395 protein-coding genes, 13 tRNA genes, 6 rRNA genes, 2 other RNA genes, 2 pseudogenes and 4 riboswitches (2 of these 422 running past the window's edge) are annotated in these 461,373 nt (G+C 44.6%); of the genes and pseudogenes, 120 read left to right on the top strand and 298 right to left on the bottom strand.

From position 1 onward, the window contains the following. The 9 genes from ACN6MV_RS02350 to ACN6MV_RS02310 form a co-directional block, all read right to left on the bottom strand. Window positions 1-268, bottom strand: the 5' end (the start) of a protein-coding gene (locus ACN6MV_RS02350) for a response regulator (RefSeq protein WP_419885612.1). Its footprint begins 1,295 nt before the window's first position; 268 of the gene's 1,563 nt are visible here — the first part of the coding sequence; the start codon lies at window positions 266-268; the stop codon falls past the left edge of the window. After that, the gene (locus ACN6MV_RS02345; protein WP_419885611.1) at window positions 265-2,178 is read right to left on the bottom strand and encodes a cache domain-containing sensor histidine kinase; all 1,914 of its coding nucleotides are present in this window, start codon (window positions 2,176-2,178) and stop codon (window positions 265-267) included. The genes ACN6MV_RS02350 and ACN6MV_RS02345 overlap by 4 nt, the downstream gene beginning before the upstream one ends. Before the next feature lie 125 nt (window positions 2,179-2,303). Continuing rightward, entirely contained in the window at window positions 2,304-3,980 is a 1,677-nt protein-coding gene (locus ACN6MV_RS02340; RefSeq protein ID WP_076116625.1) for an extracellular solute-binding protein, read from the bottom strand. Window positions 3,981-4,071: 91 nt separating this feature from the next. Then, the gene (locus tag ACN6MV_RS02335; RefSeq protein WP_042123720.1) at window positions 4,072-4,962 is read right to left on the bottom strand and encodes a carbohydrate ABC transporter permease; all 891 of its coding nucleotides are present in this window, start codon (window positions 4,960-4,962) and stop codon (window positions 4,072-4,074) included. 18 nt (window positions 4,963-4,980) lie between these two features. After that, the gene (locus tag ACN6MV_RS02330) at window positions 4,981-5,970 is read right to left on the bottom strand and encodes an ABC transporter permease (protein WP_081389681.1); all 990 of its coding nucleotides are present in this window, start codon (window positions 5,968-5,970) and stop codon (window positions 4,981-4,983) included. A 218-nt stretch (window positions 5,971-6,188) separates the two neighbouring features. Beyond that, window positions 6,189-9,416, bottom strand: a complete 3,228-nt coding sequence (locus ACN6MV_RS02325) for a cellobiose phosphorylase (protein ID WP_419885610.1) — start codon at window positions 9,414-9,416, stop codon at window positions 6,189-6,191. Window positions 9,417-9,444: 28 nt separating this feature from the next. Continuing rightward, complete coding sequence (locus tag ACN6MV_RS02320) at window positions 9,445-10,782, bottom strand: glycoside hydrolase family 30 protein (protein ID WP_419885609.1); 1,338 nt, start codon at window positions 10,780-10,782, stop codon at window positions 9,445-9,447. A 323-nt stretch (window positions 10,783-11,105) separates the two neighbouring features. Continuing rightward, window positions 11,106-12,119, bottom strand: a complete 1,014-nt coding sequence (locus ACN6MV_RS02315; protein WP_042123716.1) for a LacI family DNA-binding transcriptional regulator — start codon at window positions 12,117-12,119, stop codon at window positions 11,106-11,108. 52 nt (window positions 12,120-12,171) lie between these two features. Further along, on the bottom strand, window positions 12,172-12,654 hold the full coding sequence (locus ACN6MV_RS02310; protein ID WP_076116620.1) for a hypothetical protein: 483 nt from the start codon (window positions 12,652-12,654) through the stop codon (window positions 12,172-12,174). Window positions 12,655-13,021: 367 nt separating this feature from the next. On the opposite strand from ACN6MV_RS02310, the gene ACN6MV_RS02305 reads away from it, so the two are divergent. Continuing rightward, complete coding sequence (locus ACN6MV_RS02305; protein ID WP_042123712.1) at window positions 13,022-13,747, top strand: HNH endonuclease; 726 nt, start codon at window positions 13,022-13,024, stop codon at window positions 13,745-13,747. Window positions 13,748-13,849: 102 nt separating this feature from the next. On the opposite strand, the gene ACN6MV_RS02300 is transcribed toward ACN6MV_RS02305, so the two are convergent. Beyond that, on the bottom strand, window positions 13,850-14,047 hold the full coding sequence (locus ACN6MV_RS02300; protein ID WP_042123710.1) for a YwbE family protein: 198 nt from the start codon (window positions 14,045-14,047) through the stop codon (window positions 13,850-13,852). Between the two features lie 61 nt (window positions 14,048-14,108). Between ACN6MV_RS02300 and ACN6MV_RS02295 the strand changes: the two genes are divergently transcribed. Next, on the top strand, window positions 14,109-14,411 hold the full coding sequence (locus ACN6MV_RS02295) for a hypothetical protein (protein ID WP_042123708.1): 303 nt from the start codon (window positions 14,109-14,111) through the stop codon (window positions 14,409-14,411). A 32-nt stretch (window positions 14,412-14,443) separates the two neighbouring features. On the opposite strand, the gene sdaAA is transcribed toward ACN6MV_RS02295, so the two are convergent. From sdaAA to ACN6MV_RS02275, 4 genes are all read right to left on the bottom strand, one after another. Then, the gene (gene sdaAA, locus ACN6MV_RS02290) at window positions 14,444-15,322 is read right to left on the bottom strand and encodes an L-serine ammonia-lyase, iron-sulfur-dependent, subunit alpha (protein WP_042123707.1); all 879 of its coding nucleotides are present in this window, start codon (window positions 15,320-15,322) and stop codon (window positions 14,444-14,446) included. Beyond that, the gene (gene sdaAB / locus ACN6MV_RS02285; protein ID WP_042123705.1) at window positions 15,319-16,029 is read right to left on the bottom strand and encodes an L-serine ammonia-lyase, iron-sulfur-dependent subunit beta; all 711 of its coding nucleotides are present in this window, start codon (window positions 16,027-16,029) and stop codon (window positions 15,319-15,321) included. Before sdaAB ends, sdaAA begins: the two co-directional genes overlap by 4 nt. 152 nt (window positions 16,030-16,181) lie before the next feature. Then, complete coding sequence (locus tag ACN6MV_RS02280) at window positions 16,182-16,601, bottom strand: GNAT family N-acetyltransferase (RefSeq protein WP_042123703.1); 420 nt, start codon at window positions 16,599-16,601, stop codon at window positions 16,182-16,184. Then, complete coding sequence (locus ACN6MV_RS02275; RefSeq protein WP_375104599.1) at window positions 16,598-17,179, bottom strand: DUF4269 domain-containing protein; 582 nt, start codon at window positions 17,177-17,179, stop codon at window positions 16,598-16,600. Before ACN6MV_RS02275 ends, ACN6MV_RS02280 begins: the two co-directional genes overlap by 4 nt. Before the next feature lie 319 nt (window positions 17,180-17,498). Here ACN6MV_RS02275 and ACN6MV_RS02270 point away from each other — a divergent pair, with 319 nt between their 5' ends. Further along, window positions 17,499-17,954 carry a hypothetical protein gene (locus ACN6MV_RS02270; RefSeq protein ID WP_052414434.1) on the top strand — a complete coding sequence of 152 codons (456 nt, stop codon included), beginning with the start codon at window positions 17,499-17,501 and terminating at the stop codon, window positions 17,952-17,954. A gap of 7 nt (window positions 17,955-17,961) precedes the next feature. Here ACN6MV_RS02270 and ACN6MV_RS02265 read toward each other — a convergent pair whose 3' ends face one another. The 10 genes from ACN6MV_RS02265 to ACN6MV_RS02220 form a co-directional block, all read right to left on the bottom strand. Beyond that, window positions 17,962-19,605 carry an NAD(P)H-hydrate dehydratase gene (locus tag ACN6MV_RS02265; RefSeq protein ID WP_419885608.1) on the bottom strand — a complete coding sequence of 548 codons (1,644 nt, stop codon included), beginning with the start codon at window positions 19,603-19,605 and terminating at the stop codon, window positions 17,962-17,964. Window positions 19,606-19,651: 46 nt separating this feature from the next. Next, window positions 19,652-20,284 carry an NAD(P)-dependent oxidoreductase gene (locus ACN6MV_RS02260; RefSeq protein WP_419886708.1) on the bottom strand — a complete coding sequence of 211 codons (633 nt, stop codon included), beginning with the start codon at window positions 20,282-20,284 and terminating at the stop codon, window positions 19,652-19,654. Between the two features lie 217 nt (window positions 20,285-20,501). Continuing rightward, window positions 20,502-20,915 (bottom strand): GNAT family N-acetyltransferase, encoded by a 414-nt coding sequence (locus tag ACN6MV_RS02255; RefSeq protein ID WP_042123695.1) that lies wholly within the window; start codon window positions 20,913-20,915, stop codon window positions 20,502-20,504. A 20-nt stretch (window positions 20,916-20,935) separates the two neighbouring features. Next, entirely contained in the window at window positions 20,936-21,151 is a 216-nt protein-coding gene (locus tag ACN6MV_RS02250) for a hypothetical protein (protein ID WP_042123693.1), read from the bottom strand. A 55-nt stretch (window positions 21,152-21,206) separates the two neighbouring features. Next, on the bottom strand, window positions 21,207-22,280 hold the full coding sequence (locus ACN6MV_RS02245) for a glycoside hydrolase family 88 protein (RefSeq protein ID WP_081954226.1): 1,074 nt from the start codon (window positions 22,278-22,280) through the stop codon (window positions 21,207-21,209). A 108-nt stretch (window positions 22,281-22,388) separates the two neighbouring features. Then, window positions 22,389-24,344, bottom strand: coding sequence for an alginate lyase family protein (locus ACN6MV_RS02240; RefSeq protein ID WP_419885607.1), 1,956 nt, complete (start codon window positions 24,342-24,344; stop codon window positions 22,389-22,391). A gap of 79 nt (window positions 24,345-24,423) precedes the next feature. Further along, window positions 24,424-26,046, bottom strand: coding sequence for an extracellular solute-binding protein (locus ACN6MV_RS02235; protein ID WP_339288948.1), 1,623 nt, complete (start codon window positions 26,044-26,046; stop codon window positions 24,424-24,426). 59 nt (window positions 26,047-26,105) lie between these two features. Beyond that, complete coding sequence (locus ACN6MV_RS02230) at window positions 26,106-26,966, bottom strand: carbohydrate ABC transporter permease (RefSeq protein WP_419885606.1); 861 nt, start codon at window positions 26,964-26,966, stop codon at window positions 26,106-26,108. Window positions 26,967-26,976: 10 nt separating this feature from the next. Continuing rightward, window positions 26,977-27,897, bottom strand: coding sequence for an ABC transporter permease (locus ACN6MV_RS02225; protein ID WP_419885605.1), 921 nt, complete (start codon window positions 27,895-27,897; stop codon window positions 26,977-26,979). Between the two features lie 286 nt (window positions 27,898-28,183). Further along, complete coding sequence (locus tag ACN6MV_RS02220; protein ID WP_339288944.1) at window positions 28,184-30,445, bottom strand: helix-turn-helix domain-containing protein; 2,262 nt, start codon at window positions 30,443-30,445, stop codon at window positions 28,184-28,186. Between the two features lie 259 nt (window positions 30,446-30,704). Here ACN6MV_RS02220 and ACN6MV_RS02215 point away from each other — a divergent pair, with 259 nt between their 5' ends. Next, window positions 30,705-31,013 carry a hypothetical protein gene (locus tag ACN6MV_RS02215; RefSeq protein WP_042123682.1) on the top strand — a complete coding sequence of 103 codons (309 nt, stop codon included), beginning with the start codon at window positions 30,705-30,707 and terminating at the stop codon, window positions 31,011-31,013. Window positions 31,014-31,329: 316 nt separating this feature from the next. Here the strand turns inward: ACN6MV_RS02215 and ACN6MV_RS02210 are convergent, their stop codons facing one another. From ACN6MV_RS02210 to ACN6MV_RS02195, 4 genes are all read right to left on the bottom strand, one after another. After that, complete coding sequence (locus ACN6MV_RS02210) at window positions 31,330-31,554, bottom strand: YezD family protein (protein WP_042123679.1); 225 nt, start codon at window positions 31,552-31,554, stop codon at window positions 31,330-31,332. Between the two features lie 111 nt (window positions 31,555-31,665). Next, complete coding sequence (gene cysW, locus ACN6MV_RS02205) at window positions 31,666-32,529, bottom strand: sulfate ABC transporter permease subunit CysW (protein WP_076116607.1); 864 nt, start codon at window positions 32,527-32,529, stop codon at window positions 31,666-31,668. A gap of 513 nt (window positions 32,530-33,042) precedes the next feature. Next, the gene (gene cysT / locus ACN6MV_RS02200; protein WP_042123674.1) at window positions 33,043-33,897 is read right to left on the bottom strand and encodes a sulfate ABC transporter permease subunit CysT; all 855 of its coding nucleotides are present in this window, start codon (window positions 33,895-33,897) and stop codon (window positions 33,043-33,045) included. A gap of 100 nt (window positions 33,898-33,997) precedes the next feature. Next, a complete protein-coding gene (locus ACN6MV_RS02195) occupies window positions 33,998-35,125 on the bottom strand; it encodes a sulfate ABC transporter substrate-binding protein (protein WP_419886707.1) in 1,128 nt (375 codons plus the stop codon). 486 nt (window positions 35,126-35,611) lie between these two features. Here ACN6MV_RS02195 and ACN6MV_RS02190 point away from each other — a divergent pair, with 486 nt between their 5' ends. Further along, complete coding sequence (locus tag ACN6MV_RS02190) at window positions 35,612-37,879, top strand: alpha/beta hydrolase family protein (protein ID WP_419885604.1); 2,268 nt, start codon at window positions 35,612-35,614, stop codon at window positions 37,877-37,879. Window positions 37,880-38,007: 128 nt separating this feature from the next. Here the strand turns inward: ACN6MV_RS02190 and ACN6MV_RS02185 are convergent, their stop codons facing one another. After that, complete coding sequence (locus ACN6MV_RS02185) at window positions 38,008-39,057, bottom strand: lactonase family protein (RefSeq protein ID WP_339288940.1); 1,050 nt, start codon at window positions 39,055-39,057, stop codon at window positions 38,008-38,010. A 249-nt stretch (window positions 39,058-39,306) separates the two neighbouring features. Here ACN6MV_RS02185 and ACN6MV_RS02180 point away from each other — a divergent pair, with 249 nt between their 5' ends. The 3 genes from ACN6MV_RS02180 (at window position 39,307) to ACN6MV_RS02170 (ending at window position 41,453) form a co-directional block, all read left to right on the top strand. Next, on the top strand, window positions 39,307-39,567 hold the full coding sequence (locus ACN6MV_RS02180; protein ID WP_042123669.1) for a GlsB/YeaQ/YmgE family stress response membrane protein: 261 nt from the start codon (window positions 39,307-39,309) through the stop codon (window positions 39,565-39,567). Between the two features lie 246 nt (window positions 39,568-39,813). After that, window positions 39,814-40,314, top strand: coding sequence for a CcdC family protein (locus ACN6MV_RS02175; protein WP_076116602.1), 501 nt, complete (start codon window positions 39,814-39,816; stop codon window positions 40,312-40,314). Between the two features lie 173 nt (window positions 40,315-40,487). Then, the gene (locus ACN6MV_RS02170) at window positions 40,488-41,453 is read left to right on the top strand and encodes an L-lactate dehydrogenase (RefSeq protein WP_076116601.1); all 966 of its coding nucleotides are present in this window, start codon (window positions 40,488-40,490) and stop codon (window positions 41,451-41,453) included. A gap of 60 nt (window positions 41,454-41,513) precedes the next feature. Here ACN6MV_RS02170 and ACN6MV_RS02165 read toward each other — a convergent pair whose 3' ends face one another. Continuing rightward, window positions 41,514-43,754, bottom strand: a complete 2,241-nt coding sequence (locus ACN6MV_RS02165) for a heavy metal translocating P-type ATPase (protein WP_419885603.1) — start codon at window positions 43,752-43,754, stop codon at window positions 41,514-41,516. Window positions 43,755-43,983: 229 nt separating this feature from the next. Between ACN6MV_RS02165 and ACN6MV_RS02160 the strand changes: the two genes are divergently transcribed. Then, window positions 43,984-44,745, top strand: coding sequence for a CPBP family intramembrane glutamic endopeptidase (locus ACN6MV_RS02160; protein ID WP_076116597.1), 762 nt, complete (start codon window positions 43,984-43,986; stop codon window positions 44,743-44,745). 120 nt (window positions 44,746-44,865) lie between these two features. Here the strand turns inward: ACN6MV_RS02160 and ACN6MV_RS02155 are convergent, their stop codons facing one another. The 7 genes from ACN6MV_RS02155 to ACN6MV_RS02125 form a co-directional block, all read right to left on the bottom strand. Then, the gene (locus ACN6MV_RS02155; RefSeq protein ID WP_042123658.1) at window positions 44,866-45,231 is read right to left on the bottom strand and encodes an ArsR/SmtB family transcription factor; all 366 of its coding nucleotides are present in this window, start codon (window positions 45,229-45,231) and stop codon (window positions 44,866-44,868) included. Between the two features lie 112 nt (window positions 45,232-45,343). Then, the gene (locus ACN6MV_RS02150; RefSeq protein WP_042123656.1) at window positions 45,344-46,078 is read right to left on the bottom strand and encodes an ABC transporter permease; all 735 of its coding nucleotides are present in this window, start codon (window positions 46,076-46,078) and stop codon (window positions 45,344-45,346) included. A gap of 2 nt (window positions 46,079-46,080) precedes the next feature. After that, window positions 46,081-46,797: an ABC transporter permease gene (locus ACN6MV_RS02145; RefSeq protein WP_042123654.1), complete on the bottom strand. Its 717-nt coding sequence runs from the start codon at window positions 46,795-46,797 to the stop codon at window positions 46,081-46,083. Then, the gene (locus ACN6MV_RS02140) at window positions 46,794-47,705 is read right to left on the bottom strand and encodes an ABC transporter ATP-binding protein (RefSeq protein ID WP_042123652.1); all 912 of its coding nucleotides are present in this window, start codon (window positions 47,703-47,705) and stop codon (window positions 46,794-46,796) included. The genes ACN6MV_RS02145 and ACN6MV_RS02140 overlap by 4 nt, the downstream gene beginning before the upstream one ends. Window positions 47,706-47,775: 70 nt before the next feature. Next, the gene (locus ACN6MV_RS02135) at window positions 47,776-49,200 is read right to left on the bottom strand and encodes a histidine kinase dimerization/phospho-acceptor domain-containing protein (RefSeq protein ID WP_419885602.1); all 1,425 of its coding nucleotides are present in this window, start codon (window positions 49,198-49,200) and stop codon (window positions 47,776-47,778) included. Then, window positions 49,197-49,871, bottom strand: a complete 675-nt coding sequence (locus ACN6MV_RS02130) for a response regulator transcription factor (RefSeq protein WP_042123648.1) — start codon at window positions 49,869-49,871, stop codon at window positions 49,197-49,199. Before ACN6MV_RS02130 ends, ACN6MV_RS02135 begins: the two co-directional genes overlap by 4 nt. A gap of 148 nt (window positions 49,872-50,019) precedes the next feature. Continuing rightward, a complete protein-coding gene (locus ACN6MV_RS02125) occupies window positions 50,020-50,439 on the bottom strand; it encodes a pyridoxamine 5'-phosphate oxidase family protein (protein WP_042123646.1) in 420 nt (139 codons plus the stop codon). A gap of 161 nt (window positions 50,440-50,600) precedes the next feature. Between ACN6MV_RS02125 and ACN6MV_RS02120 the strand changes: the two genes are divergently transcribed. The 6 genes from ACN6MV_RS02120 to ACN6MV_RS02095 all read left to right on the top strand — a co-directional run bounded on the left by ACN6MV_RS02120 (window position 50,601) and on the right by ACN6MV_RS02095 (window position 57,038). Next, window positions 50,601-51,815: an MFS transporter gene (locus ACN6MV_RS02120; protein WP_419885601.1), complete on the top strand. Its 1,215-nt coding sequence runs from the start codon at window positions 50,601-50,603 to the stop codon at window positions 51,813-51,815. Window positions 51,816-51,895: 80 nt separating this feature from the next. Further along, window positions 51,896-53,347 (top strand): hypothetical protein, encoded by a 1,452-nt coding sequence (locus ACN6MV_RS02115; RefSeq protein WP_419885600.1) that lies wholly within the window; start codon window positions 51,896-51,898, stop codon window positions 53,345-53,347. A gap of 149 nt (window positions 53,348-53,496) precedes the next feature. After that, window positions 53,497-53,607, top strand: a riboswitch (TPP riboswitch). A gap of 160 nt (window positions 53,608-53,767) precedes the next feature. Continuing rightward, the gene (locus ACN6MV_RS02110; protein ID WP_419885599.1) at window positions 53,768-54,817 is read left to right on the top strand and encodes an ABC transporter substrate-binding protein; all 1,050 of its coding nucleotides are present in this window, start codon (window positions 53,768-53,770) and stop codon (window positions 54,815-54,817) included. A gap of 298 nt (window positions 54,818-55,115) precedes the next feature. Next, window positions 55,116-55,409, top strand: a complete 294-nt coding sequence (locus ACN6MV_RS02105) for a thiamine-binding protein (protein ID WP_036682688.1) — start codon at window positions 55,116-55,118, stop codon at window positions 55,407-55,409. Then, window positions 55,406-56,167 (top strand): ABC transporter permease, encoded by a 762-nt coding sequence (locus ACN6MV_RS02100; RefSeq protein WP_042123637.1) that lies wholly within the window; start codon window positions 55,406-55,408, stop codon window positions 56,165-56,167. Before ACN6MV_RS02105 ends, ACN6MV_RS02100 begins: the two co-directional genes overlap by 4 nt. A gap of 16 nt (window positions 56,168-56,183) precedes the next feature. Continuing rightward, entirely contained in the window at window positions 56,184-57,038 is an 855-nt protein-coding gene (locus ACN6MV_RS02095) for an ABC transporter ATP-binding protein (RefSeq protein ID WP_081953973.1), read from the top strand. A 101-nt stretch (window positions 57,039-57,139) separates the two neighbouring features. Here the strand turns inward: ACN6MV_RS02095 and ACN6MV_RS02090 are convergent, their stop codons facing one another. The 6 genes from ACN6MV_RS02090 to ACN6MV_RS02065 all read right to left on the bottom strand — a co-directional run bounded on the left by ACN6MV_RS02090 (window position 57,140) and on the right by ACN6MV_RS02065 (window position 63,869). Next, complete coding sequence (locus ACN6MV_RS02090) at window positions 57,140-58,690, bottom strand: flavocytochrome c (RefSeq protein ID WP_375104591.1); 1,551 nt, start codon at window positions 58,688-58,690, stop codon at window positions 57,140-57,142. Window positions 58,691-59,018: 328 nt separating this feature from the next. After that, window positions 59,019-59,408 carry a RidA family protein gene (locus tag ACN6MV_RS02085; RefSeq protein ID WP_375104590.1) on the bottom strand — a complete coding sequence of 130 codons (390 nt, stop codon included), beginning with the start codon at window positions 59,406-59,408 and terminating at the stop codon, window positions 59,019-59,021. 14 nt (window positions 59,409-59,422) lie between these two features. Further along, entirely contained in the window at window positions 59,423-60,910 is a 1,488-nt protein-coding gene (gene nhaC, locus ACN6MV_RS02080) for a Na+/H+ antiporter NhaC (RefSeq protein WP_419885598.1), read from the bottom strand. 78 nt (window positions 60,911-60,988) lie between these two features. Next, the gene (locus ACN6MV_RS02075) at window positions 60,989-62,164 is read right to left on the bottom strand and encodes a MalY/PatB family protein (RefSeq protein WP_042123631.1); all 1,176 of its coding nucleotides are present in this window, start codon (window positions 62,162-62,164) and stop codon (window positions 60,989-60,991) included. A gap of 36 nt (window positions 62,165-62,200) precedes the next feature. Further along, window positions 62,201-62,881 (bottom strand): helix-turn-helix transcriptional regulator, encoded by a 681-nt coding sequence (locus ACN6MV_RS02070; RefSeq protein ID WP_076116579.1) that lies wholly within the window; start codon window positions 62,879-62,881, stop codon window positions 62,201-62,203. 238 nt (window positions 62,882-63,119) lie between these two features. After that, window positions 63,120-63,869, bottom strand: a complete 750-nt coding sequence (locus tag ACN6MV_RS02065; protein ID WP_375104588.1) for a WecB/TagA/CpsF family glycosyltransferase — start codon at window positions 63,867-63,869, stop codon at window positions 63,120-63,122. Window positions 63,870-64,020: 151 nt separating this feature from the next. Between ACN6MV_RS02065 and ACN6MV_RS02060 the strand changes: the two genes are divergently transcribed. Further along, entirely contained in the window at window positions 64,021-65,064 is a 1,044-nt protein-coding gene (locus ACN6MV_RS02060; protein ID WP_419885597.1) for a YncE family protein, read from the top strand. A gap of 68 nt (window positions 65,065-65,132) precedes the next feature. On the opposite strand, the gene ACN6MV_RS02055 is transcribed toward ACN6MV_RS02060, so the two are convergent. Further along, on the bottom strand, window positions 65,133-66,656 hold the full coding sequence (locus ACN6MV_RS02055) for a DHA2 family efflux MFS transporter permease subunit (RefSeq protein WP_419885596.1): 1,524 nt from the start codon (window positions 66,654-66,656) through the stop codon (window positions 65,133-65,135). Window positions 66,657-66,848: 192 nt separating this feature from the next. On the opposite strand from ACN6MV_RS02055, the gene ACN6MV_RS02050 reads away from it, so the two are divergent. The 5 genes from ACN6MV_RS02050 to ACN6MV_RS02030 all read left to right on the top strand — a co-directional run bounded on the left by ACN6MV_RS02050 (window position 66,849) and on the right by ACN6MV_RS02030 (window position 72,259). After that, window positions 66,849-67,739, top strand: a complete 891-nt coding sequence (locus tag ACN6MV_RS02050; RefSeq protein WP_419885595.1) for a TetR/AcrR family transcriptional regulator — start codon at window positions 66,849-66,851, stop codon at window positions 67,737-67,739. A gap of 31 nt (window positions 67,740-67,770) precedes the next feature. Next, a complete protein-coding gene (locus tag ACN6MV_RS02045) occupies window positions 67,771-68,460 on the top strand; it encodes a response regulator transcription factor (RefSeq protein WP_042123624.1) in 690 nt (229 codons plus the stop codon). Further along, window positions 68,457-69,461: a sensor histidine kinase gene (locus tag ACN6MV_RS02040; protein ID WP_042123621.1), complete on the top strand. Its 1,005-nt coding sequence runs from the start codon at window positions 68,457-68,459 to the stop codon at window positions 69,459-69,461. Before ACN6MV_RS02045 ends, ACN6MV_RS02040 begins: the two co-directional genes overlap by 4 nt. Before the next feature lie 100 nt (window positions 69,462-69,561). Beyond that, complete coding sequence (locus ACN6MV_RS02035; protein WP_042123619.1) at window positions 69,562-70,323, top strand: ABC transporter ATP-binding protein; 762 nt, start codon at window positions 69,562-69,564, stop codon at window positions 70,321-70,323. Continuing rightward, window positions 70,313-72,259: an FtsX-like permease family protein gene (locus ACN6MV_RS02030; protein ID WP_419885594.1), complete on the top strand. Its 1,947-nt coding sequence runs from the start codon at window positions 70,313-70,315 to the stop codon at window positions 72,257-72,259. The genes ACN6MV_RS02035 and ACN6MV_RS02030 overlap by 11 nt, the downstream gene beginning before the upstream one ends. A gap of 57 nt (window positions 72,260-72,316) precedes the next feature. Here ACN6MV_RS02030 and ACN6MV_RS02025 read toward each other — a convergent pair whose 3' ends face one another. Next, complete coding sequence (locus tag ACN6MV_RS02025; RefSeq protein ID WP_042123615.1) at window positions 72,317-72,868, bottom strand: GNAT family N-acetyltransferase; 552 nt, start codon at window positions 72,866-72,868, stop codon at window positions 72,317-72,319. A 69-nt stretch (window positions 72,869-72,937) separates the two neighbouring features. Then, window positions 72,938-73,609: an O-methyltransferase gene (locus ACN6MV_RS02020; RefSeq protein WP_375104584.1), complete on the bottom strand. Its 672-nt coding sequence runs from the start codon at window positions 73,607-73,609 to the stop codon at window positions 72,938-72,940. Window positions 73,610-73,942: 333 nt separating this feature from the next. Between ACN6MV_RS02020 and ACN6MV_RS02015 the strand changes: the two genes are divergently transcribed. Next, window positions 73,943-74,839: a LysR family transcriptional regulator gene (locus ACN6MV_RS02015; RefSeq protein ID WP_042123611.1), complete on the top strand. Its 897-nt coding sequence runs from the start codon at window positions 73,943-73,945 to the stop codon at window positions 74,837-74,839. A gap of 71 nt (window positions 74,840-74,910) precedes the next feature. Here the strand turns inward: ACN6MV_RS02015 and ACN6MV_RS02010 are convergent, their stop codons facing one another. Further along, window positions 74,911-76,161 carry an MFS transporter gene (locus ACN6MV_RS02010; RefSeq protein WP_231574022.1) on the bottom strand — a complete coding sequence of 417 codons (1,251 nt, stop codon included), beginning with the start codon at window positions 76,159-76,161 and terminating at the stop codon, window positions 74,911-74,913. Between the two features lie 186 nt (window positions 76,162-76,347). Here ACN6MV_RS02010 and ACN6MV_RS02005 point away from each other — a divergent pair, with 186 nt between their 5' ends. Beyond that, window positions 76,348-76,923, top strand: a complete 576-nt coding sequence (locus tag ACN6MV_RS02005) for a TetR/AcrR family transcriptional regulator (RefSeq protein ID WP_341050664.1) — start codon at window positions 76,348-76,350, stop codon at window positions 76,921-76,923. A gap of 81 nt (window positions 76,924-77,004) precedes the next feature. Here the strand turns inward: ACN6MV_RS02005 and ACN6MV_RS02000 are convergent, their stop codons facing one another. The 3 genes from ACN6MV_RS02000 to ACN6MV_RS01990 all read right to left on the bottom strand — a co-directional run bounded on the left by ACN6MV_RS02000 (window position 77,005) and on the right by ACN6MV_RS01990 (window position 81,798). Further along, window positions 77,005-77,487: an NUDIX hydrolase gene (locus tag ACN6MV_RS02000; RefSeq protein WP_042123607.1), complete on the bottom strand. Its 483-nt coding sequence runs from the start codon at window positions 77,485-77,487 to the stop codon at window positions 77,005-77,007. Window positions 77,488-77,520: 33 nt separating this feature from the next. After that, the gene (locus ACN6MV_RS01995; protein ID WP_419885593.1) at window positions 77,521-79,236 is read right to left on the bottom strand and encodes an ABC transporter ATP-binding protein; all 1,716 of its coding nucleotides are present in this window, start codon (window positions 79,234-79,236) and stop codon (window positions 77,521-77,523) included. Between the two features lie 309 nt (window positions 79,237-79,545). Continuing rightward, the gene (locus ACN6MV_RS01990; RefSeq protein ID WP_419885592.1) at window positions 79,546-81,798 is read right to left on the bottom strand and encodes a beta-L-arabinofuranosidase domain-containing protein; all 2,253 of its coding nucleotides are present in this window, start codon (window positions 81,796-81,798) and stop codon (window positions 79,546-79,548) included. A gap of 145 nt (window positions 81,799-81,943) precedes the next feature. Between ACN6MV_RS01990 and ACN6MV_RS01985 the strand changes: the two genes are divergently transcribed. Next, the gene (locus ACN6MV_RS01985; RefSeq protein ID WP_419885591.1) at window positions 81,944-82,837 is read left to right on the top strand and encodes a helix-turn-helix transcriptional regulator; all 894 of its coding nucleotides are present in this window, start codon (window positions 81,944-81,946) and stop codon (window positions 82,835-82,837) included. A gap of 377 nt (window positions 82,838-83,214) precedes the next feature. Here ACN6MV_RS01985 and ACN6MV_RS01980 read toward each other — a convergent pair whose 3' ends face one another. The 3 genes from ACN6MV_RS01980 to ACN6MV_RS01970 form a co-directional block, all read right to left on the bottom strand. Then, a complete protein-coding gene (locus ACN6MV_RS01980; protein WP_419885590.1) occupies window positions 83,215-84,771 on the bottom strand; it encodes a sigma-70 family RNA polymerase sigma factor in 1,557 nt (518 codons plus the stop codon). An 86-nt stretch (window positions 84,772-84,857) separates the two neighbouring features. Then, window positions 84,858-85,187 (bottom strand): carboxymuconolactone decarboxylase family protein, encoded by a 330-nt coding sequence (locus ACN6MV_RS01975; protein ID WP_419885589.1) that lies wholly within the window; start codon window positions 85,185-85,187, stop codon window positions 84,858-84,860. A 1-nt stretch (window position 85,188) separates the two neighbouring features. Further along, complete coding sequence (locus ACN6MV_RS01970) at window positions 85,189-85,593, bottom strand: tautomerase family protein (protein ID WP_076116552.1); 405 nt, start codon at window positions 85,591-85,593, stop codon at window positions 85,189-85,191. Window positions 85,594-85,703: 110 nt separating this feature from the next. Between ACN6MV_RS01970 and ACN6MV_RS01965 the strand changes: the two genes are divergently transcribed. Further along, entirely contained in the window at window positions 85,704-86,609 is a 906-nt protein-coding gene (locus ACN6MV_RS01965) for a LysR substrate-binding domain-containing protein (protein ID WP_419885588.1), read from the top strand. 61 nt (window positions 86,610-86,670) lie between these two features. Continuing rightward, window positions 86,671-87,189 carry a translation initiation factor IF-3 gene (gene infC, locus ACN6MV_RS01960; protein WP_341050673.1) on the top strand — a complete coding sequence of 173 codons (519 nt, stop codon included), beginning with the start codon at window positions 86,671-86,673 and terminating at the stop codon, window positions 87,187-87,189. A 97-nt stretch (window positions 87,190-87,286) separates the two neighbouring features. On the opposite strand, the gene ACN6MV_RS01955 is transcribed toward infC, so the two are convergent. The 9 genes from ACN6MV_RS01955 to ACN6MV_RS01915 form a co-directional block, all read right to left on the bottom strand. After that, window positions 87,287-87,988, bottom strand: a complete 702-nt coding sequence (locus tag ACN6MV_RS01955) for a histidine phosphatase family protein (protein ID WP_375104574.1) — start codon at window positions 87,986-87,988, stop codon at window positions 87,287-87,289. An 18-nt stretch (window positions 87,989-88,006) separates the two neighbouring features. Further along, on the bottom strand, window positions 88,007-88,609 hold the full coding sequence (locus ACN6MV_RS01950) for a response regulator transcription factor (RefSeq protein WP_419885587.1): 603 nt from the start codon (window positions 88,607-88,609) through the stop codon (window positions 88,007-88,009). Continuing rightward, entirely contained in the window at window positions 88,606-89,760 is a 1,155-nt protein-coding gene (locus ACN6MV_RS01945; protein ID WP_419885586.1) for a sensor histidine kinase, read from the bottom strand. The genes ACN6MV_RS01950 and ACN6MV_RS01945 overlap by 4 nt, the downstream gene beginning before the upstream one ends. A gap of 4 nt (window positions 89,761-89,764) precedes the next feature. After that, window positions 89,765-90,499, bottom strand: coding sequence for an ABC transporter permease (locus ACN6MV_RS01940; RefSeq protein WP_076116547.1), 735 nt, complete (start codon window positions 90,497-90,499; stop codon window positions 89,765-89,767). Window positions 90,500-90,501: 2 nt separating this feature from the next. After that, entirely contained in the window at window positions 90,502-91,410 is a 909-nt protein-coding gene (locus ACN6MV_RS01935; protein WP_042123580.1) for an ABC transporter ATP-binding protein, read from the bottom strand. Between the two features lie 182 nt (window positions 91,411-91,592). Continuing rightward, window positions 91,593-92,345 carry an oxygen-insensitive NADPH nitroreductase gene (gene nfsA, locus ACN6MV_RS01930; protein WP_081953972.1) on the bottom strand — a complete coding sequence of 251 codons (753 nt, stop codon included), beginning with the start codon at window positions 92,343-92,345 and terminating at the stop codon, window positions 91,593-91,595. A 31-nt stretch (window positions 92,346-92,376) separates the two neighbouring features. After that, entirely contained in the window at window positions 92,377-94,839 is a 2,463-nt protein-coding gene (locus ACN6MV_RS01925; protein ID WP_419885585.1) for a heavy metal translocating P-type ATPase, read from the bottom strand. 113 nt (window positions 94,840-94,952) lie between these two features. Further along, on the bottom strand, window positions 94,953-95,153 hold the full coding sequence (gene copZ / locus ACN6MV_RS01920) for a copper chaperone CopZ (RefSeq protein ID WP_042123576.1): 201 nt from the start codon (window positions 95,151-95,153) through the stop codon (window positions 94,953-94,955). A gap of 53 nt (window positions 95,154-95,206) precedes the next feature. Then, window positions 95,207-95,548, bottom strand: coding sequence for a metal-sensitive transcriptional regulator (locus tag ACN6MV_RS01915; protein ID WP_419885584.1), 342 nt, complete (start codon window positions 95,546-95,548; stop codon window positions 95,207-95,209). 202 nt (window positions 95,549-95,750) lie between these two features. Here ACN6MV_RS01915 and ACN6MV_RS01910 point away from each other — a divergent pair, with 202 nt between their 5' ends. From ACN6MV_RS01910 to ACN6MV_RS01880, 7 genes are all read left to right on the top strand, one after another. Further along, window positions 95,751-97,271: an MDR family MFS transporter gene (locus ACN6MV_RS01910; protein WP_042123572.1), complete on the top strand. Its 1,521-nt coding sequence runs from the start codon at window positions 95,751-95,753 to the stop codon at window positions 97,269-97,271. A gap of 5 nt (window positions 97,272-97,276) precedes the next feature. Continuing rightward, entirely contained in the window at window positions 97,277-97,840 is a 564-nt protein-coding gene (locus ACN6MV_RS01905; protein WP_419885583.1) for a PadR family transcriptional regulator, read from the top strand. A 115-nt stretch (window positions 97,841-97,955) separates the two neighbouring features. Next, window positions 97,956-98,933, top strand: a complete 978-nt coding sequence (locus ACN6MV_RS01900) for an aldo/keto reductase (RefSeq protein ID WP_419885582.1) — start codon at window positions 97,956-97,958, stop codon at window positions 98,931-98,933. 196 nt (window positions 98,934-99,129) lie between these two features. Next, entirely contained in the window at window positions 99,130-100,497 is a 1,368-nt protein-coding gene (locus tag ACN6MV_RS01895; protein WP_419885581.1) for a hypothetical protein, read from the top strand. Between the two features lies 1 nt (window position 100,498). Next, window positions 100,499-101,086, top strand: a complete 588-nt coding sequence (gene sipW / locus ACN6MV_RS01890; protein ID WP_042123565.1) for a signal peptidase I SipW — start codon at window positions 100,499-100,501, stop codon at window positions 101,084-101,086. A 91-nt stretch (window positions 101,087-101,177) separates the two neighbouring features. Continuing rightward, on the top strand, window positions 101,178-101,798 hold the full coding sequence (locus ACN6MV_RS01885; protein ID WP_042123563.1) for a TasA family protein: 621 nt from the start codon (window positions 101,178-101,180) through the stop codon (window positions 101,796-101,798). Between the two features lie 159 nt (window positions 101,799-101,957). After that, on the top strand, window positions 101,958-102,287 hold the full coding sequence (locus ACN6MV_RS01880; protein ID WP_042131791.1) for a helix-turn-helix domain-containing protein: 330 nt from the start codon (window positions 101,958-101,960) through the stop codon (window positions 102,285-102,287). Window positions 102,288-102,494: 207 nt separating this feature from the next. Here ACN6MV_RS01880 and ACN6MV_RS01875 read toward each other — a convergent pair whose 3' ends face one another. Next, window positions 102,495-102,650 carry an anti-repressor SinI family protein gene (locus ACN6MV_RS01875; protein WP_231573373.1) on the bottom strand — a complete coding sequence of 52 codons (156 nt, stop codon included), beginning with the start codon at window positions 102,648-102,650 and terminating at the stop codon, window positions 102,495-102,497. A 27-nt stretch (window positions 102,651-102,677) separates the two neighbouring features. Beyond that, a riboswitch (cyclic di-GMP riboswitch) is annotated at window positions 102,678-102,762 on the bottom strand. Between the two features lie 472 nt (window positions 102,763-103,234). On the opposite strand from ACN6MV_RS01875, the gene ACN6MV_RS01870 reads away from it, so the two are divergent. Together ACN6MV_RS01870 and odhB are read left to right on the top strand one after the other, a co-directional pair. Next, window positions 103,235-106,102 (top strand): 2-oxoglutarate dehydrogenase E1 component, encoded by a 2,868-nt coding sequence (locus ACN6MV_RS01870; protein ID WP_042123561.1) that lies wholly within the window; start codon window positions 103,235-103,237, stop codon window positions 106,100-106,102. 52 nt (window positions 106,103-106,154) lie between these two features. Beyond that, entirely contained in the window at window positions 106,155-107,423 is a 1,269-nt protein-coding gene (odhB, locus tag ACN6MV_RS01865; RefSeq protein WP_076116527.1) for a 2-oxoglutarate dehydrogenase complex dihydrolipoyllysine-residue succinyltransferase, read from the top strand. Window positions 107,424-107,656: 233 nt separating this feature from the next. Here the strand turns inward: odhB and ACN6MV_RS01860 are convergent, their stop codons facing one another. The 5 genes from ACN6MV_RS01860 to ACN6MV_RS01840 all read right to left on the bottom strand — a co-directional run bounded on the left by ACN6MV_RS01860 (window position 107,657) and on the right by ACN6MV_RS01840 (window position 113,245). Beyond that, on the bottom strand, window positions 107,657-108,625 hold the full coding sequence (locus ACN6MV_RS01860) for a hypothetical protein (protein WP_076116525.1): 969 nt from the start codon (window positions 108,623-108,625) through the stop codon (window positions 107,657-107,659). Beyond that, window positions 108,586-109,194, bottom strand: coding sequence for an RNA polymerase sigma factor (locus tag ACN6MV_RS01855; protein ID WP_076116522.1), 609 nt, complete (start codon window positions 109,192-109,194; stop codon window positions 108,586-108,588). The genes ACN6MV_RS01860 and ACN6MV_RS01855 overlap by 40 nt, the downstream gene beginning before the upstream one ends. Window positions 109,195-109,532: 338 nt before the next feature. Further along, entirely contained in the window at window positions 109,533-110,789 is a 1,257-nt protein-coding gene (locus ACN6MV_RS01850) for an OFA family MFS transporter (RefSeq protein ID WP_375104562.1), read from the bottom strand. 126 nt (window positions 110,790-110,915) lie between these two features. Continuing rightward, window positions 110,916-111,644 carry a LytR/AlgR family response regulator transcription factor gene (locus ACN6MV_RS01845; RefSeq protein ID WP_042123554.1) on the bottom strand — a complete coding sequence of 243 codons (729 nt, stop codon included), beginning with the start codon at window positions 111,642-111,644 and terminating at the stop codon, window positions 110,916-110,918. Beyond that, window positions 111,641-113,245 carry a sensor histidine kinase gene (locus ACN6MV_RS01840; protein WP_269321988.1) on the bottom strand — a complete coding sequence of 535 codons (1,605 nt, stop codon included), beginning with the start codon at window positions 113,243-113,245 and terminating at the stop codon, window positions 111,641-111,643. The genes ACN6MV_RS01845 and ACN6MV_RS01840 overlap by 4 nt, the downstream gene beginning before the upstream one ends. Before the next feature lie 262 nt (window positions 113,246-113,507). Between ACN6MV_RS01840 and ACN6MV_RS01835 the strand changes: the two genes are divergently transcribed. Further along, entirely contained in the window at window positions 113,508-114,023 is a 516-nt protein-coding gene (locus ACN6MV_RS01835; RefSeq protein ID WP_042131787.1) for a nucleotidyltransferase family protein, read from the top strand. Window positions 114,024-114,096: 73 nt separating this feature from the next. Here ACN6MV_RS01835 and ACN6MV_RS01830 read toward each other — a convergent pair whose 3' ends face one another. Beyond that, window positions 114,097-115,614, bottom strand: a complete 1,518-nt coding sequence (locus ACN6MV_RS01830) for a methyl-accepting chemotaxis protein (RefSeq protein WP_419885580.1) — start codon at window positions 115,612-115,614, stop codon at window positions 114,097-114,099. Between the two features lie 190 nt (window positions 115,615-115,804). On the opposite strand from ACN6MV_RS01830, the gene ACN6MV_RS01825 reads away from it, so the two are divergent. Continuing rightward, entirely contained in the window at window positions 115,805-116,902 is a 1,098-nt protein-coding gene (locus ACN6MV_RS01825) for a GGDEF domain-containing protein (protein ID WP_419885579.1), read from the top strand. Between the two features lie 142 nt (window positions 116,903-117,044). Here the strand turns inward: ACN6MV_RS01825 and ACN6MV_RS01820 are convergent, their stop codons facing one another. Beyond that, window positions 117,045-120,173, bottom strand: coding sequence for an EAL domain-containing protein (locus ACN6MV_RS01820; protein WP_419885578.1), 3,129 nt, complete (start codon window positions 120,171-120,173; stop codon window positions 117,045-117,047). A 290-nt stretch (window positions 120,174-120,463) separates the two neighbouring features. Here ACN6MV_RS01820 and ACN6MV_RS01815 point away from each other — a divergent pair, with 290 nt between their 5' ends. Both ACN6MV_RS01815 and ACN6MV_RS01810 read left to right on the top strand, forming a co-directional pair. After that, window positions 120,464-120,607, top strand: a complete 144-nt coding sequence (locus tag ACN6MV_RS01815; protein ID WP_167348483.1) for a hypothetical protein — start codon at window positions 120,464-120,466, stop codon at window positions 120,605-120,607. A 171-nt stretch (window positions 120,608-120,778) separates the two neighbouring features. After that, a complete protein-coding gene (locus tag ACN6MV_RS01810; RefSeq protein WP_419885577.1) occupies window positions 120,779-123,109 on the top strand; it encodes a septation ring formation regulator EzrA in 2,331 nt (776 codons plus the stop codon). A 101-nt stretch (window positions 123,110-123,210) separates the two neighbouring features. On the opposite strand, the gene ACN6MV_RS01805 is transcribed toward ACN6MV_RS01810, so the two are convergent. The 21 genes from ACN6MV_RS01805 to ACN6MV_RS01705 all read right to left on the bottom strand — a co-directional run bounded on the left by ACN6MV_RS01805 (window position 123,211) and on the right by ACN6MV_RS01705 (window position 145,936). Beyond that, window positions 123,211-124,812: an ATP-binding protein gene (locus tag ACN6MV_RS01805; RefSeq protein ID WP_419885576.1), complete on the bottom strand. Its 1,602-nt coding sequence runs from the start codon at window positions 124,810-124,812 to the stop codon at window positions 123,211-123,213. 179 nt (window positions 124,813-124,991) lie between these two features. Further along, the gene (locus ACN6MV_RS01800; RefSeq protein WP_341110158.1) at window positions 124,992-125,780 is read right to left on the bottom strand and encodes a formate/nitrite transporter family protein; all 789 of its coding nucleotides are present in this window, start codon (window positions 125,778-125,780) and stop codon (window positions 124,992-124,994) included. Window positions 125,781-126,113: 333 nt separating this feature from the next. Then, on the bottom strand, window positions 126,114-128,627 hold the full coding sequence (locus ACN6MV_RS01795; RefSeq protein WP_419885575.1) for an S-layer homology domain-containing protein: 2,514 nt from the start codon (window positions 128,625-128,627) through the stop codon (window positions 126,114-126,116). Between the two features lie 251 nt (window positions 128,628-128,878). Further along, window positions 128,879-129,979 (bottom strand): toxic anion resistance protein, encoded by a 1,101-nt coding sequence (locus ACN6MV_RS01790; RefSeq protein ID WP_042123546.1) that lies wholly within the window; start codon window positions 129,977-129,979, stop codon window positions 128,879-128,881. An 11-nt stretch (window positions 129,980-129,990) separates the two neighbouring features. Beyond that, window positions 129,991-130,704 carry a hypothetical protein gene (locus ACN6MV_RS01785; RefSeq protein ID WP_375104556.1) on the bottom strand — a complete coding sequence of 238 codons (714 nt, stop codon included), beginning with the start codon at window positions 130,702-130,704 and terminating at the stop codon, window positions 129,991-129,993. A 25-nt stretch (window positions 130,705-130,729) separates the two neighbouring features. Further along, window positions 130,730-131,785, bottom strand: a complete 1,056-nt coding sequence (locus ACN6MV_RS01780; protein WP_419885574.1) for an ATP-grasp domain-containing protein — start codon at window positions 131,783-131,785, stop codon at window positions 130,730-130,732. Beyond that, entirely contained in the window at window positions 131,782-132,615 is an 834-nt protein-coding gene (locus ACN6MV_RS01775; protein ID WP_042184268.1) for an HAD family hydrolase, read from the bottom strand. Before ACN6MV_RS01775 ends, ACN6MV_RS01780 begins: the two co-directional genes overlap by 4 nt. Beyond that, entirely contained in the window at window positions 132,612-133,763 is a 1,152-nt protein-coding gene (locus tag ACN6MV_RS01770; RefSeq protein WP_341050704.1) for a cysteine protease StiP family protein, read from the bottom strand. The genes ACN6MV_RS01775 and ACN6MV_RS01770 overlap by 4 nt, the downstream gene beginning before the upstream one ends. After that, on the bottom strand, window positions 133,747-135,057 hold the full coding sequence (locus ACN6MV_RS01765) for a phosphoribosyltransferase family protein (protein ID WP_419886706.1): 1,311 nt from the start codon (window positions 135,055-135,057) through the stop codon (window positions 133,747-133,749). Before ACN6MV_RS01765 ends, ACN6MV_RS01770 begins: the two co-directional genes overlap by 17 nt. Window positions 135,058-135,133: 76 nt before the next feature. Next, a complete protein-coding gene (locus tag ACN6MV_RS01760; RefSeq protein ID WP_249923444.1) occupies window positions 135,134-136,345 on the bottom strand; it encodes an HpcH/HpaI aldolase/citrate lyase family protein in 1,212 nt (403 codons plus the stop codon). A 171-nt stretch (window positions 136,346-136,516) separates the two neighbouring features. Next, window positions 136,517-137,257 carry a TerC family protein gene (locus ACN6MV_RS01755; protein WP_042123539.1) on the bottom strand — a complete coding sequence of 247 codons (741 nt, stop codon included), beginning with the start codon at window positions 137,255-137,257 and terminating at the stop codon, window positions 136,517-136,519. Between the two features lie 26 nt (window positions 137,258-137,283). Continuing rightward, window positions 137,284-138,594, bottom strand: a complete 1,311-nt coding sequence (locus tag ACN6MV_RS01750; protein WP_042123538.1) for a TerD family protein — start codon at window positions 138,592-138,594, stop codon at window positions 137,284-137,286. 252 nt (window positions 138,595-138,846) lie between these two features. Next, window positions 138,847-139,428: a TerD family protein gene (locus ACN6MV_RS01745; RefSeq protein ID WP_042123537.1), complete on the bottom strand. Its 582-nt coding sequence runs from the start codon at window positions 139,426-139,428 to the stop codon at window positions 138,847-138,849. Between the two features lie 80 nt (window positions 139,429-139,508). Continuing rightward, the gene (locus ACN6MV_RS01740; RefSeq protein ID WP_042123535.1) at window positions 139,509-140,084 is read right to left on the bottom strand and encodes a TerD family protein; all 576 of its coding nucleotides are present in this window, start codon (window positions 140,082-140,084) and stop codon (window positions 139,509-139,511) included. A gap of 29 nt (window positions 140,085-140,113) precedes the next feature. Next, the gene (locus ACN6MV_RS01735) at window positions 140,114-140,710 is read right to left on the bottom strand and encodes a TerD family protein (protein WP_042123533.1); all 597 of its coding nucleotides are present in this window, start codon (window positions 140,708-140,710) and stop codon (window positions 140,114-140,116) included. A 126-nt stretch (window positions 140,711-140,836) separates the two neighbouring features. Continuing rightward, window positions 140,837-141,283 carry a tellurite resistance TerB family protein gene (locus ACN6MV_RS01730; RefSeq protein ID WP_042123532.1) on the bottom strand — a complete coding sequence of 149 codons (447 nt, stop codon included), beginning with the start codon at window positions 141,281-141,283 and terminating at the stop codon, window positions 140,837-140,839. A gap of 157 nt (window positions 141,284-141,440) precedes the next feature. Next, window positions 141,441-142,163, bottom strand: a complete 723-nt coding sequence (locus ACN6MV_RS01725) for an amino acid ABC transporter ATP-binding protein (protein ID WP_042131778.1) — start codon at window positions 142,161-142,163, stop codon at window positions 141,441-141,443. Between the two features lie 13 nt (window positions 142,164-142,176). After that, a complete protein-coding gene (locus ACN6MV_RS01720; protein WP_042131777.1) occupies window positions 142,177-142,824 on the bottom strand; it encodes an amino acid ABC transporter permease in 648 nt (215 codons plus the stop codon). A gap of 97 nt (window positions 142,825-142,921) precedes the next feature. Continuing rightward, a complete protein-coding gene (locus tag ACN6MV_RS01715; RefSeq protein WP_042123530.1) occupies window positions 142,922-143,731 on the bottom strand; it encodes a basic amino acid ABC transporter substrate-binding protein in 810 nt (269 codons plus the stop codon). A 247-nt stretch (window positions 143,732-143,978) separates the two neighbouring features. Then, on the bottom strand, window positions 143,979-144,854 hold the full coding sequence (gene aguB, locus ACN6MV_RS01710; RefSeq protein WP_076116496.1) for an N-carbamoylputrescine amidase: 876 nt from the start codon (window positions 144,852-144,854) through the stop codon (window positions 143,979-143,981). A 53-nt stretch (window positions 144,855-144,907) separates the two neighbouring features. Further along, a complete protein-coding gene (locus tag ACN6MV_RS01705; RefSeq protein ID WP_042123526.1) occupies window positions 144,908-145,936 on the bottom strand; it encodes an agmatine deiminase family protein in 1,029 nt (342 codons plus the stop codon). A gap of 298 nt (window positions 145,937-146,234) precedes the next feature. Here ACN6MV_RS01705 and ACN6MV_RS01700 point away from each other — a divergent pair, with 298 nt between their 5' ends. Further along, window positions 146,235-146,666, top strand: a complete 432-nt coding sequence (locus ACN6MV_RS01700) for an Lrp/AsnC family transcriptional regulator (RefSeq protein WP_042123525.1) — start codon at window positions 146,235-146,237, stop codon at window positions 146,664-146,666. 19 nt (window positions 146,667-146,685) lie between these two features. Beyond that, window positions 146,686-147,324: a LysE family translocator gene (locus ACN6MV_RS01695; protein WP_042123523.1), complete on the top strand. Its 639-nt coding sequence runs from the start codon at window positions 146,686-146,688 to the stop codon at window positions 147,322-147,324. Window positions 147,325-147,337: 13 nt separating this feature from the next. On the opposite strand, the gene yfcE is transcribed toward ACN6MV_RS01695, so the two are convergent. The 5 genes from yfcE to ACN6MV_RS01670 form a co-directional block, all read right to left on the bottom strand. Next, complete coding sequence (gene yfcE / locus ACN6MV_RS01690) at window positions 147,338-147,886, bottom strand: phosphodiesterase (RefSeq protein ID WP_042123522.1); 549 nt, start codon at window positions 147,884-147,886, stop codon at window positions 147,338-147,340. Window positions 147,887-148,017: 131 nt separating this feature from the next. Continuing rightward, window positions 148,018-149,502, bottom strand: a complete 1,485-nt coding sequence (locus ACN6MV_RS01685; RefSeq protein WP_042123519.1) for a glutamate synthase subunit beta — start codon at window positions 149,500-149,502, stop codon at window positions 148,018-148,020. Window positions 149,503-149,845: 343 nt separating this feature from the next. Further along, window positions 149,846-151,801 (bottom strand): type I pullulanase, encoded by a 1,956-nt coding sequence (pulA, locus tag ACN6MV_RS01680; protein ID WP_339288878.1) that lies wholly within the window; start codon window positions 151,799-151,801, stop codon window positions 149,846-149,848. Window positions 151,802-151,922: 121 nt separating this feature from the next. Then, window positions 151,923-152,546 (bottom strand): C39 family peptidase, encoded by a 624-nt coding sequence (locus ACN6MV_RS01675; RefSeq protein WP_052414426.1) that lies wholly within the window; start codon window positions 152,544-152,546, stop codon window positions 151,923-151,925. Next, window positions 152,546-154,747, bottom strand: coding sequence for a PAS domain S-box protein (locus tag ACN6MV_RS01670; RefSeq protein WP_052414425.1), 2,202 nt, complete (start codon window positions 154,745-154,747; stop codon window positions 152,546-152,548). Before ACN6MV_RS01670 ends, ACN6MV_RS01675 begins: the two co-directional genes overlap by 1 nt. Window positions 154,748-155,027: 280 nt before the next feature. On the opposite strand from ACN6MV_RS01670, the gene ACN6MV_RS01665 reads away from it, so the two are divergent. Beyond that, complete coding sequence (locus tag ACN6MV_RS01665; protein ID WP_042123515.1) at window positions 155,028-155,843, top strand: hypothetical protein; 816 nt, start codon at window positions 155,028-155,030, stop codon at window positions 155,841-155,843. Here ACN6MV_RS01665 and ACN6MV_RS01660 read toward each other — a convergent pair. Continuing rightward, complete coding sequence (locus ACN6MV_RS01660) at window positions 155,836-156,612, bottom strand: YheC/YheD family protein (RefSeq protein WP_231574005.1); 777 nt, start codon at window positions 156,610-156,612, stop codon at window positions 155,836-155,838. The two genes, ACN6MV_RS01665 and ACN6MV_RS01660, sit on opposite strands and share 8 nt — an antisense overlap. Before the next feature lie 182 nt (window positions 156,613-156,794). Between ACN6MV_RS01660 and ACN6MV_RS01655 the strand changes: the two genes are divergently transcribed. Continuing rightward, window positions 156,795-157,928: a glycosyltransferase family 4 protein gene (locus tag ACN6MV_RS01655; protein ID WP_042123512.1), complete on the top strand. Its 1,134-nt coding sequence runs from the start codon at window positions 156,795-156,797 to the stop codon at window positions 157,926-157,928. 88 nt (window positions 157,929-158,016) lie between these two features. Here the strand turns inward: ACN6MV_RS01655 and ACN6MV_RS01650 are convergent, their stop codons facing one another. Continuing rightward, entirely contained in the window at window positions 158,017-159,258 is a 1,242-nt protein-coding gene (locus ACN6MV_RS01650; protein WP_042123511.1) for a DUF445 domain-containing protein, read from the bottom strand. A gap of 272 nt (window positions 159,259-159,530) precedes the next feature. Between ACN6MV_RS01650 and ACN6MV_RS01645 the strand changes: the two genes are divergently transcribed. Further along, complete coding sequence (locus tag ACN6MV_RS01645; RefSeq protein WP_042123509.1) at window positions 159,531-160,409, top strand: Cof-type HAD-IIB family hydrolase; 879 nt, start codon at window positions 159,531-159,533, stop codon at window positions 160,407-160,409. Window positions 160,410-160,494: 85 nt separating this feature from the next. On the opposite strand, the gene ACN6MV_RS01640 is transcribed toward ACN6MV_RS01645, so the two are convergent. Together ACN6MV_RS01640 and ACN6MV_RS01635 are read right to left on the bottom strand one after the other, a co-directional pair. Then, window positions 160,495-161,859, bottom strand: coding sequence for a sugar phosphate nucleotidyltransferase (locus ACN6MV_RS01640; protein ID WP_231574210.1), 1,365 nt, complete (start codon window positions 161,857-161,859; stop codon window positions 160,495-160,497). Window positions 161,860-161,870: 11 nt separating this feature from the next. After that, a complete protein-coding gene (locus ACN6MV_RS01635; protein ID WP_042123503.1) occupies window positions 161,871-162,707 on the bottom strand; it encodes a DUF6492 family protein in 837 nt (278 codons plus the stop codon). A gap of 424 nt (window positions 162,708-163,131) precedes the next feature. Here ACN6MV_RS01635 and ACN6MV_RS01630 point away from each other — a divergent pair, with 424 nt between their 5' ends. Continuing rightward, on the top strand, window positions 163,132-165,444 hold the full coding sequence (locus ACN6MV_RS01630; RefSeq protein WP_042123501.1) for a UvrD-helicase domain-containing protein: 2,313 nt from the start codon (window positions 163,132-163,134) through the stop codon (window positions 165,442-165,444). A gap of 72 nt (window positions 165,445-165,516) precedes the next feature. Here the strand turns inward: ACN6MV_RS01630 and ACN6MV_RS01625 are convergent, their stop codons facing one another. The 12 genes from ACN6MV_RS01625 to ACN6MV_RS01570 all read right to left on the bottom strand — a co-directional run bounded on the left by ACN6MV_RS01625 (window position 165,517) and on the right by ACN6MV_RS01570 (window position 175,994). Then, complete coding sequence (locus tag ACN6MV_RS01625; protein WP_042123499.1) at window positions 165,517-165,753, bottom strand: DUF6953 family protein; 237 nt, start codon at window positions 165,751-165,753, stop codon at window positions 165,517-165,519. A gap of 112 nt (window positions 165,754-165,865) precedes the next feature. Continuing rightward, on the bottom strand, window positions 165,866-166,183 hold the full coding sequence (locus tag ACN6MV_RS01620) for a hypothetical protein (RefSeq protein ID WP_042123497.1): 318 nt from the start codon (window positions 166,181-166,183) through the stop codon (window positions 165,866-165,868). Window positions 166,184-166,277: 94 nt separating this feature from the next. After that, window positions 166,278-167,153 carry an alkaline phosphatase family protein gene (locus tag ACN6MV_RS01615; protein ID WP_042123495.1) on the bottom strand — a complete coding sequence of 292 codons (876 nt, stop codon included), beginning with the start codon at window positions 167,151-167,153 and terminating at the stop codon, window positions 166,278-166,280. Between the two features lie 5 nt (window positions 167,154-167,158). Beyond that, window positions 167,159-168,202: an ABC transporter ATP-binding protein gene (locus ACN6MV_RS01610; protein WP_042123492.1), complete on the bottom strand. Its 1,044-nt coding sequence runs from the start codon at window positions 168,200-168,202 to the stop codon at window positions 167,159-167,161. After that, entirely contained in the window at window positions 168,199-169,002 is an 804-nt protein-coding gene (locus ACN6MV_RS01605; RefSeq protein ID WP_042123491.1) for an ABC transporter permease, read from the bottom strand. The genes ACN6MV_RS01610 and ACN6MV_RS01605 overlap by 4 nt, the downstream gene beginning before the upstream one ends. Next, window positions 168,999-169,922 carry an ABC transporter permease gene (locus ACN6MV_RS01600; protein WP_042123490.1) on the bottom strand — a complete coding sequence of 308 codons (924 nt, stop codon included), beginning with the start codon at window positions 169,920-169,922 and terminating at the stop codon, window positions 168,999-169,001. Before ACN6MV_RS01600 ends, ACN6MV_RS01605 begins: the two co-directional genes overlap by 4 nt. Before the next feature lie 91 nt (window positions 169,923-170,013). Beyond that, on the bottom strand, window positions 170,014-171,126 hold the full coding sequence (locus ACN6MV_RS01595; RefSeq protein WP_042123489.1) for an ABC transporter substrate-binding protein: 1,113 nt from the start codon (window positions 171,124-171,126) through the stop codon (window positions 170,014-170,016). 205 nt (window positions 171,127-171,331) lie between these two features. Then, window positions 171,332-172,108, bottom strand: coding sequence for an ABC transporter permease (locus tag ACN6MV_RS01590; protein ID WP_042123488.1), 777 nt, complete (start codon window positions 172,106-172,108; stop codon window positions 171,332-171,334). Between the two features lie 18 nt (window positions 172,109-172,126). After that, complete coding sequence (locus ACN6MV_RS01585) at window positions 172,127-172,903, bottom strand: ABC transporter ATP-binding protein (protein WP_042123487.1); 777 nt, start codon at window positions 172,901-172,903, stop codon at window positions 172,127-172,129. 11 nt (window positions 172,904-172,914) lie between these two features. After that, window positions 172,915-173,946 carry an ABC transporter substrate-binding protein gene (locus ACN6MV_RS01580; RefSeq protein WP_042123486.1) on the bottom strand — a complete coding sequence of 344 codons (1,032 nt, stop codon included), beginning with the start codon at window positions 173,944-173,946 and terminating at the stop codon, window positions 172,915-172,917. Between the two features lie 12 nt (window positions 173,947-173,958). Then, a complete protein-coding gene (locus ACN6MV_RS01575) occupies window positions 173,959-175,422 on the bottom strand; it encodes an aryl-sulfate sulfotransferase (RefSeq protein WP_042123485.1) in 1,464 nt (487 codons plus the stop codon). 26 nt (window positions 175,423-175,448) lie between these two features. Then, window positions 175,449-175,994, bottom strand: coding sequence for a MarR family winged helix-turn-helix transcriptional regulator (locus ACN6MV_RS01570; RefSeq protein ID WP_042131772.1), 546 nt, complete (start codon window positions 175,992-175,994; stop codon window positions 175,449-175,451). A 403-nt stretch (window positions 175,995-176,397) separates the two neighbouring features. On the opposite strand from ACN6MV_RS01570, the gene ACN6MV_RS01565 reads away from it, so the two are divergent. From ACN6MV_RS01565 to ACN6MV_RS01555, 3 genes are read left to right on the top strand one after another with little or no spacing between them, the layout of a single operon-like run. Continuing rightward, the gene (locus tag ACN6MV_RS01565) at window positions 176,398-177,141 is read left to right on the top strand and encodes a metal ABC transporter ATP-binding protein (protein ID WP_331281369.1); all 744 of its coding nucleotides are present in this window, start codon (window positions 176,398-176,400) and stop codon (window positions 177,139-177,141) included. After that, window positions 177,134-177,976: an iron chelate uptake ABC transporter family permease subunit gene (locus ACN6MV_RS01560; protein WP_419885573.1), complete on the top strand. Its 843-nt coding sequence runs from the start codon at window positions 177,134-177,136 to the stop codon at window positions 177,974-177,976. Before ACN6MV_RS01565 ends, ACN6MV_RS01560 begins: the two co-directional genes overlap by 8 nt. Beyond that, window positions 177,973-178,893 carry a metal ABC transporter substrate-binding protein gene (locus ACN6MV_RS01555; RefSeq protein ID WP_042123482.1) on the top strand — a complete coding sequence of 307 codons (921 nt, stop codon included), beginning with the start codon at window positions 177,973-177,975 and terminating at the stop codon, window positions 178,891-178,893. Before ACN6MV_RS01560 ends, ACN6MV_RS01555 begins: the two co-directional genes overlap by 4 nt. Before the next feature lie 60 nt (window positions 178,894-178,953). Here ACN6MV_RS01555 and ACN6MV_RS01550 read toward each other — a convergent pair whose 3' ends face one another. The 4 genes from ACN6MV_RS01550 to ACN6MV_RS01535 all read right to left on the bottom strand — a co-directional run bounded on the left by ACN6MV_RS01550 (window position 178,954) and on the right by ACN6MV_RS01535 (window position 190,297). Next, a complete protein-coding gene (locus tag ACN6MV_RS01550) occupies window positions 178,954-180,423 on the bottom strand; it encodes a stalk domain-containing protein (RefSeq protein WP_419885572.1) in 1,470 nt (489 codons plus the stop codon). Window positions 180,424-180,458: 35 nt separating this feature from the next. Then, window positions 180,459-182,210 carry a FecR family protein gene (locus tag ACN6MV_RS01545; RefSeq protein ID WP_419885571.1) on the bottom strand — a complete coding sequence of 584 codons (1,752 nt, stop codon included), beginning with the start codon at window positions 182,208-182,210 and terminating at the stop codon, window positions 180,459-180,461. Beyond that, window positions 182,207-183,967: a CHASE2 domain-containing protein gene (locus ACN6MV_RS01540; RefSeq protein ID WP_076116455.1), complete on the bottom strand. Its 1,761-nt coding sequence runs from the start codon at window positions 183,965-183,967 to the stop codon at window positions 182,207-182,209. The genes ACN6MV_RS01545 and ACN6MV_RS01540 overlap by 4 nt, the downstream gene beginning before the upstream one ends. Window positions 183,968-184,420: 453 nt before the next feature. Next, window positions 184,421-190,297 carry an S-layer homology domain-containing protein gene (locus ACN6MV_RS01535; RefSeq protein WP_419885570.1) on the bottom strand — a complete coding sequence of 1,959 codons (5,877 nt, stop codon included), beginning with the start codon at window positions 190,295-190,297 and terminating at the stop codon, window positions 184,421-184,423. 254 nt (window positions 190,298-190,551) lie between these two features. Here ACN6MV_RS01535 and ACN6MV_RS01530 point away from each other — a divergent pair, with 254 nt between their 5' ends. After that, the gene (locus ACN6MV_RS01530) at window positions 190,552-190,941 is read left to right on the top strand and encodes a hypothetical protein (RefSeq protein WP_042123480.1); all 390 of its coding nucleotides are present in this window, start codon (window positions 190,552-190,554) and stop codon (window positions 190,939-190,941) included. A 121-nt stretch (window positions 190,942-191,062) separates the two neighbouring features. Here ACN6MV_RS01530 and ACN6MV_RS01525 read toward each other — a convergent pair whose 3' ends face one another. Both ACN6MV_RS01525 and ACN6MV_RS01520 read right to left on the bottom strand, forming a co-directional pair. Next, a complete protein-coding gene (locus ACN6MV_RS01525; protein ID WP_042123478.1) occupies window positions 191,063-192,079 on the bottom strand; it encodes an AI-2E family transporter in 1,017 nt (338 codons plus the stop codon). A 168-nt stretch (window positions 192,080-192,247) separates the two neighbouring features. Further along, window positions 192,248-193,432: a polysaccharide deacetylase family protein gene (locus ACN6MV_RS01520; protein WP_052414421.1), complete on the bottom strand. Its 1,185-nt coding sequence runs from the start codon at window positions 193,430-193,432 to the stop codon at window positions 192,248-192,250. A 268-nt stretch (window positions 193,433-193,700) separates the two neighbouring features. Here ACN6MV_RS01520 and ACN6MV_RS01515 point away from each other — a divergent pair, with 268 nt between their 5' ends. Further along, window positions 193,701-193,886: a hypothetical protein gene (locus ACN6MV_RS01515; protein WP_339288843.1), complete on the top strand. Its 186-nt coding sequence runs from the start codon at window positions 193,701-193,703 to the stop codon at window positions 193,884-193,886. Between the two features lie 77 nt (window positions 193,887-193,963). On the opposite strand, the gene ACN6MV_RS01510 is transcribed toward ACN6MV_RS01515, so the two are convergent. From ACN6MV_RS01510 to ACN6MV_RS01480, 7 genes are all read right to left on the bottom strand, one after another. Continuing rightward, complete coding sequence (locus ACN6MV_RS01510; RefSeq protein ID WP_419885569.1) at window positions 193,964-194,413, bottom strand: hypothetical protein; 450 nt, start codon at window positions 194,411-194,413, stop codon at window positions 193,964-193,966. A 34-nt stretch (window positions 194,414-194,447) separates the two neighbouring features. Next, the gene (locus ACN6MV_RS01505) at window positions 194,448-195,365 is read right to left on the bottom strand and encodes an ABC transporter ATP-binding protein (protein ID WP_375104533.1); all 918 of its coding nucleotides are present in this window, start codon (window positions 195,363-195,365) and stop codon (window positions 194,448-194,450) included. Next, window positions 195,358-196,377, bottom strand: a complete 1,020-nt coding sequence (locus ACN6MV_RS01500; RefSeq protein WP_042123470.1) for an ABC transporter ATP-binding protein — start codon at window positions 196,375-196,377, stop codon at window positions 195,358-195,360. Before ACN6MV_RS01500 ends, ACN6MV_RS01505 begins: the two co-directional genes overlap by 8 nt. A 15-nt stretch (window positions 196,378-196,392) precedes the next feature. Continuing rightward, on the bottom strand, window positions 196,393-197,238 hold the full coding sequence (locus tag ACN6MV_RS01495) for an ABC transporter permease (protein WP_419885568.1): 846 nt from the start codon (window positions 197,236-197,238) through the stop codon (window positions 196,393-196,395). 4 nt (window positions 197,239-197,242) lie between these two features. Continuing rightward, the gene (locus ACN6MV_RS01490) at window positions 197,243-198,193 is read right to left on the bottom strand and encodes an ABC transporter permease (RefSeq protein ID WP_042123467.1); all 951 of its coding nucleotides are present in this window, start codon (window positions 198,191-198,193) and stop codon (window positions 197,243-197,245) included. A 70-nt stretch (window positions 198,194-198,263) separates the two neighbouring features. Further along, window positions 198,264-199,880, bottom strand: a complete 1,617-nt coding sequence (locus ACN6MV_RS01485; protein ID WP_419885567.1) for an ABC transporter substrate-binding protein — start codon at window positions 199,878-199,880, stop codon at window positions 198,264-198,266. Between the two features lie 87 nt (window positions 199,881-199,967). Continuing rightward, a complete protein-coding gene (locus tag ACN6MV_RS01480; protein WP_283936234.1) occupies window positions 199,968-200,099 on the bottom strand; it encodes a hypothetical protein in 132 nt (43 codons plus the stop codon). 204 nt (window positions 200,100-200,303) lie between these two features. On the opposite strand from ACN6MV_RS01480, the gene ACN6MV_RS01475 reads away from it, so the two are divergent. After that, a complete protein-coding gene (locus ACN6MV_RS01475) occupies window positions 200,304-201,971 on the top strand; it encodes a glycosyltransferase family 2 protein (protein WP_419885566.1) in 1,668 nt (555 codons plus the stop codon). Window positions 201,972-202,048: 77 nt separating this feature from the next. Here the strand turns inward: ACN6MV_RS01475 and clpB are convergent, their stop codons facing one another. The 3 genes from clpB to ACN6MV_RS01460 all read right to left on the bottom strand — a co-directional run bounded on the left by clpB (window position 202,049) and on the right by ACN6MV_RS01460 (window position 206,621). After that, window positions 202,049-204,691, bottom strand: coding sequence for an ATP-dependent chaperone ClpB (gene clpB, locus ACN6MV_RS01470; RefSeq protein ID WP_419885565.1), 2,643 nt, complete (start codon window positions 204,689-204,691; stop codon window positions 202,049-202,051). Between the two features lie 274 nt (window positions 204,692-204,965). After that, on the bottom strand, window positions 204,966-205,973 hold the full coding sequence (locus ACN6MV_RS01465) for a DnaJ C-terminal domain-containing protein (protein ID WP_419885564.1): 1,008 nt from the start codon (window positions 205,971-205,973) through the stop codon (window positions 204,966-204,968). Between the two features lie 180 nt (window positions 205,974-206,153). Beyond that, entirely contained in the window at window positions 206,154-206,621 is a 468-nt protein-coding gene (locus ACN6MV_RS01460) for an Hsp20/alpha crystallin family protein (RefSeq protein WP_042123453.1), read from the bottom strand. A 453-nt stretch (window positions 206,622-207,074) separates the two neighbouring features. On the opposite strand from ACN6MV_RS01460, the gene ACN6MV_RS01455 reads away from it, so the two are divergent. Together ACN6MV_RS01455 and ACN6MV_RS01450 are read left to right on the top strand one after the other, a co-directional pair. Continuing rightward, window positions 207,075-208,718, top strand: coding sequence for an SWIM zinc finger family protein (locus tag ACN6MV_RS01455; protein WP_042123451.1), 1,644 nt, complete (start codon window positions 207,075-207,077; stop codon window positions 208,716-208,718). Further along, window positions 208,715-211,735: a DEAD/DEAH box helicase gene (locus tag ACN6MV_RS01450; protein ID WP_419885563.1), complete on the top strand. Its 3,021-nt coding sequence runs from the start codon at window positions 208,715-208,717 to the stop codon at window positions 211,733-211,735. Before ACN6MV_RS01455 ends, ACN6MV_RS01450 begins: the two co-directional genes overlap by 4 nt. Window positions 211,736-211,836: 101 nt before the next feature. Here ACN6MV_RS01450 and ACN6MV_RS01445 read toward each other — a convergent pair whose 3' ends face one another. Then, entirely contained in the window at window positions 211,837-212,631 is a 795-nt protein-coding gene (locus ACN6MV_RS01445) for a hypothetical protein (protein WP_419885562.1), read from the bottom strand. 545 nt (window positions 212,632-213,176) lie between these two features. On the opposite strand from ACN6MV_RS01445, the gene hflX reads away from it, so the two are divergent. Beyond that, window positions 213,177-214,442: a GTPase HflX gene (gene hflX, locus ACN6MV_RS01440; protein WP_076116436.1), complete on the top strand. Its 1,266-nt coding sequence runs from the start codon at window positions 213,177-213,179 to the stop codon at window positions 214,440-214,442. A gap of 87 nt (window positions 214,443-214,529) precedes the next feature. Here hflX and ACN6MV_RS01435 read toward each other — a convergent pair whose 3' ends face one another. Both ACN6MV_RS01435 and ACN6MV_RS01430 read right to left on the bottom strand, forming a co-directional pair. After that, window positions 214,530-215,258 carry a protein-glutamine gamma-glutamyltransferase gene (locus ACN6MV_RS01435; RefSeq protein ID WP_339288836.1) on the bottom strand — a complete coding sequence of 243 codons (729 nt, stop codon included), beginning with the start codon at window positions 215,256-215,258 and terminating at the stop codon, window positions 214,530-214,532. 78 nt (window positions 215,259-215,336) lie between these two features. After that, the gene (locus tag ACN6MV_RS01430; protein WP_419885561.1) at window positions 215,337-216,596 is read right to left on the bottom strand and encodes a PucR family transcriptional regulator; all 1,260 of its coding nucleotides are present in this window, start codon (window positions 216,594-216,596) and stop codon (window positions 215,337-215,339) included. A gap of 159 nt (window positions 216,597-216,755) precedes the next feature. On the opposite strand from ACN6MV_RS01430, the gene ACN6MV_RS01425 reads away from it, so the two are divergent. After that, the gene (locus ACN6MV_RS01425) at window positions 216,756-216,896 is read left to right on the top strand and encodes a hypothetical protein (protein ID WP_339288833.1); all 141 of its coding nucleotides are present in this window, start codon (window positions 216,756-216,758) and stop codon (window positions 216,894-216,896) included. 637 nt (window positions 216,897-217,533) lie between these two features. Here ACN6MV_RS01425 and ald read toward each other — a convergent pair. Further along, complete coding sequence (gene ald / locus ACN6MV_RS01420; protein WP_076116432.1) at window positions 217,534-218,667, bottom strand: alanine dehydrogenase; 1,134 nt, start codon at window positions 218,665-218,667, stop codon at window positions 217,534-217,536. 282 nt (window positions 218,668-218,949) lie between these two features. Continuing rightward, complete coding sequence (locus ACN6MV_RS01415; protein WP_339288831.1) at window positions 218,950-220,176, bottom strand: Zn-dependent hydrolase; 1,227 nt, start codon at window positions 220,174-220,176, stop codon at window positions 218,950-218,952. Window positions 220,177-220,403: 227 nt separating this feature from the next. Here ACN6MV_RS01415 and ACN6MV_RS01410 point away from each other — a divergent pair, with 227 nt between their 5' ends. Genes ACN6MV_RS01410 through ACN6MV_RS01395 form a run of 4 tightly spaced genes read left to right on the top strand, consistent with a single transcriptional unit; the run spans window position 220,404 to window position 225,417 of the window. Then, a complete protein-coding gene (locus tag ACN6MV_RS01410; RefSeq protein WP_339288830.1) occupies window positions 220,404-221,435 on the top strand; it encodes a glycosyltransferase family 2 protein in 1,032 nt (343 codons plus the stop codon). Further along, window positions 221,432-222,559: a polysaccharide pyruvyl transferase family protein gene (locus tag ACN6MV_RS01405; protein ID WP_339288829.1), complete on the top strand. Its 1,128-nt coding sequence runs from the start codon at window positions 221,432-221,434 to the stop codon at window positions 222,557-222,559. The genes ACN6MV_RS01410 and ACN6MV_RS01405 overlap by 4 nt, the downstream gene beginning before the upstream one ends. Then, a complete protein-coding gene (locus ACN6MV_RS01400) occupies window positions 222,534-224,081 on the top strand; it encodes a sugar isomerase (RefSeq protein ID WP_339288828.1) in 1,548 nt (515 codons plus the stop codon). Before ACN6MV_RS01405 ends, ACN6MV_RS01400 begins: the two co-directional genes overlap by 26 nt. Window positions 224,082-224,100: 19 nt before the next feature. Then, window positions 224,101-225,417 carry a glycosyltransferase family A protein gene (locus tag ACN6MV_RS01395; protein ID WP_339288827.1) on the top strand — a complete coding sequence of 439 codons (1,317 nt, stop codon included), beginning with the start codon at window positions 224,101-224,103 and terminating at the stop codon, window positions 225,415-225,417. Here the strand turns inward: ACN6MV_RS01395 and ACN6MV_RS01390 are convergent. Beyond that, complete coding sequence (locus tag ACN6MV_RS01390) at window positions 225,391-226,503, bottom strand: threonine aldolase family protein (RefSeq protein WP_339288826.1); 1,113 nt, start codon at window positions 226,501-226,503, stop codon at window positions 225,391-225,393. The genes ACN6MV_RS01395 and ACN6MV_RS01390 overlap by 27 nt on opposite strands. A 157-nt stretch (window positions 226,504-226,660) precedes the next feature. On the opposite strand from ACN6MV_RS01390, the gene udk reads away from it, so the two are divergent. The 7 genes from udk (at window position 226,661) to ACN6MV_RS01355 (ending at window position 234,011) form a co-directional block, all read left to right on the top strand. Further along, on the top strand, window positions 226,661-227,296 hold the full coding sequence (gene udk / locus ACN6MV_RS01385) for a uridine kinase (RefSeq protein ID WP_076116417.1): 636 nt from the start codon (window positions 226,661-226,663) through the stop codon (window positions 227,294-227,296). 149 nt (window positions 227,297-227,445) lie between these two features. Further along, the gene (locus tag ACN6MV_RS01380) at window positions 227,446-229,038 is read left to right on the top strand and encodes a spore germination protein (protein WP_339288824.1); all 1,593 of its coding nucleotides are present in this window, start codon (window positions 227,446-227,448) and stop codon (window positions 229,036-229,038) included. A gap of 3 nt (window positions 229,039-229,041) precedes the next feature. Then, entirely contained in the window at window positions 229,042-230,250 is a 1,209-nt protein-coding gene (locus tag ACN6MV_RS01375) for a Ger(x)C family spore germination protein (protein ID WP_339288823.1), read from the top strand. Between the two features lie 14 nt (window positions 230,251-230,264). Next, window positions 230,265-231,377 (top strand): endospore germination permease, encoded by a 1,113-nt coding sequence (locus tag ACN6MV_RS01370; RefSeq protein ID WP_339288822.1) that lies wholly within the window; start codon window positions 230,265-230,267, stop codon window positions 231,375-231,377. Between the two features lie 24 nt (window positions 231,378-231,401). After that, window positions 231,402-231,632, top strand: a complete 231-nt coding sequence (locus tag ACN6MV_RS01365) for a hypothetical protein (protein ID WP_339288821.1) — start codon at window positions 231,402-231,404, stop codon at window positions 231,630-231,632. A 45-nt stretch (window positions 231,633-231,677) separates the two neighbouring features. Next, a complete protein-coding gene (locus ACN6MV_RS01360; protein WP_419885560.1) occupies window positions 231,678-232,877 on the top strand; it encodes a Ger(x)C family spore germination protein in 1,200 nt (399 codons plus the stop codon). A 21-nt stretch (window positions 232,878-232,898) separates the two neighbouring features. Next, the gene (locus tag ACN6MV_RS01355) at window positions 232,899-234,011 is read left to right on the top strand and encodes a GerAB/ArcD/ProY family transporter (RefSeq protein ID WP_419885559.1); all 1,113 of its coding nucleotides are present in this window, start codon (window positions 232,899-232,901) and stop codon (window positions 234,009-234,011) included. Window positions 234,012-234,040: 29 nt separating this feature from the next. Here the strand turns inward: ACN6MV_RS01355 and ACN6MV_RS01350 are convergent, their stop codons facing one another. The 5 genes from ACN6MV_RS01350 to ACN6MV_RS01330 all read right to left on the bottom strand — a co-directional run bounded on the left by ACN6MV_RS01350 (window position 234,041) and on the right by ACN6MV_RS01330 (window position 238,756). Further along, window positions 234,041-234,316 (bottom strand): ArsR/SmtB family transcription factor, encoded by a 276-nt coding sequence (locus ACN6MV_RS01350; protein ID WP_375105330.1) that lies wholly within the window; start codon window positions 234,314-234,316, stop codon window positions 234,041-234,043. Between the two features lie 88 nt (window positions 234,317-234,404). Then, window positions 234,405-235,436, bottom strand: a complete 1,032-nt coding sequence (locus tag ACN6MV_RS01345) for a LacI family DNA-binding transcriptional regulator (RefSeq protein WP_419885558.1) — start codon at window positions 235,434-235,436, stop codon at window positions 234,405-234,407. A 100-nt stretch (window positions 235,437-235,536) separates the two neighbouring features. Beyond that, window positions 235,537-236,370, bottom strand: coding sequence for a carbohydrate ABC transporter permease (locus ACN6MV_RS01340; RefSeq protein ID WP_042123418.1), 834 nt, complete (start codon window positions 236,368-236,370; stop codon window positions 235,537-235,539). Continuing rightward, window positions 236,370-237,212, bottom strand: a complete 843-nt coding sequence (locus ACN6MV_RS01335; protein ID WP_042123416.1) for a carbohydrate ABC transporter permease — start codon at window positions 237,210-237,212, stop codon at window positions 236,370-236,372. The genes ACN6MV_RS01340 and ACN6MV_RS01335 overlap by 1 nt, the downstream gene beginning before the upstream one ends. 161 nt (window positions 237,213-237,373) lie before the next feature. Further along, window positions 237,374-238,756, bottom strand: a complete 1,383-nt coding sequence (locus tag ACN6MV_RS01330; protein WP_042123413.1) for an ABC transporter substrate-binding protein — start codon at window positions 238,754-238,756, stop codon at window positions 237,374-237,376. A 428-nt stretch (window positions 238,757-239,184) separates the two neighbouring features. Here ACN6MV_RS01330 and ACN6MV_RS01325 point away from each other — a divergent pair, with 428 nt between their 5' ends. The 3 genes from ACN6MV_RS01325 (at window position 239,185) to ACN6MV_RS01315 (ending at window position 242,139) form a co-directional block, all read left to right on the top strand. Next, entirely contained in the window at window positions 239,185-239,661 is a 477-nt protein-coding gene (locus ACN6MV_RS01325) for a hypothetical protein (RefSeq protein WP_052414414.1), read from the top strand. Between the two features lie 196 nt (window positions 239,662-239,857). Beyond that, entirely contained in the window at window positions 239,858-240,775 is a 918-nt protein-coding gene (locus ACN6MV_RS01320) for a hypothetical protein (protein WP_419885557.1), read from the top strand. A 14-nt stretch (window positions 240,776-240,789) separates the two neighbouring features. After that, window positions 240,790-242,139 carry a bifunctional folylpolyglutamate synthase/dihydrofolate synthase gene (locus tag ACN6MV_RS01315; RefSeq protein ID WP_419885556.1) on the top strand — a complete coding sequence of 450 codons (1,350 nt, stop codon included), beginning with the start codon at window positions 240,790-240,792 and terminating at the stop codon, window positions 242,137-242,139. Here the strand turns inward: ACN6MV_RS01315 and ACN6MV_RS01310 are convergent. Then, the gene (locus ACN6MV_RS01310; RefSeq protein ID WP_139328426.1) at window positions 242,134-242,931 is read right to left on the bottom strand and encodes an ATP-grasp domain-containing protein; all 798 of its coding nucleotides are present in this window, start codon (window positions 242,929-242,931) and stop codon (window positions 242,134-242,136) included. The two genes, ACN6MV_RS01315 and ACN6MV_RS01310, sit on opposite strands and share 6 nt — an antisense overlap. Window positions 242,932-243,240: 309 nt before the next feature. Between ACN6MV_RS01310 and ACN6MV_RS01305 the strand changes: the two genes are divergently transcribed. Genes ACN6MV_RS01305 through ACN6MV_RS01290 form a run of 4 tightly spaced genes read left to right on the top strand, consistent with a single transcriptional unit; the run spans window position 243,241 to window position 247,688 of the window. Then, entirely contained in the window at window positions 243,241-244,230 is a 990-nt protein-coding gene (locus ACN6MV_RS01305; protein WP_042123408.1) for a LacI family DNA-binding transcriptional regulator, read from the top strand. 31 nt (window positions 244,231-244,261) lie between these two features. Next, window positions 244,262-245,275 carry an N-acetylglucosamine kinase gene (locus tag ACN6MV_RS01300; RefSeq protein ID WP_042123406.1) on the top strand — a complete coding sequence of 338 codons (1,014 nt, stop codon included), beginning with the start codon at window positions 244,262-244,264 and terminating at the stop codon, window positions 245,273-245,275. Beyond that, window positions 245,265-246,569 carry a 6-phospho-beta-glucosidase gene (locus ACN6MV_RS01295; RefSeq protein WP_419885555.1) on the top strand — a complete coding sequence of 435 codons (1,305 nt, stop codon included), beginning with the start codon at window positions 245,265-245,267 and terminating at the stop codon, window positions 246,567-246,569. Before ACN6MV_RS01300 ends, ACN6MV_RS01295 begins: the two co-directional genes overlap by 11 nt. A 21-nt stretch (window positions 246,570-246,590) precedes the next feature. Beyond that, window positions 246,591-247,688, top strand: a complete 1,098-nt coding sequence (locus tag ACN6MV_RS01290) for a polysaccharide deacetylase family protein (RefSeq protein ID WP_042123402.1) — start codon at window positions 246,591-246,593, stop codon at window positions 247,686-247,688. Window positions 247,689-247,817: 129 nt separating this feature from the next. Here ACN6MV_RS01290 and ACN6MV_RS01285 read toward each other — a convergent pair whose 3' ends face one another. After that, window positions 247,818-249,161 (bottom strand): PLP-dependent aminotransferase family protein, encoded by a 1,344-nt coding sequence (locus ACN6MV_RS01285; protein ID WP_076116894.1) that lies wholly within the window; start codon window positions 249,159-249,161, stop codon window positions 247,818-247,820. Between the two features lie 140 nt (window positions 249,162-249,301). On the opposite strand from ACN6MV_RS01285, the gene ACN6MV_RS01280 reads away from it, so the two are divergent. Beyond that, window positions 249,302-250,240 (top strand): DMT family transporter, encoded by a 939-nt coding sequence (locus ACN6MV_RS01280; protein ID WP_042123399.1) that lies wholly within the window; start codon window positions 249,302-249,304, stop codon window positions 250,238-250,240. 126 nt (window positions 250,241-250,366) lie between these two features. Here ACN6MV_RS01280 and ACN6MV_RS01275 read toward each other — a convergent pair whose 3' ends face one another. After that, complete coding sequence (locus ACN6MV_RS01275; protein WP_042123397.1) at window positions 250,367-251,026, bottom strand: hypothetical protein; 660 nt, start codon at window positions 251,024-251,026, stop codon at window positions 250,367-250,369. Between the two features lie 159 nt (window positions 251,027-251,185). On the opposite strand from ACN6MV_RS01275, the gene ACN6MV_RS01270 reads away from it, so the two are divergent. From ACN6MV_RS01270 to ACN6MV_RS01255, 4 genes and pseudogenes are all read left to right on the top strand, one after another. Further along, the gene (locus ACN6MV_RS01270; protein WP_419885554.1) at window positions 251,186-251,926 is read left to right on the top strand and encodes a response regulator transcription factor; all 741 of its coding nucleotides are present in this window, start codon (window positions 251,186-251,188) and stop codon (window positions 251,924-251,926) included. Beyond that, the gene (locus ACN6MV_RS01265; RefSeq protein ID WP_419885553.1) at window positions 251,904-253,271 is read left to right on the top strand and encodes a sensor histidine kinase; all 1,368 of its coding nucleotides are present in this window, start codon (window positions 251,904-251,906) and stop codon (window positions 253,269-253,271) included. The genes ACN6MV_RS01270 and ACN6MV_RS01265 overlap by 23 nt, the downstream gene beginning before the upstream one ends. A 7-nt stretch (window positions 253,272-253,278) precedes the next feature. Next, window positions 253,279-253,535: pseudogene (locus ACN6MV_RS01260) on the top strand (SDR family oxidoreductase); the annotation flags it as partial. Between the two features lie 163 nt (window positions 253,536-253,698). Then, entirely contained in the window at window positions 253,699-255,039 is a 1,341-nt protein-coding gene (locus tag ACN6MV_RS01255) for an FAD-dependent oxidoreductase (protein WP_419885552.1), read from the top strand. A 53-nt stretch (window positions 255,040-255,092) separates the two neighbouring features. Here ACN6MV_RS01255 and ACN6MV_RS01250 read toward each other — a convergent pair whose 3' ends face one another. The 4 genes from ACN6MV_RS01250 to ACN6MV_RS01235 form a co-directional block, all read right to left on the bottom strand. After that, entirely contained in the window at window positions 255,093-256,487 is a 1,395-nt protein-coding gene (locus tag ACN6MV_RS01250; protein WP_042123388.1) for an MATE family efflux transporter, read from the bottom strand. Between the two features lie 120 nt (window positions 256,488-256,607). Continuing rightward, window positions 256,608-256,691: transfer RNA gene (locus ACN6MV_RS01245), tRNA-Leu, on the bottom strand. Window positions 256,692-256,830: 139 nt separating this feature from the next. Further along, window positions 256,831-261,252: a bifunctional 2',3'-cyclic-nucleotide 2'-phosphodiesterase/3'-nucleotidase gene (locus ACN6MV_RS01240; protein WP_419885551.1), complete on the bottom strand. Its 4,422-nt coding sequence runs from the start codon at window positions 261,250-261,252 to the stop codon at window positions 256,831-256,833. Window positions 261,253-261,515: 263 nt separating this feature from the next. Continuing rightward, window positions 261,516-261,893 (bottom strand): hypothetical protein, encoded by a 378-nt coding sequence (locus ACN6MV_RS01235; RefSeq protein WP_419885550.1) that lies wholly within the window; start codon window positions 261,891-261,893, stop codon window positions 261,516-261,518. 285 nt (window positions 261,894-262,178) lie between these two features. Between ACN6MV_RS01235 and ACN6MV_RS01230 the strand changes: the two genes are divergently transcribed. Continuing rightward, entirely contained in the window at window positions 262,179-262,595 is a 417-nt protein-coding gene (locus tag ACN6MV_RS01230; protein WP_042123381.1) for a hypothetical protein, read from the top strand. 37 nt (window positions 262,596-262,632) lie between these two features. Here the strand turns inward: ACN6MV_RS01230 and ACN6MV_RS01225 are convergent, their stop codons facing one another. From ACN6MV_RS01225 to ACN6MV_RS01195, 7 genes are all read right to left on the bottom strand, one after another. Next, complete coding sequence (locus ACN6MV_RS01225) at window positions 262,633-263,547, bottom strand: polysaccharide deacetylase family protein (RefSeq protein ID WP_339288801.1); 915 nt, start codon at window positions 263,545-263,547, stop codon at window positions 262,633-262,635. Next, window positions 263,519-264,841, bottom strand: a complete 1,323-nt coding sequence (locus ACN6MV_RS01220; RefSeq protein ID WP_339288800.1) for an MFS transporter — start codon at window positions 264,839-264,841, stop codon at window positions 263,519-263,521. Before ACN6MV_RS01220 ends, ACN6MV_RS01225 begins: the two co-directional genes overlap by 29 nt. A 184-nt stretch (window positions 264,842-265,025) precedes the next feature. Continuing rightward, window positions 265,026-265,565, bottom strand: a complete 540-nt coding sequence (locus tag ACN6MV_RS01215; RefSeq protein WP_419885549.1) for a DUF1854 domain-containing protein — start codon at window positions 265,563-265,565, stop codon at window positions 265,026-265,028. Then, window positions 265,558-267,753 (bottom strand): ABC transporter ATP-binding protein, encoded by a 2,196-nt coding sequence (locus tag ACN6MV_RS01210; RefSeq protein ID WP_419885548.1) that lies wholly within the window; start codon window positions 267,751-267,753, stop codon window positions 265,558-265,560. Before ACN6MV_RS01210 ends, ACN6MV_RS01215 begins: the two co-directional genes overlap by 8 nt. 160 nt (window positions 267,754-267,913) lie before the next feature. Beyond that, window positions 267,914-270,295, bottom strand: coding sequence for a phosphoketolase (locus tag ACN6MV_RS01205; RefSeq protein WP_197069731.1), 2,382 nt, complete (start codon window positions 270,293-270,295; stop codon window positions 267,914-267,916). A 293-nt stretch (window positions 270,296-270,588) separates the two neighbouring features. Further along, on the bottom strand, window positions 270,589-271,311 hold the full coding sequence (locus ACN6MV_RS01200) for a GntR family transcriptional regulator (RefSeq protein WP_042123374.1): 723 nt from the start codon (window positions 271,309-271,311) through the stop codon (window positions 270,589-270,591). A 130-nt stretch (window positions 271,312-271,441) separates the two neighbouring features. Then, window positions 271,442-271,630, bottom strand: coding sequence for a hypothetical protein (locus tag ACN6MV_RS01195; protein WP_042123373.1), 189 nt, complete (start codon window positions 271,628-271,630; stop codon window positions 271,442-271,444). A 246-nt stretch (window positions 271,631-271,876) separates the two neighbouring features. Between ACN6MV_RS01195 and guaD the strand changes: the two genes are divergently transcribed. The 4 genes from guaD to ACN6MV_RS01175 all read left to right on the top strand — a co-directional run bounded on the left by guaD (window position 271,877) and on the right by ACN6MV_RS01175 (window position 275,907). Next, complete coding sequence (gene guaD, locus ACN6MV_RS01190; RefSeq protein WP_042123372.1) at window positions 271,877-273,241, top strand: guanine deaminase; 1,365 nt, start codon at window positions 271,877-271,879, stop codon at window positions 273,239-273,241. Window positions 273,242-273,279: 38 nt separating this feature from the next. Further along, window positions 273,280-274,632, top strand: coding sequence for a uracil-xanthine permease family protein (locus tag ACN6MV_RS01185; RefSeq protein ID WP_419885547.1), 1,353 nt, complete (start codon window positions 273,280-273,282; stop codon window positions 274,630-274,632). A 187-nt stretch (window positions 274,633-274,819) separates the two neighbouring features. Continuing rightward, the gene (locus tag ACN6MV_RS01180) at window positions 274,820-275,302 is read left to right on the top strand and encodes an RNA polymerase sigma factor (RefSeq protein ID WP_042123368.1); all 483 of its coding nucleotides are present in this window, start codon (window positions 274,820-274,822) and stop codon (window positions 275,300-275,302) included. Further along, on the top strand, window positions 275,299-275,907 hold the full coding sequence (locus ACN6MV_RS01175) for a zf-HC2 domain-containing protein (RefSeq protein WP_419885546.1): 609 nt from the start codon (window positions 275,299-275,301) through the stop codon (window positions 275,905-275,907). Before ACN6MV_RS01180 ends, ACN6MV_RS01175 begins: the two co-directional genes overlap by 4 nt. Window positions 275,908-275,960: 53 nt before the next feature. Here the strand turns inward: ACN6MV_RS01175 and ACN6MV_RS01170 are convergent, their stop codons facing one another. From ACN6MV_RS01170 to ACN6MV_RS01155, 4 genes are all read right to left on the bottom strand, one after another. Then, window positions 275,961-277,277: an NAD(P)/FAD-dependent oxidoreductase gene (locus ACN6MV_RS01170; RefSeq protein WP_419885545.1), complete on the bottom strand. Its 1,317-nt coding sequence runs from the start codon at window positions 277,275-277,277 to the stop codon at window positions 275,961-275,963. Window positions 277,278-277,498: 221 nt separating this feature from the next. Next, complete coding sequence (locus tag ACN6MV_RS01165) at window positions 277,499-278,146, bottom strand: 2OG-Fe(II) oxygenase (RefSeq protein ID WP_076116370.1); 648 nt, start codon at window positions 278,144-278,146, stop codon at window positions 277,499-277,501. A 174-nt stretch (window positions 278,147-278,320) separates the two neighbouring features. Further along, window positions 278,321-278,521 (bottom strand): cold-shock protein, encoded by a 201-nt coding sequence (locus ACN6MV_RS01160; RefSeq protein WP_042123360.1) that lies wholly within the window; start codon window positions 278,519-278,521, stop codon window positions 278,321-278,323. A 253-nt stretch (window positions 278,522-278,774) separates the two neighbouring features. Beyond that, complete coding sequence (locus ACN6MV_RS01155) at window positions 278,775-279,662, bottom strand: DMT family transporter (RefSeq protein ID WP_419885544.1); 888 nt, start codon at window positions 279,660-279,662, stop codon at window positions 278,775-278,777. Between the two features lie 366 nt (window positions 279,663-280,028). Here ACN6MV_RS01155 and ACN6MV_RS01150 point away from each other — a divergent pair, with 366 nt between their 5' ends. Then, window positions 280,029-280,367, top strand: coding sequence for a hypothetical protein (locus ACN6MV_RS01150; protein WP_042123357.1), 339 nt, complete (start codon window positions 280,029-280,031; stop codon window positions 280,365-280,367). Between the two features lie 66 nt (window positions 280,368-280,433). Here ACN6MV_RS01150 and ACN6MV_RS01145 read toward each other — a convergent pair whose 3' ends face one another. The 4 genes from ACN6MV_RS01145 to ACN6MV_RS01130 form a co-directional block, all read right to left on the bottom strand. Next, window positions 280,434-282,254: a cyclic nucleotide-binding domain-containing protein gene (locus ACN6MV_RS01145; protein WP_419885543.1), complete on the bottom strand. Its 1,821-nt coding sequence runs from the start codon at window positions 282,252-282,254 to the stop codon at window positions 280,434-280,436. Between the two features lie 12 nt (window positions 282,255-282,266). Further along, window positions 282,267-282,893, bottom strand: coding sequence for a hypothetical protein (locus ACN6MV_RS01140; RefSeq protein WP_042123355.1), 627 nt, complete (start codon window positions 282,891-282,893; stop codon window positions 282,267-282,269). A gap of 114 nt (window positions 282,894-283,007) precedes the next feature. Next, window positions 283,008-283,691, bottom strand: a complete 684-nt coding sequence (locus ACN6MV_RS01135) for a Crp/Fnr family transcriptional regulator (protein ID WP_042123352.1) — start codon at window positions 283,689-283,691, stop codon at window positions 283,008-283,010. A gap of 234 nt (window positions 283,692-283,925) precedes the next feature. Beyond that, window positions 283,926-284,852, bottom strand: a complete 927-nt coding sequence (locus tag ACN6MV_RS01130) for an alpha/beta hydrolase (RefSeq protein ID WP_042123350.1) — start codon at window positions 284,850-284,852, stop codon at window positions 283,926-283,928. Between the two features lie 117 nt (window positions 284,853-284,969). On the opposite strand from ACN6MV_RS01130, the pseudogene ACN6MV_RS01125 reads away from it, so the two are divergent. Continuing rightward, window positions 284,970-285,305 (top strand): annotated as a pseudogene (locus tag ACN6MV_RS01125) (jacalin-like lectin); the annotation flags it as partial. A gap of 112 nt (window positions 285,306-285,417) precedes the next feature. Next, window positions 285,418-285,594, top strand: coding sequence for a hypothetical protein (locus tag ACN6MV_RS01120; protein ID WP_170880194.1), 177 nt, complete (start codon window positions 285,418-285,420; stop codon window positions 285,592-285,594). Window positions 285,595-285,672: 78 nt separating this feature from the next. On the opposite strand, the gene ACN6MV_RS01115 is transcribed toward ACN6MV_RS01120, so the two are convergent. The 7 genes from ACN6MV_RS01115 to ACN6MV_RS01085 form a co-directional block, all read right to left on the bottom strand. Beyond that, complete coding sequence (locus ACN6MV_RS01115) at window positions 285,673-287,907, bottom strand: carbohydrate-binding domain-containing protein (protein WP_419885542.1); 2,235 nt, start codon at window positions 287,905-287,907, stop codon at window positions 285,673-285,675. A 215-nt stretch (window positions 287,908-288,122) separates the two neighbouring features. Further along, window positions 288,123-289,376 (bottom strand): mechanosensitive ion channel family protein, encoded by a 1,254-nt coding sequence (locus ACN6MV_RS01110; RefSeq protein ID WP_042123344.1) that lies wholly within the window; start codon window positions 289,374-289,376, stop codon window positions 288,123-288,125. A 341-nt stretch (window positions 289,377-289,717) separates the two neighbouring features. After that, complete coding sequence (locus tag ACN6MV_RS01105) at window positions 289,718-292,174, bottom strand: pectate lyase (RefSeq protein ID WP_419885541.1); 2,457 nt, start codon at window positions 292,172-292,174, stop codon at window positions 289,718-289,720. Between the two features lie 370 nt (window positions 292,175-292,544). Continuing rightward, window positions 292,545-293,861: an NAD(P)/FAD-dependent oxidoreductase gene (locus tag ACN6MV_RS01100; protein ID WP_419885540.1), complete on the bottom strand. Its 1,317-nt coding sequence runs from the start codon at window positions 293,859-293,861 to the stop codon at window positions 292,545-292,547. Between the two features lie 31 nt (window positions 293,862-293,892). Next, window positions 293,893-295,200 (bottom strand): aminoacetone oxidase family FAD-binding enzyme, encoded by a 1,308-nt coding sequence (locus tag ACN6MV_RS01095; protein ID WP_419885539.1) that lies wholly within the window; start codon window positions 295,198-295,200, stop codon window positions 293,893-293,895. A 527-nt stretch (window positions 295,201-295,727) separates the two neighbouring features. Next, window positions 295,728-296,093, bottom strand: a complete 366-nt coding sequence (locus tag ACN6MV_RS01090) for a hypothetical protein (RefSeq protein ID WP_042123340.1) — start codon at window positions 296,091-296,093, stop codon at window positions 295,728-295,730. A gap of 324 nt (window positions 296,094-296,417) precedes the next feature. Further along, window positions 296,418-297,416 carry a ParB N-terminal domain-containing protein gene (locus ACN6MV_RS01085; RefSeq protein WP_419885538.1) on the bottom strand — a complete coding sequence of 333 codons (999 nt, stop codon included), beginning with the start codon at window positions 297,414-297,416 and terminating at the stop codon, window positions 296,418-296,420. Window positions 297,417-297,621: 205 nt separating this feature from the next. Between ACN6MV_RS01085 and ACN6MV_RS01080 the strand changes: the two genes are divergently transcribed. Beyond that, window positions 297,622-297,849, top strand: a complete 228-nt coding sequence (locus ACN6MV_RS01080; RefSeq protein WP_419885537.1) for an HTH-like domain-containing protein — start codon at window positions 297,622-297,624, stop codon at window positions 297,847-297,849. A 240-nt stretch (window positions 297,850-298,089) separates the two neighbouring features. Next, window positions 298,090-300,189, top strand: coding sequence for an ATP-dependent nuclease (locus tag ACN6MV_RS01075; protein WP_419885536.1), 2,100 nt, complete (start codon window positions 298,090-298,092; stop codon window positions 300,187-300,189). A gap of 172 nt (window positions 300,190-300,361) precedes the next feature. Here ACN6MV_RS01075 and ACN6MV_RS01070 read toward each other — a convergent pair whose 3' ends face one another. From ACN6MV_RS01070 to ACN6MV_RS01050, 5 genes are all read right to left on the bottom strand, one after another. Then, a complete protein-coding gene (locus tag ACN6MV_RS01070; protein ID WP_419885535.1) occupies window positions 300,362-300,976 on the bottom strand; it encodes a hypothetical protein in 615 nt (204 codons plus the stop codon). 267 nt (window positions 300,977-301,243) lie between these two features. After that, a complete protein-coding gene (locus ACN6MV_RS01065) occupies window positions 301,244-301,603 on the bottom strand; it encodes a hypothetical protein (protein ID WP_419885534.1) in 360 nt (119 codons plus the stop codon). Window positions 301,604-301,860: 257 nt separating this feature from the next. Continuing rightward, window positions 301,861-302,325: a hypothetical protein gene (locus ACN6MV_RS01060; protein WP_419885533.1), complete on the bottom strand. Its 465-nt coding sequence runs from the start codon at window positions 302,323-302,325 to the stop codon at window positions 301,861-301,863. 75 nt (window positions 302,326-302,400) lie between these two features. Continuing rightward, window positions 302,401-303,567, bottom strand: coding sequence for a hypothetical protein (locus ACN6MV_RS01055; protein ID WP_419885532.1), 1,167 nt, complete (start codon window positions 303,565-303,567; stop codon window positions 302,401-302,403). A 405-nt stretch (window positions 303,568-303,972) separates the two neighbouring features. After that, the gene (locus ACN6MV_RS01050) at window positions 303,973-306,072 is read right to left on the bottom strand and encodes an RCC1 domain-containing protein (protein WP_419885531.1); all 2,100 of its coding nucleotides are present in this window, start codon (window positions 306,070-306,072) and stop codon (window positions 303,973-303,975) included. Window positions 306,073-306,658: 586 nt separating this feature from the next. Between ACN6MV_RS01050 and ACN6MV_RS01045 the strand changes: the two genes are divergently transcribed. The 3 genes from ACN6MV_RS01045 (at window position 306,659) to ACN6MV_RS01035 (ending at window position 308,511) form a co-directional block, all read left to right on the top strand. Then, window positions 306,659-307,084 (top strand): hypothetical protein, encoded by a 426-nt coding sequence (locus ACN6MV_RS01045; RefSeq protein ID WP_419885530.1) that lies wholly within the window; start codon window positions 306,659-306,661, stop codon window positions 307,082-307,084. A gap of 36 nt (window positions 307,085-307,120) precedes the next feature. Then, the gene (locus ACN6MV_RS01040) at window positions 307,121-308,146 is read left to right on the top strand and encodes a hypothetical protein (RefSeq protein ID WP_341429676.1); all 1,026 of its coding nucleotides are present in this window, start codon (window positions 307,121-307,123) and stop codon (window positions 308,144-308,146) included. Window positions 308,147-308,256: 110 nt separating this feature from the next. Further along, window positions 308,257-308,511 carry a hypothetical protein gene (locus tag ACN6MV_RS01035; protein WP_341429675.1) on the top strand — a complete coding sequence of 85 codons (255 nt, stop codon included), beginning with the start codon at window positions 308,257-308,259 and terminating at the stop codon, window positions 308,509-308,511. Window positions 308,512-308,553: 42 nt separating this feature from the next. Here the strand turns inward: ACN6MV_RS01035 and ACN6MV_RS01030 are convergent, their stop codons facing one another. After that, entirely contained in the window at window positions 308,554-308,919 is a 366-nt protein-coding gene (locus ACN6MV_RS01030) for a helix-turn-helix transcriptional regulator (protein WP_341429674.1), read from the bottom strand. A 179-nt stretch (window positions 308,920-309,098) separates the two neighbouring features. On the opposite strand from ACN6MV_RS01030, the gene ACN6MV_RS01025 reads away from it, so the two are divergent. The 13 genes from ACN6MV_RS01025 (at window position 309,099) to ACN6MV_RS00965 (ending at window position 320,909) form a co-directional block, all read left to right on the top strand. Next, window positions 309,099-309,611 (top strand): hypothetical protein, encoded by a 513-nt coding sequence (locus ACN6MV_RS01025; protein WP_341429673.1) that lies wholly within the window; start codon window positions 309,099-309,101, stop codon window positions 309,609-309,611. Between the two features lie 256 nt (window positions 309,612-309,867). Continuing rightward, window positions 309,868-310,653: a hypothetical protein gene (locus tag ACN6MV_RS01020; protein ID WP_341429672.1), complete on the top strand. Its 786-nt coding sequence runs from the start codon at window positions 309,868-309,870 to the stop codon at window positions 310,651-310,653. A gap of 20 nt (window positions 310,654-310,673) precedes the next feature. Next, window positions 310,674-312,173 carry an Ig-like domain-containing protein gene (locus tag ACN6MV_RS01015; protein ID WP_341429671.1) on the top strand — a complete coding sequence of 500 codons (1,500 nt, stop codon included), beginning with the start codon at window positions 310,674-310,676 and terminating at the stop codon, window positions 312,171-312,173. 124 nt (window positions 312,174-312,297) lie between these two features. After that, window positions 312,298-312,963, top strand: a complete 666-nt coding sequence (locus ACN6MV_RS01010; RefSeq protein ID WP_341429670.1) for a hypothetical protein — start codon at window positions 312,298-312,300, stop codon at window positions 312,961-312,963. A 234-nt stretch (window positions 312,964-313,197) separates the two neighbouring features. Next, window positions 313,198-314,118 (top strand): hypothetical protein, encoded by a 921-nt coding sequence (locus tag ACN6MV_RS01005; protein ID WP_341429669.1) that lies wholly within the window; start codon window positions 313,198-313,200, stop codon window positions 314,116-314,118. A gap of 282 nt (window positions 314,119-314,400) precedes the next feature. After that, window positions 314,401-314,931 carry a hypothetical protein gene (locus ACN6MV_RS01000; protein ID WP_341429668.1) on the top strand — a complete coding sequence of 177 codons (531 nt, stop codon included), beginning with the start codon at window positions 314,401-314,403 and terminating at the stop codon, window positions 314,929-314,931. A gap of 35 nt (window positions 314,932-314,966) precedes the next feature. Continuing rightward, a complete protein-coding gene (locus ACN6MV_RS00995; protein ID WP_419885529.1) occupies window positions 314,967-315,512 on the top strand; it encodes a bifunctional DNA primase/polymerase in 546 nt (181 codons plus the stop codon). Continuing rightward, a complete protein-coding gene (locus ACN6MV_RS00990) occupies window positions 315,476-317,338 on the top strand; it encodes a phage/plasmid primase, P4 family (protein WP_341429666.1) in 1,863 nt (620 codons plus the stop codon). Before ACN6MV_RS00995 ends, ACN6MV_RS00990 begins: the two co-directional genes overlap by 37 nt. Window positions 317,339-317,531: 193 nt before the next feature. Next, a complete protein-coding gene (locus tag ACN6MV_RS00985; protein WP_419885528.1) occupies window positions 317,532-317,738 on the top strand; it encodes a hypothetical protein in 207 nt (68 codons plus the stop codon). Between the two features lie 453 nt (window positions 317,739-318,191). Then, entirely contained in the window at window positions 318,192-318,593 is a 402-nt protein-coding gene (locus tag ACN6MV_RS00980) for a hypothetical protein (protein ID WP_341429665.1), read from the top strand. Next, window positions 318,590-319,057, top strand: coding sequence for a JAB domain-containing protein (locus ACN6MV_RS00975; protein WP_341429664.1), 468 nt, complete (start codon window positions 318,590-318,592; stop codon window positions 319,055-319,057). The genes ACN6MV_RS00980 and ACN6MV_RS00975 overlap by 4 nt, the downstream gene beginning before the upstream one ends. 43 nt (window positions 319,058-319,100) lie before the next feature. Then, on the top strand, window positions 319,101-319,262 hold the full coding sequence (locus tag ACN6MV_RS00970; RefSeq protein WP_341429663.1) for a hypothetical protein: 162 nt from the start codon (window positions 319,101-319,103) through the stop codon (window positions 319,260-319,262). A gap of 90 nt (window positions 319,263-319,352) precedes the next feature. Beyond that, window positions 319,353-320,909 carry a recombinase family protein gene (locus ACN6MV_RS00965; protein WP_341429662.1) on the top strand — a complete coding sequence of 519 codons (1,557 nt, stop codon included), beginning with the start codon at window positions 319,353-319,355 and terminating at the stop codon, window positions 320,907-320,909. Here the strand turns inward: ACN6MV_RS00965 and ssrA are convergent. The 10 genes from ssrA to ACN6MV_RS00915 all read right to left on the bottom strand — a co-directional run bounded on the left by ssrA (window position 320,870) and on the right by ACN6MV_RS00915 (window position 333,484). Beyond that, window positions 320,870-321,234, bottom strand: a transfer-messenger RNA (tmRNA) gene (ssrA, locus tag ACN6MV_RS00960). The two genes, ACN6MV_RS00965 and ssrA, sit on opposite strands and share 40 nt — an antisense overlap. A gap of 198 nt (window positions 321,235-321,432) precedes the next feature. Next, complete coding sequence (smpB, locus tag ACN6MV_RS00955; protein WP_042123338.1) at window positions 321,433-321,912, bottom strand: SsrA-binding protein SmpB; 480 nt, start codon at window positions 321,910-321,912, stop codon at window positions 321,433-321,435. Between the two features lie 738 nt (window positions 321,913-322,650). Continuing rightward, window positions 322,651-325,533, bottom strand: coding sequence for a ribonuclease R (gene rnr, locus ACN6MV_RS00950; RefSeq protein ID WP_419886705.1), 2,883 nt, complete (start codon window positions 325,531-325,533; stop codon window positions 322,651-322,653). 344 nt (window positions 325,534-325,877) lie between these two features. Further along, entirely contained in the window at window positions 325,878-326,111 is a 234-nt protein-coding gene (gene secG, locus ACN6MV_RS00945; RefSeq protein ID WP_042123332.1) for a preprotein translocase subunit SecG, read from the bottom strand. 228 nt (window positions 326,112-326,339) lie between these two features. Next, window positions 326,340-327,626, bottom strand: a complete 1,287-nt coding sequence (eno, locus tag ACN6MV_RS00940) for a phosphopyruvate hydratase (RefSeq protein WP_042123330.1) — start codon at window positions 327,624-327,626, stop codon at window positions 326,340-326,342. A gap of 68 nt (window positions 327,627-327,694) precedes the next feature. Further along, entirely contained in the window at window positions 327,695-329,239 is a 1,545-nt protein-coding gene (gene gpmI / locus ACN6MV_RS00935) for a 2,3-bisphosphoglycerate-independent phosphoglycerate mutase (RefSeq protein WP_042123328.1), read from the bottom strand. A gap of 1 nt (window position 329,240) precedes the next feature. Beyond that, the gene (gene tpiA, locus ACN6MV_RS00930) at window positions 329,241-329,993 is read right to left on the bottom strand and encodes a triose-phosphate isomerase (protein ID WP_042123325.1); all 753 of its coding nucleotides are present in this window, start codon (window positions 329,991-329,993) and stop codon (window positions 329,241-329,243) included. A gap of 27 nt (window positions 329,994-330,020) precedes the next feature. Continuing rightward, window positions 330,021-331,202, bottom strand: a complete 1,182-nt coding sequence (locus ACN6MV_RS00925) for a phosphoglycerate kinase (RefSeq protein WP_042123322.1) — start codon at window positions 331,200-331,202, stop codon at window positions 330,021-330,023. A 116-nt stretch (window positions 331,203-331,318) separates the two neighbouring features. Continuing rightward, a complete protein-coding gene (gap, locus tag ACN6MV_RS00920) occupies window positions 331,319-332,329 on the bottom strand; it encodes a type I glyceraldehyde-3-phosphate dehydrogenase (RefSeq protein ID WP_036687120.1) in 1,011 nt (336 codons plus the stop codon). 102 nt (window positions 332,330-332,431) lie between these two features. Continuing rightward, window positions 332,432-333,484 carry a sugar-binding transcriptional regulator gene (locus ACN6MV_RS00915; protein ID WP_042123320.1) on the bottom strand — a complete coding sequence of 351 codons (1,053 nt, stop codon included), beginning with the start codon at window positions 333,482-333,484 and terminating at the stop codon, window positions 332,432-332,434. A gap of 334 nt (window positions 333,485-333,818) precedes the next feature. On the opposite strand from ACN6MV_RS00915, the gene ACN6MV_RS00910 reads away from it, so the two are divergent. Next, a tRNA-Arg gene (locus tag ACN6MV_RS00910) sits at window positions 333,819-333,893 on the top strand. A 193-nt stretch (window positions 333,894-334,086) separates the two neighbouring features. Then, window positions 334,087-334,683, top strand: a complete 597-nt coding sequence (clpP, locus tag ACN6MV_RS00905) for an ATP-dependent Clp endopeptidase proteolytic subunit ClpP (RefSeq protein ID WP_042123316.1) — start codon at window positions 334,087-334,089, stop codon at window positions 334,681-334,683. A gap of 95 nt (window positions 334,684-334,778) precedes the next feature. Here clpP and ACN6MV_RS00900 read toward each other — a convergent pair whose 3' ends face one another. The 26 genes from ACN6MV_RS00900 to ACN6MV_RS00775 form a co-directional block, all read right to left on the bottom strand. Then, window positions 334,779-335,417, bottom strand: a complete 639-nt coding sequence (locus tag ACN6MV_RS00900; protein WP_042123313.1) for a GDSL-type esterase/lipase family protein — start codon at window positions 335,415-335,417, stop codon at window positions 334,779-334,781. Window positions 335,418-335,526: 109 nt separating this feature from the next. Beyond that, window positions 335,527-336,630: a PdaC/SigV domain-containing protein gene (locus tag ACN6MV_RS00895; RefSeq protein ID WP_419885527.1), complete on the bottom strand. Its 1,104-nt coding sequence runs from the start codon at window positions 336,628-336,630 to the stop codon at window positions 335,527-335,529. Window positions 336,631-336,754: 124 nt separating this feature from the next. Next, window positions 336,755-337,510, bottom strand: coding sequence for an SIMPL domain-containing protein (locus ACN6MV_RS00890; RefSeq protein WP_042123312.1), 756 nt, complete (start codon window positions 337,508-337,510; stop codon window positions 336,755-336,757). A gap of 149 nt (window positions 337,511-337,659) precedes the next feature. Then, window positions 337,660-337,929 carry an HPr family phosphocarrier protein gene (locus ACN6MV_RS00885; protein ID WP_036687106.1) on the bottom strand — a complete coding sequence of 90 codons (270 nt, stop codon included), beginning with the start codon at window positions 337,927-337,929 and terminating at the stop codon, window positions 337,660-337,662. A gap of 97 nt (window positions 337,930-338,026) precedes the next feature. Continuing rightward, window positions 338,027-338,956, bottom strand: a complete 930-nt coding sequence (gene whiA / locus ACN6MV_RS00880) for a DNA-binding protein WhiA (protein WP_042123310.1) — start codon at window positions 338,954-338,956, stop codon at window positions 338,027-338,029. A 144-nt stretch (window positions 338,957-339,100) separates the two neighbouring features. Continuing rightward, window positions 339,101-340,048, bottom strand: coding sequence for a gluconeogenesis factor YvcK family protein (locus ACN6MV_RS00875; protein ID WP_170880206.1), 948 nt, complete (start codon window positions 340,046-340,048; stop codon window positions 339,101-339,103). Between the two features lie 57 nt (window positions 340,049-340,105). Beyond that, window positions 340,106-341,005 carry an RNase adapter RapZ gene (gene rapZ, locus ACN6MV_RS00870; protein WP_042123306.1) on the bottom strand — a complete coding sequence of 300 codons (900 nt, stop codon included), beginning with the start codon at window positions 341,003-341,005 and terminating at the stop codon, window positions 340,106-340,108. A 45-nt stretch (window positions 341,006-341,050) separates the two neighbouring features. Beyond that, on the bottom strand, window positions 341,051-342,001 hold the full coding sequence (locus tag ACN6MV_RS00865) for an ROK family glucokinase (protein ID WP_042123305.1): 951 nt from the start codon (window positions 341,999-342,001) through the stop codon (window positions 341,051-341,053). 208 nt (window positions 342,002-342,209) lie between these two features. Continuing rightward, a complete protein-coding gene (locus ACN6MV_RS00860; protein WP_419885526.1) occupies window positions 342,210-343,469 on the bottom strand; it encodes a DUF438 domain-containing protein in 1,260 nt (419 codons plus the stop codon). A 40-nt stretch (window positions 343,470-343,509) separates the two neighbouring features. After that, the gene (locus ACN6MV_RS00855) at window positions 343,510-343,737 is read right to left on the bottom strand and encodes a DUF1858 domain-containing protein (RefSeq protein ID WP_419885525.1); all 228 of its coding nucleotides are present in this window, start codon (window positions 343,735-343,737) and stop codon (window positions 343,510-343,512) included. 204 nt (window positions 343,738-343,941) lie between these two features. Further along, on the bottom strand, window positions 343,942-345,432 hold the full coding sequence (locus tag ACN6MV_RS00850; RefSeq protein WP_076116873.1) for a UxaA family hydrolase: 1,491 nt from the start codon (window positions 345,430-345,432) through the stop codon (window positions 343,942-343,944). 34 nt (window positions 345,433-345,466) lie between these two features. Then, window positions 345,467-346,936, bottom strand: coding sequence for a tagaturonate reductase (locus ACN6MV_RS00845; RefSeq protein ID WP_419885524.1), 1,470 nt, complete (start codon window positions 346,934-346,936; stop codon window positions 345,467-345,469). Between the two features lie 160 nt (window positions 346,937-347,096). Then, window positions 347,097-348,101: a LacI family DNA-binding transcriptional regulator gene (locus ACN6MV_RS00840; protein ID WP_042123297.1), complete on the bottom strand. Its 1,005-nt coding sequence runs from the start codon at window positions 348,099-348,101 to the stop codon at window positions 347,097-347,099. A 57-nt stretch (window positions 348,102-348,158) separates the two neighbouring features. Next, window positions 348,159-349,586 carry a glucuronate isomerase gene (gene uxaC, locus ACN6MV_RS00835; protein WP_419885523.1) on the bottom strand — a complete coding sequence of 476 codons (1,428 nt, stop codon included), beginning with the start codon at window positions 349,584-349,586 and terminating at the stop codon, window positions 348,159-348,161. 295 nt (window positions 349,587-349,881) lie between these two features. Then, complete coding sequence (gene trxB / locus ACN6MV_RS00830) at window positions 349,882-350,835, bottom strand: thioredoxin-disulfide reductase (protein WP_419885522.1); 954 nt, start codon at window positions 350,833-350,835, stop codon at window positions 349,882-349,884. Window positions 350,836-351,029: 194 nt separating this feature from the next. Continuing rightward, window positions 351,030-352,769, bottom strand: coding sequence for a tetratricopeptide repeat protein (locus ACN6MV_RS00825; RefSeq protein ID WP_042123291.1), 1,740 nt, complete (start codon window positions 352,767-352,769; stop codon window positions 351,030-351,032). 233 nt (window positions 352,770-353,002) lie between these two features. Beyond that, a complete protein-coding gene (locus ACN6MV_RS00820) occupies window positions 353,003-353,953 on the bottom strand; it encodes a ribose-phosphate diphosphokinase (RefSeq protein WP_042123288.1) in 951 nt (316 codons plus the stop codon). A gap of 23 nt (window positions 353,954-353,976) precedes the next feature. Next, window positions 353,977-354,804: a histidinol-phosphatase HisJ gene (gene hisJ, locus ACN6MV_RS00815; RefSeq protein ID WP_419885521.1), complete on the bottom strand. Its 828-nt coding sequence runs from the start codon at window positions 354,802-354,804 to the stop codon at window positions 353,977-353,979. A 15-nt stretch (window positions 354,805-354,819) separates the two neighbouring features. Beyond that, on the bottom strand, window positions 354,820-355,530 hold the full coding sequence (gene hisIE / locus ACN6MV_RS00810; RefSeq protein ID WP_419885520.1) for a bifunctional phosphoribosyl-AMP cyclohydrolase/phosphoribosyl-ATP diphosphatase HisIE: 711 nt from the start codon (window positions 355,528-355,530) through the stop codon (window positions 354,820-354,822). Further along, window positions 355,527-356,285: an imidazole glycerol phosphate synthase subunit HisF gene (gene hisF, locus ACN6MV_RS00805; protein WP_042123282.1), complete on the bottom strand. Its 759-nt coding sequence runs from the start codon at window positions 356,283-356,285 to the stop codon at window positions 355,527-355,529. Before hisF ends, hisIE begins: the two co-directional genes overlap by 4 nt. 615 nt (window positions 356,286-356,900) lie before the next feature. After that, on the bottom strand, window positions 356,901-357,638 hold the full coding sequence (gene hisA / locus ACN6MV_RS00800) for a 1-(5-phosphoribosyl)-5-[(5-phosphoribosylamino)methylideneamino]imidazole-4-carboxamide isomerase (RefSeq protein WP_339288765.1): 738 nt from the start codon (window positions 357,636-357,638) through the stop codon (window positions 356,901-356,903). 147 nt (window positions 357,639-357,785) lie between these two features. Next, window positions 357,786-358,403 (bottom strand): imidazole glycerol phosphate synthase subunit HisH, encoded by a 618-nt coding sequence (gene hisH / locus ACN6MV_RS00795; RefSeq protein WP_419885519.1) that lies wholly within the window; start codon window positions 358,401-358,403, stop codon window positions 357,786-357,788. A gap of 1 nt (window position 358,404) precedes the next feature. Continuing rightward, a complete protein-coding gene (gene hisB, locus ACN6MV_RS00790; RefSeq protein ID WP_042123275.1) occupies window positions 358,405-359,013 on the bottom strand; it encodes an imidazoleglycerol-phosphate dehydratase HisB in 609 nt (202 codons plus the stop codon). Continuing rightward, on the bottom strand, window positions 359,000-360,310 hold the full coding sequence (gene hisD, locus ACN6MV_RS00785; RefSeq protein WP_042123273.1) for a histidinol dehydrogenase: 1,311 nt from the start codon (window positions 360,308-360,310) through the stop codon (window positions 359,000-359,002). The genes hisB and hisD overlap by 14 nt, the downstream gene beginning before the upstream one ends. Window positions 360,311-360,349: 39 nt before the next feature. Beyond that, window positions 360,350-360,988, bottom strand: coding sequence for an ATP phosphoribosyltransferase (hisG, locus tag ACN6MV_RS00780; RefSeq protein ID WP_419885518.1), 639 nt, complete (start codon window positions 360,986-360,988; stop codon window positions 360,350-360,352). Window positions 360,989-361,057: 69 nt separating this feature from the next. Beyond that, window positions 361,058-362,275: an ATP phosphoribosyltransferase regulatory subunit gene (locus tag ACN6MV_RS00775; RefSeq protein WP_042131750.1), complete on the bottom strand. Its 1,218-nt coding sequence runs from the start codon at window positions 362,273-362,275 to the stop codon at window positions 361,058-361,060. 348 nt (window positions 362,276-362,623) lie between these two features. Between ACN6MV_RS00775 and gntK the strand changes: the two genes are divergently transcribed. Continuing rightward, a complete protein-coding gene (gene gntK / locus ACN6MV_RS00770) occupies window positions 362,624-364,144 on the top strand; it encodes a gluconokinase (protein WP_042131749.1) in 1,521 nt (506 codons plus the stop codon). 78 nt (window positions 364,145-364,222) lie between these two features. On the opposite strand, the gene ACN6MV_RS00765 is transcribed toward gntK, so the two are convergent. The 35 genes from ACN6MV_RS00765 to rpoE form a co-directional block, all read right to left on the bottom strand. After that, on the bottom strand, window positions 364,223-365,377 hold the full coding sequence (locus ACN6MV_RS00765; RefSeq protein WP_042123268.1) for an acyltransferase: 1,155 nt from the start codon (window positions 365,375-365,377) through the stop codon (window positions 364,223-364,225). A 43-nt stretch (window positions 365,378-365,420) separates the two neighbouring features. Then, the gene (locus ACN6MV_RS00760) at window positions 365,421-366,617 is read right to left on the bottom strand and encodes an acyltransferase (RefSeq protein ID WP_419885517.1); all 1,197 of its coding nucleotides are present in this window, start codon (window positions 366,615-366,617) and stop codon (window positions 365,421-365,423) included. Window positions 366,618-366,909: 292 nt separating this feature from the next. After that, a complete protein-coding gene (locus ACN6MV_RS00755; RefSeq protein ID WP_170880188.1) occupies window positions 366,910-367,419 on the bottom strand; it encodes an acyltransferase in 510 nt (169 codons plus the stop codon). Further along, window positions 367,416-368,072, bottom strand: a complete 657-nt coding sequence (gene ppaX / locus ACN6MV_RS00750) for a pyrophosphatase PpaX (protein ID WP_419885516.1) — start codon at window positions 368,070-368,072, stop codon at window positions 367,416-367,418. Before ppaX ends, ACN6MV_RS00755 begins: the two co-directional genes overlap by 4 nt. A gap of 5 nt (window positions 368,073-368,077) precedes the next feature. Next, window positions 368,078-369,109, bottom strand: coding sequence for a prolipoprotein diacylglyceryl transferase (lgt, locus tag ACN6MV_RS00745; RefSeq protein WP_076116239.1), 1,032 nt, complete (start codon window positions 369,107-369,109; stop codon window positions 368,078-368,080). 12 nt (window positions 369,110-369,121) lie between these two features. After that, window positions 369,122-370,060, bottom strand: coding sequence for an HPr(Ser) kinase/phosphatase (gene hprK, locus ACN6MV_RS00740; RefSeq protein ID WP_042123257.1), 939 nt, complete (start codon window positions 370,058-370,060; stop codon window positions 369,122-369,124). A gap of 210 nt (window positions 370,061-370,270) precedes the next feature. Next, on the bottom strand, window positions 370,271-371,392 hold the full coding sequence (locus tag ACN6MV_RS00735; RefSeq protein ID WP_042123255.1) for an ABC transporter ATP-binding protein: 1,122 nt from the start codon (window positions 371,390-371,392) through the stop codon (window positions 370,271-370,273). Between the two features lie 114 nt (window positions 371,393-371,506). Beyond that, entirely contained in the window at window positions 371,507-372,601 is a 1,095-nt protein-coding gene (locus tag ACN6MV_RS00730) for a PucR family transcriptional regulator (protein WP_042123254.1), read from the bottom strand. Window positions 372,602-372,750: 149 nt separating this feature from the next. After that, window positions 372,751-372,823: transfer RNA gene (locus ACN6MV_RS00725), tRNA-Lys, on the bottom strand. A gap of 5 nt (window positions 372,824-372,828) precedes the next feature. Then, window positions 372,829-372,914 (bottom strand) — tRNA-Tyr (locus ACN6MV_RS00720). Between the two features lie 9 nt (window positions 372,915-372,923). Next, window positions 372,924-372,996 (bottom strand) — tRNA-Phe (locus ACN6MV_RS00715). A gap of 65 nt (window positions 372,997-373,061) precedes the next feature. Further along, window positions 373,062-373,139: transfer RNA gene (locus tag ACN6MV_RS00710), tRNA-Asp, on the bottom strand. Window positions 373,140-373,152: 13 nt separating this feature from the next. Then, window positions 373,153-373,228: transfer RNA gene (locus ACN6MV_RS00705), tRNA-Thr, on the bottom strand. A gap of 34 nt (window positions 373,229-373,262) precedes the next feature. Further along, window positions 373,263-373,338 (bottom strand) — tRNA-Val (locus tag ACN6MV_RS00700). A gap of 8 nt (window positions 373,339-373,346) precedes the next feature. Next, a tRNA-Met gene (locus ACN6MV_RS00695) sits at window positions 373,347-373,423 on the bottom strand. A gap of 30 nt (window positions 373,424-373,453) precedes the next feature. Beyond that, window positions 373,454-373,545 (bottom strand) — tRNA-Ser (locus tag ACN6MV_RS00690). 82 nt (window positions 373,546-373,627) lie between these two features. After that, window positions 373,628-376,556 (bottom strand): 23S ribosomal RNA (locus ACN6MV_RS00685). A 140-nt stretch (window positions 376,557-376,696) separates the two neighbouring features. Continuing rightward, window positions 376,697-376,772 (bottom strand) — tRNA-Ala (locus ACN6MV_RS00680). 20 nt (window positions 376,773-376,792) lie between these two features. Next, window positions 376,793-376,869, bottom strand: a tRNA-Ile gene (locus tag ACN6MV_RS00675). Window positions 376,870-376,912: 43 nt separating this feature from the next. After that, window positions 376,913-377,029 (bottom strand): 5S ribosomal RNA (gene rrf / locus ACN6MV_RS00670). A gap of 124 nt (window positions 377,030-377,153) precedes the next feature. Then, window positions 377,154-378,711, bottom strand: a 16S ribosomal RNA gene (locus ACN6MV_RS00665). Together the 16S, 23S and 5S rRNA genes with 10 tRNA genes alongside form the textbook arrangement of a ribosomal RNA operon. 302 nt (window positions 378,712-379,013) lie before the next feature. Continuing rightward, entirely contained in the window at window positions 379,014-379,271 is a 258-nt protein-coding gene (locus tag ACN6MV_RS00660) for a pro-sigmaK processing inhibitor BofA family protein (RefSeq protein WP_375105323.1), read from the bottom strand. Window positions 379,272-379,312: 41 nt separating this feature from the next. Further along, window positions 379,313-379,564, bottom strand: a complete 252-nt coding sequence (locus tag ACN6MV_RS00655; RefSeq protein ID WP_042123251.1) for a DUF2508 family protein — start codon at window positions 379,562-379,564, stop codon at window positions 379,313-379,315. A gap of 137 nt (window positions 379,565-379,701) precedes the next feature. Then, entirely contained in the window at window positions 379,702-380,301 is a 600-nt protein-coding gene (recR, locus tag ACN6MV_RS00650) for a recombination mediator RecR (RefSeq protein WP_042123249.1), read from the bottom strand. A gap of 38 nt (window positions 380,302-380,339) precedes the next feature. Beyond that, window positions 380,340-380,651: a YbaB/EbfC family nucleoid-associated protein gene (locus ACN6MV_RS00645; RefSeq protein WP_036679924.1), complete on the bottom strand. Its 312-nt coding sequence runs from the start codon at window positions 380,649-380,651 to the stop codon at window positions 380,340-380,342. A gap of 47 nt (window positions 380,652-380,698) precedes the next feature. Continuing rightward, on the bottom strand, window positions 380,699-382,474 hold the full coding sequence (dnaX, locus tag ACN6MV_RS00640) for a DNA polymerase III subunit gamma/tau (protein WP_419885515.1): 1,776 nt from the start codon (window positions 382,472-382,474) through the stop codon (window positions 380,699-380,701). A 137-nt stretch (window positions 382,475-382,611) separates the two neighbouring features. Beyond that, window positions 382,612-382,880: signal recognition particle sRNA large type (gene ffs, locus ACN6MV_RS00635), an RNA gene on the bottom strand. Between the two features lie 117 nt (window positions 382,881-382,997). Continuing rightward, the gene (rpmE, locus tag ACN6MV_RS00630) at window positions 382,998-383,195 is read right to left on the bottom strand and encodes a 50S ribosomal protein L31 (protein ID WP_042123239.1); all 198 of its coding nucleotides are present in this window, start codon (window positions 383,193-383,195) and stop codon (window positions 382,998-383,000) included. Between the two features lie 131 nt (window positions 383,196-383,326). Then, window positions 383,327-384,604, bottom strand: coding sequence for a radical SAM protein (locus ACN6MV_RS00625; protein ID WP_419885514.1), 1,278 nt, complete (start codon window positions 384,602-384,604; stop codon window positions 383,327-383,329). Between the two features lie 25 nt (window positions 384,605-384,629). Beyond that, a complete protein-coding gene (gene rho / locus ACN6MV_RS00620; protein ID WP_042123234.1) occupies window positions 384,630-385,982 on the bottom strand; it encodes a transcription termination factor Rho in 1,353 nt (450 codons plus the stop codon). Between the two features lie 163 nt (window positions 385,983-386,145). Beyond that, window positions 386,146-387,399, bottom strand: a complete 1,254-nt coding sequence (locus ACN6MV_RS00615) for a UDP-N-acetylglucosamine 1-carboxyvinyltransferase (RefSeq protein ID WP_042123233.1) — start codon at window positions 387,397-387,399, stop codon at window positions 386,146-386,148. A 187-nt stretch (window positions 387,400-387,586) separates the two neighbouring features. Beyond that, the gene (gene fba, locus ACN6MV_RS00610) at window positions 387,587-388,441 is read right to left on the bottom strand and encodes a class II fructose-1,6-bisphosphate aldolase (protein WP_036679934.1); all 855 of its coding nucleotides are present in this window, start codon (window positions 388,439-388,441) and stop codon (window positions 387,587-387,589) included. Window positions 388,442-388,649: 208 nt separating this feature from the next. After that, window positions 388,650-389,036, bottom strand: coding sequence for a response regulator (locus ACN6MV_RS00605; protein WP_042123230.1), 387 nt, complete (start codon window positions 389,034-389,036; stop codon window positions 388,650-388,652). 372 nt (window positions 389,037-389,408) lie between these two features. Next, the gene (locus ACN6MV_RS00600; protein ID WP_042123227.1) at window positions 389,409-391,016 is read right to left on the bottom strand and encodes a CTP synthase; all 1,608 of its coding nucleotides are present in this window, start codon (window positions 391,014-391,016) and stop codon (window positions 389,409-389,411) included. Window positions 391,017-391,342: 326 nt separating this feature from the next. Beyond that, window positions 391,343-391,891: a DNA-directed RNA polymerase subunit delta gene (rpoE, locus tag ACN6MV_RS00595; RefSeq protein WP_042123225.1), complete on the bottom strand. Its 549-nt coding sequence runs from the start codon at window positions 391,889-391,891 to the stop codon at window positions 391,343-391,345. Window positions 391,892-392,350: 459 nt separating this feature from the next. On the opposite strand from rpoE, the gene ACN6MV_RS00590 reads away from it, so the two are divergent. Continuing rightward, window positions 392,351-393,520 carry a S8 family peptidase gene (locus ACN6MV_RS00590; protein ID WP_076121337.1) on the top strand — a complete coding sequence of 390 codons (1,170 nt, stop codon included), beginning with the start codon at window positions 392,351-392,353 and terminating at the stop codon, window positions 393,518-393,520. A gap of 127 nt (window positions 393,521-393,647) precedes the next feature. Here ACN6MV_RS00590 and argS read toward each other — a convergent pair whose 3' ends face one another. The 3 genes from argS to ACN6MV_RS00575 form a co-directional block, all read right to left on the bottom strand. Further along, window positions 393,648-395,333 carry an arginine--tRNA ligase gene (gene argS / locus ACN6MV_RS00585; RefSeq protein WP_419885513.1) on the bottom strand — a complete coding sequence of 562 codons (1,686 nt, stop codon included), beginning with the start codon at window positions 395,331-395,333 and terminating at the stop codon, window positions 393,648-393,650. Then, a complete protein-coding gene (locus ACN6MV_RS00580) occupies window positions 395,330-395,773 on the bottom strand; it encodes a DUF1934 domain-containing protein (RefSeq protein WP_076121341.1) in 444 nt (147 codons plus the stop codon). The genes argS and ACN6MV_RS00580 overlap by 4 nt, the downstream gene beginning before the upstream one ends. Window positions 395,774-396,107: 334 nt before the next feature. Then, window positions 396,108-397,292, bottom strand: a complete 1,185-nt coding sequence (locus ACN6MV_RS00575) for a hypothetical protein (protein WP_419885512.1) — start codon at window positions 397,290-397,292, stop codon at window positions 396,108-396,110. A 224-nt stretch (window positions 397,293-397,516) separates the two neighbouring features. Between ACN6MV_RS00575 and ACN6MV_RS00570 the strand changes: the two genes are divergently transcribed. After that, window positions 397,517-399,577, top strand: a complete 2,061-nt coding sequence (locus tag ACN6MV_RS00570) for a transglycosylase domain-containing protein (protein WP_419885511.1) — start codon at window positions 397,517-397,519, stop codon at window positions 399,575-399,577. A gap of 203 nt (window positions 399,578-399,780) precedes the next feature. Next, on the top strand, window positions 399,781-400,254 hold the full coding sequence (locus ACN6MV_RS00565) for an AbrB/MazE/SpoVT family DNA-binding domain-containing protein (RefSeq protein WP_419885510.1): 474 nt from the start codon (window positions 399,781-399,783) through the stop codon (window positions 400,252-400,254). 97 nt (window positions 400,255-400,351) lie between these two features. On the opposite strand, the gene ACN6MV_RS00560 is transcribed toward ACN6MV_RS00565, so the two are convergent. Further along, window positions 400,352-400,858, bottom strand: coding sequence for a YwhD family protein (locus ACN6MV_RS00560; protein WP_042123218.1), 507 nt, complete (start codon window positions 400,856-400,858; stop codon window positions 400,352-400,354). A gap of 103 nt (window positions 400,859-400,961) precedes the next feature. On the opposite strand from ACN6MV_RS00560, the gene ACN6MV_RS00555 reads away from it, so the two are divergent. The 6 genes from ACN6MV_RS00555 to ACN6MV_RS00530 all read left to right on the top strand — a co-directional run bounded on the left by ACN6MV_RS00555 (window position 400,962) and on the right by ACN6MV_RS00530 (window position 406,843). Beyond that, window positions 400,962-402,968 (top strand): M1 family metallopeptidase, encoded by a 2,007-nt coding sequence (locus tag ACN6MV_RS00555; protein ID WP_419885509.1) that lies wholly within the window; start codon window positions 400,962-400,964, stop codon window positions 402,966-402,968. Between the two features lie 11 nt (window positions 402,969-402,979). Next, on the top strand, window positions 402,980-403,810 hold the full coding sequence (locus ACN6MV_RS00550; RefSeq protein ID WP_375104447.1) for a hypothetical protein: 831 nt from the start codon (window positions 402,980-402,982) through the stop codon (window positions 403,808-403,810). Between the two features lie 214 nt (window positions 403,811-404,024). Next, a riboswitch (cyclic di-AMP (ydaO/yuaA leader) is annotated at window positions 404,025-404,163 on the top strand. 53 nt (window positions 404,164-404,216) lie between these two features. Continuing rightward, complete coding sequence (locus tag ACN6MV_RS00545) at window positions 404,217-404,645, top strand: C40 family peptidase (protein ID WP_042131746.1); 429 nt, start codon at window positions 404,217-404,219, stop codon at window positions 404,643-404,645. 360 nt (window positions 404,646-405,005) lie between these two features. Continuing rightward, window positions 405,006-405,147, top strand: a riboswitch (cyclic di-AMP (ydaO/yuaA leader). 5 nt (window positions 405,148-405,152) lie between these two features. After that, window positions 405,153-405,644, top strand: a complete 492-nt coding sequence (locus ACN6MV_RS00540; protein ID WP_042123215.1) for a C40 family peptidase — start codon at window positions 405,153-405,155, stop codon at window positions 405,642-405,644. 229 nt (window positions 405,645-405,873) lie between these two features. Continuing rightward, window positions 405,874-406,359 carry a GNAT family N-acetyltransferase gene (locus ACN6MV_RS00535; RefSeq protein WP_341109987.1) on the top strand — a complete coding sequence of 162 codons (486 nt, stop codon included), beginning with the start codon at window positions 405,874-405,876 and terminating at the stop codon, window positions 406,357-406,359. A 127-nt stretch (window positions 406,360-406,486) separates the two neighbouring features. Beyond that, window positions 406,487-406,843, top strand: coding sequence for a c-type cytochrome (locus ACN6MV_RS00530; RefSeq protein WP_042123211.1), 357 nt, complete (start codon window positions 406,487-406,489; stop codon window positions 406,841-406,843). 91 nt (window positions 406,844-406,934) lie between these two features. Here ACN6MV_RS00530 and ACN6MV_RS00525 read toward each other — a convergent pair whose 3' ends face one another. Then, a complete protein-coding gene (locus ACN6MV_RS00525; protein WP_042123209.1) occupies window positions 406,935-407,222 on the bottom strand; it encodes a 4a-hydroxytetrahydrobiopterin dehydratase in 288 nt (95 codons plus the stop codon). Between the two features lie 227 nt (window positions 407,223-407,449). Further along, the gene (locus ACN6MV_RS00520) at window positions 407,450-407,743 is read right to left on the bottom strand and encodes a hypothetical protein (protein ID WP_042131745.1); all 294 of its coding nucleotides are present in this window, start codon (window positions 407,741-407,743) and stop codon (window positions 407,450-407,452) included. A 206-nt stretch (window positions 407,744-407,949) separates the two neighbouring features. On the opposite strand from ACN6MV_RS00520, the gene motA reads away from it, so the two are divergent. Then, window positions 407,950-408,753 carry a flagellar motor stator protein MotA gene (motA, locus tag ACN6MV_RS00515; protein ID WP_042123206.1) on the top strand — a complete coding sequence of 268 codons (804 nt, stop codon included), beginning with the start codon at window positions 407,950-407,952 and terminating at the stop codon, window positions 408,751-408,753. Then, on the top strand, window positions 408,737-409,552 hold the full coding sequence (gene motB, locus ACN6MV_RS00510) for a flagellar motor protein MotB (protein ID WP_339288734.1): 816 nt from the start codon (window positions 408,737-408,739) through the stop codon (window positions 409,550-409,552). The genes motA and motB overlap by 17 nt, the downstream gene beginning before the upstream one ends. A 108-nt stretch (window positions 409,553-409,660) precedes the next feature. Here motB and rluF read toward each other — a convergent pair whose 3' ends face one another. Both rluF and ACN6MV_RS00500 read right to left on the bottom strand, forming a co-directional pair. After that, entirely contained in the window at window positions 409,661-410,362 is a 702-nt protein-coding gene (gene rluF, locus ACN6MV_RS00505; RefSeq protein WP_076121365.1) for a 23S rRNA pseudouridine(2604) synthase RluF, read from the bottom strand. Continuing rightward, window positions 410,352-412,679: an ATP-binding protein gene (locus tag ACN6MV_RS00500; RefSeq protein ID WP_419885508.1), complete on the bottom strand. Its 2,328-nt coding sequence runs from the start codon at window positions 412,677-412,679 to the stop codon at window positions 410,352-410,354. Before ACN6MV_RS00500 ends, rluF begins: the two co-directional genes overlap by 11 nt. A gap of 441 nt (window positions 412,680-413,120) precedes the next feature. Between ACN6MV_RS00500 and tadA the strand changes: the two genes are divergently transcribed. After that, the gene (gene tadA, locus ACN6MV_RS00495; RefSeq protein ID WP_375105321.1) at window positions 413,121-413,594 is read left to right on the top strand and encodes a tRNA adenosine(34) deaminase TadA; all 474 of its coding nucleotides are present in this window, start codon (window positions 413,121-413,123) and stop codon (window positions 413,592-413,594) included. A gap of 42 nt (window positions 413,595-413,636) precedes the next feature. Then, window positions 413,637-414,206 carry a GNAT family N-acetyltransferase gene (locus tag ACN6MV_RS00490; protein WP_076121355.1) on the top strand — a complete coding sequence of 190 codons (570 nt, stop codon included), beginning with the start codon at window positions 413,637-413,639 and terminating at the stop codon, window positions 414,204-414,206. Between the two features lie 94 nt (window positions 414,207-414,300). On the opposite strand, the gene ACN6MV_RS00485 is transcribed toward ACN6MV_RS00490, so the two are convergent. From ACN6MV_RS00485 to ACN6MV_RS00265, 45 genes are all read right to left on the bottom strand, one after another. After that, a complete protein-coding gene (locus ACN6MV_RS00485; protein ID WP_076121357.1) occupies window positions 414,301-415,392 on the bottom strand; it encodes a hypothetical protein in 1,092 nt (363 codons plus the stop codon). A gap of 103 nt (window positions 415,393-415,495) precedes the next feature. Beyond that, window positions 415,496-415,648 carry a small acid-soluble spore protein P gene (locus ACN6MV_RS00480; RefSeq protein WP_076121359.1) on the bottom strand — a complete coding sequence of 51 codons (153 nt, stop codon included), beginning with the start codon at window positions 415,646-415,648 and terminating at the stop codon, window positions 415,496-415,498. A gap of 12 nt (window positions 415,649-415,660) precedes the next feature. Further along, window positions 415,661-416,002 carry a hypothetical protein gene (locus tag ACN6MV_RS00475; RefSeq protein ID WP_042123192.1) on the bottom strand — a complete coding sequence of 114 codons (342 nt, stop codon included), beginning with the start codon at window positions 416,000-416,002 and terminating at the stop codon, window positions 415,661-415,663. Window positions 416,003-416,175: 173 nt separating this feature from the next. Beyond that, a tRNA-Ser gene (locus tag ACN6MV_RS00470) sits at window positions 416,176-416,264 on the bottom strand. A gap of 68 nt (window positions 416,265-416,332) precedes the next feature. After that, on the bottom strand, window positions 416,333-417,619 hold the full coding sequence (serS, locus tag ACN6MV_RS00465) for a serine--tRNA ligase (protein WP_076121361.1): 1,287 nt from the start codon (window positions 417,617-417,619) through the stop codon (window positions 416,333-416,335). Between the two features lie 73 nt (window positions 417,620-417,692). Beyond that, window positions 417,693-418,289: a pyridoxal 5'-phosphate synthase glutaminase subunit PdxT gene (pdxT, locus tag ACN6MV_RS00460; RefSeq protein ID WP_341109973.1), complete on the bottom strand. Its 597-nt coding sequence runs from the start codon at window positions 418,287-418,289 to the stop codon at window positions 417,693-417,695. Window positions 418,290-418,308: 19 nt separating this feature from the next. Continuing rightward, window positions 418,309-419,190: a pyridoxal 5'-phosphate synthase lyase subunit PdxS gene (gene pdxS / locus ACN6MV_RS00455; RefSeq protein ID WP_042123186.1), complete on the bottom strand. Its 882-nt coding sequence runs from the start codon at window positions 419,188-419,190 to the stop codon at window positions 418,309-418,311. A 111-nt stretch (window positions 419,191-419,301) separates the two neighbouring features. Next, window positions 419,302-420,648, bottom strand: coding sequence for a D-alanyl-D-alanine carboxypeptidase family protein (locus ACN6MV_RS00450; RefSeq protein ID WP_419886704.1), 1,347 nt, complete (start codon window positions 420,646-420,648; stop codon window positions 419,302-419,304). 161 nt (window positions 420,649-420,809) lie between these two features. Continuing rightward, on the bottom strand, window positions 420,810-422,267 hold the full coding sequence (gene guaB / locus ACN6MV_RS00445; RefSeq protein ID WP_042123184.1) for an IMP dehydrogenase: 1,458 nt from the start codon (window positions 422,265-422,267) through the stop codon (window positions 420,810-420,812). A 430-nt stretch (window positions 422,268-422,697) separates the two neighbouring features. Next, window positions 422,698-422,814: ribosomal RNA gene (gene rrf, locus ACN6MV_RS00440) — 5S ribosomal RNA — on the bottom strand. 129 nt (window positions 422,815-422,943) lie between these two features. Then, window positions 422,944-425,872 (bottom strand): 23S ribosomal RNA (locus tag ACN6MV_RS00435). A gap of 233 nt (window positions 425,873-426,105) precedes the next feature. Then, window positions 426,106-427,663: ribosomal RNA gene (locus tag ACN6MV_RS00430) — 16S ribosomal RNA — on the bottom strand. 407 nt (window positions 427,664-428,070) lie between these two features. After that, complete coding sequence (gene lysS, locus ACN6MV_RS00425) at window positions 428,071-429,591, bottom strand: lysine--tRNA ligase (RefSeq protein ID WP_341109972.1); 1,521 nt, start codon at window positions 429,589-429,591, stop codon at window positions 428,071-428,073. Between the two features lie 156 nt (window positions 429,592-429,747). Then, entirely contained in the window at window positions 429,748-430,227 is a 480-nt protein-coding gene (gene greA / locus ACN6MV_RS00420; protein ID WP_042123182.1) for a transcription elongation factor GreA, read from the bottom strand. A 201-nt stretch (window positions 430,228-430,428) separates the two neighbouring features. Then, window positions 430,429-431,445: a tRNA dihydrouridine synthase DusB gene (gene dusB / locus ACN6MV_RS00415; protein ID WP_042123180.1), complete on the bottom strand. Its 1,017-nt coding sequence runs from the start codon at window positions 431,443-431,445 to the stop codon at window positions 430,429-430,431. Between the two features lie 39 nt (window positions 431,446-431,484). Beyond that, complete coding sequence (locus ACN6MV_RS00410; protein WP_042123178.1) at window positions 431,485-431,694, bottom strand: helix-turn-helix domain-containing protein; 210 nt, start codon at window positions 431,692-431,694, stop codon at window positions 431,485-431,487. Further along, the gene (folK, locus tag ACN6MV_RS00405) at window positions 431,646-432,197 is read right to left on the bottom strand and encodes a 2-amino-4-hydroxy-6-hydroxymethyldihydropteridine diphosphokinase (RefSeq protein WP_339288725.1); all 552 of its coding nucleotides are present in this window, start codon (window positions 432,195-432,197) and stop codon (window positions 431,646-431,648) included. The genes ACN6MV_RS00410 and folK overlap by 49 nt, the downstream gene beginning before the upstream one ends. Window positions 432,198-432,208: 11 nt before the next feature. After that, the gene (gene folB / locus ACN6MV_RS00400) at window positions 432,209-432,571 is read right to left on the bottom strand and encodes a dihydroneopterin aldolase (RefSeq protein ID WP_042183904.1); all 363 of its coding nucleotides are present in this window, start codon (window positions 432,569-432,571) and stop codon (window positions 432,209-432,211) included. A 30-nt stretch (window positions 432,572-432,601) separates the two neighbouring features. After that, window positions 432,602-433,459 (bottom strand): dihydropteroate synthase, encoded by an 858-nt coding sequence (gene folP / locus ACN6MV_RS00395; RefSeq protein WP_419885507.1) that lies wholly within the window; start codon window positions 433,457-433,459, stop codon window positions 432,602-432,604. Continuing rightward, window positions 433,456-434,337: an aminodeoxychorismate lyase gene (gene pabC, locus ACN6MV_RS00390; RefSeq protein ID WP_042123172.1), complete on the bottom strand. Its 882-nt coding sequence runs from the start codon at window positions 434,335-434,337 to the stop codon at window positions 433,456-433,458. Before pabC ends, folP begins: the two co-directional genes overlap by 4 nt. Next, window positions 434,334-434,915 (bottom strand): aminodeoxychorismate/anthranilate synthase component II, encoded by a 582-nt coding sequence (gene pabA, locus ACN6MV_RS00385; RefSeq protein WP_042123170.1) that lies wholly within the window; start codon window positions 434,913-434,915, stop codon window positions 434,334-434,336. The genes pabC and pabA overlap by 4 nt, the downstream gene beginning before the upstream one ends. After that, the gene (locus tag ACN6MV_RS00380) at window positions 434,912-436,519 is read right to left on the bottom strand and encodes an anthranilate synthase component I family protein (protein ID WP_419885506.1); all 1,608 of its coding nucleotides are present in this window, start codon (window positions 436,517-436,519) and stop codon (window positions 434,912-434,914) included. The genes pabA and ACN6MV_RS00380 overlap by 4 nt, the downstream gene beginning before the upstream one ends. 355 nt (window positions 436,520-436,874) lie before the next feature. After that, window positions 436,875-437,813 carry a cysteine synthase A gene (cysK, locus tag ACN6MV_RS00375; protein ID WP_042123166.1) on the bottom strand — a complete coding sequence of 313 codons (939 nt, stop codon included), beginning with the start codon at window positions 437,811-437,813 and terminating at the stop codon, window positions 436,875-436,877. A 174-nt stretch (window positions 437,814-437,987) separates the two neighbouring features. Then, entirely contained in the window at window positions 437,988-438,932 is a 945-nt protein-coding gene (locus ACN6MV_RS00370) for a peptidylprolyl isomerase (RefSeq protein ID WP_375104438.1), read from the bottom strand. 8 nt (window positions 438,933-438,940) lie between these two features. Then, window positions 438,941-439,825: an Hsp33 family molecular chaperone HslO gene (gene hslO / locus ACN6MV_RS00365; RefSeq protein WP_042123163.1), complete on the bottom strand. Its 885-nt coding sequence runs from the start codon at window positions 439,823-439,825 to the stop codon at window positions 438,941-438,943. A gap of 47 nt (window positions 439,826-439,872) precedes the next feature. After that, window positions 439,873-440,640: a type III pantothenate kinase gene (locus ACN6MV_RS00360; protein ID WP_042123162.1), complete on the bottom strand. Its 768-nt coding sequence runs from the start codon at window positions 440,638-440,640 to the stop codon at window positions 439,873-439,875. After that, entirely contained in the window at window positions 440,637-441,512 is an 876-nt protein-coding gene (nadC, locus tag ACN6MV_RS00355; protein ID WP_042123160.1) for a carboxylating nicotinate-nucleotide diphosphorylase, read from the bottom strand. Before nadC ends, ACN6MV_RS00360 begins: the two co-directional genes overlap by 4 nt. After that, complete coding sequence (nadB, locus tag ACN6MV_RS00350; RefSeq protein ID WP_042123158.1) at window positions 441,502-443,118, bottom strand: L-aspartate oxidase; 1,617 nt, start codon at window positions 443,116-443,118, stop codon at window positions 441,502-441,504. The genes nadC and nadB overlap by 11 nt, the downstream gene beginning before the upstream one ends. A gap of 39 nt (window positions 443,119-443,157) precedes the next feature. Then, the gene (gene nadA, locus ACN6MV_RS00345; protein ID WP_042183878.1) at window positions 443,158-444,096 is read right to left on the bottom strand and encodes a quinolinate synthase NadA; all 939 of its coding nucleotides are present in this window, start codon (window positions 444,094-444,096) and stop codon (window positions 443,158-443,160) included. Between the two features lie 258 nt (window positions 444,097-444,354). After that, window positions 444,355-446,409, bottom strand: a complete 2,055-nt coding sequence (ftsH, locus tag ACN6MV_RS00340; RefSeq protein WP_042123154.1) for an ATP-dependent zinc metalloprotease FtsH — start codon at window positions 446,407-446,409, stop codon at window positions 444,355-444,357. Window positions 446,410-446,518: 109 nt separating this feature from the next. Beyond that, on the bottom strand, window positions 446,519-447,058 hold the full coding sequence (hpt, locus tag ACN6MV_RS00335; protein ID WP_042123153.1) for a hypoxanthine phosphoribosyltransferase: 540 nt from the start codon (window positions 447,056-447,058) through the stop codon (window positions 446,519-446,521). A gap of 46 nt (window positions 447,059-447,104) precedes the next feature. Then, window positions 447,105-448,547, bottom strand: a complete 1,443-nt coding sequence (gene tilS / locus ACN6MV_RS00330; RefSeq protein WP_042123151.1) for a tRNA lysidine(34) synthetase TilS — start codon at window positions 448,545-448,547, stop codon at window positions 447,105-447,107. 35 nt (window positions 448,548-448,582) lie between these two features. Then, on the bottom strand, window positions 448,583-449,521 hold the full coding sequence (locus ACN6MV_RS00325; protein ID WP_042131739.1) for a serine/threonine protein kinase: 939 nt from the start codon (window positions 449,519-449,521) through the stop codon (window positions 448,583-448,585). Next, window positions 449,511-450,254, bottom strand: coding sequence for a vWA domain-containing protein (locus ACN6MV_RS00320; RefSeq protein ID WP_042123149.1), 744 nt, complete (start codon window positions 450,252-450,254; stop codon window positions 449,511-449,513). The genes ACN6MV_RS00325 and ACN6MV_RS00320 overlap by 11 nt, the downstream gene beginning before the upstream one ends. A 483-nt stretch (window positions 450,255-450,737) precedes the next feature. After that, window positions 450,738-453,245, bottom strand: coding sequence for a stage II sporulation protein E (spoIIE, locus tag ACN6MV_RS00315; protein ID WP_042123147.1), 2,508 nt, complete (start codon window positions 453,243-453,245; stop codon window positions 450,738-450,740). 344 nt (window positions 453,246-453,589) lie between these two features. After that, on the bottom strand, window positions 453,590-454,090 hold the full coding sequence (locus ACN6MV_RS00310; RefSeq protein ID WP_036678766.1) for a S1 domain-containing RNA-binding protein: 501 nt from the start codon (window positions 454,088-454,090) through the stop codon (window positions 453,590-453,592). 124 nt (window positions 454,091-454,214) lie between these two features. After that, on the bottom strand, window positions 454,215-454,550 hold the full coding sequence (locus tag ACN6MV_RS00305; RefSeq protein ID WP_042123145.1) for an FtsB family cell division protein: 336 nt from the start codon (window positions 454,548-454,550) through the stop codon (window positions 454,215-454,217). Between the two features lie 23 nt (window positions 454,551-454,573). Next, window positions 454,574-455,137 (bottom strand): spore cortex biosynthesis protein YabQ, encoded by a 564-nt coding sequence (yabQ, locus tag ACN6MV_RS00300; protein WP_076121186.1) that lies wholly within the window; start codon window positions 455,135-455,137, stop codon window positions 454,574-454,576. Beyond that, window positions 455,134-455,418, bottom strand: coding sequence for a sporulation protein YabP (gene yabP, locus ACN6MV_RS00295; protein ID WP_042123140.1), 285 nt, complete (start codon window positions 455,416-455,418; stop codon window positions 455,134-455,136). The genes yabQ and yabP overlap by 4 nt, the downstream gene beginning before the upstream one ends. A 155-nt stretch (window positions 455,419-455,573) precedes the next feature. Then, window positions 455,574-455,852 (bottom strand): RNA-binding S4 domain-containing protein, encoded by a 279-nt coding sequence (locus tag ACN6MV_RS00290; protein WP_042183857.1) that lies wholly within the window; start codon window positions 455,850-455,852, stop codon window positions 455,574-455,576. Next, window positions 455,852-456,124 (bottom strand): HU family DNA-binding protein, encoded by a 273-nt coding sequence (locus ACN6MV_RS00285; RefSeq protein WP_036678778.1) that lies wholly within the window; start codon window positions 456,122-456,124, stop codon window positions 455,852-455,854. The genes ACN6MV_RS00290 and ACN6MV_RS00285 overlap by 1 nt, the downstream gene beginning before the upstream one ends. A gap of 287 nt (window positions 456,125-456,411) precedes the next feature. Further along, window positions 456,412-457,911 (bottom strand): nucleoside triphosphate pyrophosphohydrolase, encoded by a 1,500-nt coding sequence (mazG, locus tag ACN6MV_RS00280; protein WP_419885505.1) that lies wholly within the window; start codon window positions 457,909-457,911, stop codon window positions 456,412-456,414. Between the two features lie 66 nt (window positions 457,912-457,977). Beyond that, entirely contained in the window at window positions 457,978-459,660 is a 1,683-nt protein-coding gene (locus ACN6MV_RS00275; RefSeq protein ID WP_419885504.1) for a putative polysaccharide biosynthesis protein, read from the bottom strand. A gap of 148 nt (window positions 459,661-459,808) precedes the next feature. Continuing rightward, window positions 459,809-460,351 (bottom strand): stage V sporulation protein T, encoded by a 543-nt coding sequence (spoVT, locus tag ACN6MV_RS00270; RefSeq protein ID WP_042123132.1) that lies wholly within the window; start codon window positions 460,349-460,351, stop codon window positions 459,809-459,811. Between the two features lie 255 nt (window positions 460,352-460,606). After that, window positions 460,607-461,373: the 3' portion of a foldase protein PrsA gene (locus ACN6MV_RS00265; protein WP_419885503.1), read on the bottom strand. Its footprint extends 262 nt past the window's final position; the window shows 767 of its 1,029 coding nt (coding positions 263-1,029); its start codon lies off the right edge, out of view; it ends in the stop codon at window positions 460,607-460,609.

The following is a 461,373-nucleotide window of genomic DNA, read 5'->3' as shown; positions in this document are numbered from 1 at the left end:
CATCATACCCACTTAGGATTACCACTGCTGGTCTTTTCTCGCTCCCAACTTCTACAGATAACTGCTCCAAAAGCATAATTCCGTCCATCACCGGCATACGAATATCCGTAATAATAATATCTGCACCGTCTGTCTTAAATACCTCGAGCGCCTCTGCGCCGTTGCTCGCCATTATGATCGTATATGCGGACGGAAATTCCCTTTCAATCATGATCTTCAGACCTACACGGATATTTTTCTCATCATCAACGATCAGTAATTTCTTCATGGTTGTTTTTCTCCCGTCAAAAGAACTTTCGGCAAGGTCAGACGTACCATCGTCCAACTTCCTGCCTCGCTCTGTACTACAAGCCCGTATTCTTCGCCATAAAAGATTTGCAGACGCTGGTGTACATTCCGTAGCCCTATGCCACCTGCTCTTCGGTTTACATCCTTCTTCTGTTCACAAGAGCTGTCACAACATTCATCCTTAGCATATATCGCCTCGTTTAAAGCAACTAGACGTTCTGGGGTAAGACCGATACCATTATCACGAAGCTCTATGGAAATATCACCTTCCGTTTCCGAAATATGAATATGAATGTTCGGGTCCTCTAAATTCTCTTTCTCACCGTTCCAAGCATGCTTAACACTGTTCTCTACAATAGGCTGCAGTGACATTTTCAGCACCTCCAGCTCCAAATATCGAGGTTCAATATGAAGTACAAGCTTAACCGGGTACTCAAAACGAATATTCATTACTTCAATGTAATTCTCAATATGGCGGACTTCATCGCGAAGCTTCACATACTCCCCAGACCATTTGAAATTATAACGCATCATTCCACCGAGCGAAGTTAGTGCGTCTGATATCGTTCGTTGATTTTCAATTTCAGCAAGCATTTTAATATTTTCAAGTGTGTTATACAAAAAATGTGCATCTATTTGATTATGCAGCGTACGCAGCTCAGCCTCTTTGGACAATGCCTGCTTACTCACAGCCTGAGCGACCAACGTATTAATTGTATTCATTAGCTTAGAGAAATGATGGGCAAGCTCACCGACTTCTCCCCCACCCCGAATCGTAATTCCACTATAGGCTTCACCTCTGCGCACGCTTTTCATCGTTTCGGTCAATCTGCGCAGATTTTTTAGAATAAAGGCATTCATCACATAAGCGATCAACGTGAGTAAAATAATAAATCCGATGTTAGCTCCAATAATAAAGTTGCGTGTACGGGAGATATCCTTCAAAACACCCTCCGTTGAGACCACATTTAACAGATAAGCATCAATGCGTTCCAGCGGTGTGTTAATAAGTAAATAAGATTTACCGTTGGCTGAATAACTGCTATCCCATTCACCAGTAGCCCTGAAGTTCTTGTATCGTTCAGTAATAACACTGGCCATCTCCTCGTTATCCTGAAGAAAAGACTGATCCGGACGAGTAAATAGCTGGAGCTCACCATCTACAAGGAACATTTGTGTCTGGTTATCCCGTACATCGGTATATGTCTTTGGCGTAAAGCGGTTCAACATCATATCTACTTGAACCATCCCAATATGGTTGCCAGCAGGACGACTCATCTCACGTAGTAAAGAAACCTTCGGCAAACTCTCAGTCGGTGCACCCAAGTATCTCTGCATCAGATCCGGATCACTCCTTTGAAAAGACCAGTACTCCTGTCCCTCCAACTGCTGTGCTTTCTGGTACCAGGGCTCGGAAGAGACTCGCTCTTCACGAAATAAAATCGGCCAAATTTCATGCATCGTTTTACTTTTCGAATACAGCCGTAAATGCTCAATATTCGGATTATTAAATTGAATACGTGTCATATTCACATAAGCATTTGTATTAAAATCAACCAAATCTTCAAGCATCGGCTCAGTCTCATTCGCAAGAAAGTCTTTAACATCCGAGTCAGAATACGCCATCTGTGCTGCCCGCTCCATCGCTTCAATTTGATTGTGGATATGCAATTTTTCCATTTGCAGCAAATATTCATTTTTCTCAACAGCATCTCGGAAATAGGTATTGTTGATAGACTCATAAAAATAGACGGACACCAACAAGCACGGACCTATAATAATAAAAACATAGGCAGCAATCAAACGACTCTGCAGCGACCTTCGCCCCCACCAATACAAGAAGGAATTCCATATTTCTCTGCTGCGCTCACGCAAATTCTCCCTCTTCACTTCTTCAACGTTCACCTCGCTAATATCGTGAATACTTAACATACTTAACTTACTTAACAACTATACCTTATTCTTGTTTGAAAATAACCCAAAAACCCGCAATCAGCGGGCTTCTGGGTTATATTTTATTGGGCGAGCTTCACTTTGTTCTCTTCATACTTTTTCTGTTGATAGGCTTGGAATTTATCTACACCTATATCCTTTTGTTTCGCTAAATACTCAGTCCATATTTTATCGAACTCAGCATCTGAAGAAGCCATAAGCAGCTTAGGAATCGTCTTCCCACGCAGTTCTTTCAGCTTTGTAGCAATGATGCCTTCAGGGGAGTTACCTGTAGGATCAATCTGTTGGAATGTTGAAGTACTAGTCGCTTTTCCTCTCGTCCAATCTTCCAATTGTTTAAAAGGTTCTACTGATTTAGGTGCCCATTGATCCGTGATATTCGTGTTCTGCATCATCCAGTAGGTGAACGAAGATCCGTATTGCTTATCAAATGCCGAACGATCCTTATTCATTAGATCAAACACTTCAGGCTTAAATTGGTCTTTGCCATCAATCGTTTCGTAGCTGACACCCTTTTCACCGAGGAACAAGTCTTTATTACCTTCTTCACTGTTCAAGTAGCTTAAGAAGCGGATAGCGCGAGCTTTATCCTTCACATCTTTGGAGATCAGCGTCACTGTCCAGCCTGCGATCGCAGGTCCGTCAAGGGTCGGTTGATCCAAGTTCGTATTCGAAGGACCATCAATAGCAATATAAGTTTTGCTAGGATCTTGTTGGTAAATCGTACCTAGTTGCGCTGCAAAGTCTGTACGTTGATAGAGCATCGCGAAATAACGGCCTTGAGCGATCTTCTCTTCCATTTGTGGACGTTTATCGATAAAGATATCTTTAGCAAGCAGTCCATCCTGATTCGCTTGACGAAGCGTCTTCATCCAGCGGATATATTCAGGATCTGTCTCACGGGCATATACCTGACCATCTTTTTCTCTAGGAATCGCCAGGAAGTTCTGAAGATAACCTTCCAGAGAATCATTACCGTTTACACCAAACTCATGCAGACCAAGCGGGATTAGCGGTTGTCCATTTACGTCAGGAAATTTCTCTTTCGCTAACTTAAGCGCATTCAAGAATCCTTCTGGTGTGCGCATATCAGGACTGCCAATCGCTTCATACATATCCTTACGTACCGCGAATACTTGGTTGGATACGTAGTTCTCTCCATATTTCTCATAGTCGGCAGGAGAGGAAGAAGAGTTCGGGTAGCCGTACACATTACCATCTTCTTGAGTGTACCAATTCAGCTTATCTTTATCGGATACTTTGTAGAAATAAGGATCATATTGATCAGCAAGCTCGTTCAGTGGTAGTGCAAGATCACCTTCGATAATTTTCTTTATCGCATCTTCATAGAAGCCCAATGTAATGAAATCTGGCAATTTACCAGAGGCAATCAGTGTGTTCAGCTTCTCATTCTCGTTACCAGCCGGAACGATGAAATTAATATCAACGCCGGTTTTCTTAGTTACATATTGGGAAGTTGGGTCCACGCCCCATTTGTTGGGGAACCAAGAGAAGTTCAGATACCAATCAAACGTAATCGGTGAAGTGTCAATCTTCCAGCCTGGTTCATCAGCAGACAATGTAGCAGCAGGTGTATCCGTCGCCCCCGTGTTCGTTTCTTTAGTGCCATCCGAATTTCCTTTAGCGTTATTTCCACTGGAACAGCCTGCAGCTGACAAGGCCATAACCGCTGCCAGAAGTAGAGCCATCGCTGTTCTCGGTTTGCGTTTCATACCCATATTCTTTACCCCTTTTCTATGATTGTTAATTATAAGCTCAACCCCAGAGCTCATAGAGATGAGCTGCTGGAGGAGTTACCTTTACTAAGGATCAGCCCTTAATGGAGCCGATCATCATGCCTTTAACAAAGTAGCGTTGTAAGAAAGGATATACGAACACGATAGGAAGTGTGGTGACCACCATCGTCGCCAGCTTAATAGACTGTGACGTTACGCTTCTTGTCATACCGCTACCTTGTGCAGCAACCATCATTTGAGTCGAACTAGATTGTGCTACAACGCGGAACAGATACGTCTGAATCGGCTGTAACTCTGTATTATTGATATAGATCATACCTGTAAAATAATCATTCCATTGGAACACGCCGTGGAACAGCGCAATGGTCGCAATAACAGGCATAGACACTGGAAGCACAATTCGTAGGAAGATGGACCAATCATTAGCCCCATCAATCCGGGCCGCTTCCTCCAATCCTTCAGGGATCTCTCGGAAGAAGGTCATGAAGATAATAAGATCGAAGAAGCTAAACATCGCAGGAATGATATACACTAAGAAATTATCTAGTAACTGAAGGTCTTTGATAAGCAAGAAGCTCGGGATCAACCCTCCCGCGAAGAAGAGCGTAACAGTACCCATTAACATGTAAAACTTTCCGCCAATCAAGCCTTTACGAGAAAATGCATAGGCTACCATCGCTGTGAAAAATACATGCAGGACTGTGCCGATCACTGTTTTGGCAACGGTAATCCACATCGCCTGCATAATGCCAGGGCTGTCGAACACTGCCTTGAAGTTTCCTAGACTGAACACCCGCGGCCACCAGTATATACCACCTCGCATAGCGTCCGTGCCTTCATTAAAGGCATTGACGAGTACGTACCAGATCGGATAAAGCGTTATGAAGCAAATACACAGCATAATGATATTGTTGACGATATCGAATAGGGCCTCGCCCTTCGTTTTGCGATTGAGAGCAAACATGTGTAGGTCCTCCTTATCCTAGAACAATGATGTATCGTTGATTTTTTTAGACACTTGGTTAGCTATCAGCAGCAAGATTAGAGCGATAATCGATTTTAATAGTCCAACCGCAGCCGAATAGGAGAAGCGGCCTGAGAGAATCCCTGTGTAGTACACATAATAATCGATTACATTACTTGCACTATCATTCAACGAGTTACGTAGCACCAAGATCTGATCGAAGTTGGAGCTTAGTACACCACTGACTGCAAGAATGAAGAGAATACTGATCGTCGATTTAATCGCCGGCAGCGTAACAAACCACATCTTCTGGAATCTTCCAGCACCATCAATCGTAGCCGCCTCATACATTTCAGGAGATACACCAGAGATTGCTGCCAGATATATAATCGCTGACCATCCAAGTTCCTTCCAGATATCAGAGGAAATAACAATCGTCCAGAAGTAGCTAGGTTCGGCCAAATAGGTAATCGGCTGATCAATGATATTTAGCGCTAACAAGATGTTATTGATAATCCCTATATCCGCTAGCCATGTCGCTAGAATACCGCCGAGTACAACCCATGAGAGAAAGTGAGGTAAATACGAAATCGTCTGAATCCACTTTTTGAATCTCACCGAACGAACCTCGTTCAAGAATAGTGCGAATATAATCGGCAGTGGAAACCCGATGAAGAGCTTGATTAAGCTAATGCCTAACGTATTCCTAATAACGTCAACCAAGCTTTCATCTTGTAGGAATTCTTTGAAATGAGCTAGTCCTACCCATGGAGCTTCGGAAATTGATTTTACGATATTGAACTCTTTGAAGGCAATAATAACTCCATACATTGGAATGTAGTTGAAGATGATCATCCAGGCTACGCCTAGTAGGGCCATGGTCTGTAAATGACGCTGGGCTACAAATCTCCTCCACAGCGAGTTACGATTTACTTTACCGGTTTCGAAATTGCCAGGAATTAACGGATTCATCGCTGGACTTACTTCCACGCTTTTTTTGTTCTCCATCCTTTGGACCTCCAGGCTACATATCTTTTTCTTTTTCTGAAGCGCTTACAATATCTATGTATTTATTGTATTTGCTTTTGCCTGTCTCCGTAAGGCTTTGAATTTCGGGTTATAGGTTCCATTTTTCGGGTTCAAGCTAAAACACCTTCGGCGTCCTTCAAAGACTTTCTTATATTTGGAGAAAAAAATGAGGGAGGGCCTAGGCCCTCCCTCATTTTCTATGCCATTATTGCTCGAATTTGCTTGATCTCACCACGCCGCAGAGCCTCTGCCTCTTCACCACGAACGAGTGCTCCAGAAATTTCAGCCACCGTACCATCGTGATAGACGAGCGTCATGCTCTGAATAACAGCCTTCTTCTCACCAAACGTATTCTCACGTTGCGGGTTCGAATACGTTACTTCCGTACCACCAAGGAATGTGAAAGAAAGATTGCCTTGTTCATCAAATAGCCAGCCCGGTAGAACCGGACCCAAAGATAACGTAAGCTGTCCATCTTCTACTCTGAAAATATGGCTTCCGGCCATCATCGTTCTCCACATACTGAGGAATTCAGCGGTCGATCCACTTAGTCTTGCTACGAACCCTCTACCGTGGTTATTGGGATCAGGATTCCCTCCAGTTGCGATAAAAGATGAGTTCTCCAGTGTACTGCGTCCATAAACCGCAGGATCAAGGAACGGCACCAGCGACGTCTTCAGCTCGCCGTAGAATTCCTCATATAGACCGCCCTTCAGCAGCTCAAGCAAATACTTGTAGGACATATGCAGGAAGTTAGACTCCCGCTCTAGCCAGCCTGGTGTGAAGGCTCTCATTCGCCCGATCTCATGAGACTCTCCCTCTAGGCTAACCGAGGTTTGGTACATAGACGTAGTCGGATCATACAGCTCCGTTTGCTTAATCAAATTGTAGATTTCTTTGACTTGCACCGGATCTTTCAACGTCTTCAACCAGCGAGTAGGTCCCTCAAGGAAGTATGGCAAAGCATATACCTCAAACTCCTCCACTACAGCTTTTGGCAGACCGTATCCGCTAAGTACCGGTTGACCTTCAGCATCTGTTACCTGCTGGAATTTCTTCGCCTCAAAGCGGAAATAGGTTGGGGTAAGTCCGTTACCGAGTTCTACCGCCTTGTTGATCCCCTCGTCGATTTTTACTAAGAATTTGGAGAGGGCTTCACGAATGTATTCTAAGGCTACTGCAGACTCAGCCCCAGTAATACCGAAACGAATACGTGCTCTATAAGCCTCACGCGCTGAAGCTACAATGTCCCAATAATTGAATTGTTCCAAATCTCCTGCTAGGACAGCCGTTACCGCACGATGTACCTCTTCAAGCAGCTGTGCAATTTCTTCTGGCAAGTCTACAGCGCCTTGGACGTTCTCTTTGCCTTTCAGAGCCTCTAGCAAAAAGACTACGGTACGTTTCAGCTCAAAAGTCTCACTCATTCCGGAGCCGAACAATCCCGGCAGTCCATTCATAGCATCGTTCCAGCCCGGCTTATTGCCTTCCATCTCTACCCCCATACCGTAAGGGTCAAGTGTAGCGAATTTATTCAAGGCAAGAGACAGCATCTTCACGAACAGATTGGTGTGGTAAATGGCACCGTGTCCACCTTCGGTACGCAGCCAATGGGTATCTCCAGCTTTCCATTTCAGCTTGTGCAGCTTCTCCTCATCCTCAAGAAGTGCACCATATTGCCGAGCCTTTCCATCACTGATTACATATTTCTCACTTCGTGGCAGCACATACGCCGGGCTGTCATAGAACGCATAGGTGTTATCCCCAAACAGAAGCTCCTGCTTTTTGTCAGGGAAGATATCCAAATAACCAACTACCAGATCCATATTATATGTCCAGTGATCCGACCAGAAGCCTTCACCAAAAGCAGCCTCAATGTTTTGTTGCGACAAGGCTAGTAGCCCCGACAGAAATTGTTGTTCGCTTACCTTCAGGGTAACGTTATGATCTGCAATATAGTTCACTAAACTACCTGGTGTGAACCGAGTGCTGCACAGCTTTACAAGCTCAGCTTGATGATCTGCCGCAGCCTCCTCGATCCACTTCACAGCTTGCGTCTTACTGTCCGGTTTCACTTCAAAGGTTGTTCCTTGTACGCTCAGCGGGTTGTAACCGTCCGCTTGTATCAAGCTATAGAACATTTTGATGTTGAAGCTACCCACCTTCGGATTAAAAAACACATCGTTCCGCCGATTCTGATTCATATCACGGAAGTTTCCGTTCCCCTGTGAATAATATTCTGGGGCGAGAGAGAAGAAGTTGTAGTCACGCTCCAAGTCACCATGCTTACGCGAGTATAAGTGAACGACAAAGCCATCCCCACCATTGTCGAAGACAAAAGGATAGCCTCCGCGCAGGAAGTTATCGAGATAGGATTGACGGCAATACGCATCAAACACAGCCGATGAAGTGTGAGTGGCAATGTCTTCCGTTAATTCTTCCGTTAGTCCTGCGGCCTCTTGAGATTTAGACATGATATATTCATCGCGGCATAACTGCTCTGCCTTCTTATTGATTTTGTCGATGTCATTTACATGTCCAACCAGTGTATTCAGGATCAGATTGCTACCTGGTGCTAAACGTCTTGCCACTCCGCTAAAACCGCACGGAACCTTGTTAACCGGGTATTGCGGAAGCTCGCCCAGTTCGGCAAGGGTTAATCCCGCAAAGCGGTCTGGGTACGTTAGCGAGGTGTTGCCACCAAAGACTAGCTCAAAATCGACAATTGGCGAGACTTTTTCTCCTTCTCCCGTAAAGGACAGATAGAAATGTCCATTGGTGATTTCACTAACCTGCGCACTATCATTAGTGCTGGAACGCAGCTTATAGAACGGAATGCCATTCTCTAAGTTGTATACATCCATCCAGCTGCGCAGCAGATTACCTATTTCCTTGTATCCACTATTCTCCACACCGTAAGGCAGGATTTCTGGCAGACCATCCATCAGTTCTAACTCGATCTCTTTGCCACCGATGTTCTCAATCTCTACCCGACGTACCAATGCCGCATAATCGTCATTCGGCAGATTGAAATAGTGTACAGTCGTCTTCAGACCATGCCCGGCATGGCTTTCTTCAATGGTAAGCCCATTAGGCAAAATCGTCATGATCCGCTTGGCAGCAGGATCTGGACGTGCCGATTGAAACGGCTCATAAATCTCTTGCTCCCCTTTAATCTTGATAAAGGTTCTGAACCCGGTCGTCCCCACGTTCTTATAAGAGATATTTGCGGGTGAGAATTCCATGATCGGCGAGTTCTTATCGCGTACCCCGAAGCTGCAAATGGCCTGACCGCGGTTCACATAAAAAGTCCACATCGGAATTCCCTTCAGTCCGGCAAGACCCGGCAGGAAACTGGAAAAAGGCTTTCCCTCGTCAAATTGCTCCATTACAAATGTACCTGATTCGAAATAATAGTTGCTCACACTTATGACCTCCTAGGTTGTAGATTATTTATGAAATCAAATGCGTTACGATGGAATGCGGCGCTAGCTCGCAGCTCGCAATCTCTTCGCCTAGACCTAACGTTACATTGTGTACTTCTTCGCTTTCATTCATCAGTACAACAGCAATGCTTCCGTCAGGATTACGGAATGCTGTGGTTAAGATGCCTTCTGCTTCAGACGTAAATCCGATCCGTACTGCACCTGGCGCAATGAATTTACTGAAATGCCCAATGTAATAATAAGAGCTGTTATAGTGCACTTCATCTGTTGTCGTATCTGCAATGATCGGTGCATCGCAGAGATTGCCTACATGGTTGGGACCTCCCGTCTCATCCAGTACCAGGTTCCAATCCAGGTATCCTTCTGTCCACGCATTTAGATCTCCAATCATGTTTCTGCCGTAACGTTCACCAGTAAACCATTCCCCCAGCTTAACGCCGCCCTCTTGGCAGCCTTCTGTGAACAACAGATGCTTGTCAGGAAATAAATCATGTACCTTTTCGACCTTGTCGAACTCCTCGCCTCCGTACCAGTGAATACCGGTCCCCCACACATACTTTGCTGCGTCAGGATCAGATAGTACTGCCGAAGCACGTTCGACCATAATATCGCGGTTATGATCCCAAATTACGATGTTCACATCTGAATGGCCTGTCTGATGCATCACCGGTCCAAGATAATTTTTAACAAAATCCCGTTCCTCTTCCGCACTATAAATACATGAATCCCAGACTTGAACGGCAGCCGGCTCATTCTGCACGGAAACCGCCCAAATTGGCACTCCCTCTTTTCCGTAAGCTTCAATGAACTTCGTATAGCAGCGTGCCCAAACCTCTGCGTATTCCGGCTTCAATGATCCACCGTTATTCATTTCACCATTTGTTTTCATCCATGCCGGAGGGCTCCAAGGAGAAGCCAGCATCGTGAATGCGCCGCCTCTTACTTCCATGGCGTCTTTTATCAGCGGAAGTACCCACTTATGATCACGAGAGATATCAAAAGTAGCTAGCTCTGTATCATGATCAGCAACATACGTATAATTTCCGAGGGCAAAATCACAGCTATGAATATGAACACGCCCCATGTTATAGCCTAATCCCTCTACAGGGTGGAAGTACCGATGAATAACCTCTGCCCGTTTCTCCGGGCTCAGGCGTGATAACGTATAGGCTGCAGCTTCAGTGAAAGCGCCGCCAAATCCAATCATCTTTTGAAACTCCTGCTCTGGCTTAAGCTCCACATCGGCAGACCCAGATCCTACTCTTGCGCTAAAAACAATTGCATCTTTTGGAGTTAAGCGTTCCCCTGTATCTTTTGCAGTTACCACAGTTTGAACTTTTGCCATTTCATCCATCTCCTCTGAATTGTTTTCTTACCAAGCATAAACGTCTTCGACGCCCTTTACTGGATCATTTTCCGATGTTATAGATTCGGAGCAATGAGCCACCGAAACAATCGAAACCGGTTTCGATTGTTTCGAAAAAAAATGATCTTTCGAAAGCAATTGAAAGAGCATTTTTATTTCAATGATTCGATTATAGCTCCATCCCTCGAAATTAGATGTATCAAATACCACTAACTAGGAAAATAAAAGCTATGATGTCCTTTACTTTAGCAGGACTCTTTTCAGTTCGTCAAGATTTATCCTGATTTTAATACTAGCTAAATTCAGCTAATCGGAGGTGAACAAGACTCCCGTTCAACCACTTCTACCGGAACTAAAATTGCTTCCTTATCTAACACTTTGCCTTCAATTGAAGCTAAAAGAATGTCAGCCGCACGGCTCCCAAGAAGTTCTGTATCCTGACGCACCGTTGTCAGTGCAGGAGTGACATACTCGGCAAGATCGATGTCATCATAACCCATAACTGAAATATCCATCGGTACGGAAAGTCCACTATCTTTAGCAGCCATAATAGCTCCTAAGGCTAATAAGTCGCCTGAAGCAAAGACCGCGGTTGGACGTTCAGGAAGCTTAAGAAGCTCCAACATCGCGTTATAGCCGCTTTCTCGAGAATAAAAGGCTCCGTTTACAACATAGGTCTTGGGTACTTTAAACCCTCGCTGCTTCATAGCGGACATATATCCCAGCTCCCGCATTTTTCCTGGAAATGTGTTCATGCCTCCAGAGATATGAGCAATCTTGCGATGCCCCAATGAAGCTAGATACTCCACCGCCAGCTGTGCCCCGACTGTATTGTCTGAGCATACCGTATGTGTCTCAGAGGTATCAAAATCCACGATAACCGTAGGAATATCACTCTCAAGCAGTTCACGGAAATACGGATCCTCATAATCGGACAAGAAGACAACAACGCCGTCTACGCCACGAATCCTGCAATTCTCTAAATACCCACTTTGCTTACCGCCGACATCTTTGGAGATAAACATGAGGGCATAACCCTTTTCCACGGCAACCTTCTTAAAACTCTCGATCACAGCGCTGAAAAAGGGATGGCGAATACCAAATCCCGTATTCTCTACGAATAGCACGCCGATGGTCCACGATTTCTTAGTGGTCAATGTACGGGCATGTGAATTTGGCAAATATCCCATTTCTTGGGCAACCCGGAATATTTCCTGACGAGTTTTCTCCCGTACATCGGAATAATTATTAAACGCCTTAGAAACCGTTGTTGGAGAGTAACCGGTTCTTTTAGCAATATCGTATATCGTTGTCAAATCGGCTCGCTCCTTGCCCTGACAAATGAAATGCCTTATGTTCACTGCAATTTTAACGTCTTTCCGTACCGCCGTCCAGCGAAAAGTAACTTTGTACAGAGGGGAGTAGTGTAACCGCCTGAATCAACAGCCCTAGACTCATATAGATCAAATGTATAATTGCAACACTATTCAGCATGTACGTCTGCACCGTTATCCAAATAATTTGCCCAAACCCGATATACAGAGACATAGCCCAGAAGCTATATAATTTCTTAAAAGGATTTAATAATTCCACCAAGTGCCACTGAGGTCTCTTGATCAGACCATAAACAACGAGGAGGGGCAGTAAACCAAATACGATAAATAGCAGAATACCCGGGAATAAAAAATCTGAGAATGGCGATCTTTCCAGCATAGAAGTCGGCATTTTGATTAGATCCCCGCTTGGATCTATTACAAGAGCACCGCCCCCTCCTAACGCTCCAACCCCCAAAAAAATAAGAAGAATATAAAGCCATGTTACTGTACCCGGCCTTCCATTCGTTAATTCCATTTCACTTCCCCATTTCCAAATAAGAATTAGAGCAACCCTATCTAGAAAACGAATCTGCCCTTTTTATATTTTACAAGTTTTCCCTGTATTTCGCCGAGATGCATATCACAAACTTCGCTGAGTTTTTGATTTTTTTACGTACGATGTGAACAACAGCGCTTTAAGTTATACTAAGTTTAGAAGCTAATATATTGCACCTGACCGATCTCATAAATAGAAGCCATCGAATCCTAAGCATGAACGCCTCCGACGTCCTTATAAGGACGCTAAGTGTTTAAGCGAGAAATTCAAGACATAAAGTATGGTGTGAAACTTATAAAACAAGGAGACAGGACATGCGTACACACGCGCTGCACCTAACATACCTATGAATGATACCGACCTTCTATCTACCAAACAGTGTGCTTATTGCCACAAACAAAAGCCGCTCTCTGAGTTTCGCAGACGTACAGGCAAACGTTCCAAGGGGCAGTCACGCCGTGGTGCCTGCCGTGAATGTCGTAAACAACGGGAAGCACTAAATATAAAGCTCACAGCAAACCCCTTACTGGTAAAACCTGATATGGTCCAAACCCATCAGCAGGCTCTATTGGAACGTTCCAAAGAGGGGAAATCATCTTCCGCCGCTGCTTCTTCAGGACAATGCAATCCGAACCGCCGCGTACGTGGTTTGGAGCAGCGAAGAAAACATACACCTTCTCAAGGTGCGAAGATAAATCCTGAAGATCCGACCCAATTGATTCCCACTGCTAAAGGGATGATCTTAATGCGTGGCCATAGTGATAAGGGACGGCGCTGGCATCAGGAAATCGATCTAGCCCTTGCGGTTACGCTAGTCAGGGAACATGCCGCTATCGTTGTGAATCGTCGAACCATAAGGCGGTTGTATAGCAATAAGGATTTTCGCGCTTATATCCTAGCTAGAGATAGCTATACCTGTTACTTCTGCGGCGCTTATGGGGATACTATTGATCATTTACTACCTCGCGCTAAAGGCGGCCATACAACCCCGGATAATTGCGTCTGCGCTTGCACGTTGTGTAATCAGACCAAAGCCGATAAATCTGTTGAGGATTTTATGGGCCGAATATAACCTCTTAAATCAAAAAGCCCTAATCTCTGAAGGCTGTTCTGTTCCCGTGAACAGATGCCTTGAGATTAGGGCCGCTTATTAATATGGAGAAGTATAGGCTATTTAGTTCCCTGTAATATTCTTAACTCGTCCTACCTGTCCGCTTGTTAATCTGACCTTAATGCCATGCGGATGCCGAGGCGAGTTCGTGAGAATATCTTTTACCGTACCGCGTGTCAGCTTGCCTGTAGGCTGATCCTGCTTAAGCACAATATCCACTTCAAGCCCAGGTCGAATATCCGCTCGTACTTGTCCGTTCATGATGTAATCCCCTTTCATGGGTTATAATGTTGTCAACTACAATAGATAAGGAGGAGCTGTTATGGCCTTCGGCATCAACAGAGAAGAATTATCCCGGTGGAAAAAAGCGGTCTCCGCAGGAGAGATCGCCTTCTTGACTCATTATTGGCTGGATCCGCGCTTTCCTGACATCACTACTGTGACCAAGGTGGGCTGCAGTAATCTTACCACACTGAAACATTGGTGCGAGAAGAATGGATTGCCTGCCCAATATATTCATAATCGTTCATCGTTTCCCCACTTTGACCTCATTGGACCTAGACAGGCAGAAATCCTTCGGCAAGAAGGGCAATGGGATCAGCTGGAACGTTTCAAAATGCTCTAATCTACGAAGAATTGTGATTCAAGGTTTATAGATTACTTCTTTTTGCGTAAATCCTGCATGATTTTACGACCGGTAGGTGTCTGTGCTAAACCGCCTCCCGCAGTTTCACGATGTTTCTCTGGCATTGCTGAGCCCACCTCAAGCATGACCTTGATGACTTCATCAGATGGGATCACACTACGAACACCCGCTAATGCCATATCTGCGGCGGCAAGTGCGGTAACTGCACCGAATCCGTTTCTAACAATACAAGGAATCTCTACAAGTCCACCAACCGGATCACAAATCAGACCTAAGGTATTCTTAAGTGCTAGCCCGACAGCATGCACTGCTTGTGCAGGCGTTCCGCCGCGTAGCTCGGTTAAAGCGCCTGCCGCCATCCCAATAGCAGAACCAACCTCAGCTTGACAGCCACCTTCCGCGCCCGATACAAACGAATTATTGGCAATGACATAACCGATAGCCCCGGCCGCGAACAATCCGGATACCATATAATCATCATCCCAGCCAAACCGCTCCTGACAGCTGAGAAATACACCCGGAATAATCCCGCATGAACCAGCAGTAGGGGTTGCAATGATCCGCCCCATAGAGGCATTCACTTCAGATACAGCCAGCGCGTAAGCCATAGCTTGACCTGCGGGTCCGCCTAGGCACGGCTCATCAGCTGCATTATATGCGCCTACACGCTGGGCATCCATGCCTGTAAGACCGCTGCGTGAAGTTGTATCTTCATGCATCCCGCGATGAACAGCCTCTTTCATCACACCATAATATTCACGCATCGTGGAGAATTCATGTTCACTGGAACGTCCAGATTCCGCGCTTTGCTCTTCGAGCATTAGCGCTCCAATGGTGAGACCCCGTTCCTCACACAATACAGCCAGCTCACTAAGTGTTTGAAAATTCATGTTAAACTTTCCTTCCCCTTCTCTTCTTGCTTACCTTCGTTTAGATTAACCAACTTCACCGATTTCACAGCAGTGAGCGCTTTAAGCGCTTCAATAAGCTCCGGTGTAGCTGCTTCATCCAGCTCCAGGACCGTTAAGGCTGCCCCACTGCGATTTTTTCGGTCCAGAGACATATGCCCTATATTAAACTGTCCGTTACGCATCACTTCCGTAACACTCGCCAGAACACCTAAATAATCCATATGATTAATCAGAACCGTTGGATAGATCCCTGTAAGCTTCACCCCAAAACCGTCGATATCGACAATCTCGATGTTCCCGCCACCAATAGATGTCCCTATTAGTGTCAGTTTGCTTCCTGTTTCTTGTCCGATAAGGTTCAGCTTAACTGTGTTGGGATGTGGAAACAGGCCTGTTCCCTGTTTAAAAGAAACTTCCATCCCTGCTTCAACCGCCAGTTCTAGGGAATCTGGAAGCCTATGATCGTCGGTAGTGAAATCAAGTAACCCTCCAACAATCGCTCGATCTGTACCATGTCCCTGATAAGTTGCTGCAAAAGAACCGAAAAATGTTACCTCGGCTACACGCGGTACTTCTCCTAACACCTGCCTTGCAGCCCTCCCGATCCGTGCCGCTCCAGCGGTATGTGAGCTTGAGGGACCGACCATTGCCGGACCAATAATTGAAAATACATCCTTAAAACGCATAAAAGACCTCCTGCCTGCAAGAATAGGCAATTATCGTACTCCTATATAGTATACTGCACTAGCTGTCGGAGTTCACCGTGACATTTGCTGTGATATGCAATGCCTAACATTGCTTATTCAAAGGCTAGTATTTCTATTTCATGCCCTGAGTATCACAAGATATCCTGGGAGTACAGCATAATTCCACTTCTATACTGCCAGCCCATCCCTTCCCAGAACCCTCTTCCTTGTTCGTTGGTTCCAATAACCATCAGGTGACACTTGGCAATACCGGCTGTACGGAGATTCTCGAGACAGCGAGTCACAAGCTTACGACCAACACCCATCCCCCGGCAGTCATTATGAACTGCAACATGATACATGTAGCCTCTTCGCCCATCATGCCCGCATAATGCCGTACCTACCATCTGGCCATCTTCATTCTCACAAATCTGGCTAAAGCCTCGGTTATGCGCCAGATAACGCAGAATTTCCGGCTTTGAATCCGCTTCGCTAAGTCCCATCCCCTCTGTATGCTCCCACAGCTGATAAGCAGCTTCATAATCATCCGCAACCATTTCTCTATAAATCATACTTGTCCCCTCGCTTGTACAGAACGGCATAAAGCATGAAGAGCACTTCGAGGAAGCTTTTCCAGCTCCAGCAGCGCTTCGTAAGGATCTCCCACTAATCCCAGAGCTTTCGCAAAGGCAGGCTCTGTCTTCCATCCACTTGTCTTTAAAAAAATGATTTGTTTGCGAAAAGCATCATCCATTTGAGCTAGAATTTCAGCTTCAACGATCATATGCAAATAACCATTCTGGAGCTCCGTTCGCCTCGGCTGTCCAAACAGTTCTATAGGCCAGCCCTTTGCCATAAAGTTAATTTTCGTTCGAGGTATGCCTTGAACCACCCGCGATTCGCTAACAAACCCCTCCATGGCTCCAAAATATCGAACAACTAGCGCCTTAAACTTCGCAGAATCATGAACCTCGCAAATGATATCCAAATCGCTGCCCTCCACTTGAATTCCAAGCGGTATTGTCCCAACCAACAAGGGATTATAGTCCGTTAGTAAATTCATAATATCCAGCTCTGTAAGAAGGTTATAGACCTCTTTCTGAACCGCGGTTCCACGATTCAAATCATCGATTTTTCGCCAATCATTCACTTTGGACAAGCGCCTCCTCCGACTCGGGTTTATAAACGCATATGTATTAAAGACAGCGCACGCTTTTCTGGGCGCAAGCATAGAAATATACGGAGGATAGAAGGCAAGGAGGAGTGTATTAGAAAAATGAATCCCACCTACCCCTATTATGGGGAACGAACAGGATGTAAGGACCAGCCCGACATTTTCCCCACACAGCACCAAAGCCGCCAGCCAAGTCTAGAAAATCAAATGAATCCCCGCCGACGTGTATTCATGTCAACGGTGAAGACATGGGTACAAGCTGATACACAACACACCATGAGAGGAATGTATACCTATGAATAAGATGCCCGATTATGATATTCCTTCTGTCCGTTTAACAAGTGGCATGTATGCCTTAACAAAATTAGCCTGCGCAGGGCTAACGTACGTCCTTATCTCCTTACTTATGCTTGGGTTTCCACAACATAACGGCGTACCTGAGGGTTGGCCTCTTTCAATCCCATATGCGATTTACGCTTATGGACTGCCAGCAGCACTAGTAGCCGATGTTCTACTGCGCCTCCTACGCTCCACATCCCACATCGTTTCCCTTGTTGTATACGTTGCCGCAGGTTTCGGTGCAGGTCTATGGCTAGCAGCAGAACAAGGTGCAGATCTACTGCTATGGGGTTTTGCAGGAATTTTGGGACTGTTGCTGCTACGGGTGACGCAACTGGGTGTGGAGCGCTCCCCTCTGCTACTGCCTGTATTTGCACTATTTCTACCGCTGCTCTGCTTACTGCTGTTATAAGCTGCACTCAGAGTGCTTCTATGATATCACCGGCAATGATAGCCGCTGGATTATTGCGCTGACGGGCAGCTCTCTCCCCTGCTAATCCGTGTAAATATACACCAAAAGCTGCTGCCTGTGTCTCATTCAGTCCCTGAGCCAGCAGGCTGGAAATGATGCCCGTTAGCACATCACCGGCTCCACCAGTGCCCATGCCGGGATGGCCTGTGGTGTTTACATAAGCTTGCCCTTCTGGCGTTGCTATAACCGTATGTGCTCCTTTTAATACGAGTGTAATCCCATGCTCTTTCGCATAACCTGTAGCCAGTCTGATGCGGTCCCGTTGCACCTCAGCTGTTGTTATACTAGCAAGGCGAGCCATCTCACCTGGATGAGGCGTCAGAATCACGGGATGGCGTCTACTTGCCCAGCTCTTGTAATCAGCTTCAGCTAATATGTTCAAGGCATCGGCATCGATCACCAGAGGACAATCCGTTCCTTCCCAGAGATTGCGAAGCCATTCTGTATCGGCCTCAAATCGACCAAGACCGGGACCAACGGCAAGAACATCTCGCTCTTTACTTAGCTTCAGCAGCTCTGAAACGCTCCTTGCTTGCCAGGTTCCATCTTCATTGCCTCCAACATCGGCCAGCATGAGTTCAGGGGCAGAACCGATGATAGCAGGCATCAACTTCTGAGGAAGCGCCCATGTCACCAACCCACAGCCTGCCCGGAGCGCAGCACGGGCAGAGAGCAGTCCGGCACCGCTCATTCTTAAGGTGCCGGCGGCAAGAAGGACATGCCCATAAGTGCCTTTATGGCCCTCAGGCGAACGCCGGCGGGCTATATCTACGCCTAGATGGGCATGCAGCACTTCCGGTGTCAGCAGGTGAACCTGCACACCGCTTTCTGAGGCCAGAGAAGTCGGAATACCGATGGCCCGGACCTTCACATGCCCCGCAGCGCCTGCGCCGGGGTATTGCAGGAGGCCTCGCTTGAGAAACGCGAGGCATACCGTCACCGACGCATGAATGCAAGGCTCATGCGTCTCACCCGTGTCCGCGTTCAGACCACTCGGGATGTCCGCGGACACAATCACTTTGCCGCTGCTGTTCGCTGCGGCAATCAGCTCCGCATAGGCGCCGCGCGGGGCTCCCGCGGCGCCGGTGCCGAGCAGCGCATCCAAGATGCCGCTGCACTCGGCAAGGTCCAACCGGTCCCTGCCGTATACCACGGCAGGCAGGCCCATGGCTGCAGCCGCATCGCGCTGCAGGGCGGCCTCGCCGGAGAGCGACTCCGGCGGCACCGCATAGACGAGCGTGACGGCAATGCCCGTCTCGCGAAGGTACCGTGCGGCGGCGAGGCCATCGCCGCCGTTGTTGCCTTTGCCGACTAGGATGAACCATCGCTCGTCGGCGGCATGGTCCAGGGTCAGCGCATGATCTGCGCTGACCTGAAATGCCGCGACGGGAAGCGCGGCATCCGTCCGCCCGGCGTCTTCTCCATCGGCTGCATTTCTGCAGCTCGCTCCACCTCTCCGCCGGCACAGCGCAACAATCTCCTCTGCGATCACTCTTCCCGCATTCTCCATCAGCGCAATCGCTGGAATCCCCAGCCGCTGGATCGTTTCTCCGTCCAGCTGCCGCATTTGCTCAGCAGTTACCAGATACATGATTCGGCCCCTTTCCGCTACACTTCAATCCACAACTAGCTTGATATCAATAAGCTACAGTAAATCTCGTCCGGCTAAAATTCCCCTCTTCCAGCTCGTCTATCATAGCTACAGCAAAATCCTGCACACTAATCATGCTTTCGCCATTCTCATCAAAAACGAGACGGTCGAGTCCAATGCGAAATTGACCTGTACGTCGACCTGACTGAACTTCCGCGGCAGGACTGGCATACGTATAGTCCAGCTCTGTGTTTTTATAGATTTCATAAGCTTCCGCATGTGCCTCAGCCAACGGTCTAATCTCAGCAGGGAATTTTTCCGTATCCATCAACAGCTCTCCGGTTTCTGTCTTCAAACTGCCCGCACCACCAACAACCAGCAATCGATTAAGCCCAGCTTCTTGCATTCCCCCTACAATCGCCTTCGCTGCTGTTATCAAATCCTTCTCTTGGCCGACTGCTGGACCGTAAGCACTAATGACCTCTTCATGTCCACGGACTGCAGCTGCAACTGAAGCAGCATCTAGAACATCTACTGTCGTGATGTGCAGACGTTCATGTTCAAGAGTGAACGTTTCTGGGTTACGTACCGCAGCGGTTACCTCATGTTTTCTTTTTAAAGCCTCCTGTACAATCGCCTTTCCAATCGTTCCTGAAGCACCCAATACTACAACATCCATCTGTTTTTCCTCACTTTGTTTAGATAAGGTCATTGTACGACCTTCCTACTTATTTGTATTTTCAATACTCGTCTCAATAGCTTTTCCCTTACAACCTTTAAACATTATTTATCCCACGAGGGTTATTTAAAATCAGATTCCCAATAAGTTAACTTCCAAACGAAAAACCCCTTAACCAACACAAGGGGCACTCTCTACTGAACAGCATGTACTCGCATTAAGGGCGCAAAAACATTCCCTGAGAACGTGGCATGACCGATTCAAAGCCATATTGTGCATACAATTTCGAGGCTTCCCCATCTGCAATCAGACTTACATAAGCCTTGTCCGGTACAGTATGAAGAAATTGCCTAATTTCCCCCATGATCAATTTGCCTAAACCCCGTCCTTGATGTGAAGGCTTAACCGCGATATCCGTGACCTGAAAAAAGCATCCCCCATCGCCAATCACCCTGCCCATCCCGATCAAGGTATTCTCCTCATACAAGGTAACCGCGAAAATAGATCGAGGCAATCCTATCCCAGCCCCTTCCGCGCTCATTTCACTCAGACCAGCTTCTTTTCTCAGCGCTAAATACTGTTCCACTGAAGGACATTCATGACGTATATCCAGCTTTCCTGTCGTCCCCATACCGTTCTCCTCCTAGCTCTTTAACATACACTAAGCTTAGCACCGTTCAGCATTGCTGTTCCAACTATATACGACTCTGTGGTACACAGGCAAGGATCAGCATAGTTCAGGTAACGCTTACCCCTCTTCCCATATTGAACATACAACAGTTTCTCGGAATAACGGAATGTCTGTCCAAAAATAATAAAGCCGCCTAGCACATACGCAAGGCGGCTTTTGGAATCAACGATTCTCATTAAACTATGCAATTACTCCCATTAATCCGATTAGCACATCTGGTATATCATTTCACTACCACAAAAACAAGTCGTTCCCCTTTAACTTGAACACAGCTTCCATGAAATAATAATCGCCATAAATGATTGAAACATGAATGTCTTTATGATGATACGCTGCTGAACCGTTCATTAAAAGATGATCGGAATCGGTCGTCCAGTCGCAGCGAGTAGCGTCCACTGTTCTCAGGAGCTTCAGCGCAGCGTTCAGGTAGACCTCCTTTTCGTGCTCGCCAACAACTTGGGTGATCTCGATCAGTCCGCAAGCTGCGATCACCGCTGCCGTGGAGTCTTCGTAAGCGGGCTCCTTCGGTTGCCGGAAATCGATTGGAATAACCCCGTTATCCGGAATATTAGCCATAAAATAATGCGCCACCCGTTTGGCCGCCTGCAAATACTCCGGCTTTCCCGTATGTGTATAACTGATCATAAAGCCGTATAAAGCCCAGGTCTGCCCACGTGTCCAGGACGAGCCATCCTCGTAGCCTTGGCCGCCGTAAGTTCGGACTACTCCTCCATGGAACGGATCAAACTCCACGATATGGTTCACGGAACCGTCCGGCCTGATAAAAGCTTCTAAAGCGGTGTCCGCATGCCTCATTGCGATTTGCGCATATCGCGGATCGTTAGTCTCTTCGCTCGCCCAATAGAGAAGCGGGAGATTCATCATGCAGTCCACGATCGCCCACCCTCTTGTATCTTCGCTGGCCGTATCATCGTTCCAAGCGCGGATAAATCCGCCTGCCAGATTAAATCGTCCAGCAAGTAAGTTGGCGGCATGCATTGCCCTCTTACGGGATTCCGGATTTCCGGTAACTTTATAATTGGCCAAGCTCGTAGGCAACCACATAAATCCGACATCATGATGCAGACCGTAGAATTGATGGAAGCAGGCATCCAATGCATCTTCCGTGAAATTGGCGATTTCCTTGTACTTCTGAGCGCCGGTTTCATGGTGCATGAGCCACATCATACCGCCCCAAAATCCATTCGTCCACCAGTTGATATCTTTTTCAATCTGATTGTCGTGCGTGCCATTTCTTGTCGTATATGGAATTTTGCTTCTTGATCGTTCACATACGGCGTCCATTTTGTCCGTTAGTTTAGAAATGACATTATCTACCCAAATTTGATCATCAGCCTGAAGGTTCAACAATCTGCTCACTCCTATTTTTAACTTTCTAAGGGTCCCCCCTTTTCAAGCCCGTTTGCTTATGTGCATATCTCTTTCGTTTATCGAAACCAAGTACTGATCTCCAAGCTCGAAGCTAAATACACTTTCCTCTTCTTCAATAATCTGAACGGCAGGCTGTTGCACCCCATGAAAAGGAATAAGCACGGTCAAGAAATTCATAGTACCGCTGTACCTATCCTGAAAGCGGACCCTTGTCGAAGGCCTTGAGAGATCGGTCTCATCGGATAATCTTCCCTTCAAGAGATTCAATTCTCCCGTATGGCTTGTCGCTATCGCGAGATTCGCAATATTACTTGTCGCGATCACACCGTTCTTGTTCTCTTCCACCTCGACAAAATCTAGATGGAAATAGCGCTGAACGCTATGGTCATTCAGCCCTTCTACCCGATCGGCAATAAGCACGAATCGATTATCCACTAGCGAAATATGCCGGTGATGAACAACCGGATCGTAGTTGGTATGACAAGCACTGGCGAGCCGGTAGAAGCCTCTATCTTCTACATTGTAGATTCCACCGGGCTTTTGCGGCCCGAATTTAAACGGAGAAATATACTCGAAATGATCTCGCTCATCGATCAGCAGTGTGGAGTGATAATTTGAGCTCTTAAACTGTTTGCGGTCTTCATCATCCCGATAACAAAAAAATCCGGGATCGCAAATCATGTCTTTTCCAAGCGCCGTAAAATCAAAGCTCATCAGATCGATATGGGCGTGGGCATTCTGTATTGGGCTTTTACATATAAACAAAAAGCTAAGAGCCTTTGAATCCCAGCCGCTGCGGATAATCGCTTGATCTAGCGTACCATTCCAGAATGTCGTCTGCTTATCTAATACAAATTGTCTGCCCTGCAGAGAATGCAGCTCTTCCACGAATTGGCGGACATCGAGTGCTCTCCATACATGCTTGCTTGCTTCCCGTACCACCTCAGTCACATCGATCAAGTTCGTTGCTAGCCCCAGCCAAGAAACATCATCCAACGCAAAATACCCATAGACACCGGACATTACAGCAAGCGGGTTCGCATAGGAATCACCTACAGGTACACATTTCCCGGTTGGTCTTAACGAGTAAATGGAGTAATCCAGATTTTTTCTAAACCGTTCCATGTACGCTGGGGAGAACTGAAACTGGAAACGCTTAGCCAGAACCACAGCCAGCCCAAACCAGAACATACAGCCATTATGATACGATGGGCAGCCCTCGATTTGACCGCCGTCCTCTGTCAGTTGCGCCATGCTGCACTTTTCGATGCCCTCGATCGCAAAAGCCTTCCATTCCTCAGCTTCTTTCAGCTCGGGAAAGTAAAGGGCAGTCGTCAGAAGTCCCAAACACTCCATTAAATAATGGTTATGATCCGCTTTAGGCCACAGCTGAGGCGACACGTTACGCAAAGCTTTTACTTGCTTGTAAATGACCGTTAAATACTGCTCTAATACTGCCTCCGTAAACAGCTCCGAGCGGCCTAGATGCTCCAAGACAAGCGGCCAAATTTTGTAGCCCCGGATACCAATCTCCAAAACCCTCAGCGGATGGCATTCCGTAAAATAGCCGATCGGCTTATCGAGCAAGTCCTCAGGAATAGTAACCGTTTCGATCCAGTCCAGCATTTCGTCGATGACCTTGAGTCCATACTTCGCGTCCTTGGTAAGCGAGTAAGCTTCCAGTAAGTCCTGCCAATGATTCATGCGATTCAGCTGCCATAAATATTCATTGTCATTATGTCTGCGCTCCAGCCAGCTGGGCGGATTCCCGACAAATTCCCTGACTCCCCCCGTACCGGGAAGCATGATCATTCCTTGATAGGCGAATTCGGCATTCGTGATCGTCTCGCGCACATGATCAGGCATATGTGCTGCGATATAGGCGGCTTTCTCGTCCATCGGCTCAAGCCGTGATCGCAAGTTAGCTAACAGCTCCGTCGTAGACATCGGCTCTTTCAGCCATGATTGCAGATTCATTTATTCATCTCCATTATGTTATTTCGAATTCGAAATGCCCCCTCCGAAATCATTAAGACTCCGGAAGGAGCGACTCCAGCTATTTCATGTAACGGTCGTATGCACCTTGCTCTAAAGCAAGCAAATCCTTTATTCCTAATCCTTCCAATTCCTTGATATACTTACTGAATGTCTCATCGTTGATCGGTTCCACGCCAAGCACCCATCTCTGAAGCTTCTCCTCCACATAAGTCAGTACGCCAGCATTTAACTCCTCAAATTTGGTCCGTTCCTCATCCGTATACGCAATCGGCGGGTAAGCCTCCATAATATAGCCATTGTCAATGTATTCCTTGATGCCTTTCAATGCAGTCGCGTTGGTCCATTGCTCTTCGTAAGCATAGTCTTGATGAAAGGCCAGCTCGATCTGTGCTCCCTCTTCCTGAAGCTGTTGGATCACTGTCTTTTCTTTATTTTTCAATACAGAATCTTTAAACTTCGGCTTGCCGTCCACGAGGTCGTAATCCTTTCCTTCGATGCCAAAGTTCATTAGTCTCCGGCCCTCTTCGGAGAACCAAAAATCCATATATTTGATCGCTTCGACGGGATGTTTGGTTGCCGCTGAGATTCCCCATCCGCTCGCATGCGTCTCTTTACGGGAGCTCTCTTCGACGACTTTGCCCTCGGTATTCGCTGGAGGCGTCATCGGAACAAAGGAGAAGCCCGGAATCTTAGCTGCAAGAATGTCATTAAAATTAGCCGTGCTGGCGAACCAGTCATGCGTCATGCCACCGACATTGTCTGCGAGCAAAATGTCACGCGCTTTCGCTCCGCGGGTGAAGATTTCTTTATCGATTAAACCTTCCTTATACCACTTCGCAATATTTTCAATGGCCGTCTTATATCCTGGCTCATACATGCCGTACTTCACGACACCGTTGTCCGCGTAAAATCCGCGTTTGGCCGCATCGGCCCCGCCCCGCACGCCCCACTGGATCAGCAGATCATAAATCCCATCCAGCTTTGTCCGGCTGAAGTATGGAATTTCATCGTTCACTCCGTTACCGTTCGGATCTTTTTCTTTGAATGCTTTCAATAGCGCGTACAGCTCATCTACCGTTTTCGGTTGCTCAAGTCCCAATTTATCCAACCAATCCTGGCGTACAAACCAGCCTTTAGCAGCCGGCCCATCCGGAGTAAAGTTAAGGAAATACGTTTTTCCGTTGTAGGCTTTCATATATTTGGCTGCATCTGGATGTTCGGAAAAGAACTTTTTAATGTTCGGGGCATGCTTTTCGATCAATCCATCCAGCTCAAGAAAGGCCCCTTCAATCCCCAGACTGTCATACTGCTCCTTAATTTGATGATGAACCAGATCCGGAATTTTCCCGGATGCCATCATTGTATTGAACAGTTCTTTGCTATTCGTCGAGGTTTTAGATGCGGTTCCCTTCAACTTAATATTGGTCATGGCTTCTGCTTCTTTGAAGACGGGCCAGTTATCGTCGAATATAAACTTATCGGAGTAGTGCATGTGGATCGTCAGTTCAAGCGGGTCTTTAACGATCAGATGCCCGGATAGAGGGTTTGCCTCTGCCTCTTTTGAATCATTCGCCGCGCTTCCACTATTTTGCGGAGCGTTATTGTTACTACAGCCGGCTAGCAGCATACCGACTGTCAACATGATTATTGCAGATGATTTCATCCATTTTTTGTTACCCACATTCACGACCTCCAATTATTGGTTTCTTGATTTCATATTAAAAAAATTTAAGCAGCCAACTATCCTTTGACCGAGCCGATCATGGTGCCTTTGACGAAATATTTCTGAATGAAGGGATAGGCTGCAACAATCGGAATAATAGAGACGATGATCGTCGCATAAATGATCGTTTCCTTAGAATATACCGCCATATTCCCCATCTCGTCGCTCACGTTCATTTCTACGATGAGTTTCTTTAGCAAGACTTGTAGCGGTACCTTACTCTCGTCGCTCAGTAGGATCATCGTCCAGAAATAGCCGTTCCAGCGGTGCACCGCATAGAATAATCCGATCGTCACAAGAGAAGCTTTGGACAGCGGCAGATAAACCTTCCATAAGATCGTCAGATCATTTGCTCCGTCAACCTTTGCCGCTTCCTCGAGTTCCTCCGGAATACTCTGAAAGAACGTTCTCATGAGGAAGACATAGAAGGTCGTAATCGCGAAACCAATAATTATCGTAAACCTGTTGTCAAGCATGTTCAGATCTCGGAAATTGAGATACATCGGAATCATGCCCGGTTGGAACCACATCGTCAGCGCAATAAAGAAGCTGATGGCCGTGCGCCCCATAACCCGTTTCTTGGACAGGGCATAGGCACCGCAAATGGTGAGAATTAAATTGACGATTACGCCGAATATGGTGTAATAGAACGTGTTTAAATAGGCAATCCAAATCCCTTTTTCCGATAATACCTTTGCATAGGAGTCAAAGTTAATATCGCGCGGTAGTAAGATCACCTTGCCTGTAACGACCGCTTGGGAGGAGCTGATGGATGCGGATAAGACATAGACAAACGGGTACAACGCGAGCAAAGCGATCAATCCAAGAAATACACAGTTAAAGATATAAAACAGCTTTTCGCCTCTGGTTTTTTTCATCTTCCATCACCTACCATAATCCAGTCTCCGTTAACTTCTTGCTCATCTTGTTGGCAAATACGACGAGAATAAATCCAACGACGGCATTGAACAGTCCCACCGCTGTCGCCAGGTCGTAACGTGCATCCTGCAAACCGGACCGGTACACATAGGTGTTAATAACGTCGGCCGTCTCATAGGTGGCTGGCTGATACAGAAGAATGATCGCCTCATAGCCTACTTCCAGCATAGAACCCACCTTCATGACAAGCATGATTGCGATCGTCGGAATGATGGCGGGAAGCGTGATATGCCACATTTGCTTCCATTTATTAGCTCCATCGATAACCGCTGCTTCATACAAAGCCGGATTGACACCGGACAATGCAGCTATATAGATGATGGTACCAAATCCAGCTTCCTTCCAAATATCCATGGACCCGATAAAAATCGTACGGAAATAATCGGGATTGGTCAGAAAGTATTGTTTTTCTCCTCCCATCATTTCGATCAGGATATTGACAATGCCGTTGCTAGGAGCCAAAAAGTTAGTAACAATCCCAGCTACGACAACGACCGAAATAAAATGGGGCAAATACGTGAAGGTCTGCACCGTTGCTTTGAATACCCCATTCTTCAATTCGTTAAATAACAAAGCGAGGATAATCGGCACAGGAAACGCGAACAGCAATTGATACAAACTGAGCAATACTGTGTTTTTTAATAGCCGCCAGAAATATGGACTTTTAAAAAAGGTCTCGAAGTGTTCAAATCCAACCCAGGGACTCGCTTCAATTCCTTTATATACACTGAAATCCTTAAAGGCGATTTGCAGACCGTACATCGGCTTATACGCAAAGATGATATACCAAGCCAGAAACGGTATCAGGAGTAGATAAAGATAACGGTCTCTGATCAGGTTGGTTTTTATTTCCTTAAAGTTAAGCAGCACTCTCTTCTCCTCTCGCAACGATGTTTAGCTGATCCCCTCAGGAGCGCTCCCAATTGAAAGGTCAGCGTTGCAATTTAAACTATAGGAATGAATGTAAGCGCTGTCTATCGCCATTATTTCATCTACCACCAACTCTTTATGTCATGGCCTATAATGTGCATTTTTTTATGTATCAACAATTTCTCGTTATAGAGAAACGTCCGTCGAACATACAATAGCCGCCTGGCACTTAGGCTAGGCGGCTATTGTTGAATCAACAATATTCATTATATAAAGCCTTGAAATCTTATTGCTTCTCGTTAAGCTTCTTTGCGTACTGACCGGGAGCTAACCCTTCATACTTCCGGAACATGCGAATAAACGTGTTCGCATTGTTGCAGCCGACCATCAGCGCCAAATCACCAATCTTAATGTCTTTCTGTTGACGCATAATTTCTTTGGCTTGCTGCACACGATAAAAATTCAAGTAATCTTTAAAATTTTCGCCGGAATGATTTTTGAATGCGATGCTGACATACCCGGGAGAGAAGTTAAACTCCTCCGCTATCATGCTAAGTGATAAATCCCTGTTGTAGTTGTCGTGAATATATTCGATCATCCGCTTTACCGTACTGTTATCCATCATTTCATTCTGCTGATCAATCGTATCGAGCATAGCGCTAAATAAGGTCGTGATGGCCGAAACCATCAGCTCCTTCGATTCGCCGTGCTGCACAATGTCCAGAGATTCCTTGTGGGCTTGAACAAATTCTTCGAAAGACATATTCAACTGCTGGATAATTCGACTCAGTGTAGCCAACACAAGCAAGCTGAACTGGTCGAGCTGCTGCCGCGTTAACTGCCTTTGCTCCAGATTTTCCGATAGAAGACGGTTTAGCGTATTTAATGCATTTTCCCGTTTGCCGCGAATCACATAGCTAATCAGCTCGCGTTCCGTATCGATAGGATAATAATAGCTAACCATCTGAACTTGGCTGAGTTGTTTATAAGTGATGACGGAGGTCTTATCCACTGCCGATCTCCGCTTCAGGATATCAAGCGCCTGGATAAAGGAGCGGTCAATCTCACCAGCAGAGGCTACGGGCTGGCCGACAGCTGCAGTCAATCCATACGCATGTGCATCCTCGACTTGAGCCATCGCTTTCATGAGCTTCTTCTGAATCGATTCCGTATCGGAGTCCCTGATTATGAAGACAAATTTAGTGAAATCGTGATCAAGCAGCTCACAAGGGAAATGAACCTTCAACTGCTCATAAATGATCAACGAAGTCTTTGATTTTATCGTAAGAATCGCTTCTTTCGAATATTGCTCCTCCAATTCCTTACTGTTCGAGAAGGAAATCACGCAAACGCTCAAGTTGGCAGAAAGGCTTTGTAGTTGATGCGTATTTAGCAGGTCATCCACCTTGTCAGGAGAAATTAATCCATGCAGCAAATCCCGCAGAAACTTGTCTCTCATTGAGAGTCTATGCTCATTTAGTGCAGATTTCATCTGTTCATTAGCTTTACTTATACTCGTCGCTGTCTCATTGAGGAAAGCGAATTCGTCTGTACCCGCAGGCTCACCGTAGCTTTTGAACAAGCCGACGAGATGACCTACTGGCCGGTACATGCGCCTGGAAACTGTATATGCGAACGCAAGTCCAACAATGATGAGAATAACTAGTAGAAGTACAGCCCCTTTCAAGTTCGGTGTAAAGGAGTCTGCCAATGAGTAATTCTGTGTAACATACATATACGACCATTGTGGCATCGTTTTCGAGCGGATCAAATGGAAATCGAATTCCTCATTGGACAGCTTCGTGTAATCAGCGGTTGCCTGCCCATCTAGTTGTGCCAGTGGATAAGTAAGCAATTCCTTGCCCCGTTTATCGTCAAAGCTTGATTTGAGCGTAACGTATCGACCATTCTCGATAATGGCAAAAGCTTCTTGCGTATCAGATGATAGGGGCGGCAGCAGTAATTGCTCAAAGAATGAGACAACGAAAAACAATGAATTCCCTATTCCTACCCTTTCTGGATTAACAATTATTATGGATGCGCTTTCATCTCCCACCGAAGTATTTCGTCTACTCGATAGCGTTATATTTGGGCTCGTGCTGTCTGTGCCTAATTGTGCAAAATCCTCATTAGTCATCCCCATATCTTCCATATAACGTCTTCTATCCGACGAGATTTGCGGCGTAATGACCAGATCGTCGTTAGTCTTCATTAAATCGATGCTGTAGCCGAATTCAGAGAATGCATCTATATGATTTTGCAGTGCATATGAGGTTTGTGTGATCTCATAGTAATTCCGTTCTTTTTCAGCGAATTTAACGACATGCTCATCTAATCTCAACTGCGCAATTAAATTGAAAGAAACACCGAGCTTCGTATCAATTTTGTCACGCGATTGCATCAGAAAATTCTGCTGATTCTGACTAAGTTCTGAACGCACTCTTTGACTGTCCTTAAAAAAAGACAGGCAGACCGCAATCATCGTGTAAGCGAATACAATAATAAGGTAGGCAATAAGTAGTTTTGTGAAAAAAGACTTTCTAAGCAATTTCATCTCCCCTTGGTGATTCCTTTAAAAATTGAAAATCACCTAATAGGAAAGTTTGTATCCTCATCGGGTGATTACATCTCCTTACCATCCTTTTGGAAATATCTAACTCACACTATATATGAATATGAAAATGCCGTCCATTACCAAAATTCACTGCGCTATTCACAGGACTTGGGAAGATCAAATTCTTGAATCCTATTACTAACTGTGTGGAATAGTATCTATAACAATATTCTAAAAAGGTTGGTGAAGCATAATGTCTCCTGTAGCAAAGCTGTTTAAATGGGGTACGTGCCTGTATGAAGCCTTTCTGGCTCTGCCGTTGATCGGTGGACTCTTTATCATCGCTAATGGTTGGGTTCCACTGGCCATTGCTTTTTTGCTTCACGCAGTAGCCATCGTTATACTGCAAAGAGAGCGGAAACCCATTGTCGGAAACGTGCTAGGCATTATCACCTCGATTTTAGCGTTCATTCCTATCTTAGGCTGGATTATGCACGGCGTTACTGCGCTCGTACTGCTGATGGAGGGTGTGTCCGCCTCACGCCAAGCCCCTCGCTATTAAATGGGCTGATATCGTCGGTCGCTTGCGTGGGAAAAAGATAACAGAGCAGTCGTTTCTCCATGTTCGGATGAATCGCTGCTCTGTCTTTTGGTAAAAGAGATACCTATTTGATGTTTTTTATGCGATAGCGACTTATAGGGTCCGTTAGCATGCCAAATGTGCAAAAAAACTGCGTTTAGGGGTACTCTGAGTCCGATCGATGCTTCGTATCAAAAAACAGAGGAGTTGCCTCAGCAGGCTTTCAAGGCTGCTGAGGCAACTCCATAATTTTAATCCAGTAAGATAATATATACCTGTATGATTGCCCGGGATTGTATCAACGTCCTGCCGATTGGGAATCAGCTCGCCGGGTTCCGCCCTCACCAATGTAACGCCCATTTGCGTTGCCATTGCCATTCTCAAAACGTTTGCGTTCCGTACGCTCCATCTGAACAATCTGACCTTCATGCACTACGATGTGCAAGGAGCCAAACTCCATATCATCCAGAAGCCCTGCAATCCGCGTAAGCCATAAATCATCCACTTTCAGCGGTTTAGCCATTCTCTAGCCTCCCTTTCCCCATCCAAAGGATTATATCCGCCTAATTTTCACAATTCCGTTATTACCAACCAGTATACTATGAATTAACTTAGCACGGAACCAAAAGTACTGTCAATGGGCATTTTTTCGTGATAACCAGCTTTTAATAATCATCGTCACCAAAGCCAATAAGAGGAGCAGTGATGCTACTGCAAAAGATGCTGAAAATTGATATTCATTATACAAAATCTCAACGTGCAGCGGCAGTGTATTCGTCTCCCCGCGTATATGCCCGGATACTACAGAGACTGCACCGAACTCGCCCATGGCCCGCGCATTACACAAAATAATGCCGTATAATAAACCCCATTTAATATTAGGAAGCGTGACTCTGAAAAAGATTTGCCAACCATGTGCTCCGAGGGTAATCGCTGCCTCTTCCTCCTGTGTCCCTTGATCCTCCATCAGTGGAATTAACTCACGCGCCACAAAAGGAAATGTAACAAACAGTGTGGCCAACACGATCCCTGGAAGCGCAAATACGATCTTGATATCATGGGCGCTCAGCCAAGGGCCAAACCAACCGTTGGCGCCGAAGACGAGCACAAAGATCAGACCGCCGATGACCGGCGATACTGCAAAGGGGAGATCAATCAAGGTAATGAGAAACCCTTTGCCGCGAAAACGAAACTTGGTTACTGCCCACGCAGCTGCTACACCAAAGAAGGTGTTCAATGGTACAGTGATCGCTGCAACAAGAAGCGTCAGCCTCAGTGCGGAACGGGCATCTGGATCAGTTAGAGCAGCTATATATACGTCCCAGCCTTTTTTCAGCGCCTCTGTCAGCACTACAACCAAAGGCAGAGCAATCAGCCAAAAAAGGACTAGTCCAGCAACTCCGATCAACACCCATTTTACAACCTTGGTTTCCGTTGTCGCTGGCGAGGACGTATTCTTCTGCAGCCGAGGGGCTTGGAGTGGGACGGTGCCTGCCACAAGTTATTCCTCCTTTAAAGGGTTTTACGAAAGCATGATTAGCTTTTGAAAAATACCGAACAACGGGAAATATGAAGCGTCTTTGAGTGAATTTTGGAGTTATCGGGCGGCTGGAATCGTTCAAACAAGATTACTGGTAAATGGGTCACTTCCAAGGAATATTGGACTTCCGATCGCTGTTATCCTCAGATTTCCTGATTTGAACCGCTGTCCGCGGTAGAAATCCGAGGATAAAGGCGAACGCTAACGCTTCTACAGTTCCAATATTCCTCTCCGTTCCTTTCTTACCAGTTATCTGGTTCAAAACTTCGAGATCGCTATCGCTCCTCTAAAAGAAAATTCACTCTGCGAATCCTCAATTTCCCTTGGGATTCCGCATTTTACGGAAGCAAGTATGCTTCGTAAAATAAAGTCGTCATTTACCTGTTCGGTTATAGCTTCGCTAAGAATCGCTCAGCAAAACAAAACTTCCAAATTAAATACTTGCAATATAGAGAGTCAAAACCTAAAGACCTACCGAGAAGTCTTACGCACCCAACGCTGGAGCGTATTAATAACTAACAGCATTAAGAAGGAAATGAGCAGCAGCAGCAACGCTACGGCAGTAGCACCAGCGTAATCATACTGCTCCAGTTTAGACATAATAAGCAAGGGAGCAATCTCCGTTCTCATCGGCATATTACCGGAGATGAACACGACAGAACCGAATTCACCAATACCACGGGCAAATGCCAAAGCAAAGCCTGTTAACAGCGGAGGGAACAACTCTGGCAATACCACTGAACGAAAGGTTCTCCAGCGGCCTGCACCAAGGGTTGCTGAGGCTTCCTCCATATCCCGATCCAAATCCTCCAGCACCGGCTGTACCGTTCGCACGACGAACGGTATCCCAATGAACATTAAGGCAAGGGTAATGCCAAGCGGGGTAAATGCCACCTTTAATCCCAGCGGCTCAAGCCACGCTCCGATCCAGCCGTTTGTCGCATAAAGAGCCGTCAAGGAGACACCAGCTACAGCTGTCGGTAAAGCAAACGGAAGATCGATCAGCGCATCAAATATTCTTTTGCCCGGAAATTCATATCGTACCAGTACCCATGCCAGCAAAAGACCTAGAATAGCATCGACAAAAGCAGCAGCCGCTGCCGTAGATAGGCTGACACGATACGAAGCCAATACGCGCGGATCGGTAGCTACATCCCAGAATTTCGCCCAGCTCAGTCCAGTAGAATTGAACAATAGCGCTGAGAGCGGCAAGAGTACTACAAGACTCAGGTAAAGTACGCTGTACCCCATCGTTATTCCAAAACCGGGCAGTATCTTTCTCCGAGTTGTCGCCGGTGCAGCTGTAGTAGTTGCGGTGACATTCATCCCCTATTCATCCTTTCTCGCCTTCGGCAGGTTAGCCGATCAGCCCCTTACTAGGGACAAATCTCTAAAAGCAAAGTAATAATCCCATTTTATTAATCTGTTATTTAGCACCCGGCACATAGATCTTGTCAAAGATCCCGCCATCGTTAAAATGCTTCTCTTGTGTTTCTTTCCAGGTTCCAAATTTATCAGACAGTGTGAATAGCTTAATTTCCGGGAACTTATCTTTATATTGTTCTTTCACGCTTTCTAGCGTTGGACGGTAGTAGTTCTCAGCCGCGATTTTTTGTCCTTCCTCCGTATAGAGATACTTCAAGTAAGCCTCGGACACCTCACGCGTATTTCTTTTATCCACAACCTTATCTACTATTGCTACCGGCGGTTCAGCCAGGATACTTTCAGATGGATTTACGATATCGAATTTATCCGGACCGAGCTCTTCTACAGAAAGATAAGCTTCATTCTCCCAAGCAATCAGCACATCGCCAATTCCACGCTCTACAAAAGTGGTCGTCGAACCGCGCGCCCCCGTATCCAGCACTGGAACATGTTTGAACAGTTCTTTTACAAATTCCTCAGCCTTAGCTTCATCGTTATTGTTGTGGTCTAACGCATAACCCCACGCCGCCAAGTAGTTCCAACGTGCACCACCTGATGTTTTCGGATTTGGTGTAATCACTTCTACGCCTTCCTTGAGCAGATCCGGCCAATCTTTGATTCCTTTCGGATTCCCTTTGCGTACTAGGAACACGATTGTTGAGGTATAAGGTGAACTGTTATGATCAAATTTACTTTGCCAGCCTTCATTGATAAGACCCTTTTCCTGCAATGCGTCAATATCATATCCAAGGGCCAGTGTGACCACATCCGCTTCCAGACCATCAAGCACTGCACGGCTTTGTTTACCTGATCCACCGTGAGATTGCTTAATTGTGACCTTCTGTCCCGTTTCTTTTTCCCAGTAAGCTGCAAAAGCCTTATTATAGTTCTCGTATAGCTCACGAGTAGGATCATAGGAGACGTTGAGCAGTTCTACCGGATCTTTGAATGGCGCCTTTGTAGCTTCTGCAGCATTCGTAGCCTCCGCTGTATTAGTTGTTGCTGGTGAGTTCGTTGCCGAACTAGCACTATTTCCGCTATTGTTATTGCCGCCGCAAGCCGCAGTAAGTCCTGCCGTCAGCAACAAGGTAAATCCTACAAGAAGCCCTTTGTTCATTTTTCTCTTCATCATTTCCACTCCCCCATGTTTTTCTTGCCATCATTTCATTCTTAAAATATAAGAAAGTATAAGTTTCACGTTATACATTTTCCTTATATTTCTCGCTTAAACGCTTATAGTCCTTATTAGGAGGCCGAGGCGTTTATGCTTGCAGGTAACAAAAAGAACGGAGGAAAGCCCACGTATGGCAGGTCAAACCGGTCCTATGACACGTGTCTGCGAGCCTAATGCGAGCGTCCCTCCGTCTGTACGGTAAGAACTTTCTTCGATTATTCCTATCTACTTAGTTGGTTATATGGATATAATACTGAAACCCTTTAACTGTGTCAAACCTTTTTTTCCAACCAATGACAAAGGAATCTTGTGAGTCCCACGCTATACAGGCAATGGTGTGGGTTCCTGTAAGATCCACTTGTTATTGATGCTATAAAGTAATATTATTGCTACAGCTTATGGTCTAGAGAAAATTACCGCTTAATGTCGGGAGTGAGAATCATGGGTATGGATTTAGAGTACGTCCCTGCGCCGATAAGACCACGGCTTCACAGGCGAATGACTCAAGAATTTAAACGAAGAGTTAGGGGAACTTACCGTTATGATACAACGGTCTGGAGGACAGCAATCGCTGGTCTTTGGATCGTTTGCTTTTTGGCTTTCACGACTGCTGTATTAGGTATACCTACTGGGTTAGGGGTGCCCACAGATATTGCACTTGCTGCAGGTACGAGCACCATTCTGCTGGCCATTGCCAGCAATATCATAGCCGTACTGATCGCGTTGACCGGACTTCGCATCCCACGATTATTCGCAGGCTGTGTATTGAGCGATTTTGGAGCTATTCTACTAATCTTATATTACGCTGATTTTGAGATTGAAGCAGCGGCACTCATTGCTGTCCTTCTGTCACTACTAGGTGCGTTAGGCGGTTTGGCTATCGGTCTGCTGCGCAGCAAAAGAGTAACACTGGGACTTCTGCTTACCATTACGGTAACTTTTTCCCAACTGGCTCTGGCAAACGGAGTGCAGGAACTTCCTACTTTGGAGCCTATTGATGTCAGTGATTCGGATGTAATTCCACTGACTGCCTCCGATCCGGCACAACCTGGCAATCAAGCTTATCAGTCCTTCACCTATGCCAACGGTAAGGATTTGCACCGAACGGAATACGGCAAGGATGCAAATGTGATCTCTTCTACAGTAGATGCTTCTGCTTATATTAAGAATTGGTCAAAACTGCGCACTTTATTCTGGGGATTCGATTATAATGCACTTCCACTTAATGGTCGTGTATGGATGCCTGAGGGCGAAGGTCCCTATCCGGTAGTGTTGATGGTGCACGGAAATCACATGATGGAAGATTACTCTGACGGAGGGTATGCTTATCTCGGTGAACTCTTGGCCAGTCGAGGGTTTATCGCAATTTCCCTGGATGAGAATTTCCTCAACTATTCGGCTTGGTCTGGTATTCCGGACAATGATTTTAAAGTACGAACCTGGATCATTCTGAAACATCTGGAACAGCTTGCAGATTTCTCAGAACAACCGGGCAATCCTTTTTATCAGAAAATAGATTTCACAAAAACCGCCCTGCTCGGTCATAGCCGCGGTGGACAAGCTGTTGCTATGGCTGCAGATGCCGATCGCTGGTTCAAAAATGATCCCGTTATGAAGGCAGTAGATCGTTTTAATATAACCTCTGTAGTCGCCCTTGCCCCAACGGACAAAGCGATAGACGATCAGCAAGCCCGTCTCAAGGATGTTAACTATTTGACTCTGCAAGGGGCTCGCGATGGGGATGTACATGATTTCTATGGTGATCGACAGTATATACGTACTTCCTATTCCCAAGGGTCCTCCGCTTTCAAAAGCTCGCTGTATATTGCGGACGCCAATCACAGTCAGTTCAACAGCGATTGGGGTGCCTATGATCAGACATTACCTGCTGGACTCTTTTTAAATCGAGCGCAAATTATGGAAGCAGATAAACAGCGGCAAATCGCAAAAGTCTATGTATCAGCTTTTCTGGAGACTACCTTACATGGAAAAGACGAATACCAGAGCTTGTTCCGGGATTACCGCAGCGGACTGAAATGGCTACCGGATACTACTTACTACAGTCGATTCCAGGATGGCGGATATCGGCCAGTAGCCACATTTGACGAGGATCGCAACAAGAATACCGTTGATCTTGGAACAGCAGAAGCTTCCGGATTATCCTGGTCGGAAGAGCTCGCGAAGGATCGTGAATCTAAGAGTAAAGGCACCTATGGTGTCGTTCTTGAACGGACAGCCAAAAAAGACGAGGACGCCTATTACAACATTAAGCTTAAAGACAGTGTTGTTACTGAAATGGCCCTTTCAGACGCAGACGGTCTTACGTTCTCCTTAGCAAACCTCAATGGTGATATTAAGGATGAATTAAATATTCCGCTACCTCCGAATGTAGAGGTGGAATTAACCGACAAAAATGATACCTCAGCACGCTTGCCGCTAAGTGAGGTAATGGATATTCTTCCACTGCCGCAAACTCAATTCACGTTATTCCCATGGCTTGAAGAACGGATTAATGATGGGAAATACGGTGATCTATCCGAAGCTGTTTTTCAAACCTATGAGATGCCTTTCGAACAGTTTCAAGAGGAAGAACCCGAGCTAGAGCCTGAGAACCTGACGGAAATCACCTTCTACCTTGAAGCTGAGGGAGATAAAATCATGCTAGATGACATTGGCTTCTACGATTTAGGAATTCGAAACACGTTTTAAGGTATCTTGCCATTATACCAATAAGGCCTTCCCCTCAGCACATGTAGAGCTGAGGGGAAGGCCTTTTATTTTGATGGGTTACGGGGAATAGCCCCTAATATTGAAACATACAATAACCTATTCCCAGCCTACAAGGCTTGAATACAGACTGGTGTCTTTATCTTCAGCTCATTCCCTGTAGGAATTAATCTGCCACTGTCACTATCGATGGAGAACGAAGTAATAATGTCGCTATTTTGATTCGCAGCGAGCAGCTTGCCGCCAATGATGGCGAAATTACGCGGAGTACGTCCGCCTGTAACCTGCCAATCTACCGCTTCAAGATGACCTGTTGAACCCTCAATATGGAACAAGGCGATACTGTCTTGTCCCCGGTTCGAGACATACAAGAATTTACCGCATGGCGATACATGAATATCGGAAGCTGTATCATCACTACCCGCAATGTATTGCTCTGGAAGCGTGCTAACATGCTCTAAAATGCTGAGGTTCCCATTCTGCTCATCATTAGCAAATACCGTTACTGTACAGTTTAGTTCATTCGCCAGGTAAATCCATTGTCCTGAAGGGTGTACCGCCAGATGGCGGGGGCCTGAACCAGGTGGGAGATTAATCTCCCGATGCTTAGACAGCTTACCTTCTTCAAGGCGATAAATCAGGATTTGATCCAGTCCCAAATCGCAAACCAGTATATGCTTTCCGCTTCCATCCGGAATGACGGAGTGTGGATGCGGAGCCTCCTGACGGTCTTCACGAATTCCTGAACCTACATGCTTCACTTGGTCAGACATAACCTGAAGCGAGCCATCCTCATTTACAGGAAATACGTTAGCGTTGCCACCGGAATAATTAGAGACAAATATGTAATCTTGCTTAGGACTGATGGAGACATAACAAGGAGCGCCGCCTTCCGTAGGACGACTTCCAAGTGGACTCAGCGCTTTAGTAACAGGATCAATAGCAAAAGCATAGACCTCGCCCTCATCCTTCTCACTAACCGCATAGAGCACGCTTCCTGTGCTGTTTACTGCTAAAAACGATGGATTCTCAATGCCCTTTGTACCCTCAAGAATCTTCATTTCCCCTGATGAAGGACTAAGCGAGCATAATAGAATAGCTTCCTCACCTTCAGGGTTATACGTTCCCACATAAAACAATACCTCATTAGGCCGTTCCATAGTAGCGACTCCTTTGTTTGTATAAAGTGTATTTACTTCTTAATTACCCTTTACTGATAGCATCTTACTCAGTATTTCATAATATTTTTTCACTATAGCATGTTTATAGTTGTAATACATTATCGAGTTGAATTTTGAGCCCACTTCCTAACAATTCCGGTAGAAGTAAGTTTTTACAAGTGGTTTAAACATGATTGGCAAGGTTAATAGTAGACATCGAAAACAACAAAACGAAGGAGTTGAAGTAACATGAGTTTTTTATGGATGTTAATTGTTGGTGGGATTATTGGTTGGTTAGCGGGTCTGATTATGGGCAGAGATATTCCAGGCGGGGTTATTGGTAACATTATCGCAGGTATTATCGGTTCATGGCTCGGCGGCGTGCTTCTGGGAAGCTGGGGACCTAAAGTAAGTGATTTCTACTTCTTCCCTTCATTGATCGGGGCCGTTGTTCTGATCTTTATCGTCAGCCTTATTCTTCGCTCAACAAGCGGACGCAGCCGTTCATAAGCTAGACCGAACTAATATTATCGGGCTACTTCCCTAAATGAATATTTATGCTAAAAAATAGCAGGTCTAGGCGGTTTAGCCTTGATCTGCTATTTGGTGTTTTCGGCTCCTTTCTACTTAAAGTAGTTTGCAGTGCTTTTCATGGAGTTACTACCTCCGTACAGCGGCTACACTTCAATGTTCTGCCATCGTTTTTCTGTTATAATGAAGATACAAGTGACTCAAATCATAGAGAGGTCGTGAATCATGGGTAGCATTAACCCCTCACTCCTACATATCGGCTCCACTATAGGGACCTTGCTCATGGCGCTAATGGTTATTTTTATTCGTCTTAAAGCTAGCGCACGTCCGGTTACCATTCGAAAAATATGGATTCCGCCTCTAGGTATGTCGACCGGCTTTGCCATGTTCGTTGTACCTGAAGTTAGGTTTCCTTTATGGTGGGCAGCGCTCGCCTTTCTGATCGGCTGGTTCATCTTCGCGTATCCTCTAATACGCAGTACAAACTTCGAACAACGGGATGGACAAATCTATGCTCAGCGTTCTAAGAGCTTTGCTTTCATCCTGCTCGGACTTCTTCTAGTCCGCACCTTACTTCATGAATTTATTAATAGTTATGTTTCTATCCCACAGTCCGGCGGATTGTTCTTTATCTTGGCCTTCGGGATGATTGTTCATTGGAGATTCTTTATGTACAAACGTTATAAGGTAATGACTTCCTCGGAGACACAATCCCTACAGTCATAAGTATATATTGTTATTCCAAGAAGCCATTTCAATCCAATTGATTGAGATGGCTTTTTACTATTGAACGCCTTGGAGTAAAAAAATCATTTTTTCTGTGTCCGATGTTAGGTAACTTGCGGAGGGATACGTTAAAATATATGCATATCTAACGATAGAGAGTGAGGTCAAGGCAATTGAAAAGTAAATCGAGAAAAGTCGCCATCGTCGGTTCCGGAATGGTCGGTTCCAGCTGCGCCTACTCCATGGTCAATCAGGCGATTTGTGATGAGATCATGATGATCGACCGCACCTATGACCGTGCTATGGCACAAGCACTTGATCTCTCGCACTGCATGGATTTCACCAACACACGCACAAAGGTGTATGCCGGAACCCATAGCGACTGTGCAGGAATGGATGTAGTTATCCTGACTGCTGGCGCCAATCCAACGGCGGGACAGACAAGATTGGATGTTCTGGAAGCCTCTGCGGTAATTACTAGAGAAATTATCACCAACATCATGGCTGGGGGATTCGATGGAATATTCGTAGTCGCCGCTAATCCAGTCGATATTGTCACTTATATGGTATGGAAAATATCAGGGCTGCCCCGCCACAGAATTATTGGTACGGGAACCTCCATTGACTCCTCACGCCTAAAAACACTACTGTCCGATGTTTTCTCTATTGATCCGCGCAGCGTTAACGGCTACGCGCTCGGAGAACATGGTGAATCCCAGTTTGTAGCTTGGTCACATGTGACGATTGGCGGCAAGCCTATCCTGCAAATTATGGAGCAGCATCGCGAGCGGTTCCAGCATCTGGATCTGGAGGATATCTCCCGCAAGACCAAAGACGCGGGCTGGGAGATATTCACCAAAAAAGGCTCTACACATTTCGGTATTGGCAGCGCACTGGCCTACATTACTCGCTCCATCCTGAATGATGAGCACAAGATCATTGCCGTATCTGCAATTCTGGACGGAGAGTACGGGCAAAGTGGTGTATGTACCGGTGTGCCTGCCATTATTGGCAGTACTGGCATTCAAGAACTGCTCGAGCTTAACCTAAACACTGAAGAAGCAGCGAAATTCGACGCCTCCTGCAGCATTGTACGCGCAGGTATTGAGAGTCTGCACTTGGAAGACAACCCCCTTTAAACAAAAGAAATCGCTCTTTGGGATCAGTAAGTAACACCAATACCCTAAAGAGCGATTTTTTTATCCTTGATCTTTAACCTTTAATGCTCGAATACTGTTCAGTACAGCTAACACGGTTACCCCAACGTCTGAGAATACGGCTTCCCACATCGTGGCGATCCCAAATGCACCGAGGACAAGAAATATAGCTTTAACGCCTAAAGCAAAGATAATATTCTGCCATACAATCATCCGTGTGCGCTTAGAAATTCCGATAGCTACAGCAATCTTAGATGGTTCATCAGTCATAATAACGATATCTGCCGCTTCAATCGCTGCATCCGAGCCCAGTCCACCCATTGCGATCCCCACATCTGCTCTAGCCAGTACCGGGGTATCATTAATTCCATCACCGACAAAAATAATTTTCTCACGATGTGACTTTTCACGATCCAGCTTCTCGATGGCCTCTACCTTATGCTGCGGTAAAAGCTCCGCGTGTACCTCATCTACACCTAACTGCTTCCCAACAGCTTCAGCTACGGAAGAAGCATCGCCAGTAAGCATCACCGTCTTGCGGATGCCAAGTTTTTTGAGCGTCTGAATGGCCTGCAGTGAGTCCTCCTTCACTTCATCAGCAATCACCAGATATCCTCCATACTGATGATCCACTGCGATGTGAACTACTGTACCACTCTGCTCTGGCACCTCATAAGCTATACCCTCTCGCTCCATCAGACGCGCGTTACCTGCAAGGACCGTCTTACCTTCAATCGAAACCTCAATTCCGTGACCAGAGATTTCATTGTAATTGGAGATCGCTTCCTTAGAAATCTGTTCTCCATAAGCCGTCCGAATCGATTCGGCAATCGGGTGATTCGAATGGCTCTCCGCATAAGCGGCTATTCGCAGCAATTCATCCTTAGAGTTACCACCCGACGGATAAATTCCAGTGACCTTAAACTGCCCCTTGGTCAACGTTCCTGTCTTATCAAAGACAACTACTTTCACATCATTTAATGCTTCAAGGTAGTTACTTCCTTTGATTAGAATTCCACTGCGTGAAGCTGCACCAATTCCTCCGAAGAAACCGAGTGGAATTGAGACCACAAGCGCACACGGACAGGAGATTACGAGAAATACAAGCGCCCGGTAAATCCAATCTGAAAAGGTTGCCCCGCTAATCACTAGCGGAGGAACGACAGCCAGCAGTACAGCTGTGATCACTACTATAGGTGTGTAAGCCCGTGCAAATTTAGTAATGAAGTTCTCCGTTTTCGCCTTGTTGCTCGAAGCATTCTGCACCAGTTCCAGAATTTTAGATACAGCTGATTCTCCAAAGGTCTGCGTGACTTGCATAGTAATAACACCGTTCCGATTAATAAACCCACTTAATACCGTACTTCCCGGTCCAGCCGAACGCGGTACAGATTCCCCGGTAAGTGCTGATGTATCCATCATGGCGCTCCCCTCAAGGATCGTTCCGTCCAGAGGTACCTTTTCACCCGGTTTCACAACAATCAAATCACCGATCGCCACTTCCTCAGGGGAGACTCGTTTAAGATCATTTCCAAGCTTAAGGTAAGCAAATTCAGGACGGATATCCATAAGTGCCGTGATAGATCGGCGTGAACGGTTTACTGCCAGACCTTGGAACAGTTCTCCGATTTGGTAAAAAAGCATAACCGCTACACCCTCTGGATACTCACCAATCGCAAAGGCACCGATGGTTGCGAGAGCCATCAAGAAATTCTCATCGAACACCTGACCCCGGATAATGTTCTTCACTGCTTGCCAGACGACCTCACTACCCACGATGAGATAGGCTGCTAAGAAAATCAGTAGTTCTACTACACCCTCGACCGGTAAGAATATTCCGGCAAGAGCGAGTATGCCACCGCCACCTAACCGCAGTAGAATCTTACGGGTATCGCCTTCCCCATGCTCGTGACTGTGACCATGGCTATGGCCATCCGCATCATCATGCTTATGTCCGTCTGCAGCCTGATGATCGTGGTCATGTCCATGTTTTTGATCATGTTGATGACTACTGTTATTATGCGGCTTGCGACTACCCGAAACCTTCTCTTTCACATTTACATGGGGCTCAAGTGCTTTCACCGTTTTCTTTGCTTCAACAATCGCTGACTCCTCATAACCTGCGGCGGTTTCCATCGTCATTGTCTTCGTAACAAAATTAACAGAGCAAGACGATACGCCTTCAATCTTCTTCACTTTATCTTCAATTTTCATTGCGCAATTGGCGCAATCTAAGCCTTCTAATTCCCACTGACGTTTTACTTTTCCTTGCATCGTATCCATACGGCACATCTCCTCAAATAAAAACCATATATGAGCACTTGTTCATATGTTATCTTATTGCTATTATATTCCCTTTATTTTTGAAGGTCAATACGTGATATGCACCATTTTTCTCCGTTTCCATAAAAATTAAATAAATTGACCTTTTCACGAAAATATGTAAAATTATGCATGATCACTTTCTAGATGGATTGGCAACTGAAAGATAAAGAAAGGATGAATGCAGACCATGTCAAAGCTAGCCAAAACGTCTTCTTTTTCACAGAAATACCCTGTTTGGACCGTTGTTATTATTGAGGTGTTGTTACTTTTAGCGGTATCAGCCGCCGGGACTTACGCCACACTTAAAGAGCTATCGTATACCGCTCCAGTACTGATCTCCTTTATTCCAATTGCTCTTGTACTACTCATCTACTTCACGGTTAAGAACAAATGGAGTGATCTTGGCTTCCGTCCTCTGAACACCATATCTTCTGGGAATTGGATCTATTATGCACCTCTATTGGTCATCCTGATCACCATATCCTTTAAAGGTTTTCGTGAAATCAGTACGTCTGAGGTATTGTTCTTTATCTTTTTCACCCTGCTTGTAGCTTTTGTGGAAGAGAGTATCTACCGCGGATTGATTTTCAAGACTTTGCTCAGTAAGGGTGCTACAACGGCAGTAATTACTTCAAGTATTCTATTCTCTATTACCCACTTACTTAATGCCTTATCTGGTACAGACATCACTCAAGTCCTTCTACAGCTCGTATATGCTCTTCTGATCGGCTTTGTGCTTTCTTTATTGATGTTGAAAAATAATAATATTGTTCCGCTGATATTGTTTCATTTTGTACATAATCTGATTCAGTTTGTTGGTAACGATAATACAAGCGATTATATAGGAATTGATCTGCTCATTCTCCTGGTGCTCGCTGCTCAATGTGTCTGGCTAGTATTATCCTTTAGAAAACCAAACATGACGAAGAACCTAAATCAAGCTGGTTAATCGACACCATTCCTTTAAGAAGAGCATATTCATCGCAAACCCACTGCGACATAATAAGAAAAGGGAATCCCAAGCGCCTGAAACGGCTGTTGGAATTCCCTCTTTTTTTTGCTTCCCTAGCTATTCGTGACGGACATGTTCATGTGTCTGCAGAAAGATCTGCTCTACATGCGCATCATTGAGCGAATAGAATACCGTCTTCCCTTCTTTACGACGCTTCACAATTCGTAAATTCCGTAAATAACGGAGCTGATGGGATATCGCAGATTGGCCCATATCAAGGATCACAGACAAATCGTGTACACATAATTCTTTCTGGGACAAAGCGTAAATGAGCCGCACTCGTGTTGGATCACCCAACGCCTTGAACATCTCTGCCATTTTATCCGTTATTCCTCGGTCAGGCAGGATCAATGCAATGGATTCCGGTTCAAGCTCCGAACCCTTGCATGTATTATCGCAATCCTCTAATGCCGTTGGCTCCATGCTATCGCCCTCCTCCACCAGCTAGTTAGCTTTGCTGATTGTTTTCTTCAATTATATGAAAACCAGCTCTGGATGTCCATTGAGAAGGCGTGTATACACTCCGAGTTGCATATCAGACCGCTTTACGATAAAAGGAGATCAGTCCTGCCATAAAAAAGACAATGAAGCTTCCGCCCACTACCATCATCAGCGTTTCGAACGGTAAATTAAAAGCCCCAAACGTGTCATCACCATACGGCATCATTGCCAACATCGGTTGTACCCAAGGATAATAAGGACCATAGGTTGAAGAATTGGCGATCAGCATATTGGGAATGGTCAGACTCACATTAAGCGCCAGCGGTGCGCCGAAACTGCTCCAGCCTTGAGAGATAGCCAGCTGCAGTGCAGCGAGTGGCAGACAGGCAACAAAGCCGCCAAATACCGAGCTAAGTAGCAGCGACCAAGGGATTGAACCCGGAATATCTCGGAATAAACCCATTCCCAGCACCATCACCAGGAACGTTAGTTGGACCGCAGCCAGCAATCCGATAATCATCACATATTTTGAAAGGTATACTGATAACCGAGTCACAGGCAGAGACAGCAACATCTTCCAGCCCCCGTCATGATGTTCATAACGACAGATCAGCGCGGCGAAAATACCCGAGAGTACAGGTAGAAACAGCAAGGCATGCATCATGGACATCACATTTAACAGCAGTTCCCAACTCATCTTCTCCCCTTCGTTATCTGCCAATGCCCCGGGAAGTAATGCTAAAATCGGACTGCCTATAACTAAAAGCCAGACATATGATTTAGACATTTTTAATCGTTCTGAGGATAATACTCTCCAAAATGAATTCATCGTTAATCCACATCCTTTCGTGCGAAGTGCAGTGCACCCGGCAAAAGAATCAGCAGCCCCAGCAGCAACCCTGCGCCGCTAAATAAGAGACGATGAGAAGAGTCCCAAGCCATATAGGGCCATGTTAAGGGAACCCATTCTGAAAGTAACATAGAAAAGATAGATACCAGAGATAAGGTAATCCCCAGAGCGACCGGCAATGTCTGATTTCGGTTAGCCAGAGAAAGCCACAGCTGCAAGGCAATTACCGGCAACGCCGCGATATAGGACATAAAACCAATTCGTAACACATCCAAATAAGGAATCAGTTCTACCTTGAAGCCCAAAACAAGCCCTAAACCAACTGTACCCACCGAAAGCAGCAAACAAGAAACCGCCACTAGCACCAAACATAACACCAGCTTAGCCATAAATACTGAAGTACGTGAGATAGGTAGCGCCAAGAGCTGCTTCCACGAGCTCATCTGATGTTCTACATTTGCAATCAACGAGCATACTAAGGTCCCTCCGAGAAAAAGAGCAATGGGCACAAATGCAGCCACATTGTTCAGAAGTCCACCCCATAAATCCGCGCTATACTGCTCGCGAAGATAATCATAACGAAGGCCGAAGTTCAAGCCTTGCATGGCTACAAGTCCAAGCGGTCCAAGAAACACTAGAAACCAGAGTCCCTTGCCACGGATTTTGAGCCAATCCGCCGACAGTGCCCTCCACATCATGATTCCTCTCCTCCTACAACCTGCAGGAAGAAGTCCTCAAGTGATTGTCTCCGCTCCTCTACACGATAAATAGCATGCCCATTCTCTACCAAGGCTTTGACTAGCAAGGCAACTCTTGCATCGATCATCCGGGAGAAGACTAGCTTTTGGTCTTGAAGTAGCCCTGCGTACCCCCGTTCTTCAGCAAGACGAAGCGCGGCCTCCGGGTCCGAGACTGCTAAACGCATTTCTCCCCCGGCTTGCCGCTGCAGATTCGTTATACTATCTTGGTACACCATTTGCCCTTGACGAATGATCCCTACGGTATCCGCCATTTGCTCAATTTCACTAAGCAAGTGACTGGATACTACGACAGTAATCCCTTGCTCCTGCGGCAATCGTTTAATCAGTCCGCGAATTTCCTGAATCCCAGACGGGTCAAGTCCATTCGTCGGCTCATCCAGAATAAGCAGCTCCGGTTCCCCGAGCAAGGCAGCAGCGATACCTAGTCTCTGCTTCATCCCGAGGGAGAAGCCTTTAACCGGGCGCTTCTCTTCCCCTGTTAAGGAAACAATATCAAGCACCTCAGCAATCCGTGACTTCGGAGCACCAAGAATACGCCGGATGGCTTCAAGATTATCCACAGCGCTTAAGTGCCCGTAATAGGATGGAGACTCTACAAGCGACCCTACCTTCCGCAAAATTTGCAGTTTATGCTTGCGAAGATCCTGGCCGAATACTTCAATCCCTCCTGATGTTGGAGTGATCAGTCCAAGCAGCATACGAATTGTTGTTGTTTTCCCTGCCCCGTTTGGGCCAAGAAAGCCATAGATTTCTCCCTTGCGGATGTTCAAATTTAAATTTTCCACCGCAGCCCGGCCACGGTATTTTTTTAATAAATCCTTCGTTTCAATCACTGTTTCTTTCATGTTCCTCACCTCGGTAATTAGCATAACGTCCCAAGGTTAAGAACAAGGCGGCACGAAGTTTAAGTTTTGTTTAAATTTCATCCCGTGGATTGAAGATTACAATAGAGGTGCCATCTCCTGTACTCTCCATATCCCACTCTAACTCCATATGCTTCATTAACAGATCCACGATGGACAGCCCTAATCCTGCCCCTTTGTAATCGGATGGACTCTGGATACCTCTACCGTGATCCGTTATCAAAATAACGCGTTGCCCATTACGGGACTCCGTAGAAATCCCTACATAAAGACCGCTGTTGGCATGACGTACAATATTCTGAAACAGATTATCAAGAATACGGCGGAACCACACCTCATCCACCATCCAGATTAGTGGTTCAGCTTCGAGATCAATATCGATCTCGAAGCCCTCTTTTTCCCATACGGGGTACCAAGCAGCGGCACTTTCCCGCAACAAACGCAGGACATCTTTACGTTCCGGCTTTAAGGTAATCCTTCCGCTGCTCAGTAAATTGTAGGATAAAAGATTCTCGATCAAGACGCTAAGATCCGCAATACGCTCATCCATAAGCTGTAGGGACTGTTGACCTTTTGGAGTTAAGCTCTCCTTAGTCATTACATGAATGTGGCTGCGGATGACTGTAAGCGGCGTACGCAAATCATGAGATAGGTTGGATACTAAACGCTTTCGCAGCTCCTCTTCTTCTAATTCCCTGCGTCGACTTTCGTCAAGCTTTACGACCATCGTATTAAAGGCTTCCTCCAATCGGCCAATCTCGTCCAGTTTGCCTGTCGCTATAGGTCTAGGCATTCTATCTGGACCCGTAATGGTCATCGCCGTTTGTAGCTGTAGTAGCCGTTTGCGTATTTTTTTAAAGAACAGCAAAGAAACCAGTGCGAACCCTCCAAAAAGTACAAAGAGCACAAAATAATACAAAGCCCAAGCCCCGACTCCCCCATAAGCCCCTTTGTTAAGCAGCTTGTTTGGAATTTGCATTACCATAAACCCTTTACCCGCATCCGCTCGATCTCCCATGAAGGCGACAATGGCTAAAGGATCACGCTTTGTACTTTCTTTCATAAAAAAAATAGCCTCAGCCGCAGTCCACTGCTCCGGAACTCCGCTGCCATGGTCCGGATTGCCTTCATCAGGTGTAAGAATCAACTGGGTCATTCCCTGCCCATCTACCCAAAACATAGTAGCCTCAGTGTATTTCTGGCTCAGTTCATGTAGCCGCTCATTTATGCCTTCCGAAGAAGCATCTTCCAATTGAAGCGCCTCTTTATGCCACATGGTCTCCAGCGCTGCAACACTCGAATACAGAGAGGTGTCTACAGGTGGAGCCCCTTTAGTCACTTCATTAACCATATTGTAGAGAACAAAAGATAACGGCAGGACCACAGGGATAAAAAGCAGTGCAGAAACAATAATAAGCAAATATCCCGATAACAAAGAGGAGTTACGCTGCTTACGAATGCGCCCTAACTCCCTCATGCTCTTACTCGATATCCGATCCCGCGGACCGTTTCTATAATTTCCGGATTGCCCGGATCAAGTTCTAGCTTTTCGCGCAAATACCGAATATGTACCATTAGCGTTTTATCCCCTTCGATATAGCTCTCCCCCCAGACCGTTTCATAGATCTGCTCCTTCGTCATAATCTGACCAAGATGACGCAGCAAATAAGAAAAAATCTGAAACTGCTTACCCGTAAGCATGATTTCTTCCTGTGTCTGAGCATTTATCACTCGGTTATCCCCTTCATAGACGACTAAGTGCTTAAGCGCGAGTGAATCCTGCACTGCTGCTCCATTCCGTCTAAGCAGCACCTCAATACGGGCTGCCAATTCATCCGGATGAAAAGGCTTGGTCAAATAATCGTCCGCGAACTCAAGGCCCTGCAGCTTGTCATCAATCGAGGTTCGGGCTGAGAGCATCAGAATCGGCAGCTTTGGGTACACCCGCTTCAAGCGTTGGCCGACAGTAAATCCATCCAAACCCGGAAGCATAACGTCCAGAATAGCCAAATGACAAGGCGCTGCTTCCTCCGTCGCTCCCTCCCCGCTCCGCAGCCAACGTACACTATAACCACGATCACTTAAATCCGCAGACACGACGCTGCCGATTTCATGATCATCTTCAATATATAACAGAGTAACGGTCATGTATTTTAAGTCCTCCCCTGAGAAATTACGTAAAAAGTTGAAGTCATTATAACATGTTTTAACAGGTCACTCAGGGACTTATCTTTTAAAAAAGCCCTCCTAAACCCGTGGGGGATAGGAAGGCTTTCGGAATCGATTTTAAATTGGTTTAGGGAGTCCACACGCCGTGCTCTTTATTACTGCCAACATACTCAATACGCGTTGGAGTAAGTTCAAGAATCACATAATTAGGGTCATCAGGCCCAGTAAACCATGGCTCCAGCTCTTTGTTCCACACCTTTGTGCGCAGCCCTTCATCCTTAGAAACGGCAACGGTGGCTTCAATCTCCAGCACATCTTTGCTTCCGCCTGACTCATATCCAAGCAGCAAAAAAGCATTCGGATTATTCGATAATTCCTCCACCTTATGAGTTTTGCGATTCGTAGCTAAATAAATCTTCAAACCCTCATGGAAAATGGCCATGTAACGTACTTTCGGCTTATTTCCTTCTTCGATCGTACCAAAGGAACCGAACTTGTTGTCATCCAATGCTCTAATAATGAGTTGTTCCAGTTGTTTGTTATCCATTACGTAAATCTCTCCCTTCAAGCATGTAAACAAAAGTTTATATATCCAAGCTCACCGTTTGGATTTATCATAACAATGGTGCTTATTATAATGTACCCTTCCGGTTCACATTGAATCCGACCTTACTCCATAAACTACTTTCAATATAAGGGGCTTACTTCGTGAAAAAACTGATCTGGATTGGCTGTCTTTCCTACTTTGTCATTGGCCTTGCTCATGTAGTGCTGGGATCTATTCTTCCCGTTCTGCTACAGCATTATGACCAAAATTATAGTGCCGGCGGGCAATTAATTTTTAGTCAATTCGCTGGTTTTTTGGCTGGTGTGCTTGTCTCTCCCCTACTCAATCGCCGTTTTGGGAAACGAGGAGGCATCATTATCGCCACCGCTCTTCTCCTGACTGCTGAGATTGCGTATGCTTTTCTACCCCCTTGGGAGTGGATGTATGTCATCGCTGTTGCAGCAGGCTTTGGTTTCGGCATGATCGAAGCCGTGATCGGCACCATCATCATCGGAGCTGTGATTGAAGGAACCGCGATCGCGATGAGCCGATTAGAAGTCCTATTTGGGATAGGCGCACTCGTGATGCCTCTTATCGCCAGTCCGCTCATTGCTACAAGAGCATGGAGATTGGCATTTCTAATTGTCGCTGGCTTCTCATTCATTTCCCTCATTCTCTGGGGAAGAGGCCATTTTGGGAATCTGCAGCGCATACTGGACGAGCGAGCACCTCGCAAAGTCTCAGTGTCCGCACATTCCTCGCAGTCCAGCACACAGCTTCCGTATAAAGGGAAACAATGGATTCTGCTGGGCATCTTCATCCTTTTCTTCTTTCTCTATGTAGGTACGGAGATGAGTCTGGTCAACTTTATGCCCGCCATCTTTATCGCCAAGCTAGGGATGACAGAATCTGCTGCGGCGCTGACAGTCACTTTCTTTTGGCTAGCTATGTCTACGGGAAGATTGTTTGCTGGAGTGATTGCAGAGAGAATTTCTTACCGTGTATACATTTTAAGTAGCTGTTTACTGACCTTGTTACTGCTGGCTCTTTTTCCGTTCACAGATAATCGATTAGCTGCATTCATCGTGATTATGCTACTTGGGCTATTTATGTCCGGTATTTTCTCCATAGCTCTAGTCTTCTCCAGCAAGATGCTACCAGGAGCCGAAGAATCAACACCCAGCATAATGATCGCTGCTGGAGGTGTCGGTGGAGCTCTGCTGCCCCTATTTATGGGCTGGTCTATGGACCATCTAAAAGTGGCACAAACTGCTGGGTTACTTGCCGGTTTTGCCGCCTTCTTGTTCTTGCTGAGCATTGCCACATGGAGATTCCAATCCAGACAAGCAGTGCAAAGAAAGAGTTCCAGTATTTAGAATGTTAATATGGTATCAACCTAATCCTTTTAGGGTAATGTCATCTATAAGCATATTCTGAGCACAAGGATGGACGATGAATGGATAAGCTTTCAACTGAGCCTTTATTACATACTGCGCTTATGCAGTTTATTTTTCCCTTTTCAATAAAAAAGGGCGATTCTAAGAAGCTTATCCAACAATTGCAGGATGATGGCTTCACACGTTTTTTTCTGGATAATAAAGAGTTAGAAAATGCCTATTACGGAGAAGATCACTGTGTTTCCCATGAACGGATGGAGCGCACCTATTTACCGTTTGCTGCACATATTCTTTTTCCACGCAAGAAGGACGTAGACTCTTTCCGCCGCTTTTCCAGAGTCAATAATCTGGACTGTATTCTAGAGATTCCTCAGCAGTCTATATTTTTTAAAATTCTCTCGACGGATATATTCATATGTCCTTTTCAGCTTGGATTTGTGACGATACGTGTCCAGCTTGAGGGGAATTCGATTCCCTTTAGTATTGCACTGGAATTCGCGGACCGCTTCCGGACGCTTGAGAATACCTTCGTACAGGATGACTACACCTATATCCATTGCGGAGAACAGACCTATGAGATGGTAGAGGATTTTGTCTTCCGAAATCTGGTGGATGGACTGGAGCCTTTTCTGGATCACTCGGATATCAATGGGGCTTATTTCGAGACCCTTCCCTTTTTCGTAGATGAAAGAATGCAGGTGCAAGCCTTTTATGGCTTTCAGAATGAAGGAGATTCTGATGAGATTAGTATAAATATGCGCTATCGCGCCTCTCAGCTTGATGGAATTGATCTGAAAGGGAAGCCCTATGCCAGTGCCAGCGATCCAGCGTATATTGCGAACTACTGTCATGAGCATTCCTATAATCGATGGGGCCCAGACTCGTATTATATGATGAATGAGCAGACCTTTTGCTGTCTGACCCGAGCTGAACCAAAGATCGCCGTTAGCCTGGCCAACCAGATGTACGGGCAATATTATTACGGATTTCTACTCAATATTTTCCACAAAATTGTTCTGCTAAAGCTGGCAAATATGCATTCCCGACTACGCATAAACCACGATTATGATGAGATCGACAATTTAATCTACTCGATTAATAAATTCTCGGCAAAGTTTTATTTCTTGGAGCTGATTTCACAGTCGCAAGGACGGGAGATTTTTCTTCAGCTGCGTAAAGTATACGGGAATGACGCTCTGTTCGAGGAAGTAAAAGAAACCTTGACTGACCTGTTTCAGTATCAAGATAAGTTCCAATCGAAGCGCCGGGATAATCTGCTGATGATCCTCACTGTATTTACGGTGGTAAGTGGGATTTATGGCATGAATCAAGTCATTGACGATCTGGATGGAAAGATTCAATGGAGTAAGATGGTTAGCTATTCCCCCTTTGAGTTTCTTGCTCTTTTCGTGATTATGAGCGGGATAATGATCAGTGTTGTCCTTACGCTAGGTGCTCTGGTTACTGAGCTTAAGCGGCGTCATCGCAAGAAACATAAAGATCTGGATTAATGAAAACGGACGGAGAGATTCGAAAAATTTAGGCGCGTGCTACTAGACATTCCGAGAACAGCCGTCTATAATACACCGTATGCAAGCATAAACGCCTTCAGCGTCCTTATAAAGACGATTAGCGTTTAAGCGAGAAATACCCGTTAACTTCATAGAACCAGGGGTGCTGGAATTGGCCGGCTGAGATTGTATCCCACAAGATACTGACCCTTATACCTGATCTGGATAATGCCAGCGTAGGAATCGCCAATTGGTTTTGGTCCCTGTGACCTTTACTAACCTTGCGCCAAGCCAGCGTCCCGATCACTCGGGGCGCTTTTTTTGTGTAGATCACAAAAGATGTAGAAGAAATGTACATACTACACTTTATGGTTCATGTTGGATGACGGGATCTGGCAACCTTAAAGGAGAGAAGAAGACATGCAACTCAAAAAAGCACTTATGCTTAGCCTCACCTGTATGCTCATTCTTGCGATTGCCGGATGCGGCAGCAACAATGGGAATACAGCCGGAAACAAAGGAAATGCTGCGGATTCGAATACAGCGACCGGATCAAATGCTCCGAAAGAGCTTACCAAAGTTAAGGTTGCACTGGATTGGACACCGAATACGAACCACACCGGTCTATACGTAGCCAAGGATCTTGGTTATTACGCGGAAGAAGGTCTGGATGTAGAAATCGTTCAACCTGGCGCAGCGGGTTCTGATACTATGGTTACCTCTGGCGAAGCCGCTTTTGGGATCAGCGCTCAGGAAGGATTGACTCTAGCCCGTCTACAAGGCGTTCCCCTTGTCTCGATTGCAGCCATTATTCAGCATAATACTTCGGGTTTCGCCGCTCCAGTAGACCGCAATATTAAATCACCAAAAGATTTTGAGGGTAAAACCTACGGCGGTTGGGGCTCTCCTGCTGAAGAAGCAGCCATGAAGGCGATCATGGACCCTGTAGGTGGCGATGTGAAAAAGGTGAAGCTAATCAGTATTGGTGAAGCTGACTATTTTACCGCAGTCAAACGTGACATTGATTTCGCTTGGATCTTCTACGCTTGGACTGGTATTGAAGCCGAACTGCGTGGTGAGCCTCTGGATATGCTTTACTTGAAGGATTATGCGCCTCAGCTCGATTATTACACCCCTGTGCTGACCACGAGTGAGAAGCAGATTTCTGAGAATCCAGATTTGGTGAAGGCTTTCCTGAAAGCCACATCCAAGGGCTATCAATATGCGATTGATCATCCAGAAGAGGCTGCCGCTACATTATCCAAGGCTGTGCCTGACCTTGATGCCGAGCTTGTCCTAGCTAGCCAGAAATGGCTTAGCCCGAAATATAAGGACGACGCCCCACGCTGGGGAGAGCAAAAAACCGAGGTCTGGCAGAATTACGGCGACTGGATGTATGATTTGAAGCTGCTGGACAAACCGCTGGATGCAGCTAGTGCATTCACGAATGATTTTTTACCGGCGGAGTAGACCGGACTTCCCAAGTTCGTTCAAGATTCGACGCCGAATCTGCGTCCTGAATTACATCGTTATCAAAGTTGGCTTTTTGAACTTACCTATTTCAATGAGAGTTCAAAAAGTCGACTTTCAGAACCAAGAAGGTTGAACGTTACTTGAGGAAGGAGGAACGGAGCGTAGTGATGTGCTACGTGAGTACCGGACTTCCCAAGTTCGTTCAAGATTCGACGCCGAATCTGCTTCCTGAATTACATCGTTATCAAAGTTGGCTTTTTGAACTTACCTATACAATTTGAGAGGATTGATTATTGTGGCTAATACATTATTAAGCATTCAAGTAATTCCTAAGACTCCAAACAATGAGGACTCCATCCCCTACGTAGATAAAGCGATTGAAGTTATTCAGAAATCCGGTGTTAAACATCAGGTGAATCCACTAGAAACCACTATGGAAGGTGAGCTTAGTGAGCTGCTGGAGGTTGTGCGTCAAATGCAGGAAGCGCTGATTGAAGCAGGCAGTCCTAGCGTAATCTCGCAGATCAAAATCGCTCATAATCCTAACGGAATCAGCATGGATAAATTGACGGAGAAATATCGGCCGTGAGATCGACCTGGAAGCTAATATGGCCGCCCCTTGTGGCGGTCGTCTTCTTTTTGACCGTATGGCAATTATCTGTTTCTCTATTCCATATTGAATCCTGGATTCTGCCGAGTCCTGCTGACATTGCTCGCGAATCCACCAGTAATGCCTCAGGTCTCTGGGCTCATACGATGGCTACGCTTCGGCTCACTTTAATAGGTTTCCCCATTGGTACAGGTGTGGGCTTGATCGTTGCTCTACTTTTGCATCTTTTGCCTTGGGCCAAACGGGCTTTTTATCCACTCATTATTCTGAGTCAAAATGTCCCCTCTATCGCACTCGGACCGCTGCTAATCATCTGGTTTGGATTCGGTCTTTTGCCCAAAATCGTGCTGATTACACTGGTATGCTTCTTCCCGGTAGCTGTCGCTGCAATGGGCGGCTTGTCTCAAAGTGATCAGGTCATGATGAATTATATGAAAATGGCTGGCGCAAGCAAGTGGCAAATCTTCACCAAGCTGGAGCTTCCGTCTTCTATCCCGGCACTATTTTCCGGTGTGAAAATATCTGCTACCTATGCGGTTATGGGAGCCGTGGTCGCTGAATGGATTGGCGCGGATAAAGGGATCGGCTATTATATGCTTCTGCAAAAATCGGCTTACCGTACGGATCGGATGTTTGTCGCTATTGTGATTATTGTGCTCCTTAGTCTTGTGCTTTTTGCGATTATCGCATTATTGGAAAAATGGTTAGTCCGCTGGAAACCGCGCCGTAACTCATAGAAAGGAAGATGCCTGTATGTCTCAAGCGACGCAAATAGAGCAAAGAACAACAGAAATCATAAGCTCTCCTGAAGCTCATACTGCACCACCTGCTCTTGAAGTAAGCGGCATCTCCAAGTCCTTCACCCATCGTCGCCGCGAGACGAACGTGCTCAACAACGTCTCTCTTAAGGTAGAGCAGCAAGAGTTCGTCTCGATCGTCGGTCCTTCCGGCTGCGGAAAAAGCACCTTATTCCATATGATCGGCGGACTAGTGAAGCCTGATACAGGAACGATCCGCATGAACGGCAAGGTCGTTACAGGTCAACGCGGTGAGATTAGTTATATGCCGCAGCAGCCTGCTCTTTTTCCTTGGCGAACGATTGAAGATAATGTACTGCTAGCCGGAGAAATCAAAGGTGCTCTGCAGGATGGAGCTCGTGAAGAAGCTCGCCAGTGGCTCGCTAAGGTTGGCTTGAATGGATTCGAACAGGCTTATCCGCATATGCTGTCTGGTGGGATGCAGCAGCGTGCTGCTTTTCTCAGAGCACTGCTGGCTCCGCAGGAGTTGATGCTGCTCGATGAACCTTTCAGCGCATTGGATGCACTAACTCGCAGTGAAATGCAGCGCTGGCTGCTGGAGCTGTGGGAGGAGAATCGCCGCTCCGTGCTATTCATCACCCATAACATCGAAGAAGCGTTGCTGCTCTCGAATCGTATTTATGTATTCTCCGGTCGCCCCGGCTCCATCCTACATACTGTTGACGTGCCATTTCCACGGCCACGCCGTGATGAGATTACGGATTCCCCGGAATTCCTTAAACTCAAACGACAACTGTCACAATGGATGCGAGAAGAACAGGCTAAAAGCGGGAAGCAGCTTTTTGAATAGCGACGCTCCACTCACTTTGAATGAGTGATTAAACAAAGAACCGCCCGGGCTTCAATTAGCCCAAGCGGTTCTTTTGTTTTAACCAGAATAGTAGTTAAATCTTATTGTGCTTGCACGAACTCAGCAGATTTAATTCCGGCTTGACGGCCGAAGATAATGATCTCAGCTACAGAGTTACCGCCGATCCGGTTTTGACCGTGCAATCCGCCTGTTACTTCACCTGCTGCAAACAGGCCAGGAATAGCTGCGCCTTCTTTATTTAATACTTCTGTATTCGTGTTGATCTTCACGCCGCCCATAGTGTAGTGAATCCCAGGTGCGATCTTAATAGCGTAGTATGGAGCGGTGGACAAGTCGTTGTCCATTCCTGTCGTTCTGCCAAATTCAGCATCGTTCTTGTTCTTTACTGCGCTGTTCCAAGTATCAAGTGTCTCTTTTAGCTTATCGGCTGGAACACCGATTTCTTTCGCCAATGCTTCGATGGTATCCGCTTGGATCACGAAGCCCATTTTGTCATATTGTTCAATTGCTTTCACGCGTGATTTGACGCCGGAATCAAAGACAAGCGTTGCCGCTTTTTCAGGAAGTGCATTGATCGCTTCGGTAACTTTATCACGTGTAGTCAATTCATTTACGAACCGTGTGCCTTCGCTATTTACGAGGATAGAACCTTCGCCGCGTACAGCTTCCCCGATCAGATAAGATTTTTCTTGTTGAACTGTTGGGTGAACCTGGATTTGATCCATATCAACGGTGGTTCCGCCAAGTGCCTCGATCATTTTGATGCCGTCACCGGTACTGCCGATTTGGTTAGTAGTAACGTAACCTTCCAAATCAGGTCTAACTGTAGAGATCATGTCCATATTAGAACCGAAACCACCGGTAGTGACAACAACAGCCTTCGCTGTAATGGTTTTTTCATCGGCTTGGTTAAAGAGTACCTTTACTCCGTCAACCTTACCATCTTTTTGGGTGATTTCCTTCACATCTGCGTTCACAAACAATGGAATTTCTTTTTCTTGTATATTCTTAACCAATCCTTTGACAAGGTATTGGCCTACCGCAGAGCCGTCTTCTGGGCGGTGAGTACGTTTTTCGTTCATGCCGCCTGTGATCGTGATATTGTTCAGTCTGATTCCGATCGAATCCAACCAATCAATAGCACTTGCGGAATTATCTACGAAGAAACGAAGCATCTCTTTATCGTTGGTGTCGTGACCACCTTTTAATGTCTCTTCATAAAATAAATCATTGCTATCTTTAATACCTTGATCTTTTTGGAATTTTGTTTCAGAAGCATTCATCCCCGATGAGGATTTACTTGTATTCCCGCCAGCAACTGGCATTTTTTCTAAAATAACCGGGTTCAAACCTTTAGCCTTTGCTTCTAGTGCAGCGGACATTCCAGCACCGCCGGCTCCGACAATAACGATATCATAGCTATCTTTTAATTGATCCAGTGGTGTGTAGCTAGCCTCTGATGCACCAGATACGGCTTCGGTTTTATCATTTTTAGCCGTCTCATTGACCTTACTCTTGTTCTCGTTGCCAGCACTATTACCTGCGCTGTTGCTATTACTGTTACCGCAGCCTGCGATCACGAGCATAACCGAAAGAATGAGAATAAGAGCAGCACTTGTTGTCTTTTTCACCTTTATAACGCCCCTTTGTGAATGTTTTCACATTTATAATAAAGCAAAGATACTATTTTGTGAAGGTTTTCTGTAATTAGTTATGATTACTGTCACATTTTCATGTATATTTTCAATTATTTTTTCATAAAATTCCTCCATTTCAAATACATCTCAGCTCCCTACTCAGTTATTAAAGCTGTGCCCTATATACTCTTATATTTCAAAAAAGCCACCCTTTCCAGGGTGGCCATCTGCCTTATTTCCTTATCCTTTTTCCATACAGGGTGTGCAGGCTTAACTAACTGAAATTCTAAAGGAATCCGTAGTTTGAGCGTTACTGGATCATTTAAGGTACATAAGCTATAACTTCAATTTCTACGAGCCCATCCTTAGGCAGACGTGCTACTTCAACAGCGCTGCGAGCAGGGTATGGCTGAGCAAAAAACCTTCCATAAATCTCATTCACCTTAAGAAAATCATTCATATCCTTTAGGAAAACGGTCGTCTTTATTACCTGATCCATGCTTGTACCCGCCGCTTCCAGTATGGCTTTGACATTCAGCAACGACCGTTCCGTCTGTTCCTCAACCGTAGCAGGAAAAGTCCCATTAACCGGGTCTAGTCCGAGTTGTCCTGAAGTATATAGGACGTTCCCAAGCTTTACAGCTTGAGAGTAAGGTCCAATTGCGCCTGGTGCATCCGTTGTTATTACAGTTTCTTTATGCATATTTGTCATTTTAAAAGACTCCTTTATCCAGCTTGTTCATTAGTGTTGCCGTCATATTCCTTTAGCATTTCTGCCTGTTGCTCTGGCGTTAACTTCGCGATACCGAATCCCGTGAAGCCCCATATCGTCGCAAAGATTATTCCTGTCCAACAGAGAACAGCCCAAGGTAAATAATGTAGCGTTGCAACACCCAGCGTACCCGCCATATAAGCACCTGCAGCTGTCCAAGGCAGAATAGGCTCGGTAATCGCCGCTGAATCCTCGATGGTACGTCCCAAGTTCTTCGGATGTAAGCCCCGACGGATATATGCTTCACGTAGCATTTCACCTGGCATTAAGATGGACACCTGACCATTACTTGTAACTCCGATCATCGTAAGACCTGTAACAATTGTTGCTACGATCATTGAACCTGTGGAATGGACGAACTTCAAAAGCTTATTAACAATCAATTCCAAGGACTTGGTCAGAGATATGGTTCCAGCGAACGTGATTGCACAGAAGCAAATGAGAAGTGTCCCCATCATGGAGTTCATTCCGCCACGATTTAGAAGACGGGGTACATCTTCAATAACGTTGGCAGAATCAAACCCAGCAACTTGAACCATAGAAATATTAAATCCATTAACAACAGAAGATACGACATCATTCAAAGTAAACCCCTGGAATACAAGTGCGTTAGCCATAGCGAACATAGAAGAGATCAGCATGACCGGTATTGTCGGTTTCTTCGTAATTGAACCATACAAGATGATTAATACGGGTACTATAAGCAGCAGATTAAAGTCATAAATTGTATTCAACGATCCCATGATTGTTCCAACCTTCTCCGGAACAATAGCGCCTGCGGCATCTGTGTTTAGGCCTGTAATAATAAAAACAACGCTTGCGACAATAAAGGAAGGAATTGTGGTATACAATAAATGTCCAATATGCTCATATAGATTGACACCTGTTGCTAACGCCGCAATATTAGTCGTGTCTGAAAGCGGTGACAATTTATCACCAAAATAAGCACCTGCAACTACTGCACCAGCCACTGCTGCTAGGTTTGCATCCATACCCGCGCCAACGCCCATAAAAGCAACCCCGATCGTTCCCGCTGACCCCCAAGATGTGCCCGTACAAAGCGAAACGGCAGCTGTCGCAATAAATGCGGTAATAAGCAGAAATTGTGGACTAATAATTTTCAATCCATAGTAAATCATCATTGGAATCGTTCCACCAACCATCCATGCCCCAATCATAAAACCAACCATGATCAGAATAAGAATGGCGGGCATCGTTTTCGCGATCTTACCAGCGATAGATTCTAGTATGTCGTTATAGCTATAACCAAGAATAATCGCGATAATACCAGCAACAACCGCTGAGGTAATAATAAGTGGTTCTGGTGGTAATTCAAACAACACATACCCTAAACTAAGTAGCACAATCATCGTAATAATCGGCAATAGCGCTAAGAACATCGTCGGCTGTTTCTTGACTCTTGGTGTTTCTGATTTGGACATGATTATTATCCCCCTTGATACGGATCTGAAAAAGGCTACTAACGAGGTCTTTCAAGGTCATTGATAAAGATTTTTTTATTATGAATTTTTTAATGGATAGGCCCGGTACAGCCGATGAAAAGCTTCTTGTAACATGGGCAGTGGCGTTGCAATATTTAAGCGAATAAAGCCTTCTCCTGATGCCCCAAAACCTGTTCCAAAGCTCACACTAACCTTCGCATCGGACTCAATCCACTGCTTTAGCTCTGCTTCGTTGGTGCTAATTGCCCTACAATCCACCCATAATAGATAGGTTCCTTCTGATTCGATCACGCGAAGCTCAGGCATATATTCAGCTATATAAACTTTCACCCAATCGATATTGGCCGTGATATAACCTCGTAATTCTTCCAGCCATTCATCGCATTCCGTATAAGCCACTTCTAATGCAGGTACTGCAAAAAAGGTTGGGTTATGACAGCCTGCTTGCTGTAAGCAATGTCTAAATCTCTCACGCAGCTGATCATTCGGAATCACGATGTTAGCAATTTCAAGGCTTGCAAGATTGAAGGTCTTCCCTGGGGAAGTACAGATAAAGGATCGCTGCTCTGCCTCAGTCGATATCTTCCCGATTATCGTATGCTCATGGCCAGCATGGATAAAGTCGGCATGAATATCATCCGATACAATATAAGCATCATATTTTGTACACAAGCTAACGATTCGTTCTAGTTCGGCTCGTGTCCATACTCGTCCAACCGGATTATGCGGTGAGATGAGCAGTACAATTTTAACCCCTTCTTGCATTCGCAACTCCATATCAGCAAAATCTATCTCATAACGCCCGTTCACTTCACGAAGTGGACTTTCCACTAATACGCGGTTATTTAGTTCTACCGATTTAGCAACCGGCTGATAGGCTGGCGTATGGATTAACACTTGATCACCTGGTTGAGTGAAGTTCTGAATGATCAGAGAAACCGCTTGCACAATACGAGGGCAAAACACGATCCATTCTTGCGGAACCTCCCAATCGTAAGCTTTTTTAATCCATCCCTGAACTGCCTCATAATAAGGTGGAAAAGGATCGGTATATCCATATATGCCATGCTTCGCCATCTCCGTTACTCGCTCTATCACCTGTGGAGGGGCTTGAAGATCCATATCCGCGACGGAAAGCGCTATCATTTCTCTGCCCAAAACTTGCGCCATACCATCCCACTTAGCGCAATTGGTCCCATATCGGCTAACAACCTTATCAAAGTCTATTGTCATCTAGCCCACTTCCTCTCTCGAGAGTTCTGTTTATTCTCACTTAATTTTTTGCAAATAACGATAAACTGTTGGCTCAGATATCATCAAGGTCTTAGCGACTTGAGAAACTCCACCTTTAAGTAGAAACACGCCCTGCTCGTTAAGTACTTTCACAAGTTCAATCTTCTCTTTCGAGGACAATCGCTCTGCCGGGACATTAATTTTACCAAGCACCGAATCAATCATGTGCTGGAGTAGGTCATCTACGTTTCCTTGTAAATACTCTTCCGTCTGCTTCTCTACAACCTCTTGTTGTTGTGGTATTAACGGTACTGGTGGAAGTGTTGATCCTCCTTGCAAAATGTTTTGTATCCACTCAGCTGCAACCTCCATATGCGTGACATCAATGTTAATACACATCATACCGACCAATTCGCTGCTGCTGTTTTTAATATAATAAGTAGCGGAGCGAAATACCTGACCTTGCGAACCACGCGCTTTATAGTTAGCAATAAACGGTTGCTCACGGTAGGACTCATCTTTCAACAGCTTAAGCACGAGATCTGTTGAACTATCGCCTACTTTACGCCCACTAATGTATCCGTTCTCAATAAAAATAATTGAACGCTCTGGATTGCTTATATCATGAATAACAACCTCACATTTTGAACCTATAATTGAAGCAATAAAAGAAGCAATTGGAAAATAGGACTCCAGGCAGCTGCGATCTTCTAACATGTGAGCATCTCACTCCTTTCGTTTTACGTCTTTTCTATTTTGATAATAATTTATTATCTTGATAAGATTTTATTACAACATTCTTAAAAAAGCAATCAGTAATATATTGGAATTGTTCCAGCCAATATTCTCTCTTAAATACTTAGGGCATGTTTCCTGTAAAGCGATAACAAAAAAAAGTCTTTCACTATTTCTACAAATTGCAGAAATAGTGAAAGACTATATTTACTGCTGTACCTTATTTCCTAATCATAGCTCGATACACGAATTTAGGAAGAACTGCTTGCCTGCGCCAGCGCGACTTTTGTCCTTTGGCCACAGGTGCGAATAAGAGTCGATGCAGCCACTCCAAATTGAGTTTCTTCCATATCGCAGGGGCTGGAGTCACTTTTCCCGCTATAACATCCAAGCTTCCCCCCACGCCAAACACAACCTTAACCTGAGAAAGCGCCTGTTTATGCTTATAAACCCACTTGTCAGAGTATGGAGCCCCCATCGCGACAATCAGCAAATCTGGCTGTGCGTGCTGAATCTCTGCCACAATGGCCGGTTCCTCTTCTTTAGCAAGAAAACCATTATGTCTTCCGGCAATTTTAACATTCGGATAAAGCTCTGTAATCTTTTCAACCGCTTTACAGCTGGTATGCTCATCCGTGCCTAAGAAATAAAAGCTCCAACCCAGCTTATTCCCTTGTGCGAGCAGCTCAAGAAGTAGTTCATACCCCGTAACTCGTTCAGCTATAGGGTCACCTTTTCTTCTCGATGCCAGCACAATGCCAATCCCATCAGGAGTAATCAAATCTGCCTCATGGAGGATGGTTCGAAGCAGCTCGTCCGACTGACTTGTTATCGTAATTTCCGGGTTCGCCGTAATCAAATGAAATAGCTTCGGTTCTCCGGATTGAATATGTTCTGTTAGATGAAGCGTTGTCTCATCAAGTGTTAGCTTTGAAAATGGAACGCCTAATATGGAGACTGTCCCAGCCATTTAATCACCTCTTACTGAAAAGTTCATTCCAGTATACCTTACCTTAATCTATTAGGATAGTCAGTGTCATCTTACAACGATATATGTAGTACCCTTTTGCCCTTGCCCAAATATAATGAAGCATCTAGTCATTTGAAGAGGGGGTTATATCATGGCGTTACCCACCATCATAACCACAGTTCCCACATCCGTACCCGTAGGAGATATTGAGGTAAATCCCATAACTAATCGGGTATACTTCGTAAATCCTAATACTACAGCCGGAACTGTCGGTGTTTTGAGCACCCTAACCAATCGGATCATTGCAAACATCCCGGTAGGTAGATTTCCACTTAAGCTTGCAATAAACCCAAGAACAAACCGTGTGTATGTCACCAACTTCCGCGATGGGACAATATCTGTAATTAACGGACGGACAAACCGTGTAATTAAGACCCTCCAAGTGGGCAGCAACCCTGATAGTGTTAGCGTTAATGTTCGAACGAACCTGATTTATGTGTCGAGTGCCTCTGGCATCGTAACCGTCATCGATGGCAGATCGAACAGCATTCGGACTACTATTCAGATCGGCGGCCGCCCTTCCGCGATCGTCATTAATAAACGTACCAATCGCATTTATGTAACAAATACGATAAACAACTCCGTATCTGTCATTAACGGCTGTACACAAACTGTGATCGCAACTATAAAAGTTGGCAACAATCCAGTGATCACACCAGCGCTAAATCCGGTAACAAACCGTATTTATGTAGCGAACAACTTAAGCCGCTTTCTTTCCGTGATCAATGGCCGCACCAACAAGCTCCTCAAGAATGTACAGCTTGGACGGCTACAAAGCGAGGTCATCCTTAATCCGCTTACGAACCGTGTTTACGTGTCCAGCGCTCAACAGGTTAAACAAGGGAAGCTTTTTGTGCTTAATGGAAATACCAATAAGGTGATCGCAACTAGAGTGTTATCTTCCTCCTCCAGCACATTCATCAACCCGATTACAAATCATTTATTTGTCAGTAATTTCAATAAGAACAGAATGTCCGTGTATAACGCCAGTACGTTTAAAAGAATTGCGGTTTTCCCCTCTGTAACAGGCGTAAATATTGCACTTAATCCACTATCGAACAGGTTATATGTCGCAAACGACAAATCTATCACAGTCATTCAGGATGGTCCGAGATTAACACATCGTTTTAAGTAATCTTCATAAATTAACATTAGCAAAAAAAGGCGCATCACCTATAAGGTGAGCGCCTTTTTGAATATAGACTAATGCGTTGTAACCTGCTTAGCAGCTACTTTCTTTGCATTCACTTTCTCTTCTGCCGTTTCCTTTGGCTGTACGCCTCTTTTAATAAAGAAGGCTAGAATAAATGCAATAATCGCTACGCCTACAGATACTAAGAATGCATCGTTAATTCCTTCAATAGTGGCTTTCGCAATGACTTGATTTTGTATACCAAGCAATTGGTCTGCCGAAGGTTTAGCCGTTAATTTACTTACAGCATCAGCGACCATATCCTTCACATGTGAAGTGGTACTGTTAGACATAATGGTTACGAGCAATGCTCCGCCAATCGCCCCTGATACTTGCTGAATCGTACTGTTCATGGCAGTACCATGCGGTGTATATTTGGCTGGGATCGAGTTCAGACCATTGGTCATAACTGGCATCATCACCATAGAGATCCCGAACATTCTCACAGAATACAGAATCATGAGTGTCGAATATTTAGTCGTTTCAGTCAAATCACTAAAGAAATACGTACTAATCACTACAATCGCTAGACCGATTAGTGCTAACACCTTACCGCCGAATTTATCGAACAATTTACCTGTGATTGGCGACATAACGCCCATAATTAACGCACCAGGCAACATTAGAAGCCCAGAATCCAGCGGTGAAATTCCTCTAATATTTTGCAGGTAGATCGGCATTAGCATCATCGCAGAGAACATTGCCATATTCAGTGTAATCGAAATCGCTGAAGATAAAGCGAACATCGGATATTTGTACACTCTGAAGTTAAGCATAGGCTCCTTCATCTTCAATTGGCGCATAATGAAAATCACTAACCCAATCGCTCCGATAATAAGTGCAGAGTAGACCATTGGATCATCCCATCCTTTGTTCCCCGCGGAACTGAAGCCGTATAGAAGACCCCCGAACCCAATCGCTGATAGAACTACGGATAAGAAATCGATCTTAATCGCCACATCTTTTTTAGGATCATGCAATTTAAAGAAGGCCAGAATAAACACCAATACGGCGATTGGAGCAATCATAAAGAATAGAACAGGCCATTCATAGTGCTGAATAATCCAGCCGGATAATGTAGGTCCGATCGCTGGTGCAAAAATCATAACCAACCCGAACATCCCCATAGCTGAACCACGTTTCTCAGGAGGAAAGGTTGTGAACAATACGTTCATTAATAATGGCATCATGATCGCTGCCCCTGAAGCCTGAACCATTCTGGCGATCAACAACACAGCGAAACTTGGAGCAAAGCCTCCGATAAAGGTTCCTATCGCAAATAATCCAATGGCGATTAAGAATAACCGTCTCGCAGTATACTTTTGAATCAAAAAGGCTGTTGAAGGAATCATGATCCCGTTCACTAGCATATAACCTGTTGATAGCCACTGTACCGTTGAGGCACTGACATCAAAATCCTTCATAATCGATGGTAAAGCTATATTGAGTAGAGTATTACTCAGTAAAGCAACAAAAGCACCAATCATGAGGATTGCCAATATCCCGTAAGACGCTTTGCTTTCTTTTGCTTTCATTTTGGAATCCTCCATTCTATAATCATACTAACGGTCCAAATTTGAACTCTAGTTACAAACCAGTGTACAATATAATACTCTCTTATTTCCTGCTTGGCAAGACAAAATTCATTTAAAATTGAAATTGTATTAAGTGGAAATATAAGCTAGTCTATATTGGAACAAAGAGTCCAGCTTAAAGGGGCAACTCAGATGATAAATAAACGCAAAGAGCAAGTGATTCATAAAGCACATGAATTATTTATTGAAAAAGGCTACCACGCCACATCCATTCAGGATATTTTGAATCATAGTCGGATCTCCAAAGGATCTTTTTATAACTATTTCCCTTCCAAAGCGGATCTCTTTAAGGCTGTATTTACGTCCATTCACGATCAGCTTGAAGAAGGGCGAAACTCGCTGCTCATTGGTCAAGATCCCTCTGACATTAAGATATTTGCCGAGCAAATTCAGTTGGTCATGAAAATTAATAAAAAAAATAAGTTGTTACAGCTTGTTGAGGATGCTCTGGTCTCCAATGATCCAGACTTAATAACGTTTATCAAAAAAACGAAGTTCAGCCTGCTAACCTGGGTATATGAACGTTTCCTTCATATCTTCCCTGCAGATAAGAAACCTTATTTACTGGATGGAGCCATCATTTTTAACGGGATTCTGCAAAATATGCTGCAAATCAACAGTGCTATGAATGAAGTCATCACTTCTGAGCAAATAATTAATTATTGCACCACTCTTATCCAAACTATTGTTGAAGAAGTAAGTCAAAGAGGCATTCAGCTCATCTCCCCGGATCACGTGGACAAGTTATTGCCCGCTTCGGAATACACTGACTTTTTCAATAATGATTTATCTTTTGCGACCATAAGCTTGAAGAAAATTTTAGAGAGATCCTTTGCGCCCGGTGACGCGAACCTCACTAATTATCTAAAGCTGTTATACTTTATCCAGGAAGAAATCATGAACAATAAGGAACCAAGACAGTTCTTAATCGAAAGCGCTCTGCTATCCTTAAGGACATGCCCTAATCTAAATGAAACCAAAGAGTTTAAGCATTATCAGGATGTATTATCTAAAATGCTGTAAACACTAACTAACAAAAAGTGTGGTGAAGCATTTGTTCAAGCTATTATTAATCGAAGACGACACGACGCTGTTTAATGAGATTAAAGAGCGACTTACGCAGTGGTCTTATGATGTGTACGGCATTCAAGATTTCAGCAATGTCACGCAGGAATTTATAGAGATCAAACCTGATTTAGTTATCATCGACATCCAATTACCTAAATTCGATGGATTTCATTGGTGCCGAATGATTCGCTCCCACTCCAACCTTCCGATTATCTTCTTATCTTCCCGTGATCATCCTACGGATATGGTGATGTCGATGCAGCTTGGAGCCGATGACTATATACAAAAGCCCTTCCATTTCGATGTACTCATTGCCAAAGTACAAGCGATTCTTCGGCGTGTCTACAATTACAACACAGATAACATCGAACTCAAGACATGGTGTGGAGCAACCGTGGATTATGAGAGAAATCTATTGACCCATAACCTGGGATCGATTGAGCTTACGAAAAATGAGATTTTTATATTAAAATTGCTTATTGAGAAAAAGAATAAAATCGTCACCCGCGAGGAATTAATCAATAGCCTTTGGGATGATAAACGTTTTATTAGTGACAACACCCTTACCGTCAACGTAAATCGGCTTCGAAAGAAGCTGGATGAGCTTGGATTAGGTGTTTTCATTGAGACGAAGGTGGGACAAGGGTATATGGCCATCGAAGAGGAAGCACTATGATTAAAAAGTATCTCTTGGAAAGAATCAGCTGGATTATACTAGTTCTCTTTACCAATCTATTTATACTCTTTGTTACCTATATGGATCCATCCATCCCACTCTCTTCGGTTCTCTATGTGATCTCTTTATCGATGTTTTTTTTCCTGATGTTCTTAATCCTTCGCTATCCCAGAGAAACCAGGTTTTATAAAAGCTTAGCTGAGCGGGATGATGATCTGGATGTAACAAGTATCGCTACCCCCGAAAGCCCGTTTGAGAAAATTATTGAAGAGAGCATCACCAATCAAGCTAAATGTTTAAAACAAGCAGCTTCGAATAATCAGATAACGTTAGAGCAGGAAAAGGATGAACTGTTGTCTTGGATTCACGAGGTGAAAACCCCTCTGACAGCGATGCATCTAATGATTGAGCGTATGGAAGATGAAGGAATGAAGAAAAATCTGACCTATGAATGGCTGCGTATTCACCTTCTGCTGGACCAACAGCTTCATCAAAGGCGAATTCCTTTTATCGAGAATGATTTATATATAGAACATATCGATTTAGAAACGCTAATTTTCGGGGAGATCAAGACGCTGCAATCCTGGTGTATTCAGAAGGGCATTGGCTTTGAACTGAACTTGGAGGTAGCTGAAGTGCTTAGTGATGCCAAATGGCTAGCTTTTATCCTCCGACAACTCCTAACCAACGCTGTAAAATATAGCGAAGCATCAGATATTACAGTGAACAGCTATCAGCAAGATGAGCATATCGTTCTTGAGGTGAAGGATGGTGGGCGCGGAATAGATCCCAAAGATCTGCCTCGCATATTTGATAGAGGATTTACTTCCACAACGGTACATCGTGACAATGCCGCCACAGGCATGGGATTATATTTAGCTAAAAAAGCAGCCCAATCCTTGTTGATCGTTATCGGAGTTGAGTCGAGGCTCGGATTAGGAACGACATTCACTTTAACCTTCCCGCTCAAAAATGAATTCGTGAAGCTCTCAAGCGTGTGACAACAATGTCACATGCTTTTTTATTTTGTTCGGGCAATCGAAGGATAAGAACGGTAAAGCCTTTTATAATAAAGCTTATAGAAAAGGGGAGTGAATCATTATGGCAATTCTAGAAGCCACTAAAATTCATAAAAGCTACGGTAACAAATTAAACAAACAATCCGTGCTGAGCGGCTTAGATATTTCAATAGAGGAAGGCGAGTTTGTCGGTATTATGGGCTCTTCCGGTTCAGGAAAGACCACACTGCTTAACGTTCTTTCGTCAATTGACCAGATCAGCAACGGATCGATTACCATCGAGGGTAATGAAATTTCTAATATGAAAGAAAAGCAATTAGCTGAATTTCGGAAGAATCATTTAGGCTTTATTTTTCAAGAGTACAATCTCTTGGACACGCTGACGGTGAAGGAAAACATCCTCTTACCGCTATCCATTACCAAAACACCCAAGAAAATCGCCAATGAGAAATTTGAAAACGTCGCGCGGGAACTGGGGATTTTAGAGTTAAAGAATAAGTACCCGAATGAAATTTCCGGTGGGCAAAAACAACGTACCTCTGCGGCTCGGGCCTTCATTCATGATCCAAGCATTATTTTTGCTGACGAGCCTACGGGAGCTTTGGATTCTAAATCTGCTTCTGATTTGTTAAACAAGCTGAGTGAACTCAATCAAAGACGGAAAGCAACAATCGTTATGGTTACACATGATCCGGTGGCAGCGAGTTATTGCAGCAGAGTTATTTTTATAAAGGACGGTACGATCTATACGCAGTTGAATAAAGGGGAACAATCAAGACAAGTGTTCTTCAACGATATCATAAAAACACAAGGTGTATTAGGCGGTGTGCAGAATGAGCATTAATGTACTGATGCTTCGAAATCTGCGAAAAAACATCAGAAATTACTACCTGTATGTGTTTGCTCTCGTTTTTAGCGTGGCCTTATATTTCGCCTTTGTTACGTTGCAATACGATCCTTCAATGGATGCGGTAGAAGGCTCGGTCAAGGGTGGCGCAGCAATTAAGGCTGCCTCGGTCTTACTGGTCGCAATTGTATCCATTTTCCTGTTATATGCTAACACCATCTTCATCAAACGCCGGGGGAAAGAAATTGGCCTGTTCCAATTAATCGGGATGACCAAGGGTAAAATATTTCGAATTCTTTCGGCAGAGAACTTCATTCTATATTTCGGATCTTTAGTTCTAGGGATCGCCGTAGGCTTTTCTGTTTCAAAGTTAATTCTCATGATTCTTTTTAAAACGATAGGGGTCGATGCGATAGCCTCCCTTCGTTTTTCTGCTCCAGCCCTGATTCAAACGCTGATTGTATTCTTTGTAATCTATCTCTTAATCATGCTGATGAATTATAGCTTTATTAAAAGACAGAGCATTTTATCCTTATTCCGGGTGACCTCAACCACAGAAGGCAATGTGAAAAAGCTGTCTATCTTTGAAATGATTATAGGGATCGCTGGGATTGGATTGATTCTGCTTGGCTATTCGATTTCATCTCGATTGTTTAGCGGAGACTTAACATCAATGACTGAGCTATCTATAGCCATGATCACTATTCTGGCTTCAGTTATCATTGGGACTTATCTTTTTTATAAAGGCTCTGTAAGCTTTATCTTTCATCTCATTCGCAAAAAGAAAAACGGGTATCTGAATATTAAAGAGGTGTTGTCACTCTCCTCCATTATGTTCCGAATGAAATCAAATGCCGTATTACTGACCGTCATTACAACGGTATCAGCGCTGGCGCTAGGTTTATTATCCTTGAGCTACATTTCGTTCTACTCTGCTGAGAAAAGTGCGAAGCTCTATGTTCCGTCAGATTTTATTCTTACGGATATCCAGGAGGCTGAACAATTTAAAGAGGCATTAACGGCTGAAAATTTGATGTTTACAGAAAAAATAACCGAAGTCATTCAAGTGGATGTCAATATAGAGAAGCTTCTGGGCGAAAATTCCAAAGCACTCGGTATGATGTCAAATAATATGGCTCTTCCCGTCATCAGTGAAAATTCATTAGAGGGCATTGATCTATCCCCGGATGAGACCTATTTTACGAAGACAAGTAGTGCAATGGAGAAAATAATTACTATGAATGATCAGGGTGACATTGAATTAAAGGGACAACATGAAGTCATTCCGCAGTTTTATAAAAGAATTGATATCGAAGCCCCCGTTTTATTCTATTTCACGGGTGGCGGCTTACCCCTTGCTATTGTAGACGACACGACCTTTGAACGCTTAAAGAAGGATCTAGATCCAGCCCTTCAAAAAAAGTCCTCTCTTAATATCAGCATTGATATGAAGGACCGGTCAAGCGTTGAACACGCTAATGAGCTTTTTCAGAACATGAAATTTAAAAAAGACAGCAAATACGACTCTCAACTGGAGACGAAAAACAATCAAAAGCAAAATATGGGACTTATCATGTTTATCGTTGCCTTTCTGGGGCTAACCTTCCTGATTACCTCCGGATGTATACTTTACTTTAAACAAATGGATGAAAGTGAGAATGAAAAGTCCAATTACACGATCCTGAGAAAGCTTGGTTTTACGCAGGGTGATCTGCTTAAAGGCATTCAGGCGAAACAATTATTTAATTTTGGGATTCCGTTAGTCATTGGATTGCTTCACAGCTACTTCGCCGTAAAATCAGGATGGTTCTTCTTCGGTACAGAGCTTATGACGCCGATGATTCTGGTGATGCTGCTATACACCGCCTTATATTCGATTTTTGCAGTGCTATCCGTGTTCTATTATAAAAAAGTGATTAAAGAGTCGCTTTAAAATAAAGAGGGTATTCCAAAAGCCATTATGGCTTAGGAGCACCCTTTTTGTTTTATTTTAAGATGATTTCCTATCTTCATATTCCATTCTAGTTAACCCGTAGAAGACTAGATCCTCGAATTTATCCCATTTTAAAATATGCCGTTTAAATTCCCCTTCAAATCTCATTCCAGATTTTTTCATAACATTGGAGGACGCAGGATTTCTAGTCATTGCCGCTGCCCATATTTTATTTAATAGCAGGTCTTCAAATCCGAAATCAATCAGTTTCTTAGCTGCTTCAGTCGCATAACCATTTCCCCAAAAAGGTTCTCCTACCCAATAAGCAAGCTCACCTCTTTTATGCGATTTGTCTATATTTAGACTCATACAACCTATTAGGGTGTTGCTCTCTTTACCAATTAAAGCAAAAGGAAATCCATCCCCCTCGTCTGCTCTCTTCTTACAGGCACTAATCCAAGATTCAGCCGCTCCATCTGGATATGGATGGGGAATGGACAATGTTGTTCTAGCTACTTCCATATTCCCAGCAAGCTCTTGAACGTCACTTGCATCTGTGGATTGAAACGGTCTTAGCATTAACCTTTGTGTTTCAAATGTAGGTTGCATAGAAAGTACCTCTCACTATTGGATTTTCAATAGATTATATTACAATTACTGGATTTTGCAATGCATAACTCAGCTATTTACAATCCCTAATACGAATCCATCATACCCTTTACTTCCCACCGTCTGAATGGCAGTAGCCGATATCCTAGGTTCTTCTGCTAACAGATCATAAAATTGCCGTACACCTACTACACGAGGATCTTTGCTATTCTTGTTAATGACCTCGCCTTCACGTATTACATTATCCCCTATAATCACCGTTCCAGGGTGGGAGAAGTGAAGCGCCCATTGTAAATAGTTAGGATTATTCGGCTTATCTGCATCAATGAATATAAAGTCAAAGGGTTCCACACCCTCTTGTTTCATCTGAGACAATTGCCCCAAAGCATCACCTATACGAAGTTCTATCAGTTCATCTACTTGAGCAAGCTCGAAATTGGTCCCAGCCACCTGAGCATGCGATGGATCTAGCTCCAAAGTAACGATATGTCCGTCAGACGGGAGGGCTCTTGCCATCCAAATCGTGCTATACCCACCTAAGGTGCCAATCTCTAGAATCCGGCGCGCACCTTTCATTTGAACCAATAGGTTAAGAAATTTGCCCTGACTAGGTGAAACATCAAAAGGTGGTAGGCCTGCCTGCTGATTGGCGAACAATACTTCCTCCAGCACGGAGTCCTGTGGAATTAGACGCTCTGTAATATATTGATCAACTTTATCCCATGTAGTCGTTTGATTCATATTTATCACTTCTCCTTTGAATTAAAATTTTCATTTCCACAATTAGGGTTCGATCGTAACTACGAGGAGTGTTTGGACTTCCGGTCGCTGTTGTCTCCAGATTTCCTTTATATAACCAATACTAGAGGTTGAAATCCGGAGACAAAGGCGAACGCTACGCTCCTACAGTTCCAAACCCCCTCTTCGTTACTCCTTTCCCTAACTAATAATTCACATTCAACTTCAACTTCAACTTTATACCTGTATTGTAAATCAGTTATAATCATAAATATAATATATCTTTAAACCTAAATCATATTTTATATATATGAATTGAATGATGGAGGCTTAACCATGAATCTACACGCTTTGCGCTTATTCCATGTGATCGCATCAATGGGCAGTGTGACACGCGCCTCAGAAACTTTAAATATCAGTCAGCCTGCGATTACGGCTCAGATCAAAAAATTCGAAAAGGAACTATCCTTCGCCCTATTTAAGCCTCAAGGCAGAGGAATTGCTTTAACAGATGCGGGTGAAGAGCTTGCCCTACTCGCGAAAAGACTGTTCGCCGTTGAACAGCAGATCGAACAATTTGCTCAAGATTACGTAAACGGCACGAATGGAAGTATTCGTCTAGCCGCGACGTATTTGCCCGCTCACTTCCTTATCCCTACCTGGATTGCAAAGTTCAAACAACAATATGAGCAAGTGGAAATGGTGATTACTACCACCAATTCAAGCGATGCTCTGAAGCAGTTGTTAAATGTAGACGTGGATATGGCGATTTACGGGGGAATTGCTGAGGCCTATCCAGATACGATCCAGACTGAGGAGTTATTTCAGGATGAGCTATGGTTTGTAGTTGCGCCAGATCACCCTTATGCGAATCAGCAAATTTCTTTATCCGAAATGATGAAGGAGTCTTTTGTCATGCGTGAGGAGGGGAGTTCGACACGAGAGCGACTCTTATCCTTATGCCGTACATACAATACGCCCGCGCCCACGATCTCTTTACAATTTAATGGACTTCATGAAGCGATTAAAGCGGTTATTGCCGGATATGGCGCCAACTTCGTCTCTTCGCTCGTTGTACGCGAATATGTAGAACGTGGAGAATTATGCCGAGTTTATGTCGAAGGAATACATCTGAAGAATAGTATTGCGATCTGTACGCGGAAAAATGAACCCTTATCCGCTTCTGCGGACAATCTTATTCAGATGATCCGCCAAAATCCTTATACGATGTAGCATTTTTTTTAAAAAAACTGCTCTCTAGGCTGACTATATTCAGCCCGGAAAGCAGTTTCTTTAATTCAGCCTTATGCTTGTTTCTTCTCTGTCAAATAGTACAGGAAGGCCAAGATCGGCAGCGCCAGACCGATCAAGCTGGTCAGACTCCAACCTCCGTACGCATATGCCCAGCCGCCCAGCGAGGAGCCGATGGCTCCGCCTACGAAAAATATCGCCATAAACAATCCGTTCAAACGCCCTCTTGCCTCATTGCCAAGAGAATAAATCGCCCTTTGTCCAAGTACTAGATTACCCGATACCCCCATATCCAGCATAATAGCTGCGGCAACCAGTAACCCGAGCGTCACTCTTGAATCATTCTGAAACAGATAAGCCAGTAAAAAAGCCGCAGCCGCCAACACAAATGCAAGACCGGTCAACGGCCGGGTCCAGCCACGGTCAGCTAACCTCCCGGCGATAGGAGAGGCAATTGCTCCAGCCACTCCGGCCAGTGCAAACAAGGCGATGCCTTGCTGACTTAAATGATACGTATCGGCCAGATGCAAAGAGACCGTCGTCCAGAATAGGCTGAAGGCTCCGAACAGGCTAGCCTGATAAATCGCCCGACGACGCAGCACCGGTGTATTCTTCAGCAAAGTTCCCAGAGAACGTACCAGTCCACCATAATTCATTGTAGGCTCAGGTTGGCGCTGCGGCAGTACACGGGACAACAGAAGTGTCAACAAGGCGATCACTACCGCCGATATGGCATAAATCGCATGCCAGCCCCACAATCCAGAGACAAAGCTGGCCAGCGGCCGGGCGAACATAATACCGAGCAGCAAACCACTCATAACATTACCGACTACCCGGCCGCGCTGCTCTTCAGCAGCCAAAAAAGACGCATACGGCACAAGAATCTGCGCGGCTACAGAACCGAGTCCAATGAACAGGGACGCTCCCAGAAAGATCGCTGCATTAGGAGCTATCGTAGCCGCTATCAGCGACACCACCACCACAGCCAGAGACGCCACTGTCAGGCGGCGGTTTTCAATAATATCGCTAAGCGGTACTACGAACAAGAGACCAATTACATAACCTACCTGGGTCAAAGTCACAATCAGACCTGCTGCACCGGATGAAAGATGCGTAGCTTGGGCAATCTGTCCGATCAGGGTTTGGGCGTAATACAGATTGGCTACAATAAGTCCGCAGGAGGCCGCCAATAAAAATGTAATCCATCCAGGGATTGTCTTTCTTTCCGAATGTTCCTTTGCCGGTTTTACCGAATTTACTGAACCTACCGAACTTACCCGATTCATACTACTGCCTTGATGCATAAGATCTCCACCCTTCGATTTTAAATACTGAACGTACCGTTCATTAATTGATTTAAATATATACTGAACGTTCAGTTTTGTAAATAGGCGATTGGCTACTTCGTTTAACCTTTTGTATAATGAACGTATAGTTTCTTTTCAGATCGCAACTTAAATAAAGGATAGATTAATCGGGAGGGATCTCTGATGGATAAAAAAAGAGGACGGCCGCGCAATAGCGAAGCCGAGGCTTCTATTCTGGCAGCATCGTATGATCTACTACTAGAGACTGGATTTGGTGCGGTGACCGTAGAGAAAATCGCGGAACGGGCCAAGGTAAGTAAAGCGACCATTTATAAATGGTGGCCTAACAAAGCAGCGGTGGTCATGGACGGCTACCTCTCTGCAGCATCCGCAAGATTGCCAGTGCCAGACACCGGTTCGGTCATGGACGATATTATGATACATGCCACAAACCTGGCTAATTTTCTTCGCAGCCGAGAAGGAAAGATCATTACCGAATTGATCGGCGAAGGTCAATTTGATGCCGGCCTTGCTGAGGCCTATCGTGCGAGGTTTTTCGCTCCCCGTCGCCAAGAGGCACGACAGTTGTTGGAGCGTGGGGTGACCCGGGGTCAATTAAAAGCGGATCTGGATATTGGGATCACGATTGATCTGCTCTATGGACCGATATTTTATCGACTTTTGATCACAGGGGATGAGCTGGACGAAGCTTTTGTGAAATATTTGATCACCTCTGCCTTTGAGGGCATCAAAGCATAACAAACATAAACGCCTTTGGCGAAACTTATACTTTCTTATAATTTAAAAAGCCATCCTTTGAAGGATGGCCTATCACTTATATTACACCGTTCGATCTAAATTAACTTCAAACATGTCTCCAGTTACATAATCCATATACCTCGTATTCCCATCGTAATCCAAATAAGCTTGATAGCGGGTACGAATAGCCGGTTGTGTAATCCAATCCAGCACTTTCTCTTTTGCCACCCACATTACTTCAGAGGTTTCCTCCGAGGTACATAATTCCCCACCCACGGGCTTGCAGATAAAATCAAACATGACCTTAGTAGGAACATCCGTCACACCGTCATACCATTTATGGATACCTGTATTCGAATACACACCAACCAATTGAGAAACCGTGACATCTATTCCACTTTCCTCTTTAATTTCTCGAACTAATGCATCGATTAGGTTCTCTCTGACCTCTACTTGTCCACCAGGAAATACCCAGCCACCATCATGAGTCTTTACTAAAAGGATATCTCCTTGCTCATTTTCTGCGAATCCACCTACCGCTACAATATGTGTTGGCCATGCCATAGATCGCACCTCTTTTTAGAAGATGTTAACAATTTAATCAGCATCTGTAAACGATATTTTTCTACTCCATAACGCTTTAAAAGCTTCACAATGCTCTATCAAATCATCAAACTTCCCTTCACCCACAACCGAACCCTGATCCACTACCAGTATCTTATCAACGTCTTTTATGAAATTTAATCGGTGGGCAACAATGATGATGGTTTTGTCCTTAAATTCCTCCAAAATCGTCTCCATGAGACTTTGCTCCGTGATATTATCAAGTGCCGACACCGGCTCATCCAGAATTAATATATTTCTTTTTTGGGCGATGATTCTGGCAAAAGCTAATCGCTGTCTTTCCCCTCCTGATAATTTGACCCCTTTTTCACCTACCAAAGTATCTAAACGATCCGGCAATTGGCTTATTTTTTCCTGCAGATGAACTTTTCCCAAAATCTCATAGAGTTCTTCATCGGATAAGGTATGCTCATCAAATACAATATTGTCCCTGATTGTGGCATCAAAAATCGGTGTGTCCTGTGATAAGTAAGAGATATGATCATAGTAACTATCCAGATGGATCTCATCGATATCCTTACCGTCCAATAAGAGTTCACCTTTGTCCTTTTTTAATAATCCTACAATCAATTTTATTAGGGTAGATTTCCCGCCCCCGCTTAATCCGACAATCGCAACAGACATTCCTCGCTCAATCGAAAAGGTTAGATTATTCAAGATTTTCACTTGCCCATAATCAAAAGATACGTCCCTAAATTCAATATTACCGTGGATCTCTGTGACGACTTCTCCGGACTCCAAGTTTCTATCTTCTGGGGCCTCAATAAATTCCTCAAATCTTTTGTAGGTCACTCTGTTCAGTCTGAAATCTACAAATAGAACATTAAAGATGGCAATCGGCGAGTAAATCTTATCAATAAACATAAACAATGCGACCACAACACCAAGTGAGGTATCACCTGCAACAACGCTTTTTACACCGTAAATCAAGACGACGACCTTAATTACCGTAACAAACAGCTCGAATATCGCGAAAAAAGCTTCGTGGATCATTTGTAGCTGAGCATTCTTATGAATGATAGTGCGTGCGGTCTGGCTTAATTTATCAATCTCTTTCTCATATCGTTTATTCGTTCGGAAGACAACCAATTCCATGAATCCACGGATAGAGAATCTGGACATCTTTTCTTGTTCCTGGAGAATGGTAGCTTTCATCGCATACAGAAATTTCAACAGCAGATTCGTTATTAGAAAGACGACCACGTAGCCGGCTGCAATGACTAACATGATCCTTAAATCATAGAAGCTAATAAAGATTAAACTGAACAGAAGCGTGGGCAATAACTCATGTAATGTTTTAAGGAAAAAAGAATAGATCATGCTGTTTCCAGCCGCTGCCCCGTTCTCGATCACTTTAATCATCTGCCCTGTGCCGATATCCTGATAGGCTTGATAGTCGATTTTGGATATTTTGGATAGTGCGAGTATCTTTAATCTCTCCGTTATACTGTTCGATAAATAAACACTAGGATATTCGTCCACATAATTTAGGATCACAACGCCAGCCAGTAAAACTCCATACACCATGATTAAATTAGATATCTCACTGAAGCTGCTCATCACCGCGGCCTTGTCTAATATTTTTTGAAACACTACAATCCCTAAACTACTCAGCAGCTGAATAGTAAAACCCAATAAAATATAACCGCATATCCACCACTTTAGGTTAGATAGACTCTTTTTCAACATATCGTTAATCCCCTATCTTTTAATTGAATGCAAAAAAGCCAGGCAAACCCCACCCTCCAACTGTTAAAAACCACCCATAAATAAACGGTTCTCTAAGTCAAATAGGTTAAGTGCCTGACTTTACAAAATGGCTGCCTGGGCACCGTTCAAAGCTCTAGTTCATGTAATCAAAAGGATAGACTACCCCCATGATAGCTGGTACGCGTTTGACCCAGCCCGATAACTAGTTACTTCGAACGATACGGAAAGACATCCATTTCACCTCAATTAAAAGAATTGCCCCTATTATAATTCTATAATCCATATTTTTCAAGAATTACGTTTGACGATACGTAGGCCTGCTACTTGGCCAACCTTCTGTCCTTCATGCGAAGCGAACTTGATCGTAATGGCTGATTTGCCACTTGTGATCGACTGCGGAAGCTCGTAACGAATCGTTTCCAGCTTATTCATCTCTTCAGACTCCAAGACACCTAATCCAAGCTGTTTAGCGTCTGCCGTAATATCGAAGGCCACCGAAGTATCATTCGATTTCAAATAGGTTACTACCAGATCGACTTGTTCTTCTGGCAAGACCTCCATCGTGAAGGAGAACCAGCCATTGATCCAACTGTCGCGATACTTGCGATTGTAAATTTTGCCTAAGCCTACAAATTCGCCTGTGAAGTTATGATCGCGTTCAGGCTGCATTTCAGCAGGTTGTACCGAATCAACGGTTAGCTGCTCAAGCAGCAGGTTATTCTCCACGGCTTCACGGTATTCAGCTTCTGCCAGCTTCCATTCCTCCGGCGTGAACAAATCCCAATACACAGAATAACGATGATCATGCATGGGGTAGAATGGACGAAGCTCATGATCCGCCGTATATCCTAAACCCTTCATCCGGAACACATTTTCACTCACATTAGACTGAATGAGGTTGTCCGTTAGCGTCTCGCGATCACCGATTAATACGGAAGCAAGGGCGCGATCGTCGCCTAGCTCTGCATTTATAGCTCCAAAATCACCTGCGAGCACAAGCGGCCCGTAGAGGAAAGCAATTCGGTTCGGATTATCCGGCATAGATTCGATTCTTACCGACATTGGAATGTCGTATTCGACAACATCCCCATCCTGCCATACTCTATCCAACGTAAGGTAGCTAGATTTGCCTGCCTTCACTTGAATGTCTTCACCGTTTACCCTAACGTTCATGCCTTGCTCAGCCCAGTAAGGGTATCTTAGCTTCAATGTGAATTTAGTCGGTTTCTCTGTGCTGATACGCAGGGTGCCTTGTCCCTCTTCAGGGAACTTGGTCTCTTGCTTCAAACGAATGCCTTGCTCTTTCCAAGTCACTGTTGAAGGTACGTACTGATTCACATACAGCTCATCTGCGCTATGGAAGTAAATCGCCGACCCATACATAGAATGGCTTTCCATTCCTGAGCCTACACAGCATGTAAAGCTCTCAAACTGGGAGTTGAACGACTTATGTCCACCCATTTCGAGGGATACAAAATAACACACACGTCCATCTACCGGCTCCTGAGAAGCCAGGATATGGTTATACATTGCACGTTCGTAGTAATCCGCATATGCGGCATAAGCATCCCACTGGAACATATGCTTCGTCAGCTTCAGCATGTTGTAAGTGTTGCACGTCTCACAGGAGCCTTCGCCCAATCGATCATTTAGCTTATCCGGTTCACCGAAATGCTCATTGTAGCTGTTGCCGCCAATCACATAGGAATGATGATTCACAACCCGATCCCAGAAGAAGCGTGAGATACCAGCATAATGCTCCTGTCCTGTTACTTCATATTGTCTTGCCGCTCCAATAATCTTCGGAATCTGAGTATTGGCGTGTCTTCCGGCTAGGGTATCTTTTTCTACGGCCAGATCATTAAGAACTTCACCATGGTAAAAGCTTTCCGCCAAGGCAAGAAAACGATCATCACCGGAATCCTCTGCCAAATCCGTGAGTGCTTCATTCATGCCGCCGAATTCACAGCGCAGTACCTCTTGGATCTGATCTTTACTCAGCTCTGCAAAAATATCTTCAAGCCACAGTCCCAGCTTCGTTTCAAGCACTAGTGCCTTCTGATTGTCAGCCAAACGATAAGCATCGCGGAGACCCGCAAATAGCTTATGCATTGTGTACAGCGGTACCCAGCCACCGTTGAGGTCAAAGCCTTGCGAGCTAATGTCACCTGCCTTCACTTCCTCAAACAGTTCTTTGCTGCGGGGAATCCCGGAGATAAAACCATTACCATGTGCATTCTGACACTGCTCTAATTCATCTACTACATAATTCACACGTTGAAGCAGCTCTTCATTCCCCGTAGAAGCATACATCAACGCACATCCAGATAGATAATGTCCTAATGTATGACCGCTAATTCCCTGAGCTTCCCATCCCTCATAATGGGCAGCATTGGGCGCTAAGCCAGCATACTCGCGAAAACGTGACAATAACCGGTCAGCCTCCAGCTTTAGTAAATAATCCGTATTTAACTCCATCGCATGGAGAAGTGGACCTGACTCTATACGTACGTCCTTCAGATCAAAAGCTTGCGTCTTCAAAGAAATCTCTCCCTCGCAATCTTGTCAGCGTTATCCGACAAGTGTATATTTGTATCCATAAGATAACATCGGAACGTTGATTTGTCGGTAGATCAGCCATACATATGGTGGACAAATCCGACTTATTGATTGCTGGGAGGATCGCATGACCTATTTGAAGATAAATGCAGATGTACCTCTTCATTTTACAGCAGCAGGTGAATTCATCTCAGAAACGCCATGGAAACATGTAGAACGTGCAATGGGCAATTATGAGCTAATCATAGGCGTGAATGAAACGGTTTATTTAAGTGAGGAGACCAAAAGCTTCGAAGTTGGCCCTGATGAGGCTCTTTTGCTTATGCCTAATCGCACGCATGTCGGCTATAGAGAATCACGACCCGGAGTTAAATTTTATTGGTTTCATTTCGCGCTGAAAAGCGAGGGGGTATTGCTGAGTGAGGCGGAAATGAAACCGGAGGCAGAAGAAATCTTTTCGCGCACACAGCGCTTATGGTCCGTACATGATCTATATCTACCACAGTTCATAAAGATCGAGCACAGAGACCGGATTCATATCCTGGCGAATCAAATCCTCCATGTGGCCAACTCAGGGTATTTGACCTATTCCAGTGTTAATTATTTGTTGACCTCACTCTTAATTGAGCTGTCTGAGCATGCGCTTCAGCCGTTCGCCAGTAAGCTAATCCGTGCGCAGCAAGATGTCACCTTTGTCAAAATAGCCGAGTGGACAAGAATACACGCAAGAGAACCTCTTACGGTGGCAATCATTGCGGAGAAATTCAATTACAACAAGGATTATTTAGCTCGGCTATTTAAACAACATACCTCGATGGGGCCTTTGGAGTATATTCATTCAATACGTGTGACTAAAGCGAAGGAGCTGCTAACCAGAACCGCCCTCAGCGTGAGGGAAATCGCGACAGAGACGGGGTTCACCGACGATAAATATTTCATGCGCCTCTTCCGAAAATACGAAAACATGACACCGACCCAATATCGTAACGCCTATCATAAGACATTTATGAATAATGATTGAAGTAAAAAACTGCGGCAGGTTTCACGTTTTGAAAAGAGTTTGTAACAACACTACGTCCGTGGAGCCCCCTCGCCATGGGTTGAAGAAGGGGAAAGCCGATCCTCCGATAGATAATCAGGGAATTTCTCCCTAAAAAATCTGATATTCTATTCATTTGTCTAGTGATTAGGGAATTCCTCCCTAAAATTCGACCGATTTGTTGAAAAGTATAGATATTACCCCTATTTTAGGGATAAATTCCCTAATTTCATTCTTTTGAAGCAAAAATCAGTATTTTTCAGGGATTTTTTCCCTAATTACTCTCAAGAAAAGAAGCTGAATCTAAGCAGCATTAACTACTTTTGAGACAGCCCCTTCTCTAACTTACATTCTCTATATTATTGAATCGTTTGCGAAGACGAATTCCATCTCCAGCGCGGAGTTACGCCTTGCAGATGCACCCCGCCATACCACTCATCAATCCCTTTCTTCTCGGCCCAGTCCTCTTTACCAGACATTACGTTCTCTCCGAACGCTGTTAATACAACTTCACAATTTTGAAATGGCATCCCTGGCTCGTTATAACCGGGAAATTCCGTCAAACCACGCATTTGCAGTAACGGGTATGGGTCTTGTGCAATCTGTCTTAGAATATGCCAATATTGCAAATCGCCCATGCCTAATATATGAAGCTTATCTCCCACATTTTTGAACAACTCGTAAGGGGAGTTAATTCCAGCAAGAATCATCTCCAAAGTCATCTGTTCCACAATCCCAAGTCCATTATAGGTCGATGGGAAACGTGATAAATGCGCCACGAAGGCGTCATGCGCAAATGGCAGTGCGGACGTATCTTTAGCTAGCAGTTGTTGCAATGATTCTGGATCCGGTAATACAAAAGCTTCCCAGAACGCTCGGCCTACCTCTAGCTCCTTCTCTCCAATTAACTTCCATGTTCCTGATAAAGTCTCCATTTGCTCTACAGATAGTTGTCCAAGTCCTCGAAACAGCTCAATGCCAGGATACTCTCCAATGCACAATAAGCTCAGCTTCGTGGATCCCTGTTTCTGCTTCGAGAACCAATGGAGCAAATAGCACAGCATCGTCTGGTCGAATAGATCATGCTCGAACCATAGCACCACTTCCTCATATTTATGAAAATCAGCTAATATTTTTTCCTGACTCTCACTGCCCTGTATAAATTCCGTCTGCGGAATCCCCATCGTTTGTTCCAAATATTCAGCCCGTATGAAGCGGTTATCCTGTTCTGCAGGCTCTAAAAATACCGGTCCATGAGAATAGACCTCTCTCCAAACTAATACATCACCCTTCACAATTCCCTGACGCAGCTTATCTCCCACTACATCTCCGTTTACAATATGAAGCAAACCTTTTCCTCCTTCGTACAAATGGTTGAATACGGAGAGGACATCCGCAACAGGCAGCGCACCCTTAAGCTTGCGGCGAGCATCAAAGAGTCGTTTCTTCAATACCGGGACAGAAGTCCCCAGAAAGTCAGCAATTTCTTGAAGAGAGTATCCCTGAAAATAATATAATTGAACGGCGATCCGCATATTGGATGTCAATGCAGCTATAGACTCGTGAAGCAGTCGCCGTGCTTCTTTTTTCTCAATTATGTCTGCCACACTAAATGAAGCTTCTGTCGATTCCACAGCTTCATCGTAGGGGAGTGCAGGATGCTGCTTTCTTCGTAGGATACGATAACATTGCCTTGCCACAATCGCTTTAAACCAGCCTGGAAATGCCTCTACCGCTCTTAATTTATTCAAATTCAGGAAGGCTTCTGTGAAGGCTTCTTGTACAGCATCCTCCGCTAATTGATAATCGTGGAGCTTTTCATATGCAACCGCATTCGCCATTGGTGTAAAATGCCTAACGATCTGTTCAAAAGCTTGACGATCTCCTCGTCTCGCTTCTTCTATATACTGAAGCATACCTTCCCTCGCTCCCTTCTTCCGTATTATATACAAGTGCCAATGAAGTTCCCAAAGGTTACGGATGAGATTAAAAAAGTCAGACGTTATTTATTTTTTCCTATTACATCCTTTGCAACCTCTAAAGCTGAAGAGGCTCGCGGCCAGCCTACATAATAAGTAAGGTGGGTAATGGCCTCCACGATTTCTTCAAGTTGTAATCCGTTCTCTAAAGCCAAGCGCAAATGATAGGGCAGTTGTTCCGTCATGCTCCCCATTACCAAAGCAGAAATCGTAATCATGCTACGATCCCGAAGTGATAATTGCTCCCGTCTCCATAAGTCCCCAAATAACACATTTTCCGAGTAGTCGACGAATGCTGGAGCGAACTCCCCTAACGATTCCCGTACATTTGTGACGATTTTCCGATGCGCCATATTACACCTCCCTAACCGGAGGTTGTAGCATTTGAGCAACACCGTTACCAAACGACCAATCTTCGAATTCCGTGTCGACGAGCACAATGAATATATCTTCTTTTCTGATGTTTAGCGTCATCGATAATTCCTCGGCTAGCCTCGCGTAAAAGCTTTTCTTCTGTTCTGTTGATCTTCCGGATTTTAGCGTAACTTGGATATATATCAGTCCGTCGCTTCGTTCAATATTTAAATAATCTTTACTGTAAAAAAATCCCCCCGCTTTATGCGCATGAAAAACCTGAAACAGATCATCCTCCGGTACATGGAAATGCTGAATTAACGCGCTCATAATCGCTCTACATATTCCTTCTAGCTGATGAATGTCGTATTGTTGCTCCAGATAACTGACTCTAATGAATGGCATTTTAATTCACTCCTTCTTTGGAATTCTTTTATTGTACTCTCAGTATTTTGATTTATATAATTGAATAAGATAATAATCTTAATCAATTATATCGATAGAGGTGACAATCGATGGATCTAAAAGAACTGATGGCTTTTAAGACCATCCTTCAAGAAGGCACTTTCTCACGCGCTGCCGAGAAGTTGAATTATGCGCAGTCTACCATTACCAACCAAATTCAACGACTTGAAAAAGAACTGGGCATACAACTCTTTCACAGAGGCTGGGAAGTAGAACTGACAAGTGCTGGGCAAGTTTTTGCAGCGGAAATCGATAACCTTATTCAACATTGGAACTATGTATCAGAACTCACCAAGGCTTTACAGCATGACGAAATTGGCACACTTCATATCGGAGGCATTGAATCCATGATGGAATCCGTCCTACCGAACGCCTTGCGAAAATTTCATGAGCAAAAACCAAAGATGGCATGTAACTTCATTCAGGGTAACACTGATTCCCTCTCGCAACTCGTCCTACAAAGTGAACTGGATTTCGCCATCTGCGGTGAGCCATCCGACCTGTCTTTCTTTTATTTCGAACCGCTCTATCACGAGAAAATCGCTTTCATAGTAGATCACAATCATCCTTTAAGCGGACGACACGATATCTCATTTCGAGAAATTGTTGAATATCCAATTATAGCTGGAGGACGGACTTGCTTATATTACCTTCGGTTAGCTAAGCAATTTTCGAGATTCGAATCAAAGCCCACTTTATCCACCATAAGCCAAATTTCTGCTATTCCTCATTTTGTAAGAAAGAACCCTGGGGTAGGGGTAGTGCTTGATTCGACAGCTTTAATGACAGATATCGTAAAAATAGATGTTGAACTAAGTGAACCGTTCATTCAAGTGGGTATATTGCAGCGGCGCAACCGAGAATATCTAGCAACATCATCTAAAAAACTAATCCTACAAATCATAAAAGAAGAAATTGAGAGGATCAGTAACGCTAATCCTACGCTCCACATTTGAACCTCAAGCTAGTTCCATATATGATAGCTTTATCATCGTTATCAGGGGAGGATTCATAGAAGTGGCAGTATTAATCAACGAACAAATCAGAGCATCCGAAGTAGTCCTTACAGGACTTAGAGGCGAAAAGCTGGGTATCGTCTCCCGGGAAGAGGCCCTGGCCCTGGCCAGATCAGCAGGTGCTGATCTGGTATGTACCTCGCTAATGAGCAGCCCACCACCCTGCAGCCTAACTGCAAAGGGCAAAGCAAAAGCGGCCGCGCAGAAGGAGGCAGCCTCAGCACGCAAGGCTAGTGGTGGCTCAGCTGCAAAAGGTGGCAGCAAGGAGAAGGTCAAAGAACTCCGCTTCACGGCTCATATTGAAGAGCATGATTACGATACGAAGCTTCGCCAGGCAGAGAAGCATCTCCGTTCTGGCAAGCCAGTGCAATTAGTCGTGAAGGCATCCGGCGCCAAAGAAGCCGCCGCTTCCAAGGCCGTATTGGAGCGACTAGTGACTGACCTAAAGGAAGTCGGAACAAAGGATACTGGCATCCAGACGGGTGGTAAAGGGTCACAGGTGAAATTAAATCCACGTTGAAGAGTGGCCTATTCTTTCCGATCATATAGAGCTAGTAAAAAGGCCATCCTCTGTGGGATGGCCCTCCTCTCCATAGACAAGCTCTTAAGCATTCACTTTAAACATGATTGCCCATTAATCCCCTCGGGCGATAATTCATGCCGCCAGCATAAAGGTGTGAGACATCTCCTAGTCCAATACACCTAGGAACTGCAAAGTGCTCGCTGCGCTCTTCAAACAAGATCGTCGTTACCGAGCTTGGTGCTAACCAAAATACGGACCAAGCCAAGGCTAAAGGAATCTGTAATAAATGAGCTAGCCATGCGAGACCAAAGCCACCATGGCATACTACTCCAATCTTTTTGGTTGAAGGCTCAAGGATCCGATACAGGCCATCTTCTCTTTTATAGTGATGTCGCAGCAAGAATTGATCTGAAGCCGCTTGTAATTCGCTGAACCGCAATCTGTATTCCTCTTGCTTCAACCAATGATCTGTTTCATCAGACCATACTCTCTTTCCACTAGATAATTCGCTGATATGTTCTCCGGGACTATCCCATATAGACGCCATTTGTCCATCCAACATAATCTCTGTCCAATCCAGCTCACTAGTCCAAGGTTCTGTCTGAATGACAAGTCCCGTCTCTTTGGCCACATAACTGGCTGTTGTCTGTGCTCTACCCAGTGGTGAAGCATATAATTCATCCAGACCTATAGATGCCATGCGCTTTCCTAGTGCTGCTGCTTCCTGATGCCCGAATTCTGTCAGGCCATCTATGGAATAGTCCGGATCACCATGACGAATAAGAAATATTTGCATAATAATGCCCTGCTCCCCTCAAATCCAGCCTTTTTCCTCTGCCAGTCGTACCGCCTCAATTCGACTTTTCACTTCCAGCTTATTGAGTATTTCAGAAATATAATTGCGAACTGTACCATAAGAAAGATGTAGCGAAAAAGCGATCTCTGCCGCCGTTTGCCCTTCACCAGCCAGCTTTAAGATCTCTCGCTCACGTGCTGTAAGTGGATTCTCCTCCCGCAGGCTACCGAAGACTAACTCTGGAGAGACCTCCCGATGTCCAGCCATGACACGACGAATTGATTCGGCTAATTTATCTACTGGCTCGTCCTTTAACAAATACCCTTGTATCCCAGCCTTCACTCCACGCTCGAAATAGCCCGGTCGGGCAAAGGTTGTCAAGATGATAATCTTAGTCGGACAACCCTTCCCCCGCAATAATTCTGCAACCTCCAGCCCGCTCTTGAACGGCATTTCAATGTCCATGAGACATACATCCGGCTGAAGCCTGTCGATTAAAGCTAACGCCTCTGCTCCATCACAAGCCTCTCCGACGACTTCGATATCATCCTCAAGATCCAGCAGGGAAGCCATCGCTCCCCGAAGCAGACGTTGATCCTCCGCTATAATGATGGTTATCATGCACTCTCACCTCCTGTTGCTTCCTTAACGATTAGAGGGATCATAACGATCAGCGTAGTTCCCTGACCTTCTTCTGAGCTTAGCGACAGAGAGCCATCAATCAGAGATAGACGCTCTGCCATCCCCTTCATACCATTTCCATCGCTAAGCTCACCACTACATCTCTCACCGTTCTGGAGGCCAATCCCATTGTCCTTAACAGTAATTCGAACTTCTCCGGTGGTCTTCGCCACCCCGATGAAGCATTTATCCGCTCTACTATGCTTCACAATGTTAGTCACCGCTTCTTTTATACAGAGACTGAGAATATTTTGCGTCAGGTCGGATACTCCCTCTAGCGAGATATCCCCTTCCACTTCCAAGGCAATCTCCGCCGTGCGCAGCATTTCCCCGGCTTCTGCCAGTTCTTCTGCTACTGAGATCGCCCGCATTTCCGACACTAGCTCACGCACCTGACGGAGCGCAGCCCGCGAAGTACGCTGAATTTCCCGCGCCTCTTCTTGGGCTCGCTCCGTATTTTTGGTCACCAGCTTCTCTACGAGTTGGCTTTTTAATGTAATCAAGGACAACGTATGCCCGAGCGTATCATGTAAATCACGAGCAATTCGCATCCGTTCCTCACGCTTCACCAGCTCTTTAATCACCTCATTGGCTTGATCCAGCTCTTTCTCCAGCTTCTGATTCCGATTCATGGATCTCACGCCGAACGGACTAATCAACATAATAATGATAAATGGAGCTAAAAATATCATGCTTCCCCACTCCATCTCACGACCCACTAAAACCAGCACAGAAAGTACCATGACCACAAAAGAAGTAAATGCAATTTTGAACCCTTTATTCTCCGTATAGTAAGCTATAAAATTCGCGGTGAAAAAGCCCATGTACAGATTAAAGGGCGTATAAAACAAACTAAGCACCACGATGATCACCATTTGAATCGTTAACCAAACATTAAATACTCCACCCCGAACCCAATACAGCTGGCGATAGCTGATGGCGAACACCGCTATCATCAACCCGCCTAGAATGAGCTTCAATCCAGTCTCCCCACGCAAATTCAGGATGGGCAAAACCAGATAAACAGCCCATACATAAGGGAAAAACCCTTGTTTTTGTGGAAATAACCGAAACTGCGCACGCTCAGCCATTCATTCACACCGCTTCCTGTTTTTTTCGAATATAAACCGATAGTAACATAAAAACTACCAAATATCCGAGCAAAATCAAGACATTACTCCACTGCGGGGCTGAGCCACGTACAATCTCCCATGCCCCATTTCCATAGTTGTAGGAAGGTAACCAATGACCAATCTTCTGCATTAATCGTGGCAAAATCTCAATCGGCATCCACATGCCCCCCGCTACAGCAAGCGCCATATAAATCACGTTACTGACTCCACTAGCCGTATCCACCCGTTTCATAGCACCCACAAGCGTACCAATCGCCAAAAACGGAAGGGAACCAATCAGAATCCATAGCCCGCTAAGCACCCATTGACCCGCTGATAAGGAGACACCATTGATTAAATAGCCTGCGGCAAAAATACAAATGACCGAGAACAGGTGCATCATCGTTTGTCCGAACATTTTTCCGAAGAAATAAATTGAACCCGGTAGCGGGGTAATCCGAATAAAGGTGGTCCAGCCTTGTGTTCGCTCTTGCACCAAACGAATGCCAAGCGTCATAATCGCTGAGCCCATTACACTAAAGGTTGCCATCGACATCAAGTAGTGAGCGCGCCACGTCGGGTCATCGTTACCTGTATTGACCACTCGGGTGAAGATGAAGTAGAACATGATGGGCATGAGCAAAGACCAGAATACATAATAGGGATTACGGATGATCCGCAGCATCTCGGCTTTACATTGTACAGTAATTAGTCTCATCTTTAGATAGCCTCCTCTTGGTTCATGGTCAATTGTTCAAAAGCGTCATCCAGACGTCCCTGATCGATTCGGACATCCTTCACGGGAAGTCCAGTCACAAAAATCGCTCGCAATGCTTCATCCGTATCGTCTGTCGTCACATGAATTCGACCTTCTTTTTCATAACAATCTTCTATAGCGCTTAGGTCTAGCAAGTTTCTGCGCAATTGGGAGCGATCACCTACTGGCAGGAAAGACAACGAGCGCTTCACAATCCGCGATTTAATCTCATCTGGACTTCCGTCCGCAACTAAATGACCTTTGCTGAACAACAGAATACGATCGGCGATATCTTCGGCTTCCTGCAAATAATGCGTCGTGAACACAATTGTCTTGCCCTGCTCCGCAAGTCCGCGAACCGTATCCCAGAAACGCCGCCGGGAAGTAATATCAAGTCCAACCGTAGGTTCATCGAAAAAGATCAGCTCCGGATCACCCGCCAAGGCCAGCGCGAAGCCTAGACTACGCTTTTGACCGCCTGAAAGCTTCTCGGCATATCTATTCAGATCCGCTGGCGCAAGCCCTGTGGCTTTAATTAGAAATTCCATATCCATCGGCTGTGGATAATAGCTACGGATCAGAGCAATGATCTCCCGAACCTTCAGTCGATCCATTACACTTACCTCCTGCAGCATCGCGCCGGTCTTTTCACGTACCGCTTTATCTTTCGGATGTTGTCCGAAAATTTTCACTGTGCCTTCAGTGGGCTCTAATAGCCCTAATAACATTCCTAATGCCGTTGTTTTGCCTGCTCCGTTCGGTCCAAGAATAGCTGTAATCGAACCCTTGGCAATGTTGAAGCTAATGTGATCTACTGCTTTCTTATCCTTATATAATTTGCTGACGCCATTCATCTCTATAACACTGTCCATTACGTAACCCCTCCGATTCCGAATGCGTTTGATCTATTTCAATCATATGGAAAAAGGGGACCTGACATTAGTATGGACTGTCATTTCTTTAAGATGACAACTGTCACCTTCACAAAAAAAGAAGCTGCCCTATCCATAGTTTTAACTACGAATAGGGCAACCTCTTAAGGAAAAATGCTAATTTACCGCTTAAAGAATCCTTTTTCGATCAGGAATTCCTTCATATGCATTCGTGCTGGCTGTGCCAAGCGTTCTGCCATAATTACTGACCAAGGTGTATCCTTGGCACCATGGGTCCGCTCACGCATATAGTCTGAAGAGACTTGATCGTAAGTCTTGACCTGCTCCACCGTGGTTTCGGCATTGTAGCGATTGCGATGCAGAACAGCCTCTAACGGAAGACGCGGACGCAGGCTTGAGGCTCCATCAGGATATCCCACACACATTCCAAATATCGGGTAAACCAGTTCGGGCAGTCCCAGCAGCTCAGAAACCTCCGCGATCCGGTTACGAATTCCACCGATATAAACAATCCCAAGTCCGAGTGATTCCGCAGCTACCGCAGCGTTCTGAGCAGCAAGTGCAACATCAACGGTAGCTACAATAAGATTCTCCGCAGAATCTTCATAAGAAGTCTCTCCCTGTAAATGAGGTTTTGTCACCTCACGCAGCCGATACAGATCCGCACACCAGACCAAGAAGACTGGGCACTGTTCTATATAAGCCTGATTACCCGCTAATCCGGCAAGCTCTGCTTTTAGATCCGGGTCAGTCACTGCAATAACACTATAGGCTTGTACACTGCTGGAAGTTGAAGCCATTTGGCCTGCCTCAATAATCGCTGCAAGCTGCTCTTCACTTACTGGCTTATCCTGATACTTGCGGACAGATGCATGGTTCATTAATAGAGATATTGTCTCGTTGTTTTCTTGCACAGCGGCCACTCCTTACATAGTTAGGTTTCTCTTACAGCTTTACCCGCTGCAAACGAAGTGCATTTAAGACGACGGACACAGAACTGAATGCCATCGCAGCTCCAGCTAGCCATGGAGCTAGAAATCCGAGTGCAGCAATCGGTATACCTATTGTATTGTATGCGAGTGCCCAGAACAAATTCTGCTTAATATTGCTCATTGTTTTACGGCTCATCATTATAGCATCGGGTATACTCTTCAGATCTCCCCGCATCAGCGTAATATCTGCTGCCTCCATAGCTACATCCGTACCTGTACCGATCGCCATGCCCGTGTCTGCAGTAGCCAGTGCAGGGGCATCATTAATCCCATCTCCAACCATGGCTACCTTTGTCCCATTTCGCTGCAGCTTACGAACTTCCTCCGCTTTACCCTCCGGTAGAACCTCTGCTAACACTTTTCGAATGCCCGCTTGTTTCGCAATAGCTTCGGCTGTGATTTTGTTGTCCCCTGTAATCATTACGACCTCTATACCCATCTCATGAAGCGCTGCTACAGCTGCTTTTGAGGTTGGCTTAATCGTATCCGCCACAGCGACAATCCCGGCAATCTCATCGTCCACCGCCACAAGCATAGCTGTCTTTCCTGCCTCTTCCAGTCTCTTCATGACTGGGGTCCACTCTGTGATGTCCATGTGATGATCTTCCATCATCCGCCGTGTGCCTACCATAACCTTCTGGTCTGAGACCACAGCCATAATTCCGCGTCCAGGGACATTATCAAACTGCGCAGCAGTTGGCAAGGTCAAGCCTCTTTCGGTAGCTCCTGCTACGATCGCTTCCGTAAGCGGATGCTCTGATAATTTCTCAGCTGCAGCAGTTAAAGCTAGTAGACGATTCTCGGCATTTTCTTTACCATAAGCAGCAATTCCAGTTGTAGTCACGATATCGGTCAGCACGGGTTTACCGGTTGTAACCGTACCTGTTTTATCCAAAACAACGATCTTAATCCCTTGTGCACCTTCTAAATGCTCACCGCCTTTGAACAGGATGCCAAGCTCCGCAGCGCGACCCGATCCCGCCATAATGGAGGTCGGGGTTGCTAGACCTAGTGCACATGGACAAGCGATTACGAGCACTGCAATGGCTTTTTCTAGAGCATCGGCGAACTGACCAGGTGCTGTCCAGAAATACCAGACCAAGAAAGTGATTACCGCAATCCCTACAACAATCGGTACAAAGATCCCTGAGATGACGTCCGCGATCCGCTGAATTGGCGCTTTGGAGCCTTGTGCCTCCTCCACCACTCTAATAATTTGAGCGATTGCAGTGTCTCTTCCTACTTTGTTGGCTTTGATTCTTAAGATCCCATTCTTATTTAAAGTAGCACCGATAACAGTATCTCCAGGTTTTTTCTCTACAGGAATACTTTCTCCGGTCAGCATAGACTCGTCCACAGAAGAAGAGCCCTCTACTACCTCGCCATCCACCGGCACCTTTGTTCCGGGCTTTACCAATACAATATCGCCGGGAATCACTTCATCTGTCGGGATATTCATTTCTTTGCCATCGCGGATCACGAGAGCCGTCTTGGCCTGAAGCCCCATTAAGCTCTTAATGGCGTCAGAGGAACGTCCTTTCGCTAGCGCTTCGAACCATTTACCGACGAGGATGAGCGTGATGAGTACAGCACTCGTCTCATAATACATTTCTACGGTATGATTCATTCCCTTCATACTTAATGAATCAATCGTCAGATAAAGACTGTAGAAATACGCTGCGGATGTTCCCAGTACGACCAGCACATCCATATTAGCACTCCCGTTACGAAGTGCTTTATACGCGCCTACGTAGAACTGCCAACCAATGATAAACTGTACGGGAGTCGCCAGAACAAGCTGAAACCAAGGATTCATAAATATCTCTGGTGTTGGAATCCAGCTTGTGAATGAGAAATGACCTGCCATCGCCCATAACAATGGGAAAGAAAGAATAGCAGAAATGACCCACTTCCACTTCTTATGCTGAATTTCCTGTACACGACGATCCACATGATCCTTGCGGTCTTCTTTAAGGGTAGCTTTATATCCGATATTGCTTACCTTCTCCATGATCTCTCTTGGACTAATATTACCGGGAGTATATTCTACATGTGCCGTTTCCAGCGCTAAATTTACGTTCACTGCTGCGATACCCGGCGTACGGCTCAACACTTTTTCGATCCGTGCCGAGCATGCGGCACAGGTCATGCCTGATATATCAAAATCCGCGGTCTCTTTGACGGTATCATAACCAAGAGCGCGGATTTTATCTTCGATTTCTGGTAACCCTGATACAGAAGGGTCGAATCCGACAGTGGCTTGTTCCAAGGCTAAATTTACATTTGCGCGAGTAACACCCTCCATCCGTGACAAACCTTTCTCAATTCGAGCTGCACAAGCAGAACAGGTCATACCTGTAATCTGTACGGTCGCTTGCTGTTCATTGGGTGAAGCTGTTGTTTTTAACTTATCCATGATTCCAAAGCCTCCTCATACCCCTATAGAGTATGATAATTTCTATAAAAAGAAAAGGCATTGGAGCTTATGGCATCCCCATTCAGCTCCAAGCCTTATTACTCTGCTTCAAATTAAACTACATCATACCCTTGATCTTCAATAGCTTCTTTAATAGCTCCAAGACTTACCTTGTTCTCGTCATACTCAACGGAAACTTTTTTAGCAGCAAGATCAACTTTTGCAGTAGCTCCAAGATTACCTACAGCCTTCTCTACAGAGCTGACACAGTGACCACACGACATTCCTTCAACGTTTAATGTAGCGTTCGACATTAATATTACCTCCAGTAAATGTTATGAAGCCATGCTCAAGAAGCATTAGCTTATTATTTCATTAATTTGTTAACCGTAATTAGCAGCTCATCGATAACCTCATGTTCACCGGCTTCGATTCGTTCAATAATACAACTCTTCATGTGCCCTTTCAGCAGCATCTTACCAACACCGTTTAGTGCCGCTTGAACCGCTGCGAGCTGATTGAGCACATCATCACAATAAGTATCCCGCTCTATCATACCCTTTATCCCGCGGATCTGGCCTTCAATCCGGTTGAGGCGAGTATTCAAACCATTCTTGAAATCTGCTGAATGATGACTCATTCGTTCTCCAGATGAATGACAGCCAGCCTCACAGGATTTCTCAGTTTGTTCTTGCTTACTAGTAGACATAAGAATCAGCCTCCTTGCCATTAATATAATATACCCCCGTAGGGTATGTCAAGAGACATTCTTCATTGCCTGGCACTCCAATTCCCTTTTCTAAAAAAACTATTGCTACCCTATTCAAATTTGAATATAATAAGTTTTGCTTCTAAAGTATGAACATTATTTGAACGGAATATCACTATTTAGAAAAAGGAGCCTGCGAAGCATGCATACTAAAGAAAGTAATCTTAAACTCGTAGTTGTCGGCCTGCTGCTCGGTATTCTGATGTCCGCGATGGACAATACCATTGTAGCTTCAGCTATGGGAACCATAGTCTCTGACCTTGGCGGTCTGGATAAAATCGTATGGGTCACCTCGGCCTATATGGTCATGGTAATGGCTGGAACCCCTATCTTCGGCAAGCTCTCAGATATGTACGGACGTAAACGTTTCTTCATGTTCGGTCTGATTGTATTCCTGGTTGGCTCAGCACTGTGTGGTACTGCAACCAGTATTACGCAGCTCAGTATTTATCGAGCTGTTCAAGGGATCGGCGGCGGTGCACTAATGCCTATCGCCTTCACCATCGTCTTCGACATTTACCCTCCTGAAAAAAGAGGAAAGCTGACCGGCCTATTCGGTGCCGTCTTCGGAATCTCCAGTGTACTAGGACCGTTACTGGGTGCATATATCACCGACTATGTAGGCTGGCAGTGGGTATTCTACATTAACCTGCCGCTCGGAATTATTGCACTGTTTCTGATCGCAACTTCTTACAAAGAGTCGATCTCTCATGCAAAACAGCGCATCGACTGGGGCGGAGCCTTCACTCTCGTCGGCGCCATTATCTGCTTAATGTTCGCACTAGAGCTGGGAGGCAATCAATACGCTTGGGATTCTAGTGTTATCCTCGGCTTGTTCGCCGGTTTTGCTGTACTGTTGCTGGCATTCATCCTCATTGAGAGAGTGGCGGCTGAACCTGTTATCTCGTTCGCGATGTTCAGTAAACGGTTGTTTGCAACAAGTAGTGTGACAGCCTTGTTCTATGGCTCTGCCTTTATCGTAGCTACAATTTATATTCCTATCTTCGTACAGGGTGTATTTGGCGGCTCCGCAACGAACTCAGGATTGATCCTCATGCCGATGATGATCGGAACGGTCGTGGGCAGTCAGTCCGGGGGGCTGCTTACAACCAAAACCAGCTTCCGCAACATTATGATCTTGTCCGCAGTCTGCTTTGTCGCAGGTGTCTATAGTCTAAGCACTCTGTCACCAGATACCTCCCGTCTCATGCTGAATATATTTATGGCCTTGACCGGGTTCGGCGTAGGCTTCTCCTTCTCCGTACTAAGCATGGCGGCGATCCATAATTTCGACATGCGTCAACGCGGTTCGGCAACTTCAACAAGTACCTTTATGCGCTCTCTTGGAATGACGTTGGGAATTACAATCTTCGGGATTATTCAGCGTAATAGCTTCACGAGCAGCATTAGCGATGCTTTTGGCGGAAGTGAGCAATCAGCAGCCTTCGGCGATCCGCGGGCGGCCCTGACACCTGAAGCAAGAGCCAAGATTCCACCTGAAATTTTAGAGAAAATATCCAGTGCGCTGTCCTCTTCTATCGCACATACCTTTATGTGGGCCTTGATTCCTGCGGTCCTTGGTTTAGTCTTTGTGCTGCTTATGCCAAAAGACCGCCTCACCATTCCGAGTAAAGCTGCTCAGGCATCCGAGGGTAAAAGGTAACGATTATGTCGATGAAATTGGCCATTCTCGGTCTACTGCTGGAACGGAATATGCATCCCTATGAAATTACAATAGTTATGAAAGAACGCTCCATGGACCGAATTACAAAATTGCAGCTCGGGTCTCTTTATTACGCTGTCGATAAACTTGCACAAGATGGCTATATCGAAGCTTTAGAGGTGATTAGCAGCAGTGATCGCCCAGATAAAACCATTTACGGTATTACTGAGCAAGGCAAAAATTTATTCGAACAGTTAATTCTACAGCAAATTAAAAAGAACGAGCCTTTCTATCATCCGATGTATATGGCGCTAGCCATGTCGCGTCATGTCGATCAAAGCAAAGTGGAGAAACTGCTCGAAGAACGCATTCGGGAAACTGAACATCTGGTAAATCTGGCTTATCAGGTATATGAAGAACATATTCCCATTGTTCCTCGTTCCGCTCTTCATCTCATGTACGGCACCTATGAACATAACCTGACGGAGCTAAAATGGCTGAAACGCCTCTATAATGACGTTGTAGCACGTAAGTTAAATGATGTCGGAACACCACTCAATCTAGAGTAGAGGCCTAAAGGCCTCTTCTTTTTTTTGCTGCGGTGTTGCAATAAATACCATACAGGATTCTAAAAGTGTACAATATGTACGTGTACGCAATCATATTTTCCTAGGAGGAATCACATTGTTGAGAACGCTGCCTTTAAACAAGCGCGGTATACCAGCCAGCCGTATTGCTCTAGGTTGTATGGGATTTGGTGGGGGCTGGGATCATGAACCTATTACCGCCGAGAATGTTAAGCAAGGACATGAAGCCGTCGACGCTGCACTGTCTATTGGTATCAATATGTTTGATCATGCAGATATTTATACCCGTGGTAAAGCCGAGAAGGTGTTCGGTCAGATCTTCAAAGAACGCCCAGGACTCCGCGAACAAATCATTATTCAATCGAAATGCGGTATTAAGCTAATGGAGCCTGGAGACAGCTCTAATGTGTTCGATTTCTCAAGCCAGCATATTCTAAGCAGTGTAGATGGAATATTGCAGAGACTAGGAACAGAATATATAGATATTCTGCTGCTTCATCGGCCTGATCCCCTAATGGATCCGGAGGAAGTAGCCTCTGCATTGCATCAATTAAAAGCAGCAGGCAAGGTTCGCCATTTTGGTGTATCCAATATGAGCGCAGCGCAAATCAAAATGCTCCAAGCCTATTGCGATGAGCCTTTTATCGTAAACCAGCTACATATGAGCCTAGCCAAGCTGAGCTGGGTCGATGCTGGAATCAGTGTAAACCGTGAACCTTGGAAGGATATTACCTTTCCTGAGGGAACCCTTGAGCATTGTCGAATGGAGAATATTCAGCTTCAAGCTTGGGGCCCACTCGCACAAGGCTTATTTAGCGGACGTTCATTAGAGGATCAATCAGAGAATATCGTCCAGACAGCTGCCATGGTTAAACAACTTGCAGATAAAAAAGGAACAACACCCGAATCCATAGTGCTATCCTGGCTAATGACACATCCGGCAGCTATTCAGCCTGTGATTGGAACTGTGAATCCGCAGCGCATTGCTGCCTGCGCCGATGCGGACAAACTGGAGCTTACTCGTAAAGAGTGGTATGACTTATACGTTAGTTCGCGTGGTACTCGTCTTCCCTAACCCGCTCCACAAATTCAACTCCAAAGGATTCTGAATAGCCTAATTGTGCCTCTCGCATGATTAGGCTATTTTTAATGCCTCCCCATTTCTTACATATTGTTCTCTATTGCGAATAAAAATAGATATCGAGCGAAAAACCGAGGTAAATAGAGATAAATTAACATTTTCGTTCTTTATAGAGCACAAGCGAGGCTTATTGGCAGTTTTCTTTTCAATTTATTCCATGTATTATTCATTACAGAAGTTGTTCTTTATTGAGAACGACAATAACGAACCAAAGAAATTCAAGACATTGAGGGGAGGTATTCCTCTGAGACCCAGATCAGCAAAAAGAAGACCTAAAAGAAAGAGGCAAATCGGACTACGTGTTCTGCAATCAGGAATGGCTGTCTCCGTCTTGTTTCTGTATACCTCGCAGCAAGTGGGTAATACCTACGGTGGTTTTGGAGCTACTACGCAAGCGACCAGCACAATTAGCTTTTGCGAAGTCTTTCCAAACTCGATCAAAGGGCTTCTAACAGAACTCAAAGATCATATCGAAAAAGCTACTGCTTTAAAAGGATCGCTACAAAGCTATGCCCCTTCAGGCAGTCTCTCAGATGTTTCGGGAATAGAAGGCATGTCGCTGGATGAGCTTGATGTCGCAGCGCAAGAGATTTCCTCGCAAATCTCCGCGCTTCAATCTCAAATTGATGGCGTTAATGAGCAATTGGCCACCAACAGCCAAATTTGGAACGAAATCAATAGTGAGCTGAACGCAGCAGCAGCCGTATTATTCCAGATTGGAGGATATATGACCTCTCTAGATTCAAACTGTTTAGAAATCAAGGATGAACAATTCTTCAGTGAGCTGCAAAATAGCCTGAATCAAAGTGGTGTAATCTCTGAATCCCTGAATGCTTCCTTAAATGGAGTCATCCAATACCTAAATTCTATTCACGACATCGGTCTTCCGTTTGCTTCGGTAGTGACCAGTGATGTATATGGACAACCAGAGTTACGCAATGAGGCGTTTCAGCAGCCGTTCCCCTACCTGATTGCTTTTAGTCAACCGGCTGGCAATATCTCTAGCGAGCTTACCTCCACTTATGAAAATCTCAATACTGAAATGAATGATCTTAAAGAATCAGCTACTTCAGGCATCAGCACTCTTCAGAGTCAGCTCCAATTGATCAGTCAAACCCGCGAACAACAATTGGAAGCCCTTGAGAAAGCCCGATTAGAGGCGCTGGAACAAGCGAAGAAAGAAGAACGTTTGGCCCTGGAGAAAAAAGAAAAGCAAGAAGCAGAGGACAAAGCGAAAGCTGAAGCTGAAGAGAAAGCAAAAACGGAAGCGACTCCACCGACAGGTGAAGCTGCTCCAGAGAACATAAATAAAGAGCAACCTGAAGCCCCAGCTACTAACCCGGTCGATCCGGAAGTTGGTGAAGAGCCAACGATTCCACAAGATATACCACAGCAAAAGGTTCCTCAGGAGACGCCAAAGGCGGAAGCTACAACCTCTTCCCCGCCGGCAGCAACACCAGCTCCTTCGGCCCCTCAACAAGACAAAGGTGGAGAATAATATGCGGATTAAAAAAATGATCAACAATACATTATCGAGCATCATGCTTGTGATCTTTATTCTGCTGGTGATAGCCGTAGTGTTATCCAAGGCCTCCGGCGGTGAACCTGCCTTCTTCGGATACCAGATCAAATCGGTACTCTCAGGTTCGATGGAGCCAGGGATTCAAACCGGATCGATTGTCGCTTTAAAACCCGGAGGAGATATGAATCGCTTCAAAAAAGGCGATGTTATCACCTTTAGAAATGAAGAAAACCTGCTCATTACTCACCGTGTTGTAGAAGCAACAATGAACAATGCTACTGGTGAAGCCATGTATCGCACGAAAGGCGATAACAATGATGCGCCTGATATGAACCCTACCAGTTCCACGAATGTTGTAGCTGAGTATGCAGGGGTCACCGTACCTTATGTAGGTTACGCTATGAATTTCGCAGTTTCCAAAGCTGGAAGTGTTGTGCTCATGATCGTACCAGGCTTGATGCTCCTGCTCTATGCCCTGTATTCATCATGGAAGGCTGTAGCTGCACTCGAAAAGAAAAATGCGGCTATACTGCCCACCTCTCCACCTCCAACTGAAATACAGTAATTCGTTGATTGTCCGCTTCCGCTTACGAACCGGAAGTTACAATATATAACTTTTATAAAAAAACCACAAAAACCGAGGAGGAATTTTAATTATGGGTATCAAAAAAACATTGGGTCTTGGCGTAGCATCTGCAGCACTGGGTTTATCATTGATTGGTGGAGGAACTTTCGCTTACTTTAGCGACACTGCACAAAGCACCGCTACATTCGCAGCAGGTACACTGGATTTGAACTCTGATCCTTCTGTTATCGTTGATTTGAAGGATCTGAAGCCAGGCGATACGATCAAAAGAGACTTCAAACTAAAAAATGACGGTACACTTGATATCGGTTCGATCCTCCTCAAAACAGCTACCTCTATTAATGATGTAGGTGGTAACAACGGCGCTAACGATTTGGCAAAATTCATCAAAGTTAAATTCCTGGTGAATAAAGATAAAAGCGGCATCTTACCTGGTAGTGAAGAGAAAGTAGTTTGGGAAACTACCCTGGCCGATTTGAAGACTCAGACACCGGATCTCGTAAAAAACACTGGACTTGATGCAATCTGGGGTACTAGCGAAGCATCTGGAATTAAGGCCGGCACAAATGATAGCTTCACCGTTCAATTCGAATTTGTTGATAACGGCCAAGAGCAAAACTACTTCCAAAAAGATTCATTAACTCTGACTTGGGATTTCGTAGGTAAGCAAACTGCTGGATCCGCTAAATAATCTAATAAGTCTTCCATTCGAAGAGCAGCAGATTCTTATTCCGGAAAGCGGATAAGTAGATGCTGCTTTTTTCTTTACAATAATCTTTGTCGAATTTATTGATATTTGCTATACTAATAACAAAAATTACGGAGGGGCGTCAGCATAGTGCCACAAAATATGGGCCAACGTATCCAGCATCTCCGCCTAGAAAAGGGATTGTCCCTATCTGAGCTTGCGGACAGAGCGGATGTTGCTAAGTCGTATCTTAGCAATGTGGAGAGAAACATCCAATCCAATCCTTCAATCCAATTTATCGAAAAGATCGCCGACGCGCTTCAGGTATCCATCCACGCTTTGCTCTATGGAGAACCTAATGATGCTGAGGAATCACCTTTAGATTCGGAATGGTTCCGATTGGTGCAGGAAGCTATGGCCTCAGGCATAAGCAAACGCGAATTCAAGGAGTTTCTGGACTACCAGAAATGGCGCCTGGATCAGAAGGATTAATCCTTCCATCTGATCTGATAAGATCCTCTTCTACTCATACTATCAAGCATAAGCGCCTTCGTTCTCCTATATGGACTGCGAAGGCGTTTTATATTCTACTAGAATATAAGGACAGTGTGTCATCTGAAACTTATAGCTTCTTATATAAAGAAAAAAAGCACAGCGAGTTATCGCTGTGCTCATTTGATATGTAATGCTCTGAATGTATTACTGCACGGCTTGCACAGTCTTCTCATGAAAGAAGCGACGAATTTCATCTGCCTTTATGCCAGCCTTCTTAGCTGCTAATAATAAATGGACCCACTCTACGTCTAGATCAATGACCTGCTGTTCTCTGTTGCTTCCCTGGTTGGACTTGTCCAAAAAATCTCCTCCTAAGATTTTACGTCCCCAGGCAATCCGGCTGTCATAGTATTTCTACCTTAGACCCGCGACTTTGTGCCCCTGCCTTTCGGCAAGTTTACCTTTTACTGGACCCTTTACGTGAAAGGATCTACTTTGAAATATATGAAAAACGCTAACTGCAATAACATTATACTATACTAAAGTGAAAAAGTGTGTCGATTTCTGATTAGTTTTTCCATTAAAAAACAAAAAATAGAAGTTCTTTTATAGAATTTCCTGTCCTATTATCGCGATACTCGTCTTATTCATAAAATTATATAAGCCAATATAATAATGTCCCATTCCCTATTTAGTTAAAATTAAGGATAATAGAATCATTTTAGTAGGCCTTTAGAATGGGTAATAAAAAAGAACAACTCTTTATTTAGTAGAATAAGCTAACCCATACCATTTTGCGAACGTATTAGACGAAAGAATGAATTGATTACATGTGTGGAAAGTAGCACAATAAGATGAGGAATGAAACCGCAATCATCACAGCTCCTACAAGCATTGACACAAAATGTCACGTATGGAGTTCATCCGTTGAGGAGGATGTATTCATGGCAGCCAAAGAGCCCTATAACGAATCCATTTGGAGTAAGTATTATGGACCCAATTTAGGCTACATTCAAGAAAGATACGAGCAATTTGTGAAAGACCCAACCACCGTAGAGAATAATTATCGCGAACTTTTTACAAATTCGGGTCCCCCACCATTAACACCGGATAGCGAACCGGCTCCACAGCCTCGCATTTCGGGAGACACCGAATGGCTTAGAAAAGCAGTAAGAGCTTCCAAGTTAATCGCTAATATTCGTATATATGGCCATATGGCCGCTGAAATTGATCCGCTTGAGCGGGACCACAATCCCATGGCTAAATATCTCGAACTTGAAACCTATGGGCTGACCCGTGAGGATCTGATCGCATTACCTGCCACACTCATTTGGGAGAATGCACCAAATGACGTGCATACCGGATGGGATGCTGTTCAGCGTATGCGTCAGGCATATACCAAAACTATCGCCTATGAATTCGGGCATGTGCATGAGGAAAAAGAATTGCAATGGCTGAATAGACAGGCAGAATCCACTAGCTCACCAGCACCTTTAAATAATTCAGAACGCAAAGAACTACTGAACCGCCTAATTCAAGTAGAGCAATTCGAAACCTTCCTCCACAAGACCTTTGTGGGTCAGAAACGTTTCAGCTTGGAAGGCAACGACGCTCTTGTGCCGATGCTCGATGAAATCGTACGCGCTGCTGCGCATGACGGTGCAGAGCATATTCTGATGGGTATGGCGCACCGCGGCCGTCTCAACGTTCTCGCACATATTTTAGGCAAACCTTATGATATTATATTTTCAGAGTTTCATCATTCTCCAAACAAGGAGCTCTTCCCTTCCGAAGGCTCTACAGGAATTAACTATGGCTGGACGGGTGATGTGAAATACCATCTCGGTGCAGACCGCGCTGTCCGTGAAGGAGAAACCGTACGCACAAGAATAACACTAGCGAACAATCCAAGTCACTTGGAATTCGTCAATCCTGTCGTGGAAGGTTTCACTCGTGCCGCTCAAGAGGATCGGAGCACTGCCGGGCTGCCTAAGATTGATACCAGTAAAGCTATAGCAGTGCTAATGCATGGCGATGCTGCTTTTCCGGGTGAAGGGATTGTTGCAGAAACACTTAATATCGGCAAACTTCAAGGTTATCAGAATGGTGGAACGATCCATATCATTGTTAATAACCGGATCGGCTTTACGACCGAAAGTGAAGACTCCCGTTCTACGCATTATGCCAGTGATATCGCCAAAGGGTATGAAATCCCGATTGTCCATGTCAACGCTGATGATCCGGAAGCCTGTGTAGCAGCTGTCCGTTTAGCTAGCGCATATCGCCACCAATTTAAAAAGGATTTCGTGATTGATCTCATCGGCTACCGCCGTCATGGTCATAACGAAATGGATGATCCTGATACTACACAGCCTATTGTTTACAGTAAGGTGCGTAAACATCCAACCGTCTACAAGGTTTATGCTGAGCGACTACAGCGTGAAAAGATTCTTACAGCTGACGATGTTAAAGAGATGAATGCTGCTGCAGAAAGCGTTTTGCAACGTGCGTATGATAGTATGAAGGAAGGCAATCACAAGAAAAAAGAACCAAAAGCCTTCATTCCTTTAGAAGCGGAACACGCTGCGCCAGGCTCAACAGCATTATCTATCTCCAGTCTGCAGGAGATCAATCGTGAACTGCTGACTGTGCCAGAAGGATTCCAAGTCTATCCGAAGCTGGAACGAATTCTGCAACGCCGTAAGGATGCACTGAATGAAGGTGAGAAGGTCGACTGGGCACTTGCTGAGTCTCTCGCCTTCGCTACCATTCTAAAAGATGGTACGCCAATTCGCCTGAGCGGCCAGGATGCTCAGCGCGGAACCTTCGCTCATCGACATCTAGTGCTGCACGACAGTAAGACTGGGGAATTGTTCTCTCCGCTTCATCAGCTGAGTAATTCCCGCGCTTCCTTTGGGGTATACAACAGTCCGCTGTCAGAAGCATCGGTATTAGGCTTTGAATATGGTTATAACGTGTTCGCACCGGAAACCTTCGTGATCTGGGAAGCACAATATGGCGATTTCGCTAATGCAGGTCAAGTTATATTTGACCAATTCATTGCCGCTGGACGCGCCAAATGGACGCAGCGCAGCAATCTTGTCATCATGCTGCCTCATGGTTACGAAGGACAGGGACCTGAGCATTCCAGCGGTAGATTGGAACGCTTCCTGCAATTATCCGCAGAAGAAAACTGGACCGTTGCCAACTTGACGAGCGCCTCCCAGTATTTCCATCTCTTGCGGCGCCAAGCGGCGTTATGCGGACAGGAAGATGCAAGACCGCTAGTCATCATGACACCGAAGAGTCTCATTCGTAATACACGGAGCGCTTCTGCCGGAACTGAGCTCGCCTCAGGACAATTCCAGCCTGTGTTATCAGAGCCTCTGCTAGGCAAAAAACCAGGTGAGGTTAAGCGTCTTGTAGTCTGCAGCGGTAAAGTAGCTATCGACATCCAAACAGAACTCGAAGCTGCCTCAGACAAAGATTGGTCTTGGCTACATGTACTTCGCCTAGAGCAACTCTATCCGTTCCCAGAACGTGAACTGAATGCTCACCTAAGCTCGTTCCCAGCTCTTCAGGAAATTGTCTGGGTGCAAGAAGAGCCGAAAAATATGGGTGGCTGGAGCTACACCGAACCTCGGTTACGCTCCATTGCACCGCAAAACACCAGCGTGAGATATATCGGACGTCCTGAACGTTCCAGTCCAGCCAGTGGTTATGCAGATGTTCATAGCTTTGAACAGCGTAGAATTGTTTCAGAGGCCCTAAAATCAAATTCACAAGTACAAACGGCTGTACCGTCCTCCTAAGAGGACGGTATCACAATAGCGTAAACCATTATGTTTGGGGAGGTAACGGCCTGTGTCAGAAATCTTAGTACCCGATCTGGGAGAATCTATATCCGAAGGAACCATCTACAAATGGCTGGTTAAAGAAGGCGACACGGTAGGTCAAGGCGATGTGCTTGCTGAGTTAGAGACAGATAAAGTCAATCTGGAAATTAGTGCGGAGGTGGAGGGTGTCATCTCCTCCATCCTACGTCAAGCGGGCGAGAACGTAGCCGTTGGCGAAGCCATCGGCATCATTGGAGCCGCTAGCGGCAGTAAGCCGCAGGCCGCTGAGAGCAAAGCGCCTGAAGCGGCACCGGCAAGCGGCAGCGCAGCAGCCGCACCTGTAGCAGCGCCCGAAGCCCCTGCAGGTGGCGACAGCCACACTGCATTGGCATCGCCGGGCGCACGCAAGCTGGCACGGGAGCGCGGCATCGACCTCGGCGAGGTTAGCGCCCGTGATCCGATCGGCCGGATTGGTCAGGCCGATGTGTCGGGTCATGGTGCAGCGCCGCAGGCCGCTGCACCAGTAGCTCCGGCGCCGCAAGGCAAGCCGGAGCCAGCGAAGCCGGCAGCGAGCAAAGCCGCGCCGGAGGATGGCAAGAACGTGGAGCGCAAGCGCATGTCGCGCAGACGGCTCACGATTGCCAGCCGCTTGGTAGAAGCGCAGCAAACCGCAGCTATGCTGACCACCTTCAACGAGGTGGATATGACAGCGATCCTCGACATCCGTAAGCGCCGCAAGGATGCTTTTAAAGAGAAGCATGAAGTTGGACTAGGCTTCATGTCCTTCTTCACCAAAGCCGTAATCGGAGCGCTGAAGACATACCCACTGCTGAATGCTGAGATCGATGGTGAGGATCTGGTCGTTAAGAAATTCTACGACATCGGTATTGCCGTTGCTGCTAAGGAAGGTCTGGTGGTTCCAGTTGTCCGCGACGCGGATCGCCTCAGCTTCCCGGAAATCGAACGCCAGATTGGCGAACTCGCTTCCAAGGCACGTGCGAATACGCTAAGCCTCTCCGAGCTTCAAGGCGGAACGTTCACCATCACAAACGGCGGTGTATTCGGTTCACTGTTATCCACTCCGATTCTGAATACCCCTCAAGTAGGTATTCTTGGGATGCATAAGATTCAATTGCGTCCAATCGCGCTGGACGAAGAAAGAACCGTTAACCGTCCAATGATGTATATCGCCCTCTCCTACGATCACCGGATCGTTGACGGCTCCGAAGCGGTAAGCTTCCTCGTCAAAGTGAAGGAATTGCTGGAAGATCCAGAAGCGCTGCTGCTCGAAGGCTGATCCTGATCGATCTTTCAACTTAAGAATATAAAGAAGGTATCCCTAGAGCTTCACATTAGGGATACCTTCTTTTATATCTTACTCAACCTGCTACCTTATTTGCATACGATTCAACTGTATTTTATACACTATTTATTTCTGATCTGCTCATACCCTCTTCCCTAATTGCATTCTCTACAACTAACTTAGCGCATGCAAATACAAAACTACAAAACTACAAAAACGATAAGAATCTACTTCAACAGCTCCCCAGCCAACTGTAATAATTGCTCCTTGGTCAGAATCTTATCTCCGTAGCTGGTGAGTGTATAATAAGCATCCTGCTTCTCGTTATACCAATTCAAATAATCGTAGCTGACCTCTTTCTTTACTACTTTGTTATAAATAACCTCTGTACCTGCCACTACAATCTTATCTGCTTGATTCTCAGGTTCTTGCTCCACAAACACTTTCCCGCCATGCATGATCGTGGCAGAGATACCTATAAAGGCATTGTCCTTCGAATAAATGGCACTGATCCAGCCTGGTTCCGACCATGGTATAGCTTTCATGAATAAATTACTGCTACCCTTCTCTTGGTTTGCCTGAGCAGTAAGATCGCGCAACGTCTCTTTATAAAGAGAGCTTTTCTTATCTGCATCCGTTGTAGGATGATTAGGATTAATAACCCCATATTTAAAAGCATACCCTGATACCAATGCAGGGAGCATCGGCGCATCTGTCCGTTTGATTTCCTTCAGAAAATCAGAATATGCACCTATCCGCTGCTCTTTATACTTAAATTGCAAATCGGGTCCCAAGCCTTCTGTACCCGCCTTATTGTTCACCAAATAAGCGATCAGCTCACCCGGTTTAGCTAATGTGTCAATCTGCGCAGCATATTTATCATAGGAGGCTACTCCTGCAGAATCATTCGGCGCAACATGCTGAACCTTTACTACGCCTTCACTATTACGAATCTGGATATATTCCGATGCAGCATAAGCTGTCACTGAGATCATCAGGAACAGGGCTAACATACTTGCAATTGCCGTTGTTTTATTCATCGTCTTCAGCGAGAGCGAGAACGATCGCTTTCGATCTGATATGCCACGGATATGTCCCATAACCTTCTCTTCTACATCGATTTCACCCAGAAGTTCATTCCCAGCTGAAGCATAAATTATATCTTGGTATTCATTGCTGATTGGGGTTCGTTCCATGTGATTTCCTCCTCTAAATTCATACCTTCCTGTACCTTCTGCTTGATCCGGTTCATTCTCTTCGTCAGTGCATTCGGACTGACCCCAAGAATTTCGCTGATCTCCGCATAAGTTTTTTCCTCAAACACTCGCAGAATAAGCATATTCCGCTCTTCCAGCGACAACTGCGCTAATGCGGCTGACAATGAGGGATTAAACAACCGATCATCCAGCTCTTGTTCAGGACTTGCAGACATAAATTCAGGCTTGAAGATACTCATGACCCGCTTTTGCAGACGCCGTCTGCGCAGCAGGTTTAAGCAATGATGATACGCGATACGATAGAACCATGCCGAGAAATGCATCTGCGACTTGTATTGAAGGATAGATTGATAGCCTTTTACCAAAATATCCTGAACCGCGTCCTCCGCATCCTGCTTGTTTTCTAACAAACGATAGCAATAGCGGTAGATCGGTGTTTGAAAAGCTCTGACGATAAGAGCATACCGATCGGTATTTCCTTTTTGGATACTATCAATTAACTCTTCCAGCTCCTTGGGGTCTAGCGAATCCTGTGGCGAGAGAAGCACCTCCTTAACCTTTATAACTTCTATAACACTTGAGCGCGGCAAAAAGTGCCTATGCAAATCAAAATAGGAACAAAATTTGACTGTGGTTCGCGCTACATAGAATATGTATTGGACCGAGGAGAACCTATTTTCGAAATATAGATAGTTTTCACGTCCAATTATACACATTTAGGGGCTACTAAGAGCTATGCAGTCCGTTAACTCGTCCAAAGGTACTTTTGGTTTAACACTTTCATTTTCTTAGCCGAACGCTAACGCTAACCGCCAACAAAAAAATGACGTACAACTGTTGTCAGTTGCACGCCATTATTCGAATTATCTAGTTGTCTTTGTTCCCTTTAAGCCGTCCGCTCTGTAGCTTTGAGGCGCAAGGCTTTCTTCTCATTCTCTTTCACTTTCTCCACCGGCGGTTTCAGTGAAATTGCGATGATGCAGGCCAGCAGACACAAGAGACCAAAGATCACGAAAGTAGGTTTAAACCCGCCTAGGAAGACGGCGATGAACGAACCGGAAAGGGCACCGATACCGAAACCTTGATACACGATTCCATAGTTCTTACTGTGGTTCTTAAGTCCAAAGAAGTCACTGACAATCGCCGGAAATACTGTAATGTTACCACCGAAGCAGAACGCAATGGCTGCTACACAAGTGAAGAACAGTCCGAAATTCAGCGTTGCATAGCTAAGGGTCAACATAGCGGCTGCCGTTACAGCAAGTGAAGCACCTACCAGCTTCAACCGGCTCATTTTGTCAGACAAGGCACCCAGGATCAAACGTCCTGCTGTATTAAAGATTGCAATCATCGCTACCGCATTAGCTGCCGTCTGCACATCAAGTCCAGCCAGCTGCACGCCGATGTCTTTTACAATACCGATCAAATACAGGCCACACATACAAGCGGTAAAGAAAATAATGAACAACAGATAAGCTTCTTTTGTACGTAGCATTTCTTTTACCGTGTAGTCTTTTGGTTTAGCGATAGTCGAAGTTGATGCTGCACCCAATGATGCTGCTTGTACTGGAGCTTCTCTGACGAGCAAGGAACCGATTACAATCATGACCATAACAATCATGCCCCAATACATAAATGTATTAGATACACCCACTGAGTCGATCAAGCTGCCATTAATATATTTAAAAATCAAGCTCCCCGTTCCGTAAGCACCCACGGACACACCGGAAATTAAGCCTTTATTATTCGGAAACCATTTAATTAAGTTAGATAATGAAGTGATATAAGCTGTTCCGTCCGCAAAACCAACGATCACGCCAGCCAATACATAGAACATTAGAAGCGAATTCGCCTGAGAGCTAAGAATCAATCCTAGACCAAGCACAATCCCTGCGGTGGCAGTCAACCGGCGAAGCCCGAAACGATCCTGCAATTTCCCTGCGAACAAAGTCGCAAAAGCGAGTGCAAAGCTCGTGATCGAAAACGTAATAGAAACAGAGTTAAGCTCCCATCCGAATTTCGTTACCAGATGTGCATTGAACAAACTCCATGTATAAATGGTACCTAGACCCATCTGCATAATTACTGTTCCTAATACGATAAGCCACCGTTTGGCGTTTTTGTTGTCCATCGTCGAAGTCATGGTCTATTCCTTCTTTCTCTCTCGTTGTCTGCTACAAGAGCTTCTATTGCCTCTTTATTGTAGCTAAATCAGCTGATGCTGAGAGAAATCTGGCATGAGATGACGAAAATGAAGAATGAACTGCATTTATAGGCGCATGATCTGCCTGAATTCTTTGACCTTGCTACGACTTACCGGCACCTCAAAGTCCAAATCATGCAGGCGCAGCAAGTATGTATTGTTGAACCAAGGGATGATTTCCTTGATCTTGGACAGGTTAACGATATAGGAACGATGGCAGCGAAAAAACCGATCCTCGGGCAGTCGATTATAGAAATCGCTGATACTAAGCGCCATACTATACTCCTCACCTTTAGTCATTACGCTCGTACTCTTCTCCTGTGCGGAAGCATAATAAATATCGTCGGCATTCACTACGATAATCTTTTCATTTTTCCACAGATTCACCTTATCACTGACAGGATTTCGTTCCTCTTCCCCATGTCTTCCGCGAGCAGCAAATGCTCCCTCTAGCTTGTGCAGCATAGCCTTAATTCGAACCTCACTGTAGGGTTTAAGAATATAGTCAAATGCCTCAATCTCAAAGGCCTCAGCGGCATGCTCCTTATAAGCCGTAATAAACACTATATATGGTTTCACCGAGAACCTGCTAATATTCTGAGCCAGCAGCACCCCATCAATTGAGGGAATATTTATATCCAGAAAAATCACATCTACCGTATCACTCTGCAAATATTTTAATGCGTCCAGTCCATCTTCAAACTGTGCCGCAATATCGATCCCGCTGTGAGTTTCTATTAAATAAGCTAGCTCCTGTCTTGCCAGCTCTTCATCCTCCACGATGATTGCTCTCATAGGCCCTCCTTTTTGACATCAAAATAAATGTTCGTCCCTTTTTCGAGCCTCTGAATTGTAAGTCCAGTTCCATAGATTAGCTTGACTCGTTGATGTACATTAAACAATCCGATTTTATTCTCCGGCATATCACCGGTATAAACCTTCTCTATCGTTTCTTCGCTGATGCCAGCTCCAGTATCCCGAATGCCTACTCGTACATTATCACCTTGATCTTTTACAGAAATCGTTACGGTTCCCGTTCCTCTTACCTTCAGTATGCCATGTATGATCGCATTCTCTACAAGCGGTTGGATGATCAGACTCGGAATCCGAACTTGAACCTCATCAATATCATACACAACATTAAGCCGGCTTCCGAAACGCGCTTTTTCAATCTCCACATACTGCTGAACCTGCTGCAACTCGCGCTTGATATCAATGAATTCATCGGTCAGCTCCAGATTGTATCTCATGTAACCGGACAGGTTCACAATTAACTCCCGCGCCTTATCCGGGTTAATCCGAATCGAGGACGCAATCGCGTTCAGCGCATTGAACAGAAAGTGTGGGTTAATGCTTGTCTGCAGCGCCTTTAGCTCTGCTTTGTTCGCCATTTCTTTAATGCCCTCAACCCGCGATACTTCCATTAGCGTAGAGATCATTTGCGACAAACCTACAGCCATAGCTTGTAGAGAATAAGTGATCTTGTGGGCTCTGGTGTAATAGATTTTGAGCGCTCCCGTAACTTCGCCTTTTTCCTTCAACGGAATAATAATCAGCGATTTAATCTCCGGATTCACATAATCACTATCGTCGTTACGGATCGTAATTTCACCACTGGACAACGTCACTTTAGTTTCTTCACTTATAATTTCATTGGTCGTAGTATAGTCCTCTTCCCCAACACCAACGTAAGCGAGAATGAGTCTTGTATCCGAAATAGCTACAGCGTCTGCACCGATATCTTCTTTGATAATTTGGCAGATGGTACGAAGCGACTCGGGATTAATATTGCGAAAATAGGGCAAGGTCTTATTGGCAATATCCAGTGCCAGCTTGGACTGCTTCGCCGCAATCCGTTCCTTTTCACCTTCCACACTCTGCACTAGCATGACAATCAGACCGACACTAATCTGGCTCATAATCATCGGAAAAGCAATTTTGGACACGATATCCACACCCAGCGACGACGGTTCGGCCATCACTAGAATGAGCAGCATCGTCAGGGCTTCACAGGCCATCCCGGCCAAAATGCCGGCCATCCAGCGACGTTCACCAGAAGTGCGGCGGTATATTACCCCTGACACAATCCCTGCGGTAATACTCGTAATCAGACAAGGAAGAGAGGTTACCCCTCCGATATCAATTAGAAAACGGTGAACCCCTGAGATGATGCCTGTTATGAGTCCTACCCATGGCCCGAACAAAATCCCACCAGACACGATGGCGATAATTCGCACATTCACAAGCGAGCCTTCCACATTAATCCCACTGTAGGTACCAAAGATAGCGAATAAACTGAAGATCGTCGTCGCTATGGCAAGCTCCTGCGGGGCGTAGGTTCCTTTTTGAAAAATCTCTTTAAACCGCGGCAGACGAGTCAGCACGAACAGACACATCAGCAGTAGTGCAGCTCTTTCAAATAATTGCAGTAATATCGTAAACGTATATTGCACGGTCTCCGCCTCCAAAGGACTAGATGTCGACTTATTATAAAGATAGTTCATGCCTCTGTCCATTCAGCCTATCCTTTAATACCTCTATCGAAACTCTTGTTGTATGATATGAACAGAATAAAAGCATACATATACGGAGGTGGGCGGTTTGCAAAAATTAGAACACGAGGCAGATATCATACAGCTTGTACAAAATGATCCCTGGATGATGGATATATTAGAAAATGCTAGATCGTTGCAGTTACCTGACTGGTGGGTTTGCGCTGGCTTTGTGCGTGCAAAAATTTGGGACACCCTTCATGGCTTCGAAGAACGAACACCTTTGCCAGATGTTGATGTTATATATTATGACGACAGCAATCATCAAGAGGATGTGGAAAAGCAATGGGAGGCGAGACTACGAAGCCTGAATCCTGCTGTTCCCTGGTCTGTTAAAAATGAAGCAAGGATGCATACCGTCAATCAACTCCCGCCTTATACATCAGCTGTAGATGCCATCTCCAAGTTTCCGGAAACTGCTACAGCACTCGGGTTATCCTTAGATGAGAACGGTAAGGTTATCCTAGTCGCTCCACACGGAATTTCGGACGTAATTAATGTAGTATTACGACCTACCCCGCATTTTACAGAGAACCCTAGCTTGCTTCCTATTTATGAACAACGGGTTATTAAAAAGAATTGGCAAGCAACTTGGAATCAGCTGCATATTGGCTCTAATTAAAAGCTAGTCTACATTACATTCGGAATAACAAAAGCAAGCCCCCTGTATAAAAGGGCTTGCTTTTGTCGTTTTATTACACCGCTAAATCGATACCTACTACACCAACGACATCTCCCTGACGATTCTTAATCGCTCTGGATAATGTAACACAAGAACGCTTCGTAATCGCTGATACATAAGGCTTCGAAACATATTCACCTTCATTTATGGCCCCATTCCACCAATCCCGCCGCTTGGCATTCAGGAGGCCTGCCGCCGGCTCGGAGTAGATAAAGGTCCCATCCGTCCGATTGGACCAAATGGCTTGCACATCCGGAATTTTCTTAATATAAGAGGTTAGAACACCTTGATGAACTTCAGTATCCGGCGAGAACAGCTCTTCCTTCACTGAAATATTCTCCAAGAGACTCTGCATTTCCTGAAGCCGGGCTGCATATTGGCTCATCTCGATTTCTTTTCGGCCTGCTATGCTAGTAACCGATTGCTGCAACGATTGCGACTCCGCCAACAGATTGGCGCTGACTTCGTTCAGCTGACCGATCTGGTTCCGCTGCCGTGTCACCTGTTCCAGCGTAAGATCCACATTAGCAATCGTCTCATTCACGATAGCCACCGCCCCACTCAGCTCCGTTGTCACTTCTACAATCAGCTTGCCCTGCTTCGCGGCAGCATCGATGGTTTCCGTTACGGCGCTGCCAACTTCATCTACTCTCGACGCGATATCATCGAGTCGTAGCTTCACAGTGCCGACCTCGTTCACCCCGCGTTCCACTGAAGCTTGCTCTTTCGTAACGGATTCCAGCACTTGCTGTACTCCGTTATTAATGTCGAGCAAGATGCCAGAGGAACGGTCTACCGAGCTCTTGCTTTGATCTGCTAGCTGCCGGATCCGGCTAGCCACCACTGCAAATCCGCGGCCTTGTTCACCTGCGCGTGCCGCTTCAATGGAAGCATTCAGCGCGAGTAAAGAGGTTTCATCCACAATACTGTTAATAAGTGTATTGATCTCTTCCACCATCGCGATATGGTTACTCAAGGTAGTAAACTTAGCCAACATGTCCCCGCTCTGTATCTGCAGATCCTTCATCACAGCATCTGCAATGCTCAAGGAATCAACCATGGTTGTCATGCCCTGACGGGCGTATTTCATATTTGATCCCAGTCTCTCCGTTAACTCTTCGATATGTGAAGTAACTGATGCTACTCCGTCCATTGTGTGATAAGCGCCTTCAATATTAGCTTTAGCCTCGTTACTGCGAATCCGCAAATCCATCTCATATTCGTGTGAATAATCAGCTGTCCGCTGCAACTCTTCTGTATGACGGCTAATTTCTTCGAGTGCACCATGCAGTCGGTCCGAAGTAACTACAATCTCATTACCAAGGAGCTCCACTTTACTCTTAGATTCCTTCAGCAGCAATTCTTTACGATAACCATAGCGGGACAAATTCAGTACGACCCAGCCTAGAGAAGCCATAAGCAGATTGATTACCAGCTTATGAATCCAGAACATGTCTATCAACAAACTGTAAACACTGACAAGGAGCAACAGGACGACTACAAAAATCTGGCTTCGACGAATCTGCATCATTATTCCCACTCCACTCGATTGATGTTATGTATTCTAACATTATATCAGCAGAGTTAATTAAAGGAAATACTTTCTATAGTATTCCTTTTCGAACAATTATCCCAAGAGCACTTCATTCATTCGCCGAGAGGGAATCCGTTACTATTGTCGAATATATAAGCATATTGCCACTGGAAAAGAGGAACATATTATGCATGCTACATCTCAAACTCCTCGTCAGACCCATTGGAATCGCGTGCTTCTCAATGCATTCTGGATCATCCTGATTGTGGATCTATGTATTCATTTTTTGGTTTCTCTATGCTTATGGGGCAAACACCCGGACACCACCCTAACCATGGGCAATTTTATAATACAGTCGGTGATTCCTAACTCCATCATAGTGACTTTGATCATTATTCTGGAATGTGTCTATAGATGGAGCCCCCTATGGTCTGAGCTAACGATTACAGTGGCGAGCCATATATTTGCACTTCTGATTATCATCAATCTCAGCAATGAACTATATATGATTTCATTAATTATGCTAATGCCACTGCATATATCCATGATCTATATGAAGAAAAGCTATATGATAGCCACTTCTGCCATATGTCTACTGTACACGATCGTTTTATTTATCAAGACCTCGAGTCAAGGGTACATACCGATCACACAAACTATCATTATTGCACTTATTTTTGCAGGTACTGCTCTAGCAGGCTTCGCAGTCATCGGTCGCGGGCGTGATTTGATGCGATCCCTGGAGAACTCGGTAAAGTCAGAACAGGATTTACGCATTCAGAATATAATCATGGACCGACTATCTAAGATTGATCCTCTAACTGATCTTTATAATCATAAAACGTTTCACGAATACTTGGGATGGCTGATCGATCATCAGCAGAGTAATCCATTTCCCATGCAGCTAGCTGTTATGGATATCGACAATTTCAAAAAAGTAAATGACACCTATGGACACTCCGTTGGAGATATCGTATTGCAAAAGGTCGCCGCGATCCTACTCGAGCATGTCGGTCCCGATGATTTCGCCGCCCGCTACGGCGGAGAAGAATTTGTCGTCATTCTGACTGCTAAAACCATTGATCATTCTCATGAGATTATGCAGCATATTCTAACAACCATCTCTGATAACCCTTTTGCGGAAATGGACGGAAAAAGCGTAACCGTCAGTATCGGTATGCATGATTTCACAGGTACTGATTCCAAGAATTCTACGTTTCAGAAGGCAGATGATGCACTTTACGAGGCTAAGAACACAGGGAAGAATAAAATCGTAATCAGCTAAAGACTGAACACAAGCAAAAACGCCTTCGACGTCCCTAATGGACGGTAAGCGTTTATGCGAGAAATGTATATATTTGAACAAATAAGCCCACTGATATTTTCATGGGCTTGTTTGTGTTCATCTATAAGTGTGAATCTAACAGCTATATTCCATAGTGCCTCTGTGTTTCCAAAAGCTCTATCACTGCCTGCTTTGGTACAGGTCTGCTAATCAGGTAGCCTTGAACTTTGTCGCAGCCTATCAACTTGAGGAAATCCATCTGGCTAACCTCTTCTACCCCCTCCGCTACGACCTGTAGTCCCATATTATGCCCCAGCTGTATAATCAACTGCACAAAAGACTTGCTGTTAGCTTCTTCTTCTGAGAGCGAATCAATAAAGGTTTTATCCATCTTGAGTGTTGAAATCGGCAATTGCTGCAAATAACTAAGGGACGAATACCCCGTTCCAAAATCATCCAAGGCGATACTGATGCCCTTAGATTTTAGGAACCGCAGATTACCCAAGATACTCTCATTAAATGATTTCATGAAAATAGACTCCGTAATTTCCAACTCAAGACAGCTTGGCTTCAAACCACTTACAGCCAGACTATCCTGTACCATCTCGATAAAATCGTTCTGGAATAGCTGAATTATCGAAATGTTAACCGATATTTTATAAGGAACACCTGTACGATCTTGAATGCCTTTCATAAAGACGCAGGATTCCCGAAGCACCCATTCACCAATATCGATGATCAGTCTGGAATCCTCAGCAATTTTTATAAATGAAAGCGGAGATACAGAGCCAAGCGTTGGACTATTCCAACGAATTAGGGCTTCAAAGCCTGAAATGAATCCGGACTGAATATCCAGCTGTGGCTGATAGTACACTTCAAACTCATTATTGTACATAGCACTGCGCAAATGCTTCTCTATATTCATTCGTTCATTAAACGCTGTATGCATCGATTTGTCATAGACTACATAAGTTCCCTTACCATCCTCTTTGGCACGATACATCGCCACATCTGCATTGCTCAGAATTTGTTCGGCCGTCTCCCCATCCTCTGGATAAAAAGAAATTCCGACGCTTAGCGAAACGTATAGATTACTCTCCCCTATCACAAAGGACTGTCTGAACGATCTCATAATACGCTCTGCTAGGTTCAATACATCCTCACGGTCTTCTGTATCCTTAATAAAAATAACAAATTCATCTCCACCTAGCCGTGAGAGCATATCTCCTTCCTGCATCAATGACTGCAATCTCTTACTAGCCTTCTGAATGAGTACATCCCCGGATTTATGACCCAATGTATCGTTGATGTATTTAAAATTATCTGAATCTAGAAATAATAGTGCAAATTTTCCGCCCGGACGCTGCAGGTATTTCTCCATCGACTCCAGAAGGCATAAACGGTTAGGCAAATTGCTAAGCTCATCCACATAAGCCAGACGATGTATATATTTCTGATTGTCTAGAAGCATATTATATTGCACTTGAAGCTCCTGTTGAGTGGTCGCAAGCTGCTCATAGGTCGCCTCAAGTTCTTGGTAGCTGTTGCTTAGTTTAAGCTCAGCCTGCTTCCGCTCGCTGATATCAATCAAGGAGCCCATGAATAACAGAACTTTATCCCTTGGATTAAGGGTAGCCTTGCCTCTGACTTCAAACCACACAATTTGATTATCTTTGGTAAGCATCCGAAATTCCGTTTCGAAAATAGATGTAATACCTTTCAAGTGATCTCGTTTAATCTTAAGGGTTGAAGCAAGGTCATCGGGATGAACAATACTTAACGCTCCATCTTCAAATGAGTTGATTTCATCCTTCGTGTAGCCCATGAGTTCATACCATCGATCTGATAAATTAAAACGTCTCGCCTCCAAATCAAACTCCCACATATATGCACCAGAACCTTCTGAGGTAAGCCGGAAACGTCGTTCACTGATTTGGAGCTTATTAAACTGTTCCTGCAGATCGACCTCTGTCGCTGACAACTCTTCATAAGTAGCTTCTAGTTCCTCATAACTTAGCTGCAGATTTAGCTCATTCTGTTTACGTTCATCGATATCCACACCAACAAGTACAAAGATATCGCCCGCCTGCTTATCTAGCCCTTTTAATAAAGTTGTCCGGAATGAGAAATAGCGCGCTTCAGGTGATTGATCTGGAAGTTTAATTTCTACGTTGCTAACATATTCGAGCCGTATTGCCCGTTCCAGCAGCTTCCGGAAAATAGCAGCACTCCCCTTCAGACCATCAATATCATCAAGATTTACGCCCAGTACCTCTTTCTCTCTTAAACCTGTCATCCGCTCAGCGAACTTGTTAAACCGGACTACTGTTTTATCTGCCTGTATCGCCCAGACCACCATGCCGCTATGCTCTATAACATCCTCAAAAAATTGATGCTCCGAATAAACAGCACGCCGTAAACGATTTATATACAATTTAAGCAGGATTAAACTAAGAATAAGCAGACAGAATAGAACGATTATTCCGTTAGCTATTCTCTTGTGGATCATACCTTTATAATAATCAGAATGAACGTAGAAATAGTTCTGGTACAATTCTTCATAAGCACCCGAATGCTGCAATTCGTTCAATCTCTCGTTAATATAAGAAACCAACTCCGGTGTGGATTTACTGACTGCAAATGCTACATCCCTGGGGTAGAGATCGCTCAATTCCTTTATAATATCCTTCGTCTCCCCCTGTTCATCGAGCAGATAATCGACAACCCCTTGATTCTCAAATAGAAGGTCGATCTCTCCTTTTTCAAGAGCCTTTAAAGCCTCAGGGACCGTTGCATATTCTACGTAATCATTAATCCCTAATTTCCCGTTTAGTACCGTCTCCGAATACTGCCCGTTTCCTAGACCTATCTTATATCGTTCTAGTGTTTTTAAATTAATCTCACCCTCAAGCCCTCGCCTTGCGTAGATGGAAATATAGCTTTTGAATACAGTGTCTGAAAATAGCACCTCTTGCTTTCGTTTTTCTGTAATTGCCATTAGACCCGCAGTCTCGATATCTCCCTGAACCAGCCGACTATACACATTCTCCAACTTCCCTGTACTATAGTGGACGTCGTAATCCTGCTTCTCAAAGATCAAACTACTCAATTCAATATCAAAACCGGTCATGTACCCATCTTTCTCATATTTATAAGGTGGATATCCCAACTCTACTTGATATTCTATCTCCTTTCTTTCGGCGTGAATGGCAGTAGGAGGTAAGAGCATAAATAGAATGCTAATCAGAAGCAACAGTTTACCCTGCTTCATCGCTCATCCCCCTTTTTACTGATTTTACAGTAATAACCTAAATAATATTCGACAAAATATGGCAATATCCCTGCTATTCACGTCCATGTCACACAATATACGCAAATCCTATCGATGACCCTTCCCTTTGTAAATTATATAAAATTACGGATGCTACATTTTTATATTGCTTTTTAGATGGAAAATGTGGATAATAGCAATAATGAAACAAGTTGATAATGATTATCATTATTAAAGAAGTTATTGATTTCACTTTACTATATTTAAGTTAAAAAGGAGACTGATCACCCATGAACGTTACCTCTACCCGAACAACACTACAGGTTGACGATTATCTGGATCTGCTCAATCTTGCCGTTAAAGTTGGAGATTTAAAATGGCAAAAAGAAATTAAATCCAGATTGCAATACATCCTCTGTCTGCCGACAAGATAGCCCTTCTGAATATTCGCCGCATTCCTTTTAGGGAATGCGGCTTTTTTTGCTGGTATAACTCGCGGACATGTAAGAATAGGAAGATCCCCAGGTCCCTGATGGTTAATGATATAGTATAATTATTAGCATAATATATTGAATACAAAGTCCTTCAGATTGGAGCGTGTCAGCTTGAAAAAGTATATAGCTTTATTCTTATTAATCAGCGTGTTATGGGTACCCGGTGCATATGCCGCCGTAATTCCTACTCAGCAGGGATTAGTTACTGATAGCGCTGGAATGTTTAGCTCCGCAGAAGCGAAATCCATTTCTGCTGCCGCCACTGGGGATCTCGTTACTATGCATGTACTCACCGTAGATTCCTTAAACGGCACTCCAGCCGATAAGTACGCTGATGAAACTTATGCCTCATGGGGACTGTCCACACGCGATATTCTCTTGCTAATCTCCGCTGGCGATCAGTCCATTGAACTGAATTTTAACAACCCAGGCTTTCAAAACTCGTTAAATGCCTGGTCCCAGAATCAGGGGGGGAGCTCAGGAAGTGCTGCCATTACAGCGTTACTTGATACTTATTTCATACCTTATGCCAGAGAAGGAGACTTCGCCGGAGGGACAAAGGCCTTAATTAAAGCGGTCCATTCCATCGGAGATAGCACCGGAAATGCTGGAGGAAACGCAGGAAGCGGCAGTGCAATTGGCAGTACGAACGGCGGTTTAGAGAACGGCACCTCCAGCAATCCAGGAACCTCAGTCAGTTCCGAAAGCCGCTCCAGTAGCTCCATGTTCAAGATTGCTGCCATTGTAATCGGAACCGTACTAATCCTACTTGTGCTCTTTATAGTGATCACAGGTCTACGTCGACGTAAACAGCTAAGCGAGCAACAGGAACAGCTATCCAATTTGCTTGTACAAGCGAATCGAGCATTGGAATCTTTAAAGCCATTTCAGGGGATCGTTCAGGGCAAAACCGAGGTGCTGGTAGAAGGCATTTCAAAACGACTGTCTGCAAAGCTCGTTGAAATCTCTTCGCTGCAAAGTGATGGGCAAGGTACACAGCCACCCTTCTATCGTCTGAATGCCCTTAAAGCTGCCGTGGAACAATTGCAGCAGACAGAGGCATCCTTCCGCACAGCGCTTGAGGAGGAAGAGAAGAACATTGCAGTTATCAGTGAAGCAGATCGCAACGTTAAACAACGCATCACAGAGCTTAAAGAGGATACGCCAGAGCTTGAAGAGCAGCTGCAAGATGCGGTTAAAGAAACTGGTTATGCACTTCAAGAAATTGTTGAAGAGCTTAAGGAGCTTGCCGAGGAGACCTCAAAGGCAGATCAATTAGAGCTTTTTGACCCTATCGCCGCACAAGAAATTACCGAGGATGCGCAAGAGCGCCAAGAAAAAATTGAACAAGACCTGAAGGATGTTGATCTCTATGATGATAAGCTAAACCATTTCCCTACGGTATTAGCTGCATCCCGTGCGAAAATCACAAGCATCATCGAACAGAATTCACTCCATAACATGAAGATAAAACCTTATGACCGTCTGGAGCAGGCCCGAGTAGAGTCGCTGACTCTTGAAGCACCGCTACGCGCAGGAGATATGGATGAGGTGCGCAGGATTGGCGCCAATCTTGATCTTCTCCTGGATGAGGCTGTTGCTATGACAGAACAACAAGCACTTCTTCGGCAGAATAACCGCAGAGATTTAGAGACATTCCGCACCGAATGGAGCCAATTAAAGCAGCGGCGAGACGGACTGCAAAGCCGGATTACAGAAGCACGAATATATTTTGAAGAACAACATGTAGCAACTGTGGAGAACATTCTGACTGAGTGGAGCACTCGCCTTCGGGAAGGTGCAAGTGAAGTGGCACAGATCGAGAATTGGACCAGCGATGAACGCGGGGAATATGACAAGGCCCACAATGCGCTTGAGCAGTTGCTATCCTTACTGGATGAGGCTGCAAGACAGTTCGATGGCGTCTCGGAGAGTCTAAATGCACTCCATGAAAGACTGGATAAGGTCACTCGCCTGTTCTCTGAAGGGCAAAGCCGGGTAGAAACCACCCAGCGAATGCTGCATAGCAGAGGGTTATCCTCTAGAATTCGCTTCGAGCTATCCTTATTGCCAGAATTCAGTGCACTGGAGCATCGCCTGACGTCCCGGCCTTACAATCTTGAGGAACTGGAGTCCCTAAGCCGTTCTTATGATTCGCAGATCACTTCCTTTGTAAATGAAGCGAATCGACTCGTTCGCCAGAAGGAAGAGGAAGAACGGCTAGCCCAATTAGCTATGATGAGAGAACAGCAACGTCGTGCACAGGCCCGCAAACGGATGTCCTCTGGTCCTCCTTCCTCGGGCGGATTTGGTGGAGGACGTTCCTCCGGTGGTTCTTCCTGGGGCGGAGGCGGCGGTGGTGGCAAATCCTCCGGCGGCTCTTCTTGGGGTGGCGGCGGAGGAAAGTCCGGCCGAAATTCATCAGGCGGATCCAAGTGGTAGTCCATCTCCATAATAAAAGACTCTTCCAGCCTGCTTGGGCGGAAGAGTCTTTTATTATGAATTAAGGCTTGTACGACGGAGTTATAGCCAAGATAAGCACTTTATTTTATTGGCAGATAAATCGTAACAGTTGTACCTACACCCTCTTCACTAGCTATAACCACGCGGCCTCTATGTGCAGAAACTATTTTTTTAACAATCATAATTCCAAGTCCATTACCGTCACCTCTGGTCGTGTGGAAAGGCTGACCTAATTTATCCAACACTTCCTGGTTCATACCCTCTCCGTTGTCTGTGAAGGTAATCGTCTGGTATCCATTCTCCACATCTAGGGCTACTGTAATGCTTCCACCAAAAGGCAAGGCTTCCATTGAGTTTCTTAAGATGTTTAGGAAGATTTGCTTGATCTGATTGCGATCACACACGATTGTGGCATCATTATGGAATTGCGTGTTTAACGATATATTATTCATCTCCACTTGAATTGCAAAGATGCTAAGCACCTCCTCCAGAATCGCACTACATTGTTCTATCCTATAATGCGCAGCCTGCGGTCTACCCAGTATAAGGAACTCACTCACAATGAGGTTCATTCTTTCCACTTCTGACATAATAAGATCATAATGGAGCAGTTGCGAATCTTTATTGGCCAGTTGAAGCATTCCTTTAACTGTGGTCAGCGGATTTCGAATCTCATGTGCAATACTCATGGCCAGTTGTCCAGCGACCACTAGCTTCTCTGTATTGCGCAGCACTTCTTCCGTTTTTTTCATCTCTGTGATATTACGAAGACTCCCAATTACACGAGCCAAGCATGTATTCGAGTCGTAAACTGGAAGCACATCCAGCATATAATGCTCAAACAAACCGTTACTTTCCTGAATCACTTCCAGCCCAGCACATGCCTCTTGCTGAAGAATGACATGCTGAAAATAAGAGCCCACATTCCGAATTTCAAAAACACTGGCACCGATAACAGATTCTTGATGTTCACCATCCAAATGAAGCATATTTAAGCAGTTCTCATTTATATTGACGATCGTTCCGAGTTCATCCGTTATAATAACGCCTAAGTAATTAGTATCCAATAGGATTCGGTTTAAAAGCTGAAGCTCAGCATTTCCTCTACGCAGCAAAATTTCGCGTTCGATGGAGTCAGCCATAGTACAGAGCAAAGGCAATAGGTGGGGATGAGCCACATCTATATCCGCCATAAATGATATCGTCCCCAAAATTTCACGCCCATCCTCTTTATAAAAAGGAGCCGTACAGCATACTAAACGATGAAGAATTTGATGATAATGGTCATGCCCCTTCAACTGAAAAGGCCGCTGATATTCGAGACACAAAGCAATCGAATTCGTACCCACTTCTTTGTTTAGCTGCACACCTTCTTTGATACCAACCTGCCCTACGAGATCAATAATCGTCGGATCCCCTTTGAACGCCAATAGATAACCTGCATCATCCGATATCGTAACAAGGATCGGATTGCCTTTTACTGAAGAAAGAAACTTATTCACAAAAAAATCGATAACTTCAATCACTTCACTATATACATGGAGTTGTGACCCCAATTCATCTGCAGCATAACATTTTGGAAAAATAGGAGGCTGCTCAGGGTCTATTCCTTGATCAATGCAATGCTGATTGGAAGCCTTAATAATAGTCTCATCCGTCAGTATCCCTGTTGTCTTTTCCAAAGCCTTACCCCATTCTGTATGAATCTTCAATTTTGTAATACTAATATGTATTCTACTTCTTTCCCTCTAATCCTTTTGAACCCTAAAAAATCAAAAAATCCCAATGGCGAATAAATTTCTTGCAGCACAAAAAAAACTCCGCCCTTTTAGAGAGCGAAGTTACGCGTTAACCGATCTTCTTAGTGCTTTGTATCGTCCAGAAAAGGTTTGTTCACATAATAATACATAACCCCCATCAGAACTCCACCACCAATTAGATTGCCGATTGTAACAGGCACAAGATTATGTACCACACCGCCCCACGAAACCGTTCCGGGATGGTCAAGGACCAATGCAATCGCAAAGGTACACATATTAGCAATACTATGCTCATAACCTGAGATGAAAAAACAGAATACGAATAAGACCATTGCGAACATCCTAGCCCCATCGCCTTTAATATTCATCGGTATGAAAAAAGCCATACACACGAGCCAGTTACAGAGGATAGCACGGAAAAAAAGCTGACCTGCCGGAGCCCCCATTTTATGCTCAACCACATATAGCAAAAATCCATTTACATCAGAACTGTAAAACAGTCCTGTTAAAAAAATCAATAATGCAAATACAGCAGCACCAAGGATATTACCGATATAACTCATAACCCACATGCGTACAACCTCGGACCATTTCATTTTACGTCTCAAAGCTGTATACGTGTAATAAAAGGTATCTCCGGTAAATAAGTCCCCTCCACCGTATGAGATAAGGATAATCGCTGCTCCAAAAGTAATTGCAGCCATCGGATACGCAAATGGGGAATGCTCCATATAGAAATAGTTGCCTGTCTTGAAGGCTACAATTACACCAAACCCGATAAACATACTGGCCAGCATGGCTCTGGCAATATAACGCATTATACTTTGCCGAAAGATTTTCTGTTTCTTGAGTGCCAATTGTTCAACCTGAAGCAGCGCCTCGTTCTCCATGTGACCTCCTTAGGGATTTTGGTATTTCCAGCTAGTTAAGGGCTAATCGTACAGCCTTGAGTTATTATACCCAATAACCCGCTGGAAATTACTTGAACCAAGTTGTGGTTGAAAACCCCCGAATTTCTTAGAGGAATTGATGTTAATTCCCGCTAACTGTCGTCATTCAATTTGGCTATCGCTTCTGCTTTTTCGCTGCTGGCTACGATGATAAGCACGAGTATCAAACACCCTAAGATCATATGCCTATCCCCACTTTCTACACATGTAGTCTTGTGACAACTTATGTATGAGGATAGGGCTTTATGATTGCTGTGAGTTCTTGTTCCCTTATTAGTCTTTCAGGACCCCTGTGTAATAGCTTATTGCCTTATAATCTTTATCATAAAAAATAACGATATATTCTTCTGTCTGTCCATTTAAAGCCGGATCAGAAGAATTGAAAACGGCCATTCCTTGATAGACCTGATTCAAATTCTTGACCACATTTTTGGCCGTAAAAGCTTGTTCTTTTTCCAGCATCGATCTTGATGTGACTGTGAAATATACAGCCTCCCGGTGTGCGCGTACGTAGTTTTGGACATCAATAAAGTCTACACGTCCGCCGTTGCCATAATGACGTTCCATAGTCACTCCATCCAACACTTGAACCGCAGAATTGTCCCATGCTGGAGAAAGGGCTGAAAAGTTCATCTGCTTTGTCGTATAGCGCAGTGGCTTATCTGCCTTATCGTAATAAACTATCGTTACGTTATAATCACCTATCTTATCCCGAATAGGCAGTAGTATTTTATTAATCTCCGAAAAAGCATATTTACCGTAAATACTAGGAGCCTCTAAATCGTTCCCAGTGATCGGATTTTTAGTAATATAGTAAGAAAAGCTTCCAATCTCTCTTCTTAAAGTATCCGGGAAGTCTATAGTATACGCATTAACTAACGTACCGTTGAGGTGAAATTCTCTAATACCAATATAGGAAGAGACAAGCGCGAGGTTCTGTAACGGCCCTGATTTCTTAAGTTTTTCAAGAGTTTCTTGAGCATTCATAAGTTTCACTTTACGCCGTTCACTAATCCCCCCACGGAGTGATTCATTAAGTGCCTCATAGGCTCTAGTGGCCCTATTTATAGTATCCTCTTCCTTCAACCCTAGACTGATCGGAATATCGTCAATCCTCTTCTCGGCGGCTTCAACTGCCAATTCGTCACTTAATTGAACTTTTCCTTCGTAATAAGCGATAGCCTTCAAATTGGTGTCATAGAACACAATCATATATTCTGCTTCATTGTAGGTTTTATAGTTATAATAGGACTCGTAAACAATAGGAATATACCCTGGTGATGTTGCCCCGCCGGAAGAATAAGTAGTTTCGACCACTCTAATTCGATTGCTTTTGTATAAAGTACGCGAGGCAGAAATACTATCATTAAGTTGAGGGTTCTGATCCAAATCCTTGTAATACTTAGGATAAATCGTATAAGAAACCGCATTACCATTTAACTGTGCAAAAGCATTTGTAACATCAATAATATCAGAATAGTATTCCCCTGGATTTATCCAACCGTCATAGATAAATTTTTCTTGTGTAATGGTTACTCCACTTTCTAACTTCACCATGTCACTGGCTTGCTCCGTTTGCGAGAACTTCAAGTTCATCTTTTGGGTGTAGTATCCTGTAATTTCTTCTTTATGGTTTCTAACAACAACCGATACATACTTTTCTCCATCTCCACCTCCATCTATATAACTAGAAGACACCGTGATTTCGGGCATAAGTCGAGCTGTATAACCGGACATAGTTATATATGAGTTAAGATTAGTAAGGCCCCAGCGGAGATCCCTGTCATTAATCGGCTCGGATGTAATATAGTAAGTGATCTGATCATTTTGATTCACTATTGTGTCAAAAACTTTACTAAAGTCAACTTTCAGATAAACGGAATTTGTGACTGACTCATTTGGAGTAGATGTAATATGAATATCTAAGGCGGGCAATTCTTTTATAGGCATTGTAGGTTCAGGGGTTGACGTTGGTGAAGCAGTGGGTGTGGGTGTAGCGGTTGGAGTAGAAGTTGCCTCAGATTGACCACCACCAGCACCACCAGCACCACCAGCACCACCAGCACCACCACCTCCTCCGCCACCACTGCCTCCGCCAGCGGATGCTGCAGTTGCCGTTGCCGTTGGCGCAACACTAGGCAAAGAAGTTGTAACTGGAGAAGCTGTCGGCAACACTATATGTGTAAGAGCCTCAGCGGAATCAATCAGTGTCAAGGACTCTGCACGGGTTAATGCCTGTCCAGGCGCAAAAGTCCCATTAGGGTATCCTTTCAGAACACCGGCTTTAACTGCTGAAGCAACGCTTTCTTTGCTCCATGCAGCAATTTGTCCAGCATCGCTAAACACCTTCAGCTCATCAACACTCCCCCCTTCCAGTTTCAACAGTCTGCTAATAATGACTGCTGCTTCCTGGCGGTTAATTGGAGCATTCGGACGCATCTCGTTGTTAAATCCTTGGATATATCCGGCTTCAACTGCTCTCGCTATCTCATTATATGCCCAGTTAGTAGAAGGCACATCATCGTAACTAATCTTAGCTAGCTTCGTATAATTAAACGCACGGTTGACCAATGTCATAAACTCAGCTCTTGTTATGGTTTGATTTGGCTTTACAGAGCCATCTTCAAAACCCTTCAACTTGCCGCTGTCTAACCAGCTATCAATAGCTTTTTGAGCCCAATGGCCTTCGTAATCCTTGCTATTTTGTGCTGTTACTACCCCTAAAGAACTAAAAAGCATACTTACGCCCAGTGCACCAGCTAATATTCCCCTAAACTTTCTGCCCATCCATTTACCCCTCCCAATAGGTATGCCCGTTTCTCTTGAAACAGCGCATGATAAAGCCGATCCTTTCATCTTAGGTGCACCTGAGCATCAATAAATCCATCAGATCTTTACCATAATATCTCATGAGAAAATTTTAGTAAATTGGAATATATTATAACTAATGTTGAAAAAAGAACAAAGAAAAAAGCCTGCTGAAAAATTCAACAGGCTTTACATCCTATACTGTGTATTCATGCGAATTTCAGAAACAATTAGTTCAAGAAGCTGCTAAGTTGACTCTCAGCCTCTCCTTGCTTCAGCGCCTGCGGCTTGTCCGCCTCATTCAATCCTAAACGATTGCCTAGTTGAGTATTGATTGCCGTCATTTTAGACGTATAATCCTGGCAGCTTTCAATAATACGACGGTTAGACTGTTCTGAAGTGTCTAAAGCGCTAAGCAAATCGCCGATCGCTTGGTTCACAGCTTCCATGGACATAGAAGGCTTAGATAGCAACTCGGTTGTTTTCTCCGTAGTGGTACGCAGTAGACGTGCATTTTCTTTAAATTGATCTTCAATCGTCTTATTCGTCGCTTCAACAGCGTTGATGACGTTCTCCTGATCCGCTAACGACATCGCAATCATTGCCGATACTGTAATTAAATTAGAGGTCTTATCAATGGCGTTATTCACAGAATCAATCAACTTATCATTATTGTCGTTGATGATATCTGTAGCAGCAATCGCTTGATTGTACAGCAGAATCATCTCTGTCATCGACTGAATACGAACCATCACTTTACGCAGACCACGCTCAAGATACGCTTTACGGAACTCATTCTCTGGCTTCGCGATCTCCACCTCGAACAGCTCTTTCAGCTTATTGCCGAAGGCAATTTTGGTCTGTAGGTTATATATTTCTTCCATGGAGGTACGTTTTAGCTGACGCATATTCACAATGCTCTCTTCGAGGGTATCTCTACCGTCGCGAAGCCCTGTAACAATGGCATCAATGTTCGTGCGGACCGACTGATATTTGTACACATAGTTCTTCATCGGACTCTTACGCAGCATCTTGCCGAAGAAGCTCACATTCTTACTCTGCTGCAGATTCTCACATTCGTTCCGCAGTTTCATAATCATGTTAGGCACTTCAACACGTTTGCCTGACATCAGGTCATTCACTGGACGATCCAGCAGCTTCAAGGTTTGTCCTGCTTTTTCCTGCGTCTTAACTCCAAGCTTACCGATATCATCCATCAAGGAATCTAGTGTAACAGTATCCGTTTGGGATACCTTTTCAATTAATTGTGCCGCTTCCTCGACTACCTTTTGTTCATCTTCTTTTTTTAATTGGATCAACTGCGTGGACATGGGATTCCCTCCTATAGTTCGGAACTGCTGTACCGCTGATGAATCAGTTCCGCCTTCGTCTGAAGTTCCATCAGGTCTTTATGTTCGATCGTGGACGCAATATCCGATATTTTGGAATCGACATCTCTTAGACCGTTCAGCAGCATTCTCCGATTCTTCGTCTTTGCTTCACCGCCTAGGCGTAAGAACGGATTGATTACACCATTTAAATCCTTCAGAATCAATCTGCGGACCGTATGATTAATCTCGCCGTTATTCAGCTCCTGCAGCAGTGGAATTACACGTTGAAGCCTCGCGAAGAGCGCCAATGATTTCTCGACAATTTCATTGTCCAGCGTATCCTTCTGCCCTTCTGAGATAATCATATCTTCCAGAATGCTAAGATACTCCACAACCGGAGCGAACTCCGGTCCAATCTTCACAGCGTCCTCCGTTTTACCGTCATAGCCGTGAATACCTGATGTAGTATCATTTGCTGCGTTGCTTAATTGTGGAGCGCTCGCAGCGGGCGGCGGAGCAATTGGTGCCGTCACGGGACCTGCTGGCAACACCTCCGCCGGTAGATTAGTTCTTGGACTTCTCGTGACTAGAGCACCTATCCCTGCACCCGCTAAAGGCAACAGCAAAGAGATGAACTCAGGCAGAAGAGAGCTCGTTAATACAGCGACAACATAACCGATACCGGCGTAAAGTAATACTTTTGATTTAAACTGAATTGTTCTCACCTCTTGTGAGCGACTTTATGAACGCTCAATTCACGGCGTCCGAAATGACGGATTGGCCGTTTATTTTCATAATCATCGGTTGCTCCAGATGGCTGGCCAGTACATCTCCTTCAAAATTCATAGGCTGAACCTCGCCACCGAGGGCACTTTTGACGGCTAAATAAGGAAAGTTAATCCCTGACAAACATGACATATGCAGTCCACCGGACATTCGCGGGTTAATTTCCAACAGCTTTGGAGTATCTCCATTGTATTTCATTTGAATATTGAAATTGAAGGGGATCTTGTAAACTTCTGCAACTCTAGCTGCAATCTCCTCTAGTTCAGGAATATGTTCCATCAATCGCAGACGACCGCCCACTTTTCGACGTGGCACAGCTACTAACAGCTTACCATTCTCATCTGCCAGACAATCTATACTATACTCGTATCCCTCCAGTAATTCCATCACCATCAGATCAGGGAAGGTCTCTTTGCTTGCAAGAATACGATAGGCATCATCAAACGTAATCAATGGAGTTACATACCCAAAAAGCTCTTGAAGAGGATCGCGGGTATTGTCGATAATACGGAAGCCTAACCCACCTTCTGTTTCAGTTGGCTTAAAACAAACACGATGTCCCTTGGCAACAAGGTCCTCGTAAGCATTTTTAAACTGCTCCGCTGTACTAACTACATGATAATCCGGGATACTCATGATGCCCTGCTCACTAACATTCTCGTAAAATTTACCTTTGTCCATAATGGACTCCAGCAGGTCAAGATCTCTACATACCAGAACCTTTGTACCAATCGCATCAAACATTGCCGCATGGAGAGCAATATCAAGCATATGCAAGCGTGGAATAAAAACATCGATCTCATTACGCCGACAGAAATCAACGCAAAACTGAACATATTCTATTCCCTTCAGCGCCGGCTCGGTTTCAGCAAAGTCAGCACCTTGTAGCGACATATGGCGGATATCCGGGTGTGTCGCAAAGATTTGAACCGTTATACCATCCTCGTTATTGCGGAGGAGATTCATATAATGGTAAGCCACGGAAAACCAACGATTGAAATAAATATTTACCTTTTTCATAGTGGCCCCACTCCCAATGCAGTTAGATTATTATAGATCATATTTACATACTGCAAAATCTCATCTCCAGCAAATACACCTGATTCTTTCGTGAATGGATATCTTGATTTTACAAGACCACTCTGTTGCTCTGCAAATATTTCACCATGGCAAGGGGCAATAGCATAGTCGGCACTCTCAAGCAGACTCTTATCTAGCAGTGAGTCCCCGGAGGCCACCATAGGTTCAGAGCGAACGGTGCGCCGCAAATGGAGTATAGCATCGCTTTTGTTCACGGCAGCCGGCACAGCGTACAGCTTGCGGCCTTGTAAAGAAACTCTCCAGCCGAGATTATAGAGCCGATCTGATAGATTAGTGATTTCATCTAAAGGCAACTGATCCCGATAAACCATGAAGGAATAGAATAGATCATCACAATAATTCTCACTAATGATCCAATCCTCACGTACAACCGCCTTGATATATGATCTAACCTCTTCAGCCCCAGCAGAGTGACGAGCTACCAATCTACCGATTGATTCTCTCCATTCCTTATCGACAACTCCACCGATTAGGATATTCCCCCCATTGCTTGTAACCGCATAGTCAGGTATGACCGTTTCTTGAAACAGATTAATACGCTTATATTGTTGTATCGTACGCGTAGTAACCGGGATGAAAATAATCCGTGTGTTCAGATCCATCAGCTGATTTAATGCTTGCTGCGAAATGTAGGATCTCGTCTTTCCCTCTATAATTTCCGCCGGAATTAGACCTGGGGTATTCTCCGGCACACCTATTGCACCTAAAGAATAGATCAAAGTACGATCTAGATCACTAGCATATATCATTCTGTCTCCCCCTTCAGCGGTTTAATTATTCCGCAGCAGGAGTACGTCATCCCAGGAAAGATCTCAACAGGAACGCCCCGGTCCTTCGCTAAGAGAAGAATATGCTTTAGATTCGGATTATCCATAGTATCGACAAGAATTTTCCAAGGTACTCTACGTAGTAATACGCGGGTTGTTTCGCCGACTCCCGGCTTTATCAGATTAATGTTATCTATACCGAAAGTCTCCTGAATACTCTGAATATCACGAAGACCCTGCCAAGTGATTTCTGGCGGATGCTCCAGCATCTGTCCAGCAATATTCTTCGCTTCTGCTACTACGGATGAAAAATACGGGCAAATCGTATCAATAAATACATTGGACTCGTCCGCATCCAGCCACTCCTTATAAAACTTTGAACCATGAAATTCCTCAGGACCAATGAGATCAGCGTGTAACACCGTTCGGCTCATCAGCCCTGAAACGGTAGAGTTTAAGCAGGCGCTAGGAATGAGATAGTCTTCTCTAGTCCCAAACATGCCTGCGCAGTTTCCCGGGTCAGCCAATACGGCAAGATCATCATTTAAGCGAATACCATACTTCTCATAGAGGGTGTTGCAAGAATCAATCAGCACCCCACGGATAGCCCCTTTTCCTGTCCACCCATCCACAAACTGCAAATCAGCATCAAGTCCATGCTTCTGCAGAATGTAGAGTATCGCATTCTCATCTATACCTTTTCCTCGAATAATAGAAATACTATAATGCGGCAAGTCTACCTTGTATCTCTCAGCTATATAACGCTTAATCAGTATACCAATGGGTGTTCCTGCTCTAGCTAAAGAGACAAGCACCGTACTTAGTCCTCTTCTTGAGACAATCATCTCAGAAACAATGGCAACAGCTAAAGCAACCTTCTTAGCTGATTGCTGCAGCGTCTCATGAAACAAGTCGATATACTGCTCGGTAGGCTGATATTCAACGGGCAACATCTCAGAATAATGGACACCCGATTGGATAGCTTCCTCCCTTTCCTCTGTCGCAAGCTCCAGCGAAACGTCACTAAGATCCTTGAGCAGAAACGTAACATCTGACGGTGGATAGCTACCTAGCAGAACCGGTTCTGCTATTTTTTTGTCCATGACTTTATGATTACTTGTTCCCTTCATACTGGAGGCCTCCACTTCTTCCTTCAGGAGTCAGTACAATAAGATGCACTTTATGGCGGGCAAGTGTCTTCAGTATATCAAGCATAGGTTTCATTCGTTCATGCGGTACATCACGCTCAATCAGCACGAATATATCATCATACTGATCAGAATCCACATTATAAATAAAGTTTGTAATTTCCGGATCGCTAGCTGAAGGATATGCGGCAGCACTATGCACTCCGTAATCTGGCCGACGTTCAGGGTGGATTGGACTGCGAGTAGAGGACTGATATGAAATGCCTTCCCCCATCTCAGCCGCTATCCGCATAGGAAGGTACATAAATTCCCCTACACCCATCACTAGAGTCTTAGAATCTCCCCCTCGTAGTTCTCTTAGCTGAGCGGCTATCCGGGTTACTCCTACATCAAGATCATCATTATTCAGCGACTCCAGTCCGAAACGTCCGCTGTACTTCAAATAAGGAGACGAGTTGGTGTCACCATATGAATCTACGGATGTTGCCTGCAGACGTTCTAAACCGTCCACCACATAAGTGGTCACCACTTCGGATTCCACTGAAGACGGTAACAAATCTTTGTCATTCCTAGCATTTAGTAAAGGCGTGCCCTTTACTTCAATACTTCCTTGAAGCAAACACAAGGACTTAATCCGAATCCCCAGTTCCTGTTCTAATTCGCTATAGGTATGAAGATTATTACCGCTCCTCCAATCCAAAATAGAAACGACTACGTATTCCTCCCGAGGGAATTTGGACTGAATATCACGGATCGTATTAATTGCTGTATTCCCTGTTGTAATCTCATCATCCACCAAAATAATCGGCTCAGTCCCTGACAATAGCTCAGCGTTCAAGGCGTAGCATAGATGATCAACCGCATGTGAATGCTCTTCTTCAAAGCTAACAATGGACTCCAAATCGATGATATGTTCACGGGTAGTATGAATATATGATGCTGCATCGGCAAACATGTTGTACACACTGTGACCCAGCGCAGTTGCAGTCTCAGCAAAACCAATAAAGACAACAGGCCTAGGAAGAACTAATCGTGCCGCTAATAAATGCTCATAGGCTTCCTTGGCAGACTCAGGGTGCATCAGTCCGTGTACAGCTTTATCTAATAAATCTTCCATCCTATCATTATCCGCAGAATTACCGTTCATCTCCTGATATAACAGCAGCGCTAATGCAGCACCACTTAGCAGAGAGGTGTACGGATTAACAGGGATATGTTTGCCAAGTACCTTGCTGACGAACAAAAAGGAGCGTTTCTTATTAATCCGGGCTGCCATGGAGAATAAAGTATCCACAGGCAAATGAAAGGGATTAGATGTTTCGGTAACCGTAACCTGCAGGTTCTCGACTATGTTATACGTGTGTAAATTCGTTTTCGGGTAATAATCCGACAAAATGCTGTTGTTCATGTAACACCCCGTATATTTGTGATCGTAATAAAATCCGTTTTGCCCAGTTCAAATGCGGCTTAATCTCGTTCATCTTATTAGAATATTGACTCTTGAAGACTCCTAGGCTACCATCGTTACTCTCTACGATACTGCAGGCGTCAACATATTCCTCGTGCATTACCGTGTACATAGCCTGAACAGGTCTGAGGTGTGAGGGATGTATAATCGTCTTGCCCAAGATCCCATTTTCTTTATCTAAAATCACTTCACGAATAAGCCCATCCATGCTGCTAGAAATGTAACTATTTCGCATGTCGCGGCCGTTTTTACCATAGGTGTCCTCAAACGGAGTCTGCCGTAGCTGTGGTCTGAGCACCCGATGCCCTTTATTCGCAAAATATTCCCAGACTGGTCCGGAAATTACATACCCTTCTTCCACTCTGCCAAAAATATTAATAATATCCGATATGCAGTCTCGAATAGGAGTAAGATCATAAATACTAATATCAGGACTACGGCGCAGTCCGAATAAACTTGAGAAGTCTGTTGCTCCAATTCTAACGTTCAACACATATTCGCGGTAGTTGCCTAGCAAATTACGAATAGATAAAAGACTATCTACCCGGCTCTCCCGGTAAATAATAGGCGCACTTTCCAGGATTGGCATGCCATAAAGCACTGGGTCTGAGTAACTGCGCGTTCTATTGTAATCGGCTATCGCCTCGAAATATTGGATTCCGTTGTCGACCGAAAACTTAGGGAAAACAAACCCTGTTAACATCGTAACCAAAGATCCTAACCGAAAAATCAGCTGCCGTAGCTGCTCCGGGTTACGAACTCGGATGAAGAGAAGCGGAAGACTATCACTCCCGCTTGGCTCGTTCTCCTCATATGCGGCGAGAAAAATAAGATGCTGAATGAGAGACTCCTCTGCATGGTCAACCTCGTTATCTCCGATCGCATCCTCCAGATCAATAATAACGGTTACAAGTCCTGCACTTTTAAGCTTCAAAATATCTTCTGGAACACTAGCACGAGTTGCTGGCATATAAAGAGCAGCACCAACAGCATATGCCAACAAATCCTTGCTCGTAGTATTATGGTTAAATGAAATCGGCCGATTATAAAATAAGGCTGTTTCTTGTTCAATCGTCAGGTAATCGAAGTATCTCAAGATGGTTCCCCCTTATAGTTTTGCGAAGCCAAGCAAAACAAGCGTAGGCCTCTCCTATAGAGAGTGGCAGAACCAGCTATACCTTATCCGGTTCTCTCATATATAAGTGAAGGCCTACGCTATAAACATATACGATTACCTGAAAGCAGCAGTGTTCAACTACCTTTGAAATCAAGCATTTCTATGGGCTTCTTTTTTCTTACGCAGTACGCTGTAAAGAATCGTACCACCGAATACAAGAATAATGATTGAAAAGAATAATACATGTGGCATTTCGTATCCAAAAGCGCCCGCGAGCATTTTACCGGCAATAATGGCAATAAGCGCAAAAGCAGCACGCTCAAGTTCCGGGATTTTATCAATAAGCTTCAAGAATAATTGCGCTACTCCCCGCATCATCAGAACACCTATGATTCCGCCCATAAAGAGCACCCAAACCTGGTTACTAACACCAAATGCAGCAATGACACTATCAATACTAAAAGCAATATCCATTAATTCAACAAGGAGAACCGTCTTCCAAAAAGAGAACCCCTTATTCTCGATCTTCTCGTCGCCGCCGCCCTTAAACAATCCGCCATAAGCGATATAAAAGAGATAGGCTGCACCGAGAACCTTAACCAACATGAATTTGATAAGAAAGGTCCCGAGACCGATAGCCAAAAATCTGAATACATAAGCACCTATGATTCCGTAGAAGAGCGCCTTTTTCTGTTGTTCTTTAGGTAAATGCTTCACCATAACAGCAAGCACGAGCGCATTATCTGCAGAGAGCAGCCCTTCCAATAGCACTAAGCTCCCTATAATCCCCCAGCTAACCGGGTCAGAGAGCGTACCTACGACATCGCTCCATGAGAAAAAATGCCCGTAGTTCTCACTAATATTCCTGAAAAAATCAGCGAACCAATCCATTACACTTGCGCCTCCGAAAAAATCGTCTATTTACTGCCAGCAACCCAGCGCAGTCCCCAACCATAAGCCTCATCAATCTCCCGATGACCACTGTAATATTGGACCAGCCGTTCAACACTGAATGTCTCGTTATTCACATTCCGAAATAACGCGATTGCACACATACCTTTACGGTTGTTGTGCTCGTCCAAATTGACAACAATATCGGGTCCACCGCTCTGAGTAATCGTGACAACACCGTCAGCTTCTGACCAATTGGTAACACCTTTATAAATAAAAGAAAAAATTAGAATTCGTTCAATCTCGGAAATTTTGCTACCATTAATCCGCAGATTCTCACCAGTTGTCACAGAGCCTGTCCGATCATCTCCGTCAAGCATGACATATGGAGGCTGGTTTAACGAACCAAACGCATTGCCCAGCGCCTGAACAACTCCCTTACTGCCATTCTTCAGCTCATATAGACAAGCAAGATCTAAATCCACACCGTTTTTACGATTAAAAAGCCCTCCGCCCTGCTTCTGATTCCAGTTGAGGTTAATCAGCAATTCACCTAAACCACCAGCTGATTTCTTCAGGTTGATCGAATCACCTTTTTTCTTCAGTTCGATCTTCTTCAGGTTGAGATTGATCGGTGGAGGTCCTACAGGTGAAGGTGCAGCTGCAGGAGGTGGCGGAATTTGAATCTTAGGCTCCGCGATCGGCGCTGATTGACGTTTAAGCTCTGGTTGCGGAGCTGCAGGCTTAGGTACTGGTGTCGGTGTCGGTGTCGGTGTTGGTGTAGGTTCATCGTTCGCCTCTATCCCAAAGTTCAGACACAGCTCCTTTAAACCGCCAGCAAATCCTGCAGCAATGGCGCTGAATTTCCATTCACCGTTATATCTATATAATTCTCCTACCACAACAGCCGTTTCCACGGAGAAATGATTTTCAAGATCACATCGGAGAAGCTCCGCACCTGTTACTTGATTCAGAATCCGAAAATAGGCCTGATTTACCTGCCTAAAACTTTGACCTCGCTTCTCGCCATCATAAATGGTGAGTGTAAACGCGAGTTTCATCACATCAGAAGGAACTTTATTTAGTTCCACGTCAAATTGCTTGAGACTGTTGGATGTAGGCATTTCCTTATATCTGATATAAGGCGTAGACGGATTATTATAAAATATCAAATCCTCATCTTTGCTTACTTTACCTTGTGCACCAAGCAGAAAAGCAGAAGTATCGATCTCTAATGCAGATGGCGATTGCCATCCAATCTCTACAATAAGAGAATCAAGTCCAGGATTTCCTTTCGTTAGGTCAACCTTTTGTCCTTTGACAACTGTAATACCCATTCTTACACCACCTTTATAAATGGAGCAAGCATAAACGCCTTCGGCGTCCTCATAAAGAGGGCAAGCGTTTAAGCGAGAAATATAAGACTCAAAGTATCGTGTGAACCTTATACTTTCTTACATTTTTAAATAACCCCACAAAATGGAGTTTATACTCCGCGACCTAATCCAGGTCCTTTGTGAGGGTGAAACTTATACTTTCTTAAATTCCAAAAAAAGGGCAGGATCGGTGATGACCCCGCCCGGAAGATGCTATTGCGCGTCCAGCCCATAATTTTTACACAATGCGCTAAGGCCGCCGCCAAAACCACTACCTACTGCCTGGAACTTCCAATCCGCACCATTGCGGTAGAATTCACAGAATACAACTGCCGTCTCTGTTGAGAAATCCTCACCCAGGTCGTAACGGAGCACTTCACGATCCGTCGAAGCATCCACCACACGTACGAAAGCATTGGAGACTTGTCCAAAGTTCTGTGCACGAGCTTCGTAATCATAAATCGTTACAGTTATACCAATCCGCTGAATATGTGCAGGCACTTTGCTGAAATCAACGATAATTTGCTCGTCATCTCCGTCGCCTTCACCTGTACGGTTATCCCCCGTATAGACTACGGAACCTGCACCACCATTAGGGTTGTTATAGAATACAAAATCATCTGTACCTTTAGCTTTGCCGTCTTCATGAAGCAGAAACGCTGAAGCATCGAGGTCAAAATCTTGACCTCCACTATACTTATTAGTGTCCCAGCCCAATCCAACAACTACCTTTGTTAGACCTGGATTAGTCTTGGTAAGATCAATCCGCTGTCCTTTGGAAAGACTGATCGTCACTGACATAACCTTCTTTCATGAGTAGATTCAGTTCATTGTGTAACCACAAGATCAATACTACAAGATTTATACCACAAGATTTATTGCAAGCCGTAATCGCGAGTCAAACCGCTCAAGCCGTCTTTGTAGCCGCTACCGATTGCATTGAACTTCCACTCTGCACCGTGACGGTATAGCTCACCGACAACAACGCCAGTTTCAATAGAAAAGTCTTCACCCAAATCGAAACGAATTAGTTCTTCATTGTTCAAATCATTTACGATACGTACATAAGAACGAGAAACTTGTCCGAAGTTTTGGCTTCTAGCTTCAGCTTCATAAATAGTAATAGTGAATGCTATCTTTTCTACATCCGCTGGGATACTCAGAAGGTCTACTTGAACCTGCTCATCATCGCCATCGCCGTCTCCAGTACGGTTATCGCCTGTATGAATAACAGAACCATTTTCGTTTTGCTTATTATTGAAGTAAATAAAGTTCGTTTCTTTTTCAACTTTGCTGTTCGCATTAGTCAAGAATACGGAAACGTCCAAATCGAAATCTTTACCGCCGTCATATTTATTAGTGTCCCAACCAAGACCTACTGTGATTTTGGACAGACCTGGATTTGTTTTTGTTAAATCGATCTTTTGACCCTTGGATAGATTAATTGCCATGATAACATTCCTCTTTTCTTTTATTTGGATTATACGTAACGTTCCGCCAGTTGATTAATATGCGCCGCGTGACTGCCCTCACCAATTGCGGCGAACTTCCATTCGCCACCTTGCCGGTAAAGCTCCCCACAAATAAGCGCTGTATAACCATTGTAATTATCAGATAGGTTGAAGCGGATCAGCTCATTGTTGCCTACAGCATTTATCACACGGATATAAGCTGATTTGATCAGTCCGAAATCCTGTTTACGGTTCGTAGCATCATAAATATTCACGACTACAAGAACCTTGTGTACATCGGAAGGAATGGCATTCAAGTTGACCATGATTTGCTCATCGTCTCCGTCTCCATCACCCGTGAGATTGTCTCCGGAATGAATGACAGAGTTACAAGGGCTTTGCTTATTGTGGAAGCAAATCAGGTTCCCCTTCTTAACTAGCTTACCGTTCTCATTAAGCATCAGTGCTGAAGCATCACAGTCCACGTTGGCCTGTTTCTTCATCCCGAAGAATCCGCGAGACGGCTCAGCTGGATCCCAGCCCAAACCTACAATTACGTTAGATAAGCCTGCATTACCTTTTGTGAGGTCAATCTTCTGACCTTTTACCAGATTAATTCCAGCCAACTTTACGTACCTCCATTCCCTAAAAAGAATCACCATTTGTTAGTCTAGCTTTTGTATGTTCTATCAGTGATACGCTAAAGAACTAAATACGTTTCATCCGAACTCATGTATATGGTATTACATCGTTTATAAACTAAATTCACTAGGGTTTAATCCCAAGACACCGCAGATATGCCGTACAACCGCTTTTTCATGGTCATCAAAATCACCATCAGCAGAGCCGATAGCTGAGCATACACCCACAATTACGCGCCCCACATCCGGTTTGCCGGTAAACTTACCGATGGCTTTGAGTGCTTCCTGCTTACCGATTTCCGGGGAAAATTCAAAGTTACTTACATAAAAGTTGAACTGGGTAATGACGTCTCTCATGTCAAATACCTTTAGCTCATTGCTCATATTCATATAGCCGGCCATTTTATTCTTTTCAGCTTCTTCTATTTTACCGTCGGCAGCAGCAACTAAGGCGCAGCCCGCAACTACCGCATTCATGAAATCTTTATTTTTAAATTTCTTCACTTGATCTGTTAGTCCGTTTTTGGTGGTATTCAACCAGCTTTTAAATGTGCTCATCGTATTCTCCTTCTATCACCGCAAGATTATGATAACAAAAGATATCCCAGAGCCTCCTCTCCACGTATCCGACAGAATTTTCATAGTAGATCTCTGAATCACGGTTTACTCTTCTAATATACCTGATAAAATAGCAATATTCTACTTTTCCAAACTCTTACAGTACTTTTGATAGAAAAGATTGTGTCCGTTCTTGCATAGGATTTCCGAACAATTGCTCCGGACTGCCTTCTTCTACGATTTCGCCCTGTTCCATGAACAGCACACGATCCCCAACCTCACGTGCAAAGCCCATTTCATGGGTTACCACAATCATCGTCATCCCCTCACGGGCCAAATCCTTCATCACTGCCAGCACTTCACCGACCATTTCCGGATCCAGCGCAGAGGTGGGTTCGTCAAAAAGCATTATTTTGGGCTCCATCGCCAGCGCCCTAGCAATCGCAACCCGCTGAGCCTGACCTCCGGACAATGAAGCTGGATACATCTCTGCTTTTTCACTTAATCCTACCTTTTGCAGCAGTTCCAACGCTTTTTGCCGAGCTTTATCTGGAGACCATTTCCGCACCCGAATCGGCGCAAGCATAATGTTCTCAATCACCTTCATATGTGGAAATAGATTAAACTGCTGAAATACCATTCCTAGCTCTGTGCGGATAGCATTAATATTAGTACTCGCGTCCATCAATGAGGTACCCTCGATCACAATTTCACCACTCTGCGGCTGCTCCAGTAAATTCAGGCATCGCAAAAAGGTAGATTTACCTGATCCAGACGGGCCGATCACCACCACAACCTCCTGACTGAAAATATCAATGCATATGTCGGTCAATACTGCATTTGTTCCGAATGATTTATGTAAATTTCGCACTGAAATCATAAGCTCACTCATATTACAGCCTCCGTTCGACGTAGTTTAGCAGCTTGCTAAGAGTATAGGTGAGAATGAAATAAATAAGTGCCGCCGTCAAATAAGGCTCCCAGATCCGCAAATATTGCCCTTTCATTGTATTGCTCCAATACATAATTTCCGGTGCGGCTACGAGCGCAAGAAGTGAAGAGTCCTTTACTAATACAATAAATTCGTTGCCAAAAGCCGGAACCATCCGTTTGATCGCCTGCGGTAAAATAATAAATCGCATCGCCTGCCAATTTGTCATCCCAAGTGAAATAGCTGCCTCCCGCTGTCCGCGGTCGATAGATTGAATACCTGCCCGAAAAATCTCAGCGGAATAAGCTGCCGAATTAAGCGACAATGCAACAAACGCAGTGATCAGCGCATTGGTTTTACCGTAAATTGGGGGAATCACTCCAAAGTGAACAATCAGGATCTGCACATACAGCGGTGTCCCTCGAAAGAAATTGATATAAGAATGAAAAGGCCAGCGCAAATACCATTTTGGTGCCATTTTTCCGAATCCAATCCCCAGACCCAGAATAGAGCCAAATAAAATAGAGACCACAGAAATACCGATCGTCAGCAGGGTCCCTTTTAATAAGACAGGCAAATACTGAATGATGATGTCCAATCTAAAATCCATAGGACTCTTCCCTTCTCTTCTCTTCTTTAGGTCACAAATGATTAAAAAAGAAGCATGCGCAATAGCAATCATTACGCACGCCTATTAGCTTCTCCTCTTATTTTGCCTTCAACAGATTATCTAAGTTAGGCTCTTCGCCGAACCATGTTTTGTAGATCTCCGCATACTTTCCATTCTCCAATACCTTTTGGATGGCAGGATCCAGTTTCGCTCTTAAATCACTGCCTTTCGGGTATAGAATACCGTAATATTCAGCTCCGAAATTCTCTGTGTCCACGATTCCCACCAAATTCTGCTTCGGATTGTTCTTCATGTACTCACGCACTATGGCAATGTCTGCCACAACCGCGTCGGCTCCACCACCATTCAGTTCCATCAACGCTACCGCATTGCTGTCAAAACGCTTCAGATTTGCGTTATCAATCCCCATAATTCCACTCATTAGCTCATCGGCGGTAGTAGCAGCCTGCACAGCAACCTTTTTATCTTTAAGATCGAGGGCATTTTTGATATCACTGCCTTCTTTGACCATAATCATGTTGGTAGATTCAAAATAAGGAATGGAATAGTCATACGTTTCTTTACGTTCGTCCGTGATGGATACTGAAGATAGTCCCGCTTGATACTCCGTCCCTTGCTTTACACTCGTAAGCATCGTGTCCCAGCCTGTATTGGTGACCTCATAGCTAAGTCCGGCTTCTTCCATAACTGCCTTAATGAAATCAATATCAAATCCTTTGATCGTATCCGTGTCCATATATTCCATTGGCGCATAACTAGCATCACTGGCAAATTTGATCTTCTCTACTCCCGCACTTTTATTGCTATTTGCATTATTCGACCCACATCCCACTAATCCCACGATCATCAATGCAACAAAAGCTGACATAATCCAACCTTTTCCCATAGCACCATCTCCATTTAACCTATTTTTTGTAAATAACTTAAAGAGATTTTAACAGAATTAAGAATTGGTGACAATTAACTTTTCTATTAAATGTAATGTTATATAACATAAATATGTTTTATTGTGACTTTTATGCGTAGTGCTACTTGAAGAACCTTCGTATTTCTCTCTGAAATATCAAAAAAGGCACTGCCAGAGATTCTATCCTCTCTAGCAATGCCTTTAGCACATTTAACTGTGCATTCTATTAAAGTATGATATCCCCATCATAAGAACCAATCATTTTGTAAAGATCTGGCCGGCGATCACGGAAAACTCCCCACTCGATCCGTCCGACTTCCAAAGCATCCAGATCAAATTCGCTCACCAGCACGGTTTGCTCATCTCGGCCTGCTTCAACAATTTTATTACCTTGCGGTCCGGCAATGAAGGAAGAGCCGTAGAAATTAATGCTAGAATCTTCATCAATTTCTTCACCGATACGGTTAGAGGCAACGACTGGAATAAGGTTAGCTGCTGCATGCCCAAGCATACAGGTCTGCCAATGATCTTTAGAATCGATCGATCCATCCTGCGGTTCCGATCCGATAGCGGTTGGATAGAACAGAATCTCTGCTCCCATCAAACTCATTACTCTAGCCGCTTCTGGGTACCATTGATCCCAGCAAATCCCTACGCCAATTTTGGCATAGCGAGTGTTCCATACTTTAAAGCCGGTATCTCCCGGATTGAAATAGAATTTCTCTTCATACCCTGGACCATCTGGAATATGGCTCTTGCGGTATTTACCTAATATCGTTCCATCGGCATCTATTACAGCCAGTGAGTTGTAACGTGCGTAATTCTTTTTCTCATAAAAACTGATCGGCAGCACCACTTGCAGCTCCTTGGCTACTGCTGTGAAATGATTAATCGCTTTGTTATGCTCTAGCTCTGTTGCATATGCGTAATAATCAGCTTTCTCTTTCTGGCAGAAATATGGAGTCTCAAACAGCTCCTGCAGCAAAATAATTTGCGCTCCCTGTGCCGCTGCTTCTCTAACCAGGGTTTCGGCTTTGCGGATATTCTCATCAATATTACTGGAACAGCTCATTTGTGTCGCAGCTACTTTTACATTTCTCAAGAATCTGTCCTCCTTGTATATAAATGTCCCTTTGGACGTTTAGTTTCCTTCAATTATTGCTGAGCAGGCATTTGCTGCGTAGTGCAGTGAACATTCCCGCCTTCAGTGATGACTGCCATACCGTTAACTGTACGAATCTTACGTTCGGGGAATAAACCAGCCAGCACTTCCTCGGCAAGTTTATCTGTCTCCACCGCTGTACCGCCAAACACAGGCAATATAATTCCACCGTTTACGAAATAGAAGTTTAAATAACTGAGCGTCAGACGGCTGCCGTCATGATCCACCCGTGGTGGCTGCTGAATCTTGATAATCTCCAGCTTACGCCCTTTCGCGTCTGTCGCATTCTCCAGAATACGAAGATTCTCCTGTGTAATCTCAAAATTCTCATCCTGCGGATCCTCACAGACCTGAATAATGACTTTTCCCGGAGCAGCAAAGCAGGCGATATTATCCACATGGCCATCGGTTTCATCACCACTTAAACCACGTTTAAGCCAGATAATAGTATCTGTACCCGTATAATTCCGCACGTACTCTTCAATATCCTCGCGCTTCAGTTCTGGGTTACGGTTCGTATTGAGCAGACATTCTTCTGTAGTAATCAAAGTGCCTTCTCCATCCGTATGGATCGAGCCACCTTCCATCACCAGCGGTGCATCAAAGCGTGTAACTTGTGAGTGTTCGAGAATCTGTGGCGCCACTTCGTCATCCAGATCCCAAGGTGAATATTTACCGCCCCAGGCATTGAACTTCCAGTTCACACCTGCTAGAACACCGTCTTTATTAACAACAAAGGTAGGTCCGTTATCACGCAGCCAAGCATCGCTATGCGCTATAGGCAGCAGCGTTACATTCGGTCCACTAACCAGACGTTCTACTCTTTCCACGTCCTCCGGGTTAACGATGACCGTGATCGGTTCAAACTCAGCAATGGCTGTGATGATCTCCGTATAACCTTGACATACAGACTCATGGTTATCCGGGAAACACATGGATTCCTGCACCGGCCAGGAGATAAAAGTACGTTCATGTTTGCCCCATTCCGGTGGCATTGTATAGTTCAATTCTTTAGGATTCATGTGTTAACTACCTCTACTATTATATTTGGAGCTAGCCCTACCCTTAAAACTCCTTCCCCATCATACAATAATATGTTCTAGCGCTCAATTCCCTGAGACACTAATAATGTTGGAAGAAATCTTTTTGTTCGCCACAACCTTTTACAGTTAAACTTTTTAGGTTTAATCCGTTTCAACAAGTCTTTATTTAATTATTTTAGTTCAAAAGAGAATATCATTTAATATTTTTACTTATTATAGTGATTCTATTTTCATTTTTATTGCCTTTTGTATAATTAACTTAAAGGAGTGAAATGTAATGGACGACATCGATCTGCAAATCTTGGAGCTGTTGAAGAGCAATGGACGCATGACTAGTTCCGAAATCAGTAAAATCGTTCATTTGTCCGTGCCTTCCATCACTGAAAGAATCCGCAAGCTGGAGAATAGCGGAGTGATTGATCAATTCACGATCAAGGTGAACCGCAAAGCAATAGGGCAAAATCTAGTAGTTTATATATTTGTACAGCTGCACGGCTCGGTTGAAACAGAGCACTTCCGCAAAACTATTATTCAATCCCCACTAGTACTTGAATGTCATCATATCTCGGGGGAATACGACTATCTCTTAAAGGTGGGGCTGATGGATTTATCCCAATTGGAGGAATTTATAACGCATACGCTCAAAGCCAATCATGACATTGTAAGATCCAATACTGTATTTACTTTGTCCACGCTAAAAGAAGAATAAATAAAAGGAGTGATTCCTTATGGCATGGGAGTGGATCGCCAAAGGAATTCTGTTGGGGCTTTCTATTGCGGCTCCGTTAGGTCCTATCAGCATATTATGCATCAAGAAAACGTTAAACTCAGGATTCAAAACCGGTCTATGCTGCGGCTTGGGAGCAGCCACAGCTGACGCAGTTTATGGCAGTATCGCCGGATTCGGCTTATCCTCCCTAACCGCTCATCTGGTTGATCACAAAACGGTGCTACAAGCCTTAGGCGGACTATTTATTTGTTATCTGGGTATAAATTCGCTATTAGTTCCTCCGAGGAAGAGAAACATTGAATCCGATACAAAAACAAACTCAGTGAAATCATACGCAGTAACGCTGCTGCTGACGTTATCCAATCCCATGACGATTATTTTTTTCCTTGGTGTCTTCAGTGCCTCAGGTGTTCTTCTGTCTCATAGCAGCTCCAATATGCCGTTTTTAGTTGGCGGTGTATTTCTAGGTTCCACGTTATGGTGGATTTTTTTGACAGGGAGTACCGCCTTGTTCAGGAACAACATGACATTCGGAAGCTCGAAACAGCACTTCTTCAACAAACTGTCTGGACTAGTAATGTTATCTTTCGGCGTTATCGCCCTTATTCAATCTCTCGATCTCCGGAGATTCTTTTAGACAGAATATCAAACTAAACGGTAATTCTTTTTACCACATTGCCTTCAAAATCCTTAACGATGAATTCTCCAGCCTCAAGGACACCATAAGAATTCGGATTATTCTCTTTAGGCAGTGAAATGGAGCCGGGATTCAGCACGAATACGCCCTCTTTTACGTCCGCAACCGGAATATGGGTATGCCCCTGAATAAAGATATCCTTCTCGGATAGTGCCGGTAAATTCTCAATACTAAAGCCATGACCATGTGTAACATAGATTCGTCTGCCTTCATGCAGGAGCATGACATAATCGCCCATCATCGGGAATTGCAACAGCATCTGGTCCACCTCAGCATCACAGTTACCGCGTACTGCCGTTATGGGCTTCTTTTGGTTATATTCATTCAATTTATTAGCAACTCCCTGTGGGTCGTAACCCTTCGGCAGTGGATTTCTGGGACCGTGATATAAAAAGTCTCCTACGATAACAAGACTGTCCGGCTGTTCTTCCTCTACCTTTTCCAATGCCCGTTCTAACCAGAATAAAGATCCGTGAATATCGGAAATAAACATTAGCTTCATCAATGTATTCTCCTTTTCGACTTAACTTAAATAAATCTTGTGCTCAGATCATAATTTTAACCTTGAATATACCCACAACGCAAAAGCGGACGTTCCCTAAAAGGAACGCCCTGCTCTATATGCTTCTACCCTTACGGTAAATTCGATGATCCCATCAAGAATCGATCCACTTCGCGGGCCGTCTGACGACCCTCATCAATGGCCCAGACAACAAGGCTTTGTCCGCGGCGCATATCGCCTGCTGTGAATACACCTTCTACATTGGTCGCTTGTGCACCGAACTCCGCCTTGGCATTTCCGCGCTCATCGCGTTCTACCCCAAGCTCGCCTAGTACAGTCTCTTCGGGGCCTGTGAATCCCAAAGCGAGCAGTACTAGCTGCGCCTCTAGCACTTCCTCACTGCCGGGTACTTCAACCGGAACCATCCGTCCCTGTTCATTACGAGTCCACTCAATTCGTACCGTATGCAGCTCCTGCACATGTCCACCGTCATCGCCGATAAAACGTTTTGTCGAAACAAGATATCGACGTGGATCTTCTTTATATAACTGCTCCGCTTCTTTTTGTCCATAATCAACTTTAAGAACCTTTGGCCATTCCGGCCACGGGTTGCTAGGCTGACGCGTCAGTGGGGCCTGTGGCATAATCTCAAGCTGGATCACACTACGACAGCCGTGGCGGATCGACGTAGCTACACAATCCGTGCCAGTATCTCCACCACCGATTACAACTACATCCTTATCTGCCGCAGACAGATATTCACCATCAGCAAGTTCTGAATCCAACAAGCTCTTAGTATTCAACGTTAGAAACTCCATAGCCTGATGAACGCCGCGCAGCTCTCGACCCTCTATCGGAAGATCACGTGCCTGCGTGGACCCGCCACACAAGACTACTGCGTCATGCTCCACCTTAAGCTTTGCAGCCGAGATATCTCGCCCAATCTCTGTATGAGTCACGAATGTAATCCCTTCAGCCGCAAGCAAATCCACCCGGCGCTGCACCGTCTTTTTATCCAGCTTCATGTTCGGAATACCATAGGTCAACAAACCGCCAATCCGGTCTGCCCGTTCATACACAGTCACCGTATGCCCTGCCTTGTTAAGCTGGGCAGCACAAGCAAGGCCTGCTGGACCTGAACCTACTACAGCTACTTTTTTACCTGTGCGGGAAAGCGGCGGCTCTGGCACAATCCAACCTTCTTCAAAACCTCTATCTACAATCGCTTTTTCAATCGATTTAATCGTAACGGGCTTGCCATTCATCCCCACCGTACAAGAACCTTCACAAGGCGCCGGACACACACGTCCAGTAAATTCAGGAAAGTTATTGGTCTTGTGCAGACGTTTCAGCGCAATCTCCCAGTTTCCACGATAGACCATATCATTCCATTCCGGAATCAAGTTATGCAGAGGACAGCCGGAAGCCATACCAGACAACAGACGTCCTACATGACAAAATGGTGTGCCACAGTCCATACAACGCGCACCTTGCTCACGCAGCTTCTCTTCCTCCATAGGAATCGAGAATTCATCCCAATTCTTAATCCGCTCAAGCGCCTCACACTCCGCAGGCGTCTGCCGTTCAAATTCTAAAAATCCGGTTGCTTTCCCCATCTCTGTCATCCTCTCTAAAATATCCCCACAAAGTGAAGCTTTCTTCGATGCGTACACAGGTACTTTGCAGGGACCCCAATATATACTTTCTAAACCGTTGAAAAAGAAAAATACGCTCTATGTTTGTCTGAGGTCAAGCTTATGCCACTCTAAAGCGTCAAAGTAAATGCCTTCATATTAACATCCAATATCGTCATCGAAAATGAGTAATGTCACCTTTTTATGTAAAATGAAACAATCAAATTAAGAAAATAGAAAAACAAAAAAAAGCACACAGTGTACTGTACCTGATTAAAGTACGTTACTCCGCATGCTTTTCAATATTGATCTTATAAAAGACTATCTATTTCACTGTCAGTACTACTGTCCCAATCCCATTTACAGTTAACTTATTCCCTGTCAGATCCAGCGCAAGTTCATCGCCAAAGATGGTCTTCCACTCTCCAAGCTGCGGCAGAACCACAGCGGTCTGTTCAGCATTCGCATTAAAAAGAACGTAGATATGCTTCGCTGCATCTCCTCCAGCATGGCCACGCAGTGTATAAGCTACTGCACTTGCCGGTGCTTTTTCAAAAACCAAATGCTTCCGAATGTCATCTGCGGTTCGCATACGGAAGGCCGGGTGAGCTTTACGCAGTGCAATTAGCTGCTTCATATACGCCACTTCTTCCTGATGCGCAGCGCACAATTCCCAGTCCATACGATTGATCTCAACCGAGGATTTGTAGCTGTTCTCCACTCCGTTCTTGGTGCGCATAAATTCCTGACCCGCATGGATAAAAGGAATCCCCTGACTCATGAACACTATCGCAGAAGCCAGCCTATGCATGGATCGGCGCTGAGCGACCGTCTCGCCCTCGGTGGACAATACGATTTTATCCCATAAGGTATGATTATCATGACACTCTACATAATTAACGTTCTGCTGAGGCTCTTCGGCAAATTGCTTAATTCCTGGGCTGAAGTCAATTCCTCCCGCAATCCCCGCCTTGATCGCAGGCTCCAGACCCATCATTCCACTGATGAAGCCCGGCTGATCATACAAAAAGATATTTCCTTTAATCGCATCCCTGAAGTCATCATTAAAATGTCCGATTCCCGGCATAAGGGAGGCATTCTTCTGATGAGCGAGCCGTTCCATCGGCAGCTCTGTTCCCATCATCCAGCCTTCACCAATCGTCATGATGGATGGATCTATTCCATCCAGACGCCGCCGAGTTTCCCGCATCGTATCAACATCCATCAAGCCCATCAAATCAAACCGGAAGCCGTCGATATGGTATTCTTTAGCCCAATAGACCACGGACTCCACAATGAAGCGGGACATCATCAAGCGTTCTGTAGCCACGTCATTCCCACAGCCTGAGCCATTCGACAAGCTTCCATCTTGTTTATATCGCAAATAATAGCCTGGAACCAGTTTAGTAAAATTCACGCGATATCCATCGTACACATGGTTGTAAACAACATCCATAATGACACGGAGGCCACGATCATGAAGCGCTTGAATCATTGTTTTTAGCTCTTGAATACGTAGTCCGGGCATATAGGGATCCGTAGCATAGGAGCCTTCAGGAGCATTATAATTCTTCGGATCATAACCCCAGTTAAAATGAGGTTCATCCAGCTTCGTCTCATCTACACTCTCTGTAGAATAATCATAAATAGGCAATAGCTGCACATGGGTTACACCGAGATTTGCGATATGATCAAGTCCGGTTAGAATACCCTCAGGTCCGCGGGTTCCTTCTTCCGCCAAAGCGAGATATTGTCCCTTATGAGTCATCCCGCTCGCCGGGTGAATGGATAAGTCACGCAAATGAAGTTCATAAATAATGGCGTCCACAGGATCCTCAAACGGCGGCTTATCTTCCGTCCAACGTTCAGGGTCTGTCTTGCGCAAATCTAGAATAGCGCCTCTGTCACCGTTCACGCCAACAGCCCGTGCATAAGGATCAGCTGCTTCATTCCACTGTTCACCTAAACGCACTCGGTAAGTATAGAATTTGCCATCCAGATCACCGTCAACTGTAGCTCTCCACGTTCCCCGGATATCGCGAATCATAGCATATTTGCTCTCCGCCGCTCCCTGCCATGAATCATAGATTACTAGCTCTGCCTCCTGAGCCGTAGGAGCCCACAAGCAAAATGATGAGCAGGCCGGTGAATAGGTCAGTCCCAGATCATCGCCGTCGTAGCTGAACAACTGATCAAACTCCTGAGCAAAAACAGAAATACCCCTAGTAGTCGCAGGATCACCATAATAAATGGGTTCCTTCATTTCCTTTTGTACGGACAAAGCACCTATCCCCTTTTCCAGTTATTAACTGGATTATAGTATGATCCTCGCATTTGTGCAAACGTTTGGACTCAAAATAATTAGATCATTTTTCCAGAGGAATTCCCTTAGCAGATCGCGATTAACTAGGTGTTTCTAAGATATTCAAACCTACCATCGTAATGATGTCTTTATTCGAATAATATGGAATGCGCCGTTCTTTACAAAGAGCAATTCTTCCGTCCTTATACCTCACACCATTATCCTGAATGATGAGAATTGGACGATCCCCGTTATCAGGCACCTCATATCCTATACCTAATACCCAGTGGTAGTCGTAAGCAAAGCTCCCTCTCCACCGAAAATTAAACCATTTATCAAATTTAACAGCGACTGGTCGACCTGCATCAATCTCCGCTTTATACACATCGAAATCGTTAAAAGTAGAGATAGATAGCTTATACTCCCCCTCTGGCGAGATTGAAGCGTTGATATAAGCTGTGATTCCCTTTACAAAACGACGTGTACTCATGCCTAAAGGGGTTCCTCCGTGATGACTGTATATGTAATTAATATGATCTGCTTTGGAGTGAAAATGACCTGTGCCACGAATAAAGTCCATTCCTAGCTGGGTATTCCAATACTCGGTTAAAGCTGCCATTGTCGCAGGTCCACAAGCAGAAGACGGAGATGAAACCCCAGCCTCCCACTGTGTGTATGGATCCGCCGGTAGTTTGTTGCTGAGACTGGAGTTTCTATGCTTCATCAGGACATTTCTCCTTTTGAAGAAATCGGCTTAGAAGCTGAAAGGGCATTGCCCTCCGGGAGTAGAATCACATTTTCACCAGCATCCATAGGTACCTCTAAATCAAATCCTGATTCCATTTCCTGAGCGGGTTTCTGCTCTGTCTGAGCAACTATTTCTTCATCACTCTCATCTCCGCTTTCAGGATTAATCTGTAGCGTGAAATAGAAATTAGAGCCCTCTCCTTCGCTACTCTCCACCGCAATGGCTCCGCCCATCAGCTCGACGAGCTTTTTGCAAATGGCTAGTCCTAAACCCGTCCCAGCATACTTACGATTAAACGAGGAGTGCAGCTGGTAGAATGATTGAAATAACTGATGCTGCTTTTCTAAAGGAATACCTATCCCCGTGTCTCTGACATTAAACTTCAAAGTCGATTTCTTTGAAACCACGGACAAATTCCGCTCCACGTAAATACAGACATTGCCTCGGTCAGTAAATTTAATCGCATTGCTAACCAGATTAACCAATACCTGACGTAATCGTCCTGCATCTCCCATAATGAACGTAGGAACTCCTGGTGCCATGCTGTAAGACAGCTCAAGATTTTTTTCCAAAGCCTTAGCCATAAATAGATCCGTTACACTGTCCAGTACCTCTCGAAGATGCACGGGCTCATGTACGATCATCATTTTTCCGGCCTCAATTTTACTGTAATCGAGAATTTCATTCAGAATATATAGAAGAGAGCTACTGCTCTCCTTAATAATATTTGTGTACTCACGTTGTTCTTCATCTAGTTCTGTCTCGGCAAGCAGATCAGTCATCCCCACAATGCCGTTCATAGGCGTGCGTATTTCATGGCTCATAATGGCCAGAAACTCTGATTTAGCCTGGTCCGCTTTTTCCGCAGATTCCTTGGCACGAATGATCTCCTTCTCATCTGTAATATCCCTGAACACGACTACAACACCCTTAGATTCACCTTTATCAAAAAGAGGCGTTACCTGGTACTCTGCAAGAAAGCTCGTGCCATCTTTACGCCATAAGACTGCATCCTTGCTCTGGTAAGATCGCCCTGACCTAATGGCTTTGATTAATGGCGACTCCTCTGGCCGGTAATGGATCCCATCAAGCGCTGTCTGCTGAATATGATCTAGATAGGTATGACCCATAATCTCATCATGTTCATAGCCGAGCATATGCAAACCTGCTGGGTTGATGAAGGTCACCTTCTCCTCCATATCGAGTCCAAAAATACCCTCCGAAACCGCATTTAAAATAAGGGTGTATTCATTGCTTAGCTTTTCGATTTGTTCCGTATATCTTATACGTTCCGTAATGTCACGGGAAATACCGTATACGCCTACCACTTGATCGTCTACAATGATCGGAATATTAGTGGTATTAATCTCTATAAAATGGCCTTCTTTATGAATAAGTGTCAGATCATAGCTTTGAGGATAGCCCTTAGCGGCTAAGTTAAAATGATACAGCGTCTTCTCCATGTCCTTCTCATGCACAACGGGACCAAAGTACATTCCGATCAGTTCTTCCAGCGAATACCCTGTCAGTTTCTCCAGATTCGCATTGGCTGTTAAATAATCCCCTTGCAAATTCATGGAGTACACAGCAGAAGGATTATATTCAAATAAGGATTTATAGCGCTGTTCATTCTCTTGAAGCTTGAATTCGAACTGTTTGCGCTCTTCAACTGCATGACGCGAGATTAAATCCAGCGAATTCTCGGACATCAATCTATAATTACGTTCACTTTGATAAATCTGTTCCTCTAGATCTCGTTGATCTTCCATTTGTTGGTCTGCAATCTTTCGGTCTGTAATATCTTCGGCGTACACAATAATACACGAAGGGGCTTGTCCTGTTGTTCCAAATCCTGAGAATGTCAGGGAAAGCCATACCGGGTGATCCCCTTTGTAAAAGCATTCTTCCTTCTTCCAGCTCCCTGCTGGAGAATTCTGAAGCTCGTCCATCACCAATCTATAGGAAAGCTCTTTCGAAGACGTCTGTCTATTTTCCATTTCTGCAAAAATAGCCCCAGCAAGAAACTCAGCTTCAGTAAAGCCAAGTAAATTGCAAAAAGCCGGATTGACCTTTAGCCAGTTGCCCTTACCATCGTTCAAAGACAGTACGGCTATTCCCTCTGGCGACCTCATAAATGCATGTTCCAACATTGTGCTGTATTCTACCGCGTTATCCATCTACGCCAGACCTCCTTTGTTGCGAACGTTGCATCCTTTATTCCATCCTAAGTTCAGTATACGATAAGAGAAGTGAGTATAGAAATGCCCTGCGTATCATTTTGAATAGGGAATAGTTTAATTTTAAATATTGACTGGATGGCCTGGGGCAAACTATTATTAAACATAATAATATCGTTCGTGACCTATTACGCTGGAAGCACCCGTAATAAAGGCTTTTGCCTTTGCTACGGGTGCTTTTTTTTGTTGCCATTAGGTTACGACAATAGGAGGAGAACAAATGAAAACATTAAAGTCGGTGCCCTTATTACTGCTGGCGATCCTGCTACTGCTAAGCACATCATCTGGAGCTATTGCTGCATCCACAACAGAATTAACCCCCTCTGTTAAAGCGGCTTTTGATCTGACGGCCGCAACGGCAGATGGTCCTGCCAGGGTTAAGCTGACTTCTCTTTACAATGATTTATCCACCTTAAAGCTGCAGTATGATCAGCGCGAGGAGCAAATTCGAATCCTCCACTACAACAATGAGCAGTCGCTAGTTGTTGTACGTCAACAAATGAAAGAGATCGATCTTGAAGTAGTGAACCGCTTGGAAGCCTCCGTTAAGAGCTGTAAGCAACGCTATCAGCCCTTATTTGATCAGTATAGTGCGCTTAACAAGCGAATTAGTATCGCCAAGACTCTTAAGGATAAGACCTTGAATACCGTACTGCGTGCCCAAGGTGACGCTATGAAGATCTTGGTTCAGTTGGCACGCCAAGAGATCAGCGATAAGCAGAATCAGCTAAACGCTGCGAAAAAAACACGTACCCAAAAGATAGCTGAAGCTCGCAAAACCTTAGCTGGCATTGAAAGTCCTCAAATCACGATCAAATCTAACAAGAGCGTGATCACCTCGTTAAACAAACGTGTCTCAGCAGATTGGACGGACTTTAAAGCAGCGATTCGTAAACAAAATCTTACGCTAACCACCCAATCCCTATCTTCACTGGTCTCTGGTTATCGTCAGATCGCAACCCACAAACAAAAAATAATTGAGCTGGAACAAAAGGTTTCCCTTGTTATAGCGAATACAAAGAAACAAATCAGCTAACGGTCTTCTTCTTCTCATTTGCTCTGCGATAAGCCATCACTTTGCGGTACATGCTTTTATTAGAAAGATGTTTGAAAATATACGGATCCGGGCTAGTATTCACTTCAATAATCCAAGGCGTCATGTGATTATCTAATCCTACATCTACACCAATCTGTTTAAACCCAGGATATTTCTTATGGTAGAAACGTCCGGTATCCTCACCTAGCTTTCTCAATATCTTAAGCATCTGAGCTTGCTGAGCATCGTTCAAATAAGGCGACAGCAGCTTCTCCATAGACATTAGCGTACCACCGTTATGATAATTGGTAACAATCTTGCCTTTCTCAGCTACTCGGCCAATCAATCCGGTAGTTTCCCATTTGCCACGCGGACTGAGCTGGACCATCACACGGATGTCAAAGCGATGCTTACCATGCTTCAGCAAAACAATTCCTCTCTGAATCAAGTAACTACGTCCGCGTGTCGCTTTCTTAAGGGATGAATAAAAGGTGTCATAGACTCCAAACGTTTTTATCTTTGTTCCACTTTGGTATTTGTATTCTGTTCCATGAGAGTCCTTACTCTGTTCAACCTTCATCACACCATTACCGTAAGTACCGTGTTCCGGCTTAACGTAAATCATCCCATATTTTAGCAGCATCGTCTTTAAGTTGGCTTTACTAAACCTTACAGTCTCTGGAATCAGCGGTGAAATCTCGGAACTTTGCATGAGCACCTTGGTTTTAATCCATTTGCTGGTCAACGCCGACTTTGACTTCGTTCCCAATTGCCCTCTCCCCTATCACTCAAATAATGATCACAGCCTTGCTTAGCCTTAGTATTTTATGCATCGGCAATATGAATGGCATGGGTTGAACGCCCTCTCCGCTTTCAGATGTATCTCCAGATACTAAAGCTGCATATGGTGGGAAGAGGATAACCATTAGCGGATCAGAGGAGGCATGAACCATGCATATTTGTATTATTGCGCCGGAACGGCTCCCGGTTCCGGGAGACGGTTCAGTAGAAATTTGCATTTGGGCCATTGCCAGACGGCTGGCTGAGAAACATAAGGTTACCATTGTGAGCCGAATAGCGCCGGGACTGCCCGATGCCTCAATATTAGAGCAGGTCAGAATCATTCGGTTGCCTGCAAGTACTCCCGTCCATTATCGTACTTCGGTATTAGACTATATTCAGAATGAGTCATTTGATATCGTTCAGATTGATAATCGCCCCCATCTTATGTCTGCTGTAAAGAAAGAGCTCCCACATCTTCCGGTATTTCTATTTCTGCATTCTCTTACATTCACACCGGACACAGATAAGACTGCTAGAGCCCTGGCAAAAGCAGATCTGATTATTGCGAATAGCCACTCTCTACAACGAAGACTAACTCACCGATTCCCTCAATTAGACAATGAAATCCGTATTGTCCTGCTAGGAGCAGATCTTGATCGATTCACTCCTGTAGGCACACAGGAAAAATATCATCTTCGCAGACTTTACAGACTCCCGAAGGCCTTTACCGTCTTATTCGTCGGTCGAGTCATTCCCCGCAAAGGGGTACCCATATTGATACGCGCTATGTACCATTTAAATAAACATCTTCCCGTTCATCTTGTAATTGCAGGCAAAGGCAACCCTTCGTATATGCGTCAGCTGAAGCTGCTTGCAAGGCGGCTGGGAGTACCCGTCTCTTTCCTTGGAAATGTAGCTCATGAAGATATTCATACCCTTTATCAAGCCGCCGATTGCTTTGTATGTCCTTCTCAGAGTCATGAATCCTTTGGACTTGTTAATGTAGAGGCTATGGCCTCGGGACTGCCCGTCATCGCTTCTAGCAATGGAGGTATCCGTGAGATTATCGATTCCGGCCATAACGGCTATCTGGTGGAACGATATCGCGAGGCCTTGCCCTTCGCTAGATATTTGCTGCGACTAGGCCGGAATCCGGAGTTAGCAGCAACCATCGGGAAACAAGGAAGAGCAGATGCGCTTGAGGTCTTCAATTGGCACCGTACAGCAACTGATTTGGAACGCATTTATCAAAGATACATTAGTACAACAATAGAATCCTACAAGTATAAACGGGAAATATAAGACATAAAGTATGGTGCGAAACTTATACTTTCTTATATTTCAAAAAAAAGTAGTCCGCCTCCAATCACTGGAGACGGACTACTTTGAGTTAAATAAATTGAACAACTGTAAGAACAAGCCCTACAACAAAACCGCATAAGGCACCGTTCACACGAATCCACTGAAGATCTTTACCTACTTTATCCTCCAGCATATTCACTAGACTAGCATCGTCCATGCTATCCAGATTCTCTTTCACCAAAAGACCGATTCGGTAGTGGTTAGCCTCTACAAATGCAATTAATGAAGCGCGAATCCGCTCCTCCCAGCTGCCGATCCACTCTTGTTCCTTGCTAATACGGCGCACAAGCAGAGCATATAGTGCAAATAACTTGCGTCCACCAGCTGCCCGGTCCTCTTCCAACAAGGAGAGTGCCTTGCTACGTACGTTCTCCAATTGAGTATGCAGAAAAGCGGTTGCCGCTTCTCCCTCAAGCTCATTTAGTGCCCATTCTTTTACAGAAGCCATTCTAGCCTCGTCATTAACAATCTGGAACAGTGCCACCCGAATTTCTCGAATGATCTCTTCACGATATGGACTATCCTCTTCACGAAAATCGCGAATACCCGACTGTAGCATGCCTTGCAGCATTTCACCAAGCATATCCGCATCCATAAACCCAACGAAAGCCTGAAAAGCCATCCCCTTAAGTCCACCAAGCTTCACTTCAGCCAGTTTCTCACTGGCGATCTTACCCAGCATAGCTTTCGTTTCAGGACGACCGCTCCAGTTAGACACCCCTTCCAGCGCATAATCCAGAGCCGCTACATCTTTTCCATCGTTCATTAATTTAGTGACAATTTTATCGGCCGCAACCCCAAGCTCCGCTTCACGAATATAATCGGAAGCTGCCTTTTGAAGAAAAGGTACAGCTTTCTCTACCGGAAGTCGTGACACAAATTCGCTAAGCTGCTCTAGGATCTGGGCTCTCGCCTTCTTCTTACTAAAGAACTTCGTCAGCAGTTTGGAACCCATAGACATAATACCAAACTTGCGCAGCTTGTTCTCAATACTCTCTTTGTTCAGCAGCTCAGTCTCCATAGCAGTAATTAACGACTGGATAATCTTATCGCGATTCTTGAGCAGCAATGAGGTATGTGGAATACGTAACCCCATCGGATGACGGAATAACGCGGTTACTGCGAACCAGTCGGCAATCCCCCCGACCAGCCCGGCCTCAAATCCACCTCTTAGTAGAATCACAGCGAGATTTTCAGGTAGAAATAGTGTAATCAGAAACCCACATGCCATAAAAGCTAGTGACATGGTGGCCAAGTTTTTGGATCTCACGATTAGTCCCCCTTACATATACAGCTACCGATGTCCTTACGCAGGAAAAATATCGGCGGATCACGTCCCACGAACATGAACTGACGATAGACTCGGTTAGTCGATTAGTTTGACAACTATTGTACCACGACTGAACTATTTTCTAAAAATATACGATTATAAATGAATGAAAAGGTGTTTTTGGTTTTCAGAATATTAATGATAAGATACAAGTAACGTTTTCACTGGCCCGCGAAGGGGACAACTAAGACTGGATAAGGAGATCATACACTATGCTGATTGCTTTAGATATGGATGGAACATTGCTGAACGAAGAAGGACAAATTAGCCCAAAGAACCGCGAGGCGATTATAAAGGCTCAAAATTTAGGTCATATCGTAATTATTGCTACGGGACGCTCTTTTATGGATGCGGAACGACAGCTACGGCTAGCGGATCTGGAATGCCCTGTGGTCAGTCTGAATGGCGCAGTAGTCACACTGTCTGACCGCACGCTCGCAGCAAGTACACCGCTGAATAAGGAAGACATTATTCCTGCGTTACGCTGGATGAATGAAATTCCGGATTTGTATTACGAAGTATACACAGAGGACAACGTATATGTAGAACTAAATAAACGGGTTAGATTAGAGAAATTATCTGCATTAAGTGAAGAAGAAGTCCCAGAGGAAGTCAGCTGGCTGCTAAAAGCAATGATCGATCAGCAGTTTCAACAAGCAGCGGTAACTTACGTAGAGAGTATGGAAGAGATCTGGAGCAAAGAGGAAAACGTCATTTATAAAACGTTAGCTTTTTCTCTAAACCGTGAACTGCTCAAAGAAGCCTCCACCCGCTTTGCCGCGATCCCTGGCCTCATTATCACAGCCTCCCATGTCAACAATATCGAGATTAACCACGAAGATGCCAACAAAGGCTCCGGTGTAGCTATGCTCGCCGCCCATTATGGAATCCCACTAAAGGATGTAGCCGTAATGGGTGACAGCTATAATGATCAACCGATGTTCGAGGTGGCTGGCTACCGAATTGCCATGGCTAATGCAGCTCCGATACTCAAGGAAATGGCTGAATTCGTTACCGTCAGCAATGAGGAAGATGGAGTGGCGGTAGGACTTGAGCATCTTTTGAATTTGAGCAGAGAATCTCAAAAGTGATTCCTTTGTTACGTTGCGTGTACACAAATAGCACCGTGGGCAGTTATGCTCACGGTGCTGTTTGTACCTCTCTTCCACACCTATTTCACCTCAAATGATCAAGGGAGTTGTCCTCCCCCTCCCATTCAGCACAAACACGTACATAATCCCCCACGTCAGGAAATGCCACCAGTTCAATAATGATCAATTCTAGCGGGGTAAGCGCCCGCAAACCATGTCTCGATCCAGCAGGTACCATGACCGTGTCTCCGGCAGCAACCCCATGAAGAACGCCGTTCATACGGTACTCTCCATTTCCAGAAAGAAAAGACCATATTTCTTTGGTATGCCTGTGAAAATGATAGCTAGTGTGCTTCCCTGCCAACATGGTAATTTTGGAGGTCGTGACCTCAACTCCTGCTGCTGTTCGTGAGAAATCCAGGATGCGAGAGCTTCCCCACCGCTTTTCTTCAATCATCGGCTTTGCAGCATGCCCCTCCAGCTTCTGCTTAATCCGTTTCGCCTGCTCGATCCCAGCAACCAAAATGCCATCTGGACCTGCCGCCACGATTAATCCCGGAGCTCCGATGATATGCACGGGACAAGAGAGCTCGTTCACCAAATGGGTTCCTTTTGAATCCTCAGAAATGCTCCCCCTGCCAATTACCTTTTCCTGCAAATGAGGGGTAAGCGCATCCCAACTGCCAATATCGGCCCAGACTCCGGTATAAGGGATAACTACCGCTCGCCGTGTATGTTCCAGCACCTCATAGTCAAAACTTCGTTCTGGCAATTCGTCATAACGCTTCAATAGCTCCATGTAATCAACCGGGAGGCTCCGTTCTATCATACTTGAGAGCAGGTAGCCTAGTGAGCAGGAAAACACCCCGCAGTTCCATAGTCCTCCATGGGAAATGAACCCTGCCGCCGTCTCTTCGTCTGGCTTCTCCGCAAACTGCTTAACATTTAAAAAGGACATATCGCTCGAACCTTCACCGGGTAAAATATACCCGAACTGTGTGGATGGGAATTCAGGCGTAACACCGATCAGGGCAATATCCGCTTGTGATTCGGACAGCACGCTGGGAAATTGTTGAAGCTGTTTAAAAAAAGAAGCCTCCACATATGAATCCACCGGAATGACCACTACGATCTCTTCCAAATCTATTTTCTTCACGGAGTGCAAATAGCTCGCCGCCAGAGCAACCGCAGTAAAGGTTCCCCGCTTTTGCGGCTCCGCCAATAAGGAAACCTGATCCCCCACAGATTTGCGAGTAATCTCCACCTGACTGCTATGGGTTACAATACAGCTTGAATCCAGCAATCCTGCCTCATCCAGCCCTCTGCATACTCGCTCAATCATCGACTCCATACCGCCATTTTCTGTTGGAAGAAGTTTCAAGAATGCCTTTGACCTGATTTCATTCGACAACGGCCACAGCCTCTTTCCCGATCCCCCTGAAAGGAGCACGATCTGCAAGCCTATCGCCCCCCTGTGCCGGACTTACTGCTCGTTGTTCTCACATACCCCTTTCGTTTATGAAAAGACAACGATCTATACTTTTCCGCCAGCTCGTTCAGCTTCTGTTTGGATAGCTGGCCTGCATTCATATGGAGACCTTTATTACGTGCTTTTTGGATCCTCATGCCCCCACGATTCTTCGAATACAAGTAGTTCGCATAGGTTTCGAATTCAGAGAAAGCAAATTGCTTAGTGCGGTCCATACTGTGTAAAATCGCCGAATACCAAGGCTTCTGATGCTTCACTTCAATCTCTCTTTTCATTTGAGCCAATTGGCTGCGCTCAAACAGCATATAATGCGTCACAAAAGATGAAGCAGATGCCGCCCTCCTACCCATTAGCTTCCTATAGGTTGTAAAGTACTGAGGCTGACTCCAATTACGGCTGTAAAAAATCGTCTTTCCCTTCTCACGGAAACGATGAGGAGCGATTAAGACCGTATCTGCATCGATGACTAAAAAATAGTCAGCCGTACACAGCTTGTCACCATTCAGCTTCAACAATTGCTGGAACAACCAACCGGATCTTTCCCATTTCCGTGAACGGTAATGGATATCTTTTTTAGTAATCGGAAGGACTGTATTCTCATCGACAAAGGTACAGCCCTTTTTTCGGCAGAAATCCAATATCCGTGTCTTTTTTGGTGCGACAATCAGTATTCGACCTATCGGATGCTTAACATGAGTTCGGACAGCGTCAATAACATAAGGGAGGGTAGCCAAATCCTTCTCGATAGCCGGAATAAGCACATCTATGGTAACGGCATGTCTTATGCGGACCTTATTGGGTGAGGGCATACGTACGGTCATCTCCATATCATGATTTTGCTTTAGGATATGAGGATGATAAGGAAAGGGAATGGGCTACACTGTAAACTTAAGAGAGGACAAGGGGGGATTTATACCCTTCTTTTCGCTCATGAAGCCCATTCCAGCTTTTCTACGGATTTATACCGCACATAGAGCCCCCAATTCCAGTATTTCTACACGATTTATACCGTACATTTTGCCCATTGGAGCCCCACTCCCACAGCCAAACTCCTCCTTTCACCCACACGATATCCAGCATTTTTTTCTGTGCAGCAAAAACGCTGGGATGGTATATTGTAGATTGGCTAAATTTATAGCATATTTTAAACGGCACATTTTAAGATGGACTCAACCATCCTCTAACTAGTTTTGTTGAGCTCACTCTATACAGAAATATATGAAGGTGAATCTATTGAATAAGCTCTTATTTCATAATATCCCGCTGGGTGCTACCGGCGAACGCATCCCGCAGGCAGCTGTAGCTTCAGCACAGACCAGCAAGGAGCTGGTGAAGCGGGAAGAGGGAGACTCCGCTTATTTCCGTAGGCTGGAGGAAGGCGGCATCCTGCTCAACCGCCCGCAGATTGCCGCAGTGCGGCATCATAAAGGGCCGCTGCTGACACTGGCCGGCGCAGGCTCCGGCAAAACCTCGGTTCTGATCTGCAGAACCGGTTATTTGTTGTCCGTGCGCGGCGTCTCGCCGAGTCAGCTGCTATTGCTGACTTTCTCGAGTAAAGCCGCGGCAGAAATGCGCGAACGAATCGCCCTGCTCCCCGGAGTCAGCACAGCTGACGTCGCGCGGCTACAGGCTCGTACGTTTCATTCTTTTTTCTTGTTTTTCTTGCGCAGACAGGGATTGCAGCAGGAGATTTTCAGTGAGACACGGCGCCAGCACATCCTATTGAAGCAGATCATGCGTGAGCTCGGACTGCCGAAGGATGCTTATCCACCGGAAACCCTACTCTCACTGCTCTCTTCCTGCAAAATGAACATGGGCACCGTGGAAGATCTGCCAGAAAGCACCACCGCCGAAAAAGAAATGAAATCCATTCTGGAAATATACGAACAATGGAAACTAGACAATTTCAAAATCGACTTCGATGATGTCCTCTTAATCGCTTATCGGATGCTGAAGGAGCGTCCGGTGCTTTTGCAAGAGTTGCAGATGAGATATCTGTACGTGATGGTCGATGAGTTCCAAGATACGAACGCCTTGCAGTACGAGCTTGTCAAAATGGTCGCTCACCCACAGCATAATCTAATGGTGGTTGGTGACGATGACCAGACGATTTATTCCTTCAACGGAGCGCGCAGTGAGTTCATTTTAGAGTTCGAAAAACTCTATCCGGGAGCAAAGGTTATTACTCTCGATATCAACTACCGCTCAGGCCCAGCTATTGTGGGACTTGGCAACGGCATTATCCGGCACAATACACGCCGACGCTCCAAAACCCTGCAAGCCGCAAAAGGTAGTGGAAGTCAGCCACGATATATGCGTCCGCAAACTGCAGATGAAGAAGCGGAGCAGATGATCGAGCATATTTTAAACGAGGTCTCTAGCGGCAAAAGAGAATATAGCGACTTCGCCATGTTGTACCGGGCGTCGAGCAGCAATCGGGCCGTTCTCGAACTACTCCTTTTACGCGACATTCCCTATATTGATTATGGTGAAGGGCAATTACTGTACGAGCACTGGCTGATCTCTCCGGTGCTGGATCATTTGCGACTCTCCGTGAATCGGCGGAATTTTGCAGCAATGGAGAACATCCTGCCGACGCTATATATGAATCGTGAAAAAGGCATGAATCACATCCGCCAGATGGAGGCTAGACAGCCCAAACAAGGACCGTTAATCCACCTATTGTCTATGCCTGGCATGGAAGACTTCAAGGGAACTAAGCTAAGAGATCGGCTTGATCTAATCCGGAATATACGCGAACTGACCCCAATACAAGCAATTCGGCAGATTCGTACCCAATTCTACGATTATTTCATCGAAGCGAATGAACGGCATCAAGCAACCTTACATCGCGAGACGCTAAAAGAAATGCTAGATGAGCTAGAATCTTCCGCGGCACGTTTCGACAGCATCCCTGCCTTTCTTGATTTCATAGATAATGTCACGGAGCGTAACGAGCATAATCGCCAACCAGGTACTAAAGAGCAAGGCAACCGGATTGCACTAATGACCATTCATAAATCAAAAGGGCTAGAGTTCCCTGTTGTGTTTTTAATTGGAGCGTCTGAGGGGATTCTTCCGCATAGCTCTGCACTGGAGGGTGACCGGTTAAAAGATCGCAAGCTTGCTGCCGGAAGCAGCGGAGCTTCAAGCCTAGCCGCGCTGGAGGAGGAACGGAGACTGGCGTATGTGGCCGTTACGAGAGCCCGAGAGGAGCTGTTTATCAGCTCACCTGCACAGCATCGCGGTAAAAAAGCGGAGGTTTCCCGCTTCATGTTATCCGCCTTTCGTTCAGCTGTTTCTTCCACAGCAGCAACTACGGTGGGTAGAGCAGTAACAACAAGAACAGTGACGACAAGAGCCTTGCCGACCAGCCGAACAACCACAACAAAAACCCATGTCGTTCCGGTATGGAATTGCACGGGCAGCAGCTGTCCTGGTTGGACACGCATGAAAGCTGGCGGAGCCGAGGACCATCTAACCTCGAAGCCCTGCCCTCTATGTAGCTCGCCTATGGCAAAGGATCAGAGAGAAGTTCCAGTATGATTCTCACAAAAAAAAAGCAAGTTTCCTCTTCCCTGGAAACTTGCTTTTTGATATATAACGCCATGTTTCGGCTTAAGTCCACGCCCACAAAAATCCATCGCGATCCCACGCGATTTTGCCGCCGTGCAGCTTTCGGAAAGCTTTCTTTACTTCCTTGGACAGTGAGGCATTGCCATTCTCATTCACAAATACAAATTGTTCCCCAAAATTCTCTTTCACATATTCAATCGCCGCGGTCTGATACAAGGTACCCGTAAACCGAATTTCCTTAACCATCCATTCCGCTACATCTTGTGCTGTTACTTCCATATGGATGTGCCTCCTTTCGTAAGTGCTTCATGCTAAAATGTGCCCTCATTATAACATGAATACAGCCCGATCGGACAAACGTCCGAATCGGGCTGTATTAGGCTGATTTTAATTATTGTGGATAGTTATGATTCGAAGGATAACGGGTCTTCTGTCCGCCACTTACCATCAACAGAATCCCTGTAATCAAATGTAATACCCATCCCACGAATGGAATCCAAGCGAGTAAAGAAGTTACAATCCCGAGCACTGAACCATAGATAGATTCATTGTTCTTTGAAGATAAAATCAGAGTAACTAGATGAAGAATAAACATCAATCCCAGTGCAGAGTACGCAGTGCCAATTACAATAGCAGCACCCAGAATTGGAATTGCCAAAATAATTTCAAATGAGCCTGTAATCCATTTCAAAGCTCTAGAAGCACTCAAAAGACAACCTCCTAATAGGTAAAATATACTATTTAGTATACAAAAATCCAGCGTTCCCGTATATGATTTTTATTGTGCTTGCCTATTATAATTTTTATCCCAGTGGCAAGGGCTCAGCACCTTCATGATGTAATTGCTTCTGTACAAAAGGAGACAAGCCTTCCTTGCTCATTGCAGCCGAAGGAGCAAGCCCCAAGCAATGGCACATTAGCGGCGCTAACCGCAACTGGGGAATTACTTGATCCTCTTTTTCGGAAGACAACACATCTACTCCAAACGTATATAACGGCACATCCCGCTCGGAAGAGGTGACCCCACCATGGTACCCGTTTGCGTTCATTCCATGATCGGCCGTAATCAGAATCTTATACCCCTGCTCCATCCAAATGGGCAAAACAGTGGCCAGCAGACCGTCGGCATTACGCACGGAAAGCTCATATTCCTTACTCTCCCCGCCATAACGATGCCCGGCATCATCTATATTCATGGAGTGAATGTATATAAAATGCGGATCATAAGCACTCCGTAAATACACAGCGTCGGCAAACACATGGCTGTCAGGATAGTGATCTTCGAAATAAAAGCTCCCATGCTGTATCGGTTTCATCACATTATGCTGATGACGATCAGCCAGCGGATCAAAAGGGGCTGAATTATAAAGCTCACTGACCCAATGATAGGCAACAGCAGCTGTACGCAAATTAGCGCCCACTGCCAGATGAAATACACTTTCTTCATGGCTTGGTCTCACAATATGGTTGGCCGTAATTCCATTTTTGGACACGGGTGTACCCGTTAAGAGCACTTCATAAAGCGGGCGTGATAGACTGGGTAATTCTGACTGCACTCGATAACAAGATAAGGATCCTTGCTCCACAAGATGCTCCAGATACCCCATGTACTTGCGAGCAGCATCATATCTAAGTCCATCCAAGACAACCACAATGAGTTTATTGGTCATTTCCGACATTCTACTCACGCTCCTTCTCGCTCTAAATGTAAAAGCTCGGAAGGGTTCAGCGCCAATGTGACTTTGTCCCCTTCTCCAACCCGCAGCCAGCGTCCATCATTTAAAAGATCAACCGTTAAGCGGATTCCTTCAGCCTCAACCGTACATCGAATGATATTTCCAAGCACAGACACCGATTTAATCATTCCATTCACCAGTTGCGCTCCGGCAGCAGCCTCCTGTTGACCCGCTCCCTCATGCAGCAGCGTTACGGCTTCGGGACGAATGGCAAAGCTGTCCATCCCACTATCTATTCCATGGAACAGCGCCATCACTTCAGGCCGAGTCAATACGTTATAACTACCCATGAACCGGGCAACGAACTCTGTCCGCGGCGCCGTATACAGTCCTTCCGGTGTTCCATCCTGAACAATTCGCCCACCGTTCATAATACAGATACGGTCGGATAGGATCAGCGCCTCTTCCTGATCATGCGTAACGAATAGGGTCGTCATGTTAAAACGCTTCTGAATATCGCGAATTTCAGCACGTAGATTCTTGCGAATCTTGGCATCGAGTGCACTCAGGGGTTCATCCAGCAGTAATACTTTGGGCTGCACGGCTAGAGAACGGGCCAATGCTACACGCTGCTGCTGTCCACCGGAGAGTGACTGCGGATAGTCATCCCGCTTCTCCTCCAGATCAACTAAAGCAAGCAGTTCCTCGCAGCGGCTACGTCTGGCGGATTTGGATACTCCACGCATTTTCATTCCATACTCAATATTTTGGCTCACTGTCAAATTAGGGAATAGAGCATAAGACTGAAACACCATCCCCACCTCGCGTTTACGGGGCGGCAGATTTACCAGATCTTTATTTTCCAGAACAATTCTGCCGCCATCCAGTTCCGAAAGGCCAGCTATGCAGCGAAGTAACGTACTTTTGCCACAACCGGAGGGCCCCAGCAGCGTCACAAGCTCCCCTTCGCGAATCTCTAAATCTATATTGTCTAGCACACAGGTATCACCGAACATTTTACGTATACCCTGCAGCTTCAGATAATCGTTCATCCCTTAACGCCTCCCCCCATCTTTTTGCCAAGCTTCATCAGTACCATCGAAAGGACTAGAATAAACAGAAAATACGAGATCGCAATCGCGCTGGCTAAATGCCCGCTTTCGCCCATTCTTTGATATAGATATACCTGAATCGTCTGAATATGTCCGCCAACTAGCATGTTGGTAAGAACAAATTCGCCAAACAGAACAGAGAATGATAACAGGGTCGAAACGATAACCCCAGGCCAGATATTTGGCAAAATCACATTTACAAAAGCCGTTCTGCGGCGGGCTCCAAGCAATTCTGCAGCATGCAGCAGCTCTACGGCGTTAACGGTCAACAGACTATTGCGAATGCCCTGATACATATAGGGAAGAATGACTACAAAATATGCTCCCACCAATAAATAAGCTGTTCCAGCGATATCCAAGGGACCAGAGGAATAGGTACGAATAAGACCCACCGCAGCCACTACACCGGGCACCGCATAAGGCAGAACAACGATCACCTTCATAAAGTTCTCCCAACGCGGAAAATAAATGGTGATGACAAAAACAGCTGGCAGCATCACGGCCAGACTCAGTACTACACTGATCAGACATAAATACAGGGAGGTCCAAAGCGCCTCCAAAAAACGAATATCCTTAAACATTTCTCCGAACCAATTTAATGTCCATGCTTGAGGCAACAAGGTATTCTGCCAGTCCTGCGCGAAGGCATAAATACCGGTTGCCAGCAGTGGAAGTAATAAATACGCCATGAGCATTAGCATGAAGGTACGCGGAGCAAAGCCCGCTTTACGTATATTCATTGCCGCGCCTCCTCACTGGCTGCTGTCCATAAGCGCCGAGAAGATTTGGCTTTTACATTCGATTTACTGAGCGTTTTAGCTCCAAATCTTTCCGTGCGCCGAACCATCAGATGATTCAAATAAACTGCCAAAATCGTAATCAGACCGAGCAAAACAGCAAGCGTACTCCCCATTTCAGGCTGAGTAACCACATCCCCAGCAACCAGAGAACCGATACGTACCGCCAGCAGATTATAATTGCCGCCAACCAATGCGTAAGCCGTGGCATACGCGCCCATTGCATTGGCAAAAAGAATCCCGAGCGTGCCAAATATCGCCGGGGTTAGAATCGGTAGCCCAATCGTCTTCCAGAACTGCCACGGTCCTGCCCCCAGCAAGGACGCCGCCTCTCTCCACTGCTCACGAATGCCATAAAAAGACGGATATAAGAGCAGTAAGGCTAACGGAACCTGAAAATAGACATACACCAGAATCAGACCAGACCAGCTATATAAATCAAAGTCGGCAAAAACACTCCAGCCCCACTGTTTGAATAAAAGCGTAAACACCCCGTTATTTCCGAGCAAAATAATATATGCAAAAGCTAACGGGACCCCCGCAAAGTTAGAGGTCATATTCGACAGCATTAAGAGTCTGTCCCTTACCTTTGGAGTGAACCGAGTAATACAATATGCACAAAAAAGTCCGACAATGATCCCTATCAGACTTGAAGTTAAAGAGATTAGCAAGCTGTTCTTGATCGCCTGCATGTAATAGGGACTTTGCAGTGCATGCAGATAATTGCCTAGCGTAAACCCAGTTCCGTCTGCCTTTTGGAAACTTCCCGTCAGCATGGACAATACAGGTACCAGCTGAAATGCCAACACCATCAGTGCAAACGGAATGAGTGCCAGAATCACACCGCGGCTTTTCTGTTTCAACTTCCTCACTCCTTGTCGCGGGAATAGAACAAGGGCACCTTACGGCATCGTGACGAAGGCGCCCTGCTTCTTTTTTTAGGGAAGAACAATTCTAGTTCAAATGCACAAGCACACGTTCCTGCCATAATTGCGGAATGGTCTTAGCTGTCTCTTCCCACACCTTGTAATCACCAACAGGCTTAGCATTGACATATTCCTCTTTTGGCAGCAGCTTAGCCGCAACATCATCCGGCAGCGTTACGCTGTCACGGATCGGACGAGCGTACCCTTTGGCAAGATTAATCTGTCCTTCATCACTAAGGATGTACTGACGAGTCAGCTTCGCAGCATTAGGATGCAGTGCATATTTGTTAATGATCGTTGCATAACCGCTCACCACACTGCCTTCCTTCGGAATGGCTACCGCGAAGCCATCTTTGTTGATTTGATCTCTATAGTTCAAAGCGTTGAAATCCCACAGCAGGGTAACTTCTACTTCCCCTTTTTCGATATTGGCAAGGGAAGCTTCTGCATTGGAGAGGCGTCCTTTTTTAGCCAAGTCCTCGAAGAAAGCGATCCCCGGCTCAATGTTCGACTCATCACCGCCAAAGGCAATTGCTGCCGCCAATACAGCCATCTGAGCTTGAGCAGCTTTGGTTACATCGCCAACGATGATTTTGTAGCTGCCGTTCTTCAGATCTTCCCAGCTCTTCGGTGGATTAGCCACAAGCTTGGTGTTCGTCAGAAAAGAAATTGTGCCTTGATAGCCGACAATCCAATTTCCGTCTTTATCCTTAGCCCAATCGGGGATTTCATCCCAGTAGGACGTTTTATAAGGCTGTGTTACTCCTTTATCTACGGCAACCGATCCAAAAGCGATCCCTACATCTCCAATGTCAGCCGTTGGCTTATCTTTTTCTGCATCAAACTTGGCAATTTCCTCCGCGCTCGACATATCCGTATCTGAATGTGTAAGACCATACTTACTACTCATATCACTCCATGTATCTTTCCAATTCGCCCAGGAATCCGGCATTCCCACACTGATAACACTGCCTTCTTCTTTAGCTTTATTCTCGATCTCGGTCAGACTTAACTCTTTGGTGCCAGCATTTCCATTCGTTGTTTCCTCAGCCTTGGCCGAATTTCCACAAGCAGCAAGCAACAGGACGAGCAAGGATAATATTAGACCCATCGATAATTGATTTTTGATCCCTTTTTTCATGATTTCCCCTTCACTCCTATTTCTTATTTGCGGGCTTCTCTATGCTCCAACTGTTAGGCACCCAATTGCAGTATAGGCGTGTACTATTTTCGTGACATTAAGGAGAATAGGAATATTTGTAAATAAAAAATAAGACATACCAAAAAACCACCTGATTTCCTCAGGCAGCTTTGGTGTTTACATTATTTTATTAAATAAAGTTACACTACCTTCTACGCGCCGCGACACTAACCACGCCGTATCTATAGAGCACTTTCTTACCGAACCACCCAAATAACCGATCCGTGAAAAAGCCCATAAAGCCAAGGCAGAATAACCCTACAAAAATCCAATCTGTACGAAAGAATAACCGTGAATTCCAAATCAGATAACCTACACCTTCGTTCGAAGCAATCATTTCCGCACCGATTATTGCCATATACGACGTTCCCATCGCTAACCGGATGCCTGTAAAAATATACGGTATCGTCGCCGGGACAATCACATGAATCAGGATTTGCCACTCACTGGCGCCCATACTGCGGGCTGAGCGGATTTTATCCTCCTCCACAGACATTACACCGGTTAAGGTATTCAGCACCACGATAAAAAAGGTAGCGTACATAATCAACGCAATCTTCGACTGCTCTCCAATGCCAAACCACACGAGAAACAATGTAATGAACGCAATCGGCGGGATAAAACGGATAAAGTTCAGAAAAGGCTCTGCAAAGATACGAATCACATTCACCTTTCCAATTACCAATCCTACAGGAATCGCCATTAAACTGCCGAGTACCCAGCCAATAAGCACCCGGTAAAAGCTAATGCCGATATATTGCATCAAGGTGCCGTCTTCCAGCAGTTCCCGGCCACCCTGAAGCGTACTCCACGGTCCAGGGATCACATCAGGACCGTAGATCACCGCCCCAAGCTGCCAGATGCAGAGTGCGGCAATCCATAGTATAGATACAGAAACCCATTTCTTTTCTACCCATTTCATCATCTGCCCCACCCTATCCTATTCTTCGAAATGGCTCTGAATTTGATTGTATAACGAGTAAAATTCCGGTGATGCGATGTCCCGCGGATAAGGCAACATGTTGTCATAAATGTCCGTGATATTAGAGGAAGGCCCTACAGACATAATGCCGATCCGTTCCCCCAGCAGCAAGGCTTCCTGAATATCATGGGTTACAAAAATCACTGTCTTATGCGTCTGTTGCCAGATATTGACCAGCTCCTTCTGCATTGTCCTCCGGGTCATCGCGTCAAGTGCACCAAAGGGCTCATCCATCAGCAGGATTGCCGGATCATTGGCGAGCACCCGTGCCAGCTGAACACGCTGCTTCATCCCTCCTGATAGCTCCTTCGGGAACTTCTCCTCATGCCCGTTCAGACCTACAAGCCCGATGAACCTATCCGATATCGTGCGCCGTTCTGCCTTTGCAATTTTCTTCATTCGCAGTCCGAACTCCACATTCTCTCGAACTGTTAGCCAAGGGAATAAAGAGGAGTCCGCTTGTTGAAACACAACTGCCCGATCTCTGCCAGGCTTATTTACCTCTTCGTTATCCACCCGAAGGTTACCGCCAGATTTGGAAACAAATCCGGCGATCATATTCAGCAGCGTCGATTTTCCGCAGCCACTTGGACCAAGTAGAACGAAGAACTCTCCGCCTTTGATTATGAGATCCACATCTTTAATAATATAATGAACGTCTCCGGCGGTTGGCTCACTGTAGCTCTTGCGAAGCTGCTCAATATGAATGGTGTGCTGCTTAGCAGGCAATGACATTTTGAACCCTCCTATTTCTTATACGTGACTTCTTCCGGCAAAGCTTTGGTCAATGGTTCAAGATTCAGCTTGCTATCCAAATCGAAATCCTTCTCGATGATTCCAGTGTCGACCATATAATTCTTCTGCTTAGTCAGACTGTCATAAGCCGCCTGCGTGAATCCGAGGGCCCACGGATTGTTCGGAAGATCTTTAATCGTGGATTCCTTAGGCTGCTTCACTTCCTCGTACATTAAATCAGCAACCTCATCGGGATGAGCCTGTGCATAGACCCCAGCTTCATCCACTGCTGCGAGAAAGTTCGCAATCCCCTCAGGATTTTTTGTTATAAAATCATTTCCTGCTACAATGCCCATTCCTAATCGTACGGTTGTTTTAGACATATCCGTCAGCTCATGAACACCTGCAAGGGCACCCAGCTTATCATTAAGAACGGAACCATAGAACCATGCCCCATCCACAGCCCCTTGCTTCAAAGCGATATAAGACTCATCAAATGCTCCTTGTCCTATCAGCTCCACATCACTTAATGCAAGTTGATGCTCTTTCAAATATTCATCCCAAAGGTACGGAATGAAGGTTCCACGAATAAAGCTCAGCTTCTTGTCCTTCAATTCCTCAGCTGTCTTGATATCATCCTGTACGAACAGCTTCCATTCTGTAGAAGCTTCATCTGTCGCCAGACCCGCTGAAGCGATGATCGCGTAATCTCCTTTCGACACTGCGTTCAGCAGGGGAAAATCTGCCCCGAAAGCCACATCCACCTGCTTAATGAAGAGTGCATTTACACCTTCTGCCGGGGAACCAAAGTTGACTAGTTCAGCGTCTACCCCGTGTTTCGCAAAGATACCTTTATCTAATGCCACACGAAAAGTTGGATTCGTATTGATGTCAGCGATTTTAATCTTCAAGGTCTCTACTTTGCCGCTAACCGCTCCATCTTTAGCCGGCGACGCATCACCTTTGGAGCCGCAGCCTGATAAAAGGATAACAACGGATAAGGATAAGAGCAGGAAGCTTGAGCTGATCCATGAATTTTTCACAACGACACCCCCTTAAATTTGTTCATTGGCTTTGCGGCTGCTACCTTCATCTGTTGTCGCCACACAAGCAGCCCCTTCAACAAACGGCAGGGTGGTCGCCACACTTACTACAGAATCCGAACCTTTAGGCGCGGCCCCTGGCACTCTGAACTGCGTGACATCTATCCCCTCAATCGCTTGTTCTTCCGGCTGCTCCAGCTGTGGTACCCACGCATAAGGCACACGATAGGAACGGTAAACCATGTTTGTATTTCTGGAATCGTTATACGGTGAGATATATTCCCAGACCAGTTCATGCTCTGGCGTAACCTCGAAAAGTCTACCGTTAGATCCTTCTGTAATTAAGGTGTTGCCATTCGGAAGCCGCTGTGCTGAGCTGATATAAGGACTGTAGAATTTGTAAGAATCCGTCGGAACGGAGAAGCCTGCTTCTGCCGCGGTATACTGCCATTCAATTTCGAGTGTCACTGGATTAATCTCTAGAATTCGAGAGTAGTCGCGGAGTGCATTTTTTTGCCCAAAGGGTGAAGATGGATTGGGAAGACCATAACCGCCCCAACCTCCGTTATCAAATACGAGTAGGTTGCCTTCTCCCGGTAAGCCCTTCGGAATGATGTGTGCATGATGCTGGCCAATGATCCAATCGATATGCTTCAATTCCGGTAATGAGTAATCTGGACCGATTCTCCAAACGATAGCTCCAGTACGCTTATCTGTAATTGCGATAATATTCGCTTCCCGCGCATCCCAGATCACGTTATCCGGATGGAAACGCTCATCTCCTGCATCATAAAATTTATTAGGTCCTACATAGGAAGCTGAGTTGATATGCAACCAGTCACCTACACCCCCGCCCAGATTCCCGAAGGAGCGTGAGTTAGGATCACGGAATAGAACGTTTTTGGCCGCTTCATCAAAGCCAAGCTCTGCAAAATGTTCATTTGGAGCCCACTCCCAAACGATGTTCCCTTCCCAGTCCACTTCGATGATCGTGTCATCCAGCAACTGCTTGTCGGAGATTTGATGGTTGTAAATATTTTTGTGAGCGAGGATTAGGGTGTTTCCACCGTCTACCTTTGGCTCTAGCCCTGGTGCAAAATAACCCACTGGATTGCCTTCGCGCTGATAGTCATGATGCTGGCGGGCATACCAGAGGGGTTCATAACCCGGATCTTCTATATGCTCATAGCTGTTATATCTCCACACGATGTTACCGTCCCAATCGACCTGCACCAGATCTACATTATCCTGAATGCCAAATTTGGGATCTCTTCTACCTGTGCTGCCTAGCACATAACCACCAGGGAAGATTTTAGCCGGAAACCCGAGCAGTCCCTTCCACAAATGCACTTCTTTACCGTTCATATCTATCAGTACAACACCTTCTTCACCTGCTTGAAATACAGTATAGCCGCTCCATGCTTTGCCCGGATTATATACAGTTGCCCCAGTTGGATATATGGTTGAATGTCCCATCGTTCATCTCTCCTACATTTGATTTTTTAATAGCTAAGATAATTACTTTTCTTTGTGACTGCTCGTGGCTTCTGTTCAAGGTTCGGTGCAGACTCGGTCTCCGCATTCTCCTTCGCCAGCTTCAGCAAGGTTTCTGAGAATCCCTCCAGATTGCTGATGATCCGCTGATAGAATTGACTTTGCTGTGCCAATTCCTCTTCCGTAAACCCCTCAAACAGAAGCGAAATACATCGTTCCCCAATGTTGCTGTTAAGCTCCGCCATCTCCCGGCCTTTATCTGTAATGTCCAGCATCACCGTCCTGCGGTCTCCCTCCTTACGTCTCCGTACAGTAAATCCGCCTGTCTCAAGCTTATCGCTCAAAGCGGTGATCGCACCTGACGTAAAGTCCAGTTCATCCGCTAAATCCCCAAGCCGCTGTTCACCCTCGCGAATGATTTTGTGCAGAATCAGCATGCCTGGTAAGGAGATCCCTTCCACAGTGACCTTATCCCGCTCCTTTACGAATCTGCGAACCACCTTGCGAAATCCCCAATCCGTCTCCTCCAGCTGTCTCCAATACGTATCGCTCATGCCTACCTCATCTCTCTCCATAGCCAACAAAAAAGACTCCCAGCACAAGTCCCTGACAAGGGAAAGTACGGGAGCCTTTGGTGGTCCAATCAGCTCGGATGAATTATTTCACTGTTCATTTAATTACTGTTTAACTATTGGTGATATCATATAACCCTTTATTCCTACCTGTCAAGTATGTATTTTAAATACTAAAAAATCACATCCATAATGGCATAAATCGAGTGCTTGTTCCAACTCAAAATCACATAAAATTTAAGCTTTTTCATTGACAATTTGCCCATTGTTAAATATATTGTACCTAAGAATAAATGTTTACCTAGGGAAACAAATTAGATAATTGAAATAAATGTTTCCAACAGGAAACAAATCAATAAATTTCAAGACGAGGAGCTTTTTAATGATTGAAATTAGAAACCTAAACGTGGATTACTTCGGTAATTCAGCTCTAGAAAATGTAAATATTGATATTCCCTTTGGATATACGGTCGGAATTATCGGGCCAAATGGTGCAGGGAAATCCACATTCATTAAGTCGTTGTTAGAAGTAATTAAGAAAAGAAGCGGAACGGTGATGGTAGAGGGAAGAGACATTTCTGAGTATAAGCGTAAGATCGCATATGTACCGCAAAAAAATGACATTGATCTTACTTTTCCAATTACGGTGAAGGATACAGTGCTGACTGGAACATACCCAAACCTGAAGATCTTTCAGCGCCCCGGGAAACAAGAGCGGCAATGCGTCGAGGAATGTATGACCATGGTAGATATAAGTGATCTTGCAAATAAACAAATTAGTAATTTGTCTGGAGGGCAGCTTCAAAGAGTCTTTATTGCTAGAGCGCTTGCCCAAAAAGCAGATGTGTTTTTTTTAGACGAACCTTTTGTCGGCATAGATCTAGTCAGTGAGAAAATTATTGTAAAACTGCTTAAACAGCTTCGCGAAGAAGGGAAAACCATATTGATCGTTCATCATGATTTACATGAAGTCGAAGAATATTTTGACAAAGTCATCATTCTCAATAAAAAGCTGATTGCTTTTGGTGACGTTAAAGACACGTTTACTCCGGAGAATATCCTCAGTGCCTATGGTGCCTCCTTAGGTAATCTGGTGATCAAAGGGATGGGAGGCGCCGATAATGATTGATTATTTCTCATCGTTATTAAACATTCCCATCTATGCACTTAACGCCGGATTGTCTGCTATCATTCTTGGCATTGTTTCAGGGGTTTTAGGAAGTTTTATTGTACTCAGAAAAATGTCATTAATGGGAGATGCTTTGTCTCATGCTGTATTACCGGGTGTGGCGTTATCTTATATTTTAGGGATCAACATTCTTGTGGGAGCTTCATTGTTTGGACTTTTAGCAGCCATCCTCATTCAATTCATAACAAGTCGCAGCAATATCAAAAGTGATACCTCGATCGGAATTATTCTCAGCTCTTTTTTTGCACTGGGGATTGTCCTCATCACGTTTGCCAAAAGCGGGCTTGATCTAACTCACATTTTATTTGGTAACATTTTAGCCGTCCCGCAGTCCGAGTTAACGCAATCATTTATTATCATGCTTGTTGTTATAGCTATCATTTCATTGTTGTATAAAGAGCTGTTAATTAGTTCGTTTGATCCTGTCGTCTCTAAGGCATTTGGTTTAAAAACGGGGTTCTATCATTATCTATTGATGATGCTGCTATCCGTGGTTACCGTATCCTCATTATCTCAAGTTGGAATAGTGCTTGTGATTGCAATGCTGGTTATTCCAGCAGCTACATCCTATCTTTGGACGAATAAGCTGATCCACATGATTATCCTGGCTTCTACCCTCGGCGCTGTATCTGGAATTATAGGTGTGATCATTAGCTTTAGATTCAATTTACCTACAAGTGCCACCATTGTTCTAGTAGGGGTAAGTTTGTTTGCTATATCATTTATTATCTCGCCTAAAAATAATTTTCTAAGAAAAGGGGTTAAACAAGGATGAAAAAAACAATAAAGATGCTCTCTTTGACAATATTCATCTTACTAGTTACCGCATGTTCAAACGTTAGTGAGGGAGAGGCAGACAATGACAAACTGAAGATTGTTGCAACCTACTCCATTATCGCGGATATGACCGAAAATATTGTAGGGGAAAAAGCTGAGGTCTATAGCATGGTTCCCATCGGAACAGATCCGCATATGTACGATCCGCTACCCAAGGATACAAGTAAAGTCTCTAGTGCAGATTTAGTTTTTTATAATGGGATGAACCTAGAAACAGGGAAAGGATGGTTCCAGGACCTTCTTGATGTCACTAATAAAAAGGACGTTGCTTTTGCAGTCTCGGATGAAGTAACTCCAATGTACCTAACGGAAAAAGGAAAAGAAACTCAGGAAGATCCTCATGCCTGGCTAGATATTCAGAATGCGATTAAATATGTAGATATCATCACTACACGTGTAATCGAAAAAGATCCGGACAACAAAGAGTTTTATCTTCATAACCAATCAGAATATGTTAAGAAACTTAATGAATTGGATCAATACGCCAAAGAAGCGGTAGAAAAAATCCCACAGGAGAAACGCATTTTGGTTACAAGCGAAGGGGCATTTAAATATTTTTCAAAAGCCTACGGATTTGAGTCCGCATTTATTTGGGAAATCAATACCGACAGTCAAGGAACGCCAGAACAAATGAAAAACATCATTAACATTATTGATAAAAATCAAGTGCCCGCTTTATTTCTGGAAACGAGCGTAAATCCAAAAACAATGGAAACCATCTCCAATGAAACGGGAGTACCGATACATTCTAAGATTTTTACCGATTCTTTAGCTAAGAAAGGCGAAGAAGGCGACACCTACATTAAGATGATTAAATGGAATATTGATAAAGTCGTTGAAGGATTATCCTTATAAAAATAGGCTGTCGAGACTTTTCTCGACAGCCTAAACTTATTTAAAGGATATACTGAATGATTATTGTCCACTTTCCAGCACAATTGCGTTACTGCCCTCATCGTATACCTGCATAAAAGATGAAATGGTCGGCAAATAATCGGCTGCCACATACAAAGTACCCTTTATGTTTTGCACATTAAGGCTTACGTCTGGCTTTAGGGTGAGTGTCCAATCCCCTTTGCTAATCATCGTCTCTTTGCTTGCCGCATCCCAGCGAATGTCCGCTCCCCATGAGCTAAATAGCGCTCTAACTGGTAAATATATTTTTCCCGACTCTTTAAGAGGTTGAATAGCACTATTGAACTTCACCTGCGCTCCATCCAACCATACTTGCATGTTCTTACCGGCTGGCAGCAGTGGAACTGCATCAAGCAGATCAGCCTCGCTACGCAATGGCTTAAGGGCTTGCAGATCAAGATTCAATACCTTTAGCTTGTTATTCAGCGTATCGGTCACATACAGCTTCCCGAAGGCAAGCGCAACACCGGAAGGCTGATCAAACATTACTTGATCCAATACTCCAACCTGATCTCCCGAGTTCGCCTGCCCTGCAACTGTTATAACTTCCCCATCCTTTTGGATAGCCCGAACGCGATGGTTCAGACTATCTGCAATCAGCAATACCCCATTGGCATAGGCTAGTCCACGAGGACGATTGAACAACGCCGACAGACGCTCTCCATTCTGGAACCCTCCAGCCATATAGCCAGTCACTGGATCAACAAGGGTTGCTTTGCCTGCAAAGGTCTCCACCTTACCGCCTTTAACTAAGCGGATCATCTGATTCCCACTGTCAGCTACATAGAGATTGCCAGATTCATCGAATACAAGGCCCTGTGGTTCATTGAACTTGGCTGAAGCTACTGCTCCGTCCAAATAAGCACCATTATTGCCCTGCAGACCCGCAAACGTAGTCACAATACCTTTTGGTGTAACTCTGCGAATCACATGATTGAGTGTATCCGCTACATATATGTTGTCATTGCTGTCTATTGCCAATCCACCCGGCGCGTTAAATTGCGCCACATCAGGCGGTCCATCTTTATAGCCTGCTACTCCCGTTCCTGCGAGGGTATACACTTCTCCATCCTTAATTTTCCGAATGACATGGTTATCGGTATCACTAATATAGATATTGCCTTTACTGTCAGCAGCGGTGTACGTCGGATGATTAAACAAGGCCTTTGCACTCTTGCCATCGATATATCCTTCAGCACCTTGTCCAGCCACTGTCTGTAGCGCTCCATTACTCCACTTGCTGATCGTACCGCTTCCGGACTGTACGATGATGAGTTCATTACTGCCAGGTACAGAAGTTAGTCCCCATGGCTGTTTAAGAGAGAGTACGGCGTTAAAAGAGATGTTCTGATCTATACTCCCTTGAACGTTGCCGCTTGTGGGCTGCACTGCCTCTGCGGTAACGATACTAGATGGTACTGCGCTTACGAGCATTAATCCACAAACGATGGAGATAAGTTCCTTTTTCATTACGTTATTTTCTCCTCTCGAAGGTTATTGCGCCTTTAAAATAACAAAGATAATCTAATCTGGAGGTTGTCTATTATTACCTCTACAGGGCCGTTTTCAGTATCTTCAACCCTCACCAGTGGAATGATAACAATATAAGGTTCGGGAGTTAGTCTATTCAAGAATGCCGGAGTAAGTTTAAGTACAAAGGTATTCTCATCGTTCCGATCTAGTACATAATCCGTATCTTCTAGTGGAAATGGATCTCCAAGATCATATTCATAATGATATCTGATCTCCCCTACATCATAACCTAGCGAATGAATGATAAATTCCGGCGCTTCATCTTCACCTATAGGACCCGTATGGTTAAAATAACTCGGAGTGATTTCTCCTTTAAAGTAAAACCCGCCGTCTGCTATCTGTTGAACCTCTTCCTGTACCTGCCCCCCGGAAAGGGTATTCTTTAACAAACCACCTTTAACCTTGATTTGAACGAATGACTTATAAGGAAGTGATTCACGCAGCTGAATGTGAAGCTTATTCTCTCGAATGTATACCTCACCTAAATCGAGCGTGTCCTCACTCTGATTTAAGGTAACACTCACACCATCCCTGGCGGCATTAGGATTAGAGTCATCTGCGATATTAAAATCTAACGAAACTGTAAACGGCAAAACAATCTCATTATCACGGACGAGATAGTCATAGATATGTTCTCTAAATTCCTGCTGGTCTATCTCAGGTGCACCGAGTGGATTTGGAGTTTCCGTCGGCGTTGCTGTCGGTTCCGGCGTCGGCGTTGCTGTTGGTTCCGGCGTCGGTGTTGCTGTTGGTTCAGGTGTCGGCGTTGCCGTTGGTTCCGGTGTCGGTGTTGCTGTCGGTTCCGGCGTCGGCGTTGCCGTTGGTTCAGGTGTCGGCGTTGGTGTTGCCGTTGATGTAGGTCTCGTCGGCGGTGTTGGTCTCGTCATATCTAAGGGAGCCGAACTAGATAGATCATAGTTAATCTGGGGTGGAATGGTTGGAATAGGCGGACTTGAGTGAACGGGCATCGTGGCTTTTATTTGCTCGAGTAGTTGCTCGATTTTTTTCTTAACCGATTCGAATTCCAATATCTCTTCTTCGTTCAGATATTTCAAATGCTGCTCTAGCGCAAATTGCGGTAATGCATTCAGGGACAGCTGCCCCTGTGTCCATTGTTGATTCTCCATAATTAACTGTTGGGATGCTGTTATCATACGCTCAATTAGTGTGGGATCATTAGACGGAATTACATGGACTGTTCCTTCCAGAACTCCCAAATAATCGCCGCTAATTCCTCCCCCAGCATTAAGGACTACATTGCCTTGGCTATTAACGCTAACAAAAAACTCTGTACCCATCACGCCCATGATCGCCGTCGGGGTCTCAATCTCAAAACGGGAGTCGCCATCTAGCTTCTTTTTCACCTTGATCAGGACTTGCCCGTTTTGCAGCTTCAGACTTGTCTTTCCGCCGAGCGCTTTTGCACTTTCGACTAATTGGCTAATGGTAAGCGTAGTGTTTGCTCCGATTGTAACTTCTTTGTTAGCATCGAGGTCGAGGCTGATTTGCCCGTCAGTGCCCGTTATAATCGTATCGCCTTGCGTAATCGCCATTCCTTTAAAAGCATTAAATTTCTTCGTCCCCCCGCTCTTTTTCACCTCAGACTTGCCTGAGACCGCGGTTATTTTCCCTACCTTGACGCTGTCCTTCGCCTGTGTGACAACCGCCGGCCAAAGAATACTGAACAATAGAATAAATGACAGTGTAAGCTTCAATGATTTCATTTCAACCCCTCCAATTCATAAACACTAATTCCCTGTTCTTTGCCCTTTACCTTGATCTCTCCTAATGAAACGGCTGATACTCTATCTTTTACAAAAGCGTAGGTAGCCTCACTGATGAGGATTTGTCCAGGCTTCGCATTGCTTTCCAGACGGGCTGCCGTATTGACGGTGTCTCCAATCGCTGTATAATCCATCCGTGTCTTAGAGCCGATGTTCCCAAATACAGCAGGGCCAGTATGTACCCCAATACCAAATTTAACTACTAGGCCAAAGCGTTCAAACAGCTTTTGTTCTACCGCCGCCGAACCCTCCTTCATCGCCCACGCGGCCTTCACCGCTTGCATCGGATGATCTTCTAGCAGCAATGGAGCATTAAATATCGCCATCGTGGCATCCCCGATAAACTTGTCCAGTGTGCCATCAAACTCAAAAATACAACCCGCGGTCAGATCCAGATACTCATTCAGAATCTCTACAATCTCCTCCGGTTCAGCAGCCTCTGACAACGGGGTGAAGCCTCGAATATCTACGAATAACAAGGTTAGCTCTCTGCGACTTCCTCCCAGCTTCAGACCCTCTTGACCGTTCTTGAGAATTTGATCCACAACCTGTGGAGCAACATATCGGCCAAAAATATCCGTAACTCTACGTTTTTCCATCAACTCCTCTAAATATTGAAAAGCTATCACGATAATACAACTAACGATTAGAAGGGGAATCACATAACCTAGTGAAATCACCGTACCCTGATCATAGAAATAACGACCCGCAAAAATTAGTAGCGCAATGATGACCACAATGGCCGCATAGGAATACAGCATCTTCACTTTACGGAATAGTAGATACGCCAGGAGCGCAACTAGCAAGAGCACTACTTCGTTCCACTTCCAGTCCAGCACTCGTTTATAATTATCGTCGAGCAGAGACTGGATGATATTCGCATGAATTTCCACACCGTATAACGTGTTTTTTCCGCTAATCGGTGTTAGGAAGTCATCCTTAAACCCTGTAGCATAAGGTCCGATAAGCACAATTCTATTCTCAAAATAAGAGGCTGGGACCTCTCCGCTAAGCACCGCCGAGTAAGGAATCTCTTCAAAGGCGCCTTTGCCACCTGAATAGGGGATATAAAAGCGTCCAAAGTCATCCAGCGGGAGCTTCTGCGGATCAGCAGTGCTTCCCATCGCCTCTCGATATTTCTGATAGACCGTCCATGACAAGCTGTGAATAGACTCCCCTTCATAATCAAAAGAATAAAGGGCCTTACGCACCACACGGTCTGTATCGGTAATGGTATTAATGTGCGCGGTTGCAGCCGCAGCCTCTCGCAAGGCTTCAAACGGCTGGGACAGCTCCAGCGCTTCAATTTTTCCTTGTTCAGTATTAGATGCAAAAGTACCATACACGGGCAGAACAACATTTCCCGCCCGAGCGACAGCCGCAGCGAATTCTGTATCTGCCTCGGGATCTTCTGAGCCCACCGGGAACGTCAGGTCAAAGCCGATCACAGCAGGATGTCCCTCAGAGAGCGTATCTAACAGCTGTGCATGAACATTTCTGCTCCACGGCCAGCTGCCAAAGTCCTTCAAGCTTTGATCGTCTATCCCGATAATAGCAATCGTAGTATCCACAGACCGCTCGTGCTGCATCACGCGATCTTGTAACAGATGATCAATAGAGTCCAGACTCCCTCTGTACAGAAGAACCGCAAAAATCATCGTAAGTAGAAGCAAAATATGTGCTAACTTTACTTTCAAGGTTTGTTTCTCCAATCTATGTATTATGGAATGAGTCTGAGCCAGCGCCAATAAGGAATACATAGGATCGCTAGTAATATAACGAAAAGTCCATAATCTAAGGCAATCTTTTGAGCATGCTTGTAGGTAAAGAATTTACCTTCAGCACTATAATAAGTGGTCAGATACGTTAGTGATGGATGAGCAAAGAAGAAGGGGTCAGTAGATAACAGAATAAGGAATACAAGCACCCATGGATGAATACCCATTCCTGCGCCAATTGGAAGAAGTGCCGTAACAAGGAGAATGACTGCCGGATAAAGTCTATTAAAAATTTATTCAAAAATATTATATATGAAAAATCATATGAATAGTAAGAATTTCCTACTTTACAAGAAAAAAAGCGGGGGTGAAATACATAAAACGACAAAAAGCAGACCAGAGTTACCTCTGCCTGCCTTTGCCATACTATTCTTATAAATTGATTATTCCATACAGCAGTTTTGCAATTTCAGCACGGGTTACTTTGCCACGTGGATCGAAGTTATTGTCGCCCTTGCCATCAAGGATTCCCTTAGCTTTCAATTCACTTACCGCTTGTTTCGCCCACTCTGATACGCTGCTCATATCCTTAAAGCTTGCAATAGCAGCAACGGAAGACTGTGTTCCAGCTTTGTACTGTATCAATTTCTGCAGGACAACCGCCGCTTCTTCACGTGTAATCGCATCCTTAGGACGGAACTTGCCATCACTGCCTTGGATGAGTCCGAGCTGAACAGCCTTGTCTATCGATGATGCATAATAAGCATCTTTTGATACATCTGCAAAAGCACCATTCCCCGTAGTTTCACTTGTCTCATTCAATCCGAGTGAACGAATGGCTAGTGTAACAAAATCTGCACGGGTTACATTCGCTTGTGGACCATAGTGCGTATCGTCGATACCCTTAATCACATACTTAGCCGTCAGCTTGGAAATGTACGGCTCTGCCCAGTGACCAGAGGTATCACTAAACTGCTTAACATATTCCAGCACCGCGAAGGAAGAGAAATGATCGGTTGTAAAGGTAACGGTATTATCTTTGAACACCCCACCTAAATATTCCAGCGTACTGCCATTTACATAATAGACACCTGCAAAATCCGTATCGATCTTGGCAAGCTGTTCCTTAGTCAGCGTCAAGGTAATCGTAACAGCACCTTTAAGCTGGTGGATAGCCGTTTCTTTGCCTCCTGCTGATGTACTGAGGTTCAGCGTAACGGTAGCCTTGGATGGACTCATTCCAGCGACATTGCTTTGTACAGCTGTCGTATTTGTATCAACGCTCAGCAGCAGCATGTCACTGCCGGCCGGGATCGCTGGTAAAGAGCTTGTTGGTACGCTTAATGTAACGTTAGATGAAACAATATTCAAATTCAACTTCTTATCGACAGCCTGTTGAACGGCCGCTGCATCAAGAGCAATTCTAATCTGACCTTGAGTCGAGGTTGCCCCGCCTACGCTAATCTTTAGGCTTCCCCCTGTAGCAGCTTCCTCTATCAGCTTCTTCAAGGCTGACGGATCAGCTGTATACGTTCCATTACTTCCTAATGCCAGTTCAATGTTTCCTTTTTCCGCTCCAGGTGTGGCTGTAGGCGTTGGAGTCACTGTTGGCACAGGTAAAACTACTGGAGGTGCCGATGTCACCTCAGGTGCTGGTGTCGGCGTCACTTCTGGCGATGGCGATACCTCTGGTGTTGGTGTCGGTGTTGGTGTCACCTCTGGTGTCGGTGTTACATTCTCTTTCCCAGTGTAGAAGCCCCAAATGTCTGAAAGCACACTACCAGAGTTATCATCCTCGACTTTTGTATACCACTGGTAGTAGCTTTCTGGATTAAGCTTACTCCAAGTAACCTGAGTCTCCTCACCGCTCTCTACTTGCTGATTGGTCGCGATTGTCTGATCACTGTAAACCTTAACTCCAATGTAATCGGTAGCTACACGTTTGGTTACAGGCTGCAGATCGAGATCTAGTACGAACTCATCTTTGCCCGGGAACTCATTTTCATCATAATAATTATAATCATCTAAATAAGGCGAATAAGTCTTCACTCGGAGCTTATTGTTAGCTACATCGAACTGAAGGAGACGAATATAACCAAGTCCGCCCTCTTCGGCACCTTGATAGTCTGCCAGCATTTGATATACACTGCGGTCCGCAATGCCATCTCCGTTATCATCCAGCTCATCTACCTTAAGCTCTGCATCATGATAATGACCGGACAAAGCTGCGATTACGTTCTTGTTAGGTTTCACAACCTTTTCAAAGATTGTATCTGCAATCGGTGCGCGGTTATTAGATACGAGCAGGTATTCATGAAGACAAAGAATCGCTTTACGCTCTGGATAACGAGCGACAATCTCATTCATCCATTCAATCTCTTCTTCAGCCAGTCCCCAGCCCATATATACGATAATGAAGTCATTTCCGTTCGCAGATACCAAATCATAATGGCCCCGGTTGTTGTCATAGGAACCGCCAAAGGTTGGCATGTCCTTGAATCTCCATTCACCAAAGTATTGCCAGAATTTCGTGTAATCTCCGGTTTGATGGCCTACATCATGATTACCCGCAAGAACACCATATGGAATACCTGCATCCTCGAGTACCTTCATGTCCCGATCGGCTTCTTCCCATTGATATTCTTGATAGGACTTATCCACTACATCTCCGGTATGAATAACATATTTCAAATTCAAATTATCCTTATTCTCAGCAATCCACTTCACATTTTTCTGGTAAATGTAAGGATAGCTTTGAGAATAATATTGCGTATCAGACATCCATACAAAGGAAAAATCATAAGTGTCTTGCGTTACTGTAGCTGCAGTCTTAGCCACGGACGCGATCTCATCCTGAACCATCACCGCAATGCTATTTCCATTTCTATAATCTCCAGCAGTCACCGTAGATTTCAGTTCAAAATCCTCAGTACCAGCGATTAAATGATCCAACTGTATCCATTTTTGTCCGGCAGGACTCCACGCGTAGAGACTTACTTTACGGCCTGGAAGTGAATTCCCCTTCCATTCAATATCCACACGATCTGAAGCCTTCACGGATTCATCCAGCTTAATTTCATAACGCTGATATGGGAATTGCTCAACAGCATCGTTAATTAGGTACTGTCCGTCAACTGCACTTATTTTGCTGTATTCGTCACTGCTAAGGGCTTCTTCGCCCGCAGGAACGGATTGCTTCGGCGGTTCTGTATCGGATGCGTTCTTAAATCCAGTAAATCCTTGCTCTGGATGGTTACCATCGTACTTGAAGCCTCTATAGAAGGTAACATCCATCTTATCCTGGTTAGGATCTTCAACCTTAACCTTCAAGGTCGGATTCGTACCCACACCAATCTCCCAGTTCTGAGGTGAGATCAGGAGTGGTGCAAATGGATTTTCATTCGGTACATGGAATGTAATTACCTTTTCCACCTGATTACCTATCTTATCTAATGCGGTGATAGAAAGCGCATGGTCTCCACCGGACAGCTTTCCGGATGAAGTAGCATAAGGCAGTTCAATAACATTGCCATCCAGCTTCACGCTAACTTTATCTACACCTGCGTAAGTATCCTTGATCTCAGCAGTAATTATGAAATTACCACGATAAGTTTTTCCTTCTTCAATCGAAGCTTTAATAGATGGCGGCGTATTGTCTACAATTACATTTGAAGATACCTTGGATCCACCTTCCGTCACTGTTACTTTATGTTCTCCGTCAGTTACTTCTTTAGTGTTCCAGTTATACGCCTTTGAACGGAATAAATCCGATTTCAGATCGAACCGGAAGCCGATGGATTCATGCTTACCTGCGCTGTCCCCCATCTTAATTTCTTTATCACGTTCTGCATAAGCAGGGTCCCAAATTTCTGTGCCGTCTGCAAGTAATAGGCGCACATTCTTCACTTCGAAATCATCTTTATTCTCCTCAGGACGAGGGTCAAAAGGCGATGATTTAGAGCCCGCCCGAATGTAAATCACATTATCCTTGCCTACTTGTAAAGCGGCAGAGGAGATCGGAAAGGTTAATGTCGTATACGTAGTAATCGGGTCCATAAAGGTGTACAGAATACTCGCATCCCCTAATTCTTCTGGTCCCATGGTGATACCGTTTTTGAAATAATAATCTACATTCTTCGCATCAAATACAAAGTAAGCATCATTCTCAAGCGCGGCATATACCTCGTTATTGCCGAGCACCTTATTGTCGATGGTCAGGTCCACTTCATCAGCTTTGGCAGTGGCAGAGGTTCCTTTTACCGTCATAGAGCCATTAATGAATTGTCCATCCTTCACATTCAAACGAAGCGCTGATTGATCGGGACCACCTGTGATTTTCACTTTCATTACCGGAGATTCGGTCTCATTCGTGCCGTCAGATACGACGAAATAATACTGTATTTCATTCCTACCAATCAGATCAGCAGATGACAATTTATAATGATACAGACTGTCATTGAAATCTTGAGAAAGATTATGACTGACAAAATCAGGCTGCTTATCCGAAGCTACTCTTACTTCTACGGATGTAACGGCTTTATTGTCATCCGCGAAAGCCTTCAAATCGAGACTCATCGACTGATCAATCTCCGTTATAGCAGTCAGATCATTTACCGTCGGATTCTCGGTATCCGGCTCCACATGAATCGGTGTGTTAGGTAGCAGCGCTGCATCCACCTGCCCTGGTGATGGAGCAGCCGAACCTGTGCTAATCTTGAGCATTTTGCTTTGCCCATTCACGGGATACTTGTATAGAAGGGCTTTATTTTCTTTGGTGTCATCACCTTTAGCTCCACCATCATAGGTAAGGTCGGCATCATAATACGCAGAGGAAATTTCCTTCTCCGTATTACTCTTGATTACGACTGCCCGGCGGCCAGAGTTGGCCATCCCATCGCTTTTGATTAGAAAGAGATTCGTACCATCAACCAGATTAGTGTTAAATTCTGTATTGAAATCATTGGCAGTGTATGTACTATTAGCACTATTAATAATCCAGAACACCACGGACTGCTGTGGAGGAATTACAAAGCTTTCCTTCGTCGAGGGCCACTTCACATCAGAAGCGTTACCTTTATCAGGATAACGATAATAGATCTTGTAGTTCTTGAAATCAATCGGTGCGTCAGTATTGTTATACACCTCAATGAATTCAAAAGCGTCACTGCTCGTTCCCTTTACATTCGTCGAATTCGGCAGCAGCTCTGTAATTAGAAGCTTCGGCACATTGTTCGTGTCGAACGCGGGCAGGTTCACATGAACAGAATAGTTCTCCGTTACATTGTTCACGCGGATGCTGTAGTGCAGTTCTGGCTCTTCCAGCGCAGCCGCGGGAATTACCGCCGTATATTCCCCCTCGCCTTTTGAGGTCATGGTGATTACCGTATCTTTCACCTGAGAAGGAGAGCCGTATTGCAACTTCACTACCGTTAGCGTTCCGTCTGGTCCATTCTCTAAGTTCGTAATCTTCGCGGTGATGGAAAGATCAACTGGATCTACACTGCTCAGTGGGTGGTGTTCAATCACCGGCTGTTTGTCTCCAGGCACTGGCTTAGGAAGCTGTTCTGGCTCTACAGTTCCAGGTGTAGCCGCACCGGTTCCCGAATTTGGCATGAGACTCATTGTAGAGCTGTCTGCTTGAGAGAATTGATAGAATATGCCGTTATTCTCCTTCACCTGTTCTTTCCCATAAGAAGCAGAAACAATTAAAGTATCTCCTGCTTTACTCTTAATTTGTAAGTTACGCGGAGAAGTGTTAGCCATACCACCCCCACCATTGATACGGAACAGGTTCACTCCTTCCTGAAGAGTTGCTGAAGGATTAAAGTTTTTGATGAAATCCTCGGCTGGAACATTCAGATTATTACCGTTCATAATCCAGAAGACGATATTCCCATGCGCCGGTATGACCGCATCTCCATTTGGTGTCCAAGTATCATTGTCATTATAAAAGAAATAATAATCCTTAAAGTTAACTGGCTCGTCCGTATTATTATAGATTTCAACAAATTCATAACCATCTACAGAGGTTCCATTGGTGCCTTTTACATTTTTAGTATCCGGAACAACCTCTGTAATAAGTAAAGATCCCGGATGGGTAGGTGTCGCATACACAGCTGTTGTCACGTTTGTTTGACTCATAAGTGTAAGTAGCTGATCCTGTTCATCAACATGTAATCCTAATTCGGAAGATGTCTGCTCCGTATCCAGCTGCTCTTCAGCATATCCTGCTGGAACCATTATCCCCAACATCAGACTGCTTGCAATTACACCGGATAGAAAACGTTTAGCTTTTGCTGTTATTCTCAAAACTCCGAACACTCCCCATAAGTTTGATTGTGACCCAGTGCATAAATATACATTGGAGATCATCTGGAAAGTATACATCCGGTGTATTATCGCTATATTATTCCAATGTTAAATCTTTAGGTTATCTTAAATATTGTTTAAGCTTCAGCTCAGCTTTCCGGGTTATAATAGAAGCAAGTTAAACCACAACCATCACAGACACTTTCAACAGAAACCATAAAATGTTATTTGTAAAATAAGAAAAGAGGACTCTAATGGATATAAAAAGAGTGATTATAGTAGGAACCGTAGTTATAGTGATGTCTTTTGGAAATGCTTGGAGCAGCCTTACTGCTAACGCAAGTTCGCCTGCACAATGGTCCACCGTAAAAGCTGCGGATAAAGACGAATTATTGTTGAAAGCACTTAACCAGCCCACAGATGAAGATTTGTATGATGCCTTATATGACGGTAAGTCACTTCAAGATATTGCAATAGAACAAAACACGGATATTGAAGATGTGATCAATCTACAAGTAGCTCAGCTAACGGAACAGCTAGATTCACGGCTGGCTTCCGGAAGTATTACGGCTGAGCAGTATGCAGCACACAAGGCGGAGCTGAGGGACATCGTTACGGAGAGTGTTCTCACTTCTTTCGGCTAAGGAAGATACATACAGTGGCCGTACAACATTTCTCCGCGCCAAAATAAAGAGGGTGATCCGAAGCCATTGAATGGCTATCGGATCACCCTCTTTGTATTTTCGATGCTATTTAACTCAATTCCTAAGTCTCTATCTTGTTATCCCTAGTGATCTCCAGTATATCCAGGAAGAATACAAAAATTGGAATACCGAGAATTAGACCCCATACACCCATATAGTGCTCAGAGAAGAGAAGTACGATAAAGGTGTAGAACATAGGCAGATTCATTTTGGATGACATCAGTTTTGGATTTAAGAAGTAACCTTCGATAAAATGTAGTATGGCGATCATAACCAATACATATATCGTCATTGCTATGCCACCGATGTTGTAACCAATAATACAAAGCGGTATTAAGGAGATCACAAAGCCTACAACTGGAATCAAACTAAGCAGGAAGATCATAATCGATAAGGCGAATAGATACGGAAAGCCTAAGATCCAAAGTCCAATCACAGTAAAGCATGTATTAAACAGCGCGATCAGAATTTGCGCTTCAATCACTTTACCAAAAGATGAGATGAATTTTCTGCCGAAATACTCAAGCTCAACATAGAACCAGGAAATTTTGCTCTCTTTAAGACGGGCAGTGAAACTGACAATTCTGTTCTTCTCAAGGATAAAGACAAAGCTCAGAATGGTGGATAATACGAAGCTGGTGCCCCAATTACTTATTTTCAGGACGTACTCAAGACCATCTTTCACATAAGATTGATAGTTCAAATCCTTAAGCTGGGCAAATAAATACTGCGCAATTTCGTTTTGTGGAATGTTTGCAGGGGTTAAACTGGTCAGAAAATTGGTTAACTGCTTAATCTGAGTAAAGACCTTCGGTAAATAATTCACTAAAGTCACTACGATCAGAGCAATCAGAGCTAAATACAACATAATAATAATGACTTTACTGTTGACTGCAACATATTTATTGATCCGCTTCGTGAGCAGCACTTGAAAGCTGTTCATTACATAAGCAATCAAAAATGTTAACAGTACTAAATTAAGCATATCTCTAATACTGAATAGCAGCAGGGCAACCAGCCCCAAAATAAAAAAACGCCGGACCGTTAAATTCGCGTAATAACGCTTAAATACTTCCATCTGTTCTCTCCATTCACCTACCAATTAGTACTCTATTTATAGTCTACAGTAAGGAATTCACTTATAGCAACTAGTGATTCGCCCAAATTGGCGAAATTTCTCACTTTTTGTAAACCCCTAATGATCGTAGGGAAAGATGATATCCATTCCATACATTTCCTTATTCGTTTATGTACCTCCCGTTGTACGCATTAACTTAACGGTTCGACGCTTCTGATCGTAATTGAGATCAATATTTAGATCCTTGCATAATTGCATAAACGGAACCATTAAGGTCCCTTTCCTCATTTCGGGTGCACTTCCTATCAGTGCTACTTTTTGACTATTCAGGGTTAATTCCATAGGCGAATCTATATGTTTGATCTGCTCAAGGGTTTGGACTGCGGTTAGATTCTGGCTTCCCCCGTTGATTCGGGAGGCATTCCGGTCCGTTCTCGCATTTATTCCATCCTGGATTTTAAATGTCAGCGAAATTCCGAGTGAATCACATGCGGATAGCAACCGGTCATTGTAAGATCCGTAAGGAAAGGCAATCGCTGAATCGGTATTTCCCAGTTCTTCCTTCAGCCTTTGCTCCGCCTTGGCCAAATCACGAGTAACTCTGCTATAGTACTCCGTATTCATTTCATTCCTATTTTCATCGTCGATATATAACAAGGCACTAGCGGCAGGCCGTCCCCCACCTTCAGCATCCACGATACCATAATGGTGTAAATCGTACGTATGACTATAGAACCCCATCCCGTCACGCTTCATTTCACGCATCTGCTCCCAGTTGAGTTTCGGCACACTATTCGGATCTGGGTGGTCAATCGTAGAGACTATAACGAAATTCACTGCCGTATACCCGTATTTTTTCAGAATAGGAAAGGCCAGCTCATAAAAACTCTCATATCCATCATCAAAAGTCAGCAGCACCGCATTGTCTGGAACCGTACCGCCATTTAGCATAAATTCTCGATATTGTTCCATCGTAATCACATGAAACCCTTCCTGCTTCAGCAGGTTCATTTGATCATCAAACCGATCAGCCGATAAAATCCAAGGAAACTGCGGCATTGGCTTCTCTGACAGATGATGGTACATCAGCACAGCTACATGGTCTTTATAGTAGATACCTTTCGGAAGCGGCCCCTGCTTCTGCCAGTCAATATGCATGTTAAGGGCCCGTTCGGCAGCAGCCTTGGGAATCATTAGCTCATCAGGTGAGCCCGGATAAGTAGCTACTGTCTTAATGATTTGACCGTTTACATTTATGGTCAATATCGAAGGTTCACGTTGATTGTTGAAAATAGCAACAAGACTTATTAGCAGAACGATGACTAAAAGTATTATATATTTTTTCGTATGCAATCTCTGAATCTCCTTAATAAAGAAATCTTATTCACTATGTAACTACATATTTGGTGACAGTTCCACCTACTTTTGGTTACATTTTCTTCTTATTTTGTTTCTTATCATAAAAATAGGAGGCGATCCCTAAGTCTCAACTGGCTTAAGGAACACCTCCTTCATATGGAGAGCTATATACTTAATTATGTACATTTATGTGTAATTGTAGACGGTCTAGGACCTTCTCTTATCTGCGAAGTAATTCTCTTCCCCAAGCTCGTCCACAACGATGTTTAATGCTGCTTCCGTCGCCTACCTTTGGACAAACGAAGATAAGCATAAGACGGGCAGCCAAGGCTTCTATGTGGAAGTCTATAGCGATAAAGTACTTATCCGGGGCAGAGATTTTAAAACAGGAACCTGGGTTGACGCTGCGCAATATGAGGTTGCTTATCCAGCGGTAAATGTATATTAAATTTTCACAGAAAAAAAACGATTGTGCACTGGGAGTCCTCCCTCGCAACAATCGTTTTTTTATTGTAGTTATTCAGCTTAGTGTGCAATCGGGGAAATCCGGTAGACTGAAGTGTCTCCATCTGCTGACTTCGTCCCGCTTTCGATCTGCCAACCAAAAGATAATACAGATGCCAGACGTTCCTTCTCAGCCACAGTCAAAGCCGCTTCTACCGCTTCTTTACCCTCTTCAAGCTCCAGCTCTCCCTCTTTACCAAGAGCAACCCATATCCAGCTACGAATGCCGCGGATCGTGTTGTATTTAATCTGATAGCCAGTCTTCACCGCTTGCTCGAACAGTTCTGGCTGCTCCGCTTGCAAAGCGGTCAACTGCTTATAATCAAATTCGTATTCACTCTCGTCAACGGGCAAATCGCCCTCTGCCACTTTACGAAGAATATCCTCATTGGACCAGCCTGAAGAGCGAAGTGACTCTACCAATAACGCATCCCACTGGGATAACTTTACTCGGTTCAAATTCTCTGACATCCTGATTCCTCCCGTACCTGTATATAGATTCTACTTATTCCGTGAAATCATAGGCAACATAATGGCCCGGACTAACTTCCTGCAATGTAGAAGTCTCAGCTCTGCCGTACTCTGCCGAATATCCGTCTAAAATAATTCTTTGATTAGCCCGTCTAGGGTCCGTCTCCAAAATGGAAGACAGCAATGCCTTTGTATAAGGATGAATAGGATTCTCGTACAGTTCATCACTTTCGGCTACCTCTACTAGACGACCGCCATACATCACACCAATCCGGTCCGAAATATGACGTACCATCGACAGATCATGCGCAACAAAGAGGTAGGTCAACCCAAATTCGGACTGCAAATCCTCCAGCATATTCACTACCTGTGCCTGAACAGATACATCCAGCGCTGAAATCGGTTCATCACACACTACAAACTCAGGTTTCACAGATAATGCTCGAGCGATCGAAATCCGTTGACGCTGCCCACCGCTGAATTCATGAGGGAAGCGATAAAGATGCTCTCTTTTTAAACCCACCTTATCCAGTAGTGCCGCAACCGCTTCTACACGTTCGTCGCCTTCGTGGACCCCATGGATTTTCATAGGCTCGCTGATCAGATCAAGTACATTCAGGCTTGGATTAAGGGATGAATAGGGATCTTGAAAGATCGATTGAATGCGTCTGCGAAAAGGTTTTAGCTGCTTCTCTCCAAGCTTGCTAAGCGGCTGCCCGTCAAAAGACACTTCACCGTCGGTATAGTCATATAACCGCAACAAGCAGCGTCCAACCGTGGACTTGCCGCTTCCTGACTCTCCAACCAGTCCAAAGGTCTCCCCTTGACGAATCTGAAAGCTTACACCATCTACCGCCTTAAGCACAGATGTATCGCGCCCCCATATATCCTTACCTTTAGAGAAATGTTTCTTGAGATTATTTACGTCCACTAGAATCTTATTATCACTCAACCGAACCGCTCCCTTCAACACCAGCTACGGCTGGAGTCTCCTGCGCACCGTCTGCCAGCCAGCACATCGAACGATGACCAGGCGATAATTCGATGACCGGAGGACGCTCACTACAGCGGGCAAAAGCATTAGGGCAACGTTCCATAAAAGGACATCCAGAAGGTGGATTCAGCAAATCCGGCGGTGTACCTTCAATAGGAACAAGTCGTTCACGCGACTTACCGTCACGTTTTGGAATCGAGCGAAGCAGACCTTTCGTATAAGGATGCTGCGGGCGGTAAAAAATATCCTCCACCGTGCCTTCCTCCATCACGAGTCCACCATACATAACGATAACCCGTGTACATACCTGAGCTACCACACCCAAGTCATGGGTAATGAGCGCTACAGCGGTACTGGTATTGTTTTTCAACTCTTTAAAAAGATCGAGAATTTGTGCCTGTATCGTTACATCGAGCGCAGTGGTTGGCTCATCTGCAATCAATAACTCTGGCTGGCAAGAAAGAGCCATGGCAATCATGACCCGCTGGCGCATCCCGCCGCTGAACTCATGCGGATATTGCTGCAGCCGCTGTTCAGGATTATTAATACCTACCTGACGCAGGATGCTTGCCGCCTCTTTAAGTGCTTCTTGCTTATTTAAACCGCGATGCCGACGGATGACCTCCGTAAGCTGCTGGCCGATTTTTTTTACAGGATTAAGAGAGGTCATGGGATCCTGAAACACCATTGCTATGCGGTTACCGCGCAGCTTTCTCCACTCTTTTTCCGAAAGGTTCGATAAATTCTCACCACGGAAATTGATATTTCCACCGATAATTTTACCCGGTGGTGTAATCAACGACATAATCGCCTTGGCAGTCACACTCTTCCCACTACCAGATTCACCAACGATTCCTACCGTTTCACCAGCATCTATATGAAAGCTAACGCCGCGAACTGCTTGGTTCTCTCCGTCTCGAGTCTGGAAGGAAACCTTCAAATCCTCAACAGATAATAGCCGTTCCGTCATGATGTCTTCACACTCCTATCTTCGGATCAGCTTCGGTTCAAAGCCTACCCGCAAAATATCGCCTAAAACATTAAAGCTCAGTACCGTTAATAGTATCAGTAATCCAGGGAACAAAGCCAGATATGGCGCTTGAGCGATATATCCCTGCGCATTGTTAAGCATACTGCCCCAAGTGGCATTTGGAGGTTGTACCCCAAACCCAAGGAAACTTAGGGACGACTCCATCATAATTGCCGAAGCGATGTTATTCGTCGCACCTACAATGACAACAGGCACTAGACCCGGAAGAATATGACGCCAAATAATTCCGAAGTTGCTCTGACCGGAGGCTTTTGCATAGAGTACATATTCCCGTTCTTTGATCGTCATCGTCTCCGCCCGAATGACACGGGCGATATTCATCCACATTAATAGTGCAATAATAATGATGATATTCCCTACACTCGGCTTCAAAAATACGCTAAGCAGCAGCAGAACTAAGAAAGATGGAATGGACAGTACTACATCAAGCATCCGCATGAGAAGATTATCAACCCATCCGCCAAAGAATCCGCTGATTACGCCCACCGTCACACCTATGCCTGTAGCAATGATCATTGAAGCAAAGCCAACTAGCAGGGATACCCGGCCGCCATATAATGCGCGGGCAAAATAATCCCGGCCATAGTCATCCGTGCCGAACCAGTGATCGGCTCCCGGCGATTTCAGACGTGCCAGAACATCCATCGCATTCGGATCATGTCCAGATAAAAAGGCAAATATAGAGCCTAGTGTGAAGATGAATAAAGTAATGAGGGCAAGGACGCCCAATTTATTCGTAAATAGCTCATCTCCAACACTTTTCCATTTACTGCGATTCATGAGGTCACCTCGTTAATTTAATTCGTGGGTCCACGAAGCTATATAGAATATCCGCGACCAGATTGCCGATGATCAGCATTAAAGAGGAGAATAGAGTAATTCCCATAATCACGGGGTAATCCATCCCTTTTACTGCAGTCATCCCCAAAGAGCCAATACCCGGCCATGAAAATACCGTTTCTGTTACAATTGCACCTGCCACCAGATCACCCATAGACATCCCGAGCAATGTAATTACAGGAAGCAACACATGCTTCATTACATGACGGAACAAAATCGTTGTCTTGTTAGATCCAAAAGCATATTGAATCTGCACGTACTCTTCTTTTAGCTGTCCAATGGTACTAGAGCGAATGTATCGCACATAACCTGCGAGGAATCCAAAAGCAAGCACAGTACAAGGCAGGATACCATGCTTGAATACATCAAACGCCGATTCCACACCAATCGTTCGCATCCCCATAATAGGAAGCAGGTGCAGCTTAATCGCGAATAAGTACATCAGTAAAATGGCAAGCCAAAACAAAGGCACAGATATTCCAACATAGGATAAGAAATTAATCAGCTTATCCACCCAGCGGTTCCGGTTTGCCCCGGCAATAAGACCGAGTGGAATCGCCAGCAAAACAGCAAGACCGATTGCAGAACCCATTAAACCAGCGGTTGCAGGTAGGCGTTCAAGAATTTGATCCAATACTGGCTGATGATTCACTAGGGAATAACCGAAATTCCCCTGCAGTATTTCTTTAATCCAGATTAAATATTGAATGTAGGCTGGCTTATCCAGCCCAAGGTTATGCCGGATGCGCTCAATATCATCTGCGTGCATATTCGGCGTAACGAAAGATAAGACCGGATCCCCCGGAGCCAGCTTAATCATCGCAAAGCACACAACCGAAACAAAAAATAACATCGGCAGGGTTTGCAGTAATCTTCGGACGATAAGTTGTCTCATACGTTTTATTCTCCCAGTTCTGTATCGGTAAAAAAGTAAGCTGGATAATCCAGCTTACTTTTTCCCGTTTTTATTTAAGGTAGATTTTCGATAAATCTTCAAAAATAACGACAGGCTTCAAGACCGCTTCTTCAAGACCGCCGTAGTTCTTGGAGACAGCTACAATAGTCTTAGTATTAGCAATTGGATAAATCGGTGCATCGTCAGCAATGATCTCTTGGATCTTCTTGTAGATCTCACCACGTTTAGTCACATCTGCTTCTCCTGCACCTTCATTGAACAGCTTATCAACCTCAGCATTATTATAATGCGTGTAGTTGGAGTCAGCAGTAGAAGTATACAAAATTCTGTAAGCATCAGGATCGTAACCCATAATATAACCTGCAATCGCAAGTTCAAAATCTGTTGAGTTCATATCGCTGAACTTCTGACCATATGCCGAGGCATCCATATTTTGCAGTTCAACTTCAGCGCCAATGGCCTTTAGCTTTTGTTGCACGTATAGTGAAATGGCTTCCTGAGCTTTATTACCGCTCGATACAATCAATCTCAATTTCAGATCGCTAACCCCAGCCGATTGCAGAAGCTCTTTCGCTTTTTCCACATCATTATCGAAAGAAGGTACATCATTAGTATAGAACAATGCATCCGGAGTCAAGAATGACTTCGCCGGGTCTGCATACTCGTTAGAGGTATAAGCAGCCTGAATGATTTCATCACGACTTAGTGCTAGAGACAAAGCTTGTCGAACTTCTTTTTTAGCAAGAGCGCCTCTATCGCTGTTCGCATTGAACAACAGGTAGGACAATCGACCTTCACTATAAGGAAGGATTTCGAAATTATTCGAAGCCTCAATCGTACCAACATCCTGTGGATCTAGATATTTAATATTGATCTCACCGTTCTGAAGTGCGAGATTTGCAGCATTCGTATCTTTAGCAATCCGGTATGTTACGGAATCAAGATGTGGCTTGCCGCCGAAGTAGTTATCAAATCTCTCGAGTGTAACATATTCGCCTGGTTTGTATTCTTTAAATTTGAATGGGCCAGATCCGACCGGAGCAGCATTCTTGGTGCTTTTCTCTAGATCCGTCTCATTCTCAAAAATATGCTTTGGAATCGGGAATACTTGCACTAATGTAGCTTCAAAAGCTGGGCTCACTTGTGGAAGCTTGAACTCTACGGTCAGATCATCCACTTTAACGGCTTTAATGGGTTTATCACCGATGAATAAGTTCGCTCTCAACATGCTGTTTTGTTTCTCATCGAGGATGCTATCAATCGTGAACACGACATCGTCAGCAGTAAGCTTTTCTCCGTCATGCCATGTAAGACCATCTTTAAGCTTCAAAGTATAAGTCAGGTTATCTTCTGACAGTGTCAGGCTGTCTGCCAAGTAGAAGGTCTTCTTACCATCATTTACTTGGAACAGTGGAGCATAGAGCGCTTGGTCAATCGTAAGACTGACACGGTCACCCGCATAGTTCGGATTTAGAATAACAGGATCAGCAGCGACCCCAATAATCAAGTTGCCTCCATCTTTTGGCTCAGTACTTGTTGTCGTTCCATCATTAGTAGCAGGTGTTTGATTTGTATTTGTGGAAGTGGCGGTGTTCCCTCCGGAGCACGCACTAATCAAAAATGTTAACAAAATCAAAGTAATAACTCCAGATAATCCTCTACGCATAAGTTTCTCCCCCGTAATCTGTATTCTGCGTTGCTTGTGTTTTTTATATTGTATATCGGAATACTAGGAATTACAATGGATAGCATTTCACATTAATGTAATATTGAGGAAATCGATAATTCTACCACCATTTGCATCATACCAGAACACATCCGCACTAGGATTCATGCCTAATATTCGATTGATTAACTCCTGTACTTTTAGCGGTGATTTACCCATTGCTCTCATCCTCTGCGGTTCATGTTGGCATCTGTATCTAATTATTCGGTTATTGTACAGCAGATTGTTACGAATTAATATATCTAACACTCATTTACTTTACAGAACTTTGAAAAATAAGGATTATTGCCGCTCCCCTGTAAATATATTGAGAATATACGGATACATCCAAGGAAAGAGGGAGCATCCCTCAAGGAGGCGGCAATGACGGAAACCAAGATTCGTGTATTGATCGGCAGTCCGATCCACCAGAAGCCTACGGTTTTAAAAGAATTTCTGAATTCCTTGCTTCGTCTGAATGTAGCCAATATTGAGCTAGATTTTCATCTGATAGATGATAATGATGATGAGGAATCAACCCGACTACTCCAGGAATTCAAAAGCATGGGTGATCATATTTATCTTCAGAGCTCCGGCTTTCATGATGCGTATATTCGCAATGATACTACCCACTTCTGGAGTACCGATTTAGTCTGGAAAGTAGCCAACTTTAAGAATCTCATGATCAACCGTGCCCAGACCCTGAATTATGACTATTTATTTCTGATTGACTCCGATCTCATTCTCCATCCCGACACTCTCAGACATCTCATAGGTACGAACAAGGATATTATTTCAGAGGTATTCTGGACACAGTGGCAGCCAGGAACTATGTTTCAGCCGCAGGTATGGATGCACGACGAATACAATCAATGGGAGTTACTGCCCGGCGAAAAACTGCAACCAGAGGAGATCAATCGCAGATTTCATGAATTCATAGCTAAGATGCGGAATCCCGGAATTTATGAAGTGGGCGGACTCGGGGCTTGTACATTAATTAGTCAGCATGCGATAAAAGCCGGGGTTAGCTACAATCAAATTCGCAACATTTCTTATTGGGGAGAAGACCGCCATTTCTGCATTCGTGCCGCAGCCCTTGGCATTCCCCTGTTTGTCGACACCCATTATCCGGCGCTACACTTGTATAGAGACAGTGATTTGAGCAAAGTTGACGATTTTATCAAAGAAACAACGGAGACCAAAGCTGACTCCACTGATGCAGAGAGCAATTTATCTGCGGATGATGTGCCTATATCGACAGAGCCGACATCCACACCAGACAATCTAACCAATACAGACATTACAGACAATACAGACAATGAAAGTTCCAAGGAAACAATCCCTCTAGCCAAAAAGCGGCCCAAGCTAACCCTCACTATGGTTGTGAAAAATGAAAGTGGACGCTTTCTGCGACAGGTTCTGGAGGAGCATCGCAAATACATCGATGAGGCCGTCATTATTAATGATGGCAGCACGGATAATTCAGCAGCTATCTGTTTGGAAGCCCTTGAAGGCATTCCCGTTCATCTCGTGCACAATACCATATCCAAATTCAGCAATGAAATTGAGCTGCGAAAGCAGCAGTGGGAAGAGGTTCTGAAGACGAATCCTGAGTGGATTCTGAGTCTGGATGCAGACGAAATCTTTGAACCCAGTTTTGCTGCAAATATTGAAACGTTACTGTACGCTGACGAGGTCGATCTATTCTGCTTCCGTCTCTACGATTTATGGAACGCCACCCATTACAGAGAAGATATTTACTGGCGCTCTCATTTGAATTACCGTCCTTTTTTGCTTCGCTATAAAGAAGACTTCAACTATGTATGGAATGAATCCCCACAGCACTGTGGGCGATTTCCGGAAAATATTTTCGAGCTTCCCCACCAGCTAAGCAACTTACGACTCAAGCATTTAGGTTGGTCGAAGGCAGAATTCCGTTTAGAAAAATATCTGCGTTACATGCTCCTTGATCCCGATGGCCAATACGGCTGGAAGGAGCAATACTTGTCCATTCTGGATGAACACCCCCATTTAATACCTTGGGTGGAGTGAGTGTACTAATAAAAAGGGCGTCCACAAAACCTTAACGGCTTTGTGGATGCCTTATATTTTTACATCGTACGAACCTCTTATTCAGCACGCTGTGGTTCATCGCCTACTGGCTTCATGATGGTAACTGTCAGGTCACCGCCAGATTCATCTACTTGAATCACTGAACCTTCTGCAGCTTCGCCAGCAATGATCGCACGGGCCACACGGGTCTCCAAACTACGCTGGATAAAGCGTTTCAGCGGTCTAGCCCCATACACTGGATCAAAACCTTCCTTAGCGATAAAACGTACCGCCGGTTCAGTTAATTGAAGACCAATCTCCCGTTCATCAAGGCGTAAACGCAATCCGTCTACCAGTTTGTCCACGATCTTCTCGATCTCGCCCAGGGTCAAAGGCTTGAACATCACAATATCATCAACCCGGTTCAGAAACTCCGGACGGAAATGTCCACTTAGTTCCTTCATTACTCTGTCCTTAGCCGCCTCCGTAAGCTGGCCCTTCTCATCGGTGCCTTGAATCAGATGTGGTGAGCCGATATTTGAGGTCATGATAATGATCGTGTTCTTGAAGTCGACCATCCGGCCCTGCGAATCGGTCAGCCGCCCATCATCAAGCAGCTGCAGTAGAATATTAAATACATCAGGATGCGCCTTCTCCACTTCATCGAGCAGCACTACTGTATATGGCTGTCGCCGTACCGCTTCTGTTAGTTGGCCGCCCTCCTCATATCCAACATATCCAGGAGGTGCTCCGACCAGACGAGAAACACTGTGCTTCTCCATATACTCCGACATATCAATACGGAACATGCCATCTTCGCGATCAAAGAGCGAGACCGCGAGTGATTTAGCCAGTTCCGTCTTCCCTACGCCAGTCGGGCCGAGGAATAGGAAAGAACCGATCGGCCGATTTGGATCTTTGATCCCAGCTCTTGCCCGAAGTACGGCGTCAGCCACCAAGCTGACAGCTTCATCTTGGCCCACAACTCGTTCATGCAGCGTTTCTTCCAGACGTAGCAGCTTATCCCGTTCGCCTTCAACCAGCCGGCTAACCGGCACACCCGTCCAGCGCGATACAATATCTGCGATTTCCTCCTCGGTTACAGCTTCACGCAATAATCTAGTATCCTGATCCTGCTGAGCCGCTTCTTCAGCCGCTTTCAATTGCCGCTCAAGATCAGGAATAATGCCATAGCTCAGTTCGGCAGATTTATTAAGATCATATTCCTCCTGCGCATCGATCAAATCCTTCCGGGCTTGCTCCAGCCGTTTTTTGAGGTCGCGGATGCCTTGAATCGCTGACTTCTCCTTCTCCCAACGCGCCGTCATCCCAAGCTGCTTCTCCTTAAGATCGGCGAGCTCACGTTGTAAGATTTCCAGACGGCGTTTGCTGGCGTCATCAGTTTCCTTTTTAAGTGCCGCTTCTTCAATCTCCATCTGCATCAGACGACGGGTCACTTCATCCATTTCACCCGGCATAGAGTCAATCTCTGTACGAATCATGGCGCAAGCTTCATCCACTAAGTCGATCGCTTTATCCGGCAAAAAACGATCCGTAATGTAGCGGTTAGACAATACTCCTGCAGCTACGAGGGCGCTGTCATGGATTTTGACTCCATGATGGACTTCGAACCGTTCCTTCAGACCGCGTAGAATGGAGATCGTATCTTCTACATCCGGTTCGCTGACCAGCACCTGTTGGAAACGGCGCTCCAGCGCAGGGTCCTTCTCAATATACTTACGGTATTCATCGAGCGTTGTGGCACCGATACAGTGCAGCTCACCCCGAGCCAGCATCGGCTTCAGCATATTGCCAGCATCCATCGAGCCTTCAGTTTTACCTGCGCCTACAATCGTGTGCAGCTCATCAATAAAAAGAATAATTCGGCCGTTACTTTCACGAACTTCCCTAAGCACCGCCTGCAAGCGTTCCTCGAATTCACCTCGGAACTTCGCGCCTGCTACGAGGGAACTCATATCCAGCGAGAAAATCGTCTTATCCTTCAGACCCTCCGGGACGTCTTTGCGTACAATCCGGTGAGCCAAGCCTTCTACAATTGCCGTTTTCCCTACACCTGGCTCACCGATGAGAACAGGGTTATTCTTCGTTTTACGGGACAGAATTCGGATCACGCGGCGTATTTCTGCGTCACGCCCGATGACTGGATCGATCTTGCCTGCACGAACCTCTGCTACCAGATCACGTCCGTATTTCTCCAGCACCTCATAAGTAGCCTCTGGCTCCCGACTCGTTACACGCTGATGCCCGCGAATCTCCGCAAGTATAGACATCAGCTTCTCGCGTGTTAGGCCACGACTGACAAAAAGATCACGCAGCTCACGATTGTCCCTGCTCGAATCCGACACCATGGCCAGCACAGCATGCTCCACAGAGACAAACTCATCCTGCATCTTCGCCGCTTCCTTCTCCGCCTGCTCCAGCAGATGGATCAGCGATTGCGAGGCATACCGCCGTACCGTGCTTGCTCCTGACCCGCTGATGCTCGGCTTACGCCCAAGCAGTTCATCCGTGCTGCGCAGCATCTCAGCTACGGGAACATTCATCTTTTGCAGCAGTCTTGGCAGCAAGCCTTCTTGCTGCTGAAGTAATGCTTTTAGCAGATGGAGATTATCGATCTCCTGATGTCCGCTGTCTGAAGCAAGCGACTGCGCCGCAGCCACTGCTTCCTGCAGCTTTTGAGTAAGTTTATTGAAATCCATAGCTCTCTCACCTTTCTATTTATGAATGATATATAGGATCGGCCGTTTTGGCCGGTATAAGTTAATTTGGTGCGCCGCATTCGGCGTAATCTGGGGTATTATTGTACCTCTTTTCGCTCATTAAGCCGCATTCAGCACACTTCACCACACTTTAGCCTTCCTTTTTCCCGACACTCCTCACAGGTCTCTTCTATAGTTAGTTTCTAAATCAAGTTACTATCCTACAGCTAGCATTCCATTCACCATATTCACCAACTCTACCTCTACCTATCTATTAATTACCCACTTTAGACTTTTGGCGCTGCGTACCGGTGCTTTGGCGTTTAGCTCTGGCCTCGAATCGGCTGGATTCAGCCAGTTTACGGTACAAGTTCTTTTCCGCTTCGCTGGTTGTCTCAGGAATAATAATCTCAATACCAAATAAAATATCACCATTCGTACCATTTTCACGCTTCAAACCTTTGCCTGGGATGCGCAGCGTTTTGCCGTTCTGAATTCCTGCAGGAATCTTCAACTTCACAGCACCGCCGCCAGGTAGTGGAACCTTTACCTCTCCGCCCAATACCGCTTGCCAAGGAGCAACTTCAACTACGCCGCATAAGTCGCCATTTCGAAGCTCGTAAATATCATGAGGAAGAATATGAAGTGCCAGCAGTATATCGCCGCCTGGAGCTATGCCACTTTGAGCGTTCCCTGCGATTTTTAAAATCGTACCTTCACTAGATCTCGGCGGAACATGAACATCCACAGTTTTATCACCAATCTGTACTCGTACAGTTGCTCCTTTATAAGCCTGCTCCAACGTAATATCCAGCTGCGCCTGCGTCGTACTGTGCGCCTCACCCCATGGATTGCTGCTCGAACGGCCACTACCACTACTAGAAAAGAAATCAAAGCCAGCTCGATCCGCCGAGCCCCGATTCCCAAAAAACATTCCAAACAAATCTTCCTCCGAAATGCCAGAGCCCCCTGTAGAATAAGTTCCGCCGCTCCAGCTTCCACCAAAGTTTGAATCCCACGAAGAGGCCCCGCTCGAAGCACCTCCACCCGCTCTACCACGCTGAGCCCCATAAAGCAGCTCCTCATCGTAAAGCTTTCGTCTCTCCTCATTACCAAGCACTTCATAGGCTTCAGCCGCTTTTTTGAATTTGGCCTCTGCCTCAGGAGCTTTGTTCACATCGGGATGCCACTTCTTGGCGAGCTTTTGATAAGCCTTTTTAATTTCCTGTTTGGTTGCTGTTTTGCTCACACCCAAAGCATCATAATAGTTGTTGTTAGCCACTCGGATTCCTCCTTTCATTGCTTTATTACCTGTAACTTAACTTATCATTCCATTCCGAGAAAAGACGCACCATAGCCGGAATCCTCCACTACAATGCGCCTTTTATTCATAACACTATATCAAAAGCCCGCTGCCAATCTCTAAGATGTTAAGCGGAAACTAATTCCGCCTAAATTATGCTTATTCAGACTGCGAACCGCTAGAATCTCCGTCTTGAATTTCAATGCGTTTTCCTTGCGGCTTTTGCCGTTTTGGAACTTCCAGCTTCAGTAATCCGTCTTTCAAAGACGCGCGGATCTCTTCTTCTGCAATGTCCTGAACATAGAATCTGCGAACATATTCACCATATCGACGTTCTCTGCGTACAATTTGATGATCCTTGTTCTCCTCGGCATTCTCTTCCTTCCGCACCGCTTTAATCGTCAAGTAGGGGCTGGCATAATCAATGTCGATTTCTTCTTTTTTAAAGCCAGGAAGTTCAGCTTCAATCAGGTAAGCCTGGTCACTCTCGCGAATATCCGTTCTAAAGGACATCGTTGAGCTCTTGATCGGAGCAAAAAAATCATCGTTAAAAACATCATTCAAAGACTTAGCCAGCATACCAAAAGCATCATCTCTACGTTTACCAAAAGGAACCAAATCAAACATTATCCATTCTCCTCTCATTGACTTTGACTTTATTTGACCTATGACCTTATTATAGTCCCCTGCCAGAGGAATAACAAAATCGATTTAAGCCAATTTTCGGTCAAATTCAGGCAAATCAGCTGATTTAATGCTACAAATTTAAACATATTTAATGATTTGACCTTTTTTGACCTTTGTTTGATTTACATAAAATCAACCATTACCCCCTATCTAAAAAGAACCGCCTTCGGCGTCCTCTCAGAGATGATAATCGTATCTGCCAAAATATAAGAATCATTGAAACTCTTACGTTCTTATATTTCAAAATGCAGTACGTTTAGTATATGTTTAGAGCTTAGGTTCCATACAAGCCAGCAACTTCGCATTCATTACAACCCCAAAACATCCTACTCAAAAAGAAATGATATAATGAAATTCAAATAACGAACATTTTTATTACGGGGGACCAATTGTATGCAACCAACCTATACTATGGATGATACGCAGTGGAGTAAGCTCATCCAGAATGTCGCCTATTATTTCGATGACCTTACCCTCAAACGGGGGTTCCAATATTATAAGCAAAGCCGGATTCGTTCGTTCACTATGACGGAGCCATCTAAGATCAATGCACTTGTTGAAGGTAGAGAGGATTACCGCGTTACGATTGATCTGGACAGCTTCACTCGGTGTCATTGCAACTGCCCTGTTTCAGGTCATTGCAAGCATATGGCCGCCGTACTGCTCAGTTTTGCCGAACAACAGAATAGATCTGTACAAGTTCTAGCTAACGCCAAGGCTGCGTCCTTTCTCCCAAAAACATCGAGTAGCTCCCCTATCGGAGCAGATGGAAAGCACCAGCAACAGCTAAAAGAGCATGCCAGCCGGATTGCTGAGGGAGGCCTCACGGAGTGGCGAGAGTATTTTGCAATCTGCATTACCCCTCTGGCACATACCACTCGGAATCCTGAATATGTGGATCGTGCGTTATCTTCCATTACTAAATCCAAGCCGAATTTATCTCCGGAATTGGACAAGCTATTCACTCTGCATGCCCATCTTTTTCTTTTAGAAAAGCTAGCTAAGCCTTCCGCCAATCTACCGGGTCAGGTCGCCTTCACTGCATCACTCGGATATTACACGCAAGTAGCGGTCTCTGAGCTACAGGAAGCAATCACACGTCTGTTAAAAAGCACACTCCCGCTGTCTCCCGAGCAAGAGCAGGAATACGATCTGTGGCCGCATATCGTCGAGACCCTCTCCTACTTGCGGCGTGAGATGTTGACGGAGTCGCGCGATCGTTTGCGGGATCAGCCCTCTTTTTCACTTTGCTATGACTTGCTGTGGAGAAACTGGATCTACCCGAATACGGGTGGAACTAAGCTTTATCTAGATGAAATCAAACAGCTTCAGCAAGCAGAAGGTGAATTAGGCGCTTCCCTGTCACGTCATGCATGGCTGTTGGCCCAGAGCCGCATGTATTTTTATCTGAAGAAGGACCCACAAGCTTGGGAATTGCTGAATAAGGCTGCCGAGCGTCCGGGTCTCCATCCCGATGAGCTTATGAGCTTCACCTCTCCACTTCTGGATGCAGGTGAGTGGTCACGCTTGGTGAGTTGGCTTGTTCAGATCGGCCCACTGCTAAGCAGCAGGCTCTATAATTTGAATAACTATTCGAATAGCTGGGAAGAGGCTGTTCGCCACCTTCCTGAAGCTGAACCGCAGATGTGGAATACATTAGCCACTATGCTACCTATCTCTGGCGAAGTATACGAAGAGAAGCTAATTACCTATGAAAAATGGCATATATGGATGGATTATCAACTGTCCATCGGTAAACAGCCTTCTGAATTTCGTGTTACAGACCTCCAGCCTATGGAGAAAAATGCACCCGAAGTTCTACTCCCCTTCTATCATCAGGCCGCTGAAAGATTTGTGCTGGATAAAAATAGACATAGCTACAAGGCAGCTGTGAAACTTTTGAAGCGATTATCCAAGCTGTATAAAAAAATGAAACAAGAAGAACGGTGGGAAGAGTTCCTTATTGCCTTCACTACTAGGCACAGCAGACTTCGCGCGCTGCAAGAGGAGCTTCGGAAAGGAAAGCTAATACCATGAACATGCATTTGCGCACGCTGACCATCCGGCTTGCATTAAGCCAGTATGGCGACGCTTTACTATATGGAATGAATGAAAGAGAAGATCTGGTGCCCGGTTTGCAGCTTAAGCAGCGGCTATTCGCCTGGCATGAGGCGTCTTTTTATGGTACGGAGTTAACGGTTCAACCGGCCGGTGAAGGTGTAGAGCTAGTAATTCTTCCTGCGGAGCAGGTCATCCCCTTCTTTGCAGAGCAGAAGCTGCTGTCGCATATCGAATGGAACTGGGAGGGCGAGGCGGCTCATCTGACTGAACTTGCACCACTTTTGGCTATATGTTTGGAGAACAAACAGTATATTCCCGATATCTCCGCTTACCGCACCGGGAGGTTGCAATGGACTTGGGATGAGGGAGCTCTTGCGCAGGTGGCAGTGGAGAATGACACTGCCAAGGGTGCCCTTGAGGCGCTAAATGGCGGCAGCGAATTTAGCCGCGGGCTACGCGCGGCGTTCTCCGCCGCCGTATCGCAGAGGTACTACAGCACGGAGGCCGCGGCAGGCGACCTCCGAAGCGAGTTCCCGCTTCTATTCGATAGAAGCGGGGCCCTTGCAGCGGGTATGGATACCGCTGCATGGCTTATCGCCATTGGCTGGAAGGCGGATACCGCGCCTTTCCGGCCCGCACTTCAGCTGCTGGAGCCGGAGGGGGATGAATCCCCTTGGCGGCTACAGCTGATCCTCCAGGACAAGCGCGATGAATCCGCGCTTGTTCCCATCAGGCTCGCCGATGATGGCGAGCCGCACGGCTTGTGGCCGACAGCATGGTCGGCCCACGTGCACGAACGCGCCGCGGGATGGCTGGAGCGCCTCCGCGGCAGTCTGCCGCCCGAGCGCTTCGCGGCGGGCGGCGACGTGCTCGCCGAACCGCTCAGCGATGCCATCGCTTGGCGGTTCTTAACCGCCGAGAGCCAGCGGCTGCTGGAAGCAGGCTGGCAGGTGCTGCTGCCGGCGTGGTGGGAAGCCGCCAGCCGAAAAAAACCGCGCCTGCGCGCCAAGATCAGCTCCGGCGAGGACAAACGCAGCGGCGGCGACTCACTCTTCGGCCTTGATTCGATCATCGATTTCGATTGGCGAATCTCCATCGGCGACGTCGACCTCACCGAAGCTGAATTTGCCGAGCTAGTCGCAAAAGGAGAGCGACTCGTGCGCTTCAAAGGCAAATGGGTCTCTCTCGACCCCGCGCTGCTGGCACAAATCCAAAGAGCCATGGCTGGAATGGATAAGTCACAAGGCTTGTCTTTCCAAGATGTGCTTCAGCTTCATTTGCTGCAAGCGAGTGAGGAAGCTGAGGCTGAGGCTACAGAAGAGCAGCTTCAAGAGGATGCGGCGCGCCTGCGGCTCGAGGTAGAGCTTAACGAGCATTTGATCAGCCTCATTGGTCAGCTCGGCCAGCGCTCACAGTGGCCGAAGCCTCCAGTGCCCGCAGGACTCCAGGCAGAGCTACGCACCTATCAACACGAAGGATATGCTTGGCTGACTTTCCTGCGTCAATTCGGCTTGGGGGCTTGTCTAGCCGATGATATGGGGCTTGGCAAGACTGTCCAGCTCATCGCATATTTACTTCATATCAAAGAAAATACCGATCCTGGCTCATCTCGTCGCCAGACCGACCCGCCTGGCTGGCCTGCTCTAATCATCTGCCCTACCTCTGTACTTGGTAACTGGCAGAAGGAATTGCAGCGCTTCGCGCCTTCTCTGAATGTGATGCTTCACTACGGAAGTCGCCGTCTGGACGCAGGATTCTTCTATGGCGCTGCTTCGCAAGCGGACGTGGTACTTACCTCTTATGCGACTGCGGCCCTTGATCAGGAATTGCTGAAGGAATTCACTTGGGCGGCGATTTGCCTCGATGAAGCACAGAACATCAAGAATGCTCAAACGAAGCAGTCGGTAGCTGTGCGCAGCTTCCCGGCTTTACACCGGATTGCGCTAACAGGAACACCTATAGAGAACAGATTATCCGAGCTCTGGTCCATTTATGATTTTATAACCCCAGGTTATCTGGGTACCGCCAAAGCCTTTAACGATCGATTCAGTAATGCCATTGAGAAGGAACGTGACGAGAAGCGTACGGCGGACCTACAGAATCTCGTGAAACCGTTCATGCTTCGCCGCAAGAAAAAGGATCCTAATATCCAGCTCGATCTACCCGATAAAAATGAGATGAAGACCTATGTTCATCTGACAGCTGAACAAGCTGCGCTCTATGATCAGACCGTAAACGGACTGTTGGAACGTATGCAGAAGCTGGAAGGTATCGAGCGCAAAGGCGCCATCCTTGGAGCTTTAACCGGACTTAAACAGCTGTGCGATCACCCGATGCTCGTGACCAAGGAAGCCCTCCCTGAAACCGATTCAGACAACAAGCTGGACACCAGTCAACTCATTAACCGTTCCTCTAAACTCGAAAGACTGCTGGATATGGTGAAGGAGCTACGTGAAGAGGATGAGCGCTGTCTCATCTTTACGCAATATGTAGGGATGGGGAAAATGCTTCAAGCTGTTCTACAGCAGGAGCTGGGAGAGCCTGTCCTTTATTTGAACGGAAGCACCTCCAAACAGGCGCGTGACCGAATGATTGAGCAATTTCAGACGCCCGCCCCTTCTGCGGACGAAAGGGCCAGACGCCCAGAGGTGTCACCGTCTGATCAGCCGAATGTGTTCATCCTTTCACTCAAAGCTGGAGGTGTCGGTCTGAACTTAACCGCAGCCAATCACGTATTCCATTTCGATCGCTGGTGGAATCCAGCCGTTGAGAATCAGGCGACAGACCGTGCTTATCGGATGGGCCAGACACGTGATGTGCAGGTGCATAAATTCATCGCCCTCGGGACGCTCGAAGAAAAGATTGATGAGATGCTGGAGAGTAAGCAGCAGCTAAGTGATAATGTCATCTCCAGCTCCGAAGGCTGGATTACCGAGCTGTCTACTGAAGCTTTGAAAGACCTATTTACATTGCGGCGAGGATTAACAGACTAGACCTACCGCTTGCAACGCTATCAAAAGGAACATTCGCATCTACGCGGATGTTCCTTTTTTCAATCACCCGAATTTACTTTTAGCAGTAGATTATTGAGCGCTCACCATTGCTCAGACATTTTAAAGGTGACTGCAAGATTATCATCACCTGAGAGTGAGTTAACTACCAAAGTCACCGGCTCATGCTGAAGCTCGTAAGAGAGTCGCTCATTAAGCAAATTAACGGCCAAATTTGCATACGCACCAGAGATCCCTGATCCTGTACCTTGCATAATAACCTTTCCACCAGTGACTGAAGTGCAGGTGTAATTCACTAGCAGTGCCGTATCCGTAACAGGAATATCCGTAGTTGGTGTAGGAAAATTCTCGAATGTCCCATCCAGCGTCCCGCCTGCAACGACCATATAACGCACAGGTCTTTTGGACAGAACATCTAAAGCTGCCGGTCTGATTTCAGCCGCAAGACCTTGTGGAATAGTAAAGGCAGGGCTCCTCATAAAGCTGATCGCTGCAAAGTCAGTCGATGTAACGGATACGTTATCACGTATTTCCGAGGTTATACGGCTTACTTGAAACACTTCCAGATTAACATCCGTCCAGACACCGTTAACATCCACAAGAAAAATCTGAATCTTCATTTGCTCCTGTGAATATACAAAATTAAATTGAAATAATTCCTCTACAATAGCGTAGGTCCTGCTTAACGTTTCCCGATATTGCAGCTCAAATAATTCTTCAATAAAGACTGTCTGAGGACTTGCACTATTGGATAAACCCGTTAAATAACAAGCCGCGCCAGCTAATCCATTGTTAACTACTTTAATCACAACATGATCTATTGGACGAGTACCGTCGACAGGTAAATTAATGATGGTGTTTGTTGAGAGGACAGGCAATGTCTTCACACCTCCTATTCATATCAAATTATATATATATGGTATGCAATCACTTTTTATGATTTGCCACCAAATAAAGGATATGGTAAACTCGACTTAACTTTTTATGAACGGAGGGTTACGTGTGATAGACTTTATCCGAGTTAGAACTTTGCGCGGCTAATTGAATAGCGCTAAAGCTCTGCCCATGTGCAGAGGACTCAGGATAGGTCTACCCATTTAACTCCATAGAAGCCAACAAACTAAAACGCCTTCGGCGTCCTTATAAGGACGGTAGCGTTTATGTGAGAATTATAAGGATAAAGTATATCGTGAAACTTATACTTTCTTATAATTTAAACCAACTGCTGCTCGTAAGGGATTAAGTTATCATTTCCCTACGCCCCAGCCGTTGTTTAATTCGATATATCTATGGATGACCCGAATGTGGTAATGGAGATTTCTCCTTACACATTTGTTCTGACGTCCTCTAACGAACCGTAAGCACAGGCAGATGGCCTGTGTTTTTTTGTGTTTACTATTTACTACTGGAGGATGATTAATATATGGAACAACTACGAGAAAAAGCTATTATAGTCGGTGTCCAGCTTCAAAACGAAACAAACTTTGCCTATTCCATGGAGGAGCTGCGCAATTTGGCTGCCGCCTGTGACCTGGAGGTTGTCGGAGAACTTAGTCAAAAGGCAAGTCGGATCAACCCTTCCCACTATATCGGCACAGGCAAAATCCAGGAATTATCAGCGCTTCTGGAAGCGCATGATGCTCCTATTGTTATTTTTAACGATGAGCTGTCCCCATCACAGATTCGCAATTTAGAGTCTTCTTTGGATCGTCAGGTCATTGACCGGACGATTCTAATTCTGAATATTTTCGCAGAAAGAGCGAAGACCAAAGAAGCACAGCTGCAAGTAGAAGTAGCCAAGCTGCAATATATGTTGCCTCGATTAACAGGACTCCGGGAGTCCCTTGGCAGACAAGGCGGTGGTGCTGGGCTGAAGAACAGAGGCGCAGGTGAAACGAAGCTGGAGCTGGATCGCAGAAGAATTGAAGAACGGATTACAGCGTTACAAGTTGAGCTTCAACAGCAAGTGGCAAGACGCCAAATTCAGCGGAAGCAGCGGCATAAGAATGAAGTTCCGGTTGTCTGTCTCGTCGGCTACACGAATACCGGCAAGTCCAGCTTAATGAATGTGATGGTGGAGACGTTCCATCCAGGCTCTAATAAGCAAGTGTTCGCCAAAGATATGTTATTTGCTACGCTGGAGACATCCGTTCGGAGCATTGAGCTACCGGATCACAAAACCTTTTTATTAACGGATACTGTTGGATTCGTCAGCCAGCTTCCCCATCATCTAGTCAAAGCCTTTCGCTCCACGCTTGAAGAGGTGACCGAAGCTGACTTATTGATTCACGTAGTCGATATTTCCGATCCACAGCATCAGCAGCATATGGCCGTCACGGATGAGACATTAAAAGCACTCGGCGCTGATCAGATTCCGACGATCTATGCCTATAATAAGGCTGACCTAACAGACTTGCCTTACCCGCATATTGAAGGGGACAACATCTATCTCTCCGCGAAACAAAATAGTGGAATGGCTGAACTTACTGATCTGATTCGCAGCCATGTTTTTACGGATTATGTTCAGTGTGAAATTCTGATTCCGTTCGATCGCGGCAATGTAGTCTCTTATTTTAACGAGCATGCCCATGTTCAATCCACAAGCTATGAAGAAACAGGCACACGGCTTGCGCTGGAATGCAGAAAATCTGATTTCGAAAAATTCCGCAACGATTTTACAGAGCTTTAGGTTATCGAACACAGCAAATCCCGGACCTTATCGGAGGTCCGGGATTTGTTTGCAGGAAGATTGTTTTTCTTGGTGCTTTCTTAGATTCTAGATTTTATAAATGTAGCTTCGAACCCCTATTCTTGAAAAAACAGTGTATTGGGAGCCTCTATTTTCCGCCATGGGTAAGACAGAATCTGTAGATAATCTCTGTAAATAATTAAAATCAGGATGTATCGATTCATTCGTAAGAAAAGCTGAAACATTACTTCCGGGCACTCTTTCCTCATTAAGAGAGTCTATGATAATTTCTGCAGTGGTTATCCCAATGCCGTGGCCATAAAACAGGTCTTCTTCAAGCTTAACAGCATTCTCACCCTGCCATTCCGGCTTGCTAGGGGCATGATCTGGATTCCTGAAATACACAACATCTCCCCGAAGCATCTGATCCTTATTATAATTCGTAACTAAGCGTAGATTCTCGTCGTAGTTCCAATCCCATAAGAACAAATCCTTAAAATACCTATTAAAAGCTTCTTCACCTATAGCTTCAATTGTCGCCCTGTACATAACAATGACCATCGCTGTCGCGCATTCGAAGGCATATAAATGTCCGTTCCGAAAAATGTCCTTAACCCCAACCGAAGGTGCCACGCCAGCATTCAGCTGAAGTCCTCCGATATCTGTACGCGTCCAAAATTGCGGATTACCGCGTGACTCATCAAATGTTGCAAAATCCGCTCCACTATTATTTAAACCTTCGGCCGAATCCACGATGCTTTCTCTCATTTTCCGTTCAAAGTCAAGGGCATCGGGTGAACGAACTTCCTTCACCATGCTTAGTCCCTCCAATGTTATAGGTTCTAAATATAGGTTATTGTACGTGTTCACTGCCCAGTTGGTGCTTAATTCATTTTATTCCCGTGCCTCAACAAACCACTGATTGAGCTGCCTGGTCTCTTCCGTCAAAATATCCAAATAAATAGAAGTACGGTATCCAGTATCCTTCAAGCTTTTACCTGTAATCTCTGCTATGCGATTTAATCTATACAGCAATGTGTTGGTATGAATATGTAAAAAAGCAGCCGATTCCTTCAGGTTTCCATTGAGCGATAAATAAACGGCGATCGTTTTTAGAAAATCACTTTTATGCTCGCGATCATGCTCTTTAAGCGGATAGAGCAGAGGACTTTTGCGGGTTCGACTGCGCTTTTGCTCCAGCATAGCCGGAATATACGCCCAAAATCCAATATCCTCATACAATAGTAACTCCCGGCCATGAAAAGGCAGCAGCTTCTTGATCTCCAGAATGGATCCCGCTTCCCAATACGCAATAGCCGCCGACATATACTCGGTGTAATCCAGACTACAGCCTGCTGCTAGCATACAGCTCTCACTTTTACGCATATCCTCGATAATTTTATGCATGAACGAAAACAGCCCACCCGTTCCTTCCATGCGAAAGCTGAATGAAAACAATATAATCAACCGTTTGTGCTCCGCCGTCAGAAACAATAATTGCAGCCCCGGATAAGAGGCCATAGTTTGCCGAAACCGAAGTATGAGATGATCATTGATAATTTTGTCACTCTCAAACACGCTAATATAATATTTTTCCGGCAAAAGAATCGACCAAACTTCTGCATCCTGCTTGATATTCGCTTCATTGTCATAGTGGGAGGTAAGCAGCTTCCAGAAAAAATCCTCCTGAGTCTTCTCCTGCTTCGTCTTCCAACCCCGTTGCTTCAATATATAACGACCAACGATGGCCGCCGCTTTCTCTACAATATTCTCCGCGTGCCCTTCAACTAGATTGCCTGCATCCACTACCCATATGTACCCGAGAATTTCCTTCTGATGTTTGATACAAATAGCCAAACGAGGTCCAAGTCCTACTTCCATGACCGCAGGAATTCGGATCGGACGTATAGCATGCTCAAGCTGCTGCATAATCCCCTTCTTGCGCAAGCCAATAATGACAGCGTTAGGTACGCGCTTTCCGATAATGGTTGAAATTCTCGCAGAGTCACTCTCAAATTGATGGGAGCTGTATCCGATCACATGGTGATTGCTATCCTCAATCGTAACTTGAGATTGAAGAGATTCACTAATCGCATCCGCCAACGATTCCATACTATCGAAGAAACGATCAAACAATGGATCCTTATCCGTCACTAGCCCCACCCCTGCCTAAAAAAATAGCCGATCCTTGCATTCTAGAGTGATTTTATTATAGTATGCGTGCTCGTAGCTGACTATAAGATAATGGGATGGGGGCGAGATGGCGGGCCTTGAGATCGCCGGGTGGAGGAGTTACGAGGTTATTAGATTTCCGTGAGAGCGGAGTTGCTGAGTTACGGGTTACGTTGGTTACGTTGGTTACGTTGGTTACAGGGTTGCGGGTTTGCATGGGACGGAGTTGCCAGCTACGTTGATGCGGGTTACGGTGTGACGGAGTGGCGCGACAGCACATAAACCGCTACTTGAGAGAGCCCCTTTAGAGTTTTTAGGGAATTCCTCCCTAAAATTCTGTATTTTAGACTTGGTTTACTACTAATCAGGGAAAAACTCCCTAATATTCAACCGATCAGGTTATTATTGGGCATATTCTTCGTATTTTTAGGGAGAAATTCCCTAATCATAGCGTTTCAAGCTATTTTCGCGTAATTTTTAGGGAGGATTTCCCTAAAAATCATCTTCAACAAATCTCTCACCGTAACAAAAAAACAAATACTAACTAATCAAGCTGTAACTTGCCAAATCAGGCTACGGCATAGCAGAAACTAGCTGTTTTGGATCGAATTCTAACCAACTTCTATGTAGTCTATCCACCTTTATTACCGCTTTAGCAACAACCACTGTACCTAGTCACAGACAATACAATCTAGTTACTTAACAGCTCACCAGCAAAAAACCACCCGGTCTAATCCACCTCTTTACGAGGTAAAACCAACTCCTAAATTGCATCAGCAAACTTCTACCAGATCTCCCCACTTCGAAACAGAAGCTAGCCAGGTGTATTCCCCCAGAAACAACAAACAGCAAACTCCCATAGCGGGAATTCGCTGTCTATTGGTTCCAAAATATTACCAGTCATTTGGAACGCATCTATTTAGCTCATCGTGAACGTCTGCTCCATCGCTTGTTCTACCGTAAAATTTTTCTCTCCAAGTGCTTCAGCTACGGCTTGGCAGGTAATTTTTCCATTAGCGATATTTACACCGCTTCTTAGGCCGGCATTTTCCTGAATCGCCTTGATCACGCCTTTATTGGCAATTTGCAGGGCGTATGGAACGGTAACATTGGTTAAAGCAATCGTCGAAGTTTTGGCAACAGCACCCGGCATATTAGCAACAGAATAATGCAGTACGCCGTGCTTGATAAATACAGGGTTATCATGTGTTGTCACTCTGTCAATCGTCTCTACGATACCACCTTGGTCAATGGCCACATCAACAATCACTGACCCCGGCTTCATAGTCTTGACCATTTCTTCTGTAACCAGCTTCGGTGCTTTTGCACCCGGAATCAACACCGCACCAACCAACAGATCTGCCTCAGCTACCACTTTGGCAATATTGTAAGGGTTCGAGATCAGTGTATTGATCTGTGCCCCAAAAATATCATCTAATTGACGTAATCTTTCTGCACTGAGGTCAACAATCGTAACATCAGCTCCCAATCCGATCGCCATTTTCGCAGCATTGGTACCTACTACGCCACCGCCGATAATGCTAACTTTCCCGCGACTAACCCCGGGAACACCGGAGAGAAGAATTCCTTGTCCGCCATAGTTTTTTTGCAAGAACTGAGCACCAAGTTGAACAGACATCCGGCCCGCTACTTCACTCATCGGTGTTAATAGCGGCAAGGTACGTTCATGAACAACCGTCTCATATCCGATAGCAAAGACACCATTGTCCTTAAGTGCAGCGGCCAGAGAAGGCTCAGGTGCAAGATGCAAATATGTGAACAAGATAAGGCCTGGACGGAAATAGGGGTACTCGCTTTCCAGCGGTTCTTTCACTTTCATCACCATTTCGGCAGAGTTCCAGACCGTAGCTGCATCCTGAACCAACCTTGCTCCGGCAGAAGCATACTCTTCATTCGGAAATCCGCTTCCCACACCAGCCCCGGCTTCCACTAACACTTGATGTCCTTCTTTAATAAGGCTAACTACACCCGCAGGCGTTATGGCTACACGATTCTCATTATTTTTAATTTCTTTAGGCACTCCGATAATCATCATTCATCTCTCCCGTCTAATGTAGATCCCTTATGTAAAGAATGATAACATACGTTTAGTATTCCCATTTTGGTAAAAAATTAAAATATTATCTATCATCATTGTGTTTTTACACAAAGGATTCGTCTTAAACCGCCCATCAACTTCAGGTTCATTTGGTACCCAACACAACCCTAATCATTATCTCATAAAAAAAGACACTGCTTAGAGTGTCTTTTTGACGATTTTGTATGAAATTAAAGCACTACTACCATAATTGAATGTTATGTTTAGTGACACGTATTACTTTGACAGTAATAACAACACCGTTTCTAGGATTACATTTACCCCTTTTTCACAGTCTTCATAGGAGGTAAACTCCTCTTCACAATGACTTTTCCCCTTCACACTAGGTACAAACACCATCGCGGATGGCAGAAAGCTGGCTACGAACTGAGCATCATGCCCTGCGCCACTTGCGATCTTCCGTTTAGAATAACCCAAGGCTTGTGTCGCTTGCTCCACTAAATCACATACACCCCGGTCAAACCAGACGGTCTCTCTGCCCCAAAGCTTGGTCTTACTCACTTCGCAGGCCAGCAGCCTCTCCGGCAAATCATGGATAATCGCTTCCACCTCACGAACAATCTCCATCTCTTTATGTCTAGCCTCAATGGTGAAGATCACTTTATTAGGAATAACTGTATGAATATTAGGTAGCACGTTCATTCTGCCCATGGTATACACCAACTCGGAGTCGAGCACACTCAGCTTGCTTCGCAGCGCTGTGATCAGATCCGTGGCAGCGAACAAGGCATCCTTGCGCATCGCCATAGGCGTTGTGCCCGCATGATCCGATTCCCCCGTCACCTCAATCTCATAACAGGCCATGCCAACTACACAGTCCACCAGACCAATCGACTGTTCTTCTTGTTCTAGCACGGGACCTTGCTCGATGTGAAGCTCCAAATAAGCAGTGGCTTCAGTAATTCGATTGCTTGTTTCTCCCTTATATCCGCTCTCCTCCAGCGCTTCGCCAAAGGTAATGCCCTCCGGATCTTTTTTATTCAGCATTTCCACCTTATCGAACTTGCCGGCCAGCACACCAGAAGCCATCATCGAAGGCTCAAATCGAGCGCCTTCTTCATTTGTGAAATTCATAATGGTCACCGGTAGCTTCGGTTTTATCCCGTGATCCACGAGTGTGCGGACTACCTCTAGTCCAGCGATTACCCCAAGTACGCCATCAAATCTGCCACCTTTTTTCACAGTATCCATATGCGAACCAATCACAATAGGAGGCCCAGACTCTACACCCGCAAGCGTAGCGTACATCGTGCCCATATCGTCCACCTTCACAGACATCCCCAATTCTTCACAACAGGATCGAAAATAATCCCGAACCTTAAGATCCTCTTCAGTCAGCGATAACCGGGTCACGCCGTTGTTATCTGTACGCCCATAATCCGCAAATGCCTCAATCGTATTCTTTAATCTCTCACCGTTCACGAATATTTTTTGCAGCTGCATTGTAGGTCCCTCCGCTTCGAGCGTTCATGATTTTATGGCTTTCTATATATGTTATACCAATCGATATGATTGTCATTTTACATACTGTAATAATTATTATTCACGTGATGTTACAACGAAATAGAGGTAGCAATAAGTAAACTAAAGTAGTATATACAACCTTTTGATACGGAGGGTAAGCTTAAGATAGCTATTTATCCAGTTCTACTAAGGAAAGGAGCCAGCACATGAATTTAAGCATTGTGGTCCCTGTATACAATATTGAGCATTATATAACCCCTATGTTTAATTCGCTCCTTACCCAAAGTGAACAACATTTCGAAGTCATTATCGTAGATGACGGATCAACGGATAACACCTACAACGTGATAGATAATATCCTCTCCCTTTACCCCGATTTTTCTTGCAAAGTCATTCGAACAGAAAATCAGGGGGTTAGCGCGGCTAGAAATAGAGGCTTAGCAGAAGCCAAAGGGAAATATGTGTTGTTTCTGGATGGAGATGATTATATCTCTACTGACTTAGTCCGAACTATTCATACCCATACTCAAGTATCAGCCCCCGAGATTATTTGCTGGGGATATAGCCATGTTTCAGAGGATGGAGTCACTACTTTGAGTTACTCTTCCGATTATAGTGACATCACAGGCAGTGAAGCGCTGACTCATATTTTTGTGGACAAAAGCTTGCGGATATGGACAGGGAGCATTGCGTATAAACGGGATCTATTACTCCTTCATGGACTCAAATATACAGAACGCTGTGTAAATGGAGAAGATCAGGAATTTATCTACAAAGCCTTATCCAGAGCGGCTAGAGTCATTACGTTACCGGATATATTATCGTTTTATTTACAAAGAAACACTTCAATTTCCAATAGCTATAATGTGAAAAAATTTGATGTCGTCGGTGTATTCAAACGGGTCGATGCCTATTTCGAGGCCCATCCCTTTGAGAAGCTGGATATGATATCCCCTTATATAAGAAATCGCGAGTTGATCGAGAATTACTTTTTCAACCTCAAAACCTGTCTTAATGGGACAGAAGGCATAAGCATTCAGGAATTACTTCGCGACATTGATCATACCTATCCTGAACTAAATCAAGAAATGTATGAACTCATAAGACGTTATAGAGGTAATGATCGAAGATTAGCCCTTTATATCCGAGCATTCTTAATCTCCCCGCTTCTATATCACAGATTCATTTCTGTGGAGAGAAGCTTATCCAGGTTCAAGCGAAAGGAATCTAGAATATGAAAAAGATGCTGATCTATGCCTATACCGAATTTAATTTGGGCGATGATTTGTTCATTAAGGTGCTATGTGAGCGATATCCCGATACCCAATTCAGAATCTGTGCTCCAAGCTTATACAAGCAGTGTTTCAAAGAGATCAAGAATCTGAAAGTGTATCCTTCTGATTCCCTCTTCTTAAGAGGCGTTGCCTTTATTTGCAGAAGGTTAAAGATACATAATCTGGCGCAAAAATATATGGCCGATCGCTCCGATGGCGTTGTTCATATCGGTGGCTCGATCTTTATGCAGGCAGAACATTGGGAAGAGCATTTCAAGAACGCTGAAGCCATACGGAATAAGAATAAACCCTACTATTTATTAGGATCGAATTTCGGCCCTTATACAGATAAAGAATATTATGAGGAACACAGGCGGATTTTTAAGGACTATACAGATATCTGTTTTAGAGAAAAGTACTCTTATGAGTTATTTGAGGATCTGGATCATGTCCGTTTAGCGCCAGATATTATTTTTCAGCTTAACCCGCCAGATCTTCAACCCGAACCTGAGGATTACATCGTCTTATCCGTTATTAAGCCTTCTTTTAAAGGTCTGAACGGTTTTGACAACCTCTATTATGAAAAAATGAAAGAACTCGCAATTTATTTCATTGAAAAAGGCTACGCTGTTCATTTCATGTCATTTTGCGAACATGAAGGTGATCAGCTAGCGATTGAGGAAATCCGGAATCTTATGGGCTCCTCCTATGAGGATGCCATCCAAGTGCATTTATATAAAACGAATATGGAAGAGGTCTTGGCCGTTCTAGCCAACTCCAGCTTCATAGTAGCATCAAGATTCCATGCGATGATCCTGGGCTGGGTGTTGGGTAAACCAGTGTTTCCCGTGGCTTACAGCCAAAAAATGATCAATGTAATGGAAGATGCCCAGTACAAAGGGTTATATACCGATTTCACTACACTAGAGCAGCTACAGCCTGCACAGGTTTTTGATAGTATGACTACCCACTACATGGATGTTACGCCACAAGCCAAACATGCCGAAAGGCATTTCGAACATCTGGATACGTATTTATCGCTTTACGAAAGGAGGATACGTTATGAGAGCCAAGCGGAGCATTCTTAACTTATCCTTTGGACTCGGAAGTCAGCTCATCACGATCATCCTTGGTTTTTTTATACCCAGACTGATTATGGTTAACTATGGCTCTGAAGCCAATGGTTTAATCGCTTCGATTGTACAGATCATTAGTTATTTGGCCCTGCTAGAAGCCGGTGTAGGCGCCGCTTCGATCCAAGCCCTATATAAGCCGGTAGCTTCGGATGATAAGACCCATATCAACTCTATTCTGGCCGCTACCTCCAGCTATTATAAAAAAACAGGGATTTATTATTTCTTCGCCGTCCTCCTAATTGCCGTTATATACCCATTAGTGATCACCTCTGACATCGATAAATTATCGATTATGCTCATTATTTTGCTCACAGGGATGGGCGGAGCGATTAATTATTATTTTCAAGGAAAATTCAAAGTTCTGCTCGCTGCAGAGGGAAAAAGCTATGTAGAAACTTCTATTGTCACTGTGGCTAATATTCTGAACAATGTGATTCGGATTCTGTTATTACTTCAAGGTGTTAACATCATCGCAGTGCAAGCATCCTATTTCATATTGACCATACTTCAAATCGTTGTCTTCTATATCTATATCAATAAGCATTACAAATGGATCGACCTAAATCTTAAACCAGACTATGCAGCCATTGGTCAAAAAAACTCCGTGTTAGTTCATGAGATCTCCTACTTGGTGTTTAGAAATACCGACGTGCTGATCCTGACTATATTTACGAACTTAAAGATCGTTAGCATCTATGTCATGTACAACATGATTTTTACGATTGTAGATAACATTGTTCAAACTATAAACGGAAGTGTAAAGGCAGCTCTTGGTCAGAGCTTTCATGAGAGTAAAGAAGCCTTTATTAAATTTTATGATGCTTACGAAGTCTACTTTATGGGGCTCATCTTCTCAATTCTGACTGTGGCTTACATTCTAATTCTTCCTTTTATGAAGTTGTATACCGCTGGAGTAAATGACGTGAATTACATCGATATGTGGCTACCGATCCTGTTCGTAGTCATTAAATTATTAACCAATGCCAGAGCTTCTTCCAATAATGTGATTACCATCGCCGGGCATTTCAAGAACACACAGAACCGTTCCATTCTGGAATCAGCTATAAATCTGGTAGCTTCCATTGTATTTGTAATCTTCATGGGAATTTACGGTGTACTGATGGGAACTATAGCCGCCCTCTTATACCGCTCCATAGATATCGTGATCTACGCTAGCAGACATCTGCTGAATCGGAGTGCTTGGGTCACCTTTAAAAGATGGCTAACGAATGCAGTGGTTTTTGTGGGCATTATTCTGATCTCTCGCGCTATCAATATCCCCATCCATTCCTATGCGGGACTTATGTTGTGGGGTGTACTGCTAGGACTTGTGATTTTGCCTGTATATTTCGTAATCGGCTCTTTAATGGAACGGGAAGTATTTCTCTATACATGGGAACATCTCAAAAAGTATCGATATAAACTCAAAAATAAAATTAATACTCAGCCTGAGGTAAGTGGTTTATCCAAATAACACAACAGGAGGACTCGAAATGGATCATAGCGAGGTTTTACAGCAAGCCTGTTACGTCTTTCTGAATGACCTAAATGATGAAATCAACCACTCATTCCCCCTTCATATGGATGATAAAGAAATCTTCCAAAGATGTCGTCTGATCATAGATAAAGAACAAAATCCCCAAGTCAAAGCCTTTTTAGAAACTTTATCAGAGGTGATCCAGGCTTATCTCACAGGGAGAGCTTCGGAGGATGCATTAAGGTTCTATTTAGCAGAGCAATTTAGTATCGTGCAAGAAGAGATCGACGGGTTAATCCATGGGTTAGTTGCATTCAAATATCAGTCCTCAGATACGGCTAGTTCAGACCCAGTACTCGTTTCCTTTGCCGATTATCCCAAGGTCAGTGTCATTATCACTACTTACAATAGAAAGGCATTTCTATACCAAGCGATCCAAAGCATCTTAAAGCAAGACTATCCTCATAAAGAGATCACAGTGATCGACGATTGTTCTACAGATGGGACGGAAGAGTTAATGCAGCAAAGCTTCGGAGATGAGCCGCAGGTAATCTACATGCGAAACGAAAAGAATAGCGGACCCGGTAATAATCGCCGTTCAGCCTTTGCCGCTCATGGTGATGGCGAGTATGTTCTTTTCCTAGATGATGACGACTATCTGATTGACATGAACTATTTAAGTAAGGCTGTGGACTTTCACAATCTTCATCCCGAAATCTCATTTGTGGCTGCTAATGTGTTTCTTGAATATTCAAAGGCAAAACAACTGAAGATCAGCAGCCTACAGCTAAGTAAAATTATTAAGAAGCAAGATTATTTCATGAATTTCGAGAAAAAAGGATATCCGAAGCCCTCCTCCACACTAACAACTGTCTTTAAGCGCGAGGCCTTAATGGCTATGGATATCCTGAGTATGAATATGGTCAACGATGCTTCTATTTATCTGCGCTCTCTGTTGGTCGGTGATGCTGGCTTCATAGATACCCTTGCCGGCGTGTATAGATTACATGGTGACAACATTACCTTTCATCTGAGTCAGGGATTCTTAATTGAGAATCTGGAGGAGAAACTCTTGATTAAGAATATGGCCATTCAGAAATATGGCTATAGCGAGCAGGAAATGACAGAATGGTTTAGCCATAATGCGTATGATACGATCTCATACTATTTATTAAATTCTGCGAAAGACGCTACAGACTTTAAATTCATGTACCATTGGGCGCTCACCCATTGCCCACCGATCTACAATCAATTAAGGAGTGATTTCCGTACAAAGCTTATTAAAAAACAATTATTACGGATTTCGTTACTTCGATCGCTGCTCGGAAGATAATTCATGCATTAGCTTATCGAGTAGCAGAAAAAATTCTTTAAGCTCTTCTTTAGGGATGTCGGCGTACTTGTCTCCAATACTGATCTCACAATAAGAAGTATGTTCTCCCGTTGGTCTTATCGCTGCGCTTAAACCGATTCCTGTTGTCTCATATACAGAAGACAGAATCGGTTCGATGTTCTCCCGAGACATTTGAAAATGCATATGAAACATGTTGGAGACCGGTTCAGCAGGTAATGTCGTCACAGCGCGGCATTGATTAACTAAGGCAGCAAGCTCCTTGGCCCCATCATAATACTTGTGCATCTTATCTACTCTTTGCCGGTAATAGTAATCAGAGGAAATGATGTAAGGATACAGACTGATTAGGTCGCCACCATGCCGCCGTTTCCATATCTTCGATTGCTTCGTAAAGTCCTCGTTGCCTGCAAGAATCGCGCCTGCAATTCCCCCGATTCCTTTATATAGTGAGATATAGACACTATCAAAGAGGGCGCAGATCTCAGCAGCTGTCTTACCGTAATAGGGGAGTGTCTCAAGCAATCTTGCGCCATCCAGATGCAGCTTAATTCCGCGAGCACGACAATGTGCAGAAATCGCTTCAAGCTCCTTATACTCCGGTAATTGTCCACCAATCTCGCGCTGCGGCAATTCAAGCAGCAGACAAGCGATATCTTCCTTCATATGTATTACATCATCTAAGGTGATTAATCGATCTTTGTCTGCCAGTAGGACTGGCTCGATATGATGCAATTCCTTCAGCCCATCCTGCTCATGGATCTCCAAATGACATAAAGGATGATAAGCAACTCTCTTGAGGCCTTGTTCATCACACCATATTCTTAAGGCGATTTGCTGTGCCATCGTTCCACTCGGAAAGAAGACTGCGGTTTCTTTTCCCAAAAGCTCCGCCATCTCCGCCTGGAATTCCTCAATAACCTTTCCCGATCCGTAAATATCAGATGCTGTACTGTTCTCTACAGCTTCAAAGGCTTCCTTCAAGACTTGAACATCTCTATTCCCATGTCCTACAATTCGATAAGTCGTTTCATTAAAGGCTTCTTGCACTGATTTTTTTCCGTTCATTGGTAGAATTGCCCCTTCCGTATTTACCTTGTCCCTAATATAGACGAATTTCAAAAAATCCCATCTTAATTTTACCCGATCTAAGGTGAAAAAACATGAGCGCTGTGCTACAATATTGGAATTGCAACGGCAATCTTAGGGAGGGTTATTGAATCACATGCTCATCATTGGTATCGCCGGCGGCACCGGCTCGGGAAAGACAACCGTAGCCCGCTCCGTCATTGACCGTCTTGGAACGGGAAAGGTAACTTTCATATCTCAAGATAACTACTATAAGGATCATTCGCACCTCAGCTTTGCTGAACGTGAATCCATTAACTATGATCATCCTTTCGCTTTCGACAACGAGCTGCTTATCGAGCATCTTAAATGTCTGCGAGAAGATCAAACCGCATATGCACCAGTGTATGACTTCACAGTTCATGCCCGCTCCACTACGGAGACCGTAGAACTGAAACCAAACAATATTGTAATCATCGAAGGACTCCATGTTCTGTCCGACGAGAATCTCCGCGATATGCTTGATATCAAAGTATTTGTTGATGCTGACCCTGATGTGCGCATCCTCCGCCGGGTACTCCGGGATATCGAGGAACGCGGTCGGAGCATCCAGTCGATCCATCACCAATATTTAAGCACGGTTAAGCCGATGCATGAAGCTTTTATTGAGCCATCCAAAAAATACGCCGATTTGATCATCCCAGAAGGCGGCCATAATGAAGTCGGTATCCAGTTGCTCTCCATACTAACTGAGAAACACCTGACGAATGATTGGACATCCTCTAGTTCTTAAATATCAAGTTCTGCCCTAGCTGTCGAGAGAATCTCGGCGGCTTTTTTGTGTGTTCATCCCCCAAGCCGCAGTAGATTATTCAAAGAATAATCCCACCGCATTATGGTAATAGCTATATTACAGCAGCTTGCGGAAGAGGGATAACAACTATGGGATTTCTGAACAGAACGATAACAAAAGCTTTTAAAAAGCCTTCATTAGGGCACCCCGACCCCATTAAAGATTTACCTAAGGAACCTATCAAGAAAAGCCTACAAGATAATATTCAATATATAAAAACAACCCTTGGCCATAGCACTGACCTTGTGATCAGAGATTTCGTTATTGGTTTAGAACACCAGATCAAAGCCGCTATTTTCTATACAGATGGACTAGCAGACAGTAAAGCTATTCAGGACTTCATTCTAGAGTCTCTTATCTTAGAAATTCCTGATTCAACCTTGGAAGCTGACGGTGACAACTATTCCTTTTTTAAAAGACACATGCTCACTGTAGGTGATATCAAGGATGTGACCGAATTCACTTCTTTATTTACCTCTCTACTATCCGGAGATGTGATTCTTTTAATCGATGGAGACACCAAAGGATTCACGATTGGAATGCGAGGCTGGAAAGACCGCGGTGTAACGGAAAGCTCCACTGAAACGGTAATTCGCGGACCTAAAGAAGCCTTCACAGAAAGCTTACGAACGAATACTGCATTAATTCGGCGAAAAATAAAGGACCCCAATCTCTGGTTAGAAACACAGCAAATTGGACGTGTAACCCAGACTGATGTAGCTATTATGTATATCAATGGCATTGTTAGTGAAGGAATTGTGAAAGAAGTACATTCACGTTTAGATCGAATCGATGTGGATGCCATTCTGGAAAGTGGTTATATCGAAGAATTAATCGAGGATGAAACCTACTCTCCGTTTCCAACGATCCATCATACAGAACGTCCTGATGTTATTGCAGCTGCGCTTATGGAGGGCAAAGTAGCCATATTAGTAGATGGAACGCCTATAGTAATGACGGTTCCTACCTTATTCGTATCCTTCATGCAGACGGCCGAGGATTATTATCAACGCGCCGATGTAAGCACCCTAGTTCGGCTGCTTCGCTATTTCAGTATATTTGTTTCACTACTAGCCCCATCTTTGTATGTAGCTATTACTACCTTCCATCAGGAAATGCTACCCACAACCCTGCTGATCAGTTTGGCTGCACAACGGGAAGGCGTGCCACTTCCCGCATTTATTGAAGCACTGTTAATGGAACTTGCCTTTGAGATTATAAGGGAAGCGAGTGTACGAATGCCCCAAACTATAGCCCAATCTGTATCCATTGTAGGTACTTTGGTGATTGGGACTGCAGCGGTGGATGCCGGTATTGTTTCGGCTGCGATGCTTATTGTCGTCGCTATAACGGCGATCTCTAGCTTTGTGCTACCATCCTTTGATCTTTCTTTGACGATTAGAATGCTTCGTTTTCCGATGATGTTCCTTGCTGCATCCTTTGGATTGTTCGGGATCATTATCGGGGTTATTGCGATAGTTCTGCATATGTGCAGCTTACGCTCCTTTGGAATTCCCTACATGAGCCCGTTAGCACCCTATAATCTTTCCGATCAAAAGGATGTCTTCTTCCGAATGCCCTTGTGGGCTATGTTTAACCGCCCTAGGCTAATCAATCAAAAAAATATCGTTCGGGAAAAAAGTACACCCCCGCAAAAACCGGGAGATTTGACGGAGGAATAAATCATGAAACGAAAATCGCTTTTGATTTGCGTTCTTATTCTCATTCAAATATTCCTAACAAGTTGCTGGAGCAGACAGGAGTTAAACAAAATTGCAATTGCTGTAGGCCTTGGTTTCGATAAACAAGGAGATCAATATCAAGTTTCTGCACAAGTTGTGTTACCCAGTCAAATCGCCGGTTCAAAAGGAAGCATTGCCCAATCACCCGTTAACCTTTATAAAGCAACCGGTAGAACTATAACTGAAGCACTTAGGAAAATCACAACGAGAAGCCCACGTCAAATTTATATCTCTCATCTTCGAATATTAGTCCTTGGCGAAGATTTAGCTAAAGAGGGAATCAGTGATGTCCTAGATTCCCTGTCAAGAGATACTGAAACTCGAAATGATTATTTTATTGTGGTAGCAAAGAATGCCAAGGCAGAGGATGCTCTGAAAGTGTTAACCAATCTCGAAAAGATTCCCGCTGTACGCTTGTTTTCCAGCCTAGAGACCTCAAAGAAAACTTGGGCACCTACATCAACGGTGACCTTAGGAACACTCATTACAGAACTGGTAACTAGGGGGAAGAATCCTGTATTAACGGGCCTTGTCATCGAAGGAAGTGTAGCCGTAGGAGAATCCCTAAAAAATGTAGAATCCATAGATTCTCCAACACAATTAAATTACTCAGGGCTAGCGGTATTCAAGGATGACAAATTGATTGGTTGGCTAAACCAAGAGGAATCAAAGGTGTATAACTACTTAACCAATCAGGTGAAGGAATCGCTCGCCGTCAGAAAATGTCCCAATGGAAAAATGGCGTCTTATAAGGTATTTGATGCCCACGCCAAGATAAAGGGCGGCATGCGGAATGGCAAGCCAGAAATCAGTATTCAGCAACATATGGAAGCAGATTTAACAGAGGTACAATGTAAAGATCTAGACTTGACAAACCCAAAGACCATTACCGAATTAGAACAAAGCATCAACAAGGAAGTGTCAGAGCAATTCGAAAATACGATTAAGAAAGTGCAAAAAGAATACAAAAGCGATATTTTTGGATTTGGTGAAGCCATCCATCGCTCTAACCCGCAGGCTTGGAAGAAGCTGAGGAATAATTGGGATCAAACCTTTGTTGATATGCCGGTAAACATCGAGATGGATTGTAAGATTCGTCTGTTAGGAAAAGTAACTAATTCTTTCTTGCAAGAGATGAAGACAAATAAATAGGAGTGAACGAAGCCATGTTAGAAAAGGGAAAAATAAGTGCCCGTCAGCTAACCATATTGGTTATGCTCCTTACTATTGGGGATTCTATTCTTATAATCCCCTCTTCCGCTACTCACTACGCTAGACAAAACGCCTGGATTTCCACTTTAGTCGGGATGATCGCAGGTCTATTAGCCGTCTATACGTATAGCAAGTTCGCAAAGGCCTATCCCAATTTAACGCTTATAGAGGCCATTCAAAAGACTTTTGGAAAATGGATAGGAACGATTGTATCGCTTCTGGCTATCATGTTTTTTCTTATGGTTTCCGTTGGAAGCATGCGAGAAATCGCTGATTTCGTGACCTCAGAAATGTTACCTGAAACCCCTATTCCAGCCATTTTAATGTTATTTATACTGATCGCAATTATGGCATCCCGTCTGGGTATCGAGGTCATTGGAAGAGCTAGCGAGATCTTCATTCCCATGTTCATTTTCTTATTTCTAATTCAGACCTTTGCTATTATTCCTCAGATGGAAATAGTAAGAATGCTACCCATTTTGGAGGACGGGATAAAGCCTGTTCTAAGAGGGTCTATCTCCATCACTACTTACACCTTTTTAGAAACAGTTGTCTTTTTGATGATCCTTCCTTATGTAAATCAGCAAGGAAAAATAACAAAGAGCTTCTTTAAGGGAGCGATTCTAGGCGGTATCGTAATTTTCATTACGCTTCTCGTTTCTATACTGGTATTAGGTCCGGATCTGACAAACAGAGATATATATCCCAGTTATAACATCGCAAGGCGCATATCTGTTGGCGGATTCTTCGAACGGGTTGAAGCCATGATCGCTTTAGAGTGGATGTTAACTTTGTTCATAAAAGTAACCTTGTACTTATATGCTTTCGTTCTGGGGTTGTCCCAATTATTGAAATTAAAAGATTATCGGGTATTATCCTTACCCACAGGGATGATCTTAGTTGCACTTGCTCCCATCATTGCCCCGAACTTCACTTATTACAACGCAGTTTTTGATAATTATTGGGTGTACTATGTCATTACCTTCGGGATATTTCTACCCTTGGTGTTATTAAGTGTGGGCATGTTTCAAAAAGCACTTAGCAAAGACTTGGCATCTCGGAACTAAAGATTGGTTGGGAGGTTGTTAATATTGGGTATAGTAGGGATTCTCATCATTGTAGCCGTTATTATTGCTATTGAAGTACCCCTTATGTGGAGGAAAAAGCTAATCCGGGAGCTGTGGGTATTTTCATTTCTTCTATTGCTGGGAACTTGCTTTAGTCTTATTTACGTAATGAATATCTCGATCTCCAATCCGTTGGCTTGGATGGTGTTCATCTATAAGCCTGTAGCCGACATGGTAAATGCCTGGTTATCTTAACAATTAGTCGGACTAGCCCCGAGAGATCTAATGGAGGAATACACCATGAAACGAAGATCACTTCTGCTTTGCCTTCTTGTGCTCATGCAAATAGGCTTAACGGGTTGCTGGAGTCGAGAGGAAATGAATGATCTCGCGATTGCCGTAGGTATCGGTATAGATAAGGTCGGAGATGAGTTTCAAGTTTCTGCACAAGTGGTTTTACCCAGCCAGATCGCTGGATCAAAAGGGGGGAGCCCTCAATCACCCGTTAACCTTTATAAAACGACCGGAAAAACCGTATATGAAGCCCTTAGGAAAATCACAACCGTAAGTCCACGTAAAATCTATATCTCTCATCTGCGGATCTTAGTCCTCAGCGAGGATCTGGCTAGGGGGGGAATACGTGACGTTCTTGACTTCATGTCAAGGGATACCGCAACTCGAAATGATTATTTTATAGTGGTGTCAAAGGACGCCAAGGCAGAAGATGCTCTGAAAATATTAACTAGCCTCGAAAAGATTCCCGCTGTACGCTTGTTCTCCAGTTTGGAAACATCGGAGAAGCAATGGGCGCCTACATCTACTGTAACACTAGGAGATTTGATTACAGATCTTGTAGCTAAGGGTAAAGATCCAGTTTTAACAGGGGTTGTTATCCAAGGGAATATAGATGTGGGGGAGACCCCAAAGAATGTTGAAACGGTAGATTCACCAACACAATTAAAATACTCAGGGTTAGCCGTATTCAAAGATGACAAATTAATCGGTTGGCTAAATCAAGAGGAATCAAAGGTGTATAACTATTTAACGAACAAAGTGAATAACACGGTGTTCTACATCAACTGTCCTGAAGGGAAAAGGATATCTCTTGAGGTATTTGAAGCTCACTCCAAAGTTAAAGGCAGCGTGCAGGAAGGAAAACCTGCTATCAGTATTAATCAATATTTAGAAGCAGATATAGGCGAGGTACAATGCAGCAATCTAGAACTGACGAACCCAAAAACCATCACAGAATTAAATCAAATTGCCAACCAGAAAGTGATAAAATTATTCGAAACTACAATTAAGAAGGTACAACAAGAATATAAAAGTGATATTTTTGGATTTGGTGAAGCCATCCATCGCTCCAACCCGCAAGAATGGAAGAAACTGAGTGATAATTGGGATCAAGCCTTTGTTAACTTGCCAGTAACCGTAAAGGTGAACATGGAGATTCGCCAGTTAGGAAAAGTGACTAACTCTTTCTTAGAAAAGATGAAGTAATACATTGGAGTGAATGAAGCCATGCTCGAAAAAGGAAAAATAAGTACTCGTCAGCTAACTATTCTTGTTATGCTCCTTACCATCGGGGATTCCATTCTAGTAATCCCTCCTTCCACTACACACTACGCCAAACAAAATGCCTGGATTTCTTCCTTAATTGGAATGGTCGTAGGTTTATTAGCCATCTATATGTATAGCAGAGTTGCAAAGTTATACCCCAAACTAACGCTTATCCAACTGATTCAAAAAGTTTTTGGAAAATGGTTTGGGACTATTGTATCCCTTTTGACCTTAATGTATTTTCTCATCGTTGCCGTAGGAAGTATGCGGGAAGTGGCTGATTTCGTGACCTCGGAAATGTTAACTGGAACTCCTATTCCGGCTATTCTAATCTTATTTATACTGATCGTCATTATGGCAACACGACTCGGTATTGAGGTCATCGGACGAACGGGTGAGATCTTTACTCCCATGGTTATAGTCCTATTTCTGGTCCTGACGGTTGCCATTATTCCTCAAATGGGAATCGTCAGAATGCTGCCCATATTAGAGGACGGAATAAAGCCAGTGCTAAGAGGGTCCATCTCCATTTCGTCTTATACCTTCTTAGAGCCTGTTGTCTTTCTAATGTTCCTTCCTTATGTAAATCAACAGCAAAAAATAACAAAAGCTTTACTACAGGGTTGTCTCCTAGGCGGGATTATCATTTTCCTGACCATCCTTGTTTCCATTTTAGTGCTAGGACCGGATCTGACGACCAGAGATATATATCCCAGCTATAACATCGCAAGGCGAATATCCGTTGGCGGGTTCTTCGAGCGGGTTGAAGCCTTGATAGCTCTATTGTGGATGTTAACCTTATTTATAGAAGTAACCTTGTACTTCTACGCTTTTGTTCTAGGAATGTCTCAATTATTAAACCTAAAAGAGTTTCGAGTGCTAACTCTACCTACAGGAATGATCCTTGTTGCACTAGCACCGCTTATTGCTCCAAATTACACTTATTACAACACATTATTTGATAATTACTGGGTGTACTATATTATAACCTTCGGTGTATTTCTACCCTTGGTATTATTAGGTGTGGGGATGTTTCGAAATGTACTCAACAAGGACCTTAAATCTCGAAACTAAATAGGACTAAGCCGATTTCTTAAGCTGGCTTAGTCCCCATAATGAAACGACGACGCCAAATCAGCAAGCGTCCTAAAATTCATTGTAACCCTCTCACGAGCCAACCAGTAATACACCTCCTGCCCCCTTTTCTTAAAGTCAACAATGCGAGCATCCCGTAAGATTTTGAGGTGGTGCGAGACCGCTGGTCTGCTTATTTCGAATTCTCCTGCAATTTCCCCAACGTTCAGGCGACCTTTATTGCCTAATAACGTAACAATCCGAATCCGAGTAGGGTCACCGAATGCGGTGAGAAACCGAGTGATGCTGTTGATATCATTAAGTTTAATCTCTTGCGGTTCTATCTCCCCACCCCGATTCGTAAATAAACTTAAACATATAAACCTTTTGACACTACAATATAGACCTCGTAGATTCTCTAACCATTAATTCTGCAGGGAAAATCTGATGCGCGTGATTTACCTTCTTATTAATGAGATCAAAAAGTATCTTAATTGTTGCTTCCGCAATTTCAACTACCGGCTGCTTAATGGTAGTAATGGAAGGATTATAATAGAAGGAAATATCCAGTCCGTCATAACCAGCTACAGAGTAGTCTTCCGGTACTCGCTTACCCGCTTCAAATATTGCTTTACAAGCGCCAATGGCCATACTATCTGATAAGGTGAAAATAGCAGTAAACTCTTCCCCTGACTCCAGCAGTTCTTTTGTAACCACATACCCGTTTTCCATACTGTAGCTATCAATATCTTCTTTCATCCGCCGTACTAGCCGTTCATTATAAGCTATTGCATGATTTGAAAGTGCCTTTTTATAGCCTTCATATCTCAGTTTACCAATACTCACATCATCTTCAGGGGCAGTAATGACTGCTATTTTCTGATGTCCCAAATTACATAAATAATCGACGATCTTAAGGCTTTCATTAAAGTCATCTACAGATACAGAAGAATAATCACTTAGATCAAACTCTTCCGTCATTCCGATCGTACTAAGAACAAATGGAACCGTTAATTGTTGTAATTTTTCTTGAGAGTGTGAGAATAATCCCCCCAGGAACACAATTCCCTTCAAACGTTTTTCTTTCTCCAGTTCAATCGCTACTTCGATCTCATCTTGATTCTCATCAACTCGTTGCAGAATGAAGGAGTATCTTTTTCGCTGAATCTCTTTTTCAAATACTTTGATCATCGGACTAAAAAAGGGGTTAGAAATCCCTTTAATCAATACTGCAATCGTTTTCGAATCTGAACGTTTTAAATTTCTCGCACTGTTATTCGGTACATAATGGTTCTCTTTGATGACTCTCATAACCATCGCTTTTGTTTCTTCATTAATGTCTGGATGATTATTTATCGCTCTGGATACTGTAGTCACGCCAACCCCACATAATTTGGCGATATCTATTATAGTCAATCTCTCCATTTCTACCTTTCCTTTGCACGTTAAATAAGAAAGCAGGGGATTCTTGAAGAGAAGACTCAACAAGAAAAGCACCCTACTTGCTTCTACAGACATATTCTATTTAACCCTTCACAGCTCCTGCAACAACACCCTCAATAATGTATTTTTGGCAGGTGAGGTAGAAAATGATAATCGGTACAATAGCTAATACAAGCATCGCCATCATAGCTCCCATATCAATCGATCCGTAACCGCCTTTTAGGTACTGTATCGCAATAGGAATTGTTTTGTATTCAGTACCGATCAGCAGATCCGGCAACAGGAAGTCATTCCATACCCACATTACATTTAGGATCGCTACGGTTACAGCTATAGGCTTAAGGATGGGCAGTACCACTCTAAAGAAGGCTTGCGGTGGATTACATCCATCAATCATAACTGCTTCTTCAACTTCAAGCGGTATGGACTTCACAAATCCACTAAACATAAAGACGGATAGCCCTGAGCCAAATCCTAAATAGATCAAGATAATTCCAATCGGATTATCGAGATGCAGCACATTGGCTGTCTTAGTCATTGTGAACATAACCATTTGGAAAGGTACGATCATTGAGAACACAAATGCGTAGTACATTAAGTTCGTGAATTTTGATTTCACCCGAGTAATATACCATGCGGTCATGGAAGTGAATAACACGATTACAGCAACCGAACACACGGTGATAAACAAGGACATTCCGAAAGCACTAAAGAAATCGATCTTCGCTACACCGCTAGTATAGTTCTTTAAACCAACAAATGTAGTTTCATTAGGGAATAAGAAAGGCGTATCACTAATGTAGAACTTACCTTTGAAGGAGTTCATTAGAACAATAAAGATCGGAGATAAGAACGCAATGGCCAAGACCAACAAAATAGTGAAAATGGAGTAGTCTTTTGCTCTAGTCTGTTGCATTAGTTCTCAACCTCCTTTCTTCTAGTAATGACAAGTTGTACTAAGGCGATTAAGGCTACTAAAGCAAAGAATACGACGGCCTTCGCTTGACCCACACCTTCCCACCCTGTTTTTGCGTAGAATGTATTGTAGATGTCCAGTGCCAACATGGATGTCTGCTTAGACGGAGCACCAGCGGTCAATGCTAAGTTTTGGTCAAACAATTTGAATGAATTCGATAAGGTTAAAAACAAACAAATGGTGATAGACGGCATTACGAGCGGGATGGTCACATTACGTAATATCTTAGAACGTGAAGCTCCATCAATTCTTGCGGCTTCTACTATATCCTTAGGCACATTTTGAATACCTGCAACATAGATAATCATCATGTACCCTATCAATTGCCAATTCATAAGGATGATTAATCCCCAAAATCCATAAGTAGCATCTGAGGTCAAAGTAACACCAAATTTATACAGGATTCCATTAAAGATCAACTGCCAAATGTATCCTAATACGATACCGCCTATCAAGTTAGGCATGAAAAAGATAGTTCTAAATACGTTAGTGCCTTTTAGTTTTCTAGTTAACAACATCGCCAGAATGAAAGCGAACACATTAATCGTAAGAACCGATAGAACTGTAAACTTAACCGTAAAGCCCAGCGCATTTAGGAATTCTTGATTTGAGAATGCCTTAACGTAATTGCCAAAACCTATCCATTTAGCATCATTGACTGTAGTAAACTCTGTAAAGGATAAATATATACCTAGCAGAAATGGTACAACAAAAGCGATTCCAAAGGCTATTATGGTCGGTAATGCAAAAAGAGCAAAATATTTTTTTATCGATTTTTCCATGGAGTCTTCTCCTATCTCAGAATGGAAAATGATTAAACAGATGTAATCAAATTCACTCGAATTGTTGCTTAGTGCCACTGAAGTCCCTAAGGAACCTAGTGGCACTAAGCTTGTATCTATATAACAACTGAGGGATATTCAATCATCTTTCCATGCCTTTATTATTTTGCTTTTTCAGCCTTCCAAGTGTCCTTGAAGATCGTTACAACTTCATCCCAAGTTTTGTTACCTTGAGCGTACTGCAAGAGCGCATCACCAAAGACATTTTTGAACTCTTCACTTGGGAATGCTGCAAATGTCCAAGCTACGGAAGTCAGATCTTTTTCCATCCAAGCGGACACTTCTTTAGCCAGTGGGTCTGCTGGTTTTTCGCTATCTTCGAAAGTGTTGAATGGAGCGATGAAACCTAAGTCATTCGTTACATAAGCTTTACCTTTTTCACTGGAGAACAACCATTCCAAGAATGCGATAGAAGCTTGTTGATTCTCAGCAGATGCTTTGCTGTTGATTGCCAAATAGTTTTCTGTACCTACAGCCAGACCTTGTTTTTCCTCGCCTTCCATACCTGTGTAGATAGGCAAGAATTTGATCTCTTCAGCTTTAACTACGTTACCGTCTACATCATTGATTTGTGACCAAGCCCAGTTACCGTTTTGAACCATAGCTGCATTACCCAGTGCGAACTCAGCCATGGAATCAGCTACAGATTTACTACCTAGAAGCGCTTCTTTAGTCACAGAGTTTTTGATGTAAAGATCGAAAATGTTTTTGAATTTATCGTTATATTTGAATTCAACTTCTTTAGAAGCTAAACCCGCAAGTACGGTATTATCAAACTCAGTGTTGTCTTTGAATTCATAGTACAGCGGCAAGTTAGCCAAGTGAGTCTGCCATCTCCATTGCTCACCAGCAGCGAGGGAAGTGGAAGCAAATACACCCTTAATACCCAGTTGATCTTTTTTAGCAGTCATATCTTCTACTACTGCTTTCAAGGTCTCGAAATTATTGATTTCAGTCGTGGAAGAGATGGATACAGCTTTATCAGCCAAGGCAAAGTATTTCTTCATGATTGCATCGTTGTAGATGATACCGTATCCTTCAACTACGTAAGGGATACCATATACGCCTTCACCTTCTGTTACAGCCAAGCTTTTATCGGACAGATAGCTGTACAGCTTAGTATCCTTCAAATCCAAGGTATAATCTTTCCAAGATTGAAAACCAACAGGTCCGTTAATTTGGAAGATTGTAGGTGCATCTGACTTAGAAATTTCAGATTTCAATTTGGTTTCATAAGTACCTGCAGCAGCCGTTACGACTTTTACTTTAACGCCTGTCTCTGCTTCGTAATCCTTAGCGATTTTTTCATATATTTCTGCAATTTCAGGCTTGAAGTTTAAGAAGTAAACCGATCCTTTTTTACCAGATGAAGCGTTTCCATCATTAGATGCAGCATTGTTTTCTTTATTCCCGCACCCTGCTGCCAAGACTACTACCATAGACATAACCAACATAAGCCCTAGATATTTTTTAATGTTCTTCATTTTTCTTCCCCCTCGTACTTGTTATTAAATTACCTCGCTTAAAGACGTCTCCGAAATTACCCACCTAGAATGTTGTCAGCGTTTTCATTTCACTTAAGTAACGATCGCTTTTTTCTGGTATCCTTATCGGTAACGTTTTCAATTGAAATATTAGCACACCGTTTCCAACATTTCAATAGCCACTTTATTAGAAAAAATCGCCATCACAAATCCTCAGACGTTATAATAGATTCAAAATAAATAGGAATAGGTGATATCATATCTTATCTCTGATCGAAAAGTATGAGTTACAATTCTCTAATAATAATTATTTTGGCGATATTGGGGTAGAGCCCTCTTACTCCATTGAAGTTGGCACCCTTCCCGTACTTGTATCTGCTCCGCATGCCATTAACCACTATAGAGAACATGCTGTAAAACCTGCAGACATGTATACAGGTTCGCTAGCGCTGCTGTTACACAAGCTCACAGATTGCCACTGTATTTATTCCAATAGCTTCTCCAAAGAAGACCCAAATTACATCCTTGGGGGAGAATATAAAGCTGCGCTTGGAACAATTGTCAAAGAGCATCAAATTAACTTTGTTATAGACTTGCATGGTGCTTCTAAAGACAGAGAATTCGATATTGATTTAGGCACATTACACGGAACATCCATACAGGAAAATAATATAAATGAAGTCGTACGTATTTTTTTCAATAATGGTATTACCAATGTTCATCAAAACCATACCTTTTCTGCATCTCATCCCGGAACGATCACTTCGTATTCGGCTAAAGAATTGTTAGTTCAAGGTTTTCAGATTGAAATTAATCGAAATTATCGTAACCCGAATTCATTTGATTTATTCCAAAAAACCATTCATTCCCTCGAACAAATCATCAATCGATTGGGAGGCGCCTAACATAAATATCGAGCAGACCTTCACTATACTGGAGAAACAGAGCTATACAGCTCGGGAAGAAATCACAATAAACCCCGATGAGTTAGTCGAATTAGGCTTAGTCCACCATATCTTTGTCGAGCTTAAAGCAGAGAATGGCGCTCAGGTTAGCTGTTTGCTTTTATCTAAAAGTGATATCCCAAGAGGCAGTATTCAATTGTCGAAAAAGGCAAAGGACAAGCTAGGAAACTGCCCACTAACAGGATTAACCATTACCAAACCTGAGTACAGCACGATCCTTCGGGGAATTCCTAAAGTGGACGAGATTGCCAAGCCTTATGTCAAAGCCTGTCCAACGCTTGTCCGTAAATATTCGAACCATGTCGAGCTTATTAATCCTAAAAATGGCTTTCGGGTAAACTTAACTTTAAAAGAAGATGACACAGCCAAGCCGAATGCCCTGTATTTCAACAGATATATCATGTTGCTGCTTGAGACTCATGCCACTGAGGATGATCAACTAATTATTACCCGTGCAAGAACAAGTCCTCAGTCCAAGCCAGGCATACATAAACTTATACATTTGGGAATCAAACGGCCTTTAACCGCATTAGGAAATCTTTTTATTGGCAAAAGAGAGCTTACACTAAGAGTAGGCCATCCCTACCCTTTTGATGAACACCAAAATCTATGCCGAATTCATCCCAATGTTAGAAAGCTGCTGGGTATGGAAGAGACCGACAAAATCGTCGTCACCTATAACAACAAAACAATCACCGTCCCCATCTTAGATATAGACACTGAGCATATAGCCCAACTGATCAAGCTAAATGAGGAGAATGAGCAGCTTAAATTTATCGACAGCCACTTATTTATCGGAATCACCGCTTTGTCACGGAATGAACTGGAAATCCCCAGTATCGGCACATCGGTTACCGTAAAGAGAAGCATGAACTCCCTATTCTTAAAACACTTAAACAAGTTGGTCTTGCCCGTAATCGCTTTATTGTTTACTGTAGTTCAGCTGTATAAGGATTTGAACTGGAGCATCGCTCTGACCATTGCTATTTCTCTGATACTGCTTCCGATAATCATCTACACGACGCTATCTGAAGAACGAGCAAAAATTAACTAAATGGAGCGATAATCGTGAAATTCACTTCACAATCCCAGGTAGAAGATATGATCTATAGCTCTTATCTAAGAGCCATTAACAACATCACAGAAACTTTGGATGAACAAGTTAGAAGACCGGAATTAACCAGAGCTTTGCTGGATCTAGTCGGAAGTCCGGATCGAGATCAACAATACATACTAGTCACAGGCAGTAAAGGTAAAGGCTCCACCTCCAGATTCATCTCTTCTTTGTTAAGTCACCTAGGCTATAAAGTGGGCTTGTTCACCTCCCCTCATCTGGTCGATTTCAACGAGAGAATTCGGATTAACGGGCGGGCCATATCCACAGAGGATTTTGTACGATTAGGAAATGTGGTTCACGAGGGATTCCAAACGATTGAAAATCAGCTTAGTGCTGATGAATATCAAGGTCCTGTTGGGATAGGTCTAGCTATAGCGGCGTTGTACTTCAAGGAGAATCATACCGATTTCAATGTAATTGAATGCGGAAGAGGCGGAAGGTTTGATGACACGAATGTCCTGAAGAATGATTGGGCGGTCATTACTCCGATTATGGAAGAACATGTAGCTAATTTGGGTCCTGACCTGAATAGTATTACGCTACATAAGCTGGGAATCGTCAAAAATAAGGTTACAAAAGCCTATATCAGCAGGCAGAATCCGAGCGTACTAGCGACTATAAAGGAGAACCTTACCTCCAATTCTGTACAGTACTATGAGGAGCAGTTTTGGGCTGACTCTATTACAATAACGCCCATTGGAACTACTTTTGATGTTCGGACAAATCAAGCGATTTACCCGTCCTTAACGATCCCGTTATTGGGGCAATTTCAAGCTCTAAATGCCGCCACTGCAGTCGCGCTATGTGAGGATATTACAGGCAGTCCCCTGGATAGGGAACTCTTAATCAATTGTTTTGCAAAACTGCAATGGCCGGGTCGTTGTGAGGTGATCTGCCATGATCCGTTAACGATTATTGACGGAGCGATTCATAAGGAATCGGCAGCCTATCTGGCTGAGCTTATTCAACTAGTCAATCCCGACCGCAGTCGAGATGTAACTTCAATCATCGGTGTCCCCGAAGATAAAGATTATCTAGGGGTTATCGAATTGATGAGTACGGTCTCGGAGCAATTGATCGTCACAAAGCCTGACATCAGTCATCTTTCTTTTCCTACAGATGCACTCCGTGTTGCCGAGCGTTTTATCGAAAAAAGCTCCGAGTTTCCCTATTTGGAGGATGCTCTTACTCACATAAAAGCTCGATCGTCCTCCGAGATTATTGTAATTGTCGGCACGCAAACCTTCATCGGAAATGCCAAACGATTATTCGGGCAATCGCTGCTCGATATCGGCTTATAGCTTCTCAAAACGCTGGAGAATGACTTCCCTATAAAGATCAGATAGAGCTGGCACTTCGCTCGGGTTCTGCTTACAATACTCATCTAACATAACCTTATGATTAACTTCGATGACCTTGAGGCCTTGATTTGTCTCTAAGATATCTATGGAACAGAAATCAAGGCCCATCGCTTTAGAGGTCTGGGAAGCAAGCTCTGCCAGCGCCTCTCGTTTGGCCTGATCTCTTACCTCAATCGTAACAGCTCCATTAATCAAATTGTGCTTCCAGGAATGAACTCTTTTTTTCCCAAGGAATACACGCGCCAGATGATTAAAAGTTACGATTCTATACTCAATCTCTGCTTCATAATAAGGGCCTATCGCCCCATTAAGCTGCAAGGAAAATAATAAATCCAGCTTCTCTTGCAGATCTCCTATCTCATTAACCCTGTACACATGATTGCCCTGCGCCCCGTTGTCTTGCTTCACAACAGCCTCTCCATTGCACTTATGGAAATAATCCTTAGCTATTGGATAAGGATCTAAATTGCTAAATTTGGAGTCCGGATGTGCTAAATAGACATGCTCTACAGCCGGAATATTCGCTTTGCGTAAGACATCATAAGTTAGAGATTTACTCATGGCAATAATCGTAGAAGCGCTGCTGTTTAGACCAATCTCCGCGTCTACCATTACAAACGAATGAACTCCATCCGTTGCTCTATATACGAAATTCGGCGTGATTTCCTCAAAGCTGATACCTCTGGATTTCACGGAATGCTGGATCATTTTTAGGTAGGGTCTAGTCGTCACTCAGTTTCCTCGATTCTAAAAAAATATAATCAAGCCTAATCATAGCACGAGAGCTCGCTCTCGAAAATCACAAATGAATGTCATCATATTTGACATACTTACACACAAATTAGTAAATAACGATATCGCTTTCATATCCAAAATAAGTATTGATTAATTAGAAGTCATCCTCTAAGATGAATTTAACAAGTTCACCCAAAAGTTAAAGCGCTTAAACTTTTGGATGCACACATACTACATTTAAACTTAAGAATAATCATAATCCGTACAAAAGTTAAAGCGCTTATATTTAAGCAAGGAGAACTTAAAATGAAGGTTAGTATTTTTGATGTTGCTAAGAAATCCGGATTATCCGTCGTAACCGTATCCCGGGTTCTAAACGGAGCCGAATCGGTACGAGAAAACAATCGTCAGAAGGTGTTAGATGCCATTAAAGAGCTGGATTATCGCCCTAATGCAGCGGCACGGAGCTTGGCCAGCGGCAAGACTGGAATTATCGGTCTAATCGTCACCACCTTGCAGGATTCCTTCTTCGATGCAGTGGTCAAAGAACTAAATGAGGTGTTGGCGCTACACGGTTATTATCTAGCCATATCCATCTCAAAAGGCATCGAATCGGATGATAGCCACTATCTGATTCAGGAGGATCGGGTAGATGGTTTGATTCTACTGTCTCCAGTGGAAGAGGATAATTATATTGTGGAATTAAAACGACGAGGTATCCCTTATGTGTTGATAGATAATCAGAAGCCTGAAAATGACACCTACTCCATCACGATCGACAACTTCAAGGGTGGATATATGGCCACCAGTCATCTGTTATCACTCGGTCATACGTCAATCGCTCATCTCTGTGGACAGGAGATGTTCCGCAGTACGCGGGAGCGACGCGCTGGATTCCTGCACGCGCTTGAAGAAAAAAATCTCACTCCATTTGAGATTGTGCATGGCGATTTCGATATTGGAATGGGATATGATACCTGCAAGCGTTGGCTAAATGAAGGACAACTACCTACTGCAGTATTCGCTGGTGATGACAATATCGCCCTTGGAGTCATCAACGCATTGATGGAAGCTGGCATTCGAGTACCCGAAGAGGTAGCTGTAATTGGCTATGATGATCATTACATTGCTTCACAGCTTCATCCATATCTTACAACGATACGTCAACCTTCGGATAAAATCGGGCTGGCTGCCGCAGATATGCTGCTCAGACGCATCTCCGGCAAGATGAAACGTGGAGCCGGCGTGCGGATTGACCCCAAAATTATTGTACGCGAATCTACCGCAGTCAAGTAGATTCTATTCCATACACTAGGAGTGATGACCTTTGACTTACTACTTAGGGATCGATGGTGGAGGTACTAAAACCTATGCTCTGCTATGCGATGAACTTGGTAATGTTCTCGGTAAAGGCAAGAGCGGTAACGGTAACCACCAGACTGGCGCCCAGGAGGCAGCCAACAGTATTCGAGAAGCCACATTCGGAGCACTCTCAGAAGCCGGACTCCGATTAGAAGACATCAAGCACACTTATCTAGGACTTGCTGGTGCCGATCGCGAGGCTGATTATGCCATTCTCCACCCAATGATATGCGAGATCGGATTTATCAATTACACAATCAACTGTGACACGATGATCGGATTACGCGCAGGGACGACTCGCACTTATGGAGTTGCACTAATCTGTGGCACGGGCACTAATTCGGCAGGCAGAAACCCGAAAGGAGAGCACTATCAGTGTGGCGGCTTCGACTACATGTACGGGGATTTCGGCGGAGGTGGTGCACTCAACATTGAAGTCTTTCGCTCTGTCATTAGAGCTTGGGATGGACGAGAACAACCTACACTCTTGACCGGTCTCCTGCTCAATTTGCTAGGCTATGAGGAAGTAGCGGATATGTTTAATGATTTCCTCGATCATTGGAAACAGGTGCCTGTACATGCTGCACGCTTGCTCTTTGAAGCAGCCGCTGAGGGAGATGCCGTAGCCTTGGAGATTCTAAATCGGCAAGGCGTTGAGTTAGGAAAATCCGCTGCTGCAGTCATACACAAGCTTGGCATGGAGCAGGATACCTTCGATGTGGTTCTGGCAGGAAGTCTGCTAACCCGTGGAGATCGCGGCTGGATTCGCGGACCAATTGAGAAGGCTGTACTAGCCGCAGCTCCACAAGCAACTGTGGTAACCCTTACCACAGAACCTGTAGTAGGTGCCGTATGGTCCGCGATGGACCAAGACGGTCTAGTCCTTAGTAATGAAGTCTTTAACAAAATGCGGGGATTCCAAGACTATGAATCTATTCAACAAACTAATAAGACAGGAGTGATTGATCTTGGCAACTAAACAAGGATTAAAGATCGCAGTTATCGGTGGGGGTTCTTCGTATACACCCGAATTGGTAGAGGGTTTTATTCTTCATTACAAGGAGCTTCCTGTTCGTGAACTCTGGCTTGTAGACATTGAACCTGGACTCCGCAAGCTGAATATCGTTGGAAATCTCGCTAAACGTATGGTTGAGAAATCCGGGCTTCCGATTGAAGTTCATCTTACAACAGACCGCCGGAGGGCTATCGAAGGCGCAGACTTCGTCAGCACTCAGATGCGTGTCGGTATGCTCGATGCCCGCGCACGTGATGAGTCTATTCCTCTTAAGTATGGTGTTATCGGTCAAGAAACGACGGGCCCTGGTGGAATGATGAAAGCACTGCGTACGATCCCTGTCATTCTGGATGTATGCCGTGACATCGAAGAGCTGGCTCCTAACGCCTGGCTGCTCAATTTCACCAACCCTGCAGGAATGGTCACTGAGGCTGTTCTGAAATACTCCAAAGTAAAGAGTATCGGTCTCTGTAACGCACCTATCGGTCTGATCAAGCAAGTATCCGCCAAATATAACGTAGCTGCGGACCGTGTTTATGCCGAATTTGTGGGTCTGAATCACTTGCACTGGATTACTCGGATCGATGTTGAAGGTGAAGATAAGCTGGATGACATGCTCACAGAAGGTTACAGTGCTAAGAACGTACCTGCCCGAGAGTGGAATCCTGAGTTCTTACAATCGCTTCGTGCCGTCCCTTCCTACTATTTGAAATATTTTTATATGACAGATGCCATGCTCGAAGAGCAAATGGAATCATTTAAGCAAGGCATCAATCGTGCTGAAGTCGTGAAGCGCGTAGAAGAAGAGCTATTTGAGCTATACGCCAATCTGGAGTTAAGCGAGAAACCAAAACAGCTGGAGCAACGCGGCGGTGCTTTCTACTCAGAGGCGGCCGTTAATCTCATGAGATCGCTCCATAACGGATCAAACGACATCCAGACCCTGAATGTTGCTAACCGTGGCATACTGGACTTCCTGCCAGAAGATGCAAGTATCGAAGTCAACTGTGTTGTCACCAAGAACGGTCCACTGCCTCTACCACTGACCAAGATTCCACCGATGGCTAAGGGACTCATTCATGCGGTCAAAACTTATGAGCAACTAGCTATTGATGCCGCTGTAACCGGTGACCGTGCACTTGCTCTTCAGGCCATGGTACATCATCCACTCGTTCCATCTGTAGATATAGCGGTACGTATGCTGGATGAAATGCTGGAGGCCAATAAAGAGTTCTTGCCGAACTTCTTTACCAAATAACCATAGAAAAGAGGCGTCAATATGTCAGCTAAAGCGGTTTGGAAAGGCGATATCAACCAAGCACTATGCGCATTTACATTTGATGATGGACCTTCCCAACTTCCCGTTGAATTGTGGCTTGATGTTTTGGAGGAGGAAGGGGCTGTAGGCACCTTTTTCTTCACTGGGGAATGGATGGATCAGCACCCAGATAAGGCGAGATTAATCCTCTCCCGTGGTCATGTACTTGCTCCGCATACGTATCATCACCGGCGAATGGCCCAAGTGCCAAAGGCCGTATTCTTAGAGCAGTTGAAGCTGACCGAGCTGGCATATCAGGACGCAACAGGTCTTCCGTCTCCAAATTTCATGCGTTTTCCATACTGCTCATTCCGGGAAGAGAATCTGGATTGGCTGACAGAATGGGGCGGTTATCTGGATATTGAAGGCGTTGATTGCGGAGATTGGTCAGGTATTTCTGCAGACGAGATCGTTGCCAGAGTTGAACCTACACTTGAAAATGGAACCATTGTAGTCATGCATAGTAATGATGTCGCAAAGGGTTCACCGGATGCCTTGAGAGCACTTATTCGGATCGCCAAGCAAAGAGGTTTGGAAAGTGTCGGCGTACCTGAGATCCTAGGGTCCATTGGCGTAGAAGTAAACTACAGACCTTGGAAAATCGTTGTAGACGTTCCGGCAGCGTTAGATCATCCCGTGGAAAAATGGGTTCCTTTAGAAAATAACAAGCAGCTTACCGACCTCGCGACCCAGACTACCGAGTGGAATATTCCGCAATATACACTGCATTTCACTTCTGAAAAAGAGTGGCTGGAGCATCTGGAAAGTCCGCTAGAAGAGGTTGGAGTTATAGAGGATCGCGAGTTGTTTACTATACAGCAATTTGATGGCAGCTACTGGGGATATGTACGCGCAGGTGTTGTGGACAATACCCTTGTACTATTAGATTATGCAGCTAAAGAAGCGCAGGCTGACACCTTGGTGTACTTACTTCGCTGGGCTGCGGATACTTCGATGAGACTGGGCTTAACCAAGATTGAAGCCAGACTTAATATCCGCAAAATGAGCGAGATGTGCAGACAGTTAGGCTGGCAGTCAGAGATAGTAGAAGATCAGTAAGAGAAATCATCCATATCCATTGCCAGAGAAAGATTAGAAGTTCATATAACGCATCCCCTTAAGCCTGCTACATTAGCAGGCTTTTTTATTTTTCCTCCAAAGTTAGTCATAGTCTCTATTACCGCTACTTCATCTTATTTCTCGAATGACCTGTTCAATACCAGAGGGAATGTCAGGCTCTTTTACACTAGATACGTTAAGCTTTAGGATTCTCTCTTTTTTAGCAAAATAGGGCAGGTAACCGCTATCCGCCATCTCCACTCGAATAGACTTTTTTTGCAGCCGTTTGATTATTTGCTCTGCTCTAAGGTTATCCGCCAATTTCAGATATGTATGCACACCTAACTGACTGGCAGGACGATAGGAATAATACTGTTCAGAGGCAGCATTTACCTCCCTCTCGATCGAATCATGGAGGAGCATGGACCTTTTTCCGTAGCAGGAACGCATCTTTTTACGGTGACGCTCAAACATCCCGCTTTTTAAATACAGCTCCAGAGCAGCTTGGGACAGCATAGAGCTATCTATATCCATCAGTCTTTTGAATCGGTTAAAGGACTCACAGAGCACCTCGGGAAGTACGGCCACACCAACGCGCAGACCTGGGAATATGATCTTGGAGAAGCTTTTTAAATAGATAACATGTGAAGTATTGTCATAGGCATAGATCGGATCTTGCTTAGCATCCTGTTCTAAATCTGCCATGTAGTCATCCTCTACGATATACACATCGTATGTAGCTGCAAGCTGCGCAATCGCCTTCTTCTGATTACGAGTATAGGAAACACCGAGCGGGTTATGAAACCGCGGAACGGTATAGAAGAACTTGAACTCGCCTGTTTTAAATAAACGCTCTAATTCATTCAAATCCACCCCGTCATCCGAACGCTGTATTCCCTCGGTCTCGATGCCGTACGTCTTCAAATACTCCATAAATAACGGGTAACTCGGCTGTTCAATCAGCACACGCTCCCTGCCATTCGGAAAAGGAATCCGGGTCAAGAGCCCAAGCGCTTGCTGCACGCCAGAGGTGATGAAAATCTGCTTCGGATCAGCAAACACCTGGTAAGAGGCCAGTTGTCGCTGCATTTCACGGATAAGAGACGGCAGCCCCTGCGGCGTTCCATAGATAAACAAATCCTTACGGTACATATCAATCGCTTTATTAATACAATGTTGAAAATCCAGATACGGGAAAATATCCGGGTCCGGTGCAGATGCCGCAAAATCAATCCAGTGCGCACCTTCTTCTTTCCGCTCCCCACTTCGTTTCATAACATAATATCCGCTCTTTGAAGCAGCGTAGATTAAATGTTTATCTTGAAGGTCTTGGAGTGCACGAATAACTGTGCTCTTATTGCAATCATAACGCAGTGCCAGCTCCCGAATAGAGGGCAGCTTGTCACCCTCTCGGTACGTGTCTTCTGCGATTTGTAATTCCAGATCATTAATTAATTCCGAATACTTATATATCTCCTTCACCCTCCTCCGAGTCTATTTTGTACCGGTACAGATGAACAATAATTTCATTGTAGCACAGCTATTCTAGCCTTAGAATAAAGAACATAACAGGACCGGTCCTAAATGCGCGCAACACTTTGGAGGTCTTACTGATGAATATATCTTCTACTCAAAAAGCGATAGTAGCTGCTGTCTTGAATGCTGTTATTGTCGGGTTTTCTTTTATATTTGTAAAAATGGCACTAACCGTCTCGGACCCATTCGATACATTAGCTCATCGTTTCACGTTATCTTTTCTCGCCGCTTCGTTATTTACTTTTCCAGGGTGGGGGCGGGTGAAGTTTGGAATATCCAAGGCAGCAGTGGTCATCCCACTTGCTCTACTATACCCAGCGTTGTACTTTACGCTCCAAGCCTTTGGACTTCTGCATACAACATCAGCTGTAGCGGGTATTATTCAGGCGACCATGCCCATCTTCACCATTATTTTGGCGGCAATGTTCTTAAAGGAAACTACAAGCGGCTTCCAAAAGATCTCCACCTTAATCTCGGTTGCAGGTATCATTCTTATCTTTGCCATACCAGGTGTGAGTATTTCTTCCTCTAGTCTCTGGGGCGTCTTACTCATCCTAATCTCAGCGCTATCCCTTGCCGGCTATAATGTTGCGGCCCGAAAGCTGACACGAACTTGGAGTCCGAAAGAGCTCACTTATATGATTACTTTATTCGGATTTATATTTTTCAATGGTCTATCAATCATTAAGCATGGTTCAGCAGGAACCTTGAATCAATATTTCACACCTTTTCAGGAGCCTAAGTTCATATTCTCCATGATCTATCTCGGCGTACTCTCATCCCTCGTGACCTCCTTCCTCTCCAACTACGCTTTATCCCGAATGGAGGCTTCACGCGTGAGCATCTTCGGCAGTCTTTCGACGGTTGTCTCTATTCTTGGCGGCGTGCTTCTGCTGAATGAACAGCTGGAATGGTATCATTGGACCGGCACGGTGATGATCATCGCCGGGGTGATCGGAGTCAACTGGCGTAAGAAGGCAAAGCTTCAAGTAAAGGGTGAGATTGGGCTGGACTAGAGAAAACCTGCTATAGTACACCTTCGATCGATCCTTACATTTACGTAAAAAAAGACACCCCTCGAGGTGTCTTTTGTTCTTCCCTTTTCACTCTCTCTGCTCTGTATCCAGCCGCGTTAATCGCTGTTACTTAGCTGTTTCAAATGCTTCGATTTTCTCTTTATATTGATCCAGCAGCTTAGCTAAAGCTTCCTTAATCACAGTGGCATCTTTGGTTTTAGCAGCACTATTCAGATCCTCTTGGGCTTTGAAAAAGGCTTTATCAGCCTCGCTAAACTCTTGAATTGAAATTGTAGCTTCACTCACTTCTACTGCTGCAATTGCAGCTACACCTTTAATAGAAGTAGAGACGACACTCCCCATCTTCTCATCATTAGGCAATACCTCAACATTGCGACCAGCTTCAATATAACTCACGGGCAGCGCTTCGGCTGATGCAATATTTTTCGAGAACACAACCCCTTCTGCCTGCTCAGAAGGTACTAGCTCGGAAACCGCGGTTACACTAAATCCAGCAGCCTTGTAATATTGATCCAAGGTCTTCTTCCAGTCTTCTAGAGTACTAGGTGCATATGTTTTAGCCAGTTCAAGGGGATCTACCCAATCGAAGATTGTTACTTGAGTAGCAATTGTTCCCTTAGTTGCTGGAGTAACCACCGCTGCAGCCGTTGTTTTTCCACTTTGATCCTGAGCTCCGCTAGCTGCGTTCGCTGCGGTCGGTGCAGCAACTGCGGATACCAGTAGGGCGGATAACGCTAACTTTTTAAATATCATCTGTTGATTCATAAATACAACACTCCTCGTCGATTCAAATGATCTTACAAGTCCAAGCTTACAAAATCGGTGTGGCATAACATTGGTTAATTTGTGGAAAAACGATGGCAGCCCCCTCTACTCCCCTCTGGATTGATATAATTGCAGAAGAATAATCTGGAGGTTAACTAAATGAATACCAACTATCTCATTGCCGTAGTAGATGATGATCAACATATACGTAATCTTGTAGAAGCTTATTTACAAAAAGAAAATTACCGCACGATTGGTCTTGGCAGCGCTGAAGAAGCATGGACCTTATGGCAGACAAGCCCACCGGATATGTGGGTACTCGACGTTATGCTGCCCGGCATGGACGGGTACGAATTTTGTCGGCGGATTCGCAATGAAGCCGAAGTGCCGATTATTATGATCTCCGCAAGGGATAATGAAGTGGATAAAATTTTAGGTTTAGAGCTAGGCAGTGATGATTATCTAGTCAAGCCATTTAGCCCTCGGGAGCTAGTTGCTCGCATTAAACGCCAGCTACAACGGTGGTATAAAATGAGTACCCAAATAGAACCTGCAAGTAGTAACCCCCTCACACCTACGCATATTGAGGTTACTCATCTACAGCTATTATTGGATGAAAGACGTGTGTTCTGGCATGGGAAAGAGATTGAACTCACCAGTAAAGAATTCACCCTCCTAAAAGTATTCGCAGCCTCTCCCAACCGCGCATTTACAAGAGATGAGCTGCTTACCCATGTGTGGGGAGATGACTATTTCGGAAGCGACCGTGCCGTAGACCATTTAATTAAACGGATGCGAAAAAAGCTAGATCTGCTGCCGATTGAAGCCGTATGGGGACATGGCTATCGTATGCGTATTGAGGAGGGAGTGGAGATCGATGAAGCTAGCGCATCAGATTAATTTAGCCTTTAGCGTTGTATTGGTACTGCTCCTGTCTATTACCGCTGTCGTGATCCATTTTGTGCTGCTTAATCATTTTGTCGGAACACAAAAGGCGGAACTGCGAACCATTAGCTCTGCCATGTCAGCCACTATAGTTGAGGGGAGCACATACAGTGGCGACTTTGAGACTGAACTCCGTGCGTTGCCCGTGATCATGCCTTCTTCTGTAGGCACTGCAAGCGTCGAGGCTATCCTTAGTGATGAGACAGGAAAAGTATTGTCCACCTCATCGAGTATGAGTTCCGTCGCAGTAAAATCCAATGCGCAGTTTGTCGCTGGTCAAGCCTCTGACCTCCAGAATATTTGGAATGGAACAGATGCAAGATATATAACAGAAGTGAAGGCTACGCCAATAGGCACGCTAACTCTGCTTACACCTATGAGCGCAGTAACAAGCATTGAACAAGCTCTGTTCAAAAGACTGCTAATCGTTTTCGGTGCTGCAGGGGCATTTATGCTCCTATTTGGCCTGTTTATCACGAAAAAACTAATCCAGCCTCTAATGAAGCTGCAGCAAGAACTGAAAAAAGTAAAAGAGCGCCACTTCTCAGAGGTTAAGCTGATCAAGGCTGGTGGAGAGATTGGTGCTGTTGCTAAGTCGGTATATGACATGGCTGGTGAATTGAATCGATTTAACCACGTACAGAAGCAATTTTTTCAGAATGCCTCTCACGAATTAAAGACCCCACTGATGTCCATCTCTGGTTATGCTGAAGGCATTAAGGATGGTGTATTCGAGGGGGAAGCGATCGATAAGGGCCTGGATATCATTATGAGCGAGAGTAGTCGTCTGAAGAAACTCGTTACGGAAATGACCCTGCTTGCGAAGCTGGATAGTGAGGAGAATATATTTAGAACTAGCGAGCTCTCACTGGACGATATAATCGTAGAAACCATTGAACGCATGAACCCTCTTTTGATGAAAAAAGGGCTGACCCTGCATGTATCCTACGATGATTGCGAGCCGCTTACGGTCCGTGCCGATAGAGATAAGCTATTGCAGGCACTGCTTAATGTGGTTTCCAATGCAACTCGTTATGCTAATCAGCATATCTACATTCATGCTTCGGTTAAGGATGACCAGGTTCTACTCTCAGTTAGCGATGATGGCCCTGGCATTTCAGAAGACCTGCTTCCATACCTGTTCCACCGATTTGTTAAAGGAAAAGATGGCGAATCGGGACTAGGACTTGCCATCTCCCGTGCGATTGTAGAGCGCTCCGGAGGTCTGATTACAGCGGGGAACCGTAAGGATGGCGGTGCAGTGATCACCATGGGATTCCCTGTACTCTCTCCTACCTAGACAGCTAACCGGATTCTATCCTACCTTCTATTTCATACAAGCTGCTCGTATGCGGCTGCTAAAGAAGCCATTCGCGGTATGATTCGATGGGCAGAAGCAAACCCAGAGTACTACCAGAGCATGATTTCGAAGATTCCTTTGAGAAGACTGGGCGAGCTGGAAAGTGATATCGGTCGTGTTGCAGTATTCCTAGCGAGCGAGGATTCTGACTATATTACGGGTCAAACAATCATGGCCGATGGCGGATCGATTAAATTACGTTAATTTATACGCTATCATGTTGATTATCAAGAGATTTCCTTTATAGGAGATCTCTTTTTTGTCTTCAAACCTCTTTCGTTTAATGGCCTTCGGAATTAGGGTAATAATAAAGCAACATGCTATTACGAATAATTCATAACATCCTGTGTGACCCGGAGGTATTAAAATGAACAAGTTCGACGCTATTATTATTGGTTTCGGTAAAGGCGGAAAGACCCTTGCCACAGAACTAGCTAATCGAAAATGGAAAGTAGCCGTGATTGAACGCTCTAAGGAAATGTACGGTGGAACCTGCATTAACATCGCCTGCATCCCTACCAAATCCTTAGCTTACCAAGCACATCAAGGTAAAGATTATAAAGAAGCAGTCCATAACAAGGATCAACTCGTTTCAACTCTACGCCAGAAAAATTTCGATAATCTAAATCAGAACGAGAATATAGAAGTTATCAATGGTGAAGCTTCCTTCTTATCAGATCACGAAGTTCAAGTGAAGGAAGCCGGTGAGACAAAAATCTTAACCGCCGACAAAATTTTCATTAATACGGGTGCTGAGACCATCATTCCAACGATTGACGGGATACAAGATAGTAAGTTCGTTTATACCAGCACGTCCATTATGGATCTTAAGGAGCTCCCAACGAAACTAGCCATCATTGGTGGTGGTTATATTGGTTTGGAATTCGCTTCGATCTACAGTCAATTCGGCTCACAGGTTACGGTGCTGGAGGGTTCCTCAAAATTCATGCCTAAAGAAGACCGCGATGTCGCGGACGCCGTCCTCCAAACCTTTACCAAGAAGAACATTGAGGTCAAACTGAAGGCAAAGGTTATAGGACTGAAGGATGTTAAAGATGGAACAGTTATCTCCTTTTCGATAGATGGCGCTATTCACGAATTGAAAGTCGATGCTGTACTGGTTGCGACAGGTAGAAAACCAAACATTGAGGGATTAAATCTAGAAACAGCCGGTGTAGAAGTTACAGATCGGGGTGCTATTAAGGTGGACCCTTCCCTAAAAACCTCCGTTCCCCATATATGGGCTCTTGGCGATGTCAAAGGCGGATTACAGTTTACCTATATATCTTTAGACGATTATAGAATCGTACGAAATGATCTCTTCGGCGATCATTCCCATACCACAAATGACCGTGACGCTGTTCCGTACAGCGTATTTATAGATCCTCCACTATCCAGAGTAGGAATTAGTGAAGAAGCAGCTACCGAACAAGGACTTGAAATTAAAGTCGCGAAGTTGCCTTCAGCAGCTATTCCACGTGCCCGCTTAATTAACGAAACTGAAGGCTTTCTAAAAGCTATTGTGGATGCAAAAACCAATAAAATTCTCGGAGCTACATTGTTCTGTGCGGAATCCAGTGAAGTGATTAATATCGTGAGTATGGCTATTCAAACAGGGCAAGATTTCACCTTTTTGAGAGATCATATCTTTACTCACCCTACAATGAGCGAGGCTTTGAATGATTTGTTCTCACAGATCAAAGAATAACACTACATGCATGGCAAACAAAAAGACACCCTTTGGGGTGTCTTTTACTTTTACTATATAACACGATGCTGAACCCACTTCTTACCCATGAAACGCCGTAGAAATATGAATCCTCTAATTCCCCACTCACAGTTCATAGCTAACCAAACCCCAAGTAGACCGAAATCCAGAACAATACCTAAGATATACCCGAGTACTACGCGGAACAACCACATACTCAGCATAGACACCATGGATGTAAACTTGGAATCTCCTGCTGCTCTAAGCGCTGATGGTGTTATGAAGCTAATAGACCACAGTGGTATTTGTACGATTGTATTGATAAGTACAATTATAAAGATATCTCTCACGATCTCCGCAGGTGGATGGAACATCGAAACTAGCGGATGGAAGAAAGGCATAACTAACAATCCCATCACCACAAAGGAAAGGGAAGAGGCTACGAGAAACGATTTAATAAATTTCCGGGCATCCTTAACATTATTGCTTCCCATACATTGTCCGACCACTGTAATAATCGTCAAAGACAGCGCATTGCCCGGAATTTGCATAATCCCCGCAAAGGAAGAGGCAATAGCGTTTGTAGCAAGCGCGTAAGTACCGAGACTGACGATAAAGACTTGCGTCAGAATCTTACCACCATTAAAGAACATCTGCTCCGCCGCAAACGGCATACCGATGAACATTATTTTTTTGAGCATGGAGAATTGAACCACCAGTAAGTCACGAATTCGAATATGCAGTTCATTGTCCATCCGGAACAGATAATACAGAGCGCATATCGCGCCCAAATATCGAGCTATATTTATAGAAATAGTCATCCCTAGAACACCCATATGCAAAAGGTTAATAAATACGAGATTCAAGAGGACGTAAACTAAATTCATAATGAGCGATAGTGCAAGCGAGGCTCTCGTCCTTCCGATTCCCCGAAGGGCACCACACACTGCCTCTACCACAGCTATTCCAAGATAGGAGATACAGCTCCCAATCAAATAGATTCGGGCGTTGTGCATTACCTCTGGCGAAGCCGCTCCAAATAGTAAGTTCAACAACGGATTGTGAAAAAGAATACCAAACATACCAATAACAAAAGCCATAAGGGAAACCGACGAGGTGGCACCTGCGGTGGCTTTTGACACCATAAGACTATTACCGCTTCCTTTGTACTGCGCTACGACAACCGTACCACCTGTTGATACCGCGATAAACACACTAATGAGAAAAAGATTAAGGGAATCGATCATGTTCACCGCACTGATAGCTGCCACACCGGACGAGCTGATCATGGCTGTATTCACTAGATTAAGCCCCACTATAAAGGCCTGATCTACCAGAATAGGAATGAATAAAGCAATCATATGGCGATAATCTAACGATTCTCCTGAAAAATACTTTTCAAGAAACCGCACACTTCGCTTCGTATTGACATTTACATTAGGTTCCATCTTCGCTTCACTTCTTTTATATTAGAGTTATCCAAACTTGAAATATCCTTATAAATAGAAAAAGGCTCTTCAGGTTGAAGAGCAATTCAAAAGTATAGCTAGTTTATATGCACTTAGGTATGCGGTCGAGAGGACTCGAACCTCCACGGGGATTAACCCACACGGACCTGAACCGTGCGCGTCTGCCAATTCCGCCACGACCGCACAAAATATAAAAGAAACATGCAGTGCAGAACTAAATTATCATATATTAGCACAAAGGGCAATACCTAATGTAAAAAGAAAAAGTGTACCGAGTCCCTATTTGGGATCATCGATACACTTTTTCAGAAGAACTATCGGGTTATGAAGCTTGTTCAAGCATACGGTAGATAATGACTGCCGCTTGAGCACGGTTAGCTATGCCCTTAGGTGCAAATTTGCCACCTTCAACACCGTTAACGATCCCCAATTGGGTCAGTTGTGCTATAGCGTCCTGAGCGTAAGGAGCAATACTGGACTTGTCTGCAAACTTGCCCAGCGCTGCATTCTTATCAATCGGCTGTAGTTTATCCTTCAATGCATTAGCAATCATAATAGCCATCTCTTCTCGGGTCACTTGACGACCCGGTTCGAACTTACCATCACCAGACCCTTGTACAATCCCGGCCTTCACCGCAATAGCGATAGAATCCGTGTACCAAACTCCTTGTTTAACATCGCTGAATGAACTGGTTGTTGCCGAACCCGTCAGATTCAGTGCGCGTACCAGCATTGTAATAAACTCTGCTCTAGTCACTGTTTTGGTTGGCGCAAAACTATTTGCATCCAATCCTTTTATAATGCCCTTAGCAGCCAATGCTTGAACAGCTTCTTGCGCCCATACTACCTTACCCAGATCTTTGAAGTTTGCTGCTGGAGCAGTAGTTGGTGCTGGCGTTGCTGTTGGTGCTGTTGATGGCGCTGGCGTTGCTGTTGGTTTTGGTGCTGTTGTTGGTGCCGTTGTTGGTGCTGTTGTTGGTGCTGTTGTTGGTGCTGTTGTTGGTGCTGTTGTTGGTGCTGTTGTTGGTGCTGTTGTTGGTGCTGTTGTTGGTGCTGTTGTTGGTGCTGTTGTTGGTGCTGTTGTTGGCGTTGCTGTTGGACTAGGTGTCGGCGTTGGAGTTACTTCCTTCAAATTGTTAACAATCCGACCTTCAACAGCTGCTTTAATCTCTTTTCTATTAAACGTGCTCACAATATAGTCGTAGAATACGTCCAAATCAATAGGTCCAGCCAATGAATCACTAGCTTGAGTCAGAACCTTGTAGTTATCCCCGCCCGCAGCCATAAAGTTATTCACTACAGCCGTATATTTCTGTGTAGGATTAATTGGTGTTCCATTAGTTAGCGTGAGATTGGCAATGCGATCTGCTACCGGAAGATACATATTCGCTGTATATTTCAGTCCAGAAATTTGCAGCGTTTTGATATCGGGTGTTCCATCAGCTTTTACATTCCATTGCTGTTGCAGCAACGTTTTGATTTGCGCTCCAGTCAGCGTCAGCTTCACAAGCGTATTACCGAATGGCTGAATTTTCGCCAGATCGCCGAAGGTTACAGGGCCTTTTGGAAGATCCGCACGGATACCACCCGGATTCATAAAGGCGAAATCAGCAGCCTTAGCGCCATCGCCGAAATCAGCAGTACGCATAGCGTCAGCGATCAGGTTACCAAGTGCAGCCTCATTGTTGTAAGCATCGGTACGAGTGATAGTTCCGTTTGTTGTACCCACTGGTTGAGTAAGTTCAGGATGCTTCTCAAGGTAAGTATTAACCAGTGCCACACTTTCCGGATCCGGTGTTACGCCGTCATGGAAGGTGGAGGTCACTACAGCAGACTTCTCCTTCACATGACCTGTTTTAGGATCAATGATCAGCTTAATATCTTCAAATGCTGTACCGTAAGAGTAGGCTTGTACAATCAACTTACCGTTTACTGTTCCGTTTGCCAGCGCATGGTTATCACCAGCAACAATAACGTCAACAGGGGAATTTGCAGGAAGTGCGTTGGCTAGATCAGCTGCCTCACCTGTAGTTACCCCGTCTTTAGTAGAAGCTGGATCATGCGCAAGCACGATAATCGTCTCTACGCCTTTAGCTTGAAGCTCCTTCGCATATTTCTCAACAGCCGCTACTTCCTCCTCAGGTGTGAGGAAATATACGCCAGCGGTACCGGAAGGTGAAACTTTGCCTGGTGTAGCCTTCGTTACCAGACCAATAAATCCGATCTTCACACCGCCCACTTCTTTAATTACATAAGGTTTAATGATCGGCTCGCGGGTTGTCGCATCTACCGCATTGGCATTAACATAGTCAAAATTGGTACCCTTGTGGGTAACATTGCCGTCCTTAGGATCCACACCGCCATAAAGCTGCGTCATCAGTGCATCGACACCTTGGTCAAATTCATGGTTACCCAGGGAACCTACATCAAATCCCATCATGTTCATCCACTCAATCGTCGGCTCATCGCGTTCAAGCGAGGATACCGGAGCAGATGCACCTACGGAATCTCCGTTATGAAAGAGCAGAGCATTGTCGTATTTAGCCCGTGCTTCTTTTAGGTAAGTTGCAAGAATAGCAGCCGTTCCCACATTCTTGTTACTTACTGTAGAAACTGTATCCAGTTGGCCGTGGAAATCATTGATTCCCAGAAGGTGAACTTCTACATCCTTAACCGGGAGAGCCAATTTATAAATACTAAATCCCTTAATATCTTTTGCACCAGTATCCGTAATGTTGGCTGGCGTAACTTTTGCCGCTTCTGGTGAAGAAGTAAAGGTGATATTCACATCGTCCGAGATAGGGGCCAAAGACCAGTTCCCATCCGCAGAAGGATCAATGGTACCTACTTCTCTGATGTAGTCCATGAGGATCTGGCGATTCTCATCTTGTGAATCCACCAACATCTCTGAACCTTTCACACCCGGGAAATTGCCCCCGCCACTTGCGCGGTAGTTGTTAGTCACAACAATGAAATCTTGGTTCTGATCCAAAGTTTTACCTTTATACGTAATTTGCTTCACACGACTGGATGAAGCATTCTTAATTGTACCGTTAGGATTATATTTCGCAGGCTTAGTTACATCAATAGTGTACTTAATACCATCAATAATATCGAAGTTATAAACCGCAAAATCTCCATTTAGCAAGCTTTGTGGAGCCGTGCTCTTCTCATCGATGGTATTAAACGCACCCGCACTCATTTCAACCCATTCCTTAACAACAGAGCCTTTAACTTTAATAGCTTTTAGCGTGTTGTCATACAGGTACAAGTCACTTGCACTGCGGATAGTCAACGGACCTTTTTCAATACTCGTGTACTCCGAAGGGCCGTTACGTCCAGCCTTAAAAGGAGCACCTACACTGAGAATCGGAAGATTTTTATACTGTGGAAGGTTGTTTTCAATATACTTCTCCACATACCACTTCTGGGCATTGGTCACAATTTGCACGGTAGGATCGTCCTGAACCATTGCAAAATAGCTGTTCATCGGAGCAGTAGTAACGCCTAGCTCTTGACCTGTATAGTCAATAGTAGCTTGGTGATCTGCTGCCACAGCAGCATCAACAACAGCATCCGGTTTAGCATTGGCTATGGAGCGGGTCGAAGCTTTAGAGTTCTTTTTATCGACTGTCCATTTGCCGCCTTCCTGCACCAGATTAAGATCAATCAGACCCAAGTAACCCCCGCCATAACCTGCTTGCACAGCTGGAGTACCATTAATGTGGCCATAAACATTATCAACAACAGATTGAGGACTATTATACGGCTGTCCTGTTAATGGATCCTTGAAAGAAGCATCAAGGGAATCATTATTACCTGTCGGAAACACCTTGTGAGTGTGCGAGAAGGTAATCGCATCAATACCATCAACTTTACTTAACAGATTGATAGCATTCTCTGCATCAGTACCCGCAACTGCAGTTGCATCGAAGCCGGTGTGCGCCATTGCTACGATAACATCGGCTCCCTCGTTCTTCATGGCAGGAACAAATTTCGCTGCAGTTTCTGCAATATCCTTAGCAATAACTCGACCTTCCAGATTAACCTTGTCCCACTCCATGATTTGAGGGGTCACAAGGCCTAGTATACCAACCTTAACTACCTGAGGTTGATCATCACTGTCCATTATTGTTTTTTTGATAATGACATAAGGGTCGAAAGCATTTTTGTCATTGTCTGGATTACCATCTTTATCATCAATATATATATTGGCATTTACATAAGGGAAATCAGCACCAGTCAATGGATTATTACTATAGCCTTTAATAGTACGATTTAAGAATTCCAGCCCATAGTTAAATTCATGATTACCAAAAGTGGCAACATCATATTCCATAATATTCATAGCCGCAATCATAGGGTGTAGCTTGGTCTCTGATTCCATCAGTTTACTTTCGTTTGCAATGTAAGTCCCCAGTGGTGTACCTTGAATCAGATCCCCGTTATCGAGTAGAAGATTATTAAGAGGATATTCGCTTCTAGCATAAGTAACTAACGTAGCTGTTCGATCGAGCCCTACAGTTGTAGAGGCCGCATTCTTAAAGTAGTCCCAGCCGTAGACATTGGTGTGCACGTCTGTGGTACTCATTAACCGGAGCTTGGCTGTAGCTGAGGATGCTGCTTCAGCTTTGTCTGTACCCCAAGTCGCACCCAAACCAATTCCTCCAAACACCTGCAAAGAAAGCACTGCAGTTGCCAGTACAGAAGCGAGTGGCTTGTTCCATCGTGTCTTCCATCCCATAAATTATAAGTCCTCCCTATCATTTTTACATAGTTTCTGTGATATTATATCACACAGATGTAACGAAAAAGCATAGTATTGTAAAATCAATTTAAAACTATGTTAAATTTATTAACGTGTGAAGAAAGACCTAAGTCATGTTTTAATTTAATAGATCAAGAGTCTCTAGACATACAAAAAAACACATCTTATACAGATGCGTCCTAAAATAATCACTAATTTAAAGTCTAGATGCGTCGAATCCTGGTCTCATGATATCTTTCTCAAGACCCACGCATGATAGCTGTAAGCCCAAAACAAATAGCAGTGACTAAAGATAAGGGTGTCATCACAAGTCTTTCTTTTTTACTGTCCGATAATAAATTCATAACGGTATTGAGAATTAAATAGACTGCGAAAAAATAACATATGCCCCTATCAAACGGTAAACCAATTGAAATCACATGACCTGCCTGCAGTAAGTAGAAGATTGCAATCAGTTGTATAACAACTGAGATCGCACACGCAATCCTCATCTGTGAGGGCATGATTCTATGTTTGCCACCCATTGCAAATTCACCATAAGGTAATCCTAAAGACAGTAATATGTAAAGAATCACCGCTCCCGCAAAAGTAATACTCCCAATCCATGCAGATAACATCCTCCCACCCCCATGCTAATTGGTATTCGGGTTTTATAAGCGGAAGAACACCTTTTTTTCCTTTTAATCTATCTATTGTCCTCTTTCAAGCCATTCCCTCAAATATAAGATCCCAAATGAAAATCGATGACCTTAGCATTGTCCCAGTCTGAGATGGATATTTATGTACAGCCTCTCTTCATCAATTTTTTGGACTTTCTTTTCCAATTTATGATGAACCAGCACAAGCAACACCAGAATATCTGAGTAATATAGAATTAAATAGACCAATGAGGTGATCCACGTATGTCAAACAGAGCAAAGATTCGCAAGCGAGCTGAACAGCTCAAGGGTAGACCCGTGTGTGTTACGCTTCATGATGGACGCACGTATGTAGGATGGATAACTGGCCTCGATAAGGATGGATTGACCCTGTCCAAACCACGTAAAAATAAAAGTAAAAATAGAAAGTCAAAAAGACACACTCACTCCCGCCAGAAGGCGAATGTATCTGGACTCATGCCGTTATTTGGCTCACTGTTCGGAATGGGAGGAGGAGCTGCGGGGGCTGCCGAGGCTGCAGGTTCAGGCGCTTCAGGATTCGGTAGAATTATGGGCTTCGTAGGGATGATCCAAAGAACAATGCCGGTTGTGAAAATGGGCTACAATATGATTAAATCGATTTCCCCATTCTTGAATGGACTGAAGGGTTTAATGGGATAGTCAAAAGACACCCCTCAAGGTGTCTTTTTATTTATCCTCATGAACTTATCAGATTCTTCAAAAGCCTTCCCGCAGATTTTACCCGTGGGCGCTTTAAATGCTCCTGTACATAACGATAGTCCGTCAATTCAACATTAGCATCACGAATCGCATAGGTAAAATCATCATCAAAAGGTAGACGGTATTCCCAGACTCGCTTCTCCCAATGTGGTATATTTGCAAGCATCCACTGATCGTCTATTCCGGGATGAATATAGGTTTCACTAACACCATCAGGTAGCGAATACATCTTGGCGATAATGGATTGTTTGAAGCTATCGTACGTCTCACCCTCTTCCACACCAAAAGGATGCGACAACAAGTAATCAGGAATCGGGACTCCAAATGTATCGGCCAGCCCGGATCCAAGTGCAACAGGACGTTCAATATTTTTCAGCGATCCCAGAAGAGGATCTTCTGCATGGATGTATCGGAAGAATCTTGACGGCAACCCCCAGCGCGAAATTCTCCACAGCGTCTGCGGTAGCAAACTGCGTCCCGTTTCCATGCCATATAAACTTCCCATATGGTTGTCTACATGACTAATCACTATTCCGGATTGTTTCACTCTCTCATACTGAGCAACAATCTCCTTCAGCACAGCTTTTGTCTGTGCCCCCTGCTCAAACTCTTTTACCGTCTTATATTGATGCCCGCCATCGTCATGTAGTGAAGAGTCCCCCGTCAGGCTGCTCCAGCGTAAAGCCTCAAACTCACTAGTCATCGTCAAATGAAGGCCCACATTTCGTTGTTGCCTACGGCTACACCATCTAGCTGCCTCCTCGAATCCAGGGGCCACCGCCATGATCGTCGCTGAAGAAACTTTTCCCTCTTCTAATAGATGCATAATCGCCTGATTCATAGCAGGGCTTTGCCCAAAATCATCACAATTGATGATTAATCTTCTGCTCATTGTCAGCATCACCTCTCAATTGCCCCGTAAATGTAAATTTAATAGTAAAAGATATGACAACAGATATCGCTAGCAGACATAACGGTACCACGCTTATTAAATACCGGAACGTTGCTTCTGGATCAGACCCTGGATCATCGCCACCCTTATAACCAAAGATCATCCCTACAATAAAAAAGGCCAGCGCCGAGATTAATCCGCTTGAACGAGTGATGAATCCGCTTACTGCAGTATAGATACCCTCTCTTCTCAGCCCTGTCTTCTCTGCATCTTCATCAATGATTTTGCCACCTACGATCGCCGGGGTTACTAGAAACCCTGCTAGTCCGAAGCCGACAACAATGCCAGCGGCCACACCACTCACGAGATCATACCCGAACCATAGCGGAATGACAGATAAAGCATATAGGATAAGCGATAGCCGCCATGCCTTGACCCCATCCATCTTACGAATAATCCAATACCACACGAACACTAATGGAATGACTGAGACAAAGACAGCCGCGAGCATAATAGACACCTGTGCTTCTGAAATATGTAGAACATATTTTGCATAAAAGGGAATCATCGAGCTTACAAGCCCATTAACCGTTTGGGCAAAAGAATTCGAAATATTAAACACCCAGAACTTTTTATTCCGAATCGTCTCCCGAAAAGCAGGAATGAGCTTCAAAGGTTCGGTCTTAGTAGTCTCTTTCTTCTCTTGGACATTCATCATACATAAGAACATAAACACACCGAAAACACAGGCATACACAATAGCCATATTTGAGAAGTTAATTGCTGCGAAAAGGATTGGCGTTAGAGCCGTACCGATTAACAGAGCAACCACTTGATAGCCTTGCTGAATCGCCGAGGCTTTTGCCCGAATACGATCTCCACGGAAGAGCTCCGGAAGCAGTGCGCCATAGTTCACCCACAAGACCGTAGCGACAGCCTCATAGAAAATAAGCGTCACTAGAAACCAAGTGAAGAGTCCATTCTCGGATAAACCGCCAGGAGGAGAGAATACCAGCACAAACGCCAGCATAAACAGCGGAATCGAGCCGAACACCCAGGGTCTACGCCGACCATAGCGGGTATTTGTGCGGTCTGACCAGTATCCAAACAGCGGATTATTCACCGCATCCCAGATCAGAAAGATTGTTCTGGCCAGTGTAGCAAGTCCAATGCCCAAGCCCAATTTCTCCACATAAAAATAACTGTAAAAAGAACTAAAAGCCTGACTGGGAACCATCATCGCAAACATCCCTAAAGCAAAGGTGTACGGCGAGTTCATCCATTTATGCTTCACTCACATACCTCCCATATAGTAATCATCTAGTTGTAATATATTACCACATATACTGGAAGTTTAGTGACAAATTTGCTCCAATCCAATGCGTTTCCTCATCACAAAAGGAGGGATAACCTCGGATGTTTACACCGATCAAAAAAGTGCTCAGTAGTATAAACTACCAAGCACTTTCCTTCTTCCACTATAAAACGTCTTTCAGCTTGTTCCGACTCTGAGCATCCAAAGTGGAATAATCACGAATTTCGCATCTTTTTCCGTTAACGTCAGTCAGAATGATTCGATGAAGGCTTGGGTATTGCATATGCTCATGCAGGTTACGCATCACGATACGGGTCTGACCCAGATTCGTCTGCAGCTCCCAAATCCACATATCTGCCTTCTGTTTGATGGAATCAATTCGGGTCACAACCGGTAAAAAGTATCGCAGCTGCAATTCTTTGTCCACTTCCCCGCGACTTTCCTCATCCAGCTGATCAATGTCACGAATGACACCGATCTCCTCACTCTTAGAGTTACGTACAGAAATATACTGGGTGTTGTATTGAAAAGGAAAGATACGAAAAAGAATTAGTTCTTCATAAACCTTACCTTCCACTACGCCTTGAAATACCCCGCCTTGACTACGACTAAAGGAGATCGCACCCGGTTCGAAAATATTAATTTCATAGGGATCCTTATCTTTAGCATTCAATTCACCACTGACGCTGATTGGATCACTCATGCACTTCTACCCCCTTGATCTGGGACATTTCTTTCTGTGCTTCGACCAGTTTGAAGTAAGCCCCTTCTACTGCTAGCAATTCTTCATGCGTACCCACTTCAATAATCTTACCGCGTTCCAGCACGACGAGCCGATTGGCATTTCTTAAAGTGGACAAGCGATGAGCAATGGCGAATGTCGTTCTGCCTTTGACCAGACGCGAAATCGCTTCTTGAATTTGCCGCTCAGTCACTGTATCTACAGAAGCCGTTGCTTCGTCCAGAATTAGAATCCGCGGATCGTGAATTATTGCTCGGGCAATAGACACTCGCTGCTTCTCCCCTCCGGATAACTTATGCCCACGTTCTCCTACCCTTGTGTCATAGCCATCAGGTAGCTGAACGATGAAGTCATGTGCATTGGCAATTTTAGCAGCACGCATAATTTCCAGCTCTGTAGCCTCCGGTTTAGAATAAGCGATATTCTCAGCAATCGTGCCGTCGAACAGAAATGTCTCCTGCAGCACTACACCGATCTGACTCCGAAGGACAGACTGGCTAATATTTCGGATATCCACCCCATCGATGGTGATGGTCCCCTCGTCTGTGTCATAGAATCGGCAAATCATGTTGATGAAGGTCGACTTCCCAGCACCTGAATGCCCAACCAGACCGATCATTTCTCCTGCACCCACTTTTAAATCCACGTTCTTGAGCACAGGATGATGCTTTTCGTATCCATAAGTGACCTGTTTAAACTCTACCTCACCACTGACACGACCAATATCCGCTGGGTTCGTAGTATCAGGCACATCGGATGGTGTATCCATAATTTCGAATACCCGATCTGCAGCTGAAATCGCATGACTGGCCCAATTAATCATTTGACTTACCCACTGCAAAGGTCCGAGGAGCATCCCGAGGTAAGTCACCAAAGCGATTAGTGTACCAATAGATAACTGTCCATCAAGCACCGTTCTGCCGCCATAATACCAAATTAATAGCGTACCTACGCCAGCAACTAACGCAAAGGCGGGAAACATTCCCTGCCACAAGCCTTCAATCCGGATATTGTGCCGTACCAATTCCTTATTGGCGACAGTATAACGTGACATTTCCGTAGTTTCCTGACCAAATGCTTTAACCACACGAATCCCCTGCAAAGAATCGCCAACCAAAGCGTTTAGTCTAAAAATAGATCTCCACTGCTGGTACCACCGTCTGCCAATCATTGGCCATAATACAGTCGATAGTACGACCATGAGCGGCATAGGTAGCATGGCTAGCAGTGTTAGCTTCCAATCCATACTAAACATAATCGCGAAGATTGCGATTACCCTCAAGGATTCGCCAGAGACCCATATCACGCCATCTGTCATGAATTGCCGCATCGCCTCAGAGTCATTATTCACCCGTCCAATGAATTGCGAAGACTGTCTTCGATCGAAGAAAGATAACGACAATTTCATCAAGGAATGATACACATCATGACGCAGATCACCCATAATTTTGGAACCAATCCATACCCCGATAAGTCCACGTACAGTCTGCATTAGCGTAACCACCAGAGATGTGGCAGCAAGCCCAATGACTATCCACAGAAGCGTTGAGCCCATGTCCTTTTTTGTTAACACGTTATCAACAATCATCTTCGTCAAAAAAGGTGGAACAAGCTCTACCAATGTAGTGAAAATCAACATAATCGCTGCTGCGATCATTTGGATTTTATACGGCTTAGCGTAACTTAGCATCCGAAACAGAACCTTGCCATTACTTTTACATACCGGACAAGCTTGAGAATCGTCCGGAAGCGGATTGCGGCACTTTGGGCAATGTCTTGGAAATTCTTTTTCAGAAGCCGTTGGCCGCTCCTCCCCTTTAGCTACAGCAGCAATTAATTTAGACGCAAATCCAAATATAGAAGTAAGTGATGCGGTATAACGTATAAGAATCATTGGACCCTCTTTAGTATCGACAAGCAACGAACCGCCGCCTACCCCGCCTACAACTCGGGAATCGGTTATGCTCGAAACAAATAGCTTCGACACCAATTTCCCATCCGTCCCCCAAACGGAAAGCTCCTTCTCAGTCAATACAAGCCACTGCTCACCGAATTGTCCATCTTTCATTAAATCAGATACAAAGTGAAATAACGGTTGTTCCGTAAGCTGCATTTCTATAGACTTGGGAAGTTTATCAATATGTGGCATACATTTCTCCCCTTTCATTATCCATCCTATTTACTCACATATATTTACAGTGGTAAAGATGAAAGAATGACTATAATTGTTTTATATAGTTACTTGGACAACACAAAAAAGACACCCCTAAGGGTGTCTTTTTCATTACTTCCTATGGTACTGGCTATGCTTATTTCAATGGCTTCCATACCCAGTTCTCTACTTCTGGCAGATCAATACCTTCTTCACGAATGAACTGGTGATGCTTCTTCACGATAGCGTCCATTTCATCTGCGATGGCTTTATGCTTATCCCCATCAGGCAAGCTCAGCACAACTTCCTTCGCTAGATCAAAACGGTCCATTTGATTCAAGACACGCATATCGAAAGGTGTTGTGATATCACCATTCTCACGGTACCCGTGTACGTGAAGGTTATGGTTATGACGATCAAAGAACAAGTCTTTAATCAGACCTTCATACCCGTGGAAGGCGAAAATAACCGGTTTGTCCTTTGTGAAAAATTGATCAAACTCTTCGTCAGATAAACCACGAGGATCTAATTTTTGACTTCTCAGTCTCAATAAGTCCACCACATTGATATATCTAATCTTAAGTGCTGGAAGTTTCTCATGCAGGATAGAGATTGCCGCTAAGCTTTCAATAGTTGGTTCTGTACCAGCAGAAGCAATAACAACATCCGGCTCTCCACCTTGATCGGTGCTTGCCCAGTCAATGATCTTCAAGCCTTTTTCAACCAGCTCCTGTGCTTCATCTGCATTAAACCATTGCGGACGCGGATGTTTGGATGAAACGATCAGGTTGATTTTTTGACGGTCATTTAAGACGGTGTCAAAGACAGCCAGCAAGGAGTTCGCATCGGCAGGTAAATACTCACGGATAAATTCAGGCTTCTTATCAGCCAAGTGACCTAACAGACCTGGATCTTGGTGAGTATAACCATTGTGGTCTTGTTGGAATACAGTTGAAGTTGCCACCACATTTAAGGATGGGATATCTGCACGCCAGCTTTGATCTGTTGCTTTACGCAGCCATTTAAAATGCTGAGTAATCATAGAATCAACTACACGCAAGAAAGCTTCATAACTCGCAAAGAAACCGTGACGTCCAGTCAAAACATATCCTTCAAGTAAGCCTTCTGCTTGATGTTCAGACAATTGAGAATCAATTACACGTCCATAAGATGAGAGGAACTCATCATTTGGTTCTTTAATTTGATCCAGCCATTGTCGTTTAGTTACTTCAAAGACAGGTCCCAGACGGTTGGACATCGTTTCATCCGGTCCGAAAATTCTAAAGTTACGGTTCTCTTCATTAAGGGAGATTACATCTTTCATGTATTTACCCAGCACAGCCATATCTTGTGCAATAACTTGGCCTGGCACAGCATTATCAAGTGCAAAGTTACGATAATCTGGCAATTTCAAATCTTTAATGAGGTTACCGGCGTTGGTAACAGGATTCATTCCCATACGTCGGTCGCCTGTAGGCAGAATCTCAGCAATTTCAGCTTTCAAACGGCCATTGTCGTCAAATAATTCTTCCGGTCTATAGCTATTTAACCACTCCAGTAACGCTGGTGCGTGTTTCATATTTTTTTGGTCCACTGGAATTGGCACCTGATGGGCGCGGAATGAATTTTCATTTGGTACACCGTCCCATTGCTTTGGACCTGTCCATCCCTTAGGAGAGCGGAAGACCAGCATTGGCCAAACCGGACGAGTAAGATCATTGTTCTCACGTGCATTCTTTTGAATCGCTTCAATTCTTTCTACGATAGTATCCAGCACCTTTGCCATTTCTGGATGCATAAGATCAGGATTTTCACCTTCAACAAAGAACGGTTCCCAACCCATCCCTTTAAAGTATGCGGTAATTTCTTCTTTTGATTGACGGGATAGGATCGTTGGATTACTGATTTTGAAACCATTCAAGTGTAAGATCGGCAGAACCGCACCATCAGTAACCGGGTTGATGAATCTGTTGGAGAACCATGAAGCAGCTAGTGGTCCAGTTTCAGCCTCGCCATCACCAATCACAACAGCCGAAATCAGATCCGGATTATCCAATATGGCACCGACACCGTGAGAAAGAGAATAACCCAACTCGCCGCCTTCATGGATAGAACCAGGTGTTTCTGGGGCGGCATGAGAAGCAATGCCCCCTGGGAATGAGAATTGTTTGAACAATTTCTTCATCCCTGGAATATCTTGCGTGATTTCCGGATAAATTTCCGTGTAACTACCGTCCAGATAAGAATTTGAAACCATAACCTGACCACCATGACCAGGCCCCTCAATGTAGAACATGTTCAAGTCATATTTAGTAATGACCCTATTCAAATGGGCATAAATAAAATTTTGGCCAGGAATGGTTCCCCAGTGTCCGATAGGCTTAATTTTTACATCTGCATCCTTCAACGGTTCCTTTAACAACGGATTATCTTTTAAGTACAGTTGACCTACGGATATGTAGTTCGTCGCACGCCAATAGGCATCCAGCTTTTCTAAATAAGTTTTTGATGAGTAATCAACATCCATGGATAATACCATTTCTTCCACTCCCCAAAATTTTTTATGTTTTTTTCAGTACCGTATTACTTCCACAAATACATCATACCGCCGCGCAAAATTAATTCAACCTTTTAAACAAATGATACGGTCCAATTATGTGAAAATATGAACATAGTATGAAAAACGGAGTAAATTCACTGTAAAAAAGCTTGTATATTTTAATATTTGTAAAAATATAGGAACTATTTTCGAAGAGATCATGCTGGAGGACTTAACTCTATTTTGTTCAAAACAAAAAAAATAAGACCGAGAAAAATTCCCCAGTCTTACTTTTAGTCAACCGATACAAAGGTATTAAATTTTAAGAATTTGTAGTGGAATCGCATGTGCGAAAATTCAAAAGGCGTGCCATTATCCAAGAAGAAAATCCCCTCCATAATGCTAACAGGCTCATTCTTCTCTAAATTCAGCAGTTCTTGATCATTGGAATCCGATGGCTCTGCAGATATGGATAAAAAAGATTTGGTAACCGCTAAATTGCGCGAGTCCTCCAAATAATTAAAAATAGATCCTTCGATAATCGTCTGATTCAAATTTTGTACGATTTTTATGGGGATATACCCTGTTTCAATCATAAAGGGTTCATCTTCAAAGAGACGAAGTCGAACGATTTTGTAAACAAAGTCATGAGGCCCTAAAAACAAATCCCGCTGTAACTCTTCTGTTGGTGGGATAACCTCAAATTTCAATACTTTGATTTTAGGTTTCTTGCCATGCATATGAAAATTGTCGGTGACCCCTAAATTAGAGCCTTCGTAATTAAAAATAGATTCATTTTTTATGTATAACGGGTTAATAAAGGTTCCTGAACCACGTTTTTTAAAAATAATGCCGGCATTCGCCATTTTAGTCAGAGCACTTTTAATGGAACTCCGACTCACTTGATAAGTCTCACTGAGACTCCGTTCATCCGGTAATTTCATATCAGGAAACTGCCCAGCAAAGATTTTCATTTTTAGATCATCAATAATTTGCTTGTAGACAAACTGTGTCATGAAGTACTCCTTTTAAGGTTAATACATGTTTATTTCACTCTTTACTATAACATAATAACTAAGCAGTTTATACGATTGCACTCATGACTTATTAATCAACCGGATGGATCGGATTGTTGGAATCTGTTCGTTATTTTCGGCGGCGGATGTTCATGCGATTATACATCACTAAACCGGCGATAACCATGCCCAGCGTACCTATACTACTCGCTACATCAGTCTGAAGACCAAACAAAATACATACGTTAGTAACCAAGCTTCTCGTAAGCAGGGCGACAATAATTAGCATGATCGGACGCCAAAAGTTATATCTTCTCATTTCAGTAACACTCCCTAACCCATTTTTCTCAAGCGCTTAACCTTATTAATCTATAAGTATTATAGCATAAGTAAGTAACCGCATACATTTTACGCAAAGATAACGTGAATTCATATGTTTCGATCTAATTAGAACATAATTCAGTATTCAACGCTCGTCTTTGTTCGACTTTAGGCATAGACTTATCATTTTTTACGGATTATAATAACAAACGAACACCAAAAGACGAACATTAAGGCGGAAATTATGACAGAATATATGCAAATATTCCTAGGTACTTCATTTTCAAGCAAATCACCGAAGGAAATTCAAATTTTAAAAGACCACCTCTACTGCATTAATACAGATGGGATGATAGAAAAGATCGTTTCGCCAGAGGAACCCGACTATCAACTTTTACTAGATTCTTATCAAGATCAAGATAACTTCCATCGATTAGCTGAAGGTCAGTATTTTTTGCCTGGCTTTATCGACTTGCATGTTCATGCCCCGCAGTGGGCTCAATCCGGTACTGCGTTAGACATTCCACTCTATGATTGGTTAAATACGTACACCTTCCCATTGGAGTCTAAATTTTCAGACCTGGATTTTGCAAAAAAGATCTACGATGACGTGGTTGATACTCTACTCGCGAACGGAACCACTACAGCTCTTTATTTTGCAACGGTGCATAAAGAAGCCAGCTTATTATTAGCCCAAATCTGTGCAGAAAAAGGACAGCGGGGACTCGTTGGAAAAGTGGTAATGGACGATCCTCAAGGGAATCCAGAAAACTATCGCGACACTGACACCGACACCGCACTTAAAGATACAGAAGAATTTATTCTAGCGGTAAAAGAACTAGCCAAATCTACTAAGCAAGGCGTTTATCCAGTAGTGACACCTAGGTTCATCCCAAGCTGCACAAATGAGGCTTTGCAAGGTTTAGGGGACTTAGCCGCAAAATACGATACTCATATTCAATCGCATTGTAGTGAAAGTGATTGGGCGCACGGTTATGTACAAGAACGATTCCAGAAGAACGATGCTTTTGCCTTGCATGATTTCGGTCTGCTCCGTGATAAATCTGTCATGGCACATTGCAATTTTTTAGATGAAGACGATGTAGATTTATTTGCGGAGACAGGAACAGCTATTGCGCATTGTCCAATATCAAACGCTTATTTTGCCAATAGTGTCATCCCTATCGCTCACTTTCATTCCAAGGGTGTGGAGATTGGTTTAGGGTCTGATATTTCCGGTGGTTTTTCACCTAGTCTCTTCGATAACATAAGACAAGCTGTAATGTCTTCACGAATGCTAGAGGATGGCGTTAATCCTTCTCTTCCTGCACAAGAGCGTGGTTTACTAGGATCTCGGATTAAGATTGATGAATCTTTCTATCTTGCTACCGCTGGCGGTGGTAAAAGTTTAAGCTTACCTATCGGTCGGATACTAGAAGGCTATACATGGGATGTTCAAATTATCGATACGAAAATACCATCGGCTAGATTGCCTATCTTTGATGGGAATGAAGATTTACACGACGTGTTTCAAAAAATGATGTATCTAGCTCGACCTGAGAATATCCGTGAAGTCTGGGTACAGGGTAACAAGGTTCATTCACGTTAAGGATCGATAAAACTAGAAAATATAAGGTGGGCATCTGAGTGGAAACACAAGCAAACGTGCAAGATCAAGCACCATTAAAGTCACAACTATTAACCGTTCTACCCGATGAAAAGGTTTCATTCAGTAAATCCATCATCCTAGGCTTCCAACATGTATTGGCAATGGACGTTTATGTGGTTCCTTTCCTAGTTGCAATGTTAATCGGCTTACAACCCAATCAGTCAAGCGCGTTGATTCAATCCACCTTTATTGCTGCTGGACTTGCAACGATTGTGCAGACTTATTTCTGTATGAAGCTTCCGATCGCTCAAGGGCCTTCTTATGTTCCACTTGGTGCGATCGTCAGTATTTATGCAGCAAGTGGTGGCGGAGAGTTAGGTTGGAGTTCCGTGTTAGGTGCCAGTTTAATCGGTGCGATCCTGGTTATTATTCTGGGCTATGTCGGTATCTTTAATAAAATCGTTAAAAACTTTATCCCACCTATTGTAGGTGGTACGATCATATTCATAGTTGGTCTTTCTTTACTACCAGTTGCTATAAGAGACAATATCTATGGAGCCTCAGGCGCTTCCATCAACCAGAATGTATTATTAGCCCTTATTTCAGCGGGTACACTCCTTTTATTTGTAATTCTAGGTTCTATGTTCCGCAATAAAGGAACGATCTTCCGAATTATTTCCGTCATGATGGCGTTAGTAGTTGGATGTGTTGCTGCTAATATGATGGGTGTGTTAGACTTCTCAGCGATTAGCCAAGCGAATTGGTTTAGTATGCCGCGGATCGCTTTTGTGGATTTCGGATTTTCTTTCAACTTTTCTGCTATTATCACCATGGTCATTATTTATCTCGTACTGCTTGCTGAAACAACTGGTACCTGGTTTGCTGTCAGCAACGTAATCAATAAACCTTTAACAGACGAGCATATTAACAAAGGTGTTATCGGTGAAGGAATTGGCTGTCTTATTGCTTCTGCTCTCGGATCAACACCTGTTACAGGCTATTCAACCAATGCAGGCATTATCTCCATCACGGGTGTTGCCTCCCGCCGGGTCTTTCTTGCTGTAGGAGGATGGTTTGTCCTCTTCGGTTGTTCTGGTAAATTAGCTGCTCTGATCTCTTCAATTCCATCCGCTGTAATCGGCGGCGTCTTCGCTATCGTCTGCGGGATTATCGCGATTAACGGTGTGCAGGTGATGAAGAACGTAACGATTGGCGAAAAAGAAATGTACATTATCGCAATACCGATGATTATAACGTTAGCTTTGGTACTCATTCCTAGCGATTACTTGCATTCCTTACCTTCATTCGTGCAATATTTGCTGGGCTCACCTATCCTAGCGGCTTCATTGGCTGCGATCTTATTGAATAAATTGTTGCCAAGTGGAAAATAGAAGAAACAAACGGACAAACGGACATCAATGATGTCCGTTTTTTCTGTTTTTTATCAACTTAAATCCTGACATTGCCTGCAAAATCCTTTATGATGATGTTTCTTCCAAAGATTTTAATTTCAAAAGTTTATATAAGGCTGTAACGTTTATAGCATTTTACGGATATATAACTTGAGGAGGTGAACGGATGCAGGACAATGGGGAATTATACAGGGAATATTCAACCCAAGTATATAAATTCGTTTTCAGTTTTTGTCATAATCATTTACTGGCAGAAGAAATCACCCAAGAAACCTTTTATAGAGCTATAAAGTCCATACACAAATATGATGGAACCTGCAAAGTATACGTATGGCTTTGTCAGATTGCTAAGCATGTGTGGTATCAGGAGCTGGACAAGCAGAACAAAAGGAAGACTCAAGAATTAGAAGACCCTGCTTTTTCAAACGAAAATTCAACAGAAACTCAATTCATTTTAGCTCAAGATAAAATGGAGTTATTTAAACAACTTCATTTACTTGATCCCAATACCAAGGAAGTATTGTATCTGCGTTTGACCGGAGAATTCAGCTTTCGGGAAATTGGTGAAATTCTCGGAAGGGATGAGACTTGGGCAAGAGTTACCTTTTACCGCGGAAAACAAAAATTGATGAAAGGAAGATCTTCATGAAATGCGAGATCATTCAGGATTTATTGCCCTCCTATATTGAAAAGCTAACCTCTGTACATAGCAACGAAGAGATTGAAAAGCATCTGCAAACCTGTGAAAGCTGCCTTCAGTCCTATAACGAAATGACCGCAACAGCAGATCTAATTGTGCCTATTGTTGATAAAGAAGAAGTTAACAAACTTAATTATTTTAAAAAGGTCAAATCAAAAAATATAAAGACGCTCGCCTTTTCCATTTTAACGGTAATCCTACTGGCTGCTGCTCTTATTGGACTTTTTGTAATTGGTTTCCCTGTATCCTCTAAAGATGTGACCATCGATTATCAGAAGACAAAGACTCATCTGGAGGTTCATCTAACTTTGGAAAATGGTAAAGACTTGGTGTTCTCAGGAAAAACTAAATTTATCCGCGATGAAAATAATAATGTGATTGGTTCCGAAACTAGGTATACCCCTAGGGGCTTGATTCACAATCCCTTTGATGATGTAGGTAAAAAAGTTATGTTGGGGACGGAGATTCAAACCGATCTGGATTTCCCAAACAAGTTTATCCTTGAATTCAAAGATAAAACTATGACGTTCATTAATGGTGTTTTGGTGGAGTAGACATTGCAGTTAAACGAAAAAAGACACCCTTTAAGGTGTCTTTTCTCTTCGTATCATTCAGAATTAGTTGCTATATGATCAGCAAGCCCTTTTGCTGCAGCATAACCTGAACTCCAAGCCCACTGCAGGTTGTATCCACCACAGTCTCCATCCACATCCATCACCTCACCCGCAAAATAGAGCCCGGGAACAAGCCTGGATTCCATCGTTTCTTGGTTGATGTCCATTGTGTCGATGCCTCCGGCTGTAGTTTGGGCGAAAGTAAAGTTATTGGTACCTATGACTGTGAATTCCCAATTCTTCATGATTCGATAAATTATTTTTTTCGTATTCCACGATAAATCCTGACAAAGCAGGTTAGGCTGCTGATTGATGCCTGCTTCCTTCATTAATACAGGAATTAGCTTCTTGTTGATAATGCCGATAAAGGATTCCGCAACAGTCCGGTGCCCGAATGTACCCCAGTGCATTTCCAGAAAATCAATTACTTCTTCGCCACTGCGGTCCGGCATTAATTCGACCGATATCACCACAGGCTTCTCTTCAGCTAAGTTATAAGAAGCAACTCGACTAAGCTGGAGAATGGCTGGACCGGAGATACCATAGTCGGTGAAAAGAATCTCGCCATATTCGCTGCGGATCGTTTGACCGTCCACCATGATATGAGCCATTCCCTCGAATTTGACACCTGACAATGCCTTTAGATGCGGATAATCCAGCTTCAATTGAACAATGGCCGGCAAAGGCTCAATAAGCGTGTGCCCTAAACGTTGAGCCAGGGTGTACCCGGAACCGTCCGTTCCCGTTTTCGGAGCGGTAAGACCGCCTGTACATAGAAAAAGATAATCACTGGTTAATACAACCTGCTCCTCCGACTCTGTCTGGCAAACAATCCTAAAACGTGGATGATCTATCGACACAGTAACATCCAACACTTTATGATTAAAATACACAGGCACATTCCGGTCCTTCATCGCAAGCTGGAAAATATCCAACACAGAGCCAGCCTGCAGTGACATCGGATACATCCGACCATCCTCCAAGCTTGTTAGCGGAAGTCCGAGCATTCTAAAAAAGTCGATGGTTTGTTGGATACCAAATTGCTGCAGCGCAGACAATGGAAAGTCAGGCTGAGTACTGTGATACTTATATAATAAAGCAATCGTCTCCTCCGGCTCCATCGTTGTAGAATTATTCGTAATATTACAGCGACCGTTTCCTGTCGTTAATATCTTTTTGCCAATCCGGTCGTTGCCCTCCAATATAGCTGCATCAATACCAAAGTCACTCGCAGTAATGGCAGCCATTAACCCTGCAGCGCCCCCACCAATAATAAACAACTTGTGATGATTACTATGAAACTCTCTCATAATGTTAGATTCACCCTATTTGAAATAGTGAATAAATATTATAACATAGTGACTAGTAAATCCTCCAATCAATACTCCGATCCCCCTTAGCCTCCCTCCAATCTATAGAAATTATCAATAAAATTACTTACTTTAATATAAAAAGACACCCTTTAGGGTGTCTTCTCTGGAAGATATATTTGACTGTAGTAAGTGAGATCAAAAAATACAATACCTTACATCTAGGATGAGCGAAGGACTTGTCTTCTCATCCACATCGTTGCAACCCACTTTTCACCTTTGATTACTGGCATACCTGCATGTAAGGTGGACTCGTTTAATTCATGATTATCATAAAAATATTCGAAGTAGACCGCCATACCTTTGTTAGGGCTCACAGATAAATTAAGCATAGGGAAATCTGTTTCTCCACCTTCCTCCACATCATTCAAATACATCACGAGCGTACTAATTCGATTATTGCTACTTGCTCGACTCGTTTGTGCGAAGAAATCATGATGGGGTAGATACTCTTGACCAGGGATATACAAAAGGACTTGCAAGCCATCACCGTGCTCGATAGGGATATTCATAATTTGTGAGAATCGTTTCTCGATTCTTGTAACCGTCTCATTCTCCTCACAGAACACACCGCTGCTCGTTCTAATTGGATTGACCGCATGGTCTTCGCCTATTTTCGAACGTTGCAATCGTTCTCTAGAATACTCAATTAACTCATTACATTCCTCATCGCTAAGCACGTTTCCTAACAGGACAACCAGCGGCTCTTCATACTTGGCAAGAATTCGAATTTCTCTGTCTTCTGTCTTGATCGTATTTCCAGCATGATCGAATATCGTCCGTTCTTTGTCTGTCGTATTCCCTATCATCCTTATACAGCTCCCAAGTTATAACATCAATCACCAAAAAACATACCATAAAATGGTTTTATTTGCTTGATTAACTTCAGAACATCAAAAGATTCAGGATATCAGCCCGTTCTTTATCCCCTGAAAAAAAATAAAAAAGCCCCAAACATATTGTTTGGGGCTTCGAGCTCTATATTAGAGTTTTACGACATTCTCAGCTTGTGCTCCGCGATTGCCTTGTACGATATTAAATTCAACACGTTGACCTTCGTCCAAAGATTTAAAACCGTCTCCAGTGATTGCGCTGAAATGTACGAATACATCACTACCGCCCTCAACTTCGATAAATCCAAATCCTTTTTCTGCGTTAAACCATTTCACTGTGCCTGTTTCCATACTAATTACCACCTAATTTTAATTTACATGACATTCTTATCTCTAAAAATAAAAAATACACATATGGTACAAGGTTATTAATTCAAGAACAACCCTCTACACTATGTGTATTTATTAGGACGCTACTTCAATAAATTTATTATAACATATCTAAGTCTATTAAGATACTAATTCACAAGTATATGAATAAATTGGTGAAAATAAGGGCTGTAACCCGGAGAATTAATGAGTCTCCGAGTCTCTCCCCCTCAGGCTATTCCACCGGGTTTAATATCGCACTTTTTCGTTGATACGTAGATAACATAACTCCTGTCAGAATGAACAATGACCCTAACACTTCCACACCTGTGATGGGTTTGTACAGTAATATTAATCCCATAATCATGGCTACAAAAGGCTCTAAATTAGATAATACAGACGCTTTTGAAGCATTAACATGTCGAATATTGTTATTCCAAATCAGAGTGGCTATGCCATGTACAACAATGGCGGTTCCAATCAGCAGAGCCCAATCCGTAATATTCGAGCTCATTCGTATAGGTGTATCTAGCGAGAAGGCAAAAGGGATCGATAATATAAAACCCACCAGATTTGAATATAAAGTAATCGTGAGTGGATCTATTCTTTGCGAGAGTACCCTAGTCATAATAATCATAATTGCGAATGTTATCATCGTCACAACAATCCACAGTAGTCCTTTGTCAAAATGTAACGAGGATGATCCACCTTTTACAACGACAAAATAAATGCCTATGATCGCTAGAATGGACCCTATGAGCATACGAATCGTTAATTTTTCTTTTAAAAAAACAGCGGCTAACAAGCCCGTTAAAATAGGAGTCATAGCTAAAATAATTGCAGATGTCGTTGGATCAGCCGTTTGCAGCCCTTTAAAAAAGGACCATTGATTAATAAACACACCAATAACACCTAAAGATAAAATTAGTAGGACATCCGATTTACCCACCAGCTTAAAACTCTTTTTGTAAGCTGTTATTCCAACTAGACATAACACTATAAATAAAAGTCTCAGTGATGTTAACAGACCGGGGGAGAAGTCCTGAACTAAGATCTTTCCAAACACAAAGTTGCTACCCCATACGACTACACAAAAAGTGAGCCAACCATAAGCTTTCAGCATTTAAATCACCTTTCAATAATACCGACTACACAGCTTTCATAACAGCCTTACGCCAAAAAAAATAGACCCCACCCATCGTAAGATACGGGGTCTATTGTACTGTTGGTTAGTAAGCATCGGTTCTTCTTTGTGTCTATTATAACCTCCATGGGTTATTCATGCGCTTAATTTATAAAGGGAATAATATCCACATGGCATTGTAAGCCACTGTTCATTCTTGCAATGAGCTGTCTTCTCGTTTAACACATAATCCAGAAAACATTTCATCCCCCGCGAAACATAGTAAAGAATCTTCGAAACGCCCATTCACTTTTCTCCGCTTCTACATACAATGTTTTAGCCCATCCATTAAGGAGTGACAAGATTATGTCATTTTTACCACCTCCAAGTTTCCCAGGATTCCCAGGGCAACCGGGACAGGCGGGACAGCCAGGCCCCGGGCAACCAGGACTCACAGCACCCAGCTCACCTCCCCCAGAATTCATCCCTCAGCAATCTGCGGTTTCGCCCCTTGCTGTCGACCCGGGAGCAATTGCTGGCTGTTTGTTTCGGAATACGTACATTTGGCTTGTCAATAGAAATCAATTCTGGTTTTACCCGGTTTTCGTAGGACGTACCTCGGTTGCTGGATTTCAGTGGAACGGAAGGTTCTGGGTGTATACAGGATTGAGCTTGGAGTCCATCCAATCCTTTACATGTTTCTAAATGAGCACGCAAACAAGCTCCGTTCCACTAGGAACGGAGCTTGTAGCTCTACGTCAAAGTTAATTATCATTTCACCCTTAATGCCTGGCCACAGCGTGCACAGTAGCGAGTACCTTGAGGAGACATTGACCCGCAGCCTTCACAAAAAAGCTCCTGCGTCTTAGGCTTCACTTGATCGTCATGCCTTATCGCCTCATGCGTGGTTGGATTTAACATATTCAATGCATGGAACTCCTCTCTTCTTCCCCTACGAATGAGTGAGAACAATAAATAGAGACCCACAAACCCGACTAAGGCCATAGCACCCGCCTTCATCAGACCCGATTCAAAGTGATAATTCCATAATGCATGCATCACGACTGCTGCCAAAAACATCTCCATTGCACGTCGCCCTTTCGTCCACGGCTTACTGTCACCCAAGCTCGAGTTCTTATGCATGCTGCTTGCATACCAGATACCCACAGTTGCGATCGCAGTCCATGTTCCATGACCGAAGGGAGATAATAATGCTCTCATCCATAGAACGGCGAGCATTCCAAGTGAAGAGGCATCATCAATATGTACCCATCCATAAATAATACTTTCCACTGCAGCAAATCCCATTCCTGCTGCGGCACCAAACACCACTGCATCCATCAGAAAATGGATTTTTCGCGTCCGAACGAGCATCACACAGACTAATAATTTTGCAGTTTCTTCAATTAGAGCTACAGACAACGGTACGTAAAGCTGCGAAAAGTCGGAGGAATTTGCTTTTACTTCAAAAAGCCAAATCCGCTCTAAATACCAAGCCAGAGGGATAGCAACAATCGCCGTGGACACAAAAACTAAACCAAGCCTCCTCTGGCGAAAGCCTATTAACTGCTGACTTCTCATAAAAGCTACGAATGCTACAGGACCCACAACACCTCCAACAATTAAAGCGGCGATCTTCCACCATTGGCTATGAAGGAATAGTGCCAAGAAGGATAAGACAAGGAATCCACCTACCAGCCAGAGTAATTGCTCCATCCACTTGTCTTTGGCCTTAGGTAGCGATTTATTATCCTCTACAATAGACTCCCCGCCGAAGGCGATAGTAACTTTCTCCAACATATGGGGTGTTCGTATATTTAGAACCTCTATGAGTTGTTGACGAACCGGAGCATAATAGTCAAGTATAGTTAAGAATTCTAACTTACCCATGATCAGTAATTCACTATCTTCTACCGCGATCAACGTGTGCGAGGAAACCGTGTCCGTTAGTAACTCTGTCTCTCCATAAAAATCCCCTTCTCGAAGAATAGTCTTACGCCGCTTTCGGCTGCAAAGCTCGATGCTTCCGCTGCTAATCATGAGAAATTGATCAACATCCGTACCTTCCGCGATAATCTCTTCGCCCTTCGTTACTTTCTTAATCGTTGTAATCTCTGCAAGACCCCGAAGTTCAGCATCAGGTATGACCGACCAGATTGTCGCTTTGCGAAGCATACTATGGATCATTCGAATCCGTATGTTCACAAGCACACTCTCATAAAATAGCGGACTCAGGCTGGCCAAATATTCAAACGAGGAACGGTCCAGACGCAACGCCTTTACTGGTCCGATTGCCGTAACACTAGCTGATCTTTGTACGTTCCGAATAAGACCGATCTCTCCTACTAACTCTCCCGGTCCAAGTTCAGCTAAGAGCAGCGCCTTTCCAACTAAGTTCACCGAGGTGACTTGCACTTTCCCTTGCCATATAATGAAACAGTCCTTAGAGGTGGACTCTTCCATAAGAAGTCGTTGTCCATCCTCTAAAGACATAAGTTTTATAGCGTTAATTACATTTCGTAGCTCATCATCAGGAATACCTCGTAATAACGGATGATCACGTAGAAAATCGACTGCAGCACTAGGTATCATAGTTTTAATTCATCACCGCATATTTCCTATAATACTATTTCTTGAATCTTCCATTTTTTTAACAAAATTCGTCATTACATCGAAAGCTTCGTTCCGCTTATTGGATAAACTTTGCAGGCGCAGCATGTCCATTTGCTGACTATTACTTGCACTATCAATCTGTGACTTGATTTGTCCCAACAGACTCTCAAGCTCGCCTTTTGTTTGCGGTATAGCCATACTCATGGCAGTAAACATGGCACCCTTGTCATCTGCCAGATTCACAGCAGCGTTGGCCTCAGTACCTGAAGGAAGCTTCCCTAGCTCTTCATTGATAATTCCCAACAATTGATTCAGTTTTGAGATTGTTTCATTCTTGGCTTGTACGGATTCGATTTGGTCTTTCAACTGATTTTCTAACATACTTGCACGATTAGACTGTACAGCCATCAATGCTGTTTCAAGATCCATACCCTGAATATTAACCTGTGTCACACCACCCACTCCATTAACGCTGCCTACCGAATTTTGCGTGGCATTTCCATTCAGGGCATCCTTAACGGAGTTATAGACCGAATCGTTATATAACAAGACCCCGCCTACAATGATTCCCAGTACAAAAGTACCTGACATAGATAAAACCAATTTTTTAACACTCATTCCAGTTCCTCTTTTCATTTATTAATAGTCGTTCGTGTTCTTTGTTAATACTGTTATATCATTTAGGTTGATTAATGTTCTGTAACCCCAATTACAATTTTCAAATATCCAAATTTAAATTACGTCAAGTATATTTCTAAGTCTATCTATGTTACACACGAGTATCTTTCTCTGATCAATACGTATCAACTGCTCATCCTGTAATCCAAGCAATGATTTTGTCACGGTCTCTCGCGCCGTTCCTGTCATATCTGCCAGGTGTTGATGCGTTAGCTTCAAATCGATTAGAACACCTTCATCACTGGGCACGCCATGCTGTTCTGTTAGACGCAACAACACGCGAGCAATGCGCGTACGCACGTCAATAACAGTCAAGTCTGTTATTAATTTATTGGCATCACGTAGACGATCTAAGGCTGTTTCCAAAATGCCGATTAGTATTTCTGGGTTACTTTTTAATAGGGGAATGAAATCGCGTTTTTTCAGAATACATAAGGTGGACTTCTCAATGGTCCTTGCAGAAGCAGAGCGTGTTCTTTCATTTTGCAGCAAAGCCATCTCTCCAAAGAAGTCACCTTCTCTAAAAATAGAAAGGATCACATCCCTAGAGTGGTTATCTTGATAGATTTGAACAACTCCTGAGATCACCAGATAGAGTTCCTCTCCCTCTTCACCTTCAAAAAAGATGGACTCTCCTTTTATATAAGTACGCTCACTACATAGCTTGGCAATTTCAGCTAAATATTCATCATCAAGATGTTCGAAGAACGGGAAATCTCGTAACAGTTGTGGGTTCATCTTCAAGAGCTGCCTCCAGTGTAAATAGTTAATTCTTTTAGGATTGAGTAAGCCTCAACTCTAGCAATAGCTAAGCTTTAGGACCATCCTTTATTGTAATGCTTTTAAATTAAGATAAATAGTGACAGCAGTCATCAAATTATTATGACATTTTTACATTTTATGGATGATAAAATAAAAAAGAATCAAACGCGTGGATCATCGAAAAGATGCCCACGGCTTGATTCATTTTTTCTACTTGAAAGCTCCTCGTAAAGCCTCAATTCTTCGTGTTACACTCTGCTGCACAATTTCACTTTTTTCAGCTATATCATACCCATGAACGGTTCCCTTGGTGTGATACAATTCAACCTGAACCCCACTTTTTTGTAAAGCCTCTGCGTAATGAATTCCTTCGTCCCGCAAACAATCAAACTCTGTAATTTCAACATAGGCGTCAGGCAAGCCTTTTAATGATGTTGCTTCCATAGGAGATGCATATTCTCTCTTGCTAGCGGCTACTCCATTCTTGAGATACAATTCCCACATTTTCTTATTAAGTTTGGAGTTCCACAGTGGTGTGTCTGTAAACTCTTTAATGGATTCCGTAGTCTGTCTTGCATCTGTTACTGGATAAAGTAGCATTTGATAACAAATAAGAGGAGCTTGCCTATCGCGTGCCATTAAAGTCACTGCAGCAGCAAGTGCGCCACCCGCGCTATCTCCCCCAATTGCTATTCTACTCTTATCAATGCCTAAGGCGTCCGCATGATTGCAGACCCACTCGAATGCTGCATAACAATCCTCGACACCAAATGGAAAAGCGTATTTCGGGGCTAGTCTATAATCCACAAATACCACTATGCAAGGTGTTTTTGAAGCATACTCACAGACCCAATGGATATGAGCAGGTGCTGCTTTTAGGACAAATGCTCCTCCATGAATGTAAATAAGGCAAGGAGCATTCTTTGGAATACCATCAGGTTCAATTATCGTCAGCTCAACGCTTCCGTCTTTATAGCCTGAAATAACTTCTTTCGTTACATTCACGCCTTCAGTAGAGTTGAATTTTCTCGCACTTCTCGCTATGAGTTTATTCAAAATTGGCAATATCAAAGGATTTAAAGGGAGTTTTGTCTTCGCGTAGGGTTCAAAGTCGCTATGGATGTTGTATTTATCCACTGGATTCCTCCTCTAATTAGTACTCTTAATACATATTAGCAAATCATACTACTCAGTCTATGTATATAGAAGGCTTGAAGTAAAGCCGTATCCACAAGCAGTCCAACCTCCGTAACCTTAAAAGGAGCAAGCCGTCTAGATTCCATAGCTATGCAATACGCCGATGGAACCACGCTAGTGAATGGCGGCACAGGCGGTACAGCAGCAACGCTCACACTTAACAGCGGGCAGTTTATCACAAGCGCTGTGGTGTACAAAAACAGCTATAAAGGCAGCGATCGGATATTCTATCTTGAATTGACAACAAATCAAAACCGCAAAGTAGCCGCAGGGACAAAAAGCGGAACCTCTTACACTTTGTCTGCTCCTTCAGGTAGCTATATCGCAGGTTTCTTAGGTCGTGGTGGAGATAACTTAGACAAGCTGGGTTTGATTTTCAAGACATTACAGTAAAATAACATCCAAAATAATGGCATATAGAATGAAAATACATTACGAATAGCCACACAGTAGCCAGCACATAATAAAATTCACAACCATTAGGTAATCAAGGAGGAATTTTCAATTGAGTGCAAATCAACCAGACAAGAATCTGATCAACACCGTAAAAGAATTGGAAGCCACTCCCGTAAACAGCCTGGAAGCCCAACAGCAGCAACAAGCCCGTAATGATCGCCGCAAACAAGCTCAGCATGACAGCAATGGCAAATTCACGGAAAATGAAACCGGGAACTTTCATTAGACTCGTCAGCAATATTTTCTTTTCAAGATGAAAAAATAAAAAAGACACCTGAAAGGGTGTCTTTTTTATTACTCATATCTACAGCAGCTTGCTTAATATAGACGCAAGATCTGCGCGAGTCATTGTACCCGTAAGAGTATTTGGAAAAAGCTCGTCTACCGCAATATTTAATCCATTAAGTTCCACATATCTCGATATAACAGCTTTCATCTGCTCAGCAGTCAGGTTAGCATTGGGCATGAAATTTCCTTTTCCATCGCCAATAACAAGTCCATTTTCAACTGCCCAACCAACATACCCACTATACCAGCTATTTTTCACAACATCATTGAAGGCGTTGGATTCAGTCTGCTTTATATTAAGAAGTCTACCAAGAGTTGTAATCGCAGTTGCACGTGTTACTGGTGAATTTGGTGAAAATTGAGTAGAGCTCGTTCCAATCATAATTCCTTTTTCATACAAAGTCTTAATGGCATTATAAGACGCATCGTCTGACTTCACATCCGTGAAGGGTAGCATACCGATTGAAAATTGCCATTGTGATACCCCTGTGTAGGTTTCGTTAGAAGACACAACCGCAATGGTAAGACGGTATTGCCCATCCTCCTTAGGCATAATCTTAGAGTAATCATCCTTTAACTCAGAAAGAAGATACGTTTCAGAATAGTTCTCAGAAGGTACGTCCGTTACTGTTAGCTGAATATCACTTTCAGGAACATTTGCACTTGCTGTAACTCCCTTCAATACAACACTTTTACCAGAAGCTACACTTTGAATGCCGGCTCCGTCATTGACGGTAAAGGTAACTTTTGTTTTACCGCTATTATCAGTTGCCTCGGAAATACCTGAAAAGCTATGAATAGAGTCGGTTATTTTAAATACTGTAGAACCTTCACCGCTTACTGTTGTGTTTTGTCCGTCTGGATTAAAGCCACCTTCTGGTTTTCCTTGCATCCCATCAGGAATTGATGGAGGTGTACCTTCTGGTTTTTCTCCAGTAGTAGGACGCTCTCCTGTTGGAGGAGCAGCTTGGCCGTTGTCACCACTAGGACGATTACCACCAAAGCCTCCGCCACCCATCATACCAAATGAATTTCCTGTATATTGTTGCTGAACTCCATTAATGTACAGATGATATTCAGTATTGAGCTTAAGGTCAGCCGATGAGAAGGTTACGCTTTGAAAGTTCTTTTCCGCAGTATGGCTTAGTAATTCATTTCCTGCCGAATCTTTTAATGAAATTATACTTCCCTTCGCTTGTGTCGTAGCAAAAGAAAACTCCATAAACGGTTGCTTGGATGTAGAAGAGGTCGCATCATTACGCGTTCCTAGTGCAAGCACCGTACCACCATTAATGGTAATATCCTTATCTGCATCGATACCGCCGTCAGGACTACGGTCGTTAGCCATAGTAACAATAGTTCCTCCGTTAATCGTTAAGTAGCCATTGGAGTCAATCCCATCACCTTCTGCTCCTAGACCTGCATTCACATAAAGATATCCACCATTGATACTTGTAACCGATATTCCATCCTCATTCGTATTGATTCCATCATCCTGGGATTGAATATAAACCTTTCCACCATTGAGAGCCAAATGCAGCTCAGAATCGAGCCCTTCGTTAGCAGCAGTAATATGTAGCTCTCCTGTTCCTTTAGCTTCTCCAGAAATGTTCATGGACATTTTAGAATAGAAGGCTCCATCATACTTATGCAGTTTTTTCGTTGTGCCCTCTTTATAAATTCGTGCGACATAAGAGCCATTTACAGTGTTTACAGAGCCATCTGCTAAAATAACCTGTGCACCTGCATGACTAAGATCGACAATTCCTTTGGTGTCCTCTGTATTGGAGTACGGCTCATATACATTGTAGAAAATAACTGCCGGAGCAACTGTACTCGTAATATCTGCTCCATCTAGAATAAGTGTTACTACCGCTGTAGGGTCAGAAGCCGCATCCTTCCCAAGATCAATTGCAAGCTGTCCTTTAGATAACTTGCCTGTTACACGATAAACGCCCGGTTTTGTAATGGTCACAACTGTATGCTTAGCTGCTTCCTCCGCACTGTGTGTATCTGAATCTGTACCTTCTCCATAGCTACTGTCATGTCCGTCCTCATAATACACAATGCTAGCTCCCGTATATACAGCGGCCGATGAACTCGTTGACGCCTTCTGTCCATCAACGGTTACTGCTGAATCCGAAAGATTAATAACCGTTTCCTTCGTAGTTGTACTAGCAGAAGCAACCCCCACTACACTAGTCATTGTCAAGATGAAGACAAGCATAAGAGACATTGTACGCTTCAGCATACTATATCACTTCCTTTCGATAGATTTTATACACGATTAGTTTACATTTCTATTCTTAAACAAAGCTTATATTGAACTGAAAGTTAGCTGAAAATACAGTGATTGCATTGCTAGCAAATACAAAATACACCATCCTCATAAGGATGGTGTTCATAATGTTGGAGACCAAGGGGATTCGCTCTCCTTACAATCACTCAGTTTATCTCCGCTCCATCTCAATATTCCCGAGAAAATTGCGCGCTCTCTTTTAGATGGACGATATCATGGCCGGTTGGATTTTGGAAAGCACGAAGTCCAAATGTCGGCATAACCGCAAAAATGTGGTCGAAGATATCCGCTTGAACCGATTCATATACTCCCCAGTTAATATCATTACTGAAAGCATAAATTTCCAATGGCAGACCGTTATCTCCCGGTGCTAACTGTCTGACTATCAGTGTCATATCCTTATGAATTTTCGGATGATTTCTCAAATATTGATGGATATATTCTCTGAATACACCCACATTCGTAAGTTGTCTACCGTTGACCATACTATCTGTATTAATCTGATGTTCCAGGTTGTACGTGTTAATTTCATTCAGTCTTGTCGTGACATAATCGGTAAGGTATTGAATCTTCATAAATTCATCAATCAGCTCTTGGGAACAAAAGCTTATGCTGCTCGTATCGATATAAATGCTTCGCTTAATTCTTCTGCCACCAGATGCTTGCATACCTCTCCAATTCCTGAATGAGTCCGAGATAAGAGCGTAGCTCGGAATCATCGTGATTGTCTTATCGAAATTCATAACCTTTACTGTGTTTAATGTAATGTCGATCACATCACCATCCGCATTGTATTTAGGCATTTCAATCCAGTCACCGACACGCACCATATCATTCGATGATAATTGAACACCTGCAACAAGGCCTAATATGGAATCTTTAAAGATTAGCATTAGAACAGCCGATAAGGCACCAAGACCACTGAGAATAATTAAAGGATTCTGACCGATGAGGTTCGAGATCACCACGATACCACCGATGATGAATAGAACGATTTTTCCTACCTGAATGTATCCCTTAATGGGTCTAATCTTGGAAACCTCGAACGAACGATATATCGCATCAAGGGCATTGAGCAATGCATCAAACACCATGATAGTTACGATAATCATATACGTTAAAGCAAATTTTTCAATTATAGATTGGTAAGATGGGAAGATAGATGCCGAATAATAGATAATGATTGCTGGCATGAGATGCGACAGCTTATGGAATACTTTCTTCTCCAAAATGACATTGTCCCACGTATAACTATTGTTATTGATGATATGAATAATTGTCTTTAATACGATTTTTTTGGCTATAAAATTAACCATTATGGAGACCACAGCTATAAAAACAACCATGATCAAATTTGAGAGATACCCAATCATTTGTTCACTTATGCCATATCCGTCTAGATGATTTTTGATAAATTCCATTGTTTCCTCCTAAAGCAGTTTAGATCAGTCTATTATTATAAATTAGATTCTAGTACTACGCAAAATTCAAGTTACCATCAATAGGGTGATTTGGGGGAAGAGGGCTGAGCTATCTTTTCTCATATAGGGCTTCATGCGTCAGAGGCTCGGTTCATTTAACTGGGTTGGCTGAAAAAAACTATAGCTGGGCAAAAAGAGAGCCGAGTATATAAGAGAGACTGGAAGAGTTTGGACTAAAGCAAAAGACACCCCTAAGGGTGTCTTTACTTCATATGGAGCCGATGGAAATCGAATCCGTCTGAATAATATCGAAATATATATTAGTAAGGAATTAAAGCATCTTATTCTACATGCATGTAATACAGGTTCGTAGGACTATCCTTGGTAATGGTATGGGCACCGGGTGCAAGGAGTAAGCTGACAATACCATTGGTCATCGGGTAGCTTGTTCCATCGACCTTGATTTGAGTTCCGTCAGCTGTATTAAACACTAATGTTAGGGTTGAATCCTTAGTTGTCGTAAACCCAATGCTGGTTGGACTCTCAATTTTTAGACTTTGAGTGAGTGTTAGACCATTATATAGCACAGTCCCCTTATTAATTGAGAGATTCCCTTGAATATTGAAGAAGTCGCTAATTGTTCCATCGGTCGTAAAGTTATGAACATATGCTCTAGTTGTTGGAACCTGATCTAGTTGCATGTAATAAAGATTGGCAGGACTATCTTTCGTAATGGTATGTGCGCCTGCTGCTAGCGCTACGCTAACAATGCCATCTGTCATGGAATAACTTGTTCCATCAATCTTGATTTTGTTACCATCTGCTGAATTAAATACTAATGTCAAAGTTCCTTCATTAGAGGTGAACTCAATGTTAGTTGAACTCTCGATTTTTAAGCTTTGAGTTAGTGTCAATCCATTGTAGATCACAGTTCCTTTATTTGCTGAAAGGTTTCCTTGAATATTGAAAAAATCGCTTGTAATCCCATCAGTCGTAAAGTTATGGGCATACGCTCCCGTTGGCGGCACCGGAGTTGCTGTCGGTGTAGGTGTTACCGTCGGCTTCGGCGTCGCTGTTGGTGCTGGCGTTGCTGTTGGTGTCGGCTCTGTTGAGTTGGAGTTACCGCCTACAGATACAAGCCCAGTGGTGTAACTTCTTATTTTGGACATCAGAGCTGTATTAAGTGCAGACGATGTGTCATCCACTGAATTATTAAACTGCCATGTGAAGTCTCCGCCATTCAATCGTCCAGCCTCTGCCGTAACAATCTGTTCAACTGCGTTCACGTCATCAATGTCAGATACCTTCGCTCCCGTATCAACGATCGTATCGAAATTGTTATACGTTGTGCCGCCTTTTAGTGTTTTGTATGAACTTGGGACGGTTTCATTTCTCGACGATGCTAAGTAGGCATCAAATGAGGTTGCTTTTGCCGGAGCAGTTCCAGCATCAGAGTTCGCATAAATAAGACTCGCAGCATCAACAATACTATTGTTGTATGCTTTGATCATACCTCCATTTTCACCTGAGAATGTACCTTCTCCTAAAGCGTCAGTACCCTGTAAAGAACTCATCATTGGATATTTAGCATGTCTAAAAGCATTTGATTCTACAAAAGCTGAACCTCCTGTGGTTACACCGACACCATATTTGGAAACTCCGTCATAAAGGTTATTATAGATATGAACAGAGGCCACTCTGATACGCGGATGACGGGAATCCGAATGATCGAACCAGTTATGGTGGAAGCTAACAAAAAATTCAGTAGACTCGTTCAGACCCACTAGAGCAACTTTTCCGGAATCCCAATAGTGGTTGTAAGAGATGGTAACATATGTTGACCCCTTTTTAACGTCCGTGGAACCATCACCTTTAACTTGGTCCGCATCACTTCCTGCAGATCCATAGAAAATATCATTATTGTGCACCCACACATTCGCATTGCCTGTATCCATTGAAATGCCATCGTCAGGGAATAACATCACTCCTAGGTTTCTTACTTCCACGTTACCGACATATCTAAGAAGTATTCCCCAACCGTATGCATAAGCATCGTTGCCGATACCTTCAATCGTAATATTCATTTCCGAATAATTATTTTTACCTTTGACTTCAAGATATCCACTGCTGTTAAGTTGTCCACTCAGATCAGCAGCTGTAACTTTTCCAATCATTCGAATCGCTAGTGGCGTTTTATCATAACCTTTTTGTCTAAGTTTCAATATTTCACCAAGACCTACGCCTGTTTGTATAGCACCTGAGCTGTTGGCTTTCACACCAAGGGTTACGGTTTTAGCATTCTGAGAGGTTATGTACAGCACTTGTGCACCATTCTTGAGCGTTCCATCTTCATTATAAGCACCCGAACCAGTTCCATAGGGTGAGTTGGCCGAAAAAGAAAATCCAGATCGGTCAAATGACGTAACAGATAGCGGACTCGAAACCTCACTTACCACCCCACCGCCTGGCAGCGTAGCTTCAATCTTCATTACATAAGCTCCAGCAGCAAGTCCCACAGCATCCGCTCTCCAATAGGAAGCGTATTGTCGAATTAATTCATCATTAATTTGTTGATACTGGGAATCCGCTGCAGCTGCCTGTTTAACATATACCTTATAACCCGTCGCTTGACTTACAGGTGACCATTCCACATACGCAGTTTCATTCCAGCCCCCACTACCCGTAATCGAAAGACCCGCAGCATGTGCTATCGTATTTCCTAATCCACCTGTAATTAAAAATACTACAAGTGAAAACAACAAAACTACACTAGAAAGCTTTCCAATTTTATTCTTCATTTTTCCCTCCAAATTTGTATTAGTCTTAGATACCGATCACCTAGTAAAAAATACCAATTTAATTTATATATCAATCCCGTTATTCTATCGGTAATTATTGAAAGTGAATTTATATAGTTAATAAGAGTTGCATATATCTTCGTGTATATTTTATTTACAATGATGACAAATCCCTATTTCTCTAAGTTTACATGCTGTTTTTCAATAGGCAATATTTCCCAGTCAATAAAAAAAGACACCTATTAAGGTGTCTTCTACTTGTAATCCATATGGAGCAGAGGCAAAACCAAACCTCAATTAGTCACCGCATGTTCAATGCATGCAAGTATTTCACTGCAACGTACCAAGAGTCCGTAAACCATCTGTCTCCTTACGTGTTGCCATTACGTCGATCAGCAAGTGCCATCGCTGCGGCATAGCCGGAGCTCCAGGCCCATTGCAGGTTATAGCCGCCGCAATCTCCATCGACATCCATCACTTCACCTGCCAAATACAGTCCAGGAACTAACTTAGATTCCAACGTTCCTTCGGTTAGCTCCGTCGTATCGATGCCACCGGCTGTTGTTTGTGCATTAGTAAAGCTATTGGTATCGGTCACTTTAAATTCCCAACGCTTCAAGATTTTATAAAATATTTTTTTTGTTTTCCACGAAAGATCCTGACAAAGCAGGTGCAACTGTTGATCAATTCCAGCCTCCTTCAGCAGAACTGGAATCAGTTTCTTGCTGACGATACCTATAAGGGAATCGGCAACCGTCCGGTGTCCGAAGATCCCCCAGTGGATCTCCAGAAAATCAATTAACTCTTCCTCCGTGCGCTCCGGCATTAAATCAACCGACAATGTCACCGATTCTCCTATTCCGAGATTATACGCAGCCTTTCTGCTGAGCTGAAGTATGGGCGGGCCCGAGATACCATAGTCCGTAAAAAGAATCTCACCAGACTCAGTGCGGATAACTTCATTGTTTACGATAACCTGGGCCTCTCCCTCAAATTTGATGCCCGATAGTTCCTTCAAATACGGATAATCCAGCTTCAATTGTACAATGCCTGGCACCGGGTTGATCAGGGTGTGCCCCAGACGTTGGACAAGCGTATAACCGGAGCCGTCCGTTCCCGTTTTGGGAGCGGTAAGGCCGCCTGCACATAGAAAAAGATAGTCGCTGGTATACACAACCTGTTCCTCTGTCTCCGTCTGGCAGGTTATCGCGAACCGCGGATGTCCCGCCGAAACGGTAACATCCAACACTTTATGTTTATAATATACGGGAACATTCCGATCCTCCAGCGCCAGCTTAAATACACCCGGCACCGAAGCCGCCTGCAGCGACATCGGATACATCCGGCCATTCTCCAAGCTTATAAAAGGAAGCCCGAGCGAGGAGAAAAATTCGATCGTTTGGCGGACACCGAATTGCCGCAATACATGTATTGGAAATCCTTCCTGATTACTGTGATACTTGCGTGATAAAGCGGCCGCTTCATCCGTACCGGTGGCGGTGGATTGGTTCGTAATGTTGCAACGCCCGTTACCCGTCGTTATTATTTTCTTCCCAAGCCGGTCATTGCTTTCAATAATTGCTGTATCAATACCTTGATCCCTCGCTGTAACTGCAGCCATTAGACCTGCAGCACCCCCACCGATAATGAACAGCTCGTGGTGCTTAGAAGTCTGATCCTTATACATGTTAATTGATGCATCCCTTTTCCTAATAAATTTATTGAATTGACTTAGCTAGGGCCATGGCGGCCACATATCCGGAACTCCAGGCCCATTGCAGGTTATAGCCGCCGAAATCTCCGTCCACATCCATCACTTCGCCAGCCAAATACAGCCCAGGCACCAGCTTGGATTCCAGCGTTCCTTCGATGAGTTCCGACGTATCAATGCCGCCTGCTGTCACTTGCGCATTCGTAAAGCCATTGGTATCCGTCACTTTAAATTCCCAACGCTTCAAGACTCGATAAAATTTCCCCTTGGTTTTCATCGATAGATCCTGGCAAAGCAACTCTGGCTGTTGATCTAAGCCAGTCTCTTTTAGTAGGACAGAAACAAGCTTCTTATTGAAGATGCCAACAAGGCAATCCGCCACAGTCCGGTGTCCAAAGGTCTCCCAGAGCCTTTCTAAAAACTCAACTAACTCTTCCTCCGTGCGGCCCGGCATCAGATCAACCGACAATGTTACCTGTTCTCCTCTTGCAAGATGATACGCAGCCTTCCTGCTTAGCTGAAGAATTGGCGGGCCGGTAATACCATAATCCGTGAAGGCAATTTCACCCTGTTCACTGCAGATGACTTTACCGTTCACAATGATATGAGCTTGTCCCTGAGATTTGATAGTGGACAGTGCCCTCATATTCGGATATTGCAGCTTCAATTGCACAATGGCCGGTAAAGGCTTAATCAGGGTGTGTCCCAGACGTTCGGCAAGTGTATACCCAGGAGGTTCTTTTCCCGCATTTGGACCGGCAAGGCCACCCGCAGATATAAGTAGATAGTCGCTAGTATAAACAACCTCCTCCTCTGTCTCCGTTTGGCATTTTATCTTGAAGCGCGGATGATTCTTCGAAACAGTAACATCCAACACTTTGTTATTGAGGTACACCGGAACATTCCGATCCTCCAGCGCCAGCTGGAAAATATCCAGTACCGCTGCTGCCTGCAGCGACATCGGATACATCAAGCCCTCCTTCAATCTTGTAAGCGGAAGCCCGAGAAAGGAGAAAAAATCTATGGTCTGACGGATGCCAAATTGCTGCAATACCGCAAGTGGAAATCCGGCCTGATTACTGTGATACTTGCGCGATAAAGCGATTGCTTCATCTGTACCCGTTGCAGTGGATTCATTTGTAATGTTACAGCGGCCATCACCTGTCATTAATATCTTCTTTCCAATCCGGTCGTTACTCTCCAGAATGGCAGTATCGATACCCATATCACACGCAGTAACAGCGGCCATTAGTCCGGCAGCACCTGCGCCGATAATAAACAGCTTGTGGTGCATAGAAGTCTGATTCTCATACATGGTTGGTCATTGCATCCTTTATCCAATTTTCTAAAAGCACAGAAACACTTTATTAAATTATAGCATAAGTGTACTGGTTTTCATTTATATCTACTTATTAACTCATCCCATCCTATGTTTGCCTTTTTTATCCCTATATAGAACCTTAATTTTTTTTGGTCTTCACAACTTTCACAATTCTAAGACTGAATGAATAGCAATTCCAGAGCTGATCATCTTTAATTACGGGACAAGCACTTCTTCTACACTGCAATTTTAGTTCCATATACGAAAGATACTGGACCTAGCAAGATACTCAGTTTCTTTGAACCGTCATGCATAGTCCAGATCATACTCTGAAAACATAAAAAAGACACCCTTTAAGGTGTCTTCACTAATATTCCATATGGAGCCGAGAGAGTTAAACCCCTGTCCAAAGATAACGCCACATAAGCTTTTACGAGTGTAGTCACAGTTTTGAAGTCACCCTAGAAGCATTCTAACCAGCCAGAAGGTTTACATAAAGGTTTTTAATTTTTAAGAAGTTGCTAATTGCCTGCGGAATCAAGATACGCTTCAGCTTCTTCTATCGATTCGTACAAGTTTGCAATATCTTTAAACATACGATGCATTTGCGTTTTGTAGAACGCGGTAGGCGCAACATACACCCATTTGTGTTTTGTAGAGATCCCGGCTTTCACAGCATCTTCACCAGTTGGAGCAAGAATTGCCATCACTTCTTGCTTAAATACCAAGCCTCCAGTAATTACAGTCATACCTGTAAACCCTCGCTTAGTTTTCTTCAGTACTCTCGGAAATTGTTCCGCGTACGCAAGGGCATCCTCAACTTCCATACCGTCCGATGTTACAATAATTCTGTTTTTATTTTTAACATAATCAATAGTAAAACTCATGATAGTAATTCCTCCGAATGTTTTGCTTTTGATGCTTATTGCCATAATCTTATATCAGTTCGAGCCTTATAGATGTAATTTCGGAAAATGTGCCACTAATTATTAACTTCAAAGTGAATGATCTAATTTTAGATATAAACAGCATGTCTACAATAATGAACACATTTAGTTCCCCACAATTCCTTGTCTACATTCAGTATACAATTCAAACACTAAACAGCAAAAAACCCGCTATTTAGCGGGTTTTTCTTATGGAGCCGAGCCGTGGCGTGGTAAATCCACAATTCGACGGAGTCTGATGCTTAGGATGTTTGAAGTTGTTGCTTAAGAAAATCGGTTTCGGAATATATAACGATAGCCAGTATCGGTACTCTCACGTTGAATTTCTAGTTCCGATTCAAATGATGACTGATCAGATTTCTTATTATCCTTCCAAATCCAGAATACGGCCTTATTTATTTCACCTACAGCTTTTGCTAATTGCTTCTTTTGAAGTGGACTTACCAAAAGCACTAAATCAGGATGTAAATAGTCCGCAAGCTTTGCCATATTATTTAATATATTCGACATCCATGTATAAAACTTGTCTTGGTGTTCAGAGGGCTTCGTACGCATCAATTCACTAAGCACCACTAATTCAGCTTCCACTTTAGAAAATGTAGCTTGTTGCAAGGCTTCTTCTATGGCGCGTATTCTTTGATGTTCATTAAGTCGTCCATAAACGCTACTATTAACAAGCCTCTTCACAGCCTTAGCATGGTTGCCTGTTAGTTTTCTCAATAGTAAGCTTTTGTACAACCTTTGCTTAAAATCCATATCAATATTAAGTGCATATATCACTTCAAGCATATCTTGGCTGCCTCCAACTTTTGCAACTTCCTCCCTTACAATCTCTGGAACCTCACTTCCAGGTTTGTACTTCCTAATTCTCCTCTTATCTCTTTTTAGTTCTTTTGCAAGTTCGCCATCAGACATGCCACTCTCTCTCAATATGTCCTCAATCAGAATTTGAAAATCCACACCCGGCATAGGTTTTATATCGAGATGCATTTGAAGTCGCTCTTTATTTCGTTCTAAACGCGAAGTAAGCTCTCTCACTACTTTTACCTCAATTGGCTCATTAATCCGAGCATTCTTCCATGCCTCTAAGCGTCGATCTCCGTTAATCAGATAATAATTATTGTTTTCATCAGGGCCTTCTACATCAATTGGCACTTTTAATCCTCGATGTCTGATATCCTGTTCAAGTGAAATTGTATCTAGATTAATCCGTCTTCTAATATCAATAAGTATGTTTTTAACAGGTAACAACAATTCCGCCACCGCCCTTTTACCTTCCTTTTATTAAAGACTATGTTTGGCGGAAATTGTCCTATGTCATTAAATCGCCGCCAAAAGCGTCTTAAACGACACAAATTGGTGCTACCTTCACAATTACAAAATAACAAAGCAAACTCGGTGCAGGAACTAACTATGTCCCCATAGAAATAGACTTAATCAAATCATTAATAGAAAGGGGGTCTTCCATTTGAATGTTCAGGAGTTGGGAAAGATTCTTGGTGACATGTATAATAAGGCACCTCACGGAAAACAAGTTGCAAAAATTCATTTATTCGGCGTTAAATATGCGGATGTCATACAAAGAAACCACTACAGTGTTAAGGACATTGTAGCAGCTTCTGGTATCAACAGTTCATACGCAACAGAAGTTAGCAAAGGAATCAAACTATCAGAATATGTTATTCCGCGAGATTAATGAATTGGCATGAAGAACTCTTGTCCACTTTAACCATTGTGGTTTTATATGAACAAGGGTTCATTTTTCCGAAACGTGGCTGTGTAAAACAACAATTCTCCGCCACGTAATAATTAAGATAGCTGAGATGTTGCTTGGCACTTATCCTTTCTACAAGCATTTCACTTCTCGTTTACGTCATAGTATAATAGCCTGATTCAATGTTATTCTAATTATATTAGAAATAGTGGGGGCTATTAAATGAAATTAGTTCGTTATAGAGTTCAAGAATTTAGGTCGGTAAGAGACAGTGGTTGGATTGAATGCGATGATGTTACAACACTAGTCGGTGTTAATGAAGCTGGAAAATCGAATTTACTTACTGCTCTTTGGAAACTTAACCCTGTTAAGGGAGGAAAGATTGATCTACTTGCTGACCTCCCTAGAAAACGATATTCAGAATTAAGAGACAAAGAAAAGAAGCCTGTATTTATAAAAACTGAATTTGAACTTCCCCACAAACTAACACAGGACCTTGTTAAAATTACTGGTGCCGAATACGACGATGTTAGAATCGCCTCAATTGAAAGGGATTTTAACGGTAAATATTTTATCGGCTTTCCTTATTCTAAGGGTAAAACATCAATTATTGCCCCGAGTTTAAGCAAAATTATCGTAAATGCAATTAATCTAATAGGTCCCTTAGAGGAAGTCGGTAAGACTGAGGAGGGTATAAAAGAAGAGACTCTTCAACTTCTTGCTGCATCCCTTGAAATTATCGGTGAGAAAGAAGAACTGCTTTTATCTGACATTAATGCAATTACTGATTGTTTATATCTCAATTCAAAAGAAATGAAAACCTCAGTTATACGACCGATTTTTAATGATACATTGAAATCAGTTCAAGAATTTAAAACCACTTTAGAAAGACCTACCCCATCAAGTATTGAGGCAGCCAGAAAGTTAGTTTTAAGCGAACTCCCATCATTTGTATACTACTCAAACTATGGCAATTTAGATTCCGAAATTTACTTACCTCATGTAATTGAAAATTTAAAACGCTCTGATCTATCCGGTAGTATTGAAGCGAAAGTCAGAACCTTACGTGTATTATTTGAATTTGTTGGACTTGATCCTCAAGAAATTCTTGAACTTGGTAAAGACCCTGAGCCAATAAGAGATCCATACGGTAATATTACCCAAGAGCCAACCATGGAGGAAATAAATAAAGCCGCTCAAAATAAAACTGAAAGAGACGTTCTCCTTCAATCGGCTTCCGCTAGCTTAACTTCTAAATTTAGAGATTGGTGGAAGCAAGGAAATTACCGCTTCGATTTCCATGCTGATGGCAAGCATTTTCGTATATGGGTATCAGATGAAATTAGACCAGAGCAGGTCGAATTAGAGGGTAGAAGCACAGGGTTACAGTGGTTTTTGAGTTTCTATCTAATATTCCTTGTAGAAAGTCAAGAGTCTCATAAAGGGGCAATACTACTACTAGATGAAGCAGGACTCTCTTTACATCCGTTAGCTCAACGCGATTTATCTAAGTTCTTTGAAAGTCTTTCAATTACAAATCAGATTATTAACACTACACATTCTCCATTTCTGGTAGACACGAGTCATGTTGATCGTGTAAAAGTAGTTTACGTTGATGACGAAGGGTACACAGTTGCTTCTGAAGATCTTAGAGCAGCTGAGGATAAATCTCAAGCAAGATCAGTTTATGCCATCCATGCCGCACTTGGACTTAGTATTTCTGATACCTTGTTACAAGGATGCAAGCCAATAATTGTTGAGGGTCCATCTGATCAGTTCTATCTAAGTGCAATTAAAAATTTCTTGATTAGCGAACAACTAATAGCTCCAAAAGAAGAAATTGTGTTTGTACCGTCGGGTGGAGTTCGGGGAGTTGAGGGTATCGCAAGTTTACTCTCAGGTAAATCAGATGATTTACCCTTTGTATTACTAGATTCTGATAAACCAGGAAGAGATTTTAAAAATAAGTTGGAACAACGTCTCTACAAGGATGCTCCCGACAAGATTATTGAAGTGTTTGATATTACTAAAATTGAAAATAGCGAGATAGAGGACCTTATTCCTTTTGACATGATTAGACCCGGAATAGTACGACTTTTCCGTGAAGTTGAGTCTGAGGAGTTTGAAGACGTCTATGTCACTGGAAACTCATTAATTAACCAAATTCAAGATTTTGCAAATAAGCACAGTATTCAATTACATGTAGGTTGGAAAGTTGATTTAGCACGCTTGGCAAAACAACGCCTGCTTTTACAGCGCTCAAAAATTATTGATGACACTACCAAAAATTTATGGCGAAGTCTTTTTATGAAGTTCGTATAACATTCATACAAAATGAGCTCTGTCCAAGATATTTAGACAGAGCTCATTTTGTGGTTTTATATGGATGAGGGTTTAGATAAGCGAACCGTAGCTATGCAAAACCACAATTCGCCGGAGTGTGATGATTCATATGTTTGGGGCGTTACCTGACGTTTGAACGCAGCATCATACTTTAACCACTCCACTCATAGGTATAATAACCTTTTTCATCACGAGTTATAGTAACCTTGCTAGTTTTCTTATACTCATGCATTTTTGCTATTCTAATAGAGTCACTTAAATAAATGTCAATTTCCATAAAAGAACTCTGATCTACAGAAATCACAACTTTTTGAACATTTTCTAACTCGATTTCGAGGTCCTTATGTTGATTTATAAGTCGCTTAATAGTCAAATTCCCTTTATGGAGATAGTAGGTTTCAGTTTGGGTCTTATCGGGAAGTCTCTTTCTTTGCCGAACACCTACTTTTTCAAATACTAATTCTCCGTCTAAATCCTCTTGGATATACCTTAGTAAATTATCCACCTTTTCTAAGTCGCATCTTTTACCGAGCGACAACTCATTATTCAAATCTTGAATAGTATCTTTGGTATCATTCAACATAAAAAAATTTTGATAATATTCATTATCATTTAGTTCATCTCTAACTTCCACAAGATCATTAAGTAGTTGTGTAGGTATTTCATTTGTAGGCTGGTTTAAACCCAAAAAAACCAAAATATTTCCCTTAATTTTGTCAATAGCTATTGATAAACGAATATCTGGTGTTTGATCTAAGACAGCCATATGTACACATTCCTTTACATTTAGTGGTTTTGTCAAAAGAGATTACACGCAACAGTGTTATTGCGCGACTACTAACTTACCGTAATAATAAACTAATTAACGTACGATTTGAGGTCGTGTAGAACCCCTTTCCATCATTAACCATTGTGCTTTTGCATGGACAAGGGTTCATAAATACGAACCGTGGCCATGCAAACCACAATTCGCCGGAGTGTGATGATCCTGACGTTTAGCTAGGCAGTCCAGAGTGTTTTGCTTCACAGTCAATCAAACGATAATGTTTAATAATCCTGTATTCTGGTCGAACTCCATAACAGAAACATTATCAAGCAAATGCCGATAAGTTCTTACATAGTACGCAGCAAGCGTTTCATTTCTGATAAGGTGTCTATCGACATTGATCACCAATACTTTTTGGGTGTTCATTGGAGCATGTTGTAAATAGAATACAGCCTCATTAAGTACCGACATCTTTGCGCTCGGAACATTGTTGCCCGAAGTCCAAGTGTAGTTTTTGGTTTCAACAATAATTCCACCGTCATCGGAAACCAAATCAAACTTGTGATCTTTAGCTGGTTTTCCAATGGGATAGGCTACCTCCAAGTTAAATGTCTTTCCGAAATGCAAAGTTAACGCTCCCTGGACTAAAAGTTGAAATGATTTCCCCTTTCCTGGGTTCAAGTTATTCGTCATAATTTCACGCCCTCAGTGATGATTTTATCTAGCGAATTCTTTATGTTCAATAGAATGTCGAACCCCTGTCCAGCTCATTTAGTTGTGGTTTTATAAGGACAAGGGTTCTAACAACTGAGCCGTGGCTTAGCAAATCCACAATTCGTCGCCGTGTGATGATTAGAATATTTGGTCAGGTAGCCTAATTCAACTCATTTGTTTTTATTCGTTTCCCATGTGTTCACAAGTAATTCCAAGAACTCTGTAGCGATTTTAATTGAAGAATACGCATCCTCTTTGACCATTTCAGAGTTCATGTCCTTACTAGGTATAGGGACATGGGCATATGATTTTCTAGATATAACTTCCATTTCCTGGCGTAACAAATCAAATCGTTGTTCTGGTATAAACTTCGTTTCTTTTGCGATCTTCAGAATCTCAGGAAATTGTTTAAATCCCCTTCCAATATCACATCGATGCCTTATAACCTGTTCCACAAATGCTTGTGTAAGCAGTATTGTCGAAACAAACCTGCCATCTAAAAAATTCAAACGCGCTTCTTCAAACGTTTCATACGTTAGTGGATATGCTGACCAGAAGATAAACTGCTTATTTGAACCATAAAGGGCATCAAGGTATTCCTGTCGTTCTAGTCGCTCATTATCTAACATGTTCATAATCATCTTCCTCCAATATACTTTAGTTAATTCATTCATTTTAGGAATTAAAATCTAACATCAATAGATATTTGTTTATTCTCTATATAAATCCCCGTACATCACTTCGCCAGGAATAATCTTACTATGTAATACCCTTCCAGCCCTAACATTTGATTTTCTTACACCAACGAAGTCATATTTACTAATCTCACCAACTTGCCGAGTTAGATCATACAAAAGAATAGCATTAAGTTTTGCCAAGTGATAAGCAAATCTATTGTAGCTCAAGTTCCCCTTAAAAAATTCATGATAGACATAGTCAAATAATCCTTCTTGTGCAACAAGAGTTTTTTCAAACAAGACCCGGTAGATGTTTTCATTACTTAAGTACCGTTCAATATTTTCATGATTTAGTTCAACTTCTTCAAAAATCAGTTTCACTCTTTCATGCAAGCGTCGATGCAAAGTATATATTCGATCCTCAACAGCACTGCGATTGAACATATCGATAGAACCAAGGCCCCGAAGTATTTGCTCGTCCCGACCAAGTATCTTCCTGATTTTTCTATAACCAAGCCACGAAATGCGACTAATATCGAATACACAATTTTTTAGCGTCCCCAAATCTTCATTAATGACTTCACTATATATTTCCAGAGCATTCTTGAGCTTGACATGGGTTTCTAATGCGATATCTTGTAACTTTTGTTCTATCGAGAGCTCCCAGTCATCAAATTCGTTTATTAGATGACCTTTGTGCTGCTCTAAATACTTAACTAACTTAGTTTTGCATGTGTTCTTCGCGAGTGATGCCTTTTCTAAGTTACTGAGTATAATTTGTTGCATTCCTTCCTTATATTTGCTTGAAGCAATGTTACTTGTTAATTCCAAATAATAATCTATACACAACTTCCCATACTCTGTTTTGGTATCGAAATACGGAATCTTCATGATTCTCTTAAAAAGCCTATTGTTTTCATAATACAGTCTCAAAATCTTCTCTTTCTTTTCTCCTTGGAACTCAACTATGAAAAAACCCAGCGCCACAATGGTACTCGCAAAAATTCCGGAGAAAATTGTAGTTAGGTACGCGCGTACAGTTTCAACCCTTACATTCGTATGTATGTGTAGAAACTTCTCTAATCTATTTCCAAAGTAGTATAAGTAATCTCCATCGATAAAATGAAAAAATGTGTAGATAAGTAGTGATACAACTCCAACATCAATTGCTCTTGCGATATTTCTTTTCTTTATCTTCATGCCTTATATTCCTCGACTCTCGGACTAATTCGTTGAACTTTCCACTTCATTGTATTACTCAAATGGGTTAAACCAATTTGAACCCCTGTCCATCCTTAACTATTGTGTTTTATAGGGACAAGGGTTCTAAAATGCACGCCGTGGCTTCGAAAATCTACAATTCCCCGCAATTTCATGATTCAAATGTTCGGCATAGTTACTTAAGGAGAAGTTAGGTACAAGATCATCATAAGATTTATAGGGCAGAAAAATGGGTGAGGGTAGCTCCCTTCCACTTGAAACTATCAAACATATCAAAATAAAGTGAACCCAGTTAATACAAAGGGACGCAGCGGCTAAATCTACCGCGTCGTCCCAGTTACTCATTTCAGTTTCAGTAACGAGCACTTATGAAAAAATGTTACTTCAACCATTAACCTCACTCCAAGGAGTATTAAATAGCTGAGAGTGATAATAGATACCCATAAGCGAAGAATTCTGCGATCGAATAAACTTCATATTATCAGAATAAGTCATCCAGAAGGGATAAGTCATTGGAACATCATAATAAAGTTCGTACTTCCCGACAACCCCTTTAACTGGTTTTTTAATTATTTGGGCTTGGGAAGATGGAGTTAGATATTGAGACGATTTGGATTGAATAATCTCATAAGTAAACGAAGTTCGTATATAGTAGAGATTGTTTTTTCCTGGCGCATAAATCATGGATGGTTCAGGGCGTGCAGTTCCTTTTATAACCACCTGATTTTTTTGAATCCACTTGACATATTCGGTTAATTTACTTTTCATATACGCTTCATTAAAGTTACCGCTAAGAAGTGGAAGGACCTCGTCTACCCATTTACTGTTGATGGTACGGTAATCTACATTCAACATCAGATCATAAAAAGTAGCTACACCTCTTGTCCAATTATTTACATTTTCTGTCGTAAAACTAACTGCAAGGGAAGGGTCATTCTTCCATAACATTGCTGATGATTTTCCACTATTACTCTGGCCTGGAAATGACTTTTCATACATGGAATTGGGGATTTCTTGTAATATATACGGATAAAAAGCCTTATTTTTCGGGAGATTTGAAGTTCTAATTTTTCTATTACTTTGATCTAGCTGGCTGCTGCTTGTGGACGCATTCGTAAGCAAATTAATAGTCATTGCATTAAGGTTCCATTGTACGCCAACTCCGATTTCCTTAACAAATGAATTAAGGGAAATGAAACTCACTCCATCTTTCTTCACAAGAATATTAGCTGGATATAATCCATAAAACTTAGATTCCTGTCCCATTCGAATTGCTGCCGATTTAGCTGTAGCGTAAGGAATCAAGAGATTATTGGAATCATCAAAATAGGCAAGTGGACCTGAGTAACTTACCTCTGCTCCATCAACTAGCGCTCGAATGGAATCCGATGCAAAGGTATGGGGATCGGAAAATACAATAGGCAATTGGACAGGACTCTGGCTGTGAGTAATTTTTTGAGGACCAAGAACTTCTGCCCAATTGTAACCCCACATCCATAGAGTGCCATCCTTACCGTACACGGCCGAACGCCCGGATGAAGACGCAAAAAACTTGACGCTTGGTATCCCTTTGACTTGTTTAGGAGTGTAAATATAAGTTTCTCCTGACGGAATTTTCCCAACTCCCAGCGAACCATTCCCATTCGTTCCCCACGCCCAAAGAGTTCCGTCGTTCTTTAGCGCGAACTGTACCGTTCCCCCGTATGCAGTGGATCCATAAAGTTCACTAACATCTTTCAAATCTTGTATTGTAACCGTCTCAAAAGTTTCTTCCAAAACATTAGGATCAACACCTAAAATTCCGTTCCAGTTACTACCCAAACCTACGACTTGATTATCATTTTGGAGAAAAGTGGACCAGTATCCCCCATGAGTAAGACTACGAATATTAGTTAGTGCAGAAATTTGCTCAACACTATATTCACCGTAAGAATAACCCTTGTTGCTAACCTCCCAGACAGTTCCATCTTTTTTTAAAATGAGATTGGTTTCAAGTTGAACAACATTATCTATATTTGAAATTTGTTTGAGAATTGGTGATGACTTGTACCAATACCAGAGGCTTCCGTCTTTTTTCAAAATAATTAAACTGACCTCATCGCCATTACCAATAGAAGAAAAGGACAAAACATTCTCTAAACCTTGTATCTGAGTGGGACGTCTATATTGAAAAGAGTTATACTGCCAAACGGTTCCATCTTCCTTTAATAAGAAATAAGCTTGAGAATCCACCATTTTGATTCCATTTATACCTGGTAAACGAACGAACTTTCCCTTTTCCCATTTCCATAGACAGCCAGTTGAATCAATAAAATGAGGACCATTATCGGTTGTTTCCGGTAGAAACAGGTTTGTTACGGTGGGGCGATCCGAAGCGGCTGTTGCAAACTGAAACTGCCATAAAAAAACTGGCATTAAAAAAAGTAACATCATTGAAATGATTGATACACAAAGCTTGTTTAAGAAACTAAATCCTTTAAACATACTGTAAATCCTCCATTAAATTACATTATTGACTTCCCTGTAGCTTAGACGTCAAGAGCCTACTCTTCGTTAAAAGGTTGACGTTTTCAGGCATAAGTAGCGGGTCTGCATAAATCCGACCAATTTCTTATACTAGATATGGTAACCCCTTTGTAGTTTCTCTCGATCTTTTTTATGACTTCGTCGTACTCCCTTGCTGTACTTCCCCCATAAGCTTCTCTCCCACTGTAATAATAGTGAATGAGTCTATTGTACCAGTTTAGTGTCATTATTTTCTAGTTGTAAACCCTATAAACCTTGACTGTTTGTTTAAGAAAATAAAATGCCCTCTATCATAAGCACTCAACATCTCCATAAAAATGTGCCTACCTAATTAAAATGAAGACAATCGCAATGAGCAACCTATTCTATTTGTGGAGGTTCCTCTATATGCCTTATCCAAACCCAGCAAAACATAATTACTCTAAAGCACAACCCCACAGTTCGTGCAGCCTACTTTCCTACATGTTATGACAATTCTCAAATCTGAAATAAAGCAACTTTCATTTATATATAATAACTTTGATTATAATCATGGAGGTCTAAAATGAACAAAAATCAAAAGCAACTACTCGCGCTACTCGAATCAACCTTTAACCCTCAAGATGATATTCACTTCTTGGCGATTGCAGAAACACAAATTCAAGTCTACGACAAAGAGCGGCCCGTACACCAAGTACGAGTCGCTCTTACTTTTAAGGAAGGAGACACAGTAAATCCTTATTACGATGGTACCGACTTATTTGTAACGATGGACGAGAATAGCATTCAGTTCACCTTAGAAAAAGATTGGGCTGACGGCCCTCCCGCTGTTGAAGGAAGTCCCATTGAGTTGGCACTAGGCTGGGTATCCGAGTTAACCCCGCCCTTTTTCGTGTCTCCACATGCCAAAGAAGCAGCCGAAAGAAAAGCCATCACTTCAGCCAACCGATCACAACCAGCACCACCGACTGACCCGAACCCTTGGTTCTAAACCTAGACTTCTGTAAGCAAAGGAGATTAAGCTAACATGACTCTAACCCTCAACGAAAAAGAAAAACGAGCCCTCGCCACAATCATCCATGAACGTATAGACGAGCATCTGTCACGCTTCCCTTACGCCAGATACCCAGTCGAGCCGCTGGAAGAGTGGAAGCGGCTTTTCTGTGACCCGAAGGCTGTCTCTTCAGACACACTCAAGCAGGCGCTGGGATGGCACTTTGGCGACTGGCAGCGCAGGGACATGGCTCTCTCTCACAGAAAAGCTATCGCCACTGTCCTCAAGGCATGGCCCGAGTTCACAGACACCGTCACCAGCCCCCCTGCCGACTCCATCAGTTTTTGGGAGCATAAGCTACCAGACTGGCAGCGCGGCTTCGATGCCACCGCCTTCCTGCTGCACCTCCTGCGGCCTGACAGCTTGGAACTGACCGACCATCATCGGCTCCATGCTGTGTCTGAGCTGCTCAAGGAGATCAACCACCAAGACAGCGACCAGAGCCACGCCCGATCCCTGCAAGACCTGGAGCGCTACACCCAGTTTTTCCGTGCTGTCCTGCCCAAGCTCCCCGGAGCCGACGGACGCGTCCGGCTGGATCGCTTTCTTAAAGCCTACGGTAACCGTCATGCCTACAAAAACATCAGCAATACTTACAGTACCAAAGAACCAACCATTCGGCAGTTCACTTGGAGCGACTGCACGGCGCAGCGCTTTGACCTCAAGAAAATCACCTTGCGTTCCAATGCTGACATCCTGTTTGCCTGCCTGCTGCTGGCACTGGACAAGCACGAAGAGGACAACGAAAAGCTCACCATCGGACAAATTACAGACCACATCCCCCTCGGCACAGCAGGAATCTGCAATCCAGCCAGCTACCACTATGCCATGATCGCTATGTTCGGCGGACAAAAGGGACGTGATTTTTTCGTATTCGAAGATGAGGCACTTTCTGCTGACTTCACGGAACAGGCCAACAATTCAACCAGGGACATGCGCTTTTATCGCAAGCATGAGCATGTCAAGATCAGTATCAATTCCAAATATACTAGAACCTAACCTTCCACAAAGTTGCGTCCATCCCGCTATAGTCGATAAGGACGACACGGACGATATGTGGAGTCTAAAATTGTATTTGCTAATATCAATCAGTAATGGAGCGTACAGAGATGAAAAAGATAATACGACAAGGGATTGCACGCCTTTCAGGGCAGGAAGACTCTCTACCTCAGCAGGTGGAAGCTATCCAGCATTTACTTACGGCAATCATTAGTCATTCAGAAAAGGAAAGTAACTTGGATTATAAATCAGCTCGTTCCTTTATTTTAGAAACTTATAGGCTGTTTGCTCAGGCTGATCGTAAGATTTTGGAGTGCCACCTCAAGCAAATCTATTTGAAAAACCAAACACATGCCGACACGTAAAAAGGTGAGCCAACTAGCCTACGCTAATCGCTCACCTCCCCATTAACCATCACTTTTCTCCTGATCCAGAGTTTCAAACATATCTCTAACCATACGCTGGACCAGTTTCACCTCTGCCAGGCTGCGCTCACGGAGCAAGGATGTATGAATATCCAAGACGCTTTGCTTATCCATTTCTTCCTCCAAAACATCCAATCGGCCAAATTTGAGCGCTTCCGACGGGTCGGCCTCTAGGGCTGACATAATCTTTTCCAGTGAGTTGAGAGAGATATTCCGCTTTCCCCGTTCTACTCCACCGATATACGTATCCTGCAAATCAGCCATTTCAGCTAGCTTCGCCTGTGAAAGCCCCTTTTGTATCCTGAGTTGCTTGATTCTGGCCCCTACCAGCATCAAAAAGTCCGCCATTCCCTACCACCTCTACTCCCAAGCGTAAGGAATAGAGCATTCATCTGACAGGTCATCAAACTACAAGAAGATGTTGTAAATATAACTTATAAGTTCGTATAATGGGAATATTGAACGGTTAGTACCTCGAGAACTTATAAACCACTAATCGCATTTTAAAAAAGAAAGGAAGATACAGTATGTCTCGTATGGAAATTATCCAGGAATCCCCCCTAACCGATGAACTTATTTCCGTTCACGCTATCATCGGGTATGTCCTTGTCACCTGTAAAGAGTTGGGTATGGACAAGTTTCACGGAGAACACCTCGCCGTGCAGACTGCCGTTCTAATCAAGGAGATCAGTACCAATATGGCAGAAGAAGCCTACCACAATGGCAGTGAGTTAAGCAAAAAGAAAGGCTTGGGTGTAGGAGAACTTATAAAGTGGAACAAATCCAAGTCTCGGATGAGCAGAACTGTTAACAAAGCCCTTCTGGAAAAGATCGCTGACAATGAAGGTCCTGATATTCTTACTATTTCAGAAATTCAAGCCGCTGGCTACATAAGCTTGGCTGCGCTTGAGCTGAATTTTTTGAGTGGCCAATTCACGCCGCTGGAGATGGAGTTCAACTATCAACTTAGGGTGTTGGACCTGAATGAGGCCCTCGCCATCGGACTTCATTTTCTGGGACTCGAATTGGATGAAAACTAAAAGAATATCGAAGAGTATGCTAAATCGATGATAAACATGAACAAGTGTGTAGGTCTTAAGCTAGAACTATATGATATTAATTACAAATTCACATTTTAAAAGAAATATTATCAATTATCATGAAAATATTGTAATTATATTATCCTACTAATTATACTAGGTATATATTCCCAATGTTGATTATATCTCGATCCTCTCTTTATTCAACCTTGGTACTACATACGTTAAACCCTGAAAGGAATGAGCTTTAAGTATCATGAAAAAGACAGCGTCGATTATCATCTTCTCTCTTCTCTTGTCATTGGTTACAGCATGTGGAGGTAACGAAGAGACCGCACCCGTTCCACCCGAAACTGCTTCTCCGCCAGCCACCTCTCCTGAACCCACCTTACTTCCTAGTCCCACCCCAGTAGTCAGTAGTGCCAGCACCACTCAACCACCTCAGGATGAAGCCATCAATGAAGAAGAATTTGCTGCTGATACAGATGAGCCTACCGAAGGAGATGCGCCTGAGGTAGAGGCTATAATACGGTCTGGAGAGGGAAAATCAATGGTGGGTGTTGAATGGCTTCCTGGAGACCCCGATGTAACATTACCAATCCAATTTGGAGCGACTAAAGCTGAACTAGTATTAGGTCAAGATCATCCTAACGGTATTAAAGCCTTGGTTGTATATACTTCCGATTCCTTTGGCTGGCCACTTGACCTTTCTTCACCAGAGCAATCAGAAGCTTTTGATGACTATGGGGGATTACAAGAGGGATATAGACTGCAAGCGAGTGTTTACGACTTTGACAAAGACGGAACCAATGAACTGGTTGTCGCAGTCGGCGATTTACTAATTGACGCTGAAGTGTGGGTATTCTCTTTTACGAAGGTAGACAATGTTACAAAAATCAATCCGCTCAAACAAGAGCTGGCTATAGGTGGTCAGTCTTTTTTCAGGCTTGATGGCCATAACTTATACGCACCGTATGGCTCACAGGGTCTATTCGAAGTTTACAAGTATGTAGATAAAGAGTTTGTCACCCCTGCCAATTAAACAACAATGGAGGAATTAAATTGAACCGCAAAACACCACTCATCTCATTACTTGTCGCTATCATCTTTATACTCTCTTCTATTTCCACTTTTACGTCTACTACTCTTGCAGCCTCAGCTAAAGTGACATCGCTCACTCTGGCAACTCCAGCAAGTCCTCTATATTTAAAACAAACAATGCAGCTCAAGCCGACAGTGACCACCTCCCCCAAAAATGCTGCTGTCAAAATAACCTACACCTCAAGCAACCCTAAAATTGCAACCGTCAGCGACAAAGGTCTTATCACTGGAGTTGGTGTTGGACAAGTCTCCATTCAGGCCAGCTCGGAAGGCAAAAGCAGCAAGATACTACTCACTGTCAAATCCAAAGTAAAGCAGTTGGGCTTGTCTGTACCCAAATCACGAATTGCCTTAGGTGAGCAAACGACTTTGAATGTTAAGCTGGTTATGGACAACGAAAAGTTACCAAAGTCCACTCTCAGTTATACAGTGAAAGACCCTTCAATTATTTTTCTAGAAGATAATGGACAAATCACGGCGCTCAAGGATGGTACTACCGAGATCATTGTAAAGGCTGAGGAAAAGTCGTCCAAAATTGTTTTAACCGTATCCGACATCAATTGGTCTTTAAATAATGAAGTAGATCAAGATAGCAACATAAGCTGGAATACGAATAGTAATTATGCTGCAATCGATCGCTTTATTGTCGATACCACCAAGGGTCAGATTGCAAAGAAGATGGATAATGAGATTGTATTCTCCAAAAATACTCTGTACCAGTTCAAGACTAATTCCCTCATTGCTTACGACAGTAACTTTAAGCTGATTAAAACTTATGATTTTTCTCACGCCTCCACAAATTCCTTTGAGATCGTGAATTGGGGTAAATATCATAAAGCATTTAGTTCTGATGGGAAATTTCTGTTCTACACAACAGATTATGAGATAGAGAAATACGATCTTACTACGGGTTCAAGAGAACAAAAATATGGCCCTGATGATGTGCTTTTCCAAGATTACGACACCATTGCTCTTAGCAAAGATGGCTCACTCCTGTGGGCGCACGATAGGAACTTTGAAAGTGCCATTTATAGCACATCCAGCAAAACTGCTCTAGTAAATATAAGTGATCGCGGTAATCCTGTCTTTAGTACAGATGGTCAAATGCTAGCTCTTATTAAGAGAGATTCCTCACTTAATTTACTGAACCCTACCACTGGCAATAATGAACAAACATTAGATGGGACATACAATGATGTGAGCTTTAGTTCAAATGGACGTTATATGGCGGCTGCAAATATTAATGGCAACGTGGATATTTTTGATGCCACCTCCTTTGAACTGATTAAAAGTTTTGCTACTAAGAGTACTCTGCAAAGCCAAAAACTCGTTACATCTGTCAGTGTTCCAATGAATATTTCTTTTAGTCCAAATGGACAACAGCTTATAGCAACCTATCAAACAAAAAATAGCGATCCTGGAATCATATCCTGGAATATTACTCAGCTTGGAAAAGAATAGTACGTAAAGACTTCAAATTTCCGAATAACAATTAGTGACGCTGTATACAGAAATGTATACAGCGTTGATTTTATCTACTTGAATAAATATTTGATAAAAAGCATAGCTAGGAGTGTTTATACACATGAAATTATCAGACATAACCTTTCCAGCATTGATAGTATTTCTAGTTTTACTCTATGGTTCTCAGGCATTAATGGGGGAATTTAGCGAATCATACAATCAAAAAGTGTCAATGGCTCCGGCCTTAATCCAAGGGGACATCGAAGTTGAGAATCTCCTTCAAGATACCAGTCTCCAAAAAACTTATATTGTCACGGTTATTGAACTTCTGGAAACTTCTATAAAGGGATCTGACTCTGCTACAAAACGCATTATCGCATACTCCTTTGGTGAAACAGACCTCCGCTATCACTTCAGGTTAAAATCAGGTGATTTTGTACCGACAACCCTCGATTTATCTACCAATATTCTGTACAACTACTCATACATTGTAAATACACCTTCTAAGCTAATTCACAACATTAAAGCCGACTTTACCTTGGGAGAACAATACTCAAGAGGAATGAAAGGATTTATTGCGAAATGGACTACATACATATTCATCCTATGGGATGTTCTACATGCCCTCACCGGCATCTTTTTGGCTTCCATCATGCTTATCCTCGGATCTATTCTTGGTCTTCTATTCCATCCCATTCAAAGTGTACTAAACATCCTACCGGTAATTTGGAATCTTATAACTACGACATGGCATGCCATCGTATATATTTTCAATCTATTTCGATGAGTAGGCAATTGATAAGTCATAATTAGAGCACTCACCTAAAAAAATTGTATGGTAACACCCCTAATTTTAAGAGACAGGATGTACGATAAAGAGGAGCTGAATCTAGCCTCTTCTTTTTTTTGTCTTTTTCTCCACTACTATCTGATTCTCATTTACTCTATAATGTTCTAAAAACACGACACGCTTAACAAAGACTTAATCAAGAGAATTCTTACTATTATTGAGGAGAACAAGATGAATACGACACAGAGACTGATCACCTTTTCAAAACTTTCAGGAGAGTGTTTTATCAAGGAGGGGAAAATCAATGACCCAGTATATGTTGCAGCTCCAGAAAAAAATAACTTATCTCACCTTAAATCTAAAGAGGAACTTGTACGATTATATAGTAATAAGCGGCTAGAAAAGTATCGAGAGATTATGGAGTCCTTTTCTATCAATTTTGAGTCACTAAAGATTGATGAAGAAGTATATGTTCCAGCCAGTCAAAAAGAAAATGTTAATTGGATTATAGAACAGTACACTACCCCTGTGTTTAAGTCATTTCGTAATATAAGCAATAATTTTCCAAAATCCTCATTAGAGGATAAAGAGCCAAAGAACGCTGTAAAAATCCATGACATTGTAACTTCACTAAAACAACCCCATTTAAAAAACCCCCTAAGAGAAATTATTGAGAATTCCTTCGAGAAACTGAGTCCTACTGAAATATCGAAGGCAGTTGTAGCGATCAATTCTATATTGAATGATCAACTTGAGGGAGATTCACTAGCAAAAGAGTTAAATAAGGTCCAACAACGTTCAGGCATTTTGCTTAGAGAAGCTCTTAACCAATTCCACAAAGACACTTTACCTCTTCTAATTGAAGAAATTAAAAGCACAGCCTTTATTACAGATAATGAAACCATTCTTAATGATATTGATCGTCTCACTCTTATGCAGTATTACATGGAAATTTTACAACAGACCAGAGATCGTTTTCGCAAAATCACAGAAATTTCTGCAGAACTTCGCACTGAAGAACTCGCTAATATCAGTATCAAACAAGCCAACAATTTTGATGAAAATACCTCTGGGGCACTGTGGTTCCAACTATCCGATTTTAATTCCGTCATAGAAGAAGCTATTCAAATTTATAAAGAAGAAATTGAATAATATCATTTATATTATCCAGAGAGGCCATGAGCCTCTCTTTTTTATTCCCAATCTTTTTTAAATGTCAAGAACTTTTTTGCCTTCTTCAATAAGGGCTTCACTAATTAAGTGCCTAAAACTATATGATTTATATATCAAATACAATTGGAATTCAAAGGGGTGGTAAACAGCATGCTCAAATATATTCAGGACAACTCCACCTTGTAGGTGATCCCTCAATAACTATTGAACTACTACCTCAACAATGTAGTACAAAAAAAATTGCAGGAGGAATTACACACAATGGATAGCTTTGAACTGTCAGACAATATCAGGGAATTAGAATCTAAGAGTATGCAAATTTCCGAACAGCTAAGTGTACTTAATCAACATCTATTATTTCATAAAAGATTTGAAGGCTGTGACCCTACTATAGCCATACTTTTTGGCATTACTGGTTATAAAGATCAACTTTTTACAAATATAGAAGATCCCGAATTATTAAAAGCTGCTAAGTTTGAGGCATATCAGCGACTCCGCCAGTATCTAACCATTCAAGGTATGCATACTGAGTGTGCACCTAAGGCATGTGAGTGGCTGTTTAGCTACCTCCCTTTTCCAATAAACCTCGGAGTATTAACAACAGAACAACAAACTCAAATTCTTACCCAACTGAAAAAGAAGATTAGAAATGAGACTGGGGTGATACTATTCGACTTAATGTGGCAAAACCAAAATGGCATCGATGAGTTAGACCTTAACAAGTACAACTATTTGTTTGAACGTCACCGCGCCCTAAGCTTCCTTGGCATCCAGGATCAGATCACTTGCTAGATTATAAAATAACTATCACCGAACGCGGAGGAAAAATGAAAACTGACATTTTACTTGCTGCATATCAATATGCTGCGCTCTCACTAAACATTATTCCGGTATGCTCAGGCGACCATTCGGGAATGACTCCCAACCATAGGGCTACTTGCCGATCTCCTGGAAAGCAACCGCTTATCACCAACTGGCCGAATAACGGGGTTCCAGATAAGCAACAAATTGATGATTGGTTCCGTCGCTGGCCTACCTCCAACATTGGTCTAGTGTTAGGTAGTCCTAGTGGAATTGTAGCAATTGATATTGATGGCCCTTTTGGCCACAAGGAGCTGCTACACATCAGCAACGGTGATATTCCCGAAACTTGGCAGTTCTCTACACCAGGTGGTGGAATGCGTTACCTTTTTTCCACTCCATCCAATCAGATCTACAAGAGGTTCTCTATCTCTGATCCAGATCCAAACAGCCGACATTCAGAGCTTGCCTTTCTTGGAGAAGGTACCTACACTGTACTACCGCCTTCCAAACACGCTAACGGAGGTATATACACATGGATCAAAGCACCGAACCAATCATTACTGAACTAGCTCAAATACCTGTCTGGTTATCCGAAAATCAGCAACCACAAGCATCCTCAAAAAAAAGGAACCCCATCTCCAAGTCGGTGCAAGTGTTAGATCATCTTTGCGGAAAATGTCCCATCTTCCAAGAAGCTTGGGAAATTCAGCAGAATGAAGGGTTGCCAGAACCTGGTTGGTATGACGTTATCTCCATGCTCATTAAGGCTGGACACACTGAGACAGCTAAATATTTCTCAGAAGCCTCTATCAAGCATGATAAGCGCAGCGAAGAGCGCATCAACTTACTTATCTCTAACCCTCCTAAAGGAATGATTCGTTGCAAGACCTTAGGCTGCGATAAGCAACAAATCTCTAAATGCTTTAATAAGAGGATAAAGTTTAATAAGAAAGGTACCATCACCAACAGTCCAGGCTATTTTCTCTTAGCGAACTCAAAGAAAGGGCAAAGCAAACCGGACTTAGTCACAATTGGATTCACACTCGACAAAGATACTGGACGTCCCATCCGGCTTAATCCAAACACTTTCGTTCAGCATGTGGTTAACGATTGTTTAGACCTCGTGTATCTTTCTGGGGACCGTTTTTATCACTACGGACATGGAATATGGTCTTTCTTGGACAATAACAACCTTCGACGTAAGATGAGAAACATCGTAAATGGATACGCGCCCGCTTTTTGGTCCCCGAGCGTAGAAGAAAAGTATATAGAAGCGTTAAAGCTGGAGGCTCAACGCGTTGAACAAATGGATAGCAATCGGAGATTCCTGAACCTTGAGAACGGTATGCTGGATTTGAAAACTTATAAACTACTCGATCACGATCGCAAATACTTTTCAACCGTTCGAATCCCGATTTCCTATGATCCAAAGGCTAAATGCCCTGGTTTTCTCCGTTTCCTAATGCAAGTATTTAACGGTGATCGCCAGTTAGTGCATATCGTAGCGCAGATGTTTGGTTACTGCATGACGACTGAAGTTAAGGCACAGAAGGCATTTATACTTTACGGCAGAGGAGCCAACGGTAAGAGTGTACTTGCAAAGATACTTGAACTACTCGTAGGGAAGCAGAATACCTGCTCACTCACCCTTGCTGATCTTGATAAATCTTTCACACGTTCAGAGATTGTAGACAAGTTGTTACTACTAAGTACTGAGAACGAAATGGGTTTTAAGGGCTTAAATACTGAGCAATTCAAGTCCATCGTCGCAGGTGATTCAATTCGAGCTGAACGTAAGCACCAGCAGGGATTTACTTTTGAGCCTTTCTGCAAGCTGGTCATGGGCCTAAATAACTTACCTTACACGCGAGACAATAGTGAGGGCTTTCGTAGGAGGCTTCTAATACTACCTTTCATGCAAACATTCAGTGGTCCTAATGCAGATGTAAACTTGATTGATAAGCTAGTTCTGGAACTACCCGGAATCTTCAACTTTGCCTTAGGAGGTCTCAAACGTCTCCGCAAGAGGAAATTTCAGTTCACAGTATCAAGTGCAGCAGAGACCGTGCTGAAAGGATATATCCAGAAGTTGAACCCCATCTCTGAATTTGTTGAAGAACACATTGAGGCTGGGGACTCACAAGATCGAATCCTTAACAAGGCCCTAAGCGATTGCTTCCGGGCTTGGTGTGAGGAAAACGGTAAAGCTACTAAGAAATCAAATACTGAAATCGCTGATGAAGTGCGCTCAACACTACAAAATTTGAAAATCCCCTATAGTATCGGTAAAACCAACAAGGGGCGGTATACATCCGGAGTAAGACTCAAACCCGTTGAGCGAACCTTTCCTATTTCTCATAACACTGAAGTGGACAGTATTGACGAAATCTGCTGAAAGGAACATGAATATGACAATTCAGACAAACAAGGAACCTCATTATAACCAAAGCATTTCATTTCATATAGCAACTATCACTCGTGTTATTATTGAAGCCAACTACCTATCTCTACGTTTTTCTCATCTCTCTCGCTGGATGGTGGTAGTCAGCATATACTTACGCATGCGTGAGACAGGGGATATACAAACTATGAAGTTAAAGGGACAGCAAGTCAGTGCTCTACTTCGAACATTTTCTCCATCACCCTGGAGATCAGGCGATCCAACACAATCCCTTAAGAAGTTACGTGGACTAGATTGCGTGGTCTGTGAGAATAGCACTGGTAAGATCGTAGGCATATTTCGAGCAGAAGACCTTGGTCTAAATTCGGAAGAAGGAATGAATCACAATAATTAGAAATCATGTGGAAGTTCATTTTCTTCTTAATGAAAGAGGTAGGTCACATCAAGTGTATCAATCCTTTCTAGAAATGCCCTAAGAACTAATCGAAAGGGGCGGTCTAGGGGCGTTATGTTCCGGTAAATGCCCCGTCTAGTTTCTATACAATATAACGTTTTCCTATCCTTCGGGTCGCTTGGGGCGTTACTTTTAAGAAATATGAAAGAAAACCCTTCCCCCCTGCCGAATAACTACAAAAAAAGGTTGAGATAACGCCCCAACCGACCCATCAATGGATAAGTCAGATAGGACTCATCTATCGAAAAATTTGTTTACAAGTAGGCGTCCCGGAGGGCGCCTCCATTCGTCATATCAATCCGATTCAAAAACCCTTATGAATAGATATTATTACCATGAAGTACACCTGGAGTAACAAGGACGTACTACATTATCTATTCGGAGGCGAACATATTGCTTACTATTTTTTGCACGTCTGACATAGTTCATTTGCATGAAAAGCTCCCCCTGACGCTGACCACTGCCGTTTCACACGAGCTTTTCCAGCTATGCAAGTTGCTGAATTCCGGCGAGAACGACACTGACTTTGGGCTAAACACTATAGGGTATACCATTGCCTTTCTGGAACATCATGAACCTCTATCCAGCCTAAAAACCTTAGAACTCACGTACCCCTTTCTCCATGTGGAGTATGTGGAACTCCATGAGCTCCCAGAAGTACAGTATTATCGAATTCTGCTCATGTATGACAATGAAAGCTTTACGACTGTCTTTTCCGTAAAGGGCACTCAGAATACTAAACTTGAGGAATGGCTTGCTGATCAAGCGATTCCTGGGGAGGTTGAAGACCAATGAAGGGCAAAGACAAAGAACCTCCAGCTAAGCGTATTGAGGTTATTTCTCTGCGAATGGTACGGGAAAAAACATCATTACTCTATTCCAATCGCGTGATTCGTTCGCCTCTTGACGCGGCTGACTTATTCCGCCAATTCATTGGTGATTGTGACCGAGAATCGTTTTGTATTCTTTGCCTCAATACGAAAAATGAGCCAACGGCTATTCATCAGGTATCCTGTGGTTCACTAAACGCATCTATTGTTCATCCGAGAGAGACATTTAAGCTGGCTATACTTGCAAATTCAGCATCTATTATTGCATGCCACAATCATCCCTCTGGCCAGCCAGAGCCTAGTCTTGAGGACGTTGAAATCACAGAGCGATTGAGGGACAGTGGCTGTCTGCTTGGAGTAGACTTACTGGATCACGTCATCCTAGGCGACAATTCTTTCGTCAGCATGAAGGAACGCGGATTAATGTAATCATCCACCATTAGAAACGCTAACAACAAGGAGGATTCCGATCATGTTATACTTCACCATCATTTCTCGAAAAAAACTCAAGCAATCCTGCACTGAACCCGATTCTAGTTCCATGCAGTCTGCAGAACAGGTAAGGGAAACACCTGAACGATACTATCAGCCTGCCGTTGAACTGCTGGATGCTATTCTCAAAAAAACGTCTTGAGCAATAATCGTTTATATCATTCTTACTGTGGCTCCTCTTGTGAGGGGCCGATCCTTTACCGACCTTGCACGTTTAGAGAGGGGAATTCCTATGACTTTAAGAGCTGCCTTTTATGGACGATTTTCAAGTGATAACCAGAGAGATGAATCCATTGATGCACAAAAACGAGCAGCCGAACATTTCTGTAAGTCAAACGGCTATAAAATTGTAGTAGAATACGAAGATCGAGCAAAGACAGCAACTTCTGACAAGCGTCCTGGCTTTCTGCGGATGATCGAAGACAGCGGAAAAGGGTTGTTCGATGTACTCATCATCCACAAACTGGACCGCTTCAGCCGCGACAAATATGATAGCGCCAAATATAAACGAACTTTAAAAATGAATGGCGTACGCTTGATTAGCGTAACGGAAAATCTGGATGACTCCCCAGAGAGTATCATTCTAGAATCTTTGCTCGAAGGTATGGCAGAATATTACTCTAAGAACCTTGCGCGGGAAGTAATGAAGGGCATGAAAGAAACCGCCTATCAATGCAAGCATACAGGAGGATTGCCGCCAATCGGCTACTCGGTTGATCCCGTCACCAGACAATACATTATCAACAATGACGAACGCGGAATCGTGGATACAGTTTTCTCGATGTTTCTCGCAGGCTATGGTTATAACCAAATCATTCGGGAACTGGCAGATAAGGACTACAAATCACGATATGGTAAGCCTATCAGTAAGGGGACTTTAGGTACTATTCTCCGTAACGAGAAGTACACCGGAACCTACATCTACAATTTGACGGACGGGAAGGATGTGCAAGGCAAGCGGAACGGCAACCGTAAAAAAGATAATGCCGATGTCATTCGGGTGGAAGGTGGCATGCCAGCGCTCATCTCGAAGGAAGTCTTCCAGCAGGTTCAAGAAAAGATGGACAGCAACAAACGTCAGCCTGGAGCGTATAAGGCTAAAGAAGTTTACCTACTAAGCGGCCTAATTGTCTGTGGTGAATGCCTGAAAAATGTTGGCACTCCGTATTCTATGATGGGTAATACAAAGTTCAGCGGAAGAAATAAGCTCAAATACGTTACCTACCGCTGTGGCAATCGTGATCGGACGAAAGAATGTAATAACCCTGAGCTGCGCCGAGAATACATTGAAAACTACGTTATCGCTCAATTGCAGGAGAAAATATTTAATGATGAGGCCATTCCGCTGCTTGCCAAGCAACTGAATGACCACCATAACTCCAAGCAATCAAACGTAAAAGGTGAGCGAGAACGCCTAGCTAAGAGCCTAGAGGGTATTGATCGTCAGATTACAAATATAGTTAATGCCATTGCTAGCGGCACTTTCAATATTGCTTTGTCTAGTAAGCTTGAGGAATTGGAGCAGCAGAAACTACAGCTTGGGCAAAAGCTGCTCGAAGCTAAGGCGATAACAGAAAAAGCAGCCATCACAGAGGATACTCTGCGACAACTGCTTTCTAAGTTTGGAGTCCACGTTACAAACCATGATCTTCCTGAAATCAAAAAGTTCATTGGCAGTTACGTAGAAAAGGTAATCGTCTACAAAGAGCATGTAGAGGTAATCTTTAAACTCCAAGTTGTGGATTTGGCATATGGAGCCGAGGGGAGTCGAACCCCTGTCCGAAGATAACGGCACATAAGCTTCTACGAGTGTAGTCACAGTTTTGATGTCACCCGAGTATCGCCCCGTAACCGGCTATACGTTGGGTCAGCCTGATTATCTTCTTCCGTTGACCCCAGGCGGAGACCAGACGGCGTATCCCACTACTTGTTAGCCCCTATCCCTGTCACATGGGCGATGCAGGGTAGAAGCACGCGCGCAGTTTCTTAGGCTGCGAAAGCGTAGTTGTTTTGTTGTTTGCCGTTTAATAGGCTTTAGCGTTGATGAAGCGGACGCGTCCCCACTACTCGCTACTCATGCTCGAACTACCCCCGTCGAATCCAAGAACGGCCCCTCATTATAAAGGGCGCTTCGGATCAAGCGGATCCTCCAAGCAAGAGAGATCCAATCCACAGCTTCTTCTTCAAGAAGTCTGTAACGAAGCAATAATCTTACTTACTCAGTATATCACATTTATCAATACTTTAACACGTGGGTTAAAGGAATTGAAGGTGGAAACTGGTACTCATTTGAATCGTTCATTCTTCCTAGATTATCTGGCGATCTTTTGCTTCTCACGCAATACACGCTGGATATCACGCTGAGCATCACGCTTAGCAGCAGAGTCACGCTTATCGTACTCTTTCTTACCTTTACCAAGACCAATCAACAGCTTCGCATAACCATTTCGCACATAAACCTTAAGTGGCACAATCGTAAATCCATCTCGCTTGGACAAGCCCAACAGTTTATGAATTTGCTCTTTATGCATCAGCAATTTACGAGTACGCGTCGGGTCAGTAGGGTTAGCACGATTACCTTGTTCAAAAGGGCTGATATGCATGTTGTGAATGTGAATCTCACCGTTACGGATCGTAGCAAAAGCATCTCCAATATTAGCGCGGCCATTACGCAGCGACTTGATCTCTGTACCTGTCAGCACCAAGCCAGCTTCATAAGTATCCTCGATAAAATAATCATGGGAAGCTTTTTTGTTCTGGGCAAGTACTTTCCCGTCTGCTTTTTTACCCATGAGAATCACTCCTTGAATCATATTCATAAGTTAAAGTAACCATGTCTCACTAATCTTAAACGACATAGTTATCGAACGTCTGATCTATATTGTAACAAATGGAATCGATTGTGCGCAAGGAAGGATCAGGTAATCCTTTCTCAGTCATTTTGACAACTAGTTGTCAGCAAGTTTACCCATTAATTAACTTTAATTACATTTGTTTATAAAAAAGATGTTTATGTTTCTATATTCACACATCCCAATTAACTCATACCCTTTTTTTCACTCTCTCCCTCGAACACTAAAGCTAACTAAGCTACATAAATGCACTTTATACCTCTATTTAATATATTTAGACGCTTGATGGTTGTTTAGTTGTACTTTCTGCAGTTAAAAACTCGAAGTCATGCCGTTTTGAAGGTACTGATCCAATTTAGATGTACAAAGTGCAATTAACCTCATTATTTACTGAAACGCCAGAATTTTAACTGCACACTATGCAATTAAAAATAAGCATCGTGATAACACTAGTTACTTTGCTCCAATCCAAGTGTCATAGTTGCAAAAACGACGTTAGTACAAAGCTTCTTCTGACTATTACTCAACAAACTTGTGGCAACCAATATTCTCGTTCAGAAACGATAATTTCACACTTGAACCGAGCTGCAGAAAACAATTAAAAAAGCACCGCCCCCAGCAAAGGGGCGGTGCTTAGTCTTGCGTCATAGAGCTACGAAACGTAGCCCATAACGTTATTTATTTCTTCTTTCTCTTACGAGGAGCTCCGTCTGGAGTGCTGCCCGTAGTGTCACTACGTTTAGAAGTGGCTTGTTCAGACGTCTGAACGTTGCCCGGTGTCACGGACTGACCGATGAACACACCGCTTTTGTTCTTCTTTTTCCGGCGACCTTTACCTGTTGGAGCGCCGTTACGACCTTCTCCACCGCCAAAGTTACCGCCGCGGTCCTCGCGGCTGCGGAACTTCGTGTTGCCATCCAGGCCGCGAACTTCGCCGCCGGAAGACTCGGACGCAGGAGCGCCGTATCCGCCTTTGCCGGAGCCAAAGCCGAAGCTGATGCCGCGTCCACCACCGGCACCGCCGTTGTCCCCACCGCGGCCTCGACCGCCGCTGCGCTCACGCGGTGCGCCTGCGTTGCCGCCGGCTTCGCCCCCGCGCTCTGCGCCGGTGCTTCCGCCCGGCGCTGTAACTACCCGGCTCGCATCCTCGCCGGCATCACGCCCGCGCTTCCGCTTTCCGCGTCCGCCCGGTGCACCAACACCGGCCGCTTCGCGCGGCCCTTCGCCGGCGCGCACACCTGCGCCCGGCTTGCCCTTGCCCGCGCCTACAGCAGCGCCGGGCTTGCCTTTACCGCCGCGGCTCTTACTGCCCGCGCCGCCTTTACCCCCGGCTGGCGCCTTGAAGCCGCCGCTACCTGGACGGCCGCCTTTGCCACTGCGGCCGCCTCCAAAACCACCGCCGCGATGCTCACCTGGCGCGCGTGGTTTCATGTCGACCAACTCGAAATCGATCGTGTGGTCATCCATATTTACCTTGGCGACTCGAATCTTCACCTCGTCGCCAATACGGAACACCCGTGATGTGCGCTCGCCAATGAGCGCCATATGCGCCTCGTCGAAGTGATAATAATCGTCGCTCATTGCACTGAGACGAATGAGTCCTTCGACGGTGTTGTCCAGCTCGATGAACATTCCGAAGCTGGTCACACTGCTGACCATAGCCTCGAATTCCTCGCCTACTTTATCTTGCATGTATTCAGCTTTCTTCAGCTGCTCTGTATCACGTTCAGCCTCTACCGCCACACGCTCACGTTCCGAGGACTGCTGAGCAATGTCAGGCATCCGGCCGGCCAAATAATCATGTCGTTTCTGGCTCAGCGCCCCTCCATTCTCAATCACTTCACGCATTACGCGGTGAATAACCAGATCGGGGTACCGGCGAATTGGAGAAGTAAAGTGAGAATAGTATTCTGCAGCGAGTCCGAAATGGCCTGTGCTCTCTGCATCATATTTCGCCTGCTTCATGGAACGCAGCATCATTGTGCTAATAACGGTCTGTTCTTTAGTTCCTTGAATTTGCTCTAACAAATCCTGCAAAGCACGTGGATGAACCGAATTGCCGCGTCCCTTCACGTGATATCCGAAATTAGCCGCAAAAGCCATAAAATTCTGCAGCTTCTCTGGGTCTGGATCTTCGTGAATCCGGTAAAGGAACGGAACCTTCAGCCAGTGGAAATGCTCAGCGACCGTTTCATTCGCTGCGAGCATGAATTCCTCGATAATCTGCTCCGCTACAGAACGCTCACGCTTCACAATATCTACAGCCTTGCCGTTCTCATCCACAATGATTTTGCTCTCTTCGAAATCAAAATCAACCGCGCCCCGCCGCATCCGCGCATCGCGCAGCTTCATCGCCAGTTCTTTCATGAGACGGAAATCATCGATTAATGGACTATAACGCTCCAGCAATTCTGGATCTTCATCCTCCAAAATTTTACGAACATTAGAATAAGTCATTCTTTCTTTGGTGCGAATCACACTGGTAAAGACATCGTGCTTCACAACCTTCATGTGTTCGTTAAATTCCATCTCGCAGGACATCGTTAAGCGGTCAACCTGTGGGTTCAAGCTACAAATCCCGTTAGACAAACGGTGAGGAAGCATCGGAATAACCCGATCCACCAAATACACGCTACAGCCCCGATCGTACGCTTCTTTATCAAGTTCAGAGCTCTCACGCACGTAATAACCTACATCCGCAATATGCACGCCTAGCTTGTAATTCCCGTTCTCCAATCGCTGAACATTAACGGCATCATCCAAGTCCTTAGCATCTTCGCCATCAATCGTGACAATGTTTAGTCCGCGCAAGTCGCGCCGTCCCTGCTCAGCAATTTCCTCTTCTGTGATTGAATCCGGAGCATTGTCCGCTTCGTACATCACTTCAGCCGGAAATGCCTCTGGTAGCTGATGCTTACGGATGATAGATAGAATATCGACTCCCGGATCATCCTTATGTCCGAGAATCTCAATAATTTCACCTTCTGCTGCTGATCGCCCTTCTGGATAATTCACGATGCGCACAACGACCTTTTGCCCGTCTACCGCCCCCATGAAGGATTGCTTAGGAATAAAAATATCACGGTTAATCCGTTTATCATCAGGCAGCACAAAACCATAGGTCTCTAGATTTTGAAATACGCCGACCGTTTGCAATACGCCACGTTTTACAATACGTTCAACTTCACCTTCCATACGTCCGCCGGACGGACTTTTAGAGGTAATACGGATCAAAACGATATCGCCATTCATAGCTCCCTTTAGATCATTCGCATGGATGTACACGTCAGGATGATCACGATCATCCGGGATCAAAAAAGCGAAGCCTTTCGCATGAGCCTGTAACCGGCCTCGCAGTAAATCCATTCGTTCCGGCACGCCATAACGTGCATTACGAGTTAATACAATTCTTCCGTCCTGCTCTAATTCAATTAGTAGTTCCTCGAACTTTTTAAACCCTGTGCTATCTTCTAGAGCAAAATGGCTCACCAGCTCTTCATAAGTCATTGGTTTATATGCAGTTTCCCGCATGAAATCGAGTAATATTTCTTGTGTTATCATGTTCGTCACCCCAGCCCTCCGCGGCTCCAAGCCGCTGGCAAATATGTATGTCTTGTCCTGCTCTGTAGTAATGCCAAGTAAAATTTACCTTTACCTACTTCATACCCTAGTATACACGAAATCAATCCTGCGCATCCCTGTTACTGTCATCCAAAGGTAAACGCAGTACAAAATTTCAGTCACAACGAAGAAGATAGTCTATTTATTAGGGCTCTACTGTACCGAATCTTATTCATTCTTTATGCAAAGAAAAGCACCTACAGGTGCTTATCCCCTTTTAATTATAACAAAAAAGCCTTCGCTCCATTCCATTCAGAACAGAGCGAGGGCTTACTGTAGGTACTTTAGTCAATGAAAACAGCAGCTAGAATCGCCATAATGAAGAATCCTGCAGCAAGTCCAACAGTTACACGTTGTAGTACGAGTTCCATACCACGAGCTTTTGTTTTACCAAAGAGATGCTCAGCACCGCCGGAGATGGCACCGGAAAGACCCGCGCTTTTCCCCTTTTGCAGAAGAACGACCGCAATAAGACCGACGGAAAAAATCAGGAGCACAACTTTCAAAAAGATATCCATTCACTTCCACCTCCTACGCCTAAGCATCACTATCTATGGTAATTGAGGTTATCACGATACATAAACAGTATTCTTATTTTATCATAGCGTTGTCGGTAATACAACCGCCTAGACTGTTAAGTCGTAGCTTTTCTTGTAAGATAAGGAATTACATAGCGTCTGCGTCTCTTTGAGTACAAAAAAGACCCGCCATAAAGGCGGGTCTTCGTACTCTGCTATAAAAGCAGATTATCTTTTAAGGTTGTAGAAGGATTTCAGGCCGTTGTATTGAGCCAATTCACCCAACTCGTCTTCGATGCGAAGCAATTGGTTGTATTTAGCAACACGGTCTGTACGGGAAGGAGCACCAGTTTTGATTTGACCAGCATTAGTCGCAACAGCGATGTCAGCGATTGTGCTATCTTCGGATTCACCGGAACGGTGAGAGATAACTGCTGTGTAACCAGCACGTTTAGCCATTTCGATAGCATCGAAAGTTTCAGTCAATGTACCAATTTGGTTAACCTTAACCAAGATGGAGTTACCGATACCTTTTTCGATACCTGTTGCAAGACGCTCAGTGTTTGTAACGAACAAGTCGTCACCAACCAATTGAACTTTGTCTCCCAATTTTTCAGTAAGCAATTTCCAACCATCCCAGTCGTCTTCGGACATACCGTCTTCGATTGTGATGATAGGATATTTTTCAACCCATGAAGCAAGAAGGTCAACATACTCAGCGGAAGTGTAAGATTTACCTTCGCCAGCAAGGGTGTATTTACCGTCTTTGTAGAACTCAGTGGAAGCAACGTCCATACCCAAGAATACGTCAACACCTGGTTTGTAACCAGCTTTTTCGATAGCTTCGATAATTGTAGTGATTGCTTCTTCATTCGAACCAAGGTTCGGTGCGAAACCACCTTCGTCACCTACAGCTGTGTTCAGGCCTTTGGATTGAAGTACGGATTTCAAGTTGTGGAAGATTTCAGCACCTGTACGAAGAGCTTCTTTAAAGCTTGGAGCTCCTACAGGAAGAACCATGAACTCTTGAACATCGATGTTGTTGTCCGCATGCTCACCACCATTGATGATGTTCATCATTGGTACTGGAAGAGTCTTAGCGTTGAATCCGCCCAGGTATACGTACAAAGGAATATCCAAAGCTGCTGCAGCTGCGCGAGCTACGGCCATGGATACAGCTAGGATCGCGTTAGCGCCCAATTTACCTTTGTTATGAGTTCCGTCCAAAGTGATCATCAATTTGTCGATGCCCACTTGGTCAAGAGCGTCCATACCGATAACTTCTGGAGCGATGATTTCATTTACGTTCTCAACAGCTTTCAGAACGCCTTTACCCATGTAACGGGATTTGTCGCCATCACGAAGCTCTACAGCTTCATGAGCGCCAGTGGAAGCGCCGGAAGGAACGATAGCGCGGCCTTTAGCACCGGATTCAAGATAAACGTCAACCTCTACAGTAGGGTTACCACGGGAGTCAAGGACTTCGCGAGCATAAACATCAGAAATAATAGTCATTTTAGTTAATCTCCTTTAAACAATGTTTTGGTTTTAATTGTTGAAGCTTAATCTCAGGTATTGTTTCCTTATTTGCGACTAGCGATCATGGATTGACCAGTCATTTCCGCAGGTTGCGGAATTCCCATCAGATCCAGAATGGTTGGTGCTACATCAGCAAGGATACCGCGATCGCGCAATACAACATTTTCATCCGTAAGGATGAACGGAACCGGGTTAGTGGTATGAGCTGTGAACGGACGACCGTTCTCATCAAATACCATGTCTGCATTACCGTGATCGGCGATAATGATCGCAACGCCACCCTTGGCAACTACTGCGTCCACTACTTTACCTACACACTCATCCGTTACCTCTACAGCCTTGATTGTTGGCTCCAGCATACCGGAGTGTCCAACCATATCAGGGTTTGCAAAGTTAAGGATAATAGCATCCTGTCTTTCCGCTTCGATTTCTGCTACGCAGGCTGCAGCCACTTCGTAAGCACTCATCTCAGGTTGAAGATCATAGGTTGCTACTTTAGGAGAGTTGATCAAGATACGAGTTTCTCCTGGAAGTTCCTCATCACGTCCACCACTGAAGAAGAACGTTACGTGCGGATACTTCTCAGTTTCCGCGATGCGCAGTTGCTTCTTGTTGTGTTGCACAAGTACTTCACCCAATGTGTTATCCAGGTTCTTCGGTGAATAGGCTACATAACCTTGTACCGTTTCGCTGAAAGTAGTCAGGCATACGAAGTGCAAGTCTTGTGGGAACAACGGACCCCGGTCGAAACCGCGGAAATCTTGATTCGTGAACACTTGTGACAACTGAATAGCACGGTCAGGGCGGAAGTTGAGGAACACGACGGAATCGCCGCTCTCTACTGCCGTTACCGGCTTGCCTTCACTGTCTACAATCACGCTAGGTTCAACGAATTCGTCGAACACGGAATTTGAATAAGAAGCAGTGATAGCTTGCAGAGCATCCGTGTATTTAGGGCCTTCGCCATAAACCATAGCACGATAGGCTTTTTCTACACGATCCCAACGTTTGTCACGGTCCATGGCGTAATAACGTCCGGATACCGTTGCAATTGTACCTACTCCAACTTCTTCAATCTTAGCCACCAGATCTTGGACAAACTTCTTACCACTATCTGGAGGTACATCACGGCCATCCATGAAAGCATGGATATACACTTCGTGCATATCTTCTTTCTTAGCCAGGTCAAGCATAGCAAACAGGTGGTTAATGTGGCTATGTACCCCTCCGTCGGATACAAGCGCGTAAAGATGAAGCTTTTTACCTGTGTTCTTAGCATTTCTAACTGCGGCTACCAGTGTTTCATTATCGAAGAATTCGCCCTCACGGATCGATTTATCAATACGAGTCAAATCCTGGTATACAATCCGTCCTGCACCAATATTTAAGTGCCCTACTTCAGAGTTGCCCATTTGGCCTTCTGGAAGACCAACAGCTTCACCACAAGCAGTAAGGGTAGTATTAGGATATTGTTTCAAGTAACGGTCATAGTTAGGTTTGTTAGCTTGAGCAACGGCATTACCTTCAGATGTTCCACGCAAACCGAAACCATCCATGATGATCAAAGCTACAGGTCTTGGAGCTGACATCTTACTTCGCCCCCTCAACCAATTGAACGAAGGAAGCAGGCTGCAAGCTGGCACCGCCAACAAGCGCACCATCGATGTCGCTTTGGCCCATGTACTCAGTTACATTCTCAGGCTTCACGCTGCCGCCGTATTGAATACGAACAGCTTCAGCTGTTGCAACATCATACAGATCTTTTACAAGACTGCGGATGTACGCAATAACTTCGTTAGCATCTTGGGAAGTGGAAGATTTACCTGTGCCAATAGCCCAGATAGGTTCGTATGCAATGACAACTTTTGCTGCTTGCTCAGCACTAAGGCCTTGGAATGCAGCTTCAGTTTGTACTTTACATACAGCTTTCGTTTGATCAGCTTCACGCTCTTCAAGCTTTTCGCCAACACATACGATTGGAGTGATACCGTGACGGAATGCAGCATGCATTTTCTTATTCACGATTTCATCTGTTTCGCCAAAATAAGCACGACGCTCTGAGTGACCAATGATTACATAGTCTACGCCAAGATCGCTAAGCATTACACCACTGATTTCTCCTGTGTAAGCACCGTTATCTTCAAAGTGCAGGTTCTGTGCGCCAATCTTGATGTCTGTACCTTTTGCAGCTGCTACAAGTGCAGGCAGGTTAGTAAATGGAGCGCAGATTACAGTCTCAACGCCTTCTACTTCTGCTTTGCCTTTGATGTCAGCAATAAAGCTTTCTGCTTCAGGAACTGTTTTGAACATCTTCCAGTTACCCGCAATAATTGGTGTTCTCATGAATTAAATTGCCTCCTTCTATACGTCTTACTTGTCGTTCAGTGCTTCTACGCCAGGAAGCGCCTTGCCTTCCATGAACTCAAGGGATGCACCGCCACCAGTGGAGATGTGATCCATTTGGTCAGCCAGGTGGAATTTTTCTGCTGCTGCTGCGGAATCTCCGCCGCCAATAACAGTGTAACCTTCAGTTGTTGCACAAGCTTTTGCTACTGCAAGTGTACCTTCAGCGAATTTATCGATTTCGAATACGCCCATAGGTCCATTCCAGACAACCAGCTTGGAGTTTTTGATAATATCGGCATAAAGTTCACGAGTCTTAGGTCCGATATCAAGTCCTTCCCAACCTTCTGGGATTTCATTGTAATTAACGATCTTAGTGTTAGCATCAGCACCGAATTTATCAGCAACAACAACATCAACAGGAAGCATGAAGTTTTTGCCAAGTGCTTTAGCTTTTTCGATGAATCCAAGAGCAACGTCAAGTTTGTCGTTGTCTACAAGTGACTTACCAATTTCGAAGCCTTGAGCTTTAGTGAATGTATAAGACAATCCACCGCCGATCAGAACGTTATCAGCCAAAGACAACAAGTTATCAATAACATCAATCTTGTCTTTAACTTTCGAACCACCGATGATCGCAGTGAAAGGACGTTCTGGGTTAGTAAGAGCTTTACCAAGAACGGTCAATTCTTTCTCCATCAAAAGACCGGATACAGCTGGTAGGAAATGAGCGATACCTTCTGTCGATGCATGTGCACGGTGAGCCGCACCAAACGCATCATTGACGAACAAATCAGCCAATTCAGCAAATTGTTTAGCCAATTCAGGATCGTTCTTTTCTTCGCCTGGGTAGAAACGAACGTTCTCAAGTACAAGTACGTCGCCTTCGCCTAGCTCAGCAATTTTTGCTTTTACAGCATCGCCAACAGCTTCATCAGCTTTAGCTACTGGTTTGCCGAGAAGCTCGGACAGACGTTCAGCAGCAGTAGTCAAACGCATGGAATCTACGAATTGGCCTTTAGGACGGCCCATGTGACTTGCGAGAATAATCTTTGCACCGTTCTCGATCAAATATTTAATGGTTGGAAGTGTTTCGCGAATACGAGTATCATCAGTAATCTTACCGTCTTCTACAGGTACGTTGAAATCCACGCGTACAAATACGCGTTTACCCTTTACTTCTACATCACGGACGCTCTTTTTGTTCATGATTAATTCCTCCACACCCAAAGTTGTTTCTAGCAGGAAACAAGAAATACATTTAGAAAGAGCGGAAACAAGGAACTTCTGTTTCCGCTCTATAGATGTTACTTATATCAAGTCAATTACTTAGCGATTTTAGCGAATTTCTCCAAAGTACGAACCAATTGTGCAGTGTAGGACATTTCATTGTCATACCAAGCAACAGTCTTAACGAGTTGTTTGTCGCCAACAGTCAATACTTTAGTTTGTGTAGCATCGAACAGGGATCCGAAAGTCATACCTTTGATATCGGAAGATACGATTTCATCTTCAGTGTAACCATAAGTGTCTGGATCGGAAGCTGCTTTCATTGCTGCGTTGATTTCTTCAACAGTAACGCTCTTATCAAGAACAGTTACAAGCTCAGTCAGGGAACCAGTTGCAACTGGAACACGTTGAGCCGCACCATCCAATTTACCTTTAAGTTCTGGAATAACAAGACCGATTGCTTTAGCAGCACCAGTAGTGTTAGGAATGATGTTCTCAGCTGCTGCACGAGCGCGTCTGAAGTCACCTTTAGCGTGTGGAGCATCCAAAGTGTTTTGGTCACCAGTGTAAGCGTGAATTGTAGTCATTAAGCCTTCAACGATACCGAACTTGTCGTTCAATACTTTTGCCATTGGAGCTAGGCAGTTCGTTGTGCAAGATGCGCCGGAAATAACAGTCTCAGTACCATCAAGAATGTCATCGTTAACGTTGTAAACGACAGTTTTCATGTCGCCAGTAGCTGGAGCGGAGATAACTACTTTCTTAGCTCCACCTTTCAAGTGTTTTTCAGCTGCTTCTTTAGTTGTGAAGAAACCTGTGCACTCAAGTACGATATCAACGCCTAGGTCGCCCCATGGCAATTCTTCAGGGTTGCGGTTAGCAAGAACCTTAACTTCTTTGCCATTGACTTTGAAGAAGCCATCATGCACTTCAACATCACCTTGGAATTTACCTTGAGTTGTATCATATTTAAGCAAATGAGCAAGCATCTTAGCGTCAGTCAAGTCGTTGATTGCTACCACTTCGATACCTTCTACATTTTGAATACGGCGGAAAGCAAGGCGTCCAATACGTCCAAATCCGTTAATTCCAACTTTTACACTCATTGAATAGTTCCTCCTAGAATTCGTTTTATTTATTCAAAACAGACCGTGAAGCCTGTCATGACAACAATGTTAAGTATGATGCAAGATATATGTTCTAGTGAGTTACGAGGATATCTGTAACTGATTATCAATTTCCTTGCCGATTTCCACAGCAGCAGCCTCGTCGGTGACGAGTATATTCTCCTGCCCGAAACGCAGCATGGCATGAATGGCTTTGGCCTTTGGTTTGCCTCCAGCAATACCGATGACTGTCTCCGTCCGAACAATATCTTCTAGACGTAGTCCCATCGTAAGCATCGTATGGACAACCTGACCATCTTCGTTAAAGTAATACCCAAAGGATTCAGCCACGGCTCCCTCACCCTGGATTTCTGAGACAGTTGCCTCATCCAGCTTGCGGCGGCGAGTCATTTCAATGGCATCCCCAATCCCATGTACAATAATACGCGAACTGCGGATGATTTGTACAATCTCTCCAATATTAGAGTCAAGTGCTAGTGACTGGTAGGCATCCCCACTAAGTAAATCAGGTACATGCAGCAACCGGTAATTCGCTCCTACCCGTTTTGCCATTGTTGAGGCAATCGTATTGGCTTGAATCTCCATACTCTCTCCTAATCCACCACGCGCCGGAACAAACCAAGCGTTCTTATAGGAAAGGGATAACGGCGGTGTCAGTTGATCAGCCATATCGGCAAGCGTTGATCCACCAGTGACAGCAACAATATCATCTGTACGAAGTACACTAAGCAGCGCTTTTGCACCTGCTCGGCCGAGTTCACGTTTGGTGAATGGCGATGACTCACAATCACCCGGCACCACAATAACTTTATCCAGACCATACGTTGCCCGAATTTTCTCTTCCAGCTCATCCAGACCAAACAGGCTCTTAACGACCGGCTCTAGCAAATCAAGCAGCCTACGTCCAGCAGCGCTAATGCGCATACCAACGCTCTCGATCTCAATGAGCCCTTGCGATTTCAGAAGATCCGTCTCGGCACGCAGTACCCGCTCAGTCATATCAAGCGAAGCGGCAAGCGTTCTGCGCCCAATAATATCGGACAGCATGATCTGATGAAGAATCGTGTACCGTCTCTTAAGGGTTTCCATGAGATCAGGCAGAAGCTGCTTTTGGATATCTAATAAATTACGCATACTTTCACTCCTGCAACTTCGTCTTCCTCTATTCCCTTGTTCATGGTCTCAAAATGTCCCGGGTAAACTTTTTAAGTCCCACTCATATTCTAACCAAATATTGCTCGAAGTGCAAGTCTTCCGAGAGTAGAATTCTCAAGCGCTTGTCTTCTTATACATTTATAAGATCGGGAAAGAGGTACGGTTCCTAAAACCTGTCATTAACAATCCAGATTCTATCGCTCAGTGAAAGACAATATACGCTTGTCCACCTTGAAGACAAGGGGTAGAGTCCGTGCACAGCATTATTAATTCATTGCAATTGCAAAGAAATTGTATTATAATCATTTTTGTTGCGCCCGTGGTCCAATGGATATGACGTAGGCCTCCGAAGCCTGAGATCCAAGTTCGATTCTTGGCGGGCGCGCCATTAATTTCACTTTTGTACATAATTTAGTAGTGCCTATACTACTACTTAACCAAAGAGCCGCGTGTCGGCTCTTTTTTTTGAATATAAGTTTGACTTTCTTTGACTTTTTGTTTGAATTTGTTTATCATGTGGGTAATACGGCAAGAGTAAAAATGAATACATTTGAAGAACCAATATCAAGGAGGTTTTCCACGTGAGTTATATTCCTATGGTAGTAGAACAGAGCAACCGCGGTGAGCGCGCTTATGACATCTATTCCCGCCTGCTGAAGGACCGCATCATTTTCCTTGGAACGGAGGTTAATGACGTGGTAGCCAATTCTATCATCGCACAAATGCTGTTCTTGGCTGCCGAAGATCCGGATAAGGACATTCACCTTTACGTGAATAGCCCCGGCGGTTCCATTACTGCAGGTATGGCTATTTTTGATACAATGCAGTACATTAAACCGGATGTTTCCACCATCTGTGTAGGTATGGCAGCTTCCATGGGAGCATTCCTACTTAACGCTGGCGCTAAAGGCAAACGCTTCGCACTGCCTAACAGTGAGATCATGATTCACCAACCTCTGGGTGGTGCTCAAGGTCAAGCAACGGATATCGAAATCCGTGCCCGCCGTATCCTCAAATTGCGTGATAAGTTGAATCGTATTCTTGCAGAACGTACGGGTCAACCGCTAGAACGTATTGAGAAGGATACAGATCGTGATTACTTCATGACTGCTGCAGACGCGGCAACTTACGGTATCGTTGATAAAGTCATCGAGAAAACACTGCCTAGCGGTGTGTAAGCTATAAAACAACGCAAAGAGGCTGTGCCCTATCCACTTGATGGTTAGCGCACAGCCTCTTTACTTTTCAGACCACCACTCCATACGAATCTCAGTTAAATCAAACCGCCATATCCAAGCGCATCGAGTTTCTCAGCAATCACACGGTAGCCTCGGCCATTCGGATGTAAGTGGTCAATCGATAATAGCCCTCTCTCATTTCCTGCAAACTCACTATAGATAGAAGCAAACCCACATACTCGGCTACTGTACTGTGAGGCATAGCGGTTAAACTGCCGCACCCACTCTGTAGCACCCACTACCTGAGGATAAGGATTATACAGTCCCACAATCCGAATGATAAAAGGTCTACGCGTTCCCGTCTTCAATTGGAAGAGGATACTCATAATTGCAGCAAAATTTTGTTTGCATTCTTGCAATGATCTTCGCAGCTCTTTAGATAAATTTTCAGGTTGTCTAGCTACAGCCTTCGCAGCATGGATTAAATCGTTGCCACCGATGGATAGAGTGATGATGTCGGCTGCTCGAATGGCTTCGCGAGTCATTGCACTCCCCCGTAGCCGCTGTTCCAGTTCAGAAGTAGTCAATCCATTCACGCCCAAATTCGTAGAGGCTACATTAGAACGCAGTCTCCCTTCCGCCATTCTACGGTACACCGGTACAAAACCGTTACCTGGCAGAGCGCCAAATCCAGTCGTCAAGGAATCGCCAATTGCAGTGTATTGATAGCTCATAGCTCTCCCCCGTTCATAAACTAGTTACTCCATTTAGCATATGAATTCGAGGTGATTCTGGTAAGGGGGAGATGTCCAGTGGTGACACTAGCGGTTACAACTTCTCTATTTATTTTACAGCAGCAAATGGGCTACCGCCTTCCGGCAACAGTTCTTTGAAAGTAAAGGGATATTCCGGGAATCCCGCAGCATAAGCTGTGTATTCATACAATTGGAAGAACAGCACGACCTGATCATCCTTCAGATAAAAATACTTCTCCGTATTCAATCCGTTGAATCCTCCCAAATAACTTTCCTCCGCTTTTACCAGCTTGTTCAGCTTGGCATTTAGCTGTTGTTTGTAGTTGGGATTAGCACCAAACAAATCACCCAGCAATAGACGTTTGCCATCCTTAAGTGAAAAAGTAAATGCCTCACGATTAGTCATGCCATGAGCGCCGCCCGTATCGCTATACTGTGACATCACTAAACTGATCACACCATTCTGATTGTAGGTCACCACATAATCTATATCATAGGTATACTTAGGCTCTGACCCGGTCCGATCGGAGATATCCTGTTCTGCACCAGCCGCAAATTTCATAACACTTTCCTTCAAAGTATTATTAATTGCCTGCTGCGCATTGGAATTACTTAATCCACTGATCTTCGGATAATCAAGCTGGATAAAAGCCTCTTGCCGATCCTTAGCATAGGTTTCAGTGGTTACTGTCAGCACGTTCAGTGGTCTGTTCACCACGTTCAGCCTACCAGAGTCCCGACTCCAATCTACTTTATAACCCAAATAATCATTCAACAGGCCTGATGGAACATAAAGCCGATTGTTAATTAGCTTTCCTTCATATTCTCGAATGTAATAATTGTTCACCCAAATAGAATTTCCATAGCTAGATAACATGAACTTAGTTTTTATCGTTCCCTTTCCAATCGTATATGCATTTTCTTTTTTATCATAAGTAAGTGGTAATCGCAGCACATCACGTATAAAGGTGATCGGCACCCATGCCTTCCCTTCCTGCAAAATACCTGTCTGCTGAGAAATCATCCCGTTTGCCTTCAAAACTATACTTGAAGCAATAGCCACACTCTTCGTCTGATCCGATGCTGCATAACCAGTCTCAACAGGCAGTAATCCTCCACCAAGCAATAACCCCGCCGACATCAAGCCTATGCCCCATTTGCGTACTATTTCTTTTGAGAAATTCATCATCATATTTTTCCTCCCCTTTCCAGTTTATTAAACATAATCTTAGAGATTTTACGCAAAAAAAAGAGGCACCCCCCACTATTACTAGCGGAAGAGCACCTCTCCTCTCTACACACATCTTGTTCTGCTACTATTTCAATTCATACATTACGCTCAGCTGTGTTGTAACTTTAACTACTCCCGGTTGAACGGATGTGCTTGCACCAGCATCTGCTGCAGCCATTTCCATTTTTAGATTCTGCTCAAAATAAACCGGAGTAACATTACCATCATTTTGGCTGACTGTGATTACTTGACCCAAGCTACGTCTAGCTGCCTTAGCAATAGCTCCTGCTTTAACATCTGCGTTCGCCATCGCCTTTTCAATCACCTGAGCTTCAAAGGCAGAAGTATCTTCCACTGAAAAACGTGCATTTCCGATATTATTTGCCCCTGCCGCAGATGCAGCATCCAGCAATTCACCAACCTTGGTCAGATCTCTATAAGACACTAACAGCGTATGATTCGCGTTGTATCCCTTCACTTGCTGTCCATCTTTTTCGCTATAACTATAGTTGGGTTGCACATAAAATTGGGTACTTTGAATATCCTTGTCTGCGATTTTCCAAGTCCCTTTCAGTAGTGTAGTGATCTTTTGGATTTTAGCAGCATTTGTTTTTTGCGCTTCTTGTGCAGTTGCAGCCGTAGTATCTACACCGATGGACAAGTATACAATATCCGGCTTGATGGACAATTCACCTTTACCTACTACACTAACGACATTTTTCTGCACTTCATCTGCGTAAGCCTTTGCAGGACCTTGGAAGGCACCACTCATGCTAATCCCTCCAATTAACAAACTCCCTACGATCAACACTGAACCAATCTTTTTAACCAAACCTTTCATATTTGCCAGCCCCTTTCATCTTTTGTGATTTGTTATTATCCTCTAGACGAGTCTTTTTGGTAAATGTTGCACACGTAAATCTATTTTTTGGTATTAAAAAAAGCCCCTAGGGGCTTTTTAGTCATGCGATAAAAAGTCATCTCAAAATATTATTGGTTTTCAAGCTCTTCTTTGCTGACGAGACTCGTCAAAGCGTTTACAGCTTGATCCGCGTCTGCACCATCCGCGCTGATATAGATCTCCGTGCCGGAACTGATCGCTAGGCTCATAATACCCATAATACTTTTGGCGTTTACTTTTTTATCGTCTTTTTCCACGAAAATCTCCGACGAAAACTTGTTAGCTTCTTGCACAAACAATGCTGCCGGTCGAGCGTGTAGCCCTGTCTTCAACCGAACAACTACCGGGTGCTTTGTCATGAAACGCTTACCCCCTAATTGAGTTCTCCCCAAAAATTTCACATTAATTTTATATTATTATATCATTATAACGTAAACCACACTAGAAAAAAAGTGACTAGCCGCCGCGAACCTTGTCCGCCAGTTCATCAATCTTACGAAGCCGATGATTTACTCCGGACTTACTAACTGTACCTTTCAGCATTTCACCAACCTCTTTAAGGTTGATATCTGGATGTGCCATTCGAATTTCTGCAACTTCTCGCAATTTATCCGGCAAGCTCTCCAGTCCTACTTCTCGCTGCAGCAGTTTGATATTTTCAATCTGCCGCACCGCGGCACTTATCGTTTTATTGAGATTCGCGGTCTCGCAGTTCACGATCCGATTCACGGAATTACGCATATCCCGCATAATTCTTACATCCTCAAATTTGAACAACGCTTGATGCGCCCCGATCAAACTTAAGAATTCGATAATCTTCTCGCCTTCTTTAATGTATAGAATGAACCCTTTTTTACGTTCAATGCAGCGTGCGTTTAGGTGAAATTCACCAGCTAGATCGACAAGCGCCTTACAATGCTCCTCATACATCGAGGAAATCTCCAAATGGTAAGAGGAACCCTCCGGATTATTAACCGATCCGCCCGCCAAAAAGGCACCGCGTAAATAAGCACGCTTACAGCAGTTATTCCCAACAATCTCTTTATCAATACCGTCGGTAAAAATAAATCCTTCGGACACAATTCTGAGGTCATTTAGGATCTCCTGTACGCGACTAGGAATTCTAACGATATAAACGTTATTTTTCTTCAAACGCATTTTTTTACGCACGAGTAGCTCAATATGGACCTGGTAATATTTCTTAAGCAAAGAATATACCCGCCTTGCAATCGCGGCGTTCTCCGTCGAAATGTCGAGAATAACCTTTTTGCTTGAAAGCTGCACAGATCCATTCATACGGATAAGTGCTGACATTTCCGCCTTCTCACAACAGGGCTCACTCTCCACCATCGTCAGCTCTTTTTTGGTAAGGGCCGCAAAAGACAAGGGTCTCACCTCTTTCTGAAATAAGTACGTCATTCATATATACAAGCATAAACGCCTTCGGCGTCCTTTTGAGGACGGTAAGCGTTTATGCGAGAAATATAAGAAAGTATAGGTGTAAAACTTATATTTTCTTATATTTTTAAGTTATACCCTAGGGTTCCTGTTTATCCAATCTTGCACAAGCTGGTAGATATGATGACTAAGTTTATCGGTATCATGCCTTAAGTAAGTTCGGAATAACACTAGCTTATCCGCGATGACTTTATACCCACTGCCATCTAGTACATCCTTGTCGAGTTGTACCGGACGTGCGCCCTTCTCTGCGTACTTCGTCTGGACCTGCTCTGGAATTTCACCGTCATTGACAATAACATAATCGAATAAATGAATTCCAATATGATCATAAACGGCTTGTAGATGATCATTTACGGTATAATTATCCGTTTCGCCAGGCTGAGTCATTACATTGCAGACAAAGATTTTGATTGCATCCGAAGATACAACGGCTTCTGCTAGCTTTGGAACAAGTAGGTTCGGAAGAATGCTCGTATAGAGACTTCCTGGTCCCAAAAGAATCGCATCAGCGTTTCGAATCGCTTCAAGTGCTTCAGGCAACGGTTCCACATCAGCAGGCTCCAAAGATACCCGTTTAATGATCCCGCCGGCTTCCGGTATCTTAGACTCACCTGTGATAATCGTACCGTCCGACATTTCTGCACGTAACACAACGGCATCTCCCGCAGCGGGCAATACCCGTCCACGAACAGCGAATAATCGGCTAAGCTCGCGAACAGCTGTGACAAAATCACCAGATATATCTGTAAGCGCAGCAAGGATTAGATTACCAAGACTATGACCCGCCAAGCCTTCACCCGTGTTGAAACGATATCTCATAATATCCGCCATGAGCGGTTCCACATCAGCCATAGCTGTTAATACGTTACGGATGTCCCCAGGAGGTGGCATTTGCAGTTCACTGCGCAAAATGCCCGAGCTTCCTCCATCATCCGCTACCGTAACTATAGCTGTAATATCTAGCGGCTTTTCTTTTAAGCCGCGAAGCATGACAGATAACCCCGTACCACCGCCCATAACGACGATACGTGGACGCTGTCTTTGTTCTTCAGCCACTATGGACCCCTTCTCTCATTAGTGCCGATCACGCTCGGAATCCCGATGACTAACCGCTACGGATTCCGTTTCGCTGACGCCCAGCATTTTACCCAAATATTCCGAAATGGCTACTGAACGGTGTTTTCCGCCTGTACAGCCAATGCCGATAATAATCTGGGATTTACCTTCCCTACGATATTGCGGAATTAAGAAATGAAGCATATCGAGCAGTTTGGTCAGGAACACCTGTGTTTCAGGCCACTTCATTACATAGTCATAAACATCGCTGTCCTGACCTGTTTTTGGCCGCAGGTGATCCACATAATGCGGGTTAGGCAAAAAGCGAACATCGAAGACGAGGTCTGCATCAATAGGAATACCATACTTAAATCCGAACGATGTAATATTGACGGAAAGTGTGCTTTTTCCTAAATGCGAGAACCGAGATACAATCTTCTCTTTAAGCTGCACTGGTTTCATACTGCTAGTATCCAGACATAATGTGGCTGAATTCTTTAATTCCTCAAGCATTTTACGTTCCAGCTTGATACCGTCAAGCGGAAGTCCCTTGGGTGCTAGAGGATGATGACGCCGGCTTTCCTTGTAACGCTGCACAAGTACCGAATCCGTAGCATCCAAGAACAAGATTTCACAGCCAATGGTTGACTCATCTTTGATATAGGCTAGAGACTCGGACAAAGCAGTGAAGAATTCCCGGCCGCGCAGGTCAATCACAAGTGCTACCTTGGCGATCTTACCCTTCGACTGCTCAATCAGTTCTGCAAACTTAGGGATCAGCACCGGCGGTAAATTATCGACACAGAAGAACCCTAGGTCTTCCAGACTCTGCACAGCAATTGTCTTACCCGCACCTGACATTCCGGTAATAATGATCAGGGTGGCTCCAGCCGTTGGAGTATTGTCCAATTCGGTCATTAAAGCGTCCCCTCCCTAAATTAGTATATGAATACTCCCTATCTTTTAAGAACGAAGCAGAAGGCCTGCAGCACCAACAATACCTGCATCATTGCCAAGCTCCGCAGGGATAATCGAAACACCCGTCTGAAGCGGAGCTGGTGCGAGCTTAGCGAACACGCGACGAACTTCATCAAATAGAATATCTCCAGCTTTAGACACACCACCACCAATGATAAAGACCTCAGGGTTAAGCACGGCCGCAACAGAAGCCATAGATTTACCCAGATAGTAAGCTGCACGGTTTACTATACGAATCGCTACTTCATCACCAGCTTTAGCCGCATCAAATACTTCCTTCGCTGCAATCTTCTCTACCTGAGAAAGGGAAGTACGATCACCACGAGCGACTGCATCATTAGCCATACGAATAATACCTGTTGCAGAGGAAACGGTTTCCAGACATCCCATATTGCCACAACCACATTGAATAGCTTCCAGATCCGGCACTACAGTGATATGGCCAAGCTCGCCCGCTAGACCCGCGAAACCTTGATAAATCTTTCCATTAATAATGATTCCGCCACCCACACCTGTTCCAAGGGTATAGCAAACACAGTTCTCAATCCCGCGACCTGCACCACTCCAAGCTTCACCCAGCGCAGCCACGTTCGCATCATTGTCTATTTTGACAGGCTTGTTCCAGCGATCTTCCAAAATGGAGCGAATCGGCACATCTTTAAATCCTATGTTGGGCGCAAGAATGATGATTCCTTCACGAATATTTGTGAACCCTGCTACGCCCGCGCCTACACCTGCAAGCTGATCCCAAGAGTACGGGGAATCCTCCACAATTTGGCGTACATACTTCTCGATATTATCGATAACAGTATCGACACCTTCTGCAGTTCCTGTCGGTCCCTCATAAGTATGTAGTAGAGTTCCCTCAGCATTGCAGATTCCAACCTTAATTGCAGTTCCACCCAAATCCACGCCAACGTAGATATTCTCAGACATGTAACAAGCCACCTTTTTTTATACTAAAATAGTTAATCCTAAGTACCAACTATAATAGAAGCCCCCTCTGTGGTCAAGGAAAGACAACACACCCGGGAATTCCTTATTTCAATAGTATACTCTATTATATTCTAAAAAGACCCTCTTGCGCCAAAGCAAGAGAGTCTTCTTCCCATATTATTATCTGGAAATTTTCCATTAGCACCCATTATTCTGATAGAATACGCTTCTGCCCCTCCAGTGCACGGATGGGTGCGATATTCTGTGTAAACTCTAGCGTTCCCATATACCGGCCTGTCTCGTCGCGGACAGCGAAATAACGGATATAGATAAATTTATCCTTGATGTTGATCCAGAAGTCCTCAGCGTCCTTATGTCCTGCCTTAAAGTCTTCCAGAAGCTTCTCCACCACATGAACACTTTGAGGCGGATGACAGTTCTGTACCGTACGGCCGATAACTGCCTTAGTTCGGGCAAAGATACGTTCCTTGCCGTGTGAAAAATACCGCACAACATCATTTTCATCAATGAATGTCAGATCTACCGGCAGATGATTGAGTACGGTCTCCAGCTGATGCAGTGACAACAGCCCTGTCTCAAAACGTATGAACCCTTCTTGCGGAGTTACTCCCTCTGCTTCTCCCAGCACTGCACCTTCCGGCTCTTCGGCGCGCTCTGGGACCCATTCCTGCTCCGGTGCGGTTAGACAGAAACCAATCTCATCGCTCTCCCGAGCGATTTTGACCCATTCGTCTTCAGTCAGTTTGTCCAGCGCCATAGGCAGTAGAATATTCTCTTCTTTAAAGATCATTTCATTTACTTCCTGGATAATCTCCGTAACTTGAGCTCCAATTTCTGCAGCGTTTCCGGTATACGCGCTAAGTGCTGCTTTGGCCTCTTTTATCATACGGCGGATATTATCATCGACTCCCCACATGACCTTGGTCGGTCCATAAATCCCATACTTTTCAAGGTAAGGAAATAGCAGATTCTCTTTACGGCTGTAGTGTTTATCAAGATCTAGCAATAAGCTTAAATTTTCCAATAACTTGAAGATAAGTTCTTCACTGTCGTTCTTCTGAAATTTGGTTGCGTGTAAATCTAAACGGAAGTTCACAAGTCTTTCTATCTCGCGGTTTTCCAGCTTGAAGGTGTGTACTGGATGCCCTGGCTGCTCCTCAGGCTTAGATGAACGGTGAATTTGCTCAATAGAACCTTTAAAAATCGCTGTATGGACCGAACAAAGCCGCTGTACCTCAGATACCGGAATCCCCTCTTCGGTCATTAATGAATGCTCCATAGCTGAGATTTCCGCTACGGTTACATCGCCTACAGCTTCCTCGAAGCGCGCCTTCACCTCTTCAATGCTTTTGCCTGCATGCAGTTCTTTAATAATCTCCTTGAGCATGGCTTGGCGACGAGTTTGCTCCGGCACATCAACCTCGCGGTTATTTATCAGTTCACTCATTATTGATCTCTCCTTAATGATATTTTGATGATAGATGTCTTTATTTCATAATCTCGAAGCCATGTCGTTCAAATGCTAACCTCACGGTTTCGAGATCCATTTTCTTCAGCTTGATTCCTTTGGATAAGGTCATGAAACGGCCAGCGGTCTGCAGCATACCTGGCTTAGCAATGTCCTTAAAGCCCAGCTCTACCATAATCTCAACGACCTCCGGATGCCGGGATACCATCTCGAAGATAGACTCATCCATTCGCAGCATTTTTTCCATTGGACTCTTCTCCTTTATATGAGAACTATTCTCAACAACAGATTAGCACAGGCCGTATAAGGCAATAGTGATTGCAATCACTAAATTAGAAGAAAGCAATTATCGTTCTTTTTAAAGATGGATTATGTATAGTCCGAAACTAAAAAAACTGCCCCCTACGCTTAAAAAGCATAAGGGACAGCTTGATTGGTAAATGTTCATTTATTATAGCGTTACTCCTGTTTTAAATATGGAAATCTCACGAAAGTTATTCTTCTCATTATTTACCCATTCCCCACTAGCCACGCTGATAATGTAGTTAATAAAGTCACGCAGGACCTCATCTGGAGAACCGTCTTCGACCAACACACCTGCATTAAAATCAATCCAGTGACGTTTGCCTTCATACAAAGGTGTATTCGTCGATACCTTCATCGTTGGCACAAATGTACCAAATGGTGTCCCCCGACCAGTCGTAAAGATCACCAATTGGCAGCCAGCAGCAGCCAGAGCCGACGAAGCCACTAGGTCATTGCCCGGTGCGTTAAGAAGATTTAGTCCTTTGTTAGTGATAAGCTCTCCGTACTTGAGTACATCCATTACCGTAGAATTACCGGATTTTTGAGTGCATCCCAGAGATTTATCCTCAAGCGTAGTAATACCTCCTGCTTTATTGCCTGGGGAAGGATTTTCATATACCGGTTGTTTATAGTCCATGAAATACTGCTTAAAGTCGTTGATAAGATCGACAATTTTGTGAAAAATAGCTTCGTCTGCCGCACGCTCCATCAGAATCTTTTCGGCGCCAAACATTTCGGGCACTTCAGTCAGTACAGTTGTACCGCCCTGAGCAGCCATATAATCAGACAAACGTCCTAGCAGAGGATTCGCAGTAATACCGGACAAACCGTCGGAGCCTCCACATTTCAGACCGATTTTCAGCTCAGAGAGCGAGACTTCTTCCCGATGATCGCCTTGTACGTTATTGTAGAGTTCCTTCAACAGCTTTACGCCTTCTTCAATCTCATTCCCAACCTCTTGCGAGACAAGAAAACGCACACGATCCTCATCGTAACTACCCAGCATGTCTTTAAAAATATGCAGATTGTTGTTCTCACAACCTAGTCCGAGCACAAGTACGGCGCCCGCATTTGGATGCTTAACCGCATTAGCCAGAATCGTACGAGTATTGTCATGATCATCACCCAGCTGAGAGCAACCATAGTTATGCTTTAGTACGAGCACGTTATCGAACGGAGCGATATCGCCAACCTCTGCCTTGAAAATATTGATGATCTGCTCCGCCACTCCATTCACACAACCAACTGTAGGCACGATCCACAGCTCATTGCGAATACCTACAGTTCCATCAAAGCGACGGTACCCCTTAAAGGTCAAATTCTCATCGGCAAAAGGATTCGGTATCAGCTTCTGCTCAAACGTATATTCCTCTACCCCTGTTAGGTTGGTCTTCGTATTATGGGTATGCACCCATTCACCAGGCGCAATAGGTGCTTTGGTATGACCGATTGGATAACCATATTTCAACACATTCTCGCCTTCGCTAATGCTGGTTAATGCAATTTTATGACCTCTGGCGATATCTTCTGTAATCTTGATCTCTTTTGAACCAATTACGATAGTGTCGCCTGCCTTATAGTCCTTCAATGCAACCGCTACGTTATCAGCATCATTGATTTGTAGTACCTCTTTCATGGTCTTGATCATATCGTTATCCACCTCCTGTGTATTAATTGTGCGCAGGTCTCTTCACGAACATTTGCAGCGCTTGCTTCATCCCTACTCGCTCAATTGCAATTAGCCCTTCTGCCGCCTTGTCAGTCAGCCCCGCAATTTCATTTAAATCACAACCCCAGCGATTTTTTGCCGACAGTACCTGAGCAGTCAGTGCGCGTAACCCAGAGTCTGTACCATCCCATCCTCCCCACAAAGAAGCGAACCATTCCAAAATATCCGCATCATCCGCAAGCTTAATTTCTTCATCCCCTCTACGTCCTTTATAGAAGGCAATTAATGCGCTCAATGAGAAAACAAGCTTCTCAGGCAATTGTCCCTTGGACTCTACATATTGCAATAAAGAAGGCAGATCTCTTGTCTTAAATTTCGAGATAGCGTTAAGGGAGATGCTCATCAAGTAATGCTGCACATAAGGGTTCAAGAACCGTTCCAATACCGCGTCTGCAAAAGAATTCAATTCCTCTTTCGGCAGATCCAGTGTCGGAATGATCTCATCATAGATTAAGGACTTCACGTAGGCCCCAACCTCTTCGTGCTCAATTGCCTCGGCAACCGTATCAATGCCGTACAAATAGGCTACTGGTGTCATAGCTGTGTGTGCTCCATTTAAAATTCTAACTTTACGAGTCCGGTAAGGCGCTATATCATCGACTACCAGTACATTAAGACCTGCTAATTCAGCAGGGAACTCCTCTTTAATCCACTCTGGCCCTTCAATCACCCAAAGATGGAATTGCTCGCCGACAACGACCAGCTTATCCTCATAACCGAGTTCTTCTGTTATCTCGGCGATAGTGTCTCTTGGATATCCGGGAACAATGCGATCCACCAGACTGCAGCAGAAGGTGTTGGCTTCGTTCAACCAGTCTACAAAGCCCTCTCCAAGATTCCAAAGGTCCGCATATTTTAAAATAACCTTCTTAAGCTCATCACCATTTCGGTCAATCAGCTCGCATGGAATGATGATAAAACCTTTAGAAGCATCCCCATTAAAAAATTCAAAACGTTTATACAATAAGGCTGTCAGCTTGCCCGGGAAACTGCTCTGCGGAGCATCGGTTAACTTGTCGCCTGCTTCAAAAGCAATTCCCGCCTCAGTGGTGTTGGACACGATAAAGCGCAGCTCTGGATTCTCGGCAAGCTTCATATACTCCTCATGCTGGGCAAAAGGATTAAGCGTTCTCGTAATACAGTTGATGACCTCATGTTCTTTTACCGCTACTCCGTCTTTGATTCCTTGGAGATAAAGCGTATATAGACCGTCCTGGGCATTTAGCATTTCTGCAAGTCCGTTGCCCAGCGGTTGTACAACCACCACTCCACCATTGAAATCCGTTTTTTGATTCATCGTATGAATCTGCCAATCTACAAAAGCACGCATGAAATTGCCTTCACCAAATTGCAGGACCTTTTCGGGGTATTGCTTGTAGGCTTTCCAACTATCGCTATTCAATTTTTTCAATGTAAACGCCTCCTATTCATTAATGCACACGATAAACTAATTAAACAAACTATATAATGTATTATTTATATTGTTATTTTTATTAATTTATGCACACGTGAAAATTTTATCTAAAACCCTTTACCATTGTAAAGGATTGAGTGCCATACGCGTCCACCTACTATTTTGACAGCTTCCTAACCGATTCTCTCTCAATAAGCTCTGTCTCGATCGAGATTCGTCCATCTTGTTCTGTAGGTTCCTTGATTAAGCTTAACAACTGGCGTGCACCTTGCTCACTGATCTTCTCAATCGGACGTTTGACCGTGGTAAGCGATGGATTCGCAAAAAGCGAAAAACCAATATCATCAAAACCAACAATAGAGACATCCTTCGGCACCTGCAGCCCTCGCTCGAACACAGATTTCATAGCTCCGATCGCCATATCGTCATTGGAACAAAATACTGCCGTTGGTGGTTTTTCTAAATCCAGCAGCTTGCCCATCGCCTCATATCCGCTTTGCATATCGTAATTACCACTTTTCATATAGTCGTTACGCACAGGGATATTATGGTCAATCAATGCTTTTATAAAACCGTCTCTGCGTTCCTGCGTGGATTTAAAACCCTCTACGCCTTCAATAATCGCAATGTCTTGATGCCCGGCTTCAATTAGATGTTTTCCTGCATGATAAGCACCTTCCCGGTCATTCGAGATGATGTTAATAATGGAACGGTCATCTATCTGCCGATTCAGCACAACGATTGGAATGCCTTGCTGGACCACATGGTAAATGAATTTATTATCTGCTTCACTCTGGCTCATTAGAATAATTCCATCAAAGCGTTTGCGATGAATAGAGGAATATTCCGCATAATCATCGATCCCACGGATGAACAGATTATACTCTACATCTATGACACTATTTACACCACGAATCGTGTCAGAGAAGAAACCAGACGTTGTGCCGTTGGCGATACTCGTGAAGAACAAGCCAATGGTGTATGATCGCTGCATCACAAGGCTTTTAGCATTGTAATTGGGGACATAACCCACTTGCGCAGCGATCTCGGCGATTTTTTTACGTGTAACTTCTTTAATTAGGGGACTGTTGTTAAGTGCTCTTGATACAGTTGTATGTGAAACATTCGCCAGCTTGGCGATATCCTTGATTGTAGGTGCCATGGGTCAACCTTCCTTATCAAACGGGTTTGGCTATTCCATGTAAGGATATCATAACGATTACCTAGTCACCAATGCCTGTTTCGAGAAATTAAAATAATGATCAGCGTTATTGTAACAGATGTTCTCAACCATACCGCCCAGCAGTTCCATATCATCTGGGGCTTCTCCAGTCTCTACCCAGGAGCCTATAAGATCACATAGAATCCTTCTAAAGTACTCATGTCTGGTATACGATAAAAAGCTTCTGGAGTCTGTTAGCATCCCGACAAATTGGCTAAGTACACCAAGGTTGGCGAGCGTCTTCATTTGTTCCAGCATGCCATCCTTATTGTCATTGAACCACCATGCCGTTCCGAATTGAATCTTTCCTGGAATTCCGCCTCCTTGAAAGCAGCCCATTAACCCGGCAATGACATGATTATCATTTGGATTCAGTGAGTACAAAATTGTTTTAGGCAGCGCGTTCTCACGATCCAGCGCATCCAGTAGACCTGCCAGCGGCTTAGCAATCACACCATCATTGATGGAATCATAACCCGTGTCAGGACCGAGACGTCCGAACATTACGCTGTTATTATTGCGCAGCGCATGAATATGGAATTGCATTGCCCAATCCAGCTCGCTATATAATTTACCTAGGAACACAAGTGTGAACCCTTTATATTTCTTTTCTTCACTCTCGCTTACAGTGCCTTCACGAAGCGCCTTAGCAAATATTGCCGCAGCTTCCTCCAAAGTAGCTGGCTCAAACATTACTGCATCCAAAGCATGGTCGGATACACGGCCCGCTCTGGTATGGAAGAATCTCACTCTACTCTCCAATGCTTCTAGAAACTGACCATAATTTTCAACATCCATTCCTGAGACTTCGCTTAGCTGAGCTACCCAAGGCTTAAAGGTAGGACGATTGATTTCAAGGGCTTTATCTGGACGGAACCCCGGAACTATGCTGACATTGAATCCGCTCAAGTGACTGATTTTTTCATGATATTCCAGAGTATCTACAGGGTCATCTGTGGTGCATACAACAGTAACTTTCGATCTAACAATTAGATCTCTTGCTCCATACCCTTCCCCTTGCAGCTGATTATTCACTTCATCCCAAATCTTCGGCGCATTAGCCTCATTTAGCAGATCATATACACCAAAGAAACGTTGCAGCTCTAAATGTGTCCAATGATAAAGCGGGTTCCCGATAATCTTAGGAACGGTTCTGGACCAGGCTAGAAATTTATCATAGTCACTGGCGTCACCGGTAATGTATTTCTCCTCTACACCATTTGCCCGCATCACTCTCCATTTGTAATGGTCACCATACAGCCAAGCTTCGGTAATATTGTTAAACGTCTTGTTCTCATAAATCTCTTGTGGACTGAGGTGGCAATGATAGTCGATAATCGGCATGTCTTTCGCATAGGTATGAAACAGCTGAATTGCTGTCTCACTGGACAATAAGAAGTTCTCATCCATGAATTTTCTGCTCATGAGATTTACTGCTCTCCTTTATAATCATAATGGGAATTGCATTTAGTTTAACGTGAACATTTATTGGTTTTTAGAATTTCTTGTTGATAACAAAACAAACTATAATTAAATCTAAAAATAATTGCTTTTTACAAATTGTTCACGTTAACATTACAATCTTATTGTAAACCTATTTTAAGAATGCGCAAGTCCTTTTTGATGGATATTGTTACAGTTATTTTAACCATCACAAAAAAGCAGGCGACCTTTAAGATAAGGATCACCTGCTTGAAATCATTCCGATTAAACTTTGCTATTAACTACCCAGGTTTTCGCTCCAGTCATGCACCATTGTGCCTTCAAGATATTTCTCAGCGTCCATTGCTGCCATACAGCCAGTGCCTGCTGCAGAAATCGCTTGGCGATAACGGGTATCCTGTACGTCACCACAAGCAAATACGCCTGGAATGTTCGTTTCAGTAGTACCTGGATTAACCAAGATATAACCGTTAGTATCCGTGGTAATCTGACCTCCCAAGAAACCCGTATTCGGCGTATGTCCAATCGCGACAAATACTCCGTCTGCTTCGATGAGTTCCTCAAGACCTGTCTCATTGTTCCGAACCTTTAGCCCTTTAACACCGGACTCATCCGTTGTAACCTCAAGCGGTGTGCGATTAAGCGCCCACGCAACCTTACTGTTTTCACGTGCGCGATCCTGCATAATCTTCGAAGCCCTAAGCTCATCACGACGATGAACCACGGTTACACTGGAAGCGAATCTTGTTAGGAAGCTGGCTTCCTCCATCGCGGAGTCTCCACCACCGATCACGATGATCTTCTTATTGCGGAAGAAGAAACCGTCACAAGTAGCACAAGTGCTGACCCCACGGCCTACATTCTCCTGCTCCCCTGGTATTCCTAAATATCTGGCAGAAGCACCGGTAGAGATAATCACCGACTCTGCCTCTAATACACCCAATCCATCTACTGTAACTTTAAATGGACGCTGTGAAAAATCCACGGAGTCCACCCAACCATTCTTGAATTCAGCACCAAAACGTTCAGCCTGCTTCCGCATGTTGTCCATTAAATCCGGGCCGAGAATCCCCTCTGGAAAACCTGGAAAGTTCTCCACTTCCGTTGTCGTTGTCAGTTGTCCACCAGGCTGCATACCTTCAATTACAAGTGGGTTAAGGTTGGCACGTGCCAAATAAATAGCAGCAGTAAGCCCGGCCGGGCCTGTTCCGATTACAATCGTTTTGTACATAACAGTGGCCTCCTCACAATAGGATTTATTTCAAGCCTAAACGCCTTCGGTGTACTTATAAGAACGATAAGCGTTTAAGTGAGAAATATAAGACTTAAAGTAAAGGTGTAGAACTTGTACTTCCTTATATTTTGAAGAAAACGGGCCCTCATTAGAAAGAAGGCTCCGTCTCTACGAAATACTGCATTGATAATTTAGATATTCTCAGTAAATGGGGGAAGACTGTCGCTCACACTTCCCTGAAAACTGCATTCATCATCGATACGCCGGGCATAGCGACTGACCATCGATACAGAAACGTTGTAACGCTGAGCTACCTCACGGTAGGTGACTGGAAGGTTATGCATTTTTGCGATCAGATACTCTAAGGCCGCACACCAGCCTTCCGTTTGTCGGATAAAAGGAACATCCGGATATATGCTGCTCACGAATTGCTTCCAGAGTAATTCAGCATCCTTTTTCTGGACGGCATCGAATCTCCGGTCCATCATACTTACTGTCTGATCAATGACTTTTTGCCAATCTTCTCTCCATTCCGGCAATCCCTTCAGACGTGCAGTAGGCGTTTCTTTGGCTTCCTGAAGTACCTTTTCCTCCGGAACACTACCAATCAGCCGTTGCAGACTGAGAAGTGCGGCTTCTTGAAGCTTTTCTTCCTGTAAAGGCTGTTGCTTCAGAAGTCCTTGCAGAATCTCGGACATTTCTTCATCTTCGATCCAGCGCAGAGCTTCCGTAACCTGAAGCTTCGTATTGGCATCGCCGTAGCGAAGCGCCCAGAAGAAAGAAGATCGGAGCAGTGGATTGTTCCGCACCTCTTCAGCAAAGCTGCCCTTATTGTCTTTCCACAGCTTCAGCTGCTCTTGAAATGGGAGCTGATAGTTGTAGCTTATAGGAGAGAGCACTTTACCTTCTCCCTGCGCTTGCTGCAGCTGAGCCAGAAAAAACCTCGGCACAGCCGATTCCGGATCCAGCTTAGCAGCTTTTTGCCAGCAACGCTGAGCTTCTGTGTACAGACCACTATTGCTAGCTGCCGCTGCACAATAATGGTACAAGCTGGCGTCACCGCCGACTTCTTCATCCTTCAGCAGGCGTCGAAAATGACCGTAGGCGGTTCTATGCCGTCCCAGAATCCCCATGGTAGTGGCCATTTTGAACAAATGCTCCTGGTGAAAAGGAATAGTTGTCTCTAACAGACGTAACAATCCAGCTAGCTGCCCGCGGTCACCTTCATACTGCAGAAAGATCGCCAAGTTACAGAGTGCATGTAAATTCCCTGAGTCCTGTTCAAGCACCCGCATGATGCATTCTTTGGCTTTGGTGAAACGCCCCATATAGAAATACGCAAGGGCTAGGTTGTTATGCGCCGCCAAGAAGTCTGGCGTATTGCTCACAATCTCTTCAAGCAAAGTTACGGCTTGTGTAAACTTGCCTTCTTCCAACAGCGCTCGGGCCCGCTCATGCTCTATTACCCCTTCCCGGCTTCTAATCCGGATAAGCGGTGCAGGACGATCCAGCTCATACTGCAGAAGTTCCATCAATTCTTCCGATTCGGCCAGAAATTCACCGTTCACATCTTCTTCGAGATAAGTAACGAGTGAACGTTCGGCCTCCTCATAGCTTTCCATATTGGCGAAGTTGTTAGCCATATAGAAATAACATTCCGTCATTCCAGGATCAATATTCTCTAGGACATGGGTCAAAATGTCATTAGACGCCTCATAATTACCCATTTCTGATAATACACCTGCTACGTTGCAATGATTTACCGGGTTCTCCGGTTCGTACTCTACAGCTTTGCGAAAATTCTTTAATGCCTTATCATATTGAAAGCGATCCAAGGACCGAACGGCTCTTTCAAAGAAAAAATTGGCATTCAGAGTGACAGGAATAACATTACCATTCTCCGCATCATACTCTGAAGTTCTCTCCATCATGGAAGCAAGGCACCCCCTTATAAGAAGCTTCCTTATACTAACGAAAAAATAGGAGAACGGCGCCCAATAGGGTATACCGGAGCTCCAAACTTAATCGCTATTCCGTTCCCTTTATGGGTGCGGCTATCTTCACACAGTATACCACATGTGACCGCGAGATTCTCAAGTTGAGAAAGACTCTACCACTCCATTAACAGCAACTTTCTCAAGTAAAAAATAAAAAAGACGGGGAATTAAATTCCCGCGTCTCTGAAAAGCTTGTCGATCGAACCGCCCTCAAGAATAATACGTGTTGCTTGCGCAAGCATCGGTGCAACCGATAAGACCGTAAACCGACTTGAATGATCATCTGGCAGCGCGATAGAATCGGTAATGACCACTTCCTGAACAGAGGGATGGTCAAGCCGCTGCAACGCAGGTCCTGAGAACAATCCATGCGTCGCACAGACGATACTGTCCTTCGCACCTCTCTCTTTCAAACCCTCTACGACATTCACAATAGTAGTTCCTGTATCAATCAGGTCTTCGATAATGATCGGTGTACGTCCCTCGACATCGCCAATGACATGAGTGATTACCGATTCATTATGGGCAGGACGCTTCTTAATCATAATGGCAAAAGGGGAATCCAGCTTATTCGCCAGCTTCTCAGCCATAGATGCACGTCCGGCATCCGGGGAGACAATGACCAGATCAGACATAGCCTTGGCTTTCAAATGGCTGCTGATCAAATCAAGTGCAGTCAGATGATCGACCGGAATGTTGAAAAAGCCTTGAATTGCCGCTGCATGCAAATCGATAGTGATCACACGGGTTGCGCCTGCAGTCGTAAGTACATCTGCTACCATCTTAGCCGAGATCGGTTCACGAGGTGCAGACTTACGTTCCTGCCGAGCGTATCCATAATACGGTACAATAATGTTTACTGTACGCGCCGATGCCCGTTTGGCGGCATCTATCATCACGAGCAGTTCCACGAACATCTCATTAATGGGATGGGATAGGGATTGCACCAAAAATACGTCGCAGTTCCGGATGCTCTCTTCGTAATGCACGTAAATCTCGCCGCTCATGAAACGGGTCAGCTTAATCTGCCCCAATTCAACACCAAGTCGCTCTGCAATATCTGCCGCCAGCTTTGGATTCGACGAACCGGAAAAAATACGTAATTGTTGATGATGCATAATACCCTCCTGCGGATTATAAATTATAGTTTGAACGGAACAGCGGTACGGCGGCGTCCCTCAAATACAGCCAGTTCACGGAAACCTGTGTGCCACAGCATACTGCGTGCCTCTTGCAAGCCGTCACCAAGCTTGGCAGGGTCATGTGCATCCGAGCCGAGCGTAAGCGGTATGCCGAGCTTAAAAGCCTCCTCTAGCAGGTGTTCCGCCGGGAACATCTCAGCACATGGTTTGGAAAGTCCTGAAGCATTCAGCTCCATGGCGATGCCGCTATCCGCTATAACCTTTAAGGTATCCAGCTCCAGCGCTTTCACCTCTGCTTTTCCTTCTGGTGTCTGTGGACCATAACCGAACCGTTTAATAACATCCATATGTCCTATAATATCATATAATCCTGATAACGCCGACTTCTTTACAGCATCATAATAAAGACGATATACCTCTAGTTCATCCTTGCCTTCCCAGCCATGAACCTGTCGATGGTCTGTGATATCCCATTCCCCAAGAAAATGCACGGAACCTATCAGATAATCCCATGGGTAAGGAGATAAAATCTCACGAATTTGATCTTCGTATCCTTCAATATAATCCGCTTCCAGCCCCACCCGCAGATCTATGACTCCTCGGTAGCGTTCCTTCAGCGTCAGGCATTCCTCCACATAACGAGGCAGTTCGGCCATTGGCATAGCCATTTCAGGGTAATAGCTAGCGGGATCGACATGGATGAGCGGCAAGTGGTCCGACAACCCTAACTGCTGCAGTCCAAGCGCTATCCCACGCTGCACATATTCCTCAAGCTTGCCCACGGCATGACCGCAGCGCTCATGATGCGTGTGGTAATCGATATGCATCCGTCAGTTCCCTCCCTAGTACTGGTCCCGGCGTGGGCGCTCGTGGCGGGTACTCAATTCTTCCATGATCTCATCCAGCGGAAGCTTGCGCTCCTGCAGCAGTACTAGTAAGTGGTAGATCAGATCACTAACTTCAAGACGCAACTCGGCGTTATCTTTATTTTTGGCGGCAATAATGGTCTCGGAGGCTTCCTCGCCTACCTTTTTGAGGATCTTATCCACGCCTTTATCAAACAAATAAGTGGTATACGCACCTTCCGGACGCTCTACCTCCCGCTCAGCAATCACGCGCTCCAGCTCACCAAGAACAGCAAAACGCTCGCCATCCGTATTACCAGGAGACGACTTTTGAGATTCCTTGGTTTGGTTATTCAAAGGAATCTCACGGAAAAAACACGACGTAGCTCCAGTATGGCAAGCCGGTCCTTCAGGGACAACCTTCACAAGCAATGTATCGCTATCACAATCATAGGATATGGATGTGATCGCTTGTGTGTTGCCTGAGGTTCCACCTTTATGCCAAAGCTCACTGCGTGAGCGGCTCCAGAACCATGTCTGACCACTTTCCAGCGAGAGCTGTAATGATTCCGAATTCATATAAGCAACCATCAAAACTTCTAGTGTGTTAGCATCCTGCACAACGGTAGGCACCAACCCTGCTTCATTCCAACGAATGCCAGCCAGCGCTTCTTTTTGGCTGGATGTATTCTTTTCTGTTTCGCTCATCGGATCTCTACCCCTTTTTGCTTCAAGTCTGCCTTTAAGTCATTAATAGCAATCTCTTTATAGTGAAAAATGGTCGCCGCCAGTCCCGCATCGGCTTTCCCTTCCGTAAATACATCGTAAAAATGCTCCTTCTTCCCAGCGCCGCCGGAAGCAATCACAGGAATACTGAGCAAGTCGCTTACAGCTGAGGTTAGCTTCAAATCGAAGCCATCTTTTGTACCATCTGCATCCATACTAGTGAGTAGAATCTCACCTGCACCCAGCTTCTCAGCTTCCTTGGCCCAGGTCAAAGCACGAATACCAGTGGGCTTGCGACCACCATGCGTGTACACTTCCCATTCACCAAAGGCCTCGTTATATTTAGCATCTATTGCTACCACAATACATTGAGAGCCAAAACGACGTGCACCTTCTAGAATTAACTGTGGATTAGTAATTGCTGCCGTATTAATACCGATTTTGTCTGCACCTGCACGAAGGATCCGCTTCATATCATCAGGTGTAGAGATCCCTCCACCCACTGTGAAAGGAATGGCGATTTCACCTGCGGTCTGCCGCACTACTTCAATCATAGTCGCCCGACCTTCTACAGAAGCAGAAATGTCGAGAAACACCAGTTCATCCGCGCCTTCACGGTCATACAGCGCCGCCAATTCTACCGGATCTCCGGCATCACGCAAATTCACAAAGTTAACGCCTTTGACTACCCGTCCATCCTTAACGTCAAGACAGGGGATGATACGTTTTGCTAACATTAGATGTTCCTCCTTTCCATGTGTTTCCTAAATCATTTCGATCCACCTTAGCCAAGGGGGCACCAAAGTCTACGGCCCTCTGGACATCCGGATTGTTGGCATAAGCGAGACCAACTTCAATACTCACCCTATAATCACTATGTTTCCACGACTCTTGCTCCTAGCAGGACGACGGACTCGCGACAATTGCAAGACCACAACCTTAGAGGCAGCCTGTGGGCTCGCGCTCATGAAATAATCGACTCATTTAGTTGCACAACGTGCAGTTATTTCATCGTCCGTACAGCAAACCAGGCGTTTAACTGCATTTCGTACAATTAAATCCGGGAATGAGCTTAGATATAAGCTCAACTCTCATTTATAGCTGCACGAAATACAATTAAATTAGCAAACACGCTCTTAACTGGAATAATAGTTGTATGAAGTACACTTATATCATCCATCTGAGGAGTACTGTCCCGTTCTACCAACTTAGTCACTCGGTAGCTGGTGACTATAAGCCTAGTTCAACGTTCTATTGCACTAAATACAACCAAAATCCCTATAAATGCAATTTTTCACAGAGTAAGAACGAGTTAATTAGTCAGGTTCGTCAACTAACGCACATAATCAGCACTACTTCTGCCCGAGTGCCTGCAAAGCTTTGGAAAGATCGATATTGCCCGTGTACAACGCCTTGCCAACAATAGCTCCACCCACACCGCTACCGCTATGCACGTTTAGACGTAACAGATCATCAAGACTGGTGACTCCGCCGGAAGCGATCACCGTTTTGCCGCTGACCTTCGCCATGGACACAATGCCCTCCACGTTTGGACCCTGCATCATCCCATCGCGGGAGATATCGGTGTAAATGAACGTTTCCGCTCCTTTTGCAGCCAGTTCCTTAGCAAGATCCTCGGCCCGTACTTCAGAGGTGTTCAACCAGCCGTGTGTCGCAACAAACCCGTTGCGCGCATCAATGCCGATAGCTACTTTATCACCGTATTTAGCCAATACCGCTTCGGTAAAAGCATGGTCATTAATTGCAGCAGTGCCGATAATAACGCGGCTAACGCCAAGTCCGAGCAATTTTTCCACGTCCGCAAGATTACGAAGGCCACCGCCCACTTGAACAGGCACATTAGCATTAGCAGCAATAGCGCCGATAATCGCATCATTCACAGGATGACCTGCTTTCGCACCGTCCAAGTCCACCAAATGAATGAACTTTCCGCCTTGCTCTTCCCATGATTTTGCTACTTCCAGTGGACTATCATTGTATATCGTTTCCTGACTGTAATCCCCTTGTTGCAGCCTGACACATTTTCCATCCCGGATATCAATCGCCGGATATACAATAAAAGAAGACATTTGGCGCTCCCCACTTTCGTTACATTATATTTATAGCGCGGCTTACGCCCGCTCTCCCTTTAATTTCAAGTATAAACGCCTTCGCCGTCCTAATAAGGACGGTAAGCGTTTAAGCGAGAAATATAAGGATAAAGTGTATTGTGAAACTTATACTTTCTTATATTTCAAAAAATTACCCAGCAGCTTGATGCCCAGCTCCCCGCTTTTCTCCGGATGGAACTGCATGCCGAACACATTATCTTGCCCCACTATAGCTGTGACTGGGTAACCATAATCGGTGACAGCCAGCAAATCGCTCTCTTTCGCTACAAGCGCGTGATAAGAGTGAACGAAATACACATGCCCCTCATCAAGATCTGCAAAAAGCGGACTTTGCGGCTGCCTAAAGCTCAGCTTGTTCCACCCCATATGCGGTACTTTATAGCCATCTCTAGGAGCGAACCGCACCACCGAACCTGAGAGAATATCAAGTCCCTCATAACTGCCATGCTCTTCACCACTGCTAAATAGCAGCTGCATGCCAAGACAAATGCCAAGCAGCGGCTGGGTTCCGGCTGCTACCTGTTTGACCACTAGATCCAAACCGCTTTCCCGCAGCTGCTCCATCGCATCGCCAAATGCACCGACACCTGGCAGAATGACACTATCAGCAGCGAGAATTTTCTCGGCATCCCCTGTCACAACACACTCATAACCGAGACGTTCTACCGCCTTGCTCACACTGTGCAGGTTGCCCATGCCATAATCGACGATTGCAACAGTCATGCTACAGCACTCCCTTCGTAGAAGGCACACCCTTCACACGCGGGTCAATCAGTGTCGCTTCATCGAGCGCACGTCCGAGAGCCTTGAATACAGCCTCAATCATGTGATGAGTGTTAGAACCGTAGTGTACGATCACATGCAGCGTAATCCGAGCTTCAAGTGCGAACTTCCATAAGAACTCCTGAACAAGCTCCGTCGAAAAGCTGCCCACCTGCTGTGAAGGATACGTTGCGCGATATTCAAAGTGCGGCCGATTGCTAATATCGATTACAACCTGTGCCAACGCCTCATCCATCGGTACAAAAACACTCGCATAACGTTTGATTCCTTTTTTATCACCTAGTGCTTCGTACAATGCTTGACCTAGGCAGATCCCAATGTCTTCAACCGTGTGGTGATCATCAATTTCGATATCTCCACGGGCCTGTACAGATAGATCAAACTGACCGTGCTTCGTAAACAAATCCAGCATATGATTCAAAAAAGGAACATCCGTCTCCAGCTCGGAAACTCCACTTCCATCTACGTTAAGAGACAGCTTGATATCCGTCTCGTTTGTTTTACGGCTTAGCCCCGACTGGCGCAAGGCCTGTTCATTATTGTTCTCCATATCCGTCTCCACCTTTTCCTTCATTCTCTAATCGAATCTCAATAGCTCGTGCGTGACCTTCTAAGCCTTCGCGACGTGCCAGCTCTATAATGGTCTTCCCATCTCGAAGGAGGGCTTCCTTACTGTAATAGATCAGACTTGATTTCTTTATAAAATCATCCACGTCCACTGGTGACGAGAACCGTGCTGTACCATTGGTCGGAATAATATGATTTGGTCCGGCAAAATAATCGCCCACGGGCTCGGAGCTATATGCTCCCAAGAAGATCGCTCCAGCATTCTCGATGCTGCCCACAAGACCCATCGGATCCTCGACAACAATCTCTAGATGCTCTGGCGCCAAACGATTCACTACGGAGATTCCCTCCTCCATAGATTCCACAACAATGATCGCGCCGTAGTTCTCTACTGATGAACGGGCGATCGCCTGACGGGGCAGCTCCTGTAGCTGACGCTCCACTTCGGCTGCCACACTATCCGCCAAGCTCTGCGATGGCGTAACCAGAATCGCTGAGGCCATCTCGTCATGCTCGGCCTGCGAGAGCAGATCCGCTGCGACATAGGCCGGCTCAGCGGTCTCATCTGCGAGCACGACAATCTCGCTTGGTCCCGCGATACTGTCGATGTCCACGGCGCCATATACCTCGCGTTTCGCCAGCGCAACGTATATATTGCCGGGTCCACATATCTTATCTACCGGTGCTATGCTCTCCGTCCCAAAAGCCAAAGCAGCTACCGCCTGCGCTCCGCCCACACGGTAGATTTCATTCACACCTGCTTCTGCGGCAGCGACCAGGATGTAAGGATCAATTCCTTCTTTGCCGCCGGTGGATGGCGGGGTTACCATAACGATCTCCGGCACGCCCGCGATCTGCGCAGGGATCACGTTCATCAGCACCGAGGAAGGATAAGCTGCCTTGCCGCCAGGAACATATACCCCTACCCGCTTCAGCGGACGAATAATCTGCCCCAGAATCGTACCATCAGGCTGCAAGTCCATCCACGAATTCCGTTTCTGTCTAGCATGAAAAGCCCGGATATTTGCTGCGGCCGCTTGAATAGCGGATACGAAAGATTCTTCTACTCGACCATATGCCGCCTGAAGCTCTTCCGGGGTTACCCGTAGCTGATTAGGCGTAAGCGCAACACCGTCAAATTGCTCCGTGTAGCGAAGAAGCGCCGTGTCTCCTTCTTTTTTAATAGCGGCCACAATTTCCTTTACCGCCTTATTTTGCTCCGGTGTTCCATACTCCACTTCTCGCTCTAGCTTAAAATCCTTGCTCGATACAACCTTCATCGCTGGTTCCTCCCTTTACCCCTTAACATCTCTTGCCACCTACCGCAAATTAGGTTCTCCTATAACTGCATGCAGTCGATCACACAGCTGCTGTATCTCTTCATTTTTCATCCGATAGCTCACACGATTCGCCACAAGGCGGCTCGTAATTTCGAATATGCTCTTCATTTCAATTAACCCATTATCCCGCAGCGTTTGCCCGGTTTCTACCATATCCACGATACGATCAGCGAGACCAATCAGCGGCGCAAGCTCAATTGAACCATTTAGTTTCACAACCTCGACCTGTTGTCCCTGTTCCCGGAAATACTTTGATGCTACATTCGGATATTTCGTCGCCACACGCTGCTGAATTCCCGGCTGCCAGTTCGGCAATCCAATGATCGACATCCGGCATCGAGCAATGCCAAGATCAAGCAGCTCATATACATCACGATCTTCCTCCAGCAATACGTCCTTGCCCACGATTCCAATATCCGCCACACCATATTCTACATATGTAGGTACATCTACTGGTTTCGCTAATATAAACTCCATCCCTGCCTCAGGCAGTGGAATAACAAGCTTGCGGGATGCCTCACCATCTGGTGGAATCGGGAGACCTGCCTGGCGGAACAGCTCAGCAGCCTTTTCATAAATCCGACCTTTGGGCATAGCGACCTTCAAAATCTGTGCCATCGTTAAGTTGCCTCCTTTTCCATCTCCATGCAAAATTTATCTTAATCGCTCATTCTTACTAGCGATATCTCAGCCATGCTCACTTATAAAAGACACAAAGGTATAGATTTCTCCGTACCGCACACCCTCTGCTTCGACTGTGTCCGTATCCAAACGCTTCACCGTTTCAAGCTCTTCTGGTCCTGCTGCCAATCTAGTCACTACTGCGTGACCTTCCGACCGCAAGCGTGTTGCCTCTTCCAGACCTTCTTTTCTGCGAGTAGCATCATATTGGATTAAGATGGGTAGCTCTTCCTCTTCGTTTGAGCCGGTCACACCATCGAGAATTCGATTTGTTTTTAAAGAAAACCCTGTGGATGGGATCGGACGGCCAAACTGCTGCAGCAGATTGTCATATCTACCTCCACTGCATACCGGAAATCCTAATTCTGCTGCATACCCTTCAAATGTCATACCTGTATAATAGGAAAAGTCCCCGATCATCGTCAGATCAATCAGTACATGCTGTGATACCCCGTAAGAGACTAGTACCTCCCATACCTTACACAAATGGTCTATCGAATGACGGGCAAGCGGATGACTGCTAAGCTCTAGTGCCTGTCCACAGATCTCCTTACCCCCACGTAAACGCAGCAATCCATCCAGTTCATTCTTCTGAGCTTCCGTCAGATCCAGTCTCCGTAAGGTCTCACGGAAAGAGACATAGTCACGGCCCAGCAAATGACTCTTCAGCTCCTCTTGAACCTCCGGTAATTCTGGAAGTGCCTCTTGAAATAAACCATTCAGAAAACCGACATGCCCCATAGCGATTTTAAAAGACTTCACACCCGCAGCCTGCAACGATGAAATCGCGAGCGCTACTACTTCAGCATCAGCCTCAGGTGAGTCATCACCTACCAGCTCGACCCCTGTCTGGAAGAACTCCGCTTCCCGCCCTGCTTCTTCCTCTATGGCACGGAAGACATTAGCGTGATAGGATAACCGCAATGGTAATGGCTCATCCTTCAATAAAGATGCAACAACACGGGCAACTGGAGCAGTCATTTCAGAACGAAGCACTAGCGCCTGACCACGATTGTTGAGCAATTTATAAAGCTTTTGGTCGGACGTTGAGCTAGCCACGCCAACCGTATCGTAATATTCTAGCGTCGGAGTCATCATTTGCTGATAACCCCAGCGACTCATACAATGCAGGACATCATTCTCAATTTTGCGTAATTTTGTTACGGCCCGGGGCAGATAGTCCCGAACGCCAGACGGCTTCTCAAATCCCTTTGGTTTGGACATCTTCATTGTTCACCTCGTCAGTTATCATTAGATACTGTTTATGTTTACTTTACTATGGTAAAGTGGTAGCAAATTAAAGTATTTTCAATATCGTATCATGTTCACTGCTTTTTCGTCAATCAAACGGGGTAAAGCCTATAACTTCATTTCAAATGCTTGTATGCTTAAGCTTGTCTAAATTAAACACTTATGTACTTCGAACCAAAACTTGGGAATCCCTTTATTTTGCCTCCACGTTTATCCAATACTATAATGAGCTAATATGATTGTACTTCATAATTCTGTAATTTGTGTTCTAAAAATCTACCCACAACTAGAAAGAAGGGCTAATGCGTGACTAAATCCTATATGATTGGCGTTGATATCGGAACTACGAGTACCAAGGCAGTTCTCTTCGAGGAAAAAGGAGCCATAGTTGCACAAGCTAATGTAGGATATCCTTTACATCAGCCCTTACCCTCAATAGCGGAGCAAGACCCAGAGCAAATCCTGAATGCAGTTTTCCATACTATCTCTGCTGTTATGCGGCAAAGCGGTGTCTCTGCGGATGCAATCCTATTCGTCTCCTTCAGCTCAGCCATGCACAGTGTCATTGCAGTTGATAAACTGGGTAAAGCCCTAACTGCCTGCATCACATGGGCCGATAATCGCAGCGCCGGATGCGCACTTCGTTTAAAGGAGGAGCTAAACGGCCATGAATTGTATCTGCGTACAGGAACACCTATACACCCCATGTCTCCGATCACCAAGCTAATGTGGCTTCGCGAAGAGCAGCCGGACGTATTCCACCAAACCTATAAATTTATTTCCATAAAAGAATACATATTCGCAAGACTGTTTGGCGAATACATCATTGATCATTCCATTGCCTCTTGCACAGGCATGCTCAATCTGGAGAATCTAGAATGGGATAAAGAAGCTTTAGAGATTGCCCATATCACAGCGGATCAGCTCTCGCGGCTTGTTCCCACCACGCAGATTATGCATGGACTGCTTCCCGGTCTGGCAGAGCAGCTCTTACTGCTCCCTACAACCCCATTTGTTGTTGGAGCCAGTGACGGCGTCTTATCCAACCTCGGCGTAGGTGCCATTAAACCCGGTGTAGTGGCCGCTACGATTGGAACCAGCGGAGCAATACGTACCGTAGTGGATCACCCGCTAACAGACCCCAAAGGACGGACCTTCTGTTATAATCTAACTCCAAATCATTGGGTAGTCGGAGGACCGGTTAATAATGGCGGTATGCTGTTCCGTTGGGTACGGGATGAGTTCGCCGCCTCCGAAGTCGAAACCGCCAAACGTCTTGGCATTGACCCTTATGAGGTGCTGACCCGCATCGCGGAGCAGGTTCCACCAGGCAGCGGTGGGCTTCTGTTCCATCCCTACTTAACTGGTGAACGGGCACCACTGTGGAATCCGGATGCCCGCGGCTCCTTCTTTGGCCTATCTATGAATCACCATAAAGAACATATGATTCGGTCAGTACTTGAGGGCGTAATCTTCAATATGTATATGGTACTTCTTGCTATGGAAGAGCAAATCGGACGCCCAAGCAGAATCCTAGCCACAGGCGGCTTCGCCCGCTCCTCGGTGTGGCGGCAGATGATGGCTGATATCTTTGATCAGGAGGTTGTCATTCCGGAGAGTATCGAGAGCTCCTGCCTCGGGGCGGTTGTACTTGGCCTTTATGCAACAGGTCGAGTCGATTCTTTTGATGTGGTGTTTGACATGATCGGTTCAACCTATAAGCATGATCCAATAGATGAACATACCAAAATATACAAACAGCTGCTACCGATTTATATTTCTGTTTACCGTAGTCTTGAAAGCCAGTATCAAGCCATTGCAGAATTTCAGCGGCAAATATAATAAATTAAAAAGCGTCGGTCAATCCACCCAATGGTGGAATACCGACGCTTTCTTTATTACCATTAATGCATAACTTAGTTACGCACCTTTGGAATTCGTTTTCGATTTTTGTGGACCCGATCCGAAAATGATCCAAGCTGATTTAAGATATCGGAAGGCTACAGCCACTACCAGCCATGAACCTAACAATGCAAAGAGCCAACCCCCAGCAATTGCTGCGGTATAGGCAAGAGAGCCCCCGTGAAACGGTATTTTTCTATAGAAAAATAGCAGTAAAGGGTGAAGCAGATAAATTCCGAAAGAGCAGGCTCCGGCAGATAACAACAATCTTGTAAGCAAGCTTCGGCCCGCTCCGTACAGTAAGAAGGATACTTGCAGCAGCACCAAGCAAGAGAGCAGCGCATGGAGGTTAGAGAATCCCTCATACCATAAACTATTAATGACTGTTTTCTTCGTATAGTTGTTAAACCATAGCTCAACATGAACAATCCCTGCTACGATCCATAACAACCACAATGTAATCCATACCGGACCTTTACCAGTGCGCCAGCCTTCACGTGAAGGTACCAGCCATTTTTTCAAAGAAGAATAATATACTGCAATCCCAGCACCCAGCAAGAAATACGAGAAATAAGTGATTGCCAGACTGCCTTTGGACAACTGCCAATACCCGTTATTAGTCATGTATTTATTCAGTAGTACGAAACCCCATTGTAGAATTAATCCGATTAGCGGCGCCCAAGCCGCCAGACGGCGAACCTTTTGCAGACACCACAGAATAAGCGGAAATAATACGTAGAACTGAATAATGATAATAATGTAATACAAATGCGTATATGCCGTTCCTGTCCATAAATACTTCCAAAGCTTAGAAGCCATCTCCCCTGGAGGTAAGCTCCATGTATGACCGGCCGTCATTTTTAAAGCGAAATATAGCAGCGAGAATAGCACATAGGGCACAATAATATAAAGCAGCCTTCTACTGTAGAACTTCCCCAGCGTCTTTCCGCCCAGTGGACGATCAATATAGTTATAGAACAGCACGAACCCACTTAAAAATATGAATGAAGGTACGGCGAACTGGCTGAATTTATTAATAAATAAGAACGGATGAAACATGTTTGTACCTAATGTCTCCGCCAACGTTCGCGAAGTCGCATGAATAGCTAGCACTGCAAAAATAGCAATCGCGCGGAAAATATCCAGCTGCGGAATTCTTTCTTTTTGTTTCATGATCTTTCCTCCTGTTAAGCTCCGCATCCAAATGATGCCTTAATCAAGTATTAACCTTCCTCATCTCATCAGAGGCATGTCCTGACTTTACCTTGGAACTAGACTCTAAAGACCGAGGAACACTCCCTAAGAAGATCCATAACTTAGGAATTCGGCGAAAAGCAAACTGCACCATGAACCAGCTTCCTCCCAGCGCAAACGCAAGTCCTCCATAGATAAAGAAAACATAAGTTAGCGACTCTAGGGGAATATGATATCGGAACCTGCGATATATCGCCAGCAATAGCGGATGAATCAAATAAATTGCAAATGACAGCTCACCCAGACGAGTCAAAAAAGCGCCCATCCTGCGTGGAGCCCTACGGTGGATCAAAAATGCAGCATACAGCAGCACCAACGCTGACAATATCGTATGGACATTCCATAACAGCTCGTACCACAGCGAATCCGTCCACACCCCAAAATGGCGGGCCACATACCATAGCTGCACATGGATAAAGGCTGCAATTAACCACAAGCTCACTAATAGGGCAGTCCATCCCTTTTGCTTAGCAGGCAGCTCTGTCCATGGCTTTATCAGCCATTGCTTCACCTTCTCAAAGTGAATGGCAATATAAGCACCCATCATATAATAAGCTAAATAGGAGATCGCCAAGCTCCCTTTTTCAACAATGTGCAGTTCGTACTTATTCCAGAAAATAAACCCCCACTGAAGAGCAAACCCGAGCGGAACCGCCCATCGTACTAAGAATCGGGAGCTCTGCAACAGCTTAAGCAGCACTGGAAAAAGCACATAAAACTGAATACTAATAAACACAAAATACAGATGAGCATAGGCTGAACCCGAGAATAACGCTCTAGAAAAGCTTAACAAGTTGTCTCCGAGGTTCTGTGTCAATCGTCCGTTCACATATAAGGTTAGTGCATAGTACCCTACAGAAGCTAGAAAATAGGGCAGTAAAATATACTTTAATCGACGACGATAGAAATTAATGATCAAGCTGCGTGTCACAGGACGACCATAATAATTATAAAACAATACGAAGCTGCTAAGGAAAATAAATGAAGGCGTGCCGAATTTAAAGAAAATGTTCATCCAGTTCAGCCAGTAATAATAAGGAGAATGCAGTGCCTGCTCTCCAGCAGCAAAAGATGAGGAATGCACATGCAATACACCTAATATAGCTAATGCTCTGAAAATATCCAGTTGGGGCAGTCTTTCCTGTCTCGCAGTGTTCATGTTCTATTCCTCTTCTCTACTATGATGGTTGTTCATAGAGACGCTAAGCGGAATGTTGAAACTGAAATATCAGGAAGCCTGCACCTGCTGATTTTACATTCTGATATTAGAAGCTGAATGCCTAGCGTGGGATTCGCCTTATCACTAACGATTATTATATCGAATGCATCTGTTTGAAAAACTTAAGAAGATCTTAAAGTTTCCTTAATAAGTTTCTCCAAGACGCAAGAAACCCTGCAGATCCTGCGCTAAAAAAACGCAATATGAAACTGCAGGGTTTACGAAGCATCTTTTACACTTGTTCCGAGGAATCTACCGATGAAGATGGGCGCAGCTCTCGCAGCGGATTGCCTCCGACAAAAGATCCGGCTGCCACATCCTTGTGTACTACTGATCCTGCGGCAATAACTGCCCAATCACCGATGGTCACACCGGGAAGAATCGTTGTATTCGCGCCGATCAATACATTTTCACCAATCACTACTTCACCTAGCCGATATTCCTTAATTAGATACTCATGCGCCAGAATCGTCGTGTTATAACCGATAATAGAGTTCTCACCCACCGTTATTTTTTCCGGAAAAAACACATCCACCATCGCCATCAGACCGAAGGAGGTATGCTTCCCAACCTTCATACCGAGAATCCGACGATAGATCCAATTCTTTAACGGTAGAATCGGGCAATAACGTGCGATTTGAATAAAAATAAAGTTGCGGACACCCTTCCATGGGCTGACCGTACGGTAAATGTACCAAAGTGAGTTATGACCTTCTACAGGATATCGGGTTACGTTTCTCACGATTCACTCGTTCCTCGTTCCACAATTTCTATAATATCCTTCATGTTATGGATGATATAGTCGGGATCATACTTGCGGAGAGTCTCTTCGCCTTTTAATGACCACGATACGCCAGCCGCATATACACCAGCAGCTTTTGCTGACTGAATATCAACCGTACTGTCACCCACCATAAGCGTTTTACGAGGATCAACGCCAAGGTTATTGACTGCCGTCAGAACAGGCTCTGGATGTGGCTTGGGTTCAGTAACATCGTTCACCGTCACAATCGTATCCATGTACTTTAGCAAATCAAACATCTCAAGCGATTTAATCGTTGTTGGACGAATTTTTGTGGTTACAATCCCCATTTTAATCCCACGACGTTTGAGCTCCTCCATCGTCTCATTCACATGAGGAAAGGGACGTACTAACTCATCGTGATGTTCATAATTATAAGAACGGTAGGATCTTTCTAGTGCACCACTTACATCCTCAAGTCCAGAGAAGACTCTCATCTGTTGCTGAAGGGTCGTGCCCATATGCGGAATAATCTCTTCCCTGGTGAGTGGAGCCAGACCATTGTCCTTCAGCGCGTACATAAACGAACTAATAATTAGTTCATTCGTATCGACAATCGTTCCATCCAGATCAAAAAGAACGCATTCTATCATAAGCTTTACTGCTCCTTCTTATCTCCATCCGCAGGCTGTCCTTGTTCAGGTTGTGCCCCATGACGAGCTTTCTGCGGTGTATTTACTGCACTTTCTGGCACTACGGTATCTGCTTTGATCGGTTTAGTACATACGATAGGATCAGAATAATGTGCTTTAGGCTCTCCGGTGACCCTACGAATAATGATAAGCAGTATAGCTGCAACGATGATCAGTAGAGCAAGTAGCTGGGAAATACGGATATTTCCATAGCTTGGGTCCAAGTATCCTTGTTCAAAACCTAGCCATTCCATCGGTTTCCACAATCCGTTCATAAAGGATGCCAAACCTGCAGTTCCATTAAACGCCAAGCTGTCCGTACGTATGGCTTCTATGAAGAAACGACCGATGGAATACCATATAAAGTAAGACATGAAGATCTCACCGGCACGCACAAATTTCTGACGACGGAGGACCATGAGAAGTGCGATGCCCAGTAAGCTCCAAAGAGATTCATATAGGAAGGTTGGATGATGAAAAGCATCCCCTATGTACATTTGGTTCACAATGAAGTCAGGTAAATGCAGTTTATCCCGTAAAAAAGACTCTTCAACCACGCTGCCGTATGCCTCTTGGTTGACAAAGTTCCCCCAGCGTCCAATCATTTGTCCGGCAAGTAGTCCGGGTGCACAAATGTCAACGATACGCCAGAAGGGGTAGCCTTTATAGCGGAAATATATAATTCCACAAATAATGGCTCCAATTAATGCACCGTAAATGGCAATGCCACCGTTCCAGATCTTAAAGACATCTATTAAGTTATCCTTATAATCCTCCCATTTAAATGCTACAAAATAAATCCGCGCCCCGATAATGGCTGAGGGCACACCTAGCAGCAGCATATCCATAAAGAATTCTTGTGGGATACCAAACCGTTTGCCCTCGCGGATCGCAAGATATAACCCCGCGAGTGCACCGAAACCTAGTATTAATCCATACCAGTGTACTTGCAGTGATCCAATTGAGAAGACAATAGGATTTAGTGCTAATGGGAACATTCTCTCACACTCCTAATCGAGATCATCCATATCTTCAGATATGGTCGCAGTTAACTTATTTGTAAACTGCAGGGCTGCATTAAAGCCCATTTGTTTCAGGCGATAGTTCATCGCTGCAACCTCAATAATAACAGCAAGGTTACGTCCTGGGCGTACAGGAATCGTTACAAGTGGAACATCGGTGTCGATAATCCGTGTCGTTTCCTCGTCGAGTCCAAGCCGGTCATATTGCTTGTCTTGCTGCCAAGCTTCCAATCTAACAACAAGTGTAATCCGTTTATGATTACGAATGGCACCCGCACCAAACAGTGTCATTACATTAATGATACCTACTCCACGGATCTCCAGTAAATGACGGATTAACTCAGGTGCTGTACCATGCAGCTGGTTATCTGAAGTCTGACGGATTTCTACGGCATCATCAGCAATCAAGCGATGTCCGCGTTTTACAAGTTCAAGTGCTGTTTCACTTTTACCAATCCCACTACTACCCGTGATTAGCATACCTACACCATATACATCACAAAGTACGCCATGGATCGTCGCTGTAGGGGCTAATTTTCCTTCTAAGAAGCTCGTCAACCGGCTGGAGAAAATAGTCGTAGCCATGGAGCTCCGAAGCACAGGAAGGGCCTTTTCATTACTTATGTCAATTAACTCCTGAGGCACATCCAAACCACGTGTAATTACAATACAAGGTGTGTTATCATTACAAATTCCACGAAGTCGACTTTTCCGCTCAGCTTCAGGCAGCATGGAGAAAAAAGCGAGTTCTGTTTTGCCTAGCAATTGAACACGTTCTTCTGGATAATATTCAAAATAACCAGCAATCTCTAGTCCAGGGCGATTCAGGTCATCGACCGTAATGGGTCTCTTTAGACCTTCCTGGCCGGAAATAACCTCTAATTGAAAATGCTGTACCAATTCAGATACTTTTACTTTCTTAGCCATGTAAGTTCGTCCTTTCGTCACATGCGGTATTTGTCCGCTTACTGCGTCCGGTTGGCAGCGATCTCATTACATTCCGGAGGTAATTCTCCTGCTATCTTAATTGATAACGCCTATGAATGCAATCTTAGCGCCTAACCAAACAGGGTCCATCTAAACAATAAAGCCACCCTTTCGGGTGGCTTTATCAAGAGAGAAAAGATCTTTACAATCTTATCCCAACAAAATGTTAGCTTCGGATTCTTTATCAAAGAAGTGAATTTTGTTCATGTCGATAGCCAATTTTGGCTTGCTGCCTTCGCGAGTAGTGGAACGTCCATCTACACGAGCGATTACAGTAGATTTACCAAGGCCGCTCAAGTAAAGGAGCATTTCATGACCAAGGTTTTCAGTAACATCAACCAATGAAGTAAAGATTGTGTTCGGGGAAGCTTCCAAGAATACTGGCTCTTCATGGATATCTTCTGGACGAACGCCCATGATTACTTCTTTACCGATGTAACCTTTGTTGCGGATGATTTGTGCTTTTCCGCCTGGTACTTCAACATCAAGGTTCTCAGCACGGAAACGGATAGAACCGCTTACTTCAGACAAAGTACCATTGATAAAGTTCATTGTAGGGGATCCGATAAATCCAGCTACGAACAAGTTTGTAGGTTCATTGTACAACTCTTCAGGGGAAGCTGCTTGTTGAATGATACCATCATACATAACTACGATGCGATCACCCATTGTCATAGCTTCTGTTTGGTCATGCGTTACGTAGATACAAGTGGTTTCAAGGCGTTTAACCAGTTTAGTGATTTCAGCACGCATTTGACCACGAAGTTTAGCATCCAAGTTGGAAAGAGGCTCATCCATCAAGAAGACTTGTGGATCACGTACGATAGCGCGTCCCAAAGCGACACGTTGGCGTTGACCACCGGAAAGCGCTTTTGGTTTACGATCTAGCAAATGCTCGATATCGAGAATTTTAGCAGCTTCGCGAACTTTCTTGTCGATTTCATCCTTCTTCACTTTACGAAGTTTCAAACCGAAAGCCATGTTTTGGTATACGCTCATATGCGGATACAGGGCGTAGGATTGGAATACCATCGCGATATCGCGGTCTTTAGGTGCAACGTCGTTAACTACACGATCGCCAATGTACATTTTACCTTCAGAGATTTCTTCCAAACCAGCGATCATACGCAAAGTTGTGGATTTACCGCAACCGGAAGGTCCAACCAATACTAGAAATTCCTTATCTTTAATATCAAGATTGATATCGATTACTGTCGCTTTATCTGAACCCGGGTATTTTTTGAAAATATGCTCTAAACGTACGCCTGCCATTGTATTTCCCCCTCGAGTTAATTATTAATTAGTTAAAATAAAAATTCTGTTTCCTTGTACATTTATATTACCCCAGTCAGGACACGATGGCTATTTGTAAGGTTCACAAAAAACCTATTTCCTTTTCGTCACTTTATACAAAAGCATAGTAAGCTTCACAATAGCAGCGTCCCCAAAGCTTCTTACATCTGCCCCAGTCTCTTGTTTTATCTTATCCAGACGGTATAGCAGCGTATTACGATGGATATATAGCTTCTTGGCGGTTTCACTTACGTTACAGTCCATCTCGAAGAAAGTCTCTAAGGTCAGCAGCATTTCTTTATCTGATAGTACAGAGGAATAATCACCAATTTGTCCAAGCAGCTGTTTACGGCGTACGTCAGGTATGCTGTTAACCAAACGTTCCAAATGCAGTTCCCAAGGTAAATGAATATACTCTCCTACTTGAAAAATACGACCGAGTACAATCGTCTCCCTGAGCAAAGCCACAGATCCTGTTAATCCCTTAACAGGGACAATAGCCGGAGCCACCGCCAAATGGAATACACCTACCCATTCACTAGCTATCAGCTCATGTAAACCCATACTAGTCTGTGCAAGAAGATCATCTACACTCTCTTCTTCATCATCCTTATCATCCCCGCCCATAAGCAATTCTTTACGGGCTAAAATTAACCATTCCTTTTCTTGAAGAGGAATAAGCAGGATTTCGTTCTCAAAATAGCTGCGCAACAATTTCATCAGTGAACGATAAGTTATCTGTGGGCTGTGTGCAATCTCACTACTAAGGAGGAATGGAATCATGTCACCGAACAGACGCCCCTTTAAGGTCATCTCATCCGGAATCTCAGTGTCATTCTTCTCTTGCTCTAGCTCTGTGTTTAACCAGGCGCCAAGCTGCCGCGCCTCCACTTCGCCTTCTTCTCTAAGCCCTGTTGCTTTAAGTGCAATAGCAAAATTTCGAACTGCATAATTGACCAATTGTACTTCCAGAGAGCTTAGCCCTTCCATTTCTACCCAAACAGCGGTTATACGTCCGTCACTCTCATACAAAGGTGCCCAGAGATGGCCCTCATGGATTACCAGCTGATCCTGCGCTTCTAATCCCATGCTAAAAAGAGAAGCTGAATGCTGCCTCCCTAACTGCTTGATTCCTGTTCTCTTTCCGGTGAGCTGCTCTAATTTTTTCCGCAATGTCTCACTATCCATAGTCACCATGCTCCACCACTTTTGCTCTTTTCGCCTATTTTAGCATATTCTCTTATATTATGTTAATCGCTACATTAGCGCGCTACTATAATACAACTTCAAAACACAAAAAAAGCCATCACCATAAGGTGATGACTTTCTGTTTGGGATGAGCCATGAAGGACTCGAACCTTCGACACCCTGATTAAAAGTCAGGTGCTCTACCAACTGAGCTAATGGCTCATAAATGGTGGGGGATGATGGATTCGAACCACCGAACACGTACGTGAGCAGATTTACAGTCTGATGCGTTTGGCCACTTCGCTAATCCCCCAGGGAAAAGTGGCTCGAGACGGATTCGAACCGCCGACACGAGGATTTTCAGTCCTCTGCTCTACCGACTGAGCTATCGAGCCATATTAAATTGACATAAAAATAAAGTGGTAGTATTAAACTTCCCACCCTAATCTTGTGGAAAAAATGGCGGAACCGACGAGATTCGAACTCGCGATCTCCTGCGTGACAGGCAGGCATGTTAGGCCAACTACACCACGGTTCCGCATTAGTAATAATGGTGCCGGCGAGAGGACTTGAACCCCCAACCTACTGATTACAAGTCAGTTGCTCTACCAGTTGAGCTACACCGGCACGGTGTAAAAAGTGTTTCTAAAAAAAGTAATAATGGTGGAGGCTGAGGGGATCGAACCCCCGACCCTCTGCTTGTAAGGCAGATGCTCTCCCAGCTGAGCTAAGCCTCCAGGTATTATGGTAGCGGCGAAGGGGATCGAACCCCCGACCTCACGGGTATGAACCGTACGCTCTAGCCAGCTGAGCTACACCGCCACAATAATTAGAAATGCTATGGATTGAAAATGGCGGAGAGAGTGGGATTCGAACCCACGCACCGCTTACGCAGTCTAACCCCTTAGCAGAGGGTCCCCTTATAGCCACTTGGGTATCTCTCCAAACGATATCAGTACCACAGCAATCCAAACAGGAATTTGACTCCCTGAAAACTGAATCCGAATTGAATTTGCATTTTAAGTATAGGATAAGCCCTCGACCGATTAGTATTGGTCAGCTCCATGCATTACTGCACTTCCACCTCCAACCTATCTACCTCGTCGTCTTCAAGGGGTCTTACTAATTGGGAAATCTCATCTTGAGGGGGGCTTCACGCTTAGATGCTTTCAGCGCTTATCCCGTCCGTACGTAGCTACCCAGCCATGCTCCTGGCGAAACAACTGGTGCACCAGCGGTACGTCCATCCCGGTCCTCTCGTACTAAGGACAGCTCCTCTCAAATTTCCTGCGCCCACGACAGATAGGGACCGAACTGTCTCACGACGTTCTGAACCCAGCTCGCGTACCGCTTTAATGGGCGAACAGCCCAACCCTTGGGACCTACTTCAGCCCCAGGATGCGATGAGCCGACATCGAGGTGCCAAACCTCCCCGTCGATGTGGACTCTTGGGGGAGATAAGCCTGTTATCCCCAGGGTAGCTTTTATCCGTTGAGCGATGGCCCTTCCATGCGGTACCACCGGATCACTAAGTCCGACTTTCGTCCCTGCTCGACTTGTAGGTCTCGCAGTCAAGCTCCCTTATGCCTTTGCACTCTTCGAATGATTTCCAACCATTCTGAGGGAACCTTGGAACGCCTCCGTTACTCTTTAGGAGGCGACCGCCCCAGTCAAACTGCCCGCCTGACACGGTCCCCGTACCCGATTAGGGCACTAGGTTAGAACCTAGATACGATCAGGGTGGTATCCCAACGGCGCCTCCACCGAAGCTTGCGCTCCGATTTCTACGGCTCCCACCTATCCTGTACAGATCGTACCCAAATTCAATATCAAGCTGCAGTAAAGCTCCATGGGGTCTTTCCGTCTTGTCGCGGGTAACCTGCATCTTCACAGGTATTAAAATTTCACCGGATCTCTCGTTGAGACAGCGCCCAAGTCGTTACGCCATTCGTGCGGGTCAGAATTTACCTGACAAGGAATTTCGCTACCTTAGGACCGTTATAGTTACGGCCGCCGTTTACTGGGGCTTCGGTTCATAGCTTCGGGTTACCCCTAACCACTCCCCTTAACCTTCCAGCACCGGGCAGGCGTCAGCCCGTATACTTCGCCTTGCGGCTTCGCACAGACCTGTGTTTTTGCTAAACAGTCGCTTGGGCCTTTTCACTGCGGCCCCCTCGTGCTATTCACACTACCGGGGCACCCCTTCTCCCGAAGTTACGGGGTCATTTTGCCGAGTTCCTTAACGAGAGTTCTTCCGCGCGCCTTAGAATTCTCTTCTCGCCTACCTGTGTCGGTTTGCGGTACGGGCACCTTCTCCTGGCTAGAGGCTTTTCTTGGCAGTGTGAGATCATGACCTTCGCTACTACAATTTTCGCTCCCCATCACAGCCCAGCCTTAACGATGTGCGGATTTGCCTACACATCAGCCTCACTGCTTAGACGGACATATCCATCAGTCCGCGTCACTACCCTCCTGCGTCACCCCATCGCTCATAGCGGATTACGGTGGTACAGTAATTTCAAACTGTTGTCCTTCGACTACGCCTTTCGGCCTCGCCTTAGGTCCCGACTTACCCTGAGCGGACGAGCCTTCCTCAGGAAACCTTGGGCTTTCGGCGGATCAGATTCTCACTGATCTTTTCGTTACTCATACCGGCATTCTCACTTGTATGCTGTCCAGCGCTCCTTACGGTACACCTTCAACCCACATACAACGCTCCCCTACCCCAGATACATACGTATCTAGCCATAGCTTCGGTGGTGTGTTTAGCCCCGTTACATTTTCGGCGCAGAGTCACTCGACCAGTGAGCTATTACGCACTCTTTCAATGGTGGCTGCTTCTAAGCCAACATCCTGGTTGTCTGTGCAACTCCACATCCTTTCCCACTTAACACACACTTGGGGACCTTAGCTGATGGTCTGGGCTGTTTCCCTTTTGACAATGGATCTTAGCACTCACTGTCTGACTCCCGGCAATAAGTATATGGCATTCGGAGTTTGACTGAGCTTGGTAATCCTTGCGGACCCCGCACCCAATCAGTGCTCTACCTCCACTACTCTTATACCGAGGCTAGCCCTAAAGCTATTTCGGGGAGAACCAGCTATCTCCGAGTTCGATTGGAATTTCTCCGCTACCCCCACCTCATCCCCGCACTTTTCAACGTGCGTGGGTTCGGGCCTCCAGTGCGTGTTACCGCACCTTCACCCTGGACAGGGGTAGATCACACGGTTTCGGGTCTACGTCCACATACTGAGTCGCCCTATTCAGACTCGCTTTCGCTGCGGCTCCGTCTTCTCGACTTAACCTTGCATGTTAAACGTAACTCGCCGGTTCATTCTACAAAAGGCACGCCATCACCCATAAATAGGGCTCTGACTTTTTGTAAGCACACGGTTTCAGGTTCTATTTCACTCCCCTTCCGGGGTGCTTTTCACCTTTCCCTCACGGTACTGTTTCACTATCGGTCGCCAGGTAGTATTTAGCCTTAGCAGATGGTCCTGCTGGATTCATACGGGGTTTCACGTGCCCCGCACTACTCGGGATCCGTCTCGGAGAGAACACAGTTTAGGCTACAGGGCTTTTACCTCTATCGCGGGCCTTTCCAGACCTCTTCGCCTACCATATTCCTTTGTAACTCCATGTGAGACGTCCCACAACCCCTAAGAGCAAGCTCTTAGGTTTAGGCTGTTCCGCGTTCGCTCGCCGCTACTGACGGAATCACTATTGTTTTCTCTTCCTCAGGGTACTTAGATGTTTCAGTTCCCCTGGTCTGCCTCTACACACCCTATGTATTCAGATGTGAGTAACTGCGAATTACCACAGCTGGGTTTCCCCATTCGGACACCCCCGGATCAAAGCTTGCTTACAGCTCCCCGAGGCAGTTTCGTTGTTCGCCACGTCCTTCGTCGGCTCCTGGCGCCTAGGCATCCTCCGTGTGCTCTTATTAGCTTAACCTTGATTTTTCCTAAGAAAAATCTCACTAATAACATTTACTTGTTTGCACAAGTTGCTAAAAGATGTTCTAAAACGCAAATTCGTTTCGGTATCCAGTTTTCAAGGATCAAAGTTAAAGAAAGTATTGAATTTAAAAATTATGGTGGAGCCAAGCGGGATCGAACCGCTGACCTCCTGCTTGCAAGGCAGGCGCTCTCCCAGCTGAGCTATGGCCCCATAAAGGGATATAAGTTATATGGTGGGCCTTGGTGGACTCGAACCACCGACCTCACCCTTATCAGAGGTGCGCTCTAACCAACTGAGCTAAAAGCCCATATAACATATATAATATTGTGAATCAACCAAAGTGGTTGTTCGCTTGGCGGCGTCCTACTCTCCCAGGACCCTTCGGTCCAAGTACCATCGGCGCTGGAGGGCTTAACGGTCGTGTTCGGGATGGGTACGTGTGGAACCCCTCCGCTATCGCCACCAAACGCATACGAAAGAGACTTGCTCTTTCAAAACTGAACACGAGTGAGTGTTTGAACCCGAAGGTTCTATTGTGGAAGTTTAACTTCCGATTTGAATGTCTTCATTGCAGAAGACGATTCTCCATAGAAAGGAGGTGATCCAGCCGCACCTTCCGATACGGCTACCTTGTTACGACTTCACCCCAATCATCTACCCCACCTTCGGCGGCTGGCTCCCTTGCGGGTTACCCCACCGACTTCGGGTGTTGTAAACTCTCGTGGTGTGACGGGCGGTGTGTACAAGACCCGGGAACGTATTCACCGCGGCATGCTGATCCGCGATTACTAGCAATTCCGACTTCATGCAGGCGAGTTGCAGCCTGCAATCCGAACTGAGACCGGCTTTGATGGGATTGGCTCCACCTCGCGGCTTCGCTTCCCGTTGTACCGGCCATTGTAGTACGTGTGTAGCCCAGGTCATAAGGGGCATGATGATTTGACGTCATCCCCACCTTCCTCCGGTTTGTCACCGGCAGTCACTCTAGAGTGCCCAACATTACTTGCTGGCAACTAAAGTTAAGGGTTGCGCTCGTTGCGGGACTTAACCCAACATCTCACGACACGAGCTGACGACAACCATGCACCACCTGTCTCCTCTGTCCCGAAGGCCGCTGCTATCTCTAGCAGATTCAGAGGGATGTCAAGACCTGGTAAGGTTCTTCGCGTTGCTTCGAATTAAACCACATACTCCACTGCTTGTGCGGGTCCCCGTCAATTCCTTTGAGTTTCAGTCTTGCGACCGTACTCCCCAGGCGGAGTGCTTACTGTGTTAACTTCGGCACCAAGGGTATCGAAACCCCTAACACCTAGCACTCATCGTTTACGGCGTGGACTACCAGGGTATCTAATCCTGTTTGCTCCCCACGCTTTCGCGCCTCAGCGTCAGTTACAGCCCAGAAAGTCGCCTTCGCCACTGGTGTTCCTCCACATATCTACGCATTTCACCGCTACACGTGGAATTCCACTTTCCTCTTCTGTACTCAAGTCACCCAGTTTCCAGTGCGACCTTAGGTTGAGCCCAAGGTTTAAACACCAGACTTAAATGACCGCCTGCGCGCGCTTTACGCCCAATAATTCCGGACAACGCTTGCCCCCTACGTATTACCGCGGCTGCTGGCACGTAGTTAGCCGGGGCTTTCTTCTCAGGTACCGTCACTCCGGTAGCAGTTACTCTACCGGACGTTCTTCCCTGGCAACAGAGCTTTACGATCCGAAAACCTTCATCACTCACGCGGCGTTGCTCCGTCAGACTTTCGTCCATTGCGGAAGATTCCCTACTGCTGCCTCCCGTAGGAGTCTGGGCCGTGTCTCAGTCCCAGTGTGGCCGTTCACCCTCTCAGGTCGGCTACGCATCGTCGCCTTGGTGGGCCGTTACCCCACCAACTAGCTAATGCGCCGCAGGCCCATCCCTCAGTGACAGATTGCTCCGTCTTTCATTCTTTCTTCAGGAGAAAAAAGAAATTATCCGGTATTAGCTACCGTTTCCGGTAGTTATCCCAGCCTAAGGGGCAGGTTGCCTACGTGTTACTCACCCGTCCGCCGCTAAGTTATTTTGAAAGCAAGCTTTCAAAATAACTCCGCTCGACTTGCATGTATTAGGCACGCCGCCAGCGTTCGTCCTGAGCCAGGATCAAACTCTCCAATTAGTATTGAAAAGAGCGATATGCTCATTTTGAAACATCTGACGAGAAAATTAATTCTCTAATTTTGGATTTCACTTTCGTGATTTCCCACTCACTCGTTGTTCAGTTTTCAAAGATCAATGTCTCATCTTTCGTTGTCGTTGCTTGTCAGCAGCGACCTTTATAATATATCACAGCACCTTTGTTTTCGTCAAGCGTTTTTTTAATTTCTTTTTTTCGCTTACCGTTTCGGCAAGTTGTTAATCAACATCTTGTCCAAAGGGGCGAGACTTAATGTATCATATTTTTCAAACCCACGTCAAGCTTTAAAACAAAATTATTCTTAATCCCATTAACATTACTACTCCTGGAAGGCCAAGAATCGTTACTGCGCCTATGGTTGCGGGGTTTAATGGAATATGAACCTGTGTGATCAACCCCGAGAAATTCACTACATATATCGCTAGCGCAGCTAGCACCAAATGAGCGCCGAATAAACTAAGCCATCCAAATCCAAGTTTTTTTCGGAACACAATTACACTCAACAACACAACCGATAAGACCAGTACTCCTATAGCTAACATTCTTAGCATAATAATCCTCCTTATATTTTTTTGACTAGTGCCTACATCTGACTGCTATTTAATCCCATGCTTTTTGCATGCTTGAGATGTATCTGATATTTACGCTCTGCCGCCTCCAGAATATAAATAGCGTAATCAATTTGATCTTGACCCAACGCTTCATCAAACATTAGGTACGCTCTCTCCCACTCTGAATGCGCCTTGCGAACCTCCAATAACGTTTCCCAACCCTCAGACTCTCTTCTTCCCTGTTCTTTATCTACGCCCCGCCACAACACGCTCCACCATCCCATTACCAATTCCTCCTCAGAATAATTTCGATGCAAAATTACATCTCGTTATTCTCATTCATATCGGGATAGGGACAAACTTAGAACAAAAAAAAGGAAGCCCAAGGGGCCTCCTTTTGAAAAACACAACTTTAGAGCTACTAGAATAGCTCACGACGGCCTTCTAACGCCTTGGACAAGGTAACCTCGTCGGCGTATTCAAGATCGCCACCAACAGGCAAGCCATGGGCTATTCTGGTGATTTTAATCTCAAACGGCCGAACTAGACGAGAAATATACATCGCCGTTGCCTCACCCTCAATGTTGGGGTTGGTCGCCATGATAAGCTCACTTACTCTTTCATCACTCAAACGAGTCAATAATTCCTTCAAGCGAATATCATCAGGACCTATACCTTCCATAGGTGAAATCGCACCCTGAAGAACGTGATAATACCCATTAAACTCTTTGGTTCGTTCTATTGCCACCAAATCCTTGGAGTCTTGGATCACACAGATTACTGAAGGATCTCTAGTTTTGTCCTGACATATCTTACACGGGTCAGTATCCGTAATATTACAGCAGACAGAGCAATAATGAAGATTACGTTTGACGCTTACTAGCGCTTTAGCAAAATCAATGACGTCATCCTCTTTCATGTTAAGCACATGAAAGGCTAACCGGGCGGCTGTCTTAGGCCCAATCCCGGGCAAGCGCGTAAAAGCATCGATCAGCTTGGCTAGCGGTTCGGGATAATACAAATTTATTATTCTCCTTTAAACGAAAGTGGAGTGGGTGATTAGAACAAACCTGGGATCTTCATTCCACCAGTAAATTTACCCATATCATTGTTTGCAAGCTCTTCAGCTTGAGTCAAAGCATCATTAACCGCAGTAATTACTAAATCTTGCAGCATTTCAACATCTTCCGGATCAACAGCTTCCGGCTTAATTTGAATAGAAAGCAATTTTTTGTGACCATTCACTTGAACTGTAACTACACCGCCACCAGATGAGCCCTCAATTACTTTGCCACCTAGCTCTTCTTGAGCTTTAAGCATTTGCTCCTGCATTTTCTTAACTTGCTTCATCATTTGGTTCATATTATTCATACATCATCTCTCCTTTGGGATGCGCTATCTGCGCTAGTATGCTTACATTACTCTTTTATGACAACAAGGTCTTCTCCAAAAAGCTGGATAGCCTCATCAATCCAAGGTTCAGATTTCGCTTCTGCAGTGTCATGTTCATGTTCTAGCCGTAACTCTTCTTTGCTAGGCTGTCCCACTGACTTCTGAGCAGCTTCGTTCCAGTCGCGTTGCATAATAGTTACCAGTTTATAAGGTTTACCAAGACGTGCTGCAAACACATTCTCAATGACCTGTCTGTTGGCCGGCTTCTCCGTTGTATCGCGATGAATCGTGTTCTTGAATGCAACAAGCACTGCATCGTCCATTACTGATACAGGCTCACCGTCTACAAACCACGCATGAACCGTTACTTTCTCCTCTTTTACCCCTTGCAAAACAAGACTCCACTGTTTGTAGATAGCTGCAAAATCAGGACTATCTTTACCAGCAATGAACTTATCTACATTTGGAGGCATTTTGGAGCTTGCAGATATTCTCGGCGCAGAACTTGGAGCCGGATGCGATTTCGCAGAAGAGGCACCATCTCGCCCACCTCCAGAAACGCCGCCGGACTGCAACGCCTGTTCCAGCTTTTTCTCCAGCGCAGCAATCTGTTTCTTGAGCAGATCCAATTCGCCAGAGTGAACCACAGGTGCATTTGCCCCTGATCCAGGCTGCAATGCACCTAACGGAGCAGCTGTTACTGTCTCACCTTCATCTTGCTGCAAGCTACAAAGCTTCATCAACGCAACTTCAAACAACGTCTGCGGATGTGTAGCATACTTCATTTCACCTAGGTACTTATTAAGTGTATCAACGATCTGAAACAGACGATCCCGAGAAAATGCGGTGGCCATATCTTTAAACTCGGCGGGATTAAGCACTCGCTCAGTCAGTTGGTCGGCCCCGGGTACCATCTTAATCATCAATAAATCACGGAAATAATACATAAGATTCTCTAGACATTTATCAGCACTCTTACCTTCATGCATAAGCTGTTCAACAAGCTCCAGAAGAAGACCCATATCACCTTCCAGGATAGCAGTTGCAAGACGTGCAAATTGCTCAGAGGGTATCCCTCCGGTCATCCCAAGCACTTGTTCGTACGTAACTTTGCCATCTGTAAAAGATGAAATCTGATCCAGCAAACTCACTGCATCACGCATACCTCCATCAGAAAGACGGGCAATATACTGCAATGCGTTAACATCGGCTGTAATCCCTTCCTTCTCACAGATAGCGCTTAGATGAGCTGTCTGTTCTTCCAAAGCTACTCTACGGAAATCAAAGCGCTGACAGCGAGAGATGATCGTCGCTGGTAATTTATGAGGTTCCGTAGTCGCAAGGATAAACATTGCATGTGACGGCGGTTCCTCCAATGTCTTTAATAGCGCATTAAATGCTTCTGTTGTCAGCATATGCACTTCATCAATAATATACACTTTACGGCGCACCTCGGTAGGTGCATATTTCACCTTATCCCGGAGATCACGAATTTCTTCTACACCCCGGTTCGATGCCGCATCTATTTCCTGCACATCCATCACATTGCCCGCAGTGATTCGCAAGCAGGAAGGACACTCGTTGCAAGGCTCCGGACCTGGCCCTCGTTCACAATTGACCGCTTTCGCTAAGACTTTAGCAGCACTTGTCTTACCCGTTCCGCGCGGACCACTGAACAGATAGGCATGCGAAACCCGCTGTTCACGAATTGCGTTCTGCAGCGTTTGGATAATGTGCTGTTGTCCAACCATGTCTTGAAACGACTGCGGCCGCCAAGCACGGTACAGCGCGATATGTTCCACTATACATTACCCTCTCTTAGGCTGCCTCTTTCCCGGCATTTGTCGCAAATTTATTATACTATATTCATCGGCTATTGACCAAAAACAAAAAGCATCTTTGCTTGTGGCAAAGATGCTGTTATAAACAGAAATATAAACCGTGCACCTGTTATTGATGACTACGATCCAAGCGGCAACCCTACATGACTGCTCGGGCTAGGCCACCCTCCGGCACAAGAGTAAACTTACTTATGGCTGCTTCCTTCCGGACCTGACCAGGTTCATAAGCACTCATTGCGGAGGACCCAACCGTCAACACAGCCCGTAGGAACCAAGGCCTCACATCGATAGCACCTCTAACAGGAATTCAACCTCGCTACAGCGGATTACGAGTTACAGGGCACCGCTACCTCCCCGTCTAGCACGGCGAAGATAAGTATAGCTCACGATCAGACAAAAATCAACTCCAAGACATAAAATGAGCCCCTCAGCGAGAAAGCTGGGGGCTCGATCTAACCATTAAGCCGCTAAGCGGCTATTCCAATTAGATACCGTATTTCTTCTTGAATTTATCAACGCGACCGCCGGCATCCAGGAACTTCTGCTTGCCAGTGAAGAAAGGATGGCAGCTGGAGCAAATTTCAACACGAAGCTCTTGTTTAACAGAGCCAGCTTCGAAAGAGTTGCCACACGCGCAGGTTACCTTAGTTAAGTTATACTTTGGTTGAATTGCTGCTTGCATTTTGAATTTCACCTCTCATGCCCTAAGCCTCATGCGGACCCAGAGTTATATGATTACACTGTGGTATTTTAGCACGAAAAATTCAATTGATCAATATGTTTCATTGGTAATTCATTGGTACATTCACTCTATTAGATGTTGAGTTGCCGTTGCTTTACTCGAGCCATATTTGCCGGTGGTACATGCGTGTAGGAACCAATAACAACATCCGGCAATTCATCCCGGAAAATTTCCAGCATCGTCTTCATGCCAAGAATTTCACCCTTAGCAGGGGGGATTAACTCCAAATAACTCTCAGGATCAATATTCAGATTACGCATTTGAATAAGCTTCAGATCCGTTCGTCTTACAAACTCTACCATTGCTTCAATCTCTTCCTCGCGATCAGTCACTCCAGGGAATATCAGATAGTTGATCGATGTGTATACACCTTGCGAGGCAGCATATTTTAAAGACTTCTCTACATTAGCCAATGTGTAGCCACGCGGTTTGTAATAAGCATTGTAATGATCATCTAGGGCACTAATCGTGCTGACACGCATCAAATCCAGCCCAGCATCGACGATTCCACGAATATGATCGCTTAAGCCAGCATTGGTATTGATATTGATGTAGCCCATGTCAGTAATTGAGCGTACTTCACGAATTGCTTCTATAATAAGTTTTGCCTGCGTAGAAGGTTCCCCTTCACAGCCTTGTCCAAAACTGATTATCGATTCAGGCGTCGTCAAATGCTCCAGCATAACTTGTGAAATTTCATTGACGGTTGGTCGGAAATTCATCCGAGTCTGCGGAGATACAAAACCACTATCATCAGGTTGCTCAGAAATACAGCCAAAACATCCAGCATTACATGAATAAGAGACAGGCACGCCGCCCTCCCAACGCCCTAAAAAGGTATTGGAGGAAGTAAGGCATTCATAACCAAGCGCACAGTTAGAAAGATGCTCATAAAGACGGTTATCAGGATATTTGGCAGTTAATTCACCAACACTTACCTCAAGGTCCTGTTTATCACAGTTCAGTGGATTCCACTTTTCCGGATTATCAGTTGGGTCCGCCGCAACATAGAACCCGCCATCCTTCCACACTACAGCCGAATACCCAAACAGAGGAAGCTTGTAAGACTTGTCTGTCTTCACATAGCCAGGAAGACACAAGCGAGTATAGCCTTGAGGCAACAAAGCCCCTACAGCCTGCGAACCTTCTGGCAACGACATCATTTCACCGGTTTCAGGATCCATACCCACCGCCCGTGTACTAGGCAAGCCCACAAGAGTAGCGCCTTCAGGCAGCGGAATCAACTCTTCCTCCAGTATTTCAACGATCATATCCCCACTACGGGCTAGCCCGTACAGTTCAGGATGATCATATACGTTTCCTTGCCCGTCGGCATATACCAAATACATGTTAGTCTCCTCTTATTATCAATTCTCAAGTTGTAGGTACTGAAGAAGTCTTCGCCCGTGTTGTGCGACGAGCAGCTGTACCACTGTTGGAAGTTCCTCCGCTGCTTGCAGTTCCATTTGGTGATTGTTTAGCTCCCGCAACGTCAAAGGAGGCTAAGAATTCAGCATTAGTCTTTGTATCACGCAGCTTTTTGATGAATCCCTCCACAAAATCGTAGGATTCATTCATGTTTTTGCGAATCGCCCAGATCGTATCAAGCTCTTCTTTGCTCAAGAGTACTTCTTCCCGGCGTGTACCTGAACGGCGAATATCAATAGCAGGGAAAATACGGCGTTCTGCCAATTTGCGGTCCAAATGAAGCTCCATGTTACCGGTACCCTTAAACTCTTCATAAATAATGTCATCCATACGTGACCCGGTATCAATTAAAGCTGTTGCTAAAATAGTCAGTGAACCGCCCTCTTCCACATTCCGTGCAGAGCCAAAAAACCGCTTCGGTCGATGAAACGCCGCTGGGTCAATCCCTCCGCTAAGTGTGCGTCCAGATGGCGGAACCACAAGATTATACGCACGCGCCAGACGGGTAATGCTATCTAAAAGAATAACTACGTCCTTCTTGTGCTCAACTAAACGAAGAGCCCTTTGCAACACAAGTTCGGCCACTTTAATATGATTCTCTGGAAGCTCATCAAACGTCGATGCAACCACTTCGCCTTTTACAGAACGTTGCATATCGGTTACTTCTTCAGGACGTTCATCTATTAGCAATACAAAGAGCTCAATCTCAGGATTATTAGTGGAAATACTATTGGCAATTTCTTTCAAGAGGAGCGTTTTTCCTGCTTTAGGAGGTGCTACAATCAAACCCCGCTGCCCCAAACCTACAGGAGCGAGCAAATCCATTATTCGGGTAGACAAATGAGTAGGGGATGTTTCAAGCGGTAGCTTGTCTTGCGGATAAAGTGGTGTTAATGCTGGAAAATGAAGTCGCTCCGCTGCGCTAGCAGGGTTCTCACCATTAACGGCATTGACTTGAAGCAGGCCAAAATATCGTTCATTTTCTTTCGGCGTCCGGCATTTCCCAGATACAAGATCTCCGCTTCTGAGATCAAACTTCCGAATTTGTGAGGCTGAGATATAAATATCTTCAGCGCTGGGCAAATAGTTAATCGGCCTTAGAAATCCATAGCCCTCGGGTAGAATTTCCAGTACGCCTTCCATAAACATAAGACCGCTTTGCTCTGCCTGTGCCCGAAGGATCGCAAAGATCAGTTCCCGTTTCTTCAGCTGTCCGTAATAAGGAATCTGGTATTTCTTGGCCAGCTTATACAACTCGGTCAGCTTCATTTCTTCCAAATCGGAAATTTGAAGATCCATGTAATAACCACCTATTCAATTTTTAAATGAGTTCGCCCTAGTCTATCTACTAGGCAAAATGATGAGTCTATTAAAATGCCCGTTAGGATATTAATACCCAATTTGGAAGGATATATGCGGTAAATCAGCAAATAAACCTCCCTCCAAACGGGATATCCTAATTTTATTCGTTCTCACGCCAAACATGAGCACCTAGTTGTCGAAGGTTACTCACTAAATTATCATAACCACGGTCAATATATTCTACGCCGGTCACCTCGGTGATTCCATCCTCTACCGTCAACCCAGCAATAACAAGAGCAGCACCTGCCCGTAGATCGGTCGCTTTCACTTTTGCAGCATTAAGCTTACCACCCTCAATAATAGCAGAACGGCCTTCAACGCGAATCTTTGCGCCCATTCGTACCAATTCTGGTACATGCTTAAAACGGTTGCTGTAGACGAAATCACTAAGAACACTAACGCCTTCTGCCTGCGTCAACATACTTGTCATAGGAGATTGTAAATCTGTAGGAAAGCCAGGATAGGTCAGCGCTTTGACATCTGCATGTTCATATTTAGCTCTACCTATAACACGAATACTTTCATCAAGCTCTTCAATATCAACGCCCATCTCTAAAAGCTTGGCCGTTAATGCTTCCAAGTGCTTAGGAATAACGTTATCTATCAACACATTACCACGCGTAGCCGCAGCGGCAATCATATAAGTTCCTGCTTGAATCCGATCGGGAATAATGGAATGACGGCAGCCGTGCATTTCCGAGACCCCTTCGATTCGGATGGTTTCTGTACCAGCGCCTTTAATAACAGCGCCCATAGAGTTCAATAGGGTTGCTACATCTATAATCTCAGGCTCTTTAGCCGCATTTTCAATAATTGTGGAGCCTTTGGCACGTGAAGCCGCCAGCATGATGTTAATAGTGGCACCTACGCTTGATACGTCTAAATAAATCTTCGCGCCGCGTAGCTCTTTAGCATATAAGTGGATAGAACCATGTTCGTTTGTAACTGTTGCTCCCAGTGCCTCGAATCCCTTGATATGCTGATCGATTGGACGAGGTTCGAAATTACAACCACCAGGAAGACCTATTGTCGCTTCTTTGAATCTTCCAAGCAGAGCTCCCATCATATAATATGAGGCTCGAAGTTTCTTAACCGGACCATTAGGCATAGGTATAGATACAATACGCGAAGGATCAATTTTCATCTGGTTGCCTGACCAAGATACACTTGCGCCAAGCTCTTGCAAGATTTCAGAGTAAACGGCTACATCACTAAGGGACGGTAAATTATCAAGAACAACTTCAGATTCGGCCAAAATCGCCGCAGGAATGAGTGCAATAGCACTATTCTTTGCTCCACTGATGGTTACAACGCCCTCTAGCGGACGTCCACCGCCAATCATTAATTTTTCCATAGATTTATCAATTTCCCCCTACGTGTATTGCAGCTGTGCGGGCAATACGTGCTGTGGACTTTTAGTGATGAAAATGGAAAGACACCGGCTAAGCGGTGTGCTTTCCTCATCAAACTATTCAACTGGGCAGAGCTACACCCTGCCCTTTACAAATTGCTTGTCCACCTATGGCGGAAGCTAACAATGATTAGGCTTTGTTGTTGGATCCAAATTCGCGGATTTTACCGATAACGGTTTCTTTGATTGCGTCGCGACCTGGTGCGATGAATGTACGTGGATCATAAGCATCCGGTTTAGCAGCTAGAACTTCGCGAACAACTTTTGCAAACACGATTTGGTTCTCAGTGTTTACGTTAATTTTGGAAGTACCCAGGGAGATAGCTTTCTTGATGTCATGTTCAGGAATACCTGTACCACCATGAAGAACCATTGGGATGTTAGTAGCGTCACGGATTTCTTCCATTTCTTTGAATCCGAGGTTAGGCTCACCATGGTAAGGACCATGAACAGAACCTAGAGCAGGAGCCAAAGTGTCGATACCTGTTTCTTTAACAATACGAACGCACTCATCCAGCTTAGCATACATGATGCCGCCGATAACGTCGTCTTCTTGTCCACCAACAGTACCTACTTCTGCTTCTACGGAAACACCTTTAGCATGAGCATATTCAACGACTTTTTTAGTCATATCAATGTTCTCATCGATTGGGTGGTGGGAACCGTCGATCATTACGGATGTAAATCCAGCATCAATTGCTGCCTTACATTTATCAAAGCTTGATCCATGGTCAAGATGGATAGCTACAGGAACTGTGATATTCATATCGATAATTAGACCTTCTACCATCTTAACAACAGTAGTGAAGCCGCCCATGTGACGTGCTGCGCCTTCGGATACACCAAGGATTACTGGTGATTTTTCTTGTTCAGCGGCACCAAGAATAGCTTGAGTCCACTCCAAGTTGTTAATGTTGTACTGACCTACTGCGTATTTTCCTTCAAGTGCTTTGTTCAACATGTCTGTCATAGATACTAATGGCATGGTTTCATCCTCCTAAGAATGTTGGTTGGCTATGTTTTTAAACCGACATCACATACAGGCTTATTATAACACATCCTGAGTCAAATACTAAATAGGATAAACAAAAAAATGTCCCGGTGGGACGATTTTTATCCAGCCCGTATAGCAATTAGACTCAACCTGGTTATAATCACCATAACCAAATAGGATCAATACAGGAAATGTCACTTTAACTGCATTGATCTACTGACTTATTATGAAGATGCATATTGACCGCTACCCGCATTTCGTCTATGTCAAATGGCTTTGTAAAATGCATCAATGCGCCTAGCTTGGTAGCCTCCTTAATCATGTCCAGTTCTCCGTAAGCCGTCATCATAATGACCTTAATGGACGGATTCAGCTCTTTCAGATGCTTCAAAATCTCGAGTCCATCCATTCCCGGTATTTTCATATCGAGCAGAACCAAGTCAGGAGACTCGCTGCGAACAATGTCTAAGGCCAGTTTTCCGTTAGCTGCTTGAAATGTCGTATATCCTTCGCTATTAAATACTTCCATAAGAAGAATCCGAATCCCATTCTGATCATCGACAATTAACACTTTCTTTTTTTCCATATAACACCCTCCCAGAGATTAAGCCAGATTGACTATACCGCGCTCTCCACAGCTAACGGCCCCTTCAGAAATTAACTCCATACGAAACCTATTATTCGTGCTTCAATGCCCAAATCCTTCTAATTGGATAAAATGGGTAAATAAAGAGCCTGAATTGCAGTGATGTTATTTTCGGAACTCTCCAAAATGGGTAAACAAGCATAAATGCCTTCGGCGTCCTTATAAGGATAGTAAGCGTTTAAGCGAGAAATATTGGACATAAAAGATCGGTGAACAACTTATACATTCTAATAATTAAAAAAAGAGCCTCCAATAGGAGGCTCTTCAGATTTAATTAAAAACTCGCACGTAAGTTACGATTATGTTTACAACCTATTGCTGTTCGGAATGAGTTAAAGAAGCTTTGACAAATTCACGGAACAATGGTTGTGGACGGTTCGGACGTGAAGTGAATTCCGGATGGAATTGAACCGACAAGAACCATGGATGTCCAGGAAGTTCTACAATTTCGACCAAACGACCATCTGGTGAGGTTCCGGAAATAACCAGACCTGCTTTTTCAATCTCATCACGGTACGTGTTATTGAACTCATACCGGTGACGGTGACGCTCGTATACCAGTTCATCATCGTAGCAAGACATTGCCAGGGAACCCTCAGCAATCTTACAAGGATACAAACCAAGACGCATAGTACCGCCCATATCTTCAATATCCTTTTGCTCAGGAAGCAAATCGATCAGTGGATACGGTGTGTTCGGATCGATTTCGGAGCTATTCGCACCTTTTAGACCTAGAACAGAACGGCCATATTCGATTACGGAAACTTGCATACCTAGGCAAATTCCGAAGAAAGGTATCAATTTCTCACGGGCATAACGAATCGCGGAGATTTTGCCTTCAATTCCCCGATCACCGAAACCACCAGGAACTAGAATACCGCCAACACCGCGCAGCATTTCGTCCACGTTCTCATCTGTGATTTCTTCTGCATTGACCCAGCGAAGTTTAACTTCTGCATTGGAAGCAAAACCTGCGTGTGAAAGTGACTCAACAACACTCAAATAAGCGTCATGCAAAGCTACATACTTACCAACAATCGCAATTTCCACTGTTTTCTCTAGCTTCTGAATCCGCTCAAGCATACTTTCCCATTCACGCATATCTGGCGCAGGTGTTGTAAGCTTCAGATGGTTAACAACAATCTCGTCCAATCCTTCATCACGAAGATTCAATGGAACTTCATACAATGTTGAAGCATCGCGGCATTCCACGACAGCATTAGCATCAATATCGCAAAAGAGTGCGATCTTTGCTTTCATATCTGCGGAAAGTTCATATTCCGTACGGCACACGATGACATTCGGTTGAATACCGATACTGCGCAGCTCTTTTACACTGTGTTGTGTCGGTTTTGTCTTCACTTCTCCAGCAGCCTTGATATAAGGGATCAAGGTTACGTGGATATACATCACATTTTCCCGTCCGATATCACTCTTGATTTGACGAATGGCTTCTAGGAACGGAAGACTTTCAATATCACCTACGGTTCCACCAATCTCTGTGATTACAACATCAGAGTTGGTCTCGCGGCCTGCGCGGAACACGCGTTCTTTGATCTCATTCGTAATGTGTGGGATAACTTGTACAGTTCCGCCCAAATACTCTCCACGACGTTCCTTGCTGATTACGGATGAATAGATCTTGCCTGTCGTTACATTGCTGTTCTTTGACAGATTAATATCAATAAACCGTTCATAGTGTCCAAGGTCAAGGTCAGTCTCCGCACCGTCATCTGTTACGAATACTTCACCGTGCTGATAAGGACTCATTGTTCCAGGATCTACGTTAAGATACGGATCAAATTTCTGAATCGTTACCTTTAGACCTCTGTTTTTGAGCAGCCTGCCCAGCGAAGCGGCTGTAATGCCCTTGCCCAGGGAAGACACAACGCCACCCGTTACAAAAATATACTTTGTCACTGTAAAACCCTCCTAAATAAAGTCCAGACATAAAAGCGGCGCATGGTGTTTATCGTAACCCGTTTTACTATCATCAAAACAGGGGAAATCAAAAGTTTAATACACCGGGGAAAACATAAGGCGTCGTCCCGCGAATTACATAAAACTACAGCTACTTTGCATCTAAAAAAACAAAAAAGTGACACCCGTAGAACCGGGGCACTTTTTATTTTAAAAAACGCGTTTATTAACTTACATGATAAGCCCATGCAATAGTTTACTCTGACGATCCCCCACTGTCAAGGGAGGAATTATACCATCAGCGAGACTCTTTGAAATTATTTATCTTACTCGTCAGCTTCGGCATCCTCATCTGAGTCATCTTCTGCATCGTCTTCATCTGTGTCATCTTCGTCTATGTCATCTTCATCGATCACGACATCTTCGTCGACTTCTTCTTCGCTGTCGTCGTCGGAATAGAGGTCGTCGCGATCTTCGTCGATAGCGTCAAAATCCTCTTCTTCTGCAGCGTAGTTTTCTTCTTCTTCAGCAAAGTCGTCGTCTTCCAAATCGTCGTCTTCATCGTTGATGATACGTACGCGTTTGGTGTTACCAACCGGATCATCAGAACGCTCTAGAGGATACCAGCGTTTCAATCCCCAAAGGTTAGTTCCCACACAGGCAAAACGCCCATCAATGTTAATCTCGGTATATAACTGGGCAATAGTATCTTGGCTTTGTTGATCGGTCATGCCGCGCAGCTTGGCTACCTCGACCATCAGATCACGGTAATAATAGGGTGTATTGGCGGCCTTAAGGACTAGAAAAGCCAAATCCACCATCGGCATTTCTTTAACTTTCTCAGGGTCTAGCTTTAAATTGAGTGGCGTACTCACTAAAGGACACTTCCTCTCACGCATTGTTCACATTACGGTTTATTTCAATAATATCCATTAACAAAACTAAGTAAAACCTATTTGACAACAAATTGCAAGTCAAAAGCGGTATCAGCTAACAGAAAGAGTCCTCCAGCACTTATCCGTAGCAGAAACCTGTCTCTATCTTGAAGAAGAATAAATTTAAAACATATGTACCCGGGTGAGACTTTTACTCCCTTTTATTATTAAAAAAGGCGGAGGAAACCCTCCGCGCATGACTGTATCCACGCCAAGGATCGGCTCCTTACGTGATGTTACAAAGAGAGTGTTAATCTCTTCTGTCTATTTTATGTAAAGCGCCGTCTTTTGACACGATGGGCAGCCCATTTCGTTAAAAAAGGGCAAGTTCCCATTCGGACCCCCTCTTCCACTCATACAATATGGCAGCAGGGCACCGAGGAGGGGACAGCAAATCCTATGGACTATCACAAATTTTGGCACATGCTTCTTGAAGAAATATCGGTTGCCCCCAACAATGGTGAGCGGCGTATTCTTACCTTCAATGATCCCCGCCAGTATGCCGGAGCATTTACACAATGGAAGGCTCTGAAAGCGAAGCAGCCTGAGCTGCGGCAAGTGCAGGTATCTCCGCTGATTCGGGCCTTCTTTGTGCCTGCTGCCGGAGCTGGAAAACTAATGAGCCGATTTGCAGACCTTCTAAATGTTGAAGAGGATCTACAAATACAAATCCATTCTATAGCTAACGAAAAGAGCGGAACCGCCACACTCCCATGGGGAGTGAAAGCCATTCATGCCCCTCAGGCATGGTCTAAATCAACTGGAGTTCACGTTAAAATCGGCGTAATCGACACAGGTGCTGATTACCGCCATCCCGATCTGAAGCATTCATTAGCCTCTGGAGTCAACTTACTACACCGCGGGATGTTGCCGCTAGATGATAATGGACACGGGACTCACATCGCCGGCACGCTTGCTGCGGCAGGAGGAACACGCGGGATGATGGGCGTAGCTCCACGAGCGTTGCTATATCCAGTCAAGGCCTTTGATCATAGCGGCTCCGCCTATGTGTCGGACATAGTACTGGGCATTGATTGGTGTGTGCAGAACAGAATCGATATCATCAATATGAGCTTCGGAATGAAAACTAGAAGCAAAGCACTTCATAATGTGGTTATAAAAGCGTACCGAGCCGGAATCGCTATCATTGCCTCCTCCGGGAATGATGGCAAGCGTGGCGGAGACTACCCCGCACGTTATCCTGAGACGATTGCCGTGGGTGCCATCGATAAAAGACATCGTGTTGCCGGCTTCAGCAACCGCGGTTCTTACATCGATGTATACGGCCCCGGCGAAGGCGTGCCCTCCTGTTGGCTGAAGGAGGGCTACAAAGAGATGAGCGGCACCTCCATGGCGACCTCGCATGTTACGGGAGCCGCTGCACTGCTGCTCGCGGTGCGACCGGGGCTCTCGCCAAGGGAGCTGAAGCTGCTCTTGCGGCGCACCGCATCCCCGGTGCGGCTGCGCAAGGGGCAGCGACGCGCATCCCTTGGCGGCGGCGCTGCCGATGCCCTACGCCTGCTGAAAGCAGGAGTTAGGGCCAAGCGGGCGGTCTCCGCGAACGTATAGACCCTGCCCGGGCACCGGGTGGGTCACTCTGACGTGAGCGCAGCTTGTGCCGATGCGAAGAACGGCACAAAATAAAATCCGCCTCCGGGGGAACCGGAAGGCGGATTTTTTGTCGTTTGATGTTGAATTACATGCGATCCGGTGCAGAAACACCGACAAGACGCAGGACATTAGCAATGGTAGTGCGCGCAGCACCAAGCAGGGCAAGACGCGCTACTGTTTGAGCGGCATCCTCTGTAATTACACGTTCAGCTTTATAATAACTGTGGAACATCGCAGCCAGCTCATATACATAACGGATGAGGCGATGTGGAGCATAACCTTCAGCCGCAACAGCAATTTCTGCTGGGAGCTCACCAATTTTGCGCAGCAAGTCATATTCATGCACTGCTGTCAGCTTGGAGAAGTCAATCTCAGCGTAATCAGGAATGGAGATCCCTTGCTCCTTTGCCTGACGGAAGATACTGCAGATACGCGCATGCGCATATTGAACGTAGAATACAGGGTTCTCATTAGAAGTAGAGATCGCCAAATCCATATCGAAATCGAGATGGGAATCCATGCTTCGCATGGTGAAGAAATATCGAATCGCGTCGATTCCTACTTCCTCCATCAAATCTTCCATCGTAACCGCTTTGCCGGTACGCTTCGACATTTTAACCTTTTCACCATTCTGGAACAGACTGACCATCTGAGCAATCAGAACCACTAGCTTCTCAGGATCATTGCCAAGTGCTGACATCGCCGCTTTCATCCGCGGAATATAGCCATGATGATCCGCACCCCAAATGTTAATCATTTTATCGTAACCACGGCCATACTTATCGCTGTGATAAGCAATGTCCGGTGTAAGGTAGGTATATGTGCCATCGTTCTTAATCAGAACGCGGTCTTTATCATCGCCATACTTAGTCGTTTGCAGCCAGGTTGCCCCGTCCTGCTCATAAACTTCTCCACGATCACGAAGCTCGTCTAGCGAGCGTAACACTTCTCCGTTCTCGTACAGTGAAGTCTCACTGAACCAGATATCGAAGTTTACACGGAATAGTCCCAGATCGCGTTTGATTTTATCGAGCTCTTTATTAAGTCCATAGGTCCGGAAAAAGGCTGCGCGGTCACTTGGGCTCATTTCGAGCAGTGTATCACCCTTTTCAGCCACAAGCTCTTTAGCAAATCCCTTAATGTCCTCGCCATGGTAACCGTCTTCAGGCATTTCTGCTTCTTGGCCCAGCTCCTGCAGGTAACGAGTTTCAATGGATTTGCACAGGTTGACTACTTGGTTACCGGCATCATTAATATAATATTCCCGTGTCACCTGATAGCCTGCATAATCGAGTACGTTGCAAAGCGCATCGCCGACAGCAGCACCACGAGCATGTCCTAAATGAAGGCTACCCGTTGGATTGGCACTGACGAATTCCATTTCAACCTTCTGACCTTGACCGATGTTAATACGGCCATAATCATCACCCTGCTCAGCAACAAGGCTGATAATTGGGTACAAATAATTCTTGGACAACGTAAAGTTAATAAAGCCTGGTCCGGCAATCTCAGCTTTTTCAATAGAAGCGCTGCTTGTATCCAAATGTTCTATAATTGCCTCAGCAATCTGGCGCGGATTACGTTTTGCGATTTTGGTCAACTGCATAGCAGCGTTCGTAGCCAAATCACCATGTGCCTTATCTCTTGGTACTTCCAGTACGATATCCGGAACCTCTTCCGGTGCAACAATTCCTGCATTCACAATTGCATCGGCAATGGCTTCTTTTACCCGTTCATTTACAAGCTCCAACGGATTCTTTCTCTGTGTCATAATTTCGGTTCCTCCTGTATATGCAAACTAATAGCAAACTTTCCTGACAATTCATCGTAAACGTACAAATCATAGTCCCATTCGACCGTTAAGGAACGCCCTTCGCGAACCACGTCCAGCTTGTTCGTTTCTGTAGAAAGATTAAACTGTGTATATGGCGAACGATAAAATCCCGGTAGACGCCGTCCAGATTGAAAGCTCTGTTCCGACTGTATCCCACCGTGGCGGATTAGCTTTAGCTGATTGCCTGCAATCTTTATTGTTGTACGAACAGAAACTTCTTCTCCTCGAGGGCCCTGCTCTAACTCTTCATATTGAATATATAGATGCGGTCCTTTGGATACTACCTCTCCATTCGCTTTCATAACATTCCGTTGACCCTCTTGAAGGCTTACGAGCGTAATAGAGACGTCATATTTGTCAGACTGTAATTCGGGCATCACACGTTCCTCCATTCTGCAAGCCTCTGCATTCTGCATAAGAAAAACGTCTATCGTGAAACTTAAACATTTTTATATTTTATCAAAGGCCTATTCGCTTTCCCATTGTACACTATATCCAGTTCAAAGAAGCATTTCAATCTTTGAATCCAATAGATCTAGCTTAGCTCATAAAATTTTACCATATTGATGGATAAAAGCACACTTGGAACATGTAGTAAAACTGCACATGAGTGCACCCGGCTTCATAATCACAAAAAAACGGTCCCCTCAGGAACCGTCTAGTTAACTATAACGCTCTGTTAACTCGCTTACTACCTTTACAAATCACCGATTACAAGGACAGAATTTTTAACGAAAACCTAAGCTGCCAAGAAGCGCCACCATCTTTCGTTACATATAACGATGCATAATCGCGCTCGCGAACGGCCAGCCAGCCTTCTTTATTACTAGTGAAAGAGATTACCCCATCATACCCAGCAATCGCCGGAAGTTTGGTCCACTGCTTACCACCGTTATACGTGCGTCCTACCGCTACTTTTTCTGCTGCGTCGGAATAACCCACCAAGAAGGTCGTACTGTTCCCTATCAGCTCCAAATTTCCCGGTCTGCCAGACGCAGGCCCTTTATTTACTACAGCTTCTCCACTACCCGGAGCAGGCCCACCCCCAGCAGTTTCCTGAGCGATCACTCTATTCCAGCTTTTTCCCTTACTCGTACTTGTATATAGGGAGTATGAGGTTTGACTCATCCCTGAGCCGCCAAAGAGAACCACATCAACTTGATCTCCCTTTGAAGTGATTTGCCCATACTCTGGATCGGTAAAGGCTACCTTTAACGATAAACTCCAAGTTTTGCCACCATCTGTAGTCTTCATTACCCGGTAGCCGGTTCCAGGCACAGTTACAACGGCCCAGCCGGTATTACGATCACTGAAATAAGCACCGCGTGTATTGGATGGGGTTGAAATCTTACTCCAGCTAAGTCCCCCGTCCTTGGTGTAATACGTTGATGCCCTGTTATACCCGAAACCAATCTTACTGTCGATAAAATCGATTCTTTCAAAGCTAACCGCTTTATTCGAAAGTCTTTTCCATTCTGAGCCGCCATTAGAGGTACTGATTAAATATCGAGCTTGACCATCTTCTACAGAAGCAAGGGCAAAACCATGCACGTTATCGGGAAAATCAATCTGTTTAAAGCTCCATTGGCCTTCATAAATCGCTTGAAAATTGCAGCCTCCATCAGAAGTGCCAATCATAAATCCATTACCTGCTGCCCGTCCGATATCTCCATTCAAAAACTGAACATCAGAAAAGGTAAGCGGTGTGGATACGTCTCCTGAATGCTTATTTTGCAGAGACTGTAGTAGCCCATGGTCTCCAGTGCCGCAAGCCGCAGGCGCGGCTGATGCCGCAGCATGTACAGAAGAAGCTGATGCACCCCAGCCTGAAACCATTATTAACGTCGCCGAAAGGGCGGTTATTGTCGTTCTGTGAATCTTTTTCGTCCAGTTCATAGTGACACCTCCTATTGTATATATACCCTCGCTTTCAATCTCTACTCTTTTATACCTCCTGAAGCACGCATGATCCACCATTGAATAGTCACAAAATGGAAACAGTTTGTCATCTCCTATTTAAATCGCCTCTGGTAATAGTCCCTTTAACAGATCGCCTAGTTATACAATGAATATCCTTCCAGTTCCTATCCCATAATACAAGGAGAAGGGAGTCTGGTGCCATGACACGTGAATCAACAAATCTACCTAAACGAAAAAGCCGCTTCCGCCGTTTATTCCGGCTGCTGCTAGCCATGATTATATTGTTTCTACTGACCACGGGAGCTCTGCTCGGTTACCTATATCAAAAGGATCTTCCTCCCATTGGCGACGATGTGCGCTCCAAGCTACTCGACTCCAGAGGCAATATTCTTGCCACCTTTACCTCAGACGGGCGTAGCCGTGAACCGGTCAAATTAAGTCAAATTTCTCCCCTGCTTATTGAAGCCACACTAGCCGTCGAGGACCGTAAGTTTTACGAGCATTCCGGATTCGATATGAAGGGGATGGCGCGGGCCGTACTCGTCAATCTGGAAGAGGGAAATCGAACACAAGGGGCTAGTACGCTAACTCAACAGCTCGCGAGAAATCTCTATCTATCCCACGAAAAGACATGGACGCGCAAGGCCAAAGAAGCCTTGTATACGATGCAGCTTGAGATGAAATACAGCAAAGATGAAATCTTGAACATGTATTTAAATAACATCTACTATGGTCATGGTGCCTATGGCATTGAAGCAGCCTCTCAGATGTATTTTGGCAAATCTGCAGCAGATTTAGACTTAGCAGAGAGTACCATGCTAGCTGGGATTCCAAAAGGACCGACCTACTATTCGCCATACAATCATTTAGACAACGCTAAAAAACGCCAAAAAATTATTTTGACCGTCATGACTAATTTAGGAGAAATTACGCAAGAAGAAGCGGGGCAGGCAGTGCAGGAAGACTTGAACTTAAAACCACAAGGCCAGAAGGATACCACTGTGGCTGCACCTTATTTCAGAGATTATATCCGCAATCTCGCCACAGAATCTCTTCACATCAGCAGTGATGAGCTGGAACAAGGGGGACTAAATGTTTACACTACCCTTGACCCTGACATGCAGCATGCCGCAGAACAAGCAGTCGACAAAGAGATGGATCAAAAGAGTGATCTGGAGACGGCTCTTGTTTCCATTGATCCTCGAACTGGCTACATTAAAGCAATGGTCGGCGGAAAAAATTATCGTACCAACCAATACAATCATGCTCTAGCCACAACTCGTCAGCCTGGCTCGTCCTTTAAGCCGATCATGTATTTAGCAGCACTCTCTTCTAAAGAGATGACGGGTCTTTCCGTTTTCAAAAGCCAGCCAACGATGTTTCATTATGATAACAATCGCAAAACCTACCAGCCTCGGAACTTCGGGGATAAGTATCTGGGGGAAATCAACATGCGACAAGCTATTGCAGCAAGCGACAATATTTATGCTGTGAATACGATCATGAAGATCGGTGCGGATAAAGTGAGCCAGATGGCAGCCAAGATGGGCATTGACAGTCCGCTTCAAAGTGTTCCTTCACTGGCACTCGGCACCTCACCAATCAGTCCGCTAGAAATGGCTGCAGCTTTTGCTGTTATAGGAAACAGTGGTCAGAAAATGTCCACCACAGCCATTCTAAAAATAGCGGATTCAAAGGGTGTGGTCCTGTATGAAGCTCCACAGCCAAAGGGTGAAGCCGTTGTAGAACCTTCTGCCGCCTATGTGTTAACCCGTTTAATGGAAGGAGTGTTTGAGACTGGAGGGACTGGGAACCGTGTAGCTTCTATTATCAAACGTCCGGTAGCCGGCAAGACTGGAACTACGGATACAGACGGCTGGATGGTAGGCTTCACCCCCGAGCTATCCACTGCTGTTTGGGTTGGATATGACAAGGGGCGCGACATTACAACTACCGACGGTCGACGGGCAGCTCCAATTTTCGCGGAGTTCACTGAAAAAGCTCTGGAAAATATCCCGCCTAAGATTTTCCCCATTCCAGATGGCGTGGTTAGTGTATACATCAATCCGCAGTCCGGTAAGCTAGCGACAGCAGCCTGTCCCGAAAAAGAACTAGAGACTTTCATTAGTGGAACTGAGCCCACCGAATACTGTGATCAGCACGGCAAAGGTCCCGCTGTCGATGATGCACAAAGCAAAGTAGATCCTGCTGAAGAAAATCGTTCCCTATGGAACAATATTAAGCGCTGGTGGTTGAATTAGCCCTCTTCATTTATTGAAGAGGTTTTTCTTTTTTATAACTTATTTATTGCAGAATTGATAGGATGGGCAAATTCAATTTTCACTTCTCCCGCAAAGGATGTAACCGCTTTATTTTATGTATTCACCCCATTCTCTTAACTCACAATTACTGCTATAATAGTTAGTAGCAACCAAAATATAAAGATGTAAATGAGGGACATGGGATGAAGGATACAGGCATGATCCGGAGTTTAGACAGTCTTGGGAGAATTGTGGTTCCCGCAGAAATCCGTATGACTCGTAATATCGACATTGGTGATCCTATCGAATTTTTTATATTAAACGATAACACCATCATACTCAGGAAGTACACCTCGACAGAATGTACGTTTTGCAGAAGCCACGACCATGTCACCTACTATAAAGAGCAATTTATTTGCAGTAGCTGTCTAAAAGAAATTGCCGATCCTGAACGCATGTCTCAAGCGCCGGAGACGCGCCAAGATTTTGCTAACGAAGTGTCAGAGCACAGCAGCACGATCCGGAAGACGAAAACAGAGGATATGTGCCAACGCCTGGAGCGGGCCATAGATGATCATCCATATGCCAATCAGAAAGAGCTTGCTGAAATCCTGGGGATCAGTCAAGCCAGAGTAAGTCAACTCAAACGCAAACTTAGTACGGGAAGCAAATCGTAAACTAAATTCATGTATAGCAAAAAAGGCTTCGACTCTCCTATTTCAGGGTGTCGAAGCCTTTTTACTGTATCCTTTAATCTTGACCGGGTGATTGTTCCTACTCGGTCAGAGCAGCCTTGAGTTCATCGGAGGATGCGGTCCACCATGCCTCATTATGAGAGATCAAGAGGGATTTTAGCGCAGCCTTTTCAACTGCACCAAGCCCTCCCACATCGATTTTGCGTTTTAGAGCCCCATCCAGCTTATTGACATGCTCGGCGAGGATTTTCCAGCCACGACGCGCTTCCGTATCAATCCACATTTCACAAGCTGTTATTCCACCATAGAATTGACTATCCTGGGTACGGTCCACTGCTACCCATACCACCCAAACCTGTCTTCCATTAGGTACATCTTCACGGTTCATGGAGAATTTAATACCCTTTTCAACCTTACTCTTGGCATGCATGGCACCGATATCAATGACTGCTTCACCGCCATCAATAATGACAGGCGATACGTTATTGAGCTCAATAGAGCCTGCTCCAAAGCCTTTATGTTTACTTTTGGCATTCACAATATTTAAGGCAATCTGTTTCTTGCCCTCCGGTTGTATGTTGTCCACGAGTGCACACCCTTCCTCTTACGAATAATTTAATTTTAGCTAATAATGCGGCGATTGCAAACATATACATCCCGTAGATGCTTGTCACGGGAGGAATCACAGTATGAAGTCACTGTCATTAAGGTACATTATCATCTTTGCGACCCTGGCCGCCCTCGTGCTACTAGGAGCAATATGGGTCTATTCGGGGGATAACTCCACAACTTCTGTTACTAGCTTTGTTTCAAAAGAGGCCAAGTCCTCCAGTGGCACAGCTCCTGCTGCTGCACCACAGCAAAATCTTCCTGATAGCGCCCCCGTTCCGGCAGAGGAAGCATTAAGTCATCGGGTTGTCGAGTACCACATCGATGTTCAGCTTGTTCCAGATACAGAAACCTTAATCGCTTCTGAGACGGTAACCTGGACACACCCCGGTGTAAAACCTGTAAGTGATCTATATTTTCATATGTACCCAAATGCTTTTGCCTCACCAGATACTACTTTTATGAAGGAATCCGGAGGAACGCTCAGGGGTGACACCATGCCAGAGAACGGCTTCGGAAGTATGACTCTAACCGATCTGCGCACGACAGAAGGAACATCGCTAATGCAACGAGTACAATTTGTACAACCCGACGATGGTAACGTCAACGATAAGACACTCCTAAAGGTGCATCTCCCACAACCGGTTAATGGAGGAGAAAGTGTCACACTTAAACTAAAGTACGAGGTCCAGCTTCCCAAAATATTTGCCCGTATGGGTACATCAGGGAATTTCGTGATGGCTGGGCAATGGTTCCCTAAGCTTAGTGTATACGAGCCTATGGGCACACGCGGGGTTAAGGAAGAAGGCTGGGATTTACATCAATATCACGGCACCTCTGAATTTTACAGCGATTTTGGCATCTTTAATGTAACGATTGCAGTTCCTTCTAACTATACGGTAGCTGCGACCGGATTTCCTGTAAAGAATGCCAAACTGAAACAAGATCAAAAAATATATCAATTCTACGCTGATGATGTCCATGACTTCGCTTGGGCGGCTTCCCCTGATTTCACAGTAGCTGAAGAAGCCTTCTCTACACCAGAAGTACCTGGTGTACGGATCAAGGTCTATCTCGATCCATTGCACAAAGACTTAAAGGAACGATACCTTCAGGCCGCTAAGGCTGCCCTGACCTACTTCAGTAAATGGTATGGTCCTTATCCCTACTCCACTCTGTCTATTATCGTTCCACCTAAGGAGGGCAATGGTGCAGGAGGAATGGAGTATCCTACGCTCATTACAGCCTTTGGAGCCACGGACTCTTCACCTGATACTTCACTTGAGAGAACCGTCGTTCATGAAATTGGCCATCAATACTTCTACGGTATGGTCGCCAGCAATGAATTCGAAGAGGCTTGGTTAGACGAAAGCTTCACTTCTTACGCTGAAGACAAACTCATGGAGCAGGAATATGGTGTCAAAGCTAATCTCCCTCTGCAATCTAGCCTGGTGACCAAATCAGAGCCGCTGAACTTAGAGACATGGAAATATGACGGGGCAGAATCGTATAGCCGAAATGTATATATTCGCGGAAAGCTAGTACTTAAGGATATTGAACGCCAAGTAGGCGCTAAAGCAATGAACAGTATCATGTCTACTTACGCACGTAAATTCCGTTTCCAGCATCCCACTACATCTGATTTTCAAAAAGTCGTTGAGAAGGTAACCAAAAAATCGTGGCAGCCTTATTTCGAGGATTATGTTTATGGTGGCGGTGCTCCTGATTTCTCAGTAGATACGATTACGATTAAAAAGAATGGCAGCAGCGAGGCTCAGAGCTACGAATCCATAGTGAAAATTACAAACAAAGGGAGTCATTACGTTGACGTTCCCATTAAATTCACATTCGCTGACGGTTCTGCGGCAGAGCGGGTCTGGAACGGTGAAGGAGCAGAGACTACGTTTCAGCTGTTAAGCGATAAACTTCTCCTCTCTGCTGAGATTGATCCAGAGCATACCGTTCTTTTAGAAAACAAACATCTTAATAACTTCAGACTGGCGGAAATAGAGCCCAAAACACTCTCCCGCTGGACGTTAAGTGTAACTAAATTAGTTGAAACCGTGCTCGGAACTCTTGTCTGGTGAGGTGAATGATTGTGAGAACATCGATAACCCGCGGCTGGCAAAGCATGAAGGAGCAATTTTATATTCTGATTCTGCTCTTCATCTATCGACTGCTCTGGGGCTACTTTATGTACGGCTTCATCCGGTCTGCTATCGTTCCAATTCTACTGCGCTACCCAGATAAAGACGCTGGAGGCAGTGGAATGGGTAGACTACTCTATTATGTCGAAGGGCAGTTCAGCTTGAACACAGATCCTGAGATACGTAATTGGTTATGGATGTTCCTAGGGCTTGTTCTCTTACGACTGCTGCTCTCCCCCTTCATAAGAGCAGGATTACTGCATGAACTCCATCAAGAGAGAAAAGGAGAGCGAGGCCTGTTCTTTTTTCCCGGCATGAAGCTTTATGGATTTCCAGTGTTTATCTTTAGTTTAATCGAATGGGTGCTGGCTCTATTGCCGTTATACTGGCTCGCTCCAAAAATGTACGGGCTGTTCTTATCTTCCTTTCTGAACTCCTCTTTGTTACTTCATCTAGTTCCATACGTATTGGCATGGCTTATATACATCTTTATCGTTCGTCTGTTCCTTCTATATATGCAGTTTGGTTATACCAGCGGTACGGGGATGTTCTCCTCCCTATTCATCTGTATAAAGTCACTGATTCCTGCACTAGGCATTTCAATCATACTTGGTGCAGCGGGCCTTATCCTTCTGCTGGTGTGCGGACTATCCGGTATCTTCTGTCCTGGCCTGCCGGCACTTCTTATTCGTCAACTCTCATCACTGCCCTCGACACTTTTCAAAATGTGGGGAATTTCCGCTCAATATCATCTATGGCGCAGTAAAGCATTTCCACAATAATTTATGGCATTACAACACATAATATAAGAGTCCCGGTTCCTAAATCAGGAGCCGGGACTCTTTCGCGTTACAGACAAATTATGGCGATTTGCAAATTCGTAAAGACTTTGTTACAATAAGTCCTGTTCCATTAGTAACAAGTTTGTAATCATTTGAAACGATTTCTACATAACTTCATGTATTCATCGTAGTCTTGTCGATAAGTCACTATCTGGTGCATAAAACGCCGAATTCCTTGCACCGGGAAGTGGGGGAACCATATTTTGGGTGAATTGATCTCGCTTTGCAGTGATCATAGGGGAACCTTCTACCGAATCCTTAAGCTAACCTCACAGGCATTGGAAGGGGTACAATTTTTTTGAAGAATTTAAGAAAAGCATGCGTCGCTGCGGCGCTGGGACTTGTGATGGCGTTCTCTATTGGTGGAGGAAGTGCCTTTGCAGATTCTAAGATGGATAGTGTTATTTCAAAGACAATTGGAGTTGCCTATAAAACCGGAGGCACTAGCACTGCCGGGTTTGACTGTTCTGGATTCACTACGTATGTATTCAAGAAGGTGGGTCTTTCTTTGCCCCGCACTTCAAAAGCTCAATATAATGTTGGAACTCCTGTAGCCAAAAGCAAATTGCGTTCAGGTGACCTAGTTTTCTTTAACACATTGGGCAACGGCGTATCCCATGTCGGCATTTATGTTGGAAACGGAAAATTCGCACAATCATCATCTTCATATGGCGTGACCATCACTTCACTTAGCCAGTCCTACTGGGCCAATCGCTACGTTGGCGCTAAAAGAGTAATGAGTACTTCCTCATATCAAGCTGTAGCCTACGATTAATACTTCCCCACAACTATAACCTCACAATTACAACTATATAGACCTGGATTTGATTATCACCTTAATCGAATCCAGGTTTTCTTTTGCCTTATTATAATCTTTACACCTCTAGAACAGACTTTAAACACTTTTATTTGATAAAAATTTCAATAAATATAAAAATAAGTTTAATATTATCGCTTACATATGCATTTTGTCTTTAAATATATGAATTTTTCTGCATGATTAGGTTAAAAACGATTGCCAAGCGGCACTCTGTTTGTTACAATAACTGCAGTAAGATTTTAGTAACATTTTTGTAATCATTAAGTTGTTATTTACAAAGGTTTTGTCATGTATTGATTACAAGCTATTCCTAATCAACAGTCTGAGCCGAGTTTCCTAACTATTAGGGAAACGGGGGAACCAACTTTGGGTGAATTGACCTCCATTTTTAGAGGGGTCATAGGGGACCTTCAACCGAACCCTTAAGCTAACCTCGTAGGCATCTGGAAGGGGTATAAACTTTTGAAGAAGAAGTTAGCAGCAGCTGTACTCAGCTTTTCCATTATCTTCACCATCGGAGCAGGAAGCGCTTTCGCGGATTCCAAAATGGATAAAGTGATCGACAAGACCATCGGAACTAAATACGTATCCGGCGGGATCTCCACAAATGGATTTGATTGCTCCGGATTTACAATGTATGTTTTTGATAAAATCGGTATCAACCTACCACACCAATCAGGTTCCCAGTATCAAATGGGTACTGCTATCTCCCGAGATGATTTAAGATCAGGAGATCTTGTATTCTTCAATACAAGTGGTAAGGGTGTTTCCCACGTCGGCATTTATGTCGGTGAAGGCAAGTTTGCACACGCATCTTCCTCACGCGGTGTAACGATTAGCTCCCTGAGTGATAGCTACTACGTAAAACGCTATATCGGTGCTAAACGGATTATGAGCACTGATGCTTATCATTCTGTTGCTTCTGAGACAGAAGATAATGATGATGTTCAATAAGTAGAACGTACATAGGCTCTTTTCCAAGATGTTAATTCTTGGGGAAGAGCTTGTTTTTTTGTCTTATTTAATATTTACCCCTCTCAAAATTTGTAAAACAGTATTCCTTATAAATTTTCTGAGTTGATGACCCCTCTTTTTGTATATAATTAGTTACAAGTATAGACGCCTTCGGCACTCGTAAGGACGGCAAGCGTTATAACCCTCGTGAAAGGAGGTCTTTGACCTTATGATAAATCCTTCGGTTACTTTTCATGTAACTCCTATGGAGACTAGTCACGCGGAAGAGATATGCAATTGGAATTACACCCCCCCTTATAATATTTACGGCTGGATGCCGTGGGAACAAATGCAGGCTCTAGGCATCGAGTTCGGTGATCCTCAGCTACGGAATGAGCAATATGTCTCCATATTAAATGGGCAAGAAGCTTTGTGTGGATTCGCGCAGTTGTTCCCGATGGAAGGTGTTGTACGTTTGGGGATTGGCATGCAACCTGATCTGTGCGGCAAAGGGCTAGGGAAATTATTCATGGATGCAATCGTGCAAGAAGCCTTGCTTCGTTATCCTGAGCGTGAGATTGATCTAGAGGTATTGACCTGGAACCAGCGTGCGATCCGAACTTACCAAAAGTGTGGATTTACGATTACAGATACGTATGAGCGCCTAACCCCATCAGGAAACAAACCTTTTTATTGCATGGTCTATGAGAAATGATATTAAAATCCATATTTTTCAATCAATTGATGGTATTATCGTTCATTTTTTTGTCACAAACCCTATGATAACGCTTCACCTTGAGCTATAATGTAGGGAGCAGCTTACATAGAAGGGACGAACTGGGATGCAGAAATGGATCATGAGCGGTTTGTTTTTTGCCGCCTGTGCCTTTGCGGTAGTACTTATGTTTACACTTCCAGGTAAAGAAGAGGTAGCTGAACAGAATAAACCCACAATGCCGGTAGTTCAGTTGGATGCGGCAAAGGCAGAAGCAACCGTGAAAGCCAGCTGTATCACCTGTCACGGCGATCAGCTTCAAGGTGGAGTTGGCCCTAGTCTTCAAAATGAAGGCGGTCAGCATGATGCTGAAGAAATCTACAGCATCGTCACTAAGGGACGCGGTCAAATGCCTTCCTTTAAAGAAAAGCTAGCCCCTGAGGAGATCGCAAACGTCGCCCTCTGGCTCTCAGAGAAAAAGTAACAGTAACTACTACCTAAGCAACTAAAAACGCCCGTGCCAGAAGATAGTTCACTATCTGCGCACGGGCGTTTATTTATGAGTTTGGGTGACACTAACGATTTTTCTCAAAGGCTTCATTAAATTCATGTGCCTCTCGAATATCTAGAGCTGTAATACCGTCTTCCTCATTTGATTTCAGTCGTAAAGTCACTGTCTTATAATCAATCGTAATATGTGGATGGTGATCAAAGGCTTCTGAAATGGTGGCTACTTCATCAACGAAAGCAATACCCTTCATATATTGGCTGAACATATATTTTCGCACCATGGTATTCTCTTCGAGCTTCCAACCTTCCAGCTTGCTGATCTGCTCACGCAGTTCTTCTTCCGTAAATAACAATTCGTTTCCTCCCTTACTAAAAATTGCAGTAAAATCCGCAGGCCCTTTACTCGTCTTATTCGCTAAACAAAACATCCCTTAGCTTCTGAGGTCCAAGGGATGTGCCAGGATAAAGGCAATATTTTCGATTAAATGTATTCAAGAATCCCAGCGATTATAACTCGGCTACACCAATTTTAACACGGGCTACTAACTACGGGCAAATTACGCCCCGCCGCCCCCTCTTCCTAAATCAAAACAACAGAGGCTAAATCCTCTTCTCCGACTAAAATATTAATGCGGTGCGTGTCCTTATCGTAGATGATAACGCCGCTCCCCACCTCAATCATAGGTTCATTACCCAGCGCGAAGAAAAGATCCTCAGCCAGCGCCTCCCATACCTCCATCTTGGATTCCTGGGGCAATTCTTGCCACTCTTCCGGATCCATTTCAAAAAATAAGTACCCATCGGAAATTCTTCCGACAGCCTCAGTCAAATCCGTTAGGATTTCACCGTAATCTCTACCATGCTTTACACCCACATGTATCACTCCGTTTTCTCCACAGATGAATAATTACTTACCTTATCCATTATAGCCGAAAAAATGACTTCACAAAAAACGGAATGATGTCGATAAATAAGAATATACGTTATTCGGTTTCGCACAGAGTGCCTTGCCGCTATTTCAAGGATGATATACGCGGCTTTGTCGGAACACATCTTATAATCTCATGGACGAGGTGCATAATGGAAATTTCAACAATACTCGGTTTAATTTTTGGTCTAGTTGCAGTAATTTGGGGTATGATCCTCAAGCACGCTCCTCTTCACGCTTTAGCCACACCCGCTGCTTACGTTATTATCTTAGTGGGGACGGCGGCCTCCATCTTTATGGCCTTTCCAATCTCGGAGGTCAAAAAGATTCCAAGTCTGTTTAAAATAATTTTTGTCAAAAAGAAATTAATCAGTAAATCCGAATTAATTACTATGTTCATGGAATGGGCTTCTATTACACGGCGTGAAGGTCTACTGGCTCTTGAGTCTAAAGTCGATGAAATAGAAGATAACTTCCTCAGAAACGGCATGCGGATGATTATTGATGGGAATGATCAGGACTTTGTCCGCGATGTTCTCATGGAGGACATCCACGCCACAGAGGATAGACATAAAGCAGGTGCACTCATTTTCACACAAGCAGGTATGTATGCTCCTACACTTGGCGTGCTCGGGGCTGTTATCGGACTTATCGCCGCTCTGGCTGATATGAGTGATATGAACAAATTGGCTGCAGCAATCGGGGCGGCCTTCATCGCAACACTACTCGGTATCTTTACAGGTTACGTATTATGGCATCCTATTGCCAATAAGCTAAAACGACTTTCCAAACGTGAAATTGAAGTTCGAATGATGATGGTCGAAGGTCTATTGTCCATACAATCCGGTGTATCCACTATTGCCATCAATCAGAAGCTTGCTGTCTTCCTAACACCTTCGGAACGAGCTAAGTTAAATGATGAGAAGGAGAGTGGATCGGGTGAGCAAAAAGACTAGACACGAAGAGCATGAAGAACACGCCGATGAATCGTGGCTACTGCCTTATTCTGATCTTATGACCCTTCTGGTAGCCTTGTTCATCGTAATGTATTCTATGAGTGCAACGGATGCCAAAAAATTCGAAGAGATGAGTCAAGCCTTCAGCTCCGCTCTTAATGGCGGTACAGGTGTTCTTGAAGAGCGGGCGGCAATGCCATCTAAGAGTCAAGAAGATTTAGGAAAAAATGATCAAATGGATAAATCAGTAGCCAAGAAAAATGAACAAACAGAAATGGCTAAGCTGCGGCAAAAGGAACAAGAAGATTTAGAGAAGCTTAAAAAGCAGTTTGATCAATATATCAGCAAGAACGGTCTTACCGATCTTCTCAGTACTAAGCTCAATCAGTCTCAGCTTATGATTACGATAAGTGATAACGCGTTGTTCGCTTCCGGACAGGCTGTGGTTAAGGATGATTCTCGGCAATTAGCAAAGTCCATCTCAACCATGCTGCAGCAATTCCCGGATTATGATGTAGTTGTGCAAGGACACACCGATAATATCCCTATCTCTAATAGCGACTATTCTTCCAACTGGGACCTGAGCGCGGATCGTGCTCTTCAGTTCATGAAGATCCTGTTAACGAATACGAACCTGAATCCACGCAAGTTTAGTGCGATTGGATACGGGGAGTACCACCCTATTTCTGAAAATACTACAGCTGTTGGACGAAGTAAGAACCGCCGGGTTGAAGTGTCCATTATTCGTAAATATCAAGAAACCAAAGAGTTCTCAGGTATTGCTCCTTCCGATGAATAATGGTTGTCCTATTTCAAAGCATAAAGAGCTGTCCCAAGGTCTTAGACCGATGGAACAGCTCTTTTTTTGATAAATTGTATTCATAATTAGATCACTATTTCTTCTAGACTATAGAAGTTTGTAGTTCAGTGTAGCTCCAAGTTCTTGCTTTTCTTCAGCAGACAATTCACGCCATTCTCCAGTTTGTAATGCCCCTAGACGAATATTCATAATCCGAATGCGTTGCAGCTTTCTAACCTCGTAGCCAAAAGCGCTGCACATACGGCGAATCTGACGATTCTTGCCCTCCGTCAAAATAATACGGAATACACGCTCTGTAATACGAGTGACCTCACAAGGTAGCGTCTTCTCACCTAATATCTTTACGCCGCTGGACATGCCGGTAATAAATGATGGCGTAATCGGTCTGTCTACAGTAACCACATACTCTTTTTCATGCCGACCTTCGGCCCGTAAAATCTTGTTAACGATGTCCCCATCGTTAGTAAGCAGAATCAATCCTTCTGAATCCTTATCGAGACGCCCAATCGGGAAGATTCGCTCATGATGACCTACAAAATCAACAATATTCCCCTTAATATGCTGCTCTGTAGTTGAAGTAATACCCACTGGCTTGTTTAACGCAATGTAAACCGTCTGGCTTGATGTTTCAAGCGCAACACCATCTATTCGCACATCATCACCCGGAACGGCCTGACTGCCAAGCACAGCAGGTTCTCCGTTGATCGTAACTCTACCGCCTTCCACCAGCTTATCTGCTTCACGGCGTGAACAGTACCCTGTCTCACTGATGAATTTATTAATTCTCACGTTGTCCTTCACTCCGTTCATCCTTAATATTAAGCCAAGGGGTATCCGTACCAGCTGCAGGCAGCTTGATCATAACAGTTGTCCCTTGACCTACTTCACTTTGTATATCCAAATGACCCTTATGAGCCTGAATAATACGTTGGCTAATCATTAGCCCAAGGCCTGTTCCCGACTCTTTATTAGTAAAGAAGGGTTCACCCAGCTTAGGCAACATATCCTTAGGAATTCCTTCACCTTGATCTGAAATAAGAATGAAGACAGAGTCCAAGGTGTTTCTTAGCTCCATTGAAATCACACCACCATCTGGCATAGCTTCAATTGCATTTTTGACGATGTTTATAAACACCTGCTTTAGCTGGTTCACTTCACAGTGTACGGTAGATGGATGTTCAGAGAATATGGCACTAAACTGAATCCCAAACAAATGAGCTTGACTGTCTAATAGAGAAACTACATCACCAAGGATGTCCCGCACATCTTTTTCCTGGAAATGAACAGCTTGAGGCTTGGCCAAAATCAAAAATTCACTTACGATCAAATTAATCCGCTCCAGCTCGGATAACATCAGTTCAATATGGAGTGGAACCAGAATCTGCTTCTCTTGTTGAAGCTGTAAAAATCCTTTTAGCGTTGTAAGCGGATTACGAATCTCATGGGCTACACCAGCAGCTAATTGGCCTACTGTAGTCAGCTTCTCAGAGCGTCTAAGCAGTTCCTCCATTCGGTTACGTTCCGTCATATCACGTGAAACGTGAATAAAGGAATGCGGATACCCGTCTTCATCACGAATTACCGAGGTACTAACACTAACTTCAACTATTGTTCCATCACGTTTAAGTCTTAAAGTTTCAATGGGTGGTAGAACAGCACCATTCTTTAACGCATTAAGCCGCTCTTCCTCCTGCTTAAGCGCTGTCGCAGGTACAAGGTATGGCATATTTCCCAATACCTCTTTGGCACTCCATCCATATAGCTCTTCGAAGGCTCTGTTCGTACTAGTAATTCGGCCATCCATATCGAACGTATGAATCGCATCAGAAGTTCCGTTAATGACGGACTCCAAATGCTCCTTAACCGCTCGGTTCTCTTCCAGTGTCTGTTTGAGTCGATTGGTGCGCTGCATGAGGTGAGCCGTCATAGCATTGATTCGCAGAGCCAACTGTCCTAGCTCATCCCGGCTTGTTACCTTTAGAGGAGGCTCAAATTTTCCTTTAGCTACATCGTTCACTTTTGCAAGTATCGCCTGAATCGGACGAGTAACAAATCCAGACAGTATGTAACTACATAACAAGAATAAGGTAAGCAATAACAGTGACGTTGTCAGACTATTAATTAATTGATCATGAACCACAGATGAAATCACAGAGTAATCCAAAACTACTCCTATCACATAAGCTTTCAGTCCAGGCGATTGGATAGGAATGTAGCTTTTGAGCACTCTTTTTCCATGTACTTTCATTTCGAGCGTAACCGGCTTCTGCTTCCCTTGAGCTAACAGAATCGCCTCTCTATCCCGCTCCACATTACCATAAGTATAGGTGCCGTACTTAATAGGGCGGTTCCCCAGCTTCTTATTCAGCGTGTCGCTTCCGTCCGCCTTCATACTTGCAGAAGCAAAGGTTGCCGGGTTAAATCCTGTCAATTCTAAAATCCCTGGATTAGCTTCTTTAGTTCTCGATGCAATTTGGTCGGGATTAGTGATTTTGACGTAATCGCTGGCCTCCGTATTGAGAATAACGGGATTGATGATGTAGTTGCTCTCTTCATCACGATAATAACCCCACTTCTCAATGAAATCGGGATTGTAGGTTGAATATTCAAATGGGCCTGACCAAAAATGGTCCAAGGCCTGACCCTGACCCACGGATACCTCCTGATTATCGAACAACTCCAAAAAGGCCAGGTACCAGTACCCCCAATCTTTTGTGGACATCCCAATATCACCAGGTACCGAAGACCTTGCTACTACGACATCGTTATCAGTCTTTACCAGAATTGAAATATTAGACACGCCCACTTTGGATGTTAGGGCTTTAAGTTCTTCATTCGTCACGTTCTTATAGTCTGGGTCCAATTCCTCGGAGGCAAAGATAGCCGCCATCCTTAAATTATGCGCAATTTGATATTCTACATAGTTAGAGCTATAGTTACTTTGTTCTACAGAAACGGCCATTTGCATAGCAGTTAGTTGCATATTATTAATGCTTTCATTCCGTAGATTATTTTGGGCGGCATAAAGGTTAAATGTCAGGTTCAGTGCTAAAATTAGCAACACCGCCCCAAAAATAATAGCAGATAGTTTTGTCTTTATGGACAAACTGTTTGTTCACCTCTTATCCACTGGTAAATCCTTGCGGGGCCTACAATAAACATCATACCTTTTGCCCCCACATTTGAAAAGACATTTCAATGAAGCATTCAATTCAAGGAATATTGAAATTCAATGGGTCTTTATCTACAATATACAAGTATAAACGCCTTCGGTGCCCTTATAAGGACGGTAAGCGTTTTAGCAAGAAATATAAGATTAAAGGATAGCGAGAAATATATAATTTCTTATATTTTAAGAAACCATCCACATCTTATGCACATATAAACATTTTATTATAGAACGATGTGCACAAAAATGTGCATAAGTAGGCGGTTATCCACAGAGTTATGCACATTTTGTTAAGAACGAATATTTGTTCGTTGTACAATGGATATAAAGAAAGGGAAGATGATCTTGAATATTAGAGCGGGTGAATCGCTAGATGATATGGAGGCGGTTCATGAACATTGGATGAGGCAGGCGATAGCAGAAGCCCATAAAGCTGAAGCATTAGGAGAGGTTCCTATAGGGGCGATCGTCGTACGGCATGGTGAAATTATCGGACGCGGATACAATTTAAGAGAAACAACAATGGATTCTACAGCTCATGCAGAAATGGTAGCCATTCGTGAGGCCAGCAAATTCATGAATTCGTGGCGACTGCTGGATTGCCAGCTTTATGTTACTTTAGAGCCTTGTCCGATGTGTGCTGGAGCGATTGTACAATCAAGGGTACCTCTCACTGTATATGGCACTCCCGATCCTAAGGCTGGGTGTGCTGGAACCCTCATGAATTTACTTGAAGAGCCGCGGTTTAATCATCGTACCGAAGTCATTCAGGGGGTTTTACAAGAGGAATGTGCAGAGCTACTGACCTCATTCTTTCGCCGTTTACGTCAAAAACCACCGAAACAAGCATAAACACCATCGGCGTCCATATTTTAAAAAAAGGAGAACCCTGAAATGACCCTTACTTTATATCATACCTCACAAAACATCTATATTTCTCCACTAGAGCTAAAGGATGCAGAGAAATTACTGGAGCTGCGCTTGAATAATCGGTTGACACACGAACCATTTGAACCTAAACGCGATGAGCAATTCTACACGATGGAGAGTCAACAAAGGATCATCAATCAGCGCCTGGAGGATGCTCTGGAGGACAGAGCCTATATGTTCGGTGTCTATCTGCTTGATGGACAACTAATAGGTCAAATCACGCTATCTAATGTCTCAAGAGGTGTAGCTCAGTATGCGGATTTAGGTTATTTGATGGACCATAGGATGCAAGGACAAGGCTATATGACTGCTGCGGTCGGATTGATTCTAGGCTACGCTTTTCGAGCCTTAGGTCTTCATAGGGTTCAGGCAGCCATCTTATTGCATAATGAGGCTTCCCGGAAGGTGCTGGAGAAGAGCGGATTTAAACCTGAAGGCATCGCCCGCCAATTTCTCAAAATAAATGGCCAGTGGCAGGATCACCAAACCTACGCAATATTGGCCGAAGATGTGTTACTGGTTGAACCTAAATAACTTTTTACTGACTCGTTCAGGATTCATCTATTAATAAGACCCGCATGGGCGTATATCATACGCGACATGCGGGTCTTTCTCTCATAACTTCTTATTAATAAGTCCCCAAGCTACCGAATTGCTCCTCTAGTTGATCCATTGTAATTACATCATCGCCTTGAGGAATTCCAATCTTGAACTCTGGCTTCTCATTGATCTTGTCATATTGACCTGTTCCGTTTACAGAGAAGGCTACGTTCGTACCATCTTCTGGATCATTAACTTTAATGTCCATCAATAAATCTTGGTACACAGGGAATCCGTCTTTATTGATCGCTGTATTGTAGTGGAACTGATTAATCGTAAGATACTTATCAAGATCTGCCAAGCTCTTATCGAATTCAGTTCTAGTTTCACTTGATGTGATCTCTTCTTTAGCCTTAGCTAGATCCGCATCATTAATTTGCAGCATATCCTTGTATTCTTCCTTGCTCACAATATCAATGATTTTAGGCAGGGCATTATTCACAAAGATGGTGATTGCTTCTTTAACATTATCGTTCGTCACTTTGAACTGAACGACTTGCTTAGCTTCAACACCCTCTGGCAAATTTGCTTCCTTTGGACTAAGCTCATTAAAATATTTTCCTTCATCATATTCGGCTAATACAGTGTCCATGACTTCATTAGAGAACTTTTGCATTTTCTGCGTATCCAGAGAGTTTGGATTAAATTCAGCACCCTCTTGCTCAGCCAACGCCTTGAGATCCACCTCTACAAACTTGTTAACGATTGTCTCCGGAATCGGGAAGAACGGAATCGATGGAATCTTAACATACAGCTTCTCAGTGGTCATCACCATAGGGACATTGAAGCTCATGCTCATATCGCCCTTGAGATTCAGAACCATAGTTAGCTCTGTCTGCATTGGATCAGCCTGATAAACCCCATCAACGGTTATATCAGCGTTCTTAAGCATGCTGAGTACCTGTGTTGTCATTGCAGCAGATTCAGCATCAGCGGTCTCGATGGTTAGATCATTGATCGAGAACTTACTCTTCATCTCATATGAAGACATCGTGGTCGCTTTTGTAGCGGCTGATTTTAAGGCCTCTTTTGGCGCCTCCTGTTTACTTCCACATCCCGGCAGAATTACTGCTGCTGTTAGCAACAGCGCCGCGGCCGATAAACCCCATTTTTTGTTCATTATTTTTCTCCTCTCCCATGTAAAAAAAATCTCCCCCCTCTAATGATAAACTATTTGTAAAAATCAAGAAACACTTCTTTATAATTCTTATTGTTTTTATTTGTTATCCCTGCGGATTATGATGGTCTACATGATTAGCCTGTTTCACCTTTTTAGATCCGGAAAGTGGCTTTGGTGCTGAAGAATGATGCTCCTTTCTAGGTTGACCATCGTTGGGCTGTGCCCCGGGAACTGGAATACTCTTTGGCTTTGACATTGTTCATTCCTCCTAAGGATTAGTCATATTCTGAAGAGCCTGAGCACATTCGTGTATTTGCCGTGTGTACTGCTGTGCTAATAGCTGCACTGCATCGCTATGCTCATCAATATGAATTCCACTCTGCTCCACATCAAGCAGATCAACAGCAACCTCCCTGCTATCTACATACTTACATCGGAAATCAAGGGAGTAACCTTGACGTCCCGCTGCATTAAAATGAATCAGCAGACTATTCGGGTCACCTTCATCCGCCAGTACATTAAAACTGTCCCCATCCTCCATTAACGCAGGCAGGCGTTCTTGCCAGGCCGAGACAAGATTATGCTGATCTACTTCCAATTGTCTGTCCATAATTATGATCATCCTCCTTCTCTAATACATTGCGGAGAAATCAATCTTTTTATTCTCATTGAACTTAGGCACATTAAACAATAACTAAAATTGAACTAGTTCAAGCACAACAAAAAAACCGCCCCCAGAGGAGACGGTTTCTATCTACTTATTTCTTAAAGTTCTTAAAGGAATGGCGGAGAGGATGGGATTCGAACCCATGTGGGCTTGCACCCTAACGGTTTTCAAGACCGCCCCGTTATGACCGCTTCGGTACCTCTCCAAATGCATATAAATTTCACATGCATTAGTAATTGTACCATATGGTGTAGAGAAAAAGCAACCCTTTTATTAAATAGATTTAGGTTGGATCGATTTCACATTGCGCATATACGGTTGTAGACATTCCGGAATCAGCACACTTCCATCTTCTTGCTGATAATTCTCAAGGATTGCTGCAACAGTACGTCCAACAGCCAAAGCAGATCCATTCAGTGTATGAACAAATTCGGGCTTGGACTTTGGATCTTTACGGAAACGAATATTTGCCCGACGCGCTTGGAAGTCCTCCGTATTCGAGCAGGAAGAGATTTCACGGTACATTCCACTCTCAGGCAGCCATACTTCCAAATCGTACGTCTTAGCCGAAGTAAAGCCCATATCAGCTGTACATAGCCCAAGTACACGATAAGGCAGTCCCAGAAGCTGCAGCACACGTTCAGCATCTGCTGTCATTTTCTCTAACTCCTCATAAGAGGATTCAGGTGTAGTAAGCTTCACCAGCTCTACTTTGTTGAACTGATGCTGACGAATCAAACCGCGAGTATCACGGCCCGCTGAACCCGCCTCAGAACGGAAACAAGAGCTGTATGCTACATGGTACTTAGGCAGGTCTGCTGCTGTCAAAATCTCTTCGCGATAGTAGTTCGTTACAGGTACTTCCGCTGTAGGAATCAAATAGTATTCAGTGTCACGTAGCTTAAACAGATCTTCCTCAAACTTAGGAAGTTGTCCTGTTCCGTATAAGCTGTCTTTATTTACAATGTAAGGTGGCAGCATTTCTTCATAATTATGCTCACCACTGTGAAGATCCATCATAAAGTTAATTAGCGCCCGCTCTAAACGTGCTCCCAATCCTTTATAGAAAACAAACCGGGATCCCGTAACCTTAGCTGCAGCTTCAAAATCAATAATATCGAGCTGCTGTGCAAGCTCCCAGTGTGATTTTGGAGTAAATCCGAACTCTTTGGGCTCTGACCAGCGACGCAATTCAACGTTATCGTCCTCGGACTTCCCTACTGGAACTGAATCATGAGGAATATTCGGAATGCTCATAGTAAGATCAGCAATCTGAGCTTCCAATTCACGTACTTCGTCATCGAGCTCTTTAATTCGATCAGATACCGTACGCATTTCTGCGATTAAGTCATCTGCTGGCTCACCATTTTTTTTCTTCTTCGCTACGTCACCCGATACCGTATTACGACGGTTCTTAAGACCTTCTGTTTCTTGCAGTAATTCACGTCTGCGTAGATCAAGTTGTGGAAAATCAGCAATCAAATCCAGTGATTTACCCCGTTTCTCTAAGGCTTGTTCAACTCGAGCGTAATCACTGCGCAATACTTTTACGTCTAACACAAAGTTTCCCTCCTGAAAACAGCCTAAACTCTTTCAAATTGCTGCTTACAGCTTTGAAAGAGTCAGAATGTTCTTATATGCGATTCTGTTGTTGCACTTGCCTAGTAGTCTCTACCATATCGGCAAAATATTGATGCAGTCTAAAATCATCGGTCAGTTCTGGATGAAAAGAAGACACCAGCAGGTTACCCTCCCGTGCAGTTACAATCTCATCATTATAGACTGTAAGCACATCGACTCCCGGACCTACCTCGTTGATAAGCGGTGCACGTATAAACACAGCACGGACCGGCTCATCGATGCCTTTAACCTCCAGATCACATTCAAAGCTTTCCCGTTGACGACCAAATGCATTCCGGGCTACCGTTATATCCATTAGCTCCAAATGCCTTGGTTCGCCGCCGGCAATCCTTTTGGCCAGAACAATCATTCCCGCACAAGTTCCAAAGATCGGCTTCCCCTGATTGGAGAAATCACGTATGGCTTCGATGAAGCCGTATTTCCGCATCAGCTTACCGATTGTTGTACTTTCACCACCAGGAATAATTAGGCCATCAACCTCATCAAGCTGCTCTACCCGCTTGATAGGTACGCCCTCTGCACCGGTCTTCTCTATACTAACAATATGCTCCGTAACAGCGCCTTGAAGCGCCAGCACTCCTATTTTCATCCGGGCAACCTTCTCTCTATTAACGGCCACGCTCTGACATACGTTCAGCCGGGGTTAGAGTTGCAATATCAATCCCCTTCATTGGTGCACCAAGGTTCTTGGATACTTCTGCAATCAGTTTGTAATCAGTATAGTGTGTAGTAGCTTCAACAATCGCGCGTGCAAATTTCTCAGGGTTGTCCGATTTAAAAATACCCGAGCCTACGAACACACCATCCGCACCTAGATGCATCATCAGGGCAGCATCGGCAGGAGTTGCTACACCGCCAGCCGCAAAGTTAACAACCGGCAACTTGCCAAGCTCATGTACTTCAAGCAGCAACTCGTAAGGCACTCCCAGGTTCTTAGCTTCATTATATAGCTCATCCTTGGACAAATTGGTTACTTTGCGGATTTGGCTGTTGATAAAGCGCATATGACGCACTGCTTCAACAATGTTGCCTGTTCCTGGTTCACCTTTCGTACGAATCATGGATGCACCTTCATTAATACGTCTCAGGGCTTCTCCAAGATCCTTAGCTCCACATACGAATGGAACAGTGAACTCACGTTTATTAATATGGAACACTTCATCAGCAGGAGTAAGAACTTCACTCTCATCCAAATAGTCAACACCCAAGGATTCCAGGACCTTTGCTTCTACGTAATGGCCAATACGAGCCTTAGCCATAACAGGAATACTTACCACTTTAATAACCTCTTCTACAATTGTAGGATCGGCCATTCGTGCTACACCGCCAGCTGCGCGAATGTCAGAAGGTACGCGTTCCAAAGCCATAACTGCTACTGCACCCGCAGCCTCAGCAATTTTTGCTTGTTCTGCATTCATGACGTCCATAATGACGCCGCCTTTTTGCATTTCTGCCATGCCTCTTTTAACTCGCGATGTTCCAGTTTCCATGTCCTAGCCCCCCGAATGATCTATCGTAATCTAACTTGTAATTTTACCCCAATGAAGGGAAATATACAATCCACTTACTCGGAATTAATACAATTTTCGACGCTAAATTCATTAGAACAAGTTCTTGATCCCTGTAAATAAATCGCCGAAGAAATCTCCAATGGCTCTAAGGAATAAACTGAACCAACCGGCTTTCTCCGCCTCTTCAGCAGTAATCAGATTAACTGTCTTCTGCTGAACATCAGACATGCCTTCAACTTGGTAGGAATAAGTGACCTTACCCACTTTAGCAGATTGTTCTATAGGAGCAACTAAGGTTGCCGGATCATTTATTTCAACGGTTGTTTTAATTTCAGGGGAGGTTGTTCCCTTAGGGACGATAAATGAAACAGCTTCATCCGTAACTACAGACACCTCTTTACTTTTCCCTTTAAGAACTGGCACGGTTTCATTGTCGGCTATTACTGCTTTAGGGGCTACAACTTGTTTGATTTCAAAATTATTAAATCCGAAATCAAGTACTTTTTTCGTCTCTGTAAAACGGTGTGGCTCTGTATCAGCCCCCATTACTACACTTATCAGACGCATGCCATCACGTACAGCTGTACCTGCAAAACAATATTTAGCTCTAGCGGTATGGCCTGTCTTCAAGCCATCCAATCCCTCATAAGCATAAGCCTTAAAATTCTGGATATTCTTATTAGCTTCCAACATCCAGTTAAAGTTAATCATTGGCGCGGTATCGCGTTCACGGAACTTATAAGACTGAACCGTAGTAAATCTATTAAAATCAGGATGATCCGTAACGATATGTTTGGCAAGGATAGCAGCATCCATCGCTGACATTACGTTTTCTTTCTTATCAGTTGAGCGGTACTTCTTAGGCATGTCAGCTTTGTCTAATCCAGTAGAATTAACAAAATAAGCAGTTTTCATCCCCATCTTCTGGGCAGTCTGATTCATTAGCTCTACGAATTCCAATTCTGATCCAGAAACTAGTTCTGCCAAAGCTACTGTAGCATCATTTGCAGATCCGACAGCCATTGCTATGTACAGCTCTTCAACCGTATGCTCGTCATTTTCCGCTAGAAAAATCCGTGATCCGACTTGTTTAGACGCATTTTCACCTACTATGACTTTTTGATCCCATGAAAGCTGTCCTGTCTTCACCGCTTCTGCTACAAGATACTCTGTCATCATCTTAGTCATACTAGCTGGAGGCAAAGCCTCATCTGCATTCATTGATAGAAGAACTTCACCTGTTGTTGGTTCTATTAGAACCGCTGATTTCAAATTTAGACCCAGTGATTCCACAGAAGGGATCTTTACCGCTTTCTGAGTGGTCTGAGCTGCAGTACCAGCTTGTATTGTCGTAGTCGTACCTTCCTCAGCGAATGCTGGAAGTGGAGTGGAAACTAACATATTTAAAAGTAGACCTACTGTGACTGTCTTAATCATAAATTGCTTACCGTTAAACTTCTGCTTGTGCTTCAATGATTACTACTCTCCTTTAAACCTCATATCAATAGCTTGTTCTATTCTAACACAGGGGTACACGCAAAAAAAGACAGACAGGACGAAATAGTCCTGTCTGTCCAAAAAATAGTCTTTCTAGTCCATTACACGGAATAGTTTGGCGCTTCTTTCGTGATTTGCACATCATGTGGATGGCTTTCGCGAAGTCCAGCACTTGTGATACGAATGAACGAAGTGTCATTCCGGAGCTCTTCGAGCGACTTGGTCCCACAGTAGCCCATACCCGAACGCAGCCCGCCAATCAATTGATGAACGGTATCCGAAAGAGGTCCTTTAAAAGCGATACGGCCTTCAATTCCTTCAGGAACAAGCTTCTTATCGTCATCTTGGAAATAACGATCCTTACTACCTTGTTTCATGGCACTCATACTGCCCATACCACGATATACTTTAAATTTACGGCCTTGATAAAGCTCCGATTCTCCTGGGCTTTCTTCTGTACCCGCAAACATACTTCCCATCATTACTGCATGAGCACCAGCGGCAATAGCCTTAGTGATTTCACCGGAGTACTTGATTCCACCGTCAGCGATGATAGGAACTCCGTACTCACGAGCAACCGTTGCACAATCATAAATAGCTGTAACCTGCGGAACACCGATACCAGCGATAACGCGTGTTGTACAGATAGATCCAGGTCCAATACCTACTTTAACTACAGAAGCTCCAGCTTCAATAAGTTCACGGGTTGCTTCACCTGTAGCCACGTTACCAGCAACAATCGTAAGATCAGGATACAACTCACGAATTTGGCGAACAGCTTCAATAATATTAATATGATGACCATGTGCAGAATCAACGACAATCAGATCTACACCTGATTTAACTAACGCTGCAGTACGTTCGAATGTATCTTTAGAGATACCGACAGCTGCTCCAACTAGCAAGCGACCGTGTGCATCTTTCGCTCCGTTAGGGAACTGAATGGCTTTCTCGATATCTTTAATCGTGATCAAGCCCTTAAGAACGTTATTCTCGTCCACCAGCGGCAATTTCTCAATTTTATGACGTTGTAAGATGCCTTCTGCTTCTTGAAGTGTCGTACCTACAGCAGCAGTTACGAGATTCTCATGCGTCATAACTTCTTTAATTGGAATACTATAGTCATGAATAAAGCGTAAATCTCTATTAGTTAGAATACCGACCAGTTTGTTGTCACTGTCTACAATCGGTACTCCTGAAATGCGATATTTACCCATCAATAGTTCAGCATCAGAAACCAGATGTTCTGCTGAAAGTGAGAAAGGGTTAGTAATAACTCCGCTCTCGGAACGCTTCACACGATCCACTTCTTCCGCTTGCTGCTCTACAGGCATATTCTTGTGAATAATGCCGATACCACCCTCACGAGCAATAGCAATGGCCATAGCCGCTTCTGTGACTGTGTCCATACCTGCACTCATAAGCGGGATGTTCAACTTCACATTCTTACTTAGAACTGTAGTCAAATCTACTTCCTTCGGCAGTACCTCAGATTTACGCGGAACCAGCAGCACATCATCAAAAGTTAGACCTTCTTTACCAAACTTATCTTTCCACACCTGGGTCATTCCTCCTCGGTTGTTTTTAAATTATACCCGCCTACAAACTTTATAAAGAAGAACCTTCGCCTTTAAGTCCATTCACGACAGACAACTCTGTACATCTGGAAGTAGAACAAGTTCATATCTTCAATTTAGGTTTGTGATGCTCATCCAAAAATATATTATTGCCATCTTAGCAAAGGGCATTTGGACTGTCAAGAACATTACATCATCAGAGTAGGTATTCAAAAAACGACTCTCGAGTAAGCGAATTATTGGACTATTGTCCACGCACAGTGGACGTTTTGTAGTGGAATTATAAAATTCACCACAGCCACCACCAATCCTTACGCCTATCTCTACTGTAGTATCTCAAATTAAACCCTAATGAATTCTTCAATAATACAACAAAAAGACCACTGTCGATTTCTCAACAGTGGTCTTGCGTGCTTGGCAACGTCCTACTCTCCCAGGACCCTTCGGTCCAAGTACCATCGGCGCTGGAGGGCTTAACGGTCGTGTTCGGGATGGGTACGCGTGGAACCCCTCCGCTATCGCCACCAAACATGCGTCTGTGAAACAGACGCTGCCGCGTGAAATTTGCTTCATCACCAGAAGTGAGAATAAATTTCTAAGCGTGTTACAGGCTTAATCGCCTGAAAACTGAATCCGAATTGAATTTGCGTTTTAAGTATAGGATAAGCCCTCGACCGATTAGTATTGGTCAGCTCCATGCATTACTGCACTTCCACCTCCAACCTATCTACCTCGTCGTCTTCAAGGGGTCTTACTAATTGGGAAATCTCATCTTGAGGGGGGCTTCACGCTTAGATGCTTTCAGCGCTTATCCCGTCCGTACGTAGCTACCCAGCCATGCTTCTGGCGAAACAACTGGTGCACCAGCGGTACGTCCATCCCGGTCCTCTCGTACTAAGGACAGCTCCTCTCAAATTTCCTGCGCCCACGACAGATAGGGACCGAACTGTCTCACGACGTTCTGAACCCAGCTCGCGTACCGCTTTAATGGGCGAACAGCCCAACCCTTGGGACCTACTTCAGCCCCAGGATGCGATGAGCCGACATCGAGGTGCCAAACCTCCCCGTCGATGTGGACTCTTGGGGGAGATAAGCCTGTTATCCCCAGGGTAGCTTTTATCCGTTGAGCGATGGCCCTTCCATGCGGTACCACCGGATCACTAAGTCCGACTTTCGTCCCTGCTCGACTTGTAGGTCTCGCAGTCAAGCTCCCTTATGCCTTTGCACTCTTCGAATGATTTCCAACCATTCTGAGGGAACCTTGGAACGCCTCCGTTACTCTTTAGGAGGCGACCGCCCCAGTCAAACTGCCCGCCTGACACGGTCCCCGTACCCGATTAGGGCACTAGGTTAGAACCTAGATACGATCAGGGTGGTATCCCAACGGCGCCTCCACCGAAGCTTGCGCTCCGATTTCTACGGCTCCCACCTATCCTGTACAGATCGTACCCAAATTCAATATCAAGCTGCAGTAAAGCTCCATGGGGTCTTTCCGTCTTGTCGCGGGTAACCTGCATCTTCACAGGTATTAAAATTTCACCGGATCTCTCGTTGAGACAGCGCCCAAGTCGTTACGCCATTCGTGCGGGTCAGAATTTACCTGACAAGGAATTTCGCTACCTTAGGACCGTTATAGTTACGGCCGCCGTTTACTGGGGCTTCGGTTCATAGCTTCGGGTTACCCCTAACCACTCCCCTTAACCTTCCAGCACCGGGCAGGCGTCAGCCCGTATACTTCGCCTTGCGGCTTCGCACAGACCTGTGTTTTTGCTAAACAGTCGCTTGGGCCTTTTCACTGCGGCCCCCTCGTGCTATTCACACTACCGGGGCACCCCTTCTCCCGAAGTTACGGGGTCATTTTGCCGAGTTCCTTAACGAGAGTTCTTCCGCGCGCCTTAGAATTCTCTTCTCGCCTACCTGTGTCGGTTTGCGGTACGGGCACCTTCTCCTGGCTAGAGGCTTTTCTTGGCAGTGTGAGATCATGACCTTCGCTACTACAATTTTCGCTCCCCATCACAGCCCAGCCTTAATGATGTGCGGATTTGCCTACACATCAGCCTCACTGCTTAGACGGACATATCCATCAGTCCGCGTCACTACCCTCCTGCGTCACCCCATCGCTCGTAGCGGATTACGGTGGTACAGTAATTTCAAACTGTTGTCCTTCGACTACGCCTTTCGGCCTCGCCTTAGGTCCCGACTTACCCTGAGCGGACGAGCCTTCCTCAGGAAACCTTGGGCTTTCGGCGGATCAGATTCTCACTGATCTTTTCGTTACTCATACCGGCATTCTCACTTGTATGCTGTCCAGCGCTCCTTACGGTACACCTTCAACCCACATACAACGCTCCCCTACCCCAGATACATACGTATCTAGCCATAGCTTCGGTGGTGTGTTTAGCCCCGTTACATTTTCGGCGCAGAGTCACTCGACCAGTGAGCTATTACGCACTCTTTCAATGGTGGCTGCTTCTAAGCCAACATCCTGGTTGTCTGTGCAACTCCACATCCTTTCCCACTTAACACACACTTGGGGACCTTAGCTGATGGTCTGGGCTGTTTCCCTTTTGACAATGGATCTTAGCACTCACTGTCTGACTCCCGGCAATAAGTATATGGCATTCGGAGTTTGACTGAGCTTGGTAATCCTTGCGGACCCCGCACCCAATCAGTGCTCTACCTCCACTACTCTTATACCGAGGCTAGCCCTAAAGCTATTTCGGGGAGAACCAGCTATCTCCGAGTTCGATTGGAATTTCTCCGCTACCCCCACCTCATCCCCGCACTTTTCAACGTGCGTGGGTTCGGGCCTCCAGTGCGTGTTACCGCACCTTCACCCTGGACAGGGGTAGATCACACGGTTTCGGGTCTACGTCCACATACTGAGTCGCCCTATTCAGACTCGCTTTCGCTGCGGCTCCGTCTTCTCGACTTAACCTTGCATGTTAAACGTAACTCGCCGGTTCATTCTACAAAAGGCACGCCATCACCCATAGATAGGGCTCTGACTTTTTGTAAGCACACGGTTTCAGGTTCTATTTCACTCCCCTTCCGGGGTGCTTTTCACCTTTCCCTCACGGTACTGTTTCACTATCGGTCGCCAGGTAGTATTTAGCCTTAGCAGATGGTCCTGCTGGATTCATACGGGGTTTCACGTGCCCCGCACTACTCGGGATCCGTCTCGGAGAGAACACAGTTTAGGTTACAGGGCTTTTACCTCTATCGCGGGCCTTTCCAGACCTCTTCACCTACCATATTCCTTTGTAACTCCATGTGAGACGTCCCACAACCCCTAAGAGCAAGCTCTTAGGTTTAGGCTGTTCCGCGTTCGCTCGCCGCTACTGACGGAATCACTATTGTTTTCTCTTCCTCAGGGTACTTAGATGTTTCAGTTCCCCTGGTCTGCCTCTACATACCCTATGTATTCAGGTATGAGTAACTGCGAATTACCACAGCTGGGTTTCCCCATTCGGACACCCCCGGATCAAAGCTTGCTTACAGCTCCCCGAGGCAGTTTCGTTGTTCGCCACGTCCTTCGTCGGCTCCTGGCGCCTAGGCATCCTCCGTGTGCTCTTATTAGCTTAACCTTGATTTTTCTTTCAAAAAATCTCACTAATAACATTTACTTGTTTGCACAAGTTGCTAAAAGATGTTCTAAAACGCAAATTCGTTTCGGTATCCAGTTTTCAAGGATCAAGTCTTACTTGAGAGCTTAAACTCTCAAAACTGAGCAACGAGTGAGTAACAGGCCTAAACCTGAGATTGTGGAAGTTTAACTTCCGATTTGAATGTCTTCATTGCAGAAGACGATTCTCCATAGAAAGGAGGTGATCCAGCCGCACCTTCCGATACGGCTACCTTGTTACGACTTCACCCCAATCATCTACCCCACCTTCGGCGGCTGGCTCCCTTGCGGGTTACCCCACCGACTTCGGGTGTTGTAAACTCTCGTGGTGTGACGGGCGGTGTGTACAAGACCCGGGAACGTATTCACCGCGGCATGCTGATCCGCGATTACTAGCAATTCCGACTTCATGCAGGCGAGTTGCAGCCTGCAATCCGAACTGAGACCGGCTTTGATGGGATTGGCTCCACCTCGCGGCTTCGCTTCCCGTTGTACCGGCCATTGTAGTACGTGTGTAGCCCAGGTCATAAGGGGCATGATGATTTGACGTCATCCCCACCTTCCTCCGGTTTGTCACCGGCAGTCACTCTAGAGTGCCCAACATTACTTGCTGGCAACTAAAGTTAAGGGTTGCGCTCGTTGCGGGACTTAACCCAACATCTCACGACACGAGCTGACGACAACCATGCACCACCTGTCTCCTCTGTCCCGAAGGCCGCTGCTATCTCTAGCAGATTCAGAGGGATGTCAAGACCTGGTAAGGTTCTTCGCGTTGCTTCGAATTAAACCACATACTCCACTGCTTGTGCGGGTCCCCGTCAATTCCTTTGAGTTTCAGTCTTGCGACCGTACTCCCCAGGCGGAGTGCTTACTGTGTTAACTTCGGCACCAAGGGTATCGAAACCCCTAACACCTAGCACTCATCGTTTACGGCGTGGACTACCAGGGTATCTAATCCTGTTTGCTCCCCACGCTTTCGCGCCTCAGCGTCAGTTACAGCCCAGAAAGTCGCCTTCGCCACTGGTGTTCCTCCACATATCTACGCATTTCACCGCTACACGTGGAATTCCACTTTCCTCTTCTGTACTCAAGTCACCCAGTTTCCAGTGCGACCTTAGGTTGAGCCCAAGGTTTAAACACCAGACTTAAATGACCGCCTGCGCGCGCTTTACGCCCAATAATTCCGGACAACGCTTGCCCCCTACGTATTACCGCGGCTGCTGGCACGTAGTTAGCCGGGGCTTTCTTCTCAGGTACCGTCACTCCGATAGCAGTTACTCTACCGGACGTTCTTCCCTGGCAACAGAGCTTTACGATCCGAAAACCTTCATCACTCACGCGGCGTTGCTCCGTCAGGCTTTCGCCCATTGCGGAAGATTCCCTACTGCTGCCTCCCGTAGGAGTCTGGGCCGTGTCTCAGTCCCAGTGTGGCCGTTCACCCTCTCAGGTCGGCTACGCATCGTCGCCTTGGTGGGCCGTTACCCCACCAACTAGCTAATGCGCCGCAGGCCCATCCCTCAGTGACAGATTGCTCCGTCTTTCATTCTTTCTTCAGGAGAAAAAAGAAATTATCCGGTATTAGCTACCGTTTCCGGTAGTTATCCCAGTCTAAGGGGCAGGTTGCCTACGTGTTACTCACCCGTCCGCCGCTAAGTTATTTTGAAAGCAAGCTTTCAAAATAACTCCGCTCGACTTGCATGTATTAGGCACGCCGCCAGCGTTCGTCCTGAGCCAGGATCAAACTCTCCAATTAGTATTGAAAAGAGCGATATGCTCATTTTGAAACATCTGACGAGAAAATTAATTCTCTAATTTTGGATTTCACTTTCGTGATTTCCTACTCACTCGTTGTTCAGTTTTCAAAGATCAAGTTCTCGTTGGCGCCGTTTAATGTCTCAGCAGCAACTCTTATACTATATCATGTTCGGCTATTTAATGTCAAGCTCTTTTTTTAACTTCTTTTTCGAGCTCGGCATGTGTACTTCTTGGCCGGACTTAGAATATATCATGTATGGAGATTGAATGCAACACTTTTTTTCAAACAAATTAGTATTAAGCTATATATCCTCAAAACAATACTGAAACCCTTACCTTCTGATCAACAGTAGCCAAGGAGAACCGCCGTTAGACAGCCCCCCCGTGCTCATTGTTGTATAAATACTATTCGTTTGTACGGTTACGCATATGCGGGAACAGCAGTACATCACGAATAGATGCAGAATTCGTAAGCAACATAATCAAACGGTCAACACCGATTCCTAGTCCGCCAGTAGGAGGCATACCATATTCCAAAGCACGGATGAAGTCATCGTCCATCTCATGAGCTTCGTCATTTCCTTGCTCTTTCTCCTGGATTTGCGCTTCAAAGCGTTGACGTTGGTCGATCGGATCATTCAATTCACTAAATGCATTTGCATGCTCACGACCCACAATAAACAATTCAAAACGATCGGTGAAGCGTGGATCCTCATCATTTTTCTTAGCGAGTGGTGAGATTTCAACCGGATGTCCCATTACAAAGGTAGGCTGAATCAGAGTTTCCTCTACAAATTGCTCGAAGAAAGCATTAAGGATATGACCGAAAGACATGTGCTTCTCTACAGGTACACGGTGCTCTTTTGCGAGAGCCTGTGCTTCCTCATCTGTCATATGAACACTGAAATCAACACCGGTTACTTCTTTAACGGCATCAACCATAGTTACACGGCGCCATCCTGGGGATAGATCAACCGCTTTACCTTGATAGTCCACCTGTTGAGTTCCTAATACTTCTTGGGCAATATGAGCGATCATATTCTCCGTAAGATTCATGATGTCCTTGTAATCAGCATAGGCTTCATACAACTCAATCATAGTAAACTCAGGATTGTGGCGAGTCGAAATTCCTTCATTACGGTAGACACGACCGATTTCGTACACTTTTTCCAGTCCACCAACAATAAGACGTTTCAAATGAAGCTCAATCGCAATACGCATATACAGCTGCATTTCAAGCGTATTGTGGTAAGTGATAAACGGACGCGCAGCAGCTCCACCGGCAATCGCATGAAGTGTAGGTGTTTCGACTTCAAGATAACCAAGTGAATCCAAATAACGACGCATCGATTGAATGATTCTTGAACGAGCAATAAATGTCTGTTGAACTTCTGGATTAATAATCAAATCAACATAACGCTGACGGTAACGCAGCTCTACATCTTTAAGGCCATGATATTTCTCAGGAAGTGGTAACAAGGACTTGGACAAGACTTCGAGATTATGCACTTTGATGGAGGTCTCGCCTGTTTTAGTTTTGAATACTGTTCCGCGAACGCCGATGATATCTCCTAGATCGAGAACATTGAACGCTGCGTATTGCGTTTCAGGAATGCTGTCTTGACGAACATAAAGTTGGATTCTTCCACTGAGGTCTTGGATATGCGCAAAACTAGCTTTACCCATCACACGTTTTGCCATAATACGGCCTGCTATGCTGACTTCAACGGATAGCTCGTCCAATTCTTCTTTAGAAAGTCCATCATACTTCGATACTAAGTCGCCAGCGTTAGCTGTACGCTCATACTTTTTGCCGAAAGGATCGATACCAAGTCCTCTAAGCTCGTCCAATTTGGCACGGCGGATTTGCAAAAGCTCACTAAGTTCGTTCTCTGCATTTTCCACATTATTGATTTCCTCGGTCATGCTATTCATCCCCTTGCAGATATAAATCCCTTATATTTTGAAAAAAAGCTTCCCTAAGGAAGCTTTCCCAAACAATGTTCCCTTATCTGCCTGCATACAACAAAACTACTTATACATTCGGCAGCACATCTATTTACAGACTATAAGATCTGTACACTACTTCATTCTGATATCGAGAATTTTATATTGAATAACGCCTGCAGGTGTATTAACGTCAACAATCGTGCCTATTTTCTTGCCGATGATGGCTTTGCCTACTGGACTTTCGTTGGAGATCTTATTATTTAGTGGATCGGACTCCGCTGTACCTACGATCGTGTATTCCATAGTGTCACCATATTCCAAATCTTCTACACTTACAGTAACACCGATACTTACCACATCAGTAACGATCTCGTCGCTATTAATGATGCGCGCGTTGCGAAGCATCTTCTCCAAGGTGATAACGCGTCCTTCGATAAAAGCCTGCTCATTCTTCGCGTCTTCATACTCCGAGTTCTCACTGATATCTCCGTAGCCAATCGCTACCTTAATCCGTTCAGCAACCTCACGGCGTTTCACAGATTTGAGGGTCTCCAGCTCATCTTCCAGACGCTTTAGCCCGTCCGGCGTAAGGATGACTTCTTTATCGCTCATCTCAACCGATTCTCCTGTCGTATACAATTATTGAAAACACCATACTATATGCTAATCTAGGAGGATAAGAACACTCCCTGCTGCATTGCTCTTACTGTAACGGCGATTTTATACTGTGAAATTATATTGGAACCGCTACAAAATGTCAATGACACCACATATAAAGTGGGATGTGTTCAAAAAGCGTTAGGAAAATAACGTTTATACTGCGGATGAAGACATTTCATTCCCCTTATTCGCTTCTTCATGCTGAAGTTGAACGACAAAATCATTCAAAATCTTCACCATTCCATCACGTTTGGTCTCTAACATGAGTACATCCTTCACACGTGCAGCAGACTTTAGGCCTTTTAAATACCAAGCCATATGCTTACGCATATCACGAACAGCAATGGCTTCTCCCTTAAGAGCAACCAGTCGATCCATATGAAGAATGGCAACCTTAATTTTCTCATCTAACCCCGGCTCAGGCATCAGTTCCCCGGTGCTTAAATACTGAATCGTACGATACAGCATCCATGGGTTACCTAGCGCACCACGCCCGATCATCACACCATCACAACCCGTCTGATCAAGCATAGCCCGAGCATCTTCAGGTGTATTGACATCCCCATTGCCGATAACCGGAATGGAGACCGCTTCCTTTGCCATCTTGATATAATTCCAATCCGCACGACCCGTGTAGAGTTGCTCCCGTGTTCGTCCGTGTACACTGACAGCCTTGCCACCCGCACGTTCTACTGCACGCGCATTATCTTCGACAAAAATATGCTCACTATCCCAGCCAATCCGCATCTTCACAGTTACAGGCTTATCAACAACATCGACAACCGCGGATACCATTTCATAGATTTTGTCGGGATTCAGAAGCCAACGGGCTCCCGCATCACATTTTGTTACTTTAGGCACCGGGCATCCCATATTGATATCGATAATATCAGCATTGGTCTCTTTATCAACTACTTTTGCCGCTTGTACCAGTGACTCTCTGTCTCCACCAAAAATCTGCAAACTAAGCGGTTTCTCACGTTCATCCACGAACAACATTTCGCGAGTACGCGTATTTCCGTGAATAATAGCCTTGTCGCTCACCATTTCTGCACAGACTAAACCTGTACCAAACTCTTTAGCGATTAGACGAAAAGCTGGATTGCAAACGCCAGCCATAGGTGCCAGAACAACTTGATTCTTCATCTCAATGTCGCCAATCTTCAGCATTCGTATCATTTCCTTATTCCTATTTGTATTCCTTAAAAATTATGAGTTAGGATTTGCCAATTCTTCGGTTGTAACCCCTAGGACATTCGCAATTTTATCTAAAATTTGATCTTCCAAATGTCTGTTGCCTCTCTCGACTGCGCCAAGCACAGCCAATGAAATCCCAGCGAGATCCGCAAGCTCCTGTTGAGTGTAGCCTTTTAGCTTGCGGAATGCCCTGATCCTCCGTCCCATACGCTTGTTGTCCACAACCGAATTCCTTCCTTCCCGTCTATGTCTTGAAGCGCTGCTGTGATCAACTTGCGGAGTCCGGAAGACTGTTCGTCCTGTGGAACGATATCACTGAGCGGAAGCATTACAAATGCACGCTCAAACATACGCGGATGCGGTAACGTTAAATGCGGGGTATCCAGTGTCTGCCCCTCTACCCACAATAGATCTAGATCTACCGTTCTCGGCCCATACCGGATATCCCGGATACGACCCAGCTGCGTCTCAATCCCCAGCATTACTTCCAGCAAGGTCTCTGGCGCAAGCGTCGTGCGCAAAGCTGCTGCCATATTGAGAAACTGTGGCTGATCTAAATAACCTACAGGCTCTGTCTCGTAAACTTTGGAGCAGCGAACCACCTTTATTTCATCATGATTATTCAGTCTGTTCAAAGCCTCTGACAGCGTACCCTCACGGTCACCCAAATTAGCCCCTAAAGCAATATAAGCCTCTGATTCTTCAGAGGTGGAATGTATATTCATGGACATTGTTCTCACTTTCTAGTTCTGCGCAGCTCTACAGTCACTCCCTGAAAATGAATGTCGAATGGCGGATGCGGTTTAGTTACTTTTACCGTTACTGCATTGATAACAGTATAAGTGTCCAGTACGGAGGATGCAATGTATTCTGCCAAAGCTTCAATCAACTTAAAGGACTTTATTTCGACAATATTTTTGACCAGCTCATGCACTTCAGCATAGTTCACCGTCTGGTTCAAATCATCATTCTGACCCGCTCCCTGCAGATCAAGCTCCAGCTCCAAATCAATGTAAAAACGTTGACCCAGCTTACGCTCCTCTTCAAATACACCATGATATCCGTAGTATTCCATTCGATGCAGCGTCATTTTATCCATCTTTAAACCCGCCCTTTTTCTAAAATATCTTTATTCACGCACCACTGGAGGTGCAGCATACAACATCGCATCACACATCTTGACCGTTCTTTTAATCAGGGATACATCATGCACACGTACGATCTGGCAGCCTTGAGCAATACCGAAAGCTACAGTAGCTGCGGTACCTTCGACAACATCATCAGAGGGTAAATCAAGTACCGTCCGGATGAATTTTTTGCGTGAAGTCGCGAGTAACAGCGGATAGCCAAGATCAGTTAATCGGTCTAAAAGTATCATTGCCTGCAAATTTTCATTAAAATCCTTAGCAAAGCCGATCCCTGGATCCAAGATAATATTGGCCGGCTTCACGCCTGCGGCTAAAGCAAGGTCAATACTTTCCTTAAGGTCTGCCGACATATCTGCACTTAGATTTGTATACTCACGATCCTGACGGTTATGCATCAAAATAATAGGACAGTCCGCAGCTGCTGCCACTGCCGCCATTTCCGGATCTGCCTTACATCCCCATATGTCATTAATGATATGAGCACCAGCGGCAATAGCTTGGCGTGCCACTTCAGCTTTGTAGGTATCAATAGATAAAGGAATATGCGGTGCCGCTCGATGAATACTCTCGATGACAGGTAATACACGCGCTAGTTCCTCTTCAAGCCCCACCGGTTTATGACCCGGACGGGTAGACTCCCCACCAATATCTATAATATCAGCACCGTCGGCAGCCATGCGCAGCGCATGTTCTACTGCTTTGTCCGGATGATCCCAAAGTCCTCCATCTGAAAAAGAATCCGGGGTTACATTCAGGATGCCCATAATCAGCGTTCGATCTCCCAATTGTAAATCTGTACTCCCACAGCGGTACGTCCGCTTAAATATGATTGGTCTCAATTCGATACTCCCGTCCTTTCTCTATAGGCTGAAATCATAACCGAAGTAATCTTGCCGCAAAGGCCATCGCCTACGGTAAATCTTTTATCTTTTTCCCAAAGCGTTGTGACAGGAACAATTTCTTGCACGGAATTAGTAAGAAATACTTCGTCGGCTATTTTCAACTGCTCCCAGTGATATGCGCCCTCTTCTACCCTAATTCCAGCACTACGAGCCAGCTCCATTACCATTTCCCGGGTAATTCCCGGCAGAATCCCAGTTGAGATATCCGGCGTATGGAGAATATTGTTTTTTATAAAAAAGATGTTGCTGACAATGCCCTCTGCTATGATCTCTTGTTCGGTCAACATCAGTCCTTCAGAACCATTCGAAGCAGAGGCATACCCCCTAAGCTCACGCTTGGCCAAAATATTATTCATATAATGCAGCGACTTGAACCGCACTGCTCCCTCAGGAGTGTTACGTCGTAAGGACAACAGTTGCAGCTCTTTGCCTTCGGTATATAGTTTATCAGGAGCTTTCGGGAGCGCTTTGATGTACAGCAAATGATTAGGCTCACGGTAATCGTCCGCCGGTAATCCGAGAATATCCTCGCCAGCGGTCACGGTATAGCGTATATAAGCTTCCTTTAATTCATTTTTGTCCATAACACGTTGAATCCACTCCTGCAGATGTTCAGCATCCTGCTCAAAGGGAATACCAAGCTCCTTACACCCCTCCGCCATACGCTTCAAATGACGCTCCAGCAAAAAAGGCAGTCCACCATACGTCCGAAAAGTCTCGAATAACCCTATGCCGTATAAAAAGCCGTGATCCAGGGCGGAAACCACGGCTTGTCGTGCATCTATGACATCATTGTTAAATCCTATATATTTCATGCCGTTTCTCCGGCTCTCCGTTTCAAGAAATTACGCAGCATCGTATGACCATGATCCGTAATAATAGATTCCGGGTGGAACTGCACACCTTCGATAGGGTATTCTTTATGGCGCAGTGCCATAATCTCCCCTTCTTCAGTCTCCGCTGTAATCTCCAGACAATCCGGCAGACTCTCACGTTCAACAATCAAAGAATGATATCTAGTTGCTGTAAAAGGAGACTCCAGACCTTCAAAAACCGACGTGCCTTTATGATGAATCGGAGATGTCTTTCCATGCATCAAACGCTCTGCACGAATAACATTGCCACCAAATGCTTGGCCAATCGCCTGATGTCCAAGGCATACGCCGAAGATCGGAATAATACCTTTGAAATGATGCAATAATTCCAAACTGATCCCCGCTTCATTAGGTGTACATGGTCCTGGAGAAATTAGAATATGATCGGGAGCCATTTTTTCAATCTCTTCAATGGTAATTTCATCGTTGCGGTGTACTTTAACCTCTTCCCCTAGTTCCCCCAAATACTGCACGAGGTTATACGTAAAGGAATCATAATTATCGATGACCAAGATCACAGTGTTTCTCCCCCTTCGGCGCCGCCGGTAGTTTGGGATTCCTGCTGCAATTCACTACAGAGGACTGCCTTCACTACCGCTTTGGCTTTATTATGGCATTCACGGTATTCACGATATGGATCAGAGTCGATCACGATGCCTGCACCTGTCTGAATATATCCGACTCCATCCTTTACAGCCAGTGTTCTAATAATAATATTTAATTCCATATTTCCGTTATAGTCAATAAAGCCCATGGATCCTGTATACGGTCCGCGCCGAACCGGCTCCAGTTCTTCAATGATTTCCATTGTTCTTACTTTAGGCGCACCTGTAATCGTTCCCCCCGGGAACAAAGCTGCGATAACAGCGTAAGCGTCCTTATCAGGCGCGACCTGGCCCTCAACCTGCGAAACGAGATGCATCACATGAGAGTAGCGCTCCACCGTCATCAGCTCAGGCACGCTGACGGACCCGTATGCAGCGACACGTCCAATGTCGTTGCGCTCTAGATCGACAAGCATGATATGCTCGGCGATCTCTTTTTCGCTCCCGCGAAGCTCCGCCTCCATGGCGGCATCCTCCGCGGGAGTCAGGCCTCGGCGCCGGGTGCCGGCGATTGGCCGTGCGATCACTTTGTCCCCGTGCAGCTTGACGAGCAGCTCCGGTGAAGCGCTGGACAGCGCGAAGCCGGGCGACCGCAAGAGCCCCATGTACGGGGACGGATTGAGCTTGCGCAGCCACTCGTAAACATCCTCCGGCGAGGACTTCAGCTGCGCCTCCTGGCGCAGCGAGAGGTTCACTTGGAATACATCGCCTTGGCGGATGTATTCCTGAACGTCCAGCACAGCCTGCTGGAACTTCTCTGGTGAAAAAGCCGAGGTCATGCCCGGCCACTCTCCTGATGAAGCCGTAATGGATTCAATGCGATCTACGGTTTCTTTGTTCAAGCCCGAGGTTGAAGAAATCAACTGCCATTGCTCAACCATTCGCCCGGCCTGCTCTATCCCCCCGAGGTAAAGGTTCTGCAATTCCTCCATCCCGCATTCTGCTGGAACCGGGACGTGAACTGCACAATAAAGCACATGCTCTTCATGATCATAAATCCATACCTCATCCATCCTCATAAAAAGATAATCAGGAAAACCAGGATCATCTTGTGCAAGAGACGGCAAACGCTCCAATGAGCGGACCACATCGTACCCTAGAAATCCAATGCATCCACCTGTAAATGGAGGAATGCCCTGAACATTTAGACTTGGCGAGGTGAAGCCAGACATCCATTGCTGTAGCAGTTCCAGCGGCTGTCCTTGCAACGTTGTTACCTCATGTATTTCCTCATCGTCCGCTGATTCCAGAGATTCAGTAGAAAAGTTAAATACTTCGGCCTTGTCCTCTTTGCCCTTCAATATGGAGACAGGATTTAAGCCTAAGTACGTAAAGCGCCCGCCCTTGCCACTTTCTAAGACTACAGAATACTGGGAAGCTAATTCCCAGGCCTTCTCCCACGATGCAGGCAACTCGTTTGTGCACCGGGGGGATTTTATTATTAAAGGGAACATGCTCCAGTCCTCAGCTGCCCATTGTTCCCACTCATGCCATGTCGTTATGATTTCCAAAGCCATCCTCCTAAAAGTTTTGTCTAGCATAATCCTACAATTTAATCTTCGGGACAAAACTCGCTTCGTAAGCATTCCATTAGTTTTGTCCAGCCCTCGCCTATTTTAAATCGTCAGTAGTATGTTGCCTGTCAGTATACTGTACTTAAGGCATTATTGAAAAGCCCCCAGCGATAGGAAATTATTATGGTTTTTGCGTTTTCAGTAAAAAGCAAAGTGTTTTTCAACAATAATGATGTTACCGCGTCAAGCCTGCCGTATATGTACAGAACCTTTTGCCTTATTAATCAACGAAAAGAGTCTCCATCACCACCAAAAGGGTGGTATGAAGACTCTTATAGATTTACGTTATTGCAAGCAATTACGCTTCGAAATTGTAAAGTGGTGTGCTCAGGTAACGTTCACCGTTACTTGGAATAATGACAACTACCTTTTTGCCAGGACCCAAGTCTTTAGCTACCTTAAGCGCCGCAAACACAGCAGCACCTGAAGAAATACCGGAAAGAACGCCTTCTTCTTTAGCTACACGGCGTGCAGTTTCGAATGCTTCATCGTTCTCTACATGGATAATCTCATCATAAATATCCTGGTTCAGAATCTCAGGAATGAAGTTAGCTCCGATACCCTGGATTTTGTGAGGGCCTGGTTTGCCTCCTGCCAAGATTGGAGAAGCAGCAGGTTCCACAGCATAGATCTTCACGTCAGGATATTTGCTCTTCAGCACTTCACCTGCACCCGTGATCGTTCCACCTGTTCCGATACCTGCAATAAAAGCATCCAGTGGGCCACCGATGGACTCAATCGCTTCAACGATTTCAGGTCCAGTGGTCTCACGGTGGATCTTCACGTTCGCTTTATTCTTGAATTGCTCGGATGGGAAATAGCTTGGGTTCTCTTTCAGAATTTCTTCCGCTTTCTTAACCGCACCATTCATGCCTTCCGATCCTGGAGTTAGTACCAATTCTGCTCCGTATGCACGAAGTAGATTGCGACGCTCCAAGCTCATGGTTTCAGGCATTACGATAACTGCCTTATAACCTTTAGCCGCAGCTACAAGTGCCAAGCCGATACCAGTATTACCACTAGTTGCTTCTACAATTGTACCTCCTGGCTTCAGTAGACCTTCGCGCTCAGCTTCTTCCACGATGCTGATTGCGATACGGTCTTTTACGCTTGATCCCGGGTTCTGATATTCCAATTTCAAATAAATATCTGCGGAGCCTTCCTGTGCCAGACGATTCAAACGAACGAGCGGAGTACCGCCGATCAATTCTGTTACGTTGTTAACGACTTTAGCCATGAGCAAAAACCTCCTTAGAATGATAAGTGCAATATAAGAACGTAAATTATGACTTTACTCTTCTGTATGTGGGTGCCTTTTACGCAGTAATAACTGCTATAAAGAGGTGTAGATATTTGACCACCGTTAGTTATTTCCGACTAAAACGGTAGGTTTTACGTTAATATCATATTATCAATCTTGCAGGCTGTTGTCAATATTTATTGCCACATCATATTTTGTACGCAAATCACTCTCTACTTGTTGTAGAGGAGGTGCTTGCTCCAAAGCCAGTTCTTGACGTATCAGCGCCCGTATCTCCTTCTGGTCCGGAACTGCTGGAGAGTGAATACTCTCTAGTCGAATGATAGCGAAGTCGTCCTCCGCCTGAATCGGTCCCGCTATATCACCCGCATCCAAACTAGCCGCAGTCTTAAGCAGTCCTTCAGGCCAAAAAGGATCGTCTTCCTCCACCTTCCCCAAGCTGCCTCCTTGCTGCCGACTCGCTTCATCAATGGACACTTCCCTAGCCAAATCAGCAAAGTTCTCACCCTGCTCCAAACGATCCATTACCTGCTCGCCTTCTTCATAAGATGAAACCTTGATCATGGAGAGCTCTAGTTCTCTTTTCGGAGTAAACCGCTCAGCATTTTGATCTAAATAAGTATCGATATCCGCTTCATTAATCGTAATACCCACGGTGGCTATCGCTTGTAAGGTTAGACGATAAGCTGTCTCTGCGAACACTTCCTGACGGGATAAACCCAGCTGAGACTGCATTTGCGCATAATACTGTTCTTCGGATCCGTATCCAACCATAGTTCGTGCAAGCTCCTGCTCAACCTCATCATCCGTCACAGTAATCCCCAGAGCCTTAGCTTCCATCTCCACAACAATATGATTAATTATTCCAACTAGCACTTCGTAACCATGCTTTTTTTTCAGCTCATCCATCCACTGCTTATCTGTTATCGGTTGCCCGCCTGCAGTCGCTATCTCCGATATTTCACTCTCTGTTGTATCTCCTTTTAGAAGGGCCATGGCGCGTAAACTCCAGAATAACAGACCCCCGAGCATTAAAGATGCAACAGCTAGAATAACAACCGTATTGCGAAGTGCGCGTTCCTGTCTCGTCATCATCCCATGACCTACGAGTTCGCTTGTTCTAAAATGACCTGTAATTCGTCCTTATTAAAAACATAAGCCTCGTTGCAAAAATGACATACAACTTCAGCCTGTTCATCTTCTGCAATTATTCTCTCCAGTTCAGCTTGCCCAAGGCTAATCAATGTCTGCTCTACCCGCTCACGCGAACATTGACAAGCAAAGTTAATATCCAGTTCATCCATAACCACGGCATCCGGCAAAAGAAAACGCAGCATTTCTTCTGGCTCTAAGCCCTGATCAAGGAGTGTTGTCACGGAAGGCATAGCCCCTAGAGCTTTTTCGATCTCCGTAATCTCCGCATCCGTCAGTCCTGGAAGAAGCTGCACGATAAATCCTCCGGCTACAATTACTGACTCATCAGTATCTACTAGTACACCCAAGCCAACGGCAGCTGGGGTTTGCTCAGATACAGCGAAATAATAAGTGAAATCTTCTGCAAGCTCTCCAGAGATGATTGGAATACTACCTCGATAAGGTTCCTTTAAACCCAAATCCTTAATAATATCAATGAACCCTTCCGTCCCTACAGCTCCAGCTACATCTAATTTGCCCATGCTATTGCTAGGTAAGTGAACGTGAGGATGGTGTACATATCCGCACACTTCTCCCAACGCATTGGACTCCGCAACAATTTGTCCAATCGGTCCATCCCCTTTGACCATGATGCATAGCTTCTCTCTACCTTTGAGCATAGCGCCCATCATGGCTGCAGCGGTAACCGTACGTCCTAACGCGGCTGTTGCCGTCGGATACGTATCATGTCTACGCCGCAATTCCTCGACCAATTCTGTTGTGCGGACAGCAAACGCTCTCACTTTACCATTCATAGCCGTTCCACGGATAAGTCGATCCTTCTTTTTTTCCATTGGGTGCTTAGCCCTCCTATCTCTTCGCCCTTTAGGCTTCTTTATCTTTATTGGTTACGATCATAAATAATTCGTAATCCTTCTAGTGTTAACATGGGGTTTACTTCGTCGATACAATCCGTCTCACCTGCAATTAGCGAAGCGAGACCTCCGGTAGAAATAACCTTTAGCCCCGGAGCATTCATCTCGATTTTGATACGCTTAACGATTCCCTCAACCTGACCCGCGTACCCAAAAATAATACCAGCCTGCATAGCATGCACTGTATTACGTCCGATAACTTTTTTAGGCTTCTCTAACTCAATTCGTGGCAGTTTGGATGCTCGCTGATATAAGGCCTCTGTAGAAATGCCAAGCCCCGGAACAATCGCTCCTCCGAGATAATTAGCTCCCGCATCGATACAATCAAAGGTCGTAGCCGTACCAAAATCAACAACAACAAGCGGACATTTATATTGTTCAATCGCAGCCACAGCATTAACAATCCGGTCTGCGCCAATCTCACGTGGATTCTCATAGCGAAGATTAAGGCCCGTTTTTATCCCTGGTCCCACGAGTAACGGATCTTTGCCTATATACTTTATACACATATCCACGATAGTCTTAACCAGGGGTGGAACTACCGAGGATATAATTACACCTTCCACCTCTTTGACAGAAATTCCTGACATCTGAAAAAGATTGTGTATCAGCACTCCATATTCATCCACGGTCGATTGGCGCGCAGTACTTAGACGGAAATGATGCAACAATTCACGCTTTCTGTATACGCCGAGAACAATATTGGTATTACCGATATCAACAGCAAGCATCATGATGAAGGCCCTTCCTTCTTGGCATTAAGGTCTAGACTAATATCCAGACTGGAGAAGGAGTACGTAAGGCGCCCTACAGAGATCACATCCACGCCTGTTTCTGCAATCCCACGAACCGTTTCTAACGATACATTGCCGGAGGCCTCTGTCTTGACATGTGGCGCTTTAGCTTTAATCCTAGCCACCGCTTGCTTCATCATCTCGTTAGACATATTATCCAGCATAATAATATCAGCACCTGCTGCCAGCGCCTCTTCGACTTGCTCTAAGTTCTCAGTCTCTACTTCAATGCTCATCGTATGCGGGATGTTCTTTCGAGCACGACCTACAGCTTGCCGAATACCCCCCGCACCTTTGATATGATTGTCCTTGATCATAACCGCATCATATAAGCCAAAGCGATGATTAAAGCCTCCACCAACACGAACTGCATATTTCTCAAGCATACGATGGCCTGGTGTAGTCTTCCGTGTATCTACTAGACGAGTCGATAATCCATCAAGCACCTGTACGAAAGATGCCGTACGTGAGGCAACACCCGAAAGACGCTGCATCAAATTGAGCGCAAGCCGTTCACCTGTAAGAATTGCGTGTGTGCTGCCTTCCACCTCAATAATTACAGTCCCTTTGGTCACTGCTTGACCTTCTTCTACAAGGGCTGTAAAGCTAAGCGTAGGATCAACAATTTCAAAAACCAACTCTGCAATTGGGATACCACAAATTACGCCATCTTCTTTAGCATGAATAATCCCTTTAGATTGATGGCCAACAGGTATCGTCATCTGTGTTGTTACATCCCCGGAACCAACATCTTCCCGCAGCCAAGCCTTGATGGATTGTACTAGTTCTTCATTGTAACCATTAAACATCATCGCTTAATTCCTCCACTATTCCCAGATCGCGAATTTGAAGCAGGTGCTTGCGCCACTGAACATCACTTCGCTGCGGATAATCCTCACGGTAATGTGCCCCCCGACTCTCTTCCCGTGCTAGAGCAGACTCTGTCACGAGCAAACAGCAGGTCAGCATATTAGCGAACTCGTATTCCTCGCGTTTAGTCAATACGGATCCAAAGATGGGTAGCTGCCGTTTCAATTCTTCTATTCCCTTAGACAAGGTCTCTTCATTACGTCGTAATCCAGCATATCGAACCATTACCTTTTGCAGCTTCAAACGGCGTTCCACAATAGCTTGAGTTGGCGAATCAACACGCCCATCGTTGCTGCTAACTGATACAACATCACGTCCAAGCGGGGATAATTTGCGAATCCGCTCAATAATACGATGCCCAAAAACAACTGCTTCTGATAATGAATTGCTTGCTAATCGATTAGCCCCATGTACGCCTGTGGAAGAAACCTCTCCGCAAGCAAACAAGCGGGGAATCGTACTCTCCCCATTCAGATCGGTCTTAATGCCCCCCATCATATAATGCGCAGCTGGAGCCACTGGAATCCAATCACTTGTAATATCCAATCCATAGCCCATACATGTCTCATGTATTGTAGGGAACCGATGCTTCACCATTTCTGGAGATTCATGCGTAATATCCAAATAGACAAACGTTGACTTTGTAAGCTCCATTTCACTTACAATTGCCCGAGCTACAATATCTCGTGGGGCTAGCTCAAGCAACTCATGATAACGCTCCATGAACCGCTCTCCATTAATATTGCGCAATACTGCGCCTTCCCCACGAACTGCTTCGGAGATTAGGAATCTAGGAGCTCCAGGATAACTCAATGCTGTAGGATGAAATTGAATAAATTCCATATCTCTTATATGAGCGCCGGCTCGATAGGCAATGGCTACCCCATCGCCTGTAGCTACTTCAGGGTTGGTAGTGTATCTAAATAATTGTCCTGCTCCACCAGAGCACAAAATAGTCGCATCCCCTTGCAGGAATAACCGTCCGCCCCCGGGACGCTGCAACAATGCGCCTACACATTCTCCGCCTTCAGTGATGAGATCAATGACGTAATGATCATCCCACACCTCAATATTCTTATGTTCTGCTACCTGTTCAGCCAAAGCACGAACAATCTCATAACCTGTAGCATCTCCATTAGCATGCAAAATACGACGGTGGCTATGCGCTCCTTCCTGCGTCAAAGCCAGTACCCCATCTTCCTTATCAAAAAGAGTGCCTAAACGAATTAGCTCATGAACTCGATCTGGTCCTTCATTAACAAGTGCATCGACAGCTGTGGAGGAGCAAAGACCTGCTCCAGCCATTAAGGTATCCTGCCGGTGGTAAGCAGGAGAATCGTCCTCAGCTATTACAGCTGCGATCCCCCCTTGTGCATAGCGAGTATTACTCTCCATTACTGATTTCTTTGTGATCATAATGACACGCCGATCTTCACTAGCTTTAATAGCCGTGAACAATCCGGCAATCCCTGAACCGATAACAATACAATCTGTCTTTACTTTAGGAATATCCCGAAGATCAAAATCAACCAAATATTGTGGAATCATGACCGCGTTTCACCTGTTTCAACGAAAGAGTAGCGCATACTACCGGACTTGTAGCATGCGCTCTAGGGAAGTTCTGGCTTTGTCGGCGACAGCAGGCGGTACATAGATTTGTGGCTTCATTGTCTCCAGGCATTTCACCAGTTTTTTTAGATTGTTAACTTTCATATTGGGACAAACAAGAAATTTTGTAGCAAAATGGAATTCTTTATCCGGACTATCTTTACGAAGCTGATATCCTGTACCATCCTCAGTTCCAACGATAAATTGCTTACGGTCGGATTTCCGGCAATACTCGAGAATGGATGTAGTACTACCTACATAATCACCCATGGCCACTACTTCCGGACGACATTCTGGATGAACTACAAATTCTGCTTCTGGGTATTTTGCTCTCATTTCTACTACATCTTTAACAGTCAACATATCGTGAGTGTTGCAATAGCCTTCCCAAATAATCAGTTTTTTGCCGGTCTGATCCTGTACGTATTGACCAAGATTCTTATCGGGTACCCAGATAATTTCTTCAGCATCGAGGGATTCGATTACTTTCACGGCATTGGCAGAGGTACAACAGATATCAGTTTCCGCTTTAATCTCTGCAGACGAGTTGATATAAGTCACCACTTTAGCATTTGGATGTTGCGCTTTAAGCTTACGCAAACCATCTACATTGACCATATCAGCCATTGGGCAGCCTGCACGTTCATCAGGAATAAGGACGGTTTTGTTTGGTGCTAATATTTTAGCGCTTTCCCCCATGAAATGAACACCGCAGAATACGATAACCTCTGCATCTGTCTCCGCAGCCTTCTGAGCGAGTAAAAAAGAGTCCCCCCGGAAATCGGCAACTTCCTGAATTTCATCACGTTGATAATAATGAGCTAAAATGATTGCGTTTCTTTCCTTTTTAAGCTGTTCAAGACGTATACGAAGTTCACGATTCTGTTCCTGCTTGCGCTCAAGTGCCAGAGCTTCCACCGATTGTTCTCCCCCTTAAATCTTCGCGGCTTTACGCCGGCGCGATGTTATCAAATGGCATGAGCCATCATCTGAAAAAATGAATAAGCTGATGATAATAGTAAGTAATATTAATCACTAATGTACACAACGTTCCAGCCCCTGTCAATGTGACTAGACAGGCTTCCAAGCATGAAATTACCTAAAAATTAAAATAAAAAATCCGGAGAACAATTACGCTCTCCGGATAATTTTACATCTTATGAATAGTAAGCCTGCTTAGGTAAGGCTAGTTCCGCCGCCTTTATTGTCATCATCAGATCCGTCATTTCCCTCAGACTCAGGTTTGTTCGGGATTTCCTTAGATAGGTTCGGAGGCGTGGACTCCGTATCTTCAGACTTGCCTTGAATGCGAACACGCACATCACCGATATTATCAATGACTGGTTCACCAACTTCAAGTGCAACGCCTTCGCCACCTTCAGCCTTACCATCTTCAGAAAGGAATCCTTGTTCAATCAGCTCTTTAATCTGATCAAGCTCAAGTGTTTCCTTCTCAAGTAACGTGTTGGCAATCAGATGCATTTCTTTAGAGTGTTTGAGCAACAGCTCTTTACAACGTTCGTAGCTCGAAGTAATAAAGTTCTGCATTTCTTGATCAATCTCATAAGCAATGGAATCACTATAATTCTGTTCATGCCCAATATCACGACCTAAGAATACTTGGCCTTGAGAAGAGCCGAACTGCATAGGTCCAAGCTTATCGCTCATACCGTATTCCATGATCATGGCACGCACGATACGCGTAGCCTGTTGGAAGTCACTGTATGCGCCCGTACCGATCTCACCAATAAACAATTCTTCGGCAACACGTCCACCAAGTAATCCAGTAACCTTATCCAAAAGCTCCTGCTTGGTAACGATCATCCGATCTTCCTTCGGAAGCATAATTACATATCCGCCTGCACGTCCGCGTGGGATAATTGTAACTTTATGCACCATATCAGCATGCTCAAGGAAATAACCAGCGATAGTATGGCCTGCTTCATGGTAAGCTACAATGCGTTTCTCACGGTCGCTGATAACACGACTACGTTTCTCAGTACCTACGATAACACGGTCAATGGCTTCATCCACTTCAATCATGGAGATATCCTTGCGGTTACGACGTGCAGCTAGCAGCGCTGCCTCATTTAGCAGATTCTCTAGATCAGCACCCGTGAATCCAGTTGTACGTTTAGCGACAACATCCAGTCTTACATCTTTCGTAAGCGGCTTGTTACGAGCGTGAACCTTAAGTACAGCTTCACGACCTTTTACGTCAGGGCGGTCAACCGTAATTTGACGGTCAAAACGTCCTGGACGAAGTAATGCAGGATCAAGTATATCAGCGCGGTTAGTTGCCGCAACAATAATAATGCCTTCGTTACCACCGAATCCATCCATCTCAACCAGCAATTGGTTAAGTGTCTGTTCGCGTTCGTCATGTCCGCCGCCGAGTCCGGCGCCACGTTGACGACCCACAGCATCAATTTCATCAATGAAGATAATACATGGTGCGTTTTTCTTGGCGTTCTCGAACAAATCACGTACCCGAGAAGCACCGACACCCACGAACATTTCCACAAAATCAGAACCGGAAATACTGAAGAAAGGAACGCCGGCTTCACCTGCTACTGCACGTGCAAGCAATGTTTTACCTGTTCCCGGAGGACCTACAAGCAGTACGCCTTTAGGGATACGTGCACCGACAGCTGCAAATTTACGCGGATCTTTCAAGAACTCAACAACTTCGACAAGCTCTTGCTTCTCTTCATCAGCCCCTGCAACATCCTCAAAGCTGATTTTCTTCTTCTCTTCATTATATAACCGAGCCTTGCTCTTGCCGAAATTCATAACTTTACCGCCGCCACCTTGCGCCTGGTTAAACAGGAAGAAGAACAAGATGAACATAATGACCAGCGGGATAATGGAAGAAAGGAATGTCAGCCAAATGCTGGTACCTTCCATTTTCTTCTGAGTTAATTCAATGCCATTTACATCACTGGCCTGAATCAGTTCATTAATAGCAGCATCTGTTGGAGGAATATATGTGGAGAAGCTTTTCGATTTAGTATCGGCAGGCAGCTCTCTATATTCGCCTGTAACTAAAAAGGCATTACCCTCAAACTGAACCGTCAAATCCTTCACATTGTTGTTCTTGATCTCCTGCCGTAACTCGTCGTATCTAGGGAAATCGGCGGCTTCATTTCCATTGCTCACAAACTGGACAATACCCACCACGACTAAAAATAAAATCAAATAAAAACCAGAATTCCGGATGAACCGATTCATCCCCTACCTCCTCTCGCAACACTCAAGTTATTGTACCATAGCCTCTTGGGACACCTCAAATATAGGAAGCCAAGGGTGCCTGATCCGTATGATCAAGGCAATCAATAGTTTAATTGGAATAAATCTCAGGCTTCAGTACTCCAACATATGGGAGGTTCCGATACCGCTCGGCATAATCCAATCCGTAGCCTACTACAAATTCGTCTGGCAACACGAAGCCTGTATAGCTGGCTTCAAGATTAACCGTACGACCTGATGGCTTATCAAATAAGGTAACCACCGAGATAGAAGCAGCATTGCGGTTGCGGAGCAGCTCAATCAAATAGCTGAGCGTAAGGCCACTGTCAATAATATCTTCAACGATCAAGATATCGCGGCCTTCTACCGATACATCCAAATCCTTAATAATTTTGACAACACCAGAGGACTTGGTGGATGCTCCATAGCTGGACACTGCCATGAAATCCATCTCAACAGGTACTGTAATGGCTTTAACCAAATCTGCCATAAATATAAACGCGCCTTTTAGTACACAAATGACTAAAGGGGTACGGCCTGCGTATTCTTCGCTCAGTGTTCGACCGAGCTCCTTAATTTTCTGCTGAAGTTCCTCTTCGGTGATCAAGACTTCTTGAATATCATTTTGCAACTTGCGAAACCTCCTAAGTTATACTATGAAAGACTTACTTCGACCATTACGTTTCTTCAGGGTCATCCAGCTCTGCTAGAGACAACAGAAGTACCGAGGTCGTGTGCCGCCCTACTGCGGCATGCATCGAGCGTCTTACGCCCGGAATCCAGACGATATTGCCCAAACCATCACAAACGAGGGGGATCATAGAACGTTTAGCAGCAGGTATTTTATCATCAATATAAATATCTTTTACCTTTTTGCTTCCGTTTAATCCCATGACTCTTATGGTATCTCCAGGCAATCGGGAACGTATCGTTAGTGGAAAGACCAGTTCATCACGGTCAAACCAAGCCGACATCTTCCCATAATCCTCCCCCTGTACAAAAAAGTTTTCTCTCTCCAGCACCGCCATTGACATCACCTTACCTATTTCCTCCAGTTTAAGCTCGGAGTCCGGTAAAAACAGACGATATGTATAGCTTGCCTGTTGCTGCGCGGGCTTGGACGAGAACAAGATGATATCATATTGCCGCACACAAGTCAGGCCTCCACCTAAATCTAAACTCCAGGTGGTGGGATAGCTCTGCAGCGTTCCCCGACGTACAGATTCAATCTTGGAGAAATCAAGGGCAGATAGATCCGCCGACAGATAATTTAATATTAGTTTAATCAAACGCCGTTGTAAAGCGGAGGGTATGGCCGCAAATGAAGCTCTGTTAAAGGTATATTTCCCTTCCCCTTCCGAAACGAGCTCCTCAAAGCATTTTACCGCAGATGCCTCCATATATTCATCCTCAGCCCCTGCAATTTCCGCAAGCTGTACGAGGGACTGCCGCACTCTTCCATTATACTTTTCCAGAAAAGGAAGAACTTCCAAACGAATGGCATTCCGCTTGTATTTCGTTAGCAGATTGGTGGCATCCTCAGCATAAGTGAAACCTTCATTTTGGCATAAACCCAAAAGTGCTGTTTTGTTAATACGTAGGAATGGGCGAATGAGTTCCACCTTTTTTTCTGTTCTTTTCCACTTGATACCCGACAGTCCCGATAATCCACTTCCGCGTAATAAACGCATAATGACAGTTTCTGCCTGATCATCCGCATGATGAGCCAGAGCAACAGAACGCGCCCCATATCGGTGTGCCGTATCAATCAGAAATTCATACCGCTTCTCACGTGCAGTTCCCTCAGGACCAAGTCCACTCTCTTTAGCCAAGGAGGGAATATCGAATTCCGCAAACTCAAAGGGCAATCCCAGTTCTTCAGCCATACCACGTACGAGCTCTGCCTCTTCCTTCGACTCCGGTCTAAATCCGTGATTCACATGAGCACATATTAAGGTAAGTGGCATAACGTTTAAAGATATTTCATGCAAAACATGCAAAAGAGCCACAGAATCCGGGCCGCCGGAAACTGCGACTACAATGGTGTCATGGGGTGCCCACAGCTCATGCTCGGCTGCTGACTCCAATACTGACTCCATCAGTCCATTCATTTGCTCCATATGCGGCCCCCCTTTTCTCAACTATATGTATAAGTTCAAAACCGAAATACCCAATAAATCGTAAAGGCAAGCACGAACAAGGATAATGCAAAAGCATTTTTAAGCCAGCGAGGTGTGTCCATACTATCAGGTCGCTTTCTACGCGAATTGTAAATATGGTTGCGCCAGACCTCTGTAGCATCTGCAGAACCGGAGAAACCTCCTTTTAACGCCAAACAAATCCAAGAGGATAGTTTCTTGTCGGGTAGATTTCTGGCCAACTTAAACAGTTCATCTACACTTCTTGTCTGCGGCAACTGTAGCGCGGCTTTCTTGAGCCCCTCTTCATTTAAAAGACGGAGGCACAGCACAGCAAAAGCGAATAAATCATACCCCTCATCACTCGTGCGGCTACCTGCATTCCAAAAGCCACGGTCATGCCACTCCGTAAATTGCTTCACACTACGACCTTTAGGGCTTGCGCCTCCAAAATCGATCAGCTCCACTTCACCGTAATTGGACACCATTACATTCTCCGGCTTCAAATCTCCAAACACAAAACCGCATTCATGTAATGTGCGCAGCTTATCGAGCAACCCAAGCCCTACCAAACCTAACCATTCCGGTCCATTCTTCGATAAAAAATGATGCAAAGGCTTGCCTTCAACATACCGCATGACATAAAAAGGTACGTTGTTTCCATTCGCAAAATCATCCGATTCCAAGAAATAAGAAGATAATGGAGATTCACGGCGAGCACGGTGTTCATTGCGCTTTCGACGCGATTGCAGCGACGTCAGTACATTGATCTCCGATTGCAGCTCAAGTGTATCGTATCCGATTTTTAGCGCGTACCATTCCCGTCTGCCTTCTCTTTGCACAAGATATACGGTTCCGTTCGCGCCCCTTCCCAGCATCCGTTCCACGACATAACGGTTTCCCCGCCATTTGCCGGTAATTAAGGTGCCAGTAGGATAGGACGGATTAGACGACATACCCACCAATCATCCCTTCTCTTTCGTCGTGGTCATCCATTCGCCGTCCACGATGTTCATCCAGTGTATCATAACGATAATGTTCAAGCACCTTGAAAATAGCTGGACCCGTCGGTGTTGCGCCTCTCATGTGTAATTTGGAGAATAGCGTACGAATACCTGACATATCCTTGGTCCAATCTAAATCAAGTCTGGCATCCTCGCTGCTGTTATTTCCAGGAAAATGAAACACAGCGATCTCACTCTTTCCTTCTCTAGCTTCCAGACTGAGCGCCAAATCCCGAATCGCATCTTCCACAGCACCCAGTTTAGGCTTCATACTAGCACTGGCATCGATAAGGAGCGCAATGCGCAGTGGCGATGTTTCTGTTAGTTCATCTACAACTGTAACAACCTGCGAGCGTTGAACAGGTGGTAGCTGCTCCAGCGACCCTTCACCTAGTATCTTTTTTACTTCCTTATTAACCGCCTGCTGGATCGTCTGAACCACAGTTTTCCGTGTCATCATCTGAATTGTCTGCGCCAGTTGTGGCGTTCCGACTATTCGGCTAAGGCCTCCCCCGGCCTTGGCAATGTCGGCTATTTCCCGGCTTCCGAGTTCGCCGATCGTACCATAATCAACTACACCGACCACATTTACGGTGATTCCCTCCTGCAAGGCATGCGCCGCTGCCATCACCGGACTTTCCCCTACGTTTGAACAACCGTCAGTAATGAGCAAAATCTGCTTCATAACTCTCCACTCCCCCTTGTTTGAAACCTCTGTTTCTAGCATATCCAGAAATGAGAGATTTCAAACGGTCGCTATTGTTGGGGACATTTGTGATCTGAACTGTGGGATAGTGAATAGGGGAACTGCGAGAAATGTTTGGGCTTTCGATCGCTGTTGTCCTCAGATTCCCTGATTAGAACCCCCTGTTGCGGTTGGAATCCGAGGACAAAGGCGAACGCTCCGCTTCTACAGCTCCAAAATTTCTCTCCGTTCCATACCTTCACTAGTAAACAGTTAAGATCTGAAAAAATTATGCGCCAAAGTCAGTCAACCTTTGAAACGTAAATAGTAGACGTCGGCGAGTTACACATCACAGACTCGCCTCGACCTATACCAATAACAGTGTACACGACGCTTCGCGCGTACTAAAACATACAAGCAACACGACGCTTCGCGCGTGCTTAAACATACAGGCATTACGACACTTCGCGCGTGCCCAACCATCTAGCTCACCGTACGCGGACGCTCCATTCGGCCGACACCAGGCATATGCAGGCTGGACCATTCCGGATGAAAATGATCAACACGACTGACGACAATCGTCATGTCATCATGGATCTCATTGCCCTGATAACGAATCACCTTATCTAACAGGCTATCCGCCAAATCTTGAGGATCATCCCCTTCAAGCTCTTGGATCAACCGTTTCATCCATATCTCCTTATTAACGGCATATCCAGGCGCATCATAAATACCATCCGTCATCATAATCAAAATATCACCCGCCCGAAGCTGCATGCTGATCAAATCCACGTCGATATCTTTAATGATTCCTATAGGCAGATTACTAGAGGTTATTGGAATGACCTCACTGCCCCTCCGGATAAAGCTCGGTGCGGAAGCAATCTTCATAAAGGTGGTCTGTGCAGAGTACTGATCGATTAAAGCCATATCGACGGTAGCATAGAACTCGTCGGGAGAACGTAATAAGAGAATAGAGTTTACCGACTTTACAGCCAGCTTCTCGTCCATACCCGATTGCAGTAGCTTCTCTAACATGCCAAGTGCAGCACTGCTCTCCATTCTCGCCCGCTCACCATTTCCCATCCCATCGCTAATGGATACCGCAAAGGTACCATTTCCAAGCTCTACGGTGCTAAAGCTGTCACCCGACAGCATATCTCCACTTTTAGAAACGACAGCCACCCCTGTGTTTACCTCAAAAGCTTTAGCTGAACCGAAGGTAACCATCGACAAGCCTTCCCTAGGATGGACTGCCGTCTCACTCATGACAGCAATATTCTCATCCAAAATGTCAGATAAGAGCGGGGCGATCATTTTACGGCACTCATCAAATCCACGAGTATAGGCATGAACCACCTCAATTTCTACACGCCCAGGGTCCAGACTTAAGATCTCAATGCCATGGATAGACAAGCCCAATTTCTCCAACGTCTCACGGATTTGAGCTTCCTGGCGATACATGGCCTGTCCTTCACGTTTAATTTCTCGCGCCAAGTCCTCCATAACCTGCGACACGCCGGATAACTGCTCGGCAACAAATTGACGACTATCGTATATTTGTCTTTTCCATCGCATATCATGTTGGTAAAGATCATATTGCCCTTTCATGACTTCAAGCACTTCGCCAGTTTTACCGCAAATCCGGCTCCATTCCGGTGGTAACTGAGCTGCCGTAATATCAGGGCATTCCTCGACAGTGGTCATCATATCTGTCATGTATCTATATGTCTGATAGAATTTCGCATCCCAGCAGTGGGAACGCCGAATGCATCCCGCACAGGCCCCCTCTGTTACCGTATTCATGAAATCCTCCATCTCACGGTCTGATTTCCCTACTTCTCCTGCGCGTGGAATCTGCCCAAAGCTGCTCGACAGCTGCTGGAATACCTGTGAGAATTGCGTCACCCGTTCTGCCGTTAGATCCCTTACCCTTCGTGCATACTCATGTTGAGATCGGCTATGGTCTGATGTGCCCGGAACATATTTAGCAATAGCAGATATCATCGCCTTAGGCGTTATAAGAAATAGCACCACCGCTACACAGGTCTCCCATGTTGAGGCCATCATATCACCCGGACCCGTAAAATAGACGGAAAGGATCGTGGATCCTAGCAACATCCCAATAGATACTGCACCTTTTCGGCCGCCCTGCATCATTCCCGCCAGCATTCCGGAAAAAGCAAGCAGGCTCATCTGATAGATTGCACTGATATCCGCCAGACTGAGAATCAACCCGGTCACCACCCCGACAGCAGCACCAAGAGGAGCCCCTCCTGCCATGGCGAAGAGAAGAATTAAATAACGTGACAATATATGCTCCAAAGACAAACCGTTAAGGGTCCAACCCACTAGGCCTGTCATTACTGAGGCGAGCAAGATAATAAGGCATAGAATCTCCTCATTCCTGAGCGCTCTACTCTTTTGCTTATAGGTTAGTAGAGGTAGCGCTTGAATGAACACCAATGTAAGCACAAAGCCTAGTAGAGCATCTAGTGTTGTCATCATAAGCGGATACCAAGAAAGAGAAGGGCCAATAACGATCTGGAACAAGCCAACCATAAACGAAGACACGAACACCATCAGTGGTGCATAGGACAAGTCTATTCGCTCATAACTTTCCAGCCCTTTATAAACTAGAAAGAAAATAATCAGTTCAGCAGTAATAATCAAAGCTCCAGGGAATGGGGTAAAGAGACTTCCAGCTATAATGGCTGCAGCTACAGGTAGAATAGAGTCGCGACGCATAAACACAATGACGGCAAAGTATGCGGCGGCAAAAGGAGATAGTTCGTCCAAAATCATGGCTCTACCCAGCAGAAATCCCATGAAACTAAGCAAAAGCATCCATTTCTTCGCTGCTATAAGCTGAATGTACCGCTGCTTCTGACCCCAAGCTGCAATACGCGTGCGTAAGGCTTGTCTTTGCTTCTTATCTTCACTTCCCACTCTTGTCCACTCTGGCAAATTTACCACGTTGCTTTTACTCATTCCCCTACACCACCCGTTTAAGAATTTATGGTACTCATTATATAGCCGGGGATTTGAGAAAGTTTGTCAGAAATGGAGGGACACACACAAGAAATTTCCGACAAAAAAGCCTTCGACCGCGATCTTTAAAAAAGCTGTTCTATCCCATGCGGGGCGGTAGGTTGATTAGTTTCAAGATTATTTCCAACGCAGTTTCACGCGCTGACGCGGCGGTCATTCGTCAGCGATTGCCCTAGAGTTATGTGAGAATGGCATGGATGCTGTCGGCAATTTTATATGACATGACAAAAAAACCGCAAGGGCGAAATGCCCCTGCGGTTATTTATGATGTACAGGTTATTGGATTATACGCGTTTGGCTCCACGGCCTCCGCGCTTTCCTTCTGTGTTCTTCTTGATCGAAGATATACGTTCTTCGCTGTCTTTCAGGAATCGCGACATTTTATCCTCGAATGAAGGTTTACCGGCTGCAGGCTTAAATGGACGCCCACCCCGTTCACGATTGAATCCACCGCCGCCTCCACCACTGCCGCCGCCACCGCCGAAACGGTCTCCGCCGCTAGGACGTTCTGGTCTTGGAGCTCTAGGCGGACGTACTTCCGATGCCGGCTTGTCAACAGCCTGCTTAATGGAAAGTCCGATCTTGCCGTCCTTATCGACGTTGATCACCTTGACTGTTACTACATCACTAATCTTCAGATGATCGTTAACATCCTTGACATAATTATCGGCGATTTCCGAGATGTGAACGAGACCTGTGACACCTCCTGACAGATCCACAAATGCTCCGAAATGCGTGATGCCTGTCACTTTGCCTTCTAACTTGGTGCCCACTTCAATTGCCATAGAATAAAATGATCCTCCCTTAAAAATATACAGACGAATATTAAGGTCATCCTGTCTGCGGTGATTTGATTATACAGTAAAGAGCAAATCAAGGCAACAGAGTAAAAGCCTCTTTTAACCTCTATTATTGCTCGGATTGCTCTGTTCGAATAGGAGTTTCCCCTTGAGGATAGATATTGTACCATTTACGTGCTAATTGGCCAATATACTCGTCATCATTAAGTCTGGATAATTCATATTTTAATTGAGTTAAAGATGCCATGACATCCTTACTAGTTTCCTGTTTCTTCGCAAGTTCCTTGCCCTTGTCCGCAATGACTGCACTCTGATCGAAGTAAGTATAACCCGCCCAGCCAAAAAATAGTGCCACAAAGACAATCCACATAAATCTTCTTCTCTTCGCGCCTGCGGCCGAATTTTTACTATGATTACTTTTCTCTTCCGCAGTAAATCTGTTCATGCAACGTACCCCCTAATTCAAGGTCAGCGTTTCCGCCATTTGGTAATCCATCCAGTGATCTTCACAATCCAGGCGCTTTGTGCCAGCCGCGATAACCGTGGAGAGATCCACCTTACAGGTAATACCCAAATTGGTTTGGTCAGACGCAGCAGAAGCTTAAGAATAAACCATAGAATACGACCTGTTAGCTTTAGCAGTCCTAAAATAAAACGCCAAAGCCAGCGAAGAGGTGTACCTATCAGGATCTCCACAAGTCTCCATAGCAACCTGAACATATACTGAACCGATTGAATTAACATTAACACAAAACGCCGTACCGTAACACTGAAGATTAAAAAATAGATCCATACTCCTAGAAACAAACCTAAAAAGACATAAAATCGCAGTTGGCCTTGATTTCCGGCATATAGCATGCGAAATACTAGCAAAGCGGCCCATAGCCAATATAGTAGATCTAGCATAGCATTCAGCCATTTGGGAAAATTGAACTTCAGCGACAGCACCCGGTAGCTGTCATAGGCCAGTCCCATTGCCAACCCAGCCATGATCATGTAGAACAGCGTCACCCACTGAACTGCAGGATTCATTTAAATAGCTTACCGAGTAGACCTTTGTTTTTGCCCTGCGATCCGGGATCGAGATAAATCAGGGAATGTACATTGCCCTCTAATGACAACATTCCGTTCTCCAGACTTAAATTTTTAATATGTAAATGATTCCCGCGAATGGTGAGATGGCCGAGTTCTGTACGAAGCAAAAATTCCTCACTGTCGAAGCTCTCCACATTTTGCACGCCCGTCAACTCTAACTGCTTACGACTGCGCATGTGCAGATCATGCTGTTTGTTTACCTTTCCTGGCTCGATCATAGCATGTACCCCTCCTTCTTACCTCTAATCTATGGCAGAAGTAGAAGTTATAGAACATCCCGTCCCTCTAAAAAAATAAGAGAAACAAAAAGAAAAAAGAAGGCACCACTCTACAGAATGTAAAGTTATGCCTTCTTCTTTATTTACTATTACTCTTACCAGTCCAGTCCGCTGCTCTTAGCAACAGGCTCTTCCCGAACTAGAGTATACATCCCAGCGGCCTCGTCCTTGCGAGTCGTTTCGACCAGCTTTTCTACTTTGACCGTTACAAGCTTTTGCCCAAATTGTACAGTAATCTCGTCACCGATCTTAACTGCACTACTAGGTTTAGATTCCCGCCCGTTAATCAGTACCCGGCCTTGTTCGGACACATCCTTGGCCACTGTACGGCGCTTAATTAAACGGGACACTTTCAGGAATTTGTCAAGACGCATTAGTTAACGGCTTCTTTAAGCTTGTTACCAGCTTTGAAAGCCGGTACAGTCGATTCTGGAATTTCAATCGTTGTGCCCGTTTGCGGGTTGCGACCAGTGCGTCCTGCACGTTTGCGAGTTTCAAAAGTTCCGAAACCGATCAGTTGGACTTTATCACCTTTTGCCAAAGCTTCTGTAATCTCACCCAAGAACCCGTTCAATACTGCTTCTACATCTTTTTTTGCCAATCCGTTTTTCTCGGAAATGTTGTTTACCAAATCTGTCTTGTTCATAATTTAAAGTTCCTCCTAGGATACGAAAAAATAAATGAAACGAGAATCACCACCATAGGATGGGGCGAATCGCATTTCGTCTTTATGTTATTCTTGATGTCACCTTAAAATCCTGCCACGATTCGTCGTTTTTTTAAAAAAGAAGCAGTTATTTCTCACAAATCGTCGCAGAATCTATTCTATAGCACTATTAAACTACTGGCCACATTCTAAATCAGAAAATAAAAGCTACATCCACAGCATTGCCCCATTTTAGAGTCCATATACCGTAAGGAGGCTGTGAAAGGCTAGACTTTTCGCTCCTCCGCCTTAGCTTCTTGCCACAATTCTTCCATCTCTTCCAAACTACTATCCTTTACACTCTTTCCCTTGCGGTGCAAGCTTTGCTCAATATATTGGAACCGGCGCACAAATTTACGGTTAGTTCGGGTTAATGCCTCTTCCGGATCTGCACCGATAAAACGAGCGACATTCGTAACTGCAAACAACAAATCCCCAAGTTCCAGAATTTGATCATCTGTCGCCGCATCTGTGTCAATCGCCTCCTGCAGCTCATCGATCTCCTCACGAATTTTGGCTATGCAATCCGTAGCGTTGTCCCAGTCAAAGCCCACCTTGGATGCTTTTTTCTGAAGCTTGTATGCCTTCATAAGGGCAGGTAGGTCACGCGGAACACCACTAAGAACGGATAATTCCTCTGGCTTCACACCTTTACGCCGCTTCTCTTCTGCCTTCATGCCCTCCCAGTTCTTCAACGCTTCTTCGGCATCATTCGCATTGGTATCTCCAAAGACGTGAGGGTGACGGAAGATAAGCTTATCATTCAGCCCTTCAATGACGTCATACACGTTAAACGTGCCCAGCTCCTCCTCCATTTGAGAGTGAAGCATAATTTGCAGCAAAAGGTCGCCCAGCTCCTCTTTCATATGATCGGGGTCGTCCTCATCAATGGTTTCAAGGACTTCATAGGTTTCTTCGATTAAATTTTTGCGCAGGGATTCATGTGTCTGCTCCCGATCCCATGGACAACCCTCCGGGCTTCGAAGAATATCGACAATTTCATGCAAACGAGCAAAGGTACGATTTCTTAGATTCTCGTCACGATTCGCAGGTACATAGACCAACGACAAATTTCCATAACCGTTAAGACGATCCAGCTCGTATAGAGGGACTCTTACAATACTTTCTTCGTTCTCCACACCGAGTGCATGACCCACAACCACTTCATATTCAGGCGGATACAGCCCCATCAGACATAACTTTGTCTCCGAGGCTGTAAAGCTATCGTATACCTGGCCAATCAGGGTATGCAGTTCAGGCTGAAGCTGAGCGCTGCGAATACCAGAAGCATCTAATAGTTGAAATCCTTCGATGGGGTCAAACCCCAGTCGAACAAACGCCTCGTCGAGGAAGCTCTCTCCGCCTAATATTTGCAGTTCAATGCCTTCCTCAGGACACCGCTCACGCAGCTGTGAAACCGCTGATTCCGCCACCATAGGATGACCCGGAACCGCATAGACAATATCTGTACCCTCAGGTGCGGACCGAGCCTCTTCAATCAGCTTTGAAGTAATCGCTGCATAAACCTCAGGAAACGAAGATAAGGATTCATACAATCCATCGAAAGACTGTGAAGCAATTTCAAGCTCGGAGAGTGCAGCCATGACTGGATGCTCTTTTGTCCGCACGTAAACAACAGATGCTGCCTTCAATTTCTTTATAATCCCTAACGTCAGTCGATCAGGGTTACCTGAACCAAGACCAACGACCGTTAATGTTGCACTCATGTCTGTTCCTCCTCATCAACGGCTGTCTCAGCAGACCGCATTTTTATATTGTGATGTAAATGTAGATTAAGGGAATAAGCGCAGCTTCTTCAGCTTGTCCGCCAGGGACGGGCCGAAGCCCGGAAGCTGGCGCAGCTCGCTCTCGCTAAGGAGCCGCAGGGCTATTGCCCCTACGGCAAAGACAACGCAGCCTGCGAGCACTCCGAGCAGGCTCTGCGCCAAGCTGGCGGTGCGCCCGCCGCCAATGCCAGCGGCCGTAGCCGCAGCGCCCACGCCCCAGCTGGCGGCTGCGGCGGCAAGAGCCAGGCCCGCTGTGAGCAGCGCGGGCCGTGCCAGGGCATCTGCTAGGCGAAGCCGCAGATGGCCCTGGCGGTAGAGCAGCAGCACGTTGAGCGCTGCTGCGAACGAATGCGCGGCCACGCCAGCGATGGCCGCGCCGGTAATGCCCTGCTGCGGGACCAGCAGCAGGTTCAGGGCCGCCTTGAGCAGCGCGGCGGCCAAAAGGTGCAGGGCCGGGGCGCGCACGTAGCCGAGGCCCTGCAGGAGCACAGCTGAGATGATGCTGACCGTACCGCCAACAGCGGTTAAGGCCAGCCAAGTCATAGTGCTGCTACCGGCGGTATCCCCGTAAAGAGCCATATTAATCGGCTCAGCAAGCACTGCTAGGCCTGCTGAGGCCGCTAGACCTAACAGCCAGAACCAACGCAGCGATAAGCTGCAACGGCTCTCGATCAGCTTCGTATCCCCTTTGTACTTCGCCTCTGCCAAGGCTGGAATGAACACAACGGACAAAGAAGTGGCGATCATCGTTACAATCTGCACTAACGGCAAACCGCGATTGTACACACCAAATTGTGTCATCGCCTCCACTTCGCTCCCTACAGAGGATAGCAAGCGAGGTACAGTGAATACATCTACAAGGCCGATAAGAGGCATTGCCAGTGCGCCAAGCATCACAGGAATTCCATAAGCCAGCAATGTACTTGCTTTAACGCCCTTCATCCGTTGATTGGAACGCCCTTTACTTTCCATATTGGGCAGCTTTAAATCTTGACTCTCGACAGAGACGGCAGCATCTAAAGAGGTGTCCTGTCTTAACTGCCGCCGATGACGTCGCAAAAACAACAGCATAATCACAAGCCCTGCTACCCCTCCCCCAGCGGAGCCAAGCAATGCGCCAGCAGCGATGCTCTCAGCGCCTGCCCCCTGTGAGGTCAGATATAACAGCAGTACAATCATCACTGTAACACGTACGGACTGCTCTACAATTTGTGACACAGCCGTTGGAACCATATTATGAAGTCCCTGAAAGTAACCACGCAATGCTGACATGATTGGTACAACTGCCAGTCCCCAAGCACTTGTTCGTAAAGCGGGCATCACATGCGAGTTGCCGACCCACTCAGCTATAATCGGCGCACCTGCATAGGTAATTGCTCCGATAACCAATCCGCTAAGACTCGTTATTACGGCAGATACCAGCAAAATTCGCCGCCCCTCATCATCCCGCCTTCCGGCAGAAGCCTCAGCGACAAATTTGGATATGGCTGCTGGCAGACCCAGCATCGCTACCGTTAACAACATCGTGTACAAGGGATAAACTGTGTTGTATATACCAAATACCGCATCTCCGCCAAGATTTTGCAGCGGGATCTTTTGGAGTGTACCTATAAGCTTTGAAATAATCGCTGCGGCACTTAAAATAAATGCCCCTTGGAGCAATCGTGATGTTTGTGTGTTAGATTTCATAAAATACCTGCTTCTACGACTTTGATGGGATGAATTTCTATATTATAACGTATGTATGCCCACAAGTAGAAACGGTTTTGTATGAACGACAAAACCCCGTTTACCCTTTGTATATCTTACCAAAAGGAAAGCGGGGTCTATATTACGATTACTGCTCCATTTGTTTGCCGAGGAATGCAGCGGCGGTTTCGGCCATTTTCACTTCCATTGACGACATTTTTGCCGAATCATCCTTGCTTACCATCACTACACAACCAATAGGATCTCCACCGGAAATGATCGGTGAGGCTACATATGAGGACACCAAATCCGGATGATCTTTAGCGATTTCATAACTGCCTTCGTTGGTTTCCAGCACCGTCTTACGACTATCCATGACCTTCTCCAAGAGGATTCCTACTTGTTTCTCCAAATAGTCTTTCTTGGAGCCTCCAGCTAGTGCAATAAAGGTATCACGATCAGCAATCATCGTAATATGACCAGTACCTTCGAATAACGACTCCGCGTACTCTTTTGCAAAGTCACCCAACTCACCAATCGGGGAATATTTCTTGAGTATGACTTCACCGTCCCGATCGACGAAAATTTCCAATGGGTCGCCTTCTCTAATCCGTAGAGTACGTCTAATTTCTTTGGGAATAACCACTCGTCCGAGATCATCAATACGCCGAACAATTCCAGTAGCTTTCATTTCACATGTGCCCCGCTTTCTTAAGAAGTATGGTCTTACTACTGTCCATTATGGGAAAGGATAATCCCAGTGATTTATCGTAATATCTGACCATAGTATTCATCTCTTCCCAGATCCTTATACATAAGCTGACATGTATTAATATCTGTATCAAGATAAAGCCGTTCTACAGATGTTTCTTCGAAATAAAAAGCCATCTTCACATTAAGTGAGGATGGCTTTTTCTAAGGTAAGCTTGTCCATTTTTGCCGATGTTTATTCAGCGGCTTTTGTAGCGCTTGGGGATGCACTTGGTGCTGTAGTGGCTTCTGTTCCGGATTCATCTGCGGCAGCAGAGCTCTTCGGCAGATTGATGTTCTCAATAATGCCTTCCAAATCTTTCTCCATGAACGCTTCTAGGTTCTTGGACACAATGGAGCTCTTAATGCCTTCTTTTTGTTCATCAGTTAACTGGTCAAAGGTTTTGTCTGTGCGGGACTCCACCTTAATAATGTGGTAACCGTAAGAAGTCTCTACAGGATCACTAATGGTATTCAAAGGCAACGTTTGGGCAGCCTTCTTAAACTCATCTACATAGGTGCCTACAGCTTTATCTTTGTATTCTCCGCCCGTTTCCTTAGAGGCTGTATCGTCAGAGTATTCCTTAGCGATTGCTGCAAAATCAGCTCCGCCGTCCAGCTTTGCCTTAACTTCCTTCGCGATTTTCAGAGCTTCTTCGCTGGTGCGCTCTTTGTTGTCAGCATCGGTCAGACCGATCAGCACATGACGCAAAGTCGCTACCGTAAAGTCACCTTTTGTAGCTTCAAATTCTTTAACAACCTGATCGTCGGTCACTTTAAGCAGCATATCCTGATAAACTGTCAGCACACGCTCCATATAACTATGGATGTCGCCCTCAGTAACGTCTGCGTCTTTTAGTGTTTTCTTATAATTGTCGCCCAGAGCTTTCTTCAAATCTGCGATTTGGCTATCTGCCTCTTTCTTCGCCTGCTTCTTCGCTTCATCCGTTGCTTGGGAAGCCA

The organism is Paenibacillus sp. B-A-8, assembly GCF_048572915.1.
Lineage (GTDB): Bacteria > Bacillota > Bacilli > Paenibacillales > Paenibacillaceae > Paenibacillus_AQ.
This window is presented reverse-complemented; position numbering and strand designations above follow the sequence as displayed.

What these genes read in the sequence shown, in the direction of transcription:
- ACN6MV_RS02340 (WP_076116625.1), bottom strand. Translation starts at nt 3,980, where the DNA reads ATGGGTATGAAACGCAAACCGAGAACAGCGATGGCTCTACTTCTGGCA.
- ACN6MV_RS02335 (WP_042123720.1), bottom strand. Translation starts at nt 4,962, where the DNA reads ATGTTTGCTCTCAATCGCAAAACGAAGGGCGAGGCCCTATTCGATATC.
- ACN6MV_RS02330 (WP_081389681.1), bottom strand. Translation starts at nt 5,970, where the DNA reads ATGGAGAACAAAAAAAGCGTGGAAGTAAGTCCAGCGATGAATCCGTTA.
- ACN6MV_RS02320 (WP_419885609.1), bottom strand. Translation starts at nt 10,782, where the DNA reads ATGGCAAAAGTTCAAACTGTGGTAACTGCAAAAGATACAGGGGAACGC.
- ACN6MV_RS02310 (WP_076116620.1), bottom strand. Translation starts at nt 12,654, where the DNA reads ATGGAATTAACGAATGGAAGGCCGGGTACAGTAACATGGCTTTATATT.
- ACN6MV_RS02305 (WP_042123712.1), top strand. Translation starts at nt 13,022, where the DNA reads ATGAATGATACCGACCTTCTATCTACCAAACAGTGTGCTTATTGCCAC.
- ACN6MV_RS02300 (WP_042123710.1), bottom strand. Translation starts at nt 14,047, where the DNA reads ATGAACGGACAAGTACGAGCGGATATTCGACCTGGGCTTGAAGTGGAT.
- ACN6MV_RS02295 (WP_042123708.1), top strand. Translation starts at nt 14,109, where the DNA reads ATGGCCTTCGGCATCAACAGAGAAGAATTATCCCGGTGGAAAAAAGCG.
- sdaAA (WP_042123707.1), bottom strand. Translation starts at nt 15,322, where the DNA reads ATGAATTTTCAAACACTTAGTGAGCTGGCTGTATTGTGTGAGGAACGG.
- sdaAB (WP_042123705.1), bottom strand. Translation starts at nt 16,029, where the DNA reads ATGCGTTTTAAGGATGTATTTTCAATTATTGGTCCGGCAATGGTCGGT.
- ACN6MV_RS02280 (WP_042123703.1), bottom strand. Translation starts at nt 16,601, where the DNA reads ATGATTTATAGAGAAATGGTTGCGGATGATTATGAAGCTGCTTATCAG.
- ACN6MV_RS02270 (WP_052414434.1), top strand. Translation starts at nt 17,499, where the DNA reads ATGAATAAGATGCCCGATTATGATATTCCTTCTGTCCGTTTAACAAGT.
- ACN6MV_RS02265 (WP_419885608.1), bottom strand. Translation starts at nt 19,605, where the DNA reads ATGTATCTGGTAACTGCTGAGCAAATGCGGCAGCTGGACGGAGAAACG.
- ACN6MV_RS02260 (WP_419886708.1), bottom strand. Translation starts at nt 20,284, where the DNA reads ATGGATGTTGTAGTATTGGGTGCTTCAGGAACGATTGGAAAGGCGATT.
- ACN6MV_RS02255 (WP_042123695.1), bottom strand. Translation starts at nt 20,915, where the DNA reads ATGGGGACGACAGGAAAGCTGGATATACGTCATGAATGTCCTTCAGTG.
- ACN6MV_RS02250 (WP_042123693.1), bottom strand. Translation starts at nt 21,151, where the DNA reads ATGAGAATCGTTGATTCCAAAAGCCGCCTTGCGTATGTGCTAGGCGGC.
- ACN6MV_RS02245 (WP_081954226.1), bottom strand. Translation starts at nt 22,280, where the DNA reads ATGGACGCCGTATGTGAACGATCAAGAAGCAAAATTCCATATACGACA.
- ACN6MV_RS02240 (WP_419885607.1), bottom strand. Translation starts at nt 24,344, where the DNA reads ATGAATCTGCAATCATGGCTGAAAGAGCCGATGTCTACGACGGAGCTG.
- ACN6MV_RS02230 (WP_419885606.1), bottom strand. Translation starts at nt 26,966, where the DNA reads ATGAAAAAAACCAGAGGCGAAAAGCTGTTTTATATCTTTAACTGTGTA.
- ACN6MV_RS02215 (WP_042123682.1), top strand. Translation starts at nt 30,705, where the DNA reads ATGTCTCCTGTAGCAAAGCTGTTTAAATGGGGTACGTGCCTGTATGAA.
- ACN6MV_RS02210 (WP_042123679.1), bottom strand. Translation starts at nt 31,554, where the DNA reads ATGGCTAAACCGCTGAAAGTGGATGATTTATGGCTTACGCGGATTGCA.
- cysT (WP_042123674.1), bottom strand. Translation starts at nt 33,897, where the DNA reads ATGAATGTCACCGCAACTACTACAGCTGCACCGGCGACAACTCGGAGA.
- ACN6MV_RS02195 (WP_419886707.1), bottom strand. Translation starts at nt 35,125, where the DNA reads ATGAAGAGAAAAATGAACAAAGGGCTTCTTGTAGGATTTACCTTGTTG.
- ACN6MV_RS02190 (WP_419885604.1), top strand. Translation starts at nt 35,612, where the DNA reads ATGGGTATGGATTTAGAGTACGTCCCTGCGCCGATAAGACCACGGCTT.
- ACN6MV_RS02185 (WP_339288940.1), bottom strand. Translation starts at nt 39,057, where the DNA reads ATGGAACGGCCTAATGAGGTATTGTTTTATGTGGGAACGTATAACCCT.
- ACN6MV_RS02180 (WP_042123669.1), top strand. Translation starts at nt 39,307, where the DNA reads ATGAGTTTTTTATGGATGTTAATTGTTGGTGGGATTATTGGTTGGTTA.
- ACN6MV_RS02175 (WP_076116602.1), top strand. Translation starts at nt 39,814, where the DNA reads ATGGGTAGCATTAACCCCTCACTCCTACATATCGGCTCCACTATAGGG.
- ACN6MV_RS02165 (WP_419885603.1), bottom strand. Translation starts at nt 43,754, where the DNA reads ATGGATACGATGCAAGGAAAAGTAAAACGTCAGTGGGAATTAGAAGGC.
- ACN6MV_RS02160 (WP_076116597.1), top strand. Translation starts at nt 43,984, where the DNA reads ATGTCAAAGCTAGCCAAAACGTCTTCTTTTTCACAGAAATACCCTGTT.
- ACN6MV_RS02155 (WP_042123658.1), bottom strand. Translation starts at nt 45,231, where the DNA reads ATGGAGCCAACGGCATTAGAGGATTGCGATAATACATGCAAGGGTTCG.
- ACN6MV_RS02150 (WP_042123656.1), bottom strand. Translation starts at nt 46,078, where the DNA reads ATGAATTCATTTTGGAGAGTATTATCCTCAGAACGATTAAAAATGTCT.
- ACN6MV_RS02145 (WP_042123654.1), bottom strand. Translation starts at nt 46,797, where the DNA reads ATGATGTGGAGGGCACTGTCGGCGGATTGGCTCAAAATCCGTGGCAAG.
- ACN6MV_RS02140 (WP_042123652.1), bottom strand. Translation starts at nt 47,705, where the DNA reads ATGAAAGAAACAGTGATTGAAACGAAGGATTTATTAAAAAAATACCGT.
- ACN6MV_RS02135 (WP_419885602.1), bottom strand. Translation starts at nt 49,200, where the DNA reads ATGAGGGAGTTAGGGCGCATTCGTAAGCAGCGTAACTCCTCTTTGTTA.
- ACN6MV_RS02130 (WP_042123648.1), bottom strand. Translation starts at nt 49,871, where the DNA reads ATGACCGTTACTCTGTTATATATTGAAGATGATCATGAAATCGGCAGC.
- ACN6MV_RS02125 (WP_042123646.1), bottom strand. Translation starts at nt 50,439, where the DNA reads ATGGATAACAAACAACTGGAACAACTCATTATTAGAGCATTGGATGAC.
- ACN6MV_RS02115 (WP_419885600.1), top strand. Translation starts at nt 51,896, where the DNA reads ATGGATAAGCTTTCAACTGAGCCTTTATTACATACTGCGCTTATGCAG.
- ACN6MV_RS02110 (WP_419885599.1), top strand. Translation starts at nt 53,768, where the DNA reads ATGCAACTCAAAAAAGCACTTATGCTTAGCCTCACCTGTATGCTCATT.
- ACN6MV_RS02095 (WP_081953973.1), top strand. Translation starts at nt 56,184, where the DNA reads ATGTCTCAAGCGACGCAAATAGAGCAAAGAACAACAGAAATCATAAGC.
- ACN6MV_RS02085 (WP_375104590.1), bottom strand. Translation starts at nt 59,408, where the DNA reads ATGACAAATATGCATAAAGAAACTGTAATAACAACGGATGCACCAGGC.
- nhaC (WP_419885598.1), bottom strand. Translation starts at nt 60,910, where the DNA reads ATGTCCAAATCAGAAACACCAAGAGTCAAGAAACAGCCGACGATGTTC.
- ACN6MV_RS02075 (WP_042123631.1), bottom strand. Translation starts at nt 62,164, where the DNA reads ATGACAATAGACTTTGATAAGGTTGTTAGCCGATATGGGACCAATTGC.
- ACN6MV_RS02070 (WP_076116579.1), bottom strand. Translation starts at nt 62,881, where the DNA reads ATGTTAGAAGATCGCAGCTGCCTGGAGTCCTATTTTCCAATTGCTTCT.
- ACN6MV_RS02065 (WP_375104588.1), bottom strand. Translation starts at nt 63,869, where the DNA reads ATGGCTGGGACAGTCTCCATATTAGGCGTTCCATTTTCAAAGCTAACA.
- ACN6MV_RS02060 (WP_419885597.1), top strand. Translation starts at nt 64,021, where the DNA reads ATGGCGTTACCCACCATCATAACCACAGTTCCCACATCCGTACCCGTA.
- ACN6MV_RS02055 (WP_419885596.1), bottom strand. Translation starts at nt 66,656, where the DNA reads ATGAAAGCAAAAGAAAGCAAAGCGTCTTACGGGATATTGGCAATCCTC.
- ACN6MV_RS02050 (WP_419885595.1), top strand. Translation starts at nt 66,849, where the DNA reads ATGATAAATAAACGCAAAGAGCAAGTGATTCATAAAGCACATGAATTA.
- ACN6MV_RS02040 (WP_042123621.1), top strand. Translation starts at nt 68,457, where the DNA reads ATGATTAAAAAGTATCTCTTGGAAAGAATCAGCTGGATTATACTAGTT.
- ACN6MV_RS02035 (WP_042123619.1), top strand. Translation starts at nt 69,562, where the DNA reads ATGGCAATTCTAGAAGCCACTAAAATTCATAAAAGCTACGGTAACAAA.
- ACN6MV_RS02030 (WP_419885594.1), top strand. Translation starts at nt 70,313, where the DNA reads ATGAGCATTAATGTACTGATGCTTCGAAATCTGCGAAAAAACATCAGA.
- ACN6MV_RS02025 (WP_042123615.1), bottom strand. Translation starts at nt 72,868, where the DNA reads ATGCAACCTACATTTGAAACACAAAGGTTAATGCTAAGACCGTTTCAA.
- ACN6MV_RS02020 (WP_375104584.1), bottom strand. Translation starts at nt 73,609, where the DNA reads ATGAATCAAACGACTACATGGGATAAAGTTGATCAATATATTACAGAG.
- ACN6MV_RS02015 (WP_042123611.1), top strand. Translation starts at nt 73,943, where the DNA reads ATGAATCTACACGCTTTGCGCTTATTCCATGTGATCGCATCAATGGGC.
- ACN6MV_RS02010 (WP_231574022.1), bottom strand. Translation starts at nt 76,161, where the DNA reads ATGCATCAAGGCAGTAGTATGAATCGGGTAAGTTCGGTAGGTTCAGTA.
- ACN6MV_RS02005 (WP_341050664.1), top strand. Translation starts at nt 76,348, where the DNA reads ATGGATAAAAAAAGAGGACGGCCGCGCAATAGCGAAGCCGAGGCTTCT.
- ACN6MV_RS02000 (WP_042123607.1), bottom strand. Translation starts at nt 77,487, where the DNA reads ATGGCATGGCCAACACATATTGTAGCGGTAGGTGGATTCGCAGAAAAT.
- ACN6MV_RS01995 (WP_419885593.1), bottom strand. Translation starts at nt 79,236, where the DNA reads ATGTTGAAAAAGAGTCTATCTAACCTAAAGTGGTGGATATGCGGTTAT.
- ACN6MV_RS01985 (WP_419885591.1), top strand. Translation starts at nt 81,944, where the DNA reads ATGACCTATTTGAAGATAAATGCAGATGTACCTCTTCATTTTACAGCA.
- ACN6MV_RS01980 (WP_419885590.1), bottom strand. Translation starts at nt 84,771, where the DNA reads ATGCTTCAGTATATAGAAGAAGCGAGACGAGGAGATCGTCAAGCTTTT.
- ACN6MV_RS01975 (WP_419885589.1), bottom strand. Translation starts at nt 85,187, where the DNA reads ATGGCGCATCGGAAAATCGTCACAAATGTACGGGAATCGTTAGGGGAG.
- ACN6MV_RS01970 (WP_076116552.1), bottom strand. Translation starts at nt 85,593, where the DNA reads ATGCCATTCATTAGAGTCAGTTATCTGGAGCAACAATACGACATTCAT.
- ACN6MV_RS01965 (WP_419885588.1), top strand. Translation starts at nt 85,704, where the DNA reads ATGGATCTAAAAGAACTGATGGCTTTTAAGACCATCCTTCAAGAAGGC.
- ACN6MV_RS01955 (WP_375104574.1), bottom strand. Translation starts at nt 87,988, where the DNA reads ATGCAAATATTTCTTATTCGTCATGGTGATCCGGACTATTCCATAGAT.
- ACN6MV_RS01950 (WP_419885587.1), bottom strand. Translation starts at nt 88,609, where the DNA reads ATGATAACCATCATTATAGCGGAGGATCAACGTCTGCTTCGGGGAGCG.
- ACN6MV_RS01945 (WP_419885586.1), bottom strand. Translation starts at nt 89,760, where the DNA reads ATGGCTGAGCGTGCGCAGTTTCGGTTATTTCCACAAAAACAAGGGTTT.
- ACN6MV_RS01940 (WP_076116547.1), bottom strand. Translation starts at nt 90,499, where the DNA reads ATGAGACTAATTACTGTACAATGTAAAGCCGAGATGCTGCGGATCATC.
- ACN6MV_RS01935 (WP_042123580.1), bottom strand. Translation starts at nt 91,410, where the DNA reads ATGGACAGTGTTATAGAGATGAATGGCGTCAGCAAATTATATAAGGAT.
- ACN6MV_RS01925 (WP_419885585.1), bottom strand. Translation starts at nt 94,839, where the DNA reads ATGGATAAGTTAAAAACAACAGCTTCACCCAATGAACAGCAAGCGACC.
- copZ (WP_042123576.1), bottom strand. Translation starts at nt 95,153, where the DNA reads ATGTCGAACGCTACATTAAACGTTGAAGGAATGTCGTGTGGTCACTGT.
- ACN6MV_RS01915 (WP_419885584.1), bottom strand. Translation starts at nt 95,548, where the DNA reads ATGTCTACTAGTAAGCAAGAACAAACTGAGAAATCCTGTGAGGCTGGC.
- ACN6MV_RS01910 (WP_042123572.1), top strand. Translation starts at nt 95,751, where the DNA reads ATGCATACTAAAGAAAGTAATCTTAAACTCGTAGTTGTCGGCCTGCTG.
- ACN6MV_RS01905 (WP_419885583.1), top strand. Translation starts at nt 97,277, where the DNA reads ATGTCGATGAAATTGGCCATTCTCGGTCTACTGCTGGAACGGAATATG.
- sipW (WP_042123565.1), top strand. Translation starts at nt 100,499, where the DNA reads ATGCGGATTAAAAAAATGATCAACAATACATTATCGAGCATCATGCTT.
- ACN6MV_RS01885 (WP_042123563.1), top strand. Translation starts at nt 101,178, where the DNA reads ATGGGTATCAAAAAAACATTGGGTCTTGGCGTAGCATCTGCAGCACTG.
- ACN6MV_RS01880 (WP_042131791.1), top strand. Translation starts at nt 101,958, where the DNA reads ATGGGCCAACGTATCCAGCATCTCCGCCTAGAAAAGGGATTGTCCCTA.
- ACN6MV_RS01870 (WP_042123561.1), top strand. Translation starts at nt 103,235, where the DNA reads ATGGCAGCCAAAGAGCCCTATAACGAATCCATTTGGAGTAAGTATTAT.
- ACN6MV_RS01860 (WP_076116525.1), bottom strand. Translation starts at nt 108,625, where the DNA reads ATGGAACGAACCCCAATCAGCAATGAATACCAAGATATAATTTATGCT.
- ACN6MV_RS01850 (WP_375104562.1), bottom strand. Translation starts at nt 110,789, where the DNA reads ATGACTTCGACGATGGACAACAAAAACGCCAAACGGTGGCTTATCGTA.
- ACN6MV_RS01845 (WP_042123554.1), bottom strand. Translation starts at nt 111,644, where the DNA reads ATGAGAGCAATCATCGTGGAGGATGAAGAGCTGGCAAGACAGGAGCTA.
- ACN6MV_RS01840 (WP_269321988.1), bottom strand. Translation starts at nt 113,245, where the DNA reads ATGTGTCTGTTCGTGCTGACTCGTCTGCCGCGGTTTAAAGAGATTTTT.
- ACN6MV_RS01835 (WP_042131787.1), top strand. Translation starts at nt 113,508, where the DNA reads ATGATGGATATATTAGAAAATGCTAGATCGTTGCAGTTACCTGACTGG.
- ACN6MV_RS01830 (WP_419885580.1), bottom strand. Translation starts at nt 115,614, where the DNA reads ATGATGCAGATTCGTCGAAGCCAGATTTTTGTAGTCGTCCTGTTGCTC.
- ACN6MV_RS01825 (WP_419885579.1), top strand. Translation starts at nt 115,805, where the DNA reads ATGCATGCTACATCTCAAACTCCTCGTCAGACCCATTGGAATCGCGTG.
- ACN6MV_RS01820 (WP_419885578.1), bottom strand. Translation starts at nt 120,173, where the DNA reads ATGAAGCAGGGTAAACTGTTGCTTCTGATTAGCATTCTATTTATGCTC.
- ACN6MV_RS01815 (WP_167348483.1), top strand. Translation starts at nt 120,464, where the DNA reads ATGAACGTTACCTCTACCCGAACAACACTACAGGTTGACGATTATCTG.
- ACN6MV_RS01800 (WP_341110158.1), bottom strand. Translation starts at nt 125,780, where the DNA reads ATGGAGAACGAGGCGCTGCTTCAGGTTGAACAATTGGCACTCAAGAAA.
- ACN6MV_RS01795 (WP_419885575.1), bottom strand. Translation starts at nt 128,627, where the DNA reads ATGGGCAGAAAGTTTAGGGGAATATTAGCTGGTGCACTGGGCGTAAGT.
- ACN6MV_RS01790 (WP_042123546.1), bottom strand. Translation starts at nt 129,979, where the DNA reads ATGTCCACGCAGTTGATCCAATTAAAAAAAGAAGATGAACAAAAGGTA.
- ACN6MV_RS01780 (WP_419885574.1), bottom strand. Translation starts at nt 131,785, where the DNA reads ATGAAAAAGGTAAATATTTATTTCAATCGTTGGTTTTCCGTGGCTTAC.
- ACN6MV_RS01775 (WP_042184268.1), bottom strand. Translation starts at nt 132,615, where the DNA reads ATGATATATGCTAGTGATCTAGATCGTACTTTGATCTATTCTTTAGGT.
- ACN6MV_RS01770 (WP_341050704.1), bottom strand. Translation starts at nt 133,763, where the DNA reads ATGAAGGGAACAAGTAATCATAAAGTCATGGACAAAAAAATAGCAGAA.
- ACN6MV_RS01765 (WP_419886706.1), bottom strand. Translation starts at nt 135,057, where the DNA reads ATGGCAGCCCGGATTAATAAGAAACGCTCCTTTTTGTTCGTCAGCAAG.
- ACN6MV_RS01755 (WP_042123539.1), bottom strand. Translation starts at nt 137,257, where the DNA reads ATGGATTGGTTCGCTGATTTTTTCAGGAATATTAGTGAGAACTACGGG.
- ACN6MV_RS01750 (WP_042123538.1), bottom strand. Translation starts at nt 138,594, where the DNA reads ATGGGTATTACAGTTGTCAAAGGACAAAAGGTTGACCTAACGAAAGGA.
- ACN6MV_RS01740 (WP_042123535.1), bottom strand. Translation starts at nt 140,084, where the DNA reads ATGGCAATTAATCTATCCAAGGGTCAAAAGATCGATTTAACAAAAACA.
- ACN6MV_RS01730 (WP_042123532.1), bottom strand. Translation starts at nt 141,283, where the DNA reads ATGAGCACATTTAAAAGCTGGTTGAATACCACCAAAAACGGACTAACA.
- ACN6MV_RS01725 (WP_042131778.1), bottom strand. Translation starts at nt 142,163, where the DNA reads ATGATTTCAGTGCGAAATTTACATAAATCATTCGGAACAAATGCAGTA.
- ACN6MV_RS01720 (WP_042131777.1), bottom strand. Translation starts at nt 142,824, where the DNA reads ATGGATTTTAGATTGGACATCATCATTCAGTATTTGCCTGTCTTATTA.
- ACN6MV_RS01715 (WP_042123530.1), bottom strand. Translation starts at nt 143,731, where the DNA reads ATGGGAAAAGGTTGGATTATGTCAGCTTTTGTTGCATTGATGATCGTG.
- ACN6MV_RS01705 (WP_042123526.1), bottom strand. Translation starts at nt 145,936, where the DNA reads ATGAATCCTAAAGAATTGAACTATACAATGCCACCGGAATGGGGCAAA.
- ACN6MV_RS01700 (WP_042123525.1), top strand. Translation starts at nt 146,235, where the DNA reads ATGGACGACATCGATCTGCAAATCTTGGAGCTGTTGAAGAGCAATGGA.
- ACN6MV_RS01695 (WP_042123523.1), top strand. Translation starts at nt 146,686, where the DNA reads ATGGCATGGGAGTGGATCGCCAAAGGAATTCTGTTGGGGCTTTCTATT.
- yfcE (WP_042123522.1), bottom strand. Translation starts at nt 147,886, where the DNA reads ATGAAGCTAATGTTTATTTCCGATATTCACGGATCTTTATTCTGGTTA.
- ACN6MV_RS01685 (WP_042123519.1), bottom strand. Translation starts at nt 149,502, where the DNA reads ATGGGGAAAGCAACCGGATTTTTAGAATTTGAACGGCAGACGCCTGCG.
- ACN6MV_RS01675 (WP_052414426.1), bottom strand. Translation starts at nt 152,546, where the DNA reads ATGAAGCATAGAAACTCCAGTCTCAGCAACAAACTACCGGCGGATCCA.
- ACN6MV_RS01670 (WP_052414425.1), bottom strand. Translation starts at nt 154,747, where the DNA reads ATGGATAACGCGGTAGAATACAGCACAATGTTGGAACATGCATTTATG.
- ACN6MV_RS01665 (WP_042123515.1), top strand. Translation starts at nt 155,028, where the DNA reads ATGAAAACATTAAAGTCGGTGCCCTTATTACTGCTGGCGATCCTGCTA.
- ACN6MV_RS01655 (WP_042123512.1), top strand. Translation starts at nt 156,795, where the DNA reads ATGCATATTTGTATTATTGCGCCGGAACGGCTCCCGGTTCCGGGAGAC.
- ACN6MV_RS01645 (WP_042123509.1), top strand. Translation starts at nt 159,531, where the DNA reads ATGCTGATTGCTTTAGATATGGATGGAACATTGCTGAACGAAGAAGGA.
- ACN6MV_RS01635 (WP_042123503.1), bottom strand. Translation starts at nt 162,707, where the DNA reads ATGCCCTCACCCAATAAGGTCCGCATAAGACATGCCGTTACCATAGAT.
- ACN6MV_RS01625 (WP_042123499.1), bottom strand. Translation starts at nt 165,753, where the DNA reads ATGGAAGTAACAGCACAAGATGTAGCGGAATGGATGGTTAAGGAAATT.
- ACN6MV_RS01615 (WP_042123495.1), bottom strand. Translation starts at nt 167,153, where the DNA reads ATGTCGGAAATGACCAATAAACTCATTGTGGTTGTCTTGGATGGACTT.
- ACN6MV_RS01610 (WP_042123492.1), bottom strand. Translation starts at nt 168,202, where the DNA reads ATGAACGATTATCTGAAGCTGCAGGGTATACGTAAAATGTTCGGTGAT.
- ACN6MV_RS01605 (WP_042123491.1), bottom strand. Translation starts at nt 169,002, where the DNA reads ATGAATATACGTAAAGCGGGCTTTGCTCCGCGTACCTTCATGCTAATG.
- ACN6MV_RS01595 (WP_042123489.1), bottom strand. Translation starts at nt 171,126, where the DNA reads ATGAAAAAAGGGATCAAAAATCAATTATCGATGGGTCTAATATTATCC.
- ACN6MV_RS01590 (WP_042123488.1), bottom strand. Translation starts at nt 172,108, where the DNA reads ATGAAATGGGTAGAAAAGAAATGGGTTTCTGTATCTATACTATGGATT.
- ACN6MV_RS01585 (WP_042123487.1), bottom strand. Translation starts at nt 172,903, where the DNA reads ATGTCATTGCCTGCTAAGCAGCACACCATTCATATTGAGCAGCTTCGC.
- ACN6MV_RS01575 (WP_042123485.1), bottom strand. Translation starts at nt 175,422, where the DNA reads ATGGGACATTCAACCATATATCCAACTGGGGCAACTGTATATAATCCG.
- ACN6MV_RS01570 (WP_042131772.1), bottom strand. Translation starts at nt 175,994, where the DNA reads ATGAGCGATACGTATTGGAGACAGCTGGAGGAGACGGATTGGGGATTT.
- ACN6MV_RS01560 (WP_419885573.1), top strand. Translation starts at nt 177,134, where the DNA reads ATGATTGATTATTTCTCATCGTTATTAAACATTCCCATCTATGCACTT.
- ACN6MV_RS01555 (WP_042123482.1), top strand. Translation starts at nt 177,973, where the DNA reads ATGAAAAAAACAATAAAGATGCTCTCTTTGACAATATTCATCTTACTA.
- ACN6MV_RS01550 (WP_419885572.1), bottom strand. Translation starts at nt 180,423, where the DNA reads ATGAAAAAGGAACTTATCTCCATCGTTTGTGGATTAATGCTCGTAAGC.
- ACN6MV_RS01545 (WP_419885571.1), bottom strand. Translation starts at nt 182,210, where the DNA reads ATGAAATCATTGAAGCTTACACTGTCATTTATTCTATTGTTCAGTATT.
- ACN6MV_RS01530 (WP_042123480.1), top strand. Translation starts at nt 190,552, where the DNA reads ATGGATATAAAAAGAGTGATTATAGTAGGAACCGTAGTTATAGTGATG.
- ACN6MV_RS01525 (WP_042123478.1), bottom strand. Translation starts at nt 192,079, where the DNA reads ATGGAAGTATTTAAGCGTTATTACGCGAATTTAACGGTCCGGCGTTTT.
- ACN6MV_RS01515 (WP_339288843.1), top strand. Translation starts at nt 193,701, where the DNA reads ATGTTTAATGCTGCTTCCGTCGCCTACCTTTGGACAAACGAAGATAAG.
- ACN6MV_RS01510 (WP_419885569.1), bottom strand. Translation starts at nt 194,413, where the DNA reads ATGTCAGAGAATTTGAACCGAGTAAAGTTATCCCAGTGGGATGCGTTA.
- ACN6MV_RS01500 (WP_042123470.1), bottom strand. Translation starts at nt 196,377, where the DNA reads ATGACGGAACGGCTATTATCTGTTGAGGATTTGAAGGTTTCCTTCCAG.
- ACN6MV_RS01495 (WP_419885568.1), bottom strand. Translation starts at nt 197,238, where the DNA reads ATGAATCGCAGTAAATGGAAAAGTGTTGGAGATGAGCTATTTACGAAT.
- ACN6MV_RS01490 (WP_042123467.1), bottom strand. Translation starts at nt 198,193, where the DNA reads ATGAGACAACTTATCGTCCGAAGATTACTGCAAACCCTGCCGATGTTA.
- ACN6MV_RS01485 (WP_419885567.1), bottom strand. Translation starts at nt 199,880, where the DNA reads ATGCGTAGAGGATTATCTGGAGTTATTACTTTGATTTTGTTAACATTT.
- ACN6MV_RS01480 (WP_283936234.1), bottom strand. Translation starts at nt 200,099, where the DNA reads ATGGGTAAATCACCGCTAAAAGTACAGGAGTTAATCAATCGAATATTA.
- ACN6MV_RS01475 (WP_419885566.1), top strand. Translation starts at nt 200,304, where the DNA reads ATGACGGAAACCAAGATTCGTGTATTGATCGGCAGTCCGATCCACCAG.
- clpB (WP_419885565.1), bottom strand. Translation starts at nt 204,691, where the DNA reads ATGGATTTCAATAAACTTACTCAAAAGCTGCAGGAAGCAGTGGCTGCG.
- ACN6MV_RS01460 (WP_042123453.1), bottom strand. Translation starts at nt 206,621, where the DNA reads ATGTTTGATTTGGTTCCTTTTGGTAAACGTAGAGATGATGCTTTTGGT.
- ACN6MV_RS01455 (WP_042123451.1), top strand. Translation starts at nt 207,075, where the DNA reads ATGCAACCAACCTATACTATGGATGATACGCAGTGGAGTAAGCTCATC.
- ACN6MV_RS01450 (WP_419885563.1), top strand. Translation starts at nt 208,715, where the DNA reads ATGAACATGCATTTGCGCACGCTGACCATCCGGCTTGCATTAAGCCAG.
- hflX (WP_076116436.1), top strand. Translation starts at nt 213,177, where the DNA reads ATGGAACAACTACGAGAAAAAGCTATTATAGTCGGTGTCCAGCTTCAA.
- ACN6MV_RS01435 (WP_339288836.1), bottom strand. Translation starts at nt 215,258, where the DNA reads ATGGTGAAGGAAGTTCGTTCACCCGATGCCCTTGACTTTGAACGGAAA.
- ald (WP_076116432.1), bottom strand. Translation starts at nt 218,667, where the DNA reads ATGATTATCGGAGTGCCTAAAGAAATTAAAAATAATGAGAATCGTGTA.
- ACN6MV_RS01415 (WP_339288831.1), bottom strand. Translation starts at nt 220,176, where the DNA reads ATGCAGCTGCAAAAAATATTCGTGAACGGTGAGAGATTAAAGAATACG.
- ACN6MV_RS01410 (WP_339288830.1), top strand. Translation starts at nt 220,404, where the DNA reads ATGAATTTAAGCATTGTGGTCCCTGTATACAATATTGAGCATTATATA.
- ACN6MV_RS01405 (WP_339288829.1), top strand. Translation starts at nt 221,432, where the DNA reads ATGAAAAAGATGCTGATCTATGCCTATACCGAATTTAATTTGGGCGAT.
- ACN6MV_RS01400 (WP_339288828.1), top strand. Translation starts at nt 222,534, where the DNA reads ATGAGAGCCAAGCGGAGCATTCTTAACTTATCCTTTGGACTCGGAAGT.
- ACN6MV_RS01395 (WP_339288827.1), top strand. Translation starts at nt 224,101, where the DNA reads ATGGATCATAGCGAGGTTTTACAGCAAGCCTGTTACGTCTTTCTGAAT.
- ACN6MV_RS01390 (WP_339288826.1), bottom strand. Translation starts at nt 226,503, where the DNA reads ATGAACGGAAAAAAATCAGTGCAAGAAGCCTTTAATGAAACGACTTAT.
- udk (WP_076116417.1), top strand. Translation starts at nt 226,661, where the DNA reads ATGCTCATCATTGGTATCGCCGGCGGCACCGGCTCGGGAAAGACAACC.
- ACN6MV_RS01380 (WP_339288824.1), top strand. Translation starts at nt 227,446, where the DNA reads ATGGGATTTCTGAACAGAACGATAACAAAAGCTTTTAAAAAGCCTTCA.
- ACN6MV_RS01375 (WP_339288823.1), top strand. Translation starts at nt 229,042, where the DNA reads ATGAAACGAAAATCGCTTTTGATTTGCGTTCTTATTCTCATTCAAATA.
- ACN6MV_RS01370 (WP_339288822.1), top strand. Translation starts at nt 230,265, where the DNA reads ATGTTAGAAAAGGGAAAAATAAGTGCCCGTCAGCTAACCATATTGGTT.
- ACN6MV_RS01360 (WP_419885560.1), top strand. Translation starts at nt 231,678, where the DNA reads ATGAAACGAAGATCACTTCTGCTTTGCCTTCTTGTGCTCATGCAAATA.
- ACN6MV_RS01355 (WP_419885559.1), top strand. Translation starts at nt 232,899, where the DNA reads ATGCTCGAAAAAGGAAAAATAAGTACTCGTCAGCTAACTATTCTTGTT.
- ACN6MV_RS01345 (WP_419885558.1), bottom strand. Translation starts at nt 235,436, where the DNA reads ATGGAGAGATTGACTATAATAGATATCGCCAAATTATGTGGGGTTGGC.
- ACN6MV_RS01340 (WP_042123418.1), bottom strand. Translation starts at nt 236,370, where the DNA reads ATGCAACAGACTAGAGCAAAAGACTACTCCATTTTCACTATTTTGTTG.
- ACN6MV_RS01335 (WP_042123416.1), bottom strand. Translation starts at nt 237,212, where the DNA reads ATGGAAAAATCGATAAAAAAATATTTTGCTCTTTTTGCATTACCGACC.
- ACN6MV_RS01330 (WP_042123413.1), bottom strand. Translation starts at nt 238,756, where the DNA reads ATGAAGAACATTAAAAAATATCTAGGGCTTATGTTGGTTATGTCTATG.
- ACN6MV_RS01325 (WP_052414414.1), top strand. Translation starts at nt 239,185, where the DNA reads ATGTATACAGGTTCGCTAGCGCTGCTGTTACACAAGCTCACAGATTGC.
- ACN6MV_RS01305 (WP_042123408.1), top strand. Translation starts at nt 243,241, where the DNA reads ATGAAGGTTAGTATTTTTGATGTTGCTAAGAAATCCGGATTATCCGTC.
- ACN6MV_RS01290 (WP_042123402.1), top strand. Translation starts at nt 246,591, where the DNA reads ATGTCAGCTAAAGCGGTTTGGAAAGGCGATATCAACCAAGCACTATGC.
- ACN6MV_RS01280 (WP_042123399.1), top strand. Translation starts at nt 249,302, where the DNA reads ATGAATATATCTTCTACTCAAAAAGCGATAGTAGCTGCTGTCTTGAAT.
- ACN6MV_RS01275 (WP_042123397.1), bottom strand. Translation starts at nt 251,026, where the DNA reads ATGAATCAACAGATGATATTTAAAAAGTTAGCGTTATCCGCCCTACTG.
- ACN6MV_RS01270 (WP_419885554.1), top strand. Translation starts at nt 251,186, where the DNA reads ATGAATACCAACTATCTCATTGCCGTAGTAGATGATGATCAACATATA.
- ACN6MV_RS01265 (WP_419885553.1), top strand. Translation starts at nt 251,904, where the DNA reads ATGAAGCTAGCGCATCAGATTAATTTAGCCTTTAGCGTTGTATTGGTA.
- ACN6MV_RS01255 (WP_419885552.1), top strand. Translation starts at nt 253,699, where the DNA reads ATGAACAAGTTCGACGCTATTATTATTGGTTTCGGTAAAGGCGGAAAG.
- ACN6MV_RS01250 (WP_042123388.1), bottom strand. Translation starts at nt 256,487, where the DNA reads ATGGAACCTAATGTAAATGTCAATACGAAGCGAAGTGTGCGGTTTCTT.
- ACN6MV_RS01240 (WP_419885551.1), bottom strand. Translation starts at nt 261,252, where the DNA reads ATGGGATGGAAGACACGATGGAACAAGCCACTCGCTTCTGTACTGGCA.
- ACN6MV_RS01235 (WP_419885550.1), bottom strand. Translation starts at nt 261,893, where the DNA reads ATGTTATCTGCATGGATTGGGAGTATTACTTTTGCGGGAGCGGTGATT.
- ACN6MV_RS01230 (WP_042123381.1), top strand. Translation starts at nt 262,179, where the DNA reads ATGTCAAACAGAGCAAAGATTCGCAAGCGAGCTGAACAGCTCAAGGGT.
- ACN6MV_RS01225 (WP_339288801.1), bottom strand. Translation starts at nt 263,547, where the DNA reads ATGAGCAGAAGATTAATCATCAATTGTGATGATTTTGGGCAAAGCCCT.
- ACN6MV_RS01215 (WP_419885549.1), bottom strand. Translation starts at nt 265,565, where the DNA reads ATGAGTGATCCAATCAGCGTCAGTGGTGAATTGAATGCTAAAGATAAG.
- ACN6MV_RS01210 (WP_419885548.1), bottom strand. Translation starts at nt 267,753, where the DNA reads ATGCCACATATTGATAAACTTCCCAAGTCTATAGAAATGCAGCTTACG.
- ACN6MV_RS01205 (WP_197069731.1), bottom strand. Translation starts at nt 270,295, where the DNA reads ATGGTATTATCCATGGATGTTGATTACTCATCAAAAACTTATTTAGAA.
- ACN6MV_RS01200 (WP_042123374.1), bottom strand. Translation starts at nt 271,311, where the DNA reads ATGACACAGTTTGTCTACAAGCAAATTATTGATGATCTAAAAATGAAA.
- ACN6MV_RS01195 (WP_042123373.1), bottom strand. Translation starts at nt 271,630, where the DNA reads ATGAGAAGATATAACTTTTGGCGTCCGATCATGCTAATTATTGTCGCC.
- guaD (WP_042123372.1), top strand. Translation starts at nt 271,877, where the DNA reads ATGACAGAATATATGCAAATATTCCTAGGTACTTCATTTTCAAGCAAA.
- ACN6MV_RS01180 (WP_042123368.1), top strand. Translation starts at nt 274,820, where the DNA reads ATGCAGGACAATGGGGAATTATACAGGGAATATTCAACCCAAGTATAT.
- ACN6MV_RS01175 (WP_419885546.1), top strand. Translation starts at nt 275,299, where the DNA reads ATGAAATGCGAGATCATTCAGGATTTATTGCCCTCCTATATTGAAAAG.
- ACN6MV_RS01170 (WP_419885545.1), bottom strand. Translation starts at nt 277,277, where the DNA reads ATGAGAGAGTTTCATAGTAATCATCACAAGTTGTTTATTATTGGTGGG.
- ACN6MV_RS01165 (WP_076116370.1), bottom strand. Translation starts at nt 278,146, where the DNA reads ATGATAGGGAATACGACAGACAAAGAACGGACGATATTCGATCATGCT.
- ACN6MV_RS01160 (WP_042123360.1), bottom strand. Translation starts at nt 278,521, where the DNA reads ATGGAAACAGGCACAGTGAAATGGTTTAACGCAGAAAAAGGATTTGGA.
- ACN6MV_RS01155 (WP_419885544.1), bottom strand. Translation starts at nt 279,662, where the DNA reads ATGCTGAAAGCTTATGGTTGGCTCACTTTTTGTGTAGTCGTATGGGGT.
- ACN6MV_RS01150 (WP_042123357.1), top strand. Translation starts at nt 280,029, where the DNA reads ATGTCATTTTTACCACCTCCAAGTTTCCCAGGATTCCCAGGGCAACCG.
- ACN6MV_RS01145 (WP_419885543.1), bottom strand. Translation starts at nt 282,254, where the DNA reads ATGATACCTAGTGCTGCAGTCGATTTTCTACGTGATCATCCGTTATTA.
- ACN6MV_RS01140 (WP_042123355.1), bottom strand. Translation starts at nt 282,893, where the DNA reads ATGAGTGTTAAAAAATTGGTTTTATCTATGTCAGGTACTTTTGTACTG.
- ACN6MV_RS01135 (WP_042123352.1), bottom strand. Translation starts at nt 283,691, where the DNA reads ATGAACCCACAACTGTTACGAGATTTCCCGTTCTTCGAACATCTTGAT.
- ACN6MV_RS01115 (WP_419885542.1), bottom strand. Translation starts at nt 287,907, where the DNA reads ATGCTGAAGCGTACAATGTCTCTTATGCTTGTCTTCATCTTGACAATG.
- ACN6MV_RS01110 (WP_042123344.1), bottom strand. Translation starts at nt 289,376, where the DNA reads ATGGAATTTATCAAAAATCATCTAGACGGATATGGCATAAGTGAACAA.
- ACN6MV_RS01105 (WP_419885541.1), bottom strand. Translation starts at nt 292,174, where the DNA reads ATGAAGAATAAAATTGGAAAGCTTTCTAGTGTAGTTTTGTTGTTTTCA.
- ACN6MV_RS01100 (WP_419885540.1), bottom strand. Translation starts at nt 293,861, where the DNA reads ATGTATAAGGATCAGACTTCTAAGCACCACGAGCTGTTCATTATCGGT.
- ACN6MV_RS01095 (WP_419885539.1), bottom strand. Translation starts at nt 295,200, where the DNA reads ATGTATGAGAATCAGACTTCTATGCACCACAAGCTGTTTATTATCGGC.
- ACN6MV_RS01090 (WP_042123340.1), bottom strand. Translation starts at nt 296,093, where the DNA reads ATGAGTTTTACTATTGATTATGTTAAAAATAAAAACAGAATTATTGTA.
- ACN6MV_RS01075 (WP_419885536.1), top strand. Translation starts at nt 298,090, where the DNA reads ATGAAATTAGTTCGTTATAGAGTTCAAGAATTTAGGTCGGTAAGAGAC.
- ACN6MV_RS01070 (WP_419885535.1), bottom strand. Translation starts at nt 300,976, where the DNA reads ATGGCTGTCTTAGATCAAACACCAGATATTCGTTTATCAATAGCTATT.
- ACN6MV_RS01060 (WP_419885533.1), bottom strand. Translation starts at nt 302,325, where the DNA reads ATGAACATGTTAGATAATGAGCGACTAGAACGACAGGAATACCTTGAT.
- ACN6MV_RS01055 (WP_419885532.1), bottom strand. Translation starts at nt 303,567, where the DNA reads ATGAAGATAAAGAAAAGAAATATCGCAAGAGCAATTGATGTTGGAGTT.
- ACN6MV_RS01050 (WP_419885531.1), bottom strand. Translation starts at nt 306,072, where the DNA reads ATGTTTAAAGGATTTAGTTTCTTAAACAAGCTTTGTGTATCAATCATT.
- ACN6MV_RS01045 (WP_419885530.1), top strand. Translation starts at nt 306,659, where the DNA reads ATGAACAAAAATCAAAAGCAACTACTCGCGCTACTCGAATCAACCTTT.
- ACN6MV_RS01040 (WP_341429676.1), top strand. Translation starts at nt 307,121, where the DNA reads ATGACTCTAACCCTCAACGAAAAAGAAAAACGAGCCCTCGCCACAATC.
- ACN6MV_RS01035 (WP_341429675.1), top strand. Translation starts at nt 308,257, where the DNA reads ATGAAAAAGATAATACGACAAGGGATTGCACGCCTTTCAGGGCAGGAA.
- ACN6MV_RS01030 (WP_341429674.1), bottom strand. Translation starts at nt 308,919, where the DNA reads ATGGCGGACTTTTTGATGCTGGTAGGGGCCAGAATCAAGCAACTCAGG.
- ACN6MV_RS01025 (WP_341429673.1), top strand. Translation starts at nt 309,099, where the DNA reads ATGTCTCGTATGGAAATTATCCAGGAATCCCCCCTAACCGATGAACTT.
- ACN6MV_RS01020 (WP_341429672.1), top strand. Translation starts at nt 309,868, where the DNA reads ATGAAAAAGACAGCGTCGATTATCATCTTCTCTCTTCTCTTGTCATTG.
- ACN6MV_RS01010 (WP_341429670.1), top strand. Translation starts at nt 312,298, where the DNA reads ATGAAATTATCAGACATAACCTTTCCAGCATTGATAGTATTTCTAGTT.
- ACN6MV_RS01005 (WP_341429669.1), top strand. Translation starts at nt 313,198, where the DNA reads ATGAATACGACACAGAGACTGATCACCTTTTCAAAACTTTCAGGAGAG.
- ACN6MV_RS01000 (WP_341429668.1), top strand. Translation starts at nt 314,401, where the DNA reads ATGGATAGCTTTGAACTGTCAGACAATATCAGGGAATTAGAATCTAAG.
- ACN6MV_RS00995 (WP_419885529.1), top strand. Translation starts at nt 314,967, where the DNA reads ATGAAAACTGACATTTTACTTGCTGCATATCAATATGCTGCGCTCTCA.
- ACN6MV_RS00990 (WP_341429666.1), top strand. Translation starts at nt 315,476, where the DNA reads ATGGATCAAAGCACCGAACCAATCATTACTGAACTAGCTCAAATACCT.
- ACN6MV_RS00985 (WP_419885528.1), top strand. Translation starts at nt 317,532, where the DNA reads ATGAAGTTAAAGGGACAGCAAGTCAGTGCTCTACTTCGAACATTTTCT.
- ACN6MV_RS00975 (WP_341429664.1), top strand. Translation starts at nt 318,590, where the DNA reads ATGAAGGGCAAAGACAAAGAACCTCCAGCTAAGCGTATTGAGGTTATT.
- ACN6MV_RS00970 (WP_341429663.1), top strand. Translation starts at nt 319,101, where the DNA reads ATGTTATACTTCACCATCATTTCTCGAAAAAAACTCAAGCAATCCTGC.
- ACN6MV_RS00965 (WP_341429662.1), top strand. Translation starts at nt 319,353, where the DNA reads ATGACTTTAAGAGCTGCCTTTTATGGACGATTTTCAAGTGATAACCAG.
- smpB (WP_042123338.1), bottom strand. Translation starts at nt 321,912, where the DNA reads ATGGGTAAAAAAGCAGACGGGAAAGTACTTGCCCAGAACAAAAAAGCT.
- rnr (WP_419886705.1), bottom strand. Translation starts at nt 325,533, where the DNA reads ATGATAACACAAGAAATATTACTCGATTTCATGCGGGAAACTGCATAT.
- secG (WP_042123332.1), bottom strand. Translation starts at nt 326,111, where the DNA reads ATGGATATCTTTTTGAAAGTTGTGCTCCTGATTTTTTCCGTCGGTCTT.
- eno (WP_042123330.1), bottom strand. Translation starts at nt 327,626, where the DNA reads ATGACTATTATTTCTGATGTTTATGCTCGCGAAGTCCTTGACTCCCGT.
- gpmI (WP_042123328.1), bottom strand. Translation starts at nt 329,239, where the DNA reads ATGTCAGCTCCAAGACCTGTAGCTTTGATCATCATGGATGGTTTCGGT.
- tpiA (WP_042123325.1), bottom strand. Translation starts at nt 329,993, where the DNA reads ATGAGAACACCAATTATTGCGGGTAACTGGAAGATGTTCAAAACAGTT.
- ACN6MV_RS00925 (WP_042123322.1), bottom strand. Translation starts at nt 331,202, where the DNA reads ATGAACAAAAAGAGCGTCCGTGATGTAGAAGTAAAGGGTAAACGCGTA.
- gap (WP_036687120.1), bottom strand. Translation starts at nt 332,329, where the DNA reads ATGAGTGTAAAAGTTGGAATTAACGGATTTGGACGTATTGGACGCCTT.
- ACN6MV_RS00915 (WP_042123320.1), bottom strand. Translation starts at nt 333,484, where the DNA reads ATGCGTAATTTATTAGATATCCAAAAGCAGCTTCTGCCTGATCTCATG.
- ACN6MV_RS00900 (WP_042123313.1), bottom strand. Translation starts at nt 335,417, where the DNA reads ATGAGCTATCAATACACTGCAATTGGCGATTCCTTGACGACTGGATTT.
- ACN6MV_RS00895 (WP_419885527.1), bottom strand. Translation starts at nt 336,630, where the DNA reads ATGATGATGAATTTCTCAAAAGAAATAGTACGCAAATGGGGCATAGGC.
- ACN6MV_RS00890 (WP_042123312.1), bottom strand. Translation starts at nt 337,510, where the DNA reads ATGAAAGGTTTGGTTAAAAAGATTGGTTCAGTGTTGATCGTAGGGAGT.
- ACN6MV_RS00885 (WP_036687106.1), bottom strand. Translation starts at nt 337,929, where the DNA reads ATGACAAAGCACCCGGTAGTTGTTCGGTTGAAGACAGGGCTACACGCT.
- ACN6MV_RS00875 (WP_170880206.1), bottom strand. Translation starts at nt 340,048, where the DNA reads ATGGGCGGTGGTACGGGGTTATCTGTCATGCTTCGCGGCTTAAAAGAA.
- rapZ (WP_042123306.1), bottom strand. Translation starts at nt 341,005, where the DNA reads ATGACCGAATTGGACAATACTCCAACGGCTGGAGCCACCCTGATCATT.
- ACN6MV_RS00865 (WP_042123305.1), bottom strand. Translation starts at nt 342,001, where the DNA reads ATGTCTGAGAATATCTACGTTGGCGTGGATTTGGGTGGAACTGCAATT.
- ACN6MV_RS00860 (WP_419885526.1), bottom strand. Translation starts at nt 343,469, where the DNA reads ATGAGTGAACTGATAAATAACCGCGAGGTTGATGTGCCGGAGCAAACT.
- ACN6MV_RS00855 (WP_419885525.1), bottom strand. Translation starts at nt 343,737, where the DNA reads ATGGAAAAAATGCTGCGAATGGATGAGTCTATCTTCGAGATGGTATCC.
- ACN6MV_RS00850 (WP_076116873.1), bottom strand. Translation starts at nt 345,432, where the DNA reads ATGAAAGAGGTACTACAAATCAATGATGCTGATAACGTAGCGGTTGCA.
- ACN6MV_RS00840 (WP_042123297.1), bottom strand. Translation starts at nt 348,101, where the DNA reads ATGGCACCTACAATCAAGGATATCGCCAAGCTGGCGAATGTTTCACAT.
- uxaC (WP_419885523.1), bottom strand. Translation starts at nt 349,586, where the DNA reads ATGAGCAGAAAATTCATGGATGAGAACTTCTTATTGTCCAGTGAGACA.
- trxB (WP_419885522.1), bottom strand. Translation starts at nt 350,835, where the DNA reads ATGTACAAAACGATTGTAATCGGAACAGGCCCGGCCGGGCTTACTGCT.
- ACN6MV_RS00825 (WP_042123291.1), bottom strand. Translation starts at nt 352,769, where the DNA reads ATGATGGAGAGAACTTCAGAGTATGATGCGGAGAATGGTAATGTTATT.
- ACN6MV_RS00820 (WP_042123288.1), bottom strand. Translation starts at nt 353,953, where the DNA reads ATGCATCATCAACAATTACGTATTTTTTCCGGTTCGTCGAATCCAAAG.
- hisJ (WP_419885521.1), bottom strand. Translation starts at nt 354,804, where the DNA reads ATGCATATCGATTACCACACGCATCATGAGCGCTGCGGTCATGCCGTG.
- hisIE (WP_419885520.1), bottom strand. Translation starts at nt 355,530, where the DNA reads ATGAGCGAAACAGAAAAGAATACATCCAGCCAAAAAGAAGCGCTGGCT.
- hisF (WP_042123282.1), bottom strand. Translation starts at nt 356,285, where the DNA reads ATGTTAGCAAAACGTATCATCCCCTGTCTTGACGTTAAGGATGGACGG.
- hisA (WP_339288765.1), bottom strand. Translation starts at nt 357,638, where the DNA reads ATGTCTTCTTTTATTGTATATCCGGCGATTGATATCCGGGATGGAAAA.
- hisH (WP_419885519.1), bottom strand. Translation starts at nt 358,403, where the DNA reads ATGACTGTTGCAATCGTCGATTATGGCATGGGCAACCTGCACAGTGTG.
- hisB (WP_042123275.1), bottom strand. Translation starts at nt 359,013, where the DNA reads ATGGAGAACAATAATGAACAGGCCTTGCGCCAGTCGGGGCTAAGCCGT.
- hisD (WP_042123273.1), bottom strand. Translation starts at nt 360,310, where the DNA reads ATGAAGGTTGTATCGAGCAAGGATTTTAAGCTAGAGCGAGAAGTGGAG.
- hisG (WP_419885518.1), bottom strand. Translation starts at nt 360,988, where the DNA reads ATGGCACAGATTTTGAAGGTCGCTATGCCCAAAGGTCGGATTTATGAA.
- ACN6MV_RS00775 (WP_042131750.1), bottom strand. Translation starts at nt 362,275, where the DNA reads ATGTCCAAACCAAAGGGATTTGAGAAGCCGTCTGGCGTTCGGGACTAT.
- gntK (WP_042131749.1), top strand. Translation starts at nt 362,624, where the DNA reads ATGATTGGCGTTGATATCGGAACTACGAGTACCAAGGCAGTTCTCTTC.
- ACN6MV_RS00765 (WP_042123268.1), bottom strand. Translation starts at nt 365,377, where the DNA reads ATGAAACAAAAAGAAAGAATTCCGCAGCTGGATATTTTCCGCGCGATT.
- ACN6MV_RS00760 (WP_419885517.1), bottom strand. Translation starts at nt 366,617, where the DNA reads ATGAACACTGCGAGACAGGAAAGACTGCCCCAACTGGATATTTTCAGA.
- ppaX (WP_419885516.1), bottom strand. Translation starts at nt 368,072, where the DNA reads ATGATAGAATGCGTTCTTTTTGATCTGGATGGAACGATTGTCGATACG.
- lgt (WP_076116239.1), bottom strand. Translation starts at nt 369,109, where the DNA reads ATGTTCCCATTAGCACTAAATCCTATTGTCTTCTCAATTGGATCACTG.
- hprK (WP_042123257.1), bottom strand. Translation starts at nt 370,060, where the DNA reads ATGGCTAAGAAAGTAAAAGTATCTGAATTGGTACAGCATTTTCAATTA.
- ACN6MV_RS00735 (WP_042123255.1), bottom strand. Translation starts at nt 371,392, where the DNA reads ATGGCAGGCGTACGTTTAGAGCATATTTTCAAAAAATACCCGGGTTCA.
- ACN6MV_RS00730 (WP_042123254.1), bottom strand. Translation starts at nt 372,601, where the DNA reads ATGGATAGTGAGACATTGCGGAAAAAATTAGAGCAGCTCACCGGAAAG.
- ACN6MV_RS00660 (WP_375105323.1), bottom strand. Translation starts at nt 379,271, where the DNA reads ATGTTAGCTATAGGAGTACTGGTCTTATCGGTTGTGTTGTTGAGTGTA.
- ACN6MV_RS00655 (WP_042123251.1), bottom strand. Translation starts at nt 379,564, where the DNA reads ATGGGATGGTGGAGCGTGTTGTGGCGGGGCGTAGATAAAGAACAGGGA.
- ACN6MV_RS00645 (WP_036679924.1), bottom strand. Translation starts at nt 380,651, where the DNA reads ATGAATAATATGAACCAAATGATGAAGCAAGTTAAGAAAATGCAGGAG.
- rpmE (WP_042123239.1), bottom strand. Translation starts at nt 383,195, where the DNA reads ATGCAAGCAGCAATTCAACCAAAGTATAACTTAACTAAGGTAACCTGC.
- ACN6MV_RS00625 (WP_419885514.1), bottom strand. Translation starts at nt 384,604, where the DNA reads ATGTATTTGGTATATGCCGACGGGCAAGGAAACGTATATGATCATCCT.
- rho (WP_042123234.1), bottom strand. Translation starts at nt 385,982, where the DNA reads ATGGATCTTCAAATTTCCGATTTGGAAGAAATGAAGCTGACCGAGTTG.
- ACN6MV_RS00615 (WP_042123233.1), bottom strand. Translation starts at nt 387,399, where the DNA reads ATGGAAAAATTAATGATTGGCGGTGGACGTCCGCTAGAGGGCGTTGTA.
- fba (WP_036679934.1), bottom strand. Translation starts at nt 388,441, where the DNA reads ATGCCATTAGTATCTATGACAGACATGTTGAACAAAGCACTTGAAGGA.
- ACN6MV_RS00605 (WP_042123230.1), bottom strand. Translation starts at nt 389,036, where the DNA reads ATGGAAAAAAAGAAAGTGTTAATTGTCGATGATCAGAATGGGATTCGG.
- ACN6MV_RS00590 (WP_076121337.1), top strand. Translation starts at nt 392,351, where the DNA reads ATGGACTATCACAAATTTTGGCACATGCTTCTTGAAGAAATATCGGTT.
- argS (WP_419885513.1), bottom strand. Translation starts at nt 395,333, where the DNA reads ATGACACAGAGAAAGAATCCGTTGGAGCTTGTAAATGAACGGGTAAAA.
- ACN6MV_RS00580 (WP_076121341.1), bottom strand. Translation starts at nt 395,773, where the DNA reads ATGCCCGAATTACAGTCTGACAAATATGACGTCTCTATTACGCTCGTA.
- ACN6MV_RS00575 (WP_419885512.1), bottom strand. Translation starts at nt 397,292, where the DNA reads ATGAACTGGACGAAAAAGATTCACAGAACGACAATAACCGCCCTTTCG.
- ACN6MV_RS00570 (WP_419885511.1), top strand. Translation starts at nt 397,517, where the DNA reads ATGACACGTGAATCAACAAATCTACCTAAACGAAAAAGCCGCTTCCGC.
- ACN6MV_RS00565 (WP_419885510.1), top strand. Translation starts at nt 399,781, where the DNA reads ATGAAGGATACAGGCATGATCCGGAGTTTAGACAGTCTTGGGAGAATT.
- ACN6MV_RS00555 (WP_419885509.1), top strand. Translation starts at nt 400,962, where the DNA reads ATGAAGTCACTGTCATTAAGGTACATTATCATCTTTGCGACCCTGGCC.
- ACN6MV_RS00545 (WP_042131746.1), top strand. Translation starts at nt 404,217, where the DNA reads ATGGCGTTCTCTATTGGTGGAGGAAGTGCCTTTGCAGATTCTAAGATG.
- ACN6MV_RS00535 (WP_341109987.1), top strand. Translation starts at nt 405,874, where the DNA reads ATGATAAATCCTTCGGTTACTTTTCATGTAACTCCTATGGAGACTAGT.
- ACN6MV_RS00530 (WP_042123211.1), top strand. Translation starts at nt 406,487, where the DNA reads ATGCAGAAATGGATCATGAGCGGTTTGTTTTTTGCCGCCTGTGCCTTT.
- motA (WP_042123206.1), top strand. Translation starts at nt 407,950, where the DNA reads ATGGAAATTTCAACAATACTCGGTTTAATTTTTGGTCTAGTTGCAGTA.
- tadA (WP_375105321.1), top strand. Translation starts at nt 413,121, where the DNA reads ATGGAGGCGGTTCATGAACATTGGATGAGGCAGGCGATAGCAGAAGCC.
- ACN6MV_RS00490 (WP_076121355.1), top strand. Translation starts at nt 413,637, where the DNA reads ATGACCCTTACTTTATATCATACCTCACAAAACATCTATATTTCTCCA.
- ACN6MV_RS00485 (WP_076121357.1), bottom strand. Translation starts at nt 415,392, where the DNA reads ATGAACAAAAAATGGGGTTTATCGGCCGCGGCGCTGTTGCTAACAGCA.
- ACN6MV_RS00480 (WP_076121359.1), bottom strand. Translation starts at nt 415,648, where the DNA reads ATGTCAAAGCCAAAGAGTATTCCAGTTCCCGGGGCACAGCCCAACGAT.
- ACN6MV_RS00475 (WP_042123192.1), bottom strand. Translation starts at nt 416,002, where the DNA reads ATGGACAGACAATTGGAAGTAGATCAGCATAATCTTGTCTCGGCCTGG.
- pdxT (WP_341109973.1), bottom strand. Translation starts at nt 418,289, where the DNA reads ATGAAAATAGGAGTGCTGGCGCTTCAAGGCGCTGTTACGGAGCATATT.
- pdxS (WP_042123186.1), bottom strand. Translation starts at nt 419,190, where the DNA reads ATGGAAACTGGAACATCGCGAGTTAAAAGAGGCATGGCAGAAATGCAA.
- ACN6MV_RS00450 (WP_419886704.1), bottom strand. Translation starts at nt 420,648, where the DNA reads ATGATTAAGACAGTCACAGTAGGTCTACTTTTAAATATGTTAGTTTCC.
- lysS (WP_341109972.1), bottom strand. Translation starts at nt 429,591, where the DNA reads ATGACCGAGGAAATCAATAATGTGGAAAATGCAGAGAACGAACTTAGT.
- greA (WP_042123182.1), bottom strand. Translation starts at nt 430,227, where the DNA reads ATGAGCGATAAAGAAGTCATCCTTACGCCGGACGGGCTAAAGCGTCTG.
- dusB (WP_042123180.1), bottom strand. Translation starts at nt 431,445, where the DNA reads ATGCTGAAGATTGGCGACATTGAGATGAAGAATCAAGTTGTTCTGGCA.
- folK (WP_339288725.1), bottom strand. Translation starts at nt 432,197, where the DNA reads ATGAATATACATTCCACCTCTGAAGAATCAGAGGCTTATATTGCTTTA.
- folB (WP_042183904.1), bottom strand. Translation starts at nt 432,571, where the DNA reads ATGGATAAAATGACGCTGCATCGAATGGAATACTACGGATATCATGGT.
- pabC (WP_042123172.1), bottom strand. Translation starts at nt 434,337, where the DNA reads ATGAAATATATAGGATTTAACAATGATGTCATAGATGCACGACAAGCC.
- ACN6MV_RS00380 (WP_419885506.1), bottom strand. Translation starts at nt 436,519, where the DNA reads ATGGCTTTGGAAATCATAACGACATGGCATGAGTGGGAACAATGGGCA.
- cysK (WP_042123166.1), bottom strand. Translation starts at nt 437,813, where the DNA reads ATGGCTAAAGTCGTTAACAACGTAACAGAATTGATCGGCGGTACTCCG.
- ACN6MV_RS00370 (WP_375104438.1), bottom strand. Translation starts at nt 438,932, where the DNA reads ATGATGACGAGACAGGAACGCGCACTTCGCAATACGGTTGTTATTCTA.
- hslO (WP_042123163.1), bottom strand. Translation starts at nt 439,825, where the DNA reads ATGGAAAAAAAGAAGGATCGACTTATCCGTGGAACGGCTATGAATGGT.
- ACN6MV_RS00360 (WP_042123162.1), bottom strand. Translation starts at nt 440,640, where the DNA reads ATGATGCTTGCTGTTGATATCGGTAATACCAATATTGTTCTCGGCGTA.
- nadC (WP_042123160.1), bottom strand. Translation starts at nt 441,512, where the DNA reads ATGATGTTTAATGGTTACAATGAAGAACTAGTACAATCCATCAAGGCT.
- nadB (WP_042123158.1), bottom strand. Translation starts at nt 443,118, where the DNA reads ATGATTCCACAATATTTGGTTGATTTTGATCTTCGGGATATTCCTAAA.
- ftsH (WP_042123154.1), bottom strand. Translation starts at nt 446,409, where the DNA reads ATGAATCGGTTCATCCGGAATTCTGGTTTTTATTTGATTTTATTTTTA.
- tilS (WP_042123151.1), bottom strand. Translation starts at nt 448,547, where the DNA reads ATGGAGCAAATGAATGGACTGATGGAGTCAGTATTGGAGTCAGCAGCC.
- ACN6MV_RS00325 (WP_042131739.1), bottom strand. Translation starts at nt 449,521, where the DNA reads ATGTCGTCTAATCCGTCCTATCCTACTGGCACCTTAATTACCGGCAAA.
- ACN6MV_RS00320 (WP_042123149.1), bottom strand. Translation starts at nt 450,254, where the DNA reads ATGAAGCAGATTTTGCTCATTACTGACGGTTGTTCAAACGTAGGGGAA.
- spoIIE (WP_042123147.1), bottom strand. Translation starts at nt 453,245, where the DNA reads ATGAGTAAAAGCAACGTGGTAAATTTGCCAGAGTGGACAAGAGTGGGA.
- ACN6MV_RS00310 (WP_036678766.1), bottom strand. Translation starts at nt 454,090, where the DNA reads ATGGCAATTGAAGTGGGCACCAAGTTAGAAGGCAAAGTGACAGGCATC.
- ACN6MV_RS00305 (WP_042123145.1), bottom strand. Translation starts at nt 454,550, where the DNA reads ATGAACAGATTTACTGCGGAAGAGAAAAGTAATCATAGTAAAAATTCG.
- yabQ (WP_076121186.1), bottom strand. Translation starts at nt 455,137, where the DNA reads ATGAATCCTGCAGTTCAGTGGGTGACGCTGTTCTACATGATCATGGCT.
- yabP (WP_042123140.1), bottom strand. Translation starts at nt 455,418, where the DNA reads ATGATCGAGCCAGGAAAGGTAAACAAACAGCATGATCTGCACATGCGC.
- ACN6MV_RS00290 (WP_042183857.1), bottom strand. Translation starts at nt 455,852, where the DNA reads ATGCGTCTTGACAAATTCCTGAAAGTGTCCCGTTTAATTAAGCGCCGT.
- ACN6MV_RS00285 (WP_036678778.1), bottom strand. Translation starts at nt 456,124, where the DNA reads ATGAACAAGACAGATTTGGTAAACAACATTTCCGAGAAAAACGGATTG.
- mazG (WP_419885505.1), bottom strand. Translation starts at nt 457,911, where the DNA reads ATGAGTGCAACATTAACGGTCGTTGGTCTTGGTTCAGGTAACCCTGAT.
- ACN6MV_RS00275 (WP_419885504.1), bottom strand. Translation starts at nt 459,660, where the DNA reads ATGAAATCTAACACACAAACATCACGATTGCTCCAAGGGGCATTTATT.
- spoVT (WP_042123132.1), bottom strand. Translation starts at nt 460,351, where the DNA reads ATGAAAGCTACTGGAATTGTTCGGCGTATTGATGATCTCGGACGAGTG.